This window comes from Chitinophaga japonensis (genome assembly GCF_007830125.1).
Lineage (GTDB): Bacteria > Bacteroidota > Bacteroidia > Chitinophagales > Chitinophagaceae > Chitinophaga > Chitinophaga japonensis.
Genome location: NZ_VLLG01000004.1, coordinates 715,012 through 1,057,770, shown reverse-complemented (window position 1 = coordinate 1,057,770; position 342,759 = coordinate 715,012). Strand labels below are relative to the sequence as shown.

The following is a 342,759-nucleotide window of genomic DNA, read 5'->3' as shown; positions in this document are numbered from 1 at the left end:
TTGCTGGAGGAGACGCATTATTATCCGTTTGGCCTCACAATGGCAGGGATTAGTACGAATGCTTTGGTGGGGACGAATTATCCGGAAAATAGGTTGAAGTATAATGGGAAGGAATTGCAGAGTAAGGAGTTTGGGGATGGTAGTGGACTAGAGTGGTATGATTATGGGGCGAGGATGTATGATCAGCAGATTGGGAGGTGGCATGTAGTTGATCCTCTCCAGGATAAATACTCTTCATTTACTCCTTATAACTATGCGTTTAATAATCCTACTTTGTTTATTGATCCTGATGGAAAAGACGGTATGGTCACAAGAAAAAATGGGAAAGGGACAAAAGAGGACCCAAATGTTATTACAATAACTGCAAACTATTATTATAATAAAAACAATCTAAGTGAAAAACAGATAAAAGCTTTGGATAAAGCAGTTTCTAATTATAATAAAACATCGTATTCTTCTGGTAAAAGTAAAGATGGAACTTATACAGTAATAAAATTCGATATAAAGTCCCAGGGATTTGATAATGATGACGATGTAAATAAAGCTGTGAATGCAGATAAGTTCACCAACGAAATGGGAGGGGTAAGCGGGTATGGCAATAAAGTTGAAGTGGGTATAACTGATGATCCTGATAACCCATTAGCTGCTGATGTAAGAGGAACTAGAGCTACAGGCGGCTCAAAGCTGATTGAAATATATAATAAAAATATTCAAGCGGCGGTAAATGCTGGATTTAATGAGGACGATATATTGGAAAGCACGCTAAATCATGAAGTCGGTCATAACCTTGGAGGAGAACATGGAGATGTAAATCCGATGGGAAGTGGGCACATTAGATTAGGCTCAAGACAAGAAAATCCTAATTGTATTGGATGTACACCAACCCCCTATGTTGAGCGCGTAAATGTAAATAGGAAATTTGCCGAAACCATAATAAATCGCATTCAGAACCCAGTAGGTGTTAGAATGTTACAATACAAAAAAGAATAGTAATTATGAGAAGATCTTTGTCTTTAATATTTTTATTTGGCCTTATTTATACATCCAAACCGTTTGCACAAATTAATAATGTGTCAAAAGGATATTGCCTTGATAGTTTAATGCATTTAAGAGGCTACTTCGTTAGGGTCTATAAAAAAAGTGATATAGAAGAACAAGAAAGGAATAGAATACTTAGGGTGAGCAATAGACCGTTTAGAATAAAAATAGATGGTAATGCATACGATGAGTTTTTTCTTCCAATGGATAGTGCTAATATTATCGAATTAGCAAACGATCTGACAGGATTACATGTAAGAGATAAAGAAGATGCGTATTTAAGGTGCACAAGTGCTAATTATGCAATTTTTAATGAACACTTTTGTATTACAGGAGGAAGAGTAAAAATGGATACGTGTGGAAATTTTTCTAGTAACAAATATTACTCGTTAAAGTATACAAGCAAGTATTGTTATCAAATTTTTTATATATCAGGTAAGTGGTTGAAAGCAACAGCGGAGGCAAGTACTCAGAAATTACTTTTTCCTAAACAGACTAAATATATAAATCCTGAAGCTAAGAAGATCAATGTGTATTTGCTCTATAAAGTAGATGAATATATTCCAGATGATGTAAAAGGCCCGCAACTTTCCTTATGGAAAAATATACCTGCTGTTATGGAATAATCATTAGAAGAGACACAATACTACCTATTTGGACTCACCATGAGTGGAATCAATACGAATGCATTGGTGGGAACGAATTGTCCAACTAACTGGTTAAAGTATAATGGAAAGGAGTTGCAGAGCAAGGAGTTTGGAGATGGTAGTGGATTGGAGCGGTATGATTATGGGGCGAGGATGCCGCCGTTATTGTCGGTTTTGGAACAGGCGTTAATAAACAGGGCCGCTGCGCAAAGCAGCGCCGCAAAATAATAGTGCATGCTCGGTTTCATCTGTGAATATTTTTTTAGGGCCAGGTGGAACCTCGCATCAACATGTCGCCGTAAAAAAACAGGTATCGTGCTCGGTTTCATATGACTGGTTTTGGTGATGACAGATAACAAAAAGCTCCCCCCGGGGAACTGATACTTAATACACAAATCCTTCTCTGCCGCCACCGCTGGTAAAGGTGGCCAGCATGCGGTCTCTTTGCCCGGCAGTGAACATGTACATGCAGGCATCATCCGTATAGTCCATGTAGTTCATGGTCATTTCTACCGGCGAGCCGGAGCAGGTGCTGTAATGCGGGTAAGAAGGACAGCCAAAGTTGTAAGTATTGTGCTGGGGCGTATCACCTACAAAATCATTGCCGCAGGTAGCGTCGCCCCAGATGTGGCGCAGGTTCAGGTAGTGGCCCACTTCATGGGTAGCGGTTCTGCCCAGGTTAAACGGAGATACCACTGTGCCGGTGTTGCCAAAATAGCGGTAGCCGATCACTACGCCGTCCGTGTCAGGATCGCCGCCGGGGAACTGCGCGTAGCCCAGCACTTCGGAGCCGCCGTAGTTAATGTAATTCACTACCCATATATTCAGTACGGAGTCGGGCGTGGTAGGGTCAAGTCCGCCCTGGGCAGTGGATTTCATGTTCTCTGTAACAGCGGACCAACTGGTCTTGTTGGAATACTTGCGTACCACATTTTTCAAAGAAAAGTGAATGCCCACGCTGGCTTTCACACCGGAGAACAATGCGGGTACGCTGCCGTACTCGCTGTTGCCGGCATTGTAATCCTCTTCCAGGATGTCAATCTGGGACTGTATCTGCGCCAGGGAGATGTTCTGCGCCGTAGTCCGGTACAGTACATTCACGACTACCGGTATTTCAATACTGCCGTCCGGCAGCAGCCGGCCCAGTGATTGCTCCTTGATGAGGCGTTGGGTGTGTGTTTCAATGGCCTGCATCCGGGCACCCAGCGACGGGTTCTTTTTTAGTTGCTCCTTCAGCACTTCCATGGTGCCGCATTTGCGTTGGGCGGCTGCGGTTTCTTCGGGTGTGGTGGAGGGGGTGTCGGCAGGGCGGTCCTGTTTGGAGCAGGCGGCCATCAATAGGGTGGCGCCAATAAGAATTACTAGCTTTTTCATACGGATTACTGTGATTTTGGTTTTGCTCATACATCTATCTATGGGATTACCTGGGGGGAGCCGATAGAGTAGAGGTGTGAATTGGGTTTACCATCCGAATATAGCTAAAATTCCAACACGTCGCGTGAGGGCTTATGCATTCCTTTGGTACTTCATGCGCGGATCATCGGGGAGTTTGTTCTCTATGGAATCCTGGATGGTTTTAATGTTGGGCTGCAGGGAAGAGCCCTGGTGAATGCGCAGCTCATATTGCAGTTCCCTGGGCACAATCGTGTCTTCCTGCTCCCATACTTCCAGGTTCTTTTGCATCAGGGGCAGCAGGGCGCTCACTTTTTCATGGTCCTCCGCATCTATTGAACGGAATGCGCTTTGGAAATCATTCATCCATAGGTCTGTGCCCCCGCTTTTGGCTTTTACAAAAGCTTTGAATTCAGCCACAGTTGGATCTGCATTGCCGGTTTGGGATAGTTCCGCAGTTACTTTTTTGATCTTGAGAGGCGCCAGGTGAAACTGCTCAAAGCCTTTGTCGCGCCGCTGCCCGAACCCGCGTGCCGTCACCTTGTAGTCCACCCGGAAAATGTCATGCGGGGAGGGCGACAGTTGTTTGTCCCTTCTCTGGAACATGGATGCTACGGCTTCTTTGGCGTCTGCTTCTATCAGGGCTTCGTGTGCTTCATTGACCCGGGTGGAGCCCAGCCCGGATGCATTGGAGATCAGCGGCACCAGGTTGTAGGGCCTGGCCGGTCCGCCCAGGTGGTCATTCAGCAAATGCCCCCTGGCGTACAGGTATTTATTGGTAGCGGTATAACGGTGCTTCAACAGCGGGTACCAGGGTGGGTTGGCGTGCGATTCGCCCCCTGCGCCCGACCCCTGCGGGAAGGAGCTGTAAGGGGTAAAGCTGGCTTCCACCCCGATGCCTACGCCCATATACTGGCCCAAAAATTTGGCTACCTGTATGTCCGGTACAGGCGAGCCGGAAGCGGCGGGATTTTCGTCCAGCTTTGCGGTATCGTACATCCCCTTCACGTATACTGCAACCGTGGAGTTGGCCGAAATAAGGCCGGATGAAGAAACCAACCTGGTGGCTTCATCCAGTTCCGTAGCGGCTTTCAACGCTTCATTATATAAATGGTCTATTACCGTTTTCTTGTCGGACGCGGGGTTCAGCCGTTTCAGCGCAAGCCCGTAGTGCAGTTCCACGTACTCCGTCCAGTTCAGGTGATGCTGCTCGGTGGGTTTGAAGTTGTCAATACCTGAATAGCCTTCCGGCGTAAAGGGTTGTGGGGCTCCCAGGCCCCGTACCCGGGCGATGGCCGTTTTAACCGGCGCCGGTGTGCCGGTGCTCAGGTAGCTGATCACGTCCTGCCGGCTGCCAAACTGGTAGTTATATTGAGGATCTTCCGCCAGGGACTTGTATACCCTTTTCTGTTCTTCGTTCAGTTGCGTTTTGTAGGCATTGGTATTGGTAAAGCCTGCCACTTTTTCCGAATTGGTAAAGTCAGGGAGCTTTAATTGCGCTACTGCCGGCGCGGATACGCCATTGCGGCCTGCATTATCGGCAACGGAACGGTGGCTGCGCTGCCCGGAAGAACGGGAATGATGTTTATGCGGCATAGAACAGGGGCATAGGTCCAGGTATAGTACCGCTAAAATTACGGATTATTCCTTACTCCGGGAACAGCGTACCCATATTCTCAAACCGGGTATTCAAATGCAGCCGCATAGCCACCCGGAAAGCATCCGGCGTGCCGCATTTCAGTATTTCCAGCAGGGACTCGTGGGAAATGATCTGCTTCACCTTCCAGTCCTTGCGGCGGGGTGCGTAGGTGGCAAACAGGGTGTTCAGCAGGTTCTGGAAAGCGTACAGGCTCTTGTTGCCCGACATTTTATACAGCGTGCTGTGAAAGCGTATATCCAGCCGCGTAAGTGTTTCGGAGTCCACGGTCATGTTCTCCTCATCTATCACTTCCTGCAGCGCTTCCAGGTAGCGCTCCTCCCGGTGCATGAACAGGAAGTCCGCCATGCCGATCTCCAGCATCAGCCGCACCTCGTACAGGTCTTTCAGCGCATCCCGGTCCAGGGTGCCGGAGGTCAGGATGGTTTTAATGCCGTAGAAGATATTGGGAGAGGTCAGCACCGTGCCGCGCTTTCTTTTGGTCTCTATAAAACCCAGTATGCGCAGGCGGCTCAGCGCTTCCCGCAGGATCACGCGGCTAACTCCCAGTATCTCTGCCAGCTCATTCTCCTTGGGGAGGGCGTCTCCCAGTTGAAAGCCTTTTTCAGCAATGTATTTGAGGATCTTCTTTTCCGTTTGTTCCGCCAGGGTTAGCTCTTTTTGCATGATATTAAGTAGTATTTATTCTTCGTTGAATGATCCTAAAAATAATCATTTTTAGCCATCCACGGCGGGTTTTTTGAAAAAACCGGGTTTATTTACAACTAATATGTACTACAAATAAAATTATTTTACTTACTTTTATGCGCACGGAAAGGATAAAAGGGATAGTGACAATATAATAAGTATTACTTATTGAGCTCTTTAACCTATATGCTGTACTGTTTTTGATGTATGTAGTATTTAATGTCCCGTCATACCAATGGGTAAAAATTTCACGATTATGAACCACATGCTACAACGTTTGCCGGTGGGGGGAATCCGGCTGTTGCTTTTTTCAACTGTCTTTGCTATCGGGAAAACACAGGCCCAGCAAAAAGAACAGGATACCGCCATCCGGCCCATGAAATCCGTGAACCTCGTTGAGGTAGTGGCCATCGGCTACGGCCAGCAATCCCGCGGCACGGTCACCAATTCCATTTCCAAGGTAAAGGAAGCAGAGTTTTCACACACGCCTGCCGCCAACCCGCTGTTGCAACTGCAGGGCAAGGTGGCCGGCCTGTCGCTGCAGGTATCGGACGGGCAGCCCGGCGCTACGCCTAAAGTATTCCTGCGGGGCGGCACCACCGCCTCCCCGGAAGGCGATGCGCCCCTCTATATTATTGATGGCGTGATCCGTACCATCAACGAGATCAACCCGGACGATATCGAGTCCGTACAGGTACTGAAAGATGCGGCCTCCACTGCAATCTATGGCGCCCGCGCGGCCAATGGTATCATCATCGTTACTACCAAATCCGGAAAGTCCGGCAAGGCAGTGGTCAATTTCAAATACACTTTCGGTATAGAAAAGCAGGCCAGGCGCTACGACTTTACCAGCGCGCGCGATTACATCTATGTAAGCCGGAAGAACACGGCGGACTTCAACAAAACCAACCCGGATTTCTTCCTCACCGGCGGCCGCTATGGCATGTCTACCGGTAATCCGCGTAACTCCCGTAACACGCTGGAGTTCCTGGACACCTATGTGCAGGACTACGGCCAGGACTATGTGAACCAATTGCTACACAATGAGGGCTGGGAAACCATGACGGACCCGGTCACCGGCCGCGAGCTGATCTTCAAGGAAACGGATTACCAGGACGTGACCTTCCAGACCGCCTACAAGCAGGAATATGATGTAAACGTAAGCGGCGGCACCGACAAGGCGACTTATTACCTGGGCCTCGGCTACCTGAACCAGGACGGTATTGTGCTGGGCACCTTCTACAAGCACTACAGCGGCCTGTTTAACGGCACCTATAAGGTTAGCGATAAACTAAGTTTCAATACCAACCTCAGTTACCAGGTCAGGCGCAACAGCGATGCCTTCAACTACCAGAACGTACTAAGCCGCTCCGTGTCCATGCCCTTTACCTACCGCCTGAACTACGAAGATGGTAAACCGGCGCCCGGCGAGGGCATTACTTCTTTCCGCAACCGTAATTACGAAGTGTATTACAAGGAAAAGTACAATGACGTAAAGATGTACCGCACTACCCTGCGCCTGGGTGCGGATTGGGATCTGCTGCCGGGCCTGCGTTTCTCGCCGTCCTTCTCCTGGTTCACTACCGAAGATATTCAGAACTATTTCGAGGCATCCAACGAAACCAATACCAACCGGCCTGCATCTGCCATACACAACCAGGACCGGCACGCCCAACTGGATGCGATCCTTACTTATGATAAAAGCCTGGGCCTGCGTCACCACATCGACGCCATGCTGGGCACCAGCTATATCAACGACTATGTATATACGATGAGCGGCAGCGGCCGGGGCGCGCCTACAGATAATATCCCCACGCTCAACGCATCTGCGCCGGAAACGCAGCGCATCAGCACCTACAAGTCCACGGACGTGGTGATGAGCTATTTCGGCAGGATCAATTATGATTACGACCAGAAATACCTGTTCTCCGCCAGCCTGCGTGTAGACGGTTCTTCCCGCTTCTCGGAGCAGCACAAATGGGGCTGGTTCCCCGGTGTGTCCGCCGGCTGGAACATAGACCGGGAAGATTTCTGGGAGCCACTCAGCCGCCCCGTTTCCCGCATGAAGCTGCGCGCCAGTTGGGGGCAGGCAGGTAATAACCTCTTATCCATTTTTGACTCACAAGGCTCCTACAGCACTTCCTATAATTATATCAACGACGGCACCAACAACTCCGTGCCCGTAAACTATAACGGCCAGGCGGGTATCCTGAACGCCAAACTGGCTAACAATAACCTGATCTGGGAAGTAACCACTTCTTTTGATGTGGGACTGGACATCGGACTGTTCGATAACCGCATCTCCCTGCTGGTGGATTATTACAACAAGCTTACCAGCAACCGCCTGTTCGACAAGCCGCTTACCGCATCTTCCGGCTTTGACGACATCAGGAGCAATTTCGGTTCCATCCGCAACAGCGGCTTTGAAGTGGAGCTGTCCGCCACACCGGTGCGCACCGCCAATTTCTCCTGGGACCTGGGCTTCACCTTTGCCTATAACAAAGGCGTGGTGGTGGAGCTGCCCGAAAATGGCGAAGACAAGAACCGCACCGGCGGCAACTATGTATATGACCCGGCGCAGAAAGCCTATGTGAAAGTGGGCGGCCTGGCAGAAGGGGAGCGCTTTGGCCAGCGCTATGCCTATAACCTGGTAGGCGTGTACGCAACAGACGAGGAAGCCGCCAATGCGCCTGCCGACGTAGAATCCGGCCGCCGGCAGAAAATAGGCGGCGATGCCATCTGGCAGGACGTGGACGGCAATGGCGAGATCGATTACCGCGACATGGTGTTCATGGGCTACATCCGCCCCGACAAGACCGGCGGCATGGTAAACACGCTCACCTACAAAGGCCTGACCATGCGCTTGGTGGTGGACTATGCCATGGGCCACGTGATAGACAACGCTTTCCGCGCCCGCTCCAACGCCAGCGCGCGGAACAATAACATGACTCTCTCAGATGTGATCAGCGACAAGATATGGAAACAGCAGGGCGACCAGGCGTCCATTCCCCGCTACACCGTGCAGAGCGATGTGGATTACAACTGGGACAATCACCTGCGGCCCAGCAATGGCATTGGCGCCAGCTCCGGTTACAGCAGCAACAACTCGCTCTATTACAAGAAAGGGGATTACCTGGCCTTCCGCGAGCTGTCGTTCAGCTACCGGCTTAAGTCGCCGCTTTTACAGAAGGCGTACATACAAAACCTGGAGCTGTTTGCCGGCGTCTATAACATCGGTTATATCACGGGTTATGACGGCCTGATGCCCGAAGTGTATGCGGGCAATGATCCCGGCCTGTACCCGCGTCCGCGCGCATACAACCTGGGCGTAAAAGCCAGTTTTTAACAATGTGCAAATATGCAGATATGCAGATGTGTAAATGAAGTAATAAATGTGCTCGTTCGCTGCATTCCATCTGCACATCCGCATATCCGCACATTCGCACATTTAAATGATACAGTTATGAAACTTAGAACAATATTCATATGCTGCTCCGTATTGCTGTTCACCGCCTGTAACAGCATACTGGATGTAAAACCGGAATCTGATATCACGAACAATAACTACTGGAAATCGGAAGGGGACGTAACCGGCTATATGACCGGCATCTATACCCAACTGCGGGATGTAAATAACAGCACCTACTACTTCGAGGACCGGGGAGATGCTTTTGTGCCCGGCCTGGAAGGCGGTATGACCAATGCCTGGCAGCAGAACCTGAACGAGGCGAACGCGCCTAGCTGGCTGGGTTTCTATAACCTGGTGTATCACTGTAACCTGCTGCTGAAGGACGGCAGGGACATTCCCTTTTCCGTGCAGGCCAACAAGGACCGCGTAATGGCGGAAGCGCATTTTGTGCGCGCCTATGCCTACTTCCTGCTTATCCGCATCTGGGGCGATGTGCCTATAGAGCTGCAGCCGGCTGTGGACGACAACCCGCCGCTTACGGCCCGCTCGCCGGCAACAGATGTGATGCAACTGATATTGAATGATGTGGACTCGGCCATCGCGCTGTTCCCGGAAGATGGTTTCAGGGACAAGAGCCGCGCCTCCCGGCCGGCTGCCTGGGCATTGCGTGCCGATGCCCTGCTGTGGAAGGCAAAAGTGCTGAATGGCGGAGAGGCAGATCTGCAGGCGGCGCTCACGGCCATTGACAATGCCACCGCCGGTGTGTCCCTGCAGCCCAGCCTGGAAAGGGTGCACGCTACGGATAACCGCAACAACAGCGAAGTGATATTTTCCATCCACTTCCAGCGGGATGAGCGCTCCGACAGCTACGGCAGCCGCCTCAAGCCCAGGGATATCTTTGTGCAGAACGCCGTGAACAAAAGCAGCATCGCCTTTGCCAAGAATGGGGCCCGGAGCATGTATATGCCCAGCCCCAAACTGGATACGCTTTTTGACAAATACCCCGGCGACACCCGCAAGGATCAGTCTATTATCAAAGCCATTGACGGCGACGGGGAAGTGATGGGCGTTTTTGATAACAAGCTGCGCGGCACGGCGTTTAGTGATGACCGTTATTTTGACAATGACCAGATCGTATATCGCCTGGGCGGACTGCTGCTGCTGAAGGCGGAAGCCCTGGCGGCACTTAACCGGGTGCCGGAGGCCATCACGGAGCTGAACAAAGTGCGGGGCCGTGCCGGTACCGGCAACTACCCCGGCGCTACCGATAAGGCCACCGTGGAAAAAGAGATACTGGACGAGCGCTTCCGCGAGCTGTACATGGAGCTGAAACGCTGGCCCGATCTCCTGCGCTTTCATTTTGCCGGCACTATTAATGTGTATGATGTAGTGCCTAACCTGGAAGGGAAACAGTTGCCGCTGTTCTTCCCCATACGCCGGGCATTCATAGACATTAACCCGAACCTGGAGCAGACAGAAGGATATTAAAACCCTATATAACCCTTAAAAATGTAACTGTATGCAACACAAAATTCTGTATGCCGCGATGCTCCTGGCCGGCGTAGCCTGTAAGAACAGCCTGGTTGCGCCATTGGACCAGTCCCCCCAAACAAACGCCGATGCAGCCGGCGATGTGCAGATCATGGCGCAGGTGCATAACTACCAGGTACTGTTCGATGGCGGCACCAACGGTTATCACTCTTACCGTATCCCGTCCATCATCCGGACCAACAACGGTACGCTCATTGCATTCTGCGAGGGCCGCATGGCCAATAACAAGGACTATGGCAACATCAACCTGGTGTACAAACGGTCATTCGACAACGGCGCTACCTGGACGGGCCTGGGCGAGGTAGTAGGGAAGGGCCTCGGCACCTGGGGCAATCCCACGGCGGTGACCGACGCCAGCACCGGCCGCGTATGGCTGTTCCTGTCCTGGAATGACCAGTACCATAACCAGCAGGGCAACGATGGCTATGAAAAGATAGACGCCTGGGGCGACCGGCGGGTATACGTGACCTACAGCGATGACGACGGCGCTACCTGGGAAGACCCGGTAGATATGACCAGCACCCTGCTGCCACCGGGCTTCACCTGGGACGCCATGGGCCCCGGCATCGGCATCCAGACCAAGCATGGCCCGCATCCCGGCCGCCTGATCATCCCCGCTTCCCGGCGGAACATCTACAGCGATGATCATGGCGCTACCTGGCACTACCAGATGCTGCCCGACGGCTCCGGCGAAGCCACCATCGTGGAGCTGCCCAATGGCACATTGATGCGGAATGACCGTCCTGGCACCGCGCAGTTCAACATCGCCAAACGGCGCTGGATATCCACCGGCTCCATCGAGAACGGCTTCTCCGCCTGGGCGCCCAACAACACGCTGCTGGACCCGCGCTGCGAAGGCTCCATCCTCCGCTATACGGACTCGCCCAGCCGCATCTATTTCCTGAACCCGGCCAGTACGGAAAGAAGGTGCAAGATGCGCATCCGCATCAGCTATGATGAGGGCGCCACCTGGCCCATCAGCCGGAGAACGCACGACTGGCTGTCGGATGAAGCCACCTGCGACAACGGCAAGGGCGGCTACTCCAGCCTGGTAAAGACCGCCGATTTTATGACCGGCGCATTGATAGAGATCAACGAAAATGTAAATGCCAACAGCACCAGCAACCGGTCTATCGAATTTCATAAATTTAACCTGTCCTGGATACTGAACGGCGCTACGGAACCTAATTAAACCGGCTTAACGCTTATGCTTAGATTTCTTTTTTGCAGCTTGATTTTTTCTTCCTTTGGTTTTGGTTCGTCCCCGTCCTGTGCGGCGGGGCCGGACCAACCATCACTGCCTTACATTTTTGCCAACGGCAGCGAAGGCTACAATTGTTACCGCATTCCCGCCATCGTGCGCACCAGGAAGGGCACGCTCCTGGCCTTTGCAGAGGCCCGGAAAAAGGATTGCAAGGACGAAGGGGATATTGACCTGGTGCTGAAGCGCTCGGAGGATAACGGCAAAACCTGGAGCACACTGCTACTGGTATGGGACGATGGCGACAATACCTGCGGTAATCCCGCCCCGGTAGTGGATGAAAGCACCGGCGTGGTGCACCTGCTCATGACCTGGAACAAAGGCGAGGACCATATTCGCGAGATCAACGCCGGCACTAGCACGGATACCCGCCGCGTATTCGTGGCGCAGTCCTCTGACGACGGCCTGCACTGGTCTTCCGCAAAGGAAATAACGGCATCGGTTAAACGCGATAACTGGGCCTGGTATGCCACCGGCCCCTGCCATGGCATACAGGTGCAAAAAGGCGCCCATGCCGGCCGCCTGGTCATTCCCTGCGATCATGTGGAGCTGGGGGCCAAACGTGGTTATTCCCACGTGATCTTTTCCGATGATCACGGCGCTACCTGGCAACCGGGCGGCAGCAGCCCCCGCGACGGCACCGACGAAAGCACCATCGCAGAACTGTCTGACGGCCGCCTCATGCTCAACATGCGCAACTCCGCCCGTGAAGGCATGCGGATGGTGGCTACCAGCACGGACGGCGGGCAGACGTTCGGGAACCTGCGGGCCGACAGCGCGCTGGTGGAACCGGTATGCCAGGGCAGCCTGCTGGATTACCGGCGCAGGAAAAAACATTACCTGCTCTTCTCCAATCCTGCCAGCAGCAAGCGAACGGACATGACCATTAAAGTAAGCGCGGACGATGGCCGTACCTGGACAAAAGGCCATACCGTGTACAACGGCCCTTCCGCCTATTCCGATATGGTCATGCTGCCTAATGGAAAAGTAGTGCTCCTGTATGAGGGCGGCACCAGGAAACCGTATGAAGGCATTGCCATTGAAATATTACCTTTTAAAAAACTGACTGGACTTTAAAAAACACATAAAATAATGCGAATAGAAGGATTGGTTGCTGCGATCTTCACACCCTTTAACGAAAATGGTTCCCTGAACCTGGCAATGGCTCCCATACTGGTGGAGCAACTGGTAAATGACGGTCTTACCGGCATTTTCGTGTGCGGTACTAACGGGGAAGGCCCCAACATGACCATTGAAGAACGGATGGAAGTGGCGGCCGCTTTTGTAAAGGCGGCGGATAAAAAGCTGAAGGTGATGGTGCACGTAGGGCACCCCACCATTGCAGAATCCCAAAAACTGGCGGCCCATGCGGCGCAGATAGGCGCGGATGCTATTTCCGCGGTAGCGGCATTTTACTTTAAGCCCGTGTCTGTAGGCAACCTGGTGAACAGTATGGCCGCCATAGCCGGCGCTGCGCCGGAGTTGCCATTCTATTACTATCATATTCCCGTGCTTACCGGGGTGGGCATGGATATGCTGGAGTTTTTACGTTTAAGCGAGCACGTGATCCCCAACCTGGCCGGTATCAAATACACTGCGCCTACCCTGCACGAATACCAGTCCTGCCTGCAGTACGAAGGCGGGAAATATGATATCCTCTACGGTACGGACGAAATGCTGCTCAGCGCCATGGCCGTAGGCGCCAAAGGCGCTATTGGCAGCACCTACTCCTTTGCCGCGCCGGCCTACCTGCAGGTGATGCAATTGTTCGGTGAAGGCCGGCTGGAAGATGCCCGCCAGTTGCAGTACCGGCTGGTAGACATGGTACGGCGTTTTGTAAAGTACCCGCCGCTGCCGGCCCAGAAAGCCATTATGCAAATGACAGGCCTTAACACGGGTCCCTGCCGGCTGCCCCTCACCAGCCTCAGTGCAGAGCAGGCCGCTGCATTAAAAACGGACCTGGAAGAGTCCGGTTTTTTTCAGATGATGGAAGCAATAAGAAGCAGGAAATATGAAGTAGGAAGTATGAAGTAAAAAGTACGAATCCAGCATTGTACTTCATGCGTCCGATATCCGGTGTCATGCTTCATACATCTTACTTCACAAATCATATTTAACACATGCGTTTTCACTTCATATACCTTATTATCATTACCATATTCTTTTCTTTTAACCGCAGCAATGCCCAGCAGTCCCATGCCTGGTTCAACTGGACGGAGCTGCCGGCCATTCCGGATACCACGGGCTTCGCCGGCTCTTTTGCCGGCGTGTCCAACGGTGCGCTGATCGTAGCGGGTGGCGCCAACTTCCCTGGCGACGCTCCCTGGAACGGCGGAACAAAAACCTGGTATGATCATGTATATGTGCTGGAACAACCCGGCGGACCGTGGAAGCTGGCCGGCCGGCTGCCCCATCCCCTGGGATACGGCGTATCCGCTACCTGGCGGGATGCGCTCGTTTGCGTGGGGGGCAGCGATGCCAGCCGGCACTATGCCCGGGCTTTCCTGCTGCGTTATGTGAATGATTCGATACAAACCGAAGCGCTGCCGGATCTCCCTGCGCCCAATGCCAACGCCTGCGGCGTATTGATAGGGGATGTCCTGTACGTGGCCGGTGGCACGGCATCACCGGCGGATACCACTGCGGAGAAATATTTTTGGTCCCTGGACCTTTCCCTGCCGGCCGCGCAGCGCGCCTGGAAAACACTGCCGCCCTGGCCCGGCCCGGCGCGTATGCTAAGCGTGGCCGGAACGCTGGACGGCGCTTTTTACCTGTTCAGCGGCGTGCGCACGTTCACGTTACCCGGCGATGCTGCCATGCAGCGGGAATTCCTGGAAGATGCCTGTAAGTATGAGCCGGGCGAAGGCTGGACGGCTTTAGCGCCCATGCCGGCGGCTACCGCAGCAGCGCCGGGGCCTGCATTTGTGGCCGGCCAGTCGCACCTGCTGATATTCGGCGGCGACGACGGAACGTACTTCAACCAGCAGGAGACGCTGCAGGACCGGCATCCCGGCTTCCCGCACACGGTATGGGGCTATAATACCATTACCGGCTCCTGGGCCGCGTTTGACAGCTTGCCGGCGCCGCATCCGCCGGTCACCACGCCGGCCGTGCTGTGGCAGGGCAACCTGGTGTTTCCCGGCGGCGAGGTCCGCCCTGGCGTCAGAACGCCGGGGGTGAGCATGGCCGCGCCTGTACAGCCGCCCGGCGCCTTTAGCGCGCTGGACTGGGGGGTGGTAGGGCTGTACTTCCTGCTGGTAGTGCTGATCAGCGTGATCGTGTCCCGCAAAATGCAGGACACCACCAGCGATTTTTTCCTGGGCGGCAGCAAAATACCCTGGTGGGCCGCGGGTTTGAGCATCTTCGGCTCCAAGCTCAGCGCCCTTACCTTTATTGCCATTCCTGCCAAAGCCTACGCTACGGACTGGGTGTATTTCCTGAATAACATGATGATCGTGGCGGTAGCGCCCCTCATCGTCTATTTCTACCTGCCCTACTTCCGTAAGATGAAGCTGACCAGCGTATACCAGTACCTGGACATCCGCTTCAACTCCCGCGTGAAACTGTTAGGAAGCCTTACTTTCGTCGTGTTCCAGGTGAGCCGCCTGGGCATTGTGATCTACCTGCCGGCGCTGGTGCTCAGCACCGTTACCGGTATCAATATCCTAGTGTGCATTGTAGGCATCAGCGTGATCACTACAGCCTATAGCGTGTCCGGCGGCATTGAGGCCGTGATCTGGACGGAGGTGATGCAGGTAGTGGTGCTGCTGGGTGGCGCTTTGCTTAGCCTGGTGTTCATGGCCGGTTCCCTGGATGGCGGCGTGGGACAATTGGTAAAGGAAGCGGCGGATAATGGCAAGTTCCGCCTGGCCCTGCTGCAGGGCGACATTACGGAGCCGGTGTTGTGGGTGGTATTCGTGGGCGGCTTCCTTACGCAACTGGTCACCTATTCATCAGACCAGGTGGTGGTGCAGCGGTACCTTACCACTTCCACGGAAGCGGAAGCGCGGCGCTCCATTTATACCAACGCACTGCTGGTGATACCGGCCTCGCTGATCTTCTTCAGCGTAGGTACGGCGCTGTGGGTATATTTCAAACATAACCCGGCCCTGCTGAACCCGCATGGCAATACGGACGATATCTTTCCCTGGTACATTTCGCAACGCCTGCCCACCGGCCTCTCCGGCCTGGTGATAGCCGGGCTGTTTGCCGCTACCATGTCTACCATCAGCTCCAGCATGAATTCCATTGCTACGGTGATCACCACGGACTTTTACCAGAAATTCAAACCGGGTACTACAGACCGGCAGCGGCTGCGCTTTGCCCGCCAGGCCACGCTGTTGCTGGGCGTGCTGGGTTGCGCCATCGGCATCTACCTGGTATCCCTGCACAATACTTCCATCTGGGACCAGTACCTGAAGGTGATCGGGCTTTTCGGCGGCTGCCTGGCAGGTATGTTCCTGGCCGGCATTTTCTTCCCGCGGATCAATGCGCCGGGCATTTTCACCGGTTTTGTCACCAGTGCGGTAGTGCTTTATTTCGTGCAACGCGCAGAAGTGGTCAACTTCTTCCTGTACCCCGCCATTGCCGTGGTGGTGTGCGTGGCGGTAGGCTATGTGGCGTCGTTGTTCTTCAGCATTAATAATAGAATTTCAAATGTAAAATGATAAATGTAAAATGTAAAAGTTGGTTACAGATGTTCAGCGCAACATCATTGCTTTGATCATACAATTCCTCCAACTTTTACATTTAAGATTTTACATTTGAAATTTTACATTTTCACGTAACCGGTATGCTCCGGTGCGACTTGTATTTCTTTCGCAGCCGCATGCTCAGGGATACCAGCATCACGCCGGCCACAATGGCGTAGATACCGAAGATGATGGTGAGGGTAAGCGCGCCTGCCACGGGATTGATGAAGATCAGTATCCCGAAGAGAATGGTGAGGATGCCGCCTGCAATGTACCAGCCTTCACCGGTAATTTCTTTCCGCAGCCTTACGGCAACGATGATCTCTACAATACCGGCTACGATGGCCCATACGCCGGCAATGTATATCAGCGCGATGCCGGTGGCAAAGGGGTTGGCGAAGGTGATTACGCCGATAATAATGCCAAACAGGCCGGAAACGATATACCAGCCCCAGTCCCGGGACTGCTTGCGCGCGCTGATGCCGGCAATAATGGAAAAGATACCGTCAATGAACATGTAGGCGCCGAGGAAGAGCACCAGGGTGCCGAAGGTAATGCCCGGTACAAAAATGGCCAGCAGCCCTATTAACAGCGCAGCGATCCCCCGGAGGAGAAATACCCACCAGTAACGGCTAATTGGAGTTTGCATAACAGATTGGATTTGATATGTCATGAGGGCCGCAATATGTATACCAATAATTAACCCGGTGAGCCATGCGGTCACTTCCCTTCTTTCTCCAGCTCCCGTTTAATGCCCTGGATAATGATCTCCTGGGAGATGTTGTAGACGCCTTTTTCCAATGCATTGAGACATATGTGTTGCACCACGTTTATAATATGCGAGCCTGTCAAAGCGTAGGTATCCGCGATGCTGCGGAGGTCTGTATCTTCATCAAGGGTAATGGCGGGCGGGAATGCTTTGGTCCATAGCAGGTAACGTTCTGCCGGCTGGGGGGGCGGGAAATAGATAAGGGCGTTAAAGCGCCGAATAAAGGCGTCGTCCATATTATTCCTGAAGTTGGATGCCAGGATGGTGAGCCCGGCATGCATTTCAATGCGCTGCAACAGGTAGCTGACCTCCTGGTTGGCATATTTGTCATGCGCATCGCGTACACCGGTACGTTTACCGAAAATAGCGTCGGCTTCATCAAAAAAGAGTATCCAGTTTTTGTCTTCGGCCTTATCAAAAAGGGAAGACAGGTTTTTTTCCGTTTCGCCGATATATTTACTGACCACGGTGGACAGGTCTATACGAAATACCTCCCTGCCGGTATGTTTCCCGAGCAGGGTGGCGGTAAGTGTTTTGCCGGTGCCGGGCGGGCCATAGAACAGCAGTTTGTAGCCCGGCTTCAGCTTTTTAGCCATGCCCCATTCCTCCATCAGGGTTTTGCCGTGCTTCAGCCAGTTTTGCAGTTCCTGTATCTGCTTCCATACGTTTTCGGGTAGTACCAGGTCGGCCCAGGTCATTTGCGTGGTAATATGTTCTGCCGGGAAAGTGGTGCTCAACTGGGGCAGGCCTACCTTGCCGGTGGTAAATACCTCCGCAAACTCAGGGTCAATGAGCAGCTTCCCGCTCAGCGGCGGTTCGCCTCCACTGACCGTTTCAAGGGAAAGTATGTGGTGCCTGAATAACCATTGTTCCTTATTGAATAGCGGCAGCAGTTGTAAACGGGCCTGGGGGTTGGTGCCTGCCAGCAGGAACAGGGCGGTTTCTCCTGTAGGCAGCATGCCACGGTGACGCTGCCCCCGGGTGCCGCCGAATTCCGGCAGTTCGCCACCTTGGGGCAGGAATTGCTGTATCAGGCCGTCGAAGAACCCGGCTACCACATGAGGGGCCAGGGCGATCAGCAGTAGCAGTAATTCATTATGACCGGGGCGATGCTGTTTTATAAACCGGGCAAACGAGGATGGGTCCTCCTCATGCGGCAGTGTTAACGGCGGGTATTCCGGCACAGGCTGCTGCAGGTGGGTGGCCAGCCTGTCAGCGATGCAGCATTGCAGGTACTCCAAAGCCGTAATGAGGTAAGGGACCGGTTGCCCGTTTGACTGTTGTGCCGGGGGCGGCACGGAGGTAATATGCTTGAGCGTTGTTTGCATGTTGCTTTTTTATCCGTTAGGGACAGGTAGGTATGGTTGCGGTGGCAGCAGCTACCGTAGTGCTGCCTGTAGCGCCTGCCTTAAAGGTGGTAAGCGTGCTGGCATCTGCCGCCAGGGTGTGCATCTGGAGCACATTGGTGAAAAGACGGAACGGACCTGCGCCTACCCGGTATTCGTAGGGGATTACCAGGAATATGCTCCCCGGTGTGAATGGTGGTGAGCCGCCACAATGCCCGGAGTATGCACAGTCGCCCAGTACGGACCGGGTGCCTTTACCCGCTACTACCACGTTGGTCAGGGCTTTGTCCGGACAAGGCCCCAACCCGGCCGGCGCGCAATGGCCGCCGCTGAAGGTATTGCAGGAATAAGCGCCGCCCGGCGGTATCGGGGTGCCTGTAACGTCCAGCTCACGGTACCGTACATTATTGAAGTTTACGGTGTCCGGTAGCAGGAACACATCCAGCAGTAAGCCCGAGTCCGGGAAGTTCTGCCGGTGTTTGACGTTTGAGCCCGTTGCACGTTCCATAAATACGCCGGTAGGGGCAATGATCCTGAACACAATGGAGGCTCCGCCTGCGGTGATGGTGACGGTTTGCGCCGTATCCGGGGCCGTGAATGTAACGGATGCGCCGGTAAGTGAAGAAAGTGAAGCCGGACCTGCACTGCTGTCCCAGAGCGTAAGAGGATCGCCGGAGGAATGTGTAAGCGTCACTTGTTCTCCGACCCCGATGTTGGTACGGGTGCGTAGTCCCGGTGAAGCGGCTACGGTCCTGCTGGAGATGGTCACCAGGTCAAGGGCCCCTGCGCGCATGGTGGCGTCGCCGGCAGCGCCCCGGGGGCCGGCCGCTTCCATCCGGCCTATTCTGGCCTGTGGAATGCCGCCGCGGGTGGTCAGCACATTTCTTACCGCATCGGCCCGTTTACAGGAAAGGCTCTGGTTGAATGCGAGGGGGCCTTCCATGCTGGCAACGCCCAGGATGTTAATGCCTGCAGTAGGACTGATGCCTGCCGCAAAGCCCAGGAGCCGGGCTTCTTCACCCGGCGCAAATTCATCACAGTTTATATTGAACAGGAAACGTGCGCCCAGCGGATCTTTGGGAACAAGGTTACAATCCGCGGGAACAGGCCCGATAGCGGTAGTGCCACAAGCTCTTTGCAGCATGCCGGAAGCGCCATGCCCGCCTTGTTGTATCACATGCGTCAGTTCATGCGCCAGCAGGTGCCTGCCCTCCGTTGCAGCAGGGGCATATTTCCCTTCATTAAAATAAATATCAGTGCCATGTGTAAAAGCCTGGGCGTTCAAATCGCGGCTGAGCTGTACCGCCTGCGCGCCGGTATGCACTTTTACCTGGCTGAAGTCTGCACCAAAACGGTTTTCCATCCATGTTCTTGTTTCCTGCTGCAGGGGCTGGCCGCCGCCTTTGCTGCTATACAGGGATGCCGCTACCTGGTCATGCACCGGCGGGCCTGCTTCCTTGCGTTGCACGGCATGTTCCTCTTCGTGCTCGCAGGCAGCGCATTTTTTTTGAATGACCGGTACTGTTGCATCCGCTTTCTTTTGCAGTTGCTCCTCCTGTTCACAGGCAGCACATTTTCGCTGCACCAGCCGGCTGATCCCGCTGGCTGCCAGTGGTGAAAAGAAGGGAGGCAGCCCCTGACTGCCAGGCATACGCATTACTTTGTCTGCCATGGCATCTGCCTCCTGCTCGTACATATCGCCGGGCTCGTTCACCGTGAGCTTAGGCTGTACCAGGGCAGGGGAGAAGAAGCTGCCTCCCTTGTTGTTGTTAGCAGCTATGTTTTCCTTTGTTCGTGCATGCTGCATAGTGTTCGTTTATTTTCTTTATTTGAAACCCAGATCGGCCAGCGTGCCTTCAAAGACCAGTTGCCCGGCAAGAGAGAGCCGGAAAGGCTGCTCTGGCTGCTGGCTGAGGGTAATGAAGTATATGCCGATGCCGGTATCTGTTATCTTCTTCACTGCAATGTCGCTGCCTTCCAGTTTTATTGCGTCCTTCCAGCCGGAACCAATGAACTTCCCGTTAGTGGCGCGGGGTATGAAAGTGAGCACTACATTGCCCAACAGGTCTTTTCCTGCTTTGGGCTTAGAGGCCTGCCGGTCTATTTCCGGGAAGTGTACGAAGAAGCTTTCCTGGTGCTGCCGCTGGATCTTTCCTAACTGTGGATGCGTGGCTGTAATGTTGAAGATGGCCTGGTAGGCGCCGGTTACTTTCAATCCGTTGTAAACACCTTTGTACGTGTTGTCAAACGGGTTAAATAAAAGCCGGATGGTTTGTTCCTTGCGCCTGATTTTGTTCCTGAAGCTCTTGTCCTTCAGCAGCAGGGCCATCTTTGCTGCAACAGCGGAAACGGTATCACCAGCCTGTACTACAAAGTCCGCATCATCGCGGGTTATCGCCTTTACGTTACTTTTGGCTACCAGGTCGTTTACGTCGTCGCCGGGCTGGATAATGGTCACGGTCACCTTTGCGTTCTTAACCGGTTTCCCCTGCACGGTGAGCTTGACGTTGGGACGCAACAGGTCGTTTACTTTAAATTCCTGGGCGCCCAGCGAGAAAACCGGTTTCACATTGCGGTCGTCTATCGCCACTATCATGGTAAAGGGCACGGCCGCCGTATCAGGAGTGCCAAGCGCGGGCACAATGGTCCATTTGCCATCCACCGCAACCTGGGTAGCCTGCGCAGCAGTTGCCGTTACGCCGGGCTTTATGGAGAAGGAGATGAAACCGGGACCGTTCACGATGTTGACGGCATCCTTCATGTCCACCCCGTTTCTTGTAATGGTCTTAAAGAAAGCCCCGTGCTGCGCGGGAGCTACCAGGGTAACTACCAGGGCGTCTATTCCTTTATTGACATCAAAGGATTGGGGGGCCGCCTGACCGGTGCCTGCGGCAAAGGAGCCTGCTATTCTTGCCCCGGACTGCACACCGAAAATATTCTTCAACTGTTCTATAAAGGCCAGTTGAAAAGCCTGCTCGTCTGCTTCATCCTCGCTTTCCAGCAATAGTGCCGTACCGCCGTTCTGTGCGGCAATATCGTTCATCAGCGCTTTGTTGGCGGTTGTGCTGCCCAGGCAGATGGTGTGTATCTGCAGCGGTTTTCCGCCCCGCAGCAATTGTCCGGAAACGGTTTGCACAGGGTTGGCGGCGTCCACCAGGTCGCCGGAATTCTGTTCTCCGTCGGAAAATACGATCATGGCCTTTGTATGCGGCAGGTCATCCGCTACCAGCAGATCGCGGCCGGCCAGTACGCCATCACCCAGGGCGGTGCCGCCGGAGGGCGTTTCCTGGGCCAGGGCATTGGGCAGTCCTGCAATCACTTCCGGCAGGGAGATCAGGTCCGGTGCATTGTAAGGCGCCTGGGGCGGGATCACGTTAGGAAAGGAGGCAAACATTCTCACGCCCAGGCGGTCTCCGGGTTTGGCAGAGGCCTGTAGCTGGTTGGCCATCACGGCTATGCCTGATTGAAGAAAATCCCAGCGGGTCTTTTTACCTGCCGCAGGAGGAAAGTTGCCTGCAATATCTGAGCCCATGCTGCCGGACCGGTCCAGTATCACGGCCAGGTCCACGGGATCGCGGTTAATGCTGACCCGGTAGGTGCGTCCTGCCGCGCTCCCGCTGCCATTGTCGGTGATCACGTTTATACGGAACTCAATAGCCCCGGCCGATTCGTTCGGCGTACCGCTGATAGTGGCGGTAGCGTCGCCTGAAGTGCCGGTAGTGGCGCCGGTGGGCAGTTTAATGTGCACGCCGCTGACTGTAAAGCCAACCAGCTCCCCGTTTTCCAGTTCTTCCTCGCTTCTGTTCGCCGGCAGGTTGGCAAAGCTCCACAATACCTGGCTGCTGGTACTGGGAGACAAGCCGATAGCTACAGGAGGGTTCACCGGGGTGCCTACCTGGAATGCAGGAAATTCAAAAAGGGGGTTATTGCCGGTAGGGATATCAATGGTTTGTGCCTGCAGGCATACGGGCAATAACAGGATCACCAGTAATGGAGTTAACAACAGTTTCAGTACAGTGAGGGAAAAAAAATTTGTTTTCATTTTCTTTAACTTGTTTGGATTTAAACATGCCGGGTTACCGGCCACCGTTTTATTGCCAGTAACCCGGTCATGGGAGGGTTAAATATTTAGTGTTTATTTCTTTTTTCTTTTGCCGAGCAATACCAGCACGCCAGCCAGCACCGCCAGTATCAGCCAGATGATCCAGCCGGGCAGCCCTATGCTGATCAGCCAGCATTTTACGCGCGTCAGGAAGCCTGCGTCGGGATCATTACAATCCTGGCTGCTGGTAAGTTTGGCGTCATAGGCCGGTTCGCCTGCAACGGATATTTTTACCGGTTCCTTTACCGTTCCTTTCATGTGGATCTCATAGCTGCCATCACCCTTGTCAACTACCCGCTCAATGGTCGCATCCGTATCATCTACGGTAATGGTGCTACCCCAGCCGGAGCCAATTAACCGGCCCTTGCTGGTTTGTGGCGTAAACGTGATAACGGAGTTGCCGGAAGAGGAAGTGCTGACAACGATGTTGGAGCTCTTGATGTCAATATCCGGGAACCGCACGTAAAAGCTTTCCTGGTGGAAACGCTGGATATTACCCAGCGCGGTATCTTTTCCGCTGATGTGGAATATAGCCTGGTACACGCCTGCTACATCCAGCCCGTTAAAAGTGGCGGTATAGGCATCCGCAGTTTTATCATATGCCAGTTGTATACTGCTTTGCTGGTTCATGACACGTTTTACAAAACTGCTGTCTTTCATTAAAGCGGAGAGCTTGGCCGCACCGGGTGTGCCCGGGTCGCCGGGCTGCTGGTCAAAATCTGTTTTAGACCGGGCCACCAGGTCGTTAATGTCATCGCCCGGTTTTACTATCCATACTTCCACCTTTGCATGATCCAGTGTTTTGCCAAGATGGCGCAGGGTGACCTTAGGCTGCATGGACTGTCCCACCTTGAAGCGCTGCGCACCCAGCGAATAGACGGGCTTTAACCCGTGATCATCCACTACTGCCATCAGCGCGTAGGGTACTGATTTGCCGGGATTGGCCCCCAGCGCTGCTCTTACCACCCATTCTCCTTCGGAGCTAAGGTTGGGCAGGCCAGGTACCGGGAATTTAATGGAGAAGGAGATGTAACCGGCGTCGGAGGTTCGCTTTACGTACTGGATCAGTTCCTGTCCGTCTTTCTTAATGGAAGTAAAGTGCGGCTCGTATCTCCTGCCAGGCCCCATCAATGTAACGATCAATGAGCTGGCGCCCTTGTTGACATGGAATGATCCTTCGGACACGGGATGGCCGGCCGGGGCCAGGGGGAAAACAGAGCTGTGGAAGTCTACCAGTTGGGGACTGCTGCCGCTCAGTATGTTCGTGATCTGCGTGGTGAACGCCATGGACATGAAATAGTTATTGATGTCCGTTACCGTACCGCTGATACCGTTATTGAGGAAAGAGCCGCCATTATTGGCCCCTATCTGCGCCATCATGTCGGGAGCAATGCCGCTGAAGCCCAGGTTCACGGTGTATATTTTGATCTCGTTAGGGGGCGTGCTTCTCAGCACTTCACCCAGCACGGTTTGCGTATACGCATTGGGCGCTGTTGTTTTCACCTGCTGATTGCCGGCATTCTGCTCCCCGTCCGAGAAAACGATCATGGCTTTGTTGTGATCGTTCGGCATGGCCGGCACCAACAGGTCCCTGCCGGCCAGCATGCCGTTGCCCAGCGGAGTATTGCCGAGGGGGCTTACCCCTGTCCACAGGCTGCCACCTGTATTTAATGCAGCCAGGTTGGCGGCATCCATCGGCACCAGTGTGCCTGCATTGAATGGTGCGCCGGGCACTACTACGCCATTATTGGTGGGATAGCTGCCAAACATTCTTACGGTGATCTGGTCGTCACTTTCCGCCAGCACCTCCAGGTGGTTCTTCATGATGCTAACGCCCTGCTGCAGCAGCTCCCAGCGGCTTTCGCCCGGGGGCGGCGAAAAGTCGGCGCCGTCCAGGGACCAGGCCATGCTGCCGGAACGATCCAGCACCAGCGCCAGGTCCAGCGGTTTACGCTGGATGTTGATCTGGTAATCGCGCTGGGCGGGCGTGCCGCCGCCGCTGTCTGTAACTATCCGTATCCTGAAATTGATGGGCAGGCCGGGCATGGTGGTAGGATCGCCCGTTCCGGAGATCTGCGCGGTGGCGGAACCTGCTGTGCCGGTGGTGGCGCCATTGGGCAGCTTGACAACAATGCCGTTTATTGTAAAACCGATCTCTTCCCCGTTTTCCATTACAGGGTCTGTTCTGCCTGCCGGTAAATTTTCAAAGGACCAGAGCACGTTGCTATGCGTATTGGGCGATAGCGAGATGTTAATGGTGCCAACGGATACATTGTGGGTGAAGTTGAATACATGCACTGCGTTAGGCCCGGGTATGTTTATATCCTGCGCCTTTACAAGCATGGGCAATAAGCCAAGGACTGCCGATAAGGTCAGCAGCCAGATCTTTTGGGGGATGTTCTTTAGTGTATTCATTGTATTGATATGATTGTTGTTCGTTTTTTAATGCCAGCTAACGTGCAGCAGGGTGCTCATCCAGGGCAGCTTTACTGTGGCAAAACCCCAGGGCAGGTGCGCCAGCAGCACGTCCTGCGCTTTTTGCTCCACCTGCAGCATATACCCGTTGCTTACCTCGGTAAGTTTGCCGGGCCTTTGCAGGAACCCTTCCTGCAGGCCCCCCGGTCCGGTGTTGCGCAATGCTTTCCAATGCCCTATTACCGCTTCCAGCAGCTCATGGCACGTGGCAAAGGCGCTGGCGGGCAGGGGCGGAGCCGCCTGTAAGGCCGTGCTGACCTCCAGCCCAGTCAGCAGCTTGGACAGCGTGAGTGCATATTCGGGTTGGCTTTCTTCCCCGTTCAGGAGCCAGCCCAGCAACTGCATGGCTTGCCAGGGCGCATGTGATGTGCACCAACCCCCGGGCTCCCATAAACCATTGCTGGTAAATAGTTCTGCGAGGAAAGGGTGCAGCAGCACCATGCCGGCATCAGGTACCTGCCAGTATGCTGCTTCACCGGCGTCTTCTTTGCTGCGCTGTGGCGGCAGGTCCTGCTTCGTGCTGTGCGCAGTCCGCCCGCCATTTGCAGCGGCCTGCATCTCCTGTTTGCCGGCAGCAGTATGGTTGCCGGCACTGGCAAGATCCCCGCCGCCCGCGGCAGGCACCGGGGGGCCTCCTGTGGCGGTTTCATTGGGGGCCGCCGCCGGTGTCGGGGCGTCAACCTGTTGCGGTTCCTCCAGGTATTCCGCCAGCGCGGCGGCATAAGCGGTAAACACAGGGGATGCCTGCTCCTGCCGGCAGGCTGCCAGCAGCGCCCTGCCTGCCTCCCGGAACAAGGCCCTGTTGTGGGCGGTCGTTTTTACCAGCAGCTCAGGCAGGTCCAGGCGGGGCGTGTTATGCCCGCCCGCGATGATCCAGCTTGTCCAGAACTGTTGATGGAAGAGGGGCAGGAGTTCTTCAAACTGCCGGAAGGCCTGTGCCAGCGGCGTCCATTGCGCCAGGGCATTATGGCCATCCAGGCGCAGGGCTTCCAGCAGTTCGCTTATCTGGCCTGGTGCAAACAGGTTCACCATTCTTATACGGGCGGCGGCCTGTTGCTGCAGCACCTGGCGAAGCGTGCTTTTTTCGCCTGTGGTCATCTCTCTGAGGTAGCCGGCAGTAAAGGCATCTGCCAGGGAACCGGAAGTTGCTGTGAACCACCAGGGCAGCGTGCCGGATTGCAGAAAGTGCAGCAGCGCCATATAAAGGGCTTGTGCTGTGCTGGCCACTATGGGCGCCTGCGTTGCCTCCCGGTCAGGCGCCGGGGCGGCCGGGCTATCACCTCGTGTCAGTGCAGGAGCGCTGCCAGGCGTATTGGGCGTATCGGCTGATTTCGTACCTACGGCGCTGTTATAGTGCTCCAGTAGCGCCTCCGACAAGCGGTGATCCAGGCGCCGCCGGGTTTCTTCTTCCAGGTTGCCCGGTAAAAGAATGCCGAGGTCTATTTCCAGCTTGTCTATAATGAAATGCCGGCCTTCCAGCGGCAGCGCCTCAAAACAGGATTCCACTACCGGCATGATCACTTTTTTCAGCAGCCGGCTGGCCTTCAGGTCCCATTCCAGTCCTGTTGTGCTGCTGCCGGCAGCATTTAACAGGAATACCTGTTTTTGAATGATATGTGAAGCAACCTGCTGCATATATACTAACTGTTCCTGGTGAATACTTCATTCAGCGTCTGTACCAATGCTGCTCTCAAGGGGCTAATGACGGCTGTGGCCGTTTCATCCGTAAACCAGGCTTCCAGCCATGCCTGGTATTGCTGTTCCACATTCTCGAAGCAGGGGTCTGCAGCGCCAACGGGCTGGCCCGGTTCCATGTGGTCTATCCATATGATCCTGGGCAGTACGTGCGCCGGGCAGGCTTTCCTGACCTGCTGGGTCACATATTTCCGGTACTCGGGGTCCATATTGCTGGTAGCATGGGTGGGCGCAGCCGGGCTGCCGGGCAGAGATACGTTGCTGGTATAGCCGGAGGGGAACAGGAAGCTTACCTGGAAAGCATAAGGATCCTGCATTCCAGGTATCGCCAGGTCTGTGTCGCCATCCTGGTAGGGATATAGCAGCGCATGCTCGATCATATAAAACCCTTCGAGGTTGTAGCGGCGGTATATATGGAACAATATGCGGTTCACTTCCTGCCGGGCCAGTTGCGGGGTGGCAAAAGTTTGCGGACTGCGTGCCAGTACATCGCCGCCGGCGTCTTTTAATACAGGTTGGTATTGGGAGGGAACCGGTTCGGCTATGTCATAGTGCTCAAACAGTATTCCCCTGTCTATCACCCGTTGAATGGCGGATTGCGCTTTTGCAACGGCGTCCGCATCCGCAGGCGCTGCGTAGTCTTTTTCGCTAACCAGCAATGTATCGCCGGCAAAGCCGGGCAGTTCCCACAGCCGGAAGCGTTTGTGGATATTGGCATCCGGCGGGGGATCATCAAATAGTTCAAAATATTCATCCAGGGGATGGTAGGTTAACTGCCGGCGTTCCTGCAGTACAAGGCCAAGCAGGTGATACAGGCGGCTTTCTATAGGCGCCAGCGTATGGCGCACCCACAGTTGCAGCATGGTTTGCACCAGCCCTGTAACTGCTGCCATGGCCGCCGGCGGGGAGGCAAAGGCGGCAACGCTTTCGGCAATCTCTGCATCGGCAGGGTTGCTGCCGGGTTGCTGTATGACCAGGCGGTATTGCATACCGGAGGAGGCCGCGCTGTAACTGCCGGCCACTGTAGCCAGCAAAAAAGTGGCTGCCGCCCGTTGACGGCATTCCGCCATGCCGGGCAGTGGTAATGGGGAGCGGAATAAGGGCGTACCGCTGACATCCAGGATGGTCCAGTGAAAGCCGTTTGCCACAGGCTGAATCACTACCAGGTCTTCCCGGCGTATGGCCGGGTTGCCGAAGGACTGGGCCCTGTCCCGGTTCAGCGCCGGCAGGGCATGGAGGAAAGCAGCCTTTTCACGTATCAGTTGCCGGGAGGCGATATTGCGTTCTGCCTGTTGTATACTCAGCAGGTCGGGCACCAGTTGGTTGTCGCCGGTGGCCATTTTTGCCGCCCTGCGGTAATTCAGTTCCGCCTTGTCGTACATATCTTCTCCCAGTACGGCCAGCAAATGGTTCAGCACACGGTTGCGACGGTTCAGGAAAGCCTCCTCCTGTTCGGTGGCCGCTTGCAGGGCCGTCATATACCCGCCGGGGGAGCCGAGCAAAGGCGCCACCTGGGACAGTTCATGCAGGGGATAGGAGAAAAGCGTTTGCGCCGGCTCCGGCCGGGCAGAGAAAAATGCGTTGAAGTTGGCCAACTGGCCCGCCACGCCGGCAGTCAACTGTTCCAGGAAGAACAGGTAGCCATTGAGCTGCAGCGCCTGTGCTTTTCGCCGGGCGCTGGCCGTGGCCGGCAACCCGGCTTCTCCCACGCCATATGCAAACGGCAGATCGTTCTGGAGGGGATAATATTCCGACACCGGGTAAACGTTGCCCGGCGTCACCGGGATATCAACAGGGCCGTCAACAGCCGGCGGCTGAGCGCTTTGCTTTTTATAGGTGAATAACTGCACCACGCGGTTAATGTCATAGCCGACCTCTATGCCGTTGCGCAGGCATATAATACGCGACTTTAACAGGCTGAGGCGGAGTATGTGCCGCTGGCTTTGCACCAGGTGCAGGCAGTTGCGCGCATTGATAGTGACCGGCAGGTTGTCCAGGTAATTGGCCAGGCTGACATTCCGCACGGCTGCTATGTTGCGCGAGCTGGTGTTTTCCTGTTGTATGACGTCGGTCCCGCTGCCGTCCCGCTGCTGCAGTATGATCCGCAGGATATCGGAGGTATACAGCACCTCCGCCTGCTGTGATGCAGTGAGTGCGGTATTGGACAGGAAGCCGGCATCCAGCAGGGGACCTTCGAAGATCTCTTCCGGGGACAACCGTTGCCGTAAAGTATCCAGGGATTCAAAAACAGGGTCCGGTGCTATGAAGCGGTCCAGGTGATAAAAGATGTCGGCCAGCAGATTTTCGGGGTTCACACCGGCATTTATTTCCAGGGTAGCCGAGATGGCAATTTCCTGCAGGCGCGCCGCATTGAATTCCGCGAAGTCCTCGCAGAGGTTACGGTAGTTACCAAGATAGCGCCGTACAATACGCATGTCGTTATAAGCGTCGCGTACACGGTGGTTGAACTGCCGCACCAAAGCAATTTCTTCCGGGGTGTCTGCCAGGTTGATCATTTTTGCTTTTACTGCCGGCAGGATCAGGGGAATTGCTGTTGCCGGATCCTGCAGGGGCGAAATGATCCTTACCACTACCAGTAATACGGCTTCCTGGTTGCCCGGCACCGGGGGTTGGGTGTAGGTCACCCTGAAGCGTGCAAACCAGGCGTTGCTGTCTTCAATGCTGTTCCACTCTACTCCATCAGCGGCTTCCAGCACAATATTCTGTAAAACCACCTCCTGCCGGAAGGGTTGGGCTACCGGCTCATCCCAGAAAGGAAAGCCCAGTTCGATCACATAGCCGGGCGCCAGCACTGTTGTGTTGAAAAGGTTGCTGTTCAGCGCTTCATTGGTCAGCTCCAGCAATACGCTGTACCTGCCTGCCGGTGCAGATAGCGAAGGGTATACCCAGGCATTGTGCACCAGCGGATGGCCGGCCAGTTGCTTACTGATATCATGAATGGTTACCGGGGCCGATGGCAGGATGCGCGCTGCTGTGAAAAAAGGTTGCTGGTAGCCGGAGGTGTCACTGGCTACCAGGTCCGCGATATCCATGCCCAGGCGCAGGCCCATTTCCGTTAGCGCATAACAGCCGGCTTCCAGGAGCGTGATGCCGGGATCGTGGAGGTTATGGTTGGTCCAGGAGCTGCCGGCAATGCGCTGCAGCAGTTGCAGGCCTTCCGTGCGGAGAAAGCTGAAATCCTGGCTCTTCATTTCCGGGGGCAGTGGAGATATTTGTGTTGTCTGGCTCATTGGGGTAACTTATGCTTACAATGCGGACGGCTATGCCTTCCTGGCTTTTGCTGATCTTTCGGGCTGCTTTTCTGCCTGCTTTTCCAATTGCTTCTCCAGCGCCTGCACGCGCCGGGTGAGCTCCTGCACGGCATTGATCAGCACGTAGGTGAAAGCGCTGCTGTCATAGGTCAGCATCCCATCCTCTTTGGAAGATGTTCCTTCACCGGTAGCCACGGTACCGGGTATACGCATCGTCGGGTCGGCCATTATCATATAAGGGAACAGGGGCTGCAGATCCTGGCCGATAATGCCAACATATTCCTTGTCCGTATCCTGGTTGAGCAGGCCGTTATAACGGAAACGGATCGGCCGCACCTGCATCAGCTTTTCAAGGCCGTCTTCAAAAGGCTGGATATCCTTTTTCAGGCGTACGTCGGAAGCGATGAGCCATGCTGAGGTGCCGGCATTTTTGAAAGCATCGCCGTTTACCTGCAGCGCGCCGTTGGCCGACAGCAGCGCGTTATTGCCGATCACCACCTGGCCGCTGGATATAACGCTTAAGCGCGGGGTGGTGCTGGTACCGCCCTGGGTCAGAAAAACCCCGCTGCCGGCAGGCGCATTCACATACACGTCGCCGCCACTGGTCTGGCGCAGCGCAAAACCGGTGTTGGAGCTGTGATTGTTATGGCTTACCTGCGCATCGGCGGCGGCGGTGCCGGTGCCGTTGCTGATAATAACGTTGCCGAACCTGGCGCGGTCAAAAGGCCCCAGGTTATTGCCCAGTTGCACATCCAGCTTAGTGGTGGGAGCATTGGGGCCAATAGCCACCCCTGCGCCTGTACCCGGGTCGTATCCCAGGCTGTTCCCGCTTCCAGCGGGGCCAAAGCCACCGCTGGCGATGTTGTTCCAGGTGCTGCCATTATGAAACTGCACGGTGCCGCTGTTAAAACGGAGGGTGCCGGCTTTGCCGGTGGTAACATCGCCCAGGTTGACGCCGGCCGGTAAATTGAGGTTCTTGCTGGTATCAAAGTCATCCGTTTTATTCACAAAGGATTCTATCAGGTCGCCAAAGTCAGCGCCGGATGGCCGTTCTCCGTCGCGGAATTCCTGTTTCAGATAGGCTTTACTACGTTCTGCCATGATGAATAGTTTTTATTTTTTATGAAATAGTTACAAAGTCAAGACCTATGATCATTTTGCCAATTCCTATTACCTGCGTGCCCTGGCAGAAGGTGTCTTCCGCCTGCAGGGCTTCTATGCGATGGTAAAGGTTGGAAACCAGGATACTGTCGGGCCTTGTGGCGGCAGCGGTTTCCACCGGTTCGCCCACAATGAAGTCTGCATTAATAGCTTTACCTCCTGTTTGTGCACCGGTGACAGCGTCCAGCAGGGTGGCAATGGTAGCTTCAGGGCTGTAGCCCACTATAAAGTCATGGCCTATGACCATGTTGTTAATACCGTCCCCTGTAAGGCCGCCCTGGTGCTGGTGGTATAGCTCAAACCCTACTACATTGTCTACATACTCCCGGCTTTCAATGAAGGCCTGTATTTCGGAAGCATACACCTGGCCGCCAAAAACAATATCCTGTCCTTCTTCATAGGCCCAGGGGCTTAGGAATTTCTTTACCTCTGTTTCCAGCACAGCCGCATAATAGCCTGGATCAAAGGCGGCATGGAAATTCACTTTGCAATGCACCAGCAAGGTCTCATACACTGGATTTGCCACCTGCAATTGCACAAAGGGATCGCAGCACTGTTGGCTGATCGTTGTCGCCATTTCCCTGAGCTGGTACTGGTTGACCATAGGCTGCAGCGGGCTGCCTGCTTTGCGCCTGCGCCAGTCGGGCACTACTACCACTTGTACCTGTCCGGGCATCAGCAGTCCTTCCGTACCGGAATGAGACAAACATTTTACCTTATAGATGTCAGGGAAATATTCCAGGAACAGGTGCTCATAGTCGCCTGCCGTGGTAGCCCTGTTTTTGTGACGCAGGCGCTCGCTTACCCTGCGGTAATACGCGCTGTCTACTTCCTGGTTGCGGCCTCCAAAGGAAGGATAGGGCTGCAGCACTTTTTTTATGGCAGGCACCTTCTGCACCAGTTTTCCAATGGCGCCAGCCGGCAGGGGAGCAGACAGGTGCTGTTCATATAATGCGGATGTTTCGGGCAGCAGTACCAGGGTGGCCCTGGCTGCCTGTGTGGCAATATGCTGTATCCCGCCGGCGCCGTCCTGGTTGTCGTTTACGCTTACCCGTAGCCAGCGGGCGCCGGCGGGCATCAGGCTGTGCTGCAGCGATGCATCGGCGCCTATATTGAGCCGGATCAGTCCCGGTTGCTGCAGGCCGCTGGTGCTGTCTTCTATAATGTCCGCTGCCTGTACGGGTACCCAGTTGTTACCGGCCAGGTAGCTCCAGTGCAGGTCCTGGGTGCCCAGCAGCTCGCTGCCTACGGCATTCCCTTCTTCTACCTGGAACAGCATGGAAACAGTTTGCGGTACATCGGCCTGCTGCAGTCCTATATACAGCACTCCTTTACCGGGCTGCGGCTGCACCAGTACGGCTTTGTCGTTCTTTCCCGTTTCGGCGGCTCCAAACACGTCCAGGATAAAATACTGGTCTGTGCCATTGGGAGTTCCGGGCGAAAAAACTTCCCTGGCAGTATAGTCCAGCGAAATGGTTTTCAGCACAGGCGTATAGGGAGGTTTGGGCAGCACCGGTTTTGGGCCGTTCTCATGCTTGCTTAATGCGATCACCTTTTGCGTATAGACGCCCGGGTACACTTTATGGCCAAAGGCTTCAAAAGGCCCCTCGTCCGGCAGGGGCACATTGGCGGGCCCTGTTAATACCAGCCGCAGAAATCCCTGGTGCAGGGTGTTATTGAATTCACCGGGCAACTGTAAACCGGGGCTTCTTTTAAAAGGCCTGTTAGCTGTGAGGTTGGCAAAATCGCTTTTATTTACTTCCAGGCTTCTTGCTTTGGTGGCGTCGCTGGTATCAAAGATCGCAATGCCTGCATGCAGGCCGGTATCCCAGGTTTTACCGGACAACAGCTCCATGTTCACTTTAAAGCTGCCATTCTCTACGTTCAGGCTATCGTAATAAGTACGGTAATAGTCTACCAAATTATCCGGCGGGTCTTCCCAGTGAAGCTGTACGCTAAGAGAAGTGAGCGTTTTGCTGAAGATCTCCGCGCTGCCTATATAAAAGCCGGACCCTATTGCGGGGAAGCTGCCGAATGGCAGAATGGGCTTATCTACCGGCTGAATGGACTGGTCATTCTGCAGCACCAGGTTTTTTACCCCGCTTACGGCCACCTCTATGCTGATGCTTTCCGTGCTGAACTGTGAGAGTGTTTCCAGCAGGTAGCTTTCCGGCAGCAATTGCACCCGTATTACCGGCCATGGTGTTGCCAGGTGCGCCTGGTGCACCGTTTCGCTGTAAGCTGTTACCGGGGGGGCGGTATTGCTAAGGGAAACGGTCATTCTCAGTTGGAAGATATCATTGAGGGCATCTAACTGTACCAGTTGGGCCTTCAGGATATTGTCCGGCTGCAGCCATTCTTTTTCCGCGCTCAGCCCCACCTGCAGCGCGCCTGTAATATCCAGCGGTTCCTCAAGGTCATCTATCACCACGGTGGCGCCTTCCATATTTTTTAAGTCTATGCTGAGCGTAATGACGCGTGTGCCTTCTGCCAGCAGGAGCACGGGCGAGGCGATGGCCCAGCCAAAGCAGGCCGCCTCCATGGACCGGGTTTCCGGGGAAGAAAGCAGTTGACTGCTGCCAAAAGGCTTCCAGGCGGTGGCCGTACTGTTTAATACGGTCCTGGCATCGGCTGCTTTAAATACAATAGCGTTGCCATTGGTGTTAACATCGGTATAGCTGGACCTTACTTCACTGATGGTGGTTTGCGTTATTACCAGCTCGCTGTCCAGCGCATATTGCAGGAGAGCGCCGGTACCTGTTTTACCCGCATCCAGCAGTGTGCCGGCGTTCAGTAATACGGGCTTTGCGTTTTTGGCGGGCTCAAACAGCACATGCACCTGGTCAGGACGTGCAGCTTTCCTTGCTATCTGCAGTACATCTTCATAGTAGTATTTTAAGCGCCGGCTGGTAAGTGCGTTCATATCCTGCTGCACATAGGAGAAGATGTGCAGGAAGGCCAGTAGCAGGGCCAGGTGCGGGGGCAGGTCATCACGGGTCTGTAGCAGGTTGCTTATTGCTGCATCTGTAAGCGTATCCGGCAATACGGGGCTGCCGTGGTGCAGCAGCTCAAAGAACGGCGCCCAGTTACCCTGCAGTTGCAGATCCTGGTTATAAAAGCGGATATGATGCGATAGCGCATAGAGAAAGCGCAGCAGGTCGCCCATAGAGCGATCGTCTATTTTTAATTTACCGGGGTCCAGGGCCGCCTGGGCGCGTTCCAGTTGGTTCACGCCATCGGCGGCTAACAAATACTGCAATATGTTTTTTTCAGTGTTTGTCATGCGTTATTTCTCGGTTAAGTAGAAAGGATACACCAGGTTGTTGCGCGTATTGGTGCTCCTCACTGTATAGTCTATATGTATTTCCACTTTCCCTGTTTCCCCTTGCGCGGGGAGCAAGCGGACCTCATTCAGGTCTATCCTGGGCTCAAAGAACAACAGGGCGGTCTCAATTTCTTTTTCTATGGCCGTGGCGGCGGTAGTGGTCATGGATTCAAACAGCCAGCCTTCCTTTCTCCATCCGAAACCGGGTAGCATCACGCGCTCACCCAGTTCGGTGGATAATACTACTTCAATGCTGCTGCGGATATTCTCTTCCCCATCCAGCATTTGCACGGTTTTCTGCTGCCGGTCAAAAACGGGAGGGAAGCTCCATCCACGGCCAAGGAATGTATTGTCAGTTGCCATTGTATTTTTTTGTTAGTGGTGAGTGATCAGCCGCCGATCATTACGGTGGGACAGCCAGCCACAATGCTGCCGCCGTGCGCCGTACTGTCGCCCATACGGGCTGCCGGCGCTCCGCCGATCATAACAGTGCCGGAGCCCTTTACCACGGTATCCGGCGGGCCGGTGCAGGTGCACATATCGCCCATACGCAGGGCGGGCATACCACCGATCATCACGGTGGGGCATCCCGGCGGCAGGGCCGGACCGCCCACATGCGGCACCGTGCCGGTCACCATCGGGCATACATGCATATCGCCTACTCTTGCTGCCAGGGACATTTTTTAATCAGTTTATTTGTACCATACTGCCTTTTATCACGGTTTGCCCGCTCGACTTCAGTTCTGCGCCTGCACTGCCTTCCAGCTTGCACTGCGCGCCGGCCTTGGCCTCCAGGTTTGTTTTGCCATCCATTTTGATATTGCCGGCTGCTTTCAGCACAATGTCCTTTGCGGAATCCAGCGTAATGCCGTCTGCAGAAAGGACCAGCTTATTCCCATTCTTATCCGTAAGGCTCACTTCCCCTTTGTCCTCGTCCAGCAGCAGTACATTACCGGCCGGCGTATCTATCGTGATGTTCTTTTTATCGTCGTTAAATAAAATGCGCATGCCGCTGCGGGTAAAGAAACCTTTCTCGTGGTTGTCGTCGGCTGCCGTCAGCGGCGGCGCTTTGGCGCTGCTATGCAGGGCGCCCAGCACTACTGCCTGCCGGGGATCGTCGTTCAGGAAGCCCACCACCACTTCATCGCCGATCTCAGGCAGGAAGAAGGTACCGCGGTTGTCGCCGGCATCCAGTGTTGCCACGCGCGCACGGTTGCCTTCCCCGTCGGGGCTGATGGATGGTATTTTTACGCGAATGCGCGCCTCATTGTCCGGGTCTCCTTCAAGGGCCGTTACCACGGCGGTATGCAGCCCGTTAATGCCGGGCAGGAGCGCTGCTGCCGCTGTTGATTGTGTTTTAAAGGATTCTGTATGCAGGCGGGCCGGCAGGCCCAGTTGCAGATCGGTCAGCCAGTTGCTATGACTGATCTCGTGCCGTATACCACTTACCCAACCATTGCCGTTGAACCGTGTGCCCAGTCCTTCCAGTGCTACCGTAATGCCGGGCAGCGCGGTGGCAAAGCCCTGAACGCTTGCCCTGCCGCAAACAAAGGCCATCCTGCTGCGCAGCAGGCGGGCATCCGCCCATTGCTGCGCTTCTTCTTCGGTAAGATGTCCCGGCTGCCGCAGGGTATAAGCCGGCGCTCCGGCGGCAGTGCCCAGCGCGGCAGGGTCCAGGTTACCCGGTGTTACCCAGCCCGGATCATTGGCTTCTGCTTCCAGCAGCTCCTGGGCCGCGGGGTCCCAGGATTGTGCTTTTACACTGCCGTATTGCTGGCATCCGTCTATTTCTGCATCAAATTCAACGAGGTTGGTGCCAAAACGGAGTGTAGCCGCCGGCGTGGTTGCCAATACGGGACTTTGCATGTCTGTTTTATCCCCGCGTGCAATGACCACCGCGCCGGCGGCTTCTGCACGGCTTACCAGGAAATCCCAGTCTGTACAGTCATACTGCACCATTTCAGCGTGCGTTACGGGCGTATCCCCGATAGTGCCGGTAAGGCCGTAAGCATCCAGCAGGGTGCCGGCAATGTCACTATCTTTTACGTCCTCAAACAATTGGCTGTTACGCGCAATGGTCATCAGTACGGCCTTATGCCGGCATTCTACCTGCAGTTCTGTTCGCTGCCGCCGCACGCGGAGGGAATGGCGGGTAACGATGCCTTTAAAAATGGAAGCTTCAATGCCGTGGTAGCCGGCCAGTATTTCCACCTCGTTGCCGGGCACAAACAGGTCCTCGCTGCTGGCAGGCCAGTCGGCGAGGGCGGCATCGCCGTCCGCCAGGGAAATATAGGCGGCCGGTATGCGGTTGACCTCGTTGTGTACGGACAGGGCGTATACCGGGATGGTGCCGGGTATAGGTTCCCCGCCCACTTTAATGGTAAAGCTAACGCGGCTCGTGTCCTGTTCTATAGGCAATAATCCGGTCATGGGTTTGATTTTTGGAGCGGCGGGAAGAAAACGGCTTTCCCGGCCCTGAGCTTACGGAAGTTGAATATTTTATTGGCCCGGGCTACTTCCAGGTAATAGTCCGGCTTGCCGTAAATTTCCTGGCTCATCAGCATCAGCTTGTCCTCCGCTATCACGGTTCGGCGGTGGGTAAGGTCCGGGGAGCTTTTCTTGTCCCGGTTTTCCCGCACTACTGCCGGGATGGATTCCTGGAAGCTGGCCCTGGCTTCCGCCCGCAGCGGGGTGCCGTCCGGTTTGAACAGCTTGTAGGTGATGGCCAGGCTGGTAAGCACACCATCAAATTGCTGCGTGCCCCAGCTCAGGCGCAGGCGCCTGGGCCGGTGGTCCGTGCCATTGTAGGCATATACCACTTTTGAGAATTTTGCCAGCTCGGTATTTACATCATAGTCTGTCGGGCCGCCGCCTATCAGGCCGGCTACGGCGCCGGCTATGGGAATATTGTCCAGCGGGCCGGCTGGTGGGGGTACTACGCCGGTGCCGTCAAACAGGAAGGTGAATTCCGCCGTAGGATTGGCGCTTCCCAGGTACCTGGCCTCCGCCCCCGGATCGCCCTGGGCCGGTTCCAGGTTATAATTCACCTGGTAATTGACCGTATAGCTTTCGGGGTTCATCTGTACTACATACATGTCGCCGGGCTTGTTGCTTGGCTTGGGCGGGGTGGTGGTGCTGGTGGGGAAGATCTCCAGCACGGTAATGGTCATTTTAACCAGCTTGCCCGTATCAAATAAAGCATCCAGCATTTATCGCTCTTTTTGTTTTTTAATGATTTTCAGGACCTCTTCGGCGCATAGCGCTATAATGGTCTGCAGCTCGCTTTCGCTCAATGTGCCGGACCTGCCGGTGGCGCCATTGCCGGCGGCGCTGCTCCGCGGGATCTCCTCCACCCGCGCTTTGATAACCAGTTCCCTTACTTCAATAGGCATATGCTGCAGTTTAAAACCCGATATTGATGTTGGCGGATGCGGAAAGCCCTGCCGCCAGGTCCATTGTTACGCTCACAGGATCATAGTATTTGAAATACTGATAGCTCAGTACCAGCGTTTGCACCACTATCTCGTTATTCTGCGCATTAAAGCCGGATATATCCAGCCGTTTGGGTATGGCGTTGACCAGGTACCAGTTGTACAGCGGTACATGGTCGGCATTCATCAGTGAGATCAGCACATTGCTGGGCTTGAATCTGAACTCATCCGTAGCCTGGCGGCACCAGTGCAATATGCCCGATCCCAGGAACTTGCCCTGCTTCAGGGTAACATCGCCATATTTGGTACGTACCGGCAGGTTATGCACAAAGCGATGCTCTCCGCCTTCGGCTTTGGTCTCCATTTCTATATCTACGCTCAGGCCGGATACTTCCTGGAAGCATACGTCGTTGGGAAATTGCGGGAAGATCTCAAACAGCACCGCGAAATGGAAACCTACCTGTGGTGTATCAAAGGCCGACATATGGCTTAGTCATTTTGAATGGTCAATCCTTCGTGCGCCAGCTCTATGGACTCAATGGCCACCTCGTTGCCATCTGCCTTCAGATCGGTGGAGCTTACCTTAATGGGCCATGCGTTTTTCACCTTCCATACCACCACCGGCTCATGCTTTTCGTTCAGCAGGCTGATGGTCACGTTGCGGCGCTCAATAGTGTTGAGGGCTACTGTATTCCACCAGTTATAGAAATCGTTGTCGCCCTGGAAAGTGCCCCGTTTGCAGGTGATGTTGCTGTACTTCTGCATACCCGGCATTTTTATTTTGGTGTATTCAGGGCTGGCCCCATGGCGGTATTCTATCGGGTCTGTCTGTACATCCAGGCCGGAAACTTCAGTGAACCCGAGGCTAGCACCACCCCATTCTACCTGGAAGTGGAATTTAGGAAGCGGATAGTTTGCCATTATTTATCAGTTTTTGGTTTTTATGAAATGTTGGTATTTAATTATGATTCCTGCATTTTATGTGAGAACCTGAGCACAATGAATTCAGCCGGGCGTACCACGGCCATGCCTATTTCCACGATCAGCCTGCCTTCCAGTATATCCTGCGCGGTCATGGTCTCATTCAGCCCTACCTTTACATAAAAGGCCTCTTTGGTGGTAGCGCCTGCCAGCGCGCCCTGCCGCCATTGAACGGTCAGAAAGTTCTCTATCATGGCGCGTATGCGCACCCAGGTATTCGCATTGTTGGATTCGAAAACGAAAGGCTCCGAGGCTTTCTTCGTAGATTCCTCTACGTAGTTGAAGAAGCGGCGAACGTTGATATAGCGCCATTCATTGTCATTGCCGGCCAGTGTACGGGCGCCCCATACTATCACGCCTTTGCCAGTGAAGGCCCGGATGGCGTTCACGGATTTCCCGCTTTCGTGCACGTTCAGTGCGCCCTGCTCGCTGTCGCTGAGTTTGTAGGCGGGGGCGATCACCCCCTGCAGGCTTATATTGGCGGGGGCTTTCCACACGCCGCGGCTCCTGTCTGTAGCCGCATATACGCCGGCCAGGGTGCCGGATGGCGGCAGCAGGGTAGTGTGTTGTTGTACCCGCTCCAGCGCGCCTTTGAAAAAGGGATGACGGTCGAACAGCGCCTTCTCTGCCAGGTCGGTGCGGTAGATCGCGTCTTCCGCTATGCCGGCATATGCTTCTGCAATGGTATTGAAAGCAGTTTGCAGCAGGCTGGAGTTGGCAGCGTTATGCGCGGTTACAACATCAGTAGCGCCGGAAAAGTCGGTAGCGTCTGCGGGAACAGAGACGGAAGTTTCGGTCACGGGCTCCAGCCAGTCGTTGTCTAATCCTGCGTAGTCGTTCTCTACATCATCCACGATGCGCGCCGGCAGGGTGGAACTGAGCACATCCGCATTTTTCTCAAATGCCAGCAGTTGAGTAAGCCCGGTGCGCAGCGCTGCGGTGGCTTTGAGCGCCGCCAGCCTGGCCGTCAGCTCCGGGGAATTACCGGCATCATCCTCCAGGTCGGGGAATGATAGCGCGATGAGGCGGACAAAGTTTACCAGCAGGCCGAATGCCATTCTCGCATCATTGGCGGCCGTCTGGGTAAGCACCGCATTCCGCAGTTGCTCAAAACGGGCATTCAGCGGGTTATAATTGCTCCTGTTAAAGCCTGCGCCTGTTATCTTGGAGAATATCCGCTGTTCTTCGGCTACCCTGGTTTTTGCCGTGGTGTAATAACCATCCAGCGTGGCGTCGCCGGTCATGGTGTCCAGGGTGGCCTCCGGCACTGCCACAGGGGGCGCTGCTTCATCCACGATGGACAGTTGCCAGAACCGTATATTCTTCTGATAAGTAGTATACAGCCAGGGATAGTAAGCGGCGCCATACCGGAGGTGCTCATTGCCCGCCTCGTTGCGGAACTGCAGCAGCGGCTGGTCGGGGGGCAGGTTGCCTTCAAATATGTCCAGTATGGCGAACCGGTCCTGCAGGCGGGCGCATTGCTCCATCATTTTTTTGTGCAGGGTGCCGGCGTCCGTTTCGTCCGGCAAAGCTGCGCCATCCGGTACTACCAGCAACGTCGGCTCATCCACCTTTTCCAGGGAACGTAGTCCGCCCAGCAGGCCGGTAGTATCATTTCCTATGGCAACTGCCGTGGTAAAATTGCCGGTGCTTACAATGTAGCAGGGGCCGCCGCCATTATCAAAATAGCTGCGCAGCGCATCAAAGAGGTAATATCTTTTTATGCCGGGAAGGGTGGGCGGGTCAATGCCAAGTATGCTGAAACCAGCGCCGGTGTCCACCTGTACATGATAAGTGTCCGGCACATAGGCGCCCCCGAACAGCTCCGTAAAATCCAGCATGGAGGAAATGCGGACGGGTTTGTTAATGATCGTGGCGCCCTTCGCATCCACCGTATTGGCGGTGTGCCCGACAAAGGCCGGTACGGCAGTTGCTACAGCCGCTACCGAAGGCGGGAACAGCGCCATTTCCTCTACGAATACGCCGGGTGTTTTATAATCCATTTTTCTGCATTTTTTTGGTTTGGGTTTTGTTTAGGCGGGTAAGCCGGTCATTCAGCTTTCCTGCATTTTGTGCGAGAACCTGAGCACAATGAATTCCGCCGGGCGTACTACCGCCATGCCAATTTCAACGATCATACGGCCCTCCAGTATGTCCTGCGCGGTCATGGTCTGTCCCAGTCCCACCCTTACATAAAAGGCGTGCTCCGGTTTAGCGCCTGCCAGTGCGCCGGCCCGCCATTGCAGGATGAGGAAGTTCTCTATCATGGCTCTGACCTTTACCCAGGTATTGGCGTCGTTTGGCTCAAAAACGAAAGACTCGGTGGCTTTTTTAGTGCTTTCCTCCACCATGTTGAAGAAGCGCCTTACGTTTACATAGCGCCATTCATTACTGTTGCCGTCGAGCGTGCGTGCGCCCCATACCAGTACACCCTTGCCGGTGAAGGACCGGATGGCGTTTACGGATTTGCCGGTGGTGTGCACATTCAGGTTTTCCTGGAGGGCTTCATCTATGGCTACCGTAGGCCGTTTTACGAAGTTCAGGCTGGTGTTGGCGGGGGCTTTCCATACGCCCCTTGTAGCATCTATGCCGGCATATACACCGGCCATGGTGCTGCCGGGTGGAAGTATCAGTGGCATGGCGGCGATGGATGCCTTTACCTGGTGATACAGGTTGTTGGCAAGATGGTATAATGACCGGGTCTCATCCGCCTGGCGCAGCCTGGTATCCGCAGGAACAGCAGCAGCCGGCCCTGACGGAGTGGCGGAGAGCGATCCCGTAACGGCAACGGCCGCCTCATCGTAGTTGAAGCTCAGCGATGTTTCCAGGTGCGGGTAGTAGGCAGCACCGTACAGCAGGGAATTATTACCTATCAGGGTGCGTATGCCGATTGCATTATCGTCTATCACGTTGTTGGTGGCGGCAGGAGCAACGGTATAATCGAGGTGTCCGTTGTAAACATCACAGATAGTAAAGCGGTCTTTCAGCTCATTGCACTGCGCCAGCGCAGCTTTATATACATTGTAGAAGGCGTCGGCCGTTGGCAGCGACTGCGCATCCGGGAACACCAGGAGAGTAGGCTCATCCTCTTTGGCGATGGCTGCCAGCCCGGCGGTATGGTGGGCGGTAGTGGCCGGCGATGTATTATCCGGCCCGATGCTTACCACGTAGCAGGGGCCACCGCCATTGGCAAAATACATTTGCAGCGCATAGTACATGCGGTAGGTGGCCGCCGCTGCCGGAGGCGCTGGCGGAGTAGCCACAAAATTTCCCTGGGCGCCATTCCAGTTTACGGCCACTGTGAATGTTTCGAGCCGGGTGCCGAATATGGCCTCGTATTCCACCATCGAGCGGATGCGGATAGGTTTGTTTACGATGGAGGCTCCGCTCAGGGTAGTATTGCGCGTATAACCGATGAACGCAGGAATAGCGGTTTCTACCTGCGCCACGGATGGAGGAAATTTGGGCACCTCGTCAATATATACGCCGGGCGTTTTGAGGTCTGCAAGGTTTAACATGTGTAGTATGATTTTATACGTTAATCAGGTACTTAAAAAATTAAGGTTGTATATCCTTGGCTGCAGGGGCAAATGCCATGTGTCGCGATGTATTTCGATAATGCCGTCAATGCCGGCCAGCACGGCTTGTTCATTCACCACCACCGGTTCTTCCACCGGGCTGGCCCCGTCCAGCTTTACGAGGTAGGCGCCGGCCGGCTGCTGCCTGAAGTCCAGCGCAGCCCTTGTTTGCGTGCTTTCCAGCGCTTGATTGATAGTATAGCTGACGGCTGCTCCGGCCTGTATCCTGCCGGCGCGGATGAAGGTAAAAGTGCCGGGCGTAATGCCTGCAGACAGCAGGAATGGGCTTACAGCCCCTCTTTCTGCATTGCCGGCCTCCGTTGCTGCGGTCAGGGATACCGCGTTCCCGCTCAGGTTACTGTCTATAGCGCCGCTGCCGGAAACGTTGTTGGCGTAAAGTATCTTTCTGCCAAACTGCTGCTTCCCTTCCCTGAAGAAATCGGGGAGCGCCGCTGCGTTTTTGTTAACTGCCAGCCAGAAGGCAAAAACAACCGGCTGGGACAGGCTTACCAGGGGCGCCCAATTGCCGCCGTCCGGCTTTTGCTTAACAAAGGCGCTTGTCTGGCTGCCCATGCTTTTGGTCAGCAGGCCGTAGCGTGCAAAGGTACCGGTATCCGGCGGTGCAGGGACCAGGCGCAGGCGGTCGCCTGCATCCTGCCCGTTTATGAGCAGTTGAATGGTGAATTCGGGGTGATATCGCCATGCCAGCGTTTCCATTTTTACTGATTATGCTGTTGTGTTAAATGACAGGGCCGCGGTATTGAGGTTGATCTCCTGGATAATACCCGTATCCGCTACCGGGGCATCCTGTATAATGGCCAGCCGCATTTTGTAGATCACGGAAGGGATATACTTGCCGCCCATGACGCTCCATATCTGGTTCAGCTCCTGGAAATCGGTAGAGTAGAGGTCAAAAACCAGCTTGCTTAATCCCAGGGTGCCCAGCACCGGCGTATCTGCAGGAGTAAATACAAACTGGCGCTGGAAAAAGGCGATCACCTGCGATATGCGTTGCAGTGCCGTGGTGTAATTGTTTTTGTTGGCCCCGAAGAGCACATATACGTTCAGGTGTATCTCAGGCTGTTGCTCTACTCCCTGCGGCAGCCCCTGTGCATCTGCGATGGTGCGCCTGAAAGGGATGTTGCGCAGGGATTCCTCCTGTTCGATGTTGATTACCGAAGCAATGATCTTATCATTTACGTTCTGCGATGAGTTGTCATGAAAAGCATCTGCAAATGAAATATTGCCTAACATAACGTCTGGCTCAAGGGTCCCGATATAGGTGTTCAGTTTGCCGGTAATGGCATTCAGTATCTGGTCGATCATTGGGGCTAAGATTTAAAAGGGTTGACCGGAAACTTTTATGCAGGCCGCCTGTATAGCTGTGCAAATAGGGAAAACAACATTCTACAGTTGCCTGCAATGGAAAAGCTTGCTACAAAGATCAGCCGAAAGCGAACACCAGACATCCATGAAAGAAATGATTCTCAAAAATCCCGGTATTCATGGATAGGCGTAAAGCTGGCGTACCAGGGCTTCCCTCACCAGGCCGGCTGTATTCTTTACACCCATCTTCTGTATCAGGTGCAGGCGGTGCGTTTCTACTGTACAGGAGCTGATGTATAGTTTACTGGCTATTTCCTGGGTAGTGTTCTCCTCAACGATCAGGCGCAGCACTTCCTTTTCCCGGCGGGTCAGCGCGCCGCCGTTATTTTTTTTTTCGTTCACGTCCAGCAGGTAGTCCGCAAGGTGCTGCCGGATCCGGGGATCAATATAAACGGTATGCGCCTGCATCCCCCTGAGCGCCTCTTCTATAATACCAACCGTGCAGGAGGGCAGCAGGTAGGCCGCTATGCCGGCCTGTATGAACCCTTTGATCGTTTTGGGGTCTTTGCTGTCATAAAAAATGATCACTTTCATCCCGGGAAATGCCTGGGTCAGTTGCCGGCAGCCTGCAAGCGCATCCCAGTCGCTGTCCGGGTGCTCCAGCCACAGGTAGTCCGGCGCCGTACCGCCGGGGTCCGGGATTGGACCGGATATTGATTCGCTTTGTGTAATTACTGCATTTTCCCTGGCGGAGAGTAACTGCTTTAAGCCGGTCATTAACAGTGTAGGACCGCCAGCTAGGTGGTGACGGATAGTCATGTTCTTTTGGGGTTTATAATTTCGCCCTAAAGATATTGACTTTTTCATTAAATGATAGCAGGTATTAATACGCAAAAAAGGCCGGACACAAAATATCCATATAAACATGGATATTTACAGGCGGCGCATTACCGGAAACGCCAATTCAATAACTTTGCTGCTACAAGTTGCGCCTGCAGCCGCATACCGCTGCAATAAGGCCCTTAATACCCCTAACCTCCAAAGTAAAACCCGGCATGCATACAACAGGAAAAATAAAGCACACCGATAAAGCAGGTAGCCCGCACGGCGTCTTTTTTCCACCCGCGCCCCAGCGGGTACAAACCAAACTTACCGTAAATGAGCCCGGCGACATCTATGAGCAGGAAGCAGACGCTGTTGCAGATAAAGTAATGACCATGCCGGAAGGTGCCGCCGTACAACGCAAATGCGCTGCCTGCGAGCAGGAGGAGCAACTGCAGCGGAAGGAGGAAGGCCCGCCGCTGAACGATGAAGTAACCGCTTCGCTGAACAGCAGCAAAGGCGGCGGGCAACTGATGCAGCACGAAACCAGGGACTGGATGGAAAACCGCTTTGGCACGGACTTCAGCAGTGTAAGGATCCATACGGACAGCCGGGCCGTACAGCTTAGCCGTGACCTGAACGCGCACGCTTTTACCCATGGTACGGATATCTATTTCAACCAGGGGCAATACTCGCCCGGTAGCAGCGAAGGCCGTCGCCTGCTGGCGCACGAACTGACGCACGTGGTGCAGCAACGGGGGGATGAGCTGGGCAGGAAAAAAAAGATACAGCGGGCGGCCGCCTACTGGATGCCCCGGCACCAGACCGGCGATGATGTGCACGATGAGGTGCTGCCTGCCATGGGCACGAAGAACAGCGCCAAAAACGTGTATTCGGAAGTGCCGGTGCCGAACGCTACTGCCGGCGGGGTAGACCTGGCGGGCACAGGGAAGATCGGCTATGCAGACCTGCTGACCACCAATAACAATATCCTGGTAGGTGTTTACAAAGTTGGAGAGGGCGAGCTGCGGAACATTGCTGATGAAAAGCTGAAGAAGCAGATATTTTTCAATGGGAAAAAATTCAGTAAGGAAAAGTTCAGGAAGCATACCGCGCCATTATGGAACGACCATCTGAAAACGCCCGTCAACCTGGGCAATGTGCCTACCCAGGTTGATGTTGCAGACCTTAAACCTTATGAGCAAAGCATCATGTCCGCCGGCGTTACGCAAACCGGTAACTACGAAAAAGGGCTGCTGGAGGTCAAAGACGTGGTGAATGGCATCAGCGGGCCCGGCACCTGGACCCTCAATGTTGGCAAGCTGTCCGGGCTGGATATACCGGACCAGTACAAGTTCCCTTCAGCCTCGGGCCAGGCGTCCAAACAGTTGCTGATCACCTTCAGCGGCATAGGCAGCCTGCTGAGCGCATTAAAGGCGGGCGGCCAGTTGAACAGGATACGGGAATATGAAACCATCCGCAATAATAACGTGGAGCCCGGGAAGCTGTATGTGGTCGAGGAAGCAAACGGCATTTACGCCTATGCATATGTGCCGGACTACTATACCAATCCCGCCCAGTTGGCAAGCATGCCCGGCGCTACCGGGCTGCCGGCAACGCCGCCGTTCTCCACGCTGATGCAAACCGTGGAGCAGGATATAAAAGGCCGGCTGCGCGGTACTTCATTTGCCCTGAAAAAAGCAATGCCGCCGCAAGCAAAGCCTGCCCCGCCTCCGCAGCCAAAACAAACTCCCACCGTTCAGCGGAAAGAGAAACATTATGAGGAGAAGTTCGAACTGGATAAATGGGAGAAATCCCTGGAGGGATACCAGGGAAAGTTTGACAGCGCGCTCAAAACAAAGGAAATGCACAACCTTATTACCTATGCTGACAAGGTGCATGCCTACAACGAGTTCAGGAAACAACTGCCCAAGGCAGGCCTGTCTGCACTGAGCGCCGACAATGAAAAGCCAGCCCGCCTGCTGCACTCACTGGAGGTGTGGACCTATCCCGGCGTAGGGGCGCTGGGCCTGTTCCGCAAACTGTTCGGGAAAACGTTTGTCAACATACTCAACACCTACGAGCACGTAAAGGAAAAAATAAGGAAGCTGGCCACCGCAAAAGATGGCGGCTCCGTTTCCGGCATTGCCGCTGCCGCCCTGCGCATTGCGCTGAAGGTGATCAAGCTTATAGGGAACTTTGTTGTTTCAGAATCCCTGCAGTTGGTAAGCGCATCCCTGATGGAGGGCATTTCCAGGAACCTGCAGGCGATGTTCGACAACCTGGTGCCAGAAGAGCTGCAGGCCAAAATAGACGAAGTGGAAAAGCTGAAGGAAAAATATACGGCGCTGGCGGATAAGACCATCGAACAGTGGAAAGAAGGTTTCTTCGGCAGTTGGATAGGCAAGCTGGAAAAAGTAGAGGAAATGCGGCAGGAGATACAGCCCAAGCTGGAAATGATCGAGAAAATGGTACGCTGGGGCGCCGGGATCATTGCCTGCGCCAGCCCTCCCGCTATCGGCTGCTTGTGGAATATCTTCAAGGAGGTGGGCATGTACTTCATTGCCAAGATCATTCAGACCTGCTGGTTCGGCAAGAAAATAATGAAGTTCGTGCTCGGCAATGTGTCATTCATTACAACGTTGCCCCAAAAGATCGCTACCGGCATCACTTCCTATGCCAATGACCTCATCCCGCTGCCCAAAGGAATGGAGAAGCTGTTTGCGCCTGTTAAACCGGTGGATGTGAACAAGGCGGAAATTTCCTGCAGCGATTTTGGCGAAGGAGGTGGAAGCGGGGATGGCGGCCAGCGCGGCGAAATATGGGATATCATTGACGAAATAGGAGAGGAGAAGTTCAAAGCTTTCCTGGAGATGATGAACAAGCGCGGCGCTGGTCCCTGGGTGCTGCTTACGCCTGAAAGACTGAAAAGCATTAAGGACGACCTGATCAAAACAAATATCGCAGACCTGCAGCAACTGGCTGCAGGCGAAACACCGGAGAACGGCGTGCCTGTAAACATCGCTACCCTGCTGAAAGATATTTCCCGGTACACGGCCCGGGAAAAGGCGGTGAAGGAAGAATTTTTTGAAGAAAAGAAAAAGCGCGAGGAAGAAAAGCATGGAGGAGAAGATGGTGCTGCCGGTAAAGGAACGGGAGGGGACAAGGCTGGTGGAGGCGATGGCGGCGCCACCACCGGTGATACCGCCACTAAGGCGAAGAAATACAGCGGCACCCTGAAAAAAGGCACCATGAAAGGAAGCGGTGAAGGCCTTAGCGCCGGGTATGCGGCCACCGCCTACACCAAAAAGCTGAACCCCGGTGACAGCATTGACAAGCCCGTGCAGGTGGACCTGCGCATTTATAAGTACGAGGGAGGCGTATTGAGCGAAATAGTGGAAGCGAACGGGATGTCATTTACCGTGTCGGAAGTAACGGCAGAAAAGGTAACCTTCATACTGGCGGAAGATACATTGATCGAATATGAGAAAAGCACGCTCATCTTCCCCCAGGGAGTAGCAATAAAAGTAAAGCATGCGCACCTCACCTATAAATAAAAGCACTGCCGGGGCATCGCCTGTACCGCAGGGTAACCGGTCTTTCTTCCAATACGGGCCGGGCGGCGCTTTTTTCCGGCCGGCTCATGCTGCAGGCGCCGCCATTCAGAAAAAGGATGGCCCGGGAAAGGAGGATGCGGCCCAAACAGCGGATAGCACCAAAGGCAGGGAGCCTGCAAAAGAGCCGGAAACAAAGATCGGCTTTGGCAGCCTGGGCGTGTTCTGCCAGTTGTTTGACGACCTGGTGCTGCAGTTTCCCGCCCGCTGGAAACAGTCCTACGAACGGGCAAAGCGCGAAGGCACCAACCGGCTTTTTGATCCGGCCTTCGGGAAAAAGCTGATCTCGGACGAGATCATGTCCCTGTGGAATATTTTCTATGCTATCCAGTACAGCACAGGCTCACCCTATGGAAAGGCAGTGGATTTTTCCAAAGGGCTGGAAATGGCGGAGCAGATAACCGGCGTGAGCGATACCTACATACACCTGGTATCCATCGCCCTGCATATGGACATGAAAAAATACCTGTCCGATAAAATACCCGGCTATGCCAAAGAAAACCTGGGCATATTCCTGATATCCGGCGCCCTGCTGCAGGCCGGGCTGGCAGGCGTGAACGCCTTAACGGAGAGCGACGTGGACATTTTCTCACTGGTAGGCCCGGCAACGGCCTCCTTTACGGAAGCGCCCGCGGGCTTGAAACGACCGTCCATCCTGAATAATATCCCGGACCCGCGCTGGAAATATCCCTTCTGGCAGACCCCCGACAAACTGGAGTTGAAATATACCGGCCTGAATCCCGACGCCGGCGCCGCTACCTGGAATCTTTCACTGGGGTTGAATATTGCTTCCATGATGGACCTGTATCCCAAGGATGAAAAGGAGAAAAAGAAGTATAAGGGCTTTGAGCTGTACCCCTATTTCAACTACGTGCACAATGCGCCGGTAGAAGGAAAGCCGGCGCCGGCCGAAGAGCACCGGTTCCTGGCTGGTTTCTTTGCCGGGAATAAGGGCTTTTACACCTTGCTGGAAGGCGGTGCCCGGCTGGATGGAAAGGACCCGAAGGAGGTGTATGGCCGCCTGGGAGGAGTCATGCAGCATTTCGGCCCGCTGTCCCTGCTGCAACTGACCGGGGAGATGAATTACCGGCCCGACAATGACGCGGGCCTGCGGGGCCGTATCAATGCGGCCACTTCCTTCGAGCTGCTGGATAACGACCAATGGCAGTTGAAGCTGGGAGGATCCATTGGCGGACTTCTGCCATCCGGCGAAGCGCGCGGGGCGGTTGATTTCGGCGCCAACCTCCTGCTCAATTATAAATATAAAGGCCTGGCAACCGGCGCAGATGTGACGTTCAATATGGGCCGGCAGGACCCCTTTGACGCCAGCTCGCCCGCTATGTACGGCATGTTGGGAAGACTTACTTTTTTTGACATGCTGAAGATAGGTATGGAGTATTATAAGATCAACCAGCAGCATGACACTTTACCCGATAAGGACCTGAGAGGATTTATCGCCATAGATTTTGCCCCTGTGTTCATGAGGAAAAGAAAGCCATAAATTTTTCACATGCAGACATCATTGCAAGGGCGGATGGAACGCATGCCTCCATGCAACGGCTGCTGGAGCCGCCTGTAAATTTTACCTGGTAATGGATGACCGGACCCGCAACAGTTTTTTACATGAGCATCAAAGCATATAGTACCACTCCTGCAACTGCCGGCCAGGGCGCAAAAGGGATGCCCGCCTTTTTCCGCGGTACATCCGGCCCGGGGTTCTTCCCGGCGGCGCACACCGGCCGGGGACAGACGCCGGAGATACAACGGGAAAGCATAGACAGCAGTTGCAACACCCCGCAGCAGGAGTATATCACGGATGCGGTAACAAGAGCATATGGTGATCTAACTGCTATTCTGCCGCTGGTCCGGGAAAGACCGGTGCCGGAACATGTCAGCAATGCCTTATGGCTGGCTTTCCGGAATAATTCGGTAGCTACTGCAGACAATGTGCTGTTTAACATCCGGCGTTTACAGGAGGTGATCACCAGTGCGCGCTTTAGTTGCGCTACGCGCAGCGGTGACCCGGAGTGCGGGGAAAATACCTATGGGCATGCTCCCCGGGGTATGCCGGGCGGTGTGATCGTGCTTTGCGCTCCCAGGTTTTTCGATATGTCCATATTCGCCCAGTCCAGGGGGGTGATACATGAAGCCGCCCATATGTACCTGAGCATGCGCGACCGCGGCTACTTTTACGGGGACGGAGAAAACCAGTGCACGGAAACCGCCCACCCAACCGGTAATTTTGACCCGGGGCACGAAGATTCGGGAACTGCCGGCGACCACCCGTCCTACCGCCTGGAAAATGCGGACGCTTATGCCTGTTTTGTGCATTTCCTGCGTTACTGGCCCAGGGAACGGTTGCGCACCCGGTCCGCAGCCTTCCGGGGAGACCAGCTCGCCATAGCAGCCGACGATATTACCAGCGATGTATATACGGAAGCCACTACGCCACAGTTGCACGCTTTCCGTATTACGGGTATGCCTGCCAACAGCGGTTTCCGTTTCAGGTGGCAGCTCCGGGCTAATGGTACCGACTATACGCCTGCTGCTATGGGCAGCGCTGCTGCCGGGGCTTTTTCGGAAGATAACAGGGCTGTGTATATTCCCACGAGCCTGCGCCGGATTCTGCAAAGGGAAGGCGTACGCCGTGCCACCCTCATCTGCGAAACAGCACTTTATGGGCCGGCTCCGGGCGACCGGTTCCCGGCTCCGGTGATCAGCACCCGGCAGGAGCTGAACATTATTGAAGGAAGGGAACCGGCGGATTTCTAGCCAGCCGGCCCTCAGTGTTTTCCGACAACCGGCCAGCCCTGCTCATAAACAACCCGTTGCAGGCACATGACCCGCGGGCCTTTTGCATAGGGATGCATGGCATGGTAAGCCATCCACTCATTGCCCTCATCATCTGTAAAAATGGAATTATGACCAGGAGCCAGCCAATTGCTGTCCGTTTCCAGGATCACGCTGCTGCCGCTGCCGCTGGCTTCCCCGTAGCGGGTAAAGGGGCCAGAGGGCTGGTTGGCCCGGGCAATCATTACCGCATAGTTGGGATGGTCCCCGCAACAGTTATCACCGGAGTAGTACAGGTAATATTTGCCGTCATGCAGGGTTACCCAGGCGCCTTCTATCAGGTTGCTGTATGTTGCTTCCTGCCTGGGCCACAGCACGGGCTGCGGCATGGTGCCGGGTTTAAAGCTCCGCCAGTCGTCCGCCATTTCCTGCACGCGGATAGGCTCGCCGTCGGAGCCCCAGTACAGCAATTTTTTACCGCTGGCGGGATCGGTAAAGGCCATGGGATCAATATTGGCAAAGTGCTCGCCGCAGCGCAGGGGCGTGCCCTTGTCTGTGAAAGGGCCTTCCGGCTTATCCGCAAAGGCTACGGCCAGGCATTTGCCGGTTTCCGCTTCATCCGATTCCGCGGAATAGAACATTACGTACTGCTGCAGCGTGCTGTCATACAGCACATGCGGCGCCCAGAAATCCTGCGTGGTGCTTGCCCATGCGGGTTTTTGCGGCAGCGCGTCGCCCAGCACCGTCCAGTGCTGCAGGTCGGCGGAGGAGGCTACCTGTATGTTCAGCATCCTGCCATCCCGCCGGGTTTGCGTGGCATACGCGTAGTATTTTCCATTGGCGCGGATCACCGTAGGGTCCGGGAAGTCTGTGTCCAGCACCGGGTTCACAATGCCGGTATCTGCGGGCGGGTTAGCGGCCGGCGGTGCATCCGCAGACCGGCAGCCCGCCAGTACCAGTATCAATGCAATAAATCTCATTCCTATTTTTTTTAAGTCCAACATTCAAGTTTCAAATCTCAAACATCCATTATCCTACCTCTTACTTCCCGCTTCTGTCATCTTTTTGATGAGGTCCACTTCCCCCGGATCGTACGGCCTGCCGTCCGTGTGAAAGATATCATGGAACCACAGCGCCGGTTTGGCGGTATACTTTTTCCGCCAGCTATCCCAGGCGTAGATGGTTTGCGTTTTGCCATCCACCAGGCCCCAGTTGTACGCGCCGGCATGATATTTTTTAAGTACGGGCAGGCTGCCGGCAAAGGTGCTGCCATTGCCCCGGGCCATGTATTCCGTGCAGAGGATGGGCCTTTCATAGCGCTGCAGCCATTGCAGGCATTCTTCCAGCCGCTGCGGGGATTCGTAGTTGTGAAAGGAGATAATGTCCGACTGCTCCAGTTGCACTTTTTCGATGGGCTTCAGTTGGGCGTCGCTGGCCCAGTTGCCCTGCCATACGCCGGAAGTGAGCGGCTGGGAAGGATTGGCGGCGCGCGCCCACGCAAAGGCCTGCTGCAGCAGCGGCAGCACGTACCTGGTTTTGTCCGGCAGTTCCCGTTTGCCGTAGGAAGAATTGTTGGTATTGTCCGGCTCATTCCAGATATCCCATCCCAGCACCCGTTCGTCGTTAGCGAAGCGGCCTACCACGGCTTTTACATAGGCTTCCAGGCGCGGGTACTGCGCGGGGTCCTTCAGCGCGGCATAGCCGGGGTTCTGCACCCAGCCGGAGTTGTGCACATGCGGCGTGGGCGCGCGCTGCTTACCGGTTTTAGGGAAGGGGTCCCAGCAGGAGTCAAACAATACGAACAAGGGTTTGATGCCATGCCGCGCCGCGATCTGTAAAAATATATCCATGCGCGTTAGAAAGCCTGCTGCATCCTGCTGGTGCAGCAGGTCATGCAGGTATACGCGCGCGGTATTCATACCCAGGCCGGCGGCCCAGCCCAACTCCCGGTCGATGGTGGCGGTATCAAAGCTGGATGCCTGCCACATTTCCAACTGGTTGATGGCCGTGCCGGGTATAAAGTTACAGCCCACCAGCCAGGGCTGCTGTGCATACCAGCGGCGGGCCTGTTCCCGGGTCCAGATGTCCCGGCCCTTGCCGGGTTGTGCATGTACATAGCCTGTGCTGACGATGAATGCCAGTAATAGGAAGAACAAGAGTTTTCGCATAGCCGTTTATGTTATCAGGTTAAATGGTTTACCAGTTCGGGTTTTGCTCCAGGTGCGGGTTAATGTCCATCTCCGATTGCGGGATGGGCAGCAGCTTGTGCTTGCCTACCTGGAAATTTTCAAAGTCCGGGTCCCGCTGTGCAATCGCGCTTACCTTGCCGGCATCGTCCAGGTCGCCCCAGCGTACCAGGTCGTTCCAGCGGGTGCCTTCGCCGGACAGCTCGCATACGCGCTCGTGTTTCAACTGTTGCAGGAAGGCCGCTTTATCCAGGCCGGGTTTTATGTCAGACAGCTTCGCCAGGTGCGCGCGCTCCCTTACCTGGTCCACATAGGGATAGGCTGCGGCGGTCTGTCCCAGCTCGTTCAGGCACTCGGCATACATCAGCAGCACGTCAGCATAGCGGATCACGCGGAAGTTGATGGGAGAGTAGTAGTTGCTGAAATCGCGCCAGTAGTCATCCAGGTATTTGCGGAACCATACTTCTCCATTGTTGCCGGGATAGCGCGTAGCAAAGGGCTGGCCATATACCATGGTGTATTCCGGCCCTCTTGGGTCCAGGGAGTCCCAGAGGCAGCTCACGGCGAGGCGCGGATCGCGCTGCCCGTCCACCGTTTTTTCCGCCAGCAGGGTGTCCACCACCCAGCGCCGGCACTGCCCGTCGCTCCAGCCTACGCCGCGCGGACCGAAGAACTGGCTGCGCTGGTTGCCGGAGGCGGAATTGGGCGCATCCACATCCGGGCCGCCTTCGTTCACGGAGGAGAACTGTATTTCGAAAACGGATTCCCGGTTGTTCTCATGCAGGTGGGTGAAATTGTCCTGGTAATTGTCCATCAGCCCGTAATAGCTGCTCCCTTCGCCCGTCACCAGCCAGTCAAAGGCGGCTTGAGCCTGGTCAAATTTCCGCTGCTGCATGTATACCTTGCCCAGCAGGGCATAGGCGGCGCCTTTGGTGGCGCGGCCCTTCTCGTTGTCGCTGTATTGTGGCGGCAGGTCGGGAATAGCTTCCGCCAGGTCTTTTTCTATCTGCGCCCAGTCTTCGGCCTGCGTGGCGTAGGGCGGCAGGTCTGTAGGTTCGGAGGGCGTGAGCTGCAGGGGCACATTGCCCCAGAGGCTGGTCAGGTTAAAGTAGTACAGGGCGCGCAGGAATTTGGCTTCGGCCAGGTACTGTTTTTTCAGCGTTTCGTCCATTGCTATTTCCGGCACATAAGCCAATACCTGGTTGGCCCGGTAAATGCCCTGGTAGTGATGCAGCCACACGTGCATGCCGCAGTCGAAATTATAATTCACCACCAGGAATTTTTGCCAGTTCTGCAGCTCCAGCCAGGGGCTGCCGCTGTAGCCTTCGTCGGAGCGGAGGTCATAGTTGAAATGTATCCAGCGGGCATAGCCGCCAATGCGGTAAAAGTTGCCGTAGATGGCATTCACGCCGGCTTTGGCGTCTTCCGCCGTTTGCCAGAACTGGTCCACTGCCGGGGTGTTCGGGTTCTCCACCTCCAGCTTTTCGGTGCAGGCGGTTGACAGCATTAGCAGCAACAGCCCTGTATAATAAGTGAGTTTGTTCATGTTCATTTCGTTTTCGTTTAATAATCCAACATCCTACTTCCCACATCTTACCCTCAGAATCCGCACTGTATGCCAAAGGAAATGATCCGGCTGGCGGGATAGTTACCCGTGTCATGCCCTCTTTCCAGCAGTTGCTGGTCCGGGTTGCCCACTACATCGGGGTCCAGGCCTGTGTAGCCGGTAAAGGTGAGCAGGTTCTGCCCGCTTACGTATACCCTTGCCTGTGTGAAGCCTACCCTTTGCAGGAAAGCCTTGGGCAGGGTATAGCCCAGCTCCACGTTGCGGAGCCGCACATAGGAGCCGTCCTCTATCCAGCGGTCAATATCGCCCCGGGTATTGAACTGTATGCCCAGCTCGTTGCTGTAGGCAATGCGCGGGAAATCCGTGTTGGGATCTTCCTCTGTCCAGGGCTTCACGCCTTTCCTGTAATTGGAGTTGTCGTCGAAGCGGTCCATCACGGAGCGCACGCCGTTGAACAGCTTGTTACCGAAGTTGCCGTACAGCATCAGCGAAAAGCTGAAGCTTTTATAGCTGCCGCCAAAGGAAAGGCCGGTCTGCAGTTTGGGCCAGGGACTGCCTACATAGGTGCGGTCGTCGTTGTCAATGATCTCGTCGCCGTTCACATTCACGTAGCGGATGTCGCCGGGTTTGGCAAAAGGCTGCACCTGGTAGTCGTCTATCTCCTTCTGGTTCTGGAAAATACCGTTTGATTTCAGGACGTACCATTCGCCAATGGAGCGGCCTATTTCCGTGCGTGTAAGCCCGGTGGCAATGTAGGTGCGGCCGGCGCCCAGGTCGCCCAGCGCCAGCACTTCATTCTTGATGGTGGTGAAGTTGCCGCTGACCTGGTATTTGAAAGCGCTTTTGTTGTTGCGGTAGGTAATGCTTACTTCCACACCGGAGTTGCGCAGGGAGGCGGCGTTGGTGAAAGGATTGCCGCCTGCGTTGCCGGTGGTGCCGGCAATAGGCAGCCGCACCAGGATGTCGTTGGTGCGCGCCCGGTAGTATTCCGCCGTTACGTCCAGGGAATTGTTGAAGAAGGAGGCATCCACGCCGGCGTTAAAGGTCCTTTTTTCCTCCCACTTGATATCCTGGTTCACCAGCGCGGTTTGCGTGGCGCCGGGCTGTATTTCCTGGCCTACGCCAAATACGGCATAGGGAAAGAGATTCAGGGAGGGGATGCGGGCATACTCCGGTATGGTGGAAGTGTTGCCCAGTACGCCGTAGGAGGCGCGCAGCTTCAGGTCGCTTACCCAGGGTACGTTGAAGAACGCTTCCTTGCTAAGCCGCCAGGCGCCGGACACGGAGGGGAAATTGCCCCAGCGGTGCGCCTCGCCAAAACGGGAGTCGCCATCGCGGCGGAAGGTAAGGGACAGCAGGTAGCGATCTGCAAAATCATAGTTCAGGCGCCCCAGGTAGGAGAGGGTCACAAAGCGCTCCTTGTAGCCGTCTACGGTCTGTATGGTGGTGCCGGCGTTCAACTGGTCGAAATACCGGCCGGCCGGGTATTGCGCAATGTGCTGCTTGCCCGCGCCGGTCAGCTCGTAGGTTACTTCCCGCTGGCTGACGCCCAGCACGCCGTTCAGGGTATGCTGCCCGAATTGCCGGTCAAAGTTCAGCGTATGTTCGTACAGCAGTGACAGGAACTGCGCGCGGTTCTCATACAGGCTGGAAGGGTCTACCGGCTGGTTGTAGGTCCAGGAGCCTTCCTTGCGCAGGGATTTGTAATGATCAAAGCTGGTTTCCACGCCCAGGTTGAACTTGTACACCAGCCATTGCAGCGGGCGCAGCTCGGCATAGGCATTGCCCCGGATGCGGAAATTATACTGGTCGCTTTGTATCAGGTTGTTAATGGCCACGGGATTGGTGCCAAAGGTGTAGGCGTCGTCGCTGCCGTAGCCGTAGCCGCCGGGATTGTTTTCATTATATAAAGGGATCACCGGCAGCATGCGCACCATGTCGTAGAAGGGATTGCCCTGCAGTTGGTCTTCATGGGCGTTGGTGAGCGACAGGTTCTCGCCAATGCGGAAGATGCCTCGGCTGCCTTCCGTATTCACCCGCAGGCTGATACGGTCAAAGGAGGTGCCGATGATGGTGCCTTCATTCCTGAAGTAATTACCGGAAATGAAGTAGCTGGTGTTCTTGCCGCCGCCGGAAAAATCAAGGCCGTAATCCTGGTAGGAGCCGGTGCGCATCACGGCATCCTGCCAGTCTGTATTAATGGAGGGATCAAATTCGGTGGACACGCTGGCCATGGGGGTTCTGCCCCCGTTGATGTAAGCGGTTTTGTTCAGTTCTGCAAACTCGTAATTGTTGGTCAGGTCCCAGCGTTTGGGGATCTGCTGGATGCCGTATTTGGCGTTGAAGTTCACGCGCAGGGGACCTTCCTTTCCTTTTTTGGTGGTGATGATCACTACGCCGTTGGCGGCATTGGCCCCGTAAATGGCGGCGGCGGAAGCGTCTTTCAATACCTGTATGCTTTCCACGTCCGCCGGGTTGAAATCGCGGTTGCCGTAGGAGATGAGGCCGTCTATTACAAACAGGGGATCGTTATTGTTGAGGGTGCCCACGCCCCGGATCTCTATCTTGGACTCCTGCCCGGGGCGGCCGCCGCTGCGCACGTTCACGCCTGCCGCCAGGCCCTGGATGGACTCGCCTACGGTGGTGGCGGTCATGCGCTGGGCTTCCTGCGTGTTCACCACGGATACTGCGCCGGTGAGGTCTTTCTTTTTCACGGACTGGTAGCCGATCACCACGATCTCGTTCAGTGATTTATCGCTGGGCTGCAGTACAATGCTGAGGGAGGTACGGCCATTCACCGGCACTTCCAGTGTTTCGTAGCCGATGTAGCTGCATTCCAGCACGGCGTCTTCGGGCACGTTCAGCTCAAAAGCACCGTTGGCGTCCGTGAGCTTGCCGATGGTGGTGCCTTTTACCTTCACGGTAACGCCCACCAGCGGCGTGCCGTCCGGCCCGGTCACCCGGCCCTGTATCTTCACGTCTGCCTGGGTGACGCCCCGGGGCGTGATCACCACCAGGTTGTCTTCCAGCAGCCTGTATTCCAGGCTGGCAGGCGCCAGCACCTGCTCCAGCACGTTGAATACGTCTGCCTGGTGCACCTGTACATTCACGTTATGCTGGTCCTTCAGCCGGCGGTCGCTGAAAAGAAAGTGATAGGCCGTTTGCGATTCTATCATGGCCAGCACCTTTTTCAGGCTGGCATCGCGCACCTGGAGGGATACTTTCTGTGAATGCACCTTGGCGGACACCTGCAGGCAGGCCGCCAGGATAATGAGAAATGTAAATTTCATAACATAGATGGCGCTGAGCAGCGCATGCCTGTCCCGGTAAGCATGCACCGGTTGCTTTTTTTCCATAACTTTAGGAATGTTAGTGAACAATAAGAAACGCTGATCTCTCACCTTCAACCGTTTCTTGTACCGCTGATAGACGGGGAGTGGTTGCACACGCCCCGTTTTTTTGTATTAATAGATGATCACATGACCGTTATTGATTTTATAGTTAAAAGGCTCTGTCAGTTGCAGCGCTTTTAATGCAACTTCCAGTTTTTCATTCCTGAACATGCCGGTAAAGCGCAGCTCCGGCAGCTCTTTATTCCTGAATGCTATTTCTACGTTATACCAGCGTTCCATTTGCCGGGCCAGGTCCTCAAACCGTTCTCCCTGGAAGATGAGGCGGTTCTCTACCCAGGCCGTTTCTATCATGGCGCTGTCCCGGTCCCGGAAGTAGGTGGGCTGGCTGATCACCAGCGCAGGCTGGGCATTGCCCGCCGTGGTATCCGGGGGCGTGTTGGGGATCACCAGCTTTTCGTTGGGCTGCAGGCGGATCCTGGCATCCGGCCGGTCCTTCAGCGTCACTTCAATAGCGCCCGATATGAGGGTGGTTTCATGCTTTGCATCTTCCGGGTAGGACCGCACATTAAAGGAGGTGCCCAGTACACGGATGTTCATTTTGGTGGTGCTGATCAGGAAGGGCTTGCCGGCATCCGGGGCCACTTCAAAAAAGGCTTCGCCGCTGAGGGACACCCTCCTTTCCCGGCTGCCGTCAAAGCTCTCGGGGTATTGCAGCTCGCTGTCCGCGTTCAGCCATACCACGGTGCCGTCCGTGAGGATAATGCGGCTGCGGTCGCCTTTGGCGTTGTGCTTGCTGGCCATGGCTGGGGGCGTGGCGGCCGGCTGTTGCAGGTAGAGGCGGACGATATAGGTGCAGGCTGCCAGCAGCAGGAGTGCGGCGGCGGCTTTCAGCAGGGAAGGCAGCCAGCGGCGCGTTGGCGGCTCCGGCAGGGGCATTGCTGTTGTATCATCTGTCCATTGCGCGGGATCGGTGTGCTTTATATTATTGACCAGCCGCTCAAAAGCTGTTTTGGTAACGCGCGCCGGGTCCTGCGTTGCCCGGCGCTCCTGCCAGAAGGCCGTCAGCAGTTGCCTTTGCAGGGCCAGGTCCGGATCATGGGCAGCCGCTGCCTCCAGGGCCGCACGTTCTTCTGCGGTGATGGTGCCCTGCAGCTCTTTGGATAACAGCCATGAAAATTGATCCGTGTCCATAGTTGATGTGCTGGTTGATAGTAGTTAGACACGGAAAACGGGGGGAGTACGTACCGGGGGGAGGAAAAAAGAAGTAGGAGTAGGATATCCTGGCCGTCCGGTTCCGGACGGTAATCGTTCATATATGGACAGCGGGCAGCCGGCAAAAGTGCATGACAAGGCTACAGATCATATTTTGAGGAGATGGCAGCATTCTTGTAATGCGAAGGAAGGAAAACAGCCAAGTATGTTAAATAACTACTTCAAGGTTGCCTGGCGCAATTTATCCAAGCAAAAATTGTATTCCTCCATCAAGATCGGGGGATTTGCTTTAGGCATTGCCGCCTGTTTGCTGATTGCGCTCGATATCAGGCACGAGCTCAGCTATGACCTTCACTATCCCCAGGCAGCGCGCATTTACAGGGCTGTCATAGACTGGAACATGCCTAATGCCAGGAATGCCTATTTTCCTGCCCCCTTTGCAAGCGCCTTGAAAAATGATCTTCCGGAAGTGGAAAAGGCCGGACGTTTTTTATACAGCGAGCTTTTTGGAGCAGGCAACAGCCAGGTAAGGCGGTCGGATCAGGCGCAGAATGCCTACGAGGACGGGATCATTTTTGCCGACCAGGAGCTATTGGACATCCTGCAGGTGCCCTTTATTTACGGCGATCCTGCACATGCCCTTAGCCAACCCAATACCATTGTGATAACAAAACGTAAGGCAGATAAATATTTTCCCCATGAGAACCCGGTAGGCAAAACGCTTATAATAAATGATAACAAGGATAAACCTTACGAGATAGGCGGGGTGATAGCAGATTTCCCGGTCACCTCCCATCTCCAGTGCGATTTCCTGCTAACGCTGAAAGGGGTGGAGCTTTGGCCTGGTGAACAAACCTACTGGCTGGCCAATAACTATCAAACCTACTTCCTGCTTCGCCCCGGAACGGATGTGGCAAAATTGCGGACAAAACTGTCGGCTATCAGGGAAAAATACCTGCTTACCAGTGCGCAGCAAACCAACAATGCAAAGATCATTGAAATGTTTGAAAAGGTCAGTTTTGATGTGCAGGCATTAAAAGATATTCATCTGAAGTCTGAAGGGATCAATGACGGGTTAAGCCACGGCGATATACGCCTGGTGTGGCTTTTTGGCGCTATTGCAGGCTTTATCCTTATTATAGCCTGTATCAACTTCATTAATCTTTCCACCGCCAGGTCGGCCGGCAGGGCTAAAGAAGTCGGGCTCAGGAAGACCGTAGGCGCTGACCGCGGCAGCCTGATCCGGCAATTTCTCAGCGAATCCCTGCTGTTCAGTTTTCTTTCTTTTGCTTTAGGGCTGCTGCTGGCATGGCTGCTGCTGCCCTATTTCAATGCGCTATCCGGGAAATCATTGAGCCTTCCCTGGAATGCCTGGTGGCTGGCGCCGCTGCTGATCGTTGCTGTCATCGCTGTTGGTCTGCTGGCTGGCCTTTACCCTTCCTTGCATCTTTCTTCTTTTCAGCCGATCCATGTGCTCAAGGGAAATATCAGCCAGGGGAACAGGCGCTCCCGCTTGCGAAGCGTATTGGTGGTTTTCCAGTTTACCACATCTATTGCATTGATCATCGGTACGTTTATCATTTACCGCCAGATGCGATATATTCTCGATAAAAAAGTAGGGTTTGAGAAAGAACAGGTGTTGCTGATACAGGGCACCAACACGATGGGGGACCGGGTGCCTGCATTTAAAAAGGCGCTTTTACAAGTGCCGGGCGTGAAGAATGCTACTGTCAGCGATTACCTGCCTGTTGCGGGCACCAAACGGGACGATAACCTCTTCTCAGAGGAAGGAAAAACAGCAGAAAGGAGCCTGGTTTCAGGCCAGATATGGGAGGTTGATCATGATTATATTAAAACAATGGGGATGCATATAGTGACGGGCAGGGACTTTTCCATGAACATGCCTACCGACTCGCAGTCCGTGATCATTAACCAAACCATGGCCAGGCAACTGGGCCTGAAAGATCCCATTGGCAAGCGTATTACCAACACCAACAGTTTCTGGACCGTTATCGGCGTGGTAGAGGATTTTAATTTTGAATCGCTCCGGGAAAACATCCGGCCGCTTTGCCTGGTAATAGGCCGCGGCTCTTCCATAGTTTCCGTGAAGGTGAGCACGGCTGATATGCGCGGCCTGATCCCTTCCATCACCGCGGTATGGAAAGATTTCAGTCCTCATCAACCTATCCGGTATACTTTCCTGGATCAGCGCTTTGCCCGCATGTATACGGATGTGCAGCGCACAGGGCGTATATTCAGCAGCTTTGCCGTGCTGGCTATTATCGTAGCCTGCCTGGGCCTGCTGGGGCTTTCCGCTTTCATCGCGGAAAAGCGCACTAAGGAAATAGGGGTCCGGAAAGTGCTGGGCGCCAGTGTGAGCAATGTAGTGGTGCTGCTTTCCAAAGACTTTCTCAAATTAGTGGTGATTGCTATGGTCATTGCCTCGCCCCTGGCCTGGTATGCCATGCAGCTTTGGCTGGAGAATTTTGCTTATCACATCAATGTTGAATGGTGGGTGTTTATACTGGCCGGTTCAATAGCAGTAACCATTGCGCTTTTAACGGTGTCTTTTCAGTCGGTGAAGGCCGCTTTAATGAACCCGGTGCAGTCATTGAGAACGGAGTGAATAGGAGGTAGGAGGTACTTCCTACTTCCTGCTTCCTACTCCCAGCACGCCCCGCAACTGCTTCACCGCCTTGAACAACTGCGTTTCCACTGTTCTGGGCGACAGTTGCAGGATACCGGCTACCTCCTTACAGGTAAAACCTTCTTCCTTTACCAGCCTGAAAATGCGGCGGCGCTCCGGCGGCAGGGCATCCACTGCCTGGTGCAGCCGGAACAGCAACTCCTTCCATTCCGTAGCATCAGCCGGGCTGGCGGTGTCCACTACCTGTATCTCCTGCGTTTGCGCAGTGCTGATCACATGATAGGTGGAGAATTTGCGCAGGTAATTGAGGGACTGGTGCCGCACGGCGGTGAACAGGTAGGTCTCCACATGCGCTATTTCACCGGTAGCGGCGCGGTTGATCCATAGTTTGAGGAATACGTCGCCTACGGTCTCTTCGGCGGCCTCCCGGCTATGCACATACGCTATACAGAAATTCACCAGCCGCAGGTACAGCAGCTCAAACAGCGACTGGAAAGCCTGCTGGTCGTTGTGATGACAGACCTTTTGCCATAATGCGTGGAGGTATGTTTTGTCCGTTGGCAATGTGAACGTGGAATTAGCGATATTCCCCTCAATATAGGGAAAATCAGGGAATATCCCTGAATACCACGATGCCGTTATGCCCGCCGAAGCCGAAGGTATTGCTGATCGCTGCTTTTACTTTTTTCTGTATGGCTTCCCCCAGCACGATCTGCACGCCTGCCGGTATGGCCGGGTCCAGGTGGGTGGTATTGATGGTGGGAGGGATGATGCCGTTCTTTATGCTCAGGATGCAGGCAATGGCCTCAATAGCGCCGGCCGCTCCCAGCAGGTGGCCGGTCATGGATTTGGTGGCGCTGATGTGCAGGTGCGCCGGTTGTTCCCCGAAAAGCCGGGTAATGGCGGCTATCTCGCTCAGGTCGCCTACCGGCGTGGAAGTGGCGTGCGCGTTCAGGTAGTCCACGGCTTCCTTGTTCAGCCCTGCATCTTCCAGGGCCAGCTCCATGGCGCGGAAAGCGCCCAGCCCTTCGGGGTGGGTGGCCGTCATATGATAAGCATCTGCTGTCATGGCGGCCCCGGCCACTTCTGCATAGATGTGCGCGCCCCTGGCTTTGGCATGCTCATATTCTTCCAGCACCAGCGCGCCCGCGCCTTCGCCCATCACGAAACCGTCCCGCTGCGTGTCAAAGGGCCGGGAAGCCGTGGCGGGATCATCGTTGCGGACAGACATGGCTTTCATGGCGCAGAACCCACCTACAGAAGCCTCTGTTACCGGCGCTTCCGAGCCGCCGGTAACGATCACTTTGGCCTTGCCCAGGCGGATGTAATTCAGCGCATCCATGATAGCCGTATTGGAAGTGGAGCAGGCAGATACCGTGGTGTAGTTGATGCCCATCAAACCATATTTAATGGAGATCATGCCGGCGGCCATATTGGCGATCAGCTTGGGTACGAAAAAGGGGCTGAAGCGCGGGTTAAAGCCGCCTTCGGTATATTCCTTCACCTGTTCTTCGAAGGTTTGCATGCCGCCCTGCCCGGAGCCCCAGATCACGCCGGCGTCAAAAGGGTCCATCTTTCCAATGTCCAGCCCGGCGTCCTGTATGGCTTCCGCCGCAGCTACCAGGGCATATTGCGTAAAGGGATCGGTTTTGCGGATCTCGCCTTTCTCCAGCACCGTGCCGGGATCAAAATCCCTGATCTCCCCGGCAAACTGGGTGCGGAAGCGGCTGGGATCAAACCGGGTGATGCGCGCTGCACCGCTTTTGCCGGCTACCAGGTTGTCCCAGAAGGCGGCTGTGTTGTTGCCGATGGGCGTTAACGCGCCCAGCCCTGTAATAACTGCTCTCTTCATAAGTATGATGTTTAAAGTATATCCTTCATCATCCGGTCACTCATCCGTCCAAAAATGTTGCCACCCAGCGCCCGGGAGAACAGCAGGGAGGACAGCAGGTTGGACATCACCAGCAGGGCGCGGTCTTCTGCGCTGCCTTCAAAGTCAAACCGTCCGTGCGCGCGCCCTTTCTCCAGGCATTGCGCCACCCACTGGAGCAGGGTGCTGCACATTTCCTGCACTTTTTGCTGCATGGGAGCGGGGAGGGTATCATAATCCGGTGTCAGCGACCCCACCAGGCAGATGGTGCCCTGCCTGCTGCGCTGCCGGAATATGCCGGACAGCTTTTTCAGTTGCTCATCTTCCGGGAGCTGCGCCCATTTGCGCTGCTGCGCGGCAAACCTTTCCAGTTCATGATCGATCACGCTGATGCCCAGGTCCGCCTTGCTGGGAAAGTGATAGTGAATGGCGGCGTTTTTGATGGCGAGGGGAGCGGAAATATCCGCGTAGCTGAAGGCGTTGAAGCCTTTGGTCCGGATGAGCCGGTCGGCCAGCTCAATGATCTTTTCCCTTGTCGTGTCTGCCATATGAATGCATTCCGCAGGCAAATCTACTTACTAATTAGTAAGTAAACAAATACTATCCCAGGGAGCTCACGAACTGGTCCAGGCTCTCTTCCTTGCCCAGCTCCAGCTTTTGCTTGATACGGTAGCGGGCCATGCGGATGCTTTTGGGCTCTACGCCCAGCCGGTTGGCAATTTCCTTGTTGGAAAGGCCCATTAATATATAGGAGCAGTATTTCAGGTCCAGGCGGGTAAGGCTGTTGCCCGCCTTTTGCTGCAGCCGGGTAAAGAACTCCGGATGTATCTCCGCAAAGTCGGATTTTAAAGCCTCAAAGTCCTCATCCTGCCGGTGGCTTTCGCTGATAATGCGGTCCATCTGTTTGAACACGGGGTTGGTACCGGCATGGGCGGTGATCTTTTCGCGCAGGTTTTGCAGCAGCTCTTTTTTCTCCTCTACCTGCAGGGTGCCGGCCAGCAGTTCTTTTTGCAGGCGCTCCTGTCTTTCCAGCAGCAGTTGCTGCTCCGCTTCTTTCAACTGCGCCTGCAGGTGCGCTTCCTCCTTTTCCCTGGCCAGCAGTTGCTGCCGCTGCAGGGAAGACCGCAGGCGGAAGTGATAGGCGCGGAAGAGGAACACGAGGGCCAGCAGGCTGGCTACGGCGAGGCATATATAAAAGAAGTTCAGCTTCCGGTTAAAGGCGGCGCGCTGCTGCAGGGCGGCCAGTTCCTGCTCCCGCTTTTCGGACTGGTACTGTGCTTCCAGCTTATCCACGATCGCCAGTTTCTCCGCATCATATATGGCCTGGTGCTGTTCCATGTACGATTTGTAATACTGCAGCGCCTTGGCGGGATGCCCGCCCTTTTCCGCCACATTGGCCAGGCCAAGCAGCATGCGCGCTTTTGACAGGCGGGAGTTGGTGGAGTCCGACGCCAGCTCGCCCAGCCCCAGCAGGAATATCTTTTCCGCTTTGGCATAATCGCCGTCGGCAATGGCGTACTCGCTCAGGATGCCGTAACAGTTGGCGATGGCTTCCGGGTAATCCGCTTCCCGGGCCGCCAGCAGGGCGATATTGATATATTTTTCCGCACTGTCCCGGTAGCTGCGGGGATAAAATTCCCAGTACAGGTTGGCGGTGTTGAGGGCCACGGCCGCCGGGTTGGCGCGGTTAATGAGGCGGTCGTGCTGCACCTCCGCCAGCGATAGCAACTGCCGGTTATAATACAGCGCGGAGTCCAGCCAGGCGCGCCGGGCCGTGTCCTGCCGGAAGCGCTGCACAAACATGCTGCCCATAGACAGGTAGGCATTGCAAAGGGCATCCACATTGTTGCTCAGGATCGAGGTATGCAGGCATTGCCGGGCATATTTTTCCTCGTTGGCCAGGTCCTTGTAACCCCAGTAAATGCTGGACAGGTAATGATACACCAGGCTTTCATAGGAATAGGCCTGCTGTCCGTCCAGTACCCGGAGGGCCTGCAGCAGGTAGTCCACCGCCTTTTCCTGGCGGCCCTCCACGTATTCCATCCATCCTTTGCGGAGCCACACATAGCCTTTAATGGTCCGGTCATGGATGGAGCCTGCCATGGCAAATGCGCTGTCAATGGCCTGCCTCGCCAGGTGTAAGCTATCCGCCTGCACATACAGGTATCCCAGGGTGGTCTGAATAAAGGCCCCGTACTGCCGGTCCTTCAGTTGCCGGCTTTGCACCAGCGCCTGCTGCGCCGTGCGCATCGCTTCCCGCAGGTCCTGCTGGCTAAGCGTACGGGCCAGCCGTCCCAGGGTCATCACCCGCTCTTCCGGCCGGAGCTCCGCGTAGGCCAGCCGGTCCCGGAGCGAATCAATTAATATGGATTGTGCATGGGTGAGCGCAGGCCACAAACAAATGAAAAAGAGAAGGGCATAAAGGCGCCATTTCCGGGTATACAACATGCCGTAAAAATAGGGCTTATCCTTCAATTCTTTTACTTATTAACAATATGCATAATATTTAAGTATTTTTTGTTGAGTGGGTAAGTGCCTGCGTAGACGCTTTGTAGATGTTTTTTTGCCATCCTGTAGCTTCCGTGTAGTAGGGGCTGCGTAAGCAGGGGACCTGCGCCGCCCTATTTTTGCCGGCATCGTATCCTCATTAAAAAAGTAAGATCATGAACAACAAAACTTTAGCGATCGTTGCCTACATCACCATCATAGGATGGGTGATTGCCTATGTACAGTACAGGAACAACCAGGAAAAAACGCCGCTGCTGCGCTACCACCTGGAGCAGGCGCTGGGCGTGTTCATTGCCTCCATCGTGCTCAGCATAGCCATCGGTATTGTAACCGCGGTGATCCCCTCCCTGGCCACGGTGCTGTCCATTGCCGGCCTTCTTCCATTGATATTGTTAATACTGGGCATCATTACCGCCTCCAATGAAGCCTGCAAACCGGTGCCTGTGATCGGCAAGCTGTTCGAAAACAAATTCAGCTTCCTGCATTAATGTAGGAAGCAGGAAGTAAAATTTGTGTATCTTAAAACGATAAATTCCACTGTCCAACAGTAGCGAGTATACGTAAATCAATGATGCACAAATGAACAAACAACTATTCACCGGCTGCCTGGTGGCTGCGCTAGGCGGGCTTTTATTCGGTGCAGATACCGCTGTTATTTCCGGCGCAGAGCAATCCATTAAAGAAGTGTTTCACCTGGAAGGCTTCTGGCACGGCTTTACCAACGCCATTGCGCTGATAGGCACCATTATAGGCGCCATAGGCTGCGGCGCCCCGCTGGACAAATATGGCCGCAAGAAAGTGCTGGTGATAGTGGCGGTGCTGTATATCGTGTCCGCCCTGGGCTGCGGGCTGTCGCAATCCTGGCTGTCCTTCCTGGTGTACCGCTTTATGGGCGGCCTGGGCATCGGCGCCTCTTCCGTGGCAGGCCCTATGTATATTTCCGAAATAGCCCCGCCGCGTTTGCGCGGCCGCCTGGTGGCCCTGTTCCAGTTCAATATAGTGCTGGGCATCCTGCTGGCCTATTTTTCCAATTACTTTATCAACAATTGGGTGGCTACGGATGCCTGGCGCTGGATGCTGGGCATACAGGCCGTGCCCTCGCTCATATTTTTCCTGCTGCTGTACTTTATACCGGAAAGCCCCCGCTGGCTCATGAAACGCCATCGTACCGAAGATGCCCGCCGCGTGCTGGCGGCGCTGGGCAACCGGGATGCAGACGGGATCGTGGCGGAGATCGCAGACTCCCTGAAAGCCGAAAGCAGCGGGCAAACCGAAAAGCTGTTCACCCGCAGGTTTTCCTTCCCGGTGATGTGCGCGGTGCTGCTGGCCACCTTCAACCAGTTCTCCGGTATCAACGCCATCATGTACTACGCGCCCCGCATTTTTTCCATGACCGGCCTGGCCCGCGATACCGCCTTACTGCAGGCCGTGCTGATCGGGCTGACCAACATGGTGTTTACCGTGATCGCTATGTCCGTGATCGATAAATTCGGCAGGAGGACCCTGCTGATAGCCGGCTCCGTGGGCATGATCCTTTTCCTGGGGCTTACCGCCCGCGCCTTTTACTACCAGGATTTTGGCGGTTATATGGTGCTCATTTACCTGGTGGGCTTTATTGCCAGCTTTGCATTTTCACAGGGCGCCGTGATATGGGTGTTCCTGGCGGAGATCTTCCCCAACTCCGTGCGCGCCAAGGGGCAGGCCCTGGGCAGCTTCACGCACTGGTTCTGGGCGGCGGTCATGACCTGGCTCTTTCCCATGGTGGCGGAACTGCCTTATGGCGGCACGTTCGCGTTCAGCTTCTTTTGCATAGCCATGGTCCTGCATTTGCTGTTTGCCGTGAAGATGCTGCCGGAAACCAGGGGCAAATCGCTGGAGGAATTAAGCAAGGCGGTGCTGCGCTAAGACGGGTTGGGGAGTGGAACAGCGCGTTTCCGGGCCCCCCCTTGAGCGCGATCCTGTCCGGCACCTACCTGCTGGAGCAGCAGATGGGAGGCGATGAAGAAGGCCGGAAAACAAATGCCAGCAAGTATTCCGGTGAGCACCAGCCCATAGACCTCCATACCGCGCTGTGCGACGGGACGCTCACCATCCGCGTAAGGGATTATGGTATCGGTATCCCCCCTGAAGACCAGCAGCGCATCTTCAGCGGCTTTTTCCGGGCCAGTAATGCAGGCAGGATACAAGGCACGGGGCTGGGACTGAATATTGTAAAATACTACACTGAATTGCTGGGCGGCAGCATCCGCTTTGACAGCGCGCCCGGGGAAGGTACCTGCTTTGAGCTGCGCTTCTGATGCCGCCTGTTCCCATTCCTGCAATTTTTGCCGCCAATTATGTAACTGCCGTTTACCCGGATATCCGGATATTTGCAGCATACGCCTATGCAGGAATATACGATCTACATTAAAGGAATGGTTTGCCAGCGTTGCGTCTCGGCCGTGCGGGAGGCGCTGGAGCAGCCTGGCTACGGGGTGACGCACCTGGAGCTGGGCGCCGCTGCTTTCCTGGCGCCCGCCCCGCCGGATATGGATCGCATTGCGGAAAAGCTGGAAGCGTTAGGGTTCTCCCTGCTGGAAGATAAACAACTGCAACTGGTAAAAAGCATCCGGGCGCTGGTGGAAACCGTGTACAGCGGCGATTTTGATTTTCCGCCGCAGTTCCGCTTCTCCCAATGGGCCGCCGAAAAACTGCAACGGCCTTATGATACGATCAGCGAAGCCTTTTCCGCCGCGGAAGGCATAACGCTGGAAAAGTACATCATTGGCTACCGCGTGGAGAAGATCAAGGAGCTGCTGGTGTATACGCCGGCTACCGTAGCGGATATTGCTTTCCGGCTGGGCTTCAGCAGCGAAGCGCACCTGTCCCGCCAGTTCAAGGCGCAAACCGGGCTCAATCCTTCTCATTTCATAAAGATCCGCAAAGCGCGCACCCCATAATTATATACATCTTCCCCCTTATAGTGTAAGGATATACCCCCTGCCAGCAGGTAATTTTGCAGAAAAGAACAGGCATGGATACAGATACACTGACGATAGACAACAAGCAAGCAAGCCGCGGCCGCGGGGCCGCTCCATCCATAAAAGCAACCTTTCCCGTACTGGAAATGACCTGTGCGGCCTGCGCGGTGAGCGTGGAGTCCATGCTGCGCTCCGTAGCAGGCGTGGAAGAGGCCGGTGTAAACTTCGCCAGCCGCAGCGCCTGGGTGCGCTATAACCCGCAGGCGGCTACGCCGCAGGCATTGCAGCAGGCGGTGCGCTCCATTGGTTACGACCTGGTAATTGCTACGGAGCACCAGCAGGAAGCACAGGAAGCGGCGGAGCGCCGGCAGTACCAGGCGCTGAAGACCCGGACCATCTGGGCTTCCCTGCTGGCTTTGCCGCTGGTGGTGATCGGGATGTTCTTCATGAACATGCCTTACGCCAACTGGATCATGATGGCGCTGGCTACACCGGTAGTAGGGTGGCTGGGACGCCATTTCTTTATCAATGCCTGGAAGCAGGCCCGGCACCGGAAAGCCAATATGGACACCCTGGTGGCCTTAAGCACCGGTATTGCCTGGGTCTTCAGCACATTCAACACTATTTACCCGCAGTTCTGGCACCAGCGCGGCCTGCATGCCCATGTATATTTTGAGGCGGCCGCCGTGATCATCGCCTTCATTTCCCTGGGCAAGCTGCTGGAGGAAAAGGCCCGGGCCGGCACCTCCGCCGCCATCAAAAAGCTGATGGGCCTGCAGCCTAAAACGGTAACGATCGTACATAGCAACGGGCAGATGGAGCCTATCCCCGTGGAGCAGGTGCAGGTGGGAGATATCCTGCTGGTAAAGCCGGGTGAGAAGATCCCCGTGGACGGCGTGGTTTTCCAGGGCGAATCCTATGTAGATGAAAGCATGATCAGCGGAGAACCGGTGCCCGTGCTGAAGAACGGCGGCGCACAGGTGTTCGCCGGTACGGTCAACCAGCAGGGCAGCTTCCAGTTCAGGGCCGCCAAAGTAGGAGGGGATACCGTGCTGGCGCAGATCATTAAAATGGTGCAGGAAGCGCAGGGCAGCAAGGCCCCTGTGCAGAAGCTGGTAGACAAGGTGGCCGGCATTTTTGTGCCGGTCGTGATCGGCATTGCCATCCTTACGTTTATTGTGTGGATGCTGGCCGGCGGGCAGCATGCCTTTACCCATGCGCTGCTGGCAGCAGTGACCGTGCTGGTGATCGCCTGCCCCTGTGCGCTGGGCCTGGCCACACCTACCGCCATCATGGTGGGCGTGGGCAGGGGCGCAGATCATCACATGCTGATCCGGGATGCGGAAAGCCTGGAGCTGGCGCACCGCGTAAATGCGGTAGTGCTGGATAAAACCGGCACCATCACCGAAGGCAGGCCCGCGGTAACGCAAATGTATTTTGTACAGGAGGCTGCAGTGGCCAACTGGAAAAGCATACTCCTGGCTATGGAGCGGCAGTCGGAGCACCCGCTGGCCACAGCGGTGGTCAGCGCCTTGCAGGAGCAGGGCGTGCAGCCGGCGGCGTTAGACAGGATCACCGGCATTACCGGTAAAGGCATACAGGCGCAGGTGGAAGGCCGCCGCTACCTGGCCGGCAATACCCGGCTGATGGAAGAGCAGGGGGTGCAGATGGACGGGCGCCTGGCCGCCAAAGTGATCGAATGGCAGTCCGCCGCCCAAACCGTGATCGTTTTTGCGGCCGGCAGCAAGGTGTGCGGCATCATTGCCATCGCCGATAAAATAAAGCCCGGCTCCGCGGAGGCGATCGCTGCTCTGCAGCGGCAGGGGGTTGCGGTATACATGCTGACGGGCGATAATGCGCAAACCGCCGCTGCTGTGGCGAAGCAGGTGAATATCGGCTCGTTTAAAGCCGGCGTGCTGCCGGCGGAAAAAGCCGGCTTTGTAAAAGAGCTGCAGCAGCAGGGGAAAGTAGTGGCCATGGTGGGCGACGGCATCAATGACAGCCACGCCCTGGCGGAAGCGGATGTGAGCATTGCCATGGGCAAAGGTTCCGACATCGCGATGGACGTAGCCCGGATCACCCTGGTCACTTCCCGGCTGGACGCCCTGCCCCAAGTGCTGCGCCTCTCCCGCAAAACGGTGCGCACTATCCGGCAGAACCTTTTCTGGGCTTTTATCTACAATGTAATAGGTATCCCGCTGGCCGCCGGCGTGCTGTACCCGGTAAACGGCTTCCTGCTGGACCCGATGATCGCAGGAGCGGCCATGGCCTTAAGCTCTGTATCCGTTGTAAGCAACAGCCTGCGCCTGAAAATGACAAAACTATAAACACTATAAAAAGAGAAACATCATGGAAACACTGAAATTCAAGACGAACATTAAATGCTCCGGTTGTATTGCCACTGTAACGCCATTCCTCAATGAAGTATCCGGCCAGGATAGCTGGAAAGTAGACCTGGAGAGCCCGGATAAGGTGCTGGTGGTAGACAGCAGCCGGGCAATATCCGGCGCTGATGTGATCGAAGCCCTGCAAAAGGCCGGTTACAGGGCGGAAGAACTGGAAAAGTCTTAAACATGGATCACCATCAACATAACCCGCACGAGCAGCATCAGCATGAGGAGCACCCTGCGCACGCGCACCATTCTCAAACGGATCATGGCAAAATGCGCCACGATCATGGCAGTGTGCCCATGGGCGCACAGGGGCACGACCATCACCAGATGATGATCGCCGATTTCCGGAAACGCTTCTGGGTATCTACGGTGCTTACCATTCCCATCCTGGTGCTGTCTCCCATGATCCAGCAGATGCTGGGCTATACCCTGGAGCTGCCGGGCAATGCCTACATCCTGCTGGCGTTGTCCACCTTCGTGTATGGCTGGGGTGGCTGGCCCTTCCTGCAGGGTTTTGTAGCGGAGCTGAAGCAAAAAGGCCCGGGTATGATGACCCTGATCGCCCTGGCCATTACCGTGGCTTATTGCTACAGCGCTGCTACCGTGCTGGGATTGAAGGGTATGGACTTTTTCTGGGAGCTGGCTACCCTGATCGATATTATGCTGCTGGGGCACTGGCTGGAAATGAAGTCCGTACTGGGCGCATCCAAAGCCCTGCAGTTGCTGGTGAGCATGATGCCCGCGGAGGCCCACCGGGTAAAAGCGGACGGACAGGTGGAAGATGTGAAGCTGGAAGCCCTGGAAAAGGATGATATCATACTGGTCAAGCCGGGTGAAAAAGTACCGGCGGACAGCACTATTGTTGAGGGCAGCAGTTACCTGGATGAATCCATGCTTACCGGTGAATCAAAACCTGTTAAAAAGGAAAAGGGGAACAAGGTGATCGGCGGCTCTGTTAACGGGAACGGCTCCCTCAGGGTGCAGGTGGAGCACACCGGGAAGGACAGCTACCTGAATAAAGTGATCAGGCTGGTGGAAGAGGCGCAGCAAACCAAGTCCAGGATGCAGAACTTGTCTGACCGTGCCGCCAAATGGCTTACCTATATAGCCCTGGCGGTGGGCTTTGGTACGCTGGCCGCCTGGCTGGTGGCCGGGCAGTCCTTTGTTTTTTCGCTGGAGCGGATGGTGACCGTTATGGTGATCACCTGCCCGCATGCATTGGGCCTGGCCATACCGCTGGTGGTGGCTATTTCCACTGCCGTGTCGGCGCAAAACGGTTTATTGATCCGCAACCGTACCGCCTTCGAGGAATCCCGCAAAATAACGGCCCTGCTGTTTGACAAAACCGGCACGCTCACCACCGGCGTGTTCGGCGTTACCCGCTTTGAAACGGCTGCTCCCGGTTTTACAAAGGAAGAGGTGCTGCGGCTGGCCGGCGCGCTGGAACAAACCTCGGAGCATCCCATTGCGGTGGGCATTGTCCGTAAAATAAAGGAGCTGGACATCCGTATCCCGGAAGCGGAAGCGTTCAATGCCATTACCGGCCAGGGGGTGGAGGCAACGGTGGAAGGCAGGGCGGTAAAGGTGGTAAGCCCGGGCTACCTGAAGGAGAACAACCTGGCCGTCCCGGAAGGGGCCGTCTCCAGCAAGGCGGAAACGGTGGTGTTTGTGCTGGTGGATGCAAACGTCGCCGGGTACATTGCCCTGGCGGATGCGGTAAGACCGGAAAGCAAGGGCGCTATTGAAACCTTTAAAAGAAATAACATCAGGGTCTTTATGGCTACCGGCGACAATAAGACCGTAGCGGAAGCAGTCAGCAAGGAACTGGGCCTGGACGGCTTTTATGCCGAAGTGCTGCCCCACCAGAAAGTAGAAATTGTAAAGCAGTTGCAGGATAAAGGGGAGTTTGTAGCCATGACGGGCGACGGCGTAAACGATGCGCCAGCGCTGGCGCAGGCAGATGTAGGCATTGCAATAGGCAGCGGCACGGACGTAGCGGCCGAAACCGCCGATATTGTGCTGGTGAACAGCAACCCGGAGGATATTGCCCATCTCATTCTCTTTGGCAAGGCCACCTACCGTAAAATGATCCAGAACCTGGTGTGGGCTACCGCGTATAACGCCGTCGCCATTCCGCTGGCCGCCGGCGTGCTGTACCAAACCGGGTTTGTACTGGGGCCGGCCGTGGGCGCGGTCTTTATGAGCCTAAGCACCATTATCGTAGCCATCAATGCCCAACTGTTAAGGAAAAAGATCGGGAACAGGCAGGGAGGAACTTACATTTAAACAGCTTCCTTTTACATGATTTTAGCATGATATGCTACGGATGATTTTTAAACGTACCTTTGTAAGCACATGAAGCGACTCATTACGCTCATATTGACCTTTATCTACATGGGCACCGTTACCGGCGCCCCGGTGCAGTTGCATTACTGCATGGGCAAGCTGGTGGAGTGGCAGTTAGGCAGTAGCGAAAAGGAACGCTGCGGCAAATGCGGCATGAAGAAGGTTCCTGCAGGTACCGGCATTGCCAAAAAGCAGTGCTGCGAGGATCAGTTCAAGGAGCTGAAGCTGAAAAAGGACCAGCGCCTGCCCGCAAGCGCTTCGCAACTGGTGTTTACGCCGGTGGCGCTGATCCCGGCCTATGTCTCCGTGATGCCGGCAGCGCCTGTTACCAGCCTGGCTACCGCTTTCCCCGTTACTACAGGGCCGCCCCCGGCAGCAGATGTCCCCGTTTTCCTGCTGCATTGTAATTTCCGCATCTGATATAATACCCCTCTTTCGCGCGCATCCTGCGCCGGCATTACGCGCTTTCCTGCGCGCTCATTATACGTCATACATCCTATTTCATACTTCATACTTCGTACATCATGTTAGTACACCGGATCATTGAATGGTCATTGCGTAACCGTTTCATCGTGATCGTACTGGCCGCCGGCCTGTTTGCCTGGGGCGTGTTTGCCGTCAGGGAGAATCCCATAGACGCCATCCCCGACCTGTCGGAGAACCAGGTGATCGTGTTCACGGAATGGATGGGGCGCGGTCCCCGGCTGATAGAGGACCAGGTGACCTACCCGCTGGTCACCAACCTGCAGGGCATTCCGCGGGTCAAATACGTGCGCGGGTCCTCCATGTTCGGTATGAGCTTCATCTTCATCATTTTCGAGGATGATGTGGACATTTACTGGGCCAGGGAAAGAGTGCTGGAGAAGCTCAGCACCATTGCCCGCCAGTTGCCGGAAGGCGTAGCGCCCACCCTGGGGCCGGACGGCACCGGCGTGGGCCATATCCTCTGGTATACCCTGGATGCGCCGGACATCAACCTGGGAGAACAGCGCGCCATCCAGGACTGGTACATCAAATTCGCCCTGCAGAATGTGCCCGGCGTAAGCGAGATCGCTTCCTTCGGCGGGTCGCAGCAGGAGTACCAGGTGACGCTGGACCCCAACAAGCTGCTCTATTACAAGCTCAGCGTGCCGGAGGTGATCAGCGCCATACGCGCCAATAATAACGAGTCCGGCGGCCGCAAGTTTGAATTGAGCGGCATCGGTTACATCATCAAGACCAGCGGCTACCTGCAGTCCCTGGACCAGATCCGCGACATACCGGTGAAAACACAGGGCTCCATTCCCGTCAAAGTGGGAGACATTGCCAGTGTGCAAATGACCGGCGAGCCCCGGCTCGGCATCTTTGACCAGGACGGCAGGGGCGAGCGTGTAGGCGGTATCGTGGTAATGCGCTACGGCGAGAATGCCGACGCCGTGATAGACCGGGTAAAGGCAAAAATGAAGGAAGTGGCCAAAGGTCTGCCCCCCGGCGTACAGTTCGATATTATTTACGACCGCGGCACGCTCATCAAGGAGTCCATCAACTCCATCAAGCGCACGCTCATCGAAGAAATGATCGTAGTGTCCATCGTGGTGATCATCTTCCTGTTCCACTGGAGAAGCGCGCTCAGCATCATTATACAGATACCCGTTACGCTGGCCATCAGCTTTATCCTGCTGAACGCTTTCGGCATCACCTCCAACATCATGTCGCTGACCGGTATTGCCCTGGCTATCGGCGTGATCGTGGACAATGGCATTATCATGAGCGAGAATGCCTATAAACATTTATCAGAACGGTATGCAAGTACCCAAAAAGAGCAATTATGAACCGGCTGAGAAAAATATTTCGCAAAAAACCTTCCTGGATCACGGAAGAGGAGCGCCTGGCCGTAATAGAGCAATCCAGCAAGCAGGTGTCCCGCGGCGTGTTCTTTGCCACGGTGATCATCATTACCTCTTTCCTGCCGGTGTTTATGCTCACGGGGCAGGAGGGGAAGCTGTTCCACCCGCTGGCTTTTACCAAAACCTTCATCATGATGGTAGATGCCGTGCTGGTCATTACCCTGGCCCCGGTGCTGATCTCCTTCTTTATGAAAGGAAATTTCCGGCCGCAGGCCAACCCGGTGAACCGCTTCCTGGAACGTATATACGAGCCCGTGATCCGCTGGGTGCTGCGCTGGCGCAAAACCACCCTGGCCCTGAACATACTGGCCCTGCTCATTTCCATTCCCCTGCTGCGCAGTGTAGGCACGGAGTTTATGCCCCCGCTGGATGAGCAGAGCATCCTCTTTATGCCGGTGACGCTGCCGGATGTGAGCAATGCGGAGATCAAGCGCATCCTGCAGGTGCAGGACAAGATCATCAGCGCCACACCGGAAGTGAGCAAGGTGCTGGGAAAGGCCGGCCGCGCCAGCACCGCTACGGATAACGCGCCCATGAGCATGATAGAGACCATCATTATGCTGAAGCCCAAAAGCGAGTGGCGGGAGGGCATCACCAAAAAGGACATTATCCGTGAGCTGGACACCAAACTGCAGATACCCGGCGTGGTGAACGGCTGGACCCAGCCTATCATCAACCGCATCAACATGCTGTCTACCGGCGTGCGCACGGATGTGGGCATTAAAGTGTTCGGGCAGGACCTGGACACCATTGCCTCCGTTTCCGAAAAAGTGCGCAGGGCGCTGGAAGGTACGCCCGGCGTGCAGGACCTGTACGTGGAGCCGGTAACCGGCGGCAAGTACCTGGCAGTGGACATCCGGCGGGATGCACTGGCCCGCTACGGGCTGACGGTAGATGATGTGAACCGCACCGTGGAAACCGCCCTGGGTGGGGCCGCCGTAGGCAATACCATTGAAGGGCGGCGGCGTTTCGCCATCAGCGTGCGGCTGGCGCAGGACTTCCGTAACAGCGTGGAGCGGATACGCCGCATCCCGTTGCGCTCTCCCGCCTTTGGCGAAGTGCCTTTGGGCGAAGTGGCCGACATCCGCTTTGAGGACGGCCCGCCCATGATCACTTCAGAAAACGCCATCCTGCGCGGCGCGGTGATGTTCAACGTGCGGGGCCGCGACCTGGGGGGCACCGTGCAGGAGGCTATGGACAAGGTGAACCGCGAACAGGGCATTTTGCCGCAGGGCTATTTCCTGGAATGGAGCGGGCAGTACGAGAACCTGATCCGCGGGCAGCGAACCCTCCTGTGGATAGCGCCGGTAGTGCTGGTCGTTATCTTCTTTTCGCTGTACTTCGCTTTCCATTCCATCCGCGAAGCGCTGCTCAGCCTGATCACCGTACCCTTTGCGCTCATTGGCGGGGCCTATATCATTTACGCCTGGGGCGTGCACCTGTCCATTGCGGTAGCGGTAGGCTTCATCGCCCTGTTCGGCATTGCCGTGGAAACCGGCATCGTAATGGTGATTTACCTCAACGATGCCATGCAGCAACTGGTGAAGCAGCAAGGCAATTCATCGGCTACCATCACGAGGGAGGACCTGCGGGAGTATGTAGTGGCGGGCGCGGCCAGGCGTCTCCGCCCCAAGCTCATGACCGTATGCGTATCCCTGTTCGGGCTGGTGCCGGTGCTGTGGGCCACGGGTGTAGGCACCGATGTGATGAAGCCCATTGTGCTGCCCATGATAGGCGGCGTATTTACCTCGGCTATTCACATCCTGCTGGTAACGCCCCTCATCTTTTTAATGACGAAGGAATATGAATTACGTAAACATGGCAAACTGGAAGTATATGCTACGCACCATTAGAACCGCGGGATGGCTCCTGTGCCTGTTGTCATTGCCGGCGCTGGCGCAGCATGCGCCTGTGCTGTCACTGGATACCATCCTGCAAAGGATAGACCGCAATAACATACAGTTGCGCGCCTACGCTCTGAAAGCGGAAGCCTACCGGTACAGCGCCGATGCCGCTACGGCCTGGATGGCCCCGATGGTGGGCGCCGGCACCTTTATGACGCCTTATCCCGGGCAAAAGGTAATGGAAGGGAACAAAGGCTCCCTGATGTTTCAGGTAGAACAGGATATTCCGAATACCGCCAGGCTGCGGGCCAAACAGCGCTACATCGCCTCGCAGGGCGACATCGCCATGGCCGGCCGGGAGGTAACCCTGAACGACCTGCGGGCCCAGGCAAAGCGCCTGTACTATAACTGGATCATTGCGGCGGAGCGCATCCGCCTGCTGCAGCAGAACCAGCAGATCATAGAAACGATGAAGAAGATCGCGGAGGTAAGATATCCTTACAACCAGTCGCAGTTGGGCAGCATCTATAAAGCGGAAGCGCGGGTCACCGGCAACCATAATATGATCCATATGCAGCACGGGCTGATAGATAAGGCGCGGGCCTGGCTCAACAGCCTGATGAACCGGCCCGGCACGGAAGCGTTCCGGATAGATACCAGCCTGGAGCCGGTATTTGCCCCGGCCGCCACCTATGACACCGCTGCGCTGGCGGCTGCCCGCAAGGACGTATGGAAAATGAATGCGGGCATACATTCCATGCAGCTCAATATTGATGCGATGAAACAGGAACGGAAGCCCGATTTCAAAGTGAGCTTCAGCCATATGTCTCCTTTTGGGGCCGGTATGCCCAGGATGTACAGCGTGATGGGCATGGTGAGCATTCCCATTGTGCCCTGGGCCTCCAGGATGTATAAGAATGAAGTAAAGGCCATGGAGCTGAACGTACAATCCATGGAGATGGAAAAGGCGGGTATGCTGCAGGAAACGCAGGGCATGCTGTACGGGATGGAGGAGGAGATCCGCAATATGCAGGAGCATATCGCCATTACGGAAAGCAAGATCATTCCCGCCCTGCAGCGCACCCTGGACGCGGATTTTCTTTCTTACCAGGAGAACAGGCTGGAGCTGCCTGTGATCATTGACGCCTGGGAAGCGCTGACCATGGCGCAGTCCGGCCTGCTGGACGAAAAGCTCCGTTATTATGAAATGATCGTGGAATATGAAAAAGCATTATATCGTTAAAACAGGCACGCTGTTATGCGTAGCGGCGCTGCTGCTGGCAGCCTGCGGACAGCAGGAACAGGCACCCTCGCAGGACCGGCATGGCGCTGCGCACCAGTATGTAACGGATACGGCGCTGGCGCCCCTGCTGCAGCCGGTGAACGAACAGGTGATCGCGCAGATAGGCGCTGTCCGGCCGGAGCAGGGTGGCGGCGCCATTACCCGGGAGATACAGGGTGTAGCCGTGTACGATACCCGCAGCGAAACCTCCATGGCCGCCAGGGTAGCCGGGCGCATAGAAAGGCTGTACATCAGGTACAACTACCAGCCGGTACGGAAAGGGCAGCTCATTATGGAGATCTACTCCCCGGAGCTGGTAGCCGCGCAGCGGGAGCTGCTGTACATCGCGGAAACCGGCACGGACCCTGCGCTGCTGGGCCGCGCCAGGCAGCGCCTGCTGCTGCTGGGCATGACCGCGCAGCAACTGGAGCAGGTGCTACGTACCAAAAAGCCTTTGTACAAGGTCCCCCTGTATAGTAACGCGAACGGGTATATTATTGATAAGGCGGCCCGTGCAGCCACGGCTGCTGCGGTACCTGCGCCCTCCGCCAGCGGGGATGGCATGGGCGCTATGGGCGCGGCACCTGCCATGCCGGCCGCCCCGGCAGCGCCCGCCGCCAACACCCCGGTGCTGCTGCGGGAAGGGCAGTACGTAAGCGCCGGCCAGAGCCTGTTCACCATTTACAAGGCAGACAAGCTGGTGGCGGAGTTTGCGCTGGAGCCGGCCATAGCGGCTTACATCCGCAAGGGGCTGCCGGTGGCGCTGCAAAGCCTGGCCGGCGGCGGCCCGGAAGTATCCGCCACCATCGGGCTGGTGCAGCCTGTGATCCGCAACGGGGAGAACTTTACCCTGGTAAGGGTGTACCTCTCCGGGCAGCCCTTCAAGGCAGGCGCCCTGCTGAAAGGGCAGGTAGCCGTACCGGCCCCGGAAGGGTGGTGGCTGCCGGAAGCGGCCGTGGTGCAACTGGGCAACCGTTCCGTGGTGTTTAAGAAAGAAGGGCGTGTATACCGGCCCGTTAGTTTCCCGGCAGGACTGAAAGCCAATGGCCGCATACAGGTGCCGGACAGCCTGGCCGGCTGGGAGGTGGCCCGTAACGCATATTACCTGGTGGACAGCGAAAGTTTTATCAGAACCGCCGCTGCATCACAAAAACAATAAGCATATGCAAAGAGCTGATTTCATAAGAATAGCAGGCATGGCCTTACTGGCCCCGGCATTATGGCTGGGCGCCTGCAGCACCGGCAAAAAAAAGCAGGCAGGGGAGGCTGCAGTTACCTATACCTGCTCCATGCACCCGCAGGTTGTGCAGGAGGGGCCGGGCACCTGTCCCATTTGCGGGATGGACCTGGTGCCGGTGAGCGCAGCATCGAAATCGAAGTCGCTGCAGTTGGATAAGAACCAGATCGCGCTGGCCAATATCACCACCATGAGGGTAGGCGCCGGGGAGCTGGGCAATTATAAAAGGCTGAACGGCCGGCTGGCCGTGAACCCGGAGCATACGGCATATATCAGCAGCCGCGCGCCGGGCCGCATAGAGCAGTTGTATGTGAAGGAAACGGGCGTGCCTGTACGGAAAGGACAGCCGCTGTACCGCATCTATTCGGAGGAACTGGCAGGCCTGCAGCAGGAATACCTGCTGGCCGTTGCGCAAAGCGAAGCCTTCCCGGACAATGAGCGCTTCCGGCAAATTGCCGCCGCCGCGCGGCAGAAGCTACTGCTGTACGATGTGCCTGCGCCGGTGCTGGACAGGATCCGGCAACAGCAAAAAACAGATCCTTACCTGACCTATACCGCCCCGGTGAACGGCGTAGTGGCGGTGTTGGAAGTAGCGGAAGGGCAGTACGTCAGCGAAGGCAGCGCCATCATGCAACTGGAGGATTATGACCGGCTTTGGGTGGAGGCGGACGTATATCCTGCCGAGCTGGACCAGGTAAAGGTGGGCGAGCAGGTGAAAGTTACCGTAGCCGGCTTCGAAGATGCGCCGGTGAACATGCGCATCGATTTTATTGCTCCCGCCCTGCAAACCGGCACGCAACTGGCACAGGTAAGAGGTACGGTGCCCAACAGGGGGCAGCGGTGGCAGCCCGGCATGCAGGCGGATATTTACCTGCCTGCCGGCAATAAGGACAGCGTTATCTCCCTGCCCACGGACGCCGTGATCCGCGACGGCAAAGGCGCGCACGTATGGCTCCGGAAAGGCCGCGACCGCTTTGTGCCGCAAATGGTAAAGACCGGTACGGAAAACTTTGACCGGGTAGAGATCCGGGAAGGGCTGCGGACCGGCGATAACGTAGTGGTTACCGGCGCCTACCTGCTGTACAGCGAATACGTACTCAAAAAGGGCGCCGACCCCATGGCCGGCCATGCCCATGCACACGAATAAAATTTTTATTTATCAAACAGAAAAAACATCAAAGTATGCTGAAAAAGAACATCCTGTCAGGACTGCCGCTGCTGGCAGTGATCCTGCTGGCCGCCTGCGGCAACAGCGGGGAACAGAAAAACGATGCAACAGCGGGACATGAGCAACCGGCGGAAACCACCGCTGCCGCTGCTCCTGTAAAGCTGAAAGACGACAAGGCCCAGGCGGTATACCAGCATTACGTGCACCTGACCACGGCGCTGGTCAACAGTGATTCCGCAGAAGCCAAAAATGCAGGGGAAGCCATTGCAACGGCTGCCGCCGAACTCCCGGCCGGCACGGCGATTGCAGACGGCGCGCGTAAAATAGCGAACGCTTCTTCACTAGCTGCACAGCGGGCGGAATATGTAACGCTCAGCAATGAGGTGATTGCCCTGGTAAAGTCCACCGGCTTAAGCAGCGGGGAGCTCTACGTGGATTTCTGCCCGATGGCCAATGACGATAAAGGCGCTAACTGGCTGACCGCCAGCAAGGATATCCAGAATCCTTACTTCGGCGACGCCATGATGACCTGCGGGGAGATAGAGGAAACGATTAAATAGCAAACACTAAACAAAGGGCCGCTTTTAAACGGCCCTTTGTTATGAACGCCCGTTTTGGTTTGGAATGGCGGAAATGCCCCCTGAAAGTTTCGCAAATAGCCACCTCCTTTGATACGCTTATGGGCTATTTTTGAGATAAAATCTTTAGTGTATGAAAACAAAAAAGATCTGGGCCAACTTCGGCGTCCGGGATTTGGAACGAACCACTGCATTCTATAAGGAGCTCGGGTTTAAACACAACGGCGCGTCAGACCAACTGACCAGCTTTTTCTTTGGCGAGGAAAACTTTATTATCCATTTCTTTTTGAAGGATGCGTTAGAGCCCGGCATGAAGGGACAAATAATTGATACCAAAGCCGGGAACGAAATTATATTCACCCTTTCCGCTGACAGTAAGGAAGCGGTTGACAGTTGGGAAAAAGAGGTGCGGCAAGCCGGGGGAACGATCGTTTCCATGCCGGAAGAGTTTGGAAAGGGCTATTACGGTTTCGTGTTTGCCGATCCGGATGGTCACAGGTTCAATGTATTTTATATGTAGTATCGCTCAGCGCATTACTCCGGCTCTTTTTCAATGGAAGCCCTTGTCCTGGGCAGGCTTTCCGGGTATTTCTCCTTTATAAAGGCGATCATCTTTTCCCGCAGGTCGCAGCGCAGGTCAAAGGCCCGGCCGGAGTTGCTGGCGCTGACCAGCAGGCGCACTTCCATGGTCTGTTCTGTAGTGTTGGTGATCTGCAACACTTTTACGCGCTTGTCCCAAAGCGGGTGGTCCTCTACCAGGCGCGAAAATTCCGCTCTTAAGGCTTCTATAGGTGCCGCATAGTCCAGGTACAGGAACACGGTGCCCAGGATGGCCGAGCCGGTGCGGGTCCAGTTCTGGAAAGGTTTCTCAATAAAATAGTTGATTGGCAGTATCAGTTTACGCTGGTCCCAGATGCCCACCACCACATAGGTGAGCGTGATCTCTTCCACCCGGCCCCATTCGCCTTCCACCACCAGCACGTCGTCTATGCGTATGGGTTGGGTAAAGGCTATCTGCAGGCCGGCCAGGAAATTGCCCAGGGAACGCTGTGCCGCGAAGCCCACAATAATACCGCCCACGCCTACACCCGTCAGCAGGCCGGTGCCTATCTTGCGCAGGTTGTCGAAGCTGAGCAGCACCGCGCACACCACCAGTATCACGATCACGCTGATGGACAGCTTTCGGAGGAACTGCAGTTGCGTGCGGATCTTGCGCTCCCGCAGGTTGTCGGATTTGCGCAGGTCGTAGGCGTGCATGATGTAATCCTCGAACACCTTTACCGCACCGATCAGTATGTAGCCGAAAGAAACGATCAGCGACACTTCCACAATCTTACTGAGCAGCCGCTGTTCTTCAGACCCCAGCGTCATCAGCGGTATCACCATATTCAGCACCAGGATGGGCAAAAAATAATTGACGGGCCTGCCCAGCCGCCGCATAATGGACCGGATCATGGAGTAATGCTCCGGCGGCGCCTGTGGCGACTTGCGCAGGTACAGCGCTAATGCTCCCTTGATCAAAAGACCGGTAACAAGCGCACAGGCCGCCAGCAGCAGGTTGCCGATAAAAGCGGGCAGGTGGCTGATGAAATGTTGGATCTGTTCGGGCATATCTCCAAAGTTACAAATGAAATGCTTTTGTGGTATCTCCAATGGTATAGTGTTTGTGCCGTTTTGTGTGAACAAATCTTTGAGTTATGGGAAAAGACAGGGAAGGAAGATACATTCCGCCAAAAGGAAAACCTTCCGGTTCCATCCGGGAAGGGAAACTGGGTTTACGGCCCACGATGGAAGAAGAGGAATTGCGCAGGGATGAAGAGATGACGCAGCAATACACCAGCGGGGAAGACGAGCTGGCGCCCAATGTGCATGTCCGCCACCCCAACCGTAACACGGCCAAGGGCGATGAAGCGGAGCATGTAGCGCACAATGAGGCTGAATACGCCTATATGAAGCGCTATGATACGTTGCATAAGCCGTATGACGTATTGCAGCCCGAGTCCTTGCCGCAACGCTTTACCCGGGACGATTTTACCGCGCTGGCCGCTTACCGGTCAGATGCAGGATGTGTGACGTTCTACCTGCCTACGCACCGGTCCGGTATGGAAGTCAATGAGCAGCAGGATACGATCCGCTACAAGAACGCACTGCAAAAGGCGCGGCAGCAACTGCTGCAGAAGGGATGGCGGCACGAGGACGTAGAGTCCCTGCTGCTGCCGGCTTTCAACCTGATGTATGATGACGATTTCTGGCGCCGCCAACTGGACAGCATCGGGCTGTTCCTGGCCCCCGGGTTCTTTAAATATATCAGGCTGCCTTACCGCACGGAGGAACGGCATTACATCAACAGCTCCTTTTATGTTAGCCCCCTGCTGCCGCTGGTTACCAGCAAGGAGCATTTCTACCTGCTGGCCCTCAGCAAGAACAAGGCTACCCTGTATGAGGCCGATGCGCATGGCATACAGGAAGTGCCTGTACCGGATATGCCGGACGGCAAAGGCGATGTGGTGCGTTACGAGGGCCGGCCGGACCTGGGTATGACACGGTCCCGCAGCGCCCAGGGCAGTGGCGCCGGGGTGACCGATGTTTACAGCATGGGAGAAGGCAAACCGGATGAGAAATCCGACGTGTCCATGTATGTGGACCAGGTAGAGGAAGCGGTGTGGAAGGCGCGCCTCCATAACGAGAAAGCGCCGCTGCTGCTGGCAGCCGTGGAGTATATCATCCCCATGTACCGGGAACGCTCCAGGTACCGGCATATCATGGATACGGCCCTGACCGGCAATTATGAGCACGAGAACCCCACTGTACTGTATGAAAAGGCCCGGGAAAAAATGCGGCCTTATTTTGAGCAGGACCGGCAACACGCGCTGGACCGGTACTGGAATAACAGCGCCAACGGCCTTACCTCATCCATACCGGCCGATGTAGTGCCCGCCTGCTATTACTCCCGGGTGGATACGCTGTTCATCCAGCGGGATGGCCGGCTCTGGGGCGCGTTTAATGAACGGGACAACCGGCTGATACAGCATGACAGCGAGCAGCCGGGCGATGAATGCCTGGTGAACGCCGCCGCCGCAAAAGCCATGGCCACCGGCGCGGCAGTATTCATACTGGAGAAGGAACAGATGCCGGCGGAAAGCCCGGTAGCAGCCCTCATGCGTTATTGATATCCTGTGAATAAGCCGTAGATAACCTATATCTTTAAGATATGGGTTATCTATGGCTCATATATGGGTTATATATAGGTTATCTATAGGTTATCCCATCAGGCCCCCGCCCATTTAACCAATAATTCCCTATTTTCGCGGGTATGAACCTGTGGAAGAATATCATAAAAAGCCCCACCTGACCCGCCCGCTGCCGCACCTGCCGCGGCACTGCTACCCGTTTATTATTGCTTTCACTGAACAATGGCGCTCCGCAAGGGGTTGTCCTGTTATACCTGTATTTAAAACCCGATATTTCGTATGCAAACGATCATAGAACCTTTTAAGATAAAATCCGTAGAACCCATCTATTTCACCACCCGCGAGGAACGTATCCGTATCCTGCAGGAAGCGCATTACAATCCCTTCCTGATCCATGCCCGCAACGTGATCATTGACCTGCTCACAGACAGCGGCACCAGCGCCATGAGCAGCGAGCAGTGGGCGGGCGTTATGCGCGGGGACGAAAGCTATGCCGGCAGCGAGAGCTTTTTCCGCTTTGAAAGCACTGTGCGCAATATTACCGGTATGCCTTACATCATTCCCACCCACCAGGGCCGGGCGGCGGAGAAGATACTCTTCAGCATTACCGGCGGCAGGGGAAAGTATTTTGTGAGCAATACCCTGTTTGACACCACCCGGGCCAATATTGAATTTTCCGGGGCGGAAGGGGTGGACCTGCTCTGCGCGGAAGGAAAGCAGCCGGCACTGGTAGCGCCTTTCAAGGGCAATATGGACGTGGCGGCGCTGGAGCAGTTCATCCGGGAAAAGGGTGCGGAGCATATCCCTATGGTGATCATTACCGTTACCAACAACTCCGGGGGCGGACAGCCCGTGAGCATGGAGAATGTGCGCGCGGTGAGGGCCGTCTGCGACCGTTATGGCATCCGCCTGTTCATTGACGCCTGCCGTTTTGCAGAGAACTGTTATTTCATCAGGAAGCGGGAGCCGGGATATGCGGACAAGCCGGTGCTGGCCATTGCGCAGGAGCTGTTCTCCTATGCCGACGGCTGCACCATGAGCGCCAAGAAGGATGCGTTCGCCAACATCGGCGGTTTCCTGGCCATGCGCGATGAGCAACTGGCCATGGAATGCCGCAACCTGCTGATCATTACGGAGGGCTTTCCCACTTACGGGGGGCTGGCCGGCCGCGACCTGGAAGCGATTGCCATCGGGCTGGAGGAAGTGCTGCATGAGGACTACCTGCAGTACCGCATCCGCAGCGTGGAATACATCGGGGAGAAGCTGGATGCCGCCGGCGTGCCCTATATCAAACCGGCCGGCGGGCATGCCATTTACCTGGATGCGAAAGCTTTCCTGCCCCACATCCCGGTGCACGAGTACCCGGGCCAGGCCCTTTGCGGAGCGCTGTATGCGGAAGGCGGTGTGCGCGGGGTGGAAATAGGCTCCGTGATGTTCGGTAAATATGCGGCGGACGGATCGCTGGTGCCGGCGCAGATGGAGCTGGTACGCCTGGCCATTCCCAGGCGGGTGTACACCCAGAGCCATATTGACTACGTAGCGGAAGTGATCGTGGAAGTGTTCCGGCAGCGGGACCGCATCAAAGGATACAAGATCGTATATGAGACACCGTTATTACGGCATTTTACAGCGCAATTTGAGCCGGTAGGGTAATCTTTTACGCGCCTTCCAAAAACACCGGCGCATTCACCTTCCGGTCATTAATGGTGGTAGGCAGCTCCTGGTGGTAAGCGCCGGAGGGGATGAGGCCGAAGCCGCCGTATTTTTCCATCAGGCGCAGTTGCGCCAGCACGTCTTCCCCACAATGCGCGGCGGGCAGTTGCTCCCAGAAATCAAAGCCTCCTACTTCGCGCAGCTTCTGCGTATCATACAGCACGCAGCCGCCAATCCAGGCTACTTTGTATTTCTGCAAATGCCCGTTGCTGCAATGCAGCTTTTCGGCCGTATGCAGGATGTTGGCGGCATTGTGCAGCTTGTGCCTTTCCCACGCGGGAGTGCCTGGCTTTACGGTTTCAGGGGCCACCGGGCCGTCCCACAGCTCTATGCGCTGTTCCGCCGGGCGCACGTCATGGCGGTATCCCAGGCCTATCAGGGCCATGCCCGCAAATCCGCATGCCTCCTGTGCAATGGCGGTGGTCATTTTCTCCAGCGCATCCGGCTCCAGTATCACGTCATCATCCAGGAAAAGGGCATAATCCCCCTTTGCATGCTCCAGCAGGAACTGCCGTTGCTGCGCCATGCCGCGCCGGGGCAGGTTTTGCAACAACTGTACCGGGTGGCCGTGCAGTTCCAGTATGCGGCAGATCGTTTGAATGGTAGGATGGCTGGCGGCCGGCGTTGCTCCCTGGTCGGCCACTATTACATGAAAGTCATGGAAGCTTTGTGCGGAAAGGGCGGTTAAAGTGGCCGCCAGTGCGGTAATACGGTTATATGTCGGAATAAGAACGGAGACGCTCATGGTTTTTGGTGTTTAACGGTATCCTGCTTTCAATAGTCTCCAATACATATGCCAGATCATGCGCCTTCCCGGCCGGCACGGCTGTATGCAGCGCCTGGTTGAGCGGCGCCCAGCGGCCCGGATCGGAGTAGGGAGAGAAGATGATCACGCTGGGCACTTCCAGTGCTGCCGCAATGTGTGATACGCCCGTATCATTGCTTAACAGGCCGGCGCTGTGCTGTATCAGCGCGGCCAGCTCGCCGATGCCGGTTTGCCCGGCCAGCGCCACCAGGTCGGTGGCGCGGTATTGCATCTGTTCCGCTACCGCCTGTGTCAGCGCTTGTTCCTCCGCTGAGCCGGTAATGAGCACGCGGTATCCGCGGGCGGCCAATGCATCGCCCATGCGGGCAAAGTGTGCGGGCGGCCAGCGCCGCCGCGGGTCCCTGGCGCCGGGGTGCAGGCAGATGTACTGACCCGGCTGCAACTGCAGTTGCTGCATGAGCCGGTTAGCCTGCGCGTATTCCGTGGAGGAAATGGGAAACTCCAGCGCCGTGCCCTGCAGGGGTATGTCCAGGGCTTCCACAATGCGCAGCAGGCGCAGGATCTCATGTTCGCTTTCCGTCATTACCGGGAAAAGTTTTTCGTCCGGGCAGTAATGTCCTTCCAGCCGCCGGCCGGCCATTTTCCGGCCGCCCATCAGTTGGCAGCAATCGTTGGTATGCGTACCGTCTCCCTGCATCTGCAGCACCAGGTCAAACTGCTGTTCCTGGGCCTGCAGCAGGAAACGGGCTACTGCCGCGGGCGCAGCTTCCTGTTCCGGCAGCCCCGGCCATCCGGGAAAGGGCAGGAAACCGCTGAAATAATGCCGGAACCTGTCCGCGAACGCCTGTTGCCAGGGAAGGCCCACCAGGGTGATGGCCGCTTCCGGCCAGGCGTTTTTGACCGCTCTTACCGCGGGTATCATACAAAGCATATCGCCCAGTTGCAAAGCCCTGAGCACGGCTATCTTCTTCAGGTTGTCCATTATACTACGGCTTTAAGCTTGTACGCTGCTCCTGTGAGATCCTGCACGGCTTGCAGTACATCGTCTACGCTCACGTCCGCCACAAAAGATGCATGGTGCCGACATTCGGAGATGCCGCTTTTCAGGCGGCTGGCTTCCAGTCCGCAGAGCGGGCAGCGGGTGGTCCATGATATGAGCGGCCGGTTGATGGCGCTGGTCATGGGCGTACCGGTGATCATATTGCCTACCCAGTAAATGCCCACTGCCGGAATGCGCAGCGCATAGGCCAGGTGCAGGGGACCGGAGTCGTTGGAAACTACAATGTCCGCCAGGGACAGGAGGCCGGCCAGCCCGCAGATGGAAAGCTTTCCGCAAAGGCTGTGCGCGCCTGACCGCTGCTGCATGTTCTGCAGTATGCCGTTAACGAGGTACGCTTCTTCCGGGAGGCCGTTGATATATACCGTGTATCCTGCGCTCACCAGGTAGTCCGCCACCCTGGCGAAGTTCACGGCCGGCCAGTGCCGGCGCGGGTCTGTGGCGCCAGGATGGATCACCGCTACCGGGCTTCCGTCATGCGGTTGCATTACCTGCCGCGCTTCCCGGATATCTTTTTCCATGATATTCACTACCGGCACGAGGTTCCGGGTAGTAGCGCCGAGGTAGGACACCACCTCGAGGTAGCGGAGTATCTCGCTGTAGTAAATGATGTAGGGAATGGAAATGTCCAGCGGCGGCGCATCCGGCGCCTGCAGCCCCACCGTTTGCCCTGCGCCCAGTTGCTGCAGAAAGGGGTTGGAGAACCCGCCACCGCCATGCATCTGGATGGCGATATCAAACTGTTCTTCCCGCATTTGCCGGAAGAAGGCATTGACCTGTTCCGGATCGGGCTCGTAATTTTCCGCTTCGCCCACACCGGGGTAGGGGGGCACTACGATCACCCGGTCTACCGGGCCGGGCCGGCCGCAGAGAAAATCCCGGTGCATCTTTTTTCCCAGGTATACGATCTCGTGATCGGGAAAGGTTTCCCGCAATGCGCTGAGCGCCGGCAGCGCAAATATGAAATCGCCCAGCGCATTGGCGCGCAGTACTGCAATTTTCTTCATAGCAATCTATTTGAGCTGATAGCTGTTCTCAGGGCCAGGAGGTTTCCTGCAGTGGTATCACCATGATCTCCGGTACAGCGGTTTCCGCAGGGCCCTGCAGCAGGTACTTGATATTGCCGGCTACGTTTTCCGGGTCCTGCAGCTTGGTCTGGTCGATGTCCGGGAAGCGGTCCAGCAGGAAGGGCGTTTTCATGCCACCGGCAATCACGGCTGTTACCTTGATATTATGCCGGCGCGCTTCGGTAAACAGCGCCTGGGTAAAGCCCCGCAGGCCCCATTTGCTGGCATGGTAGGCGGAGGCTTCCGGCCATGCACGCAGGCTGGCGGTAGATACTACATTAATGATATGCCCGCCGCCCTGCTTAGCCATTACCGGCAGGGCGTATTTGCTGGTCAGGAAAGGGCCGCGCAGGTTTACGGTCATCACCAGGTCCCACTCGGCAGCGGTCATTTCCATGATCGGTTTGGTGAAGTCCACGCCGGCATTGTTGATCAGTGCATCCAGGCGCCCGAATTTTTCCGCGATCTCGCTGATCACCTCTTTCACGCTGTCTTCATTGCCTACGTCCAGCCGTAGCGGATAGGCATTGCCGTTATTTTCCTGTAATTGTCTGGCCAGCATCACCATCTTGTCTTCCTGCACATCCCCGATGATCACGGTGTGCTCCTGCGCCAGCGTGGCGCTGATGGCTTTGCCCAGGCCCTGCGCGCCACCGGTGACCAGTATTACTTTTCCATTAGACTGTTGCATTCGTATGTTTTTTTGATGAACTACTAGGGGTGCTCACGGCTGTACGGAACACCTGTTCCCATTCCCGGGTAAAACGTGCTATGTTGAAGCGCCGCTGCGCTATCCTGCGTCCTTCCGCGCCGATGCGGGCGGCCAGCACGGGATTTTCCAGCAGCAATTGCATTTTTGCCACCAGCGCGTCCGGGTCTGTGTCAATAAATCCTGAATGCCCGTTGCGGATAATAGTGGCCAGCTCCGTGGTAGCCAGGCCTACTACCGGTATGCCCAGCATCATGGCCTCGCACACGGCCAGGCCCAGGCTGGTATAACGGATGGGATGGAAAAAGAAGCGGTACTGGCTGCTGAATTCGGGCAGCTCGGTAGGCGCGATCTCGCCCAGCCCGCCCAACTCGTCCGCGTTCATGCCTACCAGGTCCAGCGGCACGCGCGTAGCTGCTTCCTGGAAGATGTCGCATCCCAGGCGGCGTCCTCTTTTAGCCAGGTTATTCACCACCACGATGCCCCGCTCCAGTTGGCCGGTATAGCGCACCTGCTCCGGCACCATAACGCCATGTTCTATTACCACGGCCGGGGTGCGGTTATTGTCCCACATCAGTTTATTGAAATGGGTGACATGCACCAGCAGCATGTCCGGGTCGTCTACGATATGGCGGGTATCTGTAGGATGTTGCCGTGGCGGATCATGCTCCAGGTATATCCTGGGCAGTTGCCGCTGCGCCGGTGACAGTATCTCGTACTGGTCGGTCTGGTAATGACGGGCGTGCTGGAACAGGATACAATCGAATTGCGTATGTGGTATATCCCGTACGGGTATCTCCCGCACATGATCGCCAAAGGGAAAGGTGGCGCCTCTGCCGATGTAGCCTTCCGTGCGGGCTTCATCCGTGGGCAGGTATATATCATAGTTGCCCTGCGAGAGGTAATACAGGTAACTGCCGTGCACGTGCCAGGTTAAAATTTTCAGTCTGGGTTGCATAAATGGATCGGTTTGGTAGTATTGAACGATATGGTTACAGCCTCAATTAATGCGCCATTCAGGCAGGAGTAGGGTAGCGGGCCCATTTGGAGAGGAGGGGAGTAGAATATTTTCCTCGTTTTATTGCAGGACTGCTGCTAAATGTAGCATATCGTTGAACCAATTATTTACATATTAGTATTAAAAAAATTCAATTAAACATTTGTTTAAACTAAACAAACGTTTAATTTTGTGTTTAGAACAACTGTTTAAACAGGCATTTAATAATGATGTTTTGAAATCAACGGAGGGAGCGATAATGGACTTCAATCAAAAACAATTACAGATACTGGAAACGGCGGAACGGCTGTTTGCGATGCGTGGGTTTCATGGGGCGTCTGTAAGGGATATTGCGCAGGAGGCAGATGTGAACATTGCTATGATATCCTATTATTTCGGGTCAAAGGAGCGGTTGATAGAATCGATTTTTCTGAAACGCATTTTGGATGTAAAGACAGGACTGGATGAACTGGTAAAGGACAAGCACCTGGCTCCACTGGAGAAAATGAACCGGTTGATAGACCTGTTCGTGGCGAGAATTTCCGAGCGGCCTCATTTCTGCAGGATGATGGTAAGAGCGCAGGCGACAGAAGAAGGCATTCCTACGGACCTGATCACGGATGTAAAAAAGCAGATGTACGAGATGGTGAAGAAACTGATCACGGAAGGGCAGAAGAAGGGCGCTTTTGTAAGCGACCTGGACCCGCTGATGCTGGTGAACACCATTGTAGGCACTACCAACCATATCACGATCTCCCAGAATTTTCTGCGGAAAATGTGGAACATGGAGCAGATGACAGATGAAAAGTTCCGTGAGCACCTGAGAGAGAAAGTAAGCAACCACTTGAAAAAAATGTTTAAAGTCGTATTAACACATGAACCTTAAAAGCATATACGGATCGTTATTCATGATAGCCCTGGGCATGTGGCTGCTGGCCGCTGCGCCCGTGCAGGCGCAGGACAGCAGAAGTCTTACCCTGCACGATGCGATAGCGCTGAGCCTGAAGAACAGCAAGCAGTTGCAGTTGAACCGCACCAAAATTACCGAGGCCACCAACGCAGTAAAGGATGCCAATGCGCAGCAACTGCCGGAAGCCAGCCTGTCCGGCTCCTACCTGCGCGTGAACCGGCCTAATATAAATATGAAAATGGAATCGGATGGCAACAGCGGCGGTGGCAGCACTACCCCGGATGTAAGCCAGTTGGCTTACGGGATGGCCACCGTATCCGTACCGCTCTTTTCCGGTTTCAGGATACAGGCCGGTAAGGAATCCGCCCGTTACCTGGCGCAGGCCGCCAAACTGGATGCAGACCGCGACCGCGAGGAGGTGATACAGAACACCATTGCAGCATACAGCAACCTGTATAAAGCGACCGTAGCGGTGAACCTGGTACGCGAAAACCTGAAGCAATCGCAGCAGCGGGTAGCCGATTTTACCAACATGGAAAAGAACGGCATACTGGCCCGCAACGATCTCCTTAAAGCACAATTACAGCAGTCCAATATAGAAGTGGCGCTCACGCAGGCGGAAAGTGATCTGAAGATAGCCCGCATCAATATGAACATTATGCTGGGCCTCCCGGAAGATACCGGCCTGGAGCTGGACACGAATTTCCTGGCGCAGGCGGTAGCGGGCGCAGATGGCAGGAGCGTAACGGAATGGGAGCAACTGGCCCTGCAAAAGCGCAAGGACGCCGCTTCCCTGCAGGCGCATGAAAAGGCCGCCTTTGCAGGCATCAAATCCGCCAAAGCGGATTACTTTCCCTCCCTGGCGCTGACCGGTGGTTACGTAGCGGCAGACATTCCCGAAGTGCTGACCGTGACCAATGCGGTGAACGTGGGCATCGGGCTGAAATACAACCTGTCCTCCCTGTGGAAAGCCGGCTCCAGGGTGGAAAATGCAAAGAACCAACTGCATGCGGTGCAGATCAATGAAGCAATGCTGACGGACGACATTCACCTGCAGGTGAACCGGGCTTATGAGAACTACGTGGTAAGCCGGAAAAAGATAGACATGTACCAGAAAGCGATCGAACAGGCAGACGAGAACTACCGTATTACGAAGAACAAGCACGATAACAGCCTGGCTACCACCACCGACCTGCTGGAAGCGGACGTGGCAGACCTGCAGGCCAAACTGAACTACACTTCGGCGAAAGCAGATGCGGTAGTGGCCTACAACAAGCTGCTGGAAACTGCCGGCGTGCTGAGCGAGCAAAACTGAGGATATTTAAAGCAACTAAACCAACAAACATCAAGGTCTTTATGGAAACAAAAGTAAATGAAGTAAGATCTACCAGCCATAAGACAGGCAACGGCTCCCCGCAGGAGAACGGGGCGCCTAAAAAGAAGAACCTGCGTTTCATCATCATACTTTCCGCGCTGATCATCGGCGGCGGCGCCTTTGGCATCACCAAGTATGTGCACGCGCTGCATCATGAAGAAACGGACAATGCCCAGGTAGAGGCCAACGTAAGCCCCGTAATACCCCGTGTGAGCGGTTATGTGAAGGAAGTAAGGGTAAAGGACAACCAGCATGTGAAGAAAGGGGATACCCTGGTGGTGCTGGACGACCGCGACCTGCAGATCGCCGTACAGCAGGCGGAAGCCGCCCTGGCCGCTGCAAAGGCCAATGCAGGCGTGGCGCAGGCCAATACCAGCGCATCCCGCGCCAATATTGTGACCTCCCGCGCCAACGTAGCCACGGTAGACGCACAGATAGAGGCCGCCAAAGTGAACCTCTGGCGCGCTTCCCAGGACTATGAGCGTTACGCCAACCTGATAAAGGACCACTCCATTACCCAGCAGCAATATGAACAGGCCCTGGCCGCCAAGCAAACGGCGGAGCGCCAGTTGCAGGTACTGCAGGAGCAGAAGGATTATGCCGCCCGGCAAACCAGCGCAGTAGCTTCCCAGAGCGCAGCTACCGCCAAACAGATCAGCGCTGCCGAAGCGGTGATCAAGGAGCGTGAGGCGGAACTGGCGGATGCGCAACTGAACCTGTCCTACGCCACCATTACTGCCGCGGAAGATGGAAAAGTGTCCAAGGTATATGTGCAGTCCGGGCAGTTCCTGCAGGCAGGGCAGTCCCTGTTCAGCATTGTACTGGACAATGCCGTGTGGGTAGTGGCCAATTTCAAGGAAACGCAGTTGGATAAAATGAAGGTAGGACAGGCGGTAAAAGTGCATGTGGATGCGTTCCCCGAAAAGGACCTGGACGCGCATGTGGCCTCTTTCTCACCGGCTACCGGCGCCCGCTTTGCCCTGCTGCCCCCGGACAATGCTTCCGGCAACTTCGTGAAAGTGGTGCAGCGCCTCCCGGTGAAAATAGAATTTGACAACCCGGCAGACCCGGTGGTAAAGCAACTGCGTGCGGGCCTGAACGTGGTAGTGGATGTACATCTTGACTAAAAGATCGTTTTCTTATGATGCAACAGGAATCATTGGTGGAATACGGCGCCCGCAGGGTGATCATTACGATCACGGCTATCTTCTGCGCCCTGCTGGAGATCGTGGATACCACCATTGTGAACGTGGCTTTGAATGATATGCGGGGCAACCTGGGCGCTACCATGAGCGAAATAGGCTGGGTAGTGACCGCCTACGCCATCGGTAACGTGATCATCATCCCGATGACGAGCTGGCTGGCGCAGCAGTTTGGCCGCCGGAACTATTTTGCGGTATCCATCGTGATGTTTACCATATCCTCTTTCCTGTGCGGTAACGCCTCCACCCTGTGGGAACTGATCCTGTTCCGCTTTATACAGGGGGTAGGCGGCGGCGCGCTGCTGGTAACTTCACAAACCATTATTACAGAAAGCTACCCGCTGGAGAAGCGCGGCATGGCCCAGGCCATCTACGGCATGGGCGTGATCATCGGTCCCACGCTGGGGCCTCCGCTGGGCGGGTATATTGTAGATAATTATGCATGGCCTTATATTTTTTACATCAACATTCCCATTGGCGTAATAGCCACCTTGCTGACCCTGCAATTTGTGCGTAGTCCCAAATTTGCGGAAAAGAAAGCGGCGAATGAAATTGACTGGTGGGGCATTGGTTTCCTGGCAATGGCGGTAGGAGCGTTGCAATATGTGCTGGAGCGCGGCCAGGAGGATGACTGGTTTAATGACTCGACGGTAACCGTGCTCACGGTAATGTCGGTGCTTGGATTTTTCTTCTTTGTATGGAGGGAGTTGATGTACAAGAACCCAATCGTGGAACTGCGTGTGTTAAAGAATGGCAATTTACGGATCGGAACGGTTTTATCATTTATCATGGGATTTGGTTTGTACGGGTCCACCTTCATTATACCCCTGTATACGCAGGGCATAATGGGGTGGACCGCCACGCAGTCTGGTATGCTGATGATACCTGCCGCGCTGATGACGGCCTTTATGATGCCAATCATTGGTAAAATGCTGGAGAAGGGGGTGCCGCAGCAGTACCTCATCGCCGTCGGCATGATCTCTTTCTTTGTGTACAGTTTCTGGGGCTATAAGATCATCACACCGGATACGGGCGAGGATGCATTCTTCTGGATGCTGATCGTACGCGGTGTGGGCATGGGTATGCTGTTCATTCCAATTACCGCGCTGGCGCTGTCCTCCCTGAAGGGCGTGCAGATAGGCCAGGGCGCGGCCTTTACCGGCATGGCCCGGCAGTTGGGCGGATCGTTCGGGATCGCATTGATCACCACTTTTGTGTCCCGCCGTAACGACCTGCACCGCACGGACCTGGTGAGCAAACTGGATGTGAACAACCCGGAAGTGATGAACCGGGTGCACCAGGTGCAGAACAGCTTTATCCACAAGGGCATGGACCCGCAAACGGCGTTGCAGAGCGCTTACCAGTCGTTGGAATATACCATTACCAGGCAGCAGACGGTGCTGTCCTATATGGATGTATTCCTGTACCTGGGCGTGATGTTCCTGATCTTTACACCGCTGGTATTACTGGTAAAACGAAACAAGGCGCAGGGGAAGCTGGATGCTTCCGCCATGCACTAGCGATAAATTATGAAGGTTAGTTACTAACAGTGTAACAGTTGTAGGTTTAGGTAGAAGCCGGAATAGTCTTATTCCGGTTTTCTTTTTTTAGAGGTATTGGGCGCTGGTGATGAGCAGTACATAGTATATGTAAGACTGCCAAAGGATGAGGAGAAGGTAAGGAGGTATTTCCGGAAATTACCCGGTACGAACAGCGTTGCAGGACCAATATTTTCTGCGTGGCCGTACGTACCGGGATATGATACTAACCAGGCGTTAAAACCAGGCCGGTTTTAGAACAAAGTATGGCATATTGCATGTGATGGAAGCCAGTGATATGGCGCCGGAACCGCTAACCTGCGTATATCCCCAGCACCAAACCCAGATCAGGTACGGAACATTAGCTTTCATATAGAAAAAAGTCTCTGCCGCCGGCGTATGAACGAGCACCGTATAGTCTTCGTGCCGCACCAGCCAAGGAGTTCCCCCGGCATTCCATAATTCAAACGGCTCACTGTAGAAAGGGCCCTGTTCGCCGCTGAAGTTCTCGATCTTTACTCTGACGCCTCCCCTTGAAAATGCGGCTCCGCCCTTGTAGTTCCAATTGGTCCAGGAATAGTCAATAGGCACATGTGCGGAAAAACTACCAATGGTATCCTGCTTGGGTATGACATACATGCCTACTCCCGCTCCTGCAAACCCATTAACGGGGTTGATCCGGAACTCTCCTGTGTCCTTGTTAGCAGAACAAAAACCACCACTGGTCCAGGATACGTCGTAAGGCGGGCCACCAACCCTGAGCCGGCTGTCAAAGCTGATCGTGAGATTTTTTTGTTCCTCTATGCCTTTAAGCGCTTCAGACAATTTAAGTGATTGCTTTTCAAACGCAAGCTTGTCAAATTTTTCCAGGGCCGATATGGCATCGGCTGCTTTTTGTGGGTCTACGTGTGTGATTTCCTGGAAGGGCCGGCTGATTTCCGACAACTGTTCAGCTTTGTAATGATCTTCTTTGATGATTTGGGCCATTTCCTCGGAAAACTGTTGGTCCATGAGATAAATCACCTCTTTGATTTGGTCCCTGGAAGGCGTTGCCTTCTGAAACAAGGGATTAGCTTCTGTGATCATTGGGTTACATTTTATGGTTAATAATGAGAATAATCTTACTTTTTCACATCCTGTCGGCGGCAGTTGCCGCTATTTTATCGGCCGCAAGGGTAAAAGCTTCCTGCATATTTTTTTGTATGGCACCTGCCGCTGCCTGATGAAATTCCAGCGCCACTACCGCCAGTTCCAATGCAGACCATTCGGGGCGAGGTTGCGGGTCTGGCCGCGGGTCTTTGGGGGGAATCGTGATCTTGGGCGGAACAGGGCAAAGATCATCTGCGAACTGATAAATGAACCGCGCTGCCTTTTCGGCAGACTGTTCGTCATCATGCTGCCCGGTAGCTGCTGCTACATCATAGAGCAAGTGGGCGCGGTCAAGGGCTTCCCGGGCAAGTGCGTAAGCAAATGCAATACCTGGTGGAAGCGGCTGCGGGTTGAGCCATGTTTGCCTGAACTGCCCGTCACCCAGCATATCCCAGACTTCCGGCCGGCGCCTGGCAATGATCTGCCACGGCTGAGGGCCCGGACCAAAAAGCGCCACGCGCTCCAAAGCCCGGCGAACGAGCGGGTCCCAGGGGTTGGGCGGAAGTTTCGAATCGTCGGGATTGGGATAGGCATGTCCGTACACCAGTTGACTGGCCAATGAGAGCAGCTTTTGAGGGGCTACTGTTGTAACGTCTTTCATTGTATCTGTTTTTTGTGTGAAAGTTGCTTTTGGAGATAAGTCGTAGTTTAATGATGTATAGGAAACAACAGCACAAATTTTTTTTGTATCTTCCAGTAACAATTAATGGTATTACAGACCCTCTTCTTCTACTATGTTTCACCTGGGCAAATCCCTCAATGCTGAAGTAACCCTGGTTGACAGTCTGCAGGCGGGTGGTGCGGAGCGCCGTATTGCCGAGAAAAAACTGTACGAGCATTTCTTTTATTTTATCAGCCAGGGCGCCAGGAAATATCATCTTCCTGAAGATGAATGCGCCAGCGCCTACTCTGATACCATGCTCAGTGTTATTGAACATATCATTAATGGCCGGTTTGAAGGCCGTTCTTCGTTAAAATCCTACGCCTATCAGATTTTTATGAATAAATGTGTTGACCTCGTGCGAAAAAAAACGACCAATAAAAGCAGCGTACATGATACAGAGGTAATAGACCTGCTGGTCACTGCATTGCCGGACAGGGCGCGTACCGTTATACAGCAACTGGTTGATAAAAGCGATCGTTGGTTGATGATGCAAAAGCTTCGGGAAATAGGGGAGAAATGCCAGCAGTTATTGTTGCTCTTTGAAGATGGGTACAGCGACCGTGAGATTGCACTGCAAATGCAATATCAATCGCCGGAGGTGGTTAAAACCACAAGGCTCCGTTGCCTGGAGAAATTAAGGGAAAAGGTAAAACCAATCAGGCGCTGATATGGAGGACGTGTTGGCATACATAGATCGCTATTTCCAGGGAGAGATGCCTGAAGAGGAAAAAGCGGCCTTTGCGCGTCGCTGTGAAACAGATATGGCCTTTGCGGAGGCGGTAAGTTTCTATGTCGCTGCCCGACAAAGCGTAAGGGCCACCTTGCTGGAGCAAAAGCGCAAAACTTTTGACGAACTGTATCAGCAGTTGTCAGCGGGTGTTGTTAAACCCCAGTCCCGCATCCGGCAATGGCTGCTGTATGCGGCGGCCGCCTGCCTGCTGGTATTGATAGGATGGTTGTTGCTGCAACCGCCTTCCCCACGGCAACTTGCTGAGCGGTATATTGACCGTGAGCTGAAAGTGCTGCCCGTTACTATGGGCCGGCAGGACAGCCTGCAACTGGGGATTGCCGCTTTTAACCGGCAGGAGTTTATAACGGCCGAGCAGATCTTTCTGTCGCTGTGCCGGCAGGGAACGCAGGCGGCGGAAGCCCGTAAACATCTTGGGCTTATATATCTGGTAACCGGTGAATATGATAAAGCGTTAAGGCAGTTTGATACGCTTAGTGCGCACCAGGGCCTGTATGCAAACCCTGGCCCCTTTTACAAAGCGGTTACGTTGATGCGACGATCTGCCGGTAATGACAAAGAGGAAGCGCGGAAAATACTGCAGGCGATCATTGAGCAGCGGCTTCCCGGCAGCCAAACAGCGGAAGCCTGGATACGCCATTTTTAAACCTCAAATAACATAGCATCATGAAAAAATGTATGGGCGCCATGCCTGTTTTATTGTTGGCCCTGTTAATCGTACAATGCTGCCGGGCACAGGATGCAAAAGGAAAACCTGTTATAAAGAAGGAGGAGAGGGAGAAAGCATCATCCTATAAAGGATATGAGGAAGATGAAATTATCATAGCATTTAAGGAAGGGGAATATCAGGTAAGCAAAGCCAGGATCAAAGCTGAGCTCGCGAGATCAGGGATCAACAGGGTTGATATCCGGCAATGTGGTAATTGCGGCTCCTATGTGGAGCTATGGAAGGCAAAGGATATACATAATGTTATTCATTCAGAAGGCGTGGGCGGTGGCGCTGCCGGCAGCAGCAAGGATGTTGGAGAAGACACCATTGCCTATTATTCACGGAACTTTATCAGTAAACTGCCCGTAGAGTATGTCCCGGTGCTGCCCTGGGAAAGCGGCCACTTCAGAGCCGAGACATCCTTCCGTCCTATAGATGGCGCAGGCAGGGACACGATCGTCATCGCCGTATTGGATACTGGTATTGATACGGTTCAATTTCAGCTTGCACATTTCCTGTGGACTAACAAAGCGGAAAGGCCTGTGCTTTCAGACAGGGATGTGAGTTGTTATCCGGGTGATATACGCGGCTGGAACTTTGTAGATAAAAACGCCAATATCCGGGATGATAATAAAGGCCGGCATGGATCGCTGGTGAGCGGGTATATTGCGGAGGCATTTTCCACGGCGCAATTTTCAAGGAATTTTGTGCAGATAATGACTTTAAAGACACATGACAAGGATGGTAACGGTGATCTGTTTGATTGCATCTGCGCTATCCATTACGCGAAGGAAATGAAGGCCCGTATTATCAATGCCAGTTGGGGATTCTATTACTACGACACGATCCCCCATCCTTACCTGACCAAACTGATCACAGAAGTGTTGCCGGAAGCGGGTATACTATTCATTGCGGCCGCAGGTAACGAAATGCGTGATGTGGACGAGAAGGCGCGTCTTGACAGGAAGGTCCCGGCAGATTCACTTCGTGATCTTGGCCATCACAAGTTTTACCCGGCCTGCCTGAGCGGGGATGCTAATAGTGTCATAACGGTTACCACAACAGACGGCAGCAGCGTCAGCCCTGCCCAGAATTACTCCGCCCGGTATGTTGATCTGGGGGTGAAGGCTGACCGGGTAAGAGGGCGGCGTATGGAGTTCCTGGGGCCGTTTATATTTTATCCCGCCGGGGAGCAGGAATATGTCAGGGGATCGTCCTTTGCCGCAGCGATTGCGACCGGGCAAATCGGGGCATTTTTACCGCGGACGGTGGACAACGCGCAGGGTAATACAAAAGGAAAGGTAATGCAGGCTTTGATGGACATTCCCGGCATAGTTACGAAAGAGCCCCCCTTGGCCGACAAAAACTATATACGGGGAGGGAAGTTCATTAAGCATAAGCAACCTTGATAAGGTATATATTGATATTGCTCTGTGTACTGTCCGGCAATGCCAGCCCGGCGCAATGCCCTTCATCCGGTGCTGCCTGGATGCGGGAAATTGTGGCGGTGGAGCAAAGTAATGAGCCGCCAGCGCAAAGCATGCAAAAGCTGCAGCGGTTACTGTCCCTGCATATCCGCTGCAGCACAGCAAGGGACAGTATCCGTGCCCGCATATTACACCGGTTGGGCAGCGCATACCGGGCAACCGGGGATGTTGAAAAGGCCATTCGCTATGCCAGGGAAGCGGCCGACATCAATAGTGCAGGTACGCCGGGTGCACAACGCTCTTTTCTGACCCACTCATTGTTTAACCTGGGCTTGTATTATGAACGGCTGTACCTCCTGGCCGAGGCGAATAGCTATTTTGACAGTTGTATTACTGTGGGATTACAATTCCCGGAGAAAACATACATAGCGCTCATGGCCTATGAGCGAAAGGCTTTTTGTTTCTGGGAAGCAGCAGATTATCAGAAAAGTATTGAAACAGCCGATAAGGGCATATTGTTGGCCCGGGAGATGAAAGATACTTCTTTTGAAGTAAGTATGATGTTACAGAAGGCGCAGGCGCAATTGTACCTGGATGATGTTGCGGCAGCAGAAAGCACCATGCAGCAGCCATTGCGTTTTTTTACCAGTGGCCGTGAAATATCTGATGAAAGGCTTGCCGTTATCTGTTCAATTTACGGCAGGCTGCTGGGTAAAAAGAAAAGCGCTTATGCCGCTATTACTTATTACAGGAAGGCGATCGCTCTAAATCTGCGTTGTAAAAATCTGATACAGGCCGTACGTAATATAATTGATCTGGGGTACTATATCTATGACAGGGAACTGAATAACCCCCAAAGGGCTATTGCCTGTTATATGCAGGGCATTGAGTTGGCCCGGCAGGCAAAAGACGCCTATTTGCTGTCTGGCTTGTATAATAATGTCGGGGCGCTTTATGCAGGGCGTAAAGCACATCGCAAAGCATTGCTCTACTACCAGAAAGGGTTGGCGGCAATGCCCATACCCTTTAAAGACACTGTGCTGCAGCACAATCCATCTACCGATATGCTTAAGATGGTAGGTAATGACTATTTTGTATATACACTGCTGGCCAATAAGGCGGAAGCGATGCTGGAACTATATAGAACGGAAGGGGACGCCTCCTTGCTGCATGCGGCGCTGGGCACTTTCCGGGTGGCAGACAAAATGGTTGACCAGATGCGCCGGAGGCAATACAGTGAGCATTCCAAACTATTCTGGCGGGAAAAGATAAAGGGAATGTATGAAATGGCTATCGAAACCTGTTATCAGCTTGATCGTCCGGAAATGGCATTTTTCTTTTTTGAAAGAAGCCGGGCAATACTGTTAAATGATAAGTTGAATGAACTGGGCGCGCAAAAATATCTCGCACCATCAGATGTTGCCAGGGAACGGCAGCTCAGGGTTAAATTATTTTCCTTACGGCAGCAGTTATCGATACTGGAAGAGAGTACGCCGGCCTATAACATGCTCAGGCAGCAATTGTTTGCAACTGCTGAAGAACTGGAAAAGTATCTGGGAACGCTGGAGGAGAAGTATCCGGTGTACTATCAGTATAAATATGATACCACCGTTTATACCGTCGGCGATATCCGTGCACGTTGCTTAAGAGACAATCAGTCACTGGTGGAGTATTTCAATAGTGACAGCCTGATCTATACGTTAATGATCAATGCAGATACTATCACTTTAAGCAAGCATCATTTTAAAAATTATAATGCTGTCGTCAGAGAGCTGTTAGCGCTTTGCTCAGATAAATCGACCCTGAACCTGCAATATATACGTTACCGGCAACTGGCCGGTCAGTTGCATGACAGCTTGTTTAGGCCATTGCATATTCCTCCGGGACGAGTGATCATTTCACAGGATGATCAATTTGTTCCCTTTGAGTTGTTGTTGACAGACCCGGCAGTGAGTACCAGTTTTCTATTGAAAAAGTATGTGTTCAGCTATACCTATTCCGCCAGTTATTTAATGAGATACAGTGATGAGTCAATGTCGTTGCAGAGCAGCCTGCTTGGAATTGCACCGGTTCATTATGAGTCACGGCTGCAAAAGCCGGCGCTTGCCGATGCAGATCGTTCATTAAAAAAAATAGCAAGCCATTTTTCATCCGCTACTTTTTTAATTAAGGAAGCAGCAACGAAAAGGCGTTTCTTTGGCAGTTTACCATTGTATCCGATTGTGCACCTGTATTCACATGCGGATGCTGATAGCCTGGTGCAGGAACCTGTCATTTATTTCCGCGATTCAACGCTTAGGCTTACTGAATTACAACTGCTTGGGAACGTGCAAACAAAAATGATCGTATTATCTGCCTGTAATACAGGTACAGGTAAGAACATACGGGGAGAAGGTATATTTAGCCTGGCACGCGGCTTTGCGGGAGCCGGTATTCCTATGACCGTCACCAATTTATGGCAGATTGACAATAAGGCTACCTACCAATTGATGGAGTTGTTTTATAAATACCTTAATGAAGGCATGGACGGTGATGAAGCACTGAACAAGGCTAAGCTGGAATTTCTACAGCAGAATGATAGAACATATGAGCTTCCATATTTCTGGGCTTCCTGCATTTTTATTGGGAAGGCAGGGAAGCTACAACAGGAAAAGAAAACTGCGACCGGAAAGTTAAAATATGGCATTGCTGTCGCCCTGGCCATTATATTGGGCCTCGCTATTTTTTACAGATATGGGAAAATGCGCTGATGAAGCAGGTCCACGCCACCGCCTAATATCGCCCTGTATAAGCTCAATCATAATAAATATTTACCCTCCCAGTCCTCCGATCATGCTGAACATGATCACGCCCAGCACCACCAACGTGATCCCCACATACAAATAATCCTTTTCAATAAAAAAAGCCAGCACGGAGAAAACGATCCGCGCAATCGGGGTGGCGATCAGCATCACCACGCCCAACTGGATGATCTCCATGCCATGGCCGTGCCACATGCCCCGCAGGATAGCCGGCAGGTTGTCCCAGCGATCATTGGGGCCGGCAAAGGCGTGGTACTCCGGCGCTTCCTGCCCGTGACGGAATAGGTAGATCACGCCGCCCAGCATCACCACGATACTGGATACGATCACCCCGTAACGCAGCAGGGTGCCCAGTAATATCTGTACATCGCGGTCTGCCCAGTAGTTTTTGGAAAAAAGCCGTTTCATTCGTCGCGGTATTTATAATTTCCCTGTAATGCCGTTATAGATCATCTGTAATGCCAGCAGCGTGATCACCACGCAGAAAGTAAGGCGCAGCCATTTGGTATTGGCCCTGGCCAGTATCCGGGTGCCGCCCAGCGCGCCGGCCAGTACGCCCAGCACTACCGGCAGGCAGAGGCCCGGGTCAATGTATCCCCGCTGCAGGTATACCACGGCGCTGGCAGCCGCCGTTACACCGATCATAAAATTGCTGGTGGTGGTGGACACTTTGAAGGGCACGCGCATCATGTTGTCCATGGCCAGCACCTTTAAAGCGCCGGAGCCGATGCCCAGCAGGCCGGAAAGCACGCCGGCAATGGTCATGACCAGGTAGCCGCCGGGCACACGGGTTACTTTGTAGGCAACGGTGCCGGTGGGAGTGGGATAACTGCCGTTGAGGTGCAGTTGCCGGGCCAGCCGGCTTTTATCCGCCGTTTCCAGGTGGCTGCTTTTGGGCCGGGCGGAGAGCAGCGCCGAAACAATGAGCACCACCCCGAAGATCACCGCCACGAAGCTGGTGGGCATGTACACGGCCAGCAAAGCGCCGGCCACAGCCCCGGTAGTGGTGGCTATTTCCAGGAACATGCCCAGCCGGATATTGGTAATGCCTTCTTTAACATAGGCGGAGGCGGAGCCGGAGGAGGTGGCAATGGCCGCAATCAGGGCCGTGCCAATGGCGTAACGGATGTCTACATGGAATCCGAGCGTCAGCAGTGGAATGATCACAACGCCGCCTCCCAGGCCGGTCAGTGAGCCGAGCAGTCCAGCCAGGAATGCTCCGCCCAGGAGGATGAGCGTAAATGTTAGAATGGTCATGGTTGGTTAAACGGTTGGTACGCAATAAAAACCAAAGGTAGGATAATTGAGATTTATTATTTTTAAAGGGTTATGAAAAAACTGTTATTGCCACTGGCAGGCATCCTGGCCTGCCTTGTTACGGGCATGGCAAAGGCCCAGCCATCCCGGCCCAATATCGTGTTCATTTATACGGATGATGTAGGTTATGGCGATGTTAGTTGCTACGGCGCGGTAAAGGTGAGCACGCCAAACATCGACCGCCTGGCGGAGCAGGGGCTGCTGTTTACCAACGGCCATGCCTCCTCCGCTACCTGTACGCCGTCCCGCTATTCCTTCCTGACCGGGCGGTATGCCTGGCGGAAGAAGGGCACCGGCGTAGCGCCGGGCGATGCTTCCCTGATCATTGACACCGGGCGCGCCACGGTTGCTTCCGTACTAAAACAGGCGGGCTATACCACCGGCGTGGTGGGCAAATGGCACCTGGGGCTGGGCGGCCCGGATGGGCCGGACTGGAACGGGGAGATCCGCCCGGGGCCGCTGGAGCTGGGCTTTGACGAATCTTTCATTATTCCCGCTACCCTGGACCGGGTGCCCTGCGTGTACGTGGAAAACCACCGGATCGTACGGCTGGACCTGCAGGACCCTATTACCGTTGACTATCAAAAGCCGGTGGGCGACTGGCCTACGGGCCGGGAGCACCCGGAGCTGCTGCGGATGCAATCCACCCACGGTCATGACAATACGATCATTAACGGCATCGGGCGTATCGGTTATATGACCGGTGGCCGGGCTGCCCTCTGGCGGGACCAGGATGTGGCGGATACCCTTACGGCCAGGGCCCAACGTTTTATAGCTATGCACCGGGAGCAGCCTTTCTTCCTGTATTTCGCAACGAATGATATCCATGTGCCCCGCGACCCGCATGAGCGCTTTGTGGGCAAAAGCGGTATGGGACCACGCGGCGACGCCATCCTGCAACTGGACTGGTGCGTGGGCCGGCTCCTGCATACGCTGGACAGCCTGGGGCTGACGGATAAGACGCTGGTGATTTTCAGCAGCGACAACGGCCCGGTGCTGGACGACGGCTACCGGGATGGGGCGATAGCGCTCCTGAGCGGCCACCGGCCGGCAGGGCCGTTGAGCGGCGGCAAATACAGCGCGTTTGAGGCTGGCACCCGCGTGCCCTTTATCGTGCGCTGGCCCGGTAAGGTAAAGCCCGGCCGCTCTGCCGCCCTGGTGAGCCAGGTGGACCTGCTGGCCTCCCTCGCTGCGCTCACCGGGCAAAAGGTGCCGGCAGGCGATGCACAGGACAGCGAGGATATATCAGCCGCATTGCTGGGCCGTACGGATAAAGGGAGGGAAAGCCTGGTAGAGCAGGGGAGGGCCATGTCGCTCATCAGCGGGAACTGGAAGTACATCGCCCCGAAAAAAGGGCCGAAAATATTGAGCAATGTTCATATCGCTTCCGGTATGAGCGAACGGCCGCAGCTATACAACCTGGAAACAGATATTGCCGAGCAGCAAAACGTAGCGGCGCAGCATCCGGGGGTTGTGAAAAAGATGGCAGATGAGCTGAAGGACATTATGAAATGATCTTTTTCGTAGACGCCCGCGCTATCAGCACCGGCTCCAGCACCACTTTGCGGGGCTTGTGCTGCTTGTCCCGCACGGTGGCCAGGAAGAGCCGGGCCGCCTCTTCTCCCATTTTAACGGTCTGCTGATCGATGGTGGAAAGTCCCGGGCTGACCAGCGCGCCGAAAGATTCGTTGGCAAAGCCGATCACGCCTGTTTCCTGCGGGACGGCTATGCCATCTGCCTGCAGTTGCTGGATGGCGCCCATGGCGGTATAGTCTTCCAGGGCAAATACGGCGTCAAAGGGAATGCCCCGCTCCCGCAACTGCCGGATGCAGGCCTTGCCGAATTCCAGGGAGAACTGTCCCTGCAGTATCAGCTCTTCCCGCACCGGTATCCCGTAGCGCAGCAGGGCGTCCTTGTATCCCCGGAGGCGTTCCTGGAAGATAGGGAGGGCCTGGGTAGCGGTAATATGCACAATGCGCCGGTAGCCCTGTTGCACCAGGTGCTCCGTGGCAATGAAACCACCCTCGTGGTCGTTGATGGTCACCGAAGGCGTATCCAGCGCCGCGACGTCGCGGTCAAAAAAGATCAGGGGGATATTACGTTTTTTGATCTCTTCATAATGCCGGTAGTCCTCCGTTTCCAGGGTGATGGAGGAGATAATGCCGTCTACCCGCGACTGCAGGAAGGTGGCAATGCCCCTGATCTCCTGTTGCTGCAGCTCATTGGACTGGTACAGGAGGATGCTGTACCCGTTCTCGTTCATCACTTTCTCTATCCCGTGCACTACGGAGCTGAAGAAGCTCACATGCAGGCTGGGCACGATCACCCCGATGATATGCGTATTGCCGGAGCGCAGGGAGGAGGCCAGCTTGTTCTGGCGGTAGTTGAGCTTTTCCGCCATTTCACGGACTGCCGCTTTGGTGGCTTCGCTGATGGCCGGGTGATCCCGCAGGGCCCGGGCTACCGTGGAAAAGGTGATATTCAGCTCCCGGGCTATGTCATGTATGGTTGTTTTTTGCATCCGGGTACAATTTTAATAACAGGTTTTGGTTTTTTCATGGTTTATTTTATTTTTATGCCAACGTTGGCATAAATCAATGCATTATTATTAAACTGATACAATTCAATCACTATGGCAAAAATTGTCACTGGCAGCAAGGAGTTCTTCTCCGGTATAGGACAGATCCGTTATGAAGGGCCTGAGACCGACAACCCGCTGGCTTATCGCTGGTATGATGAAAATAAGACCGTGGCCGGAAAAACCATGAAGGAGCACCTGCGCTTTGCAGTAGCGTACTGGCATTCCTTCTGCGGCAACGGCGCCGATCCTTTCGGCGGCCCTACCCATGTTTTCCCCTGGGATGAGAAAAGCGACCCGGTAGAAAGGGCAAAAGACAAGATGGACGCGGCTTTCGAGTTTATCACCAAGCTGGGGATGCCGTACTACTGTTTTCATGACGTGGATGTAGTGGATTACGGGAACGATGTAGCGGAGAATGAAAAGCGCCTGCAGGCGCTTACGGAGTACGCCAAACAGAAGCAGGCGGACAGCGGCGTGAAGCTGCTGTGGGGCACTGCCAACCTGTTCTCCCACCGCCGGTATATGAATGGTGCGGCTACCAATCCCGATTTTCATGTGCTGGCCCATGCCGGCGCACAGGTAAAAGCGGCGCTGGATGCCACCATTGCCCTGGGGGGTGAGAACTACGTATTCTGGGGTGGCCGTGAAGGTTATATGAGCCTGCTGAACACCAATATGAAACGGGAGCAGGAGCACCTGGCCCGCTTCCTGCAAACGGCCAGGGACTATGCCCGCAAGCAGGGCTTCAAAGGCACTTTCTTTATAGAGCCTAAACCCTGCGAGCCTACGAAGCACCAGTACGACTATGATGCGGCTACCGTGATCGGTTTCCTGCGCCAGTACGACCTGCTGAACGATTTCAAGCTGAACCTGGAAGTGAACCACGCTACACTGGCCGGCCATACGTTCCAGCATGAGCTGCAGGTAGCGGCAGATGCCGGCCTGCTGGGATCTATTGACGCCAACCGCGGCGATCAGCAGAATGGCTGGGATACGGACCAGTTCCCGAACGATATCAATGAAGTAACGGAATACATGCTGATCATCCTGGAAGCCGGTGGCTTCGGCGGCGGCGGTATTAACTTCGACGCCAAGATCCGCAGGAACTCTACGGACCCTGCAGACCTCTTCTATGCGCACATTGGCGGCGTAGATACTTTTGCCCGCGCGCTGATCACGGCAGATAACATCCTGCAAAAGTCAGCGTACCGCAAGATCCGCCAGGAGCGCTATGCTTCCTATGACAGCGGTAAAGGGAAGGAATTTGAAGCCGGCAAGCTATCACTCGAAGACCTGCGCAATTTCGCCGCCGCACAGGGCGAACCGGCAGTGACCAGCGGCCGCCAGGAGTACCTGGAGAACCTGGTGAACCGGTATATTTAAGCGGATACATAACACAACTATAACGATCCACTATCAACGGCCGTTTCCTGTAAGAAGGAGACGGCCGTTTTGTTGTTGGTTGCTGCTGTGGTTTTCAAGGGTTATGATCTGGAGACTTTTTTGCACTGTCATTCACAGGTGCCGGAACATCTGCGGGCTCCAGTGGATCATCAATAGTGCTGCTCGCTGTAATAACAGAAGTGATGGTACCTCCTTCGTTTACATCCACTCCCGGTACATAATCCGCAGGCTCACCGGGAGGTGTATAGAAGCCGGTTGTTGAGTCAGAAGGCTCCCATCCCGGCGGCGGCGGTTCTGACGGATCCGGGCTGATGTCCACCCCTGGCAAATCGATCACCCAACCAGTAATTCCATCATCTGTATCATCTCCGGGATCAATAGTAGCGGATGTTATTGCTAGTTGTTGTGCCCTGGCTGATTCCCGTGGGACTATTTTGGTCATCAGTTTTCCATTTCTATAAGACCGGCCGGTAATAAAATGGCCAAAGATGTCATACTGGAGTATGACCCCGGTAAAATCCAGTTTCACCGGTTTTATTACACCATGATTTGCCTTTGCTTCATCTGCTTTCTTCCACCAGTAGGATGGCTTATATAATACTTCAAAGACCCATCCCTGTACCGCTCCATCCTTATCCCGCGTAAAATGGTACCAGGCATAGCCAATATTTCTTAAGGCGTAATCCGATACCGGCGCTTTAATCGTCTTCCCGTCCGCGGTTGCATTCTTTGCAATATTCCATAGTGGTTTCACAAATAGCCTGTCGGGTGCTTTACCCTGCTTTCCTGGCGGAGCCGATGCCATTTGGGTGTTATACCAGGATTGTGCATCTGCCAGCAGCTCAATAGTTTGGGTTCCTTCTTTTTGTGTTGCAGTTAAATTCTGAGCGGACTCCTTACAAGCAAAAATAGTCAAGGCATACACGATGCATAAGATGGGGCGCATTTTTCCCGAACAATGATAGGTATGTTGCATATGCATGAAGATTAAACAAACCGGTACGCTTACTGATGGTAGTGAACGTTTTTAATTAGGGTGCAAGCTAACCAAAGTTTACAAGGAATGAGCATGCGCCATTATTCATACCAGGAATTGTTTATCCATGCAGGTTGTAGGCTACTCATATAGGTTTTAATAATTTCATTCGCGCGATTGCCGAAAAGCGAAAAGAGTAGGCGTTAACCAAATTATCGAAGCACTATGAAAAACACAGATCTGCATGCATTCACCGAACTTTCAAAGGAAGAAATGAACGAGCACTCCGGGGGCGGGCTTTTAGATGGAGTAGGCGGACTTTTGGACGTGGCAGGATATTTTGTTCAGAATCAGTTGGTATTGGCCGCAGGGCTGGTGCCTGAAGCCATTAAGAGCATCAAAAATTTGCTCAACGTGGGCTGATCCGTTAAGGAGCCAGACACTTACAGGAATTGCACATGCTACTGTTTGACGGCAGGCAGGCATCGGGAGTGAAAGCCCCGCCTGCCTGTTCTTTTTTGCTGTTGCCGCACTTTCTACTTCAAGGGGTTGAATACGGAAAAATACTGTTAGGAATCCTACATTTATGGGACGCCTGCTAGATCCTTTAAACGAGCATGTAATCGGTTGAAATCAACACATTAGCTAAAAATATTTACGAAATAAAGGGGGACGATATTGAAGAAAATTAAATTTTTTTTCAAAGGAATAGACCATTTGAATGTTTAAAAGTGTCCTTACTGTATATTTGTCGAAAGGGGAACATCAGACATCTCTGCCTGGAAAATAGTTACAACCAAAAAAATCGTACATATAAGGTGTCATATATCCACCCTATATGAAAAAACGTGATGAGCCCCTATTTCATATGTCTTATCGGTTTTTAATTTCTTGGATCCTATTGGCGGGAACGGCATTGCCCGGCCTGAAAGCCCAGTCCGGACCGGGTGAGCGGCCTGTGTCATACCAGGCAAAGAACATGCGGCTGGCGGACTTCTTCAGTATTGTGTGGGACCAGACCCGGCTGCAGGCATTTTATAATGACGAGCAGTTGAGCAGCGAAGAAAAGATCACCGTTACCTTTAAGCAGGAGCCGCTGGATAATGTGCTGGCCTGGATACTAAGGAAAAAGGGGCTTACCTGGTACTACCGGGAGGAAACGTTCGTGATCGTGCCCAGGAAACCTGGCGACCCGCTACTGGGCAAGCTGCCCGGGGAAAAGACCATGGAAATAACGGGTCTGGTCACCGACCAGGAGGGCGCACCCCTGCGGAACGCGTCCGTGATCGTAAATGGTATGCAAAAAGGCGACCATACTGATAGAAAAGGAAGATTCACATTATCTAATATCAGGAAAAACACAACCTTGACCATCAGTTGCATCGGGTACTTCCCAAAAGAAATGCAGGTAGAGAGCGACTCTTCGCTGAGCGTACAACTGGTGCGGGCAGTGACAGGACTGGACGAGGTAATGGTGATAGCTTACGGCACCAGTACCCGGCGCAACCTGACCGGTTCCATCAGCAGGGTGACGGGAGAGGAGATTGCCCAACAACCGGTGTCTGACCCGCTGCTGGCCTTACAGGGGCGTGTACCTGGCCTGAATATTATTCAAAAGACCGGCTTGCCGGGCGGGGAGGTGAAGGTGGAGCTGCGCGGGCGCAACAGTATCGCAGCAGGGAACAACCCGCTGTATATTGTAGACGGGGTGCCGTTTCCGGGAACCTCACTAACGTTGAACAATATACTGGAGGATGGGCGAAGCATCAGCCCCCTGGGCGCCTCCAATCCCCTGAACATGATCAATGTAGCAAATATTGAAAGCATTGAAGTACTGAAAGATGCGGATGCCACTGCCATCTACGGATCAAGGGGCGCCAACGGGGTGATACTGATCACCACCAAAAAAGGGAAGGAAGGTAAGCTGCAGATGGATGCGAACATTTATACCGGCATCGGGAAGATGGCGCATGGCGTGCAATATTTAAATACGGAGCAATACCTGCAAATGCGCCGGGAAGCATTTGCGAATGATAACACACAACCACATGCCTTTGATTATGATCTCACACGTTGGGACACCACACGTTATACGGACTGGCAGGAGCTGCTGCTGGGAGGGACAGCAAAAATCACAGACGGCCAACTGGCCTTCTCCGGTGGAAGCGCCACTACGCAAGTCCGTATAAATGGAGGGTACCGGCGGGAAACAACGGCGTACCCCGCAAGCTTTAACTACCAGAAAGCCGCTGGGGGTATTTACCTTGCCCTGTACACGCCTGATCAACGGGGTAAGGTGTCCGTTGTTTCCAATTTTGTGTCGGAAAAGAATTATTTGCCGAGAAAAGACTTGGCGGCCTTTTCAAGCACCGCGCCTAATGCACCGGAGGTTTATAATGCGGGTGGCTCCCTGAACTGGGAGGGGGGGACCTTTGTCGGTAACCCTATGGCGGAATTAATGAGGACCTATAAGGGCAAGACCCAGAACCTGCTGACTAACGCTGTGTTGAGCTATAAAATACTGGACCAGGAGAATCATGCCCTGGAGCTGAAAACCAGCGGGGGCTACAATTGGATGCTGATGGACGAAGTCCAACCGAATCCCATCCGCTCTTTTAACCCGGTATATAATCAGCCGGGGGTTTCCTATTTTTCTGCAGGTAGCATCAACAGTTGGATTGTGGAACCCCAGGCTAGTTACCGGGGGCACCTGGGTGACGGTACGCTTGAGGCGCTGGTTGGTACCACCTTCCAGGAGGATGTACGGGAGCAGGAAGCAGTATTCGCCACCGGTTTTACCAGCGACGCTCTGCTGGAAAATATGCAGGCAGCCACCAGTCTCTCTCCTTTTGGATCGGCTTATTACCAATACCGCTATAGCGCCTTGTTTGGGCGCATTACCTATAACTGGCAGGGCAAATATATTCTCAACCTAACCGGCAGGCGGGACGGCTCCAGCCGCTTTGGTCCCGGCCGGCAATTTGCGAATTTCGGATCCATTGGCGCAGCCTGGCTGTTTTCGACGGAGCCATGGGTACGACACACCCTGCCTTTCCTGAGCTATGGCAAGCTGCGGGCCAGCTATGGCAGCACGGGTAATGACCAGATCGCGGATTATGGCTATTATTCCACTTATTCTCCTTCTTCCATTTATGATGGGCTTAGGGGCCAATCGCCCACCCGCCTCTATAACCCGGACTATAGCTGGGAACTGAGTAAAAAGCTGGAAATAGGGCTGGAACTGGGTTTCCGGCAGGACCAGTTACTGTTCCGGGCCGGCTATTACCGCAACCGTTCCTCCAGCCAGTTGGTAGAGTACGCCTTGCCCGGTATGAGCGGCTTTAATACCATCATCAGCAATTTCCCGGCCCTGGTGCAAAATACCGGTATAGAACTGGAATTAAACATGGTGAATATAAAGAACGAACGCGTGAGCTGGACCACGGCCTTTAATATCACCATTCCCAGTAATAAGCTGCTGGCATTTCCCAATATTGAAAATAGCTCCTATAACAATACTTACGTGGTGGGGCAGTCCCTGGACATCTTGAAAGGATTTCGTTATTTGGGAATAGATCCCGTCACGGGCATTTACCAGTTTGAGGATGCCAACAAGGATGGCAAGTTATCGTATGCCGATTATGTGGCTACCAAGAGAACCGGTACCTTTTTGTATGGCGGCTTGCAGAATAGCTTGCAATACAAGGGCTGGCAACTGGATGTGTTGATCCAGTTTGTGAAGCAGCACCAGTTCAATTATTTGTATACCTACAATGCCCCGGGAGTGGCTATGATTAACCAGCCGGCAGGGGTAATGGACCGCTGGCAGGCCCAGGGCAGCAGTGGCAATGTGCAGCGGTTTACGCAAGCCTATGGAGAAGAAGCTGTGGATGCAGATTTCAACCTGGGAAGAAGCGATGCTGCTATTACAGACGCCTCCTTTATACGCCTGAAGAACCTGAGCCTGGGTTACCACTTGCCGGACAAATGGCTGAAAGCTGCGCATTTAAAAAATGCACGCTTTTACCTGCAGGGGCAGAACCTGTTTACTATCACCCCCTATAAAGGCCGGGACCCGGAAGTGGCTGCAGACCAAGATGTATACCCGCCTCTACGGGTATGGACCCTGGGCCTGCAACTCACCCTTTAAAGACGCCTTGTGTATATGAAGCAACTGGATCAACAAATATTATTTCTTTACAGGCTCTCCAACAGGGGGAGGGAAGAGAAGTGCTATACCGCTCCCAGGATGTTCTTTTTTCTTTTTTCTTTTTCACTTTTTCTTTTCGCAACGCCGGGTTGCAAAAAGTTTATTGACGTGCCTTTGCCGGGCACAGAAACCTATGAGCCGGTGATCTTTACCAGTGATATAACGGCCAGGGCGGCCGTAACTGGCATCTATGGCAAAATGCTGAGCCAGAATGGCCTGTTCAGCGGCAATACCAGGAGCCTGACTGTTCTGGGCGCTCTTTCTGCAGACGAACTGGAAAGTTATTCCACGGAAGCAATACCACGGGAGTTTTACGGGAATGCCATCAGCCCTGCGAATGCCGCTATTGAAACCGCCTTGTGGAATGAGGCCTACCAGCATATTTATGCCGCCAATGCGGTGCTGGAAGGACTGGAAAGGTCCAACGGCGTTACACCGGCTACCAAAGTGCAACTGCAGGGCGAAGCCCTGTTTATACGCGCCCTTTGCCATTTTTGCCTGGTAAATTTGTTTGGGAATGTGCCCTATTTGACCACTACCAATTACAAGGAAAATATCGTGCAGGCCCGGATGCCCGGGGAAAAGGTGTACCAGCAGCTCATACAGGACCTGCAGGCATCCCAGGCCCGGTTTGATGAACTGCCTGGGCTGGGTCAGAACTACGTATATGTAACCGGGGAGCGGGTGCGCCCCAACCGTTGGGCAGCCGCGGCATTGCTGGCCCGCGCTTACCTGTACACTGGTCGGTGGGAGCAGGCGGAAGCCCTGGCATCCGCTGTGATCAGCCAAACGAATACCTACAGCCTGGATAGCCTGAGCGGTGTGTTCCTGAAAAACAGCCGGGAAGCCATCTGGCAATTGGAGCCGAATAATGCAGAGGGCTTCAATACCTGGGAAGGAAAGAATTTTATACTCGGCACGGCGCCAGGCAGTGGGGAAAACAATTCAACCGTGCTGAGCGGGCACCTGCTGCAGGCCTTTGAAAATGGGGACCAGCGCCGGGCAGCCTGGGTAGATAGTGTTATTGTGGACAATACCGTGTATTACTTCCCGGCCAAGTACAAGGTGCAAACCGGCGTCGAGCAAAAAGAATATTCCATGGTGCTGCGCCTGGCAGAGCAATACCTGGTAAGAGCGGAGGCCAGGGCCAGGATGGGCGATGTGAGCGGCGCCAGGGCCGATATAGATAGTGTGCGCAGGCGGGCCGGGCTGTCCTCCACTACGGCCGGCAATCCTACTGCCTTGCTGGCGGCCATAGCGCAGGAAAGGCGGGTGGAGCTGTTTACCGAATGGGGGCACCGCTGGCTGGACCTGAAACGCACGGGTACGGCAAATGCCGTGCTAAGCATGGTAAAAAGCCCTGGCTGGCAGCCTGCTGATACGCTCTATCCTATTCCGCAAAGAGAGTTATCCCTGAATAAGAACCTGACCCAGAACCCGGGATATCATTAACCAGGTGAAAATGAAATGCCACTTTAAATGCCGCCGTACTGAGATGATGCAGGATATTACCTGAACAAGATGCTCACTGCCGGGCCGTATCTGCCCGTTGCAAAAGTATACAGTAGCTACGGAAACTTATTGGTGAATGGCCATGAACCTGAAAACGGCCCGCCACTGTATTTATCTGCACCAAAGCAATACAAGCTATTATCGATAAAAGAGACAGGCAATGCCTGCGCCTGTTAATGGCAGGGGGGACATAAAAATTAACCAAAATCTTTCTATGAAAAAGCAATTGTTTTTAACCGCCTGCGCTTTTGCGCTGGGAATTATGGGTACATGGGCTGCCAAAGCCAGTTCTAAGCAACTTGTATGGTTTGTAGATTCAGTTTTTCCTGGAACTTGTGATTCCGGCGCGACTCTGCCGGGGAATTGCGCTTCAACAAATACCGGCACGATCTGTACTTCTGGGACACTTACTTACTATCAAAACCCTGGATGTACAGCACCTTACTACAAACAATCCTAACCACCCCCTTATACCTGCCATTGGCAGCCCGCTGCTGCCAATGGCCTTATTCAATTGTTTGTAAACTATTTTATCATGCGTATCCGTCTATTTCACTCGCTCCGGCAGCACCGGCACAGGATAGGATTGGCCTTGTGCAGCTTTCTCCTCAGCATTGCTACCGTATGGCTGCTGTATGTTGCATCCGATAAGATCAATCACCGGCCCAATGGCTTTATCCGCCTCGTGCCACCGCACATGGCCACGCCGCAGCAGATCCTGGATATTAAGTACAATTCCTTTTACATAGCCGGCGCCACGCCTACCCACATTTATCTTGGTAACGCCGTGGCGCCCACCTATGTATTGAAAACGGATTACGCCCTGTCAGATACCTCGCACATCCGCCTGGACATACAGCAGGGCGGCGGCATCGCCGGTCCCGCCACGGTGGCGATCGATTCGCCGGATGTGTACATGACCGTGGGTGTCCGGGGCCAGCTACTGCATGCTTCCATGCCGGACCTGGTGCTGCGGCGCCTGCCGGAAGGGCGGCGGCAGTTCTATAATGCCAGCCCGGTATCGCCGGCCTCCTTTGTGCTGCGTATGTATGACAGCGCCAGCCGGCAGAATATACTGGCCAAGCGTACCCTGGATACGGGCTGGCTGCAGCCGCGCACGCCGGTGCTGGAGAAGCAGGTAGACGGTGTTTTTTGTACGGATGGGGTACTGCATTACGATCCGGGGGTAGCCAGGCTGGTGTATGTATACTATTACCGCAACCAGTTTCTGTGTCTGGATACCAACCTGCATGTACAATACAAGGGAAGAACCATCGATACCGTGAGCCATGCCCGTATTAAGGTGGCCTCGCTGGCATCCGAAGGGACGCAAACACTCACCTCTCCGGGGGGAGTGGTGAACCGCCTGAGCTGCATGGACGGCAAGTGGGTATACGTCAATTCAAAGCTCATGGCCAATAATGAAAAGAAGTCAATGTTCGATCAAGTGTCGGCCATTGATGTGTATGCTTTGGATGACGGCAGCTATCACTTCAGCTTTTACCTCCCTCACCTGGGAGATAAAAAGCTCACGGCTTTCCGTGTGTTCAATAAAACGCTCGTAGCCCTGTATGACCATTACATATACACGTTCAGGTTAAACTTTTAGATCCAGGTGATAGCATAAAATGGGTCTAAGCTGGAGTAGCATGTGGAGCCGGATGTATATCCGGCTCCCTTTTTGTGCGGCCACTTTACGCACTTCCTCACTCCAATCCCGAAACCGCTATATAAAAATGCGTGTCGTCTACCTCAAAATCCTCCGCAGTCATATTTTTCAATACCATGCTTTGCCAGTTGGTTTCCGGGTAGATAAAACGGAACTGATCCACGGCGGTAGTCACTTTTACGGGCATCCTGAAGTCCGGCACATCCGCTTTCCAGCGATATTTCACGGCCAGGTTGTTTTCCTGTTCCTGCAATGACAGCTCCAGTTCGGGCAGTGCCGTATGCTGCAGGTATTGATCAAAAAAGTAAGTGTAATCCCTGCGGGTACGGCGGCAGATATATTGCACCAGCTCATCGGAGGAAAGCGTGCGGTAGCGGAAATGCTGCTGGATGTCCTTTAAAAGCCGGAACCATAACGTGTCATTGTCCAGCACATTACGGAAGGTGCTCAGCATCAGGCTGCCCTTGGAATACATGTCGCCGATATCATAAAAGATATGGTTTACGTCGTATACGCCGATCACCGGCTCGCGGTGACGCACCCCTGCCTGCTGGTCATTGAGGAACTCCTGCGCCGTTTCTTTTCCGTAGCTGCATGCTATCACCAGGGATTCTGCATAGGTGGCAAATGCTTCATGTATCCACATATCTGCCAGGTCTTCGCAGGAGATGGCATTGCCCCACCATTCGTGGGCGGACTCGTGCCAGAGCAAAGGGTGGGTGTCCCCGGAGTTTTGCGGCGTGATCCTGCCAATGCATACGCCGCTCTGGTGCTCCATGGGATGAAGGCTTTCCACCAGCGTAAAGCCGTCGCGGGGAAAAGGGTACGGTCCGAAATGCTGTTCATAGCAGGCCAGCATGGGCTTTACCTGCCGGAACAAGGCCCTGGCGCGGTCCAGGTTATACGGCATTACGTAGTAATCCAGGGTAAGCGTGTCAAGGCCGGTGTACAGGTCACGGTAATGCGCATACTTTCCGATATTGAAAGTAGCGTTATAATTATTAATAGGATAGCTGACCAGCCATTCATAGCGGGTTTTGTGGCTGCCCACCGGGGTGGTGCGTTGCAGCCTGCCATTGGAAACCTCCGTAAAGCCATTGGGCACGGTTATCCAGATGCGCATGCTGTCCGGTTCATCCGACAAATGGTCTTTGTTGGGCCACCACAGGCTGGCGCCGGACCCCTGGCAGGCCACCTGCACCCAGGGGTTGCCCGCATTGTCCTGGTCCCAGAACACGCCACCGTGCATGGGAATGGCGCTGTCCGGCGTCTGGGGGCGGCCCTGGTAATAAACAGTGATCTCCTGCTCGCTGCCCGCCGGCAGGGCTTCGGGGAAGTGCACGAACACGGCGTCAGACTCCCGCGTGTAGGCCAGGGGCTGATCCCGGTAAAGAATGCTGTCGATCCGCATATTGGCAAAGAGGTCGATCTGCATCTTCCCGAAGGGCGCGGCTACCTTAAACCGGAGCTTGTTGCTGCCCTTAATGGAACGCTGATCCATGTTTATGTCCACATCCAGGTGATAGAAAGTAACGTCATAGCAGGTGCGCAGGGGCGTAAGCATGCCGCGCAAGGTATCCGCCCGGGTAAAGCCGTTCTGCCGGTTGGACACCCGCACGGCGGCTGTGTCCCGGGCTTTGGCCGGCGGGCCTGCGGGCGTTGGCTGTTGCAGGGAATCCGGCAGGTCCGGCTGAAGAATGTTATAATGCTCCCAGAATGCGGCATCGTAGTCGCCGCCTGTCAGGTAGTTCATGGAGGCGTTTTTATCGCTGACACCGGCTGAGAAGCGCTGCACGCTGTCCTTGCTTACATCAGTGACCAGCAGGCTGAAATCCCCGGTCCACGGCATATTATGGATGTTCCGTTTCCGGCTGTTGACCAGTACGTCCCAATGCCGCCGTACCGTGCCCAGGTACCATTTGCCCCGGAAGTATTTATAGTGGATCGTTACCCGCAGCCCGGTAAAGTCGAAATCTGCCCCTACTATCCTGGACATAATGGTGTATTTGAAGCCGCCTTTTCCGTGTTTGTTCACCCATTCAATGCCCCGCGGAGCGGCTTCCAGCTCAAATTTTACAATGGCCCTGGATGCCTCGTCAATGAAAAACCTGGCATTTACCAGGCCCTTCCGGCTGTTTTCACGGGGCGTAACATACAGCACCAGCAGGTTGCGGTCCCCTTCCCGGGTGGTTTCCCGGTATTCCACGTGATAATATTTCAGGTTCCTTTCGTTGAGGAGGCTCCGCTTGTGCCCGCTGTATTTCTGCAGGTCCTCATGCAGGGAGCTGTATGCCGTATTCATGATATTGCTGATCCAGCCGTAAAATTGAGGATCGGCGCTTTGGTCCACTTTCTTTTTCCGCCCTTTGAGGATCCGGATCTGGTCATGGTGCTCCTTATCGTCGCGGAAGGTTTTGTAAATGTCCAGCACGGACTCATTAAAATTGATGGTATCCCCGTCCAGGCGGATATGCTCCCGGTAAAAAGCGGTCAGGCGGGCGTCTGCCGTATCATAATTGTCCGGTATCCGGGCAATGGCCTCCCTGAGGATAGCCAGGCCGCTGCGGGCATTCACGGATATCTCCGGCAGCGCTATGATGGCCGGCTCCAGCATGAGCTGCATGTCCTGCATACCGCCGGGAGGAATGGCCCTGGCGATGGCCCGGTACCCGATGCAGGATATCAGCAGGGTATCCGCCGCCAGTTTTCCCGGTATTTTAAGCACAAAATCCCCGGAGGTATTGGAGGCAGTGCCGGTACCGGCGTTCTTCAACTGGATGCTGGCAAAGGCGACAGGTTGCCGGGTGGCAGCGTCGGCCACTTGCCCGGAAAGCGTAATAACAGGCTCCTGGGCGAGCGTTAGTACGGGCGCCAGGAGCAGGGCCCACAGGCACAATTGTAAATGGAGCTTCATGCTGTTCTTTTGGGAGCAAATGAAGATATTTTGCCTTGCTGCACCTACTCAAATCCGGATTTGAGCAAAGTTTGACGGCTCATTTCCCGGTTTTAACCGGTCTTTTGGAGCTGCATATACTCCCTGGGCGACATGCCGGTGCTGTTCCTGAAAGCCCGTTGGAAAGTAGCCTGGGAGTTGAACCCCGATTCCAGGGCAAGGCCTAGGATGGTCAGGTGGTCCTGGTCCCGGTGCTGCAGCTTTTGTTTGAACGCTTCAATGCGATACCCGTTCACGAACTCATTGAAGCTTTTTTGCAGGTGCTGGTTCAACACCGCGGAAATGGTCTTCTGCGCCAGACCGGTGTGCTGGGCGAGCTGGGCAAGGTTCAGGGCCGGGTCCAGGTACAGCCGGTCTTCCTCCATGGCTTTTATGAGCAGGGGCATCGCCTCCGCGATCACGCCGGCGGGGGGAGGGGAGGGCGCCGCTTTCCGGGCGGCTGTTTCTTCGGGGGGCGCCATCATATAACCTTTAATGCCCAGGCAATAGATCAGTATCACGAGGGGAATGTATACCGGGTACCAGTCCACGGTATCCAGTACCTTGTCCGTCAATGGGGGGATCACGTACGGCACCAGGTATATAAACCAGATCACCTGGAAGGCCAGGAACAGGTGGATGAAATGCCGCATCCATTTCCGGTGCTGTGCGTTGACATCCTTCAAGGCGGCCAGGTACCGGGAAGACAACCAGGTATAGCTGGTGAGGGACAACCAGCGGGGAATATCCGCGTATACATTATAATCGTCTATAAATTTACCCCAGGGCCGGGCATCGTTCCAGTTGAACCCCGCCAGCAGCCCCGCGATATAAACAACGGCCGTCAGTTGGGGCACGATGTCAATTATGACGGGGTAAAAATGCCGGCGATGCCGCCTGCTGAGCCTGAAATCGGGGTCCAGGCTGGCCTGTACATAAAAATAAAGGAGCGGCCCCAGGGGCATGGCCAGGATCAGGGGAATAAAATTGAGGATAAAAGGCAGCAGCGGGTTGGCGTTGAACCAGGGAGCTTCATACAGGTACAGGTTCAGGCAGCAGAGGGAAATGAGCAGGATCAGGACGCCCAGCAAACGGTTGGGGCGGGGGCGTTTTTTTGTAATAAAGAGCATACCGCTGATGATGAAACCCTGAAGGGTGCCAAGCAGCATGAGCGTACTGAATATTCCGGCAAAGGTCATCGTGTCGGGTTAGGGTGTTTTACAGCCGGGGCTAATTTATACATTTTTAGGCAGTTGATGATAGTGCCCACATCACGGTGAATTGCCCAAATGCACTGTTTTTCTGACTGAATAGCTAACCCGCGTAAAAATCCGCAGCCTACTTTTGCAGCAGCAAGCAACACAGTTTATCAAGTGTTTAATTGTTATTACAGGTTAGAACTGAAAATGTATCGGGGGTAATATTCATTACCCCCGGAATTTTTTAACGCGCTCTTTCCCGGGCTGCCCGCTGGAGATCGCGGGGCAATGTGTCGAAGGCTTTTTTGAAGGAACGGGTAAAATTGGCGGTATTCTGGAAGCCGGTCATATAGGCCACCTCCTTTACGGGGTACTGCTGCTGGCTGAGTAACTGGCGGGCATATTCCATGCGTTGCGCCTGGTAATACTGGTAACAGCTCATGCCGAACAGCGACTTGAACACGCTTTTGAATTTCGTAACGCTCATGTTGCACATCCGGGCCAGCTCTTCCACCGTCAGCGGCGGGCTCTCAAAATCCCGTACATACAGGTCCTTTACTTTCAGCACGTCATGCAGGTTGGTATGATAATACGGCCGCTGCTGCGTGCCTGCCGCAAAGCAATGATAATACCACTGGTTCATCAGGTAATAGGCGGCGCTCACCATTGACGTGCGGAGGATGAAGTCCGCGTGTTGGTCGGCGCCTAACTGTTCAAACACCTGGTCCATATGATGCCGTACTACCAGGGGCAGGGGCGTGATGTTGCTGAACGGGTGGTCGTTTATGAAGTCCTGCACCAGCGGGTGGCGGGGCGGATGCTCAATAAGGCGCAGCTCCTCCAGGGCAAACTCGCGGGAAATAATAATGGTAAAGGTGCGGTGCCTTTGGCCGGCGGGGAACAGGAGGCTGCTGCCTAACTGGGAACTATGTACGAAAATGCTGTCGCTGTTGATGCGCATATCCTCTCCCGGGGGACCGCTGTCCGTAAAATAAGGCTGGGGGTAGCCATAGCGGCAGCCCAGCACGTAGTAACGCTCGTCCGTACAGGGCCGTCTTACTACCAGCGCCGGCAGGTGATAGTTCACATCGCAGACCAGGCAGTACATGCCGTCAAAAAGCTCCCGGCAGGCTACAAAGCCGCTGCCTAATGTTTTCGGAACAGGGATACAGTTGTGCTCCGTTCTCACAGGGATACTGGCGGATGCCGCATAGCCGGCCGCTATCTGCTCCAGCATTGCTGCAATGGGGCCGGGCGTAAAATGAACAGTTATACTTTGTTTATCCTTCATGAACCTTCATTGGCATTTTTTGAACAATACAAGTCAGCACCGGTTTTTACGGTAAAAAAACCAGCAGGTTAATAAACAGCAATAAAGTATGGTTGAATGGCTATAAAGGGAAAAAATGGACTGCTACAAGAGGCGCTCTGCTATGATTTATGGTACAGTTATGCCTGTTACTTAAAAAATCATGCCAAACATCAAAAAGCCGCTGATCGTTTTGCACTGTTAATATGTCCTTTTGGATAATTTTCTTTGCTGCGCTTGTCTTTATTTGCAGGCAATTTCACTGTGAATTGGTAACTCCAGATCTGTAGTAGCTGGTTGCTGATGGCTGCAATACCGCCATTAACGGCCGGCTACTTGCTGTCTGCTACTGAAAGAATAAAATTTTTTAGTAGTTTCGCCCCTTACATTTTAATTATGCCCCAACCAGACAGCAGCAATACGATGTTTCAACTGGCGGCAGATTTCATTCAGCAAACCAACCGCCATATTTTTCTGACCGGCAAGGCCGGCACGGGGAAAACCACTTTCCTGAAGTACGTTAAGGAGCATACCGCGAAGAACACGGTGGTGATAGCGCCTACGGGCGTAGCGGCCATCAATGCCGGTGGCGTTACCATGCATTCCTTTTTCCAGTTGCCTTTCGGGCCCTTTATTCCCGGCGCCAGGCGCGGTTTCGGAGAGGCGGACGATAACAGCGTGGACATGCATGCCCTGTTCCGGAACATCCGTTTCAACCACGATAAGAAAGCCATGCTGCGCGAGCTGGAGCTGCTCATTATCGACGAGGTGAGCATGGTGCGCGCGGACTCGCTGGATGCCATAGACACGATCCTGCGTCATTTCAGGAACCAGCCCCTGCTGCCCTTTGGCGGCGTGCAGGTGTTGTTCATCGGCGATCTTTTCCAACTGCCGCCGGTAGTGCCGGATGCGGAATGGCAGTTGCTGAAGGAATATTACGCCAGCATCTTCTTCTTCGACGCCAAAGTGCTGGAGCAGGCCCCGCCGCTCTACGTGGAGCTGAAAAAGATATACCGGCAGAATGAGGCCACGTTCATTGACCTGCTGAACGGCATCCGCAGCAACAGCGTAACGCCGGAACAACTGGAGCTGCTGAACAGCCGCTACCAGCCCGGCTTCAGCGGTGGCGATGCTCCCTATATCGTGCTCACCACCCACAACCGCAGGGCTGATGAGATCAACGCCGCCCGCCTGGCTGCCGTACCGGGACCGGTGCACCGCTTTGAAGGCCTTATAGAAGGCGACTTCAGCGATAAGGCCCTGCCTACGGAGCAGGTGCTGCAACTGAAGCCCGGCGCACAGGTGATGTTCATCAAGAACGACCTGGCGGAAGTGAAACGCTATTACAACGGAAAGATCGCCACGGTAAAGGCGATAGAAGAAGACCGCATTATGGTGACCCTGGCGGGCAGCGAAGAGGACCTGCAACTGGAGAAAGAGAAATGGCGCAATATCCGTTACACGTTCAATAAAGCTGAAAACCGTATTGAAGAGGAGGAGCTGGGCAGCTTTACCCAATACCCGGTGCGCCTGGCCTGGGCCATTACCATCCACAAAAGCCAGGGGCTGACCTTTGAAAGGGCCATCATAGACGCCGGCAGCGCCTTTGCGCCCGGGCAGGTGTACGTGGCCCTGAGCCGCTGCACTTCGCTGGACGGGCTGGTGCTGCATTCCCGCATTCACCCCTCCGCTATCCGGAACGATGAGCAGGTAACGGCCTTTGCCGCCCGGGAAAATGCGGCCAACGAGCTGCAGCACCTGCTGGATAAGGAAAAGCGCGTATTCTGGGCCAACCGCCTGGTGCAGGTGTTCAGTTGGCAGAAATTGCTGGCCGCCCTGCAGGAGCACGCCGCCTGGCTGGCCGCCAAAAAGCTGCCGGACATGGAAGCGGCGCAGGCCCTGAGCCGCCTGCTGCAGGAAAACGCGGCGCAACAGCAGCAGGTAGCGCAGAAGTTCCGGCCGCAGTTACGCAGCATACTGGACACGGTGGTGGAAACAGACGATATCGCCCCTTTGCAGGAGCGCCTGCACAAAGCCATCGGCTATTTTACCCGCTCCCTCTACGAAGAGCTGATAAAGCCCCTGCAGGAGCACAAGGCCGCCGTGAAAGGCGCCCGGCAGCGCAAGTACCTGGCCCAGTTGGAAACCCTGGAAGCCACTTTGTGGAACAAATTGCAACAGGTATGGCAGGCCGCTTACGGGGAACAATACTTTCATGAAGGGTTGATGGATTACACACTGCAGCGCAGCGCGCCTCCCGCCAAACCGGCGAAGCAGAAACAGGAGGCTGGCAGCAGCCGCCGGGGCAGCCTGGAGCTGTACCTGGAGGGCAAGTCCGTCACCGAAATCGCCGGCCTGCGCCAGTTGGCCGCCAGCACCATCGAAAGCCACCTGGCCCAGTGCGTGGGCGCCGGTGAGCTGGAGCTGGAGCGGTTTGTGCCCAAAGAAAAAGTGGACCGTATCCTGCCCCTGGTGTCCGAGCTGGGGCTGACCGCCACCGGTCCTATCAAACAGCGTTTAGGCGATATCGTGACCTATGCCGAGATACGGGCGGTGCAGGGATATTGCAGATTGGCGAAAGAATAGTAACTTTACTAATTATCCAGCCTACAACCGTTGCCTAAACAGACCGAATGATTTATGGCACGGAATACCAAATTAAGACTCAGCGTACTGGACCAGTCTCCCATCCGCAAGGGCAGCAATGCCGTAGAGGCGCTGCAGGAAAGCATTCAACTGGCAAAGCTGGCAGACCGCCTGGGATATACCCGCTACTGGCTGTCAGAACATCATAACACGCAATCGCTGGCCGGTTCGGCGCCGGAAGTGCTCATTGCCCGCCTGGCCGGTGAAACGCAGCGTATCCGCGTAGGCTCCGGCGGCGTCATGCTGCCCAACCACAGCACATTAAAAGTAGCGGAGAACTTCCGCCTGCTGGAAGCGCTCTATCCCGGCCGCATAGACCTCGGCATTGGCCGCGCGCCCGGCGGGGACCGCATTACGGCCCACCTGCTCAATCCATCCAATACTTTTGATCCCCGGGAATTTGTGCAGCAACTGGCGGATCTGCAGGCCTACCTTTCTGAAGCCGCCAATTCCGGGTCCGTACACGAAAAAGTAAAGGCTACCCCGCACATCGATACCAAGCCGGACCTCTGGATACTGACCTCCAGCGGGGAAAGCGGTCTGCTGGCCGCCCATTACGGCATGGCGCTTTCCTTTGCGCATTTCATTTACCCGGTGGGCGGGCCCAAAGCAGTGGCCACTTACCGCGAGCGCTTCCATCCCTCACCCTGGCTGCAGGAGCCGGTGGCCAACGTGGGCATATTCGTTTTTTGCGCAGATACCGAAGAAAAAGCGCAGCAGCTCCAGGCTGTCATGGACTACCGCCTCCTGAGCTTCGAGAAAGGCCAGGCGGACCTCGCCTTTTCCTACGACGACATCAAGGACTACCAGTATTCGGAAGGGGAGTGGGAGCGGGTGCTGCGTAACCGCGGCCGCATGGTGACCGGTACGCCTCCGCAGGTAAAAGAGCAGTTGCTGCAACTGGCCGCAGATTATGGAGTAGAAGAGATCGTGGTGGCCACCATTGCGGACAGCTTTGCAGACCGCCTGCGCTCATATGAATTGCTGGCGGACTGTATGATGTAGGATTTATCTACTAGGTAGGTATAGGACAGTTTCACGTTCCCCATTTGTTATTTTTGGAGCATTCAGCTACAGGATGCATTCCGTATTCCTTCATATAACTGATATAAAAGATAATTCCACATTTATGCAAGCTATTTTAGGTGTTTTCTTCCATTTTGTCGGCGGGTTTGCCTCCGGCAGTTTTTATATTCCCTTTAAGAAAGTAAGGAACTGGGCCTGGGAAAGTTACTGGATCGTAGGCGGCTTTTTTTCCTGGCTGATCGTGCCCTTCCTGGCTGCCTGGATCACCGTGCCGGATTTCCTGGCCATTATTGCCAATACGGATGGACTTACGATTTTCTGGACCTATTTTATGGGGGTGCTGTGGGGCATCGGCGGGCTCACCTTTGGGCTGGCCATGCGCTACCTCGGCCTGTCGCTGGGCATGTCCGTAGCCCTGGGCTATACCTCCGCATTCGGCTCCCTGATACCGCCCATTTACCGCGACCTGTTCTCCAATGGCGCGCAGGGGGAGACGTTCACCTCCATGTTGCAAAGCACCGGCGGGCTGCTGGTGCTGGCAGGCGTGGTGGTATGCCTGGCCGGCATTGCTATTTGCGGCAAGGCCGGCGTGATGAAGGAAAACGAGCTGCCTGAAGAGCAAAAGAAAGCCAGTATACAGGAGTTCAATTTACGCAAAGGGCTGGTGGTAGCTACGGTGTCGGGCATACTGAGCGCCTGCTTCAATTTTGGGATCGAGGCCGGCAAGCCCATGGCGGAAATAGCCGTGCAGCAGGGCAGCAATCCCCTGTTCCAGAATAATGTGATCTTCGTGGTATTGTTATGGGGCGGGCTTACCACCAACCTGTGCTGGTGCATGTTGCTGAATGCGCGCAATAAGACCTTTGGCGATTATACCAACAAGGCCACGCCGCTGGCCAGCAATTATCTCTTTGCCGCCATTGCCGGCACCACCTGGTTCCTGCAGTTCTTCTTTTACGGCATGGGGGAGAGCAAGCTGGGAAACGGCGCCAGCTCCTGGATACTGCACATGGCGTTCATCATCATGGTGTCCAGCCTCTGGGGCATTACCCTGCGGGAATGGAAGGGCGTGAGCAGGAAAACATATGTCACGATCGTGCTGGGTATCCTCACTATTATGGCGTCTGTGTTATTGGTAGGGTTTGGCAATTCAATTAATAATTAATAATTAAGAATTAAAAATATGGTTTCAGCATCAACAAATTTCAGGCATGTAAGTTATTTATGGGATGAGGCAAAAGCGGCATCGCTGGCCGGCGATGAAGTGGCGTTGCTGATATACCGGTCCAACCTGCTGGGCGCCGATCTGCGCCTCACCAACTACGGCGGCGGCAACACCTCCTGCAAGGTGATGGCCGCCGATCCGCTTACCGGGAAGCAAACGGAAGTGATGTGGGTAAAAGGTTCCGGCGGCGACCTGGGCACCCTGAAAAAAAGCGGACTGGCAGCCCTATACGTGGAGCGCCTGCGCAGCCTTGAAAATATCTATCGCGGTATTGAGCATGAAGATGAAATGGTGGAGCTGTTCAACCATTGCATTTTTGACCTCAGCTCCAAAGCGCCCTCTATTGATACGCCCCTCCATGGCTTCCTGCCGTTCAGGCATATTGATCACCTGCACCCCGATGCGGCCATTGCCATTGCGGCGGCAAAGGACGGCAAGCGCATTACGCAGGAGCTGTTCAACGGCGCCATCGGCTGGGTGGAATGGCAGCGCCCCGGTTTTGACCTGGGCCTGAAATTGCGCCAGTGCCTGCAGGACAATCCCGGCATCAAAGGTATTATGCTGGGCTCCCACGGCCTGTTTACCTGGGGGAATACCGCCTATGAAAGCTATATCAACACCCTGGAAGTAATAGAGCGTTGCGCCGCTTACCTCGAAGATAATTATGGCAAAAAACGGCCGGTGTTTGGTGGCGCCCGACTACAGGCAGCCCCCGCGGAAACGCGCCTGCAGCAGGCGGCTGCGCTGGCCCCGGTGCTGCGCGGCCTTTGCTCTGCCCATACCCGGATGGTAGGCCATTTTACGGACGACGACCGTGTGCTGGACTTCATCAACTCCAATGACCTGGACCGCCTGGCGCCCATGGGCACCAGTTGTCCCGACCACTTCCTGCGTACCAAGATCAGCCCGCTGGTGCTGGACCTGCAGCCGGAAGCAGACCTCACAGACCCGGCCGCACTGAAGGAAAAGCTGGCCCCGCAGTTCGAGGCCTACCGTAAAATGTACGCGGATTACTACAATACCTGCAAGCATCCTGACTCGCCCGCCATGCGTGACCCCAACCCGGTGGTGATCCTGTACCCGGGCATCGGTATGTTCACCTTCTCCAAGGATAAGCAAACGGCCCGCGTGGCGGCGGAATTCTACATCAATGCCATTAATGTGATGAAAGGAGCGGAGGCCGTTTCGGAATACACTTCCCTGCCCCGGCAGGAGGCGTTCAACATTGAATACTGGCTGCTGGAAGAAGCCAAGCTGCAGCGCATGCCCAGGCCCAAGGCGCTCTCCGGGAGGGTAGCCCTCATTACCGGCAGCGCCGGCGGTATCGGTAAGGCCATCGCCAAAAAATTTGCGGACGAAGGCGCCTGCGTAGTGATCAATGACAATGACGCCGGCCGCCTGGAAGCCGCCAAAGCGGACTTTGGCAAAAGCTACAGTGCCGATGTGTTCACCACGGCCCTGCTGGACGTGACCAGCAGCGGGGATATCCGCAATGCCTTTAAGACCGCTGCCCTGGCCTTTGGCGGGGTAGACCTGGTGGTGAACTGCGCCGGGCTGTCTATTTCCAAGCCCATAGAGGAGCATACGGAAAAGGACTGGGACCTGCTGTATGATGTGCTGGTAAAGGGCCAGTTCCTCGTTACACAGGAAGGGGTGAACATCATGCGCAAGCAGGACATGGGCGGCGATGTGCTGAATATCGTGAGCAAGAACGCCCTGATGTCTGGTCCCAATAACGCCGGCTATGGCTCCGCCAAGGCTGCGCAGTTGCACCTGAGCCGCCTGAATGCCGCGGAGCTGGGCAAGGACCGTATCCGCGTGAACGTGATCAATCCTGATGCCGTGATCGCCGACAGCAAGATATGGGAAGGCGCCTGGGCCGAAGGCCGCGCCAAAGCCTACGGCATCAAGGTGGAGGAACTGCCGGCATTCTACGCCAAACGCACCCTGCTGAACGAGGTGATCCTGCCGGAAGATATTGCCAGCGCCTGCTTCGTGTTTGTAGGAGGTCTGCTCAATAAATCCACCGGCAACGTGCTGAACGTGGACGGCGGCGTGGCCACAGCATTCGTGAGGTAATTAATAATGAATAATTAACAATTAATAATCGTTGCATAGGTGGTTCGTGCGGCATCAGTGTAATGATTATCATGTAATAAATAAGTTAGTAATCGTTACACAGCATACTATTGTTACGTTTGTGTAATGATTATTAATTATTAATTTTTAATTATTAATTGGATTAAAATGAAACTGGAACAACACCACATAGATACATTCAATACAGATCAGGCCGATGCCCATGCCCGGGCCTTTGCCTTCACTGCGGAAAAAGTGCCCGACATCCAATACGTGCTGCAGCGCCTGCAGGAATTCCAGGTGGCTATTCCCAGTTGGGCGCTGGGCACCGGCGGTACCCGCTTTGGCCGCTTTTCCGGCGGGGGAGAGCCGCGCAGCCTCGAAGAGAAGGTAGAGGACGTGGGATTGCTGCATGCCCTGAACCGCGCCAGCGGCGCTATTTCCCTGCACATTCCCTGGGACATCCCGGAGAATGCGCCGGCCATCAAGGCCCTGGCGGCCCAGCACGGGCTGCGCTTCGATGCGGTGAATTCCAATACCTTCCAGGACCAGCCCGGGCAAAAGCTGAGCTATAAGTTCGGCTCCCTGCATCATACGGACAAGGCCGTTCGTAAACAGGCCATAGCACATAATATAGAAGTGGTCAAATATGGAATTGAGCTGGGCTCCAATGTGCTCAGCCTCTGGTTGTCAGACGGCTCCAACTTCCCGGGCCAGCTCAATTTCCGCGAAGCATTTCTCCGCACCCTGGAAAGCCTGCAGGAGATCTATGCCGCGCTTCCCGCTGATTGGAAGCTGTACATTGAGTACAAGTCCTGTGAACCCAACTTTTATTCTACTACTATTGCAGACTGGGGCCAGTCCCTGATGCTGGCCAACAAGCTGGGCGACAAGGCGCTGACCCTGGTAGACCTGGGGCACCACCTGCCGAACGCCAACATTGAACAGATCGTGGCCCTGCTGCTGATGGAAGGCAAGCTGGCCGGTTTCCATTTCAATGACTCCAAGTATGGGGATGACGACCTGACCGTGGGCAGCATCAACCCTTACCAGCTTTTCCTCATCTTCAACGAGCTGGTGGAAGGCATGGACGCACGCGGCATGCATCATGCCAGCGACCTGGGTTGGATGATAGACGCTTCCCACAACGTAAAGGACCCGCTGGAAGACCTGCTGCAATCCGTAGAGGCCATTATGATCGCCTATGCGCAGGCCCTGCTGGTGGATACCAAAGCCCTGGCGGAAGCCCGGCAGGCCAATGACGTGGTAACGGCGCAGGAGATACTGCAGGAGGCCTACCGCACAGACGTGCGGCCCCTGGTAGCACAGGCCCGGTTGCTGAACGGCGGCGCCCTCCAGCCGGTACAACTGTACCGCCGGCTGAAGATAAGAGAAGCGCTCATTAAAGAAAGAGGCCTGAAAACCGTGGCTACGGGATTGTAAAATTCCAAATTCCAAAATCCAAATTCCAAAATTGGAGACACATCCCTTAAATAATCAGCAAACTGCTATTTATATGGGTGCTTGCCACCAGTTTGGAATTTGGATTTTGGAATTTGGGTTTTAAACTTTTAGTATGCAGCCTGTCATCGCTATACTCGATATCGGCAAAACCAACAAGAAGCTGTTCCTTATAGATGAGCATTACCGTATTGTGTGGGAAAAGAACGGTCCCCTGCCGGAAATTTCCGACGAGGACGGCGATCCCTGTGAAGATGTGCAGGCGCTCACCCGCTGGGTGCAGGAGGGGCTGCGGGAAGTGCTGGGCATGGAGACCTACCTGGTAAAAGCGGTGAACTGCTCTGCCTATGGCGCCAGCTTTGTGCTGACGGATAAAAACGGGCAGGTGGCCGCCCCCCTTTATAACTACCTGAAGCCGTACCCGGCAGCCTTGCAGCAGCGTTTCTTCGACCTGTATAATACTGCCGGCGACCTGCCGGGCATCACGGCATCGCCGGTGCTGGGCAGCCTGAACTCCGGCCTGCAGCTCTACCGGTTAAAGCATCTGCAGCCGGCTTTATTCGGCAGCATCCGTTACGCCCTGCACCTGCCGCAGTACATCAGTTTCCTGGTTACCGGTCACGCCTGTACGGATATTACCAGCATTGGCTGCCATACCATGTTGTGGAACTTCCGGGAGCAGCAGTACCACGAGTGGGTGCGCAGGGAGGGCATTCTCGACAAGCTGCCGCCGCTGCATCCCTCCGATGCGGTAGTGCCGGCGCAACTGGAGGGGCATTCCTTGGTGGCAGGCGGCGGGCTGCATGACAGTTCTGCCGCGCTGATACCTTACCTGGCCGGTTTTACGGAGCCGTTTGCGCTGATCTCCACCGGCACCTGGTGCATTACCCTGAACCCTTTTAACCATCACCCGCTTACCGCCGCGGAGCTGGAGCAGGACTGCCTGTGTTACCTGGAGTACAAGGGCCGCCCGGTAAAGGCCGCCCGCTTGTTTGCCGGCCACGAGCATGAGCAGCAGGTGCAGCGCCTGGCCGCGCACTTCGGGGTAGCGCCGGACCATTACAGGCAGGTGGAATACGACCCTGCGCTTATCCATACATTGGGCAGGCCGCAGCAGCCTGCCCTGAACCGTTTTGCCGGCCGCCCGCTCACTGACTTTCCTTCCTACGAAGCCGCCTATCACCAGCTAATGACCGACCTGGTGGCCGCCCAGCAGCATTCCACGCAATTGGTGCTTGACAATACGGATGTGAAGCGTATTTTTGTAGATGGCGGCTTTAGCAGAAATCCTTTGTACATGCACCTGCTGGCAGCAGCGTTTCCCCACCTGGAGGTATACGCTGCTTCCGTGGCGCAGGCTACTGCCATTGGCGCCGCATTGGCCATACACCGGCACTGGAACAGCCGCACCTTACCCGGCGACCTGGTGGAGCTGCGGCTTTATAAAGCAGAAGGCGTAAAGCAGAAAGCAAGAAGCTGATTGCCTCGTAGTTATTCGCGGCAATCGGCCTTCAGCTTTCAGCTTTATGCTTTCAGCTCAAAAGAACGTTTATGAGAGTTGGACTATTCATACCATGCTACATCGATCAGTTTTATCCACAGGTAGGCATTGCTACATTACAATTACTGGAGAAGCTGGGCTGTAACGTGCACTACCCGCAGGGGCAGACCTGCTGCGGCCAGCCGATGGCCAATTCCGGTTTTAAGCACCTGACCGGTGACTGCAACCGGCTGTTCACGGAACATTTCAGCACCTACGACTACATTGTGGCGCCGTCCGGCAGTTGCGTGCTGCATATAAAGGATCATTTGCACGTAGCCGGCAATGAAGCTGCCGCTACGCATATACGGCAGCGCATATACGAATTATCCGAATTCCTCACAGATATATTGCAGGTAAAGCACCTGCGCGCAAAATTTCCGCATAAAGTAGGCATCCACCAAAGCTGCCACGGGCAGCGCGGCCTGCATGTTTCGCAAATGACGGAGCTGGTGGCCCCGCCCTTTTCCAAGCCCCGGCAACTGCTGGAGCTGGTGGACGGGCTGGAGCTGGTACAGTTGGACCGTGCAGACGAATGCTGCGGCTTTGGCGGCACCTTCTGCGTATTTGAAGAGGCGGTGTCCGTAAAAATGGGCAAAGACCGCGTTGCCGATCATGTTCATAACGGCGCCGAATATATTACCGGTAATGATGTAAGCTGCCTGATGCACCTGGAAGGCATCCTCCGCCGGCAGAAAAGCCCGGTAAAGGTGCTGCACATTGCGGAAATACTGAATAATGAGTAAATATCCGCATCGGCATATTGACACATCTACACTGAATTTATGGATACAGCTATAAAAGACCACGCCTCCCTCGCCGAACAGTTCAACACTGATGAGCCGCGGGTGAACTGGCATGATGAAACACTGTGGTGGGTACGCCAGAAACGCGACAAAATAGCCTGGACCATCCCGGAATGGGAAACCCTGCGCGAAACGGCTTCCCGCATCAAGCACAATGTGCTGGGCAACCTGCACCAGTACCTGCTGGAGTTTGAGCAGCAGGCCCTGAAGAACGGCGCGGTAGTGCACTGGGCGGCCGATGCGGAAGAGCATAACCGTATTGTGCTGCAATTGTTGCAGCAGCAGGGCGTACAGCGCATCGTGAAGAGCAAGTCCATGCTTACGGAAGAATGTCATTTAAATCCTTACCTGGCAGCCAACGGTATCGAGGTAGTGGATACGGACCTGGGCGAGCGCATTGTGCAACTGGCCAAGGAGCCGCCCAGCCATATTGTGCTGCCCTGTATCCATAAGAAGAAAGAGGAGATCGGGGACCTGTTCCACGAGCACCTGGGCACGCCGGCCGGCAATGCAGACCCGCAGTTCCTGACCGCCGCCGCCCGCGCGCACCTGCGGAAGGAATTCCTGCAGTCACGCGTAGCCATTACCGGGGTGAATTTTGCCGTAGCGGAAACGGGGGAGCTGGTGGTGTGCACCAATGAAGGCAATGCGGATATGGGCGCACACCTGGCCGATGTGCATATTGCCTGCATGGGCATTGAAAAGATAGTGCCGCAGCGCCGGCACCTGGGCGTATTCCTGCGGCTGCTGGCCCGCAGCGCCACCGGGCAGCCCATTACCACCTACAGCAGCCATTTCCGCAGGCCAAAACCCGGGCAGCAACTGCATATCGTACTGGTGGACAATGGCCGCAGCCGGCAACTGGGACGGGAGGACTTCCGCAATTCACTGAAATGCATCCGCTGCGGGGCCTGTATGAATACCTGCCCCGTATACCGCCGCAGCGGAGGGCACAGCTATCATAATGCCATTGCCGGGCCTATAGGAGCTATACTGGCGCCCAACCTGGACATCAGGCAATATGCCGACCTGCCTTTTGCATCCACCCTCTGCGGTTCCTGCTCCAACGTGTGCCCGGTGAAGATAGATATACACCAGCAGTTGTATAAATGGAGACAGGTAATCACACAGGAAGGGCAGGCGGCTGCCTCCAAAACAGCCGGTATGCAACTGGTCACCGCCGTATTGTCCCGCCCCGGGCTGTACAGGCTGGCAGGCAGGGCGGGGCGCTGGGTCATGCGCGTAGCGCCGGGCCTGGTAAACAACCGTTTTAATCCCTGGTACAAACAAAGGGAAATGCCGCCGCCCCCTCACAGCTCCTTTGCAGCATGGTATAAAAAGAACAGACGATGAACAGCAGAGAACGCATATTACAGGCCGTAAAGGCCAGCCAGCCGGAAGGCGCCGCCCTGCCGGACCTGGATGCACTGGCCGCTCCCCGGCCGGTGGACCTGGAAGGGTACCGCAAGGTAACGGAAAGCATGGGCTCCCGCCTGCTGGAGATCCGGCAGGAGTCGGAGATACCGGCCCTGGTCCGGGAGTATCTGCCCGGCATTGAACAGGTGGTAGCGGTAAACCCGCACTGGTACGGAGGGGACATACCCGCCGGCTGGCAAACCGGTGATGGCCGCCAGTTGCAACAGGCGGACCTGGCGATAGTAAAGGCGCAACTGGGCGTAGCGGAAAATGGCGCGTTATGGATCACGGAACAGGAGCTGCAGGTGCGGGTGCTGCCTTTTATTGCCCAGCACCTGGCCGTGGTGCTGGCGGTGGAAGACCTGGTGCCCACCATGCATCACGCCTATGAGCGGATAGGGGATCAGCATACGGGCTTCGGGGTGTTCATTGCCGGCCCTTCCAAAACGGCGGATATAGAGCAGTCCCTGGTGCTGGGTGCGCATGGCGCCAAAAGCCTGACCATATTCCTGAAGGTATAGACCGTTCTCCGCCTCAAATTGTAGTACACTATATGTGGAATTGTTACTACAGAGACCGCCGTAAAATAAGCTTGAAAGGATTTTTTATCTTTTCCGTACTTTTTTCCAGTATCATCCGGGCGGCAGTAACGCCCATTTGTTCATGGTCGGTGGAGATAACGGTAATGCCATCCAGCAGGATCTCCTTCAGCGGCGTTTCATTATAGGATACAATACCTACCGCTTCCCCTATGGTGAGCCCGTTCTGGCGGCATATCTTCACCAGGTTCACCAGGTCGGTCTCTTCAATTACAATAAAGGCCTGTCCTGCTTTTACGGGCGTGCTCAGCTCAACGCCTTCCATCACGGAAAACTCAAAATCGTGCATACGGCAGAAGTACTGGAAGCCTTTCCTGATCTCCGGCGGGTAAGGCACAATGGTGCTGGGATTTACGAACACCAGGCTGGTATATTTCTTCAGGGAGGGCAGGGCATCGTACAGGGCCTCGTAAATATCCTTTTCAAAGTTCTGGTACACGGCTGCGTGCCTGCCGGTAATGCCCGGCAGGTCCTTGTCCAGCAGCAGTAATTGTTGCTCCGGTATCTGCCGTATGATCTGCAGCACTTTCTCCGGCTGGTCATAGAAATGCGGCATGATCACATAGTGGTCGTAATCTCCCAGGTTGTTGCAGATAAGGCTGTCAAACAACTGTACGTTGCAGTGATGGATGTGCAGGTCTACGAATACGCCTTCGCCCAGGGTCTTTACAAACGCATTGTATATCTGCTTTTTATAATTGCTGATCTTGTTGAACAGCAGCAGCACCCGCAGCGGCATGTTTACATCCGTGCGGTAAATGAAGTACCCTTTTCCCTTTACAGACAGGATAACCTTTTTCTCGCGCAGCTCTTTATACGCCTTTTCCACGGTGCCCCTGGAAAGCAGGTATTGCTCGCTGAACTCGTTAATGGAAGGTATCTGCTCGTCCCGCCGCAGATCGCCGTCCCGTACGGCGGCCATGATGGAATCTACTATCTGGAGGTATACGGGTACTTTGCTGTTGGTGTCAATATGCAGCGGCTTCATCTGTTAATATTTATCCTTAATATAAATGTAAAATGAGAAATTTTATTGCTTTTTACATTTTAAGGTAATTTACACTTGACGGCTTTGTAACAGTTATTGTTACCGGGCAGGCAACAAAAAACAAGCTGGATTGTTATATAAACACATGCTTTTGAAGATAGCTGTCTCAGCAATAAAGCTGGCACGGTTTTGTTTTAGCAGTATACAAGAAAAATTGCCAACGTTATGCTGTTACGAAAAACTACTTTCTTTCCGGATCCTTCTACTATTAATGAAAAATTAAATTATATGATTTCCGGGTGTCAACTGTTAGTGTAAAGAATGCGCAAAGTCGGAAATCATTCAGTGTGGCGAGAGTGTGAAGTTTCCCTTTTCCGGTAATATTAAAGTTTGTAAATATTTTACTTTAAAAGATTTATAAATGTTCAATGCCGATGAATGAAACTTTAGATTTTTAATGCTTAATTTGTAACCGGGAATGCCACCCGCCAACCCATGTCCACGAGTATGAAGCGTTCACGCGGGTAACTTCAGATTTTATTTAAATAACTACAAATAAGATCACTGATACAAAAGCTATAAAAATTCAAGCGGTTTCATTGATTATTTAAATTATTGAAAAACGGCATTAACATTGCAAGTGTTGATGGATTAAACATTGATTTGAAACTCTAGTTTTAACCTTATCTATAAAGTAACCAATGATTAAGCGATCTTGGATAACCCCCTCATGGCTGATACTCATATTAGATATTGCTTGTGCCAGCATAGCAATCTACCTCGCGCTACTGTTACGGTTAAACTTTGACCTGGAAGCGTTTAGGCGGTATCCGTTAGTCACTATCCTGAGTGTAGTGGTGGGGGTTACCCTGTTGCTTTCCCTGCTGTTCCGCACCTACACCGGTATTGTGCGCTATACCAGCGTAGCGGATATAGGGCGTATCTCCTGCCTGGGCCTTTCCTGCGCAGTAGTGTATTACTATGTGGACAACTCGCGGGTATTGAACAAAACGGGCGACATTTTCCCGCTTTCTGTCATCTTCATTAACTTCTTTACCAGTACGTTCATCTGGCTTTCTTACCGCCTGGTGGTAAAATGGTTTTTCCGGTTTTACTGGCGCTACAGTAATGAGAACAAGATCAGGGCCGCGGTATACAACACCGGCCACTCCGGGCAGATGGTGAGGAAGATGATAGGAGAGGATGATAATGTAAGTATCAAAGTGGTGGCCTTCCTGGACGATAAAGACGCCCATGCCGGGATGCGGCTGGAAGGACTGCCCATTTATGCTGCCAACAGCCTGTCTTTGCAGAAGCTTGTTAAACAGGAGCGGATCCGGCTCCTTATTATTGCAGATGAGCAGATCGAGACCTCCTTGCTGAACGAGCTTGTGGAACAATGCGTATCGCTGAACATCCGGGTGCAGAAAGTGTTGCCGGTAGACAAGTGGATCAGCAGCGGCTGGGACAATGCCCAGCTCAAAGACATCAACATTGAGGATCTGCTGGAAAGGTCTGTGATCCGCATACAGAACCAGCAACTCAGCCAGGAGCTGGCAGGCAGATCAATATTGGTAACAGGCGCCGCCGGCTCCATAGGCAGTGAGTTGGTAAGGCAACTGACAAAATATGCGCCTGCCGCCATTGTCCTTTGTGATAAGGCGGAATCGCCCCTGCATGAGCTGGAGCTGGAAATATCGGAGCTAATGCCCGATGTGCCGGTAGTCCCCTTTATCGGTAATGTGTGTGACGAATCGCGTATGCGCCAGTTGTTTGAAGTATATGCGCCGGCTATCGTGTATCATGCCGCCGCATACAAGCATGTGCCTATGATGGAGAAGAACCCTTCCATTGCAGTGCTGAACAATGTGCTGGGCACCAAGATACTGGCGGAGCTGTCCGTTGAGTTTGAAGTGGAAAAGTTCGTAATGGTATCTACGGACAAGGCCGTTAACCCTACCAATGTCATGGGCGCATCCAAGAGGATCGCAGAGATATTTACCCAGTCCTACAACCGTTACCTGGCCGGGAAACCCACCCGCTTTATCACCACACGCTTCGGCAATGTGCTGGGCTCTAACGGCTCCGTGATACCCAGGTTCAGGAGACAACTCGAACAGGGGGGGCCGCTCACGGTTACCCATCCGGATATTACCCGGTATTTTATGACGATCCCGGAAGCCTGCCAACTGGTGCTGGAAGCCGGTGTAATGGGCCAGGGCGGGGAAATTTTTGTTTTTGATATGGGGATGCCGGTGAAGATCGCAGATCTGGCAAGGAAAATGATACGTATGAGTGGCAGGGAGCCCGGTAAGGATATCCAGATCGTTTACACCGGGCTGCGACCCGGTGAAAAGCTGTATGAAGAGCTGTTGAACACGGCAGAGAATACGATGCCCACTTACCACGAAAAGATACTGATTGCCAGGGTGCGTGAGTATGATTTTGTAGAAGTGGAGGAAAGTATTAAACAACTGATCAATGCCGCCCATAAACACTACATAACGCCAACCGTCGCACTGATGAAAAAACTGGTGCCGGAGTTCATCAGCAAAAATTCCGCTTTCGAGCAATTGGATAGAGATAAAATTAAGATGTAACAATACAATACTACAGCCATTCTATATTGCCGCATTGGCTATGGTGGTAATGTAAATGAGTTCAAACAGCAAAATTTCAAATGAGTAAATTCAGATTGGGCTTTATAGCGTGCTGGGGCTTGATTTTTGTTTCCTGCTCCACTCCCAAGAATGTAGCTTATTTCCAGGATGTGCCGGACACATTGCGACAAAAGATGGTGGAGTTGGCTATTTATTATACACCTGTGATACAGCCAGACGATATATTACAGGTATCGGTGCAAACGCTGGATCCCACCACCACTGCATTATTAAATCAGCAAAATAACACTGGCTGGTCTACTCCTGCTGCCAATACACAAAGCAATGCTGGCAGTACCGGAACTGCAGTAGTGCCTGGTTATTTAGTAGATAAAGAAGGATATGTAGTACTACCACTTATTGGGAGGATAATGGCAAAAGGTAAAACTACCGGCCAGATAAGGGATGAGATACGTAACAAGGCTGCCGAATTTTACAAAGATCCGGTAGTGGCTGTGCGTTTTGCCAATTTTAAAATAACCGTACTGGGGGAGGTTGCGAGGCCTTCTACTTATATAATGCCCAATGAAAGGGTAACCCTGCTGGATGCTATCGGCGCCGCCGGTGATCTTACCATATATGGCAAGCGAGAAAATGTGATGCTAATAAGGGAAAACAACGGCAAAAAGGAGTTTGTACGTTTTAACCTGAATAACAGTAATTTATTCTCTTCTCCCTATTTCTATTTACAACAGGGAGATGTTGTATATGTGGAGCCGAACAAAGCGAAAGTAGCGTCAACCGACATGGCACAGGTAAGGAGATTGTCTGTGCTGGCTACAGCGTTGTCGGTGTTGATCGTATTGGCATCCAGGATCCAGTTTTAAATCTACAACGGTTCTATGCAAGAGCACAATAACAATACTAATGGTAAGCTGGTTTTGAATGGCATGCTACAGCAGGAAGCGATGCCGGAGCCGTCTGACGGAAGTATTGACCTGCGAAAGGTTGTTGACAGGCTCACCATTTACTGGTACTGGTTTATACTTTGTATTATACTGGGGCTTTTGGCAGCCTGGATATATCTGAGATATGCCACCCCGGATTACAAGGTAAATGCTAAAATTCTCGTACAAGACGAACAGAAAGGCAGTAACATGCCGGGTGAACAGATACTGGAGCAATTGCAGATGTTCGATAATCAGAGTAATGTCGATAATGAAGTAGAAATCCTGAATTCCCGCTCATTGATGGAAAAGGTGGTAAGGGACCTGCAACTCAATGTTTCCTATTGGCTGGAAGGACGGGTGAAAACGGCGGAGCAGTTTAGGAAAGTACCGTTTACCATTCAATGGCTGGCCTTGAAAGACACCCTTGAAGAGGTAGATTACGTTATAGTACCGGTATCAGCGAGTAAGTTCAGTATAAGCAGGGAAGGCATGCGAAAAAAGACGTTGGCATGGGGAGACACGCTACAATTGCCGGAGGGGCTCATGCAGGTGGAGCGAAAGCCGTTCAGTCCTCTGAATGAGGAAAAGTATATTGTAAGGGTAACATCTGTGGACAGGGCCGTGGCAGACTTCCTGGAAAAGCTGGATGTAAGCGTTCCCAACAAGCAGGTGAGCACTATTGACCTTACGCTTACCAGCACTATTCCCGAAAAAGGGGAGTGGGTATTGAACGAGCTGATTAATGCCTACATGAAAGCCAGTGTTGAGGCCAAGAATCGGATAGCGGACAGTACCATCGCTTTTGTTGATAATAGGTTGGCGCTGGTGGGCAGCGAGCTGACCAAAGTGGAAAAGAATATCCAGGAATTTAAGCAAGCCAATCAACTGGCAGATTTAAGCGAACAGGCAAAGCTGCTGATATCTAATACGGGAGACTTCTCCAGGCAGTTAACTGAACAGGAAGTAAAGTTGAGCGTGGTGGAATCACTGGAGAAATATATCAGCGATGAGAAGAACAACAAGCGTATAGTTCCCTCTTCTCTGGTTTTACAGGATCCTACCTTTGTAGCCCTGGTAGAAAAGTATAATAACTTCCAGTTGGAGCGGGAGCGGCTGTTGGTGTCTAACACCGTCGCTAACCCGCTGGTGCAGAATATAGATGCGCAGCTAAGAAGCCTGCGGGAAGACCTGTCGAGCAACCTGTTATCTTTTAAAAGCGGGTTGCAGACGAGCATCAGGGAATTGCAGGGCCGTTCCAGCCAACTTGACAGGAAAATGCAGCAGGTGCCGGCGAAGGAACGTATTTTCCTGGACTACTCACGTCAACAGGCCATCAAGCAGGAGCTATACCTTTTCCTGTTGAAGAAAAGGGAGGAGTCTGCCATTTCAAAATCATCCAATCTTGCGGTAGCCAGGGTGATCGATCCTGCCAAGAGCGAGGCCATACCCTATACACCCAAGCATATGCTTGTATACCTGGTGGGCATACTGCTGGGAATTGCAATGCCTTTTTTAGTATTATACCTACGTGAGGCACTAAACCGACGTGTGGTCAATAAACAGGATATTACAGGCAACACGCCTGTGCCCATACTGGCAGAAATTGGTCATACCGAAGATAAGGAAGATATTGTGGTAAAGAAGGATACTGTTACGCCTATCGCGGAACAGTTCCGTGCCATGCGGACAAATCTGCAGTTTATACTCTCAAATGCACAGGAAAAAGTAATATTGGTCACATCCAGCATGAGTGGCGAAGGGAAGTCTTTTGTCGCTACAAATCTTGCTGCTATACTGGCATTGTCGGGTAAAAAAGTGGTGCTGATGGAGATGGACCTTCGCAAACCAAAAATATCCGAAAAGCTGGGATTGGAAAATACACAAGGTTTCAGCACATATGCTATAGGAAAGACTTCTATAGAGGAATTGGTCCGGCCGGCAGGTATTAATGAGAACTGTTGGATGATCTCATCCGGACCAATACCTCCTAATCCGGCTGAATTGCTGCTGCTGGAGCAGACCAGGAAACTATTTGCAGCGCTTCGCCGGGAATTTGACTACATTATTGTAGATACGGCGCCCGTAGGTCTAGTGACGGATGCGCAATTGCTGGGCGCTATGGCAGATGCTACCCTCTTTCTCGTCAGGCAAGGCTATACCTTTAAACAGCAACTGCAGATATCAAAGGAATTGTATATACAGGGTAAGATGCCTAAGCTGAATGTGGTAGTAAATGATGTTAAGGAAGGGAAAGGATACGGATATAATTATGGATATAATTATGGATATAATTACGGATATGGATATGCCAACAATAGACCTAAGAGCTTAGCCAGGAAAATGCGGTTAACCTTCAGGAAATAGTAATCTAGAATAAAAAAAATACTTACATGACACAACAACCGAAAATTGCAGTTATCGGATTAGGTTATGTAGGCTTGCCATTGGCCATTGAGTTCGGCAAGCACTATGATACTCTTGGTTTTGATATCAATAGCGAAAGGGTAGCGACACTGAGGCTTGGAAAAGACCACACAATGGATGCTGATATGGAAGCAATGAAAGCCGCAATGGCCAAAAGGCATGAGGGGAAAGGAATAGGGCTTTGCCTTTCCGATAATATCGAGCACATCAAGAACTGTAACATCTTTATAGTAACAGTACCTACTCCTATCGATCGTTTTCATGCGCCGGATCTTGGGCCTTTGCTGAAGGCATCCGAAATGCTTGGCCGGATACTGAAGAAGGGGGATGTTGTAATATATGAGTCCACCGTATACCCGGGATGTACGGAGGAGGACTGTGTGCCGGTACTAGAGCGGTACTCAAAATTGAAGTTTAACAGAGACTTTTTTGCCGGGTATTCGCCTGAGCGGATCAACCCGGGAGATAAAGTTAATACGCTTACCAAGATCAGGAAAGTTACCAGCGGTTCCACTCCAGAAATTGCCGACCGGGTGGATGCCTTATACCGTTCTATTATAGAGGCGGGTACGCACAAAGCTCCCAGTATAAAGGTGGCAGAAGCGTCTAAAGCTATTGAGAACGCGCAAAGGGATGTAAACATTTCCTTCATGAATGAGCTTTCCCTGATCTTTGACCGGATGGGAATAGATACTTATGATGTTATTGAAGCGGCCGGCAGTAAGTGGAATTTCCTGAAGTATAAGCCAGGTCTTGTGGGCGGCCATTGTATAGGCGTAGATCCTTATTACCTGGCACACAAGGCACAGTCGCTGGGTTATCATCCCCAGGTGATATTGTCCGGCAGAAGGGTGAATGATTGCATGGGGCAGTTTGTTGCCAATAAAGTGTTGAAGTTGATGATAGAAAAGGATCACAAAGTTAAAGGCTCCAGGGCCTTAATCATGGGCATTACCTTTAAAGAGAATTGCCCGGACGTACGTAATACCCGCGTAGTAGATATTTACCAGGAATTGAGACAATTTGGACTGGAGGTCGATATATATGACCCCTGGGTGAATGCGGCGGAAGTTGAACATGAGTACGGGTTGAAGGTGCTGAAACGGCTGGACACCTCCATTGTATATGACGCGATTATTGTGGCCGTGGCTCACGATGAGTTTCTGAAGTTCGATTATGAGAAAGTAAGACGCAATAACGGGGTAATATTTGACACCAAAGCCTGTCTTGACAGAGACCTGGTGGATGCAAGATTGTAGACAAGACATTAATGAAGAGACGAATATATGCCAGACATACAGGAGTTGCAGGAAAGAATCATCCCTTTTTTCCCAAAAAGAATACGCGGGGATTTACAGGCGGACCTAAAATCCGGAACTGCTAGAAAGATATCACAGGGTATTGTATGGACTTTTTTCAGTGCTGTGGTGTTCAGAAGCATTGTTTTCCTGACATCTGTTTGTGTGGCCAGGATGCTGAATAGGGAAGGGTTTGGTGAGTTCGGTATGGTAAGGGCAACTATAGACATGTTTGTGGCTTTTGCCGGATTTGGACTGGGGATGACCACTACCAAGTTCATAGCACAGCATAAAGTGAATGATAAGGTCAAAGCAGGGCGTATCATCAAACTGTCTGCTATGGTGTCATGGGTAGTAGGGTTTCTTATAGCAATGGTAATGATAAGTGCTGCGGAAGTGCTAGCCATCCGTTCTTTACAAGCACCTGCTTTGGCAAACGATCTCAGGATTGGCGCATTGGCTATCTTTTTTTATTCTATTAATAGCGCGCAAAACGGCACACTAGCAGGATTTGAAGCATTCAAGAACTTTGCAAGGATAAACATGATCGCAGGAACCGTGAATTTTCCCGTATCCATTGCTTTAGTATGGTACTTGGGTGTAGAGGGAGCCGTAATAGGCCTTGCTACCAATGCCCTGATGGTAGCAGTACTGGGTTTTTTTGAAGTACGGAAAGTGGCGGCGAGGTATGGTGTGAACGTAAATGAGCGGGGTGCCTTAAAGGAGTTTAAAGTGCTTACGCAGTTCAGCCTGCCGGCTGTCATGGGTAATATGCTGATACTGCCGGTAACCTGGTTGTGTAATGCCATACTGATAAAACAGCCGGAAGGGTTCAAGGAACTAGGGATTTATAACGCCGGCTTGAGCATCATGCTGATAGCGAATGTTGTAAATGGCATGTTGGGACAGGTACTACTTCCTTATGCCGTTCAGAACTTCGAGAAAAAAAGTAAAAAATTTGAGATGCTAAACTGTATGCTTCCCTGGGCCATTGGCATATTCATTGCCCTTCCCTGTATGTTTGTTCCGGAAGCCGGCGATGTGCTGTTCGGAAAGAGCTTTTCCGGACACGAGTTACATATAACCATCATGATAATCATGATCAGCACTATTGTTATTTCACACCGGCAGGGTATCGTCAGGAACTTTGCGGCAGGTAGTCACATGTGGTGGAATATGTTCAGCAATACCTGCTGGGGAGTAATCGCCCTTGTGACAATGTACCTGCTCAGAGATGAAGGCGCGGCCGGAAGAGCCGGTGCATTTGGAATAGCTTATGTGTTGAGCACATTGCTATTTCTTCCCTTTTATTACAGGAAGAAGCTTTGTGACCATGATTTTATTGCATCGCCAGAATCTATTGCTATATGGGCGCTGGTTTTTGCCAGCTTTTTCCTGTTGTACTTTGTAACAGTGGAAAGCATACTTCTGAGGTTAACATTGATGATTGCGGTACTGGCGACGATCCTGGTGCTATTAACCCGGTTTTACAGAAAATATGTATGAATAATTTATTATTTTACAGTATACAGGCTTTGCTGCTGGCCATTAGTTTGGAAGGAGACCATCAGTTTCTTTTTAAGTACTCGTATATTTTTTTTATTATACAGTTAGTCCTTTTTGTTTTACATTCTAAATCTATCGCCGATAAATCCTTATTTTTTTTAAGTCCTTCATTTGTAACGCTGCTATACCTCTGTCTTAGTTTTGCATTAGGCGCATATGCTGTGTCCCGGGAATTTGGCCTGTCTGATACATACTATAGAGTTATTCAAAGAAGTAAGCATCTGAACTGGATTACAGCTTACCTGCTGGGATGCAACCTTGTTGTATATCTTGCCATTCCACGATACCTGTTTAAGCATAGGCCAGTAATTGCAGTTGGCGATCGTCTGCCAGTAAAATGGAAAATAAGCAAGCCAACAGGCATTTATTATATCATCAGCTTTACTGCGCTGCTGCTGCTGAGCTTGGTAGAGATTGATCTGTCTTTTCTGGGAGGAAGCGGTAGCTTCAGTTATTCTTTGCAGTTGGCGATCGTGATACCTGTATGTCTAATGCTTGCAATGGAGGGGAAGCGGTTCCGCTGGTTGCTATATTTATTGATTGTGGTCTTTTTTACAGCAGGGCATTTTATGTCCAAACGGGAAATACTATTCGTTTTTTTATTAATACTACTCGCCGAAGTTTTGAAAGGGACTGTCAGGTTCAACTATTCGTTCGGGAAATTGCTATTGTTTGTTTTTTTAGGTGCTGTGGTGCTATATGTCGTTATTATCGCCTCATTACTACGTGGTTACGGAGGTTATAACGTCAAGAACATTTTCGACGCCAATGACTATGTATCGGTTTATATGAAGGAAGATTACTTTGTGGATGCACTGGCAGTAAACCTGGAAGTAAATGCTGTTTACGGAAATTCGGCCAATGCAGCGGAATATGTGTTTTCGGGTCGTACGCCGTTGTTAAAGGGAAGCACCTTTTTGAAAGTTTTGTTCGTGCCCATACCCAGATCGGTTTTCCCTAACAAACCCAGCAGTATGGTAGATGTCTATACTTCCAAGTTTATGCCGGTATTTAGGAGAGAGGGAGGATCCTTACCCATTGTATTATATTCCGAATTACTCTGGAATTTTCACTTGCCGGGCCTGTTATTGCTTTTTGTGGGATACCGGTATTTTAACAGGTTATGCCATAGCGCATTTACACAGATAAGAAATGGTGTCCTTTCTTTTAGAAATATGAGCGTGGTATTTCTGTTCACCATTTTCATTCAGTTTGTAAGGGGGTCAGGTATGGATATGTGGTTGGTGTATTATTTGGTGGCGATACCTGTCCTGTTGCTATTAGAGTATTTGCTTAAGCGAAGATATCTTCGGGTAATAAGGACAGTGAATGTAAATCACCGGAGTCTTTTACTAAATGCCTAGTTATGCCTGGGAGAAAAGTACTGATATTACAAAATATAATTCCACATTACCGGGTGCCGGTGTTTAATCTAATCGGTAAGGAACTGGGAATAAATCTTACAATAGCTTATGACAAGGGATTGGAAAAAGGAAACTGTAACCTGATGGCTGCTCAGCGAAATTTTAGTGTGATAGCATATGAGAAGAGGACGCTCTTTACCTCATTTTTTAGGATAACGGATCTAAACAAACTGATCAACGGCTATGACGTGGTTATTTTTTCAGGAGATCTACATTTTATAGCGCCGATTGTTGCTTTGTTGACAAGAAGGAGACGACCAAAGGTCTACTTATGGGGAATAGGGCTCTCATCAGCAAAGGGGTTGCGGGAAAAGCCGCTTGGAGATAGGATCCGTTACCTCCTGAATGACTTGTCTGATGGTACGATCCTGTATTCATCCTATGTGGCAGATATTTATCGGAAGAGGGTATTCAAACCTGGTAAAGTATTTGTAGCCCATAATTCGATCCTGGTAAGGAAGTTTCCGCTATCACAGGAGAAGAAGACGAAGATCCTTTCAATAGGAACTTTTAAGAAGAACAAACGCTTACCGGACCTGGTTATTGTTTTTGCGAAAATAATTGATCGTATCCCGGAAGATATTACACTGGACTTTATAGGGGATGGCGAAGATGCTAACTTGTTGCGGCAATTGGCAGATCAAAAGAAGATATCAGGAAGGGTGAATTTCTGGGGCAGGATGGAAGACGATGAAGAGATTTATGCTATCATGAAAAACGCAATAGTGTCTGTTTCTCCAACACAGGCGGGATTAAGCGTGCTGCATGCCATGGCAATGGGATGCCCCTTTTTGACTTCTGTAGATGCTATTACAGGCGGCGAGAGATTTAATATAAAAGACAATGAGACCGGTTATTATTATAATGGTCAGATAAGCGATCTGGAACAAAAGCTGATAAAAATAGTTAATGATCAGGAGGACAACAGGAGAGTGGCATACAATGCTTATACCTTATACCATGAAGAAAGGAACGTAGAACAGATGGCAAAGTCATTTGTGGATATAATCATGCAATAGATTTTTTTAGCTGATTGAAAAACATGCAACTCGGTGATATGATATGGAGACTATTAGGTCTTGTCTTTTTTATGGGATCGGCCTGTCCGGACCTGGAGGCGCAACAGGTAGTTAGTATACATGCGCAGCCCGGTAAAACCATTAGCCTGGAAGCTAACTACAAAGATAAGATACTTGTGGTAAGAGGACGCGGTAGCGCTGCTGCGCCGGCAATCGTAGACGGGAAAGGCGTCACGGTATTGACAGGGAATAGCCAATTGTATATAACAGGAGAATATATTATGGTACAGAATGTTAAGGTGGTTAATCCGGACCTTATAAAGGGTATACGATCGGTTGTTTCCTTGAGGTATAAAAAGGAAACGGGAAATAACTGTACCATTAAGAATATTCAATTTATTCAGGAGCCGGGGCGAAAACCACAACAGAGTTATTCATGGTTGGAAGTGTTTGGACAGAATAACACAGTCAGAGGTTGTCTTTTTAAAGGGAAGACGAACCGTAATCCGATCCTGCATGTTGATGTAGACAATGATCAGCCGGATAATAACATCATTGAGAATAATACGTTTACTGATATCCCGGTTCGTCGTGAGGAAGCCATGGAAGCAATACGTATCGGACTGGGGAAAGGTGTTTCCGGTACACGGGTGAAGGATAATATATTCAGGAAATGTTTTGGGGATTCCGAAACGATTAGTAGTAAATCCAGTGGCAATAAGATAACGGGGAATTATTTTATTGAGTGTCGCTCGGGAATCTCCCTTAGAGTTGGGAATAATGCCCTGATCGCGGGCAACGTTTTTTATGGTACAAGGAACGGAGTAAGGGTGGTAGGCAAGGGACATAAAATTGAGAATAACTGCTTTTTCAACGTACCCGTTTCAACATCAAATGGTGGAGGGCTCATACTGATGGTGGGGGCGCCATCCCCCGCCGCCGACTGTCATTATGAAGCGGTAAGTAATGTTGTTGTAGAATCTAATATTTTTTCTAACAATGTTGGACTTAGGGTGTTAAAGCCCAGTGATAAATGCAATAATTACCCGCGGAACATTGTATTCAAGAAAAATAAGCTCATGGAAGCCAACATAGTATATGCACTGAGAGATACATCTGTTACCGATTTCAGATCCGGAATTGAGCCTGTATTGAAGAGAATCAGCTCTCAGGCGCTGGCCAGATCTGCGGCGTCTGCAGGAGGAAGAAGGGTAGTGAAAAAAGAAGGTCCCCTGAGTGTGGAGGCATATAAGAACGGCGCGTATATATTCAATAATTATGATTTTGGTCCCGGGTTTTTTACTCCCAAGCAAGAGGGGAAAGTGAACGAGAAGAGCAATGATGCTTCGCAGCGATACAATGAGGCTCTGAGAAGGATAAAAAGCATCCGCGCCGGTGAAGGTAGTAGATAGCAAAAATGTCAATACTTGAATAAAAACAATAAGATGCGTCAAGATGAAAGTGGTAATAAATGCTTCAACCATACGAATTGGAGGCGGCCTGCAAGCTACTCATTCTTTCGTTGATCAGTGCAGGGAGCTGAATAGTTATACTTTTCATGTTTTCCTGTCCGAAAGGGTAGCGGAAATTATTGATACTTCTCTGTTTCCCGGAAATTTCTTTTTTTATAGAATGCGGTCGGGTTCCGCGTCTGCCAAGAAACGGCGGATGATGCGGCGAGAACTGGCCGAATTGGAAAGTAGGATCAGGCCAGATGTTGTGCTCACTGTTTACGGCCCATCTTATTGGCGTCCTAAAGCAGTGCATGTATGCGGATATGCCAAGGGACAATATATATATAAAGACTCTCCCCTTTATCAGATACTATCCTTTAAGCAGCTTTTGCTGCTGCGAGTGAAAGAATATTTGCACGTTAAAAGCTTCAGAAAAGATTGCGACGCCTTTATAGTTGAAACAGAGGATGTTAGGGAGAGACTGATGAAATTGATACCAGGAAAGCCCATTTATACGGTTGCCAATACTTTTCACCAATTGTTTGATGACAGCAGTCAGTGGTCCAATAATATTACGCTACCGGCATCAGATGCTTTCAGCCTGCTGACAGTTTCAGCAAATTATCTGCATAAGAACCTGCGCATTATACCTGCAGTGATTGATTACCTGGTGAAAACATACCCTGGATTTAAGTTTCGTTTTGTATTGACTGTTGGCCGGCAAGAGCTTTCCGGGATTACGGACTTTCACAATGAATATGTGGTGTTGCTGGGTAAGGTAGATGTGCATGACTGCCCTAATTTATACCGGCAGGTAGATGCCCTGTTCCTGCCTACACTCGTGGAATGTTTTTCTGTCTCTTACGTGGAAGCTATGAAGATGAACAAGGTGATCCTTACATCAGATCTTCCATTTGCAACAGGAGTCTGTAGGGATGCGGCCCTTTATTTCAATCCATTGTCCCCGGAAGATATTGGGGATGTCATTTATAAAGTTGCTCAATCGCCTTCACTGCGGGAGGAGCTGTTGTGTAATGGCAAAAAGCAACTGGCCCGGGCTATCATGGCTAAGGATCGGGTAAGGGGTTACATGAACATAATTAAGAAGTGTTATGAATCAAGGCACAATGAACAATTCTTACTCAAAGGTGCTGAAGCATACAGATGTTCGGTCACTGGAGAGAGTTGATGACATGAATTGACTACTTTAATAATGGTTTGGAAAGGATTAGCAAACTCTATCTTTTAGAATATGACACTTAGTAATACTAAAAGGAAACTGAAGCTCATTGTATTATATCGGGTAATACAACATTGGCGGGCGCCTATTTTCGAGAAGTTGGCTATGCTGCCTGCGGTAGACTTGAAAGTAATTTATGGACCTGATTTTAATGGAACCAAGGTAGTCAGCACCAGGAGTAGTTTTTCCTTTTCCAGGGAAAGAATGAGATCTGTAAAGATCAGGAGCCGTTCTGTAAATAACCGGGTGTTGATGCCTTTTAGTCCTTTTTTATTTTTTAAGTTGATACAGGAGCGGCCACAGGTGATCATATCCGAGGGTGCATCCAATCTATTAAATGCCTTTCAGGGATTTGTTTATGCCAAGATGTTTGGCAAGAAGTTTATATGGTGGAGCCTGGGCAAGCTACAACTCTCAGATTTCGATGTGAAAAGGAAGCGGATCAATTTTTTAATCAGTTGGATTGAAAGAAAGTCAGATGCTATTATAACATATAGCTCCATTGGGAAGAGATATTTTCAAAACCTGGGTATTGATCCTGAAAAAATATTTGTTGCTGTGAATGTTGTAGACACTGACCTCAGTTTTAAAAAGATCGCGCAGTACAATAAAGATGAAATTTACACGGAGTTTCATCGTAACTCAACATTCAATATTCTTTACGTGGGCGCACTGGATAAAGGTAAGCGTATAGATGTGTTGATAAGGGCATTCGCTTTGCTTTGCCACAGGTATGGAAGTGATGTGGCGTTGCATATAGTGGGGAAGGGCGAATTAATGGAGGAGCTAAAACAATTGGGCAAGGCGCTGGACTGTTCGAATATTTACTTTCATGGCCAAGTAATTGAAGGCGTCAGTAGATTTTTTCTTGGGGCGGATGTATTTGTTTTACCTGGGTTAGGCGGATTGGCCATATCGGAGGCAATGGCGCATGGCTTACCCGTTATTGCCAGCATAGGTGATGGCTGTGAAGCAGACCTTGTAGATGAAACAAATGGTGTAATAGACCCTAACCTGAATGAAGATAATTTATCCAAATACCTTGATGCGCTTTATACTGATAATGTATTGTTGAATAAGATGAAGAATACTTCCCTGAGGAAAATAAGGGAGCAGTATAATATAGGAGAATATCTTTTAAATATTCAAAGAGCTATAAGTTATGTTACCAGTAAAAAAGATAAAAGCCTTACTGAAAAGGCTTAGAGTTTTTTTTTTACTGACCTGTAGGTATCGATTCAGGGCAGTAGGAAAGGATGTTTATTTTGGTAAGCGTCTGTATGTAAAAGCTGGTTCGGTTGTACTGGGGGACAAGGTATTTATTGGAAATTATTGTCATTTGTCGGTAAGTGATCTGACTATAGGAAGCTATACTATGTTGGCTTCGTTTGTAGCTGTGGTGGGAGGAGATCATTATTTTCTCAAAATAGGAACACCCATCATTGATGCCGGGCATGCCCCCCTTCGTAAGGGAGTTAAGATTGAAAGAGATTGCTGGATAGGACATGGGGCAATTATCCTGGATGGGGTTTCAATCGGTGAGGGGAGTGTTATTGGTGCCGGAGCACTGGTCACGCGAAGTGTCCCCCCATACGAAGTACATGTTGGCGTGCCTGCCAGAAAGGTCAAGGACCGTTTTGACAGGCTGGAGGACAGGTTGCAGCACAGCAGGCAGATAAACGGAGACTATTATAAATCATTCATGGCTAATCCGATCGCATAATCATGAAGCAGCTTATTCAATCGTTTAAAACCGGCGCCACCGTACTGGAAGAGGTGCCTGCTCCCCAGGTAAGCCGGGGATGCGTGCTGGTGCAAACCAGCCGCAGCCTGGTATCGCTGGGTACCGAGCGCATGCTGGTGGAGTTCGGCAAAGCCAACCTGGTGCAGAAAGCCAGGCAGCAGCCGGACAAGGTGAAGCAGGTGCTGGACAAAGTAAGGTCAGAGGGCCTGCTGCCTACGCTGGAAGCCGTGTTCAACAAACTCGAACAGCCGTTGCCGCTGGGCTATTGCAATGCAGGGAAAGTAGTGGCGGTGGGCGCAGGGGTAAACCGGCTGAAGGTAGGGGACCGGGTGGCCTCCAACGGGCCGCACGCAGAGTTTGTATGCGTGCCGGAAAACCTGGCCGCTCGTATCCCCGACAATGTATCGGACGAGGAGGCTGCCTTTACCGTGGTGGGCGCTATTGGCCTGCAGGGCATACGCCTCTGCAATCCTACGCTGGGAGAGACTATCGTGGTGGTCGGGCTGGGCTTAATAGGTTTGATCACGGCGGAATTGCTGGTAGCCAGCGGCTGCCGGGTGATCGGCATTGACCTGGACCCGCAGAAGATAGCGCTGGCGGCGCAGAAAGGGATCACCGGCATCAACCCACGCGAAGGGGAGGACACCGTAAAGCGGGTAACGGAGCTCACGGGAGGCTACGGCGCCGACGGCGTGATCATTACCGCCTCCGCCAAAGGGAACGGGATCATTTCCCAGGCCGCGCAAATGAGCCGGAAAAGAGGGCGTATCATACTGGTGGGCGTAACGGGCCTGCACATCAGCCGCGCGGAGTTCTATGAAAAGGAGCTGAGCTTCCAGGTATCCTGTTCGTATGGGCCCGGCCGTTATGATGAAGCCTACGAGCAGAAAGGACAGGATTACCCCCTGCCTTTTGTGAGGTGGACGGAGAACCGGAACTTCCAGGCCGTATTGCAGGCCATGGCAGGCGGCAAGCTGGATGTGGCCAGGCTCATTACAGAGCGGGTGCCGCTGGCTGCGTACGAGCGCATTTACAGCGATATCGGTCATAGCAGCTCCATCGCCTCCATACTGGTATATCCCGGGCCTGCCAGCTACGACAGCGTGGTAAGGGTATACCCGGATGCCGCTTTTGGTAAGGCCGGCGATGTGATGGGCATCATCGGCGCCGGAAATTTTACAAAAATGACCATGCTGCCGGCCCTGCAGAAAGCGGGCGCGCACATTAAATACATTGCCAGCGCCGGTGGGGTGAACGGTACGGCCCTGGCCAAAAAGTACCGCATACCGTTCAGTACCACGGACTACAGGGAAATACTGGCGGACGGGGAAACCGCGGCGGTGCTTATTACCACCCGGCATAACGCACACGCCGGTATGGTGCTCCAGGCGCTGAGGGCCGGCAAACATGTGTTCGTAGAAAAGCCCCTGGCGCTGAACCGGGAAGAGCTGGAGGACATCATCCGCGCCTGCGACGGCTCGGTAACCCTGACAGTGGGATTTAACCGCCGTTTTTCACCGCACATACAAAAAGTAAAACAATTGACAGGCAGCGCTCCCATGAACGTGATCGCTACCATGAATGCCGGCGCCATACCGCCCAATGTTTGGGTGCACGACATGCAAACCGGCGGAGGCCGCATTATCGGCGAGGCCTGCCATTTTATAGACCTGATCACCTTCCTGACCGGCAGCCGGGTAAAAGCCGTATGCATGAACGCCATGGGCCTGAACCCGGCGGAGAATACGGACAATGCTTCCATCCTGTTGAAGTATGAGAATGGCGCCACTGGCGTGATCAATTATTTTTCCAACGGCTCCCGCGCGTATGCCAAGGAAAGGATCGAAGTGTATTCCCAGGAACGCACCGCCGTGGTGGATAATTTCCGCGTGACCACCGGTTATGGCTTTAAAGGATTTTCCAGGTTAAAAACGCCGATAGACAAAGGGCATAAAGCGCAGTTCCGCCTGCTGACCGAACGTATCCGGAACGGTGGTCCCGCGCTGATTCCCTTTGAGGAGATCGTAAACACTACCCTGGCCAGCTTTGCGGCCATAGAAAGCCTGCAGCGCGGGGGGTGGGTGCTCCTGGAACAGGAAGCAGGAAGTACGATGAATGAAGCAGGAAGCAGGATGTATGAAGTGGGAAGTATGAAGTGACCAGTCTTGAAAAACTTTACAGATGAAGATAACGATCATTGCCGGCGCACGGCCCAACTTTATGAAGATAGCGCCCATTATTGATGCCATTGAGCTCAGGCAGCAGCAGGGCTATCCCATCAGCTACCGCCTGGTGCATACCGGCCAGCATTACGATGCCAACATGAGCCAGTCCTTTTTTGAGCAACTGGGCATTCCCCAGCCGCATGTGAACCTGGAAGCCGGCGGCGGCAGCCAGGCGGAGCAGACGGCCGGTATCATGGTGAAGTTTGAAAAGGACCTCGCGGCCCATCCCTGCGACCTGGTGCTGGTGGTGGGCGACGTGACCTCCACGCTGGCCTGTTCCATCGTAGCTAAAAAAATGAAGATAAAGGTAGCGCATGTGGAGGCAGGCATCCGCTCCGGCGACCAGCATATGCCGGAAGAGATCAACCGCATGGTGACGGACGCTATTACGGATTATTTTTTCACCACTTCGGAAATAGCGAACGGGCAGTTGCGCCGGGAAGGAAAAACGGCGGAGCAGCTTTTCTTCGTAGGCAACACGATGATAGATACCCTGCTGAAGCACCGGTCCCGTTTTCATGCGCCGCCCGTATGGCGGGACGCCGGGCTGCAGCCGCAGCAATACCTGGTGATGACGTTGCATCGCCCGGCCAACGTGGATGAGGAAGCGCACCTGGGCTTGCTGATCAGCGAGATCATGCGCAATAATCATGGTCTGCCGGTGGTATTCCCGGTGCATCCGCGTACGGCCAAACAACTGGAGCGGATCGCTGTTGCGCATCCCCGCCTGCACCTGACGCCGCCCATGGGTTACCTGGAATTCAACTACCTGGTGGAAAGGGCCAAAGCCGTGATCACCGACTCCGGCGGCATTACGGAAGAGACCACGGTAATGGGCGTGCCCTGCATGACCCTGCGGGATTCTACCGAACGGCCGGAAACCTGTACCATTGGCACGAATGTACTGCTGGGCACTGATCCCGCAGCCCTGGGGCCGGCTATGGAGCAGTTGTTTGCAGGCGACTGGAAGAAGGGGGACATTCCTCCTCTGTGGGACGGGCATGCGGCGGAGCGCATTGCAGACTGTTTTGTAAAACTGTTTAAACTGGAACATCAATCGGCTACAGTAGCATGAATATACAATGGCAAACATTGCGCAGGGGGGTGAATGTAGCCCGCAATATGGGCTGGCGCTATATGGCTTTCCGTTCGGTGTACGAACTGCAGCGGAAAAGCGGCCGGCTGAAAAAGAACTTTCCGCAGGCGCCCCCTTTCCGCAGGTACCTTTCCCTGGAAGAGTGGAAGGCATTGCCGGTACGTTTCTTTTTCCGGGACAGGGAAGATATAACAGTGCCCAAACAGCGCCTGCCGTCCCTGGCGGAACGGTATCAGCAGATCCGCAGAGGACAGTTTACTTTCTTTAGCGGGCCGGTGCTGGACCTAAGCGCGGACGGCAACTGGCTGCGCAACCCGGATACCGGCTACGAGTACGATGCGGATCAGCACTGGACCCTCATCAACGATTACTCCCGCGAAGCGGGCGACATCAAGTTTGTGTGGGAAAAGGCGCGCTTTGCATACCTCTATGACATTATCCGGTACGATTATCATTTCGGGGAAGATTGCGCCGCTTATGTATTTGACGAGATACTGTCATGGATAAACGCCAACAAGGTCAATTGCGGACCGCATTACAAGTGCAGCCAGGAAATAAGCCTGCGCGTGCTGAACTGGACCTTCGCCCTTTTTTACTATCGTAATTCCCCGGTGCTGACCCCGGAAGTGTTTGACAGGATACAGTACGCTATTTACTGGCAATTGCATCACGTATACGAGAATATCCATTTTTCCAGGATAGCCGTGCGTAATAACCATGCCATTACGGAAACACTGGCCCTGTACCTGGGCGGCCTGTTGTACCCTTCGCTGCCCGGCGCTGCAAAATGGAAAACAGCCGGCAGGTACTGGTTCGAGGAGGAGGTGGCCTACCAGGTGTATGCGGATGGCTCTTTTTTACAGTTCTCCACCAATTATCACCGCGTGGTGGTGCAGTTGCTCACCTGGGCGCTGCGCCTGGCTGCGCTGAACGGCGAGCAATGGGCGGCAGTGATAAAGGAGCAGGCGCGTTTGTCCGTTATTTTCCTGCGCGCCTGCATGCATGACCATAACGGGTGGCTGCCTAATTACGGCGCTAACGATGGCGCCCTGTTCTTCCGGCTGAACGAGCAGCATTACCGCGACTACCGTCCCCAGTTACAGGCGCTGGCGGCACTGCTGAAAATGGACCTGGGCTTCCCGGAGCAATACGAGGATATGTACTGGTATGGTGAAAGTAACGGCAGCCGCGTGGCGCCGGCGCTGGAGCCCGGGAAGGCCTGTTATGCCTTCCCGGCCGGCGGCTACTATGTATGCCGTGAACCGGAAACGCTTACTTTCCTGCGATGCGGCAACCACCGCGACCGGCCCTCCCAGGCGGATAACCTGCACCTGGATATCTGGCACAAAGGAGAGAACCTGCTGCTGGACGCCGGCAGCTATAAATACAATACAGACGAAGCTACCCTGCGGTATTTCATGGGTACCACCTCACACAATACGGTGATGCTGGGCGATTACGACCAGATGGAAAAAGGCCCCCGTTTTATCTGGTACAACTGGACCCAATGCGAAGGCGCTACCCTGTATGAAACAGCGGAGGAGTACATATGGGAAGGTACCATTACTGCATTCCGGCAGGTGGCCAGGAACATACGGCATTTTCGCCGGGTACGGAAAAAGAAAGATGCGCCGCTCTGGATCGTGGAAGACCAATTGATAAATAAGCCTGCTGCAATGCTGATGCACCAGCTCTGGCATACCGCCGCACCGGAACGACTGCAGTGGCATTGCCGGGATAAAGCGGGTAATATATTGCAGGCGCTGGAGCGACCGGGCCGGCATGCCCCGTTATACGGGATCATGGAAGAAAGCAGGGAGATCATATTTACAACGGCAGGCGATAAAATAACAACTGAGATCAGCATAAAGGAAAGCATATGAATATTCTGCTCATACATCAATATTTTTTGGAAGAGGATGATCCCGGCGGCTCCCGCTGGAACGAGATCACGCGGAGCTGGACCGCAGCCGGCCATACCGTAACCGTGCTGGCCGGCATGATGCATTACAACGGGTCGCAAAAGCGGCGGGAGTATAAAGGCGTGTACTTTAAGCAAAAGCAGCAGGGCCAGGTAAATGTGTGGCGCTGCCATGTTTCGGAGTCTTACAATAAAAATTTCCTGGGGCGGCTGTGGGGCTATTTTTCTTTTATGTTCTCTTCCTTATGGGCAGGGCTTTTTAAGGTAAAGGGGAAGTTCGATGTAGTGGTCGTTACGTCCCCGCCCTTGTTTGTAGGATGCTCCGGCTTCCTCATCTCCAGGCTGAGACGCATGCCGCTGCTGTTCGAGGTGCGGGATCTGTGGCCGGAATCCGCCATTGATACCGGTGTGCTTAGGAATAAGCTGGTCATACGGCTGGCGTACTGGTGCGAAAATTTCATTTACCGGAAGGCGGCGCTCATCAACGTGCTGACCCCGGCCTTTTATAACACGCTGCGGGATAAAAAAGGCGTGCCGGAAAGCAAGCTCATTTTCATACCCAACGCAGCGGATTTCTCCTTATCGGATCATCTGCTGGGATCCTTTGATCCCATGGCTTTCCGCCGTATGCATGGTTTGGAGGACAAATTCGTGATCACCTATGTGGGCGCGCACGGAGTGGCCAACCACCTGGAACAGTTGCTGGAAGCGGGCAAGTTGCTGGAGGATACGCCCGTGTTGTTTCAACTGATAGGGCAGGGCATGGAAAAACCGCGGCTGCAGCAGTTGGCAGAAGAGCGGAACGTGCACAACGTGCGTTTCCTGGACCCGGTGCCCAAGCAGGAGGTGTTCAAATACATCCTGGCATCGGACATGGGCGCTTCCGTGCTGAAAAAAGTGGACACGTTCAAAACCGTGTATTCCAACAAGACCTTTGATTACATGGCCTGCAAGAAACCCATATTAATGGCGATTGATGGCGTGTCCCGCGAGCTGGTGGAGGCTGCGGAAGCAGGCTGTTATGTGGAGCCGGAGAATGCGGCGGAGTACAACCGCATTATCCGGGAATACCTGCAGGACCCGGCCAGGCTGGAACGGGAAGGGGAGAACGGGTTCCGCTACGCCAGGGCAAATTTTGACAGGCAGGTGCTGGCCATGCGTTACCTGGATCAGGTACAGCAAAAAATTATAAAGAACGGGGTAACTGCAAATGCATGGGTATAAACATATCGTAAAACCGCTGTTGGACCGGCTGGTGGTGCTGCTGCTGTTGCTGCTGCTGTCGCCCGTATGGCTGCTGCTTACCGTGTTGCTGTGGATTGCCAATGACGGGAAGCCTTTTTTCTTCCAGCAGCGGCCCGGCCTGTACGGGAGAATATTCCGGGTCATCAAGTTCAGGACCATGACAGACCAGCGGGATGCTGATGGCCGGCTACTACCCGATGAGCAGCGATTGACCCGCATCGGCAGCATTGTCCGGAAAACCTCCCTGGATGAAATTCCCCAGCTCCTCAACGTATTGAAAGGCGATATGAGCCTGGTGGGGCCCCGGCCTTTGCTGGTGGAGTATTTGCCGCTATATAATGCTACACAGCGCAGGCGGCATGCCGTGCGCCCCGGTATTACCGGATGGGCGCAGGTGAACGGTCGCAACGCCATTAGCTGGGAGCAGAAATTTGAGTATGATGTATGGTATGTAGAGCATATCAGCTTTGCGCTGGACCTCAGGATATTGTGGATGACCCTGGTGAAAGTGCTGCGCTCAGAAGGCATCAGCGCAGCAAATACAGCAACAATGGAAAGATTTACCGGTAACTAAAAACAACCGCTATGTATATATACGGCGCCGGCGGGCATGCCAAAGTAATTATGGAAATACTGGAAGTACTAGCCATACCAGTAGACGGGCTGTTTGTAGACGGCCCGGAAAAAGCTCAGGTATGGGAGCATGTGGCCACCGCTTTTCCGGGCAGCTTTCACAGCGGCAGGGATCAGTTGATACTGGCTATTGGCAGCAATGCTGCGCGTAAAAAACTGGTGTCGCGGTTGCACGTATTGTATGGAACGGCCGTGCACCCCGCAGCCAATATCTCTCCCAGGGCCGTGATGGGAGAAGGCACGGTGGTGATGGCCGGCGCTACTGTAAACGCGGATGTACAGATAGGTCGGCACAGTATCATCAATACCAATGCATCCGTAGATCATGACTGCACACTGGGCGACTATGTACATATTTCGCCCAACGCCACTTTGTGTGGGGGGGTAAGCGTGGGAGAGGGCGCGCATATTGGCGCTGGCGCCGTGGTGATACCCGATATTAAGATCGGTAACTGGGCAGTGATCGGCGCCGGCGCGGTAGTGGTAAAAGATGTGCCGGATGGGGTGACCGCAGCAGGTAATCCCGCCCGGGTACTTGTAAAAAAATTATCTGGTGATGACTGAGCGAATATGGTTATCCGCCCCCCACATGGGGGTGCAGGAATTAGGCTTTGTAAAAGAAGCCTTCGACAGCAACTGGATCGCGCCCCTGGGCCCGCATGTGGACGGCTTTGAGAAAGACCTGGCTGCGTTTACCGGCGCGCGGCACGTGGCCGCATTATCATCCGGAACGGCGGCCCTGCACCTGGCGCTGGTACTGTTAGGAGTAGAAAGGGGTGATGAGGTGCTGTGCCAGAGCATGACCTTCTCCGCCTCCGCCAACCCGATCGTATACCAGGGCGCCACGCCGGTATTCATAGACAGTGAGCCGGATACCTGGAATATGGACCCGGTATTGCTGGAAGAGGCTATTACAGCCCGCCTGGCAACAGGGAAAATGCCGAAGGCCATTATCCCCGTGCATTTGTATGGTATGCCGGCAAAATTGGACGAGATCCTGCAGATTGCAGCAAGGTACGGTGTCCCGGTTATTGAGGATGCTGCAGAAGCGCTGGGCTCCGTATATAAGGGAAAGGCCTGTGGCACATTCGGCAGGCTGGGGATACTGAGCTTTAACGGCAACAAGATCATTACCACCAGCGGCGGCGGTGCATTAATAGGCGACGATGAGGAACTGATCCGCAAGGCCCGTTTCCTGGCTACCCAGGCGCGGGACCCGGCCCCGCATTATGAGCACAGCTACATCGGCTTCAATTACCGCATGAGCAATGTATGCGCCGGCATAGGCCGTGGGCAGATGCAGGTGCTGCCGGAGCGTGTAGCCCAAAGGCGGGCTAACTATGATTATTACGTACAACAACTGTCCGGTTTGCCGGGCATACAGTTCCTGGCCGGGCCGCCCGGTACTTACAGTAACCGTTGGCTCACCACCTTGCTGGTAGACCCGGCACAGAGCGGTGGTATTACGCGCGAACGTATCAGGCTCGCGCTGGAGGAAGAGAACATTGATTCCAGGCCCCTGTGGAAGCCCATGCACCTGCAGCCGGTGTTTGCGGCAGCTCCGGCTTTTGTGAACGGTACATCGGCCAGGTTATTTAATAATGGGTTATGTTTACCTAGCGGATCCAACCTGGGCAGGGCGGAGCTGGGGAAAGTGGCGAAGATCATCAGGAGGATGTGGGATTAACAACTGCCAACAAAAAAATATTTTTCTATGAATCTTCTAACTACGTTGAAATTTATTGCCAGGCATCCGCTGAACAAGGGGAGCGAAATGAAAGCCCTCGCCCGTTTTGTAAGATGGCAGATCAGCACGAGGCTAACGCCTTATCCCATCATTTATTCCTTTACCAACAAGGCAAAGCTTGTTGTACAAAAAGGAGTATGTGGAGCCACAGGTAACTTCTACTGTGGTCTATATGAGTTTAACGATATGTCTTTTTTGCTCCACTTTTTAAGAAAAGGAGACCTGTTTGTTGATGTTGGGGCCAATATCGGCAGCTATACTGTTTTATCAGCAGCACATATAGAAGCAGAAACAGTTGCAGTAGAGCCCGTACCATCCACATATGAGCGTCTGCTGTTCAATATTCAACTTAACCAGGTCAATGGAAGGGTAAATGCAATAAATACCGCGTTAGGCTCCACTGCAGGGAAGCTTCACTTTACCAGCAAATTGGGGGCCAGTAACCATGTGTCCATTGGTAACGATCGGGACCAAATTGAAGTGAATGTAGACACACTGGACAATGTACTGGAGGGGCGGTCGCCCGTTCTGCTGAAAGTGGATGTGGAAGGTTTTGAGACAGAAGTAATGAGAGGAGCTCATTTAACTTTGGAGAAAGAAACATTGAAGGCGATTATCATTGAATTAGCTGGATTGGGAAACCGGTATGGTTTTGATGAAAGGAAGGTGCATGACCTGCTGATACAGCACAATTTTCAGCCTTATACGTACGATCCTCTACTCAGGAAACTAACGCATTGTCGCTCTTATGATCTTCACAATACCATTTATGTAAGGGATGCCCAATTTGTGAAGGAACGGGTAAGCACGGCCGAGAAGGTACGTATACGCAACAAGCTGGTATGATCCCGCTACTGCAAATGCTGAGATATGCATAATAGTTATATCTATCAATTGGAAAAATCGTTGTATGACGGTTACTTAATTCCCGTTATTTACTTCGTATTAATGACGGTTGTCGCCTTCCAGGATCATGTATTTGCCGATTGGGACGCGTCGATGCATTATTTTTCCGGTCTCGACATCTATCGGGGGAACGGTTACCGGGGGTGGGCCTCCCATTTCTGGCCACCTTTATTTCCGGTTTTAACAGGATTGCTTGCCAAGCTGGCGCCGGCGGTAGAATTCATTAAGCTAATCTCGGTTATTTCAGCCTCGCTGTTATTGCTGCTGGTTTATACTTTTGTATACAAGCTTTCGGAAAGCAGGACAGCGGCCTGGCTGGCTCAGTTGCCTCTGGTGACCAATACCTTGTTTATACAGCTAAGTGTACAGGTGGAGAACCATATGCTGGATTCTTTATTTTACATTTTAAGCATCTTACTTCTGATCAAGAGCCTTGAAGGGGGGAATGGGTACCGCTACCTGTTTGTAGGCATTGTTTGCGGGCTGGCTGGGCTTACCCGGTATACCAGCTATTCCCTATTGCCTGCTTTCGTATTGACCGTATTTTTTTTCTATCCATTCCGGCGTGCTGTAAGCTATGCTACCTGCCTGATGCTGGGGTTTACATTGATGTCCTCCCCCTGGTGGATTGTTAACTATTTTGACAATGGCTCTCCATTTGCAACCTGGCAGTACATGAATATTGGCATAGGCGTATTTTCAGTTGCACATAACAAATGGGTATGGTGCTGGGATGGGATCAACGGTTTTAATTCTGGGGTTGATATCTTCCTGTATGCGCCAGGAGCATATATTGTCAATTTTCTCAGGAATATATTGAAAAGCCTTGTATGGATCATCTATAGGGGACAGACAGTCGGCCTGCTGTGCTTAATAGCAGGGGGCTTTCTTATTTATAATAATTACTATAAAAGAGAGAGGTCATTGCTGCGCTCAAAGATTTTCGTGCCGGTGTTAATATGCTTTGGGTGCTACCTGTTATTGGTTTCACAGGCCTTTGTTTTTAGTGAAGTTTTTTTAAGCTGGCTGGTGTTAATAGTGGTCTACGGAACTTTTGCCATTTATAAACAGCGTTCGATGTTTATCCGGATCAAGCCTGTTTATAAGCGATGCGCCATGGCCACTATTGTGTTAGGAATAGGCATAGATATAGCTAACGGCAGCAGGCAGCTAAGTTATTATTTTAACCAGGACCACGGAATGGAGGAAAATACCCAGGTAGCAGATTTATTAAAAAGTATTGACAACAATATACGCGAAAGGGTGATTATGTGCTTCCATCCCGCCCGGGCTTACTATCTGGGGTGCAAATATGTTACATTGCCATTGTATTATCGGGGGGGGCTTAGCGGGTTGATTTCCTTTAAGAATATGAGCGAGAAGGTAAAAACCCAGGCTGCGCGCTTTCCTTCAACTATCAGCAATGACGATCTAAAGGCAGACTATCTTATATATGATGTGAGGGCAACTATTTGCCTGCCGCAGTTTTCTTTTTTATTGCAGAGAGGAAGCCCGCGTATTCCGGAAAACTTCCGGCTTGTTTACTTATCGGATAAGGTAGCTGTTTACCGGATAAATTAAGTGTTTGTTAGTTCCTTGTTTTTGAAGTTGTATCCCTCCAGTAGCTTAAATGCTTTTTTGTTTGTCTTAATGCTTTTTATAGCCTGCAGATGCTTTTGGTGGTGCATGTCGGTGCCTACGAGGTCTATCATTTTATCCGCCAGCAACCTTTCTGCTATTTTCTGAACGTGTTTACCATAGTATCCTGTTATAGACAGCAAATTCATTTGCAACTGGCAGCCCCATTCTTTCAATTGGGCGTACTGTGTGTAATTATCATGATAATGATTGTACCGTTCCGGATGGGCCAGTACAGGTTGGTAGCCAGCCGCAATAAGGCTAAACAGCCATTGGTGTAGTTGTGGCGGTGCCTGTATGAAGGACATTTCCACCAGTACCATCTTCCCCTGTAATGTCAGCAAAGACGAGGAGGAAATAAGCTGCTCAAAATATTCATCCATATAGTACTCTCCGGCAAAGGAAAAAGCAAGGTCTATCCCTTTTTCCTGTAAGACTTTTTTTACCTGCATATAGGGTGCGGTGAGCGTTTGGACAGAGTTTGGATACCTGTCTGCCATTATATGCGGAGTAGTAATGACCTTTTGGATTCCCATTTCCTGCAATTGTTGAATAAATAAAAGCGAGGTTTCAATATCCTGCACACCGTCGTCAACCGCCGGTATCAGGTGGGAGTGGATGTCGGTCTCCATGAAGGACAAAAGACCCGCATATGATATGTCAGATGATCGCTTCTTAAAGAAAAACATGAGTGCTGATACGATTTAAGGTCCAAAAGGCTATCAAATTTTATTCCTTTTTTCAATAATCAGGCAAAATACTTTTTTATTAGAAATGTATTTTATATCTTTTCGATTACTATTCTAATCCTATGTACTAGCATAGCACCTATGTCCTATGAGAACCTTTTATTGCAGCATACTTATTCTTTGCTGGTATGTTTGTGTGACCATTATTAGTAACAGAGCCTGTGCCCAGGATATTTCACTAAAAAATCCTTCTCTGGAAGGCCCGCCTTTGGCAGCGAAGTTACCTCCATATTGGCTGTCGGCCAACAGATCACCGGATACATGGGCGGCTAAAGGATTACTTACAGCATCTGATGGAGAGACATTTGTGGGTATATATTACAGTGCCATATGGAAAGAGGGTATCTCCCAGTTATTGGAAAGCCCTCTAAAAGCAGGGATTACCTATACGCTTTCCTTTGATCTGGCCTGTCCTGAAGTATACCCTTTTGAGGTGTGTTATGCCACGCTGGCCGTTTATGGTGGTAATGGCCCGGCCGATACAACTACCTGTTTCTGGAGGTCGGGAGAGATTTATCATAAAAACTGGAAACGATACACAGTTAGCTTTACACCCACCAAGGATTGCAGCTATCTGGCCTTTTGGCCTTATCTTTCCTCTCCCTGCCCCAAAAATAAGAATGGTATTGCGGCAATGATAGATAATTTTTCCAAATACGTTAAGGCTGCACCTAAGTTGTCCCTTACTACCCGGCCTACTTGTCAGGACGCTCCGAGCGGCCAGGTAGCGGTTGCTGTAACCGGCGCTCCTGGGCCTTACGCCTACAAGTGGCTGCCCGGTGGGGAGACCACAGATTGCATTGCCAGTCTTGCTGCGGGCGACTATGAAGTAACAGTGACCGCGGCCAATGGCCTTACCACCCGGGCGCAAGCTACTGTGAAAGTTGATAGCTTGTTGTCCCATGCCACGGTTACCTCCGCTCCGTGCTTTGACCAACCGGAACATAGCATTGCCGTCAATACTAGAGGGGGGATGCCGCCTTACCGCTATTATTTTAATGGTAGCAGCACCGGTACTTACACGCCGGTTTTTCGGAAGCTGTCGCCAGGCAGTTATCATATCCTGGTAAAAGACCAGCGGGGATGCTCCCAAGAGCTTAACGATGTTGTTGTTAAGGGGCCGCCACAATTGATCATCCAGCAGTCTACGGTGATACCTGCCACCTGCGGCGACATGGCCAATGGCCGGATCATACCGCTGGTGCAGGGCGGCACGCCACCTTATGTTTACCAGGTAGATAATGGCCCCTGGCAGTCCGATAGCGTGCTGCAAGACTTAAGTTCCGGCTATCATTCCTTTAATGTAAAGGATAAATATCAGTGCATTACAAGCGGTACTGCCGATGTGGCAACACAGTGGCCAAACTGTCTGGTGATGATGCCCTCAGCTTTCAGTCCCAATGGAGATGGTATAAATGATGTTTTTCGCCCCAAAGTGTATGACGAGGTCCTCAACTATGAACTGGCGATCTATAACCGGTGGGGAGGGCTGGTATTCCGGTCCAATGATCCATACAGGGGATGGGATGGCATTTATAAGGGACTGTTACAGGAAGTGCAGGGCTTTACCTATATCTGCACATTCCTGGACCGGAACAATATGCGGCAGGAGCTACGGGGTGTGGTGATGCTGGTGCATTGAGCGCAATTATCCTTTTACTCCAATCCCCTTTATTTGCACAGAGCGTTTATCTATCCGGCCGTACAACCAGCTTAGTTGATGGAATACCTGGTGGCCGAAATATTTGCAAATTGCTCCACGGAACCTATATGGAACCCATTTGTGCAGGAAAGGGAAGACCTGTACCTGTTTAAAACCGGCGCCCTGGAGAATGTTGCCCAGGTTCATGGGGCTAAAGCTGTACAGGTGATTATTGATGTCGTTCGGTTTCCACTTTGTCCGGTAGCTGTCATGCGGTACCACGATCGCGATGGTGCCGCCCGGTTTCAGCTTCTCATACAATGCGGAAACATATTGAAAAGGGTTGGTAGTGTGCTCCAGGCAGTGGTTGGAAATAACCACATCCACAGATTCGTCCTTTACCGCGTCCAGCGATTCATAGCAGGGTATCCTGTTCACTTCGTTGCAGTAATCCCTGGCTACGGGGTTGATCTCTATGCCTATCCTTTCCCTGCAGTCCAGGTTTTTGAGCAGGAACCCGCCACCGCAGCCAAAATCAAGCACCACATCCCCTGGTTTTATATGCGGTGCAAATTTAAATTTGTTGGCGATGCCTCCGAACTCGCCGATCTTTCTCTGGTAATCGTTGAAATAGGAAGCCTGGTAATGGTTTTCAATAACAGCGTCCGGTTGTTTCATAACAGGAAGGAATTTATAAAGCTAAATTAAGCAATTATTCGCTGGGAACTTGCAGGCTCAGCAGCTCCACCACGGCCTCCAGGTATTTCGCATCCACTTCATCGAACTGCGACAGGTGCTCACTGTCTACATCCAGCACGCCTGTCACCACGCCATTCCGGATAATAGGCACCACGATCTCGGACCTGGACTGGCTGCTGCAGGCAATATGGCCGGGAAATTGCTCCACATCCGGTACGATCAGCGTGCGGGCCTGCGCCCAACTGCTGCCGCATACGCCACGCCCGTGACGGATGCGCGTGCAGGCCACCGGTCCCTGGAAAGGGCCCAGCACCAGCTCATCGCCTTTCACCAGGTAAAAGCCTGTCCACAACCAGCCGAATTGCTCCTTCAATGCTGCCGCTACATTGGCCAGGTTGGCCACTAGGTCCGGTTCTCCCTCCAGGAGCGCCCTGATCTGCGGTAGCAGTGATTCATATTGTTCCGTTTTACTGCCTTTGATAATCTGAAGATCTTCTGCCATAATGCAAATATGAAATCCTAAATCCCAAATTCCAAATTCCAAATTCCAAAATTGGCACATGCCGCCCGAATTATCAGTAGACTGCTTTTATGCAGAAGCTTACAGGTAGTTTGGAATTTGGGATTTGGATGTTGGAATTTACACCGTTCCACTAAATTCAACTAAAAGTTTTGTAAATTTATCACGCATGTCCCGGGGGGAAATGGTCTGATTTAGTAAAAAAAATTAACCCTGCGTTCTCCTCCCTGCTTTATTGCCAACGGCGGTTCCAACCGCGGAAAATGACTATCACGTATGAACTCTATTCACGCACCACCTGCACCGCAGTACGATCCTCTTATGGAAATACAATGCCTGTCCCAGGAAATGAATGACCACTGCAGTCCGCCCTGTAAACCATATATGCAAACGAATACAACGGCCATCGATGGACGTTGCAATATCGCCTTTACTTCCAAACTGCCGGACGGTGATCATACATAACGGTATTTCCTATACGACAAATACCTGCTGATCCCCCTTTTGATTGCCTACTACCTACTGTAAATGCCAACTAAAACTGCCATCTGCTATGCCGCATGGCGTAGCCTGCTTTTGTAATTAAACCGATTCTCTTAACCATTAAACAGACGATCATGCAAACGATCCAATTCCCGCGGATGCAATATCCGTTCCCCTCCCTCATGAACCGTTTTGCCAACCTTGCCAACGAGCAAAACCTTTTATGGGCGCAAACATTTGGCCTGCTGAAAACAGAGGAGGCCCTTGCCCGCTTCAGAAAGGCAAAATTCGCCCTGCTGGTATCCAGGACCTTTCCCAATGCCGGCTACGAGGAACTGTGCATCCTTTGCAACTTCAACTCCTGGCTGTTCCTGCACGATGACCAGTGCGATGAAGCACAGATGGGCCGGCAGGCGACCAACCTGCAACAGGTGACCGACTATTTCACGGAAATACTGACCCGGGAGATAGCGGAACCTGAACAAGGCGGCGCATTTGCGCTGGCCCTCGCGGATATCTGGCAGCGGCTGCTGCCCCTGAGCCGCCCGGCCTGGCGCCAGCGCTTTATCCGCAGCATGCAGGAATATTTCAAGGCCTGCCTTTGGGAAGCCGGTAACAGGGCAGAACAGCGGGCGCCTTCCGTAGCAGACTACGTAATCATGCGGCCTTATACCGGCGCGCTGTTCGTGGACCTGGAGTTCGTGGAGATCAGCGAAAAGGTGCACCTGCCGGACCAGGTACTGCAACATGCCATGGTGCAACGCCTGGCCCTGGCCTGTAATAACATTGTGTGCTGGACCAACGACATTATGTCCTGCCGGAAGGAAGCCGGGCAGGGCGATGTGCACAACCTGGTGCTGGCGCTGATGCGGGAGCGCAGCCTGTCCATGCAGGATGCCATTAACGAAACAGTGCGTATGCACGACGAGGAGGTACGGCTGTTTGCGGCGCTGGAAAAGCTGCTGCCTTCCTTTGATGCCGAAACGGACCAGGAGCTGACCCGCTATGTGGCGGTGCTGCGTTCCTGGATCACCGGCAACTATGACTGGAGCGTGCTGGATACCGGTCGTTACCGGGTGGACCCGGCGCCGGAAACACATGTCCAGGCTTAGCCTTGCAAGGGGCTGCCCGCCGGGTAGCCCCTTGCTAATAATTACTTTTTATCTCAATTAAAATCATTAACTTCCGGAAGAATTAACACCCCAACCTTGTAATTAGTAATAACCCTATATGCATAGTACCCCCTTTTTTTAACACACAAAACCCTAAAACATGAAGAAAACCCTTGCCTTGTTCACCATGCTGACTGCTGTACTGTTGTTTTCATGCCGAAAGGACAATCAAAGACCCAAGCAGGAAAAAGTGCCTGACGACATTATCTCGAAACTTAAAACCGCCGGTTTCGATACCAGTGAAGGATTATCAAAGTACAAAGACGGCTATCTGGTAGAATATGATATTTTTCTCACTGCTGAAGCTATTGAACGGTTGGCAGAGGAGAAAGACCGCACCAGGCCACAGGTAGAACATTACAGGACCAATAATCTCGTTACCGGTACGCCCAGAGTGATTAGCGTATTCCTGGATGCGGGCTTTGACTCGTATATGCAGAGCGCTTTCAATACCGCACTGGCAAGATACAATCAACTTCGCCTGGGGTTAACCTTTCAGCCAGCCGCCAGTGCTGACGTCGCCGACATCAATATCTTTTCATTTTATGAAGTAAGCGATGTACTTGGCTTTAGTGCGGGGGGTCCGTCGGGAGGTGACCCGGCGAGCCCGATAAGATTAAACACATACTATTACAATAGCGGCAGCCATCGCGCTGATGCGGCTACTACCATTGCCCATGAAATAGGTCATGCGATCGGCTTCCGCCATACAGATTACCAGAACCGGACCTTCAGTTGTGGTATCGGTGGTAATGAAGGCACCGGCGGAGACGGCGCCAACCCTGTTGAAGGCACGCCCACAGGTAATCCTGATTACAAGGTTGCCAACTCCTGGATGTTGGCCTGCTCCAGCAACACCGATCGGCCATTTACTGCTTACGATAAAATAGCTTTACACAGAACCTATCCCAATAACGAAGATATGAAGCCCGTATATGGCTACACTGTGGCTTCCGGTAACCCGGGCCATCACTATCTGTCGGTGGTACCTGTGAATAACCTTGACTATTGGGTTTCGGAAGATGTTGCCTTCAGGGCGTATATAAGCCCTATAAACGGTGCCGTGCCGGTCAGGGCTTATTTCAGTCAACAGGGAAGTGACCACTATTTTACAACGGGTACGCTCAACCCCGACAACTGGTGGCAATATGAAGGAATCGCATTTTATGCCTTCACTACGCAGGTGCCCGGCACTGTACCTATTTATGAGCATTATAGCTCCATGTACGGAGGGGACCATTATTATTCGATGTCTGCAAATATTGCCGGCTATGGAACTTACTGGACGAACTTTAATGGTGTTGTTTTCTATGCTTTCCCCAATTATTAATTGAAGAGGTGATGAAGAATATAAAAGCGGAAGCTAAGCACCTACACTTTCTTCCATTTCTCTATCCTCCTCCCGATCCACCAGAACGACAGGGCCAGTATGGTAAAGAAAAGCCCCTTATGCGTGCGGTCCCACAGGTATTCAAAGTAACGGGTATAGAGGTCCAGCAACAGGAACAGTACGCCCATGTCCCGTACCATGTTATCCTTCAGCTTAATGCCCAGCCAGATGGCCACTGCGCATATCAGGGTATACACCACCACCCACCAGAGTAGCTGGTACTGGCGTACCTGTTGCCACTCGCTCCAGGTGCCGCTGTTGCCAAAGATGGAGATGAGCCACGCCGCCAGCAACAGCAACAGCCAGCCGCCCGCCCAGGTAATATGCTGCACCGCGCGGTATCGCTTATCGGGCAGCGCCAGCCGGTGCGCCAGCAGCATAACCGTGGCCAGCAACAGCATGCGGCAGGGCAGGTTCATGCCCAGGAACCAGGAGGCGTCGCCGGTAACAAAATAGGTGAGCTTTACATAGGCGGGTATCAGGCAGAGCAGCGTAGCGATCCATAATAGCTGTGAGGACAACGCTAATGCCAGTACGCCGTACACGGCCGTAGCCAGTAGCCAGAAGAGGCCGTAATTACCGCCCAGGTATTGCAGGCTTTTGCCCAGGTATACCAACGTTACGCCGGTGCTGAGTATGGGCAGCAGCCAGTACAGCTCCCGGTTCAGGGAAAAGGCCCGCTGTCCCGGCGCCAGCTCCTGCTTCCGGCGGGACCGGTAGCCCCGGTAGCACAGGAATACGGTGAGCAGCGCAAACAGGACGGCAATGATGCTGTCTGTCAGCGATAGTTTTTTACGCAGCACCTCAATCCACTTTTCATCCAGCACCAGGGAGCCGAATGCCATCAATGCACAGGAGATGGCCGCAATGAAAATATACAGGGTAATGGTCTGCCATTCCGTATGGGCTTCCCGTACCTGGTAGCTTTGCTGCATTTGCCGCGCCTGCTCCGGGTTGATCAGTTGCTCTTCCTGCCAGGCGCCAATTGCTTTTTCCAGTAAACGGGCTTCTCTTTTGTCAACTTCCAGCATAGTTTCTGATTAGGTTGATGCAACAATGTAGTGAAAAATTGTTTTTTGCTGTTTATTTGACTATATTTAAATAGTACGAGCGCTTCAACCTTTTTCCAATAATGTTGTTATTCTGAAAAATACCCTTCGTCCGCTAAAGTAGATCCGTTATGCGTCGTTTCATATGTACGTTAACAACTACCATATGGCTGGGCATTTTCACTACACAGGCACAGGTTGATTCTTTGCAGCAGGTGATCCACGTGTTTAGCCTGGAAGAGTGTGTGCAATACGCCCTGCAGCATCAGCGTGATGTAGTGAATGCCCGGCTGGATCAGCAGTACGCCCGGGAGCAGATCCGGGAAAGCACCGGTAAGCTGCTGCCCCACGCCGATATCACCGGCAATTTCCAGGATAACCTCAAATTGCAGACCTCCCTGATCCCCGATTTTATTAATGGTAACCTGGATCAGAAAATACCTGTACAGTTCGGGACCAAATACACTTCCAACCTGCTGGGGCAGGTGAACCAGACCATTTTCAACAGCGATTATTTCATTGGCCTCAAAGCGGCAAAGGTGTATGAAGAGCTGTCGGAGAAAAACCTGCGCCGCACCGCCATTGATACCCGCGTAGCCGTTATGAAGGCGTATTATGCCGTTTTGGTGAACGGAGAGAACATTCGTCTTACCGCCGCCAACGAAGCCCAGTTGCGCAAAACCCTGGCAGATACCAAAGCCCGCTATGACGCCGGGGTGGGAGAGCGGGTGGATGTAGACCGTATTACCGTATCCTATAATAATGTAGTCACTTCTATAGAAAACCAGCAGCGCCTGCTGGCATACAGCCTGGAACTGCTGAAGTTCCAGGCCGGTATTCCGCAGGAGGACTCCCTGCAACTGTCGCAAACGGTACAGGACTTTTCACCGGCACAGGTGCTGGATACCGTGAACTACCGTATTGAAGACCGCGTGGAATACAGCCAGCAGCTTACCCAGATAGCACTGAACCGGCTGAACCTGAAAAGTACCAAAATGCAGTACCTGCCCTCGCTCACCGGGTTTATCAACTACGGCTTCAACTACTTTTCCGAATCCTTCGGCGACCTGTATAAAAGAGGATTCGGCACCTCCGCCGTAGGCCTTAACCTGTCCTGGCCGCTGTTCACCGGTACGGAACGCCTGCACCGGGTGAATGAGCAAAAGATCACCCTGCAGCAGTCTATCAATGACCTTAACTACCTGGGCCAGCAGATACAATTGGATGTAAAGAACGCCTACACGCAGTATCGCAACAACCTGGCGCTGCTGCGCACCCAGGAAACCAATATGGAGCTGACCCAGGGCGTGTATGACCGTATTGTGCTGAAGTATGACCAGGGCGTATCCTCCAGCCTCGATGTAATATCTGCTGAAAGCGAGCTGCGGCAGGCGCAGAGCGAATATGTGAACGCCCTGCTCAATACGCTGATGACCAAGCTGGACCTGGACAAGGCAATGGGGAAAATAAGATAATGGAAGTAAGATGTAAGAAGTAAGAGATAGGAAGTAGGAGATATGATTACTAAATATAAATGACCAGTACAATGTACAGTTGTAAAAATAAATATCATCATAAGACGAGGATTGGCTTCCTGCATCTTACATCTTACATCCTACTTCATATATCCTACGTCTTTTTTCCTGCTTCCTACATCTTACTTCTTACTTCCTGCGGCGGTGGCAAATCGCCCGGTGGCTCCGGCGGTCCCGGCATGAAAGCTACCGTTGTAGCCGTGAACGTTACCCCCGGCACCTACACCATCCGGGAAAACTTTCCCGCTACCCTTACCGGCAATAATATTGTGCAGTTGCGTGCGGACGTGACCGGCTACCTGGAGGCCGTTCGCGTACCGGACGGCAGCACTGTTAAAAAAGGACAGCCGCTGTATGAGATCGACAAGAGCCGGTATGTGGCCGCCTATAACCAGGCGAATGCGTCCCTGCTGCAGGCACAGGCCGACCTGGCCCAGCGGCAGCGCGACCTGGAGCGGTACCAGAACCTGTTGCAGCATGACGCTATTTCCCGGCAAACCGTGGAGCAGGCCGCCACCGCCGCCAAAACCGCCGAAGCTAATGTAGCGGCGGCCAAAGCAGCCCTGGAACGAGCCGGTACGGATGTGAGCCATGCCATTATGCGGGCGCCGGTGAGCGGTAAAATAGGGATTGCGCAGGTGAAAGTGGGCGATATTGTGAATGCCGGCCAGACGCTGATCAATACCATTGTGAACGAAGACCCGATCTACGCGGATTTTGATGTGCCACAGGACCGTATACACGAATTTACCGGCCGGCCTTCCGGGCACGACCGCCGCTTCCTGCTGGGCTTTACTGACGGCGCCATGTACCCGCAGGAAGGCCGCATACTGACCGTCAATAATATCGTGGACCCGCAGACCGGCACCATCCGCGTGCGGCTGCAGTTTCCCAATAAGGAAGGCCTGCTGAAGTCCGGCATGACCTGCCTGGCCGTGCTGGAGTACCAGACGCCGGACACCACGCTGGCCGTTCCAGCCAAAGCCATTATGGAAACCTTATCGGAAAAGAACGTATACGTCATCGGCCCGGGCAATACCCTGCAGTTACGCTCCGTAGTGCCCGGTCCGCAGGCGGATACCATGCAGATTATTAACAAAGGGCTGAAAGCCGGTGAAAAGGTGGTCATAGAGGGATTACAGAAAGCCCGGCCCGGCGATACGGTGAATGTAGCGGCCAATCGCTGACAGCTACACAGCTAAAAAAGCTAATCGCAAATGATCTCGAAAACATTCATAGACCGTAAGAACACGACCATCGTAATAGCGATCATCATCGTGATCGTAGGGCTGATCTGTATGTTCACGCTGCCGGTGGCCCAGTTGCCGGATATCTCGCCCCCGGTGGTGTCGGTGCAGGCTACCTACATCGGCGCCAACTCGCAGACGGTGGAAGAAACGGTGACCACACCTATTGAAAACCAGATCAACGGCACGCCCGGCGCCATGTACATCCAGTCCGTAAGCGCCAACGACGGCTCCAGCAGCATTACCGTGACCTTCAATATCGGTACGGACCCGGATATTGCTACCATGGACGTGCAGAACCGGGTGAACCTGGCTACGCCCAGCATACCGGATGAAGTAAGAAGGGTAGGGGTGACCACCAAAAAGCGCTCCAACGACATGCTGATGGTGATCGCCCTCAAATCGCCCAGGGGCACGCACGACCGGGGCTTTATGGACAACTACCTGAACATCTACCTGAAACCCGAGCTGCTGCGGGTGCCCGGCATCGGCGATGTGAATGCTTTTGCGCAGGACTACAGCATGCGCATCTGGCTCAAGCCCGACAAGATGGCCGCCCTGGGCCTTACCACCCGGCAGGTAGCCGCCGCCATTACGGAGCAGAACCAGCAGGTGCCGGCCGGCATTGTGGGCGCACCGCCCGCCTACAGCAAGCAATCCTTTGAGTACAATGTAAAGGTAAAAGGCCGCCTTATTACGGCGGAGGAGTTTAACAATATTGTAGTGGCGGCAGATCCCGCGAATGGATCCCTGGTGCGCCTGCGGGATATTGCCCGGGTAGAGTTGGGCACCTTTACTTACGCAACGGATATCCGGGCAGACGGCAAGATCGGCACCGGCCTGGCCCTGTACCTGATGCCGGGCGCCAATGCGCTGGACGTGGCTGAGGCCGTGAACCATAAAATGAAAGAGCTGGAAGCGTCTTTCCCGGATGATGTTGAATGGATGGTGCCGTTTGAGACCACCTCCTTTGTGGAAATATCCATAGAGGAAGTAGTGGAAACCTTTATCATCGCCCTGCTGCTGGTAACCTTTGTGGTGTTTATTTTCCTGGAAGAGTGGCGGGCCACGCTGATACCCGTGCTGGTGATACCGGTGTCCATTATCGGCACTTTTATCTTCTTCAAGCTGCTGGGCTTTTCCATTAATACGTTGACCCTGTTCGGCTTTGTGCTGGCCATCGGTATCGTGGTGGATGATGCCATTGTGGTGGTAGAGGCGGTGCAGCATCACATTGATGCGGACAAGATGACGCCCCTGCAGGCCACCCTGCAGGCCATGTCGGAAGTACAGGCGCCGGTGATCGCCATTGCGCTGGTGCTGGCCGCCGTGTTTGTACCGGTGGCGTTCATCCCCGGTGTAAGCGGCATGCTGTACCAGCAGTTTGCGCTGACCATCGCCTTTTCCGTGCTGCTGTCGGCTTTCCTGGCGCTCACGTTTACGCCCGCATTATGTACCCTGCTGCTGCGGCCCGCGCATATCACCGAAAAGTCAAAGGGGTGGCTGAACCGTTTCTTTTACCGGTTTAACCGCTGGTTTACCCGCACCACGGAACGTTATGCCAGGGGGGTGCGGTGGTCCATCCGCAAAACGCCCCTGGTGCTGGGCATCCTGGTAGTGATCTTCCTCATTGCCTTTTTCCTTTTCCGTACTGTGCCTACCACTTTCATCCCGCAGGAGGATATGGGCACACTGATCATATCCGTTGAATTGCCGGATGCCGCCTCTTCCGGCCGTACCCGTGCGGTGGGCCGGCAGATCAACGAGATATTGATGAACGACCCCGCCATAGCGCACTTTATGGGTGTAAGCGGGATCAACATCGTAGCCAATGCCATCAAGCCCAACTCTGCCACCTACTTCCTGAGCCTCAAGCCATGGGACGAGCGCTACGAGCATAAGCCCAAAGATGATATGAACGCGGTGATTGGCCGCCTGCAGGGGCGGCTGGCGCAGGTACCCGAAGCGCAGATACTGGCCATTCCTTTTCCCACCCTGCGCGGGTTTGGCACCAGCGGCGGCTTTTCTTTCATACTGGAACAGAAGTCCGGCAACGATATCCGTGAGTTCAACCAGGTGATGAACCGCTTCCTGGTGGAAGTGAACAAGCGCCCGGAGATCATGCGCGCCTATACCTTTTTCAGCGCCAGCACCCCGGAGTACAACGTGGAGGTGGACCGGGACAAGTGCAAGCAGATGGGCGTGGCCGTAGGCGATGTGTTCAATACGCTGCAAACCTACCTGGGCGGGCTGTATGTGAATGATTTCACCCGTTTCAGCCGCGCTTTCCGGGTAGTGCTGCAGGCAGATACCATGTACCGCACCAGCATTCAGGACCTGGGAAAATATTATGTGCAGAATGCCGCCGGGGAAATGGTGCCGCTCAGCGCCCTCACTACCTATAACAAAACGGTGGGCGCGCCGGTGCTGAACCACTTTAACCTGTACCGCTCCGTGGAAATAGACGGGGTAAACAATCCCGGCTACAGCTCCGGCGACGCCCTCAAGGCGCTGGAAGAAGTAGCGGCACAGGTGCTGCCGGCCAATTTCGGCTATGAATGGGCCAATATCTCCAAGCAGGAAATAGAGGCAGGCAATACCAGCACGCTTATTTTCATGCTGTCCGTATTGTTCGTGTTCCTGCTGCTGGTAGCCCTGTACGAAAGCTGGTCGGTGCCGCTGGCGGTGCTGCTGGCTGTGCCCATCGCGCTGTTCGGGTCTATTGTAGCCCTGTACCTGGCCGGGCAGCAGAACAGCGTGTACTCCCAGGTGGGCTTGATCACACTGATAGGGCTGGCCGCCAAGAACGCCATCCTGATCGTGGAGTTCTGTAAAGAGCGGGTGGACAAGGGGGTGCCACTGATAGAGGCTACCCTGCAGGCGGTGAAGCTGCGTTTCCGCCCCATTCTCATGACCTCCTTCGCCTTCATATTGGGCGTGCTGCCTTTGTGCCTGGCGCAGGGCGCCGGCGCCGCCGCCCGTTTGAATATAGGCTTCACTGTTATTGGCGGTATGCTGGCCGCCACCCTGCTGGCCATCTTTACGGTGCCCGTGTTGTACGTGCTGATCACCCGCCTGGCCTATGGCAAAAAGAAGCTGGCCGAACTGGAGGAAAAGGGGCGGGAGCAGCAACGCCCGGACCACCTGGGGGAATGATGCGGATATGCACATTAGTTTGCACTTCTGCTTATTTATGTGCATATTCGCACATTAGCACATTAAAATGAATCATCTTCATTCCTCAGACTACTTCGTATTCCTGATCTATTTCGTAGTAGTGTCCACGTATGGTTATTACATCTATCGCCGCAAGCGTTCCGGGGTAGCCAGCACCAAAGACTTTTTCCTGGCGGAAGGCTCCCTTACCTGGTGGGCCATCGGCGCTTCGCTGATCGCTTCCAATATTTCCGCAGAGCACTTTATCGGCATGTCCGGCTCCGGTTTTGCATTGGGGCTGGCCATTTCCACCTATGAATGGATGGCCGCCGCCACGTTGATCATCGTAGCGGTGTTTTTCATCCCGGTGTACCTCAAGAACAAGATCTATACGATGCCGCAGTTCCTGCTGCAGCGCTACAATACTACGGTGAGCACTACCATGGCCATCTTCTGGCTGCTGGTGTACGTGTTCGTGAACCTGACCTCCATTATTTACCTGGGCGCCCTGGCCATTGCCGCCATTTCCGGTATTTCCTTTTTCTGGTGCATTGCCGGGCTGGCGCTGTTTGCAGTTGTAGTGACCCTGGGCGGCATGAAAGTGATCGGCTATACGGACGTGATACAGGTATTTGTGCTGATACTGGGCGGGCTGGTGACCACCTACCTGGCGCTGAACCTGGTGTCCGAACATTTCGGTTATGGCAGGAACGTCTGGAAGGGGCTGACCCTGATCAAGGACAATGCCGAAACGCATTTCCATATGATCTTCCCGAAAGATCATCCCTATTACAAGGACCTGCCCGGCCTTTCGGTGCTGGTAGGCGGCATGTGGATCAATAACCTGAACTACTGGGGCTGTAACCAGTACATTACCCAGCGTGCGCTGGGCGCCGATCTGAAAACGGCCCGCAACGGCATCCTGTTTGCCGCTTTCCTGAAGCTGCTGATACCGGTGATTGCCGTACTGCCGGGCATTACGGCCTATGTGCTGTACAAGAACGGCCTGTTTGCGCAGGAAATGACGGATGCTGCCGGTGCGGTAAAGCCGGACCAGGCCTATCCCACGCTGCTGAACCTCCTGCCGCCGGGGCTCAAAGGGCTGGCCTTTGCCGCATTGACGGCCGCTATTGTGGCTTCGCTGGCAGGGAAGGCCAACAGTATTTCCACTATTTTCTCCCTGGATATCTACAAGCGCTATTTTCATAAGGAAGCCACGGAAAAGCAGTTGGTGCGCGTGGGCCGCTACACGGTGATCGTAGCCATGCTGATAGCCAGCGTGGTAGCGCCTGCCCTCCGTTCCCTGGACCAGGCCTACCAGTTCATACAGGAGTATGTAGGCTTTATAGCCCCCGGCGTGCTGGCCATTTTCCTGCTGGGCTTTATCTGGAAGCGCACTACCTCCACGGCGGCGCTTACGGCGGCGGTGCTCACCATCCCCCTGTCTACCGTGCTGAAGTTCCTGCCGGTATGGACCAACGGCGTTTTCCCGGATTTTCCCTTCCTGGACAGGATGTCCATCGTATTTGTGATACTGGTGGGGCTGATGGTGCTGATCACGCTGCTGGACCGCAACAGTAAATACCTGCCCCGCATTATCCAGGTAGATACCGCCATGTTCCGTAGCTCCCCGGCCTTTATTGCCGGGTCTGTCATCATCGTGGGAATATTAACAGCACTTTATACTGTTTTCTGGTAATACACCTTGAATATTACGGTTTAAAGCGGTAAATTTAGAGTAGCTAAATATTCACGTTAAAAAAACTCACCATGAAGGTACAGAACCAGTACAGCAATGAAGAACTACAGCCGCTGCAGAGCATTGAGCAATGGGAAGATGATGTGCTGAAACGCTACCCCGAAGCCGGGGAGCCTGCCAAAGCCAAAGAGGAATACCGCAATTACGATAACCCGGGCCGCGACACCGTGCGCGAATTCTACCGCCTGAACCACAAGTACCAGACCTACGATTTCGTACAGGAAAAGATGGCTGATTTCCTGCAGTTCAACCGCAAGGAAATGCCCGTATGGAACGCCATGGAGTTCCTGAACACCCTGGTAGATGATTCCGACCCCGATATAGACCTGGACCAGTTGCAGCACCTGCTGCAAACGGCGGAAGCCATCCGGGCGGACGGGCACCCGGACTGGTTTGTGCTCACCGGCTTTATTCATGACATGGGCAAGGTGCTGTGCCTGTTCGGGGAAGCGCAATGGGCCGTGGTAGGAGACACCTTCCCCGTTGGCTGCCAGTTCTCGGACAAGATCGTATACCCGGAATTTTTTGCGGACAACCCGGATATACACGATGAAAGGTACAATACCAAATATGGTGTGTATGCGCCCAACTGCGGGCTGAAAAATGTGCACATGTCATGGGGCCACGATGAATACCTGTACCACATTACCAAAGATTATTTGCCGGAGCCGGCTTTGTATATGATCCGTTACCACTCTTTCTACGCCCAGCACCGTGAGCATGCCTATGATCACCTGATGGATGATCATGACCGGGAAATGTTCCAGTGGGTGAAAAAATTCAATCCCTACGATCTGTACTCCAAAAGCCCGAAGCCGCCGGTGATCAAGGAATTGAAACCCTATTACGAAGATCTGATCGCCAGGTACCTGCCGGCTACCATCCGCATGTAGGATAGAGCCGCCGGTGAACAGGCGCAGCAAAATGTATGAATGCAGCGAAAAAGTTCCGTAAAGGAATATCGCTGCATTTTTTTTTGCATTAGTGCGCCTGTATGTTTGTTGCTGTCCGCGTAACCTCAAAAATTTCGACAGCATGAAACCGATCCTTTTATTATCCGCCTGTTCTTTAACAGGGATATTGCTGCTGTTCAGCCTCAGGCACTACCGGCCCGCAGCCCCTGCCGCATCGCCCGTAAAAAGGGTGTTTTCTTATTGCGCCGTACCAGACCGTCGCGCACTGGACCTGGTAACAGACAGCACCCAACCGCAGGCGCCCCGCCTGGAGGGGCTGGGAGACTATGCCTGTACGGTCACTACACGGGTGCCGGAAGCGCAGGCCTTCTTTAACCAGGGTATCCGGCTGTATTACGGCTTTAATCACCTGGAAGCCTACCGCGCTTTCCGGGAGGCCGCCCGGCTGGACCCTTCCTGCGCCATGGCTTACTGGGGCCAGGCCCTTAGCCTGGGGCCCAATATCAATGCCCCCATGGATGCTGCGGATGAAGCCAGGGTAGTGGCAGCGGTGGACAAGGCCCTGTCATTAACAGACGGTATATCGCCGCGTGAACATGCGCTGGTGCAGGCTATTGCCAAACGCTATGTAGCCAACCCGCCGGCCGACCGTAAGCCCCTGGACGAAGCCTATGCGGCCGCCATGAAGGAAGTGTACCGGCACTACCCGCAGGATCCCGATGTAGCAGCCCTGTATGCAGAAGCCATCATGGACCTGCATCCCTGGGACTACTGGCTGAAGGATGGCACGCCGCAACCCTGGACCCCGGAAATCCTGGCGCTGCTGGAAGGCGTGCTTGAAAAGCTGCCGGACCATCCCGGCGCCAATCATTTCTACATCCATGCCGTGGAAGCGTCAAAGGAGCCGGGAAAAGCCATGGCCAGCGCCAACCGCCTGCGTACCCTCATGCCGAATGCCGGCCACCTGGTGCATATGCCGGCGCACATCTACATCCGTACCGGTTTGTACCACGAAGGCTCCCTTACCAATGAAGCTTCCATACAGGCGGACCTGGCCTACCTGACCGAGTGCAACGCACAGGGCCTGTACGCCCTGGTATACCACCCCCACAACTATCATTTCCTGTGGGCCTGCGCTACCCTGGAAGGCCGCAGCGAGCTGGCGCTGCAAGCGGCCGCCACCCTGCAGGAAAAGTCCGACCCGGCCATGATGCTGAGCCCCTTCGGCTACATCATCCAGCACCTGTACAGCACCCCCATCTTTGCCATGGTGCGCTTTGGCAAATGGGAATCGCTGCGGGCATTGCCGCCGCCCAACCCGGACTGGAAATTTGTAAGCGCCATGTGGCATTACGGGCGCGGTGTAGCGTTTGCCAGGACCGGGCAGTTGCAACAGGCTGCGGCAGCGGCAGACAGCATCGCCGCCCTGCGCCTTGATACCACGCTGAAAAGCATAGAGACCGGCGCGCGCAACTCTGCCTACGTGATCATGGAGATTGCGGAAAAGGTAACCCGCGGTGAAATAGCGGCCGCGCAAAAAGACCACACAACGGCCATTGCCCTGCTCAGCGCGGCCATGCAACTGGAGGACGGGCTGCTGTACAATGAACCGGTGGACTGGCACCATCCTGTACGCGAGCTGCTGGGCGCTGTGCTGCTGGAGGCTGCGGATTATGCGCAGGCGGAGCAATACTACCGGGAAGACCTGGCCAGCTATCCCGAAAGCGGCTGGGCCTTAATAGGGCTGTACCAAAGCCTGCAGGCACAGGGCAAAAAGCCGGAAGCAGCGGCTGTTAAAAAGCGGTACGACAAAGCATTTAAACGGGCGGACATACAGTTGAGCGCCTCCCGGATATGAGGACAGGGGTTAACGTTGGCCCAGGTGCTCCAGCACTGTTGGGTAGGCCATTTTAAACCAGTAGGTAAAGCGCTCCGGCGTGTCCCGGATCAGGGCGGAGATATCGGGCAGGGCAAAAAAACCGTGCGCTTCCACTTCTTCCGCATTGGGTGCCATGGAGCCATCAAATGTGCCGAGGAACACATGGTCATATTCATGCTCTATCAGGCCATTGTCGAAAGTAGCGTGATAGGTGAAAGTGAACAGCTTTTGCAGCGGGCAGTCAAACCCCATTTCTTCCTGCAGGCGGCGGTGCGCGGCCTGTTCCACCTCTTCGCCCGGCATGGGATGGCTGCAGCAGGCATTGGTCCACAGCCCGCCGGAATGATATTTATGGCTGGCCCTTTGATGGAGCAGCATTTCCTGCCGGCTGTTGATAATGAAAACGGAGAAGGCACGGTGCAGCAGCCCCTTTTGGTGAGCTTCCAGTTTTTCCATGGTGGCCAGTGCTTCGTCCTGTTCATTGACCAGGATGATGTGGTTATTTGGTGTCATAAGTTATGAGGTTTTTGAGGGAAAATGGATCGTTTCTAAGATAAGGAATTTACACCAAAGCCGCGTGCAATATTTCCAGCGGGTGCAGCGCTGTTTTGCCGGTGCCGTCCTTTACCTGGTGCCGGCAACTGGTGCCGGGAGCGGCAATGAGCGTATCGGCATCCGCCTGCCTTACCGCCGGGAACAGCACCATTTCGCCTATCTGCATGGAAAGGTCGTAATGCTCTTTTTCATACCCGAAAGAGCCGGCCATGCCGCAGCAGCCGGAGGGGATCACCTCCACCGTGTAATGCGCCGGCAGGGACAATATCTTTTTACTGTGCAGGGCGGAGGACAGGGCCTTTTGCTGGCAGTGCCCGTGCAGCTTGATGTGGCGCTTTTCCTGCGTGAACTGCTCCGGCCGTATGGCGCCCAGTTCTGCCGCCAGGGCCAGGAACTCGTCCGCCAGGTACACATGTTTGGCCAGTTGTTTGGCGGCATCCCGCAGGTGCTCCCTTACCAGGTCGGGGTATTCGTCCCGGAAGCTAAGGATGGCGGAAGGCTCTATGCCCAGCAGGGGCGTGTTCTCGCTGATAATATCCCTGAAGATGCGCACATTCTCCTCCGCAATGTCACGGGCCTGGCGCAGCAGGCCTTTGGACATCAATGCCCGGGCGCTTTCCGGGTGCTGTACCATGCGCACCTCGTAGCCCAGCCGGTGCAGCAGTTGCACCGTTTTGATGCCGATATGCGTATCGTTGTAGTTGGTAAATTCGTCGCAGAACAGGTATACTACCGGCGCGCCATCGGGCAGTGCGGTGCGTTCCCCGGGCCACTGGCGCCGGAACCAGCTTTTGAAGGTGGTGGCATGAAGGCCCGGCAGGGAGCGCCCGGTGGCAAAACCGGAGAATTGTTTGACCAGGTTGCCGGTGGTCTTGTTCCGCACCAGCCAGTTGTAGATACCGGGCGCTATGGCGGCCAGCTTGTTCAGCCGGGAGTAATTGCCAATCATGCGGGCGCGGAGCGGTACGCCATTGGCGTCATAATAGTGTTGCAGGAACTCCATTTTCAGCTTGGCCATGTCCACGTTGGACGGGCATTCGGACTTGCAGCCCTTGCAAGCCAGGCAAAGGTCCAGCACTTCGTAGATCTCTTTATGGTCAAAGCGGTTCTGCTTGCCGGAATGGGTCAGGAACTCGCGCAGGATGTTGGCCCGTGCGCGGGTGGTGTCCTTCTCGTTGCGGGTAGCCATGTAGCTGGGGCACATGGTGCCGCCGCTCAGGTGCGTCTTGCGGCAGTCGCCGGAGCCGTTGCACTGTTCCGCATGCTGCAATATGGTCTGCTCCGGGAAGTGGAACACCGTGGCGATGGGCGGCACGGACTGCCCGGGCTCGTAGCGCAGCATGCTGTTCATGGGCGGCGTGTCCACGATCTTGTTGGGATTGAAGATGTGCTGCGGGTCCCAGGTGTATTTTAGCTGGCGCAGCAGCTCGTAGTTGCGGTCGCCGATCATCTGGCGGATAAATTCGCCGCGCAGCCTGCCGTCGCCATGCTCGCCGCTCAGGGAGCCGCGGTACTTTTTTACCAGGGTGGCGATTTCCTCCGCTATTTTCCTGAATAGCAGGTTGCCCTCTCCGGTTTTCAGGTTGATGATGGGGCGCAGGTGTATTTCCCCGCTGCCGGCATGCGCATAGTGCACGGCGTAGAGATCATACTTTTTCAGGATGTCGTTGAACTCGCAGATATAGGCCGGCAGGTCTTCCACATCTACGGCTGTATCCTCTATCACCGGTACGGCCTTTTCATCGCCGGGCATATTGCCCAGCAGGCCCAGGCCGGCTTTGCGGAGCGCCCATATCTTTTTGGTATCGTCGCCGAACAGGAGGGGGAAGTGGTAGCCCAGGCCCGCGGCCTGCAGCTCCTGTTGCAGGCGGGTGGCTATTTCTGTGATGGCTTCCCGGGTATCGCGGCAAAACTCTATGACCAGGATGGCGCCGGGATCGCCCTGCACAAAGAAGCGGTTCTTGCTTTGCTCGATATTGTCCTTGGTGCATTCCAGTATATAATGGTCTATCAGCTCGCTGGCGCTGGGTTGATAGCGCATGGCGATCACGTTGGCCCGCAGGGATTCGTCAATGGTATTGAAATGGATGCACAGCAGGCCCGTTTCCTTTGGCGGCAGCGGTACTATGTTGAGCTTTATCTCCGTTAAAAAAGCCAGGGTGCCTTCGGAGCCGGCTATCAGGCGGCAGAAGTTGAAATCCTCCGTGCCGGCGGTGAAAGGCGCTGTTTCCAGCAGCATGTCTATGGCATAGCCGGTATTGCGGCGTTTGATGCCGGGCTTGGGAAACTCGCGCCGTATTTCCTCCTGGTGGGCATGGTTGCCCAGCAGGCTGCGTACCTGGCGGTACAGTTGCGTTTCGAGGGAGAGGTCGTCGCTATCGCAGCGGGCATGGAACTCGTCGGGCGTGAGGCTGTGGAAGGTGGCTTCGGAGCCATCGCTCAGGAGGGCCTTTACTTCCAGCAGGTGCTCGCGGGTGCTGCCGTATACCACGGAATTGGAGCCGCAGGAGTTGTTGCCCACCATGCCGCCTATCATGGCCCGGTTGGCCGTGGAGGTTTCCGGGCCAAAGTAAAAGCCGTAAGGTTTGAGGAACATGTTCAGCTCATCGCGGATCACGCCGGGCTGTACGCGCACCCACTGCTCTTCGGTATTGATCTCCAGGATGCGGGTAAAGTGCCTGGATACGTCCACTACGATGCCGTTGCCTACCACCTGCCCGGCCAGGGAAGTGCCGGCGGTTCTCGGTATCAGGGAGGTACGGTTTTCCCTGGCAAAGGCAATGAGTTTCTTTATATCTCCTTCATGGGCCGGGATGGCCACTGCCAGCGGCATTTCACGGTAGGCCGATGCGTCTGTGGCATATAAGGTACGCATGGCGTCATCATCATAAAGGGCACCCTCCAGTTCAAGGGCCAGCTTCCGGAGCTTTTCACGCATATTCGTTTGTATCAGATGTGACCGCGAAAATAATATCAAATATGCGAATATGCTAATCCACGAACCGGGGTCGCATCACATCCACGCCGCATACTTCCTTCATCCTGTCTGCCAGGTATACGGTCAGCTCCGGGGAGTAGGCTTCGTCATGCATGTGCATGAAAAAGTACAGCTCCTTCAGCCCATGCTGCAGCCAGTAGTGGATGCGGTTCACCCAGTCGTCTATGCGCGTATAGTCGGTAGGGTGAAGGCTGTTGCCTACAAAACGGATAAAGGTTTTAGGCACGGGCAGGTCCATATGGGCGCAGTCCCTGCGCCCGGCCGTATCCGTGATCACGGCGCCGATCTTCAGTTTGCGGAGCGTTTTTAGCAGCTCCATGCGGGCCTTTTCATCGCTGAACCATTGGGGATGCCGTACTTCCACGAAGAACTGCAGGTCTGTGGGCAGGGAGGCCAGGTACTGGAAGAGCTGCTGGCTGCGGCCGGGCGCGAATTTATCGCTCAGTTGCAGGAAAATGGGCCCCAGGTGCTGCTCAAAGGCCAGGATGCCTTCCAGGAAGGCAGTGGTTTGCGGCCCCGCGTTGGTGAGCTGGCTGAAATGGCTGATGGCCTGCGGCACCTTGGGGCAGAACCTGAAGCGGAAGCCCCTTGCTTTATCCGCCCATTTGCGGATAGCCTCCGGCCCGTAGATCTTGTAGTGCGTGGCATTCAGCTCTATGCTGTTGTAATGGTGCACGTACTCGTCCAGGAAATTGGCTTCTTTAGTGCCTTTGGGATAGATCTTGCCGATCCATTCCTTGCGGCCCCATTTGGCGCAGCCTACATATATTTCGGGATGTTTGACCGGGCGGCCTTTTAACGCGGGCTTGTTGAAGGCCGGCTCTGCCGGCAGCTTGAAGTCTATTTCGTCCAGCAACGAAACATTCACACGACCAAAGTCCATAAAAAAATAATTTTTGTACGTTCTTTGTTTATATAGTTTTTCTAAGGTAACTTAAAAGTATCTATTAATCAGTTAGCATGGAAGTATTGCACGTCAGCGCGGAATGTTACCCGGTAGCCAAGGTTGGAGGTTTGGGAGATGTAGTGGGCGCTTTGCCCAAATACCAGTACCAGGCAGGCTGTATTGCAAAAGTTGTGATCCCCGCTTATAAGTCCCGCTTTTTTGACACCCATGAATTTGACATCGTGCACCAGGCCGGTATGTGGCTGGGCCATCAGTGGTTTCACTTTAATGTATGGAAAGAGAAGCATAATGTACTGGGTTTTGACCTGTATCTGCTGGATATCCCCGGGTTGCTGGACAAAGAAGGTGTTTATGGCCATTATAATGACACGGAGCGGTTCCTCGGCTTCCAGGTAGCTGTGCTGGACTGGGTGAATGAGTGGCAGCACCGGCCCGATGTGATCCATTGCCACGATCATCATACCGGCCTCATACCTTTCCTGCTCAGCTATGGTTATAAATACGGCCGGTTACGGGAGCTGCCTTCCGTGCTTACCATTCATAATGCGCAATACCAGGGTCAGTTTGGCTGGGACCGGCAATACTTGCTGCCTTCCTTTGACCTCTGGAAGTCCGGCATGCTGGACTGGAACGGCGCCATTAACCCGCTGGCGGCCGCTATCAAATGCGCCTGGCGGGTAACCACCGTATCGCCCAGCTACATGGAGGAGCTGTTTACTTCCGCCAACGGGCTGGAAGGGCTGCTCAGCCATGAACGGGCCAAGACGGCCGGTATCCTCAACGGTATAGACAGCCAGGTGTGGGACCCCGCTACGGACCCCATGCTGCCGGCTCACTATGATATAAATACGTTTGCAGCCGGCAAGGAGGCGAACAAGCAGCACTTGTGCCACGAGTTCGGGTTTGACCCGGCCCTGCCGCTGGTATCCTTTATCGGCCGGCTGGTAGGCGACAAAGGGGCCGACCTGCTGCCCGAGATCATTGGCCGCTCCCTGTACGAGCTGCCCGGCCGGGTAAACTTTATGGTGCTGGGAAGTGGCGACCCGCATGTGGAATGGTCTCTACAGCAAACCCGGCAGTTTGCCGGCCACCGGTTCAATGTGCAGATCGGCTATAACGAAGCGCTGGCCCACCGGGTATACGCCGCCAGCGACTTTTTGCTGATGCCGTCCCGGGTGGAGCCCTGCGGCCTTAACCAGCTATATGCGCTGCGTTATGGTACCGTGCCCATCGTGAGGAGCATAGGCGGACTGAAGGACACCGTAACGGACATTGGCGATGAAAATGGTTTTGGCATACGATTTATACATGCAGTAGGGTGGGACGCCTGCAGGGCCATTGGTCGTGCAGTTGCCCTGTACGAGGACCAGGAGCTAACACTGCAGGATATACGGGCATACATGATGCAACTGGATCATTCCTGGGATGCTGCCGCACGCGACTACCTGAAATTATACCAGACCATTGTTATATAAGGGTACACATGAAAAATTGATGCAACATATGTCTAACGCAATCATTTCGCTGATACTGGGTGGAGGGGCCGGCACCCGTTTGTATCCCCTGACACGCCGCCGTTCAAAACCGGCTGTGCCGATTGCCGGTAAGTACCGGCTGGTAGATATCCCTATTTCCAACTGCCTGAACGCAGATATGAACCGCATATTTGTGCTGACACAGTACAATTCGGCTTCATTGAACAAGCACATCAAGAACACTTATCATTTCAGCCACTTCAGTAAAGCGTTCGTAGACATACTGGCGGCAGAGCAGACCCCGGACAACCCTACCTGGTACCAGGGTACCGCAGATGCGGTACGGCAATGCCTGCACCATATAGATAACTTTGAATTTGAGTACGTGCTGATCCTTTCCGGCGACCAGCTCTACCAGATGGATTTCCGGGAAATGCTGCAGTTCCACATAGAGAAGGGATCGGATATTACCATCGCCACCATACCTGTGAACGCCAGGGATGCATCGGACTTCGGCATATTGAAAACGAACCCCGAAGGGCTGATCACTTCCTTTACGGAAAAACCCAAACAGGATATGCTGGGCCCCTGGTCCTCGCCGGTAAGCGCGGAAATGGAAAAGGAAGGCCGCATATACCTGGCCAGCATGGGTATTTACCTCTTTACCCGCCAGGTGCTGTACGACCTGCTGAACGGGCAGGAAGCCGCTACCGATTTCGGGAAGGAAGTGATCCCTTACGCCATCAATGCCGACGTGAAGGTGATCAGCTACCAGTACGAAGGCTACTGGACGGATATCGGCAATATCAGCGCTTTCTGGGAAGCCAATATTGGCCTTACAGACGATATTCCCAAATTCAACCTGTTTGACGAAGCCAAAACCATCTACTCCCGCGCCCGCATGCTGCCCCCGGCCAAAATATCAGCCACGCTCAACAAGACCGTGATAGCAGACGGCTGTATAATACTGGACAGCATCCTGGAACACTGCGTAGTGGGTATACGTACCCGCATTGGCAAAGGCTCGGTGATCACGAATACCTTCATTATGGGGAGTGATTTCTACCAGACCCTCGAAGACCTGGACAAGGCCAGGGCCAAAGGGCACCCGCCCATGGGCATTGGCGATAGCTGCCAGATCCGGAACGCCATTATCGACAAGAACTGTAGTATAGGCAATGGCGTGAGGATCAACGTGGGCGACCGCCTGCCCGACGGCGATCACGAAAAATATACCGTTAAGGACGGGATCGTAGTGATAAAAAAGGGTATGGTATTGGAGGATGGATATGTCATTTAACTGAATTATGCGCTTATCCATAGAACGACAAACTACCAAGATCTACCCGGACATGAAAAGGGTGGTGGCCCGGTTTTTCTTTAACGGGGAGGCCAGGGCCAAAGCCATCATCCAGCAGGTGGTAGCTATGAGCGAGGTGGAAGTGGAGGCTACCGTAGCCCCGCTGCTGCGCGAATTCTCCCGGCGGCACCGCAACATTACCCGTATATTTGAAAAGCATTGCGACCGGGTGCGCCATCTCTTTGCTTCTCAGCAGATCGATTTTGACGCGATCGATTATAAGAAAAAGCTGCTCATCGGGTCTTATTTCACCAACGAATATTCCATTGAATCCGCCGCTTTCTTCAATCCGTCCTTAATAGAAGACACGGACCAGAGCGGGCTGGAAGAAGGCCAGAAGCGCGTGATCATCAGTTTCCGCGCCGTAGGGGAAGGGCATATTTCCTCCATCGCTTTCCGGCATGGCACCATTGGCCGCGACAATGATATTATGCTGGCGCCGCCCGGCAACTATGTAGAAGAAGCTGAAATTATCCGCAACGCCGTTTACCAGAAGCAGGGCTTTTTCCAGAATGCCGTATCCATCAAGCTGCCGGATTCCGTGATGCAGGAAGTGCAGAACAACCTGCCGGATACTTTTGAATACCTGTCGTTGAAACGCGTGATCCGCGACATGCAGCAGCGCTACCAGGTGGACCACCTGATCAAAAAGGCGCTGGAACGGCTGCTGTGGCTGGCGGATTCCTATTACGAGATCAATTTTTCCCTGGACACCGACCTCTCGGACCGGGTGATATTTCCCTATTCTGAAGCGGAAAGCCGCGGCATTGAGGATGCCCGCTTTGTGAAATTTACCGGCAGCAATGGCGAAGTAACGTATTATGCCACCTATACGGCCTATGACGGCATTACCATACAGCCCAAGCTGATGCAGACGAAGGATTTCTATCACTTCAAGATACTGCCGCTGTACGGCGAGGGTGCGCAGAACAAGAACCTGGCCCTTTTTCCCCGCATGATCAACGGGAAGTATATGATGATATCCCGGATAGACGGGATCAATAATTACATCATGCATTCCAACCGGATCAACATCTGGGAAAAGCCGGAAATTCTCCAGACGCCCAAATACCCCTGGGAGTTTGTGCAGGTGGGCAACTGCGGCTCCCCGATAGAAACGCCGGAGGGCTGGCTGCTGATCACCCACGGTGTGGGGCCTATGCGCACCTATTGCCTGGGAGCCACCCTGCTGGACCTGGAGGATCCCCGCGTGGAAATAGGCCGCCTGAAGGAGCCGCTGCTAATGCCCAGGAAAGAGGAGCGGGAAGGATATGTGCCCAATGTATTGTACTCCTGCGGCTCCATGATCCACAACAAGGAGCTGATCATTCCCTATGGTATTTCCGATTATGCTTCGGGCTTTGTTACGGTGCCGCTGGACAAGCTGCTTGAGAAGATCAGGCAGGATGGTTAACCCAGCACTTCCGTGTACACTTTCAGGTACTCCTCTACCATTCTTTCTTCACCGAATTTTTGCTGCGCATAGGTGTGGCAGTAGCGGCGGTCAATACGCTCAATATCGGCAATGCAGTTAATAGCCTGCTGCTGGGTGTTGACCAGGAAGCCGGTTTTCCCGGGCTGGATCAGCTCCGGCATGGCGCCCCGCTGGTACGCGATGACCGGGGTGCCGCAGAGCATGGCTTCGGCCACGCTCAGGCCAAAGGGCTCCTCGAAGTAAATGGGGTGCAGCAGCGCTTTGGCCCGTCCCAGCACCCGGCTGCGCTCCTGTCCGCCCACTGCGCCGGCAAATATGACTTGCTGGCCGTCTATGAATGGCTTTATCTTTTCCTCGTAATAGGCGGTGTCCTGGATAATGCCCGCAATGATCAGCCGGTGGCCGGTGGCCAGCGCTATCTGTATGGCGTCGAAAGTGCCTTTGTCAGGGTGGATGCGGCCAAAGTACAGCAGGTAGTCCTCCGGCTGTGCCTCAAAGGGGAAATCCGCTGTGTGTATGCCGTTGTATACATTGGCAGTATAGCGCAGCGCCGGGCTGCGGTCCGCATAACTGATGGATACATAGTGGTTAATATCATTATACCGTGCGTAAACGGGGATGATCTTCGGTGAAGAGAACCCATGTATGGTAGTGACCATGGGCGTGCGGATCAGCCGGGAGTAGGTGAGGGGCAGGAAGTCGAAGTGGTTGTGGATGATATCAAAATCCCCTGCCTGCTCCATGAGGTAACTGATATGCATACACTCCTGTACCTTGGGATCCAGCTCCTTATCCTCTTCATATCCCTCCGGGGAGATTGCAGCCAGGACGCCGCCGGTAACGGAGTTGGCCGTAGCAAACAGGGTGACCTGCTGGCCTTTTGCCACTAATCCTTCTGCCAGGTTGGAAGCCATTTGTTCCCAGGGCCCGTAATGCCGGGGCGGTGTGCGCCAGGCAACGGGAGATAGTATCGCGATCTTCATAAATTCCAAAGAGTAAAATTCCAAATTCCAAATTCCAAATTCCAAATCCCAAACCATGCCACAACTGTCTGCGGTTATTTAAAACTACTATTTATTTCAATACTGGTGGCCGGCTCGCCAGTCTGGAATTTGGATTTTGGGGTTTATATACCGCTTACCATTTTGGGATTTGGGATTTGGAATTTGGAATTTAATTTCGTGGTATGGATCAATCAGTATGTAACGGTATACCCTACAGTGAAACCGGTTATTTTAGTCAGCTAGTCCTCGATTTTCTGGCGGAGCACCCGCATATACGTTCTTTTTACAGCTATTCGCCACTGAAGGCCGATACAGATGCGCTGGTGCAGGCCAAAAAGACGCAGCCCCGGCAGCGCGAGGTGCTGGTGCAGGTGCTGCGGGAGCAGTATGCCGCACTGGACACACCTGCTGCGGTGCAGCAGCATATCAGCCTGCTGGAACAGCCGGACACGTTTACCGTTTGTACCGCCCATCAGCCGAATATTTTTACCGGGTACCTTTACTTTGTTTACAAGATATTACAGGCCATCAGGCTGGCCGGGGACCTGCAGCAGCAGCACCCGCAGTACCGCTTTGTGCCGGTATATTACATGGGCAGCGAGGATAATGACCTGGATGAGCTGGGCAGCATCTACCTGGACGGCAAGACGCTTACCTGGGCTACTTCCCAGCAGGGGGCCGTGGGCCGGATGCGCCCCGAGGGGCTGGACGCGCTGATCGGCCAGGTGCAGCAGCAACTGGGCTACGGCGTATACGCGGAGGAACTGGTGCAACTGCTGCGCAAGGCCTACCTGGAGCATGACAACATACAGCAGGCCACCCTGTTCCTGGTAAATGCCCTGTTTGGCCGCTACGGGCTGGTGGTGCTGATACCGGACCACCCGCTGCTCAAAAAGCAACTGGTGCCGGTCATGAAGGACGAGCTCTGGCACCAGACTTCCCACAAGCTGGTGGGCGATACCATCCAGCAGTTGTCCCGGCACTACAAGGTGCAGGCCAACCCGCGGGAGATCAACCTGTTCTACCTGACGGACCAGGCGCGGGAGCGCATTGTGAAAGAAGGGGAGCATTGGAAAGTGCTGCATTCCTCCCTCACTTTTACTGCTGCCGAACTGGAGCAGGAGCTGGAGGCCCACCCGGAACGGTTCAGCCCCAATGTGATACTGCGGGGCCTGTTGCAGGAAACGATCCTGCCCAACATCGCCTTTATTGGCGGGGGGGGCGAAATAGCCTACTGGCTGGAGCTGCAGTCCCTGTTTGCCCATTACCGGGTGCCGTATCCCATGCTGGTGCTGCGCAATTCCTTTCTACTGGTAGATGCCCTGTCCAAAACCAGGCTCCAGAAGCTGGGCCTGTGCATCAGGCACCTGTTTGGGAAGGTGGACGATGTGGTGAACAATTTTGTACGGCAGCATACCAATGCCAGCCTGGTGCTGAAGAAAGAATACGATATTATTGAGCAACTGTTTGACGGGCTGGAAGAAAAGGCCCGCAGCATAGACGTTACCCTGGTGGCCTCCGTGGCGGCGGAGCGCAAGCGGGTCATGAAAAGCATCGGCAAGGTGGAGCACAAGTTCCTGCGGGCGGAAAAGAAGAAATTCGCCTGGCAAATCGCGCAGATCGAGCAGTTGCGCCTGCGCCTGTTCCCCGCCGGCTCCCTGCAGGAGCGCAAGGAAAATTTCATGCCCTGGTACATTCATGAAGGTCCTGCCTTCTTTGACCGCATACTGGCGCATATGCAGCCGCTGACGGATGAGCTGCGGATCATATATGAACAGTAGCGATCGTCTTTTTCATATCTTTTAATATGGCCAGTATGCCGTGCAACTGGTCCCTTACCTGCTTGGTTTCCAGCATTTCGTCGCGTAGCGGGGTTTCGCCCTGGCCGGCGTTGATCTCATCCTGCCGTTGCTGGATCAGGCTTTCCACATGAATATCCAGCGTTTCAAAAGCTTCTATGGTGCCGGGCAGTTCCGGCAGCGTGGCGCCGGGCTGCGTGGTGAGCTGTATCACCTGGTCCATGTATTGCAGCAGGTGGCGGGCTATCAACTGGTACTCCGGCCGCGGACAGCGTACGCCGTGGCCCAGCCCGTAAGCGGCCAGCGCGGCAATGCGGGAGGTAAGGGTATGGTTCAGCACCACGAAATGGTACAATTGGGAAGTGTGCTTCTGCTTGCTTTTAGGCTCGCTCAGCATGCGCTGGAAGGCGGCCATCAGGTTGCCGGTGCTCACATAGGTCTCCTTCCGGGCCAGCTTGTATTCCGTGATCACCATCTGCTGGCCGGTATACAGCCGGATCACCTGCTCAAAGTAGTGTTTGTTGGCCACAGTCATTTTCTCCATATAGCTGGGCAGGTACTTGTGCTCCCAACTGGGCCATAACGTAAGGTTGGCCACAAAGGCCAGGCTGCCGCCTATAAAGGTATCCAGCACCCGCTGGGCGGCATACTGCAGGTCTGCCGGGTGCAGGAAGTGCAGCAGGAAAATAATGAAAGGCGTGGTGAAGATCACGCTGATGGTATACTGGTAGGTCATAAAGGAATAGGCGCCCAGTATGCAGAACAGCATGATGATGAAGATGGCCGTTTCATTATGCGTGAGGAACAATACGGCGATGGCAAACAATGCTCCTATAACGGTGCCGATAATACGCTGGTAGCTGCGCGATTTGGTGAGGCCGAAGCCGGGCTTCAGGATCACCACGGTGGTGAGCAGTATCCAGTACACCCGGTCCAGGTGCAGGGCCACGCCCAGCAGGTAGCCTGCCGCCGTAGCCAGGCTTACCCGGATGGCGTGCCGGAAGATGTGGGAGTCGAAGGTCAGGTTATTGCGGAAGGTCTCCAGGTCGTAACGGTTGTTGGTGGTAAACCTGGATAGCTCCAGCCGGGGATCGATAGCGGTATCTTTGGACCTTTCCAGGCGGGTAAGGCGGTGCAGGTTGTAGATGCGGTCCGCCATGTCCTGCAGGTTGGCCAGGATGCTGTTGAGCGTGATCAACCGGGTCCTTTCCCGCAGGGTAGGCAGGGTTCTGCGGATGCCGGCAATGGCCTCCTGCACTTTTTCTATATCATAGCGCAGGTTGCTTTTGGGCATGGAGCGCTGCCCCGCCATTACCGCCATGCCAATGGTGGTGATCTCCTGCGCAAACTCCAGGATCAGCCTGTGCAGCTTTTCCAGGATATCGTGCTCGCCAAAGTGCTGCTGCAGGGCCTTGTAATCGATCTGGGACGCCATGATGCGCTCCTGCAGGTCTACAATATCCAGGAAGATCTGCACCATACTTTTGCCGATGCTGCTGGTGCCCTGCTGGGCGGAGCGCCGTTTCAGCAGCAGCTCCCGAACGGCTTCCTGCTTTTCGTTTACCAGCACCTGCTGGGCCAGTACGGCCTTGTAGGTATCGTCTGTGTCCGCATCCTTCACGTAAAAGCCTGCACGCAGCTCCAGGTAGCGGGCTGTTTGCACAATACATTCCCCCAGGGCCTGCTGCACGTTCAGGTAGGGCCGTATCTGCCACAGCAGCAGCGCCAGCAGGCCATACCACAGGCCGCCCAGCGTTACCAGCAGGCCGTTGTAAAAAGCCATCGCCGGGCTTTTGGGTGGATCGCCCAGTATGATGATCATCACCAGCAGGCAGGCGATACCGATATTGCCGCCACGGTTGCCGTACACCAGCAGCATGCTGTACACAAAACAGCAGGCAATGATCCAGCCCACCATCAGGGCGGGGTAGGGCGATGCCAGCCCGGTACCCAGGGTGGTGATGAACAGCAGCAGTATGGTGACCAGCGCCCCGTTGCGTTTATGCACGGAGGTGCCCGGCTGGTCTGCCAGCGCGGTACACAAAGCCCCGGTGGAAATAGTGATGCCAGTAATGAGCTGTCCCATGCTCATGCCCACCAGTGAGGGCACTACCACGCTGATGGTGGTACGAAGCCCGTTGCTGAAATGATAGCTGTAGATAAAACTTTTAAATTCTTTAAGCCAATGGCGGGTTTGCATGAATGGCGCATTATGATTTGCAGCCACAAAGGTCAATAATTAATGGTGAATAATTAATAATTAATAATCGCGGGGCTGGAACTTCATTGAAACACTTGTGCAGCGTATATTATTAATTCTTAATTTTTAATTATTAATTATTAGGGCTTGCTGCCATCGCGCTGTTTGATATCGTTATTGTTCACGCCTTTTTTACGGCTTACGGAAGTTTTCAGTTGCCCGAACTTCCAGTTGAAGCTGATGCGGACCGCGCGGACCGGGTAGTAGAAAGTATGGGCGCGGTAGAACAGGGGGGCGCCGGTTTTGCTCCGCCAGGCTATTTCCTGCTGGAAGGGCTGGTCTATATGGAGGCCTGCCGTTGCTTTTTCCCGGAACAGGGACTTACGCAGGGTAAAGGTGCTGGTCACATATCCGGGGGTACGCCCCTGCAGGGTAGGCTGGCTGCTGTTGAGCTGCGCGGAGGCTTCGGCTTCCATCCCTTTTCCCAGGTCGTAGCCGGTGCTGGCATAGCTGCTGGCGCTCCAGCCGGTATTGTGCAGGCTGGCATAGCCGCGCAGCGCCGTGTACATTACCCGTAGGTTCACATGAAGGTTCCAGCGGGCCGTGGGCTGCCATCCCGTGCTCAGGTTAAAGCCCGTGGCGGACCGCCTGCCTATGTTGGCATAGGTGGAGGAGGTAAAGCCTTTCACGGTATCGATGGTCACATACGGCTCCATGGCATTGGTGGTAAGGGTGTGGTCTGCGCTGGCGGTCAGGCGTATCTCTTTCAGCAGGCCGTTATAGCGCAGGCCGAAAGTGTGGCTGAATTCCGGTTCCAGGTCCGGGTTGCCAAAGGTGATGTTGTTGGGATCACTGTCATCCACGTACGGGTTCAGGCTCCATACCCAGGGGCGCTGCAGGCGCCGGCTGTAGGAAAAGGCAATGGCCTGTTGCGCGTTCAGTGCAAGTGAAATATTAGCAGTAGGCACAAAGTTCAGATAATCATTGTCTAAGGACGTATTACCGGAAATAAAACGTGCATTTACGGAGGTGTGCTCCAGCCGGGCGCCCAGCAGCACGTTCAGCTTTTCCTTTACTTTAAACCGGTAGGTGGTGTAGAAGGCCAGCACATCCTGCCCGTAGTGGAATGCATTGGAGCGGCCGGGATTTTCCCGGAAGATGCCCGGTTCCTCCTTCACCAGTTGGGAAAAATCGCTTTCTATGGTGCGGAAAATAGCCTTGGCGCCGGTTTCCAGCAGTTGCTGATGCGGCAGCGGGTGGCTGTAATCCAACTGGATGGTGGTTTCCGTGTGCTGTTCATTATTGTTGTTGAAGAGCTGCACATATCCGCCCGGGTCATTGTTCTGTGTATTGTCGGAATGCAGGCTGTTATCGCCGGCGTTCAGGTTGAGGGACAGGCTCAGGGTGCGCGCCGGCTGCCGGAATTTTTTCTGGTAATCCAGCCCGGCGTCATAGCTGTTACGCCGGTATTTGGGGAAAGCGGTGTACTGGCCGGTTTGCAGCCGCTGCGCCAGGCTGTCGTGCAGCAGGTTTAGCTGCTGTGAGCGGGTGCTGTTGCGGCTGATGTCCACATTGCCGTATACGCTTAGGCTGCTGCTGCTGTCCAGGTCATAGCTCAGTTCCAGGTTGCCGTTCAGGGAAGAGCCGTCGAAGGTGCTGGTGCCGCTTTGCAGCAGGGTGGTGCGGTTGCCGGGCACATAACTTTCCAGCCTTCCGTCGGAGCGGCCTTTGTTGCGGTAGTAGTTGGCGCTCATGTAGCTGGCAATGCCGAGCTTCCCGGCCTTGATATTGAGCGTGCCGCCGCCGTAGGCAAAGCCCCGGGTATTGTAATTCCCGTACAGGGTACCGTTATGGCCGCTGAACTTTGGCCGGGTAATGATATTGATAATACCGGCGGCGCCTTCCGCATCATAGCGGGCCGACGGCTCGGTGATCACTTCTATGCTGTTGATGACGCTGGCCGGGAAGGAGTGCAGGGCCTCTGCCGGGTTCCGGGCTATTACGGAGGTGCTTTTGCCGTTTAGCAGCACTTTGAAGCTGCTGCTGCCTTTCAGGCGGATGTTGCCATCCGGGTCTACGGTGACCAGGGGTACCCGCCGGAGCATTTCCGCCGCTGAAAGGGCGTCTTTATTGAGGTCCTGTTCCACGTTGTAAACCAGGCGGTCGTCCTTTATTTCCAGCAGGGGCTTTTGCCCGGTTACGGTCACTGCCTGCAACTGCCGGGTGGCGGGCTGCAGGTAGGAGGTGGGCAGCGTATGGCGCGGATGCAGGGAGTCGGCGGTGAAAGCTTTTAGGAGCAGGGGCGTATAACCGTTGAGCCGGATGCTGATGGTGTACCGGCCCGGGCTTACCCCGGCAAGGCTGAAATGTCCCTGTTCATCTGTCAGGGTGTTCATCACCGGCCGGCGGCTGGCGGCCTGCAGCAGGGTAACAGTGGCATAGGCCAGCGGCTGGCGGGTGACGCTGTCTGCTACCTGGCCGGTAACGTGAATGGCTGCTGTATGCTGGGCATGGGCAAAAAAGGGGCAGGACAGGATGGTAAGCAGGGCGAGGATGCGGTTTTTCATTGGTTGATCACGATAGATTGCATAGTGGTTGATACGCGTTAGTGGAAAAATCTGGGTTTAGATGTTCATGTTGGTCAAGGGTCTTGCATTCGGGTTTTCATGAGTCGGTGCTTTGCTACAATAAACAGCATGCTAAAGTTAACGGAAGAATTGTTAAGATTTAACAAAAACTAAGAAATTAGTTTGGTTTTGATTGAAGAAAAAGTGCAGGGTGATGGCTTAATACATTGATAATCAGCCTTAAATTTGGTTGAAAAATATAATTTATTCACAGTTGTGTATAAATAAATAGGGTTTATCCGGCAGCCACCGTTAATTTACTGTTTGATTTGGACAAATAACCAATAGGCATTCAGCGAATCGTAATTATCTTTGACAGCTTAAAAAAATAAACCTGGAGCGACCGTGCGTTTAAAAACATTAGAAATCAAAGGCTTCAAAAGTTTTGCAGACAAAACCGTTCTGAATTTCGATGAAGGCATTACCGGGGTGATTGGACCGAATGGCTGTGGAAAGAGTAACATCATTGACTCCATCCGCTGGGTGATAGGAGAGCACAAGATCAGCAACCTGCGCTCCGAGAACCAGGCCGGCCTGGTATTTAACGGCTCCAAAAGCCGTTCCGCCAGCGGTATGGCAGAAGTGAGCCTCACTTTTGAGAATACACGCAATGTGCTGCCCACCGAGTTTACCACCGTTACCATTACACGTAAGTTCTATAAGAACGGCGACAGCGAGTACCGCCTGAATGATGTGGCCTGCCGCCTGAAAGATATCCATAACCTGTTCATGGACACCGGCGTAAGCACGGACTCCTATGCCATCATTGAACTGGGGATGGTGGACGATATCATCAAGGACAAGGAGAACAGCCGCCGCCGCATGCTGGAGCAGGCCGCCGGCATCTCCATCTACAAAACCCGTAAAAAGGAAGCCAAGACCAAGCTGGACGCCACGGAAGGAGACCTGAACCGTATCGAGGACCTCCTATTCGAGATCAATAACAACCTGAAGACCCTGGAAAGCCAGGCCCGCAAGGCGGAACGCTTTTACGAAGTAAAGAAGGAATACCGCGATATCAGCATAGAGCTGGCCAAAGCCGCCCTGGAAGGATTTAATATCACCTTCAGGGAGCTTTCGGAGCAGCAGCAGACCGAAACCGACCGGAAAATGGCCCTGGAAGCGGAGATCGCTACGGAAGAAGCGGCCGTGGAAGACGATAAGCTGCATTTTGTGGCCAAGGAAAGGGAGCTGCAGGTGCTGCAGAAGTCCTTTAACGAGCTGGTAGCCACCATCCGCACCAAGGAAAATGACAAGAACCTGGCCACCCAGCAACTGACCTACCTGCGCGAACGGGAAAAGAACCTGACCGATTTCCTGAACAACGCGGAAGGACAGCTCCAGGGACTGACGGACTCCATTGAATTTACCGGCAAACAGGTAGAGGAGGAGCAGGAAGTGTTCGACACCATGCAGGACGAACTGGAAACCCTGCACGACATGGTGGAGGAAAAGAAAGAACATTTCCACCAGAAAAAGCAAATGCTGGAAAACCTGCGCCGCGACCAGCAGCAATGGCAGCGCCAGCAGTTTGAGGCGGAAAAGAAAGTAGCCGTGGCCGATACCTCCGTGCAGAACCTGCAGCGCAGCATACAGCAGTTGCAGGAGGAAAAGACCAGCCGCCAGGGACAGATACAGCAACTGGAAGATGAAAAGGCCACCCTGCAGGATACCCTGGCCGAAAGCAAGGAAGCACTGGAGGAAATGGTGCGCTTCCAGGAAGAGACCAAAGGCAAGATACTGGCCACCCAGTCCGACATAGAAGGGCTGCGGGACCAACTGGTGGATGAGAACCGAACCCTGGACGCCAAAAAGAACGAATACGACCTGTTAAAATCGCTGGTGGACAGCCTGGAAGGCTATCCCGAAAGCATCAAGTTCCTGAAGAAGAACAATGAATGGAACAACAGGGCGCCCATCCTGTCGGACATATTTTTCTGTAAGGAAGACTACCGCACCTGTATTGAGAACCTGCTGGAGCCTTACCTGAACTATTACGTGGTAAACAACGCGGAGGAGGCCGTGCAGGCCATCCGCCTGCTGGACCTGCACAAGAAAGGCAAGGCCAACTTCTTTATACTGGACCAGTTCCACCACCAGGGCGGCAACCTCTTTACCCCGCCCGGCACCGTACCGGCGCTGGACGTGGTGGAAATAGACGAGCGCTATAAAGGACTGGGCAACTACCTGCTGGGCAAAGTGTTCATTGCGGAGGACATCAGCAGCATGGAATTTGACCAGGTAGCGGACCAGGATGCGCTGATCGTGGAAAAAAGCGGGCGCATGTACCGCGGCAAGTACAGCTTCAGCGGCGGCTCCGTAGGGCTGTTTGAAGGCAAAAAGCTGGGCCGCGCCAAGAACCTGGAAAAGCTGGACGCCGAGATCAAGGCGCTGGAAACCGTGGTGAGCGGCCTGCGCCAGCAGATACAGGACAAGCATAACGAAGTGCTGGGCTACAACAGCCAGCTCAATGAAAATAATATCAATAACGCCCGCGAGAAGATCAGCCAGTTGAACAACCAACTGTTTGCCCTGCAGAACCGTATTGAGAACTTCCACCACCTGATCGCCTCCGGCGATAAAAGGCTGGAGGAAATGACGCAGTCCCTGGCCACCAACCAGCAAAGCATTGCAGGTGTAAAGGATGAACTGGAAGGGCTCAACGAAAAGGTGCATGCCCTGCATGACGGCATCGTGGAGGCGGACCGGGCTTCCCAGGAAGCGGAACAGCAGTTTAACCAGGCCAATGTACAGTATAACAATCAGAACCTGCAGCATACCCGCCAGCACAGCAAGGTGCAGGCGCTGAAGCAGGAGCTGGAATTCAAGCGCAAGCAGCTCAGCGACCTGCATACCCAGATCACCAGCAACAAATCCCAACTGGAAGATGCCGTGGCCAATATTGAAGCCGCGCAGGAAAAGCTGGGCCACGCGGAGGACGGGCTGATAGACCTGTTCCGCCGCAAGGAGGAGGAAGAAAAGGCCCTGAACGAAAAGGACCAGGAATACTACAACTTCCGCAACCAGTTGAATGAAAAGGAAAGCACCCTGCGCGCCCGCCAGCGTGCCAAGGAACAACTGGAGCAGGCCCTGACCACTATCAAGGACAAGGTGAACGAGCTGAAGCTGCAACTGGCCTCCATGAAAGAAAGGCTGAGCGTGGAGTTCAAGGTGAACCTGGACGAGATACTGGACGACGCCCGCACCAGCACCCTTTCCGCAGACGAGCTGCAGGGCAGCGCAGAACGGCTGAAAAAACGCCTGGAGAACATGGGCGAGATCAACCCTACCGCCATAGAGGCCTTCCAGGAAATGAAGAAACGCTACGAGTTTATCCTGGAACAGAAGAACGACCTGGTGGCCGCCAAGGAATCGCTAATGGCCACTATACAGGAAGTGGAATCTACCGCCAACCAGAAATTCCTCGAAACCTTCAATACCGTAAAGGAGAACTTTATCCGCGTGTTCAAGGCCCTGTTTACCGAAGAAGACCAGTGCGACCTGATACTGGGCGACCCGGAGAACCTGGCCGAAACCAGCATAGAGATCATTGCCAAACCCAAAGGCAAGCGCCCGGCCGCCATCACCCAGTTGTCCGGTGGTGAAAAAACGCTGACCGCCACGGCGCTGCTGTTCGCCATCTACCTGATCAAACCCGCGCCCTTCTGTATCCTGGATGAAGTGGACGCCCCGCTGGATGATGCCAACGTGGGCAAGTTCACCAACATGATCCGCAAATTCTCCGATAATTCGCAGTTCATTATTGTTACGCACAACAAGCAAACCATGGCTGCGGTAGACGTGATCTACGGCGTAACTATGCAGGAGCCGGGGGTGAGCAAGCTGGTGCCGGTGGATTTCAGGAGCTTGAACTAAAGTGGAAAAAATTCTGGGAGGTAATGGAAAAAATTCCTATATTTGGGAAAGACTTTCATTATGATGTCGGCAAAAGCAAAAAGAACGGGCCCCGCTGCCCCCCGTAAAAGTACCCCGGCAGCCCATTCCCAAAGCAGCCAGGATAAGCCGGCTCCCGCTGCGGAGGCATCCGGCATCAGCCAGGCATTTAAAGACATCGATCTGAAGAACAATTATCAACTGGTCACCAAGGCCCTGAGCGGCGTGTACGCAGATACCTTCATCAAGTTCGTGGACCTGGCCAATATTTCCAGGAATGACCTTGCTGCCGCCATGAACATATCCGCCAAAACCATCAAGAACAAGCTTGCAGATAAAGCGCCCCTTGATCCCAACCAGGGAGAGCACCTCCTGAAGATCATCGCGCTTTTTGAAATGGGAGAGCAGGTATTCGGCGGCCTGGAAGGATTTAAACGCTGGCTTGAAAGACCCTTTTTCGGCAAAGCCCGGAAACCCGAAGATTTCATCAGAACCACAGGCGGCGTAGACCTGATCATGGACGAGCTGAAGCGCCTGGCTTACGGAGATGCCATTTAACCCCCGCCATGCAAGTATTCAGGATCGCCTACAAAGACTACGCTAAAGCATTGATCCCCTCCAAAGCCAATGGCCGCTGGGCCGCCGCCGGCAAAGCCGTGATCTATACGGCCGGCTCCATTGCCCTGGCCATGCTGGAAAACCTGGTGCGCCGGCAGGGACTGGGATTTAATGACGATTACCGCATTATGGTGATTGAAATACCCAACAGCCTGGAAATGCTGACCATTAAAACCAGCAGCCTGGAAGAGGGCTGGAATGATGTGCTGGACTATTCAAAATGCCAGCCCGCCGGCCACCGCTGGTATGATGAGGCCCGGTACCCGGTCATGAAAGTGCCCTCCGCCATTGTTCCGCTGGAGTATAATTATGTACTGAACGTTAATCATGCGGATTTCAGTAAAGTAAAACTTATTGACGTAGCAGGTTTCATTCCCGATCCCAGGATTGAAGCAATGCTGAAAGGAACAGAGAAGGGCTGATCTGCTGTTTTGTTTTATAGCATATTATTCAGTCCCAGGTACTGTAGCAGCATAATGGTCTTCGCATCCCTGATCTGACCATTTGTTATCATCTGCATGGCTTCATCAAAGGGAAGCTCCAGCACTTCAATATCTTCCTGCTCATGTTCCAGGCCTCCGCCGCTGTTCACTTTCATATGGCTGGTATACTCTGCAATGAAGAAATCCAGGATCTCCGTTACGGAACCAGGTGACATATACGCTTCAAATATTTTACGGACTTCCGTTATATGGTACCCGGTTTCCTCCGCTGCTTCTCTTTTGATACAATCCTCCGGGTTATCATTGTCCAATAACCCGGCGCAGGCCTCTATCAGCATACCGCCCGGGTTGCCGTTGATGAAAGAAGGCAGGCGGAACTGCCTGGTTAGCACAACAGTGCCCTGCGCCCTGTTATATAATAGAATGGCAGCGCCATTGCCCCTGTCATAGGCTTCACGGGCATGTGTTTTCCAGCATCCGTCCCGGTCTTTATAATCGTACGTTATTTTCTTTAGTACGTACCAATTATCCGACAGGATCTCCTCGCTTTTTATTTTTATTTCCGGGTCCATAAAATGATTATATTTGATCGATTATGATTATTTTGATCAAATATACTGTTTATTATGGGATTCCCGGAACGAAAGAAAAGAATTTTAAATGCCCTGGAAAGTGCGGATAGCCTGGATGTACGCCAGCTCTCAGCACAGTTGGATATATCGCCTGTTACCATCCGGCGTGATCTTCAGCTATTGGCGGATGAAGGATTGTTGATAAGAACGCATGGGGGAGCCATGAAAGCGGCGTCCAGACATCCTTTTACCGCTTTTTTGGATAAGGCCACGGTAATGCCGGATAAGAAGCGGCAGATCGGGAAGCTAGCCGCTTCCCTTGTGCAGGAGGGAGATACTATTTTTCTGGATTGCGGAAGCACGGTATTTTGCATGTGTGAGCATTTAAAGAGGATACCGGGCCTCAGGATTATAACCAATTCGCTTCCGGTTGTTGCGGAATTTATGGAGGTGGATCAGGTGCAGGTCAATTTAATTGGCGGAGAGATAGATAAAGCGCGAAAGGCCGTACATGGCCAACAGGCGGTGCTGCATATTGATAGCTACCATGCGGCAAAAGCTTTCATTGGTGTGGACGGGCTTTCAGCAAACAGGGGCCTTACCGCTTTCAGTGAAAAAGAAGCTGCTATCAGCAAGGCGATGAGCAGGAATGCGGACCTTGTGTACCTGCTTTGCGACTCTTCCAAGATCGGGAAAGACAGCTACTTCAAATTTGCGCCGCTTTCTGTATTCAATTTTTTAATAACTGATAAGGAGATTCCTGCGCAGCAGGTAAAGGCCTTAAAGGCGAAGCATGTAGAGATAATGCCCTAAAATTTGAATATTCCCTTCCCGTATGTTATTTTAGTTCTTTGCAATCGATTTTATAAATGAAGAACTGGTACCACGCCCGCTACCTGTTAGCCGCTGCCCTGCTAACAGCATCCTGTCAATCCAACCCGCCTGCCCGGAAAGACAAACCGCAGGAAGACTCGCTGGCCATGCGCGAAAAATATGCAGCATCGCCTGTACTGGACGCTGCTGCCGCTATTGAGCATATGCAGGTGGAAGAGGGAATGCAGGTGCAACTGGTGGCGGGAGAGCCGGATGTGTTTGTGCCGGTGGCCATGACCTTTGACGAAAAAGGCCGGATGTGGGTGGTGGAAATGATGGGCTATATGCCCGATACCTCCGGCACCGGGGAAGACATGCGCAACGGCAAGGTGGTGATACTGGAAGATACGGACCATGACGGCAGGGTGGACAGCCGTAAGGTATTCCTGGACTCGCTGGTGCTGCCCAGGGCCGTTTGCCTGGTAGAGAACGGGGTACTGTTGGCAGAGCCGCCCAAACTGTGGTTCATAGAAAATAATGACGACCATCCCGGTAAAAAGACGCTGGTAGATGATAAATACACGGAAGGCGGCAACGTGGAGCACCAGCCCAACGGCCTGCTCCGCGCTATGGACAACTGGATCTACAACGCCAAATCGGATAAGCGTTACCGTAAGTCGGGCAATAAATGGCTGATAGAGCATACCCATTTCCGGGGGCAGTGGGGCATTACCCAGGACAATTACGGCCGCCTGTTCTACAATAATAATTCAGAGAACCTGCTGGGCGATTACTTCAGTCCCGGCCTGGGCGCCAATAATCCCCAGCAGCGCAGCGTATCCGGTTATGATGAGAACATCGTGCCGGACAACCGGGTGTTTCCCATCCGGGCCACGCCGGGCGTGAACAGGGGCTACATGAAAGGGATACTGGACGACAGCCTGCGACTGGTGAACTTTACCGCAGCCTGCGGCCCGGTGGTGTACCGGGGCGGCCTGCTGGGCGCGGCCTATGCCGGCAATGCTTTTGTTGCGGAGCCCTCCGCCAACCTCATCAAACGCAACCTGCTGCAGGACAGCGGCTATATTGTGACCGGGCGCCAGGCTTACCACGGGCATGAGTTCCTGGCCAGCACGGACGAGCGCTTCCGCCCGGTAAACCTGTACACCGGTCCCGATGGCGCGCTGTACATACTGGACATGTACCGCGGCATTATCCAGCACAAGACCTACCTGACGCCTTACCTGCGGAACGAGATCAGGGCGCGGAACCTTACCCAGCCGCTCAACTGCGGCCGCATTTACAGGGTAGCACCCAAAGAAGCCAAAAACATACAGCCGGTAACGTTACCTGGCGATCCGGCCGGGCTGCTGGCCCTGCTGGACCATCCCAACGGCTGGGTGCGCGACCGCGCGCAGCAAATGATCGTAGACCATCATTATACTACACTGGCGCCGCAATTGCGTGAAAAACTGCAGCAGGAGCAAAAGCCCTGGGGCCTGTTGCATGCCCTGTGGACCCTGGAAGGGCTGGGGCAACTGCAACTGGCGGATGTGGAAACCGTGCTGCTGCAGGCCAACCCTTACCTGAAAATACAAGCCCTGGCAGCTATGCCGGCCGTGATCAAGCCCGGGCAGGCGGACCAGGCGCTGGCGCTGATCACCCCCCTGCAGCAGAATGTGCTGCTGGCGCCTTCCGTAGCGCTGCTGCTCCCATCTATCAAACAGGTGAATGCCAAAGCCGCCGCGCAATTGCAGACCGAACTGCTGCACCGCTATGCTGACGACCGCTATGTAGCGGACGCCATTATCAGCAATATGGCCGGGCATGAACAGGAGCTGCTGCAGCAGCTTATGCAGTGGAATACGGATACCAGCCTGGTGATACACCGCCACCTGGAGAAAGTGCTAAAGAATATTGCCAACCAGCGCAAAGCCAGCCACAATGCCAGCCTGCAAAAGGAATACCCGCGTGGCGCCATGCTGTTTAAAAACGTGTGCCAGACCTGCCACGGCGCAGATGGTGAAGGCATCCAGTCCCTGGCGCCGCCCCTTAACCAGTCGCAGTGGGTGAACGGCGACAAGCACAAGCTCATTGCCATCGTGCTGTACGGGCTGCATGGCCCGGTATCTGTGAACGGCAAGGTATACCAGGCTCCGGAGATAAGCGGGGAGATGCCGGGTATCGGCAGTAACGACGAATTCTCAGATGGCGATATTGCGCAGGTGATCAGCTACATCCGCAATGCCTGGAGCAACCGCTCGGACAAGGTAACGGAAAAGGACGTACAGCAGGTACGCCAGCAGTATAAGGGCAGGGTGAAGCCGTTTACGGAACAGGAGTTGAAATAAAGAATGTAAAATGTAAAATCTCAAATGTAAAATGTAAAAGGTAGTGGAAGCATGTAGCTAAAGTAATACTGCCTTGTTGAAATATGCCCGCCAACTTTTACATTTGAAATTTAGCATTTTACATTTTTGTAAACGCAATGCGGTCCCCGTATGCAATATGGTATTTATCGCAGAAGCCTGCATTCACTTCCACCACGTACATCGCCTTTTTAAAGGAAGGTAGGCTTTCCTCGGAAAGGGGCGTGGCGTATTTCTGGATGGAGACGATCTCCTTGTTCTCATCCACATAGATAATATCCAGCGAGATATAGGTGTTCTTCATCCAGAAGGATTGTTCTTCCGCTTCGGAGAAGATGAACAGCATGCCCTGGTCGTCCGTCATGGATTTACGATTCATCAGGCCCTGGGCTCTTTCATCGTCCGACTCTGCCAGCTCTATGTTTATTTTGCGGATTGTGTCCTGGCTGGTTTTGCTGATGAAGTACAGCTCGCCCTCTTTTTTAAATTGAGGACCATTGTCTGCAACAAGGGCTGACGTGTCGGCGGTTCCATTGCCGGCGGTATTTCCCGTGCGATCGCCGCAGCCGGCAGTGTACAGGACAAACACCATGTTAAGGAACCATTTGGAAGTAGTGAACAACATTTTTGGCGATCTCATGACCCTGAAGTTAGGAAAGTTTTATATTTTTATTCAGTACCTGCTAAAATTCCACGACCATGCAACGCAGAGATTTCCTGAAGACTTCCGCCCGGGCGGGGCTTGTCTATTCCGCTTTACCTTTGCTGCCCTCCCTGCAACGTACGGCCGCTTACAAGCTAGCGCTGATCGGCTCCGGCTGGTGGGGCATGAATATTTTACGCAGCGCCTTACAGCACGGCGGCTGCAAGCTCACCGCCATTTGCGATGTGGACACCCGGCAGATGGATGCCGCCCTGCAAACCATCCGTACCCTGACGGCCGACCGGCCCAAAACGTATGGCGATTACCGTGAGCTGCTGCACCGGGAAAAGCCGGAGATCGTGATCGTGGCTACGCCGGACCACTGGCATCCGCTGATCGCTATTGCGGCCATGCAGCAGGGCGCGCACGTGTACGTGGAGAAACCCGTTTGCCATACCATTAACGAAGGCAAGGCCATGGTGAAAGCTGCGCGGCAGTACGACAGGACGGTGCAGGTAGGCACGCACCGGCGGGTATCGCCGCATAATATATCCGGCATGGAGTTTCTCCGGTCCGGTAAGCTGGGAGAAATAGGGATGGTACGGGCATTTGTGCATTACCCCGGCGGCCCGGGCAAGCTGGTGCCGGACCAGGAGCCGCCACCCGGCCTTAACTGGGACATGTGGTGCGGTCCTGCGCCTTTACGGCCTTTCAATCCCACCATTCATCCCAAAGGTTTCCGCGCCTACCTGGATTATGCCAACGGGCAGTTGGGCGACTGGGGCATTCACTGGATGGACCAGGTACTGTGGTGGACCGAAGAAAAATACCCGCGCAGGATCTTTTCCTCCGCCAACCGTTTCATTAAGAAGGACAACACGGATGCACCGGATACCCAGAACGTGATCTATGAATTCGAGTCCTTCACGGCTACCTGGGAGCACCGGCTGTATGCCGGCAATGAAGCGGAACGGACCAATGTAGGCTGTTATTTCTACGGCACGGAAGGCACCTTCCATATGGGCTGGCTGGATGGCTGGACCTTTTACCCTTCGGATAAAAATAAATCGATCATCCACGAAGCGCCCAAACTGCACAAACCTGATGAGCAGAACATACCGGAGCTATGGGCTGATTTTATGCAGGCCATTGCGCAAAAGCGCTCCCCGGTTTGTGATATCGCTATCGGGCAGCGCTCTACCAATATGAGCCTGCTGGGCATGCTGTCCGCAAAGCTGGGCCGCAGCATTGAATGGGATGGGGAAAAAGAGCAGGTGAAAAACGACGATGCCGCCAACCAGTTGCTGCAAAGGCAGTACAGGGGAGAGTGGGAGTACCCGGTTTAATTTGCCAATAATTCCTCGTCAGAGAAAACCTCGTCCGTATAATCCTTTATCTCGTTATAAACGGTGTCCCTTTCTACCGGCCTTCTGCCCGCCTGTTTGATGAGCATGGCCAGTTGGGCGGTGTTCATGGACGGGTGCTGCTCTTCGGCGCCGGCCATGGAATATATTTTGGTGGTATCGTCTATAGTGCCGTCCAGGTCATTTACGCCGAAGGACAGGGTGAGTTGGGCGGTGCTTCTGCCCAGCATGGGCCAGTAGGCCTTCAGGTGGGAGAAGTTGTCCATATATAGCCGGGCTATGGCGTACATGCGCAGGTCCTCTATAACAGTGGATTCCGGGATGTGGGACATTTCATTGTCCTTGTTCCTGAACTTGAGCGGTATAAAGGTGTTAAAGCCGTGCGTTTCATCCTGCAACTGCCGCAGGCGTTCCATATGATCTATACGGTGGCCGTAATTTTCTATATGGCCGTACAGCATGGTGGCGTTGGTGACCATGCCCAGTTGGTGGGCGGTACGGTGTATGTGCAGCCAGCCATCCGCATCTACCTTGTCATGGCATATCTGTGCGCGTATGGCCGGGTCAAATATCTCGGCGCCGCCGCCCGGCATGGATTGCAGGCCGGCCTCGTGCATGATGCGCATGCCTTCTTCCACGCTTACTTTGGCCTTGCGGAACATATAATCCAGCTCCACGGCGGTAAAGCCTTTGATATGCAGATCCGGGCGGTGCGCTTTTATTTTGCGCATCAGCTCACAGAAGAACTCCAGGTTCATTTTAGGATGCACGCCGCCTACAATATGCACTTCGGTTACGGGCTGGCCGTCGTAACCTTTTACAATGTCCAGCATCTGGTCTATGCTCAGCTCCCAGCCTTCTTCCCGGTGTTTGTACAGGCGGGAGTAGGCGCAGAACTTGCAGGCAAATACGCAGACGTTGGTGGGCTCTATATGAAAGTTGCGGTTAAAATAGGTCTTGTGCCCGTGCATGCGCTCCCTGACGGCATTGGCCAGGGCGCCCAGCAGGCCCGGCTCTCCTTTTTCAAACAGGGTGATGCCGTCTTTCGGCGTCAGGCGTTCCTGCGCCAGCACTTTTTCTCCTATGGTCCGTAAAGCAGTGTCCAGCCCGGGTTGTTGCAGCAGTGTCTCAACAGCAGGATGATCGGTTCGTCTCATTGTCATTGTACCTTGATTATTTTAACGGTCTTTGTCCTGTTCCTGTAAATTAACGTTACAAAATAAACACCATTTGGCGCATTTACCAAATCAAAGGTGAGACGGTTGCTGCTGTCAAGGGTGCTGGCGGACTGCCGTGCCAGGAGCTGCCCGGCGGTGTTAAAGAGCGCCACGGCATCCAGGTCTTCCGGTGGGGTGAGGAAGGTCACCAATACCTGACTGCTGGTGGGATTGGGTGTTACGGTGAAGCCCTGTTCCTTCAGGTAAGGGTTGACGGTTTTGGAAACGATGTTGATATTATCCAGGTAGATATTGTTCTCGAAATTGGAAATGTTGCGGAACACCAGCCGGAACTGCCCGAAGCGGATAAAACGGGTCAGGTTCACGGAGTCCCTGCGCCATTCGCTGGCAGCAGGTATAAATTCTTCAGCGGTAGGCGTGGTACGGGTGACGAGGTTGGGACCCCATTTGCCATACACGCTGTCCAGCGTTTGCCCGCAATCCGTGGTGACCAGCACCTGCAGTGAGTCCCAGGGATTATTCACCGCCGTGAGGCTGGACTGTACAGCCGCTGCTACATCAAAGAACAGGAATACGGAGTCGTAGCCCTGCACATTGATCACAGGGGAATAGAGGTCGTCTATAGCGCCGTTGGTGGCGTAGCCCAGGTTGCGTATCACGATGGACTGGCTGCCGGACCTGGCGGCGTCCCGGGTCAGCTCCCAGGTAAAGCTGTTGTCGGGATTCCAGAGATCCCAACTGCTGTCCGGCGGCAGGATGCTTTCTTCAAAGCCTTCAGCCAGGGGCAGGGTAGCGGGGGTATAGTAGCGGAAGCTGTCCAGGGCGGTATCATTTTCCGGCGCTTCATCTGCCACCCCGTTGGGCAGGGTAGTATAGGCGGTAATGATATGGGAGCCATCGCCGGCGGTACCAGCCGGCAGCGCTACGGAGGTTTGCGCCAGGGCGGCCAGGGAGCCGGTCCAGTTGAAGGATTGTGGTGTGCCGCCGTCCACCTGGTAGCTGATCTGTACGGATTGCAGGGTTTGCGTGCCCCTGTTCTTGAGCGTTACCACCGGCGTAAAACCGGGGTCGCAGATCTGCGCCTGCGGCGTGCTGATGCTGGTGATGCCAGCGTCATTCGCCTTCAGGTTCACCGGCAGGCAGCCATCGGAGCTGAGCAGGGAGGTGCGCAGGTTGTCCAGTACAAAGCGCATACGGGTGGCCTGTCCGGTGGTAAACAGGTGCATGCAGGCGTCGTCCGTATAATCCATATAGTTCATGAACATAAAGCCCGGAGCCGTGCTGGTGCAGATATCCGTTTGCGGAAAGGAGGGACAGCCATAGGTGCGCGTGCCCTGCAGGGGGGTATCGTCCACGCCGTCGTCCTGGGTACAGCGGGCCGTGGAGCCGCTGCCATCATCATCGCCCCAGATATGGCGCAGGTTAAAGTAGTGGCCCACTTCGTGGGTGGCGGTACGGCCGCCGTTAAAGGGAGCGCTAGCGGTGCCGGTAGTGCCGAAGGCGGAGTACAGCACCACTACGCCCTGCTCTGCATCCGGGAAGGCGCTGCCCGGAGGGGTGGCCACGCCCAGGTAGCTGTTGGACAGCTCGCATACCCAGATATTCAGGTAACGGTCGGGGTCCCAGGCATCGGAACCGCCGCTGGCCGTATATTTTACTTCATAAGCTGCATTGGTGCCGGCATTAAAGGGGGCATGATTGCTGGCTACCCGCACGATGCCGGTGGCAGGATCACCGTCCGGCGTGCGCTGCGCCAGGCAAAAGGTAATGCCGGTATTGCCGATCAGCTCTTTCCAGGCATCCGGTACGCTGACGGTGTCCGGGTTGGTGCCGGTGTAGTCCGCGTTCAGCACGGCTACCTGGGAAGCCACCTGTGCGTCGGTCACGATGGAAGGATCGGGCAGCACGATGTGCACCACTACGGGAATGGTAACGTCCGGGCCGGCGGCGCCGCGCAGCAGTTGCTGTTGGGAAAGGGCCTGCTGCAGGCGCAGCTCCAGCGCTTCGCGTTGTTGCTGCAGGTAAGGGAACTCCCTGATCTTATTACGAATAGCATCTTCCGTGGCGCAGGTACGTTGTGCCTGCAACGGCAGGAGGTATGATAAGCATAGGAGCAACAGGGTAAACGTACGCAATAGTTTCTGTTTTATGGTTACTATCTGACATCACAAGATACAAGTTAAAACGTGAATCCTGCAATATGAATCGATGAACAGCAGTTGTGGGTCGTTAACCCCTTATAAAAGCGCGCCTGCAATACATCCGCACATCAGGCAGGCAATGGTGCCGCCTACCAGGGCCTTTACGCCCAGCTCCGTCAGGTTCCGCCGCTGGTTGGGCGCAAGCTGGCTGATGCCGCCTATCTGTATGCCGATGGAGGCAAAGTTGGCGAACCCGCAAAGCGCATAAGTGGCTATCAGCAGGGATTTAGGGTCCTGTATGAGGTTGGCGGCCTTCATATTACCCAGGGAAACGTAGGCCACAAACTCGTTCAGGATGGTTTTTTCCCCCAGGAGCTGCCCCACGGACACCATGTCCTGCTGCGCCACGCCGATCAGCCAGGCTACCGGGGCAAACACATAGCCCAGTATCATCTGCAGGGACAGCTCCTGGTAGCGCCCGCCGGTAGCGCTGGCCACCTGGCTGTTCAGCTCAGTGATACCGCCCACCCATCCCATGAGGGCATTGGCCACGTACATGATGGCGGTAAACACCAGCAGCATGGCGCCTACGTTCACGGCCAGCTTCAGGCCGTCCGTAGTGCCCAGGGAAAGTGCGTCCAGGAAATTGTCGCCCAGCTTTTCCTTAGACACCACGAGCTCCTTGGAAAGCTGTTCTTTGTTCGTTTGCGGGAATAATATCTTGGACACCACAATGGCCGCCGGCGCACTCATAATGGACTGGCTGAGCATGTGCAGGGCAAAGTAGTTCTGCTGCACCGGGTCCGTGCCGCCCAGCATGCCCACGTAGGCCGCCAGCACGCTGCCGGCGGTATTGGCCATGCCGCCGATCATGATACAGAGGATCTCCGAGCGGTTCATGGCTTCCAGGTAGGGACGGATCATCAGCGGCGCTTCCGTTTGCCCCAGGAATATATTGGCGGCGGTAGACAGGCTTTCCGCGCCGGATATATTCAATTTGTTGAGCAGGTACGCGAACACATATACGATCTTCTGCAGCACCCCCAGGTAGTACAGGATAGAGGATAGCGCCGCAAAGAAAATGATGTTGGGCAGTACCTGCACGGCAAAGATATAGGCCCAGTTGCCGCTGGGGTCCGCCAGGTTGCCGAATATGAACTCCGTGCCTTTGTGGCTCAGGTTGATCAGGTCTACAAAAGCGCCGGATATCTTTTGCAGGATGATAGGGAAGATGTCCGGCGGGCATAATTTCGTATATACGGCTACGGTAAGCACCAGGCACATGGCCAGTATGCTCCACTTGATCAGCTCTATTTTGTCCCGTTTGAACAGCAGCCATAACAGCAGCCAGAGCAGGCCAAAGCTGAGCGTAATGGCCAGGTTGGGCAGCCGGAACTGCGTGCTGCGGATAATGCCGAGGAAGAATACCAGCAGCACGCCTACGGCCAGTATAATGCTCACTGCGTCTGCATGCAGCGGTTTTTCCTTTACCCGCTTCAGCCGGTTAAACACGGTATACAGCGCAATTACGCCAAAGGCCAGCCAGAACACCGGCTGGTCGCCTATACGGGTGTTCAGCACGCCCATGGCAAACATGATCTGGGCAAAAACGCCCATGCCTACCAGCTTCCAGTCCACCGCCCGGCGGTTGTTGCTCAGGAGATAGCAAACAGCAATCAGAAATACCATGCCTATGCCGCCACGCAGCAGGTTATACCAATGAAAAGACATATTTAGATTTAGATAGCATTAAACAAATCCGCAGCGAATAAAAACGGAAAATACATGATTCAGCAATTAGTTGTTGCCCGGCTCCCGGTTTTTACAACAAAAATGGCATAAATTATAACATATATTATATTTGTTGCATAATTACGATCCTATCACCTATTGAACGAGATATCCATGAAGGTTGCACTGATCGAGCTGGGGGGCTCGCATGTGGAGTGTATGCATGCACAGGTATTATTTTTACAACAGCAACTACGCTATCGTAATCTCCTTATCCAAATACACATCCTGCACGGCCTGCAGCAGCGCTACGCCTTCTTTGAAGGGGCGCTGGAAGGCTTTGCGGCCCAGGATAAGCCCGGTGCCGCCCGCACGTTTGTTGATGATGGCCGCGCGTAGCGCTTCTGTAAGGTCTTTTTCCCCTTGGGATTCCCCGCCGGAGTTGATCAGCCCTATGCGGCCGGCATACCCGTTCAGCACCTGGTAGCGGCACAGGTCTATGGGATGCGTGGTGGTAAGCTGGTCATACATGGCCGGGTGGGATTTCCCGAACTGTATGGCGGTAAAGCCGCCGTTGGTTTCCGGCAGCTTCTGCTTTACCAGGTCTGCCTGTATGGTGGCGCCCAGGTGGTTAGCCTGCCCCGTGAGGTCGGCGGCGGTATGATAGTCTTTGCCATCCTTTACAAATGCTTTATTACGGGTGTAGCACCACAGGATGGTGGCCATGCCCAGCGCATGGGCCTCTTCAAAAGCCTGCGCTACTTCCACGATCTGCCGGGAAGATTCCGGGCTGCCGAAATAGATGGTAGCGCCCACGGCCGCCGCGCCCAGGTTCCAGGCCTCCCGCACGGAGCCGAACATCACCTGGTCATATTTGGTGGGATAGGAGAGCAGCTCGTTATGATTGATCTTTACTATAAAAGGTATCTTATGGGCATAGGTGCGGGAAAACAGGGCCAGGTTGCCAAAGGTGGTAGTCACGGCATTGCAGCCGCCTTCCACCGCCAGCTTCAGTATATTTTCGGGATCAAAGTAGATGGGATTGGGCGCAAAGGCGCTGCCTGCGCTGTGCTCTATATCCTGGTCTACCGGCAGTATGGAGGCGTAACCGGTGCCGGCCAGCCGGCCGTGCCGAAAAATGGCGCCCAGGCTCCGCAATACCTGCGGGGAGCGGTTGCTGGGCAGGAAGATATTCTCAAAGAAAGTAGGGCCGGGCAGGTGTAGCTGCTCCTTGGGAATGGCCTTGCAGGTATGGTGCAGCAGGTCCTGCAATTCATTTTCGGGAAAGTGTTGCGTGAGTGTTTGCTGTTGCATGGGCGTACCGTTTAGCTGTAAGGAAGCTACAAAAATTAGTCCGGTTGCCCGCTGCCCCATAAAACAGCAAGGTCCCGGAACTTTGCCGGGACCTTGTACTGCCGTTGATGTAAACTATATTTACAGGTTTGCCTGAATTTTCTTTTCCAGTACGGACCGGGGAGCTGCACCCACCTGCTTGTCCACCACCTGGCCACCTTTAATGAACAGGATGGCCGGTATGCTGGTGATACCGTAGTTGATGGATAACTGCGGATTCTGGTCCACATTTACCTTGCCTATATTTACCTTTCCGGCATAATCCTTAGACAGATCTTCGATAACGGGACCTATCGCGCGACAGGGACCGCACCATTCCGCCCAGAAATCGATCACACTCAATTTATCAGAGCTTAATACTTCTGTCTGGAAGTTGGAATCAGTGAATTCTAAAGCCATTGTTTTTTTATTTAAGGTTTTAATATTCTTACCTCTTTCTTATTTCTTCAAAAAATGATCCGCATGCAAATTACTGCATTTTTGACACCTTACTTATTGATTGTTTCTATATACACATCAATATCCGGCTGTTTTGCCAAAAACTGCGCCAGTTCGTCATTCATCTCAATGTGCCGGTTAAAGGTATGCAGCTTTACCGTCAGCTCTTTGTCCCGGTCTATCAGTTGCAGGTACAGCTCGCTGGCGCCCGGGTACTTGCCTGCATTGTCGCAGAGGAAATCCACTACTTCCCGGGTAATGAACTTGGGCATGGTCACCAGGCAGATCTGTTTGGTATGCGTTTTCTTCACCTCCTGCAGTAATTGTATGCTGCCTACCTTGAATTCATACTCCTGGTCATTGAAGCGCTTGGGCTTGAAGCCGCCGTTAATAAACAGGCAGAGCCCGCTTTTCAGGTAGGGGGCAAAACGGATAAAATCTTCGCTCCACAGGGCAAATTCGAATTTACCGGTATAATCCTCGATGGTCATAATACCGAACTGCCGGTTGTTGCGCGATATCCTTTCCTGGGCATTTGTGACGTATACGGCCAGGCGGAAATTGCGCTCCCGTCCGCGGCCTCCGCCGCCCGGGGCGGTGATCTCCGCCTGGTACTCCACCAGCTCCTGCACGGTATTCATGTTATAATACCTGCTTTCAAAGCGGTAATCGTCCAGGGGGTGGCCGGAAATATAAATGCCGGTTACGTCCCGCTCATTATTCAGCTTCATGATCAGGGGCCAGGGATCGCAGGGGGGGATCTTGGGCGGTTCCACGTCCGGCAGCTCGTCCATACCAAAGAGGCTGCCTACGGACTGGGCGCCGGCGGATACCTGGTTGCCGAACCTGATGATCTTGTCCAGCCCGGTCATATTCTCGCCTTCAGCCTTATTGAAATACTGGGCGCGGTGCAGGGCCGGGAAGCAGTCAAAAGCGCCGGACATGGCCAGGGCTTCCAGTGACTTCTTGTTCACAGCCCGCTGGTTCACCCGTTTGATCAGGTCAAAAATGCTGGTATAGGCACCGTTCTGCTGCCGTTCTTCCAGCAGGTTCTCAATGGCGGCTTCGCCCACGCCTTTCAGGCCGGCCAGGCCAAAACGTACCTGTCCCTGCTTATTCACTGCAAAGCCTTTGAAAGACTCATTCACATCCGGCGGCAATACGTCTATGCCCATGCGTTTACACTCTTCCATAAAGAAGGTGATCTTTTCTATATTGCTGGCGTTGTTCAGCACCGCCGCCATGTATTCCGCCGGGTAGTGGGCCTTCAGGTAAGCGGTCTGGTAAGCCACGAAGGCGTAGCAGGTGGAGTGCGACTTGTTAAAGGCGTAGGAGGCGAATGCTTCCCAGTCCGTCCACACCTTGTCGCATACCTTGGGATCGTGGCCGTTTTTGGCGCAGCCTTCCATGAACTGCGACTTCATTTTGTCCAGCACGGCTTTCTGCTTTTTACCCATGGCCTTCCGCAGGATGTCCGCATCTCCCTTGGAGAAGCCGGCCAGCTTCTGGCTCAGCAGCATCACCTGTTCCTGGTACACGGTAATACCGTAGGTATCGCTCAGGTATTCCTCCATTTCCGCCAGGTCGTACTGCACGGGCTCCAGGCCATGCTTACGGCGGATAAAGGTAGGGATGTACTCCAGCGGCCCCGGGCGGTACAGGGCGTTCATGGCGATCAGGTCGTCAAACCGGTCAGGTTTCAGCTCACGGAGGTATTTCTGCATGCCGGGCGACTCAAACTGGAATGTACCGTTGGTTTCGCCTTTCTGGTACAGCTCGTAGGTCTTGGTATCGTCCAGCGGAATATCGTCGATGCTGATCTCCACGCCGTGGTTCTGTTTGATCAGCTCCAGTGCACCTTTGATAATGGTGAGGGTTTTCAGGCCCAGGAAGTCCATTTTAATAACGCCGGCGCTTTCGATGATGCTGCCTTCAAACTGGGTCACCAGCAGGTCGGAGTCCCTGGCGGTGGATACGGGTATCAGCTCGGAAAGGTCTTTCGGGGCGATGATGATACCGGCGGCATGTATGCCGGTGTTACGCACGGAGCCTTCCAGCACGCAGGCCTCGCGGAGCACTTCGCCGGCCAGGTCTTCGCCTTTGATCAGCTCCCGCAGCTTTCTTACATTTTCCAGCTCTTCCGCGCCGAGGGCCTCTTTTTCGGACAGGCTCTTTTCCCCGTCCAGGGGAGCGTTGAAAATACGGTCCAGTTGTATGCCCGGCTTTTCCGGCACCAGCTTGGCCAGGGCATTGCTCTCCGGCAGGGGGAGGTCCATTACGCGGGCTACGTCCTTGATGCTCATTTTGGCGGCCATGGTACCGTAGGTGATGATCTGGGCCACCTGGTTGCGACCATATTTCTGCACTACGTAGTCGATCACCTTCTGGCGGCCTTCGTCGTCAAAGTCCGTGTCAATATCGGGCATGCTCTTACGTTCCGGGTTCAGGAAACGTTCGAACAGGAGATTGTATTTAATGGGATCAATATTGGTAATGCCGATGCAATAGGCTACGGCAGAGCCGGCAGCCGAACCACGACCGGGACCGATGAACACGCCCAGGTCGCGGCCGGCCTTGATGAAGTCCGATACGATCAGGAAGTAGCCGGCAAAGCCCATGTTCTCGATTACCTGCAGCTCGAAGTTGAGGCGCTCTTCTACTTCCGGCGTCATTTCCTGGTAACGCTGGCGGGCGCCTTCAAACGTGAGGTGGCGCAGGTACTGGTCCTGGGTGAAGAACTCCGGCGGTATGGGGAAGTTGGGCAGCAGGATATCCTTTTTCAGGTCCAGCAGCTCCACCTTGTCCACTATCTCGTTGGTATTATCGATAGCCTGGGGCAGGTCGTGGAAGAGCTTTGCCATTTCGTCCCCGGTCTTGAAATAGAACTGGTCGTTATAGAAGGCGAAACGCCTGTTCTTCATGGATACGTCGTCGTCCGCGAACTCCTTGATGGAGGGCGTGCTTTTCTTTTCGCCGGTGTTGATGCAGAGCAGGATGTCATGCGCGTTGGCGTCTTCCTGGTCTACGTAGTGGGAGTCGTTGGAGGCAATGATCTTTACATTGTGTTTGGCGGCATAGCGCAGCAGGGACTCGTTCACCTTGTCCTGCTCGGGTATGCCATGGCGCTGCATTTCCACGTAAAAGTCCTCGCCGAAGATGTTCAGCCACCATTTGAATTCCTCCTCGCCGGCCTCTTCGCCTTTCTTAAGGATGGTTTTGGGCACGGAGGCGCCCAGGCAGCAGGTGGTGGCGATGAGCCCTTCGTGGTATTGGAGGATCAGCTCCTTGTCTATACGGGGATATTTGCCGTACAGCCCTTCAATATAGCCCATTGAGCAGAGCTTGATGAGGTTGCGGTAGCCCTGTTCGTTCTTGGCCAGCAGCACCTGGTGGTAGCGCAGGTCCTTTTCTTCGCGGGTAAAGGAGCGCTTGTGCCGGTTCTCTACCAGGTAAAACTCACAACCTACAATGGGCTTTACTTTCAGCCGTTTGTCCTTCGGGTCAGCGGGGTTCAGGCGGTTATTGTATGCTTCTGCCACAAACTGGAACACGCCGAACATGTTGCCATGGTCTGTAATGGCCAGGGCCGGCATGTTATCGGCCATGGCCTTTTTATAGAGGGATTTAATATCTGCTGCTCCATCCAGCAGGGAATATTGCGTATGTACGTGCAGGTGGGAGAATTGCATGTCTTAATCACTTTTTACGGTCTGTCCTTACGGTGCAAAAATCCTATAAAAAAACGTCCCGTTGTAAAATGTTTTTCCACAGGGCTGCGTTTAGCAGTGTAGCTGCCTGCCTGCGGCCGCCAGTACCGGTTGTTGGGGGGCTAAACATATTAGATATAATCATTAACTTCGCGCAAACTTATTAACCGCTGCTTATGGACGTGAGAAACGGAATTTTCTGGATCACTGCTTTGACAGGTGTATTTGCACTAAGTTCCTGTTCTTCCACCAGAAAGTCTGCCGCCAACAGGTCCGCCTCCTCCGGCAAAGGACAGGTAGAGTTCCTGGACGATATTACGCTGAACCGGAGCAACAACGGGTCGGCCCGTGTGAGCCGGAAAAGTAATGCCGGCAGCATGGCCAGCTCCGCGGGCAGCGCGGAACTGGAAAATGCCCAGGCCTGGCAGTTCAAGTATGCACAACTGCTGGATGTGGCCGTGGAGGAGGTGCGCAATGCCCGCCTGTATCATTTTATTGAGGACTGGTGGGGCACTCCGTACCGTTATGGGGGCAAATCCAAGCAGGGGATCGACTGTTCCGCTTTTGTGAATACGCTGATGTCGGCCGTTTTCCGGCAAAACCTGATGGGCAGCTCCTACCAGATGTATGAGCATGTGAAAAAGCTGCGCTCCCGGAACGAGCTGCGGGAGGGCGATCTGGTGTTCTTCAGCATCGGCCGTAAACGGGTGTCGCACGTGGGCGTGTACCTGGAGAACGACCGGTTTGTGCATGCCTCCACCAGCTCCGGCGTGATGATCAGCGACCTGAATGAGACCTACTGGAGGCGGTATTATACGGGAGCGGGGAGAGTGGAGTAGGATGTCTGAATGTAAATATATATATGCGCATAATTTTATCCCTGTTATTACCTGTTTTCCTGTTTATGCAGCCTGTGTCAGCCCAATATGCCACCAGTGGCACAGGAGTGCTTAAAAATCATATCTGGTGGTTTGACTGGGCCGGTTTTGCCCTTCAAAACGGCGCTTCCAGAACTTTCAACACGGCCGACGGCCTTACGGTCACCATGACCTTTTCTAATGTGACCGGCGCAGTCCCCCAGCCCAGTATCATGAATACATGGTCCGGCGCCGTTTTGCATTTCCTCTATGATTTTACCAATCCTGCCGTACAACCGGCGTTGTTTGCGGATTATACGTTATCGGGAACAACCTTCACGGTACAGATCTCGGCCACCAGGAACGGCCTGCCAACGCCTTTTACTTTTGTAGCTGCAGATGCTGAGGGGAGCGATCTGAGCGAACATACCACATTGGTAACTGACGGAAGCAACTGGTCCATATTAGAGCTGTTCCGGAATTCATCGCAAACTTCCAATCCACTGACCGGTTGTGGTACACAAACCGTAATACTGACAGATACCTATGGCGGAAGCGCCGGTATAGGGCAGAACCCTGTACTGGCAACCACCGCTCCTGCCAGCGGGACATTACAGGTAGATGTGACGTTTAGAAAAACGGTACAGGGCGGGATGGCCATTGCCTTCGGCATATTTGCACCGGTGGACCGCGGCGATCTCCCGGCCAGCTATGGAATGGCGCAACATGCACTTACTTATGTAAATAACAATGGATGCAATTACCTGCCTCCTTTGCCCGGGATCGTGCAGTCACAATCATTAATGCTGGGTGCGCTCCCGGGGGACGCCGATCCTTTGCAGACAACGGATGATAATGCCAGCGGCGCTGATGAAGATGGTGTAAGCAGCTTCCAGGATTATGATGGCAGCGGTACTTACAGCGTTGCAGTAAATGTTCGTAATACAACGGGGAGCAGTGCATTCCTGGCCGGCTGGTTTGATTATGATAAAGATGGCGTATTTAGCAATGGGGAAGCCGTGACGGCAATGGTAGCCAACAATGCTAATGCTGCCTCTCTCACCTGGACCGGATTGCCGCCGTTGCTGCCAACGGGTACGGTGAACGGTTCCGCATTCCGTTTCCGGATAGCCAGCGCTATGGGGGAGGTGCAAAGCCCGACCGGCATAGCGGCAGACGGAGAAGTGGAGGATTATTTTGTGCCCTGCAGCCCCATATCTGTCACCACCACGGCGGATGCAACGATCTGCAGCGGGCAATCCGTGCAACTCGGCGCTTCCGGAGGGGCTGGCTATGATTGGACGCCTGCTACTGGGTTGTCTGATCCGGCAGCAGCGGCCCCTGTTGCCGCTCCGGCCGCCACTACACACTATACGGTTACCGGCCGTAGTGCGGCCGGGTGTTCCGGTACGGCTGCGGTGACCGTAAATGTTCGTTCCCTGCCGGTATTTTCTCATCAGCCGGTCAACCCTTCCGTGTGTGTGGGAGATACGGTATTATTAACCGCTGCCGGCGCTGATGTTTATACCTGGTTGTCTGATGAGGATGAGCCGCTGGCAAGCAGCGCAGCATTCCCGGTACAACCGGATGTCACTACGGATTATAAAATAAGGATGACGGACAATACCTGCAATATAACCGAGGAGCAGACTGTTCGTGTAGTGGTGAATGACCTGCCGGTGACTGCTGTTTCAAAGTCCAATGATCTTGACTGCTCAAACGGGCAGGCCTTGCTGAGTGCCACGGGCGGCGTTAGCTACCTATGGGAGGCTGCAGATGGTATTGCCGACCTTGTTAGCTCCAACCCGGTTGTTTCACCATCGCAAACAACGGTTTACCATGTGCGTATCAGCGATATTAACGGGTGCAGTGCACAGGATTCCATACAGGTGAATGTGGATTTTGTCTCCGCGCGCAGCGTCTATGCAGTGCCTTCTGCGTTTTCGCCAAACGGGGATGGCCGTAATGATTGTTTCGGCCTGAAATACTGGGGACAGGTGACCAGTCTCGATTTTTCGATCTACAACCGGTGGGGCGAGCAGGTATTTCACTCCAACAATCCCAATGCCTGCTGGGATGGCAGATACCGTGAGCATTTGCAACCGGTAGGCGCATACGTATATCAGATAAAGGCAACAACGGCCTGTGGGAACATTGTTAGAAATGGCACTGTAACATTGGTCCTATAGGTAAGCTACGAAAAAATTTTATACCTTCACCAGCTAGTATTTTTCCAACGAAAAACCTAATCGGATCTAATGGCAATCAAGAGCCCTGTTACACATAGTGAGCACGTATCGCTGGTAGCACAGTTTCCAGCGGACCAGATCATTGAAAATTACCGGCAGAGAGGTATCCAGGTAGCACGTTTCTTTAAGGATGTTCCCACCGTGGAGTTATATGAATGCCTGGACACCGGGTACCGTTTTTACTATCCTGGCACGATATTCGGGGATGGGCAGTTCTACGCCGATCTGCAAGAGGCGCATAATCAGTATTACGCCAGAGAAAAGTGGGAGCATACCTATGCTGTATCGAAGATCCGGCCTACAGATAAGGTGCTGGAAGTGGGAACAGGCGATGGTTTTTTCCTTGAGACAATGAAAAACAAGGGAATTGATGCCAGAGGGCTTGAACTGAATCCACGGGCTATTGAAGCAGGACGAGCCAGGGGCCTGCAGATGGATGAAGAATTGATAGAGGAGCATGCCGCCCGGCATGAAGGAGCTTACGATGTGGTATGTACTTTTCAGGTGCTGGAGCACATTTACGATGTACGGGGCTATCTCGATGCCTGTTTACTGGCGTTGAGAAAAGGGGGCAAGCTGATCATTGGTGTGCCTAACAACAATCCATATCTTTATAAGCATGATAAATGGCATTTGCTTAACCTGCCGCCGCACCATGCGGGCTTATGGAGCAAGAAAGCCTTTATGGCATTGCCCGGCTTCTATAACGTGACGGTGGAAAACGTGATTGTTGAGCCTTTGCGAAACGATCGTGGGGAGTACAGGGAGTGGTATGAGGTGCAGGTAGAACATCAGCAAGAGCAACGTCCTTTGCTGGGCAAGGTTATGTCTGTTGTGCCCCGCCCTTTGTATAAAATTGGTATGAAGCTTCTCTCTCCCTTTATTGTGGGGAGAAATATTGTGGCCGTATTCACTAAGCTGTGAGTCTTTTCCCGAAGCTAAATTCTTATTAGGTATTATATTTGTGTTAATGCCCTAAAGGGATGCTAAACAAAAGTATTATGTTGAACGCGATCAAAAAACTTCTGTCGTCCGGCGAAATTGACACAAAATCGGCCGTTGCCTATGATACCGGTGAAATGGCTGAGCTGATAAAAATGAACCGTGCCGCATTACAATTGGTACCCGACTGGATTGATGAGGAGGCGATGAAAGATTCCTGTTTCAGCTATGGCGTTCCTGACTTTATCAGGGGAGATATCAACTATGATATAGGGGAGGAGCTGACCTATACTGACCTGATGCTGTATTTATCACGAAAGCATTTCCCGGAACTGAATTACCTGGAAATCGGCGTTTCTGTCGGCAAGAACTTTTTCCAGTTGCTGCATGGGCGCAACCAGGGGCAATTTACGGGTTACGATATTGAAGAGATCAACCCGGTGTTGGGCCGGATGCTGGAATACCAGGGGAAAACTGAATGGGATACGCCGCGCAGTTCCATCAAAAAAAAGCAATCATCGCTCAGCTCCTTTACGTACAAAAATATGCCGGTACGGTATTTAAGCGCCGATGTATGGGACGAGAACAGTTGGGCCAGGCTGAAAGGAGAGCGGTTCAATATGGTGTTTTCCGACGCGCTGCATACACCGGAAGCGATCCTGTTTGAATTTGAAATGCTGGTGAAGTATAACCTCCTGGCCGACCGGTTTATTATTGTATGGGACGACCTGGTGGGCAAAATGAAGAAATCCTTTTTTAAGATCATTCAAAAATACGACTCGGCGTATAAGATCGAGGACATTTATTTTCTGCACATAAATGGCTGGATTGGAAAGCATGAACCTCCACATTCGGTAGGGATGATCGCAAACTTTAAGCTGTAACATGAAGGTGGTGCTTACAAACCTGTCCGACTACCGTTTCCGGGAGGCACGTACCCGTCTCAATAACTCTGCCAGACAACTCGGTATAGCGCACATCAACAGTTATGATTTTGAAGATATCAAGCAAACCCCGTTCTATGAAGAGAACAGGGAAATACTTGATATCCCCACCGGTTCCGGTTGCTGGCTCTGGAAACCTTACATCATACTGGAAACCATGCGCCAGGTGGAAGAAGGGGATATAGTAGTTTATTCCGATGCGGGGATTGAATTGATAGACAGCATTGAACCACTGGTGCGCATATGTAAAAAGGAACAGCCCGTATTGTTATTTGCCAACGGCAACCTGCCCAACTCCATGTGGACAAAACGCGATTGCTTTATTTTAATGGGTTGCGACCATAAAAAATACTGGCGGGGTACGCAGTGCGACGGCGCTTTTGCCTTGTTCCGAAAGTGTGCACAATCCATAGCATTTCTCCAGGAGTGGCTGGAATATGGGAAAGATAAAAGAATTATCACCGACATCCCTAATACACTGGGTAAAAAAAATCTCCCGGATTTTATAGCGCACCGCAGAGATCAGTCTATCCTTTCCTTATTGGCTGCCAGGCATCATATTCCTATGTACCGGATGCCTACGCAGTATGGCAACCATTACAAGCTACCGGCATACAGGATACAGGGAGAATTCAACTGTGCCGATCAGTATTACCAGAAACAGGTAAGCTATTATTCAGGAAAGCCTATGGCAAATTCGCCTTACGGCCAGCTTCTGGACCATCACCGTGCGGGGAAAAGGCAGGATGGGGAGGCAGTAAGAACAGGCAGGTTTGAAAACTTAGGCGCCAGGATAAGAAGGAAACTATATCTTCTTTGGGTCCGGTTGGATGAACGTATTTTAAATGGATAAACCTACAACGAAATTTTAATGCAATCTCCTTTAATCTCTGTTATTATACCCTCTTTTAACGCAGCAAAAAGTATCCGGCAAACATTGCTCAGCTTGCTAAAGCAGCAGTTTACGGCATTTGAGGTGATAATAATGGATGGGGCATCAAACGATCAAACGGTCCCCATTGTGCAGGAGCTGGCAGGGCGGGACCCGAGAGTTCGTTTCTTTTCAGAAAAAGATAAAGGTATATATGATGCCATGAATAAAGGCATCCAGGCCGCCCGGGGCGAGTGGCTGTACTTCCTGGGGGCTGATGATGAACTGCTGGATGCTTCCGTTTTTCAGCAGATATCCCAGGTATTGCAAAAAACAGGTGCGCTTTTTGTGTATGGGAATGTGCTGTTTGGGGCAGCCAAGCACTGGTACGACGGGCCTTTTGACTATGAAAAGCTGTTGCATGCCAATATTTCGCACCAGGCAATTTTCTATCATAGAAAGGTATTCAGCATAGTGGGCGGGTTTGACATACAGTACAGGACCCATGCCGACTGGGCATTTAATATTAACTGTTTTAAGCATAGGGAAATAGCTATTGAATATGCGAACCTGCTGGTGGCCCGTTTTGGAATGGAGGGCGCCAGTTCCCGGCATGATGTGATTTTTTTACGCGGGTTTTTACTGCCCGAATGGCTCCGGCATATTTACCACGCGGGCATTAGAACCATCCGAAATGTAAAAGTCTATGACGAATGGTGGCGCCTGATCCGCAATGCTGGCATCAGGAACCATCAGCAGTTGCTGCAATTTGCCGGGGAGCTGCAGGTGCCGGCGCCCGTTTTAAGTATGGTGGCCTGGCAAAGCATGGTAGCTGCTTCATGGCTAAAGGCGGGGATGATCTCGAAAGGTCTCATGTTGCTAAACTATCTTTTTAACCGCTTTACCGGGAAGCTGTAAGTATGTAGGTGCTGCTGCAGGAAGACCCGGGCAGAATGCGATAATAGGTTAAGTTCCTACATGTTACGGGAAAAAAACCCTTTCAACTTTTGTAGCGTTGTTTCCGCCAGGTGGTTGATATCTTCTGAAACCTGCAGTTTGACGATCAGTAGTAAGGAGACTGTGGCATATAAGATGGATTGTACGACGGCTTCCAGCAAGGGAATATCAATATGCACCAGGTAATGCGCAATGGCATAGCTACTCAGCAGCACGCCAATGGCTGCCAGCGTACGCCAGGTAAACGGCTGCATTTTGAACTTGACCCAGATCAGTGTGAAGCGGATGACGTTGAATATGAAGAAAGCGATCAGGGTGGCGAGAGCGGAGCCGTTAATCCCCCATTTTTTGATCAGCAGGTAGTTCAGCGGGATAAGGGTTATGATCAGTATCACATTGGTACCCAGGTCCATTTTCCAATACCGGGAAGTGCCCAGTATCTGCGCATTGACCCCGGTGCCCAGTTCAATGACCTTGGAAAGCCCCAGTAAAAGCAATACGGTCTCCGCCCGCATAAACTCCGGGTTTATTCTAAAAATAATGACTGCGTTATGCAGGTTCAGCCATATCAACCCGAACAGGAAGCCGGAGAACAGTAGCATATTAATGGAGGATTTCTGGTATATACGGGAAATGCGCCCCAGGTCCTTGTCTTTCCATGCCTGGGCGATCACCGGTACAGATGCCGCTATAAGTCCTCGCTGAGGCGCTTCCAGCAGGGAGGTAATGTAAGAGGCAAAAGTAAAAATCCCGGCATAAGAGAGTCCCAGCAGGCTGGAAATGATAATGCCGTCAAAGGTCCTGGACACCATGGTGCAAAGGGATACCAGGAACACAAAGAGACCGAAAGGCAGCATTTTCTTATATAGGCGGCGGGTAATTACACTGGTCTTTATGGTAAAGGATATCTGGTTTTTCCGGACCAGGTATATCAGCAGGCATACTGCCGATACGCCATACAATAGTGAGTACACGGTAATAAACTGGTCAAAGTTCAGCCAGTGCAGTATAAAAAGTATGATCAGGAAAGTAGTGAACAACCGTTGCCCCAGTTCTTTGAAGAAGTTGGCAGCCAGGGAGGAAAAATGGTTCCATGCCTGGGCTTCCAGCAGGGAGAATATCAGCAGGAAGAAAGTAAAGGGGTAAATAGCGTAAAAATAGCGCACCAGCATAGGGGAGTTGCCCATGAATTTGCGGATATAGAGGTCTTTAAAAGCAAAGAGGGCTATGGATACGCATACAAAGCCGGCCAGGGATATCAATGTGGTTTTGCCAAAGAGGTCCCGCCGCTGCATGGGCAGCCAGTCACGGTAGTAGGGGTAAAAGCGATACATGACCGGAACAGCGCCGATATTTGCCAGTACGAAGAGCGTTTGTGTAATATCCAGCAGCACGCGGGTAAGACCATATTGTTCCGGTGTAAAATAGTGGCTGGCAAAAAACCAGGTATTCAGCGCGCCAATTACAAATCCTGTATAGATAATGATCGAAGAAACAATGCTTTGTTTTCTGATAGTGCCCATCTTTCGTCAATTGGATGTAAAGATGGGAAAAAATTGAGAGGTGTGGAAAAGTTTGTATGCTCCCGGCCCCGCCGGGAGCATACAACAGGAGAGATATTGGCAGGGGTGCTTAATTGCAGATGCTGCTGCCATCGCAGAACTCCCAGCCTTGATAAACACCTGATATGTCGTTAAATTCATTCTTTAAACGCCAGTACCCGGTGCTGGAGTCGCTCAGTTTTATCCATTCCGCACTGCCGGGGCCTTTGAAGGCCACCTGGATATTCTGCACAGTGCCTATATTCACACCAGCATAAGCAGCACTTTTTACAAGCACACCAATTACGTAAACGCTCAGTACGTGATTGCTTGCTTTTAATGATATCCCGCTCCAATTCCCGAATATACGTACCAGTTCCGAAAAATAATGATTCTTTTCTGTATCGAAGAAACAATGTCTGCCCGCTATAAATAATAATGGCTATTCTTTTCGGGTGGGAGAGCCGGCAAGAAAACGAGCACTGGGAGAAAGTTTGTATTTTAGCCTTTTTCAATGCCGGATATGGACCTGTCTGTTATCATTGTTAATTATAAGAGCGCGGACCTGTTACTGGATTGCATCCACTCCATTATACAGGAAACCGCCGCTATTGCATATGAAATTATTGTAGTGGACAATAACTCCGGCGACAACAGCCGGGAGATCATTACCCGTACCTATCCACAGGTGCGCTGGCTGCAACTGGACAATAATGCAGGCTTTGCCCGCGCCAATAACGCTGGTATGCGTATAGCCGAAGGGGGTATAATCCTGCTGTTGAACCCTGATACCATTGTGCTGGATCATGCGCTGGACAAGTGCGTGCAACGTTTCCGGGCTTCGGCGCATGCAGCCTGCGGTGTGCAACTGCTGAACCCTGACGGCACTCCGCAGATCAGCGGCAACTTTTTTATGAGAGGTGGCCTCAACCACCTGCTGCCATTGCCTTACTGGGGTGGCTTTTTACGCGGGCTGGGATATGCGCTTAAAACCAAAGTGCCGAATGTAAAGCAGGCGCAGGCGGAGCAGGAAGTGGACTGGATCAACGGGGCCTTCCTGATGGTAAAGCAGTCTACAATAGCACAGGCAGGCCTGATGGATGAGGATTTTTTCCTGTATGCCGAAGAAACGGAATGGTGCAGTCGTATAAAACGAAGGGGCACCCTGGCGATATATGGCGACCTGAAGGTAACCCACCTGCAGGGAGAAACTGCCAATGCTACCTTTGAAACAAGCGGGAAAGGGTATTATGACCTTTACAGCCGGAAGGGCTTGCAGTTGATGGTATCCAACCACTTGCGGGTGCGTAAGCAGTTTGGGTCCGGGTGGTTCCTGGTGTTGCTGCTAAATTATTCCCTGGCGGTACCGGTGTTCTTTATTGCGAGCTTTTTCGATAACCTGTTTAATGGAAGGTCGCCATTTGCCTACTGGCACAGGGCTGGCCAACTGGCCGCCAATGTGTGGAGGACATGGATGCTGGCGCCGGTCATCATCAGGAACAAGCCACATTTCTATAAAATGCTGTGAGGAGCTGCTACTGCAGTAAAGTCCTGATCCTTTCGGCCAGCGAGGCTACTTCACTGCGGCGCCCGTATTTAGTATAGACGGTGGGGTTATAGGGCAGGTCGATATTCCGTTGCTCTTTCCATTGTGCCATCAATTCCACGATGTAGGCTGTCATGCCGTCCGTATCGTCTCTTTCGAAATGTCGCCCGGCATTGCATGCTTCCAGTATCTGTCCCGTTTCGCTTCCGCTTGCCGAGATGCTGATAACAGGTTTAAAAGTAGCCAGGTATTCATACAGTTTACCAGGCACATGCATGCGCTCTTTGTCAAACTCCGGGTTGATAATCAGCAGTGCGGAACTTTTATAAAGGCTGGCAATGGCCTCTCCATGCGGCACATAGCCCGTTACGGTTACATAAGCTGTCAGCCCCGTTTCTTCCAGAACCTTATTCAGTGCAGGGTCAAAGGAGCCTACAAATTGTAGCCTGAAAGGAATATCCGGCTGTAACGCGATTGCATTGGCCAGGGCCTTGAAAAAGGGAGCAGGTTTGTAGGCCGAGGTGATCATGCCTACGTAGGAAAGCACGAAGGCCGCCTGCTCTTTTGGCGGTTTTATAGGAAACAGGGCTTCATTAAAGCCCATAGTATGTACAAACACTTTGTCCCGTCTGCCCCTGGTGATCCGGCTGCCCAACAGTTCCCGGGAGGCGTTGCAATGCGTCATTACCGCATCTGCGCCGTTTAGCACCTTGCGTTCCAGCTTCCTGTCAAAAAAAGTGGCAATAGCGGTGCGGTAAAACAGCTTCAAGTAGGATACATCCGTCCAGTAGTCGTGTATATCAGCGATCCATTTCAGTTGCGGGAAACGTTTTTTGAGCTGGAGTCCTACCAGGTGCGTGGAGTGGGGGGGACCTGCTGTAAAGAACAGCCCTATCCTTTCCTCCTCAATAACGCGGGTCGCCATTTCCAGCGCATATTTATTCCAGCCGATCCTTGGATCGGGCAGGAAGAAGTTGCCCCTTACAAACCGGGCCACCTTTTGCAGGAAGTTAGGGTCCGGTTCATCCGCCAGCCCGGTAGAGGGCACCTTGCCCTTCCCGATATATTTTTTGTAAACGCTGAAAAGTTCTCCTGTCTGTGTAGTGAATATTTTGACAGAAGGGTGTATCCTGTCCTTCAGACTAACATCAATGGAAGGAAAAGTGGCCACCTGCTCGTCAATCGTGACCACACTGGCCTGCACATCATGCTGCGCCAGAAAATGGGTAATATCCAGCCAACGCTGCACAGCCGGGCCTCCGCAGGGGGGCCAGTAATAGTTTACGAGTAAAATCTTTTCCAACGTTTAATATCTCCTGTTTGCGCTTATTGACAATACCGGTTCATGCAAGTGCTGATTTTTTCCGCTTTCTTATATTGATCACGATGCCGCTGACTAACAGGCCCAACATTATAATATAGCTTACCAGCCCTATTTTATCGCCCAGGTAGTAAGCTACCGGTTCAAAACGGAATTCAATAGTGTGTTTGCCGGCCGGCACCATCATACCCCGCAGGGCATAGTTAACACGCGCATAGGGGGTCTCCTGGCCGTCAATGAAAGCTTTCCATCCCTTTTTATAGTATATCTCCGAGAATACGGCAAACTGTGGCGTTGCGGCATTGTACTCGTATGAGATGGTGTTCAGGTTATTGGCAATGAGGCGGATGGTAGCAGCAGAGTCATAAACCGGTTCGCCTTTTACCTCCGGTTTGAAACGCTGGTCTATCACCACGGTTTCTGCCGGGTTAAGGCTGTCCAGCGCTTTCATTTCCGCATCTGCATCGGGCGCCCATTGTATCTGCTTTACGAACCAGGCATTGCCGAGGGCGCCGGGATTGCGGCGGACTACCGGCTGTCCGTCAGGACCGGCCTGTATAATGTACTTGGTGTTCAGCATATTCAGGACCTGCATGTTGTTCTTGCTGATCTGTCTTTCGATCAGATCCACGTACAGTTGCAGCTTGGCTGCGTGATAACCGCCTACGCTTTTGTGGAAGTAGGAGGTCATGGCGTCATTAAAAGGGCCGCCGGGTGCGGTCAGGTTATACACGCGGTAATACGGGTCCTTATCCTGCAGTATTTGTTGATCAGCGGCAGAAGGCTGAAATACATTGCCGTAGCTGAGCGGGTCCAGGAAATCATCCGTGCTGAGGTAGCGCCGGTCCACCTGCAAAAGGTCAAACAGCACCAGCACCACGATACCGGCGGTCATCCATTCCGCTTTTAACCTGCCCTTCAGGAAGAACCATAGTAAGCCAAATGCCAGGCCGGCCAGCACCAGCGAGCGCAGCACATCGTTGCGGTACAGGGCTTCCCGGTCTTCGCGCAGGGCCTTCATCAGCCCATCCACTACGGCAGTATTGCCCTGTGTCATTTGCGTGAGCTGTGCCTGGAACTGGTTATCAGTGCCGGGGCGCTCGGGATCGTTGGAGTAGTTGGTGTAGGACAGGCTGCCGGAGAGCAGCAACAGCAGCACCAGGATACCGCCGATGCCCATCCCGGTCCATTTCAGTTTTTTGAACAGCTCCGCTTTGGGCAACTGGCCGTTTACCAGCTCGTTGAGCCCCATCACGGCCAGTATGGCAAAGGTGAGCTGCGGTATGATCAGCGCCTGGGAGGGCGCGCGGAATTTGTTATAAAAAGGCAGGTGATCAAACAGGAAATAATTGAAGCTGGCGAAGTTGCTGCCCCAGGCCATCAGGATGGCAAGAACGGTAATGCCCACCAGCCACCACTTATGCCAGGATCTTACAATGAACAGCGCCAGTACCGCCAGCAGGCATATCACCACACCCAGGTATACGGGACCGGAAGTGCCCAGCAATGACTGGTCACCCCAGTACAAGGGCCAGCGCTGGATCATTTGCTCCGCCTGCGCGGCCGGTACGCCGATATTGGTCAGCTCCTTGTAGGTTTCCGAGCTGGTGCTCAGGTCTCCGCTGGAGCTGCCGCCGTAAATATTAGGCGCCAGCAGGGTAAGGGTTTCCAGCTTGCCATAGCTCCACTGGAAGGCGTAATCCTTATCCAGCCCACCGGTGGATCTGGTGGCTTCCTGCCCGGGCAGGGGAGACAGCTCCGAAGTGCCGCCGCGATTGCTGGCATGGGAATACTCATAAGTCGTCCATAGGGTAAGCGCATTAGAACCGATACCCAGGAGTACTGCGCCAATGGTGACACCGGCGCCAATCAGCAGATGCTTTATCTCTTTTTCGCGAATGCAGTATACGATATAGGCAACCGCCACTACACCCAGCAGTAAAAAGAAATAATAGGTGACCTGCAGATGGTTGGCGGCGATCAGGTAAGTGAGGGCCAGCGCCGTAACGGCTGCGCCCAGCACGTATTTACGTTTTGTAATCAGCACGATACCGGCTACCACTGCAGGCATATAGGCCATGGCCATCATCTTGGAGTCATGGCCGGTGCTGACGATGATAGGAGAATAGCTGGCATAAGTAAAGGCTACGGCGCCCATAAAAGCTACCCACGGTCTGGCGCCCAGTATTACGCACAGCAGGTAAAAACAGGCGGCGGCGAGGAACAGCACATTGATCGGCTTCGGCAACCCGAATGTAAGGATTGCAGGTATGATGGTACTGATCTTGTACCGGCCCTCCATGGCCATCTGGTATGTAGGCATACCGCCAAACATACTGGTGGTCCACAGGGGCGTAATGCCATGTTCCTCCTTATAGTCCAATGACTCCTTGGCCATGCCCTGCCATTGCAGTACGTCGCTCTGGCTGAGCACCTTGCCATCCAGCGCAGGTTTGCAGTACAGTATTGTTAGTATCAACAATGCAACTACTGCGATTACATGCGGCAGCAGCGCCTTGAGCCAGTTATTCTTCATATTTATGGTAAGCTTTTAAAACAGATAAGTAGCAAATATATTATTTTACGTGCTGTTAATATATAATTTAATCTCATGCGCCTGGTTAAATTTTTGTTGAAATTCGTATTTATATGCAATCTTTGTTATTTAGCCGGGTGGCTGCTGCGCATGACGGAGCAAAGCGGAGATCTTTCACCTGTTTTTAAACACATGGTTGTGCTGGGATATCTCGTTGCCCTGCCGGCCAATATCATTACCAGCCTGCTGGCCATCATCCTGTTGCTGGCCCGTAAAGTAAGCTGGGCGGAACTTCCGGGTTACTTGCTTATCCTTAACCTTATTATATTGATTGTTCAAATACTGGTATGATCACTAACATCCTGAAAGACAAACCCACCAAACTGTTTGTCATTTTCTCCTGTTTTTTTGTAGCCAACGCGCTGATCGCAGAATGTATAGGCGGCAAGATATTTTCCCTGGAAAAGCTGCTGGGCCTGCCCGTGCATACCTTCACCATCTTCGGGCAAAGCGGGTTATCGTTTAACCTTACCTGTGGGGTGCTGCTGTGGCCGCTGGAATTCGTGATGACGGATATCGTGAATGAATATTACGGGCCCAAAGCCGTGCGGCGTATTTCCTATACGGCGGTAGCGCTGATATCTTACGCATTCCTGATGTTCTATTTCGCTATAGGTGTACCGCCGGCAGATTTCTGGATTGGCGGGGGAGTAGCGGACGGCATTCCCAACATGCAGGATGCCTTTGCCGGCATATTTGGCCAGGGCATGCGTATTATCGTCGGCAGCCTTGTAGCTTTCCTGGTCAGCCAGATCGTGGACGTTACCGTGTTCCACCAGATAAAAAAGCGTACCGGCGAAAAACATATATGGCTACGTGCTACCGGCTCTACTGTTATTTCCCAACTGGTGGACAGCTATATTGTGCTGTTCATTGCTTTCAGCGGGAAATTTACCTGGCAGCAGATATTGGCTATCGGGGTAGTGAACTATATTTATAAATTCACTATGGCCATTGTGCTTACCCCCGTCATTTATGTTGCCGAGAAACGCATAGAAAATTACTTCGGCAAGGAGACTACGGCGAAGATGAAGGCGGCGGCGATGGGAGTTAGCAATGAATAATGAAGTATCGTCATTGCGAGGCCCCGCGCAACAGGCCTGCGGGTAGCAGGCCGAAGCAATCTCACGCAATGCCGGAGATTGCTTCGGCGCCCTCCATTTATGGCCGCGCGGCGTCCCGCAACGACGAGTTTACTCCGTTCTCGGGTTCATCACCGCTGCGCTGCCGGCTGCCGGCGGGTTGCTGGCCAGCTCATTGTCCGGCACATCCCAGTAATCCAGGAAACCGTATTCAATAGTGGCATTGGTGTTGATATTACCGGCATTGTCTATCACCACGCAGCCGCTACGGCCGCCACCCTGCGCTACCGGGTCGATCACTTTCCAGCGGCGGGCGTCGTAGAAGGAGAGGGCGCGAAACACCAGGCCTACCCGTCTTTCCCTGCGCAGCTCCTCTTTGGCTTCGGCCGCTGTCAGCGCCACCGTGGGCGGCAGGCCGGCGCCCTGGTAGCTCCGTACTTCATCTATGAGCGCCATACCGGTCAGTATACTGGCGGGGCTGAAGTTGCCCAGGTACATGGCGGCTTCCGCTTTCATCAGCTCATTCTCTTCCCAGGTGCCTGCCAGGTACAGTTCCGTGGCGCCTACATCCCGGTTACTGTACACGATCACGCCGGCCAGGCCCTTACCGCCGTCCACCAGGGCATGTTTGGTATTAAAGGAGTTGCCGCGGTCGGTATTGCCGATCCAGGTGGTGCCTTCCACGAAGTTATTGGCCAGGCGCTGGTCGCCGGGCTTGTAATCCTGTACCAGGCGTTCGCTGATCTTGTAGCCACCGCCGCCGGGGGAGCTGCTGGTGGCCCGTGCGGCTACGGTGCCATTGGCCGCGGCAATCAGGTCGCCCAACTGGTCGGAGCGGCCGGTAAATACCAGGTCGTTCCGGCGGATGCCGTTATTGGCCAGGGTCAGGATGCTGTCCCAGCGGGAAGCGGGCATGGCCTCCACGGTGGTATTCACCAGCAGGTTGCGGGCTTTCAGGGTGTTGATGTTCCTGATCCAGGCGTCCGGTGTTAAAGCGCCACCTTTGCCTACCTGGAAAAAGGAAGGGATCAGCTTGCCCAGGGTAGCGGTATAATCCGCATTGGCGCTGAGCGTGCCCAGGATGGCCGCGGCTGTATCCAGTCTGGCATTGGCCGCGGCTATCATGGCCTCCTTAGAGAGGTAATTGCCATTGGTGGCCGTAGGCTCCTCCGCTACGTTCAGATCATCATTTACGATACCGGCATAGTACATGGAGCCGATCCTGGAATAGGCATAACCTTTCCACCAGTAGGCCCAGGCCCTTACCACCGCTTTTTTGGTAGCAGCGTCGCCGGAGAAATTCACCTGGTCCAGCACGGACAGTACGTAGTTACAGGTTTTGTTCATCTGGTACATATAGGCCCATTCGTAGATCAGCGGGTTGTTGCCGGCCTCGCCGTTATTGTTGATGGCGCGGATCAATGCCAGTTGTTTGGGCGGGAAGCCGGGGCTCAGCACCACGGTGCCGTCGTCCAGGATCACTTTGTCCGGGCAGCCCAACTGGTTCATATACTCATTGGCGGCCTCCATGCCAATCACATCTCCCATCTGCTCGTGGAAGCCGACAGCGCCGGACCAGAAGCGGCCTATTACGCCGTCATAGTATTTCATGTCATAGAAACCGCTGGCGTACACGCCCTGGCCCAGGGACAGGATGCCGCTTTCCGTGGCGGAGCTTCCCGGTGAAGGCTGGTTCGGGTCATTGATGTCCAGTTGGCTTTTGCAGGCCATAAAGGCGTATAATACGGCCAGGATGGAAAAGGAGGTTTTTATGTTGCGGATAGTCATAGTTGTTACGTTTAGCGTTTTACGTTAGAATCCAAGGTTCAGTCCTACCTGGTAGGACCTGTAGTTGGGCATGGTGTTGTGATCTGTGCCGCGGTCCCAGGGGGAGTTCACGTTGCCGGAGCTGACCTCGGGGTCCATGCCGGTATAGTCCGTAAAAGTGACGAGGTTGCGGCCGGTGAGCATCAGTTGTATCTTCCGGATGCCTTTGATGTGGAAGAAGCGGGCAAAATCAAAGCCCAGGGATATGTTGCGCAGGCGCATAAAGGATGCATCTTCATAAAAATAATCCTTGGTGCCGTTAAAGCCCTGCACCTGGTAAGCGCCCCGGTAAAAGGCGGTCCAGGCGCCGGTTTCGCCATTAATGGTAATAGGCTTTTCATAGTCGCTGTGAATGCCGTCGCGGTACATCCATTCCTTGGTCTGGTTATAGAGATGGCTGCCGTGCACCCAGTCCCACTGCATGGAAAAGCTCAGGTAGTCCTTAAAGGTGAAGAAGTTGATAAAGGACATGTTGAACTTCGGGTTGGGATCGCCGAAGCTGGATTTTTCCGGCGTAAAGAAGGGCTGCTTGGTGGCTTTGTTAACTACATAGCCGTTGCTGGCCACTTCATACTCGCCTTTTTCCGCGTCCGGGATATAGGGGTTGCCGTTAGCATCGGTAGCATCGAGGGAGTGGATGGCCTTGTTGCCGAATATCTGGCCCACTTTCAGGCCGGGGGCCAGCACATAATTGGTGCTGCCGGCGGCGGAAATGATCACTACCGGGTTGCCGCTTACTTCCGTGATCTCGGAGCTTTGCCTGCTGAAGTTGGTGGTAAAATCCCAGGAGAAGTCCCCGGATGCCAATACGCCAATGTTCAGCGATGCCTGTATGCCTTTGGATTCCAGTGAAAAAGCGTTGTCCACGATGGTGCCGATGCCGGAGGAGGCCGCTGCGTCCACATCATAGATGGCATTGTTGGTGCTGCGCTTCCAGTAGGTGAGCGAGAAAGCTGCGTGCTGTAGCCAGTTGCCCTTCAGCAGGGCAAAGGACAGGTCGGCGCCGACCTCCAGTTCCTTCGACACTTCTACATCCAGGCCGGGATTGCGCTGGGAGGGGGCGGGGTACAGCACGCTGCCGGCGCCCACGCTTTTAGGCTGCAGCACGGCATAGCGCTGGAAAGGGCCGGGCTGGATACCCGCCTCGCCATAGGCCGCCCGCAGCTTGAACTCGGGTATGATGCCGGCCACGCTGCCGTTCTGCCAGAAATTGAATGAAGACAACCTCAGGTAGGCGTCGCCCCGGGGAAAAGTAAAGGGCTTGGAGCCCTGCCCGAAGGCGGAGGAATAATCGCTCCGGAAGCCGCCGGAAACACCGGCAATATCGCCATATTCAATACGCTGGTTCACCAGGTAGCCAAAAGTGACGAAAGGCTCTGTATAATCCGCATCTATGTTCCTGGTGCTATAGTCGGCCAGGGTGTGCGGGTAAAAGGAAGGCGTGCCTTCCCCGTGAATGATGTACTGTTTGAACTTATTGTACCGCCAGTCAAAGGCCACCATCGTGGAGGTGCGGATGGGCAGGCGCAGGTTGAAATCCTGCTGAAAATCGGTATTAAAGGTAGCGGTGCTGGTAAAGTGCTGGAAGAATATATTTACCGTATGCGCCTCCCTTTCGCCGGAGGCATTGGTGTTGTTGTAGTTGGAGAGCCACCCGGACTGGTCTATCACGTTCAGGTTGGCGGACTGGTCGCCATAAATGAAAGTGGAGTCGTTCCGCTGGTAGTTGATGCCGTATTTCATATCCAGCTCCAGGAAGCGGGGCAGGCGGTAGTTCAGGTTAAAGGTCTGCACCAGGTCCACCTTGTTGCCGGCGGCATCGGAATACTGGCTGTAGAAATTGGGATTGGCGGCATTTACGCCTACGGCATCGCCATAGTAATAGGAGTAGTTGCCATCACTCATCTTTTCATCGTAATTGGCAAAGGGGCGGGCATTGTTGATGGAATAGATCACGTTCTGGTTCTCTATGGTATTCCTGGTATAGATCAACTGGGTGATGCTCCTGAGCTGCAGCCCCTTGTACAGCTCAGCGCCGATGTTGGCGGAAAAGTTGCTCCGGTCAAAGTAACCGTTGTTCCGGAAAATGCTTTCCTGGTGATTGTTGGACACGGCCAGGGCATAGTCCATCCTTTCGCTGCCCCCGGATACTACGATAGACGTGTTGTAGGTAGTGGTGGGACGAAAGAACATTTTAAAATGATCATAATATTTCAGGTTCTGGTCGTAGGGCTTTTCCAGCTTCCCTTCCGGGTCCAGTGAATTATAAATAACATTTTCCGCATACAGGCCGCGATCCGGGTCCCAGGAAAGCGGCTGGCCGGAAGAGCCGATCACCTCGCCGGCGGCATTGGTGGCGAAGTTGTGATACCTGGCTTTCCGCAGGCCGCCTACGTTGAGCACCTCGTTGCGGGATATGCTGGAGGACACGTCTACCTGCATTTTACCGGGCTTTCCTTTTTTGGAGAACAGTTGTATCACGCCGTTGGCGCCCTGTGCGCCGTAAATGGTGGCGGCAGCAGCGCCCTGTACCACTTCCACCCGCTCAATAGTATGCAGGTCGATGCTGTTCAGGTTGGTAGCGCTGAGCTGTATGCCGTCCAGCATGATCATGGGAGATGTGCCGCGGCCGCTGGTATTGATGGTGTTGATGCCCCGCAGCAGGATGTTGGTGGGGGCGCCGGGCACGCCGCTGGTGCTGGATATCTGGGCGCCGGCTATTTTGCCTACCAGCGCCTGGTCCACCGAGGCCGTGGGCGCCTGGGGCAGCTTGTCGGCCGTGACCGATTCCACGGCGAAAGCCAGTTTCTTTTTGCTGGTGGCCACGCCTACGCCGGTGACCACAATTTCGCCGAGGGACTTTGTGTCCACATGTAATTGCAGCTCCAGGGGAGCGCCGTTGGCGGTTACCTCCTGCGGGGCATAGCCAATGGCGGATACTACCAGGATGGCATTGGCTTTTGCCGACAATATAAAGCTCCCATCGGGTTGTGTGATGGTACCGCTTTTGGTCCCTTTTTCCACGATGGTGGCCCCGATAACCGGAGCACCTGTTTCATCAAAGACTTTCCCGGAGATTGGTACTTTTTGCCCAAAAGAGTTGGTTGTAAACAATAGGGCAGCTAAGAAAATAAACATTAATTTTTTTAGCATGTGAATAGGATTTAGGAGTGATTTTGGTTGATATGGTTGGATTATAGAAAGTTATATTTCTATACTTTTCTAGTACCGCCTTTCGAAAAATAATATAATTATCTTCAAAAAGCAATCATTTAATTATATATAATATGTAAGAGTGCGGACCCATAAAGGCCGGGGTGGGACTGGACCGGGGATAACGCGGTTTATATACGAAGGAAGATAGGAAAACGGCTTCAGTATTTGCTTTTCAGCAGGGTGGCCACTACCTTATCGATCGGCAGGGTTACACTGTCGGCGGAGAACTGCTCCCAGTCTATCCAGCGCACGCCTTCCACTTCGGTAATGCCTTCCGGTATCTCGAAATCAAAAGGCTGGTTGAGTATAGGAGCGGTGAAAGGGGATACGGGCCTTACCAGGTAATAGATGGAAATGATCTGCGAGGTATTGTCAAAAGCGGATATCTGGAAGAAATCGGTAGTGTAGATATGCTCCACTACTTCCACCTCCTGGGTCAGCTCTTCCTGCCACTCCCGTACAATGCAGTCCAGGGTGCCTTCCCCGAATTCCAGGCCCCCGCCGGGGAACTTGGTATAATACCCGCCGCGGATATACTCATCGCTGACCAGCACCTGCTTTTGCTCATTGAACAGTATTCCATAGACGCGCACATTAAAACAAGACATAATTAATAATTAGAAATTAATAATTAATAATCGCGGAACAATCCACAAATAAATATAAGACACCGGTAATTTAATTGGTAGACTGAATCAATAATTATTAATTCTTCATTATTAATTATTAATTCTTCAGAACCATTTCTTCTTCATGAAGTACCAGCTCATGATCACGGAAATAACGATGGAAAGGATCACCGGTATATAGAATGCGTGCGGGGAGTGCTGGTAGGGAATATCCACGTTCATGCCGTAAATGCTGGATACCAGTACGGGAAAGGTAAGCACGATGGTAATGGAAGTGAGCCGCTTCATCACCAGGTTCAGGTTATTGGAGATGATGCTGGCAAAGGCGTCCATGGTGCTGCTGAGGATGTTGGTATACACGTTGGCCATTTCCAGGGCCTGGGAGGTGTCTACGATCAGGTCATTCAGGAATTCCTTTTCATCATCGTTCAGCCCCAGGAAGTTGGTGCGCTCCAGCTTCATCAGCACCAGCTCGTTACTGCGGAGGGCGGTCACAAAATATACCAGGCTTTTCTGGATGCGCATCAGGTACAGCAGCTCCTCGTTCCGGTTGCTGTCATACAGCTTTTGCTCCAGTTGGTTGCGGCGCTGGTTGATCTCCTTGAGGTAGTCCAGGAAATTCATTACCACCTTTTCAAATATCTTCAGCACCATCATGTTCCGCTTTTCGGGGTGGCGGTTGTGAAAGGTGTTCAGGAACTTCTTGATGGCTGCGTTATCAAAAGAGTTAACGGTAATAATCTGGTTGTGGGTGAGGATGATCACGATGGGGATGGTGATGTAGTAAGCGTCGCTTTCGTTAATGGAGTTATTCTCCGTGGGGGTTTTGATAACGATCAGCTTTACATCGTCCTCCAGCTCGAAACGGGATTTCTCGTCGATATCCAGGGAGTCTGTGAGGAAGTCCAGGGGAATATCCAGTTCCTCGGACAGGTGCTCGAACTCCGCCTGTTTCAGCGGCGGTGCAATATTCACCCAGGCGCCGTTTTCCGGCTCATGGATCTCTACCGTTCGACCTTCTTTATTTATGAAATACTGGATCATCCGCGCGCAATAATAATTAATAATTAACAATTAATAATTAAGAATGTCCGAAGTACGTGTGTTTAGGTGAAACACAACTGCTGCGATTATTAATTATTCATTATTAATTATTAACTGCCCCTCGAACACCAGCAGGGCAGGACCGCAGAGCCAGATATCCGTAAAGGAACGCTCGCCGGTTTTGGTAAAGCGTACTTCGAGGTGGCCGCCCAGTGTTTGCACGGGCACGCGGTAGGTGGTGGCTTCATTCCCGGCGGAGGTAAGCGCGGCGGCGGTTACACCGGTGCCGCAGGAGTAGGTTTCATCCTCCACACCGCGTTCGTAGGTGCGCACAAAAATACCATTGTCCTGCTGCTGTACAAAGTTCACATTGGTGCCTTCCTTTGCAAACCTGTCATTGTAACGTATCTGCCGGCCTTCGGTGTATACGTCCAGGGACTGTATCCCGTCCACATATTTTACAAAATGGGGGGAGCCGGTATTCAGGTAATAGTAAAGGGGGCCTTGTTCCACCCAGTCCACATCCTGCATTTTCAGGTTCACCCAGTCTTCTCCCTGCATGGTAGCCTCGTGAGGGCCGTCTACCGCCAGGAAGCGGAGCTGCGGCTGCTGCAGGCCCATTTTACGGGCGAAGGCCACGAGACAGCGGCCGCCGTTGCCGCACATGCTGCCCTCGTTGCCGTCGGCATTGTAATATTTCATGCCGAAATCATAACCGGGCTGGTTGTTCAGCAGCATCAATCCATCCGCTCCAATACCAAAGCGCCGGTGGCAGAGGTGGTGCACCTGTTGTTGTGTAAGCCCGTCATAGCGGCCATCCCGGTTGTCCATGATCACAAAATCATTGCCGGTTCCCTGGTATTTGTAGAAGTGCACTTGCATACTGCAAAATTAAATTAATAATTCATGCCTGCAATGATCCCCAGGCAGGTCCCGATCATCTTCTGCACCGCTGCGGCGCCGTCTTTGCTGAATTCCTGCCGGATACGGTTGGCCACGATGGTGCTGATGGAAAGGCAGTCGTGCCCCAGCACCCGGCCCAGGCCGTAAATGCCGGCGGTCTCCATTTCAAAATTGGTGATGTGATGGTCTTCCAGCCGGAAGGCGGTGAGCTGCTCCAACAGGGCGGGGTGGGAGAGCTTCCCGCGGAGTGCGCGGCCCTGGGGAGCATAAAAGCCGGGGCAGGTAACGGTGATCCCTGTATGAAAACCTTCCCGGAAATGCGGCAACAGGCTATCCGCCGCCGCGGCCAGGTAAGGACGGGCGCTGCCGGGGCGCAGGGGTACCTGGCTGCTGAAGGCTTCCAGCAGGGCGGTTTCGGCGGGCGTGCTTTCCATTTCGTACCAGGGCAGGAGGTTGTCCAGCCCCAGGCCGTGAGAAGACACCACCAGCCCATCTACCGGGATATCCGCCTGCAAAGCGCCGGAGGTGCCCAGGCGGATGATCTGCAGGCGGGTGAGCGCCGGTTTTACCTGGCGGGTGGTAAAATCAATATTGGCCAGGGCATCCAGCTCATTGAGCACAATATCAATATTGTCCGTGCCAATGCCGGTAGATACCACGGAGAGGCGCTTGCTGCCGATGTAGCCGGTGTGGGTCACAAACTCCCGGTGCCGGAATATGCCTTCCACTTTGTCAAAATGCCGGCTTACCTGCTCCACCCGGTCCGGGTCGCCCACGGTGATAACGGTAGGGGCCAGCTCCTCCGGGCGCAGGTCCAGGTGGTATACTGCGCCACGGCTGTTGAGAATGAATTCCGATGCTGCGATGGGTGCTTGCATAGTTGTTGGGTTTTGCTGCATTATTATGCAAATATGGCATTGTTACCAATAATCTATATATTTTATTTGCTAAATATCCAAAATTGCCTACTTTTGCAGTCCTACAAAAATCGATGGTTCCGAATTCGCCTGAGGCGGATAGGAGGATCAAGAAAAACAGGACTGGTACCGTGGCCGAGTGGCTAGGCAGAGGTCTGCAAAACCTTTTACAGCGGTTCGACTCCGCTCGGTACCTCCCAAAAAAAAGCCTTCTGAAACTCAGGAGGCTTTTCGCGTTAAAGGGACACCCAAAAATATAAGTATGCTCGAAATCATTCAGATCACTGACAAGAGCCTTCCAGCCGATATAGAGCAGGTAAAAGCGCTTTTCCGGGAGTACGCGGCCTGGCTGAGCGTGGACCTCAGCTTCCAGCGTTTCGAGGAAGAGATGCAGGCCCTGCCCAATAACTATATGGCTCCGGAAGGGGCGTTATTCCTGGCTAAAGTGGACGGGCAGCCGGCCGGCTGCGTAGCGGTACGGCGGTTTGACAACACCACCTGCGAAATGAAACGTTTATTCGTACGCGATGCCTATAAAGGACAGGGCCTGGGCAAAACGCTGGCCGCCAAGGCCATTGAAGCAGGTAAGGAACTGGGCTACCACCGGATGCTGCTGGATACGCTGGCGCATATGCGACCGGCCATAGAACTGTATACCGCGTTGGGCTTTCAGCCGATTGCCGCCTATTACGACAACCCGATCAGCAACGCGGTATACCTGTCCATGATGCTGGAAGAGGACAATTTATAAGGTCCTGACCCAGATGTTCCGGTAACTTACCGGATTGCCGTGGTCCTGCAGGACGATGGGGCCGGGCCCATGTTGTTTATAGGCCGGTTTCCCGATATATAAAGTAGGTCCATCCAGCTCCACGTTATTTTGTACCAGCACCCCGTTTTGCAATACCGTAGCACGCGCCGGTGATTTCAGCGAACCATCTGCATTAAAGCGCGGCGCTGTCCATATTACATCATAGGTCTGCCATTCGCCTGGCTGCCTGCATGCATTTACCAGCGGTATCCGCTGCTTGTAAAAGCTGCCGGCCTGCCCGTTGGAATAGGTGCGGTTATTATAGTTGTCCAGCACCTGCAGCTCGTACAGGCCCTGCATAAAGATGCCGCTGTTGCCGCGGCCCTGGCCTTCGCCCTCTACTTTGGCGGGCGTGCGCCATTCAATGTGCAGTTGGAAATCCTCAAAGTCCTGTTTGGTCTTCATGGTGCCGGCGCCTTTTACCACGGTTACCACGCCATCCTTTAACTCCCATTTGGCGGGGCCGCCATCTTCGGCCTGCCACTGGTCCAGGTTTTTGCCGTCAAATAATACAACGGCATCGCCGGGAGCGGTGTTGGTGGCATCGCCCGGCGTGATCACTTTAGGCACGGGCTCCCATACCTCGGTATCCTCTGGCTTCATGTCGGCATTGTTTTCGGGTTTAGCGGCCGAATCCGCTCCGGCCTTTTCCTGTTGTGCATTGTCGGTGGGCTGCATGCATGCGGATAGAGCAAAAAGCATGCAGGCTGCAGTAAGCAAAGTGTTGCGCATTTATTTCGGTAGTTTGTATCCGTTATGATATTCCGCAGCCAGCAGTTGATTGGCGGCGTTGTCTTTGAAGCGGTCGCTGGCGGCGTCCCAGTAAATCTTTTTGCCGGTTTTGAAGGCGATGTTGCCCATCTGTGCATTGATGGCCACATTGGCGCCAGCCTGTATGGGGGCATTCAGGTCCGCAAAATTGCGGGACTTCACCACTTCCACGAAGTTCTTCGCGTGCAGGTCCAGCCCGTTATCCACGCGGGCACGGCGGGGCACGGCTTCCATTTTAGGCGTGTCCTTTTCCTTTTCCGGGATCACTTCCCAGCCGCCGCGGTCCAGCACCAGGGTGCCATTGTTGCCGATAAAGGCAATGCCGTGGTCGCGGCTGTAGGGGCCGCCGTCTATGCCGATAGCGTGCTCCCACTGGATATTAAAGCCGTCAAACTGATATACGGTGGTAAGGGTGTCCGGTGTTTCCGCCGCGTCATCGGGATAGGCAAATTTGCCACCGGCCGCCATAATGGATATGGGATGCTGCGCTTTCATGCCCAGCAGGGCATAGTCCAGCAGGTGCACGCCCCAGTCCGTCATAAGGCCGCCGGCATAGTCCCAGTACCAGCGGAAGTTAAAGTGGAAGCGGTTGGGATTGAAGGGCCTTGTTTTCGCGGGGCCCAGCCACATGGCGTAATCCACGCCGGCCGGGGGCGTACCGTCGGGCTGTTTCGGGATGGACTTCATCCAGCCCATGTAGGCCCAGGCCTTTACCAGGCGCACCTGGCCCAGCTTGCCGGAATATACAAAGTCAATAGCATCCTTAAAGTGCTGCTGGCTACGCTGCCACTGGCCCACCTGCACCACGCGCTGGTGGCGCTCCTGGGCCGCTACCATGGCGCGGCATTCCGCGATGGAGTTGCCGATAGGCTTTTCCACGTACACGTCTTTGCCGGCGGCGCAGGCTTCCGTCATCTGCAGGCAGTGCCAGTGATCCGGCGTGCCGATCACTACCGCGTCAATGTCCTTGTTCTCCAGCAGTTGCCGGTAGTCGCCGTAGGTCTTCACTTTCATATTGCGCTGTGCAAGCTCTGCGGCCCGTTTGTCCAGCACATTCTTGTCCACGTCGCAGAGGGCTACGCACTGCACGCCGGGGATCTTGAGCAGGGCGTTCAGGTCGGCCCAGCCCATGCCATTGATGCCAATGGCGGCTACATTGAGGCGGTCGCTGGGGGCCACCATTTTCGGAAGGCCATGCAATGCGGAAGGCATGGCGGCTGCGGCTACCAGGGTGGAAGCCGAGCGGATAAAATCTCTCCTGGAATTGTTCATAACGCAGACTGTTATTAGTTATTAGTTGTTAAAAAGTGTCCTCTTCGGTCTCTTCGTTCCCCATTGTAAAGTTCATCATGGTGCCCAGGAGATCACTGAAACGGGTTTCATTTTCCACCATCTTTTTACTGATCAGGGAATAGGCGGCCAGGCCATGCAGCACAAACTCCATCATGAGTAGCTGCTCTTTGCCGCTGGCGCGCGGGAATTTTGATTTTACCAGCTCTTTCAGCCCATCCACTTTCTGCAGGGAGGTCTCGTATTGCTTGTCGCTAATGTCCTGCAGCAGGTGCACGGCGTTGCCTTTGTCAAACCACTGTATCACGGCGCGGTAGGGATTATCCTGGCCGGCGGCCGCATTGGCGGGCTGCTTGCGTTTCTTGAAGGAATCGGGATTGGGAAAGTACTGTGCGAACAGGGTGCGCATGGCTTTGTCCAGCAGGTTGTAGGCCACCTGCTGCGGTCCTTCCTGCTCGCCTTCGTATACCAGCTCGATCTTGCCGGTAATAGCGGGCACAATGCCCTGCAGGTCGGCAATGCGCACGTAGGTTTCCTTTTCGCGGTTGAGGATGGCCCTGCGCTCGCCGGCGCTCACCGCATTCTCGTAGGCGGCGATGGTGAGGCGGGCGGACACGCCGCTCTTTTTATCCACGTACTCGCTGTTACGCGCTTCAAAGGCTACCTGCTCAATGAGGCGTTTCACCATATCGGCCAGGTGCACTTTACCTTTCTGCTCCTCGTGCACGTCGGCCTCCTGTTCGGTGATCAGGAGGGAGTTCTCCACGTTCTTCGGGTAGTGGGTAACGATCTGGCTTTCTATACGGTCCTTCAGCGGCGTTACAATAGCGCCGCGGTTCGTGTAATCTTCCGGGTTAGCGGTGAATACGAACAGGATGTCCAGCGGCATGCGCACCTTAAAGCCCCGGATCTGGATATCCCCTTCCTGGAGGATATTGAACAGGGCCACCTGTATGCGGGCCTGCAGGTCCGGCAGCTCGTTGATCACGAAAATGCCGCGGTTGGAACGGGGGATGATGCCGAAGTGGATCACCCTTTCGTCTGCGTAGCTTAATTTCAGGTTGGCCGCCTTGATGGGGTCTATATCGCCCACCAGGTCTGCCACGGACACGTCCGGGGTGGCCAGCTTCTCGCCGTAGCGGGCTTCGCGGGGCAGCCAGGAGATGGGGGTCAGGTCGCCCATTTCCGCTACCAGGTCGCGGGCATAGCGGGACAGCGGGTTAAACGGGTCGTCGTTCACTTCAGATCCGTCCACCACGGGTATATAATCATCCAGCAGGTCTATCATCTGCCGGGCCATACGCGTTTTGGCCTGCCCGCGCAACCCCAGGAAGAGGATGTTGTGGCGTGACAGCAGGGCCCTTTCCGTATCGGGTATCACGGTATCTTCATAACCGATGATGCCCGGGAAGGTACTTTCTTTCTTTTGCAGTTTGCAGATAAGGTTCTGCCTGATCTCTTCCTTTACTGATTTAGGTCTATAGCCGCTCTTCCTGAGTTCTCCCAGCGTATTTATATTCTTGTTCATCCCTTATAATTAATAATTAAGAGTTAATAATTAACAGGTGCGGATGCCGGCCGCACATCTGCACATTTGCATATCTGCACATTATATTATAACAGTTTCTTCTTCCCGCTTTCAAAATCATAGAACAGGAACTGTCCCAGTTTATCGGTGCCGGAGAAGAATGCCTTCCCGTTGTTGGTTTCGGTAAATTCCGTTACGAATTTCTGCAACCAGGGATCGGTGGCTACCATAAAGGTAGTGATGGGTATTTTCAGCTTCTTGCACTGCGCGGCCAGGTTCAGCGTGCGGTTCAGTATTTTACGGTCCAGGCCGAAGCTGTTCTTGTAATATTGCTTGCCGTTCCTGAGGCAGGTAGGCTTGCCGTCGGTGATCATGAATATCTGCTTGTTGGGATTGCGCCGCCTGCGCAGGATGTCCATGGCCAGCTCCAGGCCCGCCACCGTATTGGTGTGGAAGGGGCCCACCTGCAGGTAGGGCAGGTCCTTGATCTCTATCTGCCAGGCATCGTTGCCAAACACGATAATGTCCAGCGTATCCTTGGGATAGCGGGTGGTGATCAGCTCGCTGAGCGCCATAGCCACTTTTTTGGCGGGCGTAATGCGGTCTTCGCCGTACAGGATCATGGAATGGGAAATGTCGATCATCAGGGCAGTGGATGTCTGCGTTTTGAAGTCGGTTTCCTTTATTTCCAGGTCGTCCTGGCTGATGGAAAAGGCATCGATGCCATGGTTGATCTGTGCGTTCCGCAGGGAAGCGGTCACATCTATCTGTTCCAGGGGATCGCCAAACTGGTAGGCGCGGGTGTCTGCATTCAGTTCATCGCCCTGGCCGGATTTGCGGATATTATGATCGCCGATGGTGGACTTTTTCAGCTTGCCGAAGATCTCTTCCAGCGCTTTTTTGCGGATATCCTGTTCTGTTTTCGCGGTAATGCTGATCTGGCCGCTTTCTTCATTTTCACGGATGTAGCCTTTGTCTTTCAGCTCCTGTATAAAATCGCCTATACCATACTCTTCGTTGGTCAGGCTATATTCTTTATCCAGTTCTGTCAGCCATTGCAGGGCTTCCGTTACATCGCCGCTGGTGTAGGTAAGGAGCTGTGTGAAAAGGTCCAGTAACTGCTCAAACGGCGATTTGTCATTCTCACCAGGCACAAACCTGGAAAATTGTATTCCTCGCATCTTAAAAACCTCCTGTCATTTTTAAAATTACAGAAAAAAGTTAACAGTAGGGAGTGGAGTGGGATAGCCGGCGCCAGCACTGCGAATGGACGGGCATCGTGACGGGCGGCTTGCTTTTCCCGGTAAAACCGACTATTTTTCACCACTGATCGGTTCTGATATTCAACCATCTAATTAAAAAACAAATACATGATCAAAAAACTGATGAATGCTTTCCTGCTGGCCGGCGTACTGGCCATTACGGCAGGGGAGCGGCAGGCGAAGGCCCAGAACATGGAGCATGAGCTGGGATGGATGCTGGGCGCACAGGCGTATACCTTTAACCGCTTTACCCTGGCCGAGGCGCTGGACAAAATGGACAGTTGCGGTATCCACTACGTGGAGTGCTATTCCAGCCAGCGTATCGGCGACGGTATCGAGGGCACCACGGATTTCCGGATGAACGCTTCCACCCGCGAAAAGCTGAAGGCGCTGTTCAAAAAGAAGAACAAGCAACTGGTAGGCTATGGAGTCGTGTCTCCCAAGGATGAGGAGGAATGGCGCCAGGTGTTTGACTTTGCGAAGGAAATGGGTATACAGGTGATCACCGCCGAGCCGAAGAACGAGCACTGGGACCTGATCTCCAGCCTGTGCGACCGATATCAGATCAAGGTGGCCATTCATGACCACCCGCGGCCCAGCCATTACTGGCACCCGGACAGCGTACTGGCGGCTGTAGAGGGCAGGAGCCCGCTGTTTGGCGCCTGCGCGGACATTGGCCACTGGGTGCGCTCCGGCCTGGACCCGGTGGAGTGCATTAAAAAGCTGCAGGGCCATGTGCTGAGCCTGCACGTGAAGGACATGCATGAAAAATCACGCCAGGCGCATGACGTGGTGTGGGGCAACGGCGTGAGCAATATACCCGGTGTGCTGAAAGAGCTGAAGAAACAACAGTTCCGCGGCCTGTTCTCCGCAGAATATGAATACCACTGGGAGAACAGTGTGCCGGAGGTAAAGGAGAGCGCTGCGTTCTGGAGATCAGTGGTCAATAAATTGTAGGGGTGAAAATCCCAAATTCCAAATACCAAATCCCAAAATGGAGGCAATCGCCTGATTAATGGCGGGCTTTCAATGTTATTGCTGGTCTGCCTGCCCTTTGGGATTTGGTATTTGGGATTTGGAATTTTCCTTTCCAATCTTTCCCAAATGCGTATCGTGAAAGCTGGTCATATATTTTAACCCGTACCCCATCACCCGGTCAAAGGAAGCGTGCCCCAGGAGCAGCAGGCCGGTAAACAGGCATACATCATTTCCCAGGTAATATCCCAGCAGGTAGACCCCGATGGCCACTCCCTTGTGGTGAAACAGATTGTATACCCAGGCCCCGGCCCGGTTATTGACCAGGTAGGCCAGCATGCTGATGTCCGGTAAGAGGAAACAGGCGGCGAAGATCCACCAGGCATAGGGGCTTTGCAGCCGGAATAAAAACAGCGAAAGAAGCAGCAACGCTGCTTCTTCCCACCGTAAAATATTTTTCATTCGTTAATATACGTCTTTTAAGCGGTCGGTTTCATTACTAACTTAATTATTTACCTGAATCCGCGTTTTGCTGCGGGGAGTCTGCCCCGGTATTCATGTTGCCGGGCAGTTCACCCGGTTTCGCAGGCGCACCGCCAAAGTCTTCCTTCATGCGTTGCAGCAGGGACAGGAACTGTTCCGCCATCTGCCCGTCGCGCTGCAGATCGTTGGTGAGCTTGGAGGCCGGCAGGGAGCGGTAGTACTCCAACTGCTGCTGGCAATCGCGGGATATCTTACCGGCGATCTCGTTCGCTTTTTTGCTATCGCCGGCCAGGTAGTAGGCATAGGCGGTCTGCAGCGAGCTGTAGTTATGCATGTTGTTGGGCGATGTCATGGCGTAGGGGAAGTTGCTGTCCAGCAGGCCTTTGTCCGCTTTGTTGAGCACGGCCAGGGCGGAATCCTTCTGGTTGCGCTGCGCCAGCACGGTGCCCAGGCGGGTGTAGGAATTGCGGAGATACTGCAGCAGCTTGCGGTTTGGCTCGTCAAAATAGGTGCCTTCCACCTGTGCGCCACCGAAGGTGAACTTCGTCATCAGGTTGTTGTACATCACCGGTGCGTTCACGTTAAAGTCGGCGCCCAGCATATCGTTGCTCGGCTCCTTGCGCAGGGGCACCAGGCGGTAGGTGAGGCCGTCCATACGGAGGTAATCGTTCAGTCCCAGGTCTGTGGGGCTGGTGAAATAGATGGGCCTTTTCCATTCGTTGGCCGCAATGATATCATACACTGCCAGGTCGTTCTTGAGCAGGTAGTTCTTGTTGATCTGGAAGGGTAGCTGCGGCAATATCCTGGAGCTGTCCTTGATGTCCACCACACCGCTTTTGATCACTCCGGCCACATTCACAGGGATGAACAGTTTCTGCGTGGGCAGGAAGTTCTCCTGGGTACCGTCTGTGGTGGTGAGCCTGGCGCGGGGATCGTCGGAGGCCATAAAGCCCATTACTTCCTTCAGGTTATAGAATTTATCCTGCGGGAACACGCCGGCATCATAGAAGCGGATGTAGTTGCGGTTTTCGCCGCGGTATTTGTCCGGGCTCCAGGTCATGGGCACCGGATCGCTCTGGTTCACTTTCTGGCGCTGCTGGTCAATGTACCAGTCCACGCCCAGCAGGCTGAGGTTGATCACCCGCACGTCCGGGCGGATACCTTCCACTTCCTGTGCGTACCAGAGGGGGTAGGTATCGTTATCGCCTACTGTAAAGAGAATGGCATTAGGCGCGCAGGACTCCAGGTAATCCCTGGCTACGTCGCGGGCAATGGTCTTGGTAGAGCGGTCATGGTCATCCCATTCCTGGGCGCCCATGAGCACGGGCACTGCCAGCAGGCAGACGGCGGCTGCCAGGGGAGCGGCGATACCGGACTGTTTGAGCTTCTTTTTCAGGAACTCGAAAACAGAAAGCACGCCCAGCCCGATCCAGACGGCGAATGCGTAGAAGGAGCCCACGTAGGCGTAGTCACGTTCGCGGGGCTGGTTGCCGGCCTGGTTCAGGTACATCACGATGGCAAAGCCGGTGAAGAAGAACAGCAGGCCTACAATAAGAAAGTCCTTGCGGTGGCGGTTATAATGAAATATGAGGCCGAAGATGCCGAGTATGAGCGGCAGGAGGAACAGGCGGTTATGGGCCTTGTTCTCTTTCAGGCTGTCGGGCATCATGGACTGATCGCCATAGAGGAAATTATCCAGGAAAGGAATGCCGGATATCCAGTTGCCGTCGCGCGGGTTGCCATAGCCCTGGGTATCGTTCTGGCGGCCGGAGAAGTTCCACATGAAGTAACGGAAGTACATGAAGTTCACCTGGTAGCCCAGGAAGAACTTGATATTGTCCGCAAAGTTGGGCTTCTCGCCGGGCTGCAGGCCCAGGAAGCTGCGGTAGTAATCCGCGTGGCCCTGGTCATTGCTGGCGTCCCATACGCGGGGGAAGAGCATTTTATCTTCTGCGGCGTATACCGGCACTACTTTTTTGCCGGCTATCTCGTATTTGTCCTTGCCACGGGCATATACATTGCCGGTTTCCTTGTACTCTACCGGGCGGGCGGTGAACACCTGGCCGTAGAGCAGGGGGAAATCGCCGTACTGCTCACGTCCCAGGTAACCTACCAGGGAGATGGGATTGTCCACGTTGTACATATCCACGGAAGGGTTGGCGGTAGAGCGCACCATGGTGGTGATGTAGGTGGAGTAGCCCAGCAACAGGAAAAGGATGCATGAAATGGTAAGGCGGCTGAAGTGCGCGGTAGCGGCCACGTTCGTTTTCACGCCCAGCAGCTTCAGGAAGTAGGGGATCAGCAGCACGGCGGCGGCCAGCAGCAGCTTCACGAATATCATTCCTCCGCCGTCTGCGGCATTAAAGGCCGGGATAATGATCACGGAGGCGATCAGGATCAGCGGGGCGTACCAGCCGAACTGCGGCTTGCGGTAGCCGTACAGCAGCAGGGCCACGATCACGATGAAGTAGAAGGCGAAACCGGTAAAGAAGGGCAGGCCCAGGGTATTTACAAAGAACACATCCATGTAACCGGATGCCTTGACGGTATCCTGGATGATGAACTTCTGCAGCAGGCCTGTGATGATACAACCTACCAGGAAGGCCCAGAAGGCGCCCCAGGAGGTTACTTTATAGCGTTTGAAATAATATACCATTACGATGGCCGGTATGGTCAGGAGGTTGAGCAGGTGCACACCGATGGAGAGGCCCATCATGAAGGCGATGAACACGATCCAGCGGTCGGCATAGGGCTCGTCCGCCTCATGCTCCCATTTGAGGATGGCCCAGAAAACGATGGCGGTGAACAGGGAGGACATGGCGTATACCTCGCCTTCCACAGCGGAGAACCAGAAGGAATCGGAGAACGTGTAGGCCAGGGCTCCCACTACGCCGGCGCCCATGATGGCGATCATTTTCTCCCGGCTGATGGCCTCACCCGGCTGCACCATAAGGCGGCGCGCAAAGTGGGTGATGGTCCAGAAGAGGAAGAGGATCGTAAATCCGCTGGACAGGGCGGACATCAGGTTTACGCCAAGGGCGGCCTGGGAGGGCTTGAGGAACATGGTGAACAGCCTGCCAAGCAGCACGAACAGCGGAGCGCCGGGGGGGTGCGGCACCTGCACCTTATAGGCGCTGGAGATGAACTCACCGCAGTCCCACAAGCTGCCGGTAGCTTCCATGGTCATAATGTAAACAGTGCAGGCAATAATACAAACGAGCCAGCCTACAATGTTGTTCGTCCTTTTAAAATCCATCTGTTAATAATATTTATTTCGTAATTGGTTTTCTGTTTCCTTTAATGGCCTTTTCCGCCGCCGGGTTTTACAGGGCGGTTTGAAAGTCCGACAAAAATAGAAAAAGTAGCAAATTATGCTATTTAGTGAAACTGTTTTAACTTTTTATATAATATCTTTTTGTTTATAGGAGGGGCCCGCTTATTCAAAGATGATGCGGACGGTCTGGTAGAAGGAGAGGTGCTGGTAGCCGGCGGGCTGGGTGAGCTGGTCGCGGCTGAAGCTGCGGAGGCCGAAGAGGCCGGCGGCATTGCCTTTGTTGATAGCGATCTCCAGGTAGCCGGCGGCGTTGAAGAGGGCCAGCTTCTGGCCTTCGGCCACATCGGCATAGGTTTCGGAGAGCTGGCTGATGACCTCATCCCGGCGGAAATAGATCCTGAATTTCCGCTGGCCGCGCTGCGCTTCAAACTGTTCGCGGGTAATGTTGACCACCACATTCTCGAAGTTATCGATATGGATGATCTGGCCTTCGATATAGTCGGCGCCGGTAAGGGGCTGGAGGTTGTTCTTCACTACGATGTCCGTGGCGGGTTCGCCGAGCTGCTCCCAGGGCTGGCCGTTCTGCAGGGCTTTATAGGCCTGCGCAAAGCGGCGGATGATGGTGAAGGTGTTGCGGGGCTGGCCTTCTTCCAGGAGCAGCTTAACGACCGGGACGGCCTGCGCGCCGGTGATCATGGTAATAAGCCCGTTATCGGCGCAGGCGATATACTGGCCCTGCCATTGAGCCAGCAGCAGGTGGCTGGCTTTGCGGTCAAACAGGTTGATGAGCACCATGTGAAAGGCGCCGGGCGGGTACCAGGCAAACGCGCTTTTACAGATGTAGGTGGCCTGCGGGAGGTTGAAAGGGGAGATGTGGTGGCTGATGTCCGCTACATGGCAACCGGGACAGTCCTGCCATAGCTGGCCTTTGATGGCGCCAACCAGGTAGTCCTGATAACCAATATCTGATGTGAGCGTAATAATGGACATGTATGATTAAATCCCAAATTCCAGATTCCAAATCCCAAACCCCGGATCTATAATGACAACCAGGCCGGGGGCTTACCAAACTATGTGCAAAGAAAGGCAAAAAATAGCTATTAGCGGTTGGCTTTTAGCTGCTGGTATGTAAAAATCCTGTTGCTGAAAGCCGGGCGCCGGGCGCTTATTGCAGCGGCGATCCCGGCTCTTTTTTGAAGTGATTATATACGAGGCCATCCAGTACGCCGGGCAGGAGCCTGCTGAGCCATACGGTGAGCTTACCCTGGGAAGTGAGCACCAGCGTGCGTTTGCGCCTGGCTATTGCCCGCAGGGTAGCCTGTGCTACTGCTTCGGCAGTCATGAGGCGGCCTTCTTCCAGGGGCGTTTCGCCCTGTACCTGCCCGCGCTGGTTGAGGGCTGTGTTACGTATATTCGAGGCCGTAAAGCCGGGGCATATCCACATTACGTTGACGCCTGTATGCAGATTTTCCGTGCGGAGGGCTTCCAGGAAGCCCTGCATGGCAAATTTGGAGGCGGAGTAGCCGGTACGGCCCGGCAGTCCGCGGTAGCCGGCGATGGAGGAGATGCCTGCAATGGTGCCTTTGGCGGCCAGTATGGCCGGCAGGGCATATTTGGTGCAGTATACCGTGCCCCAGAAATTAATGTCCATCAGGGTTTTGAGCACGTCCACGGAGGCCTCCTTAAACAGGGCGCGCATGGAGATGCCGGCATTATTGACCAGGATGTCTATCCTGCCGAACTGTTGCAGGACGGCATCGATAAAGGCTTTACAATCTGCCTCCCGGCTTACGTCTGCCACATAGGTAAAGACGCCTGCCATGGCAGGGGCCTGCTGCAGGGCGCTGAGCGTTTCCTGTTTCCTGCCGCAAACGGCTACCTGTGCGCCGGCCTGCAGCCATGCGCCGGCGAGGGCTTTACCGATACCGGAGGTGCCGCCGGTGATCACCACTACCTGGTCTTTAAATTGCTGATGCATGCATATACTTTTTGCGCTGCAAAAATAGGCGAAGGAAGAGAGGATGGCGAAATTTAATTATACACGTGGAGGAGGTGTAGGTAATTTTCAGGGATGCGGCGGTGAGCGATTGGGGTAACGGAGAGGGAGATGGGTAATTGTGCGATGTAAATCCGGAGGCGGGCGGAGGCGTACGGCTGAACGGACGAGGCTGTAGAATCCTTTGCTGTGGCTGGCTGCGAGGGGAGAGGGGGAACTTTTTTGGTTAAAAACTTGTTTCGAATAAAAATATGGCTATTTTTGCACCCGCTTTATAACAAAAAGCGATGAATCCGTAGCTCAGTTGGTAGAGCAATACACTTTTAATGTATGGGCCCTGGGTTCGAGTCCCAGCGGGTTCACAGAAGTTTAAGCGCTTCAAGTTGAAAGACTTGGAGCGTTTTGTTTTTTAGCAATTTTACATACTGTGAACCAAAAAGTCCGGAATGAGTCCTGGAATATCCCTCCTGGAGCTGAAGTATAAAATAATAAGTGCATTTATTATTTTTGCTCCATAAAAGGCAAATTATGCACACCCCAACTATGGCAGATATCCGCAGGATAGCCCTGATTAATAATCCTGTATTACGCAATGTACTCATCACACAATCTTATTACGAGCTCTCGCAGATTATCATGTCCCGTACAGGGGCGGCGGCGAATTGGTGCACCTACGCTACTTGGGCGTCCAAGCAGGCCGGACAGAGTATCCGGAAGGAGGATCTTCGACGAACACTCGAAGCACGGGTGGACATTGAGGTGTTGAGCGAATTTCAGGCACTTATTGCAATGGCTGCGGAAATGGGTATTGGCTCCTCCATTAGAACCAGGCTTCATGCCCTGGTAAAGAATAGTCTGTTTATCAGGGTAGTTGATAAGATAAGCGAAGCGGTTGCTAAAGGAAATAAAAAGGTATTTGAAGAAATAGGATTTGAATTTGCCCGGTTCATTGCTACCTGCTTCGACAATGCTGAACCTGACTTACAACGCTGTGACTTATTTTGCCGGGAAATGCGTGACGGCGATCCGCCTGATGGGCAGCAATATCTAAAAAGAGCTTTCACAAATTACTATACAGGCTTTTTTGAGCGCGATGAGCAACTGCGCCTGGAAAAATTGTTGCTGGCTAACCTTGAGATCGGATTCCACGAGCAAACCAGGTTACAGCCCGAAATCCTGGATTCCCTTAACGCTGCTTTTACGGGAAAAGAGACTTTTCGCAAAGAGGTCGTTGACTTCTTATTCCCTCCCGGAAGCTGGCTCTCTCAGGTACGTTTTCTCTATCTGAAAATTACCGGAAAGACATCCCGCCTGGAAGCTGCGATTGATAGATTAATAGTGAAACTGCAGCACCTGGTAAGAAAGCAGATCACCGCCTGTCTGATGACACTAAACCTGCCACATGAGACCCTGTTGTTATCCAAAGATCTGCAGCGTACCTATCCTAAGGTCTTAAGCAGCCTTTCGTGTAAAGACCTGGTTGAATTAATGGAAAAAATCGATACAACTCCTGAAAGCTTAAAAGAAAGCGGCGCCGAAGATTGGGCTGACCTCACTGATCGCATGCATTTTATTACGGAACTTTTCCGTTGTTATCAGTTCGATGAACAACTGTATCAGCCCGCTTTCAAACCGGAGCAAGTAGCTGCAATGAAAAGGGGGGAAGTACCAATGAGATGGTGACCAATCCTTTTCCACGTTATATAATTACATGGTCGCCCAAATAATGGCGAACGATTTAATACAGGTTTTTAAGGAGATACTCCCTTTTTTCTTCCTGCACCTGGATATAATAACAAACCATCCATCACCCCGCCATATTGCCAATGCGCTGTTAGCGGTTGCGCATTACTTTGTCATAAAGCTGTTTTAACTGGCTGTCACCAAAACCATAAATGCTTTCTCTGTCCCAGAATTCTTTGAACACTTTATGAAAGTCAGTGGAAATGTTTTTTGTGATGTCTTCAATGACTTTTTCAGGTCTGCCCTTTGTGCCATCTTTTGGAAAACGGTCCACATGCGCCTTTACGACTTCTTGTAAATACGGAAATGCTGAAGATTGATTCTTTGAAAGATTTACCAACTCATCAAGATTATTATTTTTATAAGCTTCCCACAAGTCTCTCCCTAAATTTATGTCGGCTTTGCTTAAAAGGATTTTATTCGCATAACAAACTTTAAGCTCCTCTGAATTTGCTGGTCCAAAGCCATTCCAGAATTGTTTACTGGTTTTGTCTAAATAATAAGTATAAACAGCAAAAACTTTTTTCTTTATTGGCAAACTATTGATAATTGAAATAACAAACCACATATTTACCTGGCAAAACAAGTCATACTCAAACCAAAGATTAAATTCTGAATTATCAGGCGCATTCCTTATTTTTTCAAACTCTTTTACAACATTCCTATGGTATTCTGTTTCAGTTAATTCCATATACTTTGCTCTTGATTGCCAAAAGTCATGCAGATTGTCGCCAGACAAATCTCCATCTATAAGACCTTCTCTAACCACTATTACATCTCCTTCAATTTTGGTGTCTGGGACACTGTAAGCAAGAGAGTCGCCGTTTAAAATATTATAAATCATGAGTATGATTTTTTTACAATGCCGCTAACGCTTTCCTTGCCGTAACCTTATTGCGGCAATACAGCTAAATTACTTCAAATTTTTAAGATGGATCGCCCAAAGGATATGGTGGAAATTTACAATGGCAAAAGGCTGATATAGTTAGGTTATCTTTGCTGGTTTTGACATATGGAACTTTCGGGTAGAAGGTTCCTTCCAGTGGAAGTGAACGCCCATATATCTAACTTTACTAAATTGCCACTATGAAAGAATTGATCGATTATATCCTCCAGTTTGGGAACCTGGACAAACAGCAAATCGACCTTGTTATAAGCAGTGCGATTGAATGGAGTCTTCAAAAAAGCGAATATTTTTCAGAAGCGGGGCGAATTCCCCAGCAGGTCGGTTTTATTGTTGAAGGTGTTATTCGCGGTTGTTATTACAATAACAAAGGCGAGGAAATTACACGTTGTTTTATTAGTGAAAACAGCCTTGTAGCTGACTATATTAATTTTGAAGCCAATACTTCCTCTTCGGAATATTTGCAGGCATGTACAGACTGTAAACTTATCGTCTTTTCAAGAAAAAATTGGGAGGAGCTTTCTCAAGTTATTGCAGGCTGGGATAATATCAAAAACAAGATGGTACAAATATGTATGTACCAGAAGTCAAGAAAAGGCCCGGTCATTTCACAAGATGCTACTACACGTTATATGGAATTTATGGAGAACTACCCGTCGCTTATTAATCGTGTCCCGCTGGCGTACATTGCTTCTTACCTGGGTGTTACCCGGCAATCATTGAGCAGAATAAGAAAAAACATTCGGTAAACCTGCTTTTTTACCAAATGGTAAATAGTTTTCTTTTAGGATGATGCAATTTTGCTTCGTTAATTAAAAAGAATAACAATGAAGAAAGCATTCATCACCGGCGCTAATAAAGGAATAGGTTTCGAAACTGCAAGACAGCTATTGCAAAAAGGATTTTATGTCTATATCGGAAGTCGTGATTTAAAAAAAGGCGTGAGCGCAGTTGAAAAATTAAAATCGGAAGGACTCCCCCACGCAGAAGCCGTACAGTTGGATGTGACAGATGAGAAATCTGTAACGATGGCCCGCGAGGGAATCGGCGAGAAAACGAACGTATTAGATGTGCTCATTAATAATGCAGGCATTAACGGAGGGCAACCGCCTTACAGCGCCCTGGATGCAACTTCGGAACAATTTATAGCCGCATTCGATACCAATGTAGTCGGCGTGGCAAGAGTAACGAAGGCGTTTATTGACCTGTTACGCAAATCAAATGAACCGAGGATTGTCAATGTAAGTACCAGCGTAGGCTCTCTTTCATTGCAAAGTGATCCGGGTTGGCCGGCGTATAATTATGCAAAATATGCAGTTTATGGAGCATCAAAGGCGGCGCTGAATATGTATACCGTTCATTTGGCCTACGAGCTGCGTGATACATGCTTCAAAGTAAATGCAGTTTGCCCGGGATATACCAGTACTGATTTCACCTTTAACAATGGGGGCCCGGTGGATACTGCGGCAAGTCGAATTGTCAAGTATGCATTGATTGACCAGAACGGTCCTACCGGTAAGTTTTTCAGTGAGGAAACTAACCCTGAAACAGGGGTAGTTCCCTGGTAAAATTTATTATCCTGCAGTTTGAAATTTCAAACAACGGTTATATCAGGTAAAATCAGTTAAAAAGGAAATATCCTTCCAGGTATCCATTTGAGCCTGTAATTCCGCTATTTTTATTTTTGCGCGATTGAATGCATCACTACCAAGAAACAGGTCAGTAGCAGGGTTCGGGCTGGCGACTAACTTTAAGAATACATCTGCAATCTTATCCGGGTCGCCTGGTTGCATGCCATCCATACTGTTCATCTTGTCATGATTTTTCCTTAGATAGGCATAGTCCTCAATTTGAATCCTGCTGTATTCAATTGAGCCCGCTTTGGCAAAGCTGGTCCTGAACCAGCCTGGCATAACATTCGTCACGTGGATACCCAACGGTTTTAGATCATGAGCCAACGCTTCGCTTAGACCGCTCACCGCAAATTTGGCGGCGCAATACATTGACCACCCACTACCAGGTGCAAAGCCGGCAATCGAAGAAATATTGATGATATGGCCCGAGCGCTGCCTTCTCATATAGGGTAACGCCTGCTGAACGACGCGTACAACAGCGAAGAAATTAACCTGGAAATTTCTGTCGATTTCCCCTGGGGTAAGTTCCTCTAAAGCACCACCTAACCCGTAGCCAGCGTTATTTACAACTACGTCCAAACGGCCAAATTTTTCATATACTTTCTTAATAGAAGCTGTGATGGACTGCTCGCTTTCCAGGTCTACTTCCAATGGCAGAAACCGGCCGCCGTTCCCCTCAAACGCTTTGAACGCGGCAATTGATCTCGAAGTTGCAGCAACATGCTGGCCTTTTGCCAATAGTTGCCTAGTAAGGGACAGGCCCATTCCCTTAGATGCCCCTGTGATATACCAAACTTTTGAATTGCCCATAATCTTTTTTTGCAAAATTACCTTGCAGGCAGTTCTCATTTTTGTTGCATATAAACCATTATTTGTCAAATTCAAACCTGTCTGAAATCAGACGGATTCATAGTGGTCTGCTTCTTGAAAAAGTTGTTGAAGTGTGCCTGATCTTCAAACCCCAGCACGTAGCTGATCTCGGCAATGCTCCAGTCTGTGTGCCTTAGCAGGACCTTGGCTTCTGCTGTAAGACGCTCGAAGATAAGATCGGTAGTGGTACGTCCAGTGGTTTTCTTTATAGCGCGGTTGAGATAATTTACATGGACACAGAGCCTTTTTGCAAAAGCTTTCGGGAAACGCAATTCAAAACGCTGCGAGGTCGATTCAATCGGGAATTGACGTTCCAGCAATTCCGTAAAAACGGAAGTGATCCGGGTAGCGCCATCTCCATGCTTAAGCGGGTTGTTTGCAGGCTGGAGCTTCATTGCTAAATAGAATAGTTCGCTGACATAATTTTTGATCAGCTCATATTTATAGACGTAATCCGTATCAAACTCTTTGATGATTTTTTCAAAAATGCTTTTCACTTCGCGGGTTCTTTCATCATCCAGGGAAAAGACAGGCTGTGAACCTGTAGTGAACAAAGGCAGCTCCCCTAAGTCCAGGCGCAGGCTCTCCTGGAAAAACTCATTCTTGAACACACAGAAATAACCGGAGCTATCGGACGTTAATGGATCATAAGTATACGGTACCAGGGGATGAAAGAAAAGCAACGTATTCCCGCTTATCGGAATACTTTTGTTGCCGTAATGGAAAACATTATCTCCCCGGAAAAGCATAATCTTAAAGAAATCCCTGCGGATAAAGGTTGGTGAACTGGTGCCGGAGCGGATCCTGTCTTCAATCCTGAAGACATTAAACTGCCCAATGTTCTTTTGGAAATCTCCGGACAGGACACCATACTTGTCCTTGTAGAACTGTTCAAGTGATTCTGTTGCTTTTGCCATAAATCGATATGATTTGCAAAATTCATACTTTTTTATGGGATGTGGAACACTTATTTGGATGCTGTCTGGGATATGATCAAAGCAGTGCCGCAAAAAGATAAACAGGTCAGGAAGCCAATAAAATTTTCTCCTTCCTGCCACCGCGGAAAGTAAATGGAGTAATAAAGGTGTAACGATAACAACCAGATAAATAAATTTAACCCAAGTAGCAGCAAAATTGGTTTTACTTTATAGTTACTGAAAATACTTATCGCTGATCCCATGAGTGCAACACCGCCCAGGAAAGTCCAGAATTGCGGGAAGGGAAGATACTTAGGCACTAAATTGCTGACTCCTTCCAGGTTGTTGAAATGGCCAACTCCGAAATTATACAGCATGATCGCAAATAAATACTTACCCAAAGGTCCTGTCCTGGTAATCCATTTCATGAACCTGTTTTCGGGTTTGGGTGGATTCATGGTTGATACTACCAGGAATCCCCCGGACAATGCTAAAATTTTATTAAGATTCACCCAATAGTTATTAAAAGACCCTGCTGATAAAAACCTGGGGAAATGACCAAATAGAAACAGTAAAAAAAACAGGATGCCCATTAACCATGAAAGGGTATTGAATTTTTTACCAATAACAATTAAAGACCCTGCACCAATCAGCAGCACAGCTATAAAATAAGGGATAAAAGATAAACTGGAAGGTATACCTGTTAATCCAGGTATTATAATCGGCCTGATTCCCGGGTAGAAAAAATGCAGTACTCCTATGCCTGTTATCCCAATTGCAAAGAATATGCGGCCTGCGCTCATCCATATATTCATATAGTATTATTTTAAAGTGGTTTGATATGATGATTTTGAATGTAGACTACTCAACCATTTTGCCAAGATACCGAAGTATGATGGAGCATCCGGTGCAAACGCGGTGGCGTTGGCAGGGTCCAGTTCTTCCTCAGGAGCCACGGTGGTTGCCATTTCGTGATTTGCGCCGGCGATAACTGCATAGCCCAGGTTTGTTTTCCTGCCGGCCATTTTGCCGAGAAGTGCTGCAGAAATCCTGACCGGTACCCAGGGATCATCCGCTCCAAACAATATAAGGATGGGGCAACGGACTCGCTCAAGCGTTGTGACGGGATCGAGCGCGATCTCCTTCGCCCACTGGGAATGGGCAGGATCGTCCAGCATTGGCGAAATATAGGAATATTTAAACCATGGCCTTTTAACAGCATCCGCCAACATTTGTTCGACAGCGCGGCGATCTCCCCGCCCACGCATGAAATCATCTACCGCTGTTCTTGTCCTGATTGCTGCCCGGATATCTTCGTCGCGGAAACCTTTAACGCGCAGAATGTTTTCTACGGCAAAATTCATCTGCACATCCGGCGTTGTCAGGGGAGCGGATATGGATATGGCAAAGGCAACCTGTGGAGAGCGGGATGCGGCGAGCACTGAAAGCCAGCCTCCCTGGCTCAACCCCCAAAAGCCGATTTTCCGCGCATTGATCCGCTTGTCAGCGGCAAGCATTTGCAACGCGGCCAGGCCGTCGTCAGCCAGCGTATTAAAATCGGTACCTGCGCGTTCGCCGGTTGATTTGCCGCTGCCACGCCTGTCATAGATGAACACCGCATAACCCAGGACAGGCAGCAGGTCCTTTAAATGTTGATATAACGGAAGATCCCGCGTTGCCGAGGAGGCGGAATGGAATGCAATGATGGCGGGAAATGGCCCCGGCCCACCCGGCAGGTAAAGCGTACCGGAAAGACGGACATTGCCGTTCTGAAACTCCCTTTCCTCAGGTACCACGATCGTTGTTGCAGGGGCGCTCCAACCGGGCGCCACGACTTGCGCAACTACCGGCAAGGAGCTCTCATAAAAGCCCAGCGCCGCTATCGTTAGCACCCGCAGCAATTTCGAAGCGGAAGCTTGTTTATTCATATTAAATTATTTAGTTTTAAAATCATTTGTAAGCCATCATTGAAACGTTATGCAAGTAAGTCACCGGGCATAAAAATTCACTGCCAAAAGCTCAGCAAAAGCCCCCAAAACTGAATAAATACGTGCCTTCAGGGAATTTTGGGCAGCTTGATAAGAATGGAGGGGCCTGTTATCCGGGCCACTTGTATAAACTAATCTTGACCGTATTAAGATTGTTCTATGAATGAACAGGCATTGGTAAAAGCTAGTGTAATAGAGATTTTTAATAAAAATGGATATAGTGATCCCGCCAGGATGACCCAACGTGACTTTGATTATATCGGGGAGCAGCTAGCACAAAAATCCGGCATCCTGATAAGTGGAACCACCATAAAACGGCTTGCTTATGGCGAATTCACCCGCTTGCCCCAGGTAGCCACCTTAAATGCGATCGCCAATTACTATGATTACAAGACCTGGCAGGATTTTAAAGCCGGCAAAATTGACGAAGGGCCAGCGAAGGAATCAGCAAAAGAGCCGGAACGGAGGTTTAATATAAAATATTGGTCTGTACCGGTCGTCATCATCATCCTGGGAAGCTTTTATTTTTTCCACTCAACAAAAGGAACCCTGAAGAATGCAGAAAAGGCATCTTTTTCATTCCGGAAGAATACCCCGAACGATATTCCGAATTCTGTGGTTTTTAGCTATAATATTGATGAAGTGCAGGCCGATAGTTTTTTTATTCAGCAATCCTGGAATGAAAACCGTAAGAGAAGAATTTACAAAAAAACCTACACACTAACAGATATCTACTACGAACCCGGTTATCATATTGCAAAACTCATAGCGAATGATGCTGTCATCAAGACGGCAGATGTAAGTATTCCCACAGACCGCTGGTTTTTTTATGCTATTGACAATATAGCCAATTACACCACCCAGTATATTAAAGTGGATACTTTCAATAATAATGGCAGCCTCGGCCTGCGCATACAGCAATTGCAGGAGAATAATATTGAAGTCAGCAAAGACAAACGCTACCATTACGTGTACTTCCCCAGCCAGATGGATATACCCGGCGATAACTTCCGGTATAAAACCAGGGTACGAATGCAGGAAGTAAGAAATAGCTTATGCCCTTACATTGAAATAGAGCTCTATTGCCAGCGGTCGTTTATGAATATGAGATGTACAACAAAAGGATGTGCGCACGAGGCGTTCGTCGCATTCGGGGAGCAATTAAAGAAAGGAAGTGATAATGATTTACTTCCCATAACTTTTGACGTAAACCAGTGGACAGATATAGAAATAACAGTAAAAAATAAGGTGGCTGTTGTGAAAATAAATGGTAAAGAGGTTTTTTCAACAAGATATACTACAGATACCAAATACCTGGCCGGCCTTGGTTATATTTCAAACGGGTTGTGTGAGGTGGACAAGGTGGAATTATACAGCCTGGATGGAAAGGCTATGTACAAAAATGAGTTTTGACCGCAACACATCCCGGAAATGGTTCGCTTTATTTTACGACTTCACTCACCAGGATGACAGGAGCAACATTGGTATAGTTTACAAAATCTGCACGAATCGCATCCCTGTTTGGAGCGATCGCCGCCTGGTATTCACTTAAGCTTTTTACATAGAATGTGCCAATAGCCATAAAAGATAGAGGTTGGTTGGGAATACCACTGGAAAGGCCTTTTTCAATAGTATATTTAACCAGGTTTGACCCTAAGAAGCCGGCCACCATGGGCATGTGCTTCGTTTCATAATACTCCATATTGAAGGTTTTGCCCCCGGCATAAGGATACATGATGGATATCTTAATTAAGCCTTTTTCCGTAACGCTAATGTCGTTTCTTAGGGAATTTACAGCTTGCTTTCCCTGGCTGAATGCAGTAAAACAAGTGGTGAAAAGCAGAAAGGATAAGATTAGTTTGAATTTCATGATCAGTTAACTTTAAGTTACAAAAGATTTAAATGGTCAATTACTTTCATTTGTAGCAGCTATTCCAACAATTTACGTAAATCGTACGTAAGAGGCTGAGTTTTGTTCCGTAGAGATAAGTTGAAGCTATTCGAAACTGCCAGTACGATGCAGTGTAGGATGTTAATTTAGTTGTACCTCCAGGGAATTCAGGGGCTGGCTTCTCCCATACCTGGCACCGGATGCCCCGATACGTTGCACCTGCCGATAGCGCTAGTCTTTGGGAGTGACGACCAAATTTGCAAAATGGGCATCAGTGCCGTAGCCAATCCAAAGCCCGAGTGCACCCGCAAGGTCCGGTCCGTGTTTCAGGTCATTGACGATTAGCGTGGGGTGGGTAGCCCCGTTTACATACAGCCGGGCTTTATCTCCTTGCACCTCGATCCGTACCTTTGTCCATTCGCCAGCCACCAGGTCTACGTACGACTCATATTTTCCCGGGGTTTCTTTTCGGGATCGGTACCAGGGATAGTCGGGATACGAATAGTACTGCACCGAGTGGTTTCGCCGAACCTGTTCCTCAGCCCGGCCATTGGCGGGGCGCAGATAGATACACTCGAATCTGGATTCGTCGTCGGCAATACGGAAAGCGATGCCCACAAACCCCCGGGCTAACTCCCCCGCAGTAGACAGCGGTTTAGCAGCTAGTTCCAGTTCAATACTGCCGTTGTGAAAACGCAAATCCTTAATCTGGGCACGGGCTACTTCCAGGCCATTCGTGCTCATACCGGAATCGACCACACGAATACAGGGTTTCCCCAGGTAATTTTCTGCGGACACCTCGGCTTTAACCGGCAATAAGCCATCGAGGCTATTGAGGGGTATCTTGCGTTGACCAGGTTGAGCCATAACGGCACTCCACCCGAGAATAGTCAGGGCAAGGGCTAAAATCAAGTTGTTTTTCATAAATGTGTAATTAAGAGAATTAGAGTTATGGACCTACTCGCTGCGCAACGACTTTACAGGATTCACCAGGGCTGCTTTGACACTTTGTAAACAGACGGTGGAAAAGGCGATCATAATCGTCAGTCCACCCGCCAGTGCAAAGAACCACCACTCCATGCTGATTTTATATGCAAAATTTTGAAGCCAGTAATTCATAATATACCAGGCAACCGGGCAGGCAACCACAACAGCGGTCAAGACCAATTTCAGGAATTCACGCAGCAGCATCAGGACTATGCCACTCACAGAAGCCCCCAGCACTTTCCTGACCCCGATTTCTTTGGTTCGCCTTTCGGTTGTAAAACTGGCCAGTGCAAATAGCCCCAGGCCGGCTATGCAAAGCGCCAAAACTGTTAAGCCCGAAACCACCCGCTGAAAGCGCTCATCGGAACGATGCAGGGCGGCAAAATTTTGGTCCAGGAAAAAGTAAGTGAACGGTCGTTGTGGTACTAACTCATTCCATTTTCTCTCTATTTCGGTCAGGGATTCCTTCATGTCAGTTCCCCGTACTTTAATAAAAAGGTTACTCAGGTTTCGTCGCCCAACCACAAAGGCGAAAGGCTTGATGGGATTGTGAAGCGATGAGAAATGAAAATCTTTGACCACACCAACTACTGTCCGGTAATCCCCCATCTGATCCGTATCGACAATGGTGCCCAGGGGGTGGTGCAGATTTAGCTGCCGCGCTGCGGTTTCATTAATCAGCAATGAAGCAGTCGAATCGGAGGGGAACCTGGTTGAAAACAAACGTCCTTGCTTAACGCGGACATCCAGCGTTTGCAGGAAATCATTGTCAACGATCATGTAATTAACCACAATCGCCCGATCTGAACCTTTTGAGGCCATTCCATTCGCCCAATTGGACCCGCCAAAGACCCCGGATGCCGCACCTACTTTCACAACCTGCTTTAAGTCCAGCAACTCACTTCGGAGCGCATCCAGGTTTGACAAGCCCCCGATATTCGGCAATGTAATAATCTGCTCTTTGTCAAACCCCAGTGGCGTTGTTTTCAAAAACCTGATTTGCCTGGTTACTACAATGGTCCCGATCATCAAAAGCACGGAGGCCCACAACTGAAAAGTTACCAGCCCCTGCCGGACCCGTGAGAAGCGGGCGCCGGGTATTTTCTGGTTTTTCAATACCTGCGCTGGCGCAAATGAGGACAAAAACAAGGCGGGGTATACTCCCGCCAATAACCCGATGATCAGCGTAACCCCCAGGGCAGTCAAACAGGTTTGCAAGCCCAGGCGACTCCACACCGTGAAATTTTTGCCAACCAGCCCGCCAAAATAGGGCAATACGGCCATGACCAATCCTATGGCCAGGGTGCCCGACAGAACCGATACAACCATAGACTCTCCCAGGAACTGGACAATCAGAGACTGCCTGAAAGCACCGGCAACTTTCCGGACACCTACCTCACGGGCGCGTTGAGAGGAACGTGCCGTTGCCAGGTTGACATAATTGATCCCGGCTATAATCAGGATAAAAAGTCCGATAAACGAAAGTATCTGAACATAGGAGCGGTCGCTGTTCTGACCCAGTTCCCATTTAAGTTTCGAATTCAGGTGGATGTCGGTCAGTGCCTGGACATAAAAAATATCCTGGTTTTCTGGTTGATATTTCCTGACAAGTAAGCGCAGCTTATCTGTAAATCCTGCTACACTGGTATTGGGTTTCAACTTGGCGTAAGTATAAAAAGTATGCGATCCCCAATCTGTATCAGGGTTCACATCCCGTCGGCGCAGCGGGATCAGAAAATCAAAATGAAAATGGGAATTGCCCGGCACATCTTTCAGGACGCCTGTGACGGTAAAATCTCCCCCGTCAATTCGCAGGTTCAGCCGTTTTCCGACCGGGTTTTCCGAGCCGAAGTACTTTCGCGCCATCGTTTCCGTCAACACCACCGACTTGGGCGTCTGAAATGCTGATTGCTTGTTTCCAATAATAAAGGGAAATGTAAATACATCAAAAAAACTGCTGTCCACACGGTACACACCTTCTTCATAAAACTGCGCATCTGGCTGCCGGACCAGGAATTTCTGGTTCCAGTTGGGATAAATCCTGGTCACAGATGCTATTTCGGGGAGATCTTTTCGTAATGCGGCAGCCAAAGCAGACGGCGTGGTGGCATCCGGGGTACGACTTCCCTCCCTGGTAACAAAGTCCTTCACGACGCGGTAAATTCTGTCCGGATCGTGGTGGAACTTATCATAGCTTAGTTCATCATGGACCCAGAAACCGATCAGTAAACTGCAGAATAAACTTAACCCCAGGCCTCCCACATTGATAAAACTGTAGAGCCTGTGGCGAAGCAGGCTCCTGAAAGCGATCTTAATGTAGTTGCGTATCATACCGGGGATAATTATGGGAGTGGATGGATATCGTGTCTGATTTCTCCTTATATATCCTGGCTTAATAAAACCCAGCGCCTGATACCAGTACCGCCAGCGGGCTTTCCTTGCGCCAAGGCGCCCGACATTATAAGCAAAGTCCTCGTGCAGATCACCCAGGATAGTTTCGAGTAGGTGCGGTGCAACTAGCCACTCAAGGAGTTTGTTGGCCAGACCAGGCGGTTGCTCAGGATGATTACCCGAAGTTCTCATAATCCGATGCCCGGTTTTAGGAGATTTGTCAACTTTGACCAGAAGTTGTCTCTTACTTCCTGGATCTGCCGTAAGGTGTGTTCTCCGTAGGCTGTTATGGTATAAAATCGCTTTCTTCTCCCACCACGTTCGGCTGTAGCTCCGCCGACCTCAGATGTAACCATGCCTTTCTCTTCCAACCGCTGTAAAGCTGAATGCACCTGGTTCAATTTTACGGAACGGCCAGTCTGCTCAATGATCTCATGCATGAGCACCACGCCATATGCCTGTCCTCGCATCACAGCGACACTCAAGAGTACTATTTCTTCAAATTCACCCAGGTAGGTCCGGTTCATGATTGTTGATTATTCCAATATTTGCTGAACAAATAATTTGCCATAATTTTAAATGACTTCAATTCACTGATAATCAATATGAAAATTTTAAGCTAGTAATGAATAGTGCCCGATAATGAACAATAATTGTTCGCTATGGAACAGTGCCGGCAGAAAAAGGGTTGGAGTATGCTGTGTTTCTTCCGGATCAGGGAGTAACTATTAACGATACAATATTTGACGCAGGCGATTTCATTGAATTTGACCGTGAAAGTGGAATTCCTTTCCGGCAAACGGCGCAATCACCCCTTACCTTCGTCGCTATCACCCCTGCACCGCTATACGCCGATGCTTTATTTTTGGGAACAAATCTTTGACTTATGCGCAAGCTAATTATGAAGATGTCGATCTCGGTCGACGGTTTTGTCGGTGGTCCCAACGGGGAGAAAGACTGGGTCTTCAAAAGCTCGGATGAAGCTTCGAAGGACTGGAGTGTTGGGCAAATCAGGGAGGCCGGCCTGATTATTATGGGCAGAAAGTCGTTTGAGACGATGGCGCCTTACTGGCCAACTGCAACAGGGCCTTTTGCCGCACCAATGAACGAAATCCCCAAGGCCGTATTTACCCAAAAAGGGTTTGAAGTATCGCCCGGCACTTCTTCCCCGCCTGCAGCTACCTCCTGGGCTGAGGCGCGGGTCTTCGGCGGCGATCTTGCCGAAGGTATTAAACAACTGAAACAGGAGCCCGGGAAACCCATTGTCGCAATAGGCGGCGCCGGATTTATGCGCAGCCTGATAGCGACGGACCTGATCGATGAATATCACCTGGCGATCCATCCGGTAGTGTTAGGCGCCGGGCTGCCTATCTTCACGGCTGCGGCAAAGCCGCTGGACCTGAAACTGGTAGCCGTGAAGGATTTTTCCGGCGGAATCGTTGTTCATACCTATCAGCCCGCGTAGGGGCCATGCAGGAGCGCTTATCCCTGGCTAACATATTCACCTTCCACATAGCCACCTTTAACATAACGGGTTTTATCGTTTGTATGCCATGCATAAACACCGGCAACCATAACACCGAGGTCTGTTGCGTATTGGCTGGCGGTGTCCTGCAGGTCACCAAACGGCGGCAGGTTTTCTTTTAAGAGCAGGAATTCCTGTAAGTAGCTGTCATGAAGCTCCAATGCCGCCATATAAGCCTCTTTTAAGGGTAGCTTATGTTCATGTTGCATTACTTTTACAATATTCATTGTGTCTCCGTCGCGGTGTAGCTCCTTTGGAAGGGAAATGCAATCATTATGCATACCTATCATCCATGCACAAAGGTTGTGCATCCGTAGTATAAATGGATGTTCCAGTACACTGTCTGGCAGGTCGCGGTAATTTTTCTGCATCGCTACATATTTACAGAATGGCAGCCCGCCGCTTGTATCCAGCCTTATGATCAGGTAAACAGGAAGCGGGGGAGGGACATTGGCCTTATAATATACCCGTTCTTCCGCATACCCCCGGAGAACGTCGTGTATGGCAGCTATATATTTTTTATACAAGCGTTCCGGCATTCCGCATTTAATGGCATCCTGCCGTAAAATCCAGAATTGGTGGAATATTCCGTTGTCAGAGGGCTCGCGTGAATCTTCTCCTGTTAAAAGCGCCGTTATCCGTTCGGTCACTTCATTCATTTCATCGCGGGAGCAACGGTCCCAATAATCATCCATCATAGCTCCGTTTGCTGCGAAGTTTGCAAGCGGCCGGAGCTCCTCGATACCGTTCAAAAACGGGCAGCCGCGTGCGGCAATATCGGTAAGGTGATGCGACTTGTGTTTTTCCCGGGCGGCTTTACTGTGGAAAGTATATTCCTTGTCAATCCAGGCGTAATATTCTTCCCGTTGCCGTTGAAGATCGGGGTGCATAAAATCCGGGAAAGGATAGTGAGGTTTGGGCAGGTGCTGCAACCCTGCATAGAATTGCTCATCTGTAATGTTTTTTGACATGGTAATATCTTTAATGGTTATTGAGGAAATAGCAACCCTGGCTCTTTAGGGAATTGAAAATGCCCTTACAGGGTTATGCATAAACGAACAAAATTATACAGTTCAACAATAGGGTTTGGTACGAAAATAGCACAGTTGACTGAAACCAGGCTTCAGTCAACTGCCAGTTTTGCCAACATCCCTGTTGCCGCCAATCAGTATAATTTTACCGGGGCTTCACTTTTTCCCGGTCCAGATATATGCCCGCCTGGTAGGGTATTCCATATCTTTATGTGGATGCCTTTCTATGGCATCAATTACATTAAAACCCGTTTCGTCAAGCAATGCTATTATTTCACTTGTCTTAAAGAAGATTAAATCAATATCCACCTCTTTGTCGTGCGCATTGTCAAAATGGACAACCTCATCTCCCACGTGAAAAGAAAACAGGAAATCTCCCCCTGTTTTCAATACCCTGTTTATTTCTTCGAAGCATTTCCTGACCTCGTCAATCGTAAAATGTACTATCGCATAAAATGCCAACACACTGCCAAGATATCCTGGCGGATAGGCGATATTCAGCAAATCGCCTGTTTCAAATTTGATCTGAGGGGAAAGTTTCCCGGCAACACCGACCATTGCAGGCGACAGGTCAATACCAACGATGTCTTTTAAGCCATTGTCGTACAGGAATTTTGTTGTTTGCCCGGGGCCGCAGCCAAAATCGGCGCATAGTCCTTTGTCTTTATTGGCAGATGCAAATTCCTTCAATAACAACCGGTCTACATGTTTTTTATTAAGCTCATCCCAACGCTCAACGGCATAGTCGTCGGCTACCAGGTTATAGCAGTGCAATATTTTTTCCTGCGAATTCATGTTATTCCTGTTTTTATACTAACCGGATTTATAGGTTTTTAATATCTTTTGCTACCAGCTTAATAATGTTTACCTGTTTAGAGAGATAAAGCCCACCGAAGTGAGCTCAAAGCAATTTAACGAAATTTCCCATAGCCCGGCTTTTGCAGGGTGCGCTATCTGTTATGGTAAGCCTACCTGCCGCGTGCTGCGCATGGTGGCTGCCCAGAACAACAGGGCCAGTAGACCAATGCCGCCTCCCAGTATGCATACGCCGGTCCATCCGGCATGGTCATAGGTGGTGGTGGCGGCAATAGATCCGCCGGCGCTGCCTATGGAGTAAAAAAGCATGTATCCGCCGGTAACACGGCTGCCTGCATCCGGCAGCCGTTGCAGGAGCATGGCCTGGTTGGTCACGTGAACCGCCTGCAAGCCCAGGTCAAAGAGGATGATTCCTGCAGTCAGCGATACCAGCGACTGTGGCAGGAAGGCGGTGAACAGCCATGACAGTGCCATTAATCCCAGCCCTATGCCGGATGTCCATTGCGCATACCCGCTATCCGCCAGCCGGCCGGCCCGTGCGGCCCCCAATGCTCCCGCTGCCCCGGCCAGCCCGAACATGCCTACCTGCGTGTGAGACAGGGATAATGGCGCTGCGGTCAGCGGCAGTACCATGGGCGTCCAGAGCGCCTGGCCGGCTGCAAAGATCAGCATGGCGATGGTGGCGCGCACCAGCAGGATGCGCTCATGTACAAACAACCTTATCAACGACTGTAGTAGCCCGGTATAATTTCCCGCCCCGGATCTTGTTTGTGCGGCAGGCAGATAACGGAACAACAGCAGCGACATGACAATAATAGCAGCGGCGGATATAAAGTACACGGCCCGCCAGCCCGCGAAGTCGGCAACGGCGCCAGCAACTGTCCGTGCCAGCAGTAACCCGGTCACAATGCCGCTGGTAACGATTCCTACCACGCGTCCCCGTGAGGACGTGTCCGCCAGCCTGGCGGCATAAGCTACCATGGTTTGCGTAACGGCAGCCAGCATGCCCATCACAGCCAATGCGGCCATCAGGATAAACGGTGTTCGCGCGCTGCCGATCACCAGTAGCGATCCGGTCATCAGGAACAGCTTGAGCAGGATCAGCCGGCGGTTGTCCAGCATGTCGCCCAGCGGCACCAGCAGAAGGAGCCCGGTGGCTGCCCCCAGTTGAGTGGCTGTTACAATGCCGCCGAGCCTGGCGGGAGGAATGTGGAAGGTATTGCCCATGCGGTCTATCAGGGGTTGCGCATAGTAAATGTTAGCCACTACCAATCCGCAGGTAGCAGCCAGCAATAACACCAGCAGTGGTGTAAGTCCGGAATCCTGGTTTTTTTTCATATCTTGGTGCTTGCATTTTGCAAGTGCGAAGATAAGGTATTGTGCTTGCAAAATGCAAGTGGTTAAATTTGCCGGCTATGAAACAGATCACACACCGGTCCAACTGCACGATCAGTTGTACCCTGGACATTCTTGGGGATAAGTGGACCCTGCTGGTTTTGCGGGATATGATATTTGAAGAGAGATCTTCTTACCGGGAATTCATGTCTTCGGAAGAAGGCATTGCGTCCAATATCCTGGCGGACAGGCTGGCCCTGCTCGAAAGGGAGGGGCTGGTTACCAAAAAAGTGTCCGCTGCAAATAAGTCGAAATTCATATACACGCTTACTGAAAAGGCGATCCCTATACTACCGCTCATGGCGGAGCTGGTGCTGTTTGGCGCAACCTATTTTGATTTTACGTCCACCCGTCCCCCGGAATTGCTGGAGCAATTGAGGAAAAGCAAGGCTGCTACATTGAAGAAATATGCTGACCGCATCCGGCGGCGGATAAAAGAGGCGGAGTGAAAAAAATAGGCGGTAAGAGTACCGCCCGATTTTTTAACCATATCCTATGAAAAACCTGATACAAAGCTATGTGCTCCAGTTGGTTAAACGGGAAGGATTTAGTAAACGGCGCAAGTTTGCTGGTAAACGCGTTGTTTTACCCGGTGTTAACCAGTATTTAACAAACGCAATCGTGTCTACCGGGCGCCGGGCGCCACCTGCGGCGACGTGGTAGGCCCTTCTACCACAAGTGTCCCGTTTTCCAGTATCTTCATCCGGTCGATAAAAACAACGCGTTTTTCACCCGTTGCGGATGTCCTGGCATGATACACGCACAACATCTCTTTTCCGTCCGGCGAGTAGGTAATGCTGTTATGCCCCGTACCGGTCACCACGCCGCCCTGCTCCGTGTTTTTCTGCAATACAGGATTATTGGCTGCTTTGGTGAACGGGCCCAGCGGGCTTTTTGAGGTGGCATATCCCACGGCGTAGTTCCTGCCGCCAAAATAGTTAGCGGAGTACATCATATAGTAGGTGTCGCCTTTCCGGAAGGCGAACGAGCCTTCTGTCCACCGGCGGTTTACTTCCCTTGAGGTCACAGAGCGGCTTTCCCAGCCGGCCTGTTTGTCATTCATTTTTACCGGCGGGCGTAACAGGAGTACGGGTTCGCCTTTTACACCACTGAAATCGGGTTTTAGCTCAACGCCGTATACCCAGCTTTCCTCAATCGTATCAAACCATCCTTTTTGCCTGGCCCAGGCGGCAACCTCGCTTTCCACGGGATGCTTGTAGCAGCAACGGGAGTAATACAGGTAGATCCTGCCGTTTTCATCAAAAAGTACGTTGGCGTCAATGACAGGATAGCCGGGATCAAAGAGAGGCCTGTTGTGCAGGTCGGTGAAGGGCCCTGCAGGTCGGTCTGCTACGGCTACCCCGATACGAAAGTTCTCCAGCTCCTTGTTGGGGTTCTCTTTCCACTGCGCGCTGTAGAACATGTAGAATTTGCCTTTGTATTCGTACACTTCAGGCGCCCAGTATGCGCCGTCCCACGCAGCCGTGGAATCGCTCCAGCCGCGCTTGTTGCCTGCATGGTATACCTGCCCTTCGTCTTTCCAGTGTACCAGGTCGGTAGAGGAACAGGCGGCAAATCCGTTCCTGGCATTGCCGCCTGTTCCATACATATAATATTTGTCGCCTTTCACCTGCAGCACATACGGGTCTCCAAATGCTACCGGCAACGGGTTCTGGTAGGTACGTTCCGTTGCCGGTTGGCCGGGCTGTGCCAGCAATGCCGTGGAATGCAAGGTCAGGGTTAACAGGAGGATGCCTGTTGATATTTTTATTGTTTGCTTCATCATTTAATATTTGCCTGACGAAATGGATCTACAGGGCAAATATAATGATCCTTATGGCCTGTCCCACCATACCCGTGTGCTGAGTTTATCGGGGCCCTGCCTTGCAATGGCCTCATTCACGTTTTCAGTATTCACGCTCAGCTCCGAAGTAGGATAGGTTAGCCGCCTGATAAATGTTCCATTGGGCACATCCGGGTTATTGGGCTGTCCGTAAGGGTTAGGCGTGAGTGCCGGGAAGCCGCTCCTCCTGAAATTGGCAAAAGCTTCGGGGCCATTTAAAAAGGAAGCGATCCAGTACTGGGTATTGATCTGTTCCAGTTCGCTGCCGGCGGTGAGCGGGTTGGCAGCTACGTAATTATCGCGGGCCGTAGGGGAAACGGCCGCGTTGGGATCGTAGGTTGCCATTTGATCCATATGCGCACGGATACCATCTGCATAATACTGTGCTGCCGTACCGGTGCCTATCCATCCCCTGAAGCGGGCTTCGGCCAGCAGCAGGTTGGTCTGCGCCGCTGTTACCAGGAACACCGGAGAAGATATTTTTACCATCCTGCGGCGATCTACCTGGCTGTACTCATAGAAGCTCACCAGGCCGTCGGCCGTAGCGGCCGCGATGATGGTGCCGTTATCATGCCCGATAGGCATGCCTATTTGTTGAGCGGGGTCGGTAGTACCGGCGGCAACGGTTTGTCCCGCGCCGCTGCCAGCGCCAACATACCGGATGGCAATGGCCTGCAGGCGCGGGTCATCGGTTTGCCGGAGCTGGTCTACAAACGGTTTGGTAAGGTAGAAATTTGCTGCCTCACTGCCGTTGAGCGTACTGCCGATAGGCTGGGTGAAATTGGGGTCGTGGCGTATATAGGCATTATCGGCATTCGCAGTAATGACGCCACCCGCAACGGCCGCCTGCACGGTGCTTTGAGCGGTCGCCGCGTCTACTTTGCTTAGCCGCATGCCGGCGCGCAGCAGCAGGGAATAGGCAAATTTTTTCCATTTGGCCACATCGCCGGCATATAATACATCGCCGGTTTCAATGGTGCCCGCGGGGTCCAGCGCCGCTGCTGCTTCCGTCAGCTCCTGTATGATCTTCGGGTAAATCTCCTGCTGGGGGTCGTACTGCGGAAGCAGGACCTGGTCTGAAAAACCGGCGCCGCCTTCCGTATACGGAATATCGCCATATTCATCCGTCAGGATCATGAACACATAAGACTGGTAAATGCGCGCCATGTTGTACATATTGCTCCTGGCCGGGTCGTCCTTTGAACGCATCAGCGCGTCATGGGAATTCTTGATCACGCTTTGGTAATAGGCCGTCCACAAGGGTTGTGTGGTCACGTCGCGGCTGTCCTGGTTAAAATTGGCGCCTGCCAGCACGCCGCCGTTCGGGGTCACCATCTGCTGCACAATGCCCACATCGAATACCAGTGATTTTACGGGAAACGAGGTATTGATCACCGCCTGGTTCAACAGGAGGGCCGGGTCGAGCGCGGTGGGATTTGTTTTGCTTACATTCAGGTCCGATAGTCCACTTTCACAGGAGGCAGTCGTTAACAGCAACAAGATCCATAAACGATAGCTGAATATCTTTTGCATGATGTAGTTTGTTAGAATTTAATGTTTAGGTTCAATCCAAGGCTGCGGGTGGTAGGCAGGCCGGGAGATTCAAGCCCTACCTGGTTATCCGAGCCAAAACCAAATGTTTCAGGATCGATATTGTCTACCCATTTCTTGATGATCAGCACATTATTGGCCACAAAATCAAGCTTCAGGCCCTTTATTGGCCACCTGGCGGGAATATGTTTCGTGAAATCATACCCCAGCGATGCCTGGCGCAGCTTCCAGTAACCGCCGTTATAAATTACCGCTTCCACGATCTGCTGCGAGCGAAGATGTTCCCAATAAGTTTGCACCGGCGCCAGGGCTTCATTGGGATTGCCGTTGGCATCAACTCCATCACCTTTTACGCCGTTGGTGCGGCCTTCGAGGGTCATTTTGTGCAGGCCGTGCCGCACGGCATTGAAGTTGGTGCCAGACAATATTTTATTACCCAGTTTGTAATCTATGAACACCGTGAGATTTATTCCCTTGTAGCTAAAAGTGTTCAGGAAACCGCCCACCCATTTGGGCAGGGCGCTGCCAAACAGCACGAAGTCGGAGGTACGCTGGGGCAGGCCGTTCGACTGGAATATCCTTTGCCCTTTGTCATTGCGCGCATACCCGTAACCGGCAATCTGCCCGATCTCTTCACCTACCACATGCCTGGTCTCCCCGTTGAATACATGCGTACCCGTAGTAATGCGCTCGCCCGGGTTGTCGGTAATGATGCTCAGCACTTTGGTGATATTGTAGGAAGTATTGGCGGTGAAATCCCAGTTGAACTGGCGATCCCTTATCAGCGCCAGGTTTAACATGGCTTCAAACCCATGGTTGCGGCTTTTGCCGCTGTTGATGGGGGTATTGAGGAAGCCCGAAGCGTCGGATATCTGCACCAGGACGATCTGGTCGCTGGTGATCTTCCGGTAAGCTGCGATGTCTAAATTTACGCGGCTGTCAAACATGCGCATTTCCAGACCTACTTCTGTTTCCGCCACGCGGCTGGGTCTCAGCCTGGGGTTGGGCAGGGTAGTGCCGGTTACCCCGTTGCTGATATTGCTGGTGCCCACAGGCACCGGTACGCCATTGGGATTGGTAATGAAATTTGCGTTTACCGTGTAGAACAACTGGTCGGAATAAGGGGCCACATCGCCATCGCTGCCCACTTCGGCATACCCGAGCCGTAATTTGCCAAAGTTCAGCCAGGTAGCACCGGGCAAATGCTCCGAGAATACATAGCTACCCGAAACGGAGGGGTACATAATGCTCCGGTTGGCCGGTGAAAGGGTAGAGAACCAGTCGTTGCGCAGGGTACCGGTAAGATAGAAGGTCTGCTTCCAGTTTAATTCCGCCGCGCCGTAAAGGGAGTTCACTCCCTGCTCTGTGAGCGTGTACACCGGGTCTTTGGCCCGCCCGTTCTGCACCGTGTACAGGTCCCTGATGATGAAATCCGTCACCACTACGTTGTTAATGTCGGAACGCTTGCGCATGCGGTTGCCCCCGGCATTTATATTGACTCCCAGGTCGCCAAACGTTTTATTGGCGTTCACCAGGAAATCGAGGTTCGTTTCCCGGAAGCGGCGTGATTCCTGGGTGAATACCCCGTTCACGAATCCGGGAGGCGCCGCCGCCCTGGAAGCCTGGCCGGTAGGGAAGTTGTTGACATCCTCATCGCGCGACCAGTAGTCCTGCCCGAAGCGGCCCTGTATGCTCAGCCAGGGGAGGATGTTATATTTCAGTGTTACGTTGCCAAATATGCGGTCACGTTTGATATTGTGGAACTGTTCCGCCAGCACCCAGTAAGGATTGGTCCGGTTGGTGAACCTGGACCAGGGGTATTCATTACCGGCGGCATCGTACTTGTTTTCGTTCAGCACATTCAGCGGCATGGACGTTGACAAAGCCATTAGAGTTGTGGGAATGGAATTGTCCTGGTTGGCGATATTCGGCGGGTTTTTATTGATCTCCCGGGAATAGTTGATGTTGCCTGATATCATGAATTGCTCCGTAACATTATAGCTGTAGCCCAGGTTCATGGTTTTCCGGTTGAAGGAATTGTTGGGCATGATGCCTTTATTGTCCGTATTGTTCAGCGACAGCCGGAGGCCACCTTTGTCGTTGCTGACGTCAAACGCCACCGTGTTGGACACATTCTGGCCATGGCGGTAGAATTCCTTGATACGGCTTCCCTGCGGCTGGTAGGGAACAGTAAGATTGTTAAAGAGGATGTGTGTCATACCCGGTGCAAATCTTTCACCGAATGACCATTGCCCCGAAGTAGGATTGGGCGTGGTAGGGCGGACACCGTTCTCGCCCTGGCCGTACTCGTCCTGGTAATCCGTAAAATCCAACGGGGTGTCGTTGGTGTAGTTAAGGTTATAGGTAACGCCAATCCCTTTTGTTTTTCCTTTTGTCTTGGTAGTGATCATGATCACACCGTCTTTAGCGCGCGAGCCATAGAGGGCGGATGCGGGCGCCCCCTTTAATACGGTCATGCTTTCAATATCATCGGGGTTGATACTGGAAAGGCCGTCACCACCGTCGGCAAAAACGCCGCCGCCTTTTACCGTGATAGTATTGTCGTTAAAATTGGTATTGTCAACAGGTACGCCGTTGATAACGATCAGCGGGTTGTTCTGCCCCGACAGGGAGGACTGGCCGCGGATGCGGATCTTGGATGTGCCGCCGGGACCCGTGCCCAGGGAGGATATGTTCACCCCCGCCACCTTGCCCTGGAGTGAGTTCATTACATTGCTGGTGCGGTTTACGCTCAGCTCTTCGGGGTTCACGTTGGTGGCGGCATAACCCAGTCCACGGGATTGCTTTTTAATACCCAGGGCCGTTACGATCACTTCTCCCAGTTCCTGCTTCCCGGTAACGAGTGTAACATCTATCACCTGGCGGCCTGCAACCGCCACCTCCTGGGTGGTATATCCTATGGAGCTGAAAACAAGCGTGGCATCGCCGGGCGCAGTAATGCTGAATTTGCCGTCGCCGCTGGTGGTAGTCCCCCTGGACGTGCCTTTTATCACCACGGAAATGCCCGGCAGTTTCGTGCCTTGTTCATCCGATACAGTACCTGTTATTGTTTGTGCATGGACAGTGGATACCAATAAGAAAAGGGGGAATAGCAGCCATAACCTGACCAGGCCAGGGGGCATGCCGCCTAGATATTTTTTCATACCGTGGATGTTAGTGACATTAATTGTTGATCAGACAAATTATCCGGAATTTCATTTAAAAACTTCCAAAATAATACGGCGTTGAATTTTGTACATGTCTGATCAATAAATTCCCTTTCTTTATGCACGCTCCGGAAAAGGAGGCGGTTGTTCAAAGCATAGATAAAGCCATATGAATCAATTTGTGCTACAACACGGTAAATCGGCAGAATTGCGGTTATTTCCGTACATGCTGGAATTAGGCATGAAGAAGAATGGCGCTATTCTCCCCAATACATTTCTCACAACGGCCACGGAAGGTATCAGGATATATTACATTATCGAAGGCAAGTTTGAATGGCGTATAGACCATCAACCCTATTTTTTTTACCCTGGAGATGTAGCCCTGATACTGCCGGGCAAACCATTTGGCAGCGATAACGGTACACTGGAGATCGGCTCTTTTGCCTGGATTCACCTGGATATACAAAAACAGGATAACGGTTATATACTACCCGGTAAATGGAGCGGCTTGTCAGAAAGCGAAGGCGCCGCAATCGGCAGGATGCTGTCGTTGAACAGCTCACCGGTATTATCCAGGTTCAGTGAGGCCGGCAAAATATTAAAATGCATACAAACGGAATTGTTCGCCCATGAGATAGGTTACCAAACGCGTATCAATCACCAGGTGGATGAGCTGCTGATCAAGATGATCCGGCATATGAGCCGGCAGGTCCGCCCCGGCCGCGATTTTCCCAAAGCCTTCCTGCGCCTCGAAGAAGTGCTGCGCCAGAACCTGTCGCATCAATGGACGGTAGATGAAATGGCCGCCCTGGTTGGACTGGGCACCACGCTGTTTACAGAAAGGGTGAAAAGCTATTCGGGTTTTTCGCCCATTAATTACCTGATCAATATTCGTATTTCGGAGGCTATTAAATTATTGAAACGGCCTGATATCAGCGTGACCGACATAGCACTGGATACCGGGTTCTATTCGTCGCAGCATTTTGCCACCACGTTTAAAAAGCTGACCGGCCACCGCCCCAGCGAATTCAGGAAGCATCATTTACGCAATGAATAATTACCAGGAACATGAAACCGGGCATAATAAACATTTTTAACAAAAGGACATGTTAATGCGAGGTTCCATCTGATCATTGAAAAAACAAATATTAACAGATGAAATGCATCATCACCATTGAGTTAGGAACAAACGGGGTCAGGATATTTGCGTTCGACCTCAGTGGACATGTAATCGGTTCGATGAAAGGATATTATCCTTCATTTCATACGGAGCCCGACTATAGCGAACAGGACCCGGAGCAGATATTCATTACTACCTTGTATGTACTGAAAAACCTGCTGAACGAATACATACATCCTAAGGAATACAAAGTATCCTGCATTTGCTTTAGCGCCGCCATGCATAGCGTGCTGGCAGTTGACAGGAACGGGAATCCGCTTGGCAACGCCATCACCTGGTCCGACAACCGCGCCAAGCAGGAAGCGTGGGAACTGCGAAGCTCGGCCCTCGGCAAAAGCCTGTATGCCGCGACGGGCACACCTATTCATCCCATGTCTCCCATGCTGAAGATCGCATGGATCAGGAACCATGATAAGGAACGTTTCCGCCAAACCAGTAAGTTCCTGTCTATTAAAAGTTACATCATTCACCAGTTGACCGGCGAGTACATGATAGATTACAGCATTGCCTCTGCTACCGGCCTGCTGAATATTCATACGGTAACCTGGGAGGCGGATGCCCTGCAGTACGCCGGCATTACGGACGCCCAGTTGCCTGGCCTGGCGCCGGTATCTGCTACTGCCGGCAAACTGAAGAAAGCCTACCAGCAGTCACTGGGCCTGCCGGTTGAAACGAAAATACTCATTGGTTCGAGCGACGGCTGCCTGGCTACTTTGGGCGACGGCGCGAAAGGAGAAGGGGAGGCGACCATCACCATTGAAGACAGCGGCGCCGTGCGGGTGATGGGCCCTGCAGTACTGAAAGACGAGCAAATGCGCTTTTTCAATTATGTGCTTACAGAGGACCGTTATGTTTCCGGGGGGCCTACCAACAATGGCGGGAATATATTTGAATGGTTTACCCGGCAGTTCGGCGATTTCAATAACCCATTCGACATTGAACACAGTATGCAGCAATTGATCGAAGAAGCGTCCCGGGCGCCGGTGGGATCAGACGGGCTCCTCTTCCTGCCGTACCTGCTGGGCGAGCGCGCTCCCATCTGGAATGCCAATGCCCGGGGCGTCTATTTCGGGCTGAACATCAAGCATGAGCGCAGGCACTTTGTGCGGGCCGCCATCGAAGGTATAATGTACGAGATATACAGCATCGGTAAAACCCTCAGTGAGCAGCGCAACATTGAAAGCCTTTCCGTGAATGGCAGCTTTGGTACCATTCCCTTCTGTACCCAATTGATCGCTGATATGTTCAACAAACCCGTGCGCCTGCGGCGGAAGTTCCATAGCGTGAGCTTTGGCGCCTGGCTGTTAAGCGCCACGGAAATGGGCATTTACAAAACATTGGAACAGGCGGCCAGGACCGTTGAGCTGCCCGATGTGTATAAGCCCGACGAACAACACCACGCAGTATACGCTGATTATTTCGGCATATTTGAAAAACTGAGCAACAAGCTGTTTGATGAATTTGAAGCGATCAGCAACCTGCAGCATAAGCATGCAATCACCAAATATACTTCCACATGAAGCGTTCCACGTTTTACTACCTCGTATCGGCTGTTTTCCTGGTCATTTATATGGTGCTGGCCCTGCAGCGGCAGCATCAATGGGGCGGCTGGATATTATTTTTGTTCTTCTTAAGCCTGGCGCTGGCGTTCCGGCAACATGCCTTGTTGAGAGGCATGTCTTACACTTTAATGATCATGGCGGTGGTAAGCCTGTCCATGTATTACCCCCAGCACTTCAGGAGCATCGGCAGTTTTAAGCTATCGGGCCTCATCATTCCCTTGCTGCAGATCATTATGTTTGGCATGGGTACGGAATTGAGCCTGAAAGATTTTGCCAATGTCATCAGCATGCCTAAGGGCATTATCGTTGGAGTCGTATGCCATTACATGATCATGCCGCTGATCGGGTTTAGCATCGCCAACCTGTTTAATTTTCCCAGTGAGATTGCCGCCGGCATCATCCTGGTAGGCTGCTGTCCCAGCGGGCTTGCTTCCAACGTGATGTGCTACCTGGCCAGGGGTAACCTGGCTTTGTCGGTATCGGTCACCACTATTTCCACTATGGTGGCGCCCTTTTTAACGCCGTTGCTCATGCGCCTGCTGGGCGGCAGTTTCGTGGACATCAATTTCTGGGGGATGGTATGGGATATTACCAAGATCGTGATCATTCCCGTTGTAGCCGGCCTGGCTTTTCATTACCTGGTACATGGAAAATTCAAATGGCTCGACAAGGCCATGCCTTTCGTATCCATGGCCGGTATTGCCATTATCCTGATCATCATTACCGCGGCCGGGAGGGATAATCTCCTGCAGGTAGGCAGCCTGTTGCTGGTGGCAACCATCCTTCATAATTTGCTGGGTTATTTCCTGGGCTACTGGTCGGCCAGGCTGCTGCGTTTTCGTGAAAGGGACTGCCGTACCATTGCCCTTGAAGTAGGTATGCAGAACGCCGGGCTGGCCTCGGGGCTGGCGCTGGCGATGGGCAAGCTGGCTACAGCCGGACTGGCGCCCGCGATCTTTGGCCCCGTTATGAATATCACCGGCTCTTCGCTAGCCAGTTGGTGGCACAACCATCCTCCCGATGAGCAGCCTGCAGCTAATACGCAACGGGCGCAGGCGGTGACCAGCTAATAATGATACACTCCATTTTCATCACCCTCTCAAAAAAATATACTGATATGCAAGGATCAAAATATTGGCTGCTGGCTGTATTGCTGTTTTTGGCGTACGGCGCAGCACAAGGCCAGCAGATCACCCGCGAACAGCTCATCGCCCTGACGCCCGAATGGAAAGGCGACCGGTTTCCCGACGGCCGGCCCAGGGTGCCCGATACTATCCTGAACCGCATGAAACTGGTGACGCTGGAAGAGGCCTGGGCAGTATTGCGCAATGAGCACTATAAGCACCAGTACGATGGTGAATGGAAGACCATCAACCCCGACAGCGTGCTGGTAGGCCGTGCGGTCACCGCCATCTTCATGCCTGGCCGCCCGGACATACACCGCGTAATTGACCGGTTTGGCGTACGGGATAAAAGGGTGAAATCACAGAATTCATGGCCGATTGACCTGCTGGTGCAGCGCGATGTGTACGTGGTGGACCAGTTCGACGCCTATGAAGACGGCCCTACCATCGGGGACAACCTCGGTAATTCCATTTACGCCAAAACGGGCAACGGGATCGTGTACGATGGCGCTATCCGTGACATCAGTGGCTTAAAAGAGATCGGCTCCTTTACCTCGTTCTTCCGCAGCTATCATCCATCGCATCACCTGAATAATCCCGATGGTGAATTGAACACCACCCTTATCGGCATCAATCAGCCTACACGCATTGGCAAGGCTACCGTAATGCCCGGAGATGTGGTGCTGGGGCGCGATGGTGGCGTGATCTTTATACCGCCGCACCTGGCGGAAAAGGTGGTGAGGACCTCCGAGATCGTACGGCTGCGCGATATGTTCGGTCACCAGCGGCTGCGCGAGGGAAAGTACACCCCCGGCCAGATCGATTCCCGCTGGAGTGATGAAATAGAAAGGGACTTCTCCAAATGGCTCAATGATCATATAGACGACCTGCCGGTATCCAGGAGCCAGGTGCAGGAATTATTGAAAGAAAGAACATGGTAACATTAAAAAAGCTCTCACAATGACAAAAGCAAATTCCAGAAGATCATTTATATCCAAAGCGGCCTTAATGGCAGCAATGACGCCAATGGCATCTTTATCGGCCTTCGGGCAGGGGTATCAACAGGCCGTGGACCGGACCCCCAAAGCATCTTCCCCCTCCAACCTGAAGATCACCGATTTGAAATGCGGTTATATCAGGGGCAGCCTGTTCGTAAAAATATATACCAACCAGGATATCTGGGGATGTGGCGAAGGTGTGGACGCCATTCCCGGCACCTATTACCTGGTGAAGAATTTTGGTGAACGTATCAAAGGGAAAAGTCCGCTGAATGTGCATCGCCTGTTCGAGGACATCCGGAAATCAGGTTTTTTCCAGGGGGCGCAGTCCGGCATGTACATTGCCGTGTTGTCGGCCGTGGAATCGGCGCTGTGGGACCTGGCAGGCAAAGCCCTGGGGTTGCCGGTATACCAGTTGCTGGGCGGCAAGTTCCGCGATAAGGTGCGCGTGTATTGCGATACCGCCCTGTACCAGCGCAACCTGCCCCGGCCGGAGGACTTTGCCGAAGCGGCCAGGGTCTCCAGGAATATGGGCTTTAACGCCATCAAGTTCGACCTGGACCAGGCCAATGATCCCAATAAATACGATTGGTATAACTGGACTGCCAGCCCTGCTGAACTGCAACGCATGTACGACCAGTTAGCAGCCGCACGCGAAGCGGTAGGTCCCACTATCGACATCTGTGCTGATATGCACGGCCGGTATGATGCGGTGACTGCGCAGACCATTGCCAAAAGGCTGGAGCCGTTGAACCTGATGTGGCTGGAAGAGCCGATACCGGCCGAAAATGTGGAGGCGTATAAACTGATCACTGAATCAACAAGCACCCCCATCTGCGCCGGCGAGAACCATTACCTGGCCTATGGCTTCCGGAGAATGCTGGAGATCGGCGCAGTGGATATCGTCATGCCCGACCTGCAGAAATGCGGCGGCCTGGGAGAAGGACAGCGCATAGCCAACCTGGCCGGTTTGTATTACATACCTTTTGCTCCCCATATGGTGGCTTCCTTCCTGGGCGCCATGGCCTGCGCCCACGTTTGTGCATCTGTTCCCAACTTCATGATCATGGAATGGCAATCTTATTTTCATACCCAGCCCATGTTCAAGGAAATTGTTACCTATGATGGTGACTGGGTGAAAGACAGCTTCATCACCGTATCCGATAAACCCGGCATAGGGGTGGAGATCAATGAAAGCAGCATGAAAAAATACGCCATACCAGGCGTCCCCTTTTTTGAGTAAAAACCCGATGTAACCAGTTGCTAAGAGCTGCTGAGCTTCCCGTCTTATTTTTTTTCAAAAAAAAGCGTTGGTTTTGTAAAATAATATTATCTTAGTAACTAAGATAATTAGTTAATAAGATATTTTATGCAAGACGATGCCATCAAACCCATAAGAAAATTGAGCCAGCTATATGCATATACCTCCATTCATATGCACGAAACTGTTGCACGAAAAGCGGGACTTTCCGGCACAGATCATAAGTACCTGGGCTTTTTGATACAAAAAGGGCAAATGACTGCAGGGGAGCTTGCCCAGTTGACAGGCCTGACCACGGGCGCTGTTACGGGGTTAATTGACCGGTTTGAAAAGAAAAAACTGGTGAAAAGACAGTTTGCGGAAGATGACAGGCGGAAGGTGCTCATTGTGCCGGACACCAAAAAGATCATGGCGCTCATGGAACCGCTTTATAAGGAATTCCGGCGCAAATCGGAGCAATTGATCGCTTCCTTTTCCAGCAGGCAGCTCAAGGTGATTGAAAACTATTTTCTAAAAGCCATTGAAATAATGCAGGAGACTACCAACCAGCTCAACGAAAAATAATCATCACTAAAAAATAAAAACATGCGCACTTACACATTAGGTTTCCAGGAAACCGATAGAACAAAACTGCCATTGGCAGGAGGCAAAGGCGCTAACCTGGGGGAATTGTCCCGGATTGAGGGGGTGCAGGTGCCCGGGGGCTTTTGCGTTACTACGGAAGCATATAAGGTGATCACCGGGAACAGTGAAGTGTTGAATGCTCTGCTGGACCAGTTGGCCGCGCTGAAAGCGGATAACAGGAAAGGCATTAGTGAAACCTGTACAAAGATCCGTACAACCATCGAACAAATACCCATTTCCGGGAACATAGCGGAAGCGGTGGGCGCTTACCTCGCAAAGTTTGGTGAGCAAACTGCTTTCGCGGTGCGGTCCAGCGCTACGGCGGAGGACCTGCCGACTGCATCCTTTGCGGGCCAGCAGGATACGTACCTGAACATTATCGGCAGGGAGGCCGTGCTGCAGCATATCAGCAAATGCTGGGCGTCGCTGTATACGGACAGGGCGGTGGTATACCGCATGCAAAACGGTTTCGATCATCACAAGGTCTACCTCTCGGTTGTTGTGCAGCAAATGATCTTCCCGGAGGTAGCAGGGATCATGTTTACCGCAGACCCGGTGACCTCCAACAGGAAAGTCCTGTCCATTGACGCCAGCTTTGGTCTTGGCGAGGCCCTGGTGTGCGGCCTGGTGAATGCAGACAACTACAAGGTACGTAACGGCGGGATCATCGGTAAGCAGGTATCCGCCAAGCAAAGAGCTGTATATGCCCTGGAAGGGGGCGGAACGGAGGAACAGGCGATTGCGCAGGAGTGGCAGCAGCGGCAGGCGCTGACGGATGAGCAGATACTGCAGCTTGCCCGCATTGGCAGGAAGATCGAAGCTCATTTTGGCCAGCCGCAGGATATCGAATGGTGCCTCGCGGATGGTACGTTCTATATTGTCCAGAGCCGGCCTATCACCACTTTATACCCCATCCCTGAAACAAATGACCAGGAGAACCACGTGTTTGTATCTGTGGGCCATCAACAAATGATGACCGATCCCATGAAACCGCTGGGAATTGCTGTATGGCAGTTAACAGCCGCCCGGTCCATGTATACAGCCGGCGGAAGATTGTTTGTAGATGTTGCGCCGGAGCTGGCGTCACCTGCGGGCAGGAATATGATAATCAATGTCCTGGGAAAATCTGATCCGCTTATCCGGGACGCACTGACGACCGTCCTGGAGCGGGAAGATTTTATACCATCGTTACCCGTTGATGAAAAAGAGCCGGCCGCAGGCAAAGGCAATAAAGGCGCCCCGCATGCGGACTTCCAGGCATTGAATGATTACGACCCGTCAATCGTTGATGAATTGATACAACGCAGCCAGGCATCCATATCGGAGTTAAAGCGTGACATTCAAACGAAATCAGGACCGGCCCTGGTCGATTTTATCCTGGAAGGCAATCCCCGGCAATCTGATCCGCGGAGTCTGGGCGTGATCATGACCGGGATGAATGCCGCATCCTGGATCAATGAGAAAATGAGCGAATGGTTAGGTGAAAAGAGCGTTGCAGATACGTTTTCTCAATCTGTGCCCCATAATATTACTTCGGAAATGGGGCTGGCCCTATTGGATGTGGCGGATGTGATCCGTCCTTACCCGGATATAATCGCGTATTTACAGCATGTAAAAGATGATGACTTCCTGGAGGAGCTGCCGAAGTTTAAAGGCGGGCAGGAAGCCCGGGACGCTATCTATACTTATCTCGGCAAGTACGGGATGCGATGCGCCGGGGAAATTGATATTACCAAGCCCCGCTGGAGCGAAAAGCCGGCTACCCTCATTCCCCTGATCCTCGGTAATATTAAAAACCAGGCGCCTGGCGCCAGCCGGCAGAAATTTGAGCTGGGGCGGCAGGAGGCCCTGAAAAAGGAACAGGAGCTGTTAGCGCGGCTGAAGCAATTGCCGGATGGCGAGCAAAAAGCGAAAGATACAAAACGGATGATCGACCTGGTCCGGAACCTGGTGGGGTACCGTGAATATCCCAAGTACGAGATTGTCAGCCGTTACTTCATTTACAAGCAGGCTTTACTGAAGGAAGCCGCGCAACTTGTACAAGCGGGCGTTATGCAAGACAAAGAGGATATATACTACCTGAATTTTGAAGAGCTGCGGGAAGTGCTCCGCAGCGGCAAACTGGATGAGCAGGTTATCAGGCAACGAAAGGATGCATTCAAATCATATGAAAAGCTGGCTCCGCCGCGTGTGATCACCTCCGACGGTGAGATCATTACGGGGAAGTATAAACGGGAAGACCTGCCGGAGGGGGCGATTGCGGGGCTGCCTGTTTCTGCCGGCGTTATAGAAGGCAGGGCACGTGTGATCCTGAACATGGAGGACGCCGACCTGGAAGAGGGGGACATACTGGTCACCTCCTTTACCGATCCGAGCTGGACCCCTTTGTTCCTGTCGATAAAGGGCCTGGTGACCGAAGTAGGCGGGCTGATGACCCATGGCGCCGTGATTGCGCGGGAATACGGCTTACCGGCGATCGTAGGAGTGGAGAATGCCACCAAACTGATAAAAGACGGGCAAAGGATCCGCGTGCATGGAACGGAAGGGTATGTGGAGGTGCTGTAGCAGCGCAAAAAGGGCACCGGATACCGGTGCCCTTTGCGGTGGCCTGTTTACAGGCTTCCCGTATGCTATCGTTGGCTAAATCTTACCATCAAACCAGGTCAAACCTGTCCAGGTTCATCACTTTATTCCAGGCCGCTACAAAGTCTTTCACGAATTTATCCTGGCCATCGGTGCTGCCGTACACTTCTGCAATCGCCCTCAGCTCTGCATTGGAGCCAAACACGAGGTCCGCACGGGTGCCTATCCATTTGATGGCGCCGGTGGCGCGGTCGCTGCCTTCATACAGTTCCTTGTCCTCGGTGATGGCTTTCCACGCTGTGCCCATATCAAGCAGGTTGACAAAGAAATCATTCGTAAGCTGGCCCGGGCGTGTGGTGAAAACGCCATGCCTGGAACCATCAAAATTGGTGTTCAACACACGCATGCCGCCTAGCAGCACGGTCAGCTCAGGCGCGGAAAGCGTGAGCAACTGCGCTTTGTCTATCAGCAATGCTTCGGTAGACACGGGGAGGCCGGACCTGCGGTAGTTGCGGAAACCGTCAGCCAGTGGCTCCAGGTAGCCTACAGACTCCACGTCGGTCTGTTCCTGCGATGCATCCATGCGGCCGGGTGTAAAGGGAACGGTAACGGCATGCCCGGCATCTTTCGCCGCCTTTTCAACGCCAGCGCAACCGGCCAGCACGATCAGGTCTGCCAGGGACACCTTTTTACCGCCTGACTGTGCATCATTGAATTCCTTTTGAATGCCTGCTAATACATTCAATACCTTTTGCAACTGGGCCGGGTTATTTACCGGCCAGTCTTTTTGAGGCGCCAGCCGGATGCGGGCGCCATTGGCGCCACCGCGTTTGTCGGAGCCGCGGAAGGTAGAAGCGGAGGCCCATGCCGTAGAAACCAGCTCGGACACGCTCAGGCCGGCTGCCAGTACTTTTGCCTTCAGGGCGGCAATGTCCGTTTCATCTATCAATACATGGTCCACAGCAGGAATCGGATCCTGCCAGAGCAGTTCTTCCCCCGGTACGTCCGGGCCCAGGTAGCGCGCACGCGGCCCCATATCGCGGTGCGTTAATTTAAACCATGCCCGGGCAAAAGCATCTGCAAATGCATCGGGATCTTCCAGGAAGCGCCTGGATATTTTCTCAAACCCCGGGTCCAGTCTTAAAGACAGGTCGGTGGTAAGCATGGTGGGGCGATGTTTTTTGGAAGGATCATACGCATCCGGGATAATGCCTTCCGCATCTTTCGCTACCCACTGGTGCGCGCCGGCGGGGCTTTTGGTCAATTCCCATTCAAAACCGAACAGGTTTTCGAAGAAATTATTGCTCCATTGGGTGGGTGTTTTCGTCCATATTACTTCCAGTCCGCTGGTAATGGTGTCGGCGCCTTTACCGGAGCCATAGCTGTTGCTCCAGCCCAGGCCCTGCTGTTCCAGGCCGGCCGCTTCCGGCTCCTTGCCTACATGGGTGGCAGGAGCAGCGCCATGGGTCTTGCCGAAGCTATGCCCGCCGGCTATCAGGGCTACGGTCTCCTCATCGTTCATGGCCATGCGGCCAAAAGTATCGCGGATATCTTTAGCGGCAGCAATAGGGTCGGGGTTTCCGTCCGGGCCTTCGGGGTTCACATAGATCAGCCCCATTTGCACGGCAGCCAGCGGTTTTTCCAGGTTGCGAGAGTGGATATGACCGTCAGCATCATCATCTGATGAAACTACGCCATGTTCCTTCGGCACTCCCTCGGAGCCATGAGCGTAACGCAGGTCGCCGCCCAGCCAGGTGGTTTCTGCACCCCAATACACATCTTCATCCGCTTCCCATTTGTCTTCACGTCCGCCGGCAAAGCCAAATGTCTTGAAACCCATTGATTCCAGCGCCACATTGCCGGTAAGGATCATCAGGTCTGCCCATGAAATTTTGCGGCCGTATTTCTGTTTGATAGGCCAGAGCAGCCTGCGGGCCTTATCGAGGCTTACGTTATCGGGCCAGCTATTCAGCGGGGCGAAACGTTGCTGGCCGGAGCCGGCGCCGCCACGGCCATCTCCCACGCGGTAGGTGCCCGCGCTATGCCATGCCATGCGGATGAACAAGGGGCCATAATGCCCGAAGTCTGCCGGCCACCAGTCCTGTGAGTCGGTCATGAGGGCATGCAGGTCTTTTTTCACTGCTTCCAGGTCGAGGCTTTTAAAAGCTTCCACATAGTTGAAATCTTCCTCCATTGGGTTGGAGAGAGAGGAGTGCTGTCGCAGGATATTCAGCTTTAGCTGGTTGGGCCACCAGTCACGGTTCCTGGTGCCGCCGCCGCCAACATTCTGCTTCAGGCTGCCGTTGTGGAAGGGGCATTTACTGATGTCATTTGATTCTTTTCCCATGTTGTATAAGTTTATGGTATTGAGTGAACGATTACCTACACCTGGAATCTGTGCAGGAGCATAAAATTAGGATTTTGGGGATATAGTTAAAATCAATTGATTCTATATTTTAATAGTTAAAATCTATTCTTAGGGCATTCTTGATAATTCATTCATCGTAAACCGCAGGTCGGTGATCTTTCCTTCGTATGGTTGCAGCTTACCTGCCAGTTCCTCTCCCTGGATCTTGCCGCAGGTCACATATCCGCCTTTGATCTTTGTCAGGTCGCCCTGTAATGTTTCTTTCAGGATCACCTGCCGGTTAAGCCGGATCTCCAGGTCGCCTTCCCTGGACAGGCGGAAAATTAAATGTCCCTGGTCTGCCTGTAACGGCCGGCTGGTTACCGTTGCGCCGTTTGCCAGCACCAGCCCTACCTGGTGCTGGTAGGCGTACAGTTTAAAGTTATTGAAATAGTCGCACACCACGCCTCCTTTATCCATGCCGTCCAGGTAAGCCGTTATAATAAGCGTGTCCGGGTTCCATCGCTTTTTATTGAAGGAAAGACTGGAGGCGCCCATATTTTGCCGGATCGCATAGCCCTGGTCAAAGAACTGCGGCAACGGCCCTTCCAGTATCATTGCATCCGTTTCGCCCTGCCGTTGCAGTTCCTTGTCCAGCAGCGCTTCCAGCTCCTTCACTTTACTGTGGTAAGCCGGGTCGGCCGCCAGGTTATTGAACTCATTGCGGTCCGTATTCAGGTCAAAGAGCTCTTCCGGCGGGTGATAGCTGTAACGGTGCAGCAGCATCCTGGCCCTGGGGTCGGTTTCGGCTGCCGCTACCCAGGAGTCAAAATAGAATTCATTCTGTTCCACCTTATCTATATGCGTAATAAAGCGGGCGCCGGGATGATAGTTCCTGATATAATGGAAGCCATCGGCGGTAATGATCGTCCGGGCAGGCGTATAATTATACCAGAAATGCGGTTCCATGGAGGTTTCCGCAAAAATGTACGAGTGATGTGCTTTCGTTTTATTTAACAGTACCTCTTTAAATGACCGGCCATCCAGCCCCTCTACTTCTTTCCCGCCTCCCAGGTCTACCAGGGTAGGGGTAAGGTCTACCAGCGACACCAGCGCATCCGAGACGGAGCCGGCCGCCACTTTTCCCGGCCACCTGACAATCAGCGGCACTCTTAAACCCTGGTCGTATGCAGACCATTTTGCCGAGGGGAACTGCGCTCCCTGGTCTGATATGCACATCACCACCGTATTATTTTTTTGACCGGCCTTGTCTACCGCCTGCAGCACCTCTCCCAGCATCTTATCCGCCGCTCCAATACTCTGGTAGTAGGCGGCCAGCGCTTTGCGGGTTGCTTTGGTATCCGCCAGGTAATCGGGCACTTTCAGTTTCCCGGGATCAAAATCCCTGTTCGGGAACCAGGGCACATGCGGCACCCAGGGCGCTACGATGAGGCAGATCGGTTGTTCCGGGCGTTCTTTAAAATGTTGCCCGATCATTTGCACGGTCTCTTTTTTGCGGTCCAGCCGGTTTGCTACCGGGAAGTATTGCCCGAACGCTTTGCCAATTTTCTCAAAGGGAAAATTATGAAGCGGGAACACATCGGTTTTACCGGAGATCACCACCCGGTAACCCAACTGCTGCAGGAACTGTGGCAGGTTCCTGGTATGTGGCCTTACCGTGAAATGATTCATTTGCGAGCCATTGCGGAAAGGGTATAGCCCGGTGAACATCACGCTCCTGGAAGGCGCGCACATGGGAGTAGCCGCATAGGCGCGGTTAAACCGCATCCCTTCCGCCGCCAGCCGGTCCATGTTGGGGGTGCTGACATCACTGTTGCCATAGCAACCGATATCCTGCTGGTTCAGGTCGTCGGCAATGAAGATCACCACGTTGGGTTTGTTTTGCGAAAAAGCCGGTGAAATGCCGCAACAGAGCCAGGCGACGAGGATAAGAACAGGATGGGAATTTTTTAAATGACGCAGCGGTGCCTGGTTTTTCAGTGGAATTTTGAGCATAGCAAAGTTATTTCTAATGGGAATGCTTCCTGTATTGTATTATGCCCGTAAAAGATAGGAAAGACCGGGCAGTAATGCAAATTCCCATGCGGTTCCTGCTATGCTATGTTTTCCGTTAGGCGATGGGGACCGCCGCTGTCCGTATCTGCAGCCGCTCGCACCATCCCCTGAAATCCTGGTATATCTGCCGGAGGGTCTGCTTCTGTTCCGGGGTCAGCTCCAGTGCATGCGCACGGCTGATGGTGCGCACGGGGATGCCGCGTAACTGGAGGAAGTATTTTGCGCTCAGCGGGTAAGCAATATGGATCAGCGGGTCTACTCTTTGCAACTCGGATTGTATCCAGCGCACGTCTTCCTGCCGGCTTTCATCATTCACATGGTTGCACAGCCATACCAGTATCTCGGGATAAAAATTCCCGGAAATGGAGGACATGCCTGCCGCGCCCATCTGCATGGAGGCTACTGCATTGGGCGTATGCGCGTCATAGAACTCCAGCCGGCTGCCGGCAGTAACGGCCAGCTTGGCCCGTACCTGCTCCACGTTGCAGGAAGTATCCTTATGGTAGATCAGCCGGTTGGTGGACAACAACGTTCTCAGGATCTCCGGTGTAATAATGCGTTTGTAAGGCGCCGGGCATTCGTATAATCCCAGGGGAATATTGCCGGTGAGGGAGAACAGTTCCTCAAAATGCTGCAGCAGCGTGCTGTCGGGGTCGTCTATATTGGCAAAATGCCCGGTGATCATAATCACGGAGTCCACGCCTGTATCATAGATCTGCTGCGTGAACAGCGCTTTATCCTTTATGGTAAGGCCGAAAGACCCGGTAGCCACCACGGGCGCCCGGCCATTCACGTAGCGGACCACGTGGCGGGTGAGCGCCAGCCGTTCGTCCTCGCTGATGCTGTACATCTCGGATGACAGGCAATTGGCAAAGAAGCCCTTCACACCGGCCTCAAGATAGAAGTCGATCAATTGCTCCACCATCTCCAGGTCGATCTGCGCTTTCAGGTTAAAGGGGGTGATCATCACCGGTACAAATTTCTTTTCCATAACAACGGTTTTTATAGTCGCGAAGTTTTTAGGCGTTGCACCTGCGTAAGCACCATGCCCGCCAGGAATATGGCCAGGGTGCCCACCACGATGGCCATATGCGCGTGTAAATGGCTGCGCATATGCACCCATTCCGGGGGCAGGTACTTGGACAGGGACATCCAGATAATGACCAGGATGCCGATAATGGTGGCGGTTACAGCCGCCGCATTTTTGATACCGGACACCATCCCCAGGAGAAACAATCCCAGCATGCCCCCGGCAAAGATGCCGGACAGCTCCCACCACATGTCCAGGAGGCTGCCCACGCCTATCATGGAAATACCGGCTCCAATGGCCAGCAGGCCGATGAGCGTGGAAGCGGTATACAGCACTTTCATTTCCTTTTTGGGAGTGACGCCGGCGTCAATATAACGCTGGTAAATATCTTTCAGGAACACGGTGGCGGTGCTGTTCATACCGCTGCTGACCGTGCTCATGGCGGCGGATAAAATGGCGGCAACGATCAGGCCCATCAATCCGGAAGGCACCCGTGTCACCATAAACCAGGGCAGCACCTTGTCGCCATAGTCCGCCGGCTGCAGCATGGATACCGGCACATTCCGCTCTGCCGCCGCCTGCTGCTTCACGGCCAGCAGCACTTCCGGGTGCTGCTGCGCATAAGCGTATAATGCCGTGCCAATAAAAAAGAACACCATGCTCACCGGCACATACCAGTATACGCAAAGCCAGATGCTGCGGGAGGCTTCCTTTTCCGACCTGGCGGTATGGTAACGCTGTACATAGTTCTGGTCCATGCCGAAATTATTCAAGTTAATAAAGAACCCGTATAGAAACACCACCCAGAATGTGGAATGGCTGAAATCACGCAGGCTGAAACTGCCGGGCGAAAATTTTCCGTCGGCCAGGCCGATGCGGAAAATATCCGCCGCGCCGTTATTCATGCCGGCAATCACCAGGCAGAGGATCACCACCGCCCCGGTAGTTTTTACAATGCCCTGCAGCACCTCTGTCCAGATCACCGCCTCCATACCGCCCAATACCGTATATATAATAATGCATACCCCTGTAACGCAGATGATGGTACGCATTTCCAGCCCGGTGAGCGCCTGCAGGGCCAGCGCCGCTCCAAAGAAGATGGACCCCATCCGCGCCAGTTGCATCATGATAAAGCACACCGTAGAGTAGGTCCGGGCCCAGGGGCCAAAGCGCTGCTCCAGGTGCGTATAGGCGCTTACCGCCCCGCTCTTGCGGTAAAACGGCACAAAATATTTTGCCGCAATAAATGCAGCCAGCGGCATGGACAAGCTGAATACAAACGCATTCCAGTTGCTGCCGAAAGCCTTCCCCGGCACGCCCAGGAAGGTATTGCTACTCAGAAATGTAGCGTATAACGAAAGCCCCAATGCCCAGCCGGGAATCGTTCCCGACGCGGTGGTGAACTGCGCCGCACTTTTATTCTTTCGCGAAAACCGTACCCCGATAAGGAGCATTCCCAACAGGTAAATAGCAATTACAGCCAGGTCAATTACAGGCAATTGGTGCATATCAGTTCTCAGATTTTCAAACGTGGACAAAGCACAGGGACAAGCCCCGTCTTTTGCGAAGGTTGCCAATTTTTGCGGATGAAACAATGTTTTCAATTATGAAAAGAATGGCTTAAATTACTGTGATCATGAGTCAACCTTCTGTTACTGCTCCCATTACCCGGATACTGCCAGACCACCTGAAACGCAAGCTGGAAAAGCATCCGCTTGGAAGGAACCTTTTTATAACAGCCATCGGGTTCTATCCTGAAAATACTGTGCGGGAGATCAGCGAGCTCAGGGGGGCACCGGTATATACCCTGCTATATGTTACACAGGGAAAGGGATGGCTGGAAGCCGGCAAAAGAAAGAACAGGATACTACCCAGCCAGTACCTGGTGATCCCGAAAAATACGCGCTTCCGTTCCTGGCCGGACCCGAAGACGCCCTGGCGCATTTATACCGTACAGTTTTCCGGCAGGCTGGCAGATGATATTTTTACCTACCTGGGCAAGGGAATGAAACCGCGCACCATTCCGCCGCTGGTGGGACGTAATGCGCAATTTGACGATATCCTGCATCATCTTGACCTGATGAACAATATTGAGAACCTGCTGTATGCCAATTTCCGCTTCTACAGCTTCCTGGGCACGTTCCGGCTCACCGTCTTCAATTACATGAAAAAGGGCGCAGACAATATCATAGAGCAATGCATACAGTTGATGAAGCAGCGGCTGGACCAGCACCTGGCGCTGGCCGACCTGTCGCGGGAAACGGGCCTTTCCGCCTCCTACCTGTCTGCCCTGTTCAAGGAGAAAACACGGTATTCGCCCATCCAGTTGTTCACCTCCCTGCGTATGCAGAAAGCCAGCCAGCTCCTGAAGGAAACGCAGCTTACCGTAAAGGAGATCGCCGGCGAAATGGGTTACCCGGACCCCTATATTTTTTCGCGGGCATTTAAACTGGTGATGGGCGTATCGCCGAAGAAATTCAGGGAGAGAGCATAACACATCTGAGGGTGAGAAACTGATATTTTGCAGTTTTTTAATTGATATAATGCAACGCACGCTGGCATACGCATGGGATACCGTGGTGCTGCCCCAGGGATGGAATGTGAAAGGCGCCAGTTTCATGGCCCCCAAGGGAACGATTGTACGAAAAATAAGACTGGTGCCCGATAATACGGAGCAGATAGAAGGGAAGATAAATGAGCAGACCATTGTGATACTTACCAGGTACTGACAGGGGCTGCAATCCTTCTTCGTAAAGTTTGTCTTGTAGTTGGCGCTGAATAAGTAATTTACGGGCACTGAAAGTGTAACACGGGATGAAAAACAGGTCTCCGGATGTTGCCGGTATGGAGGAAGCCCGTCCTACCTACTGGCTCACGCGCTTCTTTATGCTTCGCCTGCTGGGCGGCGTTTATGCCATGGCCTTCCTGGTGGCCATCCGGCAGGCTGTTCCGCTGATCGGTGAAAGCGGGCTCTTGCCGGTGGAGCTGTACCTGCAGCGTGTCAGCGATGTGTTCGGATCAACCGGCGCCGGTTTCAGGCGCCTGCCCTCCGTTTTCTGGTTCTTCCATTCCGACGCCGCATTGCAGGCGGCTGCCTGGGCGGGGTTCCTGCTTTCCTGCGTGGTGCTGGCAGGTTTTGCCAATGCCCTGTTGCTGGCGGTGCTCTGGCTCCTGTATATGTCTTTCGTACATGTAGGGCAGGAGTGGTATGGATATATATGGGAGATACAGTTGCTGGAAACAGGCTTCCTCGCCATCTTTCTCTGCCCTTTGCTGGATATGCGCCCTTTCCCCAAGCGTGCGCCGCCGGTATTGATCATCGTGCTTTTTCGCTGGCTGGCCTTCCGTATCATGCTCGGTTCCGGGTTGATCAAGCTCCGGGGAGAGGATGTATGGCGCAGCAGCACGGCTTTGTACTATCACTTCGAGACCCAGCCGCTGCCCGGCCCGCTGAGCCGGTTTTTCCATTTTCTGCCGCCCCTTGTCCTCAAAGCAGGAGTATGGTTGAATCACCTTGCCGAGCTGGTAGCGCCCTGGTTCGTCTTCTGGCCGCGCTTGGCGCGGTATGCCGCCGGGGTGGTGATCATCCTGTTCCAGGTAGCGCTGATCTTCAGCGGCAATCTCTCGTTCCTTAACTGGCTCACCATCATTCCCGTGCTGGCCTGCTTCGATGACCGCTGGTGGTCAAAGCGGGTGCCCCGCCGGTTGGCGCAAATAGCGGCGGCGGCTGAGCGCCGCGCAGTGCCGTCTGCGCCCATGCAGCTCACGAGCTGGGTCGTTGCGGCCATGGTAGCATTGCTGAGCATACAACCTGTTGCCAACCTGCTCTCTTCCCGGCAGGTCATGAACGCTTCTTTCGATCCTCTTGACCTGGTAAACACCTATGGCGCGTTCGGGTCCGTAGGGCGGGAACGTTTCAACGTGATATTTGAAGGCACGATGGACGAGCATCCCGGGGACAGCGCCCGTTGGATAGCATATCCCTACAAGGGCCTGCCGCTTGCTACGGACAGGCGGCCGCCGCAGGTGGCGCCGTACCAATTGCGATTGGACTGGCAAATGTGGTTCGCCGCTATGTCCACCCCTGATGAATATCCCTGGACACTGCATCTCGTCTGGAAGCTCCTGCACAATGATCCCGGTGCTTTGGGGTTGTTTGCCGGCAATCCCTTTCCGGGAAAGCCGCCGCGCTACATCCGGGCTGTGCTGTACCGCTACAGCTTTGCAAAGCCCGGTAATCCGCAGGGCCTTTGGTGGCGCCGTACCAGGATCGGTACTTACTGGATCCCGCCTTTATCGGTGAATGACCCGCGGCTGATCGGAACACTGAAACGGGAGGGATGGATGCCCTAGCAACGGCCGTTGACAGCCGGTATGTTTTGCGTTTTTATCTTATGTATAGACCATTCTATAACCGGTAATTAGCAGGTGTTTTCTCCGGCCTTGCCCGGATGGCACAACCTTTGCTCCTACGGGGTGTTATTGTATTACAGTAGTACATCTAATTATACTAAATAGTCAATATATGAGAGCATATCTTTTATCATCAGCTTTGCTGATGATGGTTATTTTAGGCACCGGTTGTGTAAGCAATAAGAAATTTGCCCAGTTGCAATCCAGTTATAATAACCTGGCGAACCAGAACAGGGAGCTGGACGGTAAATACCAGACGGCCCGGAGGGATCTTTCCGGCGCTACTGCCAGGGTGCAAAGCCTGGAAGAGCAGATAGCCGCCCAGCGTACCAGCCTGGCTGCCCTGCAGGAGGCGCTGGACAGGTGTCTTAAATCTACCAGCGAAGGGAATGTCAACATCTCGAAACTGGTGGATGAGATCAATGCTTCCAACCGGTACATCCAGCACCTGGTGAATACCAAGAACAAGAGCGATTCCCTGAACCTGGTACTCACTAACAACCTTACACGCTCATTGAGCCGGGAGGAAATGAGAGATGTGGACGTACAGGTACTGAAGGGCGTGGTATACATATCGCTCTCCGATAACATGCTGTACAAGTCCGGCAGCTATGAGATCCTGCCCAGGGCCAGTGAAACGCTGAGCAAGATCGCTAAGATCATCAAGGACTACAGGGAGTACGATGTGTTGATAGAAGGCAATACGGACAATGTCCCGATCTCGCAGAAGAACATCCGCAACAACTGGGACCTGAGCGCCTTGAGGGCTTCTTCCGTGGTGCAGTCCCTGCAGAACGATCATGGCGTGGATCCAAAGAGGATGACGGCAGGAGGCAGGGGCGAGTACAATCCCATTGCTTCCAATGATACGGAAGCCGGGAAGGCCAGGAACAGGCGTACGCAGATCATCATTACGCCCAAGCTGGACCAGTTCATGGAGCTGATAGAAAAAGCACCGGAAAATACGGACAGCGTACCTGGTGACAGCCTGCAGCCGGCGGCACCCGTCCAGCGGTAAGAGATGTACAAATGGGTGGGAGTAGTATCTCCCGGAAAAGAAGGCGCGGGCAACCGCGCCTTCTGTCTGTATATTCATTTTCATTTCAGCTAAAAGTTAAAGAAAACACAATTTTGACAGGGCTTTCAGCGTCCGGACAGGTTATCTGCATTTTCTTTTTATATTGCTCTGCAAACCCTCATTGCCCATGAAAAAAATGATACTGTTAACCTTGCTGAGCTTATATTTTTCAGCCACCCATGCCCAAACCTCCTTTGGAATTTTAGCCGGCGCCAGGAACGCAACACAGCGTGTCGGAAACGAAAGCTCCAGCGCAAACAATAAGTTCTTCCTGCTATGGCATGCAGGCATTGTTGCAGATATACCGCTGGCTGGCAGATTTTACCTACAGCCGCAGTTGCTTGTTAGTAGAAAAGGCAGCTATACGGCATCGCACAACCTGGATAGCACCATTTATTATCTTATTTCAGATGCATCCGGGAAAGTGCGTATGACATACCTTGAGCTGCCAGTGAACGTGCTCTATAAGTTCACTTTAGGCGCCGGAAAGTTTGTTGCCGGCGGAGGACCTTATATTGCTTATGGTCTGGGTGGCAAAAGCAAATATGTCCATACGTACCGGAGCAACGGGCAGACTCATACTTTTGAACAAAAAGTAAGGTTCAGCAATGAAATGCATTCAAGCTCCGAAACATTTAATAAATACGACTATTACAGGCCACTGGACGCCGGGCTTAATCTTATAGCAGGTTATGAACTGCGTAATGGCTTGTTCTTTAACATCAATTATAGCCTGGGACTCACGAATGTGTCTCCTTCAGACGGCGCTTTCTCAGATGGCAGCTTCTATAGGTACCCTACCGCAAAGAACAGCTACCTCGGCATTTCGTTAGGGTATTTTCTCAAGAAAAGTGACCGGGGCTAACATGCCACCGGGTTGTTTTGGCATAATTTTCCCGCCATTTCCTGTAAAGCAATGCATATGGCACACGATCATGAAGATACGCCCAGACCCGCTCCCGGCGGCGGCAATGCCAGCAATCCTGCTCCGGGCCAGGAAAATGAGCCCGGTAAAGGCATGTTCGATGAAAAGGCGGAAAAATACCTGAAGGAAAGCGCCAACATAGAGGATATGCCGGACCCGGAAGAAGACCGGGAAGCGGAGGAGCGACTGAAGAAGGAAAAGGATGAGGACAAGAATAAGGACAGCTAACATCTTTGTAGTTGCTATTATAATTTTTAATGATTATCCGCTTTCTTATACCAGGAGTTGGTGTTCGCAGCATAGCTTTGCGCTCCGCGCTACTTTGCGGGCTTTGCGTCCCAGGAATATTTTTTGGACGCAAAGATCGCCAGGAAGCGCTAAGGACGCAGAGATGGTAGAAATTAGGTATAAGAAAGCGGATAATCATTTAATTTTTTTATTGCCTCGATATATTCTTCCAGCTTATTGCTGCAGACTTCAATAGTGGCAGGGATGCCTTTCCCTACTGCACGGTATTTTTTTTTGTTCCAAACTCAACGGGGACATTTCTCAACAATATTCCCCCCTTTGTGACTTTTCCGCAATCAGATAAATGACTGGCGCATCCCGGCGGTTAGAAAAATGGCGGCCCTCAAAACGTTGATACGGCTGAGCTGCTTGTGATTGGGAATCAAATAAATGCATACTTCCTGCAACGTTATGGCTGCCTTTCTGGTATACCCTTTGTATTTCCAGGTTTAGTATTGTTCAATAAAAAAAACAGTTTATGAAATCGATCACGAGCATTTTGAGCATGACATTACTGGCTACATTTTTATTGGTCTCCTGCAGTAAGGATACGGACCCTGCGGATACGGATATTTTTACCGGCACTTTTAAAGGTGAAATAGGGTACACTGATGGAGAAACAAATATTAGCCAGGAAAACGGGAGCGTGTTTGTTACAAAAGTAGGCAGCCGTTATGACTTCCGGTTCTCCGATAATATACCGGACCTCACCGGGGTTGAGTTTGAACAAAAGGACGATAATACGATGGTCAATATCGGGGCTTCCGGCACCGGGGTGATCACGATCAACAAGGATAACCTGAACATTGCTTTTTCCCGGGATGGGCAGACCTGGTCGGCAGATTGTACCAGGTAGCTTTTTTGATGATATACGAGGAATAAAAACCGATGGCCGTCATGTTATGGCCATCGGTTTTTACCATAAAAAAGCCGTCAGGCCCAGGCCGAACGCCAGGTGGTCAAACCGCACCTTTTCCGTGCCCAGGTGCTCGAATACATACTTCCCGTTGGTATCGATGTCTGAAAGAATATCCAGCGTAAAATCATGATCGGAGTCGAAGTAGCTGGCATACACTTTCAGTCCCAGGTTCCGGCCTACCCGTTTCTGTATGCCCAATCCGGCAGACCAGCTAAAGGCGCGCTCCGGCTTGTAACGCAGGTAAGGGAGCTCGGGCGCTTCAAATACTTCCTGGTATTCCTCGTTCAGTTGCAGCATGATATCGCCCTGCGCGCCGGAGGAGGAGCCGGCGATCACCTTCCCCGTAATGAACCAGTTACGCGGCAGGGGCACGCTGAAAAATGGGCCGGCATGCAGGTAGCGCAATCCCATGGGTTGTGTATAATGGCCGGTGCTGATAACGGGAATGTCCGGGTCATCAAAGCTAACATTGTCATCATCGATGGGGAAGCTGGTAAATGCAAACTCCCCGCCGATGCCGATATTCCGGTGAAAGAACCACGCGCCTTCCACGCCCAGGTTGAACCCCGTCCGGGCATACAGGTCGTCTGCCTTGGGCGTAAGGTCCCTGCTGGTGGCCACGGCAAAGCCCATACGTACCTCCAGGAAGCTGGGTTTGTTATTTACCGGCAGGGGATCTTTGTGCAGGAGGGGACGGGCGCCTTTGTCCTTAAATAGCTGGTCGGCAATAATATACCCCAGCTCGGTAGACAGTATCCCGATGCCGGCCCCGGCCAGCACATCGGATATCCAGTGCCGGTTGTTCATCTGTCTTCCAATAGCCGTTGCCGTAGCGGCGGTGTAGCCGCCTATGCTGTACAGGGGGCTGCGGTACTGCCCGTATTCCTTATGCAGGAAGCTCGCATTCATGAAGGAATTGGCCGTATGCCCGGAAGGGAAGGAATTATTGGAGCTGCCATCCGGCCGTTCCACCTTGGCGGTGTACTTGATGGCATTTACCAGCGCGCCCATGATCACGGCGGAAAATGCATAGGACACAAAGGCCCGCTTAACCGTATGCCTCCCGCGAACGCCGGCCGCATTCAGGCCAAATACGGTCACAGCCGGCAGGTACTGCAGGTAATCGTCGTAATGATGCCGGAAGGTGGGAATATAGCGGTTCCTGAACTTACGCACTTCCGCCCGCTCTCCCCAGGTGAGGGCGCTGGCGGCAAAGAAGCCCAGGGGCACTGCACTGATCCGTACAGGCTGGCTGTTCCAGAAACCGTTCCGGTCAGCAAGGGGAAGGGAATCTGCCGGCTGTTGTGCCTTCGCGGCGGCTGAAAGCAGGAGACCGGCGAGCAGGAGAGAGCGGCGTGCGAACATAAGACATGGTTGTTTTTTAAAAATTCCTTTACGGTCCTACCCTTATAACAAAAAGCCCCACATTTGGTTCGTATGCAGGCCATTACCGGGAGCGGTCCGTAAAATAAATCCGGCACTATTTGGAAATCCGGGAAATGTTTGTATGTTTGAACATTCATACATGGATTTAAAGATCAATCATAAAAGCAAATTGCCGCTGCACATCCAGGTAGAGGAGCTGTTGCGGAACCTGGTCAGCCAGCCGGAGTACCAGAATGGCGCTTTCCTGCCAAAGGAGGTAGAACTGGCCAACCGGCTTGGCGTATCCCGGAATACGATCCGGCAGGCCGCCAACAAGCTGGAATATGAAGGGCTGCTGGTAAGGAAAAAAGGAGTGGGGACCAAGGTAGTGCGGAACCATCTCTCCACCAGCCTGCATGACTGGCAGAGCTTTACAAAGGAGATGTCGAAGCGCGGCATCGTTACGTCCAACCTGTTGCTGACGCTGGAAAATGTAAAGGCCGGTGAAAAGATCGCCGCCTTCTTCAATATAGCACCCGGTACCAGCGTGTGCAAGCTCAGCAAGTTGAAGGGGGTGGACGGGGAGCCGATCGTTTACTTTGAAAGTTATTTCCATCCACGTATTACCTTAACGGAGAATGATGACCTGAACCGCCCGCTCTACCAACTGTTGTCGGAAAAATTCGGCATCGTGGTCGTGCGTTCCAGCGAGCATATCAGCGCGCTGATGGCGGGCAAGGTGGCAAAGAAATTACAGGTAGATCCGAAGAGTCCCATTCTTTTCAGGGAACGTTTTGTATATGATCCCGGCGACAGACCGGTGGAGTACAATGTTGGATATTACAGGTCCGACAAGTTCACATATTCTATTGAAATAAGATCAGAAGCCTGATCCGGCTGTTTTCCTTTTTCCCGCCCCGCAGGGAAAAGGGCTTTTTTTATTTAAATTCAAATATGTTCAAACATATGGACAAAGAACTGGTAGTTGGAGCAGACATAGGCGGTTCACATATTACCGCCGCCCTGGTGGACCTGGAGAGCGGCGCAGTGCTGGAGGATACCGTGCAGAAACAGGCGGTAAATGCCGCTGCCGGCGCCGGCGAAATACTGCAGCGCTGGGCCTCCGCCATAGACCGGGCCATCCAAGCGGTTACCGTAAACGTACCCGCTATCGGCATCGCCATGCCCGGCCCCTTCGACTACCCGAACGGCGTATCGCTGATAAAGGGAGTGGCCAAGTACGAGGCGTTGTATGGCGCCAACATCCGTACTGCTTTGAAACAGGCCCTGGACTTTCCGGGCAGCATATACTTCGGGAACGACGCCTCCTGCTTTGCGCTGGGCGAGGCATGGGCGGGGGAGGGCGCCGGCTGCTCCCGCATGGTGGCCGTTACACTGGGCACCGGCCTGGGCGGCAGCTTCCTGCAGGATAACCGGATACTGCAGCAGGGCGCAGGCGTGCCCCCGGAGGGATACATCTACCATCTTCCCTACAGGAACGGCATTGCAGAAGATTATATCTCTTCTCGCTGGCTGATAAGCGAGTACCAGGCCCGCACGGGCCGCAGCCTCCCGGATGTAAAAGCGATCAGTGAGCTGGCGGAAAAACAGGATGCCATTGCACTGCAGCTATTCCATGAAATGGGAATGGCATTGGGAGAAGTATTGTCGCCCTGGTTGCGTGAGTTCCAGGCACAGCGCCTGGTGATCGGCGGGAATATCCGCAAGGCGCACCCGTTTTTCCTGCCCGCATTGCAACAATGGCTGCTGGAAAACGAGGTGGGCGCCAGCGTGCAGATCTCTTCCCGCGGCGAGCGGTCTGCCCTGGCCGGCGCTGCCTGGGTATGCAAAACAGCCGGCCAGGCATAACAGCGCTATATACAACAGTAAAAGAACAGCAATAATGAACTGGAGAAAAACGACTCAACCCTTGATGCCGCTTACAACGGCGCAGTATCAGCCTCCCGCCGCAGGCAGCTATGACATGTACCCATATACGAAGTTGGGCAATGGAAAGATCTGCTGCGGGTACGGCAGCCTGGCCAACTGGATGAAAGACCATCCGGTTGTGCTGGTAGACGGATATGTTGGTAATGACTGGGAGTATATAGGCGCCTCCCTGGAAAAAGAGCTGGCAGCAGCAGGGGTAAAGGCACACCTGGTATACACCGCGGCGTTCCTGAAACCGGAGGAAGAGATCGGATTGCTGGTGCAGCCCTTCATCGGGGAGAAAGGAACAGTATGGGGTAAAAGAGCCTCCATTACCCTACGGGATCTTTTTGACGGCGAAAAGCTCCGCAATATACAGGTGGTGCCGGAAGCCGTCAACATCATTATCGGGGTAGGCGCGGCGCTTACCGGCCTGCAGGCGCCGGTCGTATACATGGATCTGCCCAAGAATGAGCTGCAATACCGCATGCGCGCCCGCGCGGCCAATAACATCGGCAAGCAGCAATGGGACGATAACCAGGAAACCTACAAGCGGTTCTACTTCGTGGACTGGGTACTGCTGAATGCGCACAAGCAGGAGATATTGCCTGCAGTAGCGCTCATCGCGGACGGCCAGTGGAAAGACCAGGTTACCTGGGCCAGGCGCGGGGATATCAGTGAAGGCCTGCAGTTCATTTCCAGGAACGTCTTCCGTGTACGGCCCTGGTTCGAGGCCGGCGCCTGGGGGGGCCACTGGATGAAGCAGCGGATCAGCCACCTGAACAAGGAGGAAGTGAACTATGCATGGTCCTTTGAAATGATCGTCCCGGAAAACGGCCTCGTGTTTGAAAGCGACGGCCGGTTGCTGGAGATCGCGTTTGACTGGCTGATGATGGAACATGCAGCGGAAGTGCTGGGCGCAGATGCACAGCGCTTTGGCATTGAATTCCCCATCCGATTCGATTTCCTGGATACGTTCGATGGCGGCAATCTTTCGATCCAGTGCCATCCCCGGTTAAAGTACATACAGGAGCAATTCGGGGAAACGATCACCCAGGATGAAACCTATTATATACTCGATTGCAGGGAAGACGCCCGGGTGTACCTGGGTTTCCAGGAGGATAATGATCCCGCGGCATTCCGGGAGGCGCTGGAAGAAAGCGCCGCCACCGGTAAGCCCGTGGATATTGACAGGTACGTGCAGTCGCACCCCGCCCATAAGCATGATTTCTTCCTGATCCCCAACGGTACGGTGCATAGTTCCGGCAAGAACAACCTGGTGCTGGAGATCAGCGCTACGCCCTACATTTTTACTTTCAAGATGTACGATTGGGTGAGGCTGGACCTCAACGGCAGGCCGCGCCCCATTAACATCGATCATGCTTTCAGGAACCTGGACTTCAGCCGAAAGGGCAAACGGGTGAAGGAAGAGCTTATTTCCAGGCAGGAGGTGATGGAAAAAGGGCCTGACTGGCGGCTCCTGCACCTGCCCACGCATCCCGAGCACTTTTATGACGTGCACCGGATGGAATTTGCGGAGAGCATGGAAGTAACCACCGGCGGGAAATGCCATGTGCTGATGCTGGTGGAGGGACAGTCGGTAATAGTGGAAACGGCCAACGGTTTCCGGCAGCGCTATAACTACGCGGAGACCTTTGCCATCCCCGCCGCTGCAGGATCTTACAGGATCATCAATGAAGGAAAGGAAATGGCGAAGGTGGTAAAGGCCTTCATAAAATAAAAATAAACAGCACGGTTATGAAAAAAATGATATGGTTATTGGGCTGCTTGCTCGTCCTGTCAGGTACGGGACTTCGTGCGCAGGATGCAGCAGACCTTACCAGATACGTAGATCCTTTAATAGGAACGGCCCATTGCCGCTGGTTCCATTTCACGCCCGGCGCAGCTCCCTTCGGGATGGCCAAACCGGCTCCCTCTACCAACGGGCACGAAGGGAATCCCAACGGGTGGGAAGCAGTGGGGTACGATTACCGGCATACCAGTATTGAAGGGTTTCCCAATTTTCACGAATTCCAGGTAGGCGGCGTGTCATTAATGCCTACTACCGGTACGCTGATCACTACACCGGGCGAGCGGAAAGATTCGCTGTCCGGTTACCGCTCTGCCTTTGATCATCAGCACGAGAAGGCCACTGCTGGCTATTATGCCGTGTTGCTGAAGCGATATGGTATCAGGGCGGAGCTGACAGCTACGGAAAGAGTAGCGTTCCAGCGTTACACTTTTCCTGCCGGCAACAATTCCCATATCCTTTTTGACATAGGCAACAAGCAGGGCGAAAGCGGTGAGGTAAAGGACGCCCGCGTATACATGAGCGCCGATGGGCGTATAGAGGGCTACGTGATCACATTGCCGGCCTACGTGCAAAAATACCAGCCGGGCGCAGAAGTAGCCATGTTCTTTTCCGCCGTGGTGGATAAACAGCCGCTGGGCTACGGCACTTTCCGCGGCGACAGTCAAACCGCAGGCAGCCGGGAGATCAGCGGGAAAGGCGCCGGCCTTTACCTGACCTTTGCTACCAGGGAGCAGGAAACCGTGACGGTGAAGATCGGGCTTTCCTATACTTCCATCGAAAACGCCCGCCTTAACCTGCAAAGAGAAGCCGCGACCATGACCTTTGATGCGGCCCGCGAACGTACGCACGGGAAATGGAATGAATACCTGGGCAGGATCACTGTGAAAGGGGGCTTGCGGGCAGACCGGATAAAATTCTATACCGGCCTGTATCATGCCCTGCTGGGCCGCGGCCTGGCCAGCGATGTGAATGGCGCCTACCCGAAGAATACGGGCGGCGTTGGCAACATACCCCTGGATAAACAGGGACGCCCGCTGCACAACCACTACAATACGGACGCGGTATGGGGCGCATACTGGAATTTAACGCCTTTATGGGCCCTGGCCTATCCCGAGTATTATTCGGATTTCATCAGCAGCCAGTTGCTGGTGTATGACGATGCCGGCTGGCTGGGCGATGGCATTGCCTGTAGCAGGTATGTGTCCGGCGTGGGCACCAATTTCGTGGGGCTGGTGATTGCCGGCGCCTACAATTACGGCATCCGTGATTTTGATACCCGGAAAGGATATGCGGCTGCGCTGAAGAACGAGATCGGTTACCAGCACCGGCCGGAAGGTGCAGGGAAGGACGATGTGGAGCGTTTCAGGAAATACGGCTATGTCAATCATATCGATCCGCCCCCCGGGCAATGGTGCTTCTCCAGCTCCCACACGCTGGAATATTCCTTCAGCGCATTTGCCGTGGCGCAGTGGGCAAAAGCGCTGGGCAGGAAAGATGATTACAGGACCCTCCTGCGCCTTTCCAAAGGATGGGAGCTGCTATTCGATACCGCTACCCGGTATATGCGTCCGCGTTATGCCGACGGCAGCTTCGTGAGCAACTTTAAGCCTGCAGAGCCCTGGCGCGGTTTCCAGGAAGGGAACGCCGGCCAGTATTCCTTTTATGTACCGCACGACCCGCAGGGCCTGATCCGCAAAATGGGAAAGGAGGAGTTCAATAAAAGGCTGGACAGCATTTTCACGGCAGCGCAAAAAACGGTATTTGGCGGCGGCACTACTATTGATGCCTTCTCCGGCCTGGAGGCGCCCTACAACCAGGGCAACCAGCCCTGCCTGCAAATGCCCTGGCTGTTCAATTATTCCGGCAAACCCTGGCTTACCCAGAAATGGGTGCGGGCCATCTGCAACGAGTTCTACGGCACAGAAGGTATTCACGGCTACGGCTATGGGCAGGACGAGGACCAGGGACAACTGGGGGCCTGGTACGTGCTGGGCGCCATTGGCCTCTTTGATGTACAGGGCGGCGCTGCCGCCAGGCCTTCCATGCAGATCGCCTCCTCGCTTTTTGACCGGGTAACCATCCGGCTTAATAAAAAATATTACAAGGGGAACCAGTTGGAGATCGTAACGCACAATAACAGCGCTGCGAATATCTACCTGCATCATCCCACATTCAACGGCAAACCGCTTCGGGACAATTCCATCCTGTTTGAACAACTGACAAAAGGGGGGACACTGGAGTATACACTGTCTGGTACACCCGCTGCACCTTAGTGTGGCGGGCCTTTAGCAAAATGAATTCCACAAACTTAACAGCAAAAAATGAAGCGTATGCAAGCTAACTGCCTGGCCATCGTCAAGAAGCTTACCTGCAAAAACAAATGCCCGCTGCTGGTCATCCTGTTTTTTATGACGATGGCGCACCACGTATTTGCACAGGAGCAACGAAGTATTACAGGCCGCATTACCGACGCCACTACACAACAACCGGTTCCCGGCGTATCGGTATCCCTGAAAGGCTCCGGTATAGGCACTGCCTCCGCCGGCGACGGTACCTTTACCTTAAAGATCCCTGCCGGTAAAGACCCGGTGCTTACCTTTTCTTCCCTGGGATATGCCAGCAGGGAGATCGCCCTTACGGCGGATAACCAGGTGAACGTATCGCTGCAACCATCCAGCAGCACTTTGTCTGACGTAGTGGTGTGGGATACGGCACCCAGAAACGTACCAGCCTTACCGGCGCGGTGAGCGTGGTAAGCGCAAAGGAACTGGATGGCAAACCGGTGACCAGCGCCGTGCAGGCCCTCCAGGGCGCCGCACCCAACCTGATCATCCAGCAGAATGTTACCGAACCGGGCGCCGCCGCCAGCATCAACGTGCGCGGCGTCAGCACGGTCAATAATACCAGCCCCCTCATCCTGGTGGATGGGGTGCCCGGCTCGCTGGAGCTGATCAATCCCAAAGACATTGAAAGCATCAGCGTGCTGAAAGATGCCGCTTCTTCCGCCATTTACGGTTCCCGTGCAGCCAATGGCGTTATACTGGTCACTACCCGTACCGGGAAGCTGAACAAGGTGCCCCGCGTCACCTACAGCGGTTTTGCCGGCTGGCAGCAGCCTACCTTCCTGGTATCGCCGCTGAGCGGGGTGGATTACATGCAGTTGAAGAACGAAGCGCTGGTGAACTCGGGCCAGCGGGCGCAGTTCTCGCCGGAGCAGATCCGCCGGCAGGGCGAAAAGGGATCGGAGAAATGGTGGATGGACGAAGTGATGAAGCCGGCCGCCCTGCAGCACAACCATAACCTGGGTGTAACAGGCGGTATGGGCAAGGTAGCCTATCTTGTTTCCGGCGGCTATATGGACCAGAACAGCCTGTACCGCGGCCCCGGCTATGGATACCAGCGCTATAATTTCAGGACCAACCTCAGCGCACAGCTCGGAAAGCTGAAGCTGGCCGGTAATTTCGCCTATGCCAAACAGGATATCCGGGAACATGCCTATTTCTCGGACTGGCTGGTGTCTACCGCACTGCGCATTCCCAGGATATATCCTATAAAAGACAGCGCCGGCAATTATTTCCTGGCACCCACTGCTTCCAACAATCCATTGGCCCAACTGGAAAAGGGCGGCCTCCGGAAATACAGCAACGGCAGCTATAACTACATGGCTTCGGCAGCATATGCGTTGACCAGCCATCTGTCCGCCAAGCTGGTGTACGGCGCAGATATCCGGGACAACAACATGGACGAGTTCCGGAAGTCCATCGACTATACGCCTTACTCCGGCTCGGATAACCAGAGCGCCCGTACCGTGAACCACGCCAGGAGCGTACAGGACAATTTCCAGGCCCTGCTGAATTATGAGCAGAGCTTCGGCAAGCTGCACAATGTAAAGGCCTTGCTGGGATATGCCACGGAAGGGTGGAAGAATGAATACCGCCAGAAACGCCAGATCAATGTAGACAATGAAACCGGCGACTCCACTGCAGGCACCAGCACGCTCACCGGCTTTAACGATACCTACGATACCCGCGTGGACCGCTGGGCGTTGAACTCCGTTTTCGGCCGGTTGAACTACAGCTACTCCGACAAGTATTTCTTTGAGTTCAATTTCCGGTATGACGAGTCCAGCCGCTTTGCCAAAGGCCACCGGGGCGCCTTCTTTCCTTCGTTTTCCGCCGCATGGCGTATCACCGACGAACCGTTCATGGCAGGCATCCGCGAGCGGGTAGGGGATCTGAAGCTGCGCGGGTCCTGGGGACAGTTGGGTAACCAGCAGATACTGTCCAACTACGGTTACCTGAACATCTACACCACCGTCAACAATATGTATGGGTTCAATAACCTGCCGCAGCCAGGCGCATCTTTCGCCGTGGGTAATCCTATTATTACCTGGGAGTCCGCCAGCTCTGCCAATATAGGCTTTGACCTGTCCATGCTGAACAACCGGCTGACCATCAGCTACGACTACTTCCGTAAGGTCACCAATGATATCCTGCTGCAGCTTACCGCACCCGGGCTGTACGGCGCCACGCCGGCCTACCAGAATGCAGGCAGGGTAAAGAACCAGGGCTTTGAAGTGGCGGTTAACTACCGGGTAAAGACCGGCGCGTTCCAGCACACCATCGGCGCCAACCTGGCGGATAACCTGAATGAAATAGTGGACTTCAAAGGGAGGACCTACCTGCAGGAAGGAGATGTGACCTATATCAATAAAGAAGGTTTTCCCATCAGCTCCTATTACGGCTTGCAGGCCGACGGGTTCTACCAGAACCTGGATGATATCAAGAACAGCCCGAAGTCCACTTTTGTGAACCAGGTGAAGCCCGGCGATATCAAGTACGTGGACCGGAACCAGGATGGCGTGATCGACAACAACGATCGCTTTGTGATGGGCAACCCTTTCCCCCGTTACACCTTCGGGTTTAATTACGCCGTGAACTGGAACGGGTTTGACGCCAGCATTTTTATACAGGGCGTCGGGAAACGGAATGTGTACCTGCGCGGCGAAGGCGTAGAGGCCTTCCATAATAACTGGGACAATGTGTATGCGCAGCATATCGACCGCTGGACACCCAACAACCCGGATGCGGATTATCCCCGCCTCACGATCGGTACGGAATCCGTGAACAACGGGGCCAATTCCACTTTCTGGCTGTTCAACGCCGCCTATGCAAGGCTGAAGAACGTGCAGTTGGGTTACACCCTGCCCGCCAGCCTCACCGGCAAAGTGAATATCGAAAAATGCCGGATCTACCTTACCGGGCAGAACCTGCTCACCGTTACCGGCATGAACGTAGGGCTGGACCCGGAGGTAACGGAGTTCAACAACAGTCTTAACCTGAACCAGTTGTCCTCCGCCAGCAGCGGCCGTATCTACCCGGTGCAGAAAGTATGGGCAGTGGGCCTGGATATTAACTTTTAACCACGTTTAAATGAATTGCGTTATGAGCAAAAAAAGATATTGTGTATGGGTGCTGGCAGCATGCCTGCTGGGAAGCGCGGCCTGTAAGAAATTGGAGCTGGGGCCTTCCTACCAGGATACCGACCTTACTTTCTGGAACAACCCGGAGGCCGCTGCCAAAGCTTTGAATAACTGCTATGCAGGCATGTACTCCGACGAGTATTACTTCTTTAACGAAAGCCTGAGCGATAACGCCCTCTGTTCCAGTTCCGTGAATGGCGGCGGTGCGCGCAGCATTGCGGAAGGCGCGTACGATGGCCGTACCAACCGCGTAGCGGGAGAGTGGAGCTATCATTTCGGCGGCATACGCAACTGCAATAACCTGCTGAATAATATTGACAAAGTGCCCGGCCTGGATGAGGGTCTGAAGAACAGGTACATCGCAGAGGCGCGCTTTATTAGGGCCTTCCATTATTTCCAGCTCATGACCTGGTACGGGGATGTGCCGCTGATAGAGAACGAGATTTCCTACGAGGAGAGCTTTGCGATTGGCCGCACGCCCCGGGCGGAAATACTGAACTATATCCTGCAGGAGCTGGATGCGGTAGCGGCCGTGCTGCCCCTGAAGCAGGAGTATAGCGAGGCGGACAAAGGCCGTATTACCAGGGGGGCCGCCGCTGCGGTAAAAGCAAAGGTGCTGCTTTATGAAAGCAGGTGGGACGAGGTGGCCGCGATCTGCGAACAGTTCATGAACGGCAACGTGTATGGCGCTTACAGCCTGTTTCCCGATTATGCCGGCATCTTTGAGCCCGAAAATGAAAATAACAGCGAGGTGATCCTGGACATGCAGTTTGTGCCGGTTTACAGGACACACGCCATGCAGCGCTTCTTTATTCCCTATACTGAAGGAACGTTGATCACCGGGATGGCGCCCTCGCAGGAGCTGGTGGACGATTACGTGATGGCAAACGGGAAGGGGATCCGGGAAGCGGGCTCCGGCTACAATGAAAGCACGCCTTTCCAGCACCGCGACCCGCGCCTGGAAGCTACCATTATCCATGACGGCTCCTCCTTTGTGACTAAAAAGGGCGATACCGTAACCATCCGTACCGCGCCCGGCACCGGCGACAACGCCGTGGACAAATCGGACGCTTCGCATACCGGGTATTATTTCCGCAAATACTATGACCGTACAGCCGACGGCAACAATAACTCCGGCCTTAACCTGGTCCTGGTCCGGTATACGGACATCCTGCTGATGTATGCCGAGGCAAAGACCATGCTGGGACAGATGGACGCAGCCGTGTGGGACAAGACCATTCAGGCGATCCGGCAAAGGGCGGGCTTTACCGACCCGGCGGCATTGAATTTTACCAATTATGCCAACCTGGGTACTACCGGCATGATGAACCTGGTGAGACGGGAGCGCCGCTGCGAGTTTGCGCTGGAAAGCCAGCGGGTATTCGACATCCGCCGCTGGCGTATAGCGGAGACCGTGATGAACGGCATCCTGCATGGGATGAAAGTAGGCAACAGTTACCTGGAAGCGGACACCCGCGTGTTCAATCCCGGTAAGCACTACCTGTGGCCGGTGCCGCAGGCAGACATCGACATGAATAAAAACCTGCTGCCTAACAACCCCGGCTGGTGATCATTAGCTATAAATATTCACATCCACATTTTTAAAACTGATTATCATGACACGTAAGTTCAATGTATATATACTGTTCCACCTGCTGCTGGCAATAGCGCTGCTGCCCGCCTGCGAGAAAGATGACACGATCAATACCAACATCTCGGGGGTTAAGGATCTTTACTATCCCGAAACGAACAAGTACATCAAGCTGCAGCCTGCCACCAATGCCGTGGTGAGCTTTGAATGGAGCCAGGCCAGGGCCGAAGACGGCAGCCTGGTGATGTACGAGGTGGTGTTTGACACCGCCGGCGGCGACTTCTCGCATCCCATCTACTCGGTGGCCTCCAACGGCAATGGCGTGGAGAATGTACTGGCGTTGTCGCATAAAACACTGAATACAATTGCCGGCAAGGCCGGTATACAACCATCCACCGCCGGTACCCTGCAGTGGACGGTAGTGGCCAGCAAAGGGCTGAACGAACTGCGCGCGGACAGCTCCCGCGAGATCGTGGTGGAAAGGCCTGCCGGCTTCACCGAGCTGCCGGTGAGCGTATACATTACCGGCGATGCTACGGAAGGTGGGGCGGACCTGGCCCAGGCAAAGCCCATGAAGCTGAACAGCGACGGCACCTTCGAGATATTTACCCGCCTGAAGGACGGCAGCTACCATTTTGCAGACCGTAACACCGGTACGCCTGTTACTTATTCCCTGCAGGGAACCCGGGTACAGGAAGGCGGTGAGAACCAGCACAGCGGCGACCAGGTATACCGCATCCGTCTTGATTTTGCCAATGCCGTGGCGGAAGTAACAGCCATCACGGAAGTGGGCATTTATGCCGCGGCCTACAATGCGGTGATCGGTACGCTGGATTATGCCGGTGACGGCGTATGGACAGGCCAGGACATCGCCATTGCCTACTATGATTTTGGTAGCTGGAAGGACGACCGCTTCAAGTTCAGGTTTGCTACCACCGATGCTTCTGGCACGGCAGACGCCGTTTTCTACGGCAGCGTGAACCAGGATAACCCGGCTCCCCCGGATGCCAATACGCCGGAGGCTTACTTCAAGCTGGTGCCGGTAGATAATTCCCAGTGGAATTTCACCTTCAAGTACCCGGCCGGTGCCGACGGTAAGAAAGGGAATTTTACCGTAACGATGAACGCCGGCGCAGACTATTCCTATGAGCTGACCGTGCAGTAAACCGCCATTGCCGAAACATTAAAGTCATGGACATGAAGCTGATAATATTTGCTATAGCCACGGGCGCATGCCTGCTGGCAGGATGTTACAAGGAGCGGGAAGATGTGCCGGTGATCACTGCGCCGGATACCACCACTGTTTCGCTCACCTATAAGGAGAGGGCCAGGACCGTGCTGGATGATATATACCGCAGCTATGCGATTGCCGGCACGGATTATTTAAAGGAGAATTTCCCGGCCCAGCCGGGCGATCCCAAATATGCTTACCTGTGGCCCTATTCCGCCGTATTTACCGCCGCCACCCTGGTAAAGCAGTTGGGCTATACCGATGCCGTTTACCAGGAGCACTTTGACAAAACGGCGAATGGCATGAACGGTTACTGGGACGCCTCCAGGACGCCTGGCGGTTACCAGTCCGCGCCGGTAAGCGAAGGCTCGTCTGACCGTTTTTATGACGATAACGCCATTACCGGGATAGACATGCTGGAAGCCTACCGGGTTACGGGCACTGCGGCGTTCCTGGAGCATGCAAAAGCCGCGTACCGCTTCTGCGCCTCCGGCGAAACGAATGAAGCAGGCGGGGGACTGTACTGGAATGAGGCCGTGCGTTTCAACAAGGATGATCCCAATTGCATAAAGGCCACCAATGTAACCGCCCTGGCGGCTACGCTGGCCCTGCAATTGTACCAGGAGGAGCAGGATGCGGAATACCTCGCCGCCGCCAAACGCTGGTACGATTGGGTGAAGCACCACATGCTGGACCCTGCGGACAACACTTTCTGGAACGCCGTCTGGCTGAAAGATCTCAGCATCGATAAAACAAAATGGACCTATAATTCCGGTGCCATGATCCAGAATGCCGCCCTGCTGTACAAGATCACGCAGGAGCAGGATTACCTGGTGGATGCAAAGGCCTGGGCGGCGGCTTCGTATGATCATTTTACCCGTACTGTTGCCGGGCAGGGAAAATTCTTTACACCCAACGATCCCTGGTTTACGGCTGTGCTGCTCCGCGGCTACCTGGAGCTGTACGGGGTGGATAAAAAGGCGGACTACATCAACACACTGGTGGCTAACGTGGACTATGCCTGGAAATACGCCCGGCTGCCCGATACCGGCCAGTTCTATGAAGACTGGTCGGGCGCAGACCTGGGCCGCTATTATTCCCTGCTGACCCAGACGGCCCTGGTGGAGATTTACGCCAGGATATCCCTTTGGAAGCAGGAAAAATAAACCGCAGGACCAATTGCATATAAGCTTGTATGATACGAAGCATATTGATCAGCATACTAATGACCGGCGTTGCTTTATCAGCAGCAGCGCAGTCCTTGCAGCCGGCCGCTGAATACCGGCGGCGGGCGGAGGAAATGTACCAGCGGGTATGGAACCTGTACCGGGTGCCGCGTTATGGATTATTTTCCGAGTATTACCCGCAGCAGCACCAGGACTCGCTTACCTATATGCAGGACGGCAAGGTGGCCTCCCGGGAGGTGAGCTATCTCTGGCCTTTCAGCGGCGTGGTATCCGCCACTAACATCATGATGCGGCTGCCGGGACGGGAAAAGGCCTACCGGCCCTTCCTGGACTCCGTTATGCATGGCATGTACCTGTACCGGGATACTTCCCGGCAGCCCGCCGGCTACCAGGCCTACCCGGTAAGGTTTGAGCAGGTGGACCGTTATTACGATGACAACGGCCTGGTGGTGATAGATTATATGGAGGCTTACGAAAACACCCGGAACAGCAGGTATCTTGCCCGGGCAAAGGAGGTATTTGCCTTTATCATGAGCGGCTGGACGGATACCCTGGGCGGCGGCGTTACCTGGCTGGAAGGGCATCATGACCAGAAGCCGGCCTGTAGCAACGGGATGGCTACCCTCTCCGCGCTGAAGCTTTACAAGGCCACCGGGGACCGGTATTACCTGGAGCAGGGGCAACGATTCTATGACTGGATGCACCGCCACCTGCGGGATTCCGCCGGGCTGTACGCCAATGATATAAAAACGGCTACCGGGAAAGTGAATCCCACTTATTATACGTATAATTCAGGCGCCATGCTGGAAGCGGCGGTGCTGCTGTACGAATTTACCGGTAACCGGGGATACCGCCAGGATGCCGCGCAAACGGCCAGGTCCGCCTATGCTTACTTTGGCAGGGCGCAGCCCGGCTTGCGGAGCGGGTTCTGCGACCTGCCCTGGTTTGCCACCGTGCTGTTCCGCGGCTACTGCGCATGGTATGCTATTGATAAAGACCCGGTATATGTAAAGGCCATCATCGCCAGGGTAGACCATGCCTGGGATAACCGCGACCGTTATGGTTTGCTGAACCATGACTGGAGCGGGAGAGCGGAGGAGGCCGGCAAGCCCAAATGGCTGCTGGATGAAGCCTGCATTGCAGAGTTGTACGGACGAATGGCCCTGTTGAATTTAAATACCAGTAATGAACAGAGATAAAATGATGTCAGCAACCCGGAACGGACAACCCGCGCAGAAGGGCGGTATCAGCCACCTGTTGCCCATATTGTTCGGCTTTTTTATAATGGGATTTGTGGATGTAGTGGGCATTGCCGCCAACTATGTAAAGCAGGATTTTGCCCTGTCGGACAGCTTGTCCAACCTGTTGCCCATGGCGGTTTTTTTGTGGTTCCTGGTCTTTTCGGTGCCAACCGGCATGTTGATGAACAGGATCGGGCGGAAGCGCACGGTGCTGCTCAGTATGATCGTTACCGTTACCGGGCTGCTGATCCCCCTGCTAGCATACACGCTGCCCATGATACTGCTGGCCTTTGCCATGATAGGGATCGGGAACACATTGCTGCAGGTAGCGCTGAACCCTTTGCTGACAAACGTGGTAAGCCGGGAGCGGTTAACCAGCAGCCTGACGGCCGGCCAGTTCGTGAAGGCCGTGTCGTCGTTCCTGGGGCCGGTCATAGCTGCCTTTGCCAGCACCGCTTTTCATGACTGGCATTTGCTGTTCCCGATGTTTGCCGGGATAACGGTGCTTTCCTTTATCTGGCTGCTGGCTACGCCGGTGCAGGAAGACAGCCGGCAGGAGCAGACATCCACCATGGCGGCATGTTTCTCCCTGCTGGGCGACCGGATGATCTTCCTGTATTTCCTGGGTATACTTACGCTCGTGGGGATAGATGTGGGGATGAATGTGTCTGCCCCCCGGATACTGATGGAAAGGACCGGCATGCCGCTGGAACAGGCGGGATATGCGGCCAGCATCTATTTTGTGTTCAAGACCGCAGGCACTTTCCTGGGCGCCATCCTGCTGGCGAAATGGGCGGCAGGTAAATGCTATTTTGTATCCGCCATAGCCGCGGTGGCGGCCATGGTGCTACTGCTGTTTGCGCCCGGCGCCGGCGCGATCTATGCCGGGGTAGCGCTGGCCGGTTTTGCCTGCGCCAATATATTCTCCATTATTTTCTCCTTCGCGCTGCAGCGCCGGCCGGAAAGGTCCAACGAGGTATCGGGACTCATGATCATGGGGGTGGCCGGCGGCGCCGTTTTCCCCTTCCTGATGGGATTGGCGTCTGATGCCGCAGGCGCCCAGTGGGGAGCGATATTTGTGTTGCTGGCCTGCTGTGGATACCACTGGATGCTGGCTACCTGGCACCGGGGATCCTAATCTTTTTTCCGCTTTCCTTCTTTCGCCTGCATTTCATGCGGCAGCAGCGGGGCGTTGGCCTTGCGCTGCGGGCCCCGGTCTTCGGTCACCAGCTCGCCGCGGCTGTAGGTTTCCCGTATCATGTGGCCTTCCTCGTCATACAGGCGCCATTCACCATGGCGAACGGAATTGCCTTTGCGCACCACTTCCACGCGGGACTCGTCCTGGGTAACCGGGTCTATCACCAGCACGGTATCGATCTCGCCTTCGATCTCCATGGCCAGCATGTTGCCTGCAGCGCTGAGCCTGCCGTTGCGGTAGTAATATTTGCAGGGGCCGTCCAGCACGCCTTGCTGGAAAGTTTCTTCTGCAACCAGGTCGCCGCTGACGTTGTACTTTTTCCAGACGCCTTCCTTGCGGTCGTTCTTGTAGGTGCCTTCCCAGGTATAGCCGGGCTCGCCGCGTAAAGGCGCTACCTCTTCCATCCAGCGGCCCTGCTTGCGTTGCTTGGCGTCCCGCTGGTTGGTCTGCGCCTGTGCGAACAGGGCAGCACAGCAAATGGCGATCAGGAGAATCGTTCTTTTCACAGGTTTTCAGGTTTATCGTTTAAAGGAATCTGCACACAAAGTAATCATTTGTGCGGGTTAAAAAAAAGGGGGAAAAGGTTCCCCCTTATTCCCCCTGTACGATAGATTTGTCCTGGATGGCGTTGTTGAAAAGTGTTTTCACCTTATACTCCTGGTGGAAGTCGTCATAGGCCACCAGTTCCCGGTCATGCCTGAATTGCAGGTCCAGCAGGTTGTGGAACCTGCGGTTGTCCGGGAAGGCCTTTTTCAGCCCCCGGATGGTCAGGGCCTGTAAGGGACCGCCGGCATAGGTGCTGAAGTAATAGCGGGGCTCCCGCGTTCTTTCCTTCCCTTTGGTGATCAGCTCTACGCGGCGGTACATCGGGAAGTGGGTTTCGTCCACTATTTTGTAGGCTTTGTTACCCACAAAGCGGTAATCCTGGCCCTGCTCGTCACGGTAACCGTACACCTGGTCTTTCCGGAAGTCTTTGGTAACCGTATTCCCTGCTACTTTCACTACCGAATGCCGGAACGGGATATCCGCCCGGATGCGGGCGCCGGGATAGCTGAGCACCCCTTTTACATAATCTTCTGCGGAGCGGTATAAGCCGCTGCCTTCCGTGCTGTTGGCCTGTGCCTGTGTGGCAGGAGCATAGAGGCTGGCTGCCATTATCAGGCATATAGAAAAAAATACATATTTCATGATTAGCTGTTTTTAACCGTAAGTAATGGTGATAAGGCTGCTATGATTAACTGCAGCGTGGTAATGGATAAGAAATTTGCAGGTGATCTCTGCCGGAATGCTATAAAATGAAAACACAGTGCCGGATGTGTACCGGTACAGACGCTGCCCGCGTTGCAGCACTGTGCGAACCGTAAAGGATTTTGCTGTTGGTGTTCCTGGTAATGTAGTGATGGCGTTGGTGCAGAACGGGAGGCTCGTGCCGCCTGGCCACCTCGTGCTCGCTGTATTCTTTGGGGGAAGTGGTATCGCCGGGCAGGCTTTCCTCCATGCAATAACGGCTGCAGGAGTAATGCCCCTGTGCGATGGCTACGGCTGAAAAGGCCGTGTAGACCAGCATTAATAATATGGCAAGATACCGTTTCATTTCCGGATGCAAATATATTGAATAATGGGCAAAGTTATCACTGCACATCCTGTGCCACGGGTGTATATTTGCCGGATGAAACGTACATTTTTTCCCGTTATGCCGGCCCTGTGCCTCCTGCTGTCCTGCAGCTCATCATCTACTACTATTACTAATACCGTTCCTCTCACCGGAACCTGGCGGTTGGTATCCGCCACCACCGTTGCGCAGGGTGACAGCTCCTTTACTGACTACACCAAAGGCGTCAGTATGATCAAGATCATCAATGACTCCCATTTTGCATTTTTAAAGCATGAGGAGAACGCTCCCCAAGATTCCTCCAACCACTTTGGTGCGGGCGGCGGCAGCTATACCCTGGAGGGCGATACTTATACCGAGCACCTGGATTATTTTGCAGACCGCAACTGGGAAGGAAAAACCTTTGTTTTTACCGTCAGCATCCACAACGATACGCTCACGCAAAGAGGCATCGAGAAAGTGGAAAGCGCCGGCGTGGACCGCGAGATCATCGAGCGCTACGTGCGGGTGAAATAATAGTCGCTGCTCATTCGATTAACATTTCTATAACATTTAGTTATAACAAATCTGTAACATTGGCCTGGCTGCCTGTGCGGTTTGCCTATTTTGTCTGACCTTTACATAAAAGGAGCTCAGGTGAGACTACTAACAAAAAATTGTTTACGAATGAAAAAGACAGATGGGTCAATTCTCAGGCAACTGTGCGTGGCGTTTTTGCTGTTGCCGCTTGCTGCCTGTGCACAACACCAACCGGATATCAGGAATACCACCGCATTTAAAGCAATGGAACCGGCAAAAGAGAACGTAAGCGGCAAAAGAGATACCGCCACCTTTGCAGCAGGCTGCTTCTGGTGCGTGGAAGCGCAATTCCAGCAGCTCGAAGGTGTGGATACCGTTATTTCAGGGTTTACGGGCGGCACGGTGGCCAACCCCAGCTACAAGGCGGTGTGCACCGGCACTACCGGGCATGCAGAAGCCTGCAATATCATTTATGATCCTTCCCGGATCTCCTACGATGAATTGCTGGCCGCCTTCTTTACCGCGCACGACCCTACGCAACTGAACCGCCAGGGGAATGACGTAGGTACGCAATACCGTTCGGCTATCTTCTATCATAACGAGGCGCAAAAGGAGAAGGCGGGTTACTACATTAAAAGGCTGAACGAAGAGCATGCGTACAACCGGCCGATCGTTACAGAAGTGGCGCCGTATACCGTTTTCTACAAGGCGGAAGACTATCACCAGGACTATTATAACCAGAACGGTGACCAGCCCTACTGCCAACTGGTGATCCGGCCCAAGCTGGAGAAATTCAAAAAGGTATTCAAGGATAAACTGAAACACTAAGCATAAATACAGGGATATGAGAGCTATTATAGTCTGGTCCGTTGTACTCATGACGCAGTTTGCCTGCAAAGGCAATGCACAGCAAAGCCAGCAACCGGGAGCAGAACATCAGGATAATCCATACTATTCACGTACCGATACCACCCATCTGCGTGTAAGCAACCGGGAATGGAAGAAGATACTGCCCCCGGAACTGTACCGGGTGGCCCGGGAAGAGGGGACGGAAAGGGCCTTTACCGGTAAGTACTGGGACAGCGAGGCCAAGGGTACGTACTACTGCGCCGTATGCGGCAACAAGCTGTTCCGCTCAGACGCAAAATTTGCCAGCTCCTGCGGGTGGCCCAGTTTCTTTGAGCCGGTAAGGAAGCACAGCGTGATTTATAAGGAAGACCACTCCCTGGGGATGGATCGCATTGAAGTGGAATGCGCCCGCTGTAATTCCCACCTGGGGCACATCTTCGACGATGGTCCGCCGCCTACACATAAACGCTTTTGCATGAACTCCGTGTCGCTGGATTTTGAGCCGGGTAAATAAATAATAATAACTTTATAGCTTCATCCTTAAACAGGCGCCCATGAAGCTTCCACTGTTATTATGCCTTATTCTCTTCGCGCAATATGCTGCTGCGCAGGGCCAGACGCAAAGACCTAACATCATCCTCATCATGGCAGACGATATGGGATATTCCGATATCGGCTGCTATGGCAGCGAAATACCTACACCCAACCTGGATACGCTGGCTGCCGGCGGGCTCCGCTTCAGCCAGTTCTATAACACATCCCGCTGCTGCCCTACCAGGGCCAGCCTGCTGACCGGCCTGTTCCCGCATCAGACCGGTGTGGGCCATATGTCCGAAGATCCCGGCAGCCGGAAGAACGGCAGGGATATCCACGACTGGGGCACGCCCGGTTACAAAGGGTACCTGAACCGGCATTGCGTTACGATCGCGGAAGTGCTGAAAACAGCCGGTTATCATACCTACATGGCGGGCAAGTGGCACCTGGGCTACCATGAAAAAGAGAAATGGCCCTTGCAGCGCGGGTTTGAAAAATACTATGGTATCCTGGCCGGCGCGTCCAGTTACCTGAAACCGCAGGGCGGGAGAGGGCTGAGCTATAACAATGAAAAGCTGCCGCCTCCCGAAGGTGATTATTACACAACAGATGCTTTTACGGATTCCGCTGTACAGTTCCTGGATAAACGGGAGGATGATACACCTTTCTTCCTGTACCTGGCCTACAATGCGCCGCACTGGCCCCTGCATGCAAAAGAGGAGGATATCCGCCTGTTCCGCAACCGGTATGCCATAGGCTGGGATACGGTCCGGGCCAGGCGCTACCGCAAACAGTTGCAGATGGGCCTTATCCAAAAAGAGTGGGGCTTCAGCGCGCGGGATGCAGGGGTACGCCCCTGGGAACAGCTCAGCGCGGCGGAAAAGCAAAGGGGGATCTACCGCATGGCCGTATACGCTGCCCAGGTGAAATGCATTGATGATAATATTGGAAAACTGCTGGCCTTCCTGAAGGGAAAGGACCTCTACGATAATACGCTCATCATCTTTTTAAGCGATAACGGCGCCTGTGCGGAAACCTACGATGAGCTGGGCAGCCGGCCGGACAGCCTGATCAACGATCCTGATTTCTCCGGGCCGGTATCTTATGGCATGGGATGGGCCAATGCTTCCAATACGCCTTTCCGTAAGTGGAAGAACCGCGCCGAGGAAGGCGGCATCTCCGCGCCTTTTATCATGCACTGGCCCGGGGGGATAACGGCAAAGAACAGGATCGTATCCACCCCGGCTCACCTGGTGGATGTAATGCCCACCGTATTGTCCGTTACCGGCGCTGCCTACCCGGCTACCTTCCATGGTGGGCAGTCCATCTACCCGCTTACCGGCTACAGCCTGCAGCCTGCCTTTACAGGAGGAGCGCTGCAGCAGCATCCCTACATGTACTGGGAGCATGAGAACAATGCCGCCATCCGCAAAGGGAACTGGAAAGCGGTAGGGGCTTTGAAAAACAATACCTGGACCTTGTATGACCTGGCGAAGGACCGCGCGGAAATGCATAACCTGGCGGCGGAGCACCCGGACCTTTTGAAAGCGCTGAAAGCGCAATGGCATCAATGGGCGGAGGGAAATTTTGTGCTGCCCAAAAAAGAGCCATAAAAAAAGACCTGCCTGTTGCTACAGGCAGGACCGGTATTATTTGAAATAGTAAGGATATTAGCGGGTACCCGGCGCATATACTTTGATCACGCCATCATCTTCACTGCTTACGATCAGCAGGCTTTTCCCGTTGGGGCTGTCTGCTGCCGGCACAAACAGCACGCCTTCCGGCGCATCGCCGCATTTCAGCAACTGCAGGAAAAGCGGCGCGTTCGGGTTGGTGACATCATACACGGCCACCGCGTCCACTCTTTCCATGCCTACAAAGGCTATATGCTGCTGGCCTACCACGCCCAGGATAATACCTTCCGGCTCTACGCCTTTATCATCACTGCGCCCGTCATCGTATACGCCGGCCTCGTTGCATTTGGTTTCCAGCTCGTTCCTGCTGTCATATACCAGGGCGCCGCTGTTGCCGTTCCAGACGCTGAAAGAGCGGGCGCCGAAGGAGTAGAGGGATTCGTACAGGCCGTCGCCGTTAGCATCGCCCAGGGTAGTGGTGATATTGAGGCGGCCCAGTTGATCGTCTGCCTGCAGGGCGGCAGCGTTTGTGAAAACAGCGGGATCCAGTGTGATATTCTTGATACGCTCTGCTTCTTCAAAAGTGTCGTACTCCCGCGCATCTCCTTCATTTGCCGTAAAAAGGAAGGGGGTGCCGCCTTTGTCCAGCACGGCGATAGCATCCGGCATATAAATACCTTTTACCGGCGAGTTTTTGAATGTAACGCCGCCGTCCTCGTTAGACAGGTCTACTTCGTTCCCGGCTACACTATAATCTTTAAACCCAAGGGGGAAAATGTCGGTAACTGTTTTTCCGCTGATGCTGATCTTTGCGATGGCGTTATTCTCCTGCAAAGTGACCCAGGCGGTTTTTGAATCGGCGGAAACGGCGATGTATTCCGGCTCCATGTCCTGCGCAAAGCTGGCATTGGGGCCAAACACCCGCAGGCCCCTTTGCTGCAGGGCGGCCTGTTGTCCTGCAAAGGCGCTGAAATCCAGGTGCACAACGCTGTAGTTATCGTTGATGCTGATCAGCGATACGGAGCCAACGGGATCATTCGCATAGTCCGCGCCGGGCTCTCCTTCATTGGCGGTAAGGATGTAATTCCCGTCGGGGCTGAAGGTGACCATATCCGGCAGGGCCCCGGTAGGAATGGTTTTGATCTCGCTGTAATCGCTGGTGTTGTACACGGTCACCCGGCCGGCTTCCTGCTTGTGCTGCGCCTCGATGGCTGCTGCCAGCCGGCCACCGTTTACGGACAGGCTGTTTACCGCGCCGCTGTTGGTGGGAATGGAATGGATCACGGTCGGTTTGCCGGGGTCCGCCAGGTCGATCACGTCAATTTTATTGACGCCGCCATTGTTCACCACGAACAGCCTTTTGGTGGCGGGGTCGTAGGCGCTGATCTCTGCTGCGCCGGCTTCCCCGATGTCGATCATGCTGATCTCCGCAAAGGTGGCGGGGTCCTCGTTCACAACAGGATTGTTCACGTCATCATCGGAGCAGGCTGCAAAGACTGCCAATGCCGCAAGGGGCAACATCATTTTGATCTTCATACGTTTTTCGCTATAGGTTTTATGAAACCTAAGAATAGTGAAAGTTGTATGAATGGCAGGTAAAAAGCGGGTTATTTTAATGTTAAGCATAGCGCTGCTGTCAGGACAGCGCCATCCTCCTTCTTTCAGTCGTCTCTTCCCGGAAGGCCAGGAACATAACGAGCATGGACAGGAGAATGAGCAGCAGGTAGCTTTCACCCAGGTGAACGCCGTCCTGCGCGGGCAGTACCTGTACAATGCCGTAGCTCAGCGCGGATACGATCATGAAGGTCAGGCCTCCGGTAAGCCCGCTGGCCACGCCTGCGTTCCCGGGAAAACGGGTAAGGCAGAACGTCATGTAGTTATTGAACGTAAAGCCCGCGCCCACATGGATCAGGAAGGCAAAGGCCACCAGTATGTACAGGTTGTCCGTGATGCGCACGGCAGCCAGCATCAGCACGGCGAACAGCAACTGCAGGCCGGTGTTGACAGACAGTTTCCGGAAAAAGGACTGCCGGATCATGGCCTTGCTGATAAAGCCGCCCACCATCCAGGCTGCCCCCAGCACCAGGCTGCAGTAGCCGGCCGTTACCACGCTCAGTTGCAAATGATGCTCTATGATAAAAGCCCCGGTCATATTGTACACCATTACCATGGAGTAGGCAAGGCCCAGCAGGGTGATGCCCAGGATGAACGGCCCTGTTCTCAGCATGGTACCGTATACCTGCACCACCTGTTTCAAGCGGAAGGGCGCTGCCTGCGGCAGGGTTTCGCCGCTGAAAAGCAGCTCCAGCAGGGCAAACACGGCGCCCACGATGGCCAGCAGGTAAAAGTTGGCCTCCCAGCCGAACAACGTTTGCAGCCAGCCGCCCACAAAGGGCGCTATAATAGGCCCGGTAGACCAGATAATAGAGAAAAGGCTGAGGTAATGCTTGAGCCGGTCGCCGGTGAACACGTCCACGAAATAAGCCCGTTTGCCTGCGATGGCGGCTCCGATGGTGATGCCCTGTATAATGCGCATGAGGTAAATGACCATAATGGAATGGGTAACGGCAATGGTTATACTGGCCAGCGCAAACAGCAGGAGGGAGGCCACGCCGATCCGGTAACGGCCGTAGCTGTCTAAAATGCTGCCTATAAAGAGCTGGCTCAAGCCGTAGCTGACCAGGAACAGGGTGATGGTGAACTGCACCTGCAGGCTGCTTACCTGCAGGGCCGCCGCCATGCCCGGTAACGAAGGAACATACACGTCCGTTGCAAATCCCGAAAGCGGGAGCAGGGCCAGCGAAAGCAGGGTGGCAACAGGCCGGAACTTCGGTTGTATCTGGATGTGATCATTTGTAATTGCTGCCATAATAATCGGATTAATGGCTGCAAAGTTAGGGCCGCGCCTTTGCCCGCCCGTTATACTATCCAAACAGAAGATTATAAAATTCAAACAAGGGCATGCCGGGCTTCCATGGGCGTTGCTCCCGTATGTTTCTTGAAGAAGATGTTGAAGTAGGCGGGGTATTCAAACCCCAGCCCGTAGGCGATCTGGGCGATGTTCCAGTCGGAGTGGCGAAGCAGGGCCATGGCTTCCTGTATAATACGGGCGGAGATATGCTCGGTGGTGGTTTTGCCCGTTACCTCCTTCAGCGCCCGGTTCAGGTGGTTTACATGCACGTTCAGCTTCCCGGCAAAGTCGTTGGCCGTTTTCAGGCGCAGCTCTGTTTCCGCATCAATGGGGAACTGTCTTTCCAGCAGGTCCAGGAATTGCTGCGCAATGCGGCTGGAAGCGCTCAGCGGCTGCCCGGTCTGCACCTGCGGCTGCATTTTGATGGCCTGGTGGATGAGCAGGTGCAGGTAATTGCGCAGCACATCGAATTTATGCACGTAGTCCGATTCCATCTCCCGCATCATTTCTATGAAGATCTGCGAAATGGCGGCCTGCTGCCCAGCATCCACGAAAAATGCCGGCATGGCGGCGGTACGGAACAGCGGGGAGTCCTGCAGGGATTCCTGCCGCTCCGCAGGGTGCAGGAAGGCGTCGGTGAACAGGCAGCACCAGCCCTTTTGTTCCGCGGACACGGCTTCCCAGGAATAGGGCACCACTGGGTTGGAGAACAGGAGGGCCGGCTGGTCCAGCGCTATCCGGCGGTCCGCATAGTGCAGCCGCCCCGTGCCCAGTATCAGCGACACCTTGTAGAAGTCGCGCCGTCCGTAGGGCGTAGTGCGGTTGCAGGTATCGCGGGTAAACACGTTGAAATGCCCTGAACCGGCATTGTTCACCTGCATGTTTGCCCCCTCCGCCTTCCGGGTGCGGGCATAGAACTGCTGTATGGTTTCGGTAGGATGCATACAGCAAAGTTATAAAATTCAATTAATTCTTTGTGTTTCGGGGGCCTTTGCGTCAGTCCAATGGCCCGGTGCCTTTGAACCATGCATCAATTTTGCCATGCAGCGCCGCCGGGGTTGCGGCATAAAATGCCTGCAGGAGGTCCCTGGAATCAGGCGGGGGAGCGGGATAGCGGTGCTGCTGCAAAAAACGCCGCAGGGCCAGGTTCAACTGCTGCTCGCCGGCCGCCTCGCTCAGAAGATACATGGCTACCGCTCCTTTGGAATAGGAAATATGCCTGTTCTCAGCGGTCACTTTATACAGGGGCTGCGCAGCCGCAAATCCCTTTTCCGCTGCATAGATCTGCCGGTGCAGCCGGACCCTGTCCAGTGTTCTGGCCCGGCCGTACATTTTTTTGTACAGCATCAGCTCCGTGTACATGGCCAGGGTTTCCGTCAGCATGGTGGCGCCTTCCCGCTCGTCCGGCGCAACCTGGTTGTTACCCCACCAGAGGTGCGACAGCTCATGCCCGGCCAGCTCGTTGATCACATCCTGCTGTTGATCGGCCCGGATGTTGGCATGAAAGGTCATGTCTTCCGTCATGAAAATGCTGGCCGGGTAGGCCGTGGCTGCAAAGCCCCGGGTAAAGGAAGATACTTCGGCAAAACGAAGGCTCCGGTAAGGATAGGGCCCAAATTGCTGTACACAGTAATCCAGCGCCAGCCGGGCGTTCCGGAGCAGGTGCGCTACATTTTCCGCATGCGTGGGACAGTAGTACACCTGTATCCTGATGCCATTGTGCCGCAGCTCCCGGGTTTTGTACGCCGCGGATGCTATAGCAAAGCGGAAAGGGATTGGCTCAGGGGTTTTGTACCGGAAATAATGCCGGCCGCGCTGCTGCCATTGCTCTACCAGTTCCCCCACGCCGATGGCGGTTTGCCCGCTGTCCGTGGATATGGTCATGTCCAGGTGAGTGAAATCACTGGCCGGGCTTTTAGGGGCATCCAGTTTTTTTTCCGTGGTGGCCGCCCCCAACCGGTATTGCCGGCGTATGTTCTTATCCGTTATCTCCCTGCCGGCCAGGTAGCCTGGCTGGGGAAAATACCGGCTGATGCGCATAAAGGAGCCATTGCCCAGGATGGCGTTGAACGGGTCGTGCCCGTTCACGGCGGCCCACTGGCAGGAAACGGTGAAACGGAGGCCGGCCGTATCGCCGGGCTGCAGCGGGCGGGGCAGGCGGATAGCGGTTACATGCCGGCTTATAGGCAGGCAGGCGCTATCGTACAACAGTCCGGCCTTTATAAGGCGGAGATCCTCGTTAAAGTTCAACAGGATGCTGTCCACCGCCGTGCGCGTTTTGTTCTGCAGGGTGTAGTGTCCTTCAATGGTATAGGCGCGCCTTTGGGGGAACAGTTGTACCGTGGCCTGTACGTCCGTAACAACCGGCTGCGGCCGGTGCTGCCAGGACCGGTATTGCTTTTCATACGCTATCGCTGCCGCCAGCCTGGCCTCTTTCCGCCCGGGCTCGTACCCATCCAGGAAGGCCCTGCCAGCATAAGCGCCTGCCAGTGTCACGGCGGCCAGCGCCAGGCAGGTGCTGAATCGCAGCTTATGCGTTCCCGTTATACGCTTCAGCAGCCAGAGGGCGCTGACAAAACAAAAACCGCACAATAACCTTTTTGCAAAGGAAGAAAGATAAATACCGTACCCGTTGAAATCGCTGTACACGCCGGGGTAGCCGCCCTGGAAGCGGAGCAGGGGGAACGGCAGTATCTTACGGGCAAGCGGGCTGGCGGTCAGCAGCACAAATACCAGCGAGATGCCCAGGGCGGCGTACCGGTTGCCCGCGACAGCGTTGACAAGTATGAGCAGGCCGGCTGTCAGTACCAGTGGGCCGGTGTTAAACAGCACTGCGCCACCGTAGGCGGCTGCGTCAAAATGAGGATAACGGTACGCAAGCTGGAACAGGATGCCCGCAGCCACCAGTAATAAGGTGAAACCCAATGCCAGCAGGCTGCTGCTGATCCAGTGCGCCAGCGCTTTGGCTCCGGCAAACCGCGTGGTCTTTTCTACCAGCGCAAACCGGCTGGCGCTGCTTCTCCAGTACAGGTCATTGGCAAAGTATGCGAGCAGGAAAACACCCGGCAGATGGAAATTGCCGGAAATAGTGACCGCCATCAGCCCGGAGCTGGCGTACTGCTGCGGCATGCGGACGCCTTTTTCTATGGCGGCGTACATTTCCATACCGGTATAAAAAAGGAGGGCAACCGCAGCCATGACCAGCGGGATGCTTTTGAACGCATATACCAGGTCCAGCTTAACGAACGACAACAGGGCGCGCATTCCCCCGGTAGTGCCTGCTTTGACGGCCGTGGTAAAATAACCCGGTGTAAGGGCCGCAGGGGCGGGCCGGTTGTCGGCGGGCCTGCCCGTTTTCCTGTGCCTGCGTCGTTTTTCGGACAATGAAAATGCCCGCCCGGCCAGCAGGAACAGTGCGGCCGACACAGCCAGCACCAGCAGCCGGTTTACCAGGAAAAAGGATTGTAAAGGCACAATGGACTGGTTCCGTTGCGCCACGGTAAATTCCTGGCTGGACAGGAAGTAGGCAGACAGGCCAAAAGGGTCCGCAATGGCGGAAACCTGCTGTGCGGCAGCGGATTGAGGCAGGCTTTGCGCCATAAACGGTGAGTTGGAGAACAGGAGACTGATCATGTACAGCATGTACAGCAGGATACCGGTTACAGACACCACCAGCTTATTCCCGGAATACCAGCCCACCGCGCACAGCACGCTGCAAACAAATAGGCCGTTTACCAGCCCGAATACCAGCAACGGGTATACGTAATGCAGCAGCCGGAAGCCGGGGCGCATTTCCTGCCCGCTCCTCAGCAACTGCCCGGCGGCAAACCCCAGCATAATGAGGACGAAGCCCGCCAGGCTCAGCGTAATCACAGACAGGAGGCGACCCCATACCCATTGCCGCCTTTTCAGCGGCAGGGTGTACATAATGGCGGCAAAGCCGCTGTCCGATTCCCGCGACAATAGTTGTACCGTGAATAAAGTAGCGATGAAAATAAGGGAAAGGCTGAGCATGCCGCTGGTAAACCCCACGGAGTAGGGGGAGTTGAGGTAAATACCGTCCCCGGCGCTCAGGTTGAACTGCAGCCCGGCAAAGATGCCGGCCGCCAGTAAGAACAGGCCACCTATGTAAAAGCCGGCCCGCCTGAGATAGCATTGCAGGTCAAAGAGGAAAATATGTTTCATGAGCGCGTGTTTACTGGTAAAGGGTGTGAAAATATACATGCTCCAGGGTGGGCGTAGCCGCTGCGAAACCCGGGAGCGGCGTTTCGGCATACACGGTAATGTGCGGTATTCTTTCCACCAGCCGGGTGCTGATCACCTGGTAACGGGCATGGCAGGCGTCTGCTTCAGCGCGTGTTACCGGCCGGGTCCATAGCCTGCCTTCCAGTGCGGCGGTCATTTGGGAAGGGCTGCCGGCCGCCAGCAGCGAACCATTGCGCACAATGGCCATGTGGGAGCACAGGTTGCTGACATCCTCTACCAGGTGGGTGGAGAGGATCACGATGATATCCTCGCTGATATCGCTCAGCAGTTGGTTGAAACGGTTCCTTTCCTCCGGGTCCAGGCCGGCCGTAGGCTCGTCCACGATAACGATCTGCGGGTTGCCCAGCAGCGCCTGTGCCACGCCGAAGCGCTGCTTCATACCGCCGGAAAAAGTATGTACGGCTTTGTGCGCGTGCTGCGCCAGGTTTACCTTTTCCAGCAGGTGCCGGACCTGCGCGGTCCGTTCCTGTCGCTTGCTCACGCCCTTCAACAGCGCAAGATGATGGAGCAGGTCATGCGCGCTGACGTGCGGGTACACGCCGAAGTCCTGCGGCAGGAAGCCCGCCTGCTTTTTAATGAACCCGGGGTCTTTCACAATATCCACGTTGTTATACAGGATTTGGCCGCTGTCCGGCTTTTGCAGTCCCACGATGGTTTTCATTAAGGATGATTTTCCTGCGCCGTTGGGGCCTAGCAGCCCGAACATACCTTTCCCGATATCCAGCGAAATGTTGTTGATCGCTTTCACCCCGTTTCGGTACGTTTTTGTTAATTGGTGGATGGTCAGTCTGCTCATGGTATAAAAGTTTAGGCAATAAGATCCCCGGCAATGCAGCGCATTGCTTTTTTTAAGGATGATATGTTGCCGGGATTATTCTGCTTTGTATTCCAGGATATCGCCGGGCTGGCAGTCCAGTACTTTACAGATGGCCTCCAGGGTGTCAAAGCGTATGCCTTTAGCCCTGCCGGTCTTTAATATGGACAGGTTGGCCGGTGTAATACCTATTTTTTCCGCCAGCTCCTTGCTCTGCATTTTACGTTTGGCCAGCATTACATCTATGTTAACGATGATCGGCATGCTTAAATAATTAGATCCTGTTCTCCCTGTAAGTTTACGCCTTGTTTGAAGATCGCGGCCAGCAGCCAGGCGAATACGCCCAGTATGAAATGTACGGCCACCAGCAGCAGCGCTTCTTTTTCCAGGGAGGAAAAAATAGCCGCCAGCAGCCATCCCGCAGCCGGTAAGAACAAATTGGTCCCGGAAAAACGGTTCAACTGCCGCACGCCGTTTTCCGTGAATACACGGGGCTGGTAAAAAAGCCGGAAAACGCTGCCGGCCAGGTAGAAGAACCAGCCGTAAAATGCCGTGACCAGCAAAAAGTCAAACAGGATATAAGGCAGGTTGTAATGGCCCAGCAGGAAGGGAGTGCCGCTAAAAGGCCAGGTAATGACAAACCTCCTGCCGCCTTCCTGCAGCTCCATCCAGGCGCCGCTTAACAGGCAGAATATGGCATAGGCAGTAATGGCCAGGTATCCCAGGGACAGGAGCCGACAGGTGTAGTAAAGCGTTTTTGAGACAGTTTTTACAGCCAGATTCATATCGTTTTGAAATTATGAATTGATGCAAAATTATAAATAATTATCGTAAAACAATAATTATTTAAATTTTTGAACCTGGCCGGGAAAACAGGAGACAAGGGTCGCTCAGGCGCGCTTCTTACTGCCGCTCACCAGCAGCACCACGCCTACTACGGCCACAATGCCGCCCGCATAGGTAGGCCAGCCTACCCACTTGTTTTCCTTTTTATTCACTTCCAGCGGGCCTATGTCCACCACTTCTTTTTCGGTTTGCACGGAAAATCCGCGGATAACGACCATGGCAATGCCGGCAATGATCAGGATAATGCCTAGTGTTTTCATCTGTTAATTTTGGGAATGTCACCACAAGGGTTATGCCATACCATTCCCCGGTTCCCTATTTTTGCAGGGTTATGAAACGGGCATGATAACCTGATCATGATAAACAAATCTTGACGGATGAAAAGAACTGCATGGTTCGAAAGAACCTTTCCCCTCATGGAAGACAATGGCGCACTGCCTGCCATTATCGAACGCCTGTCCGGCACGCCTGCCCGCCTGGAAGAAATGGTACGCAGGATGGCGCCGGATGTACTGACAAGAAGATCCGGCGACCGGTGGACCATTAAAGAAGAAATTGGCCACCTGGGTGACCTGGAACCGCTGTGGCTGGCCCGCGTAGAGGACCTGGTAAATGGCACTACGGAGCTCAGGGCAGCGGACCTTACCAACCGGCAAACGCATACCGCGAATCACAACGCAACGGACATCACGGACCTGTTGCAACGTTTCCGCTCGCTGCGGCAGCCTTTTGTCAGCAGGATTGCCGGTTTAAGTGATGCGCAATTGCAAAACACCGCCCTGCATCCACGGATGAAGACACCGATGCGCATCATTGACCTGGCCTACTTTGTGGCGGAGCATGATGATCATCACCTGGCAGGTATCAGGGAGCTGGCGGGCGGGGTGTAGTGCGTCAGGCATGCGCCGGAGTAAGTTTTTATTACATTTGAGGATGTTGAAGAAAATACAGCCGGATAAATGGAAACACTTCTTTGTAGGTATCGTAATGGGCGCCGTGCTGCAGGTAACGGCGCATCTGCTGTTCCCAGGGCGCCAGGTCCTGGCATCCCTGGCCGTATTCGGACTGGTAATAGGCATCAGCTATGGCTTTGAGCTGTTTTCCCTGCTCTCCGGGAAGGGGCATCATGATGTAATGGACGCGGTGGCCAGCATTATCGGCGGGGTAGTGGGCATGCTGGCGGAGATGGCCCTCTTATTGTCCCAGTATAAACCGCAATTTTAATCCTCCTGTAGTAGCAACGGTAGGACTGGCGGTGGACAGCGCCGGTATCTGCTGGTTTCGCGTATAATAGCACTGCAGGTTTACCCGGTTGGTGATCATACAATCTACCGTTGTAGAAACGCCAATTGTTTTTTGCCCGCCTGTGATCACATCTGCATTCCCGTCCAGTTGGCGGTTCTCTGTTTTGTCGTCCCGGTAACTCAGGTCCAGCCGGAAGTTAAGATCGTTGTTCAGTTTACGTGCCCCCTGCCTGTTGATGGCAAAAGGGAGTGTAAGCCCTTTTATGCGATAGCTGCATCCAGCCGTTATTTCGCTGCCGCGTGTCTCCGTAAGCTGGTAGTCCGTAAGGCTCAGGCTCAGGGAACGGCTGCTGGCAAATCCCAGGCGTATGCCCAGGTTATTCCTGAAAGTGGCGTCAATCCCCAGCAGGGGCGCTAACTGTTCCACCAGCGTAATGTTGGGAACAGTGTAATAGGGTATATAGTTGCCGGAAAGACTGTCTATAAAACCGGGGTAGCCCCATGCATTTTCATCCTTGTAGCCGGCGGCGGAATTATAGGCATTCATGCTAAGGCTGCCAATATAGGCATGCGAGAGCGTGAGCGTTTGCAGGTACCGGCTGAAGGGTTCCAGCTTGCTTAAACCGTTGTAGGTGATACGCCAGTTAGGCATAGGCAGGATGCTACTGAACGGGTTATGCCGTATGTTATCCGCAGCGGATTCGGACAATAGCCTTGCTTTGCCGGGATGCTGTCCCGTGTAGGCGGCCAGGAAGGAGGATATCAGCACATTTTGCTGGTAACGGCTGTAACCGTACCGGTAAGCCGCATCACTGGTGTCGTAGATGGGCAGGGAGGCATCCTGTGCATAGGGATTGCTTTCCCAGTAGCGTTGTGAAAAGACAGAACGGTATTGCTGGAAATTATCAAAAGATCTGTCGGAGAACCATGTTTTCAACATGATGTAACTGGCCTCAAAGCCGCCTGTTTCATAAGGGTCCAGGTGTTCGAACTGCCCGCCGCCATACCGGTCCTTGAACAGTTCGGACCGGTCCTTTGAAAAAGCCTTTGTAAGGCTGATGTCAATTTGCATACCAGTAGCAGGCTCCAGCAATGCCTGTATGTTAAGGGTCTGGGTAAACTGTTGCTGGAACCGGGTATTAAAAAGCGTGTCCCGGGTGATCAGGCCCTTTTGCGCCAGGTTGTCCAGCCATTGCCTGTCCGGCTGGTAGCCGAGCACAAAGGCCAGCCCCGGCTGCATACTGCGCCAGTTCATGCCCAGCATGCGCGTACTGTCCATATAGCCCGGCAGGGTGGTGTAGCTGTTCTCCGAATAATGAATGCTGATCTTCTTAACAGCCAGCAGGGGTTTGATGATGCCCCTAAGCAGGGGAGATATGCTATGCCCGCTGTCCGCCTGCCTGCCGGAGCTGAGCTGCCTAAGGAGCTTGGACCGGTTATAGAGGTCTGCCAGTTTCCATTCCGAGGTATACATTATCTGCTGCGTGTTGCTGATCGTATTACCCTGCTCCCGGTTGGCAAGGGAGCCGGCTGTCCACCGGTATTGCGCAGCATAGTTCACTGTCGCATGGATCCAACTGAGCAGGGGGAACCTGCCCAGCGGCAATGTATAGGTGCCGTTGAATACTTGTGAATAAGCGGTAGTGCGGCCCAACTGCAGGAGGTTTTGCCATACGCTGTCTTTGGCGGCCCTGGTGTCAAGGCGGCCTTCCGGCTCATCGATCCGGGCGTTGTTGACCGCGGAAAAATCGAAGCTGAGATGGCGTGTCAGATCCCATTTAAGCGCGTAGTAACGGTCAAACGTAAAGTACTTGCTGACGGTTTCCTCCAGTTGCTTGCTGCTGCCGGTATTGCGCAGGCGGGTAGCGCTGAACTGGCGCGCTATGTCGGCGCGGAAGCTGACGTTGTCGGGCAGCAGGTTGTAATTAAAGTCACGGACCAGGTCCAGCCATTTTGACCGGCTTTTGAACAGTTTTTTGAAAGGCTCCCGGAACTTTGTTTCCGTGCTATAGTTGTAGCCCAGTATGCCCCGGTGTTTCGTCAGCGCGTAATTTTCAGTCAGCGGGTTATGCTGCCGGGTGCCGGAATAGGTATAGGTCAGGTCAAAGTTCTCAATGCTCCAGGGCTTTAATTTTTTATGGCCCCTGCTGATCTTTCGTAGATTGGTCACGTTTATACTGGTAATGGCTGTAAAGTCCTGCGCCTGCCTTTTGATGGAGTCGCGCTGCTCTGCAGGCGCACGGGCCAGTTTTTCTTTCAGGGGAATGTCCAGGTCAAACGGGTCATATTCCGGCATGCTGGAGGAGCGGGAGTAGCCTGCATACAGGGGCACTGTTATCCCGGCCTGTTGGGGCAGCAGCTTGCCCAGGTCCAGGCTCAGGGAGGCATCGTACTGCACCAGGTTGTCCTGGTAGCGTTCGTTCACGCTTTGATCTACCGTGCCAAAGCCGGCCGTATGCATGTTTCCGCTCAACGCCAGGGTGCCCAGGTCGGCCAGTTGTATATGCACCTGACCGCTCGCGGCATAGCCGCCTTTTTCATCCAGCCCTGTAAGACGCAGCTCATTGAACCATACTTCTGTACACCTGGCCATGCCGTCATTGGCCGGGTTCAGCACGCCCATCATGATGCCGGCCACATCGCCCAGGCTGGGATTGCCGATCACGGCAATGGTATGCCCGTTCTCCAGCGTTTTTTCATACAGGGCAGTGGTGGAAGCGCCGGCGCTGTTGCGTGCCTGCTTTATGCCGGTCAGGTCCGTCAGCGCCAGATCCAGCTCATTTACAGAGGGCCATACCTCCGCAGGATTGGTAGCGCCAAATGCCGTTACTTTGAGCGGGATGCGGTATTCATAGAAATTCTCCGTATAGTCGCTGCCGATGCGTATCACGGCCTGCAGGTCGCCGTCCTTTAGCGTGGTTGCATCATTTACGGCTTCCGCATGAATGAACATCTGCAGTTGCTGGTAGCGGCGCAGGTCCATGCCCAGTGTTTTATATACCGCCCTGGCCCTGCCGTCCTGTAGCTGGCATATCTGCAGAGAAAGGGATTGCTCGTTCATCAGCAGGGAAGTATTGTTGCTGCTGAGCGTGCTCTGGCGCTGCAGGCCGGGCGGAAGCGCATAGGCCACCGGCTGCCGGGAAGCATTTTCCTCAATATTCACTACTGTAGTGCTGAAGGCTGTGGCATCATCGGTGGTCACGGGGTCGCCGCTGCCCGCTTGCAGCTCGTAAGCATAGGGCCGCCATTGGTTGCGCACCAGTTGCAGCTTGCCAAAGCGCAGCACTACGGAGTCCTCAAAGCCGGTGAGGAACATGCGCATAAAACGGATGGACCGGAAGCCGGTGATGCCGCCAATGGCCGCGTCATACTGGTCTACCGGTATCTTTAGCTGGTACCAGGTTTCCGTGCCGGTGCCGCCGTTGGCCAGCGTAACGGTGGTGCTTACCTTGTCTACAATGTAATTCGTGCCTGCCGCCATATCGGGAGTTAAATGTATCCGGTACTGGTAGTAGGCTTCCGTTTCGTTCATGGTATTGTCGAAATTGAGGTCTTCCGCATCCGGCACATTGGTGGCGGCCGTTGAATAAGCACTATTGCCGCTAGCTACCGGGGAATTGTTTTCCGGCATGCTGTACCTTTTATAACGCGCCAGAATGGATAACTGCTGTGCATCGTAATCGCTGCCGCGGTAATAGTGGTAATCGTCATTGGACGGGTCTGCCAGGGCCTGCCGGTAAGCAGCGGAGCCGCTGCCGAAGTTGCTGCGCAGTTGTTGCAGGTAGTAGCTGCGGTAGGCGGTTTCACTGCCGGTACTTAAGCCGTCGTAGCCTATATCCTGGTACTGGCGCACGGCTGCATCATTATCAAAAGCCTGGGTAAGCTGTTGTTCACTGGAAGGCGTCCGTCCCCAGGCAGTGGAGTCATAGCTGCCCGCAGCCGGATTGTTCATGCCGTTCTCGAATGCCTTGCGGGAGTCTTTCAGTACATCCTCGGAAACATTGCCCAGGTTAAAGTACAGGTAGCCGCCCTTACTGCCGGGATCTTTAATGAAAGGGTCCTGCAGCCAGCATTCTATGTACTGCACGTTGGCGGTCTCAAAGTCGGTATTGTCCAGCGACCGCATAATGCCGCCCCAGCGCCTGGCGGGGTTTTTCAGGGCGCCTTCCGTATTTACTTCCGACCGGTCCGTTTCAAAATTATAAGGGCCGCGCTGGTCCGGGTAGTAGGCCAGGTCCAGCGTGGTGAGCTGGCTTTGCCCGTAGTCGGTAGTGGTATTGGGGAATATTTCCTGTTGGTATACCAGGCGTACGCGAGGGTCCGACTGCTCATCCACGGTAATGTTGGCGGGCAGGCCGGAGGCACCGGGTACCTGCAGTGTAGGCTCTATCACATACCAGGCCAGCAGCGCCCGGTTTTTGCCATAACCCAGCGAATCGTGCAGGGCCGCTTCGGGAAACAGCATTGCGCCGGCCGCATCGGTAGCGCCGGCAGGCGTGGAGGCCAGGTGCCAGCCAGTAGCCGGTATTTTAAGATCATAGCTACTTTCCGTTCCTTCAAAATCATCAATGTATACCAGTCCTTCGTCCGTACCAAATGCATTGATCAGCTTACTGTGGCCTGGGAACAGGCGTACCACCTCACCGGATGCGCTTACCTGCGAGGGGGCCTTGGTGCTGTACGCCGGCAGTTTGTCCAGCAGGCGGGTAAGCCCTTTCCATTCCGCATTGTAGGTGCCATCCAGCCCCACCATGGTATTGCTGATGGGGTCCTCGCCGTAGTTGACCTTATTGGTATAGGGCCGTTCGCTCATGTGCACGACAGTAGATCCCAGTGTAAGCCTGTCATTCACCGTGTAATCCAGGCGGGTGCCCAGGTAGTTGCGCACCTGCTGCCCGTACAGGTTGCTGTCCTCGTAAGATACATTGATAACGGAACCGGCGTTAAGTATGCCCGCATTGATGATCTTTATCCGGCCCAGGTTATAATCCACGGTATAATCCACGTTTTCCACCAGCGTTTTTCCACCGGCAGTAACCGTTACGGAGCCAACAGGAATGTTAAATGCACCCAGTGATATCTCCTGGGAACTGCCGGCTTTATAGCTGCCTTTGAGCAGGTAGCGGTTCAGGCTGGCGTATTGTTCCGCCGCTGTTTTGGTGGAGTCGTACAATTGCGGGTACAGGTATTTTTTCTCCAGCGCGGCATTGCCGCCGAACGCCTGCTGCAGGTCTTTGCCAAAAGGTTCCAGCAGGGGGAAGATGATGTGGCCGGTGGCGGCATTTATCGTATACCCGTTCACGAAGTCGAACCGGCCGTCGGGTTGCGGATCGTTATTGCTGTTCAGATTGTCCAGGTGCAGGATGGAAATGAGCGGTTTGCCGGCATAGCTGCCTGCTGCATCCGGCAGATAGCGTTTGAGGCCAGCCGCGCGGGTGTCGGAACCAGGATCGTTATAATACACGTCCATGGTAAAATCGGCGCTGCTCAACTGGTAAGCCCCGATGGAATAAATGTTCTTCATCATCAGGTCCCACACCGGCAGCGCCGGCTGTGCAGCGGTGGCTTTGAGCAGCTTGAGGAACAGGATGCGGCTGTTGGCGTTATTGACGGGGTCCGGCGGCACATCCTGCGCAAATTCGCCCACCTTGTAAGTAGTGCCATTGTAACTGTATTCATAAGCTACTGCCAGTACCTGGTCCGGGGAGAGCTGGGCGTTCACGGAAATATAGCCCAGATGTCTGTTCACAGTATACTCTGTAGAGTCCAGTTTGCGGGCATAGGTTTTTTCAAAGTCCTGTACCGGCTTCAGGCCGATTGCCTGCAGTTGGCTTACAACAGCGCCCGGATTGCGGCTGGCGCCATCACTGGCCAGCCGGCCATACAAATCATTGAGATTGTTATAGGGCAGCCTGCCGCCGGCCAGCACGTGCACGGCATCCTTGTTATAGGGACTGTACTCGGCCAGGTCCGCCAGGCAGGCCACGTTGCGCGTATTGGTAGTGGCGCCGGTCTTGTTGGTGACCCATACTTCTATCCTGGTAACATATGACAGGGAGCGTACGGTCGGCAGATTGCCCATGGCATAGTTAAAAGTATCCCGGAAGAATTGTGCCAGCAAAAAGTGACGGTTGTCCTCATAATCATATGCCTTTATGGAATACTGTTGTGTAACCGCGCCGCCGGTAATGGCCTGCGTTTGCTTCTCCGACTTTTGGCTGGACAGCACGCTGGTGACCCTGAGCCGTCCGAACTGCAGTTGCGTCTTCACGCCAAACAGCGATTGCATACCGCTGATCAGGCTACTGCCCAGGGGAAAACTGACATTGCCCACCTCTATCTTTTTCAGGATCTCGTCGTCATAGCCCGTATATTCCAGTTTTACCTGGTTCTCAAAATCGAAGGTGGACTGCGTGTTATAGGCAGTGGTTATTTTCAGCTTGTCGCCTATTTTCCCGGTCACATTCAGGTTAATGCTCATGTCCATATCAAACCCGCCGTTCCTGCGCGCCTGTTCCGCCAGCGCCGGATTGTTGATGTACTGCCCGCTGTAGGCCAGGGAAACAGACACATCGCCCTGCGGCTTTATATCCAGCTTGTTACCTCCAAAGAGCCGGTCAAACAGGCTGTTGCCGCGGAACAGGGCCGGGCCGCTGCGCTGCCGGTTCAATGTACCCAGCGTGGCGGCGCGCTGCTGAAAATAGCGCTGTTCACTTTCCCTGGACCGCAGGCGGTAAAAGTCCTGGAAGCTCATGAGGGTAGGATGGCGGTAATATTGATTGCCGATATGTTCCGTGATCGTGTATTGACGGGTCACTGGATCATAGTCCACCGTTTGCCGGATGAGGGCAGGGTCCTCCAGGTCAATGGCGGGCAGCCCGGGCTCGGCCAAACGCACGCCATGCCTGTCCTGTAAGGGATATTGCAAGGTGTCCGGCAGTGTATCTTTTACAGGAGCCGGCCTGCAGGCTGCCCCGGGGGGATCTTTCGCCGCCGTGTCTGTCGGAATACAATACATTACACCTGTTACGGCGAGCACACCATAGTGTTTCTTTTTAAACGGGCATACGGATTCCAGGACGTTACAAAGACGCCTTAAAAGAGATCTGTTCACAGTTAAGTTATCGGCCTGGTAATGGTTATTGCCAAGTAACGCCACTCGCTTCGGGGCTATTGCGCTATAACTGCGAACGGGTAAATTGTGTAGATGAACAGGTGAAAAGCATGCACCTTACAACAGCAACCGGTTACAATATTTTTTCTTTTTTTTAATATTGTAACCGATTGCGTTATGAATTTACCGATTTAGCATAATCATTAACCTTGCTTAACATTAAAGCAAGGCACGTTAACCTGCTTTTGCAGGCAGCGGAAGTACTTTGTAGCCATTACGAAGTAAAGATCCGCTATGCAAAAGAACTACTTACTACTGCTGGCCTGCCTGTTTACCCTGGCCGCCCATGCGCAGAGGAACGGCTCCGTTAAAGGCACCGTTACAGACACCGTTGCCGGTAAGCCCGTAGCATCGGCTACCGTCACGCTTCTGCAGAAAAAAGACTCCTCCCTGGTCAGTTTTGTCATGACCGGCGACCGGGGCGATTTCGAGATCACCGGCATTCCCTATGGCGAATACCGGCTGCTGGTCACCCATATCAACTATCATGGCAGCAGCCGGTC

At 53.4% G+C, this 342,759-nt stretch carries 258 protein-coding genes, 2 tRNA genes and 2 pseudogenes (1 of these 262 only partly in view); 144 read left to right on the top strand and 118 right to left on the bottom strand.

The annotated features are described in order from the left end of the window. Together LX66_RS21345 and LX66_RS21340 are read left to right on the top strand one after the other, a co-directional pair. A partial coding sequence (locus tag LX66_RS21345; RefSeq protein ID WP_145717320.1) for an RHS repeat-associated core domain-containing protein occupies window positions 1-990 on the top strand: 990 nt, incomplete at its 5' end. Between the two features lie 5 nt (window positions 991-995). Continuing rightward, window positions 996-1,664 (top strand): hypothetical protein, encoded by a 669-nt coding sequence (locus LX66_RS21340; RefSeq protein WP_145717318.1) that lies wholly within the window; start codon window positions 996-998, stop codon window positions 1,662-1,664. A gap of 405 nt (window positions 1,665-2,069) precedes the next feature. Here the strand turns inward: LX66_RS21340 and LX66_RS21335 are convergent, their stop codons facing one another. The 3 genes from LX66_RS21335 to LX66_RS21325 all read right to left on the bottom strand — a co-directional run bounded on the left by LX66_RS21335 (window position 2,070) and on the right by LX66_RS21325 (window position 5,400). Beyond that, window positions 2,070-3,059, bottom strand: a complete 990-nt coding sequence (locus LX66_RS21335) for a zinc metalloprotease (RefSeq protein ID WP_145717316.1) — start codon at window positions 3,057-3,059, stop codon at window positions 2,070-2,072. Between the two features lie 132 nt (window positions 3,060-3,191). Next, window positions 3,192-4,673, bottom strand: coding sequence for a hypothetical protein (locus tag LX66_RS21330; protein ID WP_145717314.1), 1,482 nt, complete (start codon window positions 4,671-4,673; stop codon window positions 3,192-3,194). A 52-nt stretch (window positions 4,674-4,725) separates the two neighbouring features. Further along, window positions 4,726-5,400 (bottom strand): FadR/GntR family transcriptional regulator, encoded by a 675-nt coding sequence (locus LX66_RS21325; protein WP_145717312.1) that lies wholly within the window; start codon window positions 5,398-5,400, stop codon window positions 4,726-4,728. Between the two features lie 277 nt (window positions 5,401-5,677). On the opposite strand from LX66_RS21325, the gene LX66_RS21320 reads away from it, so the two are divergent. The 6 genes from LX66_RS21320 (at window position 5,678) to LX66_RS21295 (ending at window position 16,309) form a co-directional block, all read left to right on the top strand. Beyond that, a complete protein-coding gene (locus LX66_RS21320; RefSeq protein WP_244620475.1) occupies window positions 5,678-8,767 on the top strand; it encodes a SusC/RagA family TonB-linked outer membrane protein in 3,090 nt (1,029 codons plus the stop codon). Between the two features lie 117 nt (window positions 8,768-8,884). Further along, window positions 8,885-10,318, top strand: a complete 1,434-nt coding sequence (locus LX66_RS21315; RefSeq protein WP_145717308.1) for a RagB/SusD family nutrient uptake outer membrane protein — start codon at window positions 8,885-8,887, stop codon at window positions 10,316-10,318. A 31-nt stretch (window positions 10,319-10,349) separates the two neighbouring features. Continuing rightward, entirely contained in the window at window positions 10,350-11,573 is a 1,224-nt protein-coding gene (locus LX66_RS21310) for a sialidase family protein (RefSeq protein ID WP_145717307.1), read from the top strand. A 15-nt stretch (window positions 11,574-11,588) separates the two neighbouring features. After that, window positions 11,589-12,719, top strand: a complete 1,131-nt coding sequence (locus LX66_RS21305; RefSeq protein WP_145717305.1) for a sialidase family protein — start codon at window positions 11,589-11,591, stop codon at window positions 12,717-12,719. Between the two features lie 15 nt (window positions 12,720-12,734). After that, entirely contained in the window at window positions 12,735-13,676 is a 942-nt protein-coding gene (locus LX66_RS21300; protein ID WP_145717303.1) for a dihydrodipicolinate synthase family protein, read from the top strand. Window positions 13,677-13,762: 86 nt separating this feature from the next. Beyond that, on the top strand, window positions 13,763-16,309 hold the full coding sequence (locus tag LX66_RS21295) for a sodium:solute symporter family transporter (RefSeq protein ID WP_145717302.1): 2,547 nt from the start codon (window positions 13,763-13,765) through the stop codon (window positions 16,307-16,309). 112 nt (window positions 16,310-16,421) lie between these two features. Here LX66_RS21295 and LX66_RS21290 read toward each other — a convergent pair whose 3' ends face one another. From LX66_RS21290 to LX66_RS28575, 21 genes are all read right to left on the bottom strand, one after another. Further along, the gene (locus tag LX66_RS21290; protein ID WP_158642702.1) at window positions 16,422-16,982 is read right to left on the bottom strand and encodes an HdeD family acid-resistance protein; all 561 of its coding nucleotides are present in this window, start codon (window positions 16,980-16,982) and stop codon (window positions 16,422-16,424) included. A 71-nt stretch (window positions 16,983-17,053) separates the two neighbouring features. Further along, a complete protein-coding gene (locus LX66_RS21285) occupies window positions 17,054-18,430 on the bottom strand; it encodes an ATP-binding protein (protein ID WP_145717298.1) in 1,377 nt (458 codons plus the stop codon). Window positions 18,431-18,446: 16 nt separating this feature from the next. Next, window positions 18,447-20,255, bottom strand: coding sequence for an eCIS core domain-containing protein (locus tag LX66_RS21280; RefSeq protein WP_145717296.1), 1,809 nt, complete (start codon window positions 20,253-20,255; stop codon window positions 18,447-18,449). A gap of 18 nt (window positions 20,256-20,273) precedes the next feature. After that, window positions 20,274-22,490 (bottom strand): vWA domain-containing protein, encoded by a 2,217-nt coding sequence (locus tag LX66_RS21275; RefSeq protein ID WP_145717294.1) that lies wholly within the window; start codon window positions 22,488-22,490, stop codon window positions 20,274-20,276. Between the two features lie 93 nt (window positions 22,491-22,583). Beyond that, a complete protein-coding gene (locus tag LX66_RS21270; RefSeq protein WP_145717292.1) occupies window positions 22,584-24,965 on the bottom strand; it encodes a vWA domain-containing protein in 2,382 nt (793 codons plus the stop codon). Window positions 24,966-24,992: 27 nt separating this feature from the next. Beyond that, window positions 24,993-26,660, bottom strand: coding sequence for a contractile injection system tape measure protein (locus tag LX66_RS21265; protein WP_145717290.1), 1,668 nt, complete (start codon window positions 26,658-26,660; stop codon window positions 24,993-24,995). Window positions 26,661-26,665: 5 nt separating this feature from the next. Then, the gene (locus LX66_RS21260) at window positions 26,666-29,971 is read right to left on the bottom strand and encodes a hypothetical protein (RefSeq protein WP_145717288.1); all 3,306 of its coding nucleotides are present in this window, start codon (window positions 29,969-29,971) and stop codon (window positions 26,666-26,668) included. Between the two features lie 30 nt (window positions 29,972-30,001). Then, window positions 30,002-31,093 carry a tail fiber domain-containing protein gene (locus tag LX66_RS21255; RefSeq protein WP_145717286.1) on the bottom strand — a complete coding sequence of 364 codons (1,092 nt, stop codon included), beginning with the start codon at window positions 31,091-31,093 and terminating at the stop codon, window positions 30,002-30,004. Window positions 31,094-31,112: 19 nt separating this feature from the next. Beyond that, window positions 31,113-34,436: a baseplate J/gp47 family protein gene (locus LX66_RS21250; protein ID WP_145717284.1), complete on the bottom strand. Its 3,324-nt coding sequence runs from the start codon at window positions 34,434-34,436 to the stop codon at window positions 31,113-31,115. Between the two features lie 3 nt (window positions 34,437-34,439). After that, entirely contained in the window at window positions 34,440-34,841 is a 402-nt protein-coding gene (locus LX66_RS21245; protein ID WP_145717282.1) for a GPW/gp25 family protein, read from the bottom strand. Between the two features lie 26 nt (window positions 34,842-34,867). Next, on the bottom strand, window positions 34,868-35,158 hold the full coding sequence (locus LX66_RS21240) for a PAAR domain-containing protein (RefSeq protein ID WP_145717280.1): 291 nt from the start codon (window positions 35,156-35,158) through the stop codon (window positions 34,868-34,870). A 7-nt stretch (window positions 35,159-35,165) separates the two neighbouring features. Continuing rightward, complete coding sequence (gene vgrG, locus LX66_RS21235) at window positions 35,166-36,908, bottom strand: type VI secretion system tip protein VgrG (protein WP_145717278.1); 1,743 nt, start codon at window positions 36,906-36,908, stop codon at window positions 35,166-35,168. Next, window positions 36,905-37,687, bottom strand: a complete 783-nt coding sequence (locus LX66_RS21230) for a CIS tube protein (protein ID WP_145717276.1) — start codon at window positions 37,685-37,687, stop codon at window positions 36,905-36,907. The genes vgrG and LX66_RS21230 overlap by 4 nt, the downstream gene beginning before the upstream one ends. Next, window positions 37,688-37,870 (bottom strand): DUF5908 family protein, encoded by a 183-nt coding sequence (locus LX66_RS21225; RefSeq protein WP_145717274.1) that lies wholly within the window; start codon window positions 37,868-37,870, stop codon window positions 37,688-37,690. It abuts the gene before it with no gap. A 10-nt stretch (window positions 37,871-37,880) separates the two neighbouring features. Continuing rightward, the gene (locus LX66_RS21220; RefSeq protein ID WP_145717272.1) at window positions 37,881-38,393 is read right to left on the bottom strand and encodes a phage tail protein; all 513 of its coding nucleotides are present in this window, start codon (window positions 38,391-38,393) and stop codon (window positions 37,881-37,883) included. Between the two features lie 5 nt (window positions 38,394-38,398). Continuing rightward, window positions 38,399-38,830, bottom strand: coding sequence for a phage tail protein (locus LX66_RS21215; RefSeq protein ID WP_145717270.1), 432 nt, complete (start codon window positions 38,828-38,830; stop codon window positions 38,399-38,401). 41 nt (window positions 38,831-38,871) lie between these two features. Beyond that, window positions 38,872-40,893, bottom strand: a complete 2,022-nt coding sequence (locus LX66_RS28505; protein ID WP_145717268.1) for a phage tail sheath C-terminal domain-containing protein — start codon at window positions 40,891-40,893, stop codon at window positions 38,872-38,874. 51 nt (window positions 40,894-40,944) lie between these two features. Beyond that, window positions 40,945-42,408, bottom strand: a complete 1,464-nt coding sequence (locus tag LX66_RS21205; protein WP_145717266.1) for a phage tail sheath family protein — start codon at window positions 42,406-42,408, stop codon at window positions 40,945-40,947. A gap of 24 nt (window positions 42,409-42,432) precedes the next feature. After that, on the bottom strand, window positions 42,433-43,185 hold the full coding sequence (locus LX66_RS21200; RefSeq protein WP_145717264.1) for a hypothetical protein: 753 nt from the start codon (window positions 43,183-43,185) through the stop codon (window positions 42,433-42,435). Between the two features lie 9 nt (window positions 43,186-43,194). Beyond that, a complete protein-coding gene (locus tag LX66_RS21195) occupies window positions 43,195-43,794 on the bottom strand; it encodes a DUF4255 domain-containing protein (RefSeq protein ID WP_145717262.1) in 600 nt (199 codons plus the stop codon). Between the two features lie 177 nt (window positions 43,795-43,971). Continuing rightward, entirely contained in the window at window positions 43,972-44,613 is a 642-nt protein-coding gene (locus LX66_RS28575; protein ID WP_317130584.1) for a LuxR C-terminal-related transcriptional regulator, read from the bottom strand. Between the two features lie 236 nt (window positions 44,614-44,849). On the opposite strand from LX66_RS28575, the gene LX66_RS21185 reads away from it, so the two are divergent. The 3 genes from LX66_RS21185 to LX66_RS21175 all read left to right on the top strand — a co-directional run bounded on the left by LX66_RS21185 (window position 44,850) and on the right by LX66_RS21175 (window position 51,002). Further along, entirely contained in the window at window positions 44,850-48,173 is a 3,324-nt protein-coding gene (locus tag LX66_RS21185) for an eCIS core domain-containing protein (RefSeq protein WP_145717260.1), read from the top strand. Beyond that, window positions 48,151-49,731, top strand: a complete 1,581-nt coding sequence (locus tag LX66_RS21180) for a hypothetical protein (RefSeq protein WP_145717258.1) — start codon at window positions 48,151-48,153, stop codon at window positions 49,729-49,731. The genes LX66_RS21185 and LX66_RS21180 overlap by 23 nt, the downstream gene beginning before the upstream one ends. 122 nt (window positions 49,732-49,853) lie before the next feature. Next, entirely contained in the window at window positions 49,854-51,002 is a 1,149-nt protein-coding gene (locus tag LX66_RS21175) for a hypothetical protein (protein ID WP_145717256.1), read from the top strand. Window positions 51,003-51,013: 11 nt separating this feature from the next. Here LX66_RS21175 and LX66_RS21170 read toward each other — a convergent pair whose 3' ends face one another. From LX66_RS21170 to LX66_RS21150, 5 genes are all read right to left on the bottom strand, one after another. Beyond that, a complete protein-coding gene (locus LX66_RS21170) occupies window positions 51,014-52,000 on the bottom strand; it encodes a glycoside hydrolase family 43 protein (RefSeq protein WP_145717254.1) in 987 nt (328 codons plus the stop codon). Window positions 52,001-52,054: 54 nt separating this feature from the next. Beyond that, complete coding sequence (locus LX66_RS21165; protein WP_145717253.1) at window positions 52,055-53,188, bottom strand: cellulase family glycosylhydrolase; 1,134 nt, start codon at window positions 53,186-53,188, stop codon at window positions 52,055-52,057. A 28-nt stretch (window positions 53,189-53,216) separates the two neighbouring features. After that, window positions 53,217-54,752 carry a RagB/SusD family nutrient uptake outer membrane protein gene (locus tag LX66_RS21160; protein ID WP_145717251.1) on the bottom strand — a complete coding sequence of 512 codons (1,536 nt, stop codon included), beginning with the start codon at window positions 54,750-54,752 and terminating at the stop codon, window positions 53,217-53,219. Between the two features lie 53 nt (window positions 54,753-54,805). After that, complete coding sequence (locus LX66_RS21155) at window positions 54,806-58,129, bottom strand: TonB-dependent receptor (protein ID WP_211366421.1); 3,324 nt, start codon at window positions 58,127-58,129, stop codon at window positions 54,806-54,808. Between the two features lie 108 nt (window positions 58,130-58,237). Further along, window positions 58,238-59,317 carry a FecR family protein gene (locus LX66_RS21150; protein ID WP_145717249.1) on the bottom strand — a complete coding sequence of 360 codons (1,080 nt, stop codon included), beginning with the start codon at window positions 59,315-59,317 and terminating at the stop codon, window positions 58,238-58,240. A gap of 226 nt (window positions 59,318-59,543) precedes the next feature. Between LX66_RS21150 and LX66_RS21145 the strand changes: the two genes are divergently transcribed. Continuing rightward, window positions 59,544-61,964, top strand: coding sequence for an ABC transporter permease (locus LX66_RS21145; RefSeq protein WP_145717247.1), 2,421 nt, complete (start codon window positions 59,544-59,546; stop codon window positions 61,962-61,964). A 21-nt stretch (window positions 61,965-61,985) separates the two neighbouring features. Here the strand turns inward: LX66_RS21145 and LX66_RS21140 are convergent, their stop codons facing one another. Genes LX66_RS21140 through LX66_RS21125 form a run of 4 tightly spaced genes read right to left on the bottom strand, consistent with a single transcriptional unit; the run spans window position 61,986 to window position 66,330 of the window. Next, window positions 61,986-62,549 (bottom strand): RNA polymerase sigma-70 factor, encoded by a 564-nt coding sequence (locus tag LX66_RS21140; RefSeq protein WP_158642701.1) that lies wholly within the window; start codon window positions 62,547-62,549, stop codon window positions 61,986-61,988. A gap of 43 nt (window positions 62,550-62,592) precedes the next feature. Beyond that, a complete protein-coding gene (gene fabF, locus LX66_RS21135) occupies window positions 62,593-63,837 on the bottom strand; it encodes a beta-ketoacyl-ACP synthase II (RefSeq protein ID WP_145717243.1) in 1,245 nt (414 codons plus the stop codon). 11 nt (window positions 63,838-63,848) lie between these two features. Continuing rightward, a complete protein-coding gene (locus tag LX66_RS21130) occupies window positions 63,849-64,403 on the bottom strand; it encodes a TetR/AcrR family transcriptional regulator (RefSeq protein ID WP_145717241.1) in 555 nt (184 codons plus the stop codon). 52 nt (window positions 64,404-64,455) lie between these two features. Then, entirely contained in the window at window positions 64,456-66,330 is a 1,875-nt protein-coding gene (locus tag LX66_RS21125; protein WP_145717238.1) for a LuxR C-terminal-related transcriptional regulator, read from the bottom strand. A 188-nt stretch (window positions 66,331-66,518) separates the two neighbouring features. On the opposite strand from LX66_RS21125, the gene LX66_RS21120 reads away from it, so the two are divergent. From LX66_RS21120 to LX66_RS21050, 15 genes are all read left to right on the top strand, one after another. Further along, window positions 66,519-66,851, top strand: a complete 333-nt coding sequence (locus LX66_RS21120; RefSeq protein ID WP_145717236.1) for a DUF4870 domain-containing protein — start codon at window positions 66,519-66,521, stop codon at window positions 66,849-66,851. A 91-nt stretch (window positions 66,852-66,942) separates the two neighbouring features. Next, window positions 66,943-68,268, top strand: coding sequence for a sugar porter family MFS transporter (locus LX66_RS21115; protein WP_145717234.1), 1,326 nt, complete (start codon window positions 66,943-66,945; stop codon window positions 68,266-68,268). 41 nt (window positions 68,269-68,309) lie between these two features. Then, complete coding sequence (locus tag LX66_RS21110; protein WP_211366417.1) at window positions 68,310-68,660, top strand: sensor histidine kinase; 351 nt, start codon at window positions 68,310-68,312, stop codon at window positions 68,658-68,660. Window positions 68,661-68,732: 72 nt separating this feature from the next. Beyond that, complete coding sequence (locus tag LX66_RS21105) at window positions 68,733-69,302, top strand: AraC family transcriptional regulator (protein ID WP_145717232.1); 570 nt, start codon at window positions 68,733-68,735, stop codon at window positions 69,300-69,302. Between the two features lie 74 nt (window positions 69,303-69,376). Beyond that, window positions 69,377-71,650 (top strand): heavy metal translocating P-type ATPase, encoded by a 2,274-nt coding sequence (locus tag LX66_RS21100; protein WP_145717230.1) that lies wholly within the window; start codon window positions 69,377-69,379, stop codon window positions 71,648-71,650. A gap of 22 nt (window positions 71,651-71,672) precedes the next feature. Then, a complete protein-coding gene (locus LX66_RS21095; protein ID WP_145717228.1) occupies window positions 71,673-71,894 on the top strand; it encodes a heavy-metal-associated domain-containing protein in 222 nt (73 codons plus the stop codon). A gap of 2 nt (window positions 71,895-71,896) precedes the next feature. Then, entirely contained in the window at window positions 71,897-74,002 is a 2,106-nt protein-coding gene (locus LX66_RS21090) for a copper-translocating P-type ATPase (RefSeq protein ID WP_145717226.1), read from the top strand. Between the two features lie 69 nt (window positions 74,003-74,071). Next, the gene (locus tag LX66_RS21085) at window positions 74,072-74,482 is read left to right on the top strand and encodes an HYC_CC_PP family protein (protein ID WP_145717224.1); all 411 of its coding nucleotides are present in this window, start codon (window positions 74,072-74,074) and stop codon (window positions 74,480-74,482) included. 104 nt (window positions 74,483-74,586) lie between these two features. Then, entirely contained in the window at window positions 74,587-75,873 is a 1,287-nt protein-coding gene (locus tag LX66_RS21080; RefSeq protein ID WP_145717222.1) for an efflux RND transporter permease subunit, read from the top strand. Then, window positions 75,870-77,801 carry an efflux RND transporter permease subunit gene (locus LX66_RS21075; RefSeq protein ID WP_145717220.1) on the top strand — a complete coding sequence of 644 codons (1,932 nt, stop codon included), beginning with the start codon at window positions 75,870-75,872 and terminating at the stop codon, window positions 77,799-77,801. The genes LX66_RS21080 and LX66_RS21075 overlap by 4 nt, the downstream gene beginning before the upstream one ends. Then, entirely contained in the window at window positions 77,785-79,035 is a 1,251-nt protein-coding gene (locus LX66_RS21070) for a TolC family protein (protein ID WP_211366415.1), read from the top strand. Before LX66_RS21075 ends, LX66_RS21070 begins: the two co-directional genes overlap by 17 nt. Beyond that, a complete protein-coding gene (locus LX66_RS21065) occupies window positions 79,013-80,233 on the top strand; it encodes an efflux RND transporter periplasmic adaptor subunit (RefSeq protein ID WP_145717215.1) in 1,221 nt (406 codons plus the stop codon). Before LX66_RS21070 ends, LX66_RS21065 begins: the two co-directional genes overlap by 23 nt. A 4-nt stretch (window positions 80,234-80,237) precedes the next feature. Next, window positions 80,238-81,458: an efflux RND transporter periplasmic adaptor subunit gene (locus LX66_RS21060; RefSeq protein WP_145717213.1), complete on the top strand. Its 1,221-nt coding sequence runs from the start codon at window positions 80,238-80,240 to the stop codon at window positions 81,456-81,458. Window positions 81,459-81,493: 35 nt separating this feature from the next. Next, window positions 81,494-82,039, top strand: a complete 546-nt coding sequence (locus tag LX66_RS21055) for a DUF3347 domain-containing protein (protein ID WP_145717211.1) — start codon at window positions 81,494-81,496, stop codon at window positions 82,037-82,039. Between the two features lie 151 nt (window positions 82,040-82,190). Beyond that, window positions 82,191-82,577, top strand: a complete 387-nt coding sequence (locus tag LX66_RS21050; protein WP_145717209.1) for a VOC family protein — start codon at window positions 82,191-82,193, stop codon at window positions 82,575-82,577. Between the two features lie 14 nt (window positions 82,578-82,591). On the opposite strand, the gene LX66_RS21045 is transcribed toward LX66_RS21050, so the two are convergent. Continuing rightward, on the bottom strand, window positions 82,592-83,668 hold the full coding sequence (locus tag LX66_RS21045; RefSeq protein WP_145717207.1) for a mechanosensitive ion channel family protein: 1,077 nt from the start codon (window positions 83,666-83,668) through the stop codon (window positions 82,592-82,594). A gap of 86 nt (window positions 83,669-83,754) precedes the next feature. On the opposite strand from LX66_RS21045, the gene LX66_RS21040 reads away from it, so the two are divergent. Next, on the top strand, window positions 83,755-85,227 hold the full coding sequence (locus LX66_RS21040) for a baeRF7 domain-containing protein (protein ID WP_145717206.1): 1,473 nt from the start codon (window positions 83,755-83,757) through the stop codon (window positions 85,225-85,227). Between the two features lie 300 nt (window positions 85,228-85,527). Further along, the gene (locus LX66_RS21035; RefSeq protein WP_145717204.1) at window positions 85,528-86,901 is read left to right on the top strand and encodes a tryptophanase; all 1,374 of its coding nucleotides are present in this window, start codon (window positions 85,528-85,530) and stop codon (window positions 86,899-86,901) included. Window positions 86,902-86,905: 4 nt separating this feature from the next. Here LX66_RS21035 and LX66_RS21030 read toward each other — a convergent pair whose 3' ends face one another. The 5 genes from LX66_RS21030 to LX66_RS21010 are packed head-to-tail and all read right to left on the bottom strand — an operon-like array spanning window position 86,906 to window position 91,518. Continuing rightward, a complete protein-coding gene (locus LX66_RS21030) occupies window positions 86,906-87,706 on the bottom strand; it encodes a glycosyltransferase family 2 protein (RefSeq protein ID WP_145717202.1) in 801 nt (266 codons plus the stop codon). Next, the gene (locus LX66_RS21025) at window positions 87,675-88,709 is read right to left on the bottom strand and encodes a glycosyltransferase family 9 protein (RefSeq protein WP_145717200.1); all 1,035 of its coding nucleotides are present in this window, start codon (window positions 88,707-88,709) and stop codon (window positions 87,675-87,677) included. The genes LX66_RS21030 and LX66_RS21025 overlap by 32 nt, the downstream gene beginning before the upstream one ends. After that, complete coding sequence (locus tag LX66_RS21020; RefSeq protein ID WP_145717198.1) at window positions 88,709-89,791, bottom strand: glycosyltransferase family 9 protein; 1,083 nt, start codon at window positions 89,789-89,791, stop codon at window positions 88,709-88,711. The genes LX66_RS21025 and LX66_RS21020 overlap by 1 nt, the downstream gene beginning before the upstream one ends. A 28-nt stretch (window positions 89,792-89,819) precedes the next feature. Further along, a complete protein-coding gene (locus LX66_RS21015) occupies window positions 89,820-90,542 on the bottom strand; it encodes an SDR family oxidoreductase (RefSeq protein WP_145717196.1) in 723 nt (240 codons plus the stop codon). Next, a complete protein-coding gene (locus tag LX66_RS21010) occupies window positions 90,529-91,518 on the bottom strand; it encodes a glycosyltransferase family 4 protein (RefSeq protein ID WP_145717195.1) in 990 nt (329 codons plus the stop codon). The genes LX66_RS21015 and LX66_RS21010 overlap by 14 nt, the downstream gene beginning before the upstream one ends. Before the next feature lie 298 nt (window positions 91,519-91,816). Here LX66_RS21010 and LX66_RS21005 point away from each other — a divergent pair, with 298 nt between their 5' ends. From LX66_RS21005 to LX66_RS20990, 4 genes are read left to right on the top strand one after another with little or no spacing between them, the layout of a single operon-like run. After that, window positions 91,817-92,443, top strand: a complete 627-nt coding sequence (locus LX66_RS21005; protein ID WP_145717193.1) for a TetR/AcrR family transcriptional regulator — start codon at window positions 91,817-91,819, stop codon at window positions 92,441-92,443. After that, the gene (locus tag LX66_RS21000; RefSeq protein WP_145717191.1) at window positions 92,433-93,782 is read left to right on the top strand and encodes a TolC family protein; all 1,350 of its coding nucleotides are present in this window, start codon (window positions 92,433-92,435) and stop codon (window positions 93,780-93,782) included. The genes LX66_RS21005 and LX66_RS21000 overlap by 11 nt, the downstream gene beginning before the upstream one ends. Window positions 93,783-93,823: 41 nt before the next feature. Beyond that, window positions 93,824-94,969: an HlyD family secretion protein gene (locus tag LX66_RS20995; protein WP_145717189.1), complete on the top strand. Its 1,146-nt coding sequence runs from the start codon at window positions 93,824-93,826 to the stop codon at window positions 94,967-94,969. Between the two features lie 14 nt (window positions 94,970-94,983). After that, window positions 94,984-96,564, top strand: a complete 1,581-nt coding sequence (locus LX66_RS20990; RefSeq protein WP_145717187.1) for a DHA2 family efflux MFS transporter permease subunit — start codon at window positions 94,984-94,986, stop codon at window positions 96,562-96,564. Window positions 96,565-96,819: 255 nt separating this feature from the next. Here LX66_RS20990 and LX66_RS20985 read toward each other — a convergent pair whose 3' ends face one another. Further along, on the bottom strand, window positions 96,820-97,668 hold the full coding sequence (locus LX66_RS20985; RefSeq protein ID WP_145717185.1) for a hypothetical protein: 849 nt from the start codon (window positions 97,666-97,668) through the stop codon (window positions 96,820-96,822). 43 nt (window positions 97,669-97,711) lie between these two features. Further along, a complete protein-coding gene (locus tag LX66_RS20980) occupies window positions 97,712-98,434 on the bottom strand; it encodes a hypothetical protein (RefSeq protein WP_145717184.1) in 723 nt (240 codons plus the stop codon). Window positions 98,435-98,465: 31 nt separating this feature from the next. Here LX66_RS20980 and LX66_RS20975 point away from each other — a divergent pair, with 31 nt between their 5' ends. From LX66_RS20975 to LX66_RS20960, 4 genes are read left to right on the top strand one after another with little or no spacing between them, the layout of a single operon-like run. Further along, window positions 98,466-99,062 carry an RNA polymerase sigma factor gene (locus LX66_RS20975; protein WP_145717182.1) on the top strand — a complete coding sequence of 199 codons (597 nt, stop codon included), beginning with the start codon at window positions 98,466-98,468 and terminating at the stop codon, window positions 99,060-99,062. Between the two features lies 1 nt (window position 99,063). Continuing rightward, on the top strand, window positions 99,064-99,789 hold the full coding sequence (locus tag LX66_RS20970) for a tetratricopeptide repeat protein (protein WP_145717180.1): 726 nt from the start codon (window positions 99,064-99,066) through the stop codon (window positions 99,787-99,789). A gap of 20 nt (window positions 99,790-99,809) precedes the next feature. Beyond that, a complete protein-coding gene (locus tag LX66_RS20965; protein ID WP_145717178.1) occupies window positions 99,810-101,261 on the top strand; it encodes a S8 family serine peptidase in 1,452 nt (483 codons plus the stop codon). Then, a complete protein-coding gene (locus LX66_RS20960) occupies window positions 101,258-104,029 on the top strand; it encodes a CHAT domain-containing protein (protein WP_145717176.1) in 2,772 nt (923 codons plus the stop codon). The genes LX66_RS20965 and LX66_RS20960 overlap by 4 nt, the downstream gene beginning before the upstream one ends. A gap of 60 nt (window positions 104,030-104,089) precedes the next feature. On the opposite strand, the gene LX66_RS20955 is transcribed toward LX66_RS20960, so the two are convergent. Both LX66_RS20955 and LX66_RS20950 read right to left on the bottom strand, forming a co-directional pair. Then, window positions 104,090-104,488, bottom strand: a complete 399-nt coding sequence (locus LX66_RS20955) for a DUF1634 domain-containing protein (RefSeq protein WP_145717174.1) — start codon at window positions 104,486-104,488, stop codon at window positions 104,090-104,092. A 12-nt stretch (window positions 104,489-104,500) separates the two neighbouring features. Continuing rightward, a complete protein-coding gene (locus LX66_RS20950) occupies window positions 104,501-105,337 on the bottom strand; it encodes a sulfite exporter TauE/SafE family protein (protein WP_145717172.1) in 837 nt (278 codons plus the stop codon). Window positions 105,338-105,409: 72 nt separating this feature from the next. Here LX66_RS20950 and LX66_RS20945 point away from each other — a divergent pair, with 72 nt between their 5' ends. Continuing rightward, complete coding sequence (locus LX66_RS20945; protein WP_145717171.1) at window positions 105,410-106,912, top strand: sulfatase family protein; 1,503 nt, start codon at window positions 105,410-105,412, stop codon at window positions 106,910-106,912. On the opposite strand, the gene LX66_RS20940 is transcribed toward LX66_RS20945, so the two are convergent. After that, the gene (locus tag LX66_RS20940; RefSeq protein WP_145717170.1) at window positions 106,902-107,918 is read right to left on the bottom strand and encodes a LacI family DNA-binding transcriptional regulator; all 1,017 of its coding nucleotides are present in this window, start codon (window positions 107,916-107,918) and stop codon (window positions 106,902-106,904) included. The genes LX66_RS20945 and LX66_RS20940 overlap by 11 nt on opposite strands. A 111-nt stretch (window positions 107,919-108,029) precedes the next feature. Here LX66_RS20940 and xylA point away from each other — a divergent pair, with 111 nt between their 5' ends. Beyond that, window positions 108,030-109,361, top strand: a complete 1,332-nt coding sequence (gene xylA, locus LX66_RS20935) for a xylose isomerase (RefSeq protein WP_145717169.1) — start codon at window positions 108,030-108,032, stop codon at window positions 109,359-109,361. A 94-nt stretch (window positions 109,362-109,455) separates the two neighbouring features. Here xylA and LX66_RS20930 read toward each other — a convergent pair whose 3' ends face one another. Then, complete coding sequence (locus LX66_RS20930) at window positions 109,456-110,358, bottom strand: hypothetical protein (protein WP_145717168.1); 903 nt, start codon at window positions 110,356-110,358, stop codon at window positions 109,456-109,458. Window positions 110,359-110,583: 225 nt separating this feature from the next. On the opposite strand from LX66_RS20930, the gene LX66_RS20925 reads away from it, so the two are divergent. The 5 genes from LX66_RS20925 to LX66_RS20905 all read left to right on the top strand — a co-directional run bounded on the left by LX66_RS20925 (window position 110,584) and on the right by LX66_RS20905 (window position 117,689). Further along, window positions 110,584-110,781, top strand: a complete 198-nt coding sequence (locus LX66_RS20925; RefSeq protein ID WP_145717167.1) for a hypothetical protein — start codon at window positions 110,584-110,586, stop codon at window positions 110,779-110,781. A 478-nt stretch (window positions 110,782-111,259) separates the two neighbouring features. Next, the gene (locus LX66_RS20920) at window positions 111,260-114,508 is read left to right on the top strand and encodes a SusC/RagA family TonB-linked outer membrane protein (RefSeq protein WP_158642700.1); all 3,249 of its coding nucleotides are present in this window, start codon (window positions 111,260-111,262) and stop codon (window positions 114,506-114,508) included. A 15-nt stretch (window positions 114,509-114,523) separates the two neighbouring features. Continuing rightward, window positions 114,524-116,020, top strand: a complete 1,497-nt coding sequence (locus tag LX66_RS20915; protein ID WP_145717163.1) for a RagB/SusD family nutrient uptake outer membrane protein — start codon at window positions 114,524-114,526, stop codon at window positions 116,018-116,020. Between the two features lie 274 nt (window positions 116,021-116,294). Next, window positions 116,295-116,540: a hypothetical protein gene (locus LX66_RS20910; RefSeq protein WP_145717162.1), complete on the top strand. Its 246-nt coding sequence runs from the start codon at window positions 116,295-116,297 to the stop codon at window positions 116,538-116,540. Window positions 116,541-116,615: 75 nt separating this feature from the next. Next, window positions 116,616-117,689, top strand: coding sequence for a hypothetical protein (locus LX66_RS20905; protein WP_145717160.1), 1,074 nt, complete (start codon window positions 116,616-116,618; stop codon window positions 117,687-117,689). 97 nt (window positions 117,690-117,786) lie between these two features. Here the strand turns inward: LX66_RS20905 and LX66_RS20900 are convergent, their stop codons facing one another. The 3 genes from LX66_RS20900 to LX66_RS20890 form a co-directional block, all read right to left on the bottom strand. Beyond that, window positions 117,787-120,663 carry a M1 family aminopeptidase gene (locus LX66_RS20900; protein WP_145717159.1) on the bottom strand — a complete coding sequence of 959 codons (2,877 nt, stop codon included), beginning with the start codon at window positions 120,661-120,663 and terminating at the stop codon, window positions 117,787-117,789. Between the two features lie 92 nt (window positions 120,664-120,755). Then, entirely contained in the window at window positions 120,756-121,880 is a 1,125-nt protein-coding gene (locus LX66_RS20895) for a helix-turn-helix domain-containing protein (protein ID WP_145717158.1), read from the bottom strand. Window positions 121,881-122,124: 244 nt separating this feature from the next. Beyond that, window positions 122,125-123,171 (bottom strand): helix-turn-helix transcriptional regulator, encoded by a 1,047-nt coding sequence (locus tag LX66_RS20890; RefSeq protein WP_145717156.1) that lies wholly within the window; start codon window positions 123,169-123,171, stop codon window positions 122,125-122,127. A gap of 414 nt (window positions 123,172-123,585) precedes the next feature. Here LX66_RS20890 and LX66_RS20885 point away from each other — a divergent pair, with 414 nt between their 5' ends. From LX66_RS20885 to LX66_RS20845, 9 genes are all read left to right on the top strand, one after another. After that, complete coding sequence (locus LX66_RS20885) at window positions 123,586-125,775, top strand: helix-turn-helix domain-containing protein (RefSeq protein ID WP_145717155.1); 2,190 nt, start codon at window positions 123,586-123,588, stop codon at window positions 125,773-125,775. A 54-nt stretch (window positions 125,776-125,829) separates the two neighbouring features. Then, complete coding sequence (locus LX66_RS20880) at window positions 125,830-126,840, top strand: LLM class flavin-dependent oxidoreductase (RefSeq protein WP_145717153.1); 1,011 nt, start codon at window positions 125,830-125,832, stop codon at window positions 126,838-126,840. A 124-nt stretch (window positions 126,841-126,964) separates the two neighbouring features. Beyond that, window positions 126,965-128,026, top strand: coding sequence for an L-rhamnose/proton symporter RhaT (gene rhaT, locus LX66_RS20875; RefSeq protein ID WP_145717151.1), 1,062 nt, complete (start codon window positions 126,965-126,967; stop codon window positions 128,024-128,026). An 18-nt stretch (window positions 128,027-128,044) separates the two neighbouring features. Beyond that, the gene (locus tag LX66_RS20870; protein WP_145717149.1) at window positions 128,045-130,165 is read left to right on the top strand and encodes a bifunctional aldolase/short-chain dehydrogenase; all 2,121 of its coding nucleotides are present in this window, start codon (window positions 128,045-128,047) and stop codon (window positions 130,163-130,165) included. A gap of 168 nt (window positions 130,166-130,333) precedes the next feature. Further along, window positions 130,334-131,608, top strand: coding sequence for a TIM barrel protein (locus LX66_RS20865; protein ID WP_145717147.1), 1,275 nt, complete (start codon window positions 130,334-130,336; stop codon window positions 131,606-131,608). Window positions 131,609-131,741: 133 nt separating this feature from the next. Further along, a complete protein-coding gene (locus tag LX66_RS20860; protein ID WP_145717145.1) occupies window positions 131,742-133,106 on the top strand; it encodes an FGGY-family carbohydrate kinase in 1,365 nt (454 codons plus the stop codon). Between the two features lie 71 nt (window positions 133,107-133,177). Then, window positions 133,178-133,912, top strand: a complete 735-nt coding sequence (locus LX66_RS20855) for a (Fe-S)-binding protein (RefSeq protein ID WP_145717144.1) — start codon at window positions 133,178-133,180, stop codon at window positions 133,910-133,912. Between the two features lie 39 nt (window positions 133,913-133,951). Further along, window positions 133,952-135,325, top strand: a complete 1,374-nt coding sequence (locus LX66_RS20850; RefSeq protein WP_145717142.1) for a lactate utilization protein B — start codon at window positions 133,952-133,954, stop codon at window positions 135,323-135,325. After that, window positions 135,322-135,909: a LutC/YkgG family protein gene (locus tag LX66_RS20845; protein WP_145717141.1), complete on the top strand. Its 588-nt coding sequence runs from the start codon at window positions 135,322-135,324 to the stop codon at window positions 135,907-135,909. The genes LX66_RS20850 and LX66_RS20845 overlap by 4 nt, the downstream gene beginning before the upstream one ends. Window positions 135,910-135,955: 46 nt before the next feature. On the opposite strand, the gene LX66_RS20840 is transcribed toward LX66_RS20845, so the two are convergent. Then, entirely contained in the window at window positions 135,956-136,975 is a 1,020-nt protein-coding gene (locus LX66_RS20840) for a substrate-binding domain-containing protein (protein ID WP_145717139.1), read from the bottom strand. 854 nt (window positions 136,976-137,829) lie between these two features. Here LX66_RS20840 and LX66_RS20835 point away from each other — a divergent pair. The 20 genes from LX66_RS20835 to LX66_RS20740 all read left to right on the top strand — a co-directional run bounded on the left by LX66_RS20835 (window position 137,830) and on the right by LX66_RS20740 (window position 164,048). After that, window positions 137,830-139,575: a polysaccharide biosynthesis protein gene (locus tag LX66_RS20835; RefSeq protein WP_244620474.1), complete on the top strand. Its 1,746-nt coding sequence runs from the start codon at window positions 137,830-137,832 to the stop codon at window positions 139,573-139,575. Between the two features lie 80 nt (window positions 139,576-139,655). Further along, window positions 139,656-140,462 carry a polysaccharide biosynthesis/export family protein gene (locus tag LX66_RS20830; protein WP_145717136.1) on the top strand — a complete coding sequence of 269 codons (807 nt, stop codon included), beginning with the start codon at window positions 139,656-139,658 and terminating at the stop codon, window positions 140,460-140,462. A gap of 15 nt (window positions 140,463-140,477) precedes the next feature. Next, window positions 140,478-142,889, top strand: coding sequence for a GumC family protein (locus LX66_RS20825; protein ID WP_145717135.1), 2,412 nt, complete (start codon window positions 140,478-140,480; stop codon window positions 142,887-142,889). A 26-nt stretch (window positions 142,890-142,915) separates the two neighbouring features. Then, on the top strand, window positions 142,916-144,208 hold the full coding sequence (locus LX66_RS20820) for a nucleotide sugar dehydrogenase (protein WP_145717133.1): 1,293 nt from the start codon (window positions 142,916-142,918) through the stop codon (window positions 144,206-144,208). A gap of 27 nt (window positions 144,209-144,235) precedes the next feature. After that, window positions 144,236-145,753, top strand: a complete 1,518-nt coding sequence (locus tag LX66_RS20815; protein ID WP_145717132.1) for an oligosaccharide flippase family protein — start codon at window positions 144,236-144,238, stop codon at window positions 145,751-145,753. Further along, window positions 145,750-147,177, top strand: coding sequence for a hypothetical protein (locus LX66_RS20810; RefSeq protein ID WP_145717130.1), 1,428 nt, complete (start codon window positions 145,750-145,752; stop codon window positions 147,175-147,177). The genes LX66_RS20815 and LX66_RS20810 overlap by 4 nt, the downstream gene beginning before the upstream one ends. 2 nt (window positions 147,178-147,179) lie before the next feature. Then, a complete protein-coding gene (locus LX66_RS20805) occupies window positions 147,180-148,256 on the top strand; it encodes a glycosyltransferase family 4 protein (protein ID WP_145717129.1) in 1,077 nt (358 codons plus the stop codon). Window positions 148,257-148,294: 38 nt separating this feature from the next. After that, window positions 148,295-149,668: a chondroitinase-B domain-containing protein gene (locus LX66_RS20800; protein WP_158642699.1), complete on the top strand. Its 1,374-nt coding sequence runs from the start codon at window positions 148,295-148,297 to the stop codon at window positions 149,666-149,668. 43 nt (window positions 149,669-149,711) lie between these two features. Next, on the top strand, window positions 149,712-150,899 hold the full coding sequence (locus tag LX66_RS20795; RefSeq protein WP_145717126.1) for a glycosyltransferase: 1,188 nt from the start codon (window positions 149,712-149,714) through the stop codon (window positions 150,897-150,899). 156 nt (window positions 150,900-151,055) lie between these two features. Next, window positions 151,056-152,156: a glycosyltransferase family 4 protein gene (locus LX66_RS20790; RefSeq protein ID WP_158642698.1), complete on the top strand. Its 1,101-nt coding sequence runs from the start codon at window positions 151,056-151,058 to the stop codon at window positions 152,154-152,156. Continuing rightward, window positions 152,113-152,673: an acyltransferase gene (locus LX66_RS20785; protein ID WP_145717124.1), complete on the top strand. Its 561-nt coding sequence runs from the start codon at window positions 152,113-152,115 to the stop codon at window positions 152,671-152,673. The genes LX66_RS20790 and LX66_RS20785 overlap by 44 nt, the downstream gene beginning before the upstream one ends. A gap of 2 nt (window positions 152,674-152,675) precedes the next feature. Further along, window positions 152,676-154,853, top strand: a complete 2,178-nt coding sequence (locus tag LX66_RS20780; protein WP_145717122.1) for a bi-domain-containing oxidoreductase — start codon at window positions 152,676-152,678, stop codon at window positions 154,851-154,853. A 22-nt stretch (window positions 154,854-154,875) separates the two neighbouring features. Next, complete coding sequence (wecB, locus tag LX66_RS20775; RefSeq protein WP_145717120.1) at window positions 154,876-155,994, top strand: non-hydrolyzing UDP-N-acetylglucosamine 2-epimerase; 1,119 nt, start codon at window positions 154,876-154,878, stop codon at window positions 155,992-155,994. After that, window positions 155,991-157,898 (top strand): alginate lyase family protein, encoded by a 1,908-nt coding sequence (locus LX66_RS20770; RefSeq protein ID WP_145717119.1) that lies wholly within the window; start codon window positions 155,991-155,993, stop codon window positions 157,896-157,898. The genes wecB and LX66_RS20770 overlap by 4 nt, the downstream gene beginning before the upstream one ends. Further along, window positions 157,895-159,160: a glycosyltransferase family 4 protein gene (locus LX66_RS20765; RefSeq protein ID WP_145717118.1), complete on the top strand. Its 1,266-nt coding sequence runs from the start codon at window positions 157,895-157,897 to the stop codon at window positions 159,158-159,160. The genes LX66_RS20770 and LX66_RS20765 overlap by 4 nt, the downstream gene beginning before the upstream one ends. Then, on the top strand, window positions 159,147-159,755 hold the full coding sequence (locus LX66_RS20760) for a sugar transferase (protein WP_145717116.1): 609 nt from the start codon (window positions 159,147-159,149) through the stop codon (window positions 159,753-159,755). Before LX66_RS20765 ends, LX66_RS20760 begins: the two co-directional genes overlap by 14 nt. Window positions 159,756-159,766: 11 nt before the next feature. Then, window positions 159,767-160,378 (top strand): acetyltransferase, encoded by a 612-nt coding sequence (locus LX66_RS20755; RefSeq protein ID WP_145717115.1) that lies wholly within the window; start codon window positions 159,767-159,769, stop codon window positions 160,376-160,378. Beyond that, on the top strand, window positions 160,371-161,501 hold the full coding sequence (locus LX66_RS20750) for an aminotransferase class I/II-fold pyridoxal phosphate-dependent enzyme (protein WP_145717114.1): 1,131 nt from the start codon (window positions 160,371-160,373) through the stop codon (window positions 161,499-161,501). Before LX66_RS20755 ends, LX66_RS20750 begins: the two co-directional genes overlap by 8 nt. 27 nt (window positions 161,502-161,528) lie before the next feature. Beyond that, entirely contained in the window at window positions 161,529-162,407 is an 879-nt protein-coding gene (locus LX66_RS20745; protein WP_145717112.1) for an FkbM family methyltransferase, read from the top strand. Window positions 162,408-162,431: 24 nt separating this feature from the next. Further along, a complete protein-coding gene (locus tag LX66_RS20740; RefSeq protein WP_145717110.1) occupies window positions 162,432-164,048 on the top strand; it encodes an ArnT family glycosyltransferase in 1,617 nt (538 codons plus the stop codon). Here the strand turns inward: LX66_RS20740 and LX66_RS20735 are convergent. Next, window positions 164,045-164,737, bottom strand: a complete 693-nt coding sequence (locus LX66_RS20735) for a tyrosine-protein phosphatase (RefSeq protein WP_145717108.1) — start codon at window positions 164,735-164,737, stop codon at window positions 164,045-164,047. The two genes, LX66_RS20740 and LX66_RS20735, sit on opposite strands and share 4 nt — an antisense overlap. A 751-nt stretch (window positions 164,738-165,488) precedes the next feature. Between LX66_RS20735 and LX66_RS28210 the strand changes: the two genes are divergently transcribed. Then, window positions 165,489-166,496 carry a T9SS type B sorting domain-containing protein gene (locus tag LX66_RS28210; RefSeq protein ID WP_158642697.1) on the top strand — a complete coding sequence of 336 codons (1,008 nt, stop codon included), beginning with the start codon at window positions 165,489-165,491 and terminating at the stop codon, window positions 166,494-166,496. A 6-nt stretch (window positions 166,497-166,502) separates the two neighbouring features. Here LX66_RS28210 and LX66_RS20725 read toward each other — a convergent pair whose 3' ends face one another. Continuing rightward, window positions 166,503-167,174, bottom strand: coding sequence for a class I SAM-dependent methyltransferase (locus LX66_RS20725; RefSeq protein ID WP_145717105.1), 672 nt, complete (start codon window positions 167,172-167,174; stop codon window positions 166,503-166,505). 34 nt (window positions 167,175-167,208) lie between these two features. Then, window positions 167,209-167,697: a GAF domain-containing protein gene (locus LX66_RS20720; protein ID WP_145717103.1), complete on the bottom strand. Its 489-nt coding sequence runs from the start codon at window positions 167,695-167,697 to the stop codon at window positions 167,209-167,211. 635 nt (window positions 167,698-168,332) lie between these two features. On the opposite strand from LX66_RS20720, the gene LX66_RS20715 reads away from it, so the two are divergent. Together LX66_RS20715 and LX66_RS20710 are read left to right on the top strand one after the other, a co-directional pair. Next, window positions 168,333-169,310: a terpene synthase family protein gene (locus tag LX66_RS20715; protein ID WP_145717101.1), complete on the top strand. Its 978-nt coding sequence runs from the start codon at window positions 168,333-168,335 to the stop codon at window positions 169,308-169,310. A 160-nt stretch (window positions 169,311-169,470) separates the two neighbouring features. Next, window positions 169,471-170,700 (top strand): M57 family metalloprotease, encoded by a 1,230-nt coding sequence (locus LX66_RS20710; protein WP_145717099.1) that lies wholly within the window; start codon window positions 169,471-169,473, stop codon window positions 170,698-170,700. A gap of 41 nt (window positions 170,701-170,741) precedes the next feature. Here LX66_RS20710 and LX66_RS20705 read toward each other — a convergent pair whose 3' ends face one another. Next, entirely contained in the window at window positions 170,742-171,791 is a 1,050-nt protein-coding gene (locus LX66_RS20705; RefSeq protein ID WP_145717097.1) for a DUF2157 domain-containing protein, read from the bottom strand. 149 nt (window positions 171,792-171,940) lie between these two features. Here LX66_RS20705 and LX66_RS20700 point away from each other — a divergent pair, with 149 nt between their 5' ends. The 6 genes from LX66_RS20700 to LX66_RS20675 all read left to right on the top strand — a co-directional run bounded on the left by LX66_RS20700 (window position 171,941) and on the right by LX66_RS20675 (window position 182,278). Next, complete coding sequence (locus LX66_RS20700; protein WP_145717095.1) at window positions 171,941-173,284, top strand: TolC family protein; 1,344 nt, start codon at window positions 171,941-171,943, stop codon at window positions 173,282-173,284. Between the two features lie 59 nt (window positions 173,285-173,343). Then, the gene (locus tag LX66_RS20695; RefSeq protein ID WP_145717093.1) at window positions 173,344-174,531 is read left to right on the top strand and encodes an efflux RND transporter periplasmic adaptor subunit; all 1,188 of its coding nucleotides are present in this window, start codon (window positions 173,344-173,346) and stop codon (window positions 174,529-174,531) included. Between the two features lie 30 nt (window positions 174,532-174,561). Further along, window positions 174,562-177,747, top strand: coding sequence for an efflux RND transporter permease subunit (locus tag LX66_RS20690; protein WP_145717091.1), 3,186 nt, complete (start codon window positions 174,562-174,564; stop codon window positions 177,745-177,747). A gap of 67 nt (window positions 177,748-177,814) precedes the next feature. Continuing rightward, entirely contained in the window at window positions 177,815-179,446 is a 1,632-nt protein-coding gene (locus tag LX66_RS20685) for a sodium/sugar symporter (protein WP_145717089.1), read from the top strand. A gap of 71 nt (window positions 179,447-179,517) precedes the next feature. Next, window positions 179,518-180,399: an inositol oxygenase family protein gene (locus LX66_RS20680; RefSeq protein WP_145717087.1), complete on the top strand. Its 882-nt coding sequence runs from the start codon at window positions 179,518-179,520 to the stop codon at window positions 180,397-180,399. 142 nt (window positions 180,400-180,541) lie between these two features. Continuing rightward, window positions 180,542-182,278, top strand: a complete 1,737-nt coding sequence (locus tag LX66_RS20675; RefSeq protein WP_145717085.1) for a hypothetical protein — start codon at window positions 180,542-180,544, stop codon at window positions 182,276-182,278. Window positions 182,279-182,287: 9 nt separating this feature from the next. On the opposite strand, the gene idi is transcribed toward LX66_RS20675, so the two are convergent. Genes idi through LX66_RS20660 form a run of 3 tightly spaced genes read right to left on the bottom strand, consistent with a single transcriptional unit; the run spans window position 182,288 to window position 186,735 of the window. Next, the gene (gene idi / locus LX66_RS20670) at window positions 182,288-182,812 is read right to left on the bottom strand and encodes an isopentenyl-diphosphate Delta-isomerase (RefSeq protein ID WP_145717083.1); all 525 of its coding nucleotides are present in this window, start codon (window positions 182,810-182,812) and stop codon (window positions 182,288-182,290) included. A gap of 49 nt (window positions 182,813-182,861) precedes the next feature. Beyond that, a complete protein-coding gene (locus tag LX66_RS20665) occupies window positions 182,862-185,792 on the bottom strand; it encodes an FAD-binding and (Fe-S)-binding domain-containing protein (RefSeq protein ID WP_145717081.1) in 2,931 nt (976 codons plus the stop codon). Window positions 185,793-185,844: 52 nt separating this feature from the next. Continuing rightward, window positions 185,845-186,735 (bottom strand): DUF72 domain-containing protein, encoded by an 891-nt coding sequence (locus LX66_RS20660; protein WP_145717079.1) that lies wholly within the window; start codon window positions 186,733-186,735, stop codon window positions 185,845-185,847. 77 nt (window positions 186,736-186,812) lie between these two features. Here LX66_RS20660 and LX66_RS20655 point away from each other — a divergent pair, with 77 nt between their 5' ends. Genes LX66_RS20655 through LX66_RS20645 form a run of 3 tightly spaced genes read left to right on the top strand, consistent with a single transcriptional unit; the run spans window position 186,813 to window position 191,008 of the window. Beyond that, on the top strand, window positions 186,813-188,234 hold the full coding sequence (locus LX66_RS20655) for a glycogen synthase (RefSeq protein WP_145717077.1): 1,422 nt from the start codon (window positions 186,813-186,815) through the stop codon (window positions 188,232-188,234). A 28-nt stretch (window positions 188,235-188,262) separates the two neighbouring features. Further along, a complete protein-coding gene (locus tag LX66_RS20650) occupies window positions 188,263-189,534 on the top strand; it encodes a glucose-1-phosphate adenylyltransferase (protein ID WP_145717076.1) in 1,272 nt (423 codons plus the stop codon). A 7-nt stretch (window positions 189,535-189,541) separates the two neighbouring features. After that, complete coding sequence (locus LX66_RS20645; protein ID WP_145717074.1) at window positions 189,542-191,008, top strand: glycoside hydrolase family 130 protein; 1,467 nt, start codon at window positions 189,542-189,544, stop codon at window positions 191,006-191,008. Here the strand turns inward: LX66_RS20645 and LX66_RS20640 are convergent. Further along, window positions 191,005-192,012: a glycosyltransferase family 4 protein gene (locus LX66_RS20640; RefSeq protein WP_145717073.1), complete on the bottom strand. Its 1,008-nt coding sequence runs from the start codon at window positions 192,010-192,012 to the stop codon at window positions 191,005-191,007. The two genes, LX66_RS20645 and LX66_RS20640, sit on opposite strands and share 4 nt — an antisense overlap. Window positions 192,013-192,215: 203 nt before the next feature. Between LX66_RS20640 and bshC the strand changes: the two genes are divergently transcribed. Then, a complete protein-coding gene (gene bshC / locus LX66_RS20635) occupies window positions 192,216-193,814 on the top strand; it encodes a bacillithiol biosynthesis cysteine-adding enzyme BshC (RefSeq protein ID WP_145717070.1) in 1,599 nt (532 codons plus the stop codon). Here bshC and LX66_RS20630 read toward each other — a convergent pair. Together LX66_RS20630 and LX66_RS20625 are read right to left on the bottom strand one after the other, a co-directional pair. Further along, complete coding sequence (locus tag LX66_RS20630; RefSeq protein WP_145717068.1) at window positions 193,798-196,032, bottom strand: FUSC family protein; 2,235 nt, start codon at window positions 196,030-196,032, stop codon at window positions 193,798-193,800. The genes bshC and LX66_RS20630 overlap by 17 nt on opposite strands. Before the next feature lie 140 nt (window positions 196,033-196,172). Then, window positions 196,173-198,599 carry a TonB-dependent receptor domain-containing protein gene (locus LX66_RS20625; RefSeq protein WP_145717066.1) on the bottom strand — a complete coding sequence of 809 codons (2,427 nt, stop codon included), beginning with the start codon at window positions 198,597-198,599 and terminating at the stop codon, window positions 196,173-196,175. 405 nt (window positions 198,600-199,004) lie between these two features. Here LX66_RS20625 and smc point away from each other — a divergent pair, with 405 nt between their 5' ends. Genes smc through LX66_RS20610 form a run of 3 tightly spaced genes read left to right on the top strand, consistent with a single transcriptional unit; the run spans window position 199,005 to window position 203,593 of the window. Then, window positions 199,005-202,535 (top strand): chromosome segregation protein SMC, encoded by a 3,531-nt coding sequence (gene smc, locus LX66_RS20620; RefSeq protein WP_145717064.1) that lies wholly within the window; start codon window positions 199,005-199,007, stop codon window positions 202,533-202,535. A gap of 42 nt (window positions 202,536-202,577) precedes the next feature. After that, window positions 202,578-203,111 carry an antitoxin Xre-like helix-turn-helix domain-containing protein gene (locus LX66_RS20615; protein WP_145717062.1) on the top strand — a complete coding sequence of 178 codons (534 nt, stop codon included), beginning with the start codon at window positions 202,578-202,580 and terminating at the stop codon, window positions 203,109-203,111. 8 nt (window positions 203,112-203,119) lie between these two features. Beyond that, on the top strand, window positions 203,120-203,593 hold the full coding sequence (locus LX66_RS20610) for an RES family NAD+ phosphorylase (RefSeq protein ID WP_145717060.1): 474 nt from the start codon (window positions 203,120-203,122) through the stop codon (window positions 203,591-203,593). Window positions 203,594-203,607: 14 nt separating this feature from the next. On the opposite strand, the gene nudK is transcribed toward LX66_RS20610, so the two are convergent. Beyond that, entirely contained in the window at window positions 203,608-204,186 is a 579-nt protein-coding gene (nudK, locus tag LX66_RS20605; protein WP_145717058.1) for a GDP-mannose pyrophosphatase NudK, read from the bottom strand. A 54-nt stretch (window positions 204,187-204,240) separates the two neighbouring features. Between nudK and LX66_RS20600 the strand changes: the two genes are divergently transcribed. Continuing rightward, the gene (locus tag LX66_RS20600; protein WP_145717057.1) at window positions 204,241-204,999 is read left to right on the top strand and encodes a DeoR/GlpR family DNA-binding transcription regulator; all 759 of its coding nucleotides are present in this window, start codon (window positions 204,241-204,243) and stop codon (window positions 204,997-204,999) included. 56 nt (window positions 205,000-205,055) lie between these two features. Next, on the top strand, window positions 205,056-207,350 hold the full coding sequence (locus tag LX66_RS20595; RefSeq protein WP_145717055.1) for a DUF7133 domain-containing protein: 2,295 nt from the start codon (window positions 205,056-205,058) through the stop codon (window positions 207,348-207,350). 118 nt (window positions 207,351-207,468) lie between these two features. On the opposite strand, the gene LX66_RS20590 is transcribed toward LX66_RS20595, so the two are convergent. Beyond that, window positions 207,469-208,008, bottom strand: a complete 540-nt coding sequence (locus LX66_RS20590) for a DUF192 domain-containing protein (protein WP_244620473.1) — start codon at window positions 208,006-208,008, stop codon at window positions 207,469-207,471. A 59-nt stretch (window positions 208,009-208,067) separates the two neighbouring features. Here LX66_RS20590 and LX66_RS20585 point away from each other — a divergent pair, with 59 nt between their 5' ends. Then, entirely contained in the window at window positions 208,068-209,357 is a 1,290-nt protein-coding gene (locus tag LX66_RS20585; protein WP_145717053.1) for a Gfo/Idh/MocA family protein, read from the top strand. Here the strand turns inward: LX66_RS20585 and mqnE are convergent. From mqnE to dnaE, 6 genes are all read right to left on the bottom strand, one after another. Next, a complete protein-coding gene (gene mqnE, locus LX66_RS20580; protein ID WP_145717051.1) occupies window positions 209,354-210,538 on the bottom strand; it encodes an aminofutalosine synthase MqnE in 1,185 nt (394 codons plus the stop codon). The two genes, LX66_RS20585 and mqnE, sit on opposite strands and share 4 nt — an antisense overlap. Continuing rightward, window positions 210,535-212,640, bottom strand: coding sequence for a M43 family zinc metalloprotease (locus LX66_RS20575; RefSeq protein ID WP_145717049.1), 2,106 nt, complete (start codon window positions 212,638-212,640; stop codon window positions 210,535-210,537). The genes mqnE and LX66_RS20575 overlap by 4 nt, the downstream gene beginning before the upstream one ends. Window positions 212,641-212,790: 150 nt before the next feature. Continuing rightward, entirely contained in the window at window positions 212,791-214,425 is a 1,635-nt protein-coding gene (locus tag LX66_RS20570) for a NupC/NupG family nucleoside CNT transporter (RefSeq protein WP_145717047.1), read from the bottom strand. Between the two features lie 252 nt (window positions 214,426-214,677). Beyond that, entirely contained in the window at window positions 214,678-215,739 is a 1,062-nt protein-coding gene (locus LX66_RS20565) for a class I fructose-bisphosphate aldolase (protein ID WP_145717045.1), read from the bottom strand. A 120-nt stretch (window positions 215,740-215,859) separates the two neighbouring features. After that, entirely contained in the window at window positions 215,860-216,177 is a 318-nt protein-coding gene (trxA, locus tag LX66_RS20560) for a thioredoxin (RefSeq protein ID WP_145717043.1), read from the bottom strand. 89 nt (window positions 216,178-216,266) lie between these two features. Beyond that, window positions 216,267-219,905, bottom strand: a complete 3,639-nt coding sequence (gene dnaE / locus LX66_RS20555) for a DNA polymerase III subunit alpha (protein ID WP_145717041.1) — start codon at window positions 219,903-219,905, stop codon at window positions 216,267-216,269. A gap of 194 nt (window positions 219,906-220,099) precedes the next feature. Between dnaE and LX66_RS20550 the strand changes: the two genes are divergently transcribed. The 6 genes from LX66_RS20550 to LX66_RS20525 all read left to right on the top strand — a co-directional run bounded on the left by LX66_RS20550 (window position 220,100) and on the right by LX66_RS20525 (window position 226,704). After that, window positions 220,100-220,762, top strand: a complete 663-nt coding sequence (locus LX66_RS20550; protein WP_145717039.1) for a C40 family peptidase — start codon at window positions 220,100-220,102, stop codon at window positions 220,760-220,762. Between the two features lie 65 nt (window positions 220,763-220,827). Next, window positions 220,828-222,969, top strand: coding sequence for a CshA/CshB family fibrillar adhesin-related protein (locus tag LX66_RS20545; protein ID WP_158642696.1), 2,142 nt, complete (start codon window positions 220,828-220,830; stop codon window positions 222,967-222,969). A 69-nt stretch (window positions 222,970-223,038) separates the two neighbouring features. Beyond that, window positions 223,039-223,953 (top strand): class I SAM-dependent methyltransferase, encoded by a 915-nt coding sequence (locus LX66_RS20540; protein WP_145717035.1) that lies wholly within the window; start codon window positions 223,039-223,041, stop codon window positions 223,951-223,953. A 77-nt stretch (window positions 223,954-224,030) separates the two neighbouring features. After that, the gene (locus tag LX66_RS20535; RefSeq protein WP_145717034.1) at window positions 224,031-224,855 is read left to right on the top strand and encodes a class I SAM-dependent methyltransferase; all 825 of its coding nucleotides are present in this window, start codon (window positions 224,031-224,033) and stop codon (window positions 224,853-224,855) included. A gap of 1 nt (window position 224,856) precedes the next feature. Then, complete coding sequence (locus LX66_RS20530) at window positions 224,857-225,768, top strand: hypothetical protein (RefSeq protein ID WP_145717032.1); 912 nt, start codon at window positions 224,857-224,859, stop codon at window positions 225,766-225,768. 18 nt (window positions 225,769-225,786) lie between these two features. Then, the gene (locus tag LX66_RS20525; protein ID WP_145717030.1) at window positions 225,787-226,704 is read left to right on the top strand and encodes a glycosyltransferase family 2 protein; all 918 of its coding nucleotides are present in this window, start codon (window positions 225,787-225,789) and stop codon (window positions 226,702-226,704) included. Window positions 226,705-226,760: 56 nt separating this feature from the next. On the opposite strand, the gene LX66_RS20520 is transcribed toward LX66_RS20525, so the two are convergent. Both LX66_RS20520 and LX66_RS28205 read right to left on the bottom strand, forming a co-directional pair. After that, window positions 226,761-228,266 (bottom strand): lipopolysaccharide biosynthesis protein, encoded by a 1,506-nt coding sequence (locus tag LX66_RS20520; protein WP_145717028.1) that lies wholly within the window; start codon window positions 228,264-228,266, stop codon window positions 226,761-226,763. A gap of 109 nt (window positions 228,267-228,375) precedes the next feature. Continuing rightward, window positions 228,376-228,537 (bottom strand): hypothetical protein, encoded by a 162-nt coding sequence (locus LX66_RS28205; RefSeq protein WP_158642695.1) that lies wholly within the window; start codon window positions 228,535-228,537, stop codon window positions 228,376-228,378. Window positions 228,538-228,807: 270 nt separating this feature from the next. On the opposite strand from LX66_RS28205, the gene LX66_RS20515 reads away from it, so the two are divergent. Beyond that, window positions 228,808-229,812 carry a glycosyltransferase family 2 protein gene (locus LX66_RS20515; protein WP_145717386.1) on the top strand — a complete coding sequence of 335 codons (1,005 nt, stop codon included), beginning with the start codon at window positions 228,808-228,810 and terminating at the stop codon, window positions 229,810-229,812. Window positions 229,813-229,819: 7 nt separating this feature from the next. Here LX66_RS20515 and LX66_RS20510 read toward each other — a convergent pair whose 3' ends face one another. Together LX66_RS20510 and LX66_RS20505 are read right to left on the bottom strand one after the other, a co-directional pair. Beyond that, window positions 229,820-231,133: a glycosyltransferase gene (locus LX66_RS20510; protein WP_145717026.1), complete on the bottom strand. Its 1,314-nt coding sequence runs from the start codon at window positions 231,131-231,133 to the stop codon at window positions 229,820-229,822. Between the two features lie 40 nt (window positions 231,134-231,173). Beyond that, window positions 231,174-233,687 (bottom strand): YfhO family protein, encoded by a 2,514-nt coding sequence (locus LX66_RS20505; protein WP_145717024.1) that lies wholly within the window; start codon window positions 233,685-233,687, stop codon window positions 231,174-231,176. 198 nt (window positions 233,688-233,885) lie between these two features. Between LX66_RS20505 and LX66_RS28200 the strand changes: the two genes are divergently transcribed. Both LX66_RS28200 and LX66_RS20495 read left to right on the top strand, forming a co-directional pair. Further along, window positions 233,886-234,038: a hypothetical protein gene (locus tag LX66_RS28200; protein ID WP_158642694.1), complete on the top strand. Its 153-nt coding sequence runs from the start codon at window positions 233,886-233,888 to the stop codon at window positions 234,036-234,038. Then, complete coding sequence (locus LX66_RS20495) at window positions 234,035-234,811, top strand: queuosine precursor transporter (protein WP_145717020.1); 777 nt, start codon at window positions 234,035-234,037, stop codon at window positions 234,809-234,811. Before LX66_RS28200 ends, LX66_RS20495 begins: the two co-directional genes overlap by 4 nt. Before the next feature lie 129 nt (window positions 234,812-234,940). Here the strand turns inward: LX66_RS20495 and LX66_RS20490 are convergent, their stop codons facing one another. The 4 genes from LX66_RS20490 to LX66_RS20475 form a co-directional block, all read right to left on the bottom strand. Continuing rightward, a complete protein-coding gene (locus tag LX66_RS20490) occupies window positions 234,941-236,617 on the bottom strand; it encodes a RagB/SusD family nutrient uptake outer membrane protein (RefSeq protein ID WP_145717018.1) in 1,677 nt (558 codons plus the stop codon). Between the two features lie 24 nt (window positions 236,618-236,641). Beyond that, a complete protein-coding gene (locus tag LX66_RS20485) occupies window positions 236,642-239,809 on the bottom strand; it encodes a SusC/RagA family TonB-linked outer membrane protein (protein WP_145717016.1) in 3,168 nt (1,055 codons plus the stop codon). A gap of 221 nt (window positions 239,810-240,030) precedes the next feature. Further along, the gene (locus LX66_RS20480; RefSeq protein ID WP_145717014.1) at window positions 240,031-240,480 is read right to left on the bottom strand and encodes an NUDIX domain-containing protein; all 450 of its coding nucleotides are present in this window, start codon (window positions 240,478-240,480) and stop codon (window positions 240,031-240,033) included. Between the two features lie 126 nt (window positions 240,481-240,606). Next, the gene (locus LX66_RS20475; RefSeq protein ID WP_407643607.1) at window positions 240,607-241,503 is read right to left on the bottom strand and encodes a magnesium transporter CorA family protein; all 897 of its coding nucleotides are present in this window, start codon (window positions 241,501-241,503) and stop codon (window positions 240,607-240,609) included. Between LX66_RS20475 and LX66_RS28660 the strand changes: the two are divergent. Beyond that, a pseudogene (locus LX66_RS28660) lies at window positions 241,454-241,558 on the top strand (hypothetical protein); the annotation flags it as partial. The gene LX66_RS20475 and the pseudogene LX66_RS28660 sit on opposite strands and share 50 nt — an antisense overlap. Before the next feature lie 80 nt (window positions 241,559-241,638). On the opposite strand, the gene dapF reads toward LX66_RS28660, so the two are convergent. Together dapF and LX66_RS20465 are read right to left on the bottom strand one after the other, a co-directional pair. Further along, window positions 241,639-242,427, bottom strand: a complete 789-nt coding sequence (dapF, locus tag LX66_RS20470; RefSeq protein WP_145717010.1) for a diaminopimelate epimerase — start codon at window positions 242,425-242,427, stop codon at window positions 241,639-241,641. Window positions 242,428-242,441: 14 nt separating this feature from the next. Further along, window positions 242,442-243,326 carry a nucleoside phosphorylase gene (locus tag LX66_RS20465; RefSeq protein WP_145717009.1) on the bottom strand — a complete coding sequence of 295 codons (885 nt, stop codon included), beginning with the start codon at window positions 243,324-243,326 and terminating at the stop codon, window positions 242,442-242,444. Window positions 243,327-243,490: 164 nt separating this feature from the next. Here LX66_RS20465 and LX66_RS20460 point away from each other — a divergent pair. Beyond that, window positions 243,491-243,561 (top strand) — tRNA-Cys (locus tag LX66_RS20460). Between the two features lie 66 nt (window positions 243,562-243,627). Further along, on the top strand, window positions 243,628-244,116 hold the full coding sequence (locus tag LX66_RS20455) for a GNAT family N-acetyltransferase (protein ID WP_145717007.1): 489 nt from the start codon (window positions 243,628-243,630) through the stop codon (window positions 244,114-244,116). Here the strand turns inward: LX66_RS20455 and LX66_RS20450 are convergent. The 4 genes from LX66_RS20450 to LX66_RS20435 all read right to left on the bottom strand — a co-directional run bounded on the left by LX66_RS20450 (window position 244,111) and on the right by LX66_RS20435 (window position 248,946). Continuing rightward, window positions 244,111-244,779, bottom strand: coding sequence for a 3-keto-disaccharide hydrolase (locus tag LX66_RS20450; protein WP_244620472.1), 669 nt, complete (start codon window positions 244,777-244,779; stop codon window positions 244,111-244,113). The two genes, LX66_RS20455 and LX66_RS20450, sit on opposite strands and share 6 nt — an antisense overlap. A gap of 129 nt (window positions 244,780-244,908) precedes the next feature. Beyond that, window positions 244,909-246,219: a Gfo/Idh/MocA family protein gene (locus tag LX66_RS20445; protein ID WP_145717004.1), complete on the bottom strand. Its 1,311-nt coding sequence runs from the start codon at window positions 246,217-246,219 to the stop codon at window positions 244,909-244,911. Between the two features lie 28 nt (window positions 246,220-246,247). Continuing rightward, on the bottom strand, window positions 246,248-247,765 hold the full coding sequence (locus LX66_RS20440) for a sigma 54-interacting transcriptional regulator (RefSeq protein ID WP_145717002.1): 1,518 nt from the start codon (window positions 247,763-247,765) through the stop codon (window positions 246,248-246,250). Between the two features lie 86 nt (window positions 247,766-247,851). Further along, complete coding sequence (locus LX66_RS20435; protein WP_145717000.1) at window positions 247,852-248,946, bottom strand: vWA domain-containing protein; 1,095 nt, start codon at window positions 248,944-248,946, stop codon at window positions 247,852-247,854. Window positions 248,947-249,135: 189 nt separating this feature from the next. On the opposite strand from LX66_RS20435, the gene LX66_RS20430 reads away from it, so the two are divergent. After that, a complete protein-coding gene (locus LX66_RS20430; RefSeq protein WP_145716998.1) occupies window positions 249,136-249,984 on the top strand; it encodes a sugar phosphate isomerase/epimerase family protein in 849 nt (282 codons plus the stop codon). Window positions 249,985-250,059: 75 nt separating this feature from the next. Here the strand turns inward: LX66_RS20430 and LX66_RS20425 are convergent, their stop codons facing one another. From LX66_RS20425 to LX66_RS20410, 4 genes are all read right to left on the bottom strand, one after another. Then, complete coding sequence (locus tag LX66_RS20425; RefSeq protein ID WP_145716996.1) at window positions 250,060-250,464, bottom strand: DUF4260 domain-containing protein; 405 nt, start codon at window positions 250,462-250,464, stop codon at window positions 250,060-250,062. A gap of 46 nt (window positions 250,465-250,510) precedes the next feature. Next, window positions 250,511-253,741: a glycosyltransferase family 117 protein gene (locus LX66_RS20420; RefSeq protein WP_145716995.1), complete on the bottom strand. Its 3,231-nt coding sequence runs from the start codon at window positions 253,739-253,741 to the stop codon at window positions 250,511-250,513. A gap of 180 nt (window positions 253,742-253,921) precedes the next feature. Beyond that, complete coding sequence (locus LX66_RS20415; protein WP_145716993.1) at window positions 253,922-254,749, bottom strand: SAM hydrolase/SAM-dependent halogenase family protein; 828 nt, start codon at window positions 254,747-254,749, stop codon at window positions 253,922-253,924. A 175-nt stretch (window positions 254,750-254,924) separates the two neighbouring features. Further along, window positions 254,925-255,737 carry an SDR family oxidoreductase gene (locus LX66_RS20410; protein ID WP_145716991.1) on the bottom strand — a complete coding sequence of 271 codons (813 nt, stop codon included), beginning with the start codon at window positions 255,735-255,737 and terminating at the stop codon, window positions 254,925-254,927. Between the two features lie 307 nt (window positions 255,738-256,044). Between LX66_RS20410 and LX66_RS20405 the strand changes: the two genes are divergently transcribed. Together LX66_RS20405 and LX66_RS20400 are read left to right on the top strand one after the other, a co-directional pair. After that, a tRNA-Lys gene (locus LX66_RS20405) sits at window positions 256,045-256,117 on the top strand. Between the two features lie 166 nt (window positions 256,118-256,283). Then, window positions 256,284-257,438, top strand: a complete 1,155-nt coding sequence (locus LX66_RS20400; RefSeq protein ID WP_158642693.1) for a hypothetical protein — start codon at window positions 256,284-256,286, stop codon at window positions 257,436-257,438. A 151-nt stretch (window positions 257,439-257,589) separates the two neighbouring features. Here LX66_RS20400 and LX66_RS20395 read toward each other — a convergent pair whose 3' ends face one another. Continuing rightward, a complete protein-coding gene (locus LX66_RS20395; RefSeq protein WP_145716987.1) occupies window positions 257,590-258,342 on the bottom strand; it encodes a DUF1835 domain-containing protein in 753 nt (250 codons plus the stop codon). Between the two features lie 242 nt (window positions 258,343-258,584). Here LX66_RS20395 and LX66_RS20390 point away from each other — a divergent pair, with 242 nt between their 5' ends. Together LX66_RS20390 and LX66_RS20385 are read left to right on the top strand one after the other, a co-directional pair. After that, entirely contained in the window at window positions 258,585-259,151 is a 567-nt protein-coding gene (locus LX66_RS20390; RefSeq protein WP_145716985.1) for a Crp/Fnr family transcriptional regulator, read from the top strand. A 78-nt stretch (window positions 259,152-259,229) separates the two neighbouring features. Continuing rightward, on the top strand, window positions 259,230-259,970 hold the full coding sequence (locus tag LX66_RS20385) for an SDR family oxidoreductase (protein WP_145716983.1): 741 nt from the start codon (window positions 259,230-259,232) through the stop codon (window positions 259,968-259,970). A 42-nt stretch (window positions 259,971-260,012) separates the two neighbouring features. On the opposite strand, the gene LX66_RS20380 is transcribed toward LX66_RS20385, so the two are convergent. Genes LX66_RS20380 through LX66_RS20365 form a run of 4 tightly spaced genes read right to left on the bottom strand, consistent with a single transcriptional unit; the run spans window position 260,013 to window position 263,751 of the window. After that, window positions 260,013-260,885 carry an SDR family NAD(P)-dependent oxidoreductase gene (locus tag LX66_RS20380; RefSeq protein WP_244620471.1) on the bottom strand — a complete coding sequence of 291 codons (873 nt, stop codon included), beginning with the start codon at window positions 260,883-260,885 and terminating at the stop codon, window positions 260,013-260,015. Between the two features lie 32 nt (window positions 260,886-260,917). Next, entirely contained in the window at window positions 260,918-261,823 is a 906-nt protein-coding gene (locus LX66_RS20375; RefSeq protein ID WP_145716981.1) for an AraC family transcriptional regulator, read from the bottom strand. A gap of 50 nt (window positions 261,824-261,873) precedes the next feature. Further along, window positions 261,874-262,638, bottom strand: a complete 765-nt coding sequence (locus tag LX66_RS20370) for a hypothetical protein (protein ID WP_145716979.1) — start codon at window positions 262,636-262,638, stop codon at window positions 261,874-261,876. 6 nt (window positions 262,639-262,644) lie between these two features. Beyond that, on the bottom strand, window positions 262,645-263,751 hold the full coding sequence (locus LX66_RS20365) for an alpha/beta hydrolase family protein (protein WP_145716977.1): 1,107 nt from the start codon (window positions 263,749-263,751) through the stop codon (window positions 262,645-262,647). Between the two features lie 219 nt (window positions 263,752-263,970). On the opposite strand from LX66_RS20365, the gene LX66_RS20360 reads away from it, so the two are divergent. Further along, the gene (locus LX66_RS20360) at window positions 263,971-265,224 is read left to right on the top strand and encodes a hypothetical protein (protein WP_145716976.1); all 1,254 of its coding nucleotides are present in this window, start codon (window positions 263,971-263,973) and stop codon (window positions 265,222-265,224) included. A gap of 28 nt (window positions 265,225-265,252) precedes the next feature. Here LX66_RS20360 and LX66_RS20355 read toward each other — a convergent pair whose 3' ends face one another. From LX66_RS20355 to LX66_RS20340, 5 genes and pseudogenes are all read right to left on the bottom strand, one after another. Continuing rightward, a complete protein-coding gene (locus tag LX66_RS20355; protein ID WP_145716974.1) occupies window positions 265,253-265,681 on the bottom strand; it encodes an EthD family reductase in 429 nt (142 codons plus the stop codon). Window positions 265,682-265,933: 252 nt separating this feature from the next. Further along, window positions 265,934-266,626 carry a hypothetical protein gene (locus tag LX66_RS20350; protein ID WP_145716973.1) on the bottom strand — a complete coding sequence of 231 codons (693 nt, stop codon included), beginning with the start codon at window positions 266,624-266,626 and terminating at the stop codon, window positions 265,934-265,936. Between the two features lie 33 nt (window positions 266,627-266,659). Further along, the gene (locus LX66_RS20345) at window positions 266,660-269,020 is read right to left on the bottom strand and encodes an ABC transporter permease (RefSeq protein WP_158642692.1); all 2,361 of its coding nucleotides are present in this window, start codon (window positions 269,018-269,020) and stop codon (window positions 266,660-266,662) included. A 48-nt stretch (window positions 269,021-269,068) separates the two neighbouring features. Beyond that, window positions 269,069-269,272 (bottom strand): annotated as a pseudogene (locus LX66_RS28655) (permease prefix domain 2-containing transporter); the annotation flags it as partial. Continuing rightward, entirely contained in the window at window positions 269,269-269,607 is a 339-nt protein-coding gene (locus LX66_RS20340) for a PadR family transcriptional regulator (protein ID WP_145716969.1), read from the bottom strand. The pseudogene LX66_RS28655 and the gene LX66_RS20340, both read right to left, overlap by 4 nt. A 359-nt stretch (window positions 269,608-269,966) precedes the next feature. Here LX66_RS20340 and LX66_RS20335 point away from each other — a divergent pair, with 359 nt between their 5' ends. Continuing rightward, on the top strand, window positions 269,967-270,545 hold the full coding sequence (locus LX66_RS20335) for a dihydrofolate reductase family protein (RefSeq protein ID WP_145716967.1): 579 nt from the start codon (window positions 269,967-269,969) through the stop codon (window positions 270,543-270,545). Between the two features lie 17 nt (window positions 270,546-270,562). On the opposite strand, the gene LX66_RS20330 is transcribed toward LX66_RS20335, so the two are convergent. The 3 genes from LX66_RS20330 to LX66_RS20320 form a co-directional block, all read right to left on the bottom strand. Further along, window positions 270,563-271,576 (bottom strand): terpene synthase family protein, encoded by a 1,014-nt coding sequence (locus tag LX66_RS20330; protein ID WP_145716966.1) that lies wholly within the window; start codon window positions 271,574-271,576, stop codon window positions 270,563-270,565. Window positions 271,577-271,792: 216 nt separating this feature from the next. Continuing rightward, window positions 271,793-272,431, bottom strand: a complete 639-nt coding sequence (locus LX66_RS20325) for a class I SAM-dependent methyltransferase (RefSeq protein WP_145716964.1) — start codon at window positions 272,429-272,431, stop codon at window positions 271,793-271,795. A 162-nt stretch (window positions 272,432-272,593) separates the two neighbouring features. Beyond that, window positions 272,594-273,790, bottom strand: a complete 1,197-nt coding sequence (locus LX66_RS20320; protein ID WP_145716962.1) for an MFS transporter — start codon at window positions 273,788-273,790, stop codon at window positions 272,594-272,596. A 77-nt stretch (window positions 273,791-273,867) separates the two neighbouring features. On the opposite strand from LX66_RS20320, the gene LX66_RS20315 reads away from it, so the two are divergent. Next, the gene (locus LX66_RS20315; protein WP_145716960.1) at window positions 273,868-274,296 is read left to right on the top strand and encodes a winged helix-turn-helix transcriptional regulator; all 429 of its coding nucleotides are present in this window, start codon (window positions 273,868-273,870) and stop codon (window positions 274,294-274,296) included. Between the two features lie 176 nt (window positions 274,297-274,472). Here LX66_RS20315 and LX66_RS20310 read toward each other — a convergent pair whose 3' ends face one another. From LX66_RS20310 to LX66_RS20300, 3 genes are read right to left on the bottom strand one after another with little or no spacing between them, the layout of a single operon-like run. Continuing rightward, the gene (locus LX66_RS20310; RefSeq protein ID WP_145716958.1) at window positions 274,473-275,630 is read right to left on the bottom strand and encodes a glycoside hydrolase family 43 protein; all 1,158 of its coding nucleotides are present in this window, start codon (window positions 275,628-275,630) and stop codon (window positions 274,473-274,475) included. Window positions 275,631-275,681: 51 nt separating this feature from the next. Further along, window positions 275,682-277,223, bottom strand: a complete 1,542-nt coding sequence (locus LX66_RS20305; protein WP_145716957.1) for a SusD/RagB family nutrient-binding outer membrane lipoprotein — start codon at window positions 277,221-277,223, stop codon at window positions 275,682-275,684. An 11-nt stretch (window positions 277,224-277,234) separates the two neighbouring features. Then, the gene (locus LX66_RS20300; protein WP_145716955.1) at window positions 277,235-280,405 is read right to left on the bottom strand and encodes a SusC/RagA family TonB-linked outer membrane protein; all 3,171 of its coding nucleotides are present in this window, start codon (window positions 280,403-280,405) and stop codon (window positions 277,235-277,237) included. 229 nt (window positions 280,406-280,634) lie between these two features. On the opposite strand from LX66_RS20300, the gene LX66_RS20295 reads away from it, so the two are divergent. The 7 genes from LX66_RS20295 to ppsA all read left to right on the top strand — a co-directional run bounded on the left by LX66_RS20295 (window position 280,635) and on the right by ppsA (window position 289,722). Then, the gene (locus LX66_RS20295; RefSeq protein ID WP_244620470.1) at window positions 280,635-281,465 is read left to right on the top strand and encodes a helix-turn-helix transcriptional regulator; all 831 of its coding nucleotides are present in this window, start codon (window positions 280,635-280,637) and stop codon (window positions 281,463-281,465) included. A 98-nt stretch (window positions 281,466-281,563) separates the two neighbouring features. Then, entirely contained in the window at window positions 281,564-283,108 is a 1,545-nt protein-coding gene (locus tag LX66_RS20290) for a gluconokinase (protein WP_145716951.1), read from the top strand. Next, window positions 283,105-284,220 carry a bile acid:sodium symporter family protein gene (locus LX66_RS20285; protein WP_145716949.1) on the top strand — a complete coding sequence of 372 codons (1,116 nt, stop codon included), beginning with the start codon at window positions 283,105-283,107 and terminating at the stop codon, window positions 284,218-284,220. Before LX66_RS20290 ends, LX66_RS20285 begins: the two co-directional genes overlap by 4 nt. A gap of 47 nt (window positions 284,221-284,267) precedes the next feature. Further along, window positions 284,268-285,215 carry an RraA family protein gene (locus LX66_RS20280; protein WP_244620469.1) on the top strand — a complete coding sequence of 316 codons (948 nt, stop codon included), beginning with the start codon at window positions 284,268-284,270 and terminating at the stop codon, window positions 285,213-285,215. A gap of 19 nt (window positions 285,216-285,234) precedes the next feature. Continuing rightward, the gene (locus LX66_RS20275; protein ID WP_145716947.1) at window positions 285,235-286,515 is read left to right on the top strand and encodes a mandelate racemase/muconate lactonizing enzyme family protein; all 1,281 of its coding nucleotides are present in this window, start codon (window positions 285,235-285,237) and stop codon (window positions 286,513-286,515) included. A 126-nt stretch (window positions 286,516-286,641) separates the two neighbouring features. Continuing rightward, window positions 286,642-287,097 (top strand): MarR family winged helix-turn-helix transcriptional regulator, encoded by a 456-nt coding sequence (locus LX66_RS20270; protein ID WP_145716944.1) that lies wholly within the window; start codon window positions 286,642-286,644, stop codon window positions 287,095-287,097. A gap of 21 nt (window positions 287,098-287,118) precedes the next feature. After that, the gene (ppsA, locus tag LX66_RS20265) at window positions 287,119-289,722 is read left to right on the top strand and encodes a phosphoenolpyruvate synthase (RefSeq protein ID WP_145716943.1); all 2,604 of its coding nucleotides are present in this window, start codon (window positions 287,119-287,121) and stop codon (window positions 289,720-289,722) included. Window positions 289,723-289,810: 88 nt separating this feature from the next. Here ppsA and katG read toward each other — a convergent pair whose 3' ends face one another. The 4 genes from katG to LX66_RS20245 all read right to left on the bottom strand — a co-directional run bounded on the left by katG (window position 289,811) and on the right by LX66_RS20245 (window position 296,701). Further along, complete coding sequence (gene katG / locus LX66_RS20260; protein WP_145716941.1) at window positions 289,811-292,087, bottom strand: catalase/peroxidase HPI; 2,277 nt, start codon at window positions 292,085-292,087, stop codon at window positions 289,811-289,813. 129 nt (window positions 292,088-292,216) lie between these two features. Next, window positions 292,217-294,103: a sulfatase family protein gene (locus LX66_RS20255; protein ID WP_145716939.1), complete on the bottom strand. Its 1,887-nt coding sequence runs from the start codon at window positions 294,101-294,103 to the stop codon at window positions 292,217-292,219. A 115-nt stretch (window positions 294,104-294,218) separates the two neighbouring features. Further along, complete coding sequence (locus LX66_RS20250) at window positions 294,219-295,154, bottom strand: dihydrodipicolinate synthase family protein (protein ID WP_145716937.1); 936 nt, start codon at window positions 295,152-295,154, stop codon at window positions 294,219-294,221. An 11-nt stretch (window positions 295,155-295,165) separates the two neighbouring features. Further along, entirely contained in the window at window positions 295,166-296,701 is a 1,536-nt protein-coding gene (locus tag LX66_RS20245; protein ID WP_145716935.1) for a sodium:solute symporter, read from the bottom strand. Window positions 296,702-296,829: 128 nt separating this feature from the next. Between LX66_RS20245 and LX66_RS20240 the strand changes: the two genes are divergently transcribed. From LX66_RS20240 to LX66_RS20210, 7 genes are all read left to right on the top strand, one after another. Beyond that, a complete protein-coding gene (locus LX66_RS20240) occupies window positions 296,830-297,687 on the top strand; it encodes an AraC family transcriptional regulator (protein WP_145716933.1) in 858 nt (285 codons plus the stop codon). Between the two features lie 49 nt (window positions 297,688-297,736). Continuing rightward, complete coding sequence (locus LX66_RS20235) at window positions 297,737-297,922, top strand: PhnA domain-containing protein (protein ID WP_244620468.1); 186 nt, start codon at window positions 297,737-297,739, stop codon at window positions 297,920-297,922. 85 nt (window positions 297,923-298,007) lie between these two features. Continuing rightward, window positions 298,008-299,546 (top strand): lipase maturation factor family protein, encoded by a 1,539-nt coding sequence (locus LX66_RS20230; RefSeq protein ID WP_145716931.1) that lies wholly within the window; start codon window positions 298,008-298,010, stop codon window positions 299,544-299,546. 172 nt (window positions 299,547-299,718) lie between these two features. Continuing rightward, on the top strand, window positions 299,719-300,624 hold the full coding sequence (locus LX66_RS20225; RefSeq protein WP_145716929.1) for an OmpA family protein: 906 nt from the start codon (window positions 299,719-299,721) through the stop codon (window positions 300,622-300,624). 187 nt (window positions 300,625-300,811) lie between these two features. Then, entirely contained in the window at window positions 300,812-301,549 is a 738-nt protein-coding gene (locus LX66_RS20220; protein WP_145716927.1) for a porin family protein, read from the top strand. A gap of 57 nt (window positions 301,550-301,606) precedes the next feature. After that, window positions 301,607-301,837 (top strand): hypothetical protein, encoded by a 231-nt coding sequence (locus LX66_RS20215; protein ID WP_145716925.1) that lies wholly within the window; start codon window positions 301,607-301,609, stop codon window positions 301,835-301,837. A 538-nt stretch (window positions 301,838-302,375) separates the two neighbouring features. Continuing rightward, window positions 302,376-302,753, top strand: a complete 378-nt coding sequence (locus LX66_RS20210; RefSeq protein WP_145716923.1) for a hypothetical protein — start codon at window positions 302,376-302,378, stop codon at window positions 302,751-302,753. A gap of 60 nt (window positions 302,754-302,813) precedes the next feature. On the opposite strand, the gene LX66_RS20205 is transcribed toward LX66_RS20210, so the two are convergent. Beyond that, on the bottom strand, window positions 302,814-304,181 hold the full coding sequence (locus LX66_RS20205; protein WP_145716921.1) for a phosphatase PAP2 family protein: 1,368 nt from the start codon (window positions 304,179-304,181) through the stop codon (window positions 302,814-302,816). A 160-nt stretch (window positions 304,182-304,341) separates the two neighbouring features. On the opposite strand from LX66_RS20205, the gene LX66_RS20200 reads away from it, so the two are divergent. The 11 genes from LX66_RS20200 (at window position 304,342) to LX66_RS20150 (ending at window position 319,793) form a co-directional block, all read left to right on the top strand. Beyond that, a complete protein-coding gene (locus LX66_RS20200; RefSeq protein WP_145716919.1) occupies window positions 304,342-305,073 on the top strand; it encodes a GntR family transcriptional regulator in 732 nt (243 codons plus the stop codon). A gap of 74 nt (window positions 305,074-305,147) precedes the next feature. Continuing rightward, window positions 305,148-306,050 carry an ROK family protein gene (locus LX66_RS20195; protein ID WP_158642691.1) on the top strand — a complete coding sequence of 301 codons (903 nt, stop codon included), beginning with the start codon at window positions 305,148-305,150 and terminating at the stop codon, window positions 306,048-306,050. 34 nt (window positions 306,051-306,084) lie between these two features. Beyond that, the gene (locus tag LX66_RS20190) at window positions 306,085-307,851 is read left to right on the top strand and encodes a class I mannose-6-phosphate isomerase (protein WP_145716916.1); all 1,767 of its coding nucleotides are present in this window, start codon (window positions 306,085-306,087) and stop codon (window positions 307,849-307,851) included. Between the two features lie 17 nt (window positions 307,852-307,868). Next, window positions 307,869-310,196, top strand: a complete 2,328-nt coding sequence (locus tag LX66_RS20185; RefSeq protein ID WP_145716914.1) for a GH92 family glycosyl hydrolase — start codon at window positions 307,869-307,871, stop codon at window positions 310,194-310,196. Between the two features lie 57 nt (window positions 310,197-310,253). After that, entirely contained in the window at window positions 310,254-310,670 is a 417-nt protein-coding gene (locus tag LX66_RS20180; RefSeq protein WP_158642690.1) for a carboxypeptidase-like regulatory domain-containing protein, read from the top strand. After that, window positions 310,625-313,345 (top strand): SusC/RagA family TonB-linked outer membrane protein, encoded by a 2,721-nt coding sequence (locus LX66_RS20175; protein WP_145716911.1) that lies wholly within the window; start codon window positions 310,625-310,627, stop codon window positions 313,343-313,345. The genes LX66_RS20180 and LX66_RS20175 overlap by 46 nt, the downstream gene beginning before the upstream one ends. 22 nt (window positions 313,346-313,367) lie before the next feature. Then, window positions 313,368-314,975 (top strand): RagB/SusD family nutrient uptake outer membrane protein, encoded by a 1,608-nt coding sequence (locus tag LX66_RS20170; RefSeq protein ID WP_145716909.1) that lies wholly within the window; start codon window positions 313,368-313,370, stop codon window positions 314,973-314,975. Between the two features lie 46 nt (window positions 314,976-315,021). Then, entirely contained in the window at window positions 315,022-316,161 is a 1,140-nt protein-coding gene (locus tag LX66_RS20165; protein ID WP_145716907.1) for a SusE domain-containing protein, read from the top strand. Window positions 316,162-316,193: 32 nt separating this feature from the next. Beyond that, window positions 316,194-317,393, top strand: coding sequence for a glycoside hydrolase family 76 protein (locus tag LX66_RS20160; RefSeq protein WP_158642689.1), 1,200 nt, complete (start codon window positions 316,194-316,196; stop codon window positions 317,391-317,393). Between the two features lie 29 nt (window positions 317,394-317,422). Continuing rightward, a complete protein-coding gene (locus tag LX66_RS20155; protein ID WP_145716903.1) occupies window positions 317,423-318,613 on the top strand; it encodes a glycoside hydrolase family 76 protein in 1,191 nt (396 codons plus the stop codon). Window position 318,614: 1 nt separating this feature from the next. Then, window positions 318,615-319,793, top strand: a complete 1,179-nt coding sequence (locus LX66_RS20150) for an MFS transporter (protein ID WP_211366408.1) — start codon at window positions 318,615-318,617, stop codon at window positions 319,791-319,793. Here LX66_RS20150 and LX66_RS20145 read toward each other — a convergent pair. From LX66_RS20145 to LX66_RS20135, 3 genes are all read right to left on the bottom strand, one after another. Then, window positions 319,790-320,359 (bottom strand): toxin-antitoxin system YwqK family antitoxin, encoded by a 570-nt coding sequence (locus LX66_RS20145; RefSeq protein ID WP_145716901.1) that lies wholly within the window; start codon window positions 320,357-320,359, stop codon window positions 319,790-319,792. The two genes, LX66_RS20150 and LX66_RS20145, sit on opposite strands and share 4 nt — an antisense overlap. Window positions 320,360-320,444: 85 nt before the next feature. Next, window positions 320,445-321,041 carry a hypothetical protein gene (locus tag LX66_RS20140; RefSeq protein WP_145716900.1) on the bottom strand — a complete coding sequence of 199 codons (597 nt, stop codon included), beginning with the start codon at window positions 321,039-321,041 and terminating at the stop codon, window positions 320,445-320,447. A gap of 100 nt (window positions 321,042-321,141) precedes the next feature. Beyond that, window positions 321,142-321,447, bottom strand: coding sequence for a hypothetical protein (locus tag LX66_RS20135; protein WP_145716898.1), 306 nt, complete (start codon window positions 321,445-321,447; stop codon window positions 321,142-321,144). Window positions 321,448-321,522: 75 nt separating this feature from the next. On the opposite strand from LX66_RS20135, the gene LX66_RS20130 reads away from it, so the two are divergent. The 4 genes from LX66_RS20130 to LX66_RS20115 all read left to right on the top strand — a co-directional run bounded on the left by LX66_RS20130 (window position 321,523) and on the right by LX66_RS20115 (window position 324,980). Next, window positions 321,523-321,981, top strand: a complete 459-nt coding sequence (locus LX66_RS20130; RefSeq protein ID WP_145716896.1) for a lipocalin-like domain-containing protein — start codon at window positions 321,523-321,525, stop codon at window positions 321,979-321,981. 150 nt (window positions 321,982-322,131) lie between these two features. Further along, window positions 322,132-322,812 carry a peptide-methionine (S)-S-oxide reductase MsrA gene (msrA, locus tag LX66_RS20125; RefSeq protein WP_145716893.1) on the top strand — a complete coding sequence of 227 codons (681 nt, stop codon included), beginning with the start codon at window positions 322,132-322,134 and terminating at the stop codon, window positions 322,810-322,812. 16 nt (window positions 322,813-322,828) lie between these two features. Then, complete coding sequence (gene msrB, locus LX66_RS20120; protein WP_145716891.1) at window positions 322,829-323,347, top strand: peptide-methionine (R)-S-oxide reductase MsrB; 519 nt, start codon at window positions 322,829-322,831, stop codon at window positions 323,345-323,347. Between the two features lie 40 nt (window positions 323,348-323,387). Further along, a complete protein-coding gene (locus tag LX66_RS20115) occupies window positions 323,388-324,980 on the top strand; it encodes an arylsulfatase (protein ID WP_145716889.1) in 1,593 nt (530 codons plus the stop codon). A 57-nt stretch (window positions 324,981-325,037) separates the two neighbouring features. Here LX66_RS20115 and LX66_RS20110 read toward each other — a convergent pair whose 3' ends face one another. The 8 genes from LX66_RS20110 to LX66_RS20075 form a co-directional block, all read right to left on the bottom strand. Next, window positions 325,038-326,525, bottom strand: coding sequence for a choice-of-anchor I family protein (locus tag LX66_RS20110; protein WP_244620467.1), 1,488 nt, complete (start codon window positions 326,523-326,525; stop codon window positions 325,038-325,040). A 112-nt stretch (window positions 326,526-326,637) separates the two neighbouring features. Continuing rightward, on the bottom strand, window positions 326,638-327,870 hold the full coding sequence (locus tag LX66_RS20105; RefSeq protein ID WP_145716886.1) for an MFS transporter: 1,233 nt from the start codon (window positions 327,868-327,870) through the stop codon (window positions 326,638-326,640). Between the two features lie 80 nt (window positions 327,871-327,950). Next, window positions 327,951-328,856 carry a helix-turn-helix domain-containing protein gene (locus tag LX66_RS20100; protein ID WP_145716884.1) on the bottom strand — a complete coding sequence of 302 codons (906 nt, stop codon included), beginning with the start codon at window positions 328,854-328,856 and terminating at the stop codon, window positions 327,951-327,953. Window positions 328,857-328,908: 52 nt separating this feature from the next. Then, entirely contained in the window at window positions 328,909-332,097 is a 3,189-nt protein-coding gene (locus LX66_RS20095) for an ABC transporter permease/M1 family aminopeptidase (protein WP_145716883.1), read from the bottom strand. 10 nt (window positions 332,098-332,107) lie between these two features. Then, window positions 332,108-332,974, bottom strand: a complete 867-nt coding sequence (locus tag LX66_RS20090) for an ABC transporter ATP-binding protein (RefSeq protein ID WP_145716880.1) — start codon at window positions 332,972-332,974, stop codon at window positions 332,108-332,110. A 75-nt stretch (window positions 332,975-333,049) separates the two neighbouring features. After that, window positions 333,050-333,256: a helix-turn-helix domain-containing protein gene (locus LX66_RS20085; RefSeq protein WP_145716878.1), complete on the bottom strand. Its 207-nt coding sequence runs from the start codon at window positions 333,254-333,256 to the stop codon at window positions 333,050-333,052. Between the two features lie 2 nt (window positions 333,257-333,258). Further along, a complete protein-coding gene (locus LX66_RS20080; RefSeq protein ID WP_145716876.1) occupies window positions 333,259-333,777 on the bottom strand; it encodes a DUF2975 domain-containing protein in 519 nt (172 codons plus the stop codon). Between the two features lie 105 nt (window positions 333,778-333,882). After that, window positions 333,883-334,098 (bottom strand): hypothetical protein, encoded by a 216-nt coding sequence (locus LX66_RS20075; protein WP_145716874.1) that lies wholly within the window; start codon window positions 334,096-334,098, stop codon window positions 333,883-333,885. 117 nt (window positions 334,099-334,215) lie between these two features. Here LX66_RS20075 and LX66_RS20070 point away from each other — a divergent pair, with 117 nt between their 5' ends. Further along, complete coding sequence (locus tag LX66_RS20070; RefSeq protein WP_145716873.1) at window positions 334,216-334,728, top strand: DinB family protein; 513 nt, start codon at window positions 334,216-334,218, stop codon at window positions 334,726-334,728. 43 nt (window positions 334,729-334,771) lie between these two features. Further along, a complete protein-coding gene (locus tag LX66_RS20065) occupies window positions 334,772-335,062 on the top strand; it encodes a hypothetical protein (RefSeq protein WP_145716871.1) in 291 nt (96 codons plus the stop codon). Here the strand turns inward: LX66_RS20065 and sov are convergent. Further along, on the bottom strand, window positions 335,033-342,100 hold the full coding sequence (gene sov, locus LX66_RS20060; RefSeq protein WP_145716869.1) for a T9SS outer membrane translocon Sov/SprA: 7,068 nt from the start codon (window positions 342,098-342,100) through the stop codon (window positions 335,033-335,035). The two genes, LX66_RS20065 and sov, sit on opposite strands and share 30 nt — an antisense overlap. A gap of 390 nt (window positions 342,101-342,490) precedes the next feature. Between sov and LX66_RS20055 the strand changes: the two genes are divergently transcribed. Continuing rightward, window positions 342,491-342,759, top strand: partial view of an outer membrane beta-barrel family protein gene (locus LX66_RS20055; RefSeq protein ID WP_145716868.1) — the 5' end (the start) only. The gene runs 2,554 nt beyond the window's last position; only the first 269 of its 2,823 coding nucleotides appear in the window; it begins with the start codon at window positions 342,491-342,493; its stop codon lies off the right edge, out of view.

Bases quoted from the DNA above. Each gene is read 5' to 3' on its own strand.
- LX66_RS20655 (WP_145717077.1), top strand. From the start codon at position 186,813: ATGGAAGTATTGCACGTCAGCGCGGAATGTTACCCGGTAGCCAAGGTT.
- LX66_RS20295 (WP_244620470.1), top strand. From the start codon at position 280,635: ATGCTGGAATTAGGCATGAAGAAGAATGGCGCTATTCTCCCCAATACA.
- LX66_RS20375 (WP_145716981.1), bottom strand. From the start codon at position 261,823: ATGGCAAAAGCAACAGAATCACTTGAACAGTTCTACAAGGACAAGTAT.
- LX66_RS20480 (WP_145717014.1), bottom strand. From the start codon at position 240,480: ATGTCTTGTTTTAATGTGCGCGTCTATGGAATACTGTTCAATGAGCAA.
- LX66_RS21220 (WP_145717272.1), bottom strand. From the start codon at position 38,393: ATGTCGGCCTTTGATACACCACAGGTAGGTTTCCATTTCGCGGTGCTG.
- LX66_RS20275 (WP_145716947.1), top strand. From the start codon at position 285,235: ATGACAAAAGCAAATTCCAGAAGATCATTTATATCCAAAGCGGCCTTA.
- LX66_RS21035 (WP_145717204.1), top strand. From the start codon at position 85,528: ATGCAAACGATCATAGAACCTTTTAAGATAAAATCCGTAGAACCCATC.
- LX66_RS20225 (WP_145716929.1), top strand. From the start codon at position 299,719: ATGAGAGCATATCTTTTATCATCAGCTTTGCTGATGATGGTTATTTTA.
- LX66_RS21280 (WP_145717296.1), bottom strand. From the start codon at position 20,255: ATGCAGCATGCACGAACAAAGGAAAACATAGCTGCTAACAACAACAAG.
- LX66_RS20945 (WP_145717171.1), top strand. From the start codon at position 105,410: ATGAAAAAACTGTTATTGCCACTGGCAGGCATCCTGGCCTGCCTTGTT.
- mqnE (WP_145717051.1), bottom strand. From the start codon at position 210,538: ATGACAATGAGACGAACCGATCATCCTGCTGTTGAGACACTGCTGCAA.
- LX66_RS21115 (WP_145717234.1), top strand. From the start codon at position 66,943: ATGAACAAACAACTATTCACCGGCTGCCTGGTGGCTGCGCTAGGCGGG.
- LX66_RS20840 (WP_145717139.1), bottom strand. From the start codon at position 136,975: ATGAAGCCGCTGCATATTGACACCAACAGCAAAGTACCCGTATACCTC.
- LX66_RS20400 (WP_158642693.1), top strand. From the start codon at position 256,284: ATGCACACCCCAACTATGGCAGATATCCGCAGGATAGCCCTGATTAAT.
- LX66_RS20825 (WP_145717135.1), top strand. From the start codon at position 140,478: ATGCAAGAGCACAATAACAATACTAATGGTAAGCTGGTTTTGAATGGC.
- dapF (WP_145717010.1), bottom strand. From the start codon at position 242,427: ATGCAAGTGCACTTCTACAAATACCAGGGAACCGGCAATGATTTTGTG.
- LX66_RS20755 (WP_145717115.1), top strand. From the start codon at position 159,767: ATGTATATATACGGCGCCGGCGGGCATGCCAAAGTAATTATGGAAATA.
- LX66_RS20915 (WP_145717163.1), top strand. From the start codon at position 114,524: ATGAAGCAACTGGATCAACAAATATTATTTCTTTACAGGCTCTCCAAC.
- LX66_RS20200 (WP_145716919.1), top strand. From the start codon at position 304,342: ATGGATTTAAAGATCAATCATAAAAGCAAATTGCCGCTGCACATCCAG.
- LX66_RS20160 (WP_158642689.1), top strand. From the start codon at position 316,194: ATGAAGCTGATAATATTTGCTATAGCCACGGGCGCATGCCTGCTGGCA.
- LX66_RS20610 (WP_145717060.1), top strand. From the start codon at position 203,120: ATGCAAGTATTCAGGATCGCCTACAAAGACTACGCTAAAGCATTGATC.
- idi (WP_145717083.1), bottom strand. From the start codon at position 182,812: ATGACACCAAATAACCACATCATCCTGGTCAATGAACAGGACGAAGCA.
- ppsA (WP_145716943.1), top strand. From the start codon at position 287,119: ATGCGCACTTACACATTAGGTTTCCAGGAAACCGATAGAACAAAACTG.
- LX66_RS20645 (WP_145717074.1), top strand. From the start codon at position 189,542: ATGCGCTTATCCATAGAACGACAAACTACCAAGATCTACCCGGACATG.
- LX66_RS20845 (WP_145717141.1), top strand. From the start codon at position 135,322: ATGAACAGCAGAGAACGCATATTACAGGCCGTAAAGGCCAGCCAGCCG.
- LX66_RS20770 (WP_145717119.1), top strand. From the start codon at position 155,991: ATGAATATACAATGGCAAACATTGCGCAGGGGGGTGAATGTAGCCCGC.
- LX66_RS20455 (WP_145717007.1), top strand. From the start codon at position 243,628: ATGCTCGAAATCATTCAGATCACTGACAAGAGCCTTCCAGCCGATATA.
- LX66_RS20570 (WP_145717047.1), bottom strand. From the start codon at position 214,425: ATGTCTTTTCATTGGTATAACCTGCTGCGTGGCGGCATAGGCATGGTA.
- LX66_RS20525 (WP_145717030.1), top strand. From the start codon at position 225,787: ATGCAATCTCCTTTAATCTCTGTTATTATACCCTCTTTTAACGCAGCA.
- LX66_RS20190 (WP_145716916.1), top strand. From the start codon at position 306,085: ATGAACTGGAGAAAAACGACTCAACCCTTGATGCCGCTTACAACGGCG.
- LX66_RS21080 (WP_145717222.1), top strand. From the start codon at position 74,587: ATGTTAGTACACCGGATCATTGAATGGTCATTGCGTAACCGTTTCATC.
- LX66_RS20485 (WP_145717016.1), bottom strand. From the start codon at position 239,809: ATGCTAAAAAAATTAATGTTTATTTTCTTAGCTGCCCTATTGTTTACA.
- nudK (WP_145717058.1), bottom strand. From the start codon at position 204,186: ATGGACCCGGAAATAAAAATAAAAAGCGAGGAGATCCTGTCGGATAAT.
- LX66_RS20490 (WP_145717018.1), bottom strand. From the start codon at position 236,617: ATGACTATCCGCAACATAAAAACCTCCTTTTCCATCCTGGCCGTATTA.
- LX66_RS20250 (WP_145716937.1), bottom strand. From the start codon at position 295,154: ATGGAAAAGAAATTTGTACCGGTGATGATCACCCCCTTTAACCTGAAA.
- LX66_RS20075 (WP_145716874.1), bottom strand. From the start codon at position 334,098: ATGAAAACACTAGGCATTATCCTGATCATTGCCGGCATTGCCATGGTC.
- LX66_RS20135 (WP_145716898.1), bottom strand. From the start codon at position 321,447: ATGAAACGGTATCTTGCCATATTATTAATGCTGGTCTACACGGCCTTT.
- LX66_RS21050 (WP_145717209.1), top strand. From the start codon at position 82,191: ATGAAAACAAAAAAGATCTGGGCCAACTTCGGCGTCCGGGATTTGGAA.
- LX66_RS20820 (WP_145717133.1), top strand. From the start codon at position 142,916: ATGACACAACAACCGAAAATTGCAGTTATCGGATTAGGTTATGTAGGC.
- LX66_RS21155 (WP_211366421.1), bottom strand. From the start codon at position 58,129: ATGGAAAAAAAGCAACCGGTGCATGCTTACCGGGACAGGCATGCGCTG.
- LX66_RS21180 (WP_145717258.1), top strand. From the start codon at position 48,151: ATGCGCACCTCACCTATAAATAAAAGCACTGCCGGGGCATCGCCTGTA.
- LX66_RS20600 (WP_145717057.1), top strand. From the start codon at position 204,241: ATGGGATTCCCGGAACGAAAGAAAAGAATTTTAAATGCCCTGGAAAGT.
- LX66_RS20680 (WP_145717087.1), top strand. From the start codon at position 179,518: ATGAAGGTACAGAACCAGTACAGCAATGAAGAACTACAGCCGCTGCAG.
- LX66_RS20360 (WP_145716976.1), top strand. From the start codon at position 263,971: ATGAATGAACAGGCATTGGTAAAAGCTAGTGTAATAGAGATTTTTAAT.
- LX66_RS20715 (WP_145717101.1), top strand. From the start codon at position 168,333: ATGCAAACGATCCAATTCCCGCGGATGCAATATCCGTTCCCCTCCCTC.
- LX66_RS21270 (WP_145717292.1), bottom strand. From the start codon at position 24,965: ATGAATACACTAAAGAACATCCCCCAAAAGATCTGGCTGCTGACCTTA.
- LX66_RS21335 (WP_145717316.1), bottom strand. From the start codon at position 3,059: ATGAAAAAGCTAGTAATTCTTATTGGCGCCACCCTATTGATGGCCGCC.
- LX66_RS28505 (WP_145717268.1), bottom strand. From the start codon at position 40,893: ATGGATTATAAAACACCCGGCGTATTCGTAGAGGAAATGGCGCTGTTC.
- LX66_RS20785 (WP_145717124.1), top strand. From the start codon at position 152,113: ATGTTACCAGTAAAAAAGATAAAAGCCTTACTGAAAAGGCTTAGAGTT.
- LX66_RS20660 (WP_145717079.1), bottom strand. From the start codon at position 186,735: ATGGACTTTGGTCGTGTGAATGTTTCGTTGCTGGACGAAATAGACTTC.
- rhaT (WP_145717151.1), top strand. From the start codon at position 126,965: ATGCAAGCTATTTTAGGTGTTTTCTTCCATTTTGTCGGCGGGTTTGCC.
- LX66_RS20355 (WP_145716974.1), bottom strand. From the start codon at position 265,681: ATGAAATTCAAACTAATCTTATCCTTTCTGCTTTTCACCACTTGTTTT.
- LX66_RS20370 (WP_145716979.1), bottom strand. From the start codon at position 262,638: ATGAATATATGGATGAGCGCAGGCCGCATATTCTTTGCAATTGGGATA.
- LX66_RS21265 (WP_145717290.1), bottom strand. From the start codon at position 26,660: ATGCAGCAGGTTGCTTCACATATCATTCAAAAACAGGTATTCCTGTTA.
- LX66_RS20905 (WP_145717160.1), top strand. From the start codon at position 116,616: ATGCGTATCCGTCTATTTCACTCGCTCCGGCAGCACCGGCACAGGATA.
- LX66_RS20640 (WP_145717073.1), bottom strand. From the start codon at position 192,012: ATGAAGATCGCGATACTATCTCCCGTTGCCTGGCGCACACCGCCCCGG.
- LX66_RS21030 (WP_145717202.1), bottom strand. From the start codon at position 87,706: ATGAGCGTCTCCGTTCTTATTCCGACATATAACCGTATTACCGCACTG.
- LX66_RS20975 (WP_145717182.1), top strand. From the start codon at position 98,466: ATGTTTCACCTGGGCAAATCCCTCAATGCTGAAGTAACCCTGGTTGAC.
- LX66_RS21090 (WP_145717226.1), top strand. From the start codon at position 71,897: ATGGATCACCATCAACATAACCCGCACGAGCAGCATCAGCATGAGGAG.
- LX66_RS20105 (WP_145716886.1), bottom strand. From the start codon at position 327,870: ATGGCAGCAATTACAAATGATCACATCCAGATACAACCGAAGTTCCGG.
- LX66_RS21205 (WP_145717266.1), bottom strand. From the start codon at position 42,408: ATGTTAAACCTTGCAGACCTCAAAACGCCCGGCGTATATATTGACGAG.
- LX66_RS21020 (WP_145717198.1), bottom strand. From the start codon at position 89,791: ATGAAGAAAATTGCAGTACTGCGCGCCAATGCGCTGGGCGATTTCATA.
- LX66_RS20095 (WP_145716883.1), bottom strand. From the start codon at position 332,097: ATGAAACATATTTTCCTCTTTGACCTGCAATGCTATCTCAGGCGGGCC.
- LX66_RS20910 (WP_145717162.1), top strand. From the start codon at position 116,295: ATGAAAAAGCAATTGTTTTTAACCGCCTGCGCTTTTGCGCTGGGAATT.
- LX66_RS21005 (WP_145717193.1), top strand. From the start codon at position 91,817: ATGGACTTCAATCAAAAACAATTACAGATACTGGAAACGGCGGAACGG.
- LX66_RS20900 (WP_145717159.1), bottom strand. From the start codon at position 120,663: ATGAAGCTCCATTTACAATTGTGCCTGTGGGCCCTGCTCCTGGCGCCC.
- LX66_RS21055 (WP_145717211.1), top strand. From the start codon at position 81,494: ATGCTGAAAAAGAACATCCTGTCAGGACTGCCGCTGCTGGCAGTGATC.
- LX66_RS21295 (WP_145717302.1), top strand. From the start codon at position 13,763: ATGCGTTTTCACTTCATATACCTTATTATCATTACCATATTCTTTTCT.
- LX66_RS21340 (WP_145717318.1), top strand. From the start codon at position 996: ATGAGAAGATCTTTGTCTTTAATATTTTTATTTGGCCTTATTTATACA.
- LX66_RS20760 (WP_145717116.1), top strand. From the start codon at position 159,147: ATGCATGGGTATAAACATATCGTAAAACCGCTGTTGGACCGGCTGGTG.
- LX66_RS21250 (WP_145717284.1), bottom strand. From the start codon at position 34,436: ATGACAAACACTGAAAAAAACATATTGCAGTATTTGTTAGCCGCCGAT.
- LX66_RS21170 (WP_145717254.1), bottom strand. From the start codon at position 52,000: ATGAGATTTATTGCATTGATACTGGTACTGGCGGGCTGCCGGTCTGCG.
- trxA (WP_145717043.1), bottom strand. From the start codon at position 216,177: ATGGCTTTAGAATTCACTGATTCCAACTTCCAGACAGAAGTATTAAGC.
- LX66_RS20965 (WP_145717178.1), top strand. From the start codon at position 99,810: ATGAAAAAATGTATGGGCGCCATGCCTGTTTTATTGTTGGCCCTGTTA.
- LX66_RS20425 (WP_145716996.1), bottom strand. From the start codon at position 250,464: ATGAAAAATATTTTACGGTGGGAAGAAGCAGCGTTGCTGCTTCTTTCG.
- LX66_RS20750 (WP_145717114.1), top strand. From the start codon at position 160,371: ATGACTGAGCGAATATGGTTATCCGCCCCCCACATGGGGGTGCAGGAA.
- LX66_RS20800 (WP_158642699.1), top strand. From the start codon at position 148,295: ATGATATGGAGACTATTAGGTCTTGTCTTTTTTATGGGATCGGCCTGT.
- LX66_RS20150 (WP_211366408.1), top strand. From the start codon at position 318,615: ATGATGTCAGCAACCCGGAACGGACAACCCGCGCAGAAGGGCGGTATC.
- LX66_RS20705 (WP_145717097.1), bottom strand. From the start codon at position 171,791: ATGCTGGAAGTTGACAAAAGAGAAGCCCGTTTACTGGAAAAAGCAATT.
- LX66_RS20830 (WP_145717136.1), top strand. From the start codon at position 139,656: ATGAGTAAATTCAGATTGGGCTTTATAGCGTGCTGGGGCTTGATTTTT.
- LX66_RS20180 (WP_158642690.1), top strand. From the start codon at position 310,254: ATGCAAGCTAACTGCCTGGCCATCGTCAAGAAGCTTACCTGCAAAAAC.
- LX66_RS20110 (WP_244620467.1), bottom strand. From the start codon at position 326,525: ATGATGTTGCCCCTTGCGGCATTGGCAGTCTTTGCAGCCTGCTCCGAT.
- wecB (WP_145717120.1), top strand. From the start codon at position 154,876: ATGAAGATAACGATCATTGCCGGCGCACGGCCCAACTTTATGAAGATA.
- LX66_RS20565 (WP_145717045.1), bottom strand. From the start codon at position 215,739: ATGCAACAGCAAACACTCACGCAACACTTTCCCGAAAATGAATTGCAG.
- LX66_RS20205 (WP_145716921.1), bottom strand. From the start codon at position 304,181: ATGTTCGCACGCCGCTCTCTCCTGCTCGCCGGTCTCCTGCTTTCAGCC.
- LX66_RS20860 (WP_145717145.1), top strand. From the start codon at position 131,742: ATGCAGCCTGTCATCGCTATACTCGATATCGGCAAAACCAACAAGAAG.
- LX66_RS20065 (WP_145716871.1), top strand. From the start codon at position 334,772: ATGTTGAAGAAAATACAGCCGGATAAATGGAAACACTTCTTTGTAGGT.
- LX66_RS20315 (WP_145716960.1), top strand. From the start codon at position 273,868: ATGAAACAGATCACACACCGGTCCAACTGCACGATCAGTTGTACCCTG.
- LX66_RS21230 (WP_145717276.1), bottom strand. From the start codon at position 37,687: ATGCTGGATGCTTTATTTGATACGGGCAAGCTGGTTAAAATGACCATT.
- LX66_RS20325 (WP_145716964.1), bottom strand. From the start codon at position 272,431: ATGAATTCGCAGGAAAAAATATTGCACTGCTATAACCTGGTAGCCGAC.
- dnaE (WP_145717041.1), bottom strand. From the start codon at position 219,905: ATGCAATTCTCCCACCTGCACGTACATACGCAATATTCCCTGCTGGAT.
- LX66_RS20410 (WP_145716991.1), bottom strand. From the start codon at position 255,737: ATGCATCAGCAATTTAAAGACCAGGTAGTGGTGATCACCGGCGGCACC.
- LX66_RS20280 (WP_244620469.1), top strand. From the start codon at position 284,268: ATGCAAGGATCAAAATATTGGCTGCTGGCTGTATTGCTGTTTTTGGCG.
- LX66_RS20590 (WP_244620473.1), bottom strand. From the start codon at position 208,008: ATGAGATCGCCAAAAATGTTGTTCACTACTTCCAAATGGTTCCTTAAC.
- sov (WP_145716869.1), bottom strand. From the start codon at position 342,100: ATGTATTGTATTCCGACAGACACGGCGGCGAAAGATCCCCCCGGGGCA.
- LX66_RS21130 (WP_145717241.1), bottom strand. From the start codon at position 64,403: ATGGCAGACACGACAAGGGAAAAGATCATTGAGCTGGCCGACCGGCTC.
- katG (WP_145716941.1), bottom strand. From the start codon at position 292,087: ATGGGAAAAGAATCAAATGACATCAGTAAATGCCCCTTCCACAACGGC.
- LX66_RS20795 (WP_145717126.1), top strand. From the start codon at position 149,712: ATGAAAGTGGTAATAAATGCTTCAACCATACGAATTGGAGGCGGCCTG.
- LX66_RS20700 (WP_145717095.1), top strand. From the start codon at position 171,941: ATGCGTCGTTTCATATGTACGTTAACAACTACCATATGGCTGGGCATT.
- LX66_RS20365 (WP_145716977.1), bottom strand. From the start codon at position 263,751: ATGAATAAACAAGCTTCCGCTTCGAAATTGCTGCGGGTGCTAACGATA.
- LX66_RS20515 (WP_145717386.1), top strand. From the start codon at position 228,808: ATGGACCTGTCTGTTATCATTGTTAATTATAAGAGCGCGGACCTGTTA.
- LX66_RS20780 (WP_145717122.1), top strand. From the start codon at position 152,676: ATGAAGCAGCTTATTCAATCGTTTAAAACCGGCGCCACCGTACTGGAA.
- LX66_RS20350 (WP_145716973.1), bottom strand. From the start codon at position 266,626: ATGAAAAACAACTTGATTTTAGCCCTTGCCCTGACTATTCTCGGGTGG.
- LX66_RS20745 (WP_145717112.1), top strand. From the start codon at position 161,529: ATGAATCTTCTAACTACGTTGAAATTTATTGCCAGGCATCCGCTGAAC.
- LX66_RS21195 (WP_145717262.1), bottom strand. From the start codon at position 43,794: ATGATCGACCAGATACTGAATGCCATTACCGGCAAACTGAACACCTAT.
- LX66_RS20505 (WP_145717024.1), bottom strand. From the start codon at position 233,687: ATGAAGAATAACTGGCTCAAGGCGCTGCTGCCGCATGTAATCGCAGTA.
- LX66_RS20440 (WP_145717002.1), bottom strand. From the start codon at position 247,765: ATGAACAAGAATATAAATACGCTGGGAGAACTCAGGAAGAGCGGCTAT.
- LX66_RS20230 (WP_145716931.1), top strand. From the start codon at position 298,008: ATGAAAAACAGGTCTCCGGATGTTGCCGGTATGGAGGAAGCCCGTCCT.
- LX66_RS20810 (WP_145717130.1), top strand. From the start codon at position 145,750: ATGAATAATTTATTATTTTACAGTATACAGGCTTTGCTGCTGGCCATT.
- LX66_RS21260 (WP_145717288.1), bottom strand. From the start codon at position 29,971: ATGAGCCAGACAACACAAATATCTCCACTGCCCCCGGAAATGAAGAGC.
- LX66_RS21240 (WP_145717280.1), bottom strand. From the start codon at position 35,158: ATGTCCCTGGCAGCAAGAGTAGGCGATATGCATGTATGCCCGATGGTG.
- LX66_RS20415 (WP_145716993.1), bottom strand. From the start codon at position 254,749: ATGTCCATTATTACGCTCACATCAGATATTGGTTATCAGGACTACCTG.
- LX66_RS20535 (WP_145717034.1), top strand. From the start codon at position 224,031: ATGTTGAACGCGATCAAAAAACTTCTGTCGTCCGGCGAAATTGACACA.
- LX66_RS20215 (WP_145716925.1), top strand. From the start codon at position 301,607: ATGGCACACGATCATGAAGATACGCCCAGACCCGCTCCCGGCGGCGGC.
- LX66_RS20950 (WP_145717172.1), bottom strand. From the start codon at position 105,337: ATGACCATTCTAACATTTACGCTCATCCTCCTGGGCGGAGCATTCCTG.
- LX66_RS20085 (WP_145716878.1), bottom strand. From the start codon at position 333,256: ATGCCGATCATCGTTAACATAGATGTAATGCTGGCCAAACGTAAAATG.
- LX66_RS20630 (WP_145717068.1), bottom strand. From the start codon at position 196,032: ATGCAAACCCGCCATTGGCTTAAAGAATTTAAAAGTTTTATCTACAGC.
- LX66_RS20385 (WP_145716983.1), top strand. From the start codon at position 259,230: ATGAAGAAAGCATTCATCACCGGCGCTAATAAAGGAATAGGTTTCGAA.
- LX66_RS20390 (WP_145716985.1), top strand. From the start codon at position 258,585: ATGAAAGAATTGATCGATTATATCCTCCAGTTTGGGAACCTGGACAAA.
- LX66_RS21120 (WP_145717236.1), top strand. From the start codon at position 66,519: ATGAACAACAAAACTTTAGCGATCGTTGCCTACATCACCATCATAGGA.
- LX66_RS20130 (WP_145716896.1), top strand. From the start codon at position 321,523: ATGAAACGTACATTTTTTCCCGTTATGCCGGCCCTGTGCCTCCTGCTG.
- LX66_RS20890 (WP_145717156.1), bottom strand. From the start codon at position 123,171: ATGAAGGATAAACAAAGTATAACTGTTCATTTTACGCCCGGCCCCATT.
- LX66_RS20895 (WP_145717158.1), bottom strand. From the start codon at position 121,880: ATGACCTTTGCCGGAATATTCAGTACGCTCATGCTGCTTGGCACCCTT.
- LX66_RS20870 (WP_145717149.1), top strand. From the start codon at position 128,045: ATGGTTTCAGCATCAACAAATTTCAGGCATGTAAGTTATTTATGGGAT.
- LX66_RS21175 (WP_145717256.1), top strand. From the start codon at position 49,854: ATGAGCATCAAAGCATATAGTACCACTCCTGCAACTGCCGGCCAGGGC.
- LX66_RS21275 (WP_145717294.1), bottom strand. From the start codon at position 22,490: ATGAAAACAAATTTTTTTTCCCTCACTGTACTGAAACTGTTGTTAACT.
- LX66_RS20880 (WP_145717153.1), top strand. From the start codon at position 125,830: ATGGCACGGAATACCAAATTAAGACTCAGCGTACTGGACCAGTCTCCC.
- LX66_RS20545 (WP_158642696.1), top strand. From the start codon at position 220,828: ATGCAGCCTGTGTCAGCCCAATATGCCACCAGTGGCACAGGAGTGCTT.
- LX66_RS21065 (WP_145717215.1), top strand. From the start codon at position 79,013: ATGAAAAAGCATTATATCGTTAAAACAGGCACGCTGTTATGCGTAGCG.
- LX66_RS20465 (WP_145717009.1), bottom strand. From the start codon at position 243,326: ATGCAAGCACCCATCGCAGCATCGGAATTCATTCTCAACAGCCGTGGC.
- msrB (WP_145716891.1), top strand. From the start codon at position 322,829: ATGAGAGCTATTATAGTCTGGTCCGTTGTACTCATGACGCAGTTTGCC.
- LX66_RS21100 (WP_145717230.1), top strand. From the start codon at position 69,377: ATGGATACAGATACACTGACGATAGACAACAAGCAAGCAAGCCGCGGC.
- LX66_RS20540 (WP_145717035.1), top strand. From the start codon at position 223,039: ATGGCAATCAAGAGCCCTGTTACACATAGTGAGCACGTATCGCTGGTA.
- LX66_RS20340 (WP_145716969.1), bottom strand. From the start codon at position 269,607: ATGAACCGGACCTACCTGGGTGAATTTGAAGAAATAGTACTCTTGAGT.
- LX66_RS20255 (WP_145716939.1), bottom strand. From the start codon at position 294,103: ATGCTCAAAATTCCACTGAAAAACCAGGCACCGCTGCGTCATTTAAAA.
- LX66_RS21025 (WP_145717200.1), bottom strand. From the start codon at position 88,709: ATGGACAACCTGAAGAAGATAGCCGTGCTCAGGGCTTTGCAACTGGGC.
- LX66_RS20710 (WP_145717099.1), top strand. From the start codon at position 169,471: ATGAAGAAAACCCTTGCCTTGTTCACCATGCTGACTGCTGTACTGTTG.
- LX66_RS20940 (WP_145717170.1), bottom strand. From the start codon at position 107,918: ATGCAAAAAACAACCATACATGACATAGCCCGGGAGCTGAATATCACC.
- msrA (WP_145716893.1), top strand. From the start codon at position 322,132: ATGAAAAAGACAGATGGGTCAATTCTCAGGCAACTGTGCGTGGCGTTT.
- LX66_RS21285 (WP_145717298.1), bottom strand. From the start codon at position 18,430: ATGCAAACAACGCTCAAGCATATTACCTCCGTGCCGCCCCCGGCACAA.
- LX66_RS21315 (WP_145717308.1), top strand. From the start codon at position 8,885: ATGAAACTTAGAACAATATTCATATGCTGCTCCGTATTGCTGTTCACC.
- LX66_RS20450 (WP_244620472.1), bottom strand. From the start codon at position 244,779: ATGAAGCCAGAGGATACCGAGGTATGGGAGCCCGTGCCTAAAGTGATC.
- LX66_RS21225 (WP_145717274.1), bottom strand. From the start codon at position 37,870: ATGCCTATTGAAGTAAGGGAACTGGTTATCAAAGCGCGGGTGGAGGAG.
- LX66_RS21045 (WP_145717207.1), bottom strand. From the start codon at position 83,668: ATGCCCGAACAGATCCAACATTTCATCAGCCACCTGCCCGCTTTTATC.
- LX66_RS20690 (WP_145717091.1), top strand. From the start codon at position 174,562: ATGATCTCGAAAACATTCATAGACCGTAAGAACACGACCATCGTAATA.
- LX66_RS20815 (WP_145717132.1), top strand. From the start codon at position 144,236: ATGCCAGACATACAGGAGTTGCAGGAAAGAATCATCCCTTTTTTCCCA.
- LX66_RS20735 (WP_145717108.1), bottom strand. From the start codon at position 164,737: ATGGAGACCGACATCCACTCCCACCTGATACCGGCGGTTGACGACGGT.
- LX66_RS21215 (WP_145717270.1), bottom strand. From the start codon at position 38,830: ATGGCAAACTATCCGCTTCCTAAATTCCACTTCCAGGTAGAATGGGGT.
- LX66_RS20100 (WP_145716884.1), bottom strand. From the start codon at position 328,856: ATGCATCCTACCGAAACCATACAGCAGTTCTATGCCCGCACCCGGAAG.
- LX66_RS20185 (WP_145716914.1), top strand. From the start codon at position 307,869: ATGAAAAAAATGATATGGTTATTGGGCTGCTTGCTCGTCCTGTCAGGT.
- LX66_RS20585 (WP_145717053.1), top strand. From the start codon at position 208,068: ATGCAACGCAGAGATTTCCTGAAGACTTCCGCCCGGGCGGGGCTTGTC.
- LX66_RS20270 (WP_145716944.1), top strand. From the start codon at position 286,642: ATGCAAGACGATGCCATCAAACCCATAAGAAAATTGAGCCAGCTATAT.
- LX66_RS21010 (WP_145717195.1), bottom strand. From the start codon at position 91,518: ATGCAACCCAGACTGAAAATTTTAACCTGGCACGTGCACGGCAGTTAC.
- LX66_RS20320 (WP_145716962.1), bottom strand. From the start codon at position 273,790: ATGAAAAAAAACCAGGATTCCGGACTTACACCACTGCTGGTGTTATTG.
- LX66_RS21200 (WP_145717264.1), bottom strand. From the start codon at position 43,185: ATGGAAACGCTGGCATGGCGATATCACCCCGAATTCACCATTCAACTG.
- LX66_RS21290 (WP_158642702.1), bottom strand. From the start codon at position 16,982: ATGCAAACTCCAATTAGCCGTTACTGGTGGGTATTTCTCCTCCGGGGG.
- LX66_RS20675 (WP_145717085.1), top strand. From the start codon at position 180,542: ATGAAACCGATCCTTTTATTATCCGCCTGTTCTTTAACAGGGATATTG.
- LX66_RS21150 (WP_145717249.1), bottom strand. From the start codon at position 59,317: ATGGACACGGATCAATTTTCATGGCTGTTATCCAAAGAGCTGCAGGGC.
- bshC (WP_145717070.1), top strand. From the start codon at position 192,216: ATGGATCAATCAGTATGTAACGGTATACCCTACAGTGAAACCGGTTAT.
- LX66_RS20995 (WP_145717189.1), top strand. From the start codon at position 93,824: ATGGAAACAAAAGTAAATGAAGTAAGATCTACCAGCCATAAGACAGGC.
- LX66_RS20395 (WP_145716987.1), bottom strand. From the start codon at position 258,342: ATGATTTATAATATTTTAAACGGCGACTCTCTTGCTTACAGTGTCCCA.
- LX66_RS20550 (WP_145717039.1), top strand. From the start codon at position 220,100: ATGGACGTGAGAAACGGAATTTTCTGGATCACTGCTTTGACAGGTGTA.
- LX66_RS21145 (WP_145717247.1), top strand. From the start codon at position 59,544: ATGTTAAATAACTACTTCAAGGTTGCCTGGCGCAATTTATCCAAGCAA.
- LX66_RS20080 (WP_145716876.1), bottom strand. From the start codon at position 333,777: ATGAATCTGGCTGTAAAAACTGTCTCAAAAACGCTTTACTACACCTGT.
- LX66_RS20310 (WP_145716958.1), bottom strand. From the start codon at position 275,630: ATGAAGCAAACAATAAAAATATCAACAGGCATCCTCCTGTTAACCCTG.
- LX66_RS20140 (WP_145716900.1), bottom strand. From the start codon at position 321,041: ATGAAATATGTATTTTTTTCTATATGCCTGATAATGGCAGCCAGCCTC.
- LX66_RS21330 (WP_145717314.1), bottom strand. From the start codon at position 4,673: ATGCCGCATAAACATCATTCCCGTTCTTCCGGGCAGCGCAGCCACCGT.
- LX66_RS21040 (WP_145717206.1), top strand. From the start codon at position 83,755: ATGGGAAAAGACAGGGAAGGAAGATACATTCCGCCAAAAGGAAAACCT.
- LX66_RS20435 (WP_145717000.1), bottom strand. From the start codon at position 248,946: ATGCGAGGAATACAATTTTCCAGGTTTGTGCCTGGTGAGAATGACAAA.
- LX66_RS20990 (WP_145717187.1), top strand. From the start codon at position 94,984: ATGATGCAACAGGAATCATTGGTGGAATACGGCGCCCGCAGGGTGATC.
- LX66_RS20290 (WP_145716951.1), top strand. From the start codon at position 281,564: ATGAAATGCATCATCACCATTGAGTTAGGAACAAACGGGGTCAGGATA.
- LX66_RS20925 (WP_145717167.1), top strand. From the start codon at position 110,584: ATGAAAAACACAGATCTGCATGCATTCACCGAACTTTCAAAGGAAGAA.
- LX66_RS20380 (WP_244620471.1), bottom strand. From the start codon at position 260,885: ATGAGAACTGCCTGCAAGGTAATTTTGCAAAAAAAGATTATGGGCAAT.
- LX66_RS20530 (WP_145717032.1), top strand. From the start codon at position 224,857: ATGAAGGTGGTGCTTACAAACCTGTCCGACTACCGTTTCCGGGAGGCA.
- LX66_RS20245 (WP_145716935.1), bottom strand. From the start codon at position 296,701: ATGCACCAATTGCCTGTAATTGACCTGGCTGTAATTGCTATTTACCTG.
- LX66_RS20420 (WP_145716995.1), bottom strand. From the start codon at position 253,741: ATGGATTTTAAAAGGACGAACAACATTGTAGGCTGGCTCGTTTGTATT.
- LX66_RS20650 (WP_145717076.1), top strand. From the start codon at position 188,263: ATGTCTAACGCAATCATTTCGCTGATACTGGGTGGAGGGGCCGGCACC.
- LX66_RS28575 (WP_317130584.1), bottom strand. From the start codon at position 44,613: ATGACTATCCGTCACCACCTAGCTGGCGGTCCTACACTGTTAATGACC.
- LX66_RS21165 (WP_145717253.1), bottom strand. From the start codon at position 53,188: ATGCGAAAACTCTTGTTCTTCCTATTACTGGCATTCATCGTCAGCACA.
- LX66_RS20930 (WP_145717168.1), bottom strand. From the start codon at position 110,358: ATGCAACATACCTATCATTGTTCGGGAAAAATGCGCCCCATCTTATGC.
- LX66_RS20625 (WP_145717066.1), bottom strand. From the start codon at position 198,599: ATGAAAAACCGCATCCTCGCCCTGCTTACCATCCTGTCCTGCCCCTTT.
- LX66_RS20695 (WP_145717093.1), top strand. From the start codon at position 173,344: ATGACCAGTACAATGTACAGTTGTAAAAATAAATATCATCATAAGACG.
- LX66_RS21300 (WP_145717303.1), top strand. From the start codon at position 12,735: ATGCGAATAGAAGGATTGGTTGCTGCGATCTTCACACCCTTTAACGAA.
- LX66_RS21310 (WP_145717307.1), top strand. From the start codon at position 10,350: ATGCAACACAAAATTCTGTATGCCGCGATGCTCCTGGCCGGCGTAGCC.
- LX66_RS20240 (WP_145716933.1), top strand. From the start codon at position 296,830: ATGAGTCAACCTTCTGTTACTGCTCCCATTACCCGGATACTGCCAGAC.
- fabF (WP_145717243.1), bottom strand. From the start codon at position 63,837: ATGAAGAGAGCAGTTATTACAGGGCTGGGCGCGTTAACGCCCATCGGC.
- LX66_RS20865 (WP_145717147.1), top strand. From the start codon at position 130,334: ATGAAACTGGAACAACACCACATAGATACATTCAATACAGATCAGGCC.
- LX66_RS20445 (WP_145717004.1), bottom strand. From the start codon at position 246,219: ATGAACAATTCCAGGAGAGATTTTATCCGCTCGGCTTCCACCCTGGTA.
- LX66_RS20970 (WP_145717180.1), top strand. From the start codon at position 99,064: ATGGAGGACGTGTTGGCATACATAGATCGCTATTTCCAGGGAGAGATG.
- LX66_RS21245 (WP_145717282.1), bottom strand. From the start codon at position 34,841: ATGGCAACTGACAATACATTCCTTGGCCGTGGATGGAGCTTCCCTCCC.
- LX66_RS21320 (WP_244620475.1), top strand. From the start codon at position 5,678: ATGAACCACATGCTACAACGTTTGCCGGTGGGGGGAATCCGGCTGTTG.
- LX66_RS21255 (WP_145717286.1), bottom strand. From the start codon at position 31,093: ATGGCAGAACGTAGTAAAGCCTATCTGAAACAGGAATTCCGCGACGGA.
- LX66_RS21185 (WP_145717260.1), top strand. From the start codon at position 44,850: ATGCATACAACAGGAAAAATAAAGCACACCGATAAAGCAGGTAGCCCG.
- vgrG (WP_145717278.1), bottom strand. From the start codon at position 36,908: ATGACCGGATTATTGCCTATAGAACAGGACACGAGCCGCGTTAGCTTT.
- LX66_RS20805 (WP_145717129.1), top strand. From the start codon at position 147,180: ATGCCTGGGAGAAAAGTACTGATATTACAAAATATAATTCCACATTAC.
- LX66_RS21075 (WP_145717220.1), top strand. From the start codon at position 75,870: ATGAACCGGCTGAGAAAAATATTTCGCAAAAAACCTTCCTGGATCACG.
- LX66_RS20305 (WP_145716957.1), bottom strand. From the start codon at position 277,223: ATGCAAAAGATATTCAGCTATCGTTTATGGATCTTGTTGCTGTTAACG.
- LX66_RS20115 (WP_145716889.1), top strand. From the start codon at position 323,388: ATGAAGCTTCCACTGTTATTATGCCTTATTCTCTTCGCGCAATATGCT.
- LX66_RS28210 (WP_158642697.1), top strand. From the start codon at position 165,489: ATGATAGATAATTTTTCCAAATACGTTAAGGCTGCACCTAAGTTGTCC.
- LX66_RS21000 (WP_145717191.1), top strand. From the start codon at position 92,433: ATGAACCTTAAAAGCATATACGGATCGTTATTCATGATAGCCCTGGGC.
- LX66_RS20685 (WP_145717089.1), top strand. From the start codon at position 177,815: ATGAATCATCTTCATTCCTCAGACTACTTCGTATTCCTGATCTATTTC.
- LX66_RS20595 (WP_145717055.1), top strand. From the start codon at position 205,056: ATGAAGAACTGGTACCACGCCCGCTACCTGTTAGCCGCTGCCCTGCTA.
- LX66_RS21015 (WP_145717196.1), bottom strand. From the start codon at position 90,542: ATGCAACAGTCTAATGGAAAAGTAATACTGGTCACCGGTGGCGCGCAG.
- LX66_RS20220 (WP_145716927.1), top strand. From the start codon at position 300,812: ATGAAAAAAATGATACTGTTAACCTTGCTGAGCTTATATTTTTCAGCC.
- LX66_RS20210 (WP_145716923.1), top strand. From the start codon at position 302,376: ATGAAATCGATCACGAGCATTTTGAGCATGACATTACTGGCTACATTT.
- LX66_RS20165 (WP_145716907.1), top strand. From the start codon at position 315,022: ATGACACGTAAGTTCAATGTATATATACTGTTCCACCTGCTGCTGGCA.
- LX66_RS20495 (WP_145717020.1), top strand. From the start codon at position 234,035: ATGATCACTAACATCCTGAAAGACAAACCCACCAAACTGTTTGTCATT.
- LX66_RS20790 (WP_158642698.1), top strand. From the start codon at position 151,056: ATGCTGCCTGCGGTAGACTTGAAAGTAATTTATGGACCTGATTTTAAT.
- LX66_RS20335 (WP_145716967.1), top strand. From the start codon at position 269,967: ATGCGCAAGCTAATTATGAAGATGTCGATCTCGGTCGACGGTTTTGTC.
- LX66_RS20195 (WP_158642691.1), top strand. From the start codon at position 305,148: ATGGACAAAGAACTGGTAGTTGGAGCAGACATAGGCGGTTCACATATT.
- LX66_RS20430 (WP_145716998.1), top strand. From the start codon at position 249,136: ATGATCAAAAAACTGATGAATGCTTTCCTGCTGGCCGGCGTACTGGCC.
- LX66_RS20520 (WP_145717028.1), bottom strand. From the start codon at position 228,266: ATGGGCACTATCAGAAAACAAAGCATTGTTTCTTCGATCATTATCTAT.
- LX66_RS20070 (WP_145716873.1), top strand. From the start codon at position 334,216: ATGAAAAGAACTGCATGGTTCGAAAGAACCTTTCCCCTCATGGAAGAC.
- LX66_RS20885 (WP_145717155.1), top strand. From the start codon at position 123,586: ATGCCCCAACCAGACAGCAGCAATACGATGTTTCAACTGGCGGCAGAT.
- LX66_RS21095 (WP_145717228.1), top strand. From the start codon at position 71,673: ATGGAAACACTGAAATTCAAGACGAACATTAAATGCTCCGGTTGTATT.
- LX66_RS20765 (WP_145717118.1), top strand. From the start codon at position 157,895: ATGAATATTCTGCTCATACATCAATATTTTTTGGAAGAGGATGATCCC.
- LX66_RS20985 (WP_145717185.1), bottom strand. From the start codon at position 97,668: ATGATCACAGAAGCTAATCCCTTGTTTCAGAAGGCAACGCCTTCCAGG.
- LX66_RS20155 (WP_145716903.1), top strand. From the start codon at position 317,423: ATGATACGAAGCATATTGATCAGCATACTAATGACCGGCGTTGCTTTA.
- LX66_RS21070 (WP_211366415.1), top strand. From the start codon at position 77,785: ATGCTACGCACCATTAGAACCGCGGGATGGCTCCTGTGCCTGTTGTCA.
- LX66_RS21325 (WP_145717312.1), bottom strand. From the start codon at position 5,400: ATGCAAAAAGAGCTAACCCTGGCGGAACAAACGGAAAAGAAGATCCTC.
- LX66_RS20725 (WP_145717105.1), bottom strand. From the start codon at position 167,174: ATGAAACAACCGGACGCTGTTATTGAAAACCATTACCAGGCTTCCTAT.
- LX66_RS21060 (WP_145717213.1), top strand. From the start codon at position 80,238: ATGCAAAGAGCTGATTTCATAAGAATAGCAGGCATGGCCTTACTGGCC.
- LX66_RS20955 (WP_145717174.1), bottom strand. From the start codon at position 104,488: ATGAAACGGCTTTTTTCCAAAAACTACTGGGCAGACCGCGATGTACAG.
- LX66_RS20170 (WP_145716909.1), top strand. From the start codon at position 313,368: ATGAGCAAAAAAAGATATTGTGTATGGGTGCTGGCAGCATGCCTGCTG.
- LX66_RS20330 (WP_145716966.1), bottom strand. From the start codon at position 271,576: ATGTCAAAAAACATTACAGATGAGCAATTCTATGCAGGGTTGCAGCAC.
- LX66_RS20345 (WP_158642692.1), bottom strand. From the start codon at position 269,020: ATGATACGCAACTACATTAAGATCGCTTTCAGGAGCCTGCTTCGCCAC.
- LX66_RS20665 (WP_145717081.1), bottom strand. From the start codon at position 185,792: ATGCGTGAAAAGCTCCGGAAGCTGGCCCTTGAACTGGAGGGTGCCCTT.
- LX66_RS20740 (WP_145717110.1), top strand. From the start codon at position 162,432: ATGCATAATAGTTATATCTATCAATTGGAAAAATCGTTGTATGACGGT.
- LX66_RS21085 (WP_145717224.1), top strand. From the start codon at position 74,072: ATGAAGCGACTCATTACGCTCATATTGACCTTTATCTACATGGGCACC.
- LX66_RS20720 (WP_145717103.1), bottom strand. From the start codon at position 167,697: ATGGCAGAAGATCTTCAGATTATCAAAGGCAGTAAAACGGAACAATAT.
- LX66_RS21160 (WP_145717251.1), bottom strand. From the start codon at position 54,752: ATGAACAAACTCACTTATTATACAGGGCTGTTGCTGCTAATGCTGTCA.
- LX66_RS20855 (WP_145717144.1), top strand. From the start codon at position 133,178: ATGAGAGTTGGACTATTCATACCATGCTACATCGATCAGTTTTATCCA.
- xylA (WP_145717169.1), top strand. From the start codon at position 108,030: ATGGCAAAAATTGTCACTGGCAGCAAGGAGTTCTTCTCCGGTATAGGA.
- LX66_RS21305 (WP_145717305.1), top strand. From the start codon at position 11,589: ATGCTTAGATTTCTTTTTTGCAGCTTGATTTTTTCTTCCTTTGGTTTT.
- LX66_RS20300 (WP_145716955.1), bottom strand. From the start codon at position 280,405: ATGAAAAAATATCTAGGCGGCATGCCCCCTGGCCTGGTCAGGTTATGG.
- LX66_RS20090 (WP_145716880.1), bottom strand. From the start codon at position 332,974: ATGAGCAGACTGACCATCCACCAATTAACAAAAACGTACCGAAACGGG.
- LX66_RS20850 (WP_145717142.1), top strand. From the start codon at position 133,952: ATGGATACAGCTATAAAAGACCACGCCTCCCTCGCCGAACAGTTCAAC.
- LX66_RS20285 (WP_145716949.1), top strand. From the start codon at position 283,105: ATGAAGCGTTCCACGTTTTACTACCTCGTATCGGCTGTTTTCCTGGTC.
- LX66_RS20235 (WP_244620468.1), top strand. From the start codon at position 297,737: ATGCAACGCACGCTGGCATACGCATGGGATACCGTGGTGCTGCCCCAG.